Here is a 458686-nt window from a genome sequence, read left to right on the forward strand (position 1 = left end):
CGGGGACGAGGTGCTCAAGCGCCTCGCGGAAACCGTCCGCGGCGCCCTGCGCGAGGCGGATTCCCTCGGTCGCTGGGGCGGGGAGGAGTTCATGGTGGTGGTGCCCGAGACGCCCGGCGCCGGGGCCGAGGCGATGGCGGAGAAACTGCGCAAGGCGGTGGCCGCAATGGAAACACCCTGCCCGATCTCGGTGACGGCCAGTTTCGGTGTCAGCGAGATGCGCCCGGGCGATACGCCGAAGACGCTGGCCCGTCGGGTGGACGAGGCGATGTACCAGGCCAAGGAGTCGGGCCGGAACCGGGTCGTGCTGCTCTGAACCGATCACCGCGGTACGCCGCAAGCCAGCCAGCAAAAAGGGCCGACCCGAATGGGCCGGCCCTTTCGATTTCAGGGGCAATTTCAGAGACGATCTGCGGGGCGCGGCGTCGCGCCCCGGCCGCGCCCGCGGGCTACGCGCGGCGGCGCAGGACCCAGATCTCCAGCAGCGCCCAGTCTTCGCCCGGGTAGTTCTCCTGTTCCAGCGGCGACAGCCGGCGGTGCCGGCTGGCGGTGCTGCCCACGAACTCCAGGTGTTCCAGCAGCAGGCGCTTGGTGGCGTCGGCCTTTTCCAGCGCGAAGGGGTTCAGGAAGTTGACGAGCATATAGCCCTCGCGCGGGGTCTCGGCGAAGGAGCGCACCAGCTTCTCGATGGCCGGCGGGTCGAGGTAGACCAGCGACGCGGTGGAGATCACGATATCGGCGTCGGCCATGGCCTTTTCGATCGCGGCCTGGGTCTCCGGCGCCGGCTGGTTCAGATCGGCCTCGAAGGTCTCGTCGAACAGCCCGGCGCTCTTGCCGTAGGCCAGGGCATTGCCGGAGATATCGATCCCGGTGGTCTTCATCGGCAGGCGGCGCGGCGCGGCGACGGTCTTGCAGGCCTGTTCGTCGGCCCAGTTGGCGCGGATCGCCTCGACATCCATGTTGTGGATGGCGGCCATGGTGGTGTTGCCGAAGCAGCAGCACAGGTCCACGTAGTTCAGGGTCTTGCCGGCGGCCGCCTGCTTCTCGGCCCAGGGGAGGATCAGCCGGTCGAAGGTTTGCCGGTTGAAGTCGTCGGAGATGTAGTCGAGCGCGTCGATGATGCGCTCCTTGAACGGTACCGGCGTCTCGGCGACGTAGATGTCGTCGAAATGCTGTTTCTTCTCCTCGGTCTTCACTTGCGGCTCACTCATCGGCTTTTCCTCGTTTGATAAACCCACCATGTTCGGGGGCATGCGCGCGGAACGTCAAGTAACGCTACTGACGCCGGTGATGCTGGCAGGGCCTCGCGCGGCGTTCCGGCTATGTATCATGAAGGAATACGCGGGAAGGGCTTGCGCGCCGTTGTCGCGAAGAATGCGGAAAAGGGACGTGAATGAAGATCGACTGTTTCAAGGCCTATGACGTACGCGGGCGGGTGCCGGATCAGCTCAACCCGGAGGTGGTAAGGGCCATCGGGCGTGCGTTTGCCGAGGAGATTCGGCCGGGGCGAACCGTGGTCGGCCACGATATTCGCCTGTCCAGCCCGGAACTGGCGCGGGCGCTGATCGAGGGCTTGACCGCGGGCGGTAGCGACGTGGCGGACATCGGTATGTGCGGCACGGAGGAGGTCTACTTCGCAACGGCGCACTACGGCGCCGGTGGCGGGATCATGGTTACGGCCAGCCACAACCCGCTGGACTACAACGGCCTGAAACTGGTGCGCAGCGAGGCGCGCCCGATCAGTGGCGACTCGGGCCTGCAGGCGATTCGTCACCGGGCCGAGCGGGGGGATTTCCGGCCCATGCCCAATGGGCAGATCCGGCATCTGGACCACCGGGGCGACTACGTGGCGCGGCTGCTTGCCTCGATCCAGCGCGAGGCCCTGCCGCCCCTGAAGATCGTGGTCAATCCGGGCAACGGCGGCGCGGGCCCGGTGCTGGAGGCGCTGGAGCCGCATCTGCCGTTCGAGCTGATCCGGGTCAATTTCGAGCCGGACGGTCGTTTTCCCAATGGCATCCCCAACCCGCTACTGCCGGAGAACCGCGCCGCCACCGCCAATGCGGTGCGGACTCATGGCGCGGATCTGGGCGTGGCCTGGGACGGGGACTTCGACCGCTGTTTCCTGTTCGACGCCCAGGGGAACTTCATCGAGGGGTACTACATCGTCGGCCTGCTCGCGGAGGCCTGCCTGGACGGCCATGCCGGCGAGCGCATCGTCCATGATCCGCGCCTGACCTGGAACACCATCGAGATGGTGCGCGCCGCGGGCGGCGAGCCGATCCAGTCGAAGACCGGGCATGCCTTCATGAAAGAGCGGCTGCGCCTCGAGGACGCCATCTACGGTGGTGAGATGAGCGCGCACCACTATTTCCGCGATTTCTACTACTGCGATACCGGCATGCTGCCGTGGCTGCGAGTGGCCGAACTGATGGGGCGGCGCGAACAGTCCCTGGGCGAGATGGTCGCCGAGCGCATGGCCCGCTACCCCTGCAGCGGCGAGTTGAACTTCGAGGTGGAGGACGCCGCAGCGGCCAGCGAGCGCGTGCTGCAGGCCTACGCCGGGCAGGGCGGGGAGGAGGATCACACGGATGGCGTCAGCCTGGAATTCGCCGACTGGCGGTTCAACCTGCGCAGCTCGAATACCGAACCGCTGCTGCGCCTGAACGTGGAGACCCGCGCGGACCCGGCCCTGCTGGAGCGCCGCGTGGACGAGATTTCCCGCCTGATACGGGGTTAAGGACGATGGAACAGACGCAAAGCCGGATCGAACTGCAACCGGTGATCCTGGCCGGCGGCTCGGGCACCCGCCTGTGGCCGGTATCCCGCAGCCATTATCCGAAACAGTTCCTGCCCCTGACCGGGGAACAGACCCTGCTGCAGCAGACCGCCCAGCGACTGGACGGTCTGGGCGCGGCCCCGCCGCTGGTGCTGGCCAATGTCGAGCACCGTTTCCTGGCGGCCGAACAACTGCGCGCGGCGGGCGTACAGCAGGCACGCATCCTGCTGGAGCCCGAGGGCCGCAATACCGCCCCGGCGATCGCGCTGGCGGCATTGCAGGCGCGGTCCGAGGGGCGCGATCCGCTGCTCCTGGTGTTGGCGGCGGATCACCACATCGGCGATCCCGAGGCCTTCCGGGACGCGGTGGTGCGGGCGATGGCGCTGGCCGAGGCGGGGCATCTCGTGACCTTCGGGATCGTGCCCACGGCGCCGGAGACCGGCTATGGCTATATCCAGCAGGGCGATGCACTGGGCGCGGATGGCGCGCGCGTCGCCCGCTTCGTGGAAAAGCCGGACGCGGCCACCGCCCGCGAGTACATCGAGCGCGGCGATTACCTCTGGAACAGCGGGATGTTCGTGTTTCGGGCGTCGCAGTATCTGGAAGAACTGGAACGTTTCGAACCCGTCATCGTGTCTGCTTGCCGGAGCGCCCTGGAGAACGCGCGGGAAGACCTCGACTTCCTCCGGGTGGACCCCGACGCGTTTGCGGCGGCCCCCCATATCTCGGTCGACTACGCCGTGATGGAGCGGACCGAGCACGCCGCCGTCACGCCGCTGGCGGCTGGCTGGAGTGATATCGGCTCGTGGTCGGCCCTGGCGGGGGTGCGGGGCGTGGACGAGCAGGGCAACACCCTGCGCGGGGACTGCCTGCTGGAAGACAGCGAGGGCTGCGTGGTGGATGCCGATGGTCTGCTGGTCGCGGGCATCGGGCTGCGCAATCTGGCGGTAGTGGCCACCCGCGACGCCGTGCTGGTGGCCGACCGCGACCGGGTGCAGGACGTCAAGCGCATCGTCGAACGCCTGCAGGCGGCCGATCGTAGCGAGCACGTGGACCACACCGTGGTGTACCGGCCCTGGGGCTGCTATGAATCCATCGATACCGGGTCGCGCTACCAGGTCAAGCGCATCACCGTGAATCCCGGCGCGCGCCTGTCGCTGCAGATGCATCACCACCGGGCGGAACACTGGGTGGTCGTCAGCGGTACCGCGCGCGTCACCAACGGCGAACAGAACTACCTGGTCACCGAGAACGAGTCGACCTTCATCCCGATCGGGCAGGTGCACTGCCTGGAGAACCCCGGTGCGCTGCCGCTGGAACTGATCGAGGTGCAGTCCGGCAGCTATCTGGGCGAGGACGACATCGTGCGCCTGGAGGACGTCTACGGGCGCGCCTGAAGCACGTGCCGCCGGGGGCGGGAATGGTATGATCCCGCGTTTTGGGCGGGGCGTGGCGCGCACGCCGCCCGGCAGCGGGAGTCGATATGGCCAAAGTGGCATTGATCACCGGGATCACCGGACAGGACGGGGCCTACCTGGCCGAGTTCCTGCTGGACAAGGGCTACGAGGTACACGGCATCAAGCGTCGTTCCTCGCTGTTCAATACCGATCGCATCGACCACCTGTATCAGGACCCGCACGAGAGCGATCGCCGCTTCATCCTGCACCACGGCGATCTGACCGACTCAACCTGCCTGATCCGCATCATCCAGCAGGTGCAGCCGGACGAGATCTACAACCTGGCCGCGCAGTCGCACGTGGCGGTCTCCTTCGAGGAGCCGGAATACACCGCCAACTCGGATGCCCTGGGCACCCTGCGCCTGCTGGAGGCAATCCGCATCCTCGGCATGGAGCAGACCACGCGCTTCTACCAGGCGAGCACCTCGGAGCTCTACGGCAAGGTGCAGGCCACGCCGCAGGACGAAACCACCCCGTTCTACCCGCGCAGCCCCTATGCGGTGGCCAAGCTGTATGCCTACTGGATCGTGGTCAACTACCGCGAGGCGTACGGCATGTATGCCTGCAACGGCATCCTGTTCAACCACGAATCCCCGGTACGCGGGGAGACGTTCGTCACCCGCAAGATCACCCGCGCCCTCGCGCGCATCAAACTCGGGCTGCAGGAACGGCTGTACCTCGGCAACCTGGACGCGAAACGCGACTGGGGCCATGCCCGCGACTACGTCGAGATGCAGTGGCTGATGCTGCAGCAGGACACCCCGGACGACTACGTGATCGCCACTGGCGAACAGCACAGCGTACGCGACTTTGTCGACGCCGCGGCCCATGAGCTGGGCATGCGCATCGAATGGCGCGGGGAGGGCGTGGACGAGCAGGGCTTTGACGACAAGGGCCGCTGCATTGTGTCGGTAGACCCGCGCTATTTCCGGCCCACCGAGGTCGAGACCCTGCTGGGGGATGCCAGCAAGGCCAGGCGCGAGCTGGGCTGGGAACCGCGCATCCGCTTCGAGGAACTGGTGGCCGAGATGGTGCGCGAAGACCTCAGAAGCGCCGAACGCGACGAGCTGGTGCGCGACCACGGCTACCGCACCCTGAGCCGCCATGAGTAAGCCGCAGCGCGTCTTCGTCGCCGGGCATCGGGGGATGGTGGGCAGCGCCATCTGCCGCCAGCTCGAGGACTGGCCGGGCGTGGAGCTGCTGACCCGCACGCACGCCGAGCTCGACCTGACCGATCAGGCCGCGGTGGAGGCGTTCATGCGCGTGGAACGCCCGGACCAGGTCTATCTGGCGGCGGCGAAGGTGGGCGGGATTCACGCCAACAACACCTATCCGGCCGAGTTCATCCGCGACAACCTGGCGATCCAGACCAACGTAATTCACGCCGCCCACGGCGCCGGCGTGCGGCGGCTGCTGTTTCTCGGCTCCAGCTGCATCTACCCGCGCGAGGCCCCGCAGCCGATCGCGGAGGCCGCCCTGCTGACCGGGCCGCTGGAGCCGACCAATGAGCCCTACGCCATCGCCAAGATCGCGGGCATCAAGCTGTGCGAGAGCTACAACCGGCAGTACGGCACGGACTATCGCTCGGTCATGCCGACCAACCTCTACGGCCCGGGCGACAACTACCACCCGGAGAACAGCCACGTGATCCCCGGGCTGATCCGGCGCTTTCACGAGGCCAAACAGGCCGGCGCCGATTACGTGACCGTCTGGGGCAGTGGGACCCCGCGCCGCGAGTTCCTGCATGTGGATGACATGGCGGGGGCCTGCGTGCACGTGATGAACCTCGACCAGACCACGTACGCGGAGCACACCGAGCCGATGCTGAGCCACATCAACGTGGGCACGGGCGAGGATCTGACCATTGCCGAACTGGCGCAGCGGGTGGCCGGCGTGGTCGGCTTCCGGGGCGAGCTGCGCTTTGACCGCTCGAAGCCGGACGGTACCCCGCGCAAGCAGCTGGACGTCTCGCGCCTCGCGGCGCTGGGCTGGAAGGCCCGCATCGGGCTCGACGAAGGGCTGGCCGGGGCCTATGCCGAGTTCCTGGAACACGGCGGAGCCAACCGGTGAGCGATTCGCCGACGGACCGGATCCGGGTCAAGTTCCTGTCGACGATGCGCGAGTCGATCTGGCGCCACCAGCTGCCGGACGGCGTGGCGCAATGGGGGCGCTGCGAGTTCACCTTCGACCCGCAGGCCACCGAGTACGACTGGCTGGTGGTGTACGACGAATTCCCGTCCAACACCGGTCGCAACCGGCATTACAGCGAACGCCTCGCCTGTGGCGCCGAGCGCACCCTGCTGGTGACCATGGAGCCGCCCTCGATCAAGTCCTACGGCCGGCGCTTTACGCGCCAGTTCGGCCGGGTACTGACCTCGCACCCGGAATGGGCGCTCAAGCACCGGCGGCGCATCCATTCCCAGCAGGGGATGATCTGGTACTACGGCTTCGGCAGTCAGGGTGAACGGCCGTACAACGACATGCGGGCACACCCGCCGCTGGAAAAGAGCCGCGACATCGCCACCATGTGCTCGGCCAAGCGCCAGCGGCACACCCTGCATCGGCGACGCTACGACTTCACCTGGGCGCTGAAGGCCCAACTGCCCGAGCTGGAGATCTTCGGCAAGGGCGTGCAGCCGCTGGACGACAAGGCCGAGTGCCTGGATGCCTACCGCTATCACGTCGCGGTGGAGAACTACGTGGGACCGCATCACTGGACCGAGAAGCTGGCGGACGCCTTCCTCGGGGCCACGCTGCCGTTCTACTACGGCGCGCCGAATGCCGCGGACTACTTCCCGCCGGAGAGCTTCATTGCCATCGACATCGACGATGTCGAAGGGACGGCCGAGCGCATTCGGCGCGCGATCCGCGACAACGAGTACGAACAGCGGCTGCCGCACATCCTCGAGGCGCGGCGCCGCGTGCTGGAGGAGTACAACCAGTTCGCCGTCGTCGCGCGCATCATCGAGGCCGCGCACGACACCGAACCGGCCGGGCCGACCGGCCAGTGGATCCACTCGCGCCGGGCCCTGCGCCGCCGCGACCCGCTGGCCGCCCTGGAGGGCGCCTGGGAAAAACTCAGCCAGCGCATCGGCCACATTTCCGGCCGCGCTGGCTGAGGTATTTCGCGGGCCAGGGACAACAGGCCGAGAGATCACGCCTGTCCAACCAGGGCCGTTTCGCGTGATCGATTCAGCGATGCATCCCGGGAATTCTCGGTGAACTCCGTCTGCTCTGTGGTTTTCCTTCGTGCCTTCGTGAGCTTCGTGGTGAATAAGGCCCCGGTCTTTTAGTCGCTATGCGGATGACGAATGCCGATCAGCCGAAGTCGCGGGAGCGGGTGGTCAGCTCGCCCAGCCAGGCGCTGCGGTCGATCAGGCGCTGCACGATCAGGTGGCCGACCCCCTCGCTGTACTGCCATTCCCCGTGGGCCTCCAGCAGGCGGCCGTGCAGGACCTCGGCGCGAAAGCGCTCCACCCGGTCCGGCCAGACGATCAGGTTCAGTGTGCCGCTCTCGTCCTCCAGGGTCAGGAACACCGTGCCGTTGGCCGAGCCGGGCCGCTGGCGGGTAATGACGATGCCGGCATAGCGGGCACCGGGATGCCCGGGGCGCTCCAGCAGCCGGGCGGCGGTGGGCAGCCGCCTGCGCTCAAGGAACGGGCGTATCAGCGCCAGCGGGTGCGGGCCCAGGCTCAGCCCGGTGGTGGCGTAATCCTGCACCAGGTCGTCCACCGCATCGGGGCGCGGCAGCAGCGGGGTCACGTCGGCCTCGCGCACCGTCTCGGCCGGGGCGTCGGCGAACAGGGGCAGGGGTTCCTCCACCGCCTCGGTCGCCCAGCGCGCCTGGTGGCGGTTTCCGGCCAGCCCCTTGAGGGCATCGGCGCGGGCCAGACGGTTGGCCTGGGCGCGGGTCAGGGCGGCGCGGGCGACCAGATCCGGCACGTCCGCGAACGGGCGCTCGGTGCGCGCGGCGACGACGCGCCCGGCCACGCCCTGCGCGAGCCCGCCGACCCGGTTCAGGCCCAGGCGCAGGGCCAGCGCGTCGCTTCCGGCTACGGGCTCCACCGTGCAGTCCCAGTCACTGCAGCGCACGTCCACCGGGCGTACCTCCACGCCGTGGCGGCGGGCGTCGGCGACGATCTGTGCCGGGGCGTAGAAGCCCATCGGCTGGCTGTTCAGCAGCGCGCAGGCAAAGATCGCCGGTTCGTGGCACTTGAGCCAGGACGAGACATAGGTGATCAGCGCAAAGCTGGCCGAGTGCGACTCGGGAAAGCCGTACTCGCCAAAGCCGAGGATCTGCTTGTACAGCTGCTCGGCGAACTTCTCCGGATAGCCGCGTTGCCGCATGCCGTCCATCAGGCGCTCGCGGTAGCGTGCGAGCTGGCCGGTGCGCCGCCAGGCCCCGATCGCGCGGCGCAGCCCGTCCGCCTCGCCGGCGGAGAAGCCTGCAGCGACCATCGCCAGCTCGATCACCTGCTCCTGGAAGATCGGCACGCCCAGGGTGCGCCCGAGTACGCGCTGGATCTCGGCATTCGGATAGCGCACCCGCTCCGGGTGGGCACGGCGCTTCAGATACGGGTGCACCATCTCGCCCTGGATCGGACCGGGACGCACGATGGCGATCTCGATCACCAGGTCGTAGAAGTTCGCCGGTTTCAGGCGCGGCAGCATGCTCATCTGCGCGCGCGACTCGATCTGGAATACGCCCAGGGTGTCGGCCTTCTGCAGCATGCGGTAGACCGCCGGGTCCTCGGCGGGGATGTCGGCCAGGCCCCAGTCGCGTCCCCGGTGGCGCGCCATCAGCTCCAGCGCGCGGCGCACGCAGGAGAGCATGCCCAGCGCCAGCACGTCGATCTTCAACAGCCCCACCGCGTCGAGATCGTCCTTGTCCCACTGGATCACCGAGCGCTCCGGCATCGCCGCGTTCTCGATCGGCACCAGCTCGTCCAGCCGGCCCTCGGCGATCACGAAGCCGCCGGTGTGCTGCGACAGGTGGCGGGGGAAGCCCAGCAGCTCGGCGGTCAGCGCCTGCCACTGTCGGGCCAGGGCACCATCCGGGTCCAGCCCGACCTCGCGCAGGCGCTCGGCAGGGATGCCGTCGTCCCACCAGGCGAGGTTGGCGGTCAGCGCATCCAGCCGCGCGCGCGAGATGCCCAGGGCGCGGCCGACGTCGCGCAGGGCGCTGCGCCGGCGGTAGCGGATCACCGTGCAGGCCAGCGCCGCGCGCTCGCGGCCGTAGCGCTGGTAGATGTACTGAATCACCTCCTCGCGGCGCTCGTGCTCGAAGTCGACATCGATATCCGGCGGCTCGCCACGCTCGGCGGAGATGAAGCGCTCGAACAGCATGCTGGAGCGCGAGGGGTCCACCGCCGTGATCCCGAGCGCATAACAAACGGCGGAGTTCGCCGCCGAGCCGCGCCCCTGGCACAGGATCCCGCGGCCGCGAGCAAAGCGCACAATGTCGTAGACCGTCAGGAAGTAGGGCTCGTAGCCAAGCTGCGCGATGATCCCGAGCTCGCGCTCGATCTGTTCGGACACCTTCGGCGGGATGCCGTCGGGCCAGCGCCCGCGCGCCCCCTTCAGGGTCTCCTCGCGCAGGTAGGCGGCCGGGCTCGTGTCCCGGGGCAGGGGATCGGTCGGGTAGCGGTAGGTGACCGCGTCCAGCGAGAAGTCGCAGTCCTGTGCGATCCGCACACTGGCTGCGAGCCAGGCGGCGGGATACAGCGTGGCCAGGTCGTCGCGCGGGCGCAGGCAGCGCTCGCCGTTGGGGAAGCGCGCCGGGGCCGCCTCGGCAACCGTGGTGCGCAGGCGCAGCGCGGTCAGCACGTCCTGCAGGGCACGCCGGCCGCGAGCGTGCATGTGCACATCGCCGCAGGCGACGATCGGGAGCCCCATCGCCTCGGCGAGCTGCCGTGCGCGGGTCGCGAGTGGGGCGTCCTCCGGCGTGCGCAACTGGCTGACCGCCAGATAGGCCTGGTCCGGCACGGCCCACCCGGCCAGCCAGCGGGCCGTTTCGGCGAGCGTCGGCTCCGCGATCTCGGGCTCGATGCGCAGCAGGACGTGCCAGCCGGTACGGGCCTCGGCGGGCAGGGCGTCGAGGTCCGCTTGCGTCAGGTGGTAGTGCCCCTTGTCCGCCGCCCCGCGCGCCCGGGTGATCAGACGGCACAGCGCGGCATAGCCCGCCGCATTACGCACCAGCAGGGTCAGGGCGGGGCCGTGTGTCAGCCGGAAGGTCGCCCCCAGGATCAGGTGCAACCCGCAGTCCTTCGCCGCCGCGTGGGCGCGGACCACGCCGGCCAGCGAGGCGGTATCGGTCAGCGCCAGCGCGCGATAGCCCAGCGCCTGGGCCCGCTCGACCAGCTCCTCCGGGTGCGAGGCCCCGCGCAGGAACGAGAAGTTGCTGACGCTCGTCAACTCGGCATACGCCGGGCTTGCGGGCTGAGGGGGCGGGGTGTCTTCCATATACTGTATATAAAAACAGTACAGCGGCGCACGCAAGAAACCGGGCCCGCGCGGAGGGTCCCGGAATGCACCTCACCGCCTGCAGTGGCGCTACACTGAGGGGACATTCCCGACGCGCTGGAGCGCCTTGTGAACCCGCCACGCACCGATTCGCCCGTTCTCGATATCGGCAGTGTTCCGCTTCCCGAGGGCGGGGCCATTGGCATGACCCGCTGCCCCGGAAAACGCCCGAATGAACGGGTCTGCGGGCCGCGGGACGTTCAGGCCGATCTTGCGGCTCTGAGGGATTGGGGCGCGGGCGTGGTCGTGACCCTGAATCAGGACGATGAACTGACGAGCCTTGGCCTGCCTGATCTCGGGAAGACGGTGCAGGCGATGGGCATGCACTGGCTGCACCTGCCGATCGGCGACATGGCCACCCCGGACCGTCCCTGGGAAGGGGGCTGGCGGGACGTCGGTCCTCGGGTCCAGCAGTGGTTGCGATCCGGCGAACGCGTCGTTTTCCACTGTGGTGGCGGCCAGGGCCGCGCGGGGACCATCGCGGCCCTTACGCTCATTGAACGCGGATACATGCCGGACGAGGCCATTCAGACGGTGCGCAAGGCCCGCCCCGGTGCGATCGAGAGCCCCGACCAGGAGCGCTACCTGCTGAATCGACCGCTCCCCACTTGATCGGACTGCCTGGCGTTACAGGCCGTTCCGGGCGAGCAGTTCCGGGATCTGGCGCTTGAACCGGAAGAATCCGTGGGTGGCATGGGGCCAGGCGAGGTCGTCCCACATCCGGCGCAGCGGAATGACCTCGATTCCGTCTTCCGCCAGCTCGTGAGCAATGACATCCAGGGCGTCGGCCAGGGGCCCGACAGGCGCCTCCGGTGTGGCGATGGTGGTCACGCCGGCGGCGGCACACTGCGACCGGAGGGTCTCCGCATGGAGTTGCGGGAGAACGGTTGCGGGTTGCTGCAGGCTCTCGCCCGCGCGCCGCGCCGCATCCTCGGCTAGCGTGTCTACCCAGTGGCCAGTCGCGGCCCCAAATGGCCAGGGCATGTCAGGGTGGCCGCGCCGGGCGACGGCGATTGCCGCCACGTCGGTCTCCTTCGGCAATACTTCCTGACCGCTGAAGTCGTCGCCATGCAGCAGGAGGAGCACACGCCGGCCGCGCGGCAGGGTTCGCGGGCCCGGGAGGGCCCCAGCAGCAGGCGGACTCTCGTCGCGGATAGCGGGCGCTTCGGACGCCAGACCGTGCGGACCGAACCGATTGTCGGTAAACCGGGCAATATTGTCGGTCGTTGCGAGGTAGATCTTGCCCGGCGTCTGGATGCCCGCGACCCAGCGCCAGCCCAGGGTGTTGGAGGCAGGGTCGGCATCGAGCAGATGGCGCAGGAAGAAGTCCGCCCCCAACGTCCACGGCAGCCTCAGAGTGAAGATCCAGATCGACGCAAACCACATGCGCGCATGGTTGTGCAGATACCCGGTTGCGACCAGTTCGCGGGCCCATTGGTCGAATCCGTCGACTCCGCTGCGCCCGGCCTCGGCCGCGGCGACGGCCTCGCGCAGGCCATCGTCTTCGGCGAGGCGTGCCCGATCGCTGTCGCGTTCTTCCAGGAAGGCCCGCCAGACGCGGGGGCGCATCTGCAGCCACCCCTTCCAGTAGGTACGCCAGAAGACTTCCTGGACAAACTTCTCGGCCGCCTCGGGTGAATGCCGGGCCAGGACCCGTGCGATCACCTCGTGTTCGCTAATGGCCCGATGGCGGATGTAAGGCGAAAGCAGCGATACGTTGTCGCGGCCACCGGGCCCGGGGTCGCGGTTGCGCTGGGCCGCATAGTGACGCCCCGCGCGGGGGACAAAATCCGACAGCCGCTCCAGGGCGGCCGCCCGTGACGGCGGGAAAAGGGCGGCGCGTTCGTCTGGTGGGTCGCCGTCGGTGTCGACGAGGCCGGTCATGGGGTGCCCCTGTGCGGGGCGGGAAGGTTCTCGAGGACCGCGTCCGCTAGGGCCTGGCCGCTGTCGAATGCCGACTCGACGCGCGGTCCCAGGGCCCAGTCCCCGCAGGCGCCCAGGCGCTGCCCGGCGTCCCAGAGGCAGGGGCGGCCGGCGGCCTGCTCGACTCGCGCGTACAGCCACCGGTGGACCTGATGCTGGAGCAGGCGGGCGGAGCCGAGCAGTGGCCGCAGGGCGCTCAGTAGCGGATGGGCCAGTTGATCCGGGTCTTCCTGGATGTGCTTGCGGGACCAGTCGGGGCCAGCGTGGGCCACGAGGGCCTCGGATTCCGCATCTCGGCCAGGTTTGGTGCCGTTCCGGGCAACCCATGCCAGTGGTTGCCCGGACAATTCGCGCGACGTTTCGTGCAGGTCGGTCCGGCCTTCGACGGCGGCCATCAACGCAATGCAGGGGGCATAGCGAACGCCTGCGAGCTCCGCAAACCCCGTCTCGGCGGTGGCCGCCAGCTCTGCGGCCTGCGGTGCGGGCAGGGCGAGCAGGACTGCGTCGAACGGGCCCTCAAGGCCGGCATGTTCAGGCACCGACTCGATCTGTAGATACCAAACCCCGTCTGAACGTCGAAGGCCGTCGACTCGGGAGTTGCGCCGCACCTCCAGGGGTGCAGCCAGGGCACCGGCCGGGGCCGTCATGTCGGGGTGGCCCACAAGCCTGTCGGCTCCCCATTCCGCCACCACACCCTGCGCTTGCCAGGCCTGTACCTGACGGCGAAAGCCTGCCCCACGAGCAGTGAAATACTGGGCCCCGTGATCGAAGCTCAGGCCATCCGTGCGCCGCGTCGCCATGCGTCCGCCGAGGCCCCGGCTCTTCTCCAGCACGAGACAGTCATGACCGGCATCGTGCAGCCGCCGGGCGGCTGCGAGCCCGGAGATCCCGGCACCAATGATCGCGATGCGTGCCACAACCCTTCAGCCGCCTGTCGGGACCATTGGGCGCACGCGGGAGAACCCGCCGTCCACCGACAGGACCTGGCCGGTGACCCATCCGGCCTCGTCGGACAACAACCATGTGACAGCCCGCGCGAGGTCTTCCGCCTGCCCGTAACGCTGCAGCGGATACTGCGCCACGATCTGTGCCTCGGCACGCGGGGAGGCAAACAACCGTTCGGTGGCGCCCGTCCGTGTCAGCCCGGGTGCAATCCCGTTAACCCGGATGCCGTGGCCGGCGTAGGTCGCGGCAGCGGCCGGGACCAGGCTGGCGATCGCACCCTTGGCCATCGCAATCGCCTCGTGATTGGACACGCCGATCTGAGCAACGACCGAGCTGAACAGAACGGCGCTGCCGCGGGGTTCGTCCGTCTGGAGTCGGGCCTTCACCCAGGCGCGCAAAGTGTAAAAGGCGCTGTCCTGGTTGGCCGCCATGCAGTCGCGATACTGCGCCTCTGTGGTTCGGTGCAACGGGGCCAGCAGCGCGCTGCCGGCACAGTGAGCGAGTCGCGTGGGGGGCTCGCCGAAATGTTCGGAGGCCCGGACCACGGCCGCATCCGCGCCTTCAGCGGTACTGACATCCGCGGCGATCGTACAGGCCTCGAGGTCATTCGGAAGCTGCCCGCGAAGGGCTTCCAGCCCCTCGGCGTTGCGCGAGACAAGAGCGACCCGGTCATATGCGGGATCGAGGGATCGCAACAGCGCGCTTGCCACCCCGCCGGTTGCGCCGGTCACCAGGACCGTCCGTTTCGTCATCGCGCGTGGCTCCTTCGGGCTACTTACATGGGGCAAGACAAAGCGTTCGTCCCGTCTCCGGAGGGCAAGTTCAACAGGGACCTTCGAGCCGCCCCTGAGCGGGTTGTCGCTTTGCCCCGCACGAACCCCGAGCGCCGCCGGGTGTCTGCACTGGGAAGACCGGGCGGCGGCTTCCATGCAGGCCCGCCCAGCCCCACCTTGCGGAGTCCGTGACAGATGCCCAAGCCCGTCCACCTCGTATGGTTCAAGCGCGATCTGCGCGTCGATGATCACGGCCCGCTCCATCACGCCGCACAGGCGGGACCCATACTGCCGCTGTACATCGTGGAGCCCGGCTACTGGGAGCTGCCGGATACGAGCCGGCGCCATTGGGATTTCATCCGGGCCAGCCTCCTGGAACTGGACCAGGCCTTGTCCGATCTTGGTCGGTCCCTCGTCGTGCGCGAGGGCTCTGCGGTGGAGGTGCTCCAGCAGCTACTCGACGAGATCCCGGTTGCAGCCGTGTACAGCCATCAGGAAACCGGGAATCGCTGGACCTATGACCGTGATCGTGCGGTCGCACGCCTGCTGCGCGATCGCGGTGTCCCGTGGCGCGAGTATCGTCAGCATGGGGTCGTGCGCGGGCTGCGCAACCGCGATGGCTGGGCGTCCCAGTGGGAGGATTTGATGCGTGAACGCCCCTTTGGCGCACCTGGGGCTTTGGCTGCTGGACCCGCGGTGGCCGGCGGGGTCGACCGCCTGCCGCAGGCTCCGGCGGGTGTTGCGGCCGACGCCGCGATCGATCTGCAGTCCCCGGGGTTGCAAGCCGGGCGCCGCGTTGTGCGCGAGTTCCTGCGCGAGCGCGCAGAGCACTATGCCGGTGGTATCAGCAGCCCCGCGCGGGCCTGGACCGCCAGTTCGCGGCTGAGCCCGCATCTGGCTTACGGCACGGTTTCGTTGCGCCGCGTGCTACAGGCCTCGCGCGAACGTCAGAGGGAGGTGGGCGCGCCGCGCGGCCTGGATCGCCGGCAGGCTGCATGGAAGAGGTCGCTGCGCCAGTTCGAGGAGCGGTTGCACTGGCACTGCCACTTCATGCAGAAGCTGGAAGATGCCCCGGACATCGAGTTCCAGAACCTGCATCGTGCCTGCGATGGACTGCGTGAAGACGCCTTTGATGAGCACCGTTTTCGTGCCTGGCAAGACGGCCTCACGGGATACCCCCTGGTCGATGCGTGCATGCGCGCCTTGCGCGATCACGGCTGGATCAACTTCCGTATGCGCGCGATGGTCGTCGCGTTCGCCTCATATCACCTCTGGCTCCACTGGCGCCGGCCCGCGCAGCATCTGGCACGCATGTTCACGGACTACGAGCCCGGCATCCACTATAGCCAGATGCAGATGCAGTCGGGAACGACGGGTATCAACGCCCTGCGCATCTACAACCCGGTGAAGCAATCGCTGGATCAGGATCCGGACGGCGTGTTTATTCGGCAATGGGTACCGGAACTGGCGCGAGTACCGGGCGACTGGATTCACCAGCCCTGGAAGATGACAGAGGGCCTGCAGCGTGAATCCGGTTGCCGCATTGGCCACGACTATCCGCTGCCGGTGGTGGATCACGAGCACGCGGCGCGGCTGGCACGTGAACGCTTCAAGTCGGTGCGCGGGACCGGGGCTTCCCGTCAGGAGACGGCCGGTATCCACCAGCGCCATGGCAGCCGGCGCCGCCTTTCTGCGCGTACCCCGGGCCGGACGAGGCAGGCGCGTACGCGGGATCAGATGGACCTGTTCCCGGACCCGGATCCGTGAGCGGCTTCCGGGGTACGGCTTCGGTGCTCGTCGAACAGCGCGGCTGTCCTGCATGTGTACGCGGTAGAGTAGGGCGTTACGGCCGGCTCGGTAGGGCGGGCTCGCTCCGTCAATCGTCACCGGTAGCGATCGAGGCATACCATGCGAAGCGCGATCTATGATTTCCTGATCCTGCGGCTGACGGCCCGCTGGTACGCGGCGGCGCTGGAACGGATTCCCGACGGGGCACGGGTTCTGGACGTGGGGATCGGCACGGCCGGGGCATTACTGGCCAACGCACCGGGTGTCAGACGCAAGGAATTGCGCGTCACGGGGATCGACATCGACGGCGACTACGTCCGTCTGGCCCAGCGGCGGTTGGCGGAGTCACCGTTGGCCGACTGCGTCGAGGCGCGTCAGGAATCCGTGTACGACCACGCGGGCGGCCCCTACGACGTGGTGTATTTCTCGGCGAGCTTCATGCTGCTGCCCGATCCAGAACAGGCCCTGCGCCATGCCACTGGCCAGCTACGACCGGACGGTCGCTTCCTGTTCACGCAGACCATCCAGCGTCGGCCCTCTCGCTGGATGGAGTGGTTCAAGCCGCTGCTGCGACGGCTCACTACCATCGATTTCGGGCAGGTGACCTACGAGGCGGATCTCCGTGCCCAGCTGGCGGCGGCCGGGCTGGTGGTCGAGGAATGGACCGTGCTCGCCACCCACGGGGCTCGCGCCTCCTGTCTGGTGGTGGCGAGACCTGCCAGTACGACCGCCGGTCAGGATGCCAGCCAGCGCGCCAGCAGCATATAGCGGCCACTCATCGATCCAGACCACCAACCCCCGTAGGAGCCTGCTTGCAGGCGAAGTTCCGAACAGGCGGTCATTCCGGAAACGCACAGCGGTTATTCGGGAACTCGGGCTCCGGGGCCGGGGCGGACGCCAGAGATCCCGGCTCTGCGCTTTGCTCCGGCCGGGATGACGGTGTGGCGCGTGGAAGGAGAAGGGCGCCCACTTCCTCACGCTTCGCCGTCTCTCCGCTCGGGGCGATGTGGGGTCAATCCGAAGGCAGACATCCAGGCACCGAGGGGTTACGGGCGTTCGTGCTCTTCTCCGGAGCCCAGCCAGAAGTCCAGGCGTTTGGCGAGAAACTCCTGCCCGCTCATGTAGTGGGACCCATCACAGGAGAAGTTGAGGCCAACCATGCCGTTGAAGATATTGAGGGAGCCGGAGCGCAGGTAGATCGTGTCGTCCATGAAGCGCAGCTCGCGGAAGGTACGGAACACCGCTGCGACCTGATCCGTGGAGAGTAAGGCCTCCTCGGGGTAGGACCGCTGGGGATAGGCGAGACAGATCCCGGGATCCGTGAGGTCCTCGTAGTCCAGCAAGCGGTAGCGGAACGGGTCGTCGCGCAGCCACAAGGTGGCCCGGGAACTGGAGAAATGCAGCTTGCCGTGGAATACGCCGTGGGCGGCCACCAGCTCGGTCAGGAGATCCAGTACCTCGTCGATCCGGGTGTCGAGCGGGCTGTCCACCCGATGCTGGTTGAACAGGCCCCCGCGGATCGCTGGATCCCCCTTCAGCTGCATCCATTGGTCCGGCTGCTGATAGAGGTCGCGGGTCAGGGGCAGCTCCCGCAGGTCGAAGTCCGCCCCCAGGAATCCCAGCAGTGTGCCGTCGCTTTCGGTCAGACGTTGCACGGCCGTCAGGGTAGGGCGGCGCCGATTGCGGCTGATGTAGGCCGACGACATGGAGAATTCGGCACCCGCCAGGGCATCGGCCATGTAGGGCCGGGTACTGCGATCCCGCCCGGCCTGGTCCGGCAAGGGGCCTTCCGGGGACACGTTGGCGGTCACCTGGTGAGCGCGCGGATCGAGCACATAGAGGTACTTGCAGGACGGCAGCGCGCCCAGGGCCACGGCGAGTCGCTGCTCCAGGGCCTCACGATCGCCCCACCTCTCGGCGCAGGGGCCCACCAGCCGCGCCAGGGCGGTCGACAGTTGCCCCTGAAGGAGCAGTCGCTGCCGGGCCACCGCCGTCATTGTCGCTTCACTCATGGCCTTCGCTCGGAGGATACCGATGGGAACGCGCCCGCCAGGGGCGACCGTCTCGCGAGGGTGCCGCAGCACCGTCGGTGGCGCAACAACCGACTTGACGCATCCTGACGTCGGATAGGCCACGGCGTTGGGCGTGTCGCCATTACGGGCTATAAGTGGCCCCTTGATGGGACTATTCGTAGAGACAGCTACCACAGCGCGGCGCGCGCTCAACAGCTCAGGTCGGCCCTCTGGCCGAGACAGTGGCAAAAGACAAGCGCCAGCCCGCGAAATGCACCTGATCCCCGCAGGTTCCGTCAGCGAGCTGCGCGAGAAGCCAGCCATCACCGGAACGACGATGCCGCCCCAAAGCGCTTGCGCCTGTTCGTCACCGAGGCTGAAGCTTCCCTACTGTAGGAGGCGAGCCCTCTCGCCGATCGGGCATGTCCAGCGCCCCATCGCCCAGAGGGCTGGGCTCCTACCGGAGAAGGGGGCTGTGGCGGCATGTGAACAAGATGGGTGTCCTCTTCCGATATCGATGTTTATCGACGATCCGAGGATGTTGGCCTATATTTGTGGCAAACTTTGCCAGAAAAAGACGCGGAGGCCACCATGGCCACAATGAACATTTCGCTACCCGATCCCATGAAATCCTGGGTGGAGGAGCAGGCGCAATCCGGCCAGTACAGCAACAGTAGTGATTACGTGCGAGACCTGATCCGCCGCGACCGGGAGCGTGCGCGAAAGATCGCGCACCTGCAGGCGCTCACCACGGAAGGCCTGGAAAGCGGTCGTGGCGAGCGAACGATGGAAGATCTGAAGCGAGCCTCCAGGAAGAGCGCTGAAGGCTAACCTCATGCGCTATGCCCTGACCTGCAAGGCGGAAGACGACGTCATCGAGATATTCCGCAGTAGTGTCGAGCAATTCGGCCTGCAACAGGCAGAGCACTACCACAGCCTTCTAGCTGCAACTTTCGAGTTTCTGGCGGAAAACCCTCGTGCAGCGCGTGAGCGAAAGGAAATCTCACCACCCGTTCGGGTTCATCCCGTTGGCGCACACATCGTGCTGTACCAGCTCGAAGGTGATGAGATCCTGATCATCCGTATTCGCCACGCGCACGAGGACTGGGAGGGAGACGCGCCGTAGGCAATGTGAAGGCACACGATCCGATCCTGGTCTTCGTCCCCGTGTGGCCGGGAGAGAGCCCGTCGGAATCAGAGGCCCCCTTGCGTCAAAGTTGGCCGGGCGGGGCAAAAGGCAAGGTCTGAACCCTTTGCAGCGATTTCTCCGTATTTAGAAATAGTCGTCCTCGTGCTGGTGCCGAAACGCCAGCAGGGTGACTGTTTTGGCATCGTCGATCTCGAACAGGGCGACATAACCCGAGCGTCCAAACGGGATCAGGAGTTCGCGGATGCGGGGGTGGGAGACGTCGGGCATGCGGCAGCTAAGCGGAAAGCGCTCCAGGAGCGATACCGCCTCGCCGATGGCGGCGCGGGCCTGGGCCGTGGCCGCCGGATCGCGCTCCACCAGGAAAGCGACAAGCCGCAGGAGATCTTCGCGTGCCGGCGCCGTAAATCGTACCGAGTAACTCATCCTTGAGACTCCAGTTGGCGGGTTACTGCTTGCTCAACAGACGGTCGAGATCGTCCAGCACCGATTGGGCCGGATAGTACTCATCCGTTTCCCGGGCACTGCGCGCGGATTCCAGACCGCGTGCCAGGAACTCGGCCAGGGCCTGTCGCCGGTCAATCTCGTGGCGAACGGCATCCTCGATAAAGGCCGACAGCGTTTCTCCCTCGCCAAGGGCCTGCTCCACCTGGTGCCGAAAACCATCGCTGACCCGCAGGGCCGGTAACGTCGTGTTCTTCATACCAAGTCTCCGGAAGGACCTTCTCGCACTGTATCGCAAATGCAATACAGTGAGCATCCGTGGAACAGTCCTGGCCGCTCTTCTCCCCGGTGCATCAGGCGCGCCGTGAAGGGCAGCCCCCCGCATGGTCATCCCGGAAACCGCGCAGCGGTTATCCGGGATCTCGGCCGCCGGGGCAGGAGCGGACGTCAGAGATCCCGGCTCTCCGCTTCGCTTCGGCCGGGATGAGGGTGTGGCCCCTGAAAGAAGATGGGTGTCCTCTTTCTCCGTCCCGGCGTCTTTCCGCCCGGGATCGCCTGATCTATAGCTTCGACGATCAAGCCATCTATATCTTCGCGATCGGCGGTCATTACGACACGCTGTGATGCGAGCCGACCTATCCCTCGGCTCGGGCGCGCATAGGAAAAAGCCAAGGCTGGACACCCCGAGGCCACTGGGATTATCCAGGGTGCGTGAAGGCCCCATTTAGGGGGCGAAATGCCTTGTTGAAGGTCCGGAAGCCGACGTTGGGCGCACGAAAGCCCTGTTTCGACAGCACGTTCCCGTGGTCCGACCCCGTCATCAGCAGTCAACCTGTCCCCGTTTCCCGGGTGTAACGCGCCCTATCCGGGGCCTGCGCACTGGCTTCTGAACATCCTGCAGATCACCGTTTTCAGGGGCTTGGTGACCTCGGAGATCATGCCAGGCCGCACAGGTTCAGATGTCGATGCCGACCGCCCGGAAGCGCTGGCGCAGTCGATCGTAGTGGCTGCCGGGCCAGTAGACTCGGCCGCAGCCGCTGCAGCGCACGAACGCGCCGAAGCGCTCGAGCACCCCGGGCGGCACCTCGCTCGGCTCGACCGAGTCGGCGAGTGCAGCGCCATCGATCGACCGGAGCTCGCCGTTACACCGCATGCAACGCGAGAACGGCTCGAACAGCCCGGCGAGCTGAAAGCGGTCGACCACCTCGCGAAGCTGTTGCAATGGGTCCGTAGCGTGCACGTACCGCCCGTGAGTCACCCGGCCGTCCTTCAGCAGGCCAGTGTCACGCGTGAGGATAATGCGGTGCTCGTCCTGCGCGGTGCGGATGATGTACTCATCGGAGAAATCGTTGGCATACAGGCAGTCGAAGCCCAGCGCACGCAGGTAACCGGCCAGCCGGCCCAGATGCACATCGAGGATGAAGCGTGGTTCGCGCAGCGGCTGGGGTCGCAGGCGGGAGACGTCGCCTACGTCGAAGGCCTCGAACACCGGGTAGACCGCCACCCGCTCACCGCCGCGCAGCCGGTGGCCGAAATCCACTGCCCGCCCGTCGACCAGTACCAGGTCAACCTCCGTGTGCGGCACGCCCAGCGACTCGATGCGGTCCTTGACCGAAGGGGTTCCGTCGAACGCGTGTTCAAAGCTCTGGTATCGCCGTTCGGGCGCGAGGAAGTCGTTCAGCTCGGCATGCAACCGGAAGGTCGCGGTCGCGCGGCCGAGGGGTGCGGATTCGCGGTCCTTGGGCGGGCACATGCCTTCGAGCATACCGAAACCACCCCACGGAAGAGGCGCGCTTCAGCCCCGTTCTTCCCCCGGGCCCGACAGACTCCTGGCGGTTCAACATTGGGCGGCGACCAACCGCCGGCAGTAGACTTGCCGCAAGTCGCTGACCCGAAAAGGATGCAGACATGAACGATGTCTTTCTTCAGATCGCCAACGCACTGGTATTAGGGCTCGAAGCAGTCGGCATCGCCGTGATCATAGGTGGCTTCGTGCTGGCAACAGTGGTTTGGCTGGTCAACATGCGCCGCATGAGCACACACGAGGCCTACGTCGATTATCGCCGTCGCAGCGTGCGCGGCCTGATTCTCGGACTGGAGTTCCTGGTCGCGGCCGACATCATCATGACCGTAGCGATCGAGTACTCCATGGAAAGCGTACTCATGCTGGCCCTGATTATTCTCATACGCACACTGCTCGTGTTTGCCCTGCACCTGGAGATCGAGGGCCGTCTCCCGTGGAACCAGTCGGAGGACGATAGCAAGACCTGACCCACTCGCAGCGGTGGGCCAATGTCCGGTGTGATGATGCTGGAGCAGCACTGGGAGGCGATCGTGAGGTCGGCCACACGAGAATGCTGCTACCCCCACGACCCCAGGAGGGAGAGAAGCCATGTGCGGACGGATGACGCGCTATAGCGCGACCAGCGAACTCGCCATGCGGTACTTCCAGATCCCCGTCGACGAGGGGTTCGACGTACCCAGGTACAACGTTGCCCCCGGTACCCATCTGGAAGCGTTCTGGGCCGGCGAGGATGCGCCAGCGGCCTTCCAGCCGATGTTCTGGGGCTTTCGGCCGAGGCGCGTCGAGGACGGGCCGCGACCGATCAACGCTCGGGCCGAGACGGTCGCCACCAGTCGGTATTTTCGATCAGCGTTTGCGCACCGGCGATGCATCGTGCTGGCCGATGGTTGGTACGAATGGCGCAAGACCGAACAGGGCAAGCAGCCGTACTACATCACCCTGGCCGAGGGCGCACCGCAGGAGATCCTGATGATGGCGGGTATCTGGGAACCCATGGTCGATGGGGGTGCCTGCTGCGCGATCATCACTGAACCCGCCAACGATCCACTTGCACATATCCATGACCGCCAACCGCTGATACTCGACGCACAGTGTCGGTGGGACTGGCTCGATCCGGGACTGTCCGAGCGTGACGACATCCGGGCCAAGACTCGCCGCTTTCCGCCGGACATGTTGCGCTATTACGCCGTTTCGAGCCGAGTGAATCGACCGGTCGAGGACGACCCGGGCCTGATCGAGCCGAAGCGCTGATCGGAAGGTGGTAGAGGGTCAGACCTTGCTTCTTGCCTCCTTAGCTGACCAAGGGAAAAAAGCAAGGTCTGACCCCGGAGACCACGCGGTCTGCCGCCAGGGAGAAGATGGGTGTCCCCTTTTTCGAGGCTGATCTGCATTGATGCGGGGGCAAAAGGCAAGGTCCGACGCCCGAAGCGTACCGTTGATGCGGGGACAAAAGGCAAGGTCTGACCCCGAAGCGTACGAACAGCCTGGGAGGTCATCCGGGATCTCGGGCGGAGAATGCCCACACAGAGACCCGCAGGCGATCTCCGAGTGCTGGGTCCATGCAGAAGCCAAAGGATTCAATTCCGCCTTTGCTGGCTTGGCGCTGATCGTGGCCGGGAGTTCCGTCGAGCGCCGTACTGGCCGCATCCGCCAGCCCGATCTGGAAGCGTTCCGGACCGGTCGTGATAATCACGTAGAGCGCATGGGCCTCCGGGAGATCGCAGCCGCATGCGCCTAGATAGGTTAGGACGTCCGACTCCCAGAAGGATTCGAGTGCCTCGTCCGGGCCGGACACCAACGAGCCGTATGCCAGGCTGAACCCGTCCGGCCGCACCCCCTCGCTGATCAGCTCAATGTTCGAGTTCAGGAATAGGGTGCCCGGGGCGTGCGGATCGAAGTTAACCCGAATCACATCCAGCAGGCACTGCAGAAATTCTCCCGGCCGGTCGAGTCCTTCCGTGGCCATAAAACCCGGGCTGTCATCCGGCTCCGGAGAGCCACCCTTGAAGGCCTCAAAGAACCGGTGCAGATGCAGCGCCGCGGCCGATAGCTCCTGGCTGAATATCGTCGGATTTTTCATCGGTCGAATAGGCCTATCGTTCATACATGGGTTTCCAGCCGACAGAGGGTTACCGTGGTCTGACCCCGTCATACCCGGCGACAAGCCCGGCAGGCACTTCCGTCTCCAGCCGCACCCACGTAAACCCGAGTCGACCGGGGTATTCCTTGAGCAGCAACTGGCCGCCCTTGTCGGCCTCGTTGTACAAACTCCTGCCGACGAGAATTCTGTCGCGATCAACGGCTCCGTCCCAGCCTTTGAGCCACAGGTAGTAGCTGGTGCGACGATATCCCGGCGAATAGGTTTTATCCAACACTTCCACCACGTGCAGTTCCGGCGGCGAGAAGTCCAACGTCATGTTGGCTTCCCGGGCCAGGCTGTAACTGGTGATGGAGGCACCGATGAACCCCACCAGAACGAGTTCCAGCACGACCAGGTGGGTTCGGGACGTGCGCCCCAGCCACGCGATGGTGAGGGCGATCAGCGCCCCCACAATCACTGCGCCGGATACCATTGCCAGTGGCACCATGGTTGCCGGAGCGACCAGATTGGGAAGCGGTACGTAGATCCGTCCCGCAGAGTGAACGACCCCGGTAATCAACAATGCCGTGCTGATTCCGGTCATCAACGCCGCCTTCCACGCGGAGCGATCGCCGCGTCCACGTGCAGCTTCCGGAATTTCCCCATCCAGGGCGGCTGACAATTCGCGAAGCGATGGCATGAACGCCCGCACTAACTCCACCGTCGGAAGACGATCATGACCCCGTCGCGAAACCACCTCGACCCAGACCTGCTGGTCCCGGACGCGTAGCTGTCGGAACCGATAGCCATGGGTCTCGCAGATCTCCATGATCTGAAGCATCAAGCGCTGCGTCGTTTCACAGGTCTTCAGCGCACGGCAGATGGAATCCTGATCACTGACCAGGTGAAAGGCCCGGTCAAACGCGCGATTGCCCGTGCGGCACGCGACGGACAGGCCTACCCCCGTGAACACCGCGTCCCACCACCGTCGCCGCTTGGCGCGAAACACCACGTCCGGCGCGTGGTGGAACCCCACGCGCTCCAGAGGCGCCAGGTGGCGCCGGTCCCTGGAGTTGTACAGCGCATCCTCCGGCGGTCGCTCCTGGCGCTGCCCCGTCATCGTGTCCACCGGTGAAAACCGAACCGGCCTCCAGCGATCCTCCAGTCGCTCTCGGTAAAACAACATCGCCAGGCCAATAAGCGTGACGATCCCGGCCATCATCCACATGCGCACCTCCCCTGTGCCTGCGTATCGTCCTGTAACCTATCGTCTCATAACCAGAGAGTTGACTGAGTCCGCCTCCTTCGTCAGCTCCTAGTTCACTACGACAGGGAGTATCCGTCACCTGCAGGTAGACCACACTCATCCCTCGTGTTAGAAACCCGTTATGGATGATATTACTGAAATGACCGCGAACGATGACTACACGAATCTCCGTCCGCTCCTTGCGTCGTGGCTGTCGACCGTCCAGCACTACTGCGAGCACCACGAACAATTCGATAATTGCTGGTGGCACATTGAGCGCGCATCCATAAGTATTCTCGCCGGCGCGGCATGGCGCCTCTCGGGGCAGAACCGCCAGTGGGCAGCGCTTGAAGAGTTTGCGACCAGGAAGCGAGTGAATGTCGATCAAGATGTAAATGGCCGCTGCGACCTATACATTTCGAATAAGGACGAATCGTACGCTATCGAGGCCAAGCAGGCCTGGCAATCCATAGGCAACCGGAGTTCGGGGGCCACGCAGGTTCAGGCCAGCATGAAGCAGGCGTGGGATGATGCAGGCAAACTGAGCATTGATGAAGCCGATTACCGATTAGCTGTCACTTTCGTTGTCCCGTACATCCCGCTGAGTGAGGGTCTTGATGAGAAGGGCAAGGTCGACCTCAAAGGGGTTCGCGAGAAAGTTAATACGTGGCTCGAGGATAAACGGAAATTCGAGAGGGCTAGGGGTAAACCAACAGCCTATGCCTGTTATTTTCCGTATGACTGCTCAAATTACCGTAACGAGCAATCCGGTCGTCTCTTTCCGGGAGTAGTCATCGTGACTGAGCGTCGCCTACGCGGAAATTAATAGGCCTCGACACATCGAACCAACCTCTCCCTCCGGAGCAATCTGCGGGCAGGCCTAAGGGAATGTCGGTGCGCCGGCGGGCGCGCCTCGGCCCTCTCGTTGTCCCCGTGGTCACCCATGGGGTCAGGTCACCCATGGGGTCAGACCTTGCCTTTTGCCTCTCGCTTGATTCGTGGGCAAAAGGCAAGGTCTGACCCCTAGTTGACCTGTCCAAACTGCGGCAACCGGCCGGATCGTTCCAGGAATTGTCCTTTCGTCCAGCCTGCAACGTCATCCCGAAAACCGCAAAGCGGTTATCCGGGACCTCGGGCTCCGTGGCCGGAGCGGACGTCAGAGATCCCGGCTTTGCGCTTCGCTCCGGCCGGGATGACCGATTGCCGTCAGGGAAAAGATGGGTGTCCTCTTTCTCCCCGCAGGTAGTGCTGGGGGGGGGGCAAAAGGCAAGGTCTGACCCCGAAGCGTACCCGCGTCCAGGTAGTGCTGGGGGGGCAAAAGGCAAGGTCTGACCCCGAAGCGTACCCGGGTTCTCTTCTCTAATCTGCGCCAAAGAATCGCATGAAAATCGAAGCTGCTCCCTTAGCGAAGTAAATGCACATTCTTGGGTCGAATCATCGAGCTCAAGCTCTATTTTTAGGTATTTATTGTCTACTTGGGTGAAAAGCAAAAGGATCGGGAGTTTGGAGGTATCTTTTAGCTCGAAGGCTTCGATAAGTTTCTTGTTTTCCGCGGGCTCCTTCCAGATTTTAACCATCATTCCCATAGTGCCTTTAGGGAAAGATGGCCATTCATAGTCGCCGCTGCGCGGCCTCACAGAAAATACACAGAATCTATCGCCTGTAATCTCATGTAGAGATAGCCAATAGTCGTCATCCCGCAATACCTTTTTTATGTTCGGGTGCTCATCTGTATACAAGATAACGCCAAAGAAATCGGCTACACCATCCCTTGACCTGTATTCTTCTACTATCGAATTAAAGCTATCCAACTTAACTCTCTCTTGTCATAACGCCTGCGCTCAGCCGCGGGGAAGCCGTCGTCTGCAGCGTCTAGTTAGCCATGCCGACATAGCTCGTAGCCACCCATGCTAGGCCGAGCATGCCTGTAAGGAATACAATGATTCCGAGAACAGCGAGCGTCACGATCACCCACTCCGGCCACTTGTAGTGCGTTGCCTTTGGCCCGCCCTCTAACTGCCTACGCCAGCGTTCGCCAAAAGCGTAGTCTCGGATGACTATCGAAACCAAAGCTGCCGTCAGGAGGACTATGGACAAGAAAAGCGCCCACCAAGATAAGCGTAGACATTCTAGGAGAGCTTGATCTTCCAGACGGACCTTCCCGCCAGTGAACAAGCCGATTGAGAGTGTAAGAGCGCCACCGCTCAACTAGAAGATCGATCGTGCCAGGGAATCTACACGACGCCTGACATCCGCTTGGTGAACATTGAATTGTTCCAACTCGTTCGACATCTTCGTTCTCGTAGTGGTTTCGCGGCTAACGCCAAGCTCAGCCGAGGCGGCGCGTAAGCGCCGACTTCGGCTGGAGCGCCTGGTTAGATCACTTGTGGTGCCACCAAATGCGGAACCTGGTCACGAAATACCAACCAAGGCCGCCCACGATCAGCAAGATGGGCACAGCTCCCGGCTCCCCACCCCCTTCTCCCGCGTTCATTTGCGCCATGAGCCAAACTACGCCAATGACCACCGCAGCGACCGAGCCGAGGGTATGCAGCTTCAGTTTTTTGCTCGTTTCTTGAACGGTGGTAAGACTTGCTCCTGCAGCTCTTGACTCCGCCTTTGAGGCTATCGCGACACCACAATTCGGGCATGAAGGGGCCGAATCAGAAACTTCTTTTGAGCACTCGGGACAACTTATCAAAGCCATGCGTATCTCCTTTCTCTTTTTGTGATCTAACGCCAGCTATCAGCCGCGCGAGGTACGAGCGTCGGCTGCATGGCTTGGTTAGCTATTTTCACTATGCAGGTCTCTGGCTTCTTGTTTGACTCGTTCTCGCAGTCTTTCCCCAAGATTTTCAGCCTTGAGAGCAGCAAAGCCTTTTGGGTTAAGCTGACAATGGTAATCATGATGCTCCATTCTCCGCCTCTTTTCTTCTTCTCGCTTTTCTTTCTTGCTCTTGGGAAGATAACCGAGGACCCTTAGGCCACCGATCGCCGCATCCGCCAATGTCCCGATCAATCCAATCAAGCCAAGAATCGGATGTACGTAAAATGCTAATGCTACAGCTGCTGGTATTACTGTGCGACGGAAAAACAAGATGGCAATAATTACTCGCATTCCAACGCGCTGTTCTTTGAGCTTCTTCTCTCCTTCCTTTCGTCTTTCCTCCTTTGTGCTGTAGCTGATCGAAGAGTAGACCCGTAACAGGTTATCTGGGCTTGTATCGAAGGGCGGCATTGCGAAATCTCCAAGGCGGCCCCACTCAGTTACGACCTCGCCCGCGTGTGAATATACCAAAAGGTCATGCCGATTATTACCGTCTGAAACATCAATAGGATCATCGTCGCTGTTAAATGCAGTAGCCACAATTGGAGCCGGGAAGCGGCCGAACCAATGCTGCGCCTCGTCTCTGATACGTTTTGTTATTGCCTCCATCCCCTCGTGGCACTCAGCATAAACCAAGGACAACGATGCAAACGGCCTATATTCGTCGGCAGGCAGGTACTCAACAAACAACCCCGGCCCCCGAGTTTCTTTGAGCGTTTCGAAAGCCAATCCAATTTCGTTCGTTAAAGCCATACACCCAAACCTATCGTAGAGGCTCAGCTAACAGTGATTGGATGGCGCGCACGGATATCGGATGAACGTGCGCGCGTGTTCAATTGGATATTGGACCGGTCGTCTCGTGTAAGGGAAGGATTGGAAATCAGTCGGATCCGGGGCCCGGGTGTTTCTTAGCACTTGATTATGGCGCAGGGATGTTGGTGCAGTTGGAGGCCTGTGATTGGTGATGGACCCTTTATGCTGCTGATCGATGGTCATGTCAGGCGCCAGTGGTCGTTGTCGGTGGTGGCCTGGCCGAGGATTTGGAGGGCGGCGAGGACCTGGGTGATCGACTTCGTGGGTTTGCGCTTGAAGTGGGTGGCCAGGGCTTCCGGGGTTTGGGGGCCGATGGCGAGGAGGCGGCGGACGGCTTCGACCTGGTCAGGCATGGATTTGGGCCAGGTGGGCTTTTTGGCCGGTTCGGTCGGGGTGTCGGCGGTGGCCTCGGGTTTGGCTTCCAGCGTGGTGGTGGTCTGGGTGGCTTCGGGGGCCTGGTAGTCGGGGCGCAGCCAGCGGATGTGGCCCTGGGCTTCTTCGGCGGCGCGTTCGGCGTTGAGGGCGACGAGGCGGCTGAGGAGTTCTTCTTCGGCTTCGGCCTGGTCGGCGGGCTTGTCCGGCAGCGGGGTGGTGGCGCCAGGGCGGCCGACGAGGCGGTCGGCGAGGTCGTTCCAGCCGTAGGCGTCGAAGACGGCGCGGTCGAGGTCGTCGTGTAGTTCGCGCAGCAGGGAGACGAGGCCCTGTTCGTGGATGGTGCGTTCCTTGGCGGTCAGCGGTTCTTCGGCGCGCAGTTTTTCCAGCACGTTGTACATGCCGGTGAGGGTGAGGTCCGGGTGTTCGGCCTGACGCGCATTGCGGTGGGCGTCGATGCGTTCGGCGAGGTCGCCGATGGTGGCGGCCTGCTCATCGTCGAGTTCCGGGAAGGGGAAGGTCTCGAAGCAGCGGGTCTTGTTGTAGCGGGGGCGATCTTCAAGTGTCCCCCCGGTAGCTAATGCCCAAATGACATGAATCCGGCTAGACAAAACGCCCATGCTGGACGGGCATTCGATGGCGATATTGATAAGCCCGTCGTCAGGCAGGATGTCGGCACTAATGAACTGAAAGACCCGGTGCTTGGTGGTCTGGACAGTTGCAATGTAACGGGAGAGACCGTTCAATGTCTCACGGAGATTGGGGTTGGTCTCACCAAATAGCCACCATTTCTGTCTCCGTGATTCACGTTTGTTGTTATCACGCTCTGGCTTAACCCGCTCTAATACCCACTGGTACACTTTTGGATAGCTTGCCCGCACTTCGTCTATATTGAGTCCGTATAAGTCAATCACCATGACATTGCGGGGAGACTGAGTGAGATCCCGACCATTCCTGTAGTTACGGATATGCTTCTCGAGCCCAACATCATGGCCCAAGCCGATTGCTGCCGCATCTTCGGGACTTATCACAAAGCCTTTACCGAACAAGCAAACACCACGATTACTGATTTCTCGATTAGCCTCCAGTGCCTTGGCTTCAGCGACATTTGCACCGACTTCAAGGTTCGAGAACAACTTGCCAGATCGACGCGCTAACTCTACGGTACGGGCATCGTCGTCCGTATCGCGTTCGCTGACCACATAGCACAAGACACCGGGGTGTTCGCCAGCCACCCCGACCGTCATGGCAATGCGCACGGCAGCACCATCGCTCGCTTCTATCCAAGGATGGTCGGGGATGGCGAGGGCAAGCGAGAGGGGTTTCTTGCTGTCATTCAGATGTGATTCCACCACACGGCGACTGAAAGTCTGGCGTAAACTATTGGTGGTGATAAAGCCAAAGCGGTGTGCTCGGCCCTCCCGCGCTTTCTCAGCCGCGATGTGCCACCAGTACATGACGAAATCGGCCGAGTCCGGCACTACGCCCCTGAACACTTCACGCACCGCATCGACGTATCCATCTCCCAACGCGTGGCGCATACGTTTTGCGCCGATAAACGGCGGGTTGCCGACGATGTAGTCGGCTTCGGGCCATTCGGTGCGGCGCGGGTTGCTGTAGTGGTAGACGGGCGTGCGGGCGGTCTCGTCGGGGATGAGTTCGCCGGTGACGGGGCTTTTCTTGTAGCTGATGCCGTCCCAGATGGTCACGGGCTGGCCGTGGTCGTCGGTCATGGGTTCGCGACTGTCGTATTCGATCAGCGCGTCGCGGCATTCGATGTTGTGGAAGTCGCGCAGGATGGGTTCGGGCAGGCTGAGGCGGCCGTGCAGGCGGTAGTGCCATTGCAGGTAGCCGATCCATAGCACGATTTCGGCGATGGCGGCGGCGCGCGGGTTGATCTCCAGCCCGAGGAACTGGTGCGGGTCGACGGTGAGGCCTTCGGTGTCGAAGGTGGCCTGGCCGGCGCTCAGGTCGCGGATGAGGTTGAGCACTTCGCCTTCGAGGCGCTTGAGGTGTTCCAGCGCCACGTAGAGGAAGTTGCCAGAGCCGCAGGCGGGGTCGAGCACGCGTACCTCGCGCAGGCGCTGGTGGAAGTGGTGCAGTTCGTCCAGGGCCTTGTCGGGCTTGTTCTGCTGCAGCCAGGCCTCGGCGGCCACCTGCACGGTGTTCCATTCGGCGCGCAGGGGCTCGATGAGCGTGGGCATGACCAGGCGTTCCACGTAGGCGCGCGGGGTGTAGTGGGCGCCGAGCTTGTGGCGTTCGCGCGGGTCGAGCGCGCGTTCCAGCAGGGTGCCGAAGATGGCGGGTTCGACGAAGCGCCAATCGGCGCGGGCGGCCTGGATGAGCAGGCCGATCTGGTCGGCGGTGAGCGGGATGGGGTCGATGTTCTGGAACAGGCCGCCGTTGAAGCGCTGCAGCTTGTGCATCAGCTGGCCTTCGTAGCCGCCGGTGTTCATCGTCTCCCACAGCGAGCGCATGGCGTCGGGGAAGTGTTCGGGGTTCTGCTGCAGGCGCTCGAGCAGGGCGGTGAAGCTGCCCTTGGGCAGGAGTTCGACGTCCTCGCTGAACATGGTGAACAGGCAGCGCTTGAGGAAGTGGGCGACGCGCTCGACCTCAAAGCCGTGCTGTTCCAGGGATTTGGCCAGTTCGGCCAGGCGCGTGCTGACCTCGCGGGTGACGCGGGCGGCGTGCTTGCTGGCGTCGAGCTGGTCGGGCGCCAGCCACAGGTGGTGCAGGCGCTGCTGGATCTCGGGATCGCGCAGGTCTTCCAGGCGGATGCGGTGGCGGCTGGGGTCCGGGTAGGGGACGTAGGTGCCGCCGGAGCGGGAGAATTCGGCGTAGAGCTCGAGGCTGCGGCCGACATCGGTGACCACGATGAACGGCGGGCGGCCTTCGTCTTCCGGCAGGGCGCGCACGTACTGGTCGGCCTGGTTCTGCGCGGCGAGCATGGCCTTGTCCCAGCCCTGGGTGTGCAGGCCCTTGCCGGTCTGCTTGGCCTCCAGCACGAAGCAGCCGCGGCGGTAGAGGTCGATGTAGCCGCGGTTCTCGCTGCCGTCCGGGTTGCGGATGGTGACGCGGCGTTCGAACACATAGGTGTTGTCGCGGGTGTCGTCGCTGGCCGGGTCGGGCTGCGGCAGGTCCAGCAGCGCGCACAGCTCGGTGAGGAAGAGCTGGTAGTTGGCGCGCTCGCTGCCGCCGGCCTCTTGCCAGCGGTCGAGGAAGGCCTCGACCTGCTCCGGCGAGGCAATCGGCGCGGGACCAGATTCTTCGGCGTGGGCCGGGCGGGCCTCGAGTCCATCCATGTGACGCATGTCCGTTTACGTGTTGGGCCTGACCTTACCGATTCTGCTGGCGGTTGTCCTGTGGGGTGCGGCTCTTGGGGTGAGGTGTGTAGTGCCGTGGTGGGTTCGGGCGTGGGAGATCGCGGCTCTTCGCTGCGCTGCGGCCGGGATGACGAGGGGGTGCTGCGGGCGGGATGACGGTGTTGGGTGGGGCACAAATTGTGGGAGTGTGCTGTGGGAGCGTGCTTGCACGCGAAGCCTTTGACTGTGTCTGGCTTTGGCAGGGGCTTCGCCTGCAAGCAGGCTCCCACAAGGGGAGGCGGACTGGTCGGGTGATTTCTTCGGCTGGGATTAGCGGGTTGGGATGCAGCCGGGCAGGGATTGTTCGAGCGAGTAGGGGGTGATGCCGAGGTCGGCGAAGGTGCCGAGGGTGGGGTTGGCGATGTTGTCCTGTTGCATCAGGTAGAGCTGGTCGCGGGTCAGGGGTGGATTGGGGAGCAGTGAGCCGAGGGCGGCCAGGGCGTGCCAGACGGTAAATGGTATGGGCAGCATGGGGCGTTTGCGGCCCAGGTGCGTGAGGACCAGGGCCACGATCTGGCGGTAGGTGAGGATGTCCGGGCCGCCGAGTTCGTAGATGGGGTGTGTGGGCGGCTCGTCTGCGCACAGGCTTGCGAGAGCGCGGGCGATGTCGCTGACGTGTACCGGTTGCAGGCGGGTGGTGCCGCGGCCGAACAGGGGGATGACCGGCAGGGGCGTGAGGCCGGCCAGGTTGCGCAGGAAGGCGTCGCCCGGGCCGAAGAGGACGCTGGGGCGCGCGATGATGGCGTTGGGGAATTCGTGCAGGACGGCGGCTTCGCCTTCGGCTCGGGCACGGATGTACGACGATGGCGAGCGGCTGTCGGCGCCGATGCCGGAGATCTGCACGACGCGCTCCAGGCCCGCCCTGTGGGCGGCGCGGGCGAGGCGCGCGGCGCCTTCGACGTGGATGGTGGTGAAGCGCAGGTTGCGTTGCTCCACGTACAGGCTGACGGCGTTGATAACGCCCCTGGCATCTTCCACGGCGCGGGCGACATCGGCATCGTCCCGGATGTCGGCGCGGCAGTGCTCCACTCGGGGATGATTTTGCAGAGAATCGGGTAGTACCGGGCGGCGTGAGGCGATGCGCACGGTGTGCCCGGCGTCGAGCAGTTCGTGCACCGTGGCGCGGCCGAGAAAGCCGGTGCCGCCGAATACCGTGATGCGCTTCGGGTGCATGGTGAGCCCCCTTGGTTCAAGTTCGCCGGGCGGTATGACTGAGCGATGGCTTGTCGCGCAGACTGGTCGGGTCAGCGGCGTCGCGTTGCCCCTGGGAAAGCCGGACGGGGATGCGTTGCGATGGGCTTTGACAGGGGGCGGGGAGTCGGTACAATACGCGGCTCGAAGACGACAGGCGCGTAGCTCAGCTGGTTAGAGCACTACCTTGACATGGTAGGGGTCGTTGGTTCGAGTCCAATCGCGCCTACCAGTTTGTAGAAAAAAGCGAGTCAGGGTCCGCCCGGCTCGCTTTTTTTGTGTCCGGGGTTCGGGCGGGCGCGTCGACAGGGCCGAGTAGAGGCGGCAGGCTGAGCGCTCGCGTGGGGTTTGAAAGGGGGGCTTCGCGTCCGGCGATGGCTTGGTGATGCGTTATCCGGTTTGGTTTTCCTGGCTTGTGGCGGTGCTGTTGCTGGCGCTGGTGGCCGGCTGTGCCCCGCTGCAGCCGGCGCCGGAGCGTGCCTGGCAGGGGCTGGAGCCGCCGGCGAGCGAGGGGCCGCTGGCGACCTGGCTGCAGGGGCATCCGCCGGCCCGGGACGAGGGCAAGACGGGCTTCCGGTTGCTGGACGAGGGGGCGGAAGCGTTTCGCTGGCGGGTGATGAGCGTGCGCATGGCACGCGAGCGCATCCAGGTTCAGTCCTACATCTGGCGCGACGATGCGGCGGGCCGGGTGCTGATGGGCGAGCTGCTGGGGGCGGCGGATCGCGGGGTGCGGGTGTCGCTGCTGCTGGATGACATCGATGCGCGCGGGCGCGATGCCACCCTGGCCGCGATCGATCAGCACCCGAATATCGAGGTGCGGGTCTTCAACCCGTTTCGCAGCCGCGAGGGCTTGTTGCGCGCGAGTGCGGAGTTCTTCTTCCGCGGCAGCGACCTGAACCACCGGATGCACAACAAGGCCTGGATCGTGGATGGGCATCTGGCGATCACGGGCGGGCGCAATGTGGGGGACGAGTATTTCGAGGCCAGCCCGGACTACAACTTCGCGGACCTGGACCTGGTGGTGGTGGGGCCGCTGGTCCGGGAGATCGATCTTTCGTTTGTGGAGTTCTGGAACAGTCCGGGGGCGATCGGGGTCGCGCGTCTGGCGCGGGAGAATGCCTCGCCGGAACGGCTGGCGATGCAGCAGGGGGCCTTGCGCGCCTGGCTGGCACAGAACCACACCCACCCCCTGATGCAGATGGAGCCCCTGAACGGATTGCCGGTGCCGCAGCCGGTGGCGGATGCGGCGGCCTATGTGTGGACTACGCAGGCCGAGTTCGTGGTGGATGACGAGGCCAAGGCGCGCGGGCGCGGCGAGGGTTCGCGGGTTGCGGATGCGCTGGGCGAGCGGCTGCTGGGCGTTGAAGAGGAACTGCTGATCGTGTCGCCGTATTTTGTGCCGGGGCGCGACGGGGCGGCCCAGTTGGCGCGCATGAGCGAGGCGGGGGTCCGGATTCAGGTGCTGACGAATTCGCTGGCCGCCAATGATGTGGCCTTTACCCATGCGGGCTATGCGAGCCGGCGCCACGCCTTGCTGGATGCCGGCGTGGAGCTATTCGAGCTGCGCCCCACCGGGCCGCCACGCTGGGCGCGCCTGGAGCGTGACCGCGGGATCGATGCCTCGCAGGCCAGCCTGCACACCAAGCTGCTGGTGTTCGACGGCCGCGAGGCCTTTGTGGGCTCGTTCAATCTGGATCCGCGCTCGGCGCATACCAACAGCGAGTCGGGCGTGTTCCTGCGCGAGCCGGTTCTGGTGGAGCGGCTCGCGGCGCTGCATCAACAAGGGATTCGGCCGCAGGTGGCCTACCGGGTGGGGCGGGATGCGACCGGCGGCCTGGTGTGGCGGGACGGCTCCGGCAATGCCCACCGTTACGAGCCCAAGGCGGGGCTGTGGCGGCGGTTCGTCTCCGGCGTGACCCGGATTCTTCCGGTCGAGCCTTTATTGTAGGGGCCGGCCGCCGGAGGGTAGAGGCCGGCCAGCGGCCCAGACACTCAAGGAAAGGAGAGTGAGCGATCATGGAATGTGGAGAGTGTGGCAAGCAGAACCCGCCGGACGCGCGGTTCTGCATCCAGTGCGGAGCGCCGATGGCGGCCGGAGGCGGCGGGCACGACGGCCCGCCCGAGGACCGCGCGGCCTATGGCGGGTTCTGGGTCCGCGTCGGGGCCTATCTGGTGGATGGTGTGATCATCGGGGTGCCGCAGATCGTCGCGCAGGCCGTGATCAGCCCGGAGACGATGGCGGTTCGCGGACCGGATGAGCCGGTGCCGCCGGCGGAGGTGGCCTGGTTTCTGGTGAATATGCTGGTGGCCTGGCTGTACTGGGCGGGCATGCACAGCTCCCGGTATCAGGCAACGCTGGGCAAGATGGTGTTCGGGCTGCGGGTGGTGGATTTCAACGGCGAGCGGATCTCGTTCCTGCGCGCGACCGGGCGGCATTTCGCGACCATTCTGTCCGGGATGATCCTGATGATCGGCTACATCATGGTGGCCTTCACCCGGCGCCGGCAGGCGCTGCACGACCTGATTGCGCAGACCCTGGTGGTGCGCAAGGAGTGGGTGCGCTGAGCGTGGGCGGGCGGCTGCGCCACATCCCGCTGTCCTCGGGGAACGCGTGGTGACGGAACTGGGGGCGGCAACAGTGGACTTCGACGTGGTCGTGATCGGCGGCGGCGCGGCCGGGCTGATGTGTGCGCTGACGGCAGGCGCGCGCGGGCGGCGGGTGCTGGTGCTGGACCACGCCAACCGGGTGGGCAAGAAGATCCTGATGTCCGGTGGCGGGCGCTGCAACTTCACCAACATGTACTGCGAGCCGGAGAATTTCATCTCCGCGAATCCGCATTTCGTGAAGTCCGCGCTCAGCCGCTACACCCAGTGGGACTTTATCGCCCTGGTGGAGAAGCACGGTATCCCGTACCACGAGAAGAAGCTTGGGCAGCTGTTCTGTGACCGGTCGTCGAAGGACATCGTGCGGATGCTGCTGGACGAGTGCGCGGCGGCCGGCGTGACCGTGCGCACGGATACACCGGTGACGGATGTGGCCACAGGGGCGCCGCATGGGCTGCAGGCCGGCGGGGATGCCATTGCCTGCGAGTCGCTGGTGATCGCCACGGGCGGTTATTCGATCCCGCGCATGGGGGCCACGGGCTTCGGGCTGGACCTGGCGCGTTCGCTGGGCCTGGCGGTCCAGCCCACCCGGCCGGCCCTGGTGCCGTTCACCCTGAGCGGGCGGCCCCTGGAGGAGCTGGAGGGGCTGTCGGGTGTGTCGCTGGACACGGTGACCACCGCCGGGGGCATGGGGTTTCGGGAAAACCTGCTGTTCACGCATCGCGGGCTCAGCGGGCCGGCGGTGCTCCAGGCCTCGTCGTACTGGGTGGAGGGGGAGCCGGTGGCGATCGATCTGTTCCCGGGCATGGACCTGGCCGCCCATCTGCGCGAGCTGCGGGAGCAGCGCCCGAAACTGGAGCTGAAGAGCGTGCTGGGGGAGCAGTTGACCCGCCGGGTTGCGCAGCGCTGGTGCGAGCTGTGGGTGGAGAACCGGCCGCTGGAGCGCCTGAGCAATGCCGATATCGAGCAGGTAACGGGGGTTTGTCAGCCCTGGACGGTCTGGCCGTCCGGGACCGAGGGCTACCGCACCGCGGAGGTGACGCTGGGCGGGGTGGATACCGCCGCCCTGTCCTCGAAGACGATGGAGTGCCGCTCGATCCCGGGGCTCTATTTTATTGGCGAGGTCGTGGACGTGACCGGGCATCTGGGCGGGCACAACTTCCAGTGGGCCTGGGCCTCCGGGTACGCGGCGGGCATGTACGTCTGAGCGGTTTTTGTGCGTCGCGAACACGGCCTTTCGTGCTGTTCGGGAAACTGTGCTGGGGTTTCGCCTGTCGGGTTGGAAGGACCCGTGTTGGAAGAACCCGGGGTAGGTGACTACTCTTCGAATTCCCAAGCAGCAACGCAAGGAGCAGGCATGAAGATCGATCAGTTGGTAGAGACGGCCGAAGCGATGGTGGCCCCCGGCAAGGGCATCATCGCCATCGATGAATCCACCGGGACGATCGGCAAGCGGCTCGGCGCGGTCGGGGTCGAGAACACCGAAGAGAACCGGCGGACCTATCGCGAACTGCTGCTGACCACGCCGCAGCTCAACGAGTACATCTCGGGCGCGATCCTGTATGACGAGACCATCCGCCAGTCGACCCGCGACGGCAAGCCGTTCGTCGACGTGATGAACGAGTCCGGCATGCTGCCGGGCATCAAGGTGGATACCGGCGCGAAGGACCTGGCCGGGTTCCCCGGCGAGAAGGTGACCGAGGGCCTGGATGGCCTGCGCGAACGCCTGGAGGAATACGCCAAAATGGGCGCGCGGTTCGCCAAGTGGCGCGCGGTGATCACGATTGGCGACACCATGCCCACCGACACCTGCATCGAGTCGAATGCGCACGCGCTGGCGCGGTATGCCGCGCTGTGCCAGGAGCAGGGCATCGTCCCGATCGTGGAGCCGGAGGTCCTGATGGACGGCAGTCACGACATCGAGACCTGCTACGGCGTGACCGAGGCGACCCAGCGCGCGGTGTTCAAGGCGCTCTACGAGCATCATGTCCTGCTGGAGGGCACCATCCTGAAGGCCAGCATGGTGCTGCCGGGCAAGGACTGCCCCGAGCAGGCCAGCGTGGAGGATGTCGCGCATGCGACGCTGCGCTGCCTGGAGTCCGCTGTGCCGGCGATCCTGCCCGGGATCGTGTTCCTCTCCGGTGGGCAGAGCGATGCCGACGCCACCAATCACCTGGATGCGATGAACCGCATCGGCGGGGCCCCGTGGCCGCTGTCCTTCTCCTATGGTCGCGGCATGCAGCAGGCGGCGATGGAGCTGTGGGGCAAGGACATGGGCGCCAACTTCGAGAAGGCCCAGCAGACGGTGTACGAGCGCGCCCGCGACAACGGGCTGGCGGCCCAGGGCAAGTACGCGGCCTGAAGCTAATGCCGCATGGCCTGGATCCAGGGCCGGAACCACAGCCAGGTCCACGGATTGGGGGATCTATTGATCTGGATCAAGAAAGACCGGCGGATGGCTGACTAGCCTGAAACCGTCGGATCCGAACAACGGCCGCCAAGGAGCGCACGATCCCCCAGCGTGCAGGCGGCCGGATGCTTCCGACGGTGTATGTCGCGTCTTGGCCTGCTATCTCCGGATAGCAGGCTTTTTTGTGTCGATTGCCTGCCGAACTGTGACGCATTCCTCAGGTATTCAAAGTTTCGCGATCTCGCGGGAAGGGGTGGCGAAGGTGGGCGCTTCTCCTGCCCATGTCCGGGAAAATGTGGTTAGCGCAGGCTCGCTTGGCCGGCTCTGGCGGAACATTAATGGTTTTTGCGCGTCGGGAACTGCGTGGGGCCGCCGTAATGCCCCGTCGTTTGACGAGAAATCCAGAAGATCACCAAGGAGAGCGACATGAGTCTGACACGCCGAGAGTTCCTGGAGGCCATGGTGGCCGCAAGCGCCGCCGGCTTTTCGATGAATGCCTGGGCTGGCGAGAAGGGATCCTGGCGACCGGCCGATGCGGATATGTATGACCTGCCGAAGTTCGGCAATGTCTCGCTGCTGCACTACACGGACTGCCACGCGCAGCTGAAGCCGGTGTATTTCCGCGAGCCGGACGTGAACATCGGGGTTGGCGACATGCAGGGCAAGCCGCCGGTGATGGCCGGGAAGGAACTGCTGGAATACTTCGACATCAAGCCCGGTACGCCGCTTGCGCATGCCGTGACGCACATGGATTTCAAATATGCGGCCGAGAAGTACGGGCGCCTGGGCGGGTTCTCCCACCTGTCCACGCTGATCCAGAAGCTCCGGGCGGAACGCCCGAACTCCCTGTTGCTGGACGGTGGCGACACCTGGCAGGGCTCGGCCACGTCGCTGTGGACCAACGGCCAGGACATGGTGGATGCGCAGAAGCTGCTGGGCGTGGACATCATGGTCGGCCACTGGGAGTTCACCTTTGGCGACGAACGGGTGATGGAGGTCATCGAGAACGACTTCAAGCCCAACAACATCGAGTTCCTGGCGCAGAACATCGAGGATCGCGACTGGGGCGACCCGGTCTTCGAGCCCTACACCATCCGCGAGATGAACGGGGTCCCGGTGGCGGTGATCGGCCAGGCCTTCCCGTATACCTCGGTGGCCAACCCCGACTACATGTTCCCGGACTGGAGCTTCGGCATCCGCGACGAAAACATGCAGCGGATGGTTGACGAATGCCGCGAGAAGGGGGCCAAGGTGGTCGCGATCCTGTCGCACAACGGCATGGTCACGGACATGGAGATGGCCCGCCGCCTGCGCGACGTGGACGTGATCCTGGGTGGCCACACCCACGATGCCGTGCCCGGGGCGATGGAGATCGAGAATGCCGGCGGCGAGCGGACCCTGGTGACCAATGCCGGCTCCAACGGCAAGTTCGTGGGCGTGATGGACCTGGATGTGACCGACAGCGGCATCCGCGACTACAAGTTCACGCTGCTGCCGGTGTTCTCCAACCTGATCGAGGCGGACGCGGAGATGGAAGAGCATATCCGCAAGGTTCGCGAGCCCTACGAGGACAAGCTGAGCGAAGAGTTGGCGGTTACCGACGGCGTGCTGTATCGACGCGGCAACTTCAACGGCACCTTCGACGAAGTGATCATGGACGCGATGATCAAGGAGATGGATGCCGAGGTGGCCCTCTCGCCGGGCTTCCGCTGGGGCGTGAGTGTGCTGCCGGGCTCGCCCATCACCTTCGAGGAGCTGATGACGCAGACCGCGACCACCTACTCGGAGACCCAGCGCAACGAGATGACCGGCGAGCAGTTGAAGAACGCGCTGGAGGACGTGGCCAACTCGATCTTCAACTCCAACCCCTATCACCACCGGGGGGGCGACATGGTCCGGACCTCGGGGATCGAGTACACCATCGATCCGCATGAATCCATGGGCAGCCGCATCAGCGACATGCACATCAACGGCGAGCCGCTGGATCCGGACAGGAAGTACGTGGTCGCCGGCTGGGCGAATGTCCACGAGCCGCTGGATACGGACCCGGTCTGGGACGTGGTCGCCAACTACCTGCGCGAGCACGACACCATCAGCCCCGGCAAGCCCTACCTGCCGCGACTGAAGAACGTCGAGGGCGATCCCGGTCTGGATCGCTGATCGACCACCCTGGCTTGGCCCGCGCGAGCGGGCCGGTTAGTCTCGCAGCCGCCGTGCACTGCCCGCACGGCGGCTTTTTTGTGGGAGCGATCCGGAGATGGAGACAAACGAACCGGGCTTCTCGGGCCTGTTGCTGTATTGCCGGCCGGGGTTCGAGGCGGATCTGACGGCGGAGCTGACCGACCGCGCGGCGCGGGCGGGATTGGGTGGCTTCGCGCGCGTGCGCGCCGGCAGCGGCTCGGTTCACTTCGAGCCGGCAGATGGCTCCGTCGAGGCGCTCGCGGGGGCGCTTCCGTTCTCCGCGCTGATCTTCGCGCGGCAGGTGTTCCCGGCGTTTCCGGTCCTCGAGGGGCTGGATCGCGCGGACCGGCTGACGCCGATCATCGAGCAGGCGGAGGCCTCCGGTCTGGCAGTGGATTCCGTCTGGCACGAGATGCCGGATACCAACGAAGGGAAAGGGCTGCGCCGCCTGGTCAAGGCGGTCGAGCGGCCGCTGGCCGCAGTACTGCGCAAGCGCGGGGTGCTGCGGGCACAGGCGGACGGGCAGCGGTTGCATGTCTTCTGGCATGCGGGCGATTGCGTGCAGCTCGGTGTGAGCCGGCCGGGGGAGCGCAGCGAGTGGCCGGGCGGCATCCTGCACCTGCGCTCGCCGCGCGAGGCCCCCAGCCGCTCGACCCTGAAGCTGGAAGAGGGGTGGCATACCTTCATCCCCCGGGAGGACTGGGACACGCGCCTGGCGCAAGGCATGCAGGCCGTGGATCTCGGGGCGGCGCCCGGTGGCTGGACCTGGCAACTGGTACGCCGCGGGATGTACGTGCACGCGGTGGACAACGGGCCGATGGATGACCGCTTGATGGCGACCACCCAGGTGGAGCATCACCGCGAGGATGCGTTTTCGTGGGAACCCCCGAATCCGGTGACCTGGCTGGTCTGCGACATCGTCGACAAGCCGGGGCGCGTGGCGGCGCGCATGGCGGACTGGCTGGAGGCGGGCTGGTGTCGCGAGGCGATCTTCAACCTGAAGCTGCCGATGAAACGGCGCTGGCAGACGGTGGACCAGTGCCTGGACCATATCGAGGAGCGCCTGCTGGACGCCCGGATCGCCCACCGGATGCAGGCGCGACAGCTTTACCACGACCGCGAGGAGATCACGGTCCACGTGCAGCGCGACTGAGTCGGGCGTTATTCGCCCTGCACGGTAATGGTCAGCCGGCGCGTGTGGGCGGCATAGCGGTGTTCCCACAGGAAGACGCCCTGCCAGGTGCCGAGGATCAGCCGCCCCTGGCCGACCGGGAGCGTCAGGTCGTTGTGTGTGAGCATGGCCCGGGCGTGGGCCGCCATGTCGTCGTCGCCTTCCATGTCGTGGCGGTAGGCGGGGTCGCCGTCCGGGGCCATGCGGCCGATCAGGGTTTCCAGGTCGTGGCGGACGTCGGGATCGGCGTTCTCGGTGACCAGCAGCGAGGCGCTGGTGTGGTGCTGGAAGACGTGGCAGGTGCCGGTGGTGATGCCGGAGGCGCGGACGATGTGCTCCACGGCCTGGGTGATGTTCAGCGTGCCGCGGCCGCGGGTCTGCTGGGTCAGGGTGTCCTGGTACACGGCCATGCATCTACCTCGAATGCAAACAAAAAAGCGCCCGCAGGCGCTTGATTGGTCGGTCTAATTTGGTGGAGGCGGCGGGAATCGAACCCGCGTCCGCAGGACCTCCGCCTTCGGCTCTACATGCTTATTCTGTCTTTGAGTTTAACCAGCCGCTACCCGACAGGCAGGGAATGCAACTGGCGATCCCGGTTGAGTTTTAATGGATCCACGCCGGGCACGCTTCACCACGAGCTTATGAGAGTCGACGCCCGATACTGGACGCATAAGCACGGCTCCAGTCGGACGGCATCTACCGGTTTTTAAGCGGCGAGTGCGTAGTTGTCGTCGTTGGCAACTATTTTTTTGCAGCGGTTTTTACGAGGTCCACTACAGCCTCGGCATGCACCTCAGGTTTCGCGACCCGCGTCGAAGCCAAGTCGCCCCCAAGTACTTCATGGACATGGTAGCGCATCCAAAGTTCCCCGGCCATGTGATTGTCGGACCAAAGAAGGTCAAGGGCGGGTTCACCACGGAGGGCACAGAGGACACAGGGCAGGGCGATTTACAGGAAGATTGGAAGACAGGAAGATTTTTGACGGGATGACTGGCACCCTCCAGGACGATCCTCGACACCCCAAAACCTTCTTGCCTTCCCGTCTTCCTGTAGACAAGCCCTTGACCTTGACCTTCTCCGTGCCCTCTGTGAACTCCGTGGTGACATAGTTCCAACAGGTCCCGCGCGGGGGGCGGGTCCGGTACAATGCGCTGTTTTTGGCACGTCCGGTTCGAGGAAGCGCAATGCGGGTTGTGGAAGGGGGCGCGGCGGTCTCGCCGTTTCGGCTGCGGGCTCTGGAGGCAGGGCTGCGGGCAAGCGTACCGGGCGCGGGCCCGCTGGCCGCGCGGTTTGTCTATTTCGTGGAGACCCGGCGGCGGTTGACGCCGGACGAGGAGGCAGTGCTGACGCGCCTGCTGCGCGAGGGCGAGACCTGGGTGGCGCCCGAGTTCGCCGTGCAGCGGGAGCTGGTGGTGATCCCGCGCTTCGGCACGATCAGCCCGTGGTCGTCGAAGGCCACCGAGATTGCGCATCACGCCGGGCTGGAGGACGCGGTCGAGCGGATCGAGCGCGGCATTCACTGGCAGATCGGGGGCGACGCGGCGGCCGGCGTGGACCTGGAGGCGCTGGCCGACCTGCTGCACGACCGCATGACCGAGGCGGTGATCGAGGATCCCGCGGCCGCGGCACAGCTCTTTCACAGCGAGACGCCGCGCTCGCTGGCGCGCGTGGACCTGGGCGAGGACGCCCGCGCCGCCCTGGAGCGCGCGAACGGGGAGCTGGGGCTGGCGCTGTCCCCGGACGAGATCGACTACCTGGCGGACGGGTACTCCGCGCTGGGGCGTGCCCCGACCGATGCCGAACTGATGATGTTCGCGCAGGCGAACTCCGAACACTGCCGGCACAAGATCTTCAATGCCGCCTGGGTGCTGGATGGCGAGGCCGACGAACGCACGCTGTTCGGGATGATCCGCCAGACCCATGCGCGCCATCCCGAGGGGGTGTTGTCGGCCTACAGCGACAACGCCTCGGTGATCGCCGGTCACACGGGCGTGCGCCTGATGCCGGATGCGATCACCGGTGAATACCGACGTGAAACGCTGGATCTGCCGATCCTGATGAAGGTGGAGACCCACAACCACCCGACCGCGATCTCGCCGTTCCCCGGCGCCGCGACGGGTTCCGGGGGCGAGATCCGCGACGAGGGCGCCACCGGGCAAGGCTCCAAGCCGAAGGCAGGGCTTACTGGCTTCTCCGTATCGAACCTGCGGATCCCGGGCCGCGAGCAGCCCTGGGAGCGCGACTTCGGCCGGCCCGGGCGCATCGAGAGCGCGCACCAGATCATGCTGGATGGCCCGATTGGCGCGGCGGCCTTCAATAACGAGTTCGGCCGTCCGGCGCTGGCCGGATACTTCCGCACGCTGGAGATGGCGCTGCCGAATCCGGTGGGTGGCGAGACGCTGTACGGCTACCACAAGCCGATCATGCTGGCTGGCGGGGTCGGGTCGATCCGGGGCGAGCACGTGCACAAGCAGGATGTGCCGGCGGGGACCCCGATCGTGGTGCTGGGCGGTCCGGCCATGCTGATCGGCCTGGGCGGCGGGGCGGCCTCGTCCATGGCCAGTGGCGCGAGCTCCGAGCAACTGGATTTCGCCTCGGTCCAGCGCGGCAATCCGGAGATGGAGCGCCGCTGCCAGGAGGTGATCGATCGCTGCACGGCCCTGGGGGCCGGCAACCCGATCCTGTCGATCCACGACGTGGGCGCCGGCGGGCTGTCCAACGCGATCCCGGAGATCCTCGACGACGCCGGGCGCGGGGGCGTAATCCAGTTGCGGGACCTGCCGACCGCGGAGCCCGGCCTGTCGCCGATGGAGCTGTGGTGCAACGAGGCGCAGGAACGCTACGTCCTGGCGATCGCCGCCGAGCATCTCGAGACCTTCCGCACCCTGGCCGCGCGTGAACGGGCGCCGTTTGCGGTGGTGGGCCGGGCGACCGACGAGGGCCATCTGAAGGTCGAGGACAGCCTGTTCCACGAACCGCCGGTGGACATGCCCATGGGCATGCTGCTGGGCAAGACGCCGCGGATGACGCGCGAGGACCGGCGACTGCCACCGCCGGAAACGGCGTTCGATGCCGAGGCCTGTCCACTCGCCGAGGCGCTGGAACGGGTGCTGCACATGCCGTCGGTGGCCGCGAAGCACTTCCTGATCACCATCGGGGACCGCAGCGTGGGCGGCCTCGTCGCACGCGACCAGATGGTGGGGCCGTGGCAGGTCCCCGTGGCGGATTGCGCGGTGACGCTGACCGACTTCGACGGCTATACCGGCGAGGCGATGGCCATGGGCGAGCGCACGCCGCTGGCGATCCTGTCGGCCCCGGCCTCCGGGCGCATGGCGATCGGGGAGGTCGTGACCAATCTGGCGGCAGCCGATATCGACGGTACGCATGCGATCCGCCTGTCCGCCAACTGGATGGCCGCGGCCGGCGTGCCCGGGGAGGACGCCAACCTGTTCGACACCGTCCGCACGATCGCGGAGGACCTGTGCCCGGCACTAGGCATCTCGATCCCGGTCGGCAAGGATTCGCTGTCCATGCGGACGGTCTGGGAGACCGCGGACGGGCAGGCGCGGCACATGCACGCGCCGGTATCGCTGATCGTATCCGGGTTTGCCCCGGTGGCCGATGCGCGCCGGACGCTGACGCCGCAGCCCGACCCGGAGGCCGATGACCGGCTCTGGCTGATCGATCTGGGGGAGGGCCATGGCCGCTTGGGCGGCTCCGCCCTGGCCCAGGCCTACGGGCAGGTCGGCGCGACCCCGCCGGACGTGGTCGATGCCGCACGCCTGCGCGCCTTCTTCGAGGCCATTACGACCCTGCGTCGCAACGGCCTGCTGCGCGCCTACCACGACCGCTCCGACGGTGGCCTGATCACGACCCTGCTGGAGATGGCCTTTGCCGGGCGCTGTGGGCTGGAGATCGCGGTCCCGGAGGGTCAAGCGCCGGGGGCGTGGTTGTTCAACGAGGAGCTGGGCGCCGTGGTGCAGGTCGCGCCCGGTGCCGAATCGGCCCTGCGCGACGCGATGGCGGAGGCTGGCCTGGAGGCGCATCTGCATCCGGTGGCCCGACGGACCGACGACGAGCGCGTGGTGATCCGCCATGGCGACCAGGAGGCCTTCTCCGCCACGCGCGCGGCGTTGCAGCGCCACTGGCAGGAGACCTCGGCCTGGATGCAGCGGCTGCGGGACGATCCGGAGTGCGCCGACGAGGAGCTCGCCCGGGTGGACGCCGACGGCGGCCTGCAGCCGCGGGTCACCTTCGATCCCGCCGAGGACGTGGCCGCGCCGATGATCGCGCGCGGGGAACACCCCCGAATCGCGATCCTGCGCGAGCAGGGGGTTAACGGCCAGCTGGAGATGGCGGCGGCCTTCGAGCGCGCGGGGTTTGCCCCGGTGGACGTGCACATGACCGACCTGCTGGACGGTCGCCAGGATCTGGGTTCGATGCAGGGCGTGGCCGCCTGCGGCGGGTTCTCCTACGGCGATGTGCTGGGTGCCGGTGGGGGCTGGGCGCAGACCATCCTCAACCACCCGGCGCTGCGGGATGCCTTCCAGGCGTTCTTCGAACGCCCCGAGACCTTCACCCTGGGGGTTTGTAATGGCTGCCAGATGCTGTCCCACCTGGCCCCGCTGATTCCGGGGGCGGGCCACTGGCCGCGATTCGTGCGCAACCGTTCCGAGCAGTTCGAGGCGCGCCTGTCCCAGGTGCGGATCGAACCGGGCCCGGCGATCCTGCTGGAGGGGATGGCCGGCTCGGTGCTGCCGGTGGCGGTGTCGCACGGGGAGGGGCGTACATACTATGCCGATGGAGCGCCGATCCACGACCAGGCCGCGCTGCGCTATGTCGAGGCCGATGACACGCCGGCGTCGCAGTACCCGGCGAACCCCAATGGCTCCGTGGGCGGCGCCACGGGCTTTGCCAGCGAGGACGGTCGCGCGCTGATCATGATGCCGCACCCGGAGCGCGTGTTCCGGACCGTGCAGCACAGCTGGCACCCGGCGGACTGGGGCGAGGACGGACCGTGGCTGCGGCTGTTCCGCAATGCGCGCGCATTCGTCGGCTGAAGCGCGCCGGGTCGATGGTCTATAACGAAGGCATTTGGTCGGCGGACAGACGAGGCGGGTACGGACATGGATGACGCCAGCAAGGACGAATTCCTCGGGGAGGACCTGCGGGTTACGACGACTCTGATGATCGGCCCGTCGCAACGCCCGGTTACGGATCCCGTGCTGGCGCAGCGCCTGATCGAGAGCCTCGACCTGTTCGACGACGCACACCCGCGCGGAGCGATGCCCCACGAGGACGAAGGCGCCCCCGAGGTGCAGCGCCTGGAACACAAGCTGGACCTGCTGCTGCATCTGGTGGCGGAGTCGCTGCACCCGGAACGCCCGGACCCGGTTGAGCTGGTACTTAGCGGGCGTGGCATGGTGCTGCCCGCGGGCACGCTGCCCGAGGATTGCGAGCGGGTGGAGGTCTATCTGAGCCGCTTGCTGCCGCAGCCCTGCGTCCTGGGTGTCGAGACTCCGACAACCCGCGGAGGCCAGCAAATGACTCGCTGGACGGGGGTCGAGGGGCCTCTGGAAGAGGCGCTCGGGCGGTGGATCTTCCGCCTGCACCGCCGCGAGGTGGCGGAGAAACGCCAGAAAGTTGACGGCAATCGCAATTAGACAGGATACTGCGAACTCGATCACATCATCGGATGCGGGCCGGGCGTCACCCGTTGCCACATCCGGTCGCGAACATCGGGGCACAGCGGTATGCGGGATCCGGGCGAACAGCAACAGGCGATGCGTATTGCACTCAGCGGTGACTCGGGCACGACGGATGCCACCCGGGCGATCCTGAACTGCCTGGGCTGCGAGGCCGAGCATCAGCCGGCCACTGGCACCTTCGAGAACGTCGCCCCCGCCGCGATCTGGCTTTGTGGACCCGCCGCGGAGCTGTCCGCCCGGCTGCAGGATGCACGAACGGAAGACGCCGCGGTGGTCGTGCAGCCTACCGACGGGGGCGAGGTTCAGGGCGAAGGGGTGGACTGCGTGGTGGAGCACCCGCTTTCCATCGCGCGGGTTTCGCAGGTCCTGCAGTGGCTTCGGTTCGGCCGCGAGCCGGGATACGACGACATGCCCGGGCTGGTCGGGTCGCATCCGACCATGCAGGCGGTCAAGCGCCTGGTGGGCCAGGTGGCCCGCACCGACGCCACCGCGCTGATCCTGGGCGAGACCGGCTCCGGCAAGGAGGTGGTGGCCCGCGCCATCCACAACGCCTCGGACCGGGCGGACAAGCCGTTCGTGGCGGTGAACTGCGGCGCGATCCCCGGAGACTTGCTGGAGAGCGAGTTGTTCGGGCACGAGAAGGGGGCCTTCACCGGTGCCTTCACGGCCCGCGCGGGGCGTTTCGAGCTGGCCGAGGACGGCACGCTGTTCCTGGACGAGATCGGCGACATGCCGCTGCCGATGCAGGTGAAGCTGCTGCGCGTGCTGCAGGAACGCGTCTTCGAGCGTGTGGGTTCCAACAAGTCGCTCCCGGCGCGGGCCCGGATCATTGCCGCCACCCATCGCAACCTGGATGACGCGGTGGCGGATGGCAGCTTCCGCCAGGATCTGTTCTTCCGCCTCAGCGTGTTCCCCATCGAACTGCCGCCCCTGCGCGAACGCACCAGCGATATGCCGCAACTGATCGGCGCGCTGGAAGAACGGCTGCGCGAGCAGGGCATGACCCCGGCCCACCTGACGCCGGCCGTGGTCGCGCACCTGGGGCAGCTCAACTGGCCCGGCAATATCCGCGAACTGGCCAACCTGCTGGAACAGTTGGCGATCATGTATCCCGACCTGCCGGTGGACCTCGCACAGCTGCCCCCTCGGGTCCGTCCGGAAGGGATCGAGGATCTGGCCGTGACATCCCCCACACCCGGAGGCGCCGAGTCGGGGTCGGCGGGCGCCAGCCTGCTGGCCGGCGGACTGCCGCCGGAGGGGGTGGATCTGCGCAGTTTCCTCAACGATCTCGAGCGCGACATGATCACCCGTGCGCTGGACGAGACCGGGCACGTGGTGGCGCGCGCGGCGCGTCGCCTGGGGATGCGCCGCACCACACTCGTGGAGCGCATGCGCAAGTTCGGGCTCGGCAAGGCCTGACCCGGCCTCCGGCCAGACGGGCCCCGACCGTAGTGGAGGTCGGGATCCCGTCACCACAAGCCCTGAATTCCCGCGCGACGGTCGACGGATGCTTGACGGGTTGCCCTCCCGTTTTGGATAAACCCCCAATTAATCAGTTACCTGTAACGCTGGCGCGTTTTTTGCTGAACCTTCCCCGAATCTCTATGGGAAGACGTTCATGTCGCGAGCCACAATCCTGTTGGTGGATGCCGAACCGGCACTGCGCGAGGCCGTGGTCCGGGTCCTGGCCACGATTCCTCGAGTCCGACTGCAGGCCTGCAAAGCGGCCGACCTGCCGCAAACCGTGGAAGGGGCCCGTCCCGCAGCGGTGCTGCTGGGCGGTGAACCCGCCCTGAGCGGAGAAGTCCTTCCCGAACCACGATCTTGCGTCGCCGCGATCAGTCTGGAGGCCAGTCGCGAACGCGAGCTGTCGGCCATGCGAGCCGGGGTGGACGCGCACTTTGCCCTGCCGGAGATGGCGGACACCCTGGCCGAGTGGCTGCGACCGCTGCTGGTCTCGGCGCAGGAATTCGAAGCGCCGGCGCTGGTGGCCCGCAGTGCGGCGATGCAGGGGATCGATCGTTTTGTATCGCGGATCGCGCGCAGCGCCGCCACGGTCTTCGTGACCGGCGAGTCAGGGGTGGGCAAGGAGGTGCTGGCGCGGCAGCTGCACGCGCGCTCCCCCCGCAGCCGCGGGCCGTTCGAGGCGATCAACTGCGCCGCGCTCCCGGAGGCCATGCTGGAGGCGATGCTCTTCGGGCATGCCAAGGGCGCCTTCACCGGCGCGCTGGAGGCCCGGCCCGGCAAGTTCCAGCGGGCCCACGGCGGGACCCTGCTGCTGGACGAGGTGACCGAAATCCCCGTGCACCTGCAGGCCAAGCTGCTGCGGGCGCTGCAGGAGCGGGAGGTAGAGCCGCTGGGCGGGCGCCAGGCGCAGCGTGTGGATGTGCGGGTGATCGCCACCTCCAATCGCGATCTGCGCGAGGCGGTGGCCGAAGGCCACTTGCGCGAGGATCTGTATTACCGCCTGAACGTCTTCCCGCTTTGCATCCCGCCGCTGCGGGAGCGCCCGGAGGATATCGTGCCACTGGCACAGGCCCTGCTGCGGCGGCTGAGCCGCGGGCGCCTGGGGGAACTGGACGCCGCGGCGCAGCGGCGACTGCGGGAGCACGACTGGCCGGGCAATGTCCGGGAGCTGGCCAATGTGATGGAGCGCGCGATCACGCTGCACGAAGGCGATGACGACCGGGTGACGCTGGAGGCGGTCTGGCTGGATGCGGACATGCTGGCGCCCTGGAGCTCGGGCGACTCCGGCCATCAGGCGATCCGGATGAACACGCCCGAGTGGTCGGCCAGCGACGAAAACCCGACGCCGATGCTGGAGCAGACCCTGCAGACCCAGGAGAGCCGGGTGATCCTGAATGTCCTGCGCGAGTCCGGCGGGCGGCGCAAGGAGGCCGCGGACCGACTGGGAATCAGCCCCAGAACATTGCGTTACAAGATTGCGCGCCTGCGCGAGAACGGCTTTGCGGTTCCGGCGTCGGGATGACGCCCAGCGAGGCTGGCATATGGATTGCTTGGAGTTTTGAAGAAAACGGTAAGCCGCGCACATGGGAGCACAAGGGTTCCGTGCAGGCCGCCGGGTCGCCATAGCGAGAACCCCCGAGGGTAGGAAAGATGAGCGAGATGCAGATTCAGAACGTCCTGCAGCAGATGCGTCAGCTGACGCAGACCAGCGGGATCGAGGGGACCAACCCGGCCCAGCCCAATCGCGAACCGCAGCGGGTGGGCGGGGCGGATTTCCAGAACGTGCTGACCGAGTCGCTGCGCGGCGTGAACCAGACCCAGCAGGCCGCTACGGATCTGCAGACGCGCTTCGAGCTGGGCGACGACAGCGTCAGCCTGCCGCAGGTGATGACCGCAATGAGCAAGTCCAGTATCGCCTTCGAGGCGACCAACCAGGTGCGCAACCGGCTGCTGACGGCGTACCAGGAAATCATGCGGATGCAGGTCTGATCGGCCGGACGGGCTGAGGGAGAGAACGGACGATGGCCGACAATGCACAGTCCCTGCCCGCGGTGGTGACCGGGGGATTCAAGGAGTTCAACGGGATGCCCGCGGGCCGCCAGCTTGCCCTGATCGGGATGCTGGCCGGCGCGATCGTGGTGATCGTGGCGCTGCTCTACTGGGCCATGCGCCCCACCTACGTGCCGCTGTTCCCGCGCATGGACGCCGAGGACGCGGCCGAGGTCGTGCAGGTGTTGTCCCAGGCGGGCATCCCGTATCAGGTGGATTCTACGACCGGGCAGGTGAAGGTCCCGCAGGGCGATGTCGCCGATGCGCGGCTGCAGCTGGCCGGCGAAGGGCTGCCGCGCTCCGGCGACCTCGGCTTTGAACTGTTGCAGGAGGACACCGGGCTTGGCACCAGTCGGATGATCGAGGGGGCGCGTCATCACCGGGCGATGGAAGGCGAGCTGGCGCGCACGGTCGCATCCCTGGATGCGGTGGATCGCGCGCGGGTGCACATTGCCGAGGGGGAACAGTCGGTGTTCGTGCGCGACCGCCGGCCGGCCAGCGCCTCCGTGGTGGTGCACCTGCGCGGCGGACGCTCCCTGAGCGAGACGCAGGTGGGGGCCATCGTGCATCTGGTGGCCTCCAGCACCTCCGATCTGGATCCCGAGCGGGTCACCGTGGTCGACCAGCGCGGCACGCTGCTGACCCAGGATGGCGGCGAGGCGGGCATGGGCGGCAGTGGCGATCGCCTGAACTTCACGCGGGATGTGGAGAACCGCTATACCGACCGCGTTCGGGATCTTCTGATCCCGATCGTCGGGCGCGACAAGGTGCGCGTTCAGGTCAATGCCGATATTGATTTCTCGCGCGTGGAGCGAACCGAGGAGCTGTACGATCCCGAGACCATCGCGCTGCGGTCCGAACAAAGCCGGGAGGAAGAGCGCACGGGTCCCGAAGGCGGTGCCGGGGGCGTCCCGGGCGCGCTGACCAATCAGCCCCCCGAGGGCGGCGTGGTCGGGGAAGAGGGCGAGGAAGGTGCCGCTGCTCCGGCGCCGCTCCCGGGCAGTCGCAGCACCAACGTGACCAGAAACTACGAGGTCGATCGCCGCATCAACCACATCCGCGAGATGCCGGGCGGCGTGCGCCGGGTCTCCACCGCGGTGGTCGTGGATTTCCGTCAGGAGGTCAACGAGGACGGCGAGACGGTGCAGGTGGCGCGGGACGCCGAGGAACTGGAGCGCATCGAGGCATTGGTGCGCGAGGCGGTTGGATTCAACGCCGAACGAGGCGATACGATCAATGTGGTGACCGCGCCGTTCGAGGCGCCAATGGACGAGATCCCGGCGGAAGAGATCGCTTTCTGGGAGCAGCCCTGGTTTATCGAGGTGCTGAAGATCGTGGCGGCGCTGTTGCTGGCCCTGATCATCCTGCTGACGGTGGTGCGCCCGGCGATGAAGCAACTGATGAAGCGTCCGGCGCCACCCCCGCGGCGCGAGGATGACCGCGAGGCCCTGACCGACGAGTCGGGCGGCGAGGCCGGCATGGGGCCGAGCGAGGGTTCGGCCGTGGCCGCGCTGACGGGTCCCAAGGGTCCGGATCAGCAGGAGATGGATCTGGAGGCCGTGCGCGAGATGGTCCGCGAGGATCCCAAGCGCGTGGCGCAGGTAATGAAGACCTGGTTGGGTGACGATGGCCGCTGACAAGAACTCCAAGCTGGAAGGCGCCGAGCGCGCCGCCGTGTTCATGATGAGCCTCGGCGAGGATGCCGCCGCCGAGGTCATGCGCCACATGGGGCCCAAGGAGGTGCAGAAGATCGGCACCGCCATGGCCTCGATGGACCGCATCTCGCGCAGCGATGTGAACGCCGCGCTGCACGAGTTCTCCACCCATGTGCAGGAACAGACCGCGCTGGGCGTGGGCGCCGACGAATACGTGCGCAGCGTCATGGAGAGCGCGCTGGGCGACAAGGCCTCGGGCCTGATCGACCGCATCCTGCTGGGACGGAATTCCAAGGGCATCGAGGCCCTCAAGTGGCTGGACCCGCGCGCCATCGCGGACATGCTGCGCAATGAGCATCCGCAGATCGTGGCCATCGTGCTGTCCCATCTCGATTCCGACCAGGCCTCCGACACCCTGCAGTACCTGCCCGCGCGGGTGCAGTCCGACATCGTGATGCGCATCGCCACCATGGATGGCGTGCAGCCCCAGGCCCTGCAGGAACTCGACGAGATCCTCGACCGGCAACTCTCCGGTAATGCGGCGAGCAAGACCTCGATGCTGGGGGGCGTGCGCTCGGCGGCCAACATCATGAACCTGATGGAGGGTTCGCGGGAGGCCGAGATCATGGAGACGATCAAGGAGTCGGATTCCGATCTGGGCACGCGTATCGAGGAAGAGATGTTTGTCTTCGATAACCTGGTGGATATCGACGACCGTGGCATCCAGACGCTGATGCGCGAGATCCAGACCGAATCCCTGGTGCTTGCGCTGAAGGGCGCCGACGACGACCTGAAGGACAAGATCTTTCGCAATATGTCCAAACGTGCCGGCGAGATGCTGCGCGAGGATCTCGAGGCCAAGGGTCCGGTGCGTGTCAGCGAGGTCGAGGCCGCGCAGAAGGAGATCCTGTCGGTGGCTCGGCGCCTGGCCGAGAACGGCGACATTGTGCTTGGCGGTGGCGGTAGCGAGGCCATGTTGTGAGCGACAGCTCGGCGGCCAGGCTGTATACCGACGCCTCGGCGTCGCTGTGGGAGCCGCCGGAGATCGGTGACGACGGTGTCCATCCCCCGCGCCGTCTGCCCACCGCCGCCGAGATCGAGGCGATCGAGGAAGAGGCGCGCAAGAACGGTTTCGAGTCTGGCTATGCCGAAGGTCACGAACTGGGCCAGAAGGAGGCGGAAAAGGCGGCCCGGGCGCGCGAGGACAAGAAACTGCGCGAGACGGTGGCCGCACTGGAGGCGGTGGCCGGCAGTCTCGCCGATCCGCTGGCCGATGCAGCCGACGCCCTGGAGCCGGAGCTTTTGGCCCTGGTGACGGTCCTGGCGCGCAAGGTCGTGCAAAGCGAGCTGGAGTCCCGGCCGGAGCAGATCCGGGCGGTTCTCGAGGGCGCGCTGGCTCAGTTGCCGGGACGCAACCAGGAGGTGCGGGTGCATCTGAACCCGGAGGACCAGGGGCTGGTCGAGACCTACGCCGAGCGCGCGGACGCGCGCATCACCTGGGTCCCGGATCCGGGCCTGGCACGCGGCGGGTGCCGGGTGGAGGCGGGCGCGGCGAGCGTGGACGCGAGCCTGGAGCGGCGCTTGCAGCATGCGGTCGAGGCCCTGTGGAACGGCGAGTATGCCCCGGCCGCTGACGCCGAGCCCCGGGATGACAGCGCCCATCAGGCGTCCGACCGCCCGGATGCGGAGGAGTCATGAGCACTCCGATCGACGAACTGCGCCGCAAGGGCCGCGAACGTCTGAGCACGGGGCTTCTGGACCGGTTGCAGCAGTCCCGGGGTCGCGTGGAGCGGGTCAACCCACCCCAGGCGGAGGGGCATCTGTCGCGCCTGACCGGCCTGACGCTGGAGGCCGAGGGTCTGCGCCTGCCGATTGGCGGGCGCGCCCTGATCCACGGCGAAACCGGAGAGCCGGTGCCGGCCGAGGTGGTCGGTTTCCAGAACGAGCGCACCTTCCTGATGCCCGAGGAACTGGCGACGGGGCTGACGCCCGGGGCGCGCATCGAACCGCTGGACAACCAGCGCCAGATCCCGGTGGGCGAGGGGCTTCTGGGACGGGTGATCGATGCCAACGGGGCACCCCTGGATGGCCAGGGGCCGATCCGCACCCATGATTTTGGGCCACTGGCCGGGCGTCCGATCAACCCGCTGCAGCGCGCGCCCGTGCGCGAGCCGCTGGATGTCGGGATCCGGGCGATCAACGGCCTGCTGTCGGTGGGGCGCGGCCAGCGGCTGGGCCTGTTCGCGGGTTCGGGGGTCGGCAAGAGCGTTCTGCTGGGCATGATGACGCGCAACACCACAGCGGACGTAATCGTGGTCGGCCTGATCGGCGAGCGTGGTCGCGAGGTGAATGAGTTCATCCACGAGATCCTGGACGAGGAGTCGCGTACCCGTACCGTGGTGGTCGCGGTTCCTGCGGATCAGTCGCCGCTGCTGCGCCAGCATGGTGCCTGGGTGGCCACGGCGGTGGCCGAGCATTTCCGGGACCAGGGGCTGCACGTGCTCCTGCTGATGGACTCCCTGACCCGGTTTGCCCAGGGGGCGCGGGAGATCGCGATGGCCATTGGCGAGCCGCCCGCTTCCAAAGGCTATGCGGCGTCGGTGTTCGCGCGCCTGCCACAGTTGGTGGAGCGGGCGGGCAATGGCGATGTCGGCGGGGGCTCGATCACGGCGTTCTACACCGTGCTGGCCGAGGGTGACGACCAGAACGACCCGATCGTGGACGCAGCGCGGGCCATCCTCGACGGTCATGTGGTGCTCTCGCGGGAGATCGCAGAGACAGGCCGCTACCCGGCCATTGATGTCGGGGCGTCCGTCTCGCGTGTGATGTCGTCACTGATCACTCCGGAACACGAACGCGCGGCCCGCCGCTTTCGTGATCTGGCCGCCACCTACATGCGCAATCGCGACCTCATCGCGGTGGGGGCCTACCGCAAGGGCGCCGATCCGCATCTGGACGAGGCGGTGGCGATGCATGAACGCCTGGAGGCCTATCTGGGGCAGGGCCGCGACGAGGCCGTCAGCTTCGACCGCGCCCGGGATGATCTGCTGGCACTAGTCGGGGGTGGCGCGGCATGAACCCGAAGCGCCTGGAGCGCCTGCTGCGGCTGCGCAAGATCGAGGAAAGCGAGGCGACGCGCCAGCTGGGCGAGCGGCTGCAGCAACTGGATGCCATCGCCGGCCAACGCGAGCGCCTGGAGACCTATCAGCGGGAATACCTGCAGGCAACCCTGCCGGACGATGCCAATGCGCTGAAGTGGCTGGCCGGCATGCGCGACCAGCTGCGCTCCGCGCTGGAGCAGCAGGATCTGCGCATCCAGGCGGCCGAGTCCCAGGTGGAGACGGCGCGCCAGGAGTGGCTGGAGCGCCATCGAAACAGCCTCTCGCTGGAGAAGCTGCTCGAGCGCCGGCGGGCCGAGACCGCGCGGCATGACGCGCGGCGCCAGCAGACGGAACAGGATATGTGGGCCACCCGCCAGGCCCATGCGCGCGAGGCAGACGCGCGTTGGCAGGGTTCTTGAATGGACCCTGAGTATCGATTGAGGCAAGGGCCCGGGGATGACCCCGGCAGACCGAGGATTCGGCAATGATCGCAACACAGAATACGGGCCAGGGCATGCTGCCGCTGCTGCAACTGCTGGGCGGCAGCTCGATGCAGGGCCTGGACGACCTGAAAGGCCTGCAAGGCCGCCTCAAGGGCCAGGACGGCGAGGACTTCCTGGCCATCCTGGAGCCCCAGATGGAGTCGCTGCTGGCCAGCCTGGGCGTTCCCGGCGAGGAACTGGAAGGCCTGGACCTGGAGGCGATGCTGGCGCGACTCCAGGACTTGCTGGACGGGCAGCCCCTGGCCGCGGATCCCGAAGGGGGTGGCAATGCCTTGCCGGTCGCCGCGCTGATGGCTGCGACCCAGGAACCGGGACGAGCCGAGGTGCCCCGCGCCGAAGGTACCCCCGCCCGGGGAGGAGGCGAGGAGCGGGCCCTGCCGGTGAAGCCGCTGCCGGCCGCGGTCATGCGGCTGTTCGTCGAAGCGGCCCAGGCCAATGCCGGACGGGATGGCGCGGTTGCCCTGAAGCCCGACGTGGTGGGTGCGCAGGGAGGCATGGCCCGCGACAACGTCCTGGAGATCCTCGCCCAGTGGATGGGGCAGGGGGGTGACGAGGCGCGCCGCGGCCGTCCCGACCCCCTGAGCGGGGTGCTGCCGGCCCAGGGGCTCGGGCAAGCCGAAGGGACGGACGGGGCGCGGGCGCTGCCGCGCCTCGATCTGACACGACTCCTGCAGCAGCCCAACGGGGCCCGGGAGCTGGCCGACCAGGTGCGCATGCTGGCCCAGGCGCAGGGCGGGCGTACCGAACTCAAGCTGCACCCGCCGCAACTGGGCAGCCTGGATGTGCGTGTGCTGGTCGAGGGTGATCGCACCAGTATCCAGTTCATCAGTGCCAACCCGGTGACCCGCGAGGTGCTGGAGGCGGCCATGCCGCGCCTGCGTGACAGCCTGGCCGAGAGCGGCCTGATGCTGGACGATGCGACCGTGTCCGACCACGCGGCCGAGGAGCAGGCGGAGCAGGAGGCCGGCGAGACGGCGCTCGCGGCGGATGACGAGGCCGCCGAGGCCGAGGACCGCGAGGCCGCCGATGGCAGCACGCTCTCCATGCTGAACCGGCGCCTGGACCTGTTTGCCTGACCGGCCGTGCTTGGGTGCAGCCGCGGCCTGCGGCCGTGGCTGCAGGCCCGTTCCTGCGCTTATGCCGGCTTCCCCCATGTTCCCGTGTGCCGCCAAGATTCCGTCTTTCACGGCGGCCGGGCGGCCGATTCTTGACGTTCTTCATGTTTTCCGCGCCCGCGTTTGCCCCGGAAAACCGCCAGTGACCACCCGTAACTGACGGATTAAAAAGACTAAAACGACTTCTGGCATCAGCCTTGCTATGGTCTGTACCGAGAACGAATCCTCGGTTTACCGGACAGCGGGTGCGATATGGCAGAGAAGGAAGTCAATCTGGACGACGACGAAGGCGGCGCCCCGAAGAAGGGCGGGAAGGGCAAGCTGATCGTCCTGATCCTGGTCGTCCTGTTTCTCGTAGCCGGCGGTGCGGCGGCCGCCTGGTTCTTCCTGATGGCGGACGGTGACGATACCGAGCAGGTCGAAGCCGGCCCGCCCGAGCGGCTGTACACCAGCCTCGAGCCGATGACGGTGAACATCGAGGCCCCGGGGCGCATCCGTTACCTGCGCGCGGAACTGTCGCTGGTGACCCATGACCCGGCGGTCGCCGAGGCCTTCGAACGGCACCTGCCGGCAATCCGAAACGACCTCCTGGGCATCCTGGCGGAACAGCGCTACGAGGATCTCAATACCCGCGCGGGCAAGGAGGCCCTGGCGGAAGAACTGAAAGAGACGATCGCCGGGATCCTGCGTTCCCGCGATGCCCCGGACGCGGTCGAGGCCGTGCTGTTCAACGAACTGGTGATGCAGTAGGAGCCCCGTCATGGCACAGACGGATATCCTCAGCCAGGACGAGATCGATGCCCTCCTGCACGGCGTGGACGAGGGCGACGTCGAGACCGAAGACCCGTATCCGAGTGATGGCCAGGCACGCGAATTCAACTTCGCCACCCAGGACCGGATCGTGCGTGGGCGCATGCCCACGCTGGAGATGATCAACGAGCGCTTCGCGCGTCACCTGCGGGTCCGTCTGTTCAACGTGCTGCGTCGCTCCGCCGAGATCTCGGTGGTGGGCACCCGCATCACCAAGTTCTCCGAGTACATGCATTCGCTGTTCGTGCCCACCAGCCTGAACCTGGTGCGCGCGCATCCGTTGCACGGCACCGGGCTGTTCGTGTTCGACCCGAAGCTGGTGTTCATCCTGGTGGACAACTTCTTCGGCGGCGACGGCCGTTACTACACCCGCATCGAGGGGCGTGACTTCACCCCGATGGAGATGAAGGTGGTGCACGGCGTGCTGGAAGGCGCGTTCGAGGACATGCAGAAGGCCTGGCAGCCGGTCATGGAGCTGGAGTTCGAGTTCCTGAACTCCGAGGTCAACCCGCAGTTCGCGAATATCGTCTCGCCGACCGAGATCGTGGTGATCAGCGAGTTCCACATCGAGCTCGACGGGGGCGGTGGCAACCTGCACGTGACCCTGCCGTACTCGATGATCGAGCCGATACGCGAGCAGCTGGACACCGGTATCCAGTCGGACCGCTCCGACGTGGACCAGCGCTGGATGCACGCACTCCAGGAGGAGATTCAGACCGCCGAGGTCGAGATCAGCTCCATCCTGGCCGAGACCGAGGTGACCGTGCGCGAGCTGCTGGATATCCAGCCGGGCGACATCATCCCGGTTGATCTCCCCGAGAAGATTTCCCTGCAGGTCGAAGATATCCCGATGTTCCGCGGGAAGTTCGGCGTATCCAATGGGCTGAATGCGATCCAGATTTCGGAACGCATCATCAAACGATAGAGGGCCGCAGCATGGCAGACACCGACGATCCCAAACAGGACACCCCCGGCCCCGACGCGGAGGCCGCCGCCGAGAATCCGGAGACGGAGGGCGGTTCCGATGACCAGGCCCTGGCCGACGAGTGGGCGGCCGCCCTGGCGGAGCAGAAGGACGAGGATGGCGAGGCAGCCGCCGACCCCGACGCGCTGCTGAACGAGGCACAGGGCGGGGCGTCCGAGGACCCGGCGCAGGAAGCGCCGAAGGCCGAGAAGCGGGAACGCAAGCACAAGCCGGACCCGGGCGCGGAGGCCCTGCAGCCGGAGCAGCTCTCCGGCGTGGTGCAGGGCGACGGGGAGGAGCTGAACCTGGAGATGGTCCTGGATGTACCGGTGACCATCTCCATGGAGATCGGCCGCACGCGCATCCCGATCCGCAACCTCCTCCAGCTGAACCAGGGCTCGGTGGTGGAACTGGACCGCCTGGCCGGCGAGCCCCTGGATGTGCTGGTGAACGGGACGCTGATTGCGCATGGCGAGGTGGTGGTGGTCAACGAGAAGTTCGGTATTCGACTGACCGACGTGATCAGCCCCAGCGAACGGATCCGCAAGCTCAAATAGCCATGAATCAACGCTATACGCACATCGCGGCCCTCGTCCTGACGGCCGCCACGGGGAGCCTCTGGCCACTGACCGCCCTCGCCGAGGGGGGTAGCGGCGGCGCCGCCGGGTATCTGGCCCAGCTGATCGGCGGTCTGGTCCTGGTGATCGGCGCGATCGTGGTTCTGGGCTGGGTCCTACGGCGCACACAGGGCGGGCTCAATCGCGGCTCCCAGGTGATCGAGATCGTCGCGGCGCGCTCGGTGGGCGCGCGCGAGCGCCTGGTGCTGGTCCAGGTCGGGGACGAACAGGTCCTGGTCGGGGTTGGGCCCGCCGGCATGCGCACGCTGCACACCATGAACGAACCGGTACTGGCCCCGGCCGGCGAGACCCCGGACTTCTCGAGCGCGTTGAAGCGCGCGGTGACGCGGCGTGCGCCGGTCACCGGCGAGCGGGGGCAGTCGTGATGTCGGTGCTGCTGCGGATTGGGCTGGGGCTGGCTCTGCTGGCCCTGCCGGGCCTGGCCGGAGCGCAGGTCGCGCAGGGCATCGAGGCCCTGACGGTGACCACCAACGGGGATGGTGGCGAGACCTATTCGGTGACGCTGCAGATCATCCTGCTGATGACGCTGCTGACCCTGCTGCCGTCGATCCTGATCATGATGACCGCGTTTACGCGCATCCTGGTGGTGCTGGCCATCCTGCGCCAGGGCCTGGGTACGACCCAGACACCGTCCAACCAGATCCTGATCGGTCTGGCGTTTTTCCTGACCCTGTTCGTGATGGCCCCGGTGTTCGAGGAGATCTACGACACCGCGTTTGTGCCCTACGTGAACGAGGAGATGGGGACCGAGGAGGTGCTGCAGGCCGGGGTGCAGCCCCTGCGCGAGTTCATGCTGGCGCATACCCGCGAGAGTGACCTGGCGATGTTCGCCGAGATCAACGGGATCGACGGCTTCGAGGATGCCGACGATATCCCGCTAAGCCTGCTGGTGCCGGCGTTTATCACCAGCGAACTCAAGACCGCGTTCCAGATCGGCTTCCTGATCCTGATCCCGTTTCTGATCATCGACCTGGTGGTGGCCTCGGTCCTGATGTCGATGGGGATGGTGATGCTCTCGCCGCTGATCATCTCGTTGCCGTTCAAGGTGATGCTGTTCGTTCTGGTCGATGGCTGGGCGCTGATGATGAACACCCTTGCCACCAGCTTTTTTGTTTAGGAGGTTCCGATGACACCTGAATTGGTGGTCGATATCGGGCGCGAGACGCTCACGGTGGTGGTTCTTCTGGCCGCGCCGCCGCTGCTGACCGCGCTGGCGGTGGGCCTGGCGATCGGCATGCTTCAGGCCGCCACCCAGGTGCAGGAAATGACCCTGTCGTTCATCCCCAAGCTGCTGGCCATGTTCGCGGCCCTCCTGATCAGTGGGCACTGGATGCTGGCGCTGCTGATCGACTACACCGAGCGCCTCTACGAGGGCGCGCCGGGGATGGTGGGGTAGACCGATGACTCTGGCGGCGGAACAGCTGGTGCTGTGGGTGGGGGCGGTCCTGTGGCCGTTCGCGCGCATTGGCGCCATGCTCGTCGCCATGCCGATCTTCGGCGCCGACACGGTCAACGCTCGGGTGCGCATGGGGCTGGCGCTGCTGCTGGCCATCTTCGTCGCCATGCAGGGGCCGGTGCTGCCGGATATCGACCCCCTGAGCCTCGAAGGCGTGGTGGTAACGCTGCACCAGATCGCGATCGGGGTGTTCATGGGCTTCATCCTGCAGATGGTCTTCTCCGCCGTGACCCAGGCGGGCGAGGTGATCGCGCTGGGCATGGGGCTGGGTTTCGCGTCCATCGTGGACCCGGCCCAGGGCGTGCAGGTGCCAGTGGTGTCGACCATCTTCGTGATCTTCTCGACCCTGCTGTTCCTGGCGATGAACGGCCATCTGATCGCGCTGGAACTGATGCTGACCAGCTTCGAGACCATGCCGATCGCGCCGACCGGCCTGAACGCGGAGGCCTTCTACGCGCTGGTCGCGTTCGGATCGACGATGTTCGTTGGAGCGGTGCTGGTGGCGCTTCCGGCGGTCGCCTCGCTGCTGCTGGTGAATATCTCCATGGGCGTGATCACCCGCGCCTCGCCGCAGCTCAACATCTTCGCAGTGGGCTTCCCGATGATGATCCTGATCGGCTTCGTGCTGCTCATGTTCACATTTCCGGGGCTGCCGGAACGCTTCGGGGAGCTGATGCTCGAGGCCTTCCACCTGATGCAGACCCGGATGGGGTTCTGACATGGCCGAGAACGAGAACGGGCAGGAAAAAACCGAAGAGCCCACTCCGAAACGCCTGCGCGAGGCGAAGGAGAAGGGTCAGGTCCCGCGCTCGCGCGAGCTCAGCACCTTCCTGGTGCTGATGACCGCGGGGGCGTTCATGTTGATGTACGGCCCGAACATGGGCGCGCAACTCGCTGAACAGATGAGCAGTCGTTTCGATTTCGATCCCGAAATGGCGTACGACTCCTCGCTGCTGCTGCCCTACCTCGCCCAGGAGATCTTCCGCACCCTGCGCACGTTGTTTCCGCTGTTCGGGGTGTTGATCGTTGCGGCCGTGATGGCGCCGATCGTGATCGGGGGCGCGAACTTTTCCTGGAAGGCGGCGGCCCCGAAGGCCTCCAAGCTGAATCCCGGAAAGGGGCTCAAGCGCATCTTCTCCTGGCAGGGGCTGATGGAGTTCGGCAAGACCTTCGCCAAGTTCGTGCTGATCTCCAGCGTCGCGGTCGCGGTGCTCGCCACCTTTTCCGATCGCCTGCTGATGCTGGGCTACGAGCCGATCCATCAGGGTATCGCGCATACCGCCCAGCTGGTGCTGGGGACCTTTATCGCGGTATCGGCCGCGCTGATCGTGGTCGCCGCCATCGATGCGCCGTTCCAGATGTGGAACCACCAGAAGCAGCTGCGCATGACCCGCCAGGAGGTCAAGGACGAATACAAGGAGACCGACGGCAAGCCGGAGGTCAAGCAGAAGGTCCGCCAGCTGCAGCAGGAGATGGCGCAGCGGCGGATGATGGAGGAGGTCCCGAAGGCCGACGTGATCATCACCAACCCGACCCATTACGCCGTGGCCATCGTCTACGAGGCCTCGCGCATGGCGGCGCCCAAGGTAGTGGCCAAGGGCGCCGACGAGGTCGCGGCCTCGATCCGTGCGGTCGCCGACGAACACGCGATCGTCCGCGTCGAGGCGCCGCGCGTCGCCCGCGCGATCTATTTCACCACGGACCTGAACCAGGAGATCCCCAACGGCCTGTTCGTCGCCGTCGCACGCATCCTGGCCTATGTCTACCAGCTCAAGCGGGCCGACGCCGACGCGCAGATGCCGGATGACCTGCCAGTGCCGGAGGATTACCTCGATCCGGACAAGCAGCGCGGCAAGCGGAGGGATCGCTGATGGCCTTCTTCGACCGCCTCGGGAACGTCGGCAAGTGGGGGCTGGGCGCGCCGATCCTGCTGATCGCCATGCTGTCGATGATGGTGCTGCCGCTGCCGCCGCTGGCGCTGGACGTGCTGTTCACCTTCAATATCGCGCTGTCGCTGGTGGTGATCATGGTTGCGGTGTATACGCCGCGGCCGCTGGAATTCGCCGTGTTCCCGACCGTGTTGCTGGTCGCGACGCTGCTGCGCCTGGCGCTGAACATCGCGTCTACGCGGGTGATCCTGCTGGAAGGCCACACCGGGACCGACGCGGCGGGCAAGGTGATCCAGGCCTTCGGCGACTTCGTGGTGGGCGGCAACTACACCGTCGGCCTGGTGGTGTTCGCCATCCTGATCATCATCAACTTCGTGGTGGTCACCAAGGGCGCGGGGCGCGTCTCCGAGGTCAGCGCCCGCTTCACCCTGGATTCCATGCCCGGCAAGCAGATGGCGATCGACGCCGACCTGAACGCCGGCATCCTGACCCAGGAAGAGGCGCGCAAGCGCCGCGAGGAGATCGCCAGCGAGGCGGACTTCTATGGCTCCATGGACGGGGCCTCCAAGTTTGTTCGCGGTGACGCGATAGCCGGCATCCTGATCCTGTTCGTGAACATCATCGGCGGCCTGACCATCGGGGCCGTCCAGCACGGCATGACGATCGGCGATGCCGCGACCAATTACGTGCTGCTGACCATCGGCGATGGTCTGGTCGCGCAGATCCCGTCGCTGGTGCTGTCCTCCGCGACCGCGATCATCGTGACCCGCGTGACCAGCAGCCAGGACATGGGGCAGCAGGTCTTCGGCCAGATGTTCTCCAACCCGCGCGTGCTGTACGTGGCCGGGGGTGTGATCGCCGCACTGGGGATCGTGCCGGGCATGCCCAATGCCGTGTTCCTGGGCCTGGCCGTGCTGATCTTCGGCGGGGCATACCTGCTCAAGCGCCAGGCCCGCGAGGCCGAGGTGGAGGTGGAGCGCATCCCGCAGGAGGACGAGGGCGGGGCCCGGTCCGAGGATCGCGACCTGACCTGGGAAGACGTGCCGCCGGTGGATCTGGTGTCGCTGGAGGTGGGCTATCGCCTGATCCCGCTGGTGGATCGCACCCAGGACGGCCAGCTGATGGGCCGGATCAAGGGCGTGCGGCGCAAGCTCTCGCAGGAGCTGGGATTCCTGCTGCAGCCGGTGCATATCCGCGACAACCTCGAACTGAGCCCGAATGCCTACCGCATCAGCCTGCTGGGCGTGACCGTGGCCGAGGCCGAGGTCTTCCCCGAGCGCGAACTGGCGATCAATCCGGGCGAGGTGTTCGGGACGGTGTCGGGCACGCCGACCAAGGACCCGACGTTCAATCTGGATGCGCTGTGGATAGACCCGGCGGACCGCGACCAGGCCCAGGGTGCCGGCTATACCGTGGTCGACTGCGCCACGGTGATCGCGACCCATCTGTCACAGGTGTTCCGCGAGAACGCGCATCGCCTGATCGGCCACGAGGAGGCGCAGCACCTGCTCGACCAGCTGGCGCGCCATTCGCCGAAGCTGGTGGAAAACCTGGTGCCCAAGACGCTGTCCCTGTCCATCGTGCTGAAGGTGCTGCAGAACCTGCTGGCCGAGCAAGTCTCGATCCGCGACCTGCGCACGATCGCCGAAACCCTGGCAGACGAGGGGGTCAAGAGTCAGGATCCCGGCACTTTGACCGCGGCGGTGCGGGTGGCCCTGGCGCGCTCGATCGTGCAGGACCTGGTGGGGCCGGAGGACGAGCTGCCCCTGATCGCGCTGGATCCGTCGTTGGAACAGCTCTTGCATAAGTCCCTGCAGGGGAGCTCGGGCGGCACGGTTGGACTGGAGCCCGGGCTGGCGGAGCGGCTGCAGCGCTCGGTGGCCGATGCGGCCCGCCGCCAGGAGACGGCCGGACAGCCGGCGGTCCTGGTGGTGGCACCGGAGATCCGCTCCTGGATCGCCGGGTGGCTGCGCGGCGCGGTCCGCAGTCTGACCGTGCTGGCCTTCACCGAGATTCCGGACAATCGCCGGATCCGGGTGGTTGCCACCGTCGGCCAGGAAGAGTCGCAGAAGCAGTCCGCCTGAACGACACGATGAAGGGTTCCGCCGCGCGAGCGGCACAGGAGAAAAAGCATGAACGTCAGACGATATCGGGCCCGGGACATGCGTGACGCGATGCGCCAGGTGCGCGAGCAGCAGGGCGAGGACGCGGTCATCCTGTCCAGTCGCCGGGTCGACGGCTGGCTGGAGGTGGTCGCGGCGCTGGAGGACGGCGCCGCGTCGGAGCCGGTAGCCGCGCAGGACGCGCCCGCGACGAGCCGCGAAGCGAGCACAACCGCCCGGCCGGCCCGCGAGCGCGGCGCCGGTCAGGCCGCAGCGTCGTGGCCGGCCGACCCGGAGCTGACCGCCATGCGGCAGGAGCTGCGCGACCTGCGCAGCCTGATGACGCGCCAGTATGCGGAGAGCGAAGAGGCGCGCTGGGCGGCCCGCCACCCGCTGGCGGCGGAATGCAAGGCGCGCCTGATCGACCGCGGGTTCAGCGACGCCCTGGCGCGCAGCCTGGCCGGAAGCATTCTCGATGACAGCTCGCCGGAACAGGCCTGGGAACGCCTGCGGGCGCGGTTGTCGGGCGCGATTGCCACCCACCGGCCGGACATCCTGGACGAGGGCGGCCTGCTGGCGCTGGTCGGGCCCACCGGCGTTGGCAAGACCACCACGCTGGCCCGCATCGCGCTGCGCCAGATCCGCCGCATGGGCCCGGATTCGGTTACGCTGGTCACCCTGGACAGCCAGCGCATCGGGGCCACGCGCCAGTTGCAGGCCTTCGCCCAGATGGCGGGGATCTCGGTGCGGGTGCTGCAGAACGCGAGAGAGTTGCGCGAACTGGCGCGCCGCGTGGAGGATGGGCACCTGATCCTGGTGGATACGGCGGGACAGGCCCCGCGGGCAGTGGAGGACGAATCCCTGTTCGCGCACCTGCCGCCGGACATCCGGGCCGAGAGCTGGCTGGTGGTGTCGGCGACGACCCAGGGGAGCGCGTTGCGGCGGGTGCTGGAGGCATTTCGCAAGGCGGAGCCCTCGGCGCTGGTGCTGACCAAGCTGGACGAGGCCGAGGAGCTGGGCGAGGTCCTGTCCGTACTGCTGGATCAGCACCTGGGGCTGGGGTTCGTCAGCGATGGCCAGCGTATTGCCGAGGACTTTCACCGGGTCGATACCGGGTATCTGACCCGACTGGCCCTGGAGGATGCCGCCGATGAACCCGGGGCAGCGGCCAATGCCCGCGAGACCTGGGCGGCCGAGCGCCTGGCGGAGATGGAACCGCCGCGACGCGCGCGCGCCCAGGCACGTCCGGCACGGGCGGCGGAGCCCGCCACGCTGGAACTGATTCAACCGGTCGGGAAGGGGCGCTATGCCACGCACTAACAAGCCGTTGAAGGTCATCGCGGTTGCCTCGGGCAAGGGCGGGGTGGGCAAGACCAACGTATCGGTGAACCTGTCGGTGGGCCTGGCCCGGCTCGGGCGCGAGGTCATGCTGTTCGACGCCGATCTGGGCCTGGCCAACGTGGACCTGCTGCTGGGGATGCGTCCCGAGCGCACGCTGCACGACCTGGTGACCGGTGATGTGGACAGCCTGGAGGATGTGCTCGTCCAGGGGCCGGACGGGGTAAAGGTGGTGCCTTCGGCTTCGGGGATCGCGGCGATGGCCAACCTGACGCCGGCCGAGCATGCCGGTCTGATCCATGCCTTCAGCGCCTATCGCAAACCCCTGGATGTGCTGATCGTGGACACCGCGGCCGGCCTGCAGGAATCCGTGACGTCGTTCTGCCGCGCGGTCCAGGAGACCCTGGTGGTGGTCTGCGACGAGCCCGCCTCGATTACCGACGCTTATGCCCTGATCAAGGTCCTGCACCGCGATCATGGCCTGCGTCGCTTCCGCATGGTGACGAACATGGTCGACGGCCGCGAAGGCGCCGAGCGACTGATGCAGAAACTCAATACCGTCTGCGGCAACTACCTGCCGGAGGTGGTGCTCGACCTGGCCGGCTATATTCCGATGGATGATCACCTGCGCAAGGCGGTGCAGAAACGCGCGCCAGTGGTACAGCAGTACCCCGGGAGCCCGGCGGGGAAGGCCTTTGCCGAACTGGCACGGACCGTAGACCGCTGGCCGGTGGGCGGCGGTGACCACGGTGGCGTCGGGTTTTTCGTGGAACGGATGCTGCAGAGCGCATGATGACGACGCGTAATCGACTTTCCGGCTATCAGGCGGCCTCCGCGGCCAGCGGCGGGCACGAGGAGCTGATTGCCGATCACGTCGAGCTGGTCCACCGCATCGCCCATCACCTGATGGCGCGGCTCCCCGCCTCGGTGCAGGTGGATGACCTGATTCAGGCGGGCATGATCGGGCTGCTCGAGGCGGCGCGCCAGTTCGAGGGCGGCCAGGGCGCGACCTTTGCCACCTACGCCGGGATCCGCATCCGTGGCGCGATGATCGACGAGCTGCGCCGCAGTGACTGGACACCGCGTTCGGTGCACCGCAACAGTCGGCGTATTGCCGCGGCGATCCAGACCGTCGAGGCGCGCGAGGGGCGGGCGGCGCGTGGCAGCGAGGTCGCCGCCGAGCTGGACGTGCCGATCGACCAGTACTACGAGATGCTGCAGGATCACGCCGGAGCCCACCTGTTCGCCCTGGACGACCTCGGCGGGGGTGACGACGGGGCCGATCGCGTGATCGAAGGGCAGGAGGTGTCGCCGGCCCGCACCCTCGAGGCCGGTGAGTTCCGTCAGGAACTGGCCGAAGCCCTCGGCGATCTCCCCGAACGCGAGCGGCTGGTGCTGTCGCTCTACTACATCGAAGAGCTCAACCTGCGCGAGATCGGCGCCGTGCTGGGCGTGACCGAGTCGCGCGTCAGCCAGATCCGAAGTCAGGCCACCATTCGACTGCGCGCCCGCCTGGGTTCGTGGCTCGAAGACGGTACGGCTTTGCAGTTATTCTAAAACCCACCCTACGAATCCCGGAGTGACGTGTGGACAAGGGAATGAAGATTCTCATCGTGGACGACTTTTCCACGATGCGGCGCATTATCAAGAACCTGTTGCGTGATCTTGGCTTCAACAATACCCAGGAAGCCGACGACGGCAGCACCGCGCTGCCTATGCTGCAGAACGGGGATTTCGACTTTCTGATCACCGACTGGAACATGCCCAACATGCCGGGGATCGACTTGCTGAAGGCCGTGCGCGCCGACCCGAACCTCAAGTCCATGCCGGTGCTGATGGTGACGGCGGAGGCCAAGCGCGACCAGATCGTCGAGGCGGCCGAGGCGGGCGTGAACGGCTACGTGGTCAAGCCGTTCACCGCCGAGACGCTGAAGGAAAAGATCGACAAGATCTTCGAACGCATTGAAGCACAGGGATAATCATGGGCCTGTGACCGATATGCCCGACGCCCGTGGCACCGACCGCCGCGGGCGTCGTCCGAAACCTTCCGCGCCGTACCCGCAAGAGGCTTCTCATGACTGAACAGGAACACCCACCACGCGACGATCAGCTGGAGCTTGCGCGGCAGTTGGTCAAGACGCTGGAGGCGGGCGACGACACGGGCGCCCGGGCGCTGGTGCAGGATCTGGCGCGCCCCTATGACCGCGAACTCTTCGACGAGCTGGGCAAGCTGACCCGTGATCTTCACGAGGCCCTGCAAAGCTTCCGCGGCGATTCGCGTCTGGTCGAACTGACCCAGGCGGAGATCCCGGACGCAAAGGAACGCCTGAATTACGTGGTCACGATGACCGAACAGGCGGCCCACGACACCATGAATGCCATCGAGTCGAGCCTGCCGATCGCGGAGTCGTTCAGTCAGCAGGCGGCCAACCTGACGGCGAAGTGGACGCGCTTTCGCAACCGCCAGCTCTCGGTGGAGGAGTTCCGGGACTTTGCCCGCGAGCTCGACACGTTCTTCGCGCAGGCGGGGGAAGACACCGAGGAGCTGCGCCGGCTGCTCTCCGAGGTGCTGATGGCACAGAGCTATCAGGATATTACCGGCCAGGTGATTCGCCGCGTGATCCAGCTGGTGACCGACCTGGAAGAGAACCTGGTGTCCCTGATCCGGCTCTCCAGTGGGCGCATGGAGCAGGTCGAGGCGGCCGAGGCGTCGCTTGAACAACGCGAGGAGGATCGCGAGGCGGACCGCAAGGGTCACGGTCCCAGCGTGCCCAAGACTCAAGATTCCGCCGCGGATGTCGTTCAAGGACAGGACGAGGTGGACGATCTGCTATCGAGCCTGGGCTTCTAGGCAGTTCCCCTCATGCGAATGGCGCCACGCGACCGGAGAGACTGAATGGCCATCGACCCCAATGACGAAATCCTTCAGGACTTCCTGATCGAGGCCGGGGAACTGCTGGAGGGGCTCAACGAGCAACTCATCGACCTGGAACAGAATCCGGATGACCGGGATCTGCTGAATGCGGTCTTTCGTAGCTTCCATACCATCAAGGGCGGGGCCGGCTTCCTGAGCCTGGATCCCCTGGTGACCGTGTGCCATCACGCGGAGGACGTCTTCAACCTGCTGCGTAACGGTGAGCGGCGGGCGGACAGTCACCTGATGGACACCATGCTGCGGGTGCTGGATACCCTGAACGTGATGTTCGGGGACCTGCGCTCCGGCGTGGATCCCACGCCCGCCGAGGCCGACCTGGTGGAAAACCTCCGGCGCATGGCGAACAACGAGGACGTGGCGGCGGAGCCCGCCGCGCCGCCGCCCCCGGAACCCGAGCCGGAGCCAGAGCCCGAACCGCAAGCGGATACGGATGCGGAACCGGCGGCGGATGGCGAAGCGATGGTCGGTGCCGGTGACGAGATCACCGACGACGAATTCGAGGCCCTGCTCGACAGCCTGCACGGCGATCAGCCGCCGAAGCCCGTGGAGACGGGCTCCACCGCGGGCGATGCGGCCGGAGAAGAACCGGCTGCGGAGGATGCGAGTGGCTCCGGCGACCTGATCACCGACGACGAATTCGAGAACCTGCTGGACGAGTTGCAGGCCAAGGGCGCCGGGCCGGCCGCTACCGGGGCGGTCCCCAGCCCCGCAGACGACGAACCTGCGGAAGCCCCGTCGGCGAAGCCCGAACCCGCCGAACCGGAGAAGGCCGCCGCGCCCGCCGATACCGCTGCAGGAGGCCAGGGCGGTGGCGGCGCGCGTGCCGGCGGCGGGGGTGCCGAGGGGGGCGGTCGGGCGGCCCCGCAGGGCGAGACTTCCGTGCGCGTCGACACCGAGCGCCTGGACGAGATCATGAACCTGGTGGGCGAGCTGGTACTGGTGCGCAACCGGCTGAGCATGCTGCGCTCGCAGCATGTCGATGACGAGCTGGGCAAGGCGATCAGCTCCCTGGCCCTGGTGACCTCGGATCTGCAGACCTCGGTGATGAAGACCCGCATGCAGCCGGTGAAGAAGGTCTTCAACCGCTTCCCGCGCGTGATCCGCGATCTCTCCCGCAATCTGGGCAAGGAGATCGAGCTGGAGATCTTCGGCGAGGACACCGACCTCGACAAGAACCTGGTCGAGGCCCTGTCGGATCCGCTGGTGCACCTGGTCCGGAATGCCGTGGACCACGGCATCGAGACCCCCGAGGTACGCGAGGCGGCGGGCAAGCCGCGCAAGGGGACCGTAGTGCTGGGGGCCGCTCAGGAAGGCGATCACATCGCGCTGCTGATCAAGGACGACGGCGGCGGCATGGACCCGCAGGCCCTGCGGCGCAAGGCCGTGGAGAAAGGCCTGATGGAACCGGCCATGGCCGAGCGCATGACCGATCGCGAGGCCTTCAACGTGATCTTCATGGCCGGCTTCTCGACCAAGACCGAGATCTCCGACGTCTCCGGCCGCGGGGTCGGGATGGACGTGGTCAAGACCAAGATCTCGCAGCTCAACGGCACCATCGAGATCGACTCCGAGGTGGGCGTGGGCACCACGCTGCGGGTCAAGCTGCCCCTGACGCTGGCGATCCTGCCCGCGCTGATGGTGATCCTGGATGGCCGGCGCTTCGCCATCCCGCTGGCGTCGGTATCCGAGATCCTGGATCTGGACCTGACGAAGACGCACTACGTGGATGACCAGGAGGTCATCATCGTGCGCAAGCAGGCTCTGCCGATTCATTACCTCAAGCGCTGGCTGAAGCCGGGCCACGAGCCCGAGCCGCGCAAGGACGCCCATGTGGTCGTGGTGCATACCGCCGATCGCAAGGTAGGTCTGGTGGTGGATGACCTGGTCGGTCAGGAAGAGGTGGTCATCAAGCCCCTGGGGCAGAACCTGCAGGGCGTGAAGGGCCTGGCGGGTGCCACGATTACCGGGGATGGCGGGATCGCGTTGATCCTGGATGTCTCGGATCTGGTGACCATCCTGATGCGGCAACTGCAGATGTCCGGCCGTCCCCGCCGCGCATCGCGCACGAGCGAGGGCTGAGGATGCCGATCAGGGTTCTGGTCGTCGACGACTCCGGGTTCTTTCGTCGACGCATTGCGGAGATTCTGGATTCCGACTCGGGCATCGAGGTGGTCGGCTCGGCCGAGAACGGCGAGCAGGCGATCGCAAAGGTGCGCGAGCTCGACCCCGATGTCGTGACCATGGATATCGAGATGCCGGTGATGGACGGCATCACCGCGGTGCGCAAGATCATGGCCGAGAGTCCGCGGCCGATCCTGATGTTCTCCAGCCTGACCACCGAAGGCGCCCAGGCCACCCTGGATGCGCTGGAGGCCGGGGCGGTGGACTTCCTCCCCAAGCGGTTCAGCGACATGGCGGGCGACGAGGACAGCGCCCGCATGCTGCTGCGCCGCCGGGTGCGTTCGCTGTCGCGCAGCCGCGCGCGCTCGGCCAGCGCGCCGGGCACCAGCACACCGGCCCGCGAGTCGCGGCCGACCGCGCGGCGGGAAGAGGCCGACCGTCAGGCCGCAGACGCTGCCAAGCAACAGCCGCCGGTCGCGCGCACCCGGCCGCCAACACCCCTGCGGCAACTGCGGGCGGTCCTGATCGGGACTTCCACGGGGGGGCCGGTCGCCCTGCAGGAGGTGCTGAAACCGCTACCAGCCAGTTTCCCGTTGCCGATTGTGCTGGTCCAGCACATGCCGGCCAGCTTCACGCCGGCCTTTGCCGACCGGCTGAACGCGATGTGCAACATCGAGGTGCGCCAGGCGAAGGACGGCGATGCCCTGAAGCCGGGCGTGGCCCTGCTGGCCCCCGGGGGCATGCAGCTGACTCTGGAACGGGGCAGCCAGACCCATGTGCGCATCGCGGAGAGCCCGCTGGGCACGATCTACAAGCCAAGCGTGGACGCCGCATTCAGCTCCGCCGTGGATGCGCTGCGCGGACAGGTCCTCGCGGTCGTGCTGACCGGGATGGGTGCGGACGGTCGCGAGGGTGCGCGGGCGCTGAAAGGGGCCGGGGCGCAGGTCTGGTCGCAGGACGCGGCGACCTGCGTGGTCTACGGGATGCCGGCGGCGGTGGCAGAGGCCGGTTTGTCCGATCACGTCTATCCGCTGCCCGAGATCGGTCCCGCGCTGGTCAAGGGGTTCTGCTGACATGGATATCCTGAGCCTCATCGGGGTGACGCTGGGGCTGGTGGCCGTGCTTGGAGGCAGCATTGCCAAGGGCAGCGGCCTGGGCGCACTGTGGAATGCTGCGGCGTTCGTGATCGTGGTGCTGGGGACGCTGGGGGCGACCCTGGTGCAGGCGCGCCTGACGGTGTTCATGCACGGGATGCGGATCCTGCCGTGGGCCTTCAAGCCGCCGAAGATCGACAACCGGGCCATGGTCGAGCAGATCGTGGAATGGTCGCATGTGGCGCGCAAGGAAGGCCTGCTCGGGCTGGAGACCCTGGCCGACGAGGAGAGCGACGGCTTCGCTCGCAAGGGGCTGCAACTGCTGGTCGACGGCAGCGAGCCGCAGACCATCCGCCAGATCCTCGAGGCCGACCTCGACAACCGCGAGCACTTCGACATGCAGGGTGCGAAGGTGTTCGAGAGCATGGGCATCTATGCGCCGACCCTGGGTATCGTGGGGGCGGTCATGGGCCTGATGGCGGTGATGCAGAACCTGGCGGATCCGAGCAAGCTGGGGGCGGGGATCGCGGCGGCCTTCGTGGCCACCATCTACGGGATCGCCTCGGCCAACCTGCTGTTCCTTCCGCTGGCCAACAAGTTAAAGTCGATTATTCAGAACCGCTCGCAACACCAGCAAATGCTGATGGAAGGTCTGATCGCGATCGCCGAGGGCGAGAACCCGCGAAATATCGAAAGCAAGCTGAGTGGCTTCATCCACGAGTGAGGTCACCATGGCGCGACGCAAGCGGGCGGAGGAACATCAGAATCACGAAGCATGGGCCATTCCTTACGGGGACCTGGTCACACTGCTGCTTGCGTTCTTCGTCGTGATGTACGCGATCTCGTCGGTGGATGATGGCAAGTATCGCGTGCTGTCGGAGTCCCTGGTGGATGCCTTCCGGGCGCCCATGCAGGCGGAGCCCATTCAGGTGGGGGATCCCACCGTGGCACGCGAGCGCTCCCCGCAGGATCTCCGCGCACTGGTGCCGATCGAGGTGCAGCCGGGTCTGGTGGAAGACGGTCCGCAGCCCATCGACATGGCCCTGAGCGGGATGCTGGACGACAGCCCCGACGACGCCGGCATGCAGGCCTTTCTCGACGAACTGGCGGAGACCGCCCGCGAGATCGAACAGGCCATGGCGCAGTGGATCGACCAGGGCGACCTGCGCGTGACCCGGGAGGCCTACTGGCTGGAGATCGAGATCACCAGCCGCCTGCTGTTCCCTTCCGGGTCGGCGACGCTGAACCCGGAGGCCGCGGCGTTGTTGGAGGAAGTGGGGGGTATCCTGGCCCCGCGGGTGTCGCGCGTCCACGTGGAGGGGCACACCGACAACGTCCCCATCCAGACGGCGGTCTATCCTTCCAACTGGGAGCTCTCGTCTGGACGCGCCGCGGCGGTCGTCAGCGTGTTCGAGGAGACCGGGGTGGACCCGGAGAATCTGGTGGCCCTGGGGTATGGCGAACACCGACCGGTGGCCAGCAACGAAACGGCGGAGGGCCGTGCCGAGAATCGGCGCGTGTCCATCGTGGTCTTGCCCGGGGCGCGGCCACGCGCCGAGGGGGCGCAGGAACCGGAGCGCCTGCGCGAGGATCTTCCGCCCGCGCCGCTCCCGACGGATGGAGACACACCATGAAGGTCTGGGCGGTGGCAAACCAGAAGGGCGGGGTGGGCAAGACTACGACCACCGTAACGCTGGGCGGCCTGCTCTCCGGTCCGGAGCAGCGTGTGCTGCTGGTGGATGTGGATCCGCATGGTTCGCTGACGGCCTATTTCGGCCACGATCCGGAAACCGCCACGCGCGGGGTGTACGAGCTGTTCAGCCAGTGCGCCGAAGGGGCCGACCCGGATCCCAACGGGTTGATCCGCGAGACCCGCTTCCCGGGGCTGGATCTGCTGACCGCGAGCACCGCCCTGGCCACTTTGGACCGCCAGCTGGGGACGCGCAGCGGCATGGGCCTGGTGCTGAGGCATGCGCTGGAGAAGGTCTCCGACCAGTATGACTACGTGCTGCTGGATTGCCCGCCGATGCTGGGTGTGCTGATGGTGAATGCGCTGGCGGCCTGCGACGAGCTGCTGGTGCCCGTACAGACGGAATTCCTCGCCCTGAAGGGGCTTGAACGGATGATCAATACCCTGAAAATGGTACAGAAGTCGCGCAAGGCCGAGCTGCAGTACCGGATCATCCCCACGCTTTTCGATCGCCGGACACGCGCCGCGCACGAGGCCCTGGCCGAGCTGCGCCGGCTGTACGGGGACGACGTGTGGCCCGGGGTGATCCCGGTGGACACGAAGTTTCGCGATGCCTCCAGCGCGGGTCAGCCGCTTTGCTTCATGATCCCCGATGCGCGCGGCGTGCTCGCATACTCGGACCTGCTGGAGGCGATTGGCGGGCAGCTGTCCGAACCCCATGAACGGAGGCGGCGCGGATGAAGCGATCCACAGTCGACAACCTGGCCCTGAAGGCGGAACCGGACGCGCTGGACGACTATTTCGGCAGCCTGCTCGACGAACCGGAACCGGTGCGGACGCTGTTGCGTCAGGATCTGCTTGAACCGCCCGCGCCGGTGGCGGAAGCCGTTCCGGAGGTCGACACTTCGACGTCGGTTGGGGAGCCGGAGGTGGCGCCTGCCGCGACACCGCCCGCACCGCCCGACGATCCGGCGGAGCGGGACTACCGGCGCCCCGAGGAGCCGTTCTCCGCGTTGGTGATCGAGGCCGGCAACCTGACGCTACTGGCGCCACTGCACGCACTGGGCGGCGTGGCCCCGCTGGACAGCCTGGAGGTGCGACCGACCCCGAATCACTCCGTCTGGTACCTTGGGCTGGCCGATACCAAGCAGGGGCGGGTACAGCTGATCGACCTGGCCGCGGTGGTGACGCCGGAGGACCGCGAATACGAGCCGGATACCGCCCGCCAGGTCGTGTTCCTGGCCGGCTCCCGCTTCGCCCTGGCCTGCCGGGCGATCCACGGGACCCGCGTGATCCAGCCGGACTCGCTGCGCTGGCGCAGCCACCGGCGGCGCCTGCCGTGGCTGGCCGGGGTGGAGCGCGAGAAGATGGCGACGCTGCTGGATCTCGAGGCCCTGGACCGGACCCTCGACGAGGGCGGCTGGGACTGATGCACCCCGCGCGGCACTCAAGCCTCGCGGCGAGCGGCCGATAACCCGGTCAGGAAGACACCACAGGGCGACATCCGCCTGCACGGAACATCGAGGACGACATGAGCAGCGCACAAGACGTAGAAGCCATGGCCAAGGCCGACACCGCTCCGTATGTGACCTTCAGCCTCGCGGAGGAAACCTACGCGATCGATGTCCTGCAGGTTCAGGAGGTCCTCAAGGTCACCGAGATTGCGCCGGTTCCCGGCGTTCCGGATTACATCCTCGGGATCATCAACCTGCGCGGCAATGTCGTGACCGTGATCGACGCGCGGCGGCGCATGGGGCTGGACGATCGGGAATCCGACGAGGCCTCGCGGATCGTGATCATCGACGTGGACAACCAGAACGTCGGGATCCTGGTGGACTCGGTATCCGAGGTCGTGCGGATCGCCCCGGACGCGGTCGAGCCGGCGCCGGAAGTCGGCAACGATGACAGCAGCCGTTTCATCCAGGGGGTCACCAGCACCGAGGAGGGGCTGACCATCCTGGTGGACCTGAACAAGCTGCTGTCCGACGAGGAGTGGGCGCAACTGCGCGAACTGTAGCGCGGGCGTCGGGTCCAACTCCCTGAACAAGCGGGCCATTGGGTGCAAGCCGGGAGGTGAGCCATGGTCGACGAGTTTCAGCCGGATCGTACGGTCCGGCCCGTGCATACCACCGTTCCCGGTCGTCGTCTGAGCGACGATCACGACCGCGACCCGGTCTTTCGGCCCGCGGTGCGTCCGACCCAGCAGCGCCCGCCCCGCAAGGAAGAGCGCGGCAAGCGGCGGGGTCTGATCGACGATTACGCCTGACACCTGCGTCCGCGCGCGCCGCTGCGAGAAATCCGCAAACCCGGGCTGATCACGCTCCGGCAATTGCGCTGCGCTGGTCAGGCGCCCACGATTCACGCGACAATCACCGGGCCCGGTATTCAGGAGAGTGCGCGCAATGGGAGAGGGAATGGTGATCTGGCTGGTCGCGCTGATCGCGCTGCTGGCGACCATCGTGGCCGCATTTTCCGTGGGGCTGGTGATCCTGCTGCGGCGCCAGCTCGCCGCCCTGCGCCAGGACTATCAGCGCCAGGCCACCTCGGTGATGGCGTTGCAGGGGGCCATGAAGGCCCTGTCCGAGGGTGTAGCCACCCATGGCCAGGCCCAGGCCTCCGTGCAGCGGGCCCTGGAACGCCTGCATGACCAGCACAGCGAGTTGCGGGCCCGCGAAGGGGATAGCGGTGCCTACGAGCAGGCCATTCGTCTGATCCAGCAGGGCCTGGGGCGCGAAGAGGTGCGCCGGCGCTGCGGGCTCACATCCACCGAGCTCGACCTGCTTTTCAGCCTGCATGGGACCGGCACGGCGGCGCCAACGGGTTCTAGCGGGCGTTCATGATTCCGGCTCGGGCCCGCCGCCCGAGCGTCCCCGGCTGCGCGATGCATCCCGATAGCCACCGGCGCGGTCATCGGGGGTAATGCCCGCCAGGAGAAAGACGAAGGCGAGAATCTCCGCCACCGCCACGTACAGTTCCTCCGGGATCTCGCTCCCGACGGGGATCTGCGCCAGCGCCTCGCTGAGGGCCGGGTCCTGATGCAGCGGGATGCCGTGCTCCTCGGCGATCCGCAGGATGGCCTCGGCGGTGGCTCCCGATCCACTGGCCGTGATCTTCGGCGCCCGGCGCCGATCCCATTCCAGCGCAACTGCCCGCTCGGGCGCCCCGTCGCGCCCGGCCTTCCGCTCTCCGGTGTCCCTGCGTGCCACTGTTCAGGCCTGCTCGTCGAGCATACGGTGGGTGCCCGGCGGCCGCGGCTCGGGGTCCACCTCGCCCTGGCGGACCGACAGCCCGGTGACCGTCAATTCGCGCTCGTCCATGCGTTCGCGCAGCCGGGGCAGTTCCTGCCGCAGGCGCGCGACCGTCTCGGGCTCACTTGCGGTGAAGTGCACGTTAACGCCTGCTGTGCGGGCGGCCGCTGCCACGCGCATCGGTCCCAGGTCCCCGATATCCAAAGTCAGCACGATCGACCAGGGAGGTTCCGGCTCCTCGTCGGTAGGCGACTCGCGCTGGATCTCGCCGAAGACGCCGTGGACGGCCTGCTCGCTGCGTAGCGGCAGCTCGAAGAACCAGCGGCTGTTCCCGGGTTCGTCGCTGGCGAAGGATTGCAGCGACTGGAGCTGCAGGGAGGTGACGCGCTTCAGCAAGCCTTCCAGCAGCCCCGTCAGCGCTGGCAGGGCGGGTGCGTTCGCTGGCGTCGCGGGGGCCGGCGGGGCCGTCGCGGGGCGGGCTTCGCCTCCCTGGCGGAGCTGATCGGCCGCGCGCAGCAACTGGGCCTTGAGATCGGCGGCCAGGGGATGGGCCGAGCCCTGGCCCCGGGCCGCGAGCCCCAGCATGGCCTCCATCCAGAGCCCGGATTGCTGAACCTGCTGGCGCAGGCTTTCCGGCTGTGACAGCTGTGCCGGCGTCGGGAGGAGATCGACAAGACGCTGGAGCGCCGGCGGTAGCGGCGCCATCGCACCGGTGGCCTGCGTTGGCGCTTCGCCGCGTGGAGCTCCGCCGGCGGGTGGTAGCAGCGCCTGCAGGGTAGGGCCCAATGGACGCGCCCCGGGGAGGTGCTGGCGGAGTTCCTGTCCCAGCCACTGTTGAGCGGGATTGGCCGACGGGCCAAGCCCGGCGGGTCGCGGGCCGGCGCGGTCCAGCGTCAGGGGTAGCAGACGCACCTCCAGGCGCGGCTCGGTCCGGGTGATCTCGGCGAGCATCACCGGCGGGCCCGAGCCACCCGCGGGTCGATTCACCAGTGCATCGGGCAGGGCGCCGGCCAGTTGTGCCGTCACCAGCGCAGGGCTCGCCGTAGGTCGCGCTGCCGCTCCGGCTGTCCCCGCGGTGTTCGCACCGGCGGTATTCGCACTGGGTCCCAGACGCAGGCGCACGCTGCGATCCGGGAGGACATCCAGCACCCGAACCTCGATACGGGCCCCAACCTGGAGGCTTGTGGCTTCACGACTCCCGGCACCCCCAGTCAGAGTGCCGGGGGATGTCCAGCCGGGGATTCGCGGGCCGCCAAAGTCGACCATGACCACTTCCTGAGTTTAAAGGCTCAGCATCGCACACCGCGGGGCCGGGCATGAAACGAATCCGCCGGCGCATTCCGGTTTGGTATCCTGCGTGTTTTGATGATCGGGATGACGATGGAGATGGCGAAGATACGTGTACTGATGGTGTGCCTGGGCAACATCTGCCGTTCGCCCATGGCGCACGGGGTGTTCGCGGCGCGCATCCGCGAACACGGGCTGGAACCCGCGATCGAGGTGGACTCGGCCGGGACCGCGGGCTATCACGTGGGTGCCAAGCCCGATCGCCGCGCAAGCCAGGAGGCGCGTTCGCGCGGCTACGACCTGGATGATCTGCGCGCACGCCAGCTGGAGCCGGAGGACTTCCTCGAGTTCGACTACATCCTGACCATGGACGACGCGAACTACCGCAACGCCGAGGCGATTCGTCCGCCCGAGGCGCGGGCCGAGTTGCTGCGGTTTCTGGACTTTGCCCCGCAGTTCGATGAACACGAAGTCCCGGATCCGTACTACGGCGGAGACGAGGGCTTCGTGCACGTCATGGATCTGGTGGAGGCGGCCGCCGACGGGCTTCTGGCCCACATCCGCGAGCGTCACACGCTGAAGGCCTCCTGAGCCGACCCCGGGACCGTAACGCCTGATCGCGATGATGGGAACGGGTCCGGGGATAGCGGAGCCGGACCCACAAAGAAAGGGCCCGCCGAAAGGCGGGCCCTTTTCGATTGGAACCGGCTGGTTCCGTTCAGTCGTTGCCCTTGCGCTCCGTGTCGCCGGCCGTGGTGTCGGCCGGTTCCGGGGCAGGCTTGGGCGTCGAGACGCGTTCGGCCTTTGCCTCGTCGGGCTTCGACGGGGCAGGGGCAGAGGATGCGGCGGCTTCGTCGCCGGACCCTTCCGGGGTCGGTTTCGAGCGCGCGCTCTTCGCCGTGGCCGGTGCCTCGGTCGGCTCCTTCGGCGTGGCTTCGCCCGGGTCCGGGGTCGCTTCGCCGGCTCCCGTCTTCGCGGCACCACGCGGCCGACGCTTGGCCGGGGCCGGGCTGTCGGCCTCCGGTTTCGGTACCGCCTCGGCACTGGGGGCGGGCGCGTTTTCCGACTTTTCCGGTTTCGCTACGCCCTGGCTCTCGCTGGAGGCCGGGCTCACATCCCCGGTCGGGTCGGCATCGGCGCCGGGCTTGCGGCCGCGTCCACCGCGGGTACGACCCTTGGCGGACGGCGCATCCGGCGCACTTTCATCGCTGTCCGCTTTCGCCGGCGCTCGCTCCGGTGCAGCGTCCGGCGAGGCGGGGGTCGATTCGGTTTGCGGCTGCCGACCGCCCCCTGACGGGGCGTCCCGGGGCTTCCCGGAGGCCGGGGCGGAATCGGCCGGAGTCGGCGCGTCCCGACCGGACTCGGTGGCGTCTGCATCCCCCGACGTGCTCTGGGTGCCATCGCCCCCGGTGTCGCCGGCATTGTCACCGGAGCGGCTACGGCCACCGCGACGACGGCCTCCACGGCGGGAGCGGCGGGACCGCGTACGCCCCTTGCTGCCGTCGTCCTCGTCGGATTTCTCGGGGCCCTTGCCCGCGGGGGCACCGCCGGTGTCGCCGGTCGCGGGTTGATCCTGATCTCGCGCAGGCGGCTTCTCCGCCGGCTTGCCGTTGCCCTTCTTGTCACCGGCGGTCTTGTCAGCAGTCTGGCCCTCGGGGCCCCGGCTCTCGGCCGCGGGTTTGGTCGCATCGCGGCCCGGACCCTTGTCGGCCTCGCTGTCCTTCTTGCCGCCGCGCCGCGAGCGACCCTTGCCGCCATCACCCTTGTCGGACCTGGCGTTATCGGACTTGGCGCCATCGGCCTTGTCGGGGCCGCCCTTGCGCCCATTGCTGCTGTCGCCGCGTTTGTCGCCGGACTTGCGGCTGCCGCTGTCGGCCTTTTTCCGGGAACCGCCGCGCGCGCCGCCACCCTTGCCGCCACGGTCGCGGCCGCCTTCCTTGCGACGACCTTCCGATTGTTCCTGGTCGGATGCGGGCGCGGCATTGGGGAACAGCGAGGACCAGATACGGGCAAAGAATCCCGGCTGTGTGACCGGCTCCGACGGTTCGGGGGCCATGGGTGCGGCTTCGCTGACGGGGGCGGGCCCGGTCATCTTGACACCCTGGACCAGCGGCTTCTCGACCTTGCTGCGGCGCTCCTGATGCGGATCGCTGTCGTCCTCGACGATCTCCACGAGTTCGTGCGAGCCGCGATCGCTGATGGTCTCCTCGCGTTCGTCACCGCGCACGCGACGGACCTCGAAGCGCGGGGTGAGGTACTGTGGGTTCGGGATGATGCTGATGTCGACCTGGTGGCGACCCTCGATGTCGGTGATCGACTCGCGTTTCTCGTTCAGCAGGAAGGTGCCCACGTCGACCGGGACCTGGGCCATGACGAGCCCGGTCCGGTCCTTCATGGCCTCTTCCTCGATCAGCCGCAGGATCGACAGCGCCAGGGATTCCACGCTGCGGATCTGGCCGTGGCCCTCGCAGCGCGGGCAGGTGTTCTGGCTGGATTCCCCAAGGGAGGAGCGCAGCCGCTGGCGCGACATCTCCAGCAGTCCGAAGCGGCTGATGCGCCCGACCTGGACCCGGGCGCGATCCATCTCCAGCGCCTCGCGCAGGCGGTTCTCGACCTCGCGCTGGTGCTTGTTGGCGTTCATGTCGATGAAATCGATCACGATCAGGCCGCCCAGATCGCGGATGCGCAGCTGCCGCGCGACCTCTTCGGCCGCCTCCAGATTGGTGTGGAAGGCGGTCTCCTCGATGTCGCCGCCCTTGGTGGAACGGGCGGAGTTGACGTCGATGGAAATCAGGGCCTCGGTGTGATCGATCACCAGGGCGCCGCCGGAGGGCAGGGTGACCTCGCGGTCGAACGCGCTCTCGATCTGGCTCTCGATCTGATAGCGGTTGAACAGCGGGACCGGGTCATCGTAGCGCTTGAGCTTGCGCAGGCTGTTCGGCATCACCAGGCGGACAAAGTCTTCCGCCTGCTGGTAGACGCCGTTGTCATCGATGATGACCTCGCCCACGTCGTTGCGCATGTGGTCGCGCAGGGCGCGGATGATGACGTTGCTTTCCTGATGGATGAGTGCCGGGGCCTTGGCCTTGTCCGCGGCCTCGGTCACGGCGGCCCACAGGGCGGTCATGTAGTCGAGGTCCCATTGCAGCTCCTCGGTGCTGCGCCCGACGCCGGCGGTACGGGCGATTACGCCCATGCCTTCCGGCATGTTGAGCCCGGAGAGGGCATCGCGCAGGGAGGCGCGATCCTCGCCTTCGATGCGGCGGGAGACGCCCCCCGCCTTCGGGTTGTTGGGCATCAGGACCAGGTAGCGGCCCGCGAGGCTGATGTAGGTCGTCAAGGCGGCGCCCTTGTTGCCGCGCTCTTCCTTCTCGACCTGGACCAGCAGTTCCGTGCCTTCCTTCAGGAATTCGCGGATCGGCTTGTCACTGTCGGCGGGGGCGCCAACGGCGGTATGGGCAATCTCCTTGAACGGGAGGAAGCCGTGGCGATCAGCCCCAAAGTTGACGAACGCGGCCTCCAGGCTCGGTTCGACTCGGGTGATCTTGGCCTTGTAGATATTGGCCTTCTTGCGCTCTCGCGAGGGCAGTTCGATATCCAGGTCGTACAGCCGCTGGCCGTCGACCATGGCGACACGCAGCTCTTCCGGCTGCGTGGCATTGATCAGGATGCGTTTCATGCAATGGACTCGGTAGGGCGTCCTGGCGTCCGGCGGGGAACCGCGGGACCCCGGGTGCGGCGATCGAGCGGCGGCACGGCAACGCTTGCGCACGCGTGCTCGCAGCGGCGGCGCGTAGCGAAAGCCAGCGCGCCAGCCAGGTGTTCACCAGCAACCACGGGATCAGTCGCCTGCTGGAGGCGGAGCCGGGGAGACAGGACTGGGTTAGAAGAAATAGCGTCACAGTGTCGCTTTGCGGCGATGGCCCTTCGACCGGGAGCTGTCGAAAGCTCGTGGGTCGAAGTGGCGGGTGATTCGAGGCGCGTTGCCGGCAACTCGCAGCAACGTACCGTGCGCCAATGTAGGGCATAACCCCCCGTATGGGCAAGTTTTTTCGGCCGCGGGAACGCCGCGTGCAGTAGCCCGGGAAGCGCCGCTCCGGTAGCATCCCGCGCCATGAATGCAAGGCGTGAACCCTCCGGCCCGCGCAGCTTCCGGGTCACCGAGCGTGGTGACGGGCAGCGGCTCGACAACTTTCTGCTCCGCGAACTCAAGGGCGTGCCCAAGGGGCTGATCTATCGCCTGGTACGCCAGGGCGCCGTGCGCGTCGACGGACGCCGGGCCAAGGCCCACAAACGCCTGGCGGCGGGCAACGAGGTTCGCGTGCCCGATCTCGATCGGCCGGAAGCGGCCGCCTCGGAGATCCCGCCGAAGGTGCTGGATCGACTGCGGCGGGCCATCATCCACGAGGATGACGACCTGCTGGTGCTGGACAAGCCCTCGGGCCTCGCCGTGCACGGCGGCAGCGGGTTGGCCTTCGGCATTATCGAGGCGATGCGCCAGTTGCGGCCGGATACGGAGCTCGAGCTGGGCCACCGCCTCGACCGCGAGACCAGCGGGTGCCTGTTGCTGGCGAAGAACCGCCCCGCGCTGCAGGACTTCCACGCCGCACTCCGCGAGGGCCGGGTGGAGAAGCGCTACCTGGCGTTGCTGGTGGGCCCGTTCCCGGGTGGCCAGCCCATCGAGTGTGATGCCCCGATCGCCAGCGGCCGGCAGGATGACGGCCGGCGCCGGATGCGCGCCGGCGGGGAGGCCGGGGATGACGGGCCACGGGCTCGTGCCGCCCGGAGTGTCTTTCAGCCGCTGGAAGTGTATGGCGCGTACCAGCTGGCGGAGGTGCGGATCGGGACGGGGCGCACGCACCAGATTCGCGTGCACGGCCAGGCGATTGGCCACCCGGTGGCGGGCGACCACGACTACGGCCTGCCGGATGCCAACCGCCACCTCCGCAAGCAGGGCCTGAAACGGCTGTTCCTGCATGCCCAGGCGCTGGCCTATCAGTCGGCGGACGGCGAGCGGCATGTGTTCTCCGCACCGCTACCGGACGAGCTGTGCGAGGTGCTGGCGCACCTGGATGCCGGCGCTGGGGACGACGCATGAGCATCCCGCTCCTGCCGCCCGGCGACGCGGACCTGCGTCTGATCGTATTCGACTGGGACGGGACCCTGATGGACTCGCCGCGCCGCATCGTCCACTGCCTGCAACGGGCAGCGGTCGCGACCGGCGCCCCGGAGCGCGACGAGGCCAGCCTGCGCAATATCATCGGGCTCGGGGTGCAGGCGGCGGTGCAGGAGCTGTACCCGGGCGCGGACGAGGCATTCGTTCACCAGTTCACCGCCGCCTACCGCGCCTGTTACCTGGAGGCTGAAGATGCCCCGGAGACCCCGCTGTTCGCCGGCGTGCCCGAGCTCCTGAACTGGCTGGATGCGCGCGAGGTACTGCTGGGTGTGGCCACCAGCAAGTCACGCCGCGGCCTGGACCAGGCGCTGGAGGCAACCGGTCTGGCGGGCTACTTTGTGGCGACCGCCACCGGCGACGAACACCCGTCCAAGCCGAACCCGGCCATGCTCCGCTGCGTGATGGAGCGGGCGGGTGTGAAACCGGGGCGCACGCGCATGGTCGGTGATAGCGTTTATGATCTGGAAATGGCACGCCATGCCGGTGTGCCCGCGGTGGGGATAACCCACGGCGTACATCCGCCACAGAGACTGCAGGGCGCGAAGCCGCTGGCCCTGCTGCCGAACCTGGCAGCGCTACTGGAGGCCTTCCGGCAGGCCGAGCGAACAACCTGAACAAGGAACCACGATGGGCTGGGCGAACGAGAACAAACCGGGCTGGGAACGCGAGACCCTGGAGAAGCTGGTCCAGGCACAGGTGATCGAGCAGCGTCGGGCCCGGCGCTGGGGCATCTTCTTCAAGCTGCTGTTCTTCTTTTACCTGGTCGCGCTGCTGATCCTGGTGCGCGGCGGCGACATGGGCCTTGCCGGCCTGTTCGAGACCGAGCGCGAGCCCTCCGAACACGTGGCGGTGGTGGAGGTCGAGGGTCTGATCGCCTCCAGCGCGGCGGCCAATGCCGAGGATATCGCCAAGGTCCTGAACGAGGCGTTCGAGGCCAAAGGTACCCAGGCGGTGATGCTGCGCATCAACAGCGGGGGCGGCAGCCCGGTGCAGGCCGCGAACGTGCACGACGAGATCCTGCGGCTGAAGGAGAAGCACCCGGATATCCCGGTGTATGCGGTCATCGGGGACGTGGGGGCCTCGGCCGCCTATTACATCGCCGTGGCCGCGGACGAGATCTATGCCAGCCAGGCCAGTATGGTCGGCTCCATCGGGGTCCGCATGGACAGCTTTGGACTGGTGGACCTGATCGACAACATCGGGGTGGAGCGCCGCCTGTTCACCGCGGGCGAGAACAAGGGGTTCCTGGACCCCTTCCTGCCGCTGGACGAGGGCCATGTGAACCACCTTGACGGCGTACTGCAGGGCGTGCACCAGCAGTTCGTGGACGTGGTGCGCACCGGGCGCGGCGATCGCCTCGTGGAGCGGGACGACCTGTTCAATGGCCTGATCTGGACCGGGGACCGGTCGGTGGAGCTGGGCCTGATCGACGGGCTGGGCACTGACCGGAGCGTGGCCCGGGACGTGATCGGCGTGGAGAAGCTGGTGGTGTTCAAGCCGCGCCGCAGCCCGCTGCAGTTGTTGTTCGAGGACCTCGGCATGGCCGCCTTCCAGCAGTGGATGACCTGGGAATCCACGCCGCAGTGGCGCTGACCGGCCTCGGGCGCGTCAGGTCTCGTCGATGCGGGTGACGCGGGCGATCATGCCGATCACCGGGTGATCCAGGTAGAACAGGTCATCGCCGGAGTTCATGCGCTGGCTGCCGCGCACCGTGATTGCGCGTGGGGGGCGGTCATCCAGCGGCTCCTCGACGTGGTAGATGAGGTCGGTCTCCAGGTGGAGGAAGCGTCCCACCCAGATGCGCAGGCGGCCCTCCAGCTCGAAGCGCTCCTCGACGGCTTCGGCCAGCGGGCGGGGTGACAGGCCGCTCGCATCCCCGAGGGCATCGTGCACCCCCAGGCGCCGCCCCTGCTGGACCCGCAGCCAGGGGGCCGACGCATGGTCGCGCCCGGTCTGGTCCCAGGCGAGGCGGGCGATGATACGCCCGGCGCCGGAATCCTCCACGCGCCGTACCACCCGCTGCAGTTCGAAGCCGCGGCGCGAATCCCGGTAGTTCCGCCCACCCAGCTCCGATTCGCCGAACAGCGGTTCGCGCGGAGCCGCGAGCTCCATCTGCAGCCGCCGGCTCTCCTCTGTGCGGTGCTCGAAGATCACCAGTTCGATGCGGTACCGGCGCCCGGCCTGGGCGAGTACCGGGCCACTCAGGCCGACCACGGGCAGTGCGGCCAGTCCGGTCAGGATCCGGCGACGCAGGGGATTCGGGGCGAGGAAGGTGTTCTTGGGCATTCAGGCGGCCTGCTGTTCGGGGCTGATGGTATCCAGTAGACGCAGAACGGCCTGCGCCCGGGCCTCCAGTGTCTCCATTGGTGCGAAGAAGCGGAAGGCCTTCTGGCCGTCCAGTTTGTACGCCTGCGGATCGGATTGCACCAGCTGGATCAGGGCCGCGATGTCCAGATTGGGACTCGGCCCAAAGACCAGACGGCCCCCGGCCGGTCCCAGTTCCAGCTTGCGGATGCCGAGCGGCGTGAGCTTCAGGCGCAGGCGGGCCGCCTCCATCAGGGCCTTGGCCGGGGCGGGGAGCAGGCCGAAGCGGTCCACCAGTTCGACCTCCAGCTCGCGCAGGGCGTCGGCAGAGGCGGCGCTGCTGATCCGCTTGTAGAGGATCAGCCGGGTATGCACGTCGGGTACGTAGTCGTCCGGGAGCAGGGCCGGCAGGCCCAGCTCGACCTCGGTGCCGGTGGCCTCGGGCCCCTCCAGCTCCGGGATCTTGCCGGAGCGCAGGGCGTTCACCGCGCGGTTGAGCAGGTCGTTGTACATCGAGAAGCCGACCTCGTGGATCTGCCCGCTCTGTTCATCGCCCAGCAGTTCGCCAGCGCCGCGGATCTCCAGGTCGTGGCTGGCCAGGGTGAAACCGACGCCCAGGTCTTCCAGCGAGGCAATGGCCTCCAGACGCTTCTTCGCGTCGGCGGTCATGGCCTTTTCCGGTGGCGTGATCAGGTAGGCATAGGCGCGGTGGTGCGAACGGCCGACGCGCCCGCGCAGCTGGTGCATCTGCGCCAGGCCCAGCTTGTCGGCACGGTTCATCACGATGGTATTGGCGGTGGGGACGTCGATCCCGGTTTCGATGATCGTGGTGCAGACCAGAATGTTGTAGCGCCGGTGATAGAAGTCGAGCATCACCTGTTCCAGCTCGCGTTCGCGCATCTGGCCGTGCGCGATTCCTACCCGCGCACCGGGCAGCAGCTCCTGCACGCGCTGGGCGGTGCGCTCGATGGTGTTCACCTCGTTGTGCAGGAAGTACACCTGGCCGCCCCGACGGATCTCGCGCAGGCAGGCCTCCTGGATAATGGCGTCGTTCCATTCGTTGACGAAGGTCTTGATCGCCAGGCGCTCGCGCGGCGGGGTGGTGATCACCGACAGGTCGCGCAGGCCGGCCAGGGCCATGTTCAGGGTGCGCGGGATCGGGGTCGCGGTCAGGGTGAGCATGTCCACTTCGGCGCGCAGCTTCTTCAGCGCCTCCTTGTGGCGCACGCCGAAGCGCTGTTCCTCGTCAACGATCACCAGTCCCAGGTTGGAGAAGTCGAGGTTGGCCTGCAGCAGCTTGTGGGTGCCGATCACGATGTCGACCTTGCCGTCCTTCAGGCCTTCCAGCACCCCGGCCTGCTGCTTGGCACTGCGAAAACGCGACAGGGACTCGATGCGGACCGGCCAGTCGGCGAAACGGTCGGTGAAGTTCTGATGATGCTGCTGGGCGAGCAGGGTGGTGGGGACCAGCACCACCACCTGCTTGTTGTTCTGCACCGCGACGAACGCGGCGCGCATCGCCACCTCGGTCTTGCCGAAGCCGACATCGCCACAGATCACGCGATCCATGGGCCGGGTATCGGCCATGTCCGCGAGGACCGCGTCGATCGCCTGTTGCTGGTCCAGGGTCTCCTCGAACGGAAAGCCGGCCGCAAAGGCGTGATATTCGGCCGTGTCGGTCGCGAAGACGGTGCCCTGTTTCGCCGCGCGCCGGGCGTGGATGTCCAGCAGTTCCGCGGCCACGTCGCGCGCCTTTTCCGCGGCCTTGCGGCGCGCCTTGTCCCATTGTTCGCTGCCGAGCCGATGCAGCGGGGCGTGCTCGGCGTCGGCGCCGGTGTAACGGCTGATCAGATGCAGCGAGGAGACCGGCACATAGAGCTTGGCGCCATCGGCGTATTCCAGGGTCAGGAACTCGGAGGGCTGGCCGTTGAAGTCGAGGGTCTGCAGCCCGAGGTAACGGCCCACGCCCTGTTCCTCGTGTACCACCGGGGCGCCGATGGTGAGGTCGCTGAGGTTCTGCACAACCGCATCCGCATCCCGGGTGCTGCGGTTGCGGCCGCGGGTCTGCCGGGCCCGTTCGCCGAGCAGCGCGGCCTCAGGGGCGACCGCGACGCCATCGGGCAGGACGAAACCCTCCCCGAGGGCGGCGACGGTCACGTGCAGGCCCGTCCCGGCATCCAGGAAGGCGTCCCAGTTCTCCACTGGATGGTGCGGGACGGCCTGTTCCCGCAGCAGGGTCAGCAGGGCCTCGCGCCGCCCGGCCGATTCCGCGGTGAGCAGGACTCGCTGCTGCCCCTCGATGAACGCCTTCAGCCGCTGGGCCGGGTCTTCGCGACCCTGCTGCATCCCTAGTTCCGGGAGCGGGTCGCAGGTGAACGCGATCTCGGCGCCACGGTCCGCGGGAAGTGGTGCGGCCGGGTGGCCCATGGCCACGCCGGAGTGCACGCGCAGGGCGTTCCCGAGCTGGTCGATATCCAGATAAAGCCGCTCCGGCGGCAGCAGCGGGCGATCGTACTGGTGGCTCAACTGCTCGAAGCGATCGCGGATCTCCTGCGCAAACTCCTCCGCGGCGCCGGCGATATTGCCGAGCTGCACCACCTGGGCCTCGGGGCAGTAGTCGAATACCGTGTCCATGCCCTCGAAGAACAGTGGCAGGTAGGCCTCGATACCCGGCGGGACCAGCCCCTCGCTGATGTCGCGGTAGATCGGGTGCCGGGTGGGGTCGCCGGCGAACTGAGCCCGGTAGCGTGTCCGGAATTCGCGGATGGCCGTATCGTTCAGCGGGAACTCGTGGCTGGGGAGGATCTCCAGGCGCTCGACCTTTTCGGTGGAGCGCTGCGATTCGGGATCGAACTGGCGCAGGGAGTCGATCTCGTCATCCAGGAACTCGATCCGCACGGGCTCGTCGGCACCCATCGGGAACAGGTCCAGGATCTCCCCGCGGGCCGCGAACTCGCCATGGCTGATGACCTGCTGCACGGCGTTGTAACCGGCCTCGGCGAGATTCTCGCGCAGGGTCATGCGATCCAGCCGCTGGCCGGTCTGCAGGGAGAGCCCCTGACTGGTCAGCCAGTCGCGCGGCGGGAGACGCTGCATCAGGGTGGAGACCGGCATCAGCACAATGCCGCGTTCCAGACCGGGGAGGTGGTACAGCGTGCGCAGGCGTTCCGAAATGATGTCCTCGTGCGGGGAGAACACATCGAACGGCAGGGTTTCCCAGTCCGGCAGGCGCAGCAGCGAAAGGTCCTGGTCGCCGGCGAAAAACTCCCATTCCTCCTGCCAGCGGTCGGCGGCCTCGTTGGATTCCGTGATGACCAGCAGCGGGCGATCGAACGCCGCAGCATTGCGGGACAGGGCGAGGGTCGCCGCCGTGGCGTTGAGTCCCGACCAGATCTCGAAACCGGAGCCGGGGAGGCGGCCGGGCTGAAGCGGATTGCGCCGTTTTTCGGACATGGGCCTGCGGATCGGGGCTGCGGAAAGGGTCGCGATTATACGGATTCCGCCGCACGGGTGCGCGAGGTCCTTGTGTCGGTCAAGGGCGATTCACAGGAAGCCTGGAAGGCAAAAAGGGTTTCAGGGCGAAGAAATCATGAGGACGCCGTTGCCTGACACGGCGCCTGTCGTGCCCCTGCGGCCGCTCAAATCATCCCCCTCCCAATCTTCCCTTCTTCCTGTAAACGCTTTTGTTTGCGTTCAGGGGAATCAGTCGGGGTCGATGTAGCGCTTGAGGATGGGGGCGTAGGCGTCGATGCGGCGGTCGCGGAGGAAGGGCCATTGGCGGCGCACGGCCTCGGTGCGGATACGATCCAGCTCGACAGCGAGGATCTCCGGCGCGTCCTCGCCGGACCGGGCCAGGAATTCGCCCTGAGGCCCGGCGACGAAGCTCGTGCCCCAGAAGGTTGCGCCGGGCGAATGCCCCGAGGGGTCGGGCTCGTGGCCGGTGCGATTGCAGGCGATCACCGGGAGGTTGTTGGCCACCGCGTGGCCGCGCTGGACAGTGACCCAGGCCTCCTGCTGGCGGCGCTGTTCCTCAGGGGTGTCCTGCGGGTCCCAGCCGATCGCGGTCGGGTAGATCAGGACCTCGGCACCGGACAGCGCCATGATACGCGCGGCCTCGGGATACCACTGGTCCCAGCAGACCAGGACACCGAGCCGGCCGACGGAGGTATCGATGGGCACAAAGCCGGTGTCCCCCGGCGTGAAGTAGTACTTCTCGTAGTAGCCGGGGTCGTCGGGGATGTGCATCTTGCGGTAGGTGCCGACCTGGCGGCCGTCGGTTTCGAAGACGACGGCGGTGTTGTGGTAGAGCCCCGGGGCGCGCCGCTCGAACAGGGAACCGACGAGGACCACGCCGTGCTCGCGCGCGATCGCCGCCAGGCGTTCGCTGCTGGGACCGGGGATCGGTTCGGCCGCATCGAAGGTGGCGAGATCCTCGGTCTGGCAGAAATAGGGGCCGGTATGCAGTTCGGCCAGGACCACCAGGCGGGCACCGTTCGCCGCGGCCGTAGCCACGGCCGCAGCGGTGGCGTCGAGGTTGGCCTCGACGCTGCCGGCGTCCTGGTGCTGGATCAGGGCAACGGACAGGGTGTCAGGGGACATGATGGGGACTCGGGCTGGCGGTTATTCCTGCGGGATTCCGAGGGCGGCCGCGGGATACTGCATGGTCAGGCAGTGAAGGCTGCCACCCTGACGAATGATGGGGCGGCAGTCGATTTCCACGATCTCGCGTCCCGGAAAGGCCTCGGCAAGCCGGTCCCGGGCGACGGCATCCGCGGCATCGTCATACACCGGCAGCAGGACCGCTCCGTTCAGGATCAGGAAATTCGCATAGGTCGCGGCCAGTCGCCGGCCATCCTCGAAGATCGGGGCGGGCCAGGGCAGGGGGATCAGGCGGTAGGGTTCGCCGGACGGCTGGCGCAGGGCCCTTAGCTCCTGTTCCATTGCCTGCAGTTCCGGGTAGTGCGGATCCTGCGGGTCGTCGCACTGGACATAGGCGATGGTGTCCTGCGCACAGAAGCGCGCCAGCGTGTCGATATGGGCGTCGGTGTCGTCGCCCTCCAGCTGGCCGTGTTCCAGCCAGAGCACGCGGCGGGCCCCCAGCCATCGGGCCAGGCTTTGCTCGATGCCCGAGCGATCCAGCTGCGGGTTCCGGGTGGCGGAGAGCAGACAGCGCGCGGTGGTCAGCAGGGTGCCGGCGCCGTCCGATTCGATGGAGCCTCCTTCCAGGACCAGACCGGTCGGCTCCGGCACGCAGCTCCCGAAGACGCCCTGGCTCGCGAGGGCCCGGGTGATGCCGTCGTCGAGGTCCGCGGGATACTTGCCCCCCCAGCCGTTGAAGGTGAAGTCCAGCAGGCGCGGCTGGTCGCCATCGAATACGGTGATAGCGCCATGATCGCGCGCCCAGGTGTCATTGCTGGGGGCCAGCGCGAACCACAGGCGATCCGGACGGATCGCGGTCTCGGTGAGAAAGCCGGAGATCTCCTCGATGTGTTCAGGGTCGCGCGCGACGATAATCACCGGTTGGTACTGGCTGATGCTCGCCGCGATCAGCGCGAACACCGGATGCACCTGTTCCAGGACCGGGGCCCAGTCGGTGTCATCATGCGGCCAGGTGAGCTGGATCGCGCCCTGGGGCTCCCATTCGGCCGGGAGCCGGCGTTGCGTGACTGCCGGGGCGGTTTCCCCGGTGCTCATGGACGATCGGCGCTGGATCCGTTGCGCACGGCACTGTGCAGGACGTATTCGCCCTCGAAGACCACGGAGAAGTCGGCGTAGTCCCAGCGCGTAATCGGCGGATCGCCCACCGTGGCATGGCGTCGCTCGGGCTCGCCGTGCTGGCGGATTACCGCGGCCTGGGTCTGGCCACGGGTGGGAACCCCTTCGCGTTCCTTCACGGTGAATCCACCATCGGGACTGCGCAGGATGTCGGCCGATGCAGTCGCCATGGCCCCGGCAAACAATGCCAGGACGAGGGCGCTGGCGACGGTGCGCACAGTGGTCTTCGGGGTGGGGTTAGAGGCGTTGCATTTCCCTGGCATGGCCGACTCTCCGTTTGCTGGACAGTCCCATGGTAGCGTCTAGCGTGACGCCATGCCTCCCCTCCCTCAACGCAGGTCCGCCGGGCTATAGGCGCGAACGGGTATCTCTGGCATGATTTCGCGATGTTTCGCCCCCTGACCCTCGCCATCGGCCTGCGCTACACGCGCGCGAAGCGGCGCAATCACTTCATCTCGTTCATCTCGGTGGTGTCCATCATCGGGCTGGCCCTGGGCGTGATGGCGTTGATCACGGTGCTGTCGGTGATGAACGGGTTCGAACGCGAGTTGCGCGACCGCATCCTGGGCATGGCCTCGCATGCCACAATCCGCGAGGCCAATGGCGGGCTGCGGGATTGGGAACGCCTGCAGCGCGAGGCGCCGGAGATCGACGAGCGCGTGGTCGCGGCCGCGCCGTATGTCCAGGGCGAGGCCATGCTGAGTGCGCGCGGGAATATCTCCGGGGCACTGATCCGGGGCGTGGAGCCCGAGGCAGAGGAGCGCGTCGCGCGCATTGCCGAGCACATGCTGCAGGGCGAGCTGGGCAGCCTGGAGGGCGGGCGCTACCGGGTGGTGCTCGGGCGGGAACTGGCGGCCGAACTGCGCGTCCGGGTCGGCGACTCGATCATCCTGATGGCGCCTCAGGCCTCGGTCTCGCCGGCCGGCGTGATGCCACGCATGCGCCGCTTCGAGGTCTCCGGCCTGTTCGAGGTGGGGATGTACGAGTACGACCGCGGGACAGCGTTCATCCACCTGGAAGACGCCCAGGCGGTGTTCCAGATGGGCGAACAGGTGACCGGGCTGCGGCTGCGCCTGACCGACATGATGGAAGCGGGTGTGGTGGCCCGCGATGTGGCGGCCCAGCTGGACGGGCTTTTCCGGGTGTCCGACTGGACACGCCAGCACGCTAACCTGTTCCGCGCGATCCAGATGGAAAAGATGGTGATGTTCATCATCCTGTCGCTGATCGTCGCGGTCGCGGCCTTCAACATCGTCTCGACCCTGATCATGCTGGTCACCGACAAGCAGGGAGACATTGCCATTCTGCGTACGCTCGGGCTGTCGCCGGCGGGGATCATGGTGATCTTCATGGTCCAGGGGGTGGTGATCGGGGCGATCGGGATCCTGCTGGGCACCATCGCCGGGGTGTCGCTGGCCGCGAACATCGACGTGGTGGTCCCCTTCATCGAGCGGGTCTCCGGCATCGAGTTCCTGTCCGCCGAGGTGTACTACATCAGCGACCTGCCCTCGGAGCTCAAGCTTGCGGATGTGCTCCGGGTCGGGGTGCTCGGCTTCCTGCTGACCGTGGTGGCCACACTGTTCCCGGCCTGGCGTGCCGCCCGCACCCAGCCGGCGGAGGCGCTGCGCTATGACTGATCACGCCACCCCGGTCCTCGAGGCGGTCGGTCTGGAGCGCCGTTTCCGCGACGGCAAGCTGGACGTGGCCGTTCTCAGCGGGGTGGACTTTGCCCTGCAGCCCGGCGACCAGACGGCGATTATCGGGGCCTCCGGGAGCGGCAAGAGCACCTTGCTGCACCTGCTGGGCGGGCTGGACCGCCCGACGGCGGGGTCCGTGCGCCTGCTGGGAACGGACTGGACCCGCATGAGCGAGGCTAGACGTGGCCACCTGCGCAACCAGCACCTCGGCTTCGTCTACCAGTTTCACCACCTGCTGCCGGAGCTGACTGCCGCGGAGAACGTGGCCCTGCCGCTGCTCATCCGCGGGGTCTCCAACCGCAAGGCCCGGGCCGAGGCACGCCACTGGCTGGGCCAGGTGGACCTGGAACCCCGCCTGGAACACAAACCCGCGGAGCTCTCCGGTGGCGAACGCCAGCGGGTCGCGATCGCCCGGGCGCTGGTGACGCGCCCCTCGGCCATCCTGGCGGACGAACCCACCGGCAACCTGGATCAGGAACGGGCGGCGCAGGTGTTCGAGTTGCTGCGCGCGATGAACCGTTCCACCGGGACCGCTCTGGCCCTGGTGACCCACGACATCACCCTGGCGCGCGAGCTTGATCGCTCGGTCCAACTGGTCAAGGGCCACCTGGAGCTGCAACCGTTCGACGGTCAGCTCGCCACGCACGAATAGACCGCGTGTCTCTCTCGCTTCAGGCGCCCCGGTCATCCGGCGGGCGGCCATCCCGCCGCGCGGCCGCCTGGCGTTCCGCCATTTCCTTGCGCAGCCGTCGCAGGTAACGCCGGCTGCGCACGCGCTGGACGACGTTCAGCCGCCACAGGAAACGCACCAGCAAGTACCCCGAGAGGCCGGCTGCCGCGCCGAGCAGGACGCTGCCCAGGAGCAGGGGCTGCCAGATCGTCAGCAGCTCCGTGGAGAACCACTCCCAGCTCCAGTCCAGATGGATGTCGCGACGCGGTTCGTCCAGTAGCTTGCGCCCGATCGTGTAGGCCAGATACAACATGGGCGGCATGGTGACCGGGTTGGAGATCCAGACCAGGATCACCGAGATCGGCAGATTGACGCGGACCAGCACGGCCACGGCGGCCGCGATCAGCATCTGCATGGGCAATGGCAGGAAGGCCACGAAGAGCCCGACGGCAAACGCACCAGCCACGGAGCGGCGGTTCAGATGCCACAAATCCGGCGAACCCAGGCGCGGCCCCAGCGGGGCGAGCGCCTTGTGCCCGCGCATGTGTTCCATGCCGGGAAACATCTTTTTGATGATGTGTCTTGCCATGTACCGGGCTGCCGATGGTCCGTCGTGCGTGGGTGCGCCGCCGCGCACCTGCCGTGCATTCTCGCCGCTATTGTACGTGCGGGACCATGGTCGGCGGGGCAAGCCAAATCCGGTCCGGCCATGGCGCCCGGTCAACGAGGCCTTTTGTGACGGGCTTTGCCCTCGGGCTGATCGCGGCGGCGTGGGGCCTTCACCGGCTGCCCGAACCGGTTCCGCTGATGCCGGGACCCATACTGGCCCTGTTTCTGGCCGCCGCGGGCGTCAGCCTCGGCCTGCGGCGCCTCGGCTATCCGGGCCTCTGGCCCTGGACGCTGGCGCTGGGTGCGCTGCTCGCCTGGGGGCTGGTCCAGCAGAACACGGACACCTGGCTGGAACATGCGCTGCCTCCCGCCCTGGCCGGGGAGGAGGCCACCGTGTTCGCCACGATCATCAGTCTGCCGGAACATGGCGAACGTCGCAGCCGTTTCCGGATACGGGTGGCCGCGACCCGATCGGGACCGGAAGCGTTTCGGGCGCGCGAACTGCTGGTTTCGACGTACCCCGCGCGCCCCGATCTCGAGGCGGGATCGCATGGCTACATGACCCTGCGCCTGCGGCCGGCCCGGGGGCCGGCGAATCCGGGTGGGTTCGATCGTGCCGGCTGGTACTACCGCGAGGGCCTGCATGGATCCGCGACACTGCTCGACTTCGAGGCGTTAGAGGACGCCCGGGCACCCCGGATTCAGGACGCCCGCTGGCGGGCCGGGTTGCATCGCATGCGCGGTGCGCTGCGCGAGCGCCTGGAACAGGCGGCCCCGGGCCTGCGCCACCCCGGGCTGGTGCAGGCGCTCGTCATCGGCGACCGGCAGGGCATGACCGACGAGGAGTGGCAGGCCTTCCTGCGGACCGGGACCAACCACCTGATGGCGATCTCGGGCCTGCATGTCGGCCTCGTCGCCGGGTTTGTCGGATTGCTCGCGGGGCTTGCCTGGTCCGGGCTCGTCCCGGTGCAGGCGCGGATACGCAAGCCGGCCTTCATGGCGCTGGCGGGCCTCGCCGGGGCTGCGCTCTACGCCGCGCTGGCCGGCTTCAGCATTCCGACCCAGCGCGCGCTGATCATGCTGGCGGCTTTTATGGCCGCGCTGTTGTGGCGGCGCGAGGCGTTTGCCTGGCGCGGACTGATGCTGGCGGCGATCGCCGTGGTGCTGTGGCGGCCGACCAGTGTGCTGGCTCCGGGCTTCTGGTTTTCCTTCGGCGCCGTGGCGGTGATTCTTCTGCTGTTGCAGGGCCGTTCGGGCCGTCCGGGCTGGCGCGCGGCCGGCAGCATTCAGGTGATGCTCGCGCTGGCCATGCTTCCCCTCAGCCTGGCCTGGTTCCAGCTGGGGTCCTGGGTGGCGCCCGTCGCCAATCTGGTGGCGGTGCCGGTGATCAGCCTGCTGGTGCTGCCCTTGTTGCTGGTCGGGGCCGGTCTGGCGGCATTGTGGGCACCGCTCGGCCAGCCGTTCCTGCATCTCGGCGACGGGATCCTGATGCTGCTGGTCGGGCTACTGGACGGCCTTTCGCACGTGCCCGTGCTGGTGGACGAGCGGCGGGTGCCGCTGGCGGCCAGCCTCCTGGGCGGGGTCGCGGTGCTGGTCGCCTTGCTGCCGCGCCTGCGCCTCGCCGCTCCGTGGGTGGTGCTGGCCGGCATCGCCCTGGCCCTGCCCATGCGTCCGCAGATCGATGCGGGCAGCGTACGGGCGCTTCTCCTGGATGTAGGGAACGGGCAGTCGCTCTTGCTGCAGACCCGCCACCATGCGTTGTTATGGGATGCCGGTCCCGGGCGCGCCGGGGGCTACAGCGCGGGGGATCAGATCGTGATTCCGAGCCTGCGTGCGGAGGGGGTACGCCGCCTGGACCGCATGATCCTGAGCCACGAGCATGCCGCGCATTCCGGCGGGGCCGCCGCCGTACGCGCGACGCTACCTGTGGGCGAGGTCCTGCGGCGCCGCCCGCAAGGACCCGGGGAACGGCCCTGCGAGGCAGGCGAGGTCTGGGAATGGGATGGCGTCGATTTCGAGATTCTCCATCCACCCGCCGGCTGGGACGGGAGCGCCTCGGCCTCCTGCGTGCTGGCGGTGGAGACGGCTGGCGGTGTGCGGCTGGTACTGACCGGCGGGCTCGGCGGCCTGGGCGAGGCCGTGCTGATGCAGGAAGGGGCGGAACAGCGAAGCAGCGACCTGCTGGTCGTGCCCCGCGGGGCCGGCGCCGACAGCCTGAGCCGCGGCTGGCTGCAGGACGCCCGCCCCGCCATGGCCTGGGCCAGCACCGATGCGCAGGGCAGGGGGCTGGCCGGCGCGGCACGCCAGCGCCTGGACAGGGCCTGCGTCCCGCTGCAGGGGACCGGCCGCCAGGGGGCCCTGCGGCTTGAGGCGGATACGGAACTGAAGGTCGGGCCCGGCCACCGGGCGGGTTCCCGGCGGTTGTGGCGGCCCGCGCCAGACGCCGGAGCGCCCCTGCCGCCAGGCTGTCCGCGCGGGCCCGAAACCGCAGGCGGGCTGGTAGAATGACGGGATGAACCGTGAACACTCCGACACCATTCGCCCGATTCGCTTTCACCACAGCGAACTTCAGTTGCTCGACCAGCGTCGGCTGCCGGGCGAGAACCTCTGGCAGCGTTACCGGGATGCGCCGGCCGTGGCCGCCGCGATCCGCGACATGGTGGTGCGCGGGGCGCCGGCGATCGGGATTACCGCGGGCTTCGGGGTGGTACTGGCCTGCCAGCGGGCGACCGGGCGGGACGACTGGCGTGCGAGCATTGCGGCGGATATCGAAACCCTGCGCGCGGCGCGTCCCACGGCGGTGAACCTGTTCTGGGCGCTGGATCGCATGCAGGCGCTGGTGGACGCGAGCCCGTCCGCGGAGGCGGCGGTCGCGGCGACGCAGGCCGAGGCGGAGTGGATGCTCGAGTCGGACATCGCCGGCAACCGGCGGCTGGGCGCGCTCGGCGCGAGGCTGATCGAGCCGGGGCAGGGGGTGCTGACCCACTGCAACACGGGCTCGCTGGCCACCGGGGGCTACGGCACGGCCCTCGGCGTGATCCGCGCCGCCTGGGATGCCGGACGGATCGAGGAGGTCTTCGCCGACGAGACCCGGCCCTGGCTGCAAGGGAGCCGCCTGACCGCCTGGGAGCTGGTACATGACGGGATCCCCGTACAGGTGCTGTGCGAAGGCGCCGCGGCCAGCCTGTTGCGCTCGGGCCGCGTCGGCTGGGTGATTGTCGGGGCGGACCGGATCGCCGCCAATGGCGACACCGCAAACAAGATCGGGACCTACGGCCTGGCCCTCCTGGCGCGTGCCCACGGGGTCCGGTTCATGGTGGCCGCGCCGGTCGCGACCATCGACTTCGAGATGCCGGACGGGACCGGTATCCCCATCGAGCAGCGCGGCGAGGACGAGGTGCTGGCGCTGGCGGGTCAGCGCGTGGCGGCCGAAGGCGCCCGAGGCTACAACCCGGCCTTCGACGTGACCCCGGCGGAGCTGATCGATGCCATCGTCACCGAACGCGGGGTCGTGGAGGCGCCGACGGCGGAGCGGCTCGCGGCGCTGCGCGAGCCCACGGCCCCGGAGACGCTCGCATCCGCTCACTGACGAGCGCTCAAACGCGCCCCCGGTGGACGGTCTTCGGGCCTGAGAGGCCCGGAGAACCGTTTTGAGGCGCGAAAAGCCGAGCCCCAGTGGTTACCCCTGTGGTATGATCGCGAGCTTGTTCAGACGGACGGCGTAACCCTCGATGGCTGAATTTGCCAAGGAAATCTTCCCGGTCAATCTCGAAGACGAGATGCAGCAGTCCTACCTCGATTACGCAATGAGCGTAATCGTGGGCCGGGCCCTCCCCGATGTCCGTGACGGCCTCAAGCCGGTCCATCGCCGCGTGCTCTACGCGATGCGCGAGCTGGGCAACGACTACAACAAGCCCTACAAGAAGTCGGCGCGTGTGGTCGGTGACGTGATCGGTAAGTACCACCCGCATGGCGATTCCGCCGTTTACGACGCCATCGTGCGCATGGCGCAGCCGTTCTCGATGCGCTACATGCTGGCCGACGGGCAGGGCAACTTCGGCTCCATCGACGGCGACTCCCCGGCGGCCATGCGGTACACCGAGGTGCGCATGGCGCGCATCGCGGCGGAACTGCTGGCCGACATCGACAAGGAAACCGTCGACTTCATCGACAACTACGACGGCTCCGAGAGCGAGCCGGCGGTGCTGCCGAGCAAGTTCCCCAACCTGCTGGTCAACGGCTCCGCCGGGATCGCGGTGGGGATGGCGACCAACATCCCGCCGCATAATCTGCGCGAGGTGATCAACGCCTGTGTGGCCCTGATCGACGACCCCGAGATCTCCATCGATGGTCTGATGGAACACCTGCCGGGCCCGGACTTCCCGACGGCCGGCATCATCAACGGCATCGAGGGCGTTCGCGAGGCCTACCGTACCGGTCGCGGCCGGGTCCTGATCCGGGCACGCTCGCATGTCGAGCCGCTGGAGGGTGGCCAGCGCGAGGCGATTGTGGTTACCGAGCTGCCCTACCAGGTGAACAAGGCACGCCTGACCGAGAAGATCGCGGAGCTGGTGAAGGAGAAGCGCATCGAGGGCATCTCCGAGCTGCGCGACGAGTCGGACAAGGACGGCATGCGTCTGGTCATCGAGCTCAAGCGTGGCGAGATGGCCGAGGTGGTCCTGAACCACCTGTACATGCACACCCAGATGCAGAACGTCTTCGGCATCAACATCGTCGCCCTGGTCGACGGACAGCCGAAGGTGCTGGATCTGCGTCAGGTGCTGGAGGCGTTCCTGCGGCATCGCCGCGAGGTGGTCACCCGGCGCACGATCTTCGATCTGCGCAAGGCCCGGGAGCGCGCGCATATCCTGGAAGGCCTGGCGATCGCGCTGGCCAACATCGATCCCGTGATCGAGCTGATCCGTGCCGCCCCCAACCCGGCCGAGGCCAAGGCCGGCCTGCTGGCCCGCGGCTGGCCGCTGGGCGTGGTCAGCGACATGCTGGACCGCGCCGGGGCCAGCGCCTCGCGACCGGAGGACCTGGCGCCGGAATACGGCGTGGGGGACGACGGCTATCGCCTGTCCGAGGCCCAGGCGCAGGCGATCCTCGACCTGCGCCTGCACCGCCTGACCGGGCTGGAACAGGACAAGATCCTGGACGAGTACCGCGAGCTGCTGGAGCTGATCGACGACCTGCTGGATATCCTCGGCTCCGGCGATCGCCTGCAACTGGAGATCCGCAACGAGCTGCTGGCCGTGGCCGAACAGTTCGGCGACGAGCGCCGCAGCGAGATCCGCGAACGCCAGGCCAACCTGACCCTGGAAGACCTGATCGGCGAGGAGGACGTGGTCGTCACGCTCTCGCACGCCGGCTACGTGAAGTACCAGCCAGTGGCGGACTACCGCGCGCAGCGCCGGGGCGGGCGTGGCAAGGCCGCGACCAGCTTCAAGGAAGAGGACTTCATCGACCGTCTGGTGGTGGCCAACACCCACGACACGATCCTGTGCTTCTCCAGCCGGGGTCGGGTGTACTGGCTGAAGGTCTACGAGCTGCCGCAGGGCTCGCGCGCCTCGCGCGGCAAGCCGATCGTGAACCTGCTGCCGCTGGAGTCCGACGAGCGGATCAACGCGATCCTGCCGGTGCGCGAATACGACCCGGACCACTATGTGTTCATGGTCACCGCGCAGGGGACAGTCAAGAAGACACCGCTGACGGATTTCTCGCGCCGCCGGGCCTCCGGCATCATCGCCGTGGATCTGCGCGAGGGCGACCACCTGGTGGACGTCTCCCTGACCGACGGCACCCTCGACGTGATGCTGGTGACCACGGCCGGCAAGGCCGTGCGCTTCCACGAGAGCGACGTGCGCGCCATGGGGCGTACCGCCTGTGGCGTGCGCGGGGTGCGTATGGAAGGCGATCACCGGGTGATTGCCCTGCTGAATGTAGACGAGGGATCGGCGCTGCTGGCGACCGAGCATGGCTACGGCAAACGCACCCGCTTCGACGAGTTCCCGGTCCACCGCCGTGGCGGCCAGGGCGTGATCGCGATCCAGACCGAGGGGCGCAACGGCCCGCTGGTCGGGGCTTCGCGGGTCCTGGACGATGACGAGGTGATGCTGATCACCAACGGCGGGACCCTGGTGCGCACGCCGGTGGATCAGATTCCGCTGATCGGGCGCAATACGCAGGGCGTGCGGCTGATTCGGCTTGACGAAGGCGAGAACCTGGTCGAGCTGGCCCGCGTGGCCCAGCTGCAGGGCGAGGCCGGCGACGAAGAATCCGACGAGATGGGAACCGGAGCGGACCCGGAGACGGGTCCCGAATCCAGCGACGATGGAGAACAGGCATGACGCGAGTGATGAACTTCAGCGCGGGGCCGGCGGCCCTGCCGCAGGCGGTACTCGAGCGGGCGCGTGACGAGCTGCTGGACTTCCGCGGGTCCGGGATGTCGGTGATGGAGATGAGTCACCGCGGCAAGCCGTTCATGGCCGTGGCCGAGAAGGCCGAGCAGGACCTGCGCAAGCTGATGAACATCCCCGAGAACTATTCGGTCCTGTTCCTGCAGGGCGGGGCGACCGGACAGTTCGCGGCCATCCCGCTGAACCTGGCCAATGGCCAGAGCACCGACTACATCGATACCGGGGCCTGGTCCGGCAAGGCGATCAAGGAGGCCCAGAAATACGGGCCGGTGAACATCGTGGCGAGTTCGCAGGCAAGCGGCTACGACTCGATCCCGGATCGTGCCTCCTGGAACCTGGACCCCAATGCCGCCTACGTGCACTACACGCCGAACGAGACCATCGGCGGCGTGGAGTTTCCCGATATCCCGGATGTGGGTGACGTGCCGCTGGTCGCGGACATGTCCTCGACCATCCTGTCGCGCCCGATCGATGTCTCGAAGTTTGGCGTGATCTATGCCGGGGCGCAGAAGAATATCGGCCCGGCCGGCCTGACCGTGGTGATCGTGCGCAACGACCTGCTGGAACGCGAGCGCCAGGCACCCGTGCCGGCGGTGCTGGACTGGGCCCTGCAAGCGAAGAATGACTCGATGTACAACACCCCGCCGACCTTTGGCTGGTACCTGGCCGGGCTGGTATTCGAGTGGCTGCTGGAGCAGGGCGGCCTGGAGGCGATGGCCGAGATCAACCAGCGCAAGGCGGCCAAGCTGTACCAGTACATCGACAATTCCGCCTTCTACCGGAACCCGGTGGAGCCCGCGGCCCGCTCCTGGATGAACGTGCCGTTCATCCTCGCGGACGACGCCCTGGACGGGTCCTTCCTGAACGAGGCCGATGCGGCCGGCCTGTCCTCGCTGAAGGGCCACCGGTCGGTGGGCGGCATGCGCGCCAGCATCTACAACGCCGTTCCGGAGAGCGCCGTGGATGCGCTGATCGAGTTCATGGCGGACTTCGAGAACCGCCACGCCTGATCCCGTCGAATCGCTGTTGCCGGGGACGCTACCGGACGAGGAGGTCGTGATGTACCGGATTCAGACCTACAACAACATCGCCGTGCGCGGGCTGGATCGTTTCCCGCGTGACCATTACGAGGTCGCCTCGGATATCAATCAGCCGGACGCGCTGATGCTGCGCTCCTTCGACCTGCATTCGGTGGAGATCCCGGATTCGGTCCTGGCGGTGGGGCGCGCCGGGAGCGGGGTCAACAATATCCCGGTGGCGGCCCTGTCCGAGCGCGGCGTGGCCGTGTTCAACGCCCCCGGCGCGAATGCCAATGCGGTGAAGGAACTGGTCATCGCCGGGCTGTTGCTGGGTGCCCGCAACCTGCTGCCGGCGGCTGGCTACGTGCAGGAGCTGGACCCCTCGAAGGAAGATTTCATGTCCGCGGTGGAACAGGGCAAGAAGAAGTTCACCGGCTTCGAACTGCCGGGCCGGCGTCTTGCCGTCCTGGGCCTTGGGGCGATCGGGGTCGGCGTCGCCAACGCCGCCCGTGCGCTGGGCATGGAAGTGGTCGGCTTCGACCCCAAGGTCACGGTGGAAAACGCCTGGCGCCTGGATTCCGGCATCGAGCGGGCGCGCTCGGTGGAGGCGGCCATGGAAGGGGCCGACGCCGTCACCGTACACGTGCCGCTGACCGAGAACACCGCCAACCTGGTGAACGCGAAGACGCTGGCCGGCATGAACCCCGGGGCCATGGTGCTCAACCTGGCCCGCGAGGGGATCGTCGATGACACGGCCGTGCGGGAAGGACTGGATGCGGATCGACTGCATGCCTACATCACGGACTTTCCGGTACAGGGCATGGTGGGCCACCCGCGGGTGATTACCCTGCCACATCTGGGCGCCTCGACGACCGAATCCGAGGAGAACTGCGCGGTCATGATCGCCGACCAGCTACGGGACTACCTGGAGAACGGCAACGTGGTGAACTCCGTGAACCTGCCGACCCTGGTGCTGGACCGCAAGGGGGATACCCGCATCGCGATCATCAACCGGAACCTGCCGGACCGGGTCGGCCGCATCTCGCACACGCTGGGCGAATCGAATATCAACATCCTGCACCTGATGAATGACTCCCGTGGCGATCTGGCCTACACCCTGATGGACGTGGACGGCCACCCCGACGCGGAGACCCTGGACGCCCTGCACCGGATCGACGGCGTGCTGCGGGCCCGGGTGCTGTAGGCGATGGCCGGGGATCCGCATTCGTCGCCATCCGCCGAGGACCGCGAAGATCTCGCGGCCCTGCGCGCGCGTATCGACGCGCTGGATGCCGAGCTCCTGGAGCGGTTGAGCGAGCGCGCCCGCTGCGCCGAGGCGGTGGCGCGGGTCAAGCGCAGCCAGGAGAGCGACCCGGTGTTCTACCGTCCGGAGCGCGAGGCCGAGATCCTCCGGCGGGTGCGCAAACGGAATCCCGGTCCGCTGTCCGACGAGGCCATCACGCGGCTGTTCCGCGAGATCATGTCCGAGTGCCTGGCGCTCGAGCATCCGCTCCATGTCGCCTATCTCGGACCGGTGGGGACCTTCACTCACCTGGCGGCGCGCAAGCACTTCGGCCATGCCGTCGAGACCCAGCCGCTGGCCTCGATCGATGCGGTGTTCGGCGCGGTGGAGACCGGGCGCGCGCAGTTCGGCGTGGTTCCCATCGAGAACAGCTCCGAGGGGGTCGTCACCCACACCGTGGACTGCTTCATGGATTCCTCCCTCCAGATCTGTGGCGAGGTCGTGACCCCGATCCACCACCACCTGCTGTCCCGGGCCGAGGATCTCGGGCAGGTGCGGCGGGTCCTCGCGCATGCGCAGGCGCTGGCGCAATGCCGCCAGTGGCTGGATAGCGAACTGCCCCATGCCGAGCGCGAGGCGGTCTCCAGCAACGCCCGGGCGGCCGAGATCGCGGCGCAGGATCCCACCGCGGCGGCGCTGGCCAGCCAGGCGGCTGCCGAACACTACGACGTCCCGGTGCGGGCCCCGCATGTGGAGGATCGCGCCGACAACACGACGCGTTTCCTGATCATCGGCTCGGGGACCACGCAACCCAGCGGGGCGGACCGTACATCGGTGATGCTGAGTACCGCCAACCGGCCAGGGTCGCTGTATTCGCTGCTCAAGCCGATCGCGGAGGCCGGCATCAGCCTGACCCGGATCGAGTCGCGCCCCTCGCGCTGCACGCCGTGGAACTACGTGTTCTTCCTCGATCTGGTCGGGCACCAGCAGGACCCGTTGATCCGCGACTGCCTGGAGCAGCTGCGCGCCAGTGCCGATACCGTCAAGGTCCTGGGTAGCTATCCCCAGGCCGCCACCTGACACGCCCACCCGCTATCCCCGAGGTTTTCCGCATGGCATCCAACCCTTCCGTATCCGCTGCGGCCGGCCCGGGCTTTGATCCCGTGGCCCTGGCGGTCGCCGGGGTCCAGGGCCTCCGCCCGTATCAGCCCGGCAAGCCCGTCGCCGCACTGGAGCGCGAACTCGGTATTCGCCAGGCGATCAAGCTGGCCTCCAACGAGAACCCCCTGGGCCCGTCGCCGCTTGCGGTGGAGGCGGGCCGCGCGGCGCTGGCCGAGGCCCATGTCTATCCCGACGGGAACGGCTTCGAGCTGAAGGCGCGACTGGCCGAGCGCCATGGCGTCGCCCCGGAACAGATCACGCTCGGAAACGGCTCCAACGAGGTGCTGGAGCTGGTCGCGCGCACCTGGCTGGCACCGGGCCGGGCAGCCGTGTTCTCCGCGCATGCGTTTGCGGTTTACCCGCTGGTTACCCAGGCGGTCGATGCCGAGGCACGGGTCGCGCCCGCGCTGGGGGCCGACCATCCGGAGCAGCCCTTCGGGCATGATCTCGAGGCCATGCGGGCACGGGTGGATGGCGACGTGCGCGTGGTGTTCGTGGCCAATCCGAACAATCCCACCGGGACCTGGCTGGAGGGTTCGGCGCTGGAGGCCTTCGTGGCGGCGATGCCGGCGACCACCGTGGTGGTCGTGGACGAGGCCTATTTCGAATACGTCGAGGCGGCGGGGTATCCGGACACCACGCAGTGGCTGGAGCGCTATCCGAACCTGGTCGTGACCCGGACCTTCTCCAAGATCCAGGGCCTGGCCGGACTGCGCCTGGGGTACGCGGTCAGTTCCCCGGCGGTCGCCGACCTGCTCAACCGGGTCCGACAGCCGTTCAATGTCAACGCCATTGCCCAGGCCGCGGGCCTTGCGGCGCTGGACGATACCGCGCATGTGGAGAGATCGGTGGCCGTCAACCGCGACGGGTTGCGGCAGGTGACAGCGGCCCTGCGGGATAAGGGGCTGCGTGTGATTCCGTCGGTGGGGAACTTCGTGACCTTTGACACCGGGCGTGATCCGGCCCCGGTATACGAAGGCCTGCTGCGCGAGGGCGTCATCACGCGGCCGGTGGAGAATTACGGCCTGCCCGGTCACCTGCGGGTCACCCTCTCGACCCGGGAAGACAACGACCGCTTCCTCGCGGCACTCGACAAGGTCCTGGCGTGATCGAACGGCTGGTCATCTTCGGGGTCGGCCTGATCGGCGGCTCGCTGGCGCTGGCCCTGCGCGAGGCCGGCGCGGTACGCGAGGTGGTCGGCTGCTCGCGCAATGCCGACAACCTGCGCGAGGCTCAGCGGCTGGGCGTGATCGACCGCTGGACCACGGACGTCGCCGCGGCCGCGGAGGGCGCCGACCTGGGCGTGCTCGCCGTGCCATTGGGCGCGATGGAGCCGCTCGCCCGCGACCTGGCGGCCGCCTGGCCCGAGGACAGCCCGCTGACCGACGTGGGCAGCAGCAAGCAGGCGGTGATCGATGCGGTGGGCGCCGGCTTCGGTGCGGTCCCGCGCGCCTTCGTGCCCGGCCACCCGATCGCCGGGACCGAGAAAAGTGGGGTAGGGGCCGCCTTCCCCAGTCTGTTCCGCGATCGCCTGGTGATCCTGACGCCGGCCGATGCCACCAACCCGCTGGCCACGGACCGCGTGGCGGCCATGTGGCAGGCCGCCGGCGCGCGGGTCGAATACATGACCCCGGCGCATCATGACCGGGTCCTGGCCGCGACCAGCCACCTGCCGCATGTGCTCGCGTTCACGCTGGTCTCGTCGCTGGCGAACATGAGCGAGCGCGACGAGATCTTTCACTACGCCGCGGGCGGGTTTCGCGACTTCACGCGCATCGCCTCCAGTGACCCGGTGGTCTGGCGCGATATCTGCCTGGCCAACCGCGACGCCATCCTCGAGGTCATCGGGCAATACCAGAACGACCTCGAGACGCTGCGCGGCGCGATCGAACGCGGCGATGCCGCCACCATCGAACAAAGCTTTGAACATGCCAAGGAAACCCGCGATCGCCTCTGCGACCCCGCGGATGCACAACTGGATACCTGAAACCCCATGAATACCTTTACCGTACAGCCCGGAGGCCAGCTTGCGGGCCACGCCCGCGTGCCGGGCGACAAATCGATTTCCCACCGCGCCATCATGCTCGGGGCGCTGGCCGAGGGGGAGACCCATGTGACCGGCTTTCTCGAAGGGGCGGATTGCATCGCCACGCTGGAGGCCTTCCGCGCGATGGGCGTGGCCATCGAGCGCACCGGACCGGGCTGCGTGCGCATCCAGGGCGCCGGCCTGCGCGGGCTGCAGGCCCCGCCGACTGCGCTGGACATGGGCAACTCGGGGACCGCGATGCGGCTGCTGTGCGGGGTCCTCGCCGGGCAGGCCTTCGACAGTGAACTGGTCGGCGATCGCTCCCTCTCCGGGCGTCCGATGCGCCGGGTCACCAACCCGCTGGCCCGCATGGGGGCCAGGATCGAGACCAGCGATGCCGGGACGCCGCCGCTGCGGGTGCATGGCGGCGCCCCTCTGCGGGGTACCGATCACGTGCTCGAGGTGGCCAGCGCCCAGGTGAAGTCGGCCCTGCTGCTGGCCGGCCTGTGGGCGGATGGCAAGACCTGCGTGACCGAGCCGGCACCCACACGGGATCACACCGAACGCATGCTGGCCGGCTTCGGTTACGCGGTCGAACGCGACGGGCCACGGGCCTGCGTCGAGGGGGGTGGCCGGCTGATCGCCAGTCCGGTCGATGTGCCGGCGGATATCTCCTCGGCCGCTTTCTTCCTGGTCGGTGCCTCGATCGCGGCCGGTTCGCGCATGCGCCTGGAGCATGTCGGCATCAATCCGACCCGCACCGGCGTAATCGATATCCTGCGCCTGATGGGCGCCGAGATCCGCATCCTCAACGAACGCGAAGCGGGCGGCGAGCCGGTGGCGGATCTGGAGGTCGAGGCCGCCCGGCTCAAGGGGATCCAGATTCCGGAGCACCTGGTGCCGCTGGCGATCGACGAATTCCCCGCGATCTTCGTCGCCGCGGCCTGCGCCGAGGGCGAGACCGTACTGACCGGCGCCGAGGAGCTGCGGGTCAAGGAGAGCGACCGTATCCAGGTGATGGCCGACGGCCTCGCCGCACTCGGGGTCGACTGCGCCGTGCAGCCAGATGGTATCCGGATCCGGGGTGGCGACGGCTTCACCGGTGGCGAGATCAACAGTCATGGCGACCACCGTATCGCCATGTCGTTCGCGATGGCGGGGCTGCGGGCCACCGCCCCCATCCTGATCCACGATTGCGCGAACGTGGGTACATCCTTCCCCGGCTTTGTGGCGCTTGCGCGCGAGGCCGGGCTGCAGCTGGAGGCCGCATGAGTTCGGAAGTTCCGGTACTGACCATCGACGGCCCGGGCGGGGCCGGCAAGGGCACGGTCTGCATGCGCGTGGCCGCCGCCATGGGCTGGCATCTGCTGGACAGCGGCGCGCTGTACCGTCTGTTGGGGCTGGCAGCACGCCAGCACGGGGTCGAGCTGACCGACGAGGCCGCGCTCGTTCGACTGGCCGCCGGTCTCGACGTCGACTTCGAGGTGAATCGAGACGCTACGGCGGTCACGACCCTGCTTGAGGGGGCGCCGGTCGATCAGCTGCTGCGCACCGAACAGGCGGGCAGCGACGCCTCCCAGGTGGCCGCCATCCCGGCCGTGCGCGAGGCCCTGCTGGAGCGCCAGCGAGGCTTCGCCAAGCCCCCCGGGCTGGTCGCGGACGGGCGCGATATGGGGACCGTGGTCTTCCCCGCGGCGGACCTGAAGATCTTTCTCACCGCCTCCGCGGAGGAAAGGGCACGCCGGCGTTACATGCAGTTGAAGGAACAAGGACTTAGTGCTAATCTCTCCGCCCTTCAGGACGAGATGGAGGCCCGCGACCGTCGCGACCGCGAACGCAGCGTGGCCCCCCTCAAGCCCGCCGAAGATGCCTGGGAACTGGATACCACGGACCTCGACATCGTTGGCGTGGTGGACATGATCCTGGAGCGCCTCCGGGACGTACTCCCGGAACAAAGCCCCCGCCCCGCGGAATAAGCCGTCGGAAGCGGGATCATCAACGTCTAGAACTGGTTGCAGGAAGTTTCTGCAAGCATTTGTTAAACCACAGGTTCACAAATCCATGAGTGAAAGTTTCGCGCAACTGCTCGAAGAGAGCATGGCCTACACCCAGATGCAGCCGGGTGCCATCCTCAGTGCCACCGTCATTGAGGTCACCCCGGACGTCGTCGTGGTGAACGCCGGCCTGAAGTCCGAGGGGGTCATCCCCACCGAGCAGTTCATGAACGACGAGGGTGAGCTCGAGGTCAAGGTCGGCGATGTCGTCGAAGTGGCCCTAGAGACCCCGGAAGACGGTTTCGGCGAGACGCGCATGTCGCGCGAAAAGGCCAAGCGGGCCAAGGCCTGGGACCGTCTCGAAGGTGCGATGGAAGAAGAGCAGTACGTCACCGGCAAGATCTCCGGCAAGGTCAAGGGCGGTTACACCGTCGAGCTGGGCGATATCCGGGCGTTCCTGCCGGGTTCACTCGTGGATGTCCGTCCGGTGCGCGATACCGCGTACCTGGAAGGCAAGGAGCTGGAGTTCAAGCTCATCAAGCTGGATCGCCGCCGTAACAACGTGGTCGTGTCGCGCCGCGCCGTGGTCGAGCAGGAATACAGCGCCGAGCGCGAGGAACTGCTGAAGAACCTGCAGGAAGGCGCGCAGGTCAAGGGCATCGTCAAGAACCTGACCGATTACGGTGCGTTCCTGGATCTGGGCGGCATCGACGGCCTGCTGCACATCACCGACATGGCCTGGAAGCGCGTCAAGCATCCGTCCGACGTGGTCGAGATCGGCCAGGAAGTCGAGGTCAAGGTCCTGAAGTTCGATCGCGAGCGCATGCGTGTGTCGCTGGGCCTGAAGCAGCTGGGCGAGGATCCGTGGGAGAACATCACCCGCCGTTACCCGACCGGCACCCGCATCTTCGGCAAGGTCACCAACATCACCGACTACGGCTGCTTCGTGGAAATCGAAGACGGCGTGGAAGGCCTGGTGCACGTGTCCGAGATGGACTGGACCAACAAGAACGTCAACCCGGGCAAGATGGTCGCGATCGGCGACGAGGTCGAGGTGATGATCCTGGACCTGGACGAAGAACGCCGCCGCATCTCGCTGGGCATGAAGCAGTGCCAGTCGAATCCGTGGGACGACTTCGCGGCCAACCACAACCGCGGCGAGAAGGTCAGCGGCCAGATCAAGTCGATCACCGATTTCGGTGTGTTTGTCGGCCTGGAAGGCGGCATCGACGGCCTGATCCACCTTTCCGATCTGTCGTGGCACGAAGCGGGCGAAGAAGCCATTCGCAACTTCAAGAAGGGTGACGAGGTCGAGGCCGTGGTCCTGTCCGTGGATCCCGAGCGCGAGCGTATCTCCCTGGGCCTGAAGCAGCTGGATCGCGATCCGTTCGCCAACTTCGTGGCCGAGCACAGCAAGGGCAGCATTGTCTCCGGCACGGTCAAGGAAGTGGACGCCAAGGCAGCCGTGGTCGAACTGGCTGACGGCATCGACGGCATCCTGCGCGCGGCCGATATCTCCCAGGACCGCGTGGAAGACGCCAGCACCGTGCTGAAGGTGGGCGATACGGTCGAGGCCAAGTTCATGGGCGTCGACAAGAAGACCCGCGCCATCAGCCTGTCGATCAAGGCCAAGGACCGGGCGGAAGAAGCCGAGATGGTCTCCGACTACGGCAGTAATGCCGGCGGCGGTACCACGCTGGGCGATCTGCTGAAGGAACAGATGGACAAGAACGACTAAGTCCGTTCCGTCGTGGCCCGCGGTGCCAAGGGGTGCCGTGGGCCATTTTGTACCGGGAAACCGGATTTCCTTCCTGTCTGTGACGAGTGCCAGATGACCAAATCGGAATTGATCGAGAACCTCGCCCGGAAGTCACCTCATCTGCCAGCCAGGGACGTGGAGATGTCCGTCAAGGCATTGCTCGAACGCATGAGCCACGCGCTGGCGAACGGGCAACGGGTGGAGATTCGCGGCTTTGGCAGCTTTTCGCTGCACTTCCGGCCACCCCGACTGGGCCGGAACCCCAAGACCGGTGAAGGCGTTGCCTTGCCCGGCAAGCATGTCCCTCATTTCAAGCCCGGCAAGGAATTGCGCGAACGGGTAAACGATTCTGTAGCCGAAAACGGCTAGACCGTCCATGGACGACCGGCGGCGACAGAAGATTCGCAACACCGTGGCGTTTGTCGCGCTGATCCTGATCTCGTCCGCGGTCGGTATTCTTGTTGTTCTGAACGAAGCCCTGGTGACACTGGTGTTGCCGGGTCTCGAGATCGAGGCCCCCCTGGTGGTGTTCCTCGGGTTGGCCGCCTTGTTTGGAGTGATCCTGGCCTCGCTGGTGCTCTGGCTGCGCCTGCGCCGGCTGCGGCAGAAGATCGCCGACCTGCGCGAGCAGAACCATGCCCTCAAGGTCGAGGTCGAGCAGCTGCGTACCGCACCCATGCGGGATTTCTACTAGCCGCATCGCCATGCGGTCTTCCATACCTTTTGTTTCGCTGTCCGTACCCGGGGAGCGTACTCGCCGATGATCAATGACTGGTTCTGGTTGCTGCTCCCGCTCGCCGCGGCAAGTGGTTGGTGGCTGGCACGCTATGGCGTGCCGGAAGACCAGGAAGAGCGCGAGCCGTCACTGGATCGTTACCTCGAGGGCGTACGCCACCTGCTGGATGATCGCACCGATGATGCGCTGCAGGCCTTCATCGAGATGGTGGAGGTCGATCACGAGACTTTCGAGACGCATGTAATCCTCGGGCGGCTGTTCCGGCGCCGGGGCGAGGTGGATCGCGCCATTCGCATCCACCAGAACCTGGTGGCGCGCCCGACGCTGCCGGCGGCCCAGCGGGCCCAGGCCCTTTGCGAGCTCGGCGAGGACTTCCTGCTGGCGGGAGTGCTGGACCGGGCCGAGGCCGTCTTTCGCGAACTCGCGGACTCGCCGCACCAGGCCGTGCCGGCCCTGGAGGGCCTGCGCCAGGTCTACGAAACCCAGCGGGAATGGGAGCGGGCGATCGAGGTGGGCGACCGGCTGAAGGCGCATGGGGTCGCCCATGAACAGCTGCGGATCGCCCACTACCACTGCGAACTGGCGCGGATCGCGCTGGACCAGGACGACCACGAGGAGGCGAGGGCGCGCGCGAAACAGGCCGAGGAACTGGTTCCCGGTCTGTCGCGGGCTCTGCTGATCCAGTCGGAGATTGCGGCGCGCGCCGGCGAGATCCGCGAGGCGATCCGGTTCGGGCGGGATGCCGTGGCGCGCACCCCGCAACTGGCGCCTCTCCTGGTGCCCCGGATCGAGCGCCTGCATCAGGAACTGCCCGGCGAGAACCGTCTGGGGCAGCTGGAGGAACTCCTGGACGACCTGGCCCGAAGTCGCGGGATCACCATGGCGCGGATTGCCCTGATGCGGCTGTACCGGCGCACGGGACGGCTGGACGCCGCGCTTTCCGAACTGGGGCAGATCCTGGCGCAACGCCCGGTCCCGACCTCGGGCCTGCTGGAGGCGGTTCGCTGGATGAAGATCCTGCCGGCGGTGCAGCAATACAGCACGGAATTCTCGGCGTTCGAGAAGGCCCTGGCCGACCAGCTTGGCAGCCAACACTTGTACCAATGCGGGAACTGCGGCTACCAGGGACGGGCGCATGTATGGCAGTGCCCGAGCTGCCGGCGCTGGGATACCCTGCGCGGGCTTGATTTCGATATCGACCAGACGACGGAAGCCGCCGAGGAGGCGTTGATCCGCGAAGGGAGCCACCACCCATGAGCCGACCCACGACAGTGACCCCGGAACCCGCCACGCGCCTGATCGTCGCCCTCGACTTTGCAGAGGCCGATGCGGCGCTGGCATTCGCCCGACAACTCGACCCGGCGCAGTGCGCCCTGAAGGTCGGCTTCGAACTGTTCGTGGTCGCCGGTCCGGCGCTGCTGCAACGGCTCCACGACCTCGGCTTTCGGGTGTTTCTGGACCTGAAGTTTCACGACATCCCGAATACCGTGGCGGCTGCCTGCCGGGCCGCGGCGCGTACCGGCGTGTGGCTGATCAACGTACATGCCAGCGGCGGCCTGGAGATGATGCGGGCCGCACACGAAGCGGTACGCGAAACCAACGACACAACCTCGCTTCTGGCCGTCACGGTGCTGACCTCCAGCGACGCCGGCACCCTGCGTGAGATCGGCGTGAGTCGCGAGCCGGCCGATCAGGTGGGCTTGCTGGGGGAACTGGCGATACAAAAGGCGGGGCTGGAGGGCCTGGTGTGCTCGGCGCAGGAGGCCGCCATGCTGCGGCGCCGGCTGGGCGAGCGGCCACTGCTGGTGACACCGGGGATCCGGCTGGAAGACTCGGGAGGCGATGACCAGAAGCGTGTCATGACCCCCGAGCGGGCCCTGGAGGCGGGCGCCAGCGCGATCGTGGTCGGCCGGCCGATCACCCGCGCCCCCGACCCGGCCGCGGCGATGGAGGCCTTCGTCACACGCCTGAACATGCCGAATGACGCCGTGGAATGAGGGGGTTTTCCGGCGGGGCTGTTCTCGCTAGGATGCCCGGGGTAGTCGCGGATTGAAGGTTGGAATCCGGGTCTACCCCGCGGTGCACGGATGCACCGATCGTTCAACGAAGATAAGGAGCGTTTTCATGAACAAGCTGTTCCAATGCGCGAAGTGCTGGGCCCTGGCGGGCCTCTGTGTCCTGCCACTGGTCATGGTGACCGCCTCGGGTGGCCAGCCAGTTAACCTGAACGGGGCATCGGCCGACGAGCTGGCCGCACTGGAGAACGTGGGACCGGTCAAGGCGCAAGCCATTGTGGAGCACCGCGAGGCACACGGTGACTTCGCCTCGGTCCAGGCCCTGACCGAGGTGTCCGGGATTGGCGAGCGCACCGTGGAGATGAACCTCGACCGCATCGTCGTCGAGTAGCGAGACGGGTGGCGGCATGGGCCGCCACTTACTACCGGCCCCCGGTCGACGGGTCCGAAAGGATGCGTTGGCCGGGGGTTTGCTGTGAAGTCACCAGGAGAAGGAATGAGCCAGAATCACGCCCCGATCCGTACCGCCGTGTTCCCGGTTGCCGGGATGGGTACGCGCTTTCTGCCGGCGACCAAGGCAAACCCGAAAGAGATGCTTCCGGTCGTGGACAAGCCGTTGATCCAGTACGCGGCGGAGGAGGCGGTGGCCGCGGGCATCGAGACCCTGGTGTTCGTGACCGGGCGAAACAAGCGATCCATTCCGGATCACTTCGACAAGGCCTACGAACTCGAACACGAGCTGGAAGAGCGGGGCAAGACCGAACTGCTCGAGCAGGTTCGGAACATCGTTCCCCCCAATGTGACCTGCGTCTATGTGCGTCAGTCCGACGCACTCGGTCTCGGACATGCGGTGGCCTGCGCGCATCCGATCGTCCGCAACGAACCCTTCGCGGTAATCCTGGCCGATGACCTGATCGAATCGGCCAACGGCGGGGCGACGCGGCAGATGGTCGAGCAGTACGCCGAGCACGGCTGCAGCGTCCTTGGGGTGGAGGAGGTACCGCCCGATCGCACCCACCAGTACGGCATTATCGACCCGGTGCAGACCGGACCGCGCAGCTGGGACGTCAAGGGCATCGTGGAAAAGCCCGACCCCGACCATGCGCCGTCCAGTGTCGCGGTGGTCGGGCGCTATGTCCTGACCCCGAAGATCTTCGAAATGCTGGCGACCCAGAAGCCGGGGGCGGGCGGCGAGATCCAGCTGACGGACGCGATCGCACGCCTGCTCGAACTGGAACGGGTGACGGCCTTCAACTTCGAGGGGCGTCGCTTCGACTGTGGGTCGAAGCTGGGTTACCTGGAGGCCACGGTGGAGTTTGCACTCAACCATCCGGAACTGAAGGACGACTTCGCCGCATACCTCCGGGCCCGCTCGGCGGGCTGATCGAGTCCGTCACAACCCGGGCCGCTACCACCAGAAACGGCGCTGGCGCGGCCGGATGGGCAGGCGGCCTCGCCAGTACTGGATCAGCAAGAAGCCGAAGGCCATGCCGCCCAGGTGGGCGAAGTGGGCGATGCCGGCGAGGGTGCCCGAGATTCCCAGGTACAGTTCCAGCGCCCCGTAGCCGATGACGAAATACTTCGCCTTGATCGGAATCGGCAGGAAGATCAGGAACAGGCGCTGGTTGGGGAACATCATCCCGAACGCCAGCAGCACCCCGAATACGCCCCCCGACGCGCCGATGGTCGGATAGATCATGTCGCCGTTGCCGTAGGCGGTCACGAACAGCTGCACCAGCCCGGCCCCGATCACGCAGACCAGGAAATACACGGCGAAAGTGCGCGAGCCCCAGGCATTCTCGATCTGCACCCCCAGCATCCACACGGCAAACAGGTTCACGAACAGGTGAATCGGGCCGCCGTGCAGGAAGCCGTAGGTCACCAGCTGCCATAACTGGAAGTCCGGGACCCGCATCCAAGTGCCGTCCTGGTGGATAGTGGCGGGGGTGCCGACGGGCCAGAGCCCGAAATGGTTGACGAGCCAGTCCCCCAGCCAGGGCATCGCGAGAAACAGAGCGACGTTGGTGATCAGCAGGAAGCCGATCACCGGCGGCAGCATGCTGAAATCGGGGTGCCGCGGATCCGGATGCGTCATGGGCGCGGGCGGGCGTCAGGTGCCGCTGAAGTCGTCGGTCACGGCGCCCCGGCTCGCCGAACCCACCAGCCGGGCATACTTGGCCAGCACCCCGCGATCAAAGCGCGGGGCGGGGGCCGTCCAGAGGGACTGCCTACGCTCCAGCTCGGCGTCATCGACCTGGAGGGCCAGCCGGTTCTCGCCGGCATCAATCTCGATGACGTCCCCATCCTGGACCAGCGCGATCGTTCCGCCGACAGCGGCCTCCGGCGCGACATGGCCAACCACCATCCCGTAGGTGCCGCCGGAGAAGCGACCATCGGTAATCAGGCCGACCGCATCGCCCAGACCAGCCCCGATAATGGCCGCGGTGGGGGCCAGCATCTCGCGCATGCCGGGCCCGCCGCGCGGCCCCTCGTAGCGGATGACCAGGATATCCCCCGCCTGGATCCGTCCGGCCAGGATCGCGTCCAGGCATTCTTCCTCGGAATCAAAGCAGCGCGCGGGGCCCGAGATCGCGGTCCGCTTGAGACCAGTGATCTTGGCCACGGCGCCCTCGGCGGCCAGATTCCCCTTGAGGATGGCCAGGTGCCCGTGTGGATACAGCGGCCGGTCGAGGGGGCGAATGATGTCCTGGTCCTCCGGGGGAGTCGGAGGGATATCGCGCAGGGTCTCGGCCAGCGTCGCGCCGGTGATGGTCAGGCAATCGCCGTGCAACCACCCGGCATCCAGCAGCATCTTCATCACCTGGGGTGTCCCGCCCACCGCATGGAACTGGGTGGTGACATAGCGCCCGGAAGGCTTCAGGTCGCACAGGACCGGGACCTTGCGTCGAACCCGCTCGACATCGTCGATGTCCAGCGGCACATCCGCCGCGTGCGCGATCGCCAGCAGATGGAGTACGGCATTGGTGGAACCGCCCAGCGCCATGACCACGGCGAGGGCATTCTCGAAGGCCTCGCGGGTCAGAATGTCGCGTGGCCGGCGGTTGGCGTGGATTGCGTCCAGCAGGACCTCCGCCGAACGCGCCGCGGAATCGCCCTTTTCCGGGTCCTCCGCCGCCTGGGTGGAGGACCCGGGCAGGCTCATCCCCATGGCCTCGAAAGCGCTGGACATGGTGTTGGCGGTAAACATGCCGCCACAGGAACCGGCGCCGGGGCAGGCGTTCTTCTCCACGCCGAGCAGATCCTCGTCGGATAGCTTGCCAGCCCCATGCTGGCCCACGGCCTCGAAGGCGCTGACAATGGTCAGGTCCTGATCCTTGTAGTGCCCCGGCTTGATCGTGCCACCGTAGACGAAGATCCCGGGCACATTGAGCCGGGCCAGCGCGATCATCGCTCCGGGCATGTTCTTGTCGCAGCCACCGGTGGCCAGGATGCCGTCCAGGCTCTGGCCATTGACGACCGTCTCGATGGCATCCGCGATGACCTCGCGCGAGACCAGGGAGTACTTCATCCCGGGGGTGCCCATCGAGATGCCGTCGGAGATGGTGATTGTGCCGAAGGTCTGGGGCATGCCCCCGGCCTGACGCACCGCCTGCTCGGCGCGGGCGGCGAGGGCGCCGATCCCCATATTGCAGGGGGTGATGGTGCTGTGGGCGTTGGCGATCCCCACGATCGGGCGCCGAAAATCGTCATCTCCGAAACCGACCGCGCGCAGCATCGCGCGATTCGGCGTCCGGCGGGGGCCTTCGGTGACGACGCGACTGCGCCGGTTGTCCTGTGCCATATGCGTCCCTGTCGTATTGGGTTGAACGGGGTGCCCCAAGAAGCGGCGGCCGCGATCAATGGGCGCCGGGATCCCCGTGGCGCGAATAGCGTCCATTCATGAACCGGTCAAAGAACTGCCCGAGGGCCGGATGCTCGATCTGCTCCCCGCGCGGATCCGGTTCCAGGTGGCGTTCGGCCACGTAGGTGCTGTGCGAATAGCCATCCACCAGTACGTGATACCACGGCTGATCCTTCGGCGGACGACTCCTGGCCACCGTCTCGTACCATTCATCGGAACCGGCGTATACCGGGTCCACATCGACGATCACACCGCGGTAATCGAACTTGGTATGGTGAACCAGTTCACCGACGGTAAAGCGTGTGCGTGTGGTCATGATCCCCTCTGTACTGCGTCGGTGCGCCTTTTCTATTGTGGACCGCCACCGGCGTTGCATGTTCAGGGCACGCCGCGCCGGTTTACCTGTTTGCAGCTCCTGACACGCCCTCACGGAACCGCCATGAATCGTAACCCGACCGGCCTGAGTCCACGTTTCCACAACGAAGTCCCGCAGGGCGATGATCGCGAGCGCCGCGTCTGTGACCATTGTGGCTTCGTGGACTACGAGAACCCGCGAATCATCGTCGGGAGCGTGGCCATATGGGAGGATCGCGTCCTGCTATGTCGCCGGGCGATCGAGCCCCGCCGAGGTTACTGGACCCTGCCGGCCGGTTTCATGGAAAAGGGCGAGAGCCCGGGTGAGGGCGCCCGCCGCGAGGCCTGGGAAGAGGCCCGCGCGGAGCTGGAAGTCGATCAGTTGCTGGGGGTGTACAGCGTGCCGCACGTCGGGCATGTGCAGATGATCTACCGGGCGCGCCTGCTGAGCGACACGATCGCCCCCGGCCCGGAGTCCGAAGAGGTGAAGCTGTTCCCGTTCGACGCCTTGCCGCCGCTGGAGGAACGCGCGTTCCCGTCCGTGAGCTGGGCGCTGCGTCATTACCTGGAAACCCGCGAGCGGATCGACTTCGCCCCGCGCTCGGCGCCGTTGCCGGAGGCGGACGAAGCGGTGCCGGGGCTCTGAACCATTCTGCCAACTATTGTGGCGCGTCGCGCTGCGGCCCGTAGTGGCGGAACTTCTCCAGCACCCGGTCCATCTCCGCGTCATCCAGCAGCGCGGGCCCGCCGATCTGCAGACTCAGGACGTACTGGCGCGCCAGCAGCTCGACTTCCTCGGTGAGCCACAGGGCCCGCTCAAGGTCCGGCCCGGTGGCGATCATGCCGTGGTTGGCGAGTAGACAGGCAGTACGGTCCTCGAGGGCCTCAACCGCCAGGCGCGAAAGCGCCTCCGTACCGAAGGTCGCATACGGCGCGCAGCGAATGGAGTTCCCGCCCGCCGCCGCGATCATGTAGTGCAGGGCAGGGATGTCGCGTCCCTGGATGGCCACCACGCTGGCGTACACAGAGTGCACGTGGACAACCGCGCCCAGCTCCGGGCGGGCCTGCAGGATCGCGCGGTGGAAGTGCCACTCGCTGGAGGGCTTGCGCTGCGGGTCCCAGCGCCCGGCGGCATCCACGTACACCAGGTCCTCCGGACGCAGGGCCTCGTAGGGCACACCGGATGGCGTGATCAGCATGCCATCGCCCAGGCGCACACTGATGTTGCCCGACGTGCCCTGATTGAGGCCACGGCGGTTGGTCTCCAGGCCGGCGCGGATGACGGCCTCGCGCAAGGCGGTCGCGTCGGCGGGTGGGAGGGTGTATTCGTGCATGTGGGTACCAGACGACTGGGTGCCGGGCGATTGTAACGGGCCTCCGGGAACCCCGCGCGCGGAGCAGGGTCAATGGGGCAGGTCTGGCGAGTTTTCGCGGGACCCTTCGCCCCGTGGCAAGGCGGCCGGCGGGTCGTCTACAGTTCTCGGGTAGCGTTCAGGCTTCGGCTCGCCCGCCACGGGCGAGATTCTTTTCGTTACAGGGAGGAAGCACCATGAAGAATGCCGCACGTCTTGTCACCGCCTCGGCCGTGGCCGCCGCGCTCACCCTCGGGTTGAGCGCTGGCAGCACCGTCCACGCCTTTGACGAACACGAGGCGACCATCGACTACCGTCAGGGCGTGATGCGCGCGATCGGCGGGAACGTCGGGGCCATCGCCGCCGTGGTCGTGGATGGAGCCGATTTCGGGGACAACCTCGAGATGCACACCAGCCAGCTGGTGGCGCTCAGTCAGGATATCCCCAGCCTGTTCCCCGAGGGCAGCGACTTCCCGGATACCGATGCCAAGGAAGAGATCTGGGATGACTGGGAGCGCTTCGAGGAACTCTCCAACGACACCCGCGAGGCCGCCGAGGCGCTCCATGCCGCCGTGGAGGCGGGCAACGAAGACGAATACGCCATTCGCTTCCGCAACCTCGGGCAGTCCTGTCAGGCCTGCCACGACGACTTCCGCCGCGACTGATCGGTGGCAATGGCGGGTACCAAACGAGGGCCGACAGCCTGGCTGCCGGCCCTCTGTCTTGCCGGCCTGATCGGGTCCGCCCCCATACAGGCGGACACCTCGATCGGTGAGCTGGAGCCCGAGGCGGACGCGGAGGATCGCATCGCCTATGGCGAGTACGTCCTGCGGGCCGGGGGCTGTGTCACCTGCCACACGGCGGAAGACGGCGAGTTTCTGGCCGGCGGGCGCCCCATCGAGAGCCCCTTTGGCGTGTTCTACGGGCCCAACATCACGCCGGATCCGGAACACGGCATCGGCGGATGGTCCGAGGACGACTTCAAGCGCGCGCTCCAGCAGGGCCGCGGGCCGGACGGACGGCATTACTATCCCGCGTTTCCGTTTACCTCCTACACCCGCATGAAGGACGAGGACATCGAGGCCTTGTGGGCCTTCCTGCAGGCCGAGGTCGAGCCTGTGGCGCGGGAGAACACGCCGCACGATCTGGTCTGGTACGCGCGGTTCCGGCCGTCCCTGATGGGCTGGAAGTGGCTGCATTTCGAGCCGGGGGCCTTCGAACCCGACCCGGACGAATCGGAGCCGTGGAACCGCGGCGCCTACCTGACCCTGGCCCTCGGCCACTGCATGGAGTGCCACACCCCGCGCACTCGGACCGGCGGTCTCGACCTGGAGCGGCTGGGCGCCGGGGCCCGCCTGCCGGACGGGGATGTCGCCTCGAACATCACCCCGGATCGCGAGACCGGCATCGGACGCTGGGGCGAACGCCATATCGCCCGCTACCTGGAGATGGGCCTGACCCGCGACGGCGACTTTGCCGGCGGCGCCATGGCCGACGTGATCGACCACGGCACCGCTCATCTGACCGACGAAGACCGCCGCGCGATTGCCGTCTACCTGCAGTCGCTGGAGCCCCTCGAGCACGAGCCAGAGTAGGGTAACGGGACCGTAACCCCCCAAACGAAAAAAGCCAGGTCATGGTGACCTGGCTTTTTCTTTGTCTGGCTCCCCGGGACGGGCTCGAACCGCCGACCTAGTGATTAACAGTCACCCGCTCTACCGACTGAGCTACCGGGGAATTGGGCGCAAATCCTAATCGGGCGGGGCGGGGGCGTCAAGGAAAATCTGGCCGCCCGACGCGTTTCGCCGCCGTACCCGGTGTCAGTGGTGGCGCGCCACGAACTCGCGCAGGCGCTCCAGGGCCTTGTCGAGCTGGTCCACGCTGGTGGCGAACGAGACACGCACATGGCCCGGCGCGCCGAAGGCGCTCCCCGGAACCAGGGCCACGCCCACCTCGTCCAGCAGCTGCTTGGTCAGGGCGACGTCGGTGTCGATATCGGCTGCCGCCATCAGGCCGGTGACGCGAGGGAAGCAGTAGAAGGTGCCGTCCGGCATGAGGCAGTCGAGCCCCTCGATGGCATTGAGGCCGTCCACGACGTGGCGAGCGCGCTCGGCGAAGGCCGAACACATGGCCACCACGCAGCCCTGGTCGCCGTTCAATGCGGCCTCGGCGCCGGCCTGGGCAATGGAGGTCGGATTGGAGGTGCTTTGCGACTGGATCTTCTTCATCGCCGCGATCAGGTTCTTCGGACCACCGGCGTAGCCGATGCGCCAGCCGGTCATCGCATAGGCCTTGGATACGCCATTCAGCACCACGGTGCGCTCGAGCAGATCCGGGGCGACGTTGACGATGTTCACGAACGGGGCCGAGCCAAACCGGATATGTTCGTACATGTCATCCGTGGCAATGACCACACGGGGGTGGCGCCGCAGCACCTCGGCCAGTTCGGTCAACTCGGCGGCCGAATACGCCGCGCCCGTGGGATTGGACGGGCTGTTCAGGAACACCAGGCGGGTGTTCGGGGTGATCGCGGCCTCCAGCTGTTCCCCGGTGATGCGGAAGCCGGCATCCTGCTCGGCGCTGACGATCACCGGGCGCGCCCCGGCCAGCAGGGCGATATCCGGGTAGGACACCCAGTAGGGGGCGGGGATCACGACCTCGTCCCCGGGATTCAGCAGGGCCTGGCAGAGATTGAAGATGCTTTGCTTGCCACCGGAGGACACCAGGATCTGGTCAGGGGTGAACGTCAGGCCGTTGTCGCGATCGAATTTGCGGATGATGGCCGCCTTGAGGCTGGCCGTACCGTCCACCGGAGTGTACTTGGTTTCTCCGCGGGCAAGCGCGTCCACCGCCGCCTGCTTGATATGCTCGGGGGTATCGAAATCCGGTTCTCCGGCCCCCAGCCCGACGATGTCCCGCCCCTCCGCGCGAAGCTGAGCGGCCAGCGCGCTGACGGCGAGAGTGGGGGAGGGCTGGATGCGCTGGACGCGGTCGGAAAGCTCGATATCCAAGGGGTAGGCCTCTGTGTGATCGGGTCGATGGGCCGCGCGGGCGGTCGGGGCGAAATGATACTGAAATCAGGCGCGGAGGATAAGGTGCAGCCAGGCGAAGGCGAACAATTCAAGGTCGTATCGGAGTATCAGCCGGCGGGCGATCAGCCGACGGCGATCCGTGCGCTGACCGAAGGGCTGGAGGCCGGCCTCGCGCACCAGGTCTTGCTCGGCGTAACCGGATCGGGCAAGACCTTCACCATCGCCAACGTGATCGAGCAGGTACAGCGCCCCACCATCATCCTGGCACCCAACAAGACGCTGGCGGCGCAGTTGTACGGGGAATTCAAGGAGTTCTTCCCGCACAACACGGTGGAGTACTTCGTTTCCTACTACGACTACTACCAGCCGGAGGCCTACGTCCCGTCGTCGGACACCTACATCGAGAAGGACGCCTCGATCAACGATCACATTGAGCAGATGCGCCTGTCCGCCACCCGTGCGCTGCTGGAGCGGCGCGACGCAATCATCGTGGCCTCGGTGTCGGCCATCTACGGCCTGGGCGACCCGCGCAAGTATCTGTCGATGGTGCTGCACGTGGAGCGCGGCGACCGGATCGACCAGCGCGACCTGCTGCGCCGTCTGGCGGAGCTGCAGTACACCCGCAACGACACCGAGCTGCGCCGCGCCACCTACCGCGTACGCGGCGAGGTGATCGACATCCACCCGGCGGAATCCGACAGCGAGGCGGTGCGCATCGAGCTGTTCGACGACGAGGTGGAGCGGCTGTCGTACTTCGATCCGCTAACCGGCGAACAGCTGCGCACGGTGCCGCGTCTGACGATCTACCCCAAGACGCACTACGTAACACCGCGCGAGACCCTGCTGGAGGCCGTGGACCACATCCGCGACGAACTCAAGGAGCGCCTGGACTTCCTGCGCAAGGAGGATCGGCTGGTCGAGGCTCAGCGTCTGGAACAACGCACGCTGTTCGACCTGGAGATGATCCTGGAGATCGGGTACTGCAACGGGATCGAAAACTACTCGCGCTACCTCTCCGGACGCGCCCCGGGCGAGCCGCCGCCGACCTTTTTCGACTACCTGCCGAAGGATGCGCTGCTGGTCATCGACGAATCCCATGTCTCGGTGCCGCAGGTCGGGGGGATGTACAAGGGCGACCGCTCGCGCAAGGAGACCCTGGTGGAATACGGCTTCCGCCTGCCATCGGCTCTGGACAACCGTCCGCTGCGTTTCGAGGAGTTCGAGGCCCTGATGCCGCAGACGATCTACGTCTCGGCCACCCCCGGCCCGTACGAGCGCGAACATGCCGGGGCGATTGTCGACCAGGTGGTCCGCCCGACCGGGCTGCTGGACCCGGAACTGGAGGTCCGTCCGGCCGGTACGCAGGTGGACGACGTCCTCTCGGAGGTGCGCGATCGCGTCGAACGCGACGAACGGGTTCTCATCACCACCCTGACCAAGCGCATGGCCGAGGACCTGACGGATTACCTCACCGAACACGGCGTGCGCGTGCGCTATCTGCACTCGGATATCGACACGGTGGAACGCATGGAGATCATCCGCGACCTGCGACTGGGGGAGTTCGACGTCCTGGTCGGGATCAACCTGCTGCGCGAAGGGCTGGATATGCCCGAGGTCTCCCTGGTGGCGATCCTGGACGCGGACAAGGAGGGCTTCCTGCGCTCCGACCGCTCGCTGATCCAGACCATCGGCCGCGCCGCGCGCAACGTGAACGGCAAGGCCATCCTCTACTCCGACAAGATCACCGGCTCCATGCAACGCGCCATCGACGAGACCGAGCGCCGCCGGGCCAAACAGATCGAGCACAACGAGGCCCACGGCATCACGCCCCAGGGCATCCGCAAGAACATCGCGGACATCCTCGAGGCGCGCAACGCCACGCCCGGTTCCAGCGGCCGCCGCGGGCGGAAGGTCGCGGAGGAGGGCGCTGATTATCTGGGGGCGCCGGAGAACGCGGCGAAGGAGATCGAGCGCCTCGAACAGGAGATGTTCGCAAAAGCACGCGACCTCGAATTCGAGGAGGCGGCCCGCATCCGCGATCGCATCGAGAAGCTCAAGGCACTCGCCTTTCTCCCCGAAGCCTCGCTATCCTGAAAAGATGGCTCCCGCGGGAGCGCCGATTCGAGCCTTGAGTGATGTCCCAGAACGACCCCTTGCCCCTGGGTCCGGTGATGCTCGACGTCACCGGAATCGAACTCACCCCGGAAGATCGCGAACGCCTGCGACATCCCGCCACCGGCGGGGTGATCCTGTTTGCCCGCAATGCCGGCACGCCGGCGCAGATCCAGGCGCTGGTCGCCGCGATCCGCGCCGAGCGCCCCGGCATCCTGATCGCCGTGGATCAGGAAGGCGGGCGCGTGCAGCGCCTGCGCGAGGGTTTCACTGCGATCCCGCCCATGCGCCAGCTGGGCCACGTCTACGACTGCGACCGCAACAAGGCCTGTGAACTGGCGCATGCGACCGGCGAGCTGCTCGCGCGGGAACTGCGCGCACTGGATATCGATTTCAGTTTCACGCCCGTCCTCGACCGCGATCTGGAGATCAGTGACGTCATCGGCGACCGGGCGTTTCATTACGACCCGGACGTGATCGCACGCCTCGCCGGCGAACTGATCCGGGGCCTGGCTGCCGCCGGCATGGCCGCGGTCGGCAAGCACTTCCCGGGGCACGGTGCCGTGAAGGCGGATTCCCATGTCGCGCTGCCGGTGGATGATCGCCCCCTGTCCGAAATCGAGAATCAGGATCTCGAGGCCTTCCGGCCCGTGCTTGGAGATCTCGAGGGGATCATGCCGGCGCACGTCCTGTACCCTCAGGTCGACGGCTATCCCGCCGGATTCTCGCGTGTCTGGCTGCAGGACATCCTCCGCCGCGAACTGCGCTATCGCGGCGCCATCCTCAGCGATGACCTGGCGATGGCCGGCGCCGAGGGGATCGGCGACCCCGCGGAACGGGCGGCCGCCGCACGCGCCGCCGGCTGCGACATGGTGCTGATCTGCAACGAGCCGGAACAGGCCGACCGGATCCTGGAGGCCCAGGTGGATCAGCCCCTGTCCGCCGAGTCGGCGCGCCGCCTGGAACGCCTGCGCGCACGGCCCGTCGATGCCGATCCAAACCGCCTCCCGGCGCTTCGCGCGCAGCTCGATCGCTGGCTCCGCGCAAGCCAGCTCGCCACCGCCTGAACCGTGCCGGGCGGCGCATTGGCGCCCGCGCGTCGAGGCGCCTATAATGCGCCACCGGTCTGCGATTGAGCAGCTAGTAATATTCACACTCACCACTGAAGTTGGAGATCCAAAATGGCCGACAAGCTCCTGATCGTCATGGTCAACACCGACCCGAGCAACGCTTCCGAACTGGGTGCCCCGTTCTTCCAGGCCACTGTCGCCGCCGCGATGGAATACGACGTTGAAGTCGTGATGACCGGTCGTGCCGGCGAACTCGCCAAGAAGGGCGTGGCCGAAAACCTGTTCGTGCAGGAAGGCTCCAGCAAGAGCGTCTACGACTTCATGAAGGATGCCCACGAGGCCGGAGTCGTGATGAAGGTCTGCACCCCGACCCTGGATCTGTGGGGCAACGACCTGATCCCGGAAATCGAGGAAACCGTGGGCGGCGCCTACGTGATCTCCGAAGCGATGGACGACGACACGGTGACCTTCACCTACTAAGGTCCTCGACCTTCGTCTGCCAGCCGGCCGGCCCTTGTGCCGGCCGGTTGCGTTTCCGGGGTCCGGAATTTGCGAGCTTGCCTCGCTCCGGATGCTCGGACATGATTTCCCGCACCGACACCCCCAGGACATGCCATGAGCCCGGAACAGGCGCGAGCCACGCTGCGTGATGCCGACTGTCTCTTCAGCCGTGACGCCGTCGAGACCGCGATCGACCGTCTGGCCGAACGCACGGCGGTCGCGCTGAAGGACCGCAATCCGCTGGTGATGGGCGTGATGAACGGGGGTGTGGTGCTGATGGGCGGGCTGCTGACGCGCTGGTCGTTCCCGATGCAGGTCGACTACCTGCATGCCACGCGGTATCGCGGCGGCACCCGCGGCGGCGACCAGCTGCACTGGCTGGCGCGTCCCCAGGCGGCCCTGCAGGACCGTACCGTCGTGATCGTCGACGATATCCTCGACGGCGGCATTACCCTGGAAGGCATCAAGACCTTCTGCGAAGAGCAGGGCGCCCGGCAGGTCGTCTCCATCGTCCTGGTCGACAAGCACAACCCCGACCGGGATCCGGCAATCACCGTCGACTACGCGGCCCTGGAGGCGCCCAACCGCTACCTTTTCGGGTACGGTATGGACTACCAGGACTACCTGCGCAACGCGCCCGGTATCTTCGCCGTGGCCGACCACCAGGGAAGCACTGAGTAATGTCCGCACCCCGCATCGCCGTCATCGGCGGCACTGGTCTAACCCGACTGAAAGACCTGCAGATCACCCGACGCCAGGTGATGCACACGCCCTATGGGGAGCCCTCCGGCCCGCTGGTTTTTGGCCGGCTGAACGACATCGAAATCGTGTTCCTGCCGCGCCATGGGGCGCGCCACACCATCCCGCCACACCAGGTGAACTACCGGGCCAACATCTGGGCACTGCACAACGCCGGTATCGACAACGTGGTCGCCGTCGCCGCGGTCGGCGGGATCACCGAGGAGATGAAACCGGGGGTCGTCGCCATCCCGGACCAGATCATCGACTACACCTGGTCGCGCGCGAACACGTTTTTCGAAGGCGGCGACCTGGAAGAGGTCACGCATATCGACATGACCTGGCCATACAACGAGGCGGTTCGCCAGACCCTGATCCGGGCAATCGACGAACTCGGGATCGAGGCGGTGGAGCACGGGACCTACGGTGCCACACAGGGACCCCGCCTGGAGACGGCCGCGGAGATCGACCGACTGGAACGCGACGGCTGCGACCTGGTCGGCATGACCGGCATGCCCGAGGCGGCCCTGGCGCGCGAACTGGGCCTCAACTACGCCTGCTGCGCCGTGATCGCCAACTGGGCCGCCGGCCGGGCCGAGGGCGAGATCACCATGGACGACATCGCGGCCAATCTGGATGTGGGCATGACGCGGGTCAAACAGATCCTGACCCACGTGATCAGCAGTCTTTCCTGAGAACCGCCGGAGCCCGGCCAAGGCCGGATTCGGGCCCGGACGGGCAAGAGAGGGGCAAGAGAGGGGCAAGAGAGGGGCAAGACCGGGGGAGATACCGGCGACTGACCTGAAACCCGCCAACCGTCGCTCACCTCCTTTTTAACATAATATGTATTATGCGTCGTTATGGGTACAGCCGTACGGCACGAGGCTCGCCCTCAATCCCTGGCGAAGTGCCCGCGTTGTCGTCGGATCACGCGTGCACGGCCTTCTCGATCCCCTCGGTCATCACCTCCACCAGAAAGTCGATCTGGTCTTCGGTGATGACATACGGCGGCATCAGGTAGCTCACGTTCCCCAGCGGTCGCAGCAAGGCACCGCGCGTCAGTCCGTGGCGATAGATGTGCAGGCCGCGGCGTTCCTGCCACGGGTATGGCGTACGGGTCGCCTTGTCCTGCACCAGTTCCACCGCCGCGATCATGCCGTGCTGGCGCACGTCGGCGACGTGCGGATGCGCCGTCAGAGGCTCCAGTCGTTTCGCGATATGTTTGGCAAGTTGACGGTTTTGCTCGATAACCGGATCGGCCTGGAAGATGTCGAGTGTCGCCAGTGCCGCCCTGCACGCCAGCGGATTCCCGGTGTAGGAATGCGAGTGAAGGAACATGTTGAGCTTTTCGTAATCGTCGTAGAACGCCTGGTAGATCGAGTCCGTGGTGAGCACCGCGGCCATGGGCAGATAGCCGGCGGTCAGCCCCTTCGACAGGCACAGGAAATCGGGCGTGATCGGCCCCTGTTCGCAGGCGAACAGGGTGCCGGTGCGGCCAAAGCCCACGGCAATCTCGTCGGCGATCAGGTGCACGCCGTGGCGGTCGCAGGCCGCGCGCAACAGGCGCAAATACTCCGGATCGTACATGCGCATATGGCCGGCGCATTGCACCAGCGGCTCGATGATGACCGCGGCCACCTCGTCGCCATGTGCCGCCAGGGCTTCCTCCATGTGAGCGAACTGCCGCCGGGCGACGTCGGCACAGCTCTCGCCCGCCTCGCGCTCGAAGCAGTCGGGCGCCGGGACAGTGATTACGTCCAGCATCAGCGGTTCGTAGGTGGCGCTGTACAGCGGCACGTCACTGACCGAAAGCGCCCCCAGTGTCTCGCCGTGATAGCTGTTGGAGAGCCGGATGAATCGGGTCTTCCGCGGGCGGCCGACGTTGCGCCAATAATGGAAGCTCATCTTCAGCGCGACCTCGACCCCAGCGCTGCCATTGTCCGCGAGGAAGACCCGCTCCAGGCCGTCCGGGGTGATGTCGATCAGGCGCTCGCAGAGTTCGACCACCGGTTCGTGGGTGCAGCCCGCAAGGATCACGTGCTCCAGCCGGTCCAGCTGGTCCTTGACCGCATCGCCGATTCGCGGATTGGCATGACCGAAGAGATTGACCCACCAGGAACTGATCGCATCCAGGTAGCGGTTACCGTCGAAGTCGTACAACCAGACGCCCTCCCCGCGCTGGATCGGAAGCAGCGGGAGGGTGCCCTCCTCGCCGTAGTCCTTCATCTGGGTACAGGGATGCCAGAGGGCGCGCAGGTCACGCTGCTTCAGGGTGTCGTTGTCCATGGGGCTCTTGCTGTCAGGGGGCGGTTACTCGCCGGATGCGGCCTTGATCGCGGCCAGCTCATCCTCGAAGAAGAAACGCTCTTCGCCGAAGGCCGGTTGCAACTGGTCCAGCCAGGTGGCCTGGTCGTCATAGCGTGCGAAGAAAGGCCGCTGTACCCAGTCGGGATTGCGCGCCTGGATGAAGCGCAGCACGAATACCTTCTCGCCCTGGATCTCGGCCACGCCCTGGATCTCGACCTTGCCGGGTTCCGCGCTCATCGAGGGACCCCGGGCGGTGCGACCCAGTCCCGAAACCCGCTGCATGGCCTCGCGATAGATCTCCCAGGCCCGGGCCAGTGGCACCTCGAAATAGCGTCGGGCGCCGGTGTCGCGCTCGACGAACATGTAGTACGGGATGATCCCCAGGCGGACCTCTTCGCGCCACAGATCCGCCCATGCGCCCGGGTCATCGTTGATGTGCCGCAGCAGCGGGCCCTGGGCACGAATCTCGGCGCCGGTATCCCGGACGCGGCGGATCGCCTCGCGCGCGATCGGGGTACGCAGCTCGTGGGGATGGTTGTAATGGGCCATCAGCGCCACGTGTTTCCCCGCCTCCGCGAGTCGCTCCAGGAGGTGCAGGAGCTCGTCCGCGTCACTGTCCGTGACGAAGCGATAGGGCCAGAACGTCAGGGCCTTGGTGCCGATACGGACGGTCTGGACATGGGCCAGATCCGGCTCCAGCAATCCCTCCAGGTAGGCCTTCAGGTGCTTGGTTTTCATCACCAGCGGGTCGCCGCCCGTCATCAGCAGGTCGCTGATCTCCGTGTGGCTGCGCAGGTAGTCGTGCAGCAATCCGGCATCGGTACTGGCGATCCGCAGTTCCTTGTCTCCGACAAACTGGGCCCAGCGAAAGCAGAAGGTGCAATAGCTGTGGCAGGTCTGCCCCTGTCCGGGGAAGAACAGGACCGTCTCGCGGTACTTGTGCTGCAGCCCGTTGATCACCTCGCCGGCTTCCTCGCTGGGCCGGTTGAGTTCCAGCTGGCCGGCGGGATGCGGGTTCAGGTCCTCGCGCAGTTCACGCGCCAGGGCCTGGATCTCGCCACGTGATGCACCCTTGCGGTGGAGATCGGCCATACGCTCGAAGGCCCCCGGTTCCAGCATCTCCCGCTGCGGGAAGGTCAGCTGGAACATCGGGTCGTCGGGGACGCGATCCCAGTCGATCAGTTCCTCGATCACGTAGTCGTTGACCCGGAACGGCAGCACGCTGGCGACCACGCGCATTTCGAACCGCATGGCCTCCGGCAGCGCCGCGACCGCCGGAATACGATCGAGCGAACGGTCATTGAAGACCCGGAATTCGCGCGACTCGACGGCCCCGAGCTCGGGGTCCCGATAGAACTGGACAACGGAATTCATCCGTCCCTCCTGTACTGGCAAGGTGCAAAACGGCGCAGCGCCTGCGGGAGGCCGGAAGGCGCGGTGGACGAGGCCATGCGGCCGCTGCGAGGGCCCGTTCACCAAACCCGATGACATGGATTGAGGCGCAGACCCGGGGTATTCAGGGAGCCGGCAAATTAACAACTTGCCCGGGGAATCACAACAAGCGCCTGACACGCGGCTGACACGCGGCACCGGTCACGGCGGCTCTGGCGCGCGCACGGTGTTCTACCGGCCGCCCGACTGGGTTACCCTTCGGGCCCGGCCCAGGAGGATCGCATGCACCCGGAATTTCCGCAGGAAGGGATTATCCATCTCAACCATGCCGCCGTCGGCCCATGGCCGCGACGCACCGAGGAGGCGGTCTGCCAGTTCGCCCATACGAACGTCGTCCATGGTTCGCGCGACTACCTCCAGTGGCTGCGGCATGTCGATGCAACCCGGGCGCTCGCCCGCGCGCTGATCGGTGCCCCGTCGGCCGAGGATATCGCCTTCGTCAAGAACACCTCGGAGGCGCTTTCGATGGTGGCCTTCGGCCTCGACTGGCGCCCGGGCGACAACGTCGTGTTCCCGGTCCACGAGTTTCCGTCGAACCGCGTGGTCTGGCTGGCCGCGGCCGAGCGCTTCGGCATCGAGGCCCGCGAGGTGCCGGTTGGTCCGGAGCCGGAACGCGATCTTCTGGCCGCCTGCGACGGGCACACGCGCCTGGTCGCCACCAGCGCGGTACGCTACGACTCCGGGATGCGCATCGACATCCAGGCGCTGGGCGCTGAACTGCGCGCGCGCAGCATCCTGTTCTGCGTCGACGCGATCCAGCACCTGGGCGCCCTGCCCTTTGATGCGCCCGGCTGTCATGCCGATTTCGTGATGGCGGATGCGCACAAGTGGATGCTGGCACCGGAGGGGATCGGGGTGTTCTACGTGAACCCGGAGGCGCGCGAGCAGCTGAAGCTGCAGGAATACGGCTGGAACATGCTGGCGCATGCCGGTGACTTCTCCAACCCCGGCATCGAACCAGCCACCAGCGCCCGGCGGTTCGAGCCGGGCAGCCCGAACATGCTGGGGGTTCACGCCCTGCACGCCAGCCTGTCGCTGCTGCTGGAGACCGGGCTCGAGACCATCGACCACGAAATCCGCGAGCACTGGCTGCACCTGGAGGACGGGTTGCGCAGCCAGGGATGCCGCATCCTGACACCGCGCGGCCGGCGCGCCGGCATCCTCACCTTCCGGCCACCGGTGGACGATCTGGATGCGCTGTACGCCCGGCTTCAGGGGTACGGGGTGCTGTGTGCCCTGCGCGGCGGCGGGATCCGCTTTGCACCCCACTTCTATCTGACGCGGGAACAGATCGACCGCGCGCTGGAGTGCGTGGCCGAGGCTATCCGCGAGAAGGCGGCTGCAGGCGTGCGCTGAGGGTGGCGGATGCGGGTCGACAAGGGGACCCGGACGCGGCGAGCTGCGGCGGGTGACGGGCTCGAACGGCAAGCCCGCCCGAACACCCTGGCCTTTGCCCGGCGGCTAGAACGTGTGGGTCTTGCGGTCCGAGTTCAGCATACCGCCCAGGTGCTCCTCGATGCGGCGATGAGTCACGCCCTTGTCGGACTTGTTGAACTGCACGCCGATGCCGCGCAGGCGGTTGCCCTGCGCCCGTGGCGGGGTGATCCAGACCACCGTGCAGGGCGTCGGCAGGCGGTCCGAATCCTCCAGCAGTGACAGCAGCAAGAAGACTTGATCCCCGAGCTTGTAGGCCTTGTCGGTCGGGATGAACAGCCCGCCGTTGGTCACGAACGGCATGTACGCCGCATACAGCGCGGGTTTTTCCTTGATTGCCAAGGTGAGCATGCCCTGCCCGGCCATAGACCCTCCCGTGTGACCTGATTACGTGCTGGGCCGAGGAGTATCGCCCATCGATGCGATCGCGCGCCACCCCGTGGCCGCTCGCGGCGTGAGTTGTGCCGCTACTTCGCCTGGAAATTCAGGGCGATATCCTCCATGCGCAGCTGCGGGTTCAGCTGACGGCTCGCCTGGCGTTGCCAGACCAGCGCCCGCGCGGACAGCTCGGCCAGGCGTCGCGCGCCGGCACGCCGGGCAAAGCCCTCCAGAAGATCGCGCGGGAATTGCCGGCCAAAGGCATCCGGCTCGCCGTTGACCGCCAGACGCTGGGCCGACACCAGCAGGGCCTGGATCCGCGGAATCAGGGATTCCGGCAGGCTGCGCTGCAGGATAGCCGCCATCGCGTGCACGCTGGCGCCACGCAACAACGCGGTCAGGGCCTCGCGGTCCTGTTCCCAGCGACCCATGCGTTCGGGGTCGGTCAGGATCTCGCGGGCGGCCAGCGGTCGCCCGAGGCTGGCTGCATAGGCCTCGTCCACCGCTGCCGGATTATCCGAGAACCCGCGCAGCCAGGCCGTCGCGTCCGCCGGGGCCGGATTGGCGATCTCGATGGTCTGACAGCGGCTGCGGATCGTCGCCGGCAGACGCGCGGGCTGCGCCGCCTCGAGGATCAGCATCGCCCCGGTCGGCGGTTCTTCCAGGGTCTTGAGCAAGGCATTTGCGGCATTCGCGTTCAGGGCGTCGGCCGGGCGGATGATCACGGAGCGCAGATCCCCCAACCCGGACAGCGACAGGAAGTCGATCGCCTCGCGGGCCGCGGCGATCAGGATCTCCTTCCCGGCCTCCTCCGGTTCCAGGGCCATCACCTCCGGGTGCACACCGGTACTGAAGCTGCGGCAGGCGTTACACTCGCCGCAGGCCGCTTCCTCGCCGCTGGCGCGCTGGCACAACAGTGCCTGAACCAGCGCGGTGGTCAGCAGGGCCTTGCCCACCCCGGTCGCGCCGTGGATCAGCAGACCGGTGGGCAGGCGGCCGTCACGTCCGCGCCGGACCAGTCCGCTCCACGGCGCCTGCAGCCAGGGTGGCAGCGCCTCCCGGGTGTCGGTTCCCTCCATCCTTCAGCCGCCCCCCAGCGCGTGCAGCGGCAGGCGCTCCCGCACGCCCGCCAGGATCCGCTCGGCCACGGTGTCCGGATCCGCCGCTCCATCGACCACCAGGTATCGGTTGGGGGCCTTTGCCGCGCGCTGGCGATACGCCTCGCGCGCGCGCTCGAAGAAGTCCAGCGCCTCTCGCTCGATCCGGTCACGGCGCCCCCGCTGCACCGCCCGTTCCAGTCCGGTCTCGGGGGCAATATCCAGCAGGATCACCAGATCCGGCCGCAGCTCGCCCTGCAACCAGTCTTCCAAACGGGCCACTCGGTGGTCGCCCAGGCCCCTCCCCGCGCCCTGGTAAGCGAAGGAGGCGTCGGTAAAGCGGTCGCTGAGCACCCAGTCGCCCGCGTCCAGGGCTGGCCGGATGATCTCGGCCAGATGCTGGGCCCGCGCCGCGAACATCAGCAACAATTCCGCCTCCGGACACATCCCGGGCAGATCCGGGTCCAGCAGCAACCCGCGCAGACGCTCGCCCAGCGCGGTTCCGCCCGGCTCACGCGTGACGCGCAGGCTGTGGCCGGCGGCGCGCAATCGAGCCTCCAGCCGCTCGATCTGGGTGGTCTTGCCCGAGCCTTCGATGCCCTCAAGCACCAGGAAACGACCAGGATGGGGTGAGCGATCCATGCGCAGGGGCTCCCGTTAGCGGTTGCGGATGCCGTAGCGGCTGCCGTCCCCGCCCAGCTGGTAACGGATCACGGCCTCGCGGTGTTCGCGATAGGTCTGGGAGAAATGATGGCTGCCATCGCCGCGCGAGACAAAGAACAGGTCGTCGGTATCCGCCGGCCGCGCGGCGGCCTCCAGGGCGGCCCGGCCCGGCAGCGCAATGGGCGTCGGGGGCAACCCGGCCCGCGTGTAGGTGTTGTAGGGGTGGTCACGATCCAGCTCGGCCCGCGTCAGCCGCTGCACGCCCGGTTCCTGCACGTACAGCAGGGTCGGGTCGGTCTGCAACCGCATGCCGCGCTTGAGCCGGTTCACGAATACGCCCGCTACCCGGTCCCGCTCGTCCCCACGCCCGGTCTCGCGCTCGATGATCGAGGCCAGGATCAGCAGCTCATAGGGGGAATCCACCGGGTGGTCCTCGATACGGCCTTCCCAGGCCCGCTCCAGGTGCAGGCGCATGGCCTGATGGGCGCGCTCCAGCACCGTCAGGGCCTCGGTGCCGGAGCCGAAGAAATAGGTATCCGGAAGAAACCAGCCTTCCGGATGATCCAGGTCCGACAAGCCCAGGGTCTCGAGGAGGTTGTGAACCCCGACCGACTCCGGCGGACCGACCAGCTCCGGATGTTCGCGCAGCGCGCTCAGTGCCTGGCGGATGGTCCAGCCCTCGGGAAAGGTCAGGCGATGCTGGACGACCTCGCCCCGGGCCATCGCGTGCAGCAGATCGCGCGGCGTCATCCCCGGGGTCACCGCGTACTCGCCGGCCTGTAGCCGCGGCGCGAGCCCCTGGCGCCGCCCGTAGACCTCCGCCACCCAGGCGGACTCGATCCAGCCGCGCTCGGCAAACGAGCGGCTGACCGAGCGCAGCCCCTGACCGGATGCAAGCTGGTAGCGTTCCGAGGCGTCCAGCGCCAGGGGCGTGTCCAGTTGTGCCCGGTAGTGTTCGCCCAACCACCAGGCGGTGCCCAGGGCAAGCACGACCACCAGGGCCAGGACGGCGAGACTAATGCGCTTCATGCAACGCGATTCCCATGCGGTAGAGCGGATCATCCTGCCACGCGCGCCCCGGATTGTCCGCTTCAGCCAGCACCGCCGGGGTCATCCCGAGACGTGCATTCGTTATGTAGATACCGTCGGCCTTCCTGATCCGTTCGGTCTCCGGATATTCCTCGACCACGGAGAATCCAAACCCTGCCGCATGATCGAGGATCCAGGCCCGCCGGGTCCCGGCAATCCCGGCCTGGTCGAGCGGGGGCGTCAGCAGCCGCTGCCCCTCGCGCACCCAGAGATTGCCCTGGGTGGCACTGACCACCCGCCCCAGCGCATCACGGACGATCGCTTCCTCCCAACCAGTTTCCCAGTGGCTGCGTACCATCACCTGTTCCAGGCGGCTGGTGTGCTTGAGCCCCGCGAGCGCCGGGTTCACCCCAACCGGGACGGCCGACCAGCCAAGAACCAGGGGACTCCGGTCGCCGGGTGGCGTGGCGTCCAGCGCGGGCCCGGCACTGACGATCCGCGTGGGTGCCGGATGGGCGGGTGGCGCGTACCCTCGGGGCCCTCCGCCACGCGTAATCGTCACCCGCACCAGGCATTCGGGCCCGTGCGCCACCTGTGCCACTTCCTCGAGAATCTGCCTTTCCTCGGGCTCCGGGAAGCCCAGCTGGCGCAGGCCCCGCCACAGCCGATCACGGTGGTACGCCCACAATTGCGGCTGGCTCGAACGCACGCGCAGGGTCTCGAACAGCCCATCCCCGAGCAGCAGCCCGCGATCACCCGCCGAGACGTTCTCGTCTGGTTCCCCGTTCACCAGGATCACGAAAGCGCCTCGTTGTGCACGCCCAGCGCTTCCAGAAGACCCCTTGCCTTGTGCCGGGTCTCCTCGAGCTCGCGCTCCGGGTCCGAGTCAGCCACGATGCCGGCACCGGCGCGGAAGCGCAGCTCGTTCCCGTGCGCAACGAGCGTACGGATCAAAATATTGGTATCCATGCGCCCATGCCGGCTCACGTAGCCACAGGCGCCGGTATAGGCGCCACGCGGCGCGTACTGCTCCAGTTCCTGGATGATCTGCATGCTGCGAATCTTCGGGCACCCGGTGATGGTGCCGCCGGGGAAGACCGCCCGCAGGACATCAGCGGCCGTGGTCCCGGGGCGCAGGCGCCCGACGATGCTCGAGACAATGTGGTGCACCCGGCGATAGCTCTCGATGGTCATCAGCTCCGCGACCCGCACGCTGCCAATCTCGGCCACCCGCCCGACATCGTTGCGTTCCAGGTCCACCAGCATCACATGTTCGGCCCGCTCTTTAAGATTAAAGCTCAACTCACTGAAAAGAAGCCGATCCTTGTCGGCGTCCGCATCCCGTCTGCGGGTTCCCGCGATCGGCCGGGTCTCGATTTCGCCCCGCTCCACCGACACCAGGCGTTCCGGCGAGGAGCTGATCACGTGGGCCCCCGGCAACTGCAGCCAGGCGGCAAACGGGGCCGCATTCGCCTGACGCAGGCGCATATACAGCACCGCCGGATCCAGCGGTGCGGCCGCCGTGGCCTGCCATTCCCGCGACAGATTGACCTGGAAGGTATCGCCGGCCCGAATGTACTCGAGGCCGCGAAGTACCGCCTCGCGGTACCGGGCCGGATCCTCCTCCTGCAAAGAAAGATCGGGCAACGGGCTGCACGCCGCGTCCGCATCCTCCCGCACCGCCTCCAGGTCCCGCTCGACCAGCGCCCGGCGCTCGGCATCGTCCGTTTCGTCCACGAACCATGTCCGGCCCGCGTGGTGATCACGGATCAGGGCCGCGGGAAAATAGGTCAGTAGCGCATCCGGCAGCCAGGGATCGGACCGGCATTCACCCAGCGCCGGCTCCAGGCCCCAGGACAGCTCGTATCCCGCGTAGAGAAACCACCCTCCGAGGAATGGGAGATGGGCATGGGGCGTGTCGTCCGGGGCCAGCTCCGGTACCCCGGACAGGTCCTGGTCCAGCGCCTGCAGGAAATCCTCGCCCGCCGCGGTCGAAAGGGTTCGACCGGGAAAGGCAAACAGGATGGAGAAGCGTGCCGGGGCCTGCCCGATGAGGGCCGACTCCAGCAGATGCGGGTAGCGTTCGGGGAATCGCCGCGCCAGGGCCGCGAAATCGACCCCGGCGGCCAGTGGATGGACCGCCATGGCGGCGCCGCAGCGTCAGATGCTGCGGAACACCAGCGTGCCGTTGGTGCCGCCGAACCCGAAGGAGTTGGACAGGCCGACCTTGGTGTTCATCTCGCGCGCTTCGTTGGCCACATAGTCCAGATCGCAGCCTTCGCTCGGGTTTTCCAGGTTGATGGTCGGCGGCGACACCTGATCGCGCAGGGCCAGCGCCGTGAAAACGCCCTCGATCCCGCCGGCGGCCCCCAGCAGGTGGCCGGTCATCGACTTGGTGGAGTTCACCAGAAGCTTGTAGGCATGGTCGCCGAAGGCCTTCTTCAGCCCCTGGGTCTCCGCCAGGTCGCCCGCCGGCGTCGAGGTCCCGTGCGCATTGATATACCCGACCTCTTCCGGATTCACGCCGGCATCCTTGAGCGCCCGGTGCATGCACTTGGCGGCCCCGGAGCCATCCTGGATGGGCTGCGTCATGTGGTGGGCATCCGCGTTCCAGGCGAACCCCGCGACCTCGCAGTAGATGTTCGCCCCGCGAGCCTTCGCATGCTCGTACTCTTCCAGCATCATCACGCCAGCACCATCGCTGAGCACGAAGCCGTCACGATCCTGGTCCCAGGGGCGGGAAGCGCGTTCCGGATCGTCGTTGCGGGTGGACAGCGCGCGAGCCGCGGCAAAGCCGCCGATGCCCAGCGGCGTGGTCGCCATCTCGGCCCCGCCGGCCACCATCGCATCGGCGTCGCCGTAGGCGATCATGCGCGCCGCGTCGCCGATGTTGTGGGTGCCGGTGGCACAGGCCGAGACGATGGAGATGTTCGGGCCCTGCAGGTTGCGCATGATGGACAGATTGCCGGCCACCATGTTGATGATCGCACTGGGCACGAAGAACGGCGAGATCTTGCGCGCCCCGCCCTTCAGGTATGCCCCGTAGGAACGTTCGATATACGGCAGACCGCCGATGCCGGAGCCGATCGCGACCCCGATGCGTTCGGCGTTCTCCTCGGTCACCTCCAGTCCGGAGTCGTCCAGGGCCTGAAGCCCCGCGGCCAGCCCGTAGAGGACGAAGGTGTCCATCTTTTTCTGATCTTTCGTCGGGACGTAATCATTGGCCTCGAAATCCCGAACGGCGCCGGAGATCTTCACCGGCATGTCCGAGGCATCGAAGACATCGATGGGGGAAATGCCGCTCTTGCCGGCCTTGATGTTGCTCCAGGCCTTGTCGATAGTGGATCCGACCGGGGACACGATCCCCAGTCCGGTAATCACGACACGTCGCTTAGCCAATGATGTTCTCCTCGAAAGACTGAAATACGCGTTCAGCGAAACGACGAAGGGCCGCCCTGCGCGCAGGAAGGCCCGTTCGCGTCGTCCTGACCGGCGCCCGGAGGCGTCGGATCAGTCCTTCATGTGCTCGTTGATATAGTCGATCGCCTGCTGCACGGTGGTGATCTTTTCCGCCTGCTCGTCGGGGATCTCGGTCTCGAATTCTTCTTCGAGCGCCATCACCAGTTCCACCGTGTCCAGCGAGTCCGCACCCAGGTCGTCAACGAAAGCGGCGGCGTTGGTCACGTCCTCTTCCTTGACTCCCAGTTGCTCGACAACGATCTTCTTGACGCGTTCTTCAATGCTACTCATGGTTCAGAAATCCCCTTCGGTGTGAGGCGGCTTCGTTGAAAGGTCCGCCATTCTAGAGAAAAGCCCCGCCGCGATCTAGCGATCCGTGCAGCGAGCCATGCGGGCGGCACACGGCCTGCCCGCCGTGATCAATGCATGAACATCCCGCCGTTCACGTGCAGGGTCTCGCCGGTGATGTAACCGGCCTCCTCGGAGGCGAGGAAACCCACCGCCGCGGCGATCTCCTCCGGCGCGCCGAGGCGCCCCAGCGGGATCTGGCCCAGCAGGGCCGCTTTCGTGTCATCGCCCAGCTCGCGGGTCATGTCGGTATCGATGAACCCGGGGGCGACCGTGTTCACCGTGATACTGCGGCTGCCGACCTCGCGCGCCAGCGACCGGGCAAACCCGGCCAGGCCCGCCTTGGCCGCCGCATAGTTGGTCTGTCCCGCGTTGCCGGTGGAGCCGACCACCGACCCGATCAGGATGATACGGCCGCGGCGCAGCTTCATCATGCCCTTCAGCAGGCGCTGGGTCAGGCGCACGGCGGCGGAGAGGTTGGTGTCGATGATCGCATCCCACTCCTCGTCCTTCATGCGCATGAAAAGGTTGTCGCGGGTAATGCCGGCGTTGTTCACCAGCACCTCGATCGGGCCTTCCTGCGCCTGGATCGCCTGCAGGCCGGCGGCGACGGAATCGGCGTCGGTGACGTCCATGGCGATGCCGCGGCCGCCCCATTCCTTCAGGGCCTCGGTGATCCGCTCGGCGCCGGCGTCACTGGTGGCGGTGCCTACCACCTGCAGGCCCTGCTCGGCCAGACGCCGGGCGATGGCGGCGCCAATGCCGCGGCTGGCGCCGGTTACCAGGGCTACACGTTTGCTGTCAGACATGGTTGTGCCTTTGCTTCATGTGAGAGGGAGTCGCGAACCGCGGCGGCGCGAGCGCGCTCAGGATGCGTCCGACCCCAGGCGTTCCAGGGTGGCGTTCAGCGTGTCGCGATCGGCGACATCGAACAATTCCAGATCGCGGTCGATGCGCTTGGCCAGTCCGGTCAGCACGCGCCCGGGCCCGCACTCGACCTGCACCGCCACGCCCTGCTCGCGCAGACCGCGAATGGTCTCGACCCAGCGCACGGGCCGGTACAGCTGCGCGGCCAGGTTGTCCTTGATGGTCTCCGCCGAATCCGCCGGCGCGGCCGTCACATTCTGCCAGACCGGGATACTCGGCGAGCTGAAGCTGGTGCTGTCCAGCGCGGCCTGCAGTCGCTCGGCCGCCGGCCGCATCAGGGCGCAGTGCGAGGGAACCGAGACCGGAAGCTTCAGGGCGCGCTTGGCGCCGGCGTCCTTCGCCGCCCCCACCGCACGGTCCACCGCCGCGGCATTACCCGCGATGACCACCTGGCCCGGGGCGTTCAGATTGACCGCCTCCAGTACCTCGCCACCGGCATGCTCGCTGCAAAGGGCCTGCACCGCGGCATCGTCGAGCCCGAGGATCGCGGCCATCGCGCCCTCGCCTTCCGGGACCGCCGCCTGCATCGCCCGGGCGCGTTCCGCGACCAGCCTTACCGCATCGGGGAAGCGCAGCACGCCCGCGGCCACCAGGGCGCTGTACTCGCCGAGACTGTGACCGGCGACCGCCTGCGGGCGCGCGGTGGTCTGCTCGCTCAGCAGTCGCCAGGCGGCAACCCCCGCGGCCAGCATCACCGGCTGGGTCCATTCGGTCTGGTTCAGCTGCTCGACCGGGCCGTGCTGGCACAGGCTCCAGAGATCGGCGTCGAGGCAGTCCGACGCCTCCTGAAAGGTGTCACGGACAATGGCATGGTCGTCGCCCAGATCGGCCAGCATGCCGGTGGACTGGGACCCCTGGCCGGGAAAAACGGCTGCCCAAGAAGTTGTCATTCGCAATGGTCTCGCGCGTGAAAGCGCGCGTAGTGTAGGCGGTCAGGGAAATGGCGGCAAACGCGGCGGCCGACTCGCTCCGCACGTCCACCGAGGTCGTCGCCCCGTCCATCCACGCCGTGGACCGGCCCTGCGAGGCGCGCCATGACTTGTGTTCCGCTGGTGCATCCGGATAATGTCGCCACCTTGATTCAATACGAGAGGAACTGTATGGCGAAGGAAGACGAAATCGAGCTGGAGGGTACCGTCGTCGAGACGCTCCCGAACACCACCTTCCGGGTGGAGCTCGAAAATGGGCACACGATCACGGCGCACATCTCCGGCAAGATGCGCAAGCATTACATCCGGATCCTGCGCGGCGACAAGGTGATCGTGCAGATGACGCCCTATGACCTGACCAAGGGTCGCATCGTCTACCGCAACAAGTAAGTTCGCCTCTCCAACGAAGAAGCCCCGGCAGGACCGGGGCTTCTTCATTTGCGGGCCCTTGCGCGGGCCCGGTTATGCCAGCACGCCGCATCAGGACGACACGGCCGTCTCCTGGATATCCAGCTCCAGCCCGGACTCGCCCAGTCGGACCACCACCTCGCCGCCGTGCGCCAGACGGCCGAACAGCAGCTCGTCGGCCAGCGGCTTCTTGATGTGCTCCTGCAGGGTGCGGGCCATCGGTCGCGCACCCATCTTGACGTCGTAGCCATGCTCGGCCAGCCAGGCCCGGGCGTCCGGCTCCACCGTCAGGTGGACCTTCTTCTCGTCGAGCTGGGCCTGCAGCTGAGTCAGGAACTTGTCGACCACATTGAGGATGGTCGCCTCGTCCAGCGGCCCGAACTGGATGGTCGCATCCAGCCGGTTGCGGAACTCCGGCGTAAAGGTCCGCTTGATCGCCTCCATCGCATCGCTGGAGTGGTCCTGCTGGGTAAAGCCCACCGACGGGCGGCTGGCCTGCTCGGCACCGGCGTTGGTGGTCATCACCAGGATCACATTGCGGAAGTCCACCTCGCGTCCGTTGGCATCCGTCAGCGTGCCGTGGTCCATGACCTGCAGGAGCACATTGAAGACGTCCGGGTGCGCCTTCTCGATCTCGTCCAGCAGCAGCACGGAATGCGGATGCTTCAGGATGGCGTCAGTGAGCAGCCCGCCCTCGTCATACCCCACATAGCCGGGCGGTGCCCCGATCAGGCGGGAGACCGTGTGGCGCTCCATGTACTCGGACATGTCGAACCGCGCCAGGTGGATGCCCATCTGCTGCGCCAGCTGACGGGTGACCTCGGTCTTGCCGACCCCCGTCGGCCCGGCAAACAGGAACGAGCCGATCGGCTTGTCCATGTCGCCCAGACCGGAGCGTGCCATCTTGATGGCTGTCGCCAGGGTGCCGATCGCCTCGTCCTGGCCAAACACGGTCATCTTCAGGTTGCGATCGAGGTTGCGCAGGGTCTCCTTGTCGGAGCTGGAGACCGACTTCGGCGGGATGCGCGCGATCTTCGCCACGATACTCTCGATATCCTGCACCCCGATGGTCTTCTTGCGCTGGCTGGCCGGCTGCAGCTGGCGGCTGGCCCCGGCCTCGTCGATCAGGTCGATCGCCTTGTCCGGCAGGAAGCGGTCGGTGATGTAACGGTCGGCCAGCTCCGCCGCCGCCCGCAGCGCCGGCTTGGTAAACCGTACGTTGTGGTGCAGCTCGAAGCGGGATTTCAGACCGCGCAGGATCTGCTCGGTCTCGTCGACCGTCGGCTCGGGCACCTCGATCTTCTGGAAACGCCGCGCCAGGGCACGATCCTTCTCGAAGATGCCGCGGTACTCCTGGTAGGTCGTGGAGCCGATGCACTTCAGCTCGCCCGAGGCGAGCATCGGCTTGATCAGGTTGGAGGCATCCATCACCCCGCCGGAGGCCGCGCCAGCCCCGATGATGGTGTGGATCTCGTCGATGAACAGCACCGCACCCGGCTCCTTCTTGAGCTGGGCCAGAACGCCCTTCAGGCGCTTCTCGAAGTCGCCGCGGTATTTGGTCCCGGCGACCAGCGCCCCCAAGTCCAGGGCATAGACGGTCGCGGATTCGATCGCCTCGGGCACCTGTTCGTCGACGATGCGCCGCGCCAGACCCTCGGCAATGGCGGTCTTGCCGACCCCGGCCTCTCCGACCAGCAGCGGGTTGTTCTTCCGCCGGCGGCAGAGGATCTGGATAGTGCGCTCGATCTCGTGATCGCGCCCGATCAGCGGGTCGATCTCGTCCTTGCGCGCCTTGTCGTTGAGGTTGGTGGCGTAGAGCTGCAGCGCGTTGGTCTTTTCCTCGCGCTCGCCCTCCACCGGCTCGGCCTGGGACTCGTTCGGGTTGGGCTGCGCCCCGAGTTCGTCCTCGCCCACCTTGGAGATCCCGTGCGAGATGAAGTTGACGACGTCCAGGCGCGAGATGTTCTGCTGCCCCAGCACGTACAGGGCCTGGCTGTCCTGTTCGCCGAAGAGGGCCACCAGAACGTTGGCGCCGGAGACCTCCTTGCGTCCGCTGGACTGCACATGGAACACGGCCCGCTGCAGCACCCGCTGGAAGCCCAGCGTCGGCTGCGTCTCGCGCGAATCGTTCGGCGGGATGCGCGGCGTGTTCTCGTCGATATAGGCCTCCAGCTCGTCGCGGATGCGATCGAGATCGCCCCCGCAGGCCCGCAGCACCGTGGCCGCGCTGGGATTCTGCGCCAGCGCCATCAGCAGATGCTCAACGGTCACGAACTCGTGACGTTTTTCGCGGGCCTCCTTGAAGACCATGTTCAGGCTGAATTCGAGTTCCTTGTCGAGCATGGGAGTCAGGCCTCCTCCATCGAGCAAAGCAGTGGGTGCTGATGGCTGCGGGCGTAGTCGTTCACCTGCGCCACCTTGGTCTCGGCCACATCCCGGGTAAAGATGCCGCATACTCCCTTGCCGCGCGTGTGCACGTGCAGCATCACCCGGGTGGCCTTTTCGCGATCCATGCTGAAGAAGGTCTCCAGTACCTCGATCACGAACTCCATGGGCGTGAAATCGTCGTTGAGCAGGACCACCTTGTACTGTCGCGGTGGCTTGAGCTCCGGCCTCGATTCTTCGACCGTTACCGAGTCGTCTCGATCGGGGTTTTGGGGCTTGTCATCACTCATCGGTCGAACTCGCGCCTTCAGCGGTTACTCGTTTGGGTCGTCTCCATCCTCGAATGGTTCCGGGCCGAGGCCAAGTGCCCTTACGGACACTCCGACCACCGACCCGTCCCGTCACATGTGCTTGATCATCGCCTCACCGAAGGCCGAGCAGGCAATCGGCTCGACGTTATCCATCAGCCGCGCGAAGTCGTAGGTCACCTCGCCGGCGCTGATCGCGCCGCCCATGCCCTTGACCACCAGGTCCGCCGCCTCGGGCCAGCCCAGATGCCGCAGCATCATCTCGGCAGACAGGATCAGCGAGCCGGGGTTCACCTTGTCCTGGCCGGCATACTTCGGCGCCGTGCCGTGGGTGGCCTCGAACATCGCGGTGGTGTCGGACAGGTTCGCACCCGGGGCGATGCCGATGCCACCCACCTGCGCGGCCAGCGCATCCGAGATGTAGTCACCGTTCAGGTTCAGCGTGGCGATCACCGAGTAGTCCTCCGGGCGCAGCAGGATCTGCTGCAGGAAGGCATCCGCGATCACGTCCTTGATCACGATGTCGCGGCCGGTCTTCGGGTTCTTGAAGGTCTGCCACGGGCCGCCGTCCAGGTCCTTCGCACCGAACTCCTCGCGCGCCAGCTCGTAGCCCCAGGCCTTGAAGGAGCCCTCGGTGAATTTCATGATGTTGCCCTTGTGCACCAGCGTCACCGACGGGCGGTCGTTGTCGATCGCGTACTCGATGGCCTTGCGCACCAGGCGCTTGGTGCCTTCGCTGGAGACCGGCTTCACGCCGATGCCGGCGGTATCAGGGAAGCGGATCTGGGTCACGCCCATCTCGCCCTGCAGGAAGTCGATGACCTTTTTCGCTTCCGGCGTGCCGGACTCGAATTCAATGCCGGCGTAGATGTCCTCCGAGTTCTCGCGAAAGATCACCATGTCGGTCTTTTCCGGAGCCTTCAGCGGACTCGGGGTGCCGTCGTAGTAGCGCACCGGGCGCAGACAGACAAACAGATCCAGCTTCTGGCGCAGCGCCACGTTCAGGGAGCGGAAACCGCCACCGACCGGCGTGGTCAGCGGGCCCTTGATGGACACGCGGTAATCCTTCACCGCCTCCAGGGTCTCGTCCGGAAGGCCCGAATCATCGTCGTAGACCCTGGTTGCCTTCTCGCCGGCATAGACCTCCATCCACTCGATCGCCTTCTTCCCGCCGTAGGCCTTCTCCACGGCCGCATCGGTCACCCGGCGCATCACCGGGGTGATATCGACCCCGATGCCGTCACCCTCGATATAGGGGATCACCGGATGATCCGGCACCTGCAGCTTCCCCTGCTCGTCGACGGTGATGCGTTCGCCCTTCTCCGGGACCTGAATGTGCTGATAGGCCATGCCAACTCCTTGTACGGAAATCGAGATCAATGGATCGGTCAATCGGGTATGCCTCGATTATACATGCCCAACCGCCATCTCCGGGGGCCCGGAGCGAGTGAAATCGACGTTCCGACATGGTCGTGTGCGCCATTGCCTGCGTTATCATCCGCCGCATGACCGAACGCCTCCCCTGTCACATCACCGTGGCCGCCGTGATCGAGCGCGAAGGCCGGTTCCTGTTCGTCGAGGAGACCGACGGCGGGCGCCGGGTCCTGAACCAGCCGGCCGGGCACCTGGACGCCCACGAAGACCTGATCGAGGCGGTCGTGCGCGAGGTCCGCGAGGAGACCTCCCTCGCGTTCACCCCCGAGGCCACCCTCGGCTGCGATCTCCTGGAACTGGCCAGCGGCGCCGTCATCCTGCGCACCAGCTTCTGTGGCTCGACCGCGCCCCTGCCTTCGCCCGGCCCGCGAGACCCGGCGATCCATGCCCTGCACTGGCTGACACCCGAGGCGGCCGAACGCGACTGGCCCCTGCGCAGCCCCCTGGTGATGCGCAGCATCCATCGCTACCAGGCTGGCCCGCGCCTGCCGCTCGCGGCGGTCGGTGGGCTGGTTCGGGCGGTCGCGCCATGAGCGGCGGCGAGCGCGTCATCATCGGCCTCTCCGGAGGCGTCGACTCCGCCGTCGCCGCCAGCCGCCTGCTGGAGGCCGGCTATCGCGTCGAAGGCCTGTTCATGAAGAACTGGGAGGATGACGACGACGCCGAATACTGCGCCGCCGAGGCCGACTACGCGATGGCCCGCGAGGTCGCGGATTGTCTCGAGATCCCCCTGCACAAGGCGAACTTCGCCGAGGACTACCGCCAGCGGGTGTTCGCCCAGTTCCTCCACGAATACGAGGCTGGGCGCACCCCCAACCCGGACATCCTCTGCAACCGCGAGATCAAGTTCCGTTCCTTCCTCGACCACGCGCGCGAGCTGGGCGCCCGCTGGATCGCCACCGGTCACTACGCGCGAGTCCGCCATCATGCGGTCTTCAGCGAGCTGTGCATGGCGGCCGACGCCAACAAGGACCAGACCTACTTTCTGCATACCCTGACTCAGGAGCAGTTGCGCCCGGCCCTGTTCCCGCTGGGGGATATCCCGAAGGACCAGGTCCGGGTGCGGGCCCGCGAACTGGGTCTGCCGAACCACGCCCGCAAGGACTCCACGGGGATCTGCTTTATCGGCGAGCGGCGCTTCCGCGACTTTCTCGCGCAGTACCTGAACGCCGCCGAGGGCGAGATGCGCACCCCGGAGGGTCAGGTCGTCGGCCGCCACCAGGGCCTGATGTTCTACACCCTCGGCCAGCGCCAGGGCCTCGGCATTGGCGGGGTCGACGGGTTCGCCGAGGCCCCGTGGTATGTGGTCGACAAGGATCTCGAGCACAACGCCCTGGTCGTCGCCCAGGACCCGCAGCATCCGCGACTGATGAGCCCGACGCTTGTCACCGAGCCGGTCCACTGGATCCACGACGTGCCTGCCCCGGACGAGCCGCTCCGGGCCCGACTGCGCCACCGCCAGCCCCTGCAGGACTGCCGCATCGAGGCGCTTGCGCCGACGGGCGCCACAGTGGTGTTCGACAGCCCGCAGCGCGCCGCCACCCCCGGGCAGTCCATCGCCTTCTACCGCGGTGATGTCTGCCTGGGCGGCGCGGTGATCGCGACCCGGACCACGCTGGACCACCACGCAGGCGCCATTCAATCCGCGTCTCCCTGAGTGAGTCCGCCGGGTCACTTCCGGTATAGTGAGCCCTGCCTGGCGCCCCGCCCCCGACCCACCAAGGAATGAACTGGCTTGGACCGCTCCGATCACAACCGCACGCTGGCGCTTGCCGCCCTCTTCCAGTGCGCCAGCCTGGTCAAGGATCTGGCCTGGCGCGGCAGCTGCGACGAATACGAGTTCGAGGTCCTGATCGGCAGCCTGTTTGCCTTCGATGCCGAGACACCGGAGGCGGTCTACCGCGAAGCCGTCAGCCTGAAGAGCGGCCTGGAACGCATCGAGAGCCAGCTGCAAAACGGCAGCAAGCCGCCGGACATGGAGATCACCCGCTACGCGATCGGCTTGATCTTCCTCGAGCGCAAGCTGCAAAAACGCGACGATATGCTGCAGACGCTGACCGACGGTCTGCAGGGCGCGCAACGCCAGATCGACTACTTTCACATCACCCACGAGAGCGTGATCGCGCGGCTCGCCGAGATCTACAAGGAGACCATCTCCGAACTCGGCCCGCGCATCATCGTGCAGGGGGAACAGAACAACCTCTCCAACCCGGAGACCGCCGCGCGCATTCGTGCGTTGCTGCTGGCCGGAATCCGGGCCGCGGTCCTCTGGCGCCAGGCCGGCGGATCGCGCTGGAAACTGCTTTTTGGCCGCAAGCGGCTGATTCGCGAAGCGAACCACATCCTCAATCGACTCAATACCTGAACGCGGAAGACGCATCATGAGCCACGCCGACCCGAAGAACACCCAGACCCTGTCCGCTGGCGGCCTCGACTGCCGTTACGTGCCGATCACCGACGACGCCCGCGCGAAGGATCTGCCCTTTGCCCTCAAGGTGCTGCTGGAAAACCTGCTGCGCTTCGAGGACGAGCGCACCGTCCGGCGTGCCGACATCGAGGCCCTGCTGGACTGGGACCCGAAGGCCGAGCCGGCCCAGGAGATCGCCTTCCGACCGGCCCGTGTGCTGTTGCAGGACTTCACCGGCGTGCCGGCGGTGGTCGATCTCGCCGCGATGCGCGACGCGATGGAGGCCCTCGGCGGCGACCCGAAGAAGATCACCCCGCTGCAGCCGGCGGAGCTGGTGATCGACCACTCGGTCCAGGTGGATGCCCACGGCAACGCCAACGCGATGAACCTGAACGCGGAGCTGGAATACTCTCGCAACCGCGAGCGCTACAGCTTCCTCAAGTGGGGCCAGCAGGCCTTTGATACCTTCAAGGTCGTGCCGCCGGACACCGGCATCGTCCACCAGGTGAACCTCGAATATCTGGCCCGTACGGTGTTCGTGGACGACCAGGCCGAGGGGGGCTGCATGGCCTACCCGGATACCCTGGTCGGCACCGACTCCCACACCACCATGATCAACGGCCTCGGCGTACTCGGCTGGGGCGTGGGCGGCATCGAGGCCGAGGCCGCGATGCTCGGCCAGCCGATCTCCATGCTGATCCCGCAGGTGGTGGGCTTCCGCCTGACCGGCAAGCTGGCCGAGGGCGCCACCGCAACCGACCTGGTGCTGGTGATCGTCGAGATGCTGCGCAAGAAGGGCGTGGTCGGGAAGTTCGTCGAGTTCTTTGGCGACGGCCTCGCCGATCTGCCCCTCGCCGACCGCGCGACCATTGCCAACATGGCACCGGAATACGGCGCCACCTGCGGCATCTTCCCGATCGACGACGAGACCCTGAACTACCTGCGCCTGACCGGGCGTGACGCCGGCCATATCGAATTCATCGAGGCCTATGCCAAGGCCCAGGGGCTGTGGCGTGACGACAGCGCCCCGATCGCCCGCTACAGCGACATGCTGGAGCTGGACCTGTCCACGGTCGAACCCAGCCTCGCCGGGCCCAAGCGCCCGCAGGACCGCATCCCGCTGAGCCAGGCCGGCGCCACCATCAGCCGCCATCTGGACACCATGCTGAAGGAGCGCGAGAGCGGCGCCGACGAACCGGCCGAGGCCGAGCGCTTCGCGGCCGAGGGCGGGCATACCGCCGTGGGCGTGGAACACCAGGCGGAGGAACCCCATCACACCGCCATCGAGATGGACGGCGAGACCTTCACGCTGGATCACGGCGACATCGTGATCGCGGCGATCACCTCCTGCACCAACACCTCCAACCCGTCGGTGATGCTGGGTGCCGGCCTGGTCGCGCGCAAGGCGCGCGAGGCGGGGCTGCAGGTCAAGCCCTGGGTGAAGACCTCGCTGGCCCCCGGCTCGCGCGTGGTCACCGACTACCTGGAGAAGTCCGGCCTGCTGACCGATCTGGAGGCCCTTGGCTTTCACGTGGTCGGCTATGGCTGCACCACCTGCATCGGCAACTCGGGCCCGCTGCCCGAGCCGATCTCCGAGGCCATCATCAAGGACGACCTGATCGTCAGCTCGGTGCTCTCCGGCAACCGCAACTTCGAGGGGCGCATCCATTCCGAGGTGCAGATGAACTTCCTCGCCTCGCCGCCCCTGGTGGTCGCCTATGCCCTGGCCGGGCGCAGCAATATCGACCTGTACAACGATCCCATCGGCGAGAACGCCGAGGGCGCGCCGGTCTACCTGAAGGACATCTGGCCGACCACCGACGAGGTGCGCGAGGCCGTCGCCAGCCACGTCGGCGCCGGCAGCTTTACCAGTGCCTACGGGGATCTCTACTCCGGCGAGGAGCGCTGGCGCAACCTGGAGGCCCCCAAGGGCGAGCGTTTCGAGTGGCAGGAGGACTCCACCTACGTCCGCAATCCGCCCTACTTCAAGGGCATGGGCATGACCCCGATGCCCTGGCACGACATCCAGGGTGCGCGCGTGCTGGCCCTGCTGGGCGACTCGGTCACCACCGACCACATCTCCCCGGCCGGATCGATCGCCAAGGACAGCCCCGCCGGGAAGTACCTGGAATCCAAGGGCGTAAAGCCCGCGGACTTCAATTCCTATGGCTCGCGGCGCGGCAACCACGAGGTGATGATGCGCGGCACCTTCGCCAACGTGCGCCTGCGCAACCTGCTGGCCCCGGGCACCCAGGGCGGCGTCACACAGCACCTGCCAGACGGCGAGCAGATGTCCATCTACGACGCGGCCATGCGCTACCAGGAAGAGGACACCCCGCTGATCGTGATCGCCGGTCAGGAATACGGGACCGGCTCCTCGCGCGACTGGGCCGCCAAGGGGACCCTGCTGCTGGGGGTCAAGGCGGTGATCGTCGAGAGCTTCGAGCGCATCCACCGCTCCAACCTGGTGGGCATGGGTGTCCTCCCGCTGCAGTTCCTGCCCGGCGAGAACGCGGCCAGCCACGGACTGACCGGGCGCGAGACCTACAGCATCACCGGCGTGGAGAACGGCGAGGCCCGCGAGGCGACGGTGACCGCGGTGGACGACGACGGTCAGCGCACCACCTTCACCGTGCGTGTACGCCTGGATACCCCGCAGGAGGTGGACTACTTCCGCCACGGCGGCATCCTGCCCTACGTGTTGCGCCAGCTCGCGGGTTCCGCATAAGGTTTCGGCATGGGAAGGCGGATCTCCACGGAGGCAATCCAATCCGGTCAGACACTGGCGACCGCCGTGCATGACCGCTCCGGCCGTCTCCTGATCCCCGCCGGCATGGTGCTGCAGGACAAGCAGATCCGCGTGCTGCTGTCCTGGGGCATCAGCACGGTCGAGGTGGTCGAGGACGAGCAGGCAGCGGCCAATGACGGGCAGGACGAGCCTGTGGAGCTCCCGCCCGAAACCCGGCCCACGCCGGAGATGGAGGAACAGGCCGATACCATCCTGTCCGAGCGCTTCCGCCACTGTGACGTGAACGCCCACCCCATGGACGGGTTCCACCAGCTCGCCCGCGAGCAGTTGCTGGATGAGCTGATGCGCCGCGGGCACCGGTCCCGAGGTGCATGATGACCGTCGCCGAGTTCCTCGAGCAGGACGACTCGCTGTGCAGCTTTTCCGGCAGTTACAACACGATCTTCACCCGTCTTAGCGATCCCACGGCCAACGTCGCCGGGATCACCGAGGCAGTGGAGCTGGACCCGACCATCGCCGCGAAGACGCTGCGCATGGCGAACTCCTCGCTGTACGGCTTTCCCGAGCCCATCGACACCCTGCACCGCGCGGTCTCCATCATCGGCCTGCAGCAGATGCGCCAGATCGTGCTGTCGACAATCGTCATTGAGCATTTCCGTGGATTGCCGGTCATCGGCGTCGACATGGAGTCGTTCTGGCGCCACAGCATCGCGGTCGGCGTGCTCAGTCGCTCCATCGCACGGTTCCGCCGCGAGGCCAACATCGAACGGCTGTACCTCTACGGCATCATGCACGATCTGGGGCGGCTGCTGCTGTTCCTGCGCCTGGGCACCCGCACCGAGGAGCTGATCAACATCCGCGAACGCGAGCAGTGCCTGCTGTTCGAGGCCGAACGCGAGCTGCTCGGCTTCGATCATGCCGCCATCGGCTCCGCCCTGCTGGAGGAATGGGGCATGGCCCCGGCCCAGGTGGAGGCCACGCGCTACCACCATGCCCCGGAGGAGGCACGCGCCTTCCCGGTGGAAACCGCGATCGTGCACGTCGCCGACAGCATCGCGAATTCGCTGCGCCTGGGATCGTCCGGCGAGCGCTTCGTGCCCCCGGTAAGCCCCGAGACCTTCGACCGGATCGGCCTGGAGATGCCGGTCTACGAAGACATCATCGGCCACGCCCGCAAGCATCTGGACCAGATGCAGGCGATCCTCCTCGACTGAGCCCGTATGCAGGCAAAGGACGCTGTTGCATGAGCCCATCGTATCGCACGCCCGAGGAGGTCAATGCCCTCCATGAGCGGATCCGCTTCCTCGAGGAGGCCCTGGAGGCCAACGCCTACGCGATGGACGTGCTCGCCTCGACCACGGCGATCTTTGGCGACACCGACCGCAACCGCAGCCCCGAGCTGATCATCCAGAACAGCATCGAGTCCATTCGTCGGCTTCTGCCGGCACAGGACATGGCGGTCTACGTGCTGGACAACGACTGCTCCTTCAATCTCGCCTACCAGGAGCGCCCGGAGGAGCTGGAGCCGGACCTCGCGGACACCGTGGAACAGCTGATCCGCGACGGGCAGTTCTCCTGGGCGCTGCATCAGAATCACCCGGTCTGCCTCCCCTCGCCGGTCGACGGCGAGAGCGTCATGCTCCACGTGATCTCCACGCGCACCCGGATTCGGGGGATGTTCGTCGCCCGCTTCCGGCAGTCGGAGCTGCAGCGGTACGAGATGATCCTGTCGACCCTGACCATGGTGCTCTTCAATACCGCCTATGCCCTCGAGAGCGCCGACCTGTTCCAGATGATGGATCGGCGCCAGAAGGCCCTGCAGCGGATCACCGAGCGCCAGTCGCGCGAACTGCTGCACCACATGTCGCACGACTCGCTGACCAACCTGCCCAATCGCATGCTGTTCAGCGACCGCCTGTCACAGGCCATGGAGCGCCATGCCGGCGCCGCCGGTCACGTGGCGCTGATCCTGCTGGACCTCGACAATTTCAAGCGCACCAATGACTCCCTCGGCCATCGCGCCGGCGACGAGCTGATCCGCAAGGTCGCGCAGGACCTCTCCGAACTGCTGGACCATGCGCGCGAGCGTTCCGGTCGCCACCTGCGCACCACCCTGTCGCGCCTGGGCGGCGACGAGTTCGGCATCCTCGTGGAGGACAGCCAGGGGCTGGAGGGTATCGTCCGCCTGGTCACCGACGTCGTCCGCAAGACGGCAACCGAGCGCCAGATCTTCGATCAGCCGGTGGTCAGCAGCGTGTCCTGTGGTATCGCGGTGTACCCCTACGACGGCGAGGACGCGGACACCCTGCTGGGCAACGCGGATGCCGCGATGTACGAGGCCAAGCAGCGCGGGCGCAACGGGTTCCGCTTCTATACCCAGGACCTCAACGCCCGCACCTTCCGTCACTTCGAGCTGGAAAACGAGCTGGGCCAGGCCATTGCCAATGAGCAACTGGTGCTGCACTACCAGCCCAAGGTGGAGCTCGCGACTGGCCGCGTCATCGGAGCCGAGGCCCTGATCCGCTGGCAGCACCCGAAGCTGGGCCTGCTGCCACCCGGTCACTTCATCGAACTGGCCGAGGACATGACCCTGATCGAGGAGATCGGGGAATGGGTGCTGCGTCAGGTCTGCCGCGACCTGCAATCCCTGCGCATGGGGGAGGACGAGCTCCCGCGGGTCGCGATCAATGTCTCCGCCCGCCAGCTGCGCCAGCCGGATCTGGCCGGCGGCTTCCATCGCATCATCCGCGAGGCCGGCATCCCCACCCGCTGCATCGAGCTGGAGCTCACCGAGACCAGCATCATGGATGACCCCAAGGGTGCCGCGCGCGTCTTCCAGCGCCTGCGCCAGGTCGGCATGTCCCTGGCCGTCGACGACTTTGGCACCGGCCACGCCTCGCTGATGCAGCTCAAGCAGTTGCCGGCCGACACCCTGAAGATCGACCGTTCCTTCGTGAAGGATCTCGAACACGGCGAGGAGCATGCACAGATCGTGCGCGCGATCGTGTTGATGGCCCGCACCCTGGGGCTCGACGTGATCGCCGAAGGCGTGGAGACCGAGCGCCAGGCGCAGATCCTGCAGGACCTCGACTGCCACACGGCCCAGGGCTACTTCTACTCGCACCCCGTCCCGTTTGCCGACTTCCGCGGGCTGCTCCAGCCAGGCGTGGCGCTCCCGCTCGCGACCGCCTGACGCCTCGTCCTCCTGCGCCCCGCGACGCTTCTATTCTGACGGGCCGGTCAGGTTCGCGGGGTCCAGGAGGGCCTGCAGGCGCTCGCGCGGGATGTCAGTGTGTTCTGCCGCCACCTCGACGATGGGCCGCCCGGTCGCGTAGGCCTCCTTGGCGATACGCGCACCGGCCTCGTAGCCAATCTCCGCGTTCAGGGCCGTCACCAGGATGGGGTTGCGGTCCAGGGCGGCGCGCACGACCGCCTCGTTCACGGTGAAACCCGCGATGGCGCGGTCCGCCAGATGCCCGGCCGCACGCGCCAGCAGGCCCGTCTGATTCAGCAGATTGTCGGCGATCAGCGGCAATCCCACGTTCAACTGGAAATTGCCGCCCTGCCCGGCGGCCGCGATCGCCGCATCCAGACCGATCACCTGCTGCGCGGCCATGATGACGCCCTCCGGGATCACCGGATTCACCTTGCCCGGCATGATCGAGCTGCCCGGTTGCAGGGCCGGCAGCGCGATCTCGCCCAGCCCCGCCAGCGGACCGGAGTTCATCCAGCGCAGGTCGTTGGCAATCTTGATCAGGCTGGTGGCCGTGGTGCGCAGCTGCCCCGACAGTTCCACCGCCGTGTCCTGGCTGGCGAGCCCCGCGAACCCGTTGGATTCGCGCTCGAAGGCAATGCCGGTGCGTTCCGCCAGGCGCTGTGCCACACGCTCGCCGAACGCAGCCGGGGCATTGATCCCCGTACCCACCGCGGTGCCACCGATCGCCAGCCGGTTTACCCGGTCGCGGGTCGCGCGCAGGCGTTCGACATCCAGCTCCAGCTGCGTGCGCCAGCCAGACAACTCCTGGCTCATGCGCACCGGCATCGCGTCCATCAGGTGGGTGCGCCCGGTCTTCACGATCGCGGTCAGTTCGCCCTCGCGCCGCGCGATGGTGGCGATCAGGTGACGCAGCGCCGGGATCAGTTCCTGTTCCAGCTGGGTCGATGCCGCCACGTGCAACGCGGTCGGGATCACGTCGTTCGAGCTCTGGGAACGGTTCACGTGGTCATTGGGGTGAACCGGCAGGGCCTCGCTGGAGGCCAGGCGCGCGATCACCTCGTTCATGTTCATGTTGGTACTGGTACCCGACCCGGTCTGGTAGACATCCACCGGAAAGGCATCCGGATGCTCGCCGCTGGCGATCGTCTCGGCGGCCGCGACAATGGCCCCGGCCACATCCGACGGTAGCTGCTCCAGCGCCTGATTGGCTTCGGCACAGGCCGCCTTGGTCTGCGCCAGGGCGCGAATGAAGGCCGCCGGGAGGGGGCGTCCGGCGATCTGGAAGTTGTCCACCGCACGCTGGGTCTGGGCGCCCCACAGGGCCTGCTCCGGGACCGCCACCGGTCCGAGACTGTCCTGTTCCTGACGCATTGCGGGCTTCGACATGCCGTTCTCCTGGTTGGGTCCGCGCCGGTAACCGGGGTCTCCCCGGCGCGATGCTGTATTGCAACTGAACGCCTTAGTATACTGCGCCGCCTGACTCGAACCCGACCCCGGAATGCCCATGTCCCCGAGCCCCCTGACTGCGATCAGCCCTGTCGACGGCCGCTACGCGCGCCATACCCGCGACCTGGCGCCCTACTTCTCCGAACAGGGCCTGATGCAGGCCCGCGTGCGCGTGGAGATCGCCTGGCTCAAGGCCCTGGCCGCCGAGCCGGCTATCCCCGAGGTGCCGGCCTTGACCGACGCGGCGGGTGCCTTCCTCGATGAGATCGCCTTCGGCTTCGACGAGGTCGCGGGCGCCCGGGTGAAGGAGATCGAGGCGACCACCAACCACGACGTGAAGGCGATCGAGTACTACATCAAGGAACAGATGGCGGACCGCGCCGACCTGCAGAGCCAGATCGAGTTCGTGCACTTCGCCTGCACCTCCGAGGACATCAACAACCTCGCCTACGGCGTGATGGTCCGCGAGGCCCGCGACCAGGTGATGCTGCCGGCCCTGGACAGCGTGCTCGCCCCCCTGCGCACGCTTGCCGAACGCTTCGCCGAACAACCGATGCTCGCGCGCACCCACGGCCAGCCGGCCTCCCCCACCACCATGGGCAAGGAACTGGCCAACGTGGTCGCGCGTCTGGAGCGCCAGCGCGACGAGATCGCCGCCGTCGCCTGCCGCGGCAAGATCAACGGCGCGGTCGGCAACTTCAATGCCCACAGCGTGGCCTACCCGGAGGTCGACTGGCCGGCCCTGTCGCGGCGAATGATCGAGGGCCTGGGGCTGGAACCGAATACCCACACCACCCAGATCGAGCCGCATGACTTCCTCGCCGAGCTGTTCCATGCCTTCATGCGCGCGAACACCATCCTGCTGGATGCGGCGCGCGACATCTGGGGCTATATCTCGCTGGGCTACTTCAAGCAGAAGGTTGTGGCCGGCGAAGTCGGCTCCTCGACCATGCCGCACAAGGTCAACCCGATCGACTTCGAGAACGCCGAGGGCAACCTCGGCCTGGCCAATGCCCTGTTCGATCATCTCGCGGGCAAGCTGCCGGTGTCGCGCTTCCAGCGCGATCTGACCGACTCCACCGTGCTGCGCAACATCGGCCTGGCGTTCGCCTGGTCGCTGATCGCCTACAAGGCCTTCGATCGCGGCCTCGGGAAGCTGGAGATCGAGCCCGGCCGCCTGGCGGAAGACCTGGACCAGAACTGGGAGGTCCTGGGCGAGGCGGTCCAGACCGTGATGCGTCGCTACGGCATCGAGTCGCCCTACGAGAAGCTCAAGGAACTGACCCGCGGGCAGCGCATTACGCCCGAGGCCCTGGCGGCCTTCATCGACGGCCTCGAGATCCCGGAAGAGGCCCGCGCGCGCCTGCGCGAGCTGACGCCGGGGACCTACACCGGCATCGCCGAGAAGCTCGCGCGCGACCTCTGATCCCGCACGGCATGGCGGCCCCGGATCCGAACCAACCGCTGGTCCTGCTTGGCGGGCTCACGACCGCCGAGTTTCTGCGCGACTACTGGCAGCAACGCCCGCTGCTCGTGCGCAATGCGGTCCCGGGTTTCGAGAATCCCATCGAGCCCGACGATCTTGCCGGCCTGGCGACCGATCCGGATGCCGCCAGCCGCATCGTCCGCGGGCATGTCGACCGCCAGGACTGGGACGTGGAGTACGGCCCCTTCGACGCCGAGCACCTGGGGCAGCTGCCCGCGCGCGACTGGACCCTGCTGATCACCGACGTGGAACGCTTCTGGCCCGGCGGGTCGGACTTCCTCGCCCGTTTCGACTTCATCCCGCGCTGGCGCCGGGACGACCTGATGATCTCCTATGCCCCGCCCGGGGGCTCCGTCGGACCGCATGTGGATCAATACGACGTGTTCCTGTTCCAGGCCGCGGGACGCCGCCGCTGGCAGATCCAGGACCCACCGGGATCACTGGATTGCCACGACGACCTACCGCTCGCCATCCTGCGCGAGTTCCACCCGAGCGAGACCTGGGAGCTGGGCCCCGGCGACCTGCTCTATCTGCCGCCCGGTCTGCCGCATTACGGCCTGTCGCTGGATGCGCAGTGCATGACTTGGTCGGTCGGTTTTCGCGCCCCGACCATCCTCGACGTCCTGACCGGCTTTCTCGAGGAGCGCGCCAACGTGATCGGCGACCAGGCGCGTTTCGAGGATCCGGGGCGTCACCCGGCTGCCTGCCCCGCCGAACTCCCCGCCGCGGATCGCAGGGAACTGCGCGAGGCCCTGCGCGCGCTGCTCGCCGCGGAGGACCAGGACCTGGACGCCTATCTCGGCCGGTTCCTGACCCGCCCCGCCGGGAACATCGAGCTCGCTCCGGAAGACCCCGGGATCGCAGCCCGTGCCGGGGTTGCGGAACGCTTTGTCCTCCACCCCGGTATCCGCCGCGCGTGGTTCCAGGGCCCCGACGGCCCGGTCCTGTGCGTCGGTGGCAATGACTATCCCGCACAGCACGTCGCGCCTGAGGTCCTGGAGACGTTCTGCCGCGCGGAGACGCTCAGCGTCGCCGAATGGGAGGAGGCGATCCCCGCGATCCGCCAGATCCTGGCGGACGGGCTCGAGGCGGGCTGGATCGCCCCGGAGACGCCCGCCGAGTAGCCGCCTGTACGGTGTGAGGCGTCAGGCCGCCCGGGGCAGACAAGCCCGGGCGGCGCGCTCGATCAGCTCCGGGCCGGCGCCGGGTTGATGGGCCCCCTCGGTCAGGACACGCCGCCACTGCCGGGCCCCGGGCTCCCCGTGGAACAGCCCCAGAATGTGCCGGGTCAGGCGTGCCAGCGGCACGCCGTCTCGCCGCATCCCCTCGGCCAGCTCCAGGAGCCCCTCCAGCACCCCCTCGCGTGTCGGATCCTGGTCCGCACCGAAATACAGCCGGTCCACCACGGACAGGCTCCAGGGCTCGTGGTAGGCCTTGCGTCCGAACATCACGCCATCCACCTGCTGCAGATGGGCCCGGGCACCCGGTACATCGTCGAGCCCGCCGTTCAGCACGATGGTCAGCTGGGGAAACTCCGCCTTCAGGCGGTACACGCGGGCGTAGTCCAGCGGCGGGACATCGCGGTTGTCCTTGGGGCTCAACCCCTGCAGCCAGGCCTTGCGCGCGTGCACCACGAACACCCGGCAGCCGGCCGCGGCGACCTGTTCCACGAAGGCATGCAGGTCGGCCTCGGAGTCCTGGTCGTCGATGCCGATGCGGTGCTTGACGGTTACCGGGACCTCCACCGCGTCGCGCATCGCCGCCACACAGTCGGCCACCAGCCCCGGATCCGCCATCAGGCAGGCGCCGAACGCGCCGGACTGGACGCGGTCGGAGGGACAACCCACATTCAGGTTAATCTCGTCGAAGCCGCGATCGGCCGCGATGCGTGCCGCCTGCGCCAGCGTGGCCGGGTCCGACCCGCCCAGCTGCAACGCGATCGGGTGTTCCTCCGCGGCAAAGCCGAGCAGGCGGTCGCGATCGCCATGGATCACCGCGTTGGCATGCACCATCTCGGTATACAACAATGCCCGCCGGGTCAGCAGCCGATGGAACCGGCGACACCAGGTGTCCGTCCAGTCCATCATCGGTGCAACCGAGAACCGCGGGTCGGGAAAGTGGCCCGCGTCACCCATACGCGAAGCCCCCGTGCCGCGCAGGCCGCCTCGCAAAGCCATAAAGGATTGCCGTCATGTCGGAAAGCGAAGTCCCTGAAACCTTTCTTGATAGTGTCTCACACATGGTCGACCGGGCCATGGCCTACCTCGAACTCCCCGAGGGGGCGCGCGAGGCCCTGAAGTCCTGCGACTCGGTGATTCAGGTCAGCTTTCCGATCCGCTTTCGCGACCGCATCGAAGTATTCAAGGGCTGGCGCGCGGTGCACTCCGCGCATCGCCTGCCATCCAAGGGCGGTCTGCGCTTCTCCCCGACCATGGATCAGCAGCACGCCGAGGCCCTGGCGGCCCTGATGACCTACAAATGCGCCATCGTGGACATCCCCTTCGGGGGCTCCAAGGGCGGGCTTCGGATCGATCCGCAGAAATACGACGAGTGGGAGATGGAGCGCATCACCCGACGCTTCGCCCACGAACTGATCCAGCGTGACTACATCAGCCCCGCGCAAAACGTGCCGGCCCCCGATGTGGGGACCTCCCAGCGCGAGATGGCCTGGATCATGGAGACCTACCGCGAACGGCATCCGGAAGATCTCGATCACGCCGCCTCGGTGACCGGAAAGCCCGTGGAGCTGGGGGGGCATCGTCGGGCGTCTCGAGGCCACCGGACGCGGTGTGCAGTACGCGCTACAGGCGTTCTTTCGCGAGGGCTCGGCCGCCCGCGAGGCCGGGTTCGAAGGTGGCCTGGGCGAACAGCGAATCATCATTCAGGGCTTCGGCAACGTCGGCTACTATGCCGCGCGCTTCCTGCAGCAGGACGATCACGCGAAGATCGTCGGCGTCATCAAGAGCGATGGCGGCGTGTACTCCGAAGACGGTATCGACGTCGAGGCGCTGCACGACTACGTCCGCCGCAGCGGCACCATGGAGGGCTTTGCCGGCGTCGAGTTCGAGCGCGACGGCAACCGCATCCTGGAACGCGAATGCGACATCCTGATCCCGGCGGCGCTGGAAGGCGCGATCCATCGCGGCAACGCCGACCGCATCCAGGCCCGGCTGATCGCCGAGGCCGCCAACGGGCCCTGCACCTGGGAGGCCGACCAGGCACTGCGGGCCCGCGGGATCACGATCCTGCCGGACGTCTACGTCAATGCCGGTGGTGTCGTCGTGTCCTACTTCGAATGGGTGCGCAACCTGTCGCACATGCGCTTCGGGCGCCTGGAGCGGCGCTACGACCAGTCCCAGGGCCAGCACATCGTGACGGCCATCGAGATGATGACCAACGAGAGCATCCCGGAATGGATTCGCGACGCGGTGGTTCGCGGTGCCGAGGAGATCGATCTGGTTCGTTCCGGCCTCGAGGACACCATGCGCGAGGCGTTCCGCGAGATGCACGAGGTCCGCGAGGTGGAAAGCAACGGCGAGGTACTCGACTACCGCACCGCCGCCTATCTGATCGCCCTGCGCAAGATCATCCGCGCCCGCAGCGACCTCAAGCTCATCTGACCCACACGCTCCGCGAACGCAGGGGATCCGGGGAATTCCCTCCCCTGCCCATGCCCCTAACCCGCCGGCCCGTACCGCGACTCCAGCGCCGCGAACAGGGCACGCAGGCCCATCGCCTCGCCGCCCTTGGGCCGGCCCGGCCGAGCCCGATCGTTGAAGGCCATGATGTCGAAGTGCAGCCAGGTCGTGTCCTCGGGGACGAATTCCTTCAGGAAGAGCCCCGCAGTGATCGCACCGGCGTAACCGCTGCTGGAACTGTTCACGATGTCGGCCACGTCGCTGTCCAGCATGTAGCGATACGGGGTATGCAGGGGCAACTGGCACACCGGATCGTCCCATTCCCGAGCCGGCTCGACCAGCGCCCGGGCCCAGCCTTCGTCCTCGGTGAAACAGGCGCTGATCTCGGTCCCCACGGCCACGCGCGCGGCACCGGTCAGCGTGGCGAAATCCACCAGCAGGTCGGGGTGGAACGATCCCGCCCGATCCAGCAGGTCGGCCAGCACCAGCCGCCCCTCGGCATCGGTGTTGTCGATCTCGATGCGCTTGCCGTTGCGCGCGGTCAGGACATCGCCCGGGCGGAACGCCCCGGCACCAATGGCATTCTCGACCGCGCCGATCAGCACGGTCAGGCGCACAGGCAACGCCTGCGCCATGATCAGGCGGGCCAGACCCAGCGCGATGGCCGCCCCGCCCATGTCCTTTTTCATCTGACGCATGGAATTCCCGGGCTTCAGGTTCAGCCCGCCCGAATCGAAGCACACGCCCTTGCCCACCAGCACCAGCGACGGGGCATCCGGCGGCCCCCAGGTCAGCTCGATCACCCGCGCGCCGTGGTCACTGGCCGCACCCACCGCGTGGATGCAGGGGAAGTCCTGTTCCAGCTTGTCGCTGTCACTCACGACATGCAGGCTGCAACCGAAGGCCTCAGCCAGATCCCGGGCCTGCAGGGCCAGGTTGGCCGGCATCATGTCGGCGGCGGGGGTGTTGATCAGGTCGCGGGTCAGGCCGATCGATTCGACAAAGGCCTGAACCCGGGCCGGGTCGGCGTCTTCCGGCCAGACCAGCCGTGGCGTGCGTTCCTGCGGTTCGCGGTAGCGGTCAAAGCGGTAGCGCCCCAGGCCCCAGCCGATGGCGGCGAGGTTCTGGACGTCGGCGTTGAGAAAGTCCGTCTCCAGACGATAGTCGCCGCTGCCCAGTGTCTCCGCCGCCGCGGCCAGCATCCAGATCGGCGTCTCGGCGTCGAACCCGGCCAGAACTGCCGCCAGCCCGCCGTCCGCGTCGGGAATACGCAGGATCGCGCCCGGCTCCGCCTCGAAGCCGGAGGCCTCGACCCACTTGCGCCAGCTCTCCGGCGCGGCCTCCAGGCGGACCGGGAGTGACTCGCGGCTGACCGGGATCAGCGGGACAGCGGTTTCGGACGACGCAACAAAGACAGAATCCACGCGGCTTTCCTCGAAATCGATCCAAAACGGCCATAATACGCATCTTGTCGATCCCCCGGGATCGTACCCACTCAGCCGGTGCACGGTTCCGTGTGCCGGGGCCCTACAGGATGTGACGATGACGCCAGCGCTGGAGATTCGCGGGCTCAAGAAGACCTACAAGAACGGATTCGAGGCCCTCAAGGGGATCGACCTCGAGGTGGCGCCCGGCAGCTTCTTTGCCCTGCTGGGCCCCAACGGGGCCGGCAAGTCCACCACCATCGGGATCATCACCTCGCTAATCAACAAGACCGCGGGCACGGTCAAGGTCTTCGGTCACGACCTGGACACCGACCTGCAGGCGGTCAAGCGCTCCATCGGGCTGGTCCCGCAGGAGTTCAACTTCAACAACTTCGAGCCGATCGGCGAGATCGTCGTCAACCAGGCGGGCTACTACGGCATCCCCCGGCGCGAGGCCTGGGAGCGCTGCGAGCACTACCTGAACGAGCTGGGCCTGTGGGAAAAGCGCAAGGACATGGCGCGTACGCTGTCCGGGGGCATGAAGCGCCGGCTGATGATTGCGCGCGCCCTCGTGCACGAACCGCGGCTGCTGATCCTGGACGAACCCACCGCCGGCGTCGATATCGAACTGCGCCGCTCCATGTGGGACTTCCTGACCCGTATCAACACCGACGGACGCAGCATCATCCTGACCACGCACTATCTCGAGGAGGCGGAGACGCTGTGCCGCAACATCGCGATCATCGATGACGGCGGCATCATCGAGAACACCACGATGAAGCAGCTCCTCGCCAAGCTCGAGACGGAGACCATGGTCCTGGATCTCAGCGAACCGCCCCCGGGCCTCCCCGAGCATGCGCCGGTGGCCCTGCGCCAGGTCGACGAGCTCACGCTGGAGGCCGACATCCGCCGCGGCCAGCACCTGAACGATCTGTTCCGGGTCCTGGATCAGGCCGGAATCCGCGTTCAGAGCATGCGCAACAAGGCCAACCGCCTGGAGGAACTGTTCATCCGCATGACCCGCAACGGCCAGAGCCCCAGTCACCTCACGCCGGGTGCCAGCGGCGCCAGCGAGCAGCCGGAGAACCAGGCATGAGTAGTACCCACCTGCGTCACTACTGGACCGCCTTCCGCACCATCGTCACCAAGGAGGTGCTGCGCTTCGCCCGCATCTGGGTGCAGACGGTGCTGCCGCCGGTGATCACCACGGCCCTGTACTTCATCATCTTCGGTGGCCTGATCGGCGAGCGCATCGGCGAGATGGAAGGCTACCGCTACATGGACTTCATCGTGCCCGGCCTGATCATGCTGGCCGTGATCACCAACAGCTATTCCAATGTGGTTTCGTCCTTCTTCGGGTCCAAGTTCCAGCGCCATATCGAGGAGTTGCTGGTCTCGCCGATCCCCAACAGCGTGATCATCCTCGGCTTCGTCTTCGGCGGCGTGGCCCGCGGCCTGGCGGTGGGTGTGGCCGTCCTGCTGGTATCGCTGTTCTTCAGCCCGCTCAGCGTGCACAACGCCCCGGTCATGCTGGTCATCGTGCTGATGACGTCGATCCTGTTCGCCCTGGCCGGGCTGATCAATGGTGTCTTCGCCCGCACCTTCGACGATATCGCGATCGTCCCGACCTTCGTGCTCACGCCGCTGACGTACCTGGGCGGGGTGTTCTACTCGATCAGCCTGCTGCCGGAGTTCTGGCAGGGCGTGTCGATGCTCAACCCCATCCTGTACATGGTGGACGCCTTCCGCTACGGCAGTCTCGGCCACAGCGACTTCCCCGTGGCCATGTCCTTCGCCATCATCGCGGGCTTCATCGCCGTCCTTTACTCCGTGGCACTGATCCTGCTCAATCGCGGCGTCGGTATCCGATCCTGACGCCCAGCCCCGGCGAAACCGCCGGAAAGCGGCTTCCGACGGTGTTTATTGCCCGAAAAAACGTGGTATAAAGCGGAAACTCTCCGGGGCAAGGGCCATATGGGTTACAACAGAAAGACATCGCATTTCTTTCTGGCGGGCACCGCCGGACTCGCCATCCTGGTGGGTACCAGCCTCCTGCTCGCCTCCCAGCCCGCCGAGACCTCCCAGCCGCTCCAGATCGGTGCCGGCAACCCGCTCCCCGTCGCCAAGCTGTCCCTCGCACGCCCGGACCACCCGGCCGGAGGCGCGTCGATCAGCCCGGCACCGTCGGCGTCGTTCGATGCGGGCGCGCAGACCGTCGCGTTTGCCACCGACATACTGGACGACCCGAGCAGCGGCTACCACGACGACCCCATCGACCCGGACGCGGAGGCGCCCACCTCCTACGAAACCTTCGACCTCGACGGTGAGGGCGATACCGCCGCCGAGGCGGACGCGGCCGAGGACGAATGGCACAGCCATACGCTGAAGGATGGCGAGCGCCTGACCGGACTCTGGGAACGCGAATGGGATCTCCCCCTCGCGACGCTCTACCGCCTGCTGGATGACGACGAGAACGCCTCCATCCTGAACCGTGTGCGTCCCGGCCAGGAGATCGAATGGCAGGTCGACGACGAGGGCTATCTGACCCGCATGCGCCTTTGGACCTCCCGCGCCAGCGGGCACGAGTGGATCCGCGAGGCCGAGGGCTGGGACTTCGAACGCGGCGAGGTCGAGAATGGCCGCGAGGTCAGCCACCTGATCATCAGCGCCGAGATCGACGGGAACATCGCGTCCGCGCTGAGCGAACGCGCGGATATCTCCCCGGGGGCGGCCAACGCCCTGGCCGTACTGCTCGACCGCTACCTGCCCGTGCGTACCCATGCCCGTACCGGTGACCAGTTCACCCTGCTGGTGGAACAGGAGACGCTGGTCGGCGACGACACCCCGCACAACCTCCGCCTGCTCGCCTTCGACTATGAAGGCGAACGCATCGAGATCCGCGCCGCCCGCAACGTCAACGGCCGGTTCTACACGCCCGAGGGCGAGAGCCTGCTGCCGCCGTTCGACCGCCGCCCGTTTGCAGGCAATTACCGCATCAGTTCCAGTTTCAACCCCCGCCGCCGCCATCCGGTCACCGGCCGCGTGGCCCCCCACCACGGTACGGACTTCGCCATGCCCGTGGGCACACCCATCCTCGCGCCGGCCGACGGCCGCGTGACCCGCGTGGAGAATCACCCCTACGCCGGGCGTTTCATCGTCATCGAGCACGGCCAGGGATACTCCACGCGCTACCTGCATCTGCAGCGACAGCTGGTACGCCCCGGGCAGACCGTGGAGCGCGGTGACCGTATCGCCCTGTCCGGCAACACCGGCCGCAGCACCGGGCCCCACCTGCATTACGAGATCCACGTGAACAACCGGCCGCAGAACCCGATGCGCGTGGAGCTCCCGGAGAGCGATGCCCTGGAAGGCGACGAACTCGACCGCTTCAAGTCCATCAGCCAGACACTGCTGGCCCAGCTGGACAACGGGGTGCGCAACCAGCAGGTCGCCTTCACCTCGTTCGAAGAGCTGACCCGTTGAGGGATTGATCCGAGGGTCCCGTCGGTGGGCGCCTCGCGTTCATCGCCGGGGTCCTGATTGCGTGGTGGCCTCCTCTCCGTTGTCTCCCCTGCTCGACTGGGCGCGTCTTGACTGGCGCGACGGCATGCCCTTTGCTGTCGACTACGGCGACGGCTATTTCGGATCGAGCCAGCCGCGCGCAGAGGCGCAAGAGGTCTTCCTCGAGGCCAACAGCCTGCCGGAGCGGTTCTCCGGCTGCCGCCACTTCGCGATCGGCGAAACCGGCTTCGGCACCGGGCTGAACCTGCTGCTGGCGCTGGAGCAATGGCGCCGGCACGCCCCGCCCGATGCCTTCCTCTCGCTGCTCAGCCTGGAGGCACACCCCCTTTCGCCGGAGGACCTCGCCACCCTGCACCAACACCTCGGGCTCGACGATGCCGACAGCCGCGCCCTGCGCGCGCAGTACCCGCCCCCGGTCCCAGGACTGCACCGGATCGAATTCCCCGGTGCGCGCGCCACCCTGACCCTGGGCCTGGGCGACGCCGCGCCAATGCTCGCGGGCGTGCGCGGCCGGATCGATGCCTGGTTCCTGGACGGCTTCGCGCCGCGCAGCAATCCCGCGTTGTGGAACACCGGCGTTTTTCGCCAGATCGCCCGGCTGTCCGCGCCCGGCGCCACGTTCGGCACCTACACCGCCGCGGGCCAGGTCCGGCGCGATCTGGAGGGTGTCGGATTTACGGTCCGGCGCGTCCCGGGCCACGGACGCAAGCGCGAGCGCCTGACCGGGGCCTTCCACGCGCCGTCCGCCGAACCGGCGACGCCGGCACCGCAGGCGCCCCGCCACGTGGCCGTCGTCGGGGCCGGACTGGCCGGGCTGTCCAGCGCGCACGCGCTGGAACGTCGCGGCATCCGCACCACCCTGTTCGACCCCGCCGGGGTCGCCGGTGGTGCGTCCGGCAACCCGGCCGCCGTACTGCTGCCCAACCTGCACCCGCGCGATGCCGACCTGAACCGCCTGGCCCTGGCCGGGATGCGCAGGACCCGGACCCTGATCAACGAACTGGAGGCCCATACGGGGGAAGTATTGCGGCTGGCCTCCGGCGTCGCCTTCCACGGCATCAGCGCCCACGGGAAGAAACGGGTGACCCGTCTGCTCAAGGCCGGCAGCGAAGCGACCGGGCTGCTCTTTGATCCGGCGGGCCCGGGATGCACCGACGCCCCGCATCTGTACTACCCCGAGGGCCTGGCGGTGGATATGGCCGCTCTTTGTCGTGCCCTTGCCGGCACCCTGCCGGCGCCCCGCGCAGAGGCTGTCACGCACATCCACCTGACTCCCGGCCAAGACGCAGTGCAACTGGAGACGGAGTACGGCCGGGAGTCATTCGATGCCGTCGTGCTGGCCAATGGCGCCGGTCAGGGGGCGCCCCTGAGCCCCGAACACGGGGCGGTCTCGACGGTCACCGGCCAGATGACCCGAGTGGCGGCCACCCTGCCCGACTGGGGCGGGTTCGTCGCCACCGGACAGGGCTACTGCATCCCGTCCCCCGACCAAACAGCATGGATCGGCGCGACCTACCGGCGCACGCAAGGCCCCGGCATCCGTCAGGCCGACACGCTCCTGGCTACGGACGACGCGGCGAACCTTCGCCACCTGGCCTGGGTGCCCGGCCTGGACGATCCCGCCACCCAGGTCCTGGACCACTGGGCCGGCGAACGGGCGGTGGTCCGCGATCGCCTGCCCTTGGTCGGGCCCAGCCGAATGGACGCGCGCGGCCGCGTCCAGCTCAACCTCGCGCATGGCTCACGCGGCCTGCTGTACGCACCCCTGGCCGCCGAGTGGCTGGCCGACCATTGGCTGGGCCTCATCGAACCCCTGGAGACCACTACCGCCGCGCGGCTGGACCCAGCCCGACACGCGGGTCAGGCCCCGGGAGCCTCCGACGAGGCGTAGGCCACATCGTTGCGGCCCGCCGCCTTCACCCGGTACATCGCGTGATCCGCGGCCATCATCAGGTCGGCGAGCCGCTGTCCGTCACCCGGATAGAAGGCGACGCCGATGCTGCATGACAGGCTCACCTCCACCGTATCCATATGCCCGGGGTGCAGCTCAAAGGGCTCACGGAAGGCCTCTTGCAGCCGCTCGACCAGCCGCGTTGCCTCCTCCGCGTGGTGCAGCGGGGCACTCAATACGATGAACTCGTCCCCGCCCAGGCGAACCAGCAGGTCATCCGTGCGCAGGCTGCCGGCCAGACGCCTGGCGAGCAGCCGCAGCAACTCGTCGCCCACCGCGTGGCCATACTGATCGTTCACCGGCTTGAAGCGATCCAGGTCGATGAACAGCAGCGCCAGCTGACCCTCCTTGCGGTCGGCCCGGGCTGCCAGGCGGGGAAACGCGCGGTCCAGCGCGGCCCGGTTCGCGGTGCCGGTCAGCGGGTCCTCCCACGCGAGCGCCTGCATGCGCTCCTCCAGCTGCTTGCGCTCGGTCACGTCCAGGGCATGCCAGACCACGGCCGCGGAACCCTCGAACGGCGTGTGAATCGGACGGACCCGCGCCTCGTACCAACGCGTCTCGTCCGCTGCCACCCCCGGCTCGCCCGCATGGAACGCACTGGCCTGCAGACGGTACTCGAGTTCCTGCATCGCCCCCTCGCGCAGGGCCCTTTGCACGATATCGGAGAACCGCTCCGCCACCTCGGGGGGTAACAACTCGGCCAGGGTATGCCCCACGGCCGTGGTGTGCGGGTCGCGGCCATGGCGCGCCTCGCCGAACACCCGCCGCACCAGCCCGGACGCATCGATCACCAGGGCATCGCCGGGCATGGCCTCGAACAGGGCGTCCTGGAGGTCCCGCGCCTCGCTCAGGGCATTGAACAGCATGCGATTCTCGTGCACGTCGACGAAGCTCAGCAGACAGGCCCGCTGCCCGTCCCAGTCGATCGGCACCCAGCGCAACAGATGAAAACGCTGATCCCCGTCCGCAGCCTTCACACGGATCTCGCGCCCCCGGGGCTCCTCCGGCACCGCGGCGCGGGTGAAATCGAGATCGGGGGGCAGACGCGGACGATCCGCCGGATGGATCACATCCAGTGTGGCCAGGGCCTGCCCGGGGTTCGGCGACACCCCGGTCATGCGCGCGAAGGCCGGGTTGGCCCACAGAACGCGCCGCCCGGCCACGACCAGCGTCGCGTCCTCCAGACGGTTGACCAGGGCCTGGTAGCGGCCCAGGGCCTCGCGGCGCTGCCGCATCCCCTGCCCAATGCGGAAGGTATATCCGCTGACCGCCATCAGGCCCACTGCGCCCAGGACCCACCAGGCGGCGGGGCGGGCCGTGGCGGACGGGCTGGGGACCGGCTTTGCCAGCAGCCGCCACTGCCCCCCGGCAAACGTCACATCGAGCTGCAATGGCGCCGATTCGACATCGAGCGCCTGCGGGTTGTAGAACACCTCGCCCTCGGCACCGGCCCCGTCGCGGCCGCGCAGGGCTAGCTTCAGGCGCTCCGAGCCGGGTACCAACCCGGCCTGTCGCAGCAGGGTGTCGAAATCGAGCGCGATGCTCGACAGGCTCCACGGGTTGGCGGCACCCGACACGTCCTCGTCCTCAGCTTCGGTCAGGACCGGCGCCCGCACCAGCAGCCCGCGGCCGCCCTGGGCCAGCGGCCAGGGCCCGGCGACCACGGTCTCGCGGCTCTCCAGCACGCGATGGAAGGACGCGGACTGCTGGGGATGCTCGGCCAGGTTGAGCCCAATCGCGCCCTCGTTACCGGCCCGTGGGTAGACCAGCTCCAGCACCTCGCCGCGTGCCAGCGTCAGCGACCGGATCAGATCGGGTTGCCCCCGGTAAAGCCGTTCCGCGGCGCGGGCGAACTCCTCCTCGTTCAACTCCGGATGGACGTAGGCGTAGGCCGCCAGCCCGATGGTGGCGTGCACCGACGCATTCAGCACGCTCTCCAGGCGGGAGCGCAGGCTGTTCGCCTCGGTCGCGAGCGACTGCTCATAACGATCGGCCATCTGCTGCTTCCAGCCCTGATCGATGGCCAGAAAAAGCAGGGCGAACAGCAGCGCCGCGAACAGCGCGGCCACCATCGGGCCCCGCACATACGGTTCGGTGGTGCGGACCCGCGACGACGAAGCGCTGTCACGGGCGGCGTTTTGGGCATCGGAAGCTTCCGAGGTGTCCGGTGGTGGGCTCATGCCGGGTCTTTTGCGGGCGCACAGGGTTCTACTATGCGCCAACGGGGGGCAAACCGAAACGGCTCCGGAAATGCCCCGCTGACGCCCCGCTCACACGGGCCAACCCGGCCCCCGCATGAAGCGGCCGGGCGCTCGCCCGTACGTGGGCGGGTTGGCCGCCGGTCCAGCGACCACTGCTCGCTCGGCACCGTGGCCAAGGGGCCCGCCGAGCGGAACGATCTGGGATTGGTGGGGACGGCCGGAATCGAACCGGCACGGCCTTGCGGCCAGCGGATTTTAAGTCCGATGCGTCTACCAGTTCCGCCACGCCCCCGGAGCCGCCGCATCATACCGTGCGTGCCACGATGCCGCACCCGAACCCGGCGGGGCCTACTCCGCTTCCGCGGCCGGCATCTCCGCGACTGGCAACGGCACGTGCAGGGACGCCGCGATCGCCCGGAGGAGCTCGACCTCGGCGATCACCGTCTGCCCGCCATGGGTGATGGTGGCGAGCATTGCCGTGACCAGCCTTTGCTTGTCGGCCGGACGCAGTGCGTCCAGCGCCTCCAGGGCGCGATCGAGCTCATCCGCCCAGGCCGCCGCGTCGGCAGCGGCCTCCAGGGCCGTATCCATCACGTCTTTCGCCGGATCTGCGATGCCCAGGGCGACATGGCCCGCCCGCAGCGCCTCGCGCGCCCCCTCGGAGTCCTCCGGATGACCGTGATGGGCGAGCACGGCCAGCACACTTCGCGCATGGCGTTCGTGGCGTTCCAGGCGATCCCGTCCACCCGGGCGGGCGCGTGCGGGCTGATCGAGGTCGCGCAGCTGACGCCGCAAGAGCCGCCCGGTGGCGTATTCGAAGGCCGACACCCGGCCGTCAGCCCGGACCAGTTCGTCGATCAGCGTCTCCAGCGCCTGGCGCTCCTCCGACGGACGATGGCGCACGGCCGGGAAGCTCATCTCCAGCAGCGGGATCCGCAGATCCGGCCGCTGGTCCGGCGCAGCGTCCAGCAAGGTACGGACACGCGACTCGCTCTCTCCGCCCCGCTTCGCGGCGATCCGCAGCAACTGGTGATCCCGCACCTCGGGGTCGGCGCTGATCAGCAGATAGAGCAGCACCTCCACGGCCCAGGCATCGGAATGCGCGGCGCGCTCCAGTGGTCCCGGCATCGCCGCGACCAACAGTCCGGCGCCCAGGATCTGTGCCAGGCCCGGATCCCCGATGTTCTCCATCAGGCGTTCCGGATTCAGCAGCATATTGCCCGACTCGCGCGGCTGTTCGCGCTCGCGCGCCTCCGCCTCGGCCTGCGCCTCCTGTTCCCTGCGACGGGTTTGCGCATCCCGCTCCATCTGTTCGCGGATGGTCTCCAGTTCTTCCGGCTGGAACCCGGGCTCGATGGCCTGGATGCGCCGCACCAGCGGCGGATGGGTCGCGAACATCTGGCCCAGGGCGCCGGAGGCGAACAGCATGTGCCCCACCTCCTCGGTATCGGCGCGCAACGCAGTGTGTCCGGCCCCGATCTTCTTCAGGGCACCGGCAATGCCGGACGGCTGACGGGTGAACTGCACCGCCGAGGCATCGGCCAGGTACTCCCGCTGGCGCGAGACCGAGGCGCGAATCCAGCGCCCGAAAAACAGCCCGATATAGCCCACCACCATCAACGCCAGACCCGCCGCAACAATGCCCCCGGCGTTGCGGTTGTTGCGCGACAGGCGCATGGCCAGCAGCACGCGCTGCCCGATGAGCGCCATCACCAGGATCCCGAACAGCATCCCCATCAGGCGGATATTCAGGCGCATATCGCCGTTCAGGACATGCCCGAACTCGTGCGCCACCACCCCCTGCAGTTCGTCGCGATCCAGCTGTTCCAGGGCCCCGCGCGTGACGGCAATGGCCGCGTCGTCCGGCGAGTACCCCGCGGCAAACGCGTTGATCCCGGCCTCCTGCTCCAGCACATAGACCTCCGGCACGGGCACGCCGGAGGCGATCGCGATCTCCTCGACCACATTCATCAGGCGCCGCCGCAACGGGTCGCGGGTATCGCCGTCCACCCGGGTGCCGCCCAGCTCGCGGGCCACGGCCCCGCCGCCATCGCGCAACCCCAGGGTGCGATAGAGGCTGCCGACCCCGATCAGCCCGATCGTCAGCACGCTGGTCCAGACCATCACCTCGACGTTGCGCGCCAGAAATTCCCGGGTCAGCCAGGGTTCCCCCGCCGCCACCGGCTCGGCCTGCCCGAAAAGCACGAGCACAATGGCGTTCATCACCAGCACGATCGCCAGCACCGCCAGTCCGAACAGGAACAGCAGCCAGCGGGTGCGCCGCTGGGCCCGGTCCTGATGCTCGAAGAAGTTCATATCGCCCGGGCCATCAGGAGAAGTTCACCTCGACCGCCTCGCGCTTCTGCGGATCCTCGATCTCCAGGAGCTGCGCCGGACGGAAGCCCAGATTGTTGGCAATCAGGCTGTTCGGGAACATCTCGCGCAGGATGTTGTACTGCATGACCGCGTCATTGAAGGCCTGACGGGCATAGGCCACTCGGTTCTCGGTACTGGTGAGCTCCTCCGACAGCTGCATCATGTTCTGGTTGGCCTTCAGATCCGGATAGGCCTCCGACAGCGCAAACAGCCGCCCGAGGGCGCCGGACAGCCCCTGCTCCGAACTGGACAGCTTGCGTACGGCCTCCGCGTTGGTCGGGTCGCCGGCCACCTCCTGCAGGCTCTGCTGGGCCTGATTCCGGGCCTGGATGACCGCCTCCAGGGTATCCCGCTCGTGGCTCATGTAGCGCTCGGCGACCTTCACCAGATTGGGGATCAGGTCGTAGCGCCGGGTCAGCTGCACATCGATCTGGGCAAACGCGTTCTTGTACCGGTTGCGCGATGTGACCAGCCGGTTGTACGTCCATACCCCCCAGACCACCAGCAGGACCAGAATCGCCAGCACCACCCACTTCGTATCCATCGTGCAAAGCTCCTTTGCGGTTTACCCGGCCGAGTGTACGCGGCGGACGGGTCCCTCGCGAGCGGATTCTCGGGCGCAGACGGCAACCGCCGCCGTGCTTTATCCTTGCGCCAGGCCATCCTCGGAACCTCGCATGAATCTCTCCACCCTGCTCGGCATCCTCGGCAGCCTGCTGGTGTTCGGCAGTGTCATCGCGTTCTCCTCCCAGGACCTCGACGCCTTCCTGAACCTGCCGGGACTGGGGATCGTGGTGGGCGGCACCATCGCGGCCACCCTGATGAGCTACCCCTTCCACGAGGTCATGCGCGTCTTCCGCGCCGGGGCCAACGCGATCCGCGAGGAACGCTACGACGCCAGCCAGGACCTCGAGGAAATCGTGCAGGTCTCGCGCTACTGGTTCTCCCAGAACCTGCAGCGCATCCAGGACCGCCTGGACCAGATCCGCAATCCGTTCCTGCGCACCGGCATCCAGCTGGTCATCGACGACACCCCGATGGACGACGTCTCCGACCTGCTGAACTGGCGCATGGCCCGCCTGCGCGCCCGCGAACAGGCCGACGCCCAGATGTTCCGGACCATGGCCACCTATGCCCCGGCCTTTGGCATGCTCGGCACCCTGATCGGGCTGATCAACCTGCTCCTGACGACCGAGAGCGACGACTTCACCGTGATCGCGGTCAACCTCGGCATCGCGCTGATCACCACCTTCTACGGCATCCTCCTGGCCAACCTGGTGTTTCGCCCCATCGCCATCAAGCTGGAGCGACGGACCGAGGAACGCGTGGTCCTCATGACCATGGTGCTGGAAGGCATCATGCTCATGCGCAAGGGCCGTTCGCCCGGATACATCCGCGAGACCCTGCGCTCGTTCATGGAGAACCACAGCGACGAGATCCGCCAGGCCGCCCCCAACGGGGACGAAGAACCCGCCGCGGATCCACGGGACCCGGACCCGTCGAACGAGCGTCGCTGAACCATGCCCGGCCCCGCCTACTCCACCTCGGAGCGCGCCGCGCTGCAGGCCGAAATGGACGCCCACGCGGCGACCCGCCCGGAACAGGCATTTCTCGCCTCCTACCCCGGCGAACGCCAGCGCGACGACGAACACGCCTGGATCCTCACCTACCTCGACGTGCTGACCCTGGTCATCGTCGTCTTCGTCATCCTGCTGACCTTCATGGACCCGCGCGACGACGATCCCCGCGCGGTTTCCGCCAGCCCCGTCGCGCTGGCGCATCCCGACCGCAGCGCGCTGGTCGAGCCCCTGGTCCACCCCACGCTGCTCGGTCTTGCCGACCTCGACGACAGCGTCGCCGAGGACCCGGCGACCTCCGAAACGTCCGCCGAAACAACCGGAACCGGCGCCGATGCCGATCAACTGCGGGATCGGGCCCCGGAGGGGGTCGATATCGTCGAGCAACCCGGCCGTCTGGAACTGCGCATCCGCGACGAGATCCTGTTCGCCACCGCCCAGGCCGATCTGCGTTCGGACGGCGCAACGCTCCTGGAAGGACTGCTGACCATCCTGGCGGACCACCCGGGCCTCATCACCGTAGAGGGGCACACCGACAACGTCCCCATCGCGACCGAGCGCTTCCCCTCCAACTGGGAACTGTCCGCGGCCCGCGCCAGCAGCGTCGTGCGGCACCTGGTCGCGCAGGGCCTGGAGCCCTCGCGGCTGCGCGCGGTCGGGCGCGCCGACACGCTGCCGGTAGCCGGCAACGAGACACCGGGTGGGCGCGCCGAGAATCGTCGCGTGTCACTGATCCTGGAGGCCGAAGCGAACTGATACCCGACGCCCCACCCGCATTCCGCGAGCCCGCAGGGCCACTTGACGCCCGCGCGACCCCCATAGAAGATGCGCAACACTTGCACTTTAAGGAGGCTGGTGTGCGTACCGGACGCGGGTCCCTGCTGGGCGACTTCCTCGACACCACCAATCACTGGGACAAGCTCATTGCCCTGATGGGCGGGATGATCGGCCTTTACCTGTCGCTGGAGGTCGCCGCCTCGGTAACCGACAACGGCATCAACGGTCTGATCCTCGCCTCCCTCGGCGCCACCGCCGTCCTGCTGTTCGCCGCGCCGCATGCCGCCCTCTCGCAACCCTGGAACGTGCTCGGTGGTCATGGCGTTGCCGCCATCGTAGGGATACTGATACGCGACCTGCTGCCCCACCCCCTGCTGGCCGCCGCCGTCGCCGTGGGCCTCGCCATCTGGCTGATGCACTACCTGCGCTGCCTGCATCCCCCTGGCGGGGCCACGGCGCTCTATGCGGTCGTGGGCGGCGACTCGGTCACGGCCCTGGGACCGTGGTTCCTGCTGCACCCAGTGCTGACCAGTGTCGGGGTCATGCTGATGGTGGCCGTCATCATCAACTACCCGTTCCCCTGGCGCCGCTATCCCGCGAGCCTGACCCCGTCCCCCGAAAGCCCGGAACAAAGCCCGCTGGCGGCCCTGGAGCGGGCCGGTCTCGGCCGCGAGGATCTCGAGCACGCCATGCGCGAGATGAACCTGTATCTGGATCTGACCGAGGACGATCTGGCACGCCTGTACCTGCTGGCCCGCCGCCATCACCAGCACCCCGACCCGATCACCCCGGAGGCCATCCAGCCCGGGGCCTGCTTCAGCAACGGTGGAACGGACGCCGACTGGGCGGTTCGCCGCGTGCTCCGGCGCGACGGGGCGCAGGTGATCTACCGCCACCTGGCGGGCCCCGAGGCCCCGGGTGAAGACCGCGCTAATCTGGACGACTTCCTCGCCTGGGCCCATCACCGGCTGGAGCCGGAATACGGCCCGGACGAGTAGGTGCGTTTGGGCCTCTCCGCGCCCGGCGCTTATACTCTCGCGCCAGGCGTAAGTCGGGTTAGGGTGATCGTCACGAGCGTGGCGGGATCGCGAAGCCCAAATCCGGCAGATTCCCGGGTCTCCGTAGCTCAGCTGGACAGAGCAGCCCCCTCCTAAGGGGCAGGTCGCAGGTTCGAATCCTGCCGGGGACACCATTTCTCTCGCATGATGCCGCGTTCTCACTCTGGCGCTGCGGCCCCATCGGTCGTAAGGTAGGCCAATGGCCATGCTGACGACCGAACAGTCCACCCGCATGATCGATCGCCTCGCCCCGCTGATCGGGATCCAGGGCGAAGTGGATGGCTGCATGGTGGAACTGGTCGAGGTCCTCGACGAAGGCCCGCGCGGGCTGCCCGGCGTGGCCCTGATGAGCATGGGCTCCCGGCGCAGCATCCAGGCCAACCAGTACGGCAATCCGCTCTGCCGGCACTCGGAGGTCCGCACCCTGTCCCTGCTGTCCGAGGTCGAGCGCGACCTGCATCCCGTCCTGCGGCAACTGCTTCCGGACAACGTTGTGGCGGAGTTGCGGGCGCTACTGGCCGACTGAGGCGAATCCCGGGCTTTACCCGGCCGCACGGTCACCGCGTGGCGGCTTGCGCGCCTCGGCGTCCTCCACCATGGGTTCCAGGCGTGGCCACACGGCATCCAGCAGGTGCGGCTGCGCCGCCTCGCTGGGGTGAATGCCGTCATCCATCAGCATTCCGTCCTCCAGCAGCACGTCCTCGAGAAAGAATGGCTCGAAGGCCAGATTCCGCGCGGCCGCCAGGTCGGCAAAGACCGCCTCGAAGCGTTCGGTGTAGCGCCGCCCGTAGTTGGGCGGGATGCGAATGCCCAGCAGCAGGGTCTCGGCCCCTGCGGCGTCGATCGCGTCCACCATCGCCTCCAGGTTCTCCCGCATGGCCGACGGTGCCAGGCCCCGCAGGCCGTCATTACCCCCGAGGGCCAGGATCACCAGGGCCGGGTCCATCCGCTCCAGTACCTCTGGCAGCCGCGCCCGGCCGCCGGCTGTCGTGTCACCGCTGATGGAGACGTTTTCCACCACCCATTCCCGCTCGCGCTCGGCCAGGCGCTCTTCCAGAAGGGCCGGCCACCCGGCAGACTCCGGCATGCCATAGGCCGCACTCAACGAATCCCCGAACACCAGGATTCGCAGCGGCTCGGCTGAGCGATTTTCGTCTTCCGGGGAATTCCCGGGCGCAACGGGACTCCATAGCAACGCGATCAAGCCCATCACGACCAACGGAATACGCAACATGGATGCATCCTCGTCATATGTACTGGAGGCCCGGGACATCGAACAGCGGATCAGCGGACCCAGCGGGCCGCTGGACATCCTGCGCGGCATATCGCTGGCGGTCCAGGCCGGCGAGACGGTCGCGATCCTCGGCGCCTCCGGATCGGGCAAGTCCACCCTGCTCGGGCTCCTTGCAGGTCTGGACGCCCCGAGCGCGGGAGAAGTTCGCCTGCTGGGCCGGACCATCAGCGAACTGGACGAGGATGGCCGCGCCGCGTTGCGCGCCGGCCGGGTCGGGTTCGTGTTCCAGTCCTTCCAGTTGCTCCCGGCGCTGACGGCCCTGGAGAACGCCCTGCTGCCACTGGAGCTGAACCCGGCCCATGCCGGCGAAGATCAGGCCACCCTGAACCGCTGGGCCAGCCAGGCCCTGGAGCGCGTGGGCCTTGGCGAACGCGCCGCGCATTACCCGCACCAGCTTTCGGGGGGCGAGCAGCAACGGGTGGCCATTGCCCGCGCCATTGTCGACCACCCGGCGGTCCTGTTCGCCGACGAGCCCACCGGGAATCTCGACGGCAAGACCGGGCAGCGCATCATCGAGCTGCTGTTCGGCCTGGCCCGGCATCCGGACGGCGACGGGCCCGCCACCGCACTGGTGCTGGTGACCCATGATCCGGAACTGGCGGCGCAGTGCGACCGCATCATCTCCATTCAGGATGGCGTGCTGGCATGACGGCAAGCCACATCCATACCCGGGGTCAGGGCCGCAATCCCCTGCGCGCGCTGCTGCGCGGCACCTGGCGGGAATGGCGCTCCGCCGAACTGCGGGTACTGGCCGCGGCGCTGGTCGTCGCGGTCGCCGCGGTCGCCGCCGTCGGCTTCTTTACCGATCGCGTGGATCGCGGGATGGCCCAGCAGGCCACCGCCCTCCTCGGCGGTGATCTTGCGGTGGTCAGTGACAACCCGCTGCCGGCGGGCTGGCCCGACGAAGCCGCGAACCGCGGGCTGGACACGGCGCGCACCGCCTCGCTGCCCAGCGTGGTCTTTGGCAAGGACGACCAGTCGCGCCTGGCGGCCCTGCGCGCAGTCGAGCCCAGCTGGCCGTTGAAGGGCGAGGCCCGCACCCGCTCGGGACCGGACGGGGAGGAGCAACCGCGCGAACGCGGGCCGCAACCCGGTACCGCCTGGCTGGAATCCACCCTGCTCGAGGCCTTGGGGCTTCAGGTGGGCGACCGGGTAGAGGTCGGCGACCTGGACCTGGAGGTCACCGGCACCCTCGCGCATGAACCGGACCGTGGCAGCAACCTGCTGAACATCGCACCGCGTCTGATGCTCGCATTCGACGACCTGGACGCCAGTGGACTGATCGGCCCCGGCAGCCGGGTGCGCTACGAGTTCTTTGCCGCCGGGCCGAGTGCGGAGATTGAAGCCTTCCGCGCCTGGCTGGGGGACGAACTGGAGGCCGGGGAACGCCTCCTGGGCCTGGACGACGCGAACCCGGAGCTGCGCACGGCCATCGAGCGCGCCGAGCGCTTCCTCGGGCTCGCTTCGCTGATGGCGGTGCTACTGGCCGGGGCCGCGATTGCCGTGGCGGCCCATCACTTCGCCCAGCGCCGCGCCGATCCGGCGGCCGTGATGCGCGCCCTGGGCGCCAGCGGCCGCCGGGTCCTGCTGACCTACTTCGGCCGGGTGGTGCTGGTCGCCCTGCTGGCCAGCGCTGTCGGGCTCGCCATCGGCTTCGCCGCGCAGTTCGTCCTCGCGTCCCTGCTCGGCGGCTGGCTTGACGGGGATCTCCCTCCTCCGGGGGCGCGGCCACTGGTCGCCGGCCTGGGCGTGGGACTGATTACCGCCGTTGGCTTCGCCCTCCCCGCGCTGTTGCGCATTGGCCAGGTCTCGCCGCTGCGCGTCCTGCGCCGCGATCTGGGCCTGCCGCCCACCTCGGTATGGCTCTCCGGCGCCCTCGCACTGCTCGCCTTCGGCGGCCTACTCTACTGGCAGGCCGCCGACCCGCAACTCGCCGCCTGGGTCCTGATCGGCACCGCGGTGGCCATCGCGTTGCTGGCCGTCCTCGGAATGGGGCTGGTGCTCGCCCTGAGGCCTCTGCGCAACCGCGGCGGCATGGCCCTGCGCTTCGGGCTGGCCAACCTGTCCCGGCGCGGCGGCCTCAGCGCGGTGCAACTGGTGGCCTTCAGTGTCGGGATCCTGGCCCTGCTGCTGCTGGCGATCGTGCGCGTCGACCTGCTGGAGGCCTGGGATGCCAGCATCCCGGAGGACGCCCCCAACCAGTTCTTCATCAACATCCAGCCGGGCCAGGAGCAGGCCTTCGCCGACCGGGTCGAGGCGGCCGGCCTCGAACGCCCGCAACTCGACCCGATGATCCGTGGCCGTCTGATCGAGATCAACGACGAACGCGTTCATCCGGAGGACTTTGACGATGATCGCGACCGACGACTGGTGGATCGCGAATTCAACCTGTCGTATGCGCACACCCCGCCGGCGCACAATCGCATCGTCGATGGACACTGGTTCGGCGAGGCCGGGCAGGATCCCGACCGGGGCTGGTCGGTGGAGGCCGGACTCATGGAACGCTTCGACCTGGCACTGGGCGACTACCTGACGTTCCGGGTTGGGGGGCAGCCCATCCGCAGTCCGATCACCAGCGTCCGCGAGGTCGACTGGGACAGCTTCCAGGTGAATTTCTTCGTCATCGGCCCGCCTCCGCTGCTGGACCAGCAGCCCCGGACCTTCATCACGGCCATGCACGTGCCCGAAGACCAGCGCAGCGCCCAGAACCAGTGGTTGCGGGAGTTCCCCGCCGTATCGGCCATCGACGTCAGCGCCATCCTCGCGCAGGTCCGCGATGTGATGGACCAGGCCACGCGGGCGGTCGAATACGTCTTCCTGTTCACCCTGATCGCCGGGCTGACCGTGCTCTACGCCGCGGTCCAGGCCACCCGCGACGTCCGACGACGGGAGGCCGCCCTGCTGCGCACCCTCGGGGCACGTCGCGACCACATTCGCAACGGCTTGCTGGCGGAGTTCGGGACCCTGGGCCTGCTGGCCGGGCTGCTCGCGGCCGTGATCGCCACGGCAGTGGGCGCCCTGCTCGCCTGGCAGGTTTTCGAGTTCGACTACAGCGTCAATCCCCTGACCTTCGTCTACGGGATCGGGGGCGGTACGCTGGGGATCGCCCTGGCCGGCTGGCTGGGGACGCGCCGGGTGCTGGACCAGGCCCCGCTGGCGGTGCTGCGCGGCCCGGAATAAGCCGAGCCGGGGTACTCGCGTGCCCCGATCAGTGGCCGTACATGATGTCCACGTCGAGGAAACCGAACAGGACCAGTAGCGCCAGCGCCCAGAGGTAGAAGGAGAAGACCTTCAGGTTGGCGCGGTACAGGAAGAACAACACCATCTTCAGCGACACAATCCCGACCAGCGCGGATACCACAAAGCCCACCGCCAGGGCCGTCCAGTTCAGGTCCCCAAGGCCGTTGCCGTTCAGGACGTCCAGCGACTGCACGGCGGTCGCCGCCAGGATCGTGGGAATCGCGAGGAAAAAGCTGTACTCCGCCGCCCAGCGCCGCTTGAGCCCGGTGAAGAGCGCGAAGACGATCGTCATACCGCTGCGCGAGAGCCCGGGAATCAGCGCGAAACCCTGCGCCACGCCGATGATCGCCGCGATCTTCGGGCTCAATTGGCGCAGGCCCAGCGGGCGCCGCTGCAACCGGTCCGTCCACCACAGCAGCACGCCGGTGAGGCTGAGCGTCCCGGCGATCAGCGTCGGGTGGGCAAACACCTGCTCGAACCCGGCCTTCAGGGTAAAACCCACGACGGCGGTCGCGAACACCGACAGCCCGCACAGCAGCGCCAGGCGCAGGAACAGCATCTCGCGCCCCGCGGAGCCCCGGGCGGAGGCCCACTGCCAGCTCTCGCGGGCGATCCCGCCACTCAGCCGCAGCAGGCTCTTGCGGAAGACAAAGACAATCGATACCAGCGTGCCGACGTGCACCACCAGATCGAAAAGGATCATCTCAGGGCTTTCCGGAGGCGGCAGTGGCTCGCCCTGACGAATCAGCCAGTGCTGGGTCAGAACCAGGTGGGCGGTCGAGCTGACCGGCAAGAACATGAAGATGCCCTGCACGATCCCGAGCAGGGTGGCGACCCAGACTGTCATGACAGGTGCGGCTCCGTGATCCCGAGGCGGGCCGCAGTATACGCAAACCACCTACCCGGCGTCGGTACCGGCGTCGCACCGCCGGCAAAAGCCCGGCCAGGAGCCAGTCGGATTTGGGTGATCGTCGCGAGCGTGGCGGGAGAGCGAGCCCATTTTTTCGGTCTCTCGAGGCGCATAGTGGGCACTATGTAACGAGAGAGAGCGGAAAAAGGGGCCGTTCTCCTGCGCGCGCAGCAGATCAGTCCCAAATCCAACTGGCTCCTAGACTCGGAACTGGGTCGTCAGACTTCGCAACTGCTCGATGCGCGCCACCAGGGCATCGGTCTCGCTGGCGGTGGCCTCGGCATTGGCCGCCGTCACCTGGGCCCCCTGACTGACCTCCGTGAGGGTGCCATCCACCTCGCGCGCGACCTCCGCCTGCTGTGACACGGCACCGGAGATCTCGTTGTTGAGATGCCGGATCCGCTCGACCGCCGAGCGGATCGACTGCAGGGCCTCGCCGGCACCGGCGGCCTCGTCCACGCCCGTTTCGCCCTTCTCCCGACTGCGCTCCATCGCCCCGGCCGCCGAGCGGGCACCCGCCTGCAGACGCTCGATCATGGCCTGGATCTCGGTCGTCGATTCCTGGGTCCGGGTCGCGAGCGTCCGCACCTCGTCGGCGACCACGGCAAACCCCCGACCCTGCTCGCCCGCGCGGGCCGCCTCGATGGCCGCATTCAGTGCCAGCAGGTTCGTCTGCTCGGCGATCCCGCGGATCACATCGAGCACCGATCCAATCTGGTCCGACTCGGCCTGCAGGCGCGCTACCTGTTCGTTGGCGGTGCCGATCTCGCTGGCCAGCTCGCGCATGGTGCGCACGGTGGTGTCCACCACGCCGGAGCCGGTCCGGGTCTCGGTCTCGGCCTGGTCGGCCGCCTCGGAGGCCGTGCGCGCGTTACGGGCGATCTCCTCGGCCGAGGCCGTCATCTGGTTCATGGCCGTCGCCACCTGGCCCAGCCGCGCCTGTTGCTGCTGCACCTCCTGGTTGGTCTCCTCCGCCACGCGGTGCAGGGTGCCAACCGACTCCCCCAGCTCACGTGCATGCTCCACCATCTCCGAGACCATGCGCTGCAGACGCGCGATGAAGGCGTTGAACAGGCGGGCCAGGCGGTCGATGCCGTCGTTGCGCGGGGCCTCGATGCGCTGGCGCAGATCCCCCTCACCCTCCGAGACCGCACGGAATCGCCCGGCCAGTTCCGCCAGGCGGCGACGGATCATGAACACGAACAGGAAGTACACCACCACGATCACGCCAATCGCCACGCCCAGCATCATCGCGTTGACCTGCCAGGCCGCGACATCCAGCAGCCGGTCCACCGCAGCGGCCACTTCGGCCTCCAGGGCCGGCGTGGTCGCGTGCTCCTGCATGACCTGCTCCAGGGTGGCCTCCATCCCGCCCTTCAGCGTGGCCGTATGCCAGAACACCGCCGCGGCGGCGATCAGGAAGAACACCCCGACAATCGCACTCAATGCGAGCGAGAAACGTCCCGCCAGCGAAAGGCGACTCAGCCACCCACTCTCCTGCTCCATTGCTGCCCCCTGATGCCGGTACACTCCGGCTTTTGTTATCGCTGTAACGACCCACCGGCCCGAAACTATAGGCCGTGGCGCACCTGTGCTTCACGTGCCCGCAACGCATGCGCTTGTGACGCAAGTCCGGACCGATTAAGGTTCTCTGAAATATACGTTCAAGCATATCCTCGATCACCGCGAACCGACGAAACCCTCCTATGCAGCTCACCCGCTATACCGATTTTTCCCTTCGCGTCCTGATGTACCTCACCGTGCAGCCGCGCGAGCAGCGCGTAACCGTCAGCGACATCTCCGAGCAGTTCGCCATCCCCCGCAACCACCTGGTCAAGATCGTGCACCAGCTCGGCCAGAAGGGCTACATCATCACCCGGCGCGGCAAGGGGGGCGGAATCTCGCTCGCCTGCGACCCCGGAGAGATCAACGTCGGCAGCGTAATCCGCGACATGGAGCCCAATCTGAACGTGATCGACTGCGAGAAGCCCGTCTGCCCGATCCTGCCCGCCTGCCAGTTGCGCGGGGTGCTCAACGACGCACGCGACGCCTTCCTCGCCGTGCTCGACCGCTACACCATTGCCGATGTGACCCAGGCGCCCGACTACCTCTACGAGCTCCTGCATCCCGGCAAGAGCGCCTGAACGCCGGTATCCTTCGGCCATGGAACGGCCCGCACCCCGAAAACGAACCGCCCTGCACGCGCACACCGGCGCCCGCTGGCTGGCCGTGGCCGTTCCGTGCCTGCTGGCGCTTGCGAGCGCCGACGCACGCCAGGCCTGTCCCGATCCCGGGACCACACCCACCCCCCTCGCCGAACTGCGCGCGGGGGCCCTCCCCGAAGGAACGGAGGTGGTCGCGGAAGGCACCGTAACCGGCGTCTTCATGGACACGGACCAGCTGGGGGGCTTCTACCTGCAACAGGGCTCGGCCACCGGGGCCACGGGCCTGTTCGTCTACGCCCCACGAAGGGACCCGGTCGCGGCCGGGCAGCGCCTGCAGGTGCACGGCGCCTTCACCCGCCATCGAGGCCGCCCCCAACTCTCGCAACTGGACGCGGTGGTGACCTGCACCGACGGCGAACCGCCCGCCCCCGTCGACCTGCGCCTGCCCGCCGCGGCCGACCGGCTGGGCGACTTTATCGACCAGCCGGTCCGTTTCCCGCAGCGCCTGACGGTCACGGACAACCGGGACCTCGGCCGCTACGGAAGCCTGACGCTGGCCGCCGACGGGCGCCTGACGCATCCGGGCCAGACCGCCCCCGCGGACAGCCCGGGGCGCCAGGACATGGATCGGCGGATCGAACTGGACGACGGGAGCTATCGCGCGAACCCCGACCCGATCCCGTACCTCGACGACCAGGGGACCCGCCGCGCGGGAAGCTCGGTGGAAGGCCTCACCGGCATCCTCACCCACGCCTTCGGCGCGTACCGGATCCACCCCACCGAGCCCATTGACTGGACCGGCGGCGACCGTCCCGGCCCGGTGCCGGCCGCGGATCCCGGTCATCTGCGCATTGCCACCGCGAACATGGAGAATGACTTCGTCACGCTGGGCGAGCGTGGCGCGCAGACCCCGGCCGAGCGCCAACGCCAGACCGCCAAGCTGGATGCCCTGCTGCAGGGCCTGGATGCGGACCTGCTGGGCGCGGTCGAACTGGAAAACGCCGCGGCTGCGCGCGAGACCCTGGTGGCGCGCCTGAACGCCCGCCCCGGGGAGCGTGGCGAATATGCGGCCATCGTTCACCCGGCACCGGGGGACGACGCGATCAAGGTCGGCCTGCTCTACCGACCGGAACGGCTGCGTTTGGTCGACACGGCCGCCGACCGCGATACCGTCCACCACCGCCCCCCGCTGCTGGGCTGGTTCGAAGCGGGCGCTACCGGCGAACATCTCGGTGCCGTGGTCGTACATTTCAAGGCCAAGAGCGGCTGCCCCGACAGCGGCGATATCGACCGTGGCCAGGGCTGCTGGAACCAGCGCCGTACCGCGCAGGCCGAACGCCTCGTCGCCTGGATACGCGAACAGCAAACCGGCGAGTTCGCGGATGCTCCCGTCGTGGTCCTGGGCGATCTCAACGCCTATGCCGCCGAGGACCCCCTGCACGTCCTCCATGCCGCAGGAAAACACGATCTCGTGCACGACGACCCAGGTACCGCCCATACCTACGTCTTTCGCGGCCAGGCCGGGCAGCTGGACTACCTGCTGGGGCCCGACACGCTGCGTGAACGAGTCCGGGACGGCGCCACCTGGGCGGTCAACGCCGACGAACCGGAATTCCTCGGATTTGATGGCCGCGCCCCGGCCGACGGGCCCTGGCGCGCCTCGGATCACGATCCGGTCTGGGCCGACCTGTACCTGGACTAGTCGGTGACTGCGGCCACTCAGTCGCGGGCGTCCGGTTCCGCAGGCACGGCGGCCTCCGCCTCGGCCGCCGACACGTTGTCGACAATCCGTACCGGCAACGGCCCGCCCAGGCTGCCCAGGGTCCTCTGCGGGAACGGGATGTCGATACCGGCCTCGTCCAGTGCCGCCTTCACCCCCTCGTGCATGGAGTTACGCAGGTCCAGGAATTTCTCCCGCCGCGCCCAGACCGAGAGCTGGATCTTCAACGCGGAGTCGCCGTACTCGAGGAAGATGAACAACGGCTTGGGCTCCTCCAGACAGACCGGGTTGCCCTCGGCGACCCCCATCAGCACATCGCGCAACTGCTTGAGATCGGTGTGATAGGCGACCCCGATCTGCATGTCGAGCCGACGGATCGGGAACCGACTGAGGTTGGTCAGCTGGGACTTCACCAGGCTCTCGTTGGGCACCCGGACCATCAGGTTGTCGAAGGTCCGCAGCTTCACCGACAGCGGATCGATGGACAGTACCTCTCCGGTGGCATCCCCCACCTTGATCACATCCCCGACAGAGAACGGCCGCTCACCGATCAGGAACAGCCCGGAGATCAGGTTGGAGGCGGAGGTCTGCGAGGCAAAGCCCAGCGCCACCGTGAGGATCCCGGCCGCACCCAGCAGCACGGTGAGGTCGAAGCCCAGCTCGCGCAGGGCCGAGGCCAGCACCAGGAGCACGATTACATAGAAGCTGATGCGCCGGGTCAGCATCACCTGCTGGGCATCGAGCTTGTCTTCCAGCACCCGCGCCAGCCCGCGCGACACCAGACGCGCGACCAGCAGACCCACCAGCAGATAAACCGCCGCGCGGACGGCCGCGAGGAACGCCTCGCTGGTGACGAAGGCCTGCGCGGCCTGTAGCCATTCGTTCATCGTGTGCGTCGCCCCCTACTGAAACAGGGCGCTGAACGCCTGCACCATCAAATGCCGTCCGCCGGCCTCGCGGGGCTCGGCGATACGCTGCGCCCCCGTCGCGGCCCCGGGCGGCCCCGGGTCGATCTTCATCGCCGCCATGTCACGGTCCTCCTCGCGCTCCATGCGCACGGCCGGGGTCCACAGCCGATGGTGGCGATCGGCATACACCGGCAGTCGCGGCACCGGCAGGTTCACGCGCTCCAGGAACAGGGCATCGTCCGCCTTGTTGGCGATGGTCAGCGGCGTCACCACACGATGCGGCCGTTCCGGCACATCCGCCAGGTCCAGGCGCGCCTGGGTCCGGGTCGCGTAGCACAGCTCGCCATTCACGGTGTTGGGGCCGAACCAGGTATCGGAAGGCGTATACACCGGGAATTCCTGCACCCGCGCCGCCCCCAGGTGCAGCTGCACCCAGGCCGGCGAACTGAGGTACAGGGTGACCTGCCCATGGGCCGGCACGTAGAACGGATTCTGCGGGCGGCTCACCATCGGACGATCGGCCAGGGCCACGCGCAGCTCCGGCTCGGCATCGGCCGGGGCCCCGGCAAACCGCAGCAGGTCCCGGGCGCTGGCGGGAAAGGGTTCACTGCAGGGGACGTCGATCGCCAGGGTCGCGTCCGCCGCGTCTCGCGGTCGTTCCAGCACCATCTGCCATTCCTGCGCCCCATGCAGGAGCCACAGGTCCAGCGGACCGATGGACCAGCGACCGTGCGCGCCCGAGGCCAGCGGCCGGCGCCCCCACCAGGTCGCGGGATCGGTTCGCGTTGTCGAGGTCTCCGCCATCATCCCGTCCTTGCCATGCACAGCCTCACTGTAAACCAGAAACGGACGCCCGGGAGACGGCGCCGCGCGTTCCCCGCTCAGAAAAGGTCCAGCTGCCCCTCCTCGCGTCTCTGCCGCGGGCGCGCTGGCGGCACGAACTGGCTGCAGTCCAGCTCCAGCAGGCGGCCACCCAGGCCCGCCCGCCGCCGGGCCAGCCGGAAGCGCTGGCGCAGCAGCTCGGCATACGCCCCCGCCCCGCGCATGCGGTGCCCGAAGGTCGCGTCATAGAGCTTGCCACCATGGGCCTCACGCAGGCGCTGCAGCACATGGTCTGCCTTGAGCGGGTGGTGATGGCGCAACCAGTCCTCGAACAGCGGCGCCACCTCGCGTGGCAGACGCAGCAGCACATAGCCGGCAGCCACCGCCCCGGCGGCCGCACCCGCCTCCAGCAAAGACTCCACCTCGCCATCCGTCAGCACCGGGATCAGGGGCGCCACCAGAAGGCTCACGGGCACGCCCGCCGCGCTCAGCCGTTGGATGGTCTGGAAACGCCGTTGCGGAGCCGCGGCGCGCGGCTCCAGGCGCCGCGACAGGTTGCGGTCCAGCGTCGTCACCGATACGGCGACCTGGACCAGCCCGCGCTCGGCCATCGGGCCCAGCAGATCCAGATCGCGCTCCACCAGGGCCGACTTGGTCACGATCGACACCGGATGCCCGGTCTCCGCCAGGACCTCCAGCAGCTGCCGCGTAATCCGCCAGTCCCGTTCCACGGGTTGATAGGCATCGGTGTTGATACCCAGCGCAAGGGGCGTCACACGGTGGGACGGGCGGGCCAGCTCGCGCCGCAGGCATTCGGCCGCGCCCACCTTGGCAAACAGCCGGCTCTCGAAGTCGAGGCCCGGGGACAACCCGACGTAGGCATGCGCCGGGCGGGCGAAGCAGTAGGCACAGCCGTGTTCACAGCCCCGATACGGGTTCAGCGAAAGCTCGAAGGGCACATCCGGCGACTGGTTCCATGACAGCACGCGGCGTGGATGCTCGACGGTCACCTCCGTACGCAGGGGCGGCGGCGCCTCGCCATCGCCTTCCCAGCCATCATCGAAGGGTTCGCTCCGGGTGGGCTCGAAGCGGGCATACGGGTCTAGGGAGACGCTGATTGAATCGCACGTCCGCGTTGGCGCCCCCTGTTTTCCGAGACAAGGCGCGTCGTGCAGCGGGTAGTGGTTCTACCCGCAAGCGGTGCAACGCAGGATCGGGGAACAGGGGGCACCAACCCCACAAGCCATTGAAAGCAGGGGCTCGGCCGCTTTTGCGCGCGCACGGCGTTGCGGCTCCCTTGTGCAGAACGACTGCACGGCGGTCACCGCGCCTTGTTCGCACGCAAAAGCGACTCGAGCGCGGACGCGCGATTCAATCAGCGTCTCCCTAGGGTCGCCCCGCGCCCCCGTGCAGGCCCCCTCGTGGGACCGCAGCGCTCGGTCATCGGGCCGACCCGTCCATGCGCTCGCACAGCTGGCGAAAGTAGCCGGACTCCGACACCATCGCCCGGCCTTCGCCGCTCTGGTTCAGCCGGTCCAGCAGGAGCCGCAGGCGCCGCGCGGCGTGCTGCCGGGAGGCCTCGTCATCCGCCGCCTGCAGCAGGGCCTCCGCCGATGCGATCTCGCCCCGGATCCGCACCGCCTCCGGCACATAGCCGGCATTCTTCAGCACGCGATAGGCCATGCGCAGCTCTTCCGGCACCGCGCGGTCATCGTCCAGCTCCAGCGGCCGGCCAGCCCCCGGGAGGTCGTCGAACGCCCCGCGACGCGCCGCATCCGCCAGTTTCGCCTCGATTTGTGCCTCATTAAGCAGCATCGCTCGCCCCGTCAACCGCATCCGTTATGCCGGCCGAACCCGCCCTGTTGAGGACCGAACGGGTTTACCGTAAGGTCCGCCGCACCCGCACAACACGACCAGCGCACGGACCCCGATGGCAGCCACTTCGCGAGACAACCCGTCGGCGTCCGCCGTGCGTTCCCTCGCGCCGGCCCGCGAGGCCCTGCGCGCGGACCCGCGGTTCGACACCTACCTGACTCGGCAGATCCCGGTGCTGGTGGCATTATCGCTGCTGCCCGGGCTCGGGTATATCCTGCTGGGCGCCCTGCACGATGCGCTTGTCGCGGCCGCCTCCTGGTACGCAGTGATGTTTGCCGCCTCGCTCTGGGGAGTCCAGCTTTTCTGGCGGTACCACCGATCGCCGCTGTCACCGGAGCAGCGCAGCCGCTGGCGCCTGCGGCTGACGCTCTTTCTTTATCTCTACCTGGCGCTGTGGACCTGGATCTTTCTGGTCTTCGTGCGCCTCGACGCCCAGAACCTGCACTACATCGCCATCTTCACGCAGATCGGCGCCACCACGGTCGTCGCGGCCCTGCTCTACCCAGCCCCGTGGGTCTTCCGCCCGTTGATCCCGGCCATGATGGTGCCGCTGGCCGGCTACTTCCTGCTGATCGGTGACTGGTATGGCTACGTGCTGGCCGCCTTCTCCGCGACCCTGGCCCTGGTGCTGTACTACGCCGCCAGCAGCAGCTTCGGGCTTCTGCGCGACAGCCTGTATCAGGCCTCGCACGACGCCCTCACCGGGCTCAACAACCGCGCCGCCTTCATCGAGCACCTCGAGCAGAGCCTCGAGGTGCTGCAGCATCATCGCCAGCATTCGTTTCTGCTGCTGATCGACCTGGATCATTTCAAGACGGTCAACGACCTTCTGGGCCACGACATCGGCGACGAGTTGCTGAAAGCCGTCACCCGCGACTTCGCCAACACCCTGCCGCCGGGCCACCATCTCGCCCGTCTGGGCGGCGACGAGTTCGTGATCGTCGCCCCCGGAAAGGAAGACCGGCATACCTGCGAACGGGCGGCCCGGCGCCTGGCGCACTCGCTGCTGCGGGTGGTCAAGACGCCCTACATCATCCGCAATCATCACCTGCATGTCAGTGCCAGTATCGGCATCCGCCTGATCGAGCCGCACCCGGGGATCGACTCGCACCAGCTGGTCCGCGAGGCCGACATCGCCATGTACGAGGTGAAGGACCGCGGGCGCGACGGCGTGGTGGTGTTCAGCGACGAACTGTCGCAAGCGGTGGAACGGCACCTGCAGATCGAGCGCTGCCTGCATTTCGCGCTGCAGAACCGGGAGATCGAGGTGCTCTTCCAGCCGCAGCTCGACCGCGACGGCCGCATCCGCAGCGCCGAAAGCCTGATCCGCTGGAACAGCGCCGAACTGGGCCCGGTTTCCCCCGCGGAATTCATCCCGATCGCCGAGCAGACCGGCTTCATCAGCGAACTGGGCGACACCGTGATCGCTCGGGCCTTCCAGACCCTGCGAGACTGGGATCGCGCCGGCTTCCACCTGGAACAGCTCGCGATCAACATCAGCCCGCGCCAGCTGGTGCACCTGAATTTCGTGCAGCGCATGCAGGAGCTGATCGCGCGCCACCTGGGTCGTGAACACGCGCATCGCATCACACTGGAGATTACCGAACACGTCGTCGCCGAGGATACCGACCGCGTCGTGTACATCATGCAGGCCCTGCGCGACATGGGCCTGCGCTTCTCGATGGACGACTTCGGCACCGGGTTCTCGTCACTGAGCTACCTGAAGCGCCTGCCCTTCGACGAACTCAAGATCGATCGCAGCTTCGTGCGCCAGGTCGACCACGACCCCGGTGATCAGGCGATGGTGCGGACCATCTGCGACATCGCCCGGCAGTTCGAGCTGGAAGTCGTCGCGGAGGGGGTCGAGACTGAGGCCCAGCATCAGTGGCTGGCCACGCACAGCAATCTGCGCTTCCAGGGCTACCTGTTCGCCCGCCCCATGGACGCCGGCGCCTTTCTCGACTATTGCCAGGGAATCCCGGCACCGAGCCGCGCGGTGGCGCCGTCGACCGGAACGTAGCGGCCCGGGATCAGGCGCCGCCGGTCGCGGCCGGCACCACCCAGAGCGTGAGCGACAGCAGGATCGCCGTCAGGCTTACCCCGATGATCGGCAGCATCATCACCCCGGCCAGCGCCTCGCGCCGAAACAGGCGCACGGCCATCCCGCCCAGCGTCAGCGTCCACCCGATCGCGACAAAGAACGCCAGGGCGTTGAGCTCCGCGCGCCACAGCAGGATGAGCGCCACCGGCAGCCCGAGATTCAGGATCACGACCCCCATCTCCTGGCTCCCCGCCGCCCGTCCGGCGGACAGGGCATAGGCGTACGCGGCCCAGACCATCAGCAGGCCGAAGCCGAGCGCACCCGCCGCGGGCGAACTGAGCGGGGCCCGCAGGATGGCCGCCCCGGCCGGTTCCAGCCCGACCCCCAGCGCAATGATCAGCAGCGCCACCCCCAGGCTGATGGCCAGCCAGAACCACAGGGTTCCGCGTTGCACATTCGGTTCCGTCATATCCTGGTCCTCGTCCTGTCGGTGGCTGCCTGACCTGCTGACCGCGCGCGTCCTTCAGGGTTCGCGTTGTCCGATCGCACCCTGGATACAGCCCGGCCCCTGATTACCGGGCCAGCTGCCAGGCAATGGTCTCGCCCGCGCGCAGCGGTACACCCGGGTCATGCCCGAAGAGTACTGCCTCGGGCACGGTCCAGGGTGAGCGTTCCAGCGTCAGGGTGTCGGTGTTGCGCGGCAGTTTGTAGAAATCGGGCCCGAAATGGCTGGCGAATCCCTCCAGACGATCCAGCGCATCCGCGGCGGCAAAGGCCTCCGCATACAGCTCGATGGCCGCATGCGCGGAATAGATTCCCGCGCAGCCACAGGCCGACTCCTTCGCGTGGCGCGGATGCGGCGCGCTGTCCGTGCCCAGGAAAAAGCGCGGATGGCCGCTGGTCGCGGCCTCCACCAGTGCCTTGCGATGGCGCTCGCGCTTGAGGATCGGCAGGCAGAAGTGATGCGGGCGCATCCCGCCGGCAAACAGCGCATTGCGGTTGTAGAGCAGATGCTGGGGCGTGATGGTGGACGCGACATTGGCCGGCCCGTCCTGGATGAACTGCACGGCCGACTCGGTCGTGATGTGCTCCAGCACCACGCGCAGCTCCGGAAAGTCGCGGATCAAGGGCTCCAGGTGGCGCTCGATGAACACCGCCTCGCGATCGAAGATGTCCACGTCCGGATCCGTCACCTCGCCGTGGATCAACAGCGGCAGATCCACCCGCTGCATGGCCTCGAACACCGGGTAGCAGCGGCGGATATCCGTCACCCCGCTGGCCGCGTTGGTCGTGGCCCCGGCCGGGTACAGCTTCACCCCGTGCACAAAGCCGGAGGCCTTTGCCGCGTCGATCATGCCCGGGGTCGTGCCCTCGGTCAGATAGAGCGTCATCAGGGGTTCGAAATCGGCCTCCTCCGGCAACGCCGCCAGGATGCGGTCGCGGTACTCCGCCGCAGCCTCCAGCGTGGTCACCGGCGGCTTCAGGTTGGGCATGATGATCGCGCGCCGGAAGCGGCGCGCGGTATCCGGCAGCACCGACGCCAGCACATCGCCATCCCGCAGGTGCAGGTGCCAGTCGTCCGGTCGGGTCAGGGTCAGGCGGTTCATCCGTAGTTCCCTTCGCAGGGGCCCGCACGGTACGGGCCCGTCACAGTCATCAGTTATCAGGATAGCGCGGAGCGCAAGTCGGTCTCGGACCAGCCCTCCACCAGTAACGTCTTGTTACGCGAGTTCGCGCCTGCCACCACCCGCACAGCCGACTTCGGGCATGCCAGTTTCGCTGCCAGCAGCTCGATCACGGCCGCATTGGCGCGGCCCTTCTCCGGAGGCGCCTGGACCTGCAGCTTGAGGGTCTCCCCCATCCAGCCGGCCACCGCGTTGCGCTTGCTGCCCGGAGCGACCTTCACCTTCAGCCGCGCCATGCGAAACACTGAGCCATGTATACGCTCTACTCGGCGGGCCGCGTCGCCATGTAGGCACTGAACACGCCCAACTGCACATCCCGCTGTACGTCGTCGAACCCGACCGCGCGCAGGGTGTCCTGGATCTCTTCCGGCGGCACGCACTGGTCGATGGTGTCCCAGAAATAGCGCATCAACAGGTGGCCGTCGGGATCGCGGGTCAACACCTTGCCGACGAACGGCACGAAGTCCCGGAAATAGAAACGCGCCAGCGCGAACTGGCGCCGGGTCCGTGGCCGCGAGACCTCCAGGATGGTGCAGCGACCGCCCGGCTTGAGCACGCGGAAATACTCGCTGAACAGTTCATGCAGATCCCGCACATGGCGCAGCCCGTAACCCATGTACAGGCGGTCGAACTGGCGGTCCGGCAGCGGCATCTGCTCGCCGAGGCTCTGGACGAAGGTCGCGTCCATCTTGGTGCGGGCGATGTCCATCATGCCCCGGCTCGGATCCACGCAGGTCAGATGGTCGTCGCCCACCACCTTCCGGATCTCCTGCGCGACCGGCCCCGTCCCGGTCGCCACATCCAGGACGTTCATCCCGGCCTTCAGGCCGGACTTCTTCAGCACGAAGCGGCGATAGGCCTGCCCCGTCCCGAAAAAACCGACCCGCAGGATGCGGTCATAGTACGGGGCCGTCCGGTCGAACAGGTCGTCGACGTAGGCGCGGCGGCTGCCCTCGTCCCCGTAGTAGTCCTTCAGGACCGGGTGCGGCTTCTTGGTCGTTGGCTGCATTGCGTATTCTCCCAGGCAGGGGACCAGGGGCCGACCAGACACGGCGGCCGACCCGATCCGGCGTCAGTTCATCATGGCATTGCGAGCGCCTCGCACAGGCGCTCCGAGTACTGTCCCTCGATCTCCACCAGCAATTCCTCGCGACAGATGTCGCCATGCAGCAGAAGCCAGGGGATGTGGTGACCCAGGCGCGCACGCAGGTGGTTCTCCGCGGCGGGCGCATCCTCGGCGTGGCGCAGATAGACCTTGAGCAGCGAGAGCGCCTGCGGCGTTTCCGCTCGCACCGGGTGGTGGGTGGAGGCCTGCTCCAGCAAAGCCCCGATATTGCGCAGGCTCTCGTCAATCTGCGCCTCGAGATCCCCCACATGGCGGCTTTCATGGCCCACGATGCTGGCCGTGCCCGAAATGAACAGCTCGGCGGCCTGCGGGCCCGGCTGCCAGAGGCTGGCGCGGGCAAACGAGGGGCTGCGCGGCCCGTACTGCCGGGGGTAGCGGTAGGCACTGACCTGGCGCGGATTCTCGATGCGCGCCGCGGGCTCGCGCGTCGCAATGAAGTAGATCAGCAGGCCGTCGGAGTGCGTGCCGATCGCCGTGGCCGCCGGCAGGACGCGCTCGTACTCCGGCAAGGCCTCGAAGACCTGCGCACGCCCGCTGCAGAACCCGCGATAGCGCTCCTGCCCGTCGACCGGATCATTGATGGCCGGGAGGTAGTTCCAGACCCGCATCAGGTGGTCAAAGCCCAGCGCCCGACAACCGGACAGGATCTCGCGGTAGGCGCGTTCCGTCAGCGGTTCCGGGTCCGCGCGGGCATCCAGCGGCGCGTGCCAGCAACCCACCAGGCAGTCGCGGCCGCGCAGGTAGGTCAACGAGCCGTCTGCCCCTGTCTCCCCGCGTACGACGTCCCGCAGCGACCAGCACTCCACCCAGTCCGTATCGCGGCCCAGCGGCTCCAGCCCCACGTGGATCTCCAGGCGTCCGGGCTTGCGCTCGACACCACTGGTGCGACCAAAACGAATCACCACGGACGCCGAGGCGCCGTCCGGATCCTGTGCTCGACGGTAGGTGACCGTCAGCGGGGCTTTGTCAGCGGATTCCATCATTCGGTGGGAGCGGGAGGCGCATCGCCTCTCCATCGGCATCCATTCCGGCCAGAACAGCGGCGCAGTCTACCAATCTCCCGCGCCGGAGACACGGTCTCCTGGCGGGCCGGGGCCCGCCAGAATGTCGCTGGGCTTCCGTCAGGGCTCGTCAAGCTCGATACCCGCCTCGGTCAGAAATGCCCGCAGGCCTTCGAGGTAGGCATCCCCGGTGGCCAGAAAGGCCTCGTTATGGCCGCCTTCCATTTCCAGCAGTCGAGCCTGCCCGGCGGCCGCGTACAGCCGTTCGGTGTGGGCAAACGGCACGATCTCGTCGTCCACGCTGTGGGCCAGCAGCAGCGGCGCGGTGATGGCCTCGATGCGACTCAGGGTGTCGTATTCGTGGCGCAACAGGGCCCGCACCGGCAGCCACGGATAGTGGCGCGCTCCGAGATCCGCAGCCGAGGTAAAGGCCGATTCCAGGATCACCGCGCCCGGCTCCACCCCGGTGGCCAGATCCGCCGCCACCGCCGCCCCCAGGGAGCGCCCAAACACCACGACCGAGTCGGGGGCGATCGAGCGCCCTTCCGTCAGGTACTCCCAGGCGGCGCGGGCATCCGCGTAGGTGCCCGCCTCGTCCGGGCGGCCCGCGCTGCGGCCATAGCCGCGGTAGTCGATGATCAGGACGGCAAGCCCCAGTTCATGGAAGAGCTGCAGGGAGTGCAGTCGGTGGCTGATATTGCCGGCATTGCCATGCAGAAACAGCAAGACCGGCGACTCCTCGCCCTGCGGCGACGGCACAAACCAGCCATGCAGCCGCACCCCGTCCGCAGTCACCAGTTCGACGTCTTCGTAGTCCAGTCCAATGCGTTCCGGCGTACCGGTCAGGTTGCTGGAAGGCATGTAGACCAGACGGTCCTGGGTCACGAAGATCAACCCGGTCATCAGGGCGTATCCGAGCCCCGCGAGTCCCAGGATCTTGAACAGATTGGCCATATCCCGATCCTGACCGCCCAGTCGCCCCTGTGCAAGGCAAACACCGAGCGTGTGAAGCGCTCTCGCCCGTGCGCCCGGACCGGTACAATGCCCGCGAACGATCTGGCTGAAACGACCCTACCCCATGCGCCATTCGCTGCTTACCAATACGGATCTGCAGGGCCTCGACCGCGATGCGCTGCTGCGCCACTTCGCGGGCAGCCAGCCGCTGGACGATTCCACCGGCCAGCAACTGGCCGAGGCACTGGACCTGGCGCTGGAGGCGGTCGAGGCCGCCGGGCTCGAATCCCACCCGCTGGACGTGGCCGAGATCCTGCGCCACCTCAACGTGGACCGCCAGACGCTGATCGCAACCCTGCTGGTACCCGTCTATCTGGCCTCCCGGATCACCCCGGCCCGGATCGAAACGGACTTTGGTGCGGCTATCGCGCGTCTCACCACCAACGTCGCGGCCCTGGTGCGGCGCCGTTTCGAGGCGCCGGCGGGCCGGCCGGAACAGGCCGAGCGCCTGCGCCGCATGCTGATGGCGATGGTCGACGACGTGCGTGCCGTGCTGATCAAACTGGCGTTCCGCGTGCAGCACCTGCGCCTGCTGGTACGCGAGCCGGATGACAGCGCCCGCGCCCTCGCGCAGGAGACCCTGGACGTCATCGCGCCCCTGGCCAACCGCCTGGGCGTCGGCCAGCTCAAGTGGGAGATGGAAGACCTCGCCCTGCGCATCCTGGAACCGGAGACCTATCGCGAGATCGCCAGAGGCCTGGAAGAAAACCGCACGGAAAGAGAGACCTATGTAGAAGCATTTGCGCAGACTCTTAAGGACCGCTTGCGCGCCGAAGGCATCGAGGCACGGGTCTTCGGGCGGCCCAAGCACATCTACAGCATCTGGAAGAAGATGCAGCGCAAGCGTACCTCGATCTCCGAGCTGTACGACCTGCGCGCCACCCGCGTGATCGTCGACCAGCTGGCCACCTGTTACACCGTACTTGGCATCGTCCACAACGACTGGCGCCACCTGCCCAGCGAATTCGACGACTACATCGCCAACCCCAAGGACAACGGCTACCAGTCACTGCACACCGCCGTGGTCGGGCCGGAGGGTAAGGTCGTGGAGGTGCAGATCCGCACCCGCGAGATGGATGACTTCGCCGAGCTCGGGGTCGCCGCCCACTGGCGCTACAAGGAAGGGGGGCGCGAGGATCAGGCCCTCAACCGCGCGATCAACAACCTGCGCCAACTGCTGGAGGCCGCCGACAACAACGACCAGAACCTGCTCGACGAGATCCAGAGCGAGCCCCTGCACCAGCGTGTCTTCGTCCTCACGCCCCAGGGCGAGGTGCTGGACCTCTCCCAGGGCGCCACCCCGCTGGATTTCGCCTACGCAGTGCATACCGAAGTCGGCCACCGCTGCCGTGGCGCCAAGGTGGACGGGCACATCGTGCCGCTCACCTACAAGCTGAAGTCGGGCGAGCGCGTCGAAGTCCTGACCACTCGCGAGGGCGGCCCCAGCCGCGACTGGCTGAACCCCAATCTCGGCTACCTGAACACCGCCCGCGCCCGCTCCAAGGTCCGCACCTGGTTCCGCCAGCAGCACCAGGACGAACACCTGGCCACCGGCAAGCACCTGTTCGATCGCGAATGCCAGCGTCTCGGCTGCGGACAGGACCTCGACCGCGGCGCCCTCGCCGAGACCATGAAGTACCAGACCTTCGACGAGCTGCTGGTCGCGTTGGGTGCCGGCGACATCACCACGGCCCAGATCGCCGGGCGCATCTCCCAGCAGATGCGCGAGACGCGGGGTCGGGAAAAGCCCGTCGCGCCGCCCGCGCCCCAGCGCCCGCGGCGCCATGACGGCGAGGCAAAAGAGGACGACATCAAGATCCGCGGCGTCGGCGGCCTGCTGACCACCCGGGCGCGCTGCTGCAACCCGCAGCCCGGAGACCCCGTCATCGGCTTCATCACCCGCGGTGCCGGCGTCTCCGTCCACCGCAGCGACTGCGTGAACATCCTGCGCATGCCGGAGGAAAAGCGCGGCCGCCTGATCCCGGTCTCCTGGGGCGAAGAACCGGAACGCGAGGCCATCACCCTGGAGGTGGACGCCCACGACCGCCCCGGCCTGCTCGGCGAGGTCGGCAATGCCTTCTCCGAATGCGGCATCAATCTGCTGCGCGTCAACACCCAGACCAACCGCGAAGACCGCAGCGTCCGCATGGAACTCGAGGCCGAATACAGCGACCTCGGCGAACTCAGCCACCTCTTCGACCGCCTCCAGTCCCTCAACAGCATCCAGACCGTCCGCCGCCTCCCACCCGCTGCCCCCACGTAGACCTGTAGGAGCCGAGCCCTCTCGGCGATGCGGGCCTGTCCAGCGCCGCATCGCCGAGAGGGCTCGGCTCCTACAGGTCCAGGGCCACCAGAGGGTGTAGGAGATGCGGCACGGGCTGGGGCCTAACCCTCGGGATGCCCCGTACCGGTGCGCATAGAATGCCGGCGGGTGGTCTCGTAGGCGCTGGTGCCCTTGCGGCCGGATTTCAGTTCGCGGATCTGCTGCGCGACCTCGGTACGGCGCTGGGCCAGCTCCTGTACCGAGCTTTCGTAGAAGCGGCCAAGCTCCTCGAGTTCGGCGCGCAGTACCGCCCCGGAGTCATCGCGCAACGGGACCGGTTCCGGGCCGAAGGCCCGCTCTACCAGGCTGCGAGCCTGTCGATCCAGTTCCTGGAGTTCTTCCCAGTCCTCTTCGGCCACCGCGCGCGCCATATGGGCGCGGATCGCCTCGACGGCATCCTCGAGCGTGGCTTCCGAACCGGCCTCGCTGTTCGAAGTGGCGGGACCGGTCATGGGCAAAGGCCGGGCTCAAAAACCGCGCAAAGAGCCATGCAAGGCCTTCCGCTAGCCTGCCCGGCGCTGGTCGGCCGGGATATCGTCCCAGCCCGCCTTGATCTCGCGCAGCAGTTTGGCGACTTCGTCCAATGCGGCCGGATCATTCTGCGCGTTGGCCTCCAGCAGACGCCGGGACATGTACTCGTACAGGGCATCCAGATTGCCCGACAGTTCCGGATTGTGCTTGTGGTCCAGCACGGCGCGCAGCGATTCGACGATATCGATCGCCTTGCCGATCTTCTCGCCCTTCAGGCCTACATTCCCCTGCTGCATCGCCCCCTTCGCCACCGCGATCCGCTCCAGCGCGCCCTCGAAGAGCATCTGGATCAGGCGGTACGGGTCCGCCACCTGGGCCTCGGCCAGCGCGCCCGACTGCCGGTACTGGTTCACTCCGCGATTCATGCCCGGTCCGTACATGCGTTGTTCTCCGTTATCCGTTCGCCCAAGCGGGGCGACTATCGACGAGAATTGTTCTGGGCCAGCGGCATGTTCGCCAGCTGCCCCATCAGAAAATCACCCGTGCTCTGCATCTGCGCCACGGCGCTGTCCATCCGCGAGAACTGGCCAACCAGCCGTTCTTCCATCCGTTCCAAGCGTACTTCCAGATTCTCGCGCTGCTGGCCGATGCGTTCCAGATCGTTGCGCAGACCGTCAGTGCGCGCATTGATCAACCCCTCCGGCCCGATAAAGCCATCGGTGACTTCCTGCATGCGCCCGCCGACCTCGCGCACGATCTCGGTGACACGGTCAAAACCGTCTGTCTCCATCGCACGGTCGAAGCGTGCACCGTCAAAAGAAAGCGTCCCGTCGCGGTTGGACACAATCCCCAGCTCCGCCAGCGTCTGGGCGTTCGCGTCCGGCACCTGGGCCGGCTGGATCAGCGCGTTGCCCAGGCGGCTGCGAATACCACGCACCGTGCTGTCGCCCGTCAGTACCGAGCCTTCCTCGGAATCGGGGTTGAAAGAGGTCAACTCACGGGTCTGCCCCACCAGGGAGTTGTAAGACTCCACAAACCCCTGCAGGGCCTCGCGCAACTGGTCCTGGTCTTCGCTCACGGAGACCGTCACGGGGGACTCGGATGCCCCGCGAAGCTCGATGTTCAGGCCCTCGATCGTATCGTCCAGCGTGTTGTTCGAGCTGGTCACGGTCAGGCCATTGATCACCGCCACGGCGTCCCGGGCTTCCTGCGTGGTTTCCAGGTTGTCGCTGGCCAGGCGCCCGAGACCGTCGTTGGCGGCCCCGGTGTCACCATTGACCGCTACCGAGATCGTGTTGTCGGCACCGGTTTCGGTTGCATTCAGCACCAGCCGCGCACCACTGCCGTCATTCACGATCGAGGCCGTCACACCACCACCGGCCTCGTTGATCGCGTTGCGCACGTCCCGGAGGGTATCGCCCTCCTCGACATCGATGGTGATGGCGTTCCCGCCGCCCACGCTGATCTCCAGCTGACCGGCACCCACCTCGGCATCCGCATCGGCGAACTGGCCCGGCGCCGTCGCTACGCTCTGGGCCTGCGCCAGCTGATCCACCTGCAAAGAGAAATTGCCATTCGCCGCGGTGCCGTCGGAGGTCACGCTGGCCACGCTGGAGTCGGAAACTTCCGCGGACTGGGACAGCTCGAAGCCCGCCAGCTGGCTCAAGCTGCCACCGACTTGCTCCACACTGTTGGTAAGCTTGCCGAACGCGGAAATCTGCGCCTCAATCCGGCCCTCGCGACGATCGAAACGCTGCTCCTTCGGGACTCGTTCAGCGTTGATCAGATCACCGACGATCTGATTCAGATCCAGTCCCGACCCAACACCCAGTGAACTGATAGCCATGGTCTTGATGCTCCTCGGTGTCCGACGTCTCGGACCCTTTGCACGTGCGATATATCTATTTACGACAGCCTAGCCCAAAACTTGAGCTCGCCGCAGGAAAACCGCCTCAAAATCGCCAAGCCGCGCCCCGACTCGATGCCCCAAAAATACCCGTCATTGCGAGCGAAGCGAAGCAATCTCCAGAACCTGGCACCCACCCGCCACTCGAACGTGCCGCAGTATCCTGGAGCCCCCCGTCATTCCGAAAACCGCGCAGCGGTTATCCGGGATCTCCACTGCCCAGCGGCAGCACAGCGTCCGGGGAACCACATCCATGGGAGACTCTGTCTCCCCACTTCGCTCCGGCCGGGATGACGAGGAAGGGGTGGCCGGGCGGGTTACGTAGAAGAGTCGGTGCTCCACCCAACGAAAAAAGCCGGACCCGCTGCCGGGCCCGGCTTAACTCAACATCACGCTTGCAGGTCTACGAAGCCGTCAGGCCTTGTCCGCCAGCCCCGTCCCGCCGAGCTCCTGCTCGGTCTGGAACTGTTCCACCAGGGCCAGTACGGCCTCCGGCGGAATCTGGCGGATCACCTCTTCGCGTTCTCCGTCCATCACCGTAATCACCGTGCGGCCGCTGCTGTCGTCCACGCTGAACTCCAGCGCCCGCTTGGTGGATTGCAGATAGGAATTGATCGACTCGACCACCTGGTTGACCTCGTCCATGTCCATGGCCTCGATCGCCGGTCCGGTGGAACCACGAGCCGTTGCTTCCGAACTACTGTCCGCACGAACCACGGCCTCCGGCCGCCCTTCGCCACGAACAAGACCCGCGCCGGAACCAGGAGCCTTGGCCCCCTCGCCCCCGCGCGGGTTCACTGCAACCAGCGGTGATGTGATATTGCCAATTCCATCACTCATATCGCTGTCCTCTTCAGAAGGGGAGGATGGCGCCCTCGCCATCCTCCCTCAACCAGAAGCCCGAGTGATCGAGCTTACTGCAGCAGGGCCAGCACGTTCTGCGGAACCGCGTTGGCCTGCGAGAGCACCGAGGTACCCGCCTGCTGCAGCACCTGGGCACGGGTCAGCTCGGCCGTCTCGGAAGCGAAGTCGGCATCCATGATCCGCGAACGGGCGGCGGACAGGTTTTCCGACGAGATCTCCAGGTTCGAGATAGTGCTCTCGAAACGGATCTGGACCGCACCCAACTCGGAACGCAGGTTGGAGACCTGCTGCAGAGCGGCATCAATTGTCCCAATCGTCTGCGTGGCGTCCTCGCGGGTGAGCACGCTCACATCGGCAATCGCATTATCTTCCACGGTGCCGTCCAGACCAAGCAAAGCCGCATCATCACCCCCTACGACAATCCCGTCGGAGACCCCGGCTTCGAGGTTGATGGCGCGAACGAATTCCTGCTCTTCCGCTGCATCAAAACCACCGATATCGGAGTCTGTCCCGTACGCGGTGACTTCAAAGGTGAAGTCATCATCCGATGACAAAATCAGCTCGTCATTATCATTAACCGTAGCCGTAACGCCCGTCACACCCGACTCCGCATTGATTAGCGTCGCCGCGGTATTTACATCGTCGTTCTCGCCGATGGTGATCGTTTCACCATTGATTTCAACGGTAGTATCGCCGCCAGAAGACGCCGTGAAGGCAAGTGGATCCGTCTCGACGGAATCCGCGCGTGAGGCTGTCACACCACTGTCATCTGAAACCGCGTTGATTGCCGCAACGATGTCATCGAACGATTCAACGTCCGCCAGGTTCACCCCGACCTCGTTCAAGGTCAGGTCGTTGTTCAGTTCGTCGAAGGGCGCCGCGTCCTCCAAAGTTGCGATATTAACCGTCTCACCACCCAGAAGAGACTCGCCAAGCTGGCTCGTGCGAGAATCCACTCCATCGACTGAGATCGTCTGACCTTGGTTCGCGCCCACCTGGAACACCAGATCCTCCAGCTCACCGTTGAGGATATTTTCACCGTTGAACTCGGTGGAATTGGCAACGCGGTTGATCTCTTCAACGAGTTGGTTGACTTCGTTGTTCAGCGCTTCGCGATCGGAGGCAGAGTTGGTATCGTTGGCCGCCTGCACCGCAAGCTCGCGGATGCGCTGCATCGCATCGCCAACTGTACCAAGGGCGCCCTCAGCGCTCTGTGCGAAAGAGATGCCGTCATTGGCATTGCGTACGGCCTGATTCAGGCCGCGAATCTGCGAGGTGAAACGCTCGGAAATGGCCAGACCGGCCGCGTCGTCCTTGGCGCTGTTGATACGCAGGCCCGAGGACAGACGTTCCAGGCTCTGGGCCAGCGCGCCCTGAGAGTTGCTCAGGTTGCGCTGGGCGTTCAGGGAAAGAACGTTGGTGTTAATTACTTGGGACATGATCGCTCTCCTGTAGAGTCGTTCGTCACCGCCTCGGGCGGTTCTGGTGAACGGGCCGATCCCCGCTCTCAGATGCCTTAACGACCTTTCCCACAGAACCTTTAGCCCTTCGTTGAAATTTTTTTCGCCGCGGGCGGCAAATCCTTGCCGCCCGCGGCGCATGCGCCCTCCAACGCGCGACAGCCACGCCATCATCGGCACCCCATGCCTCGCCGTTATGCCCAGCAGAGCGCACCCTTCACCGTCATCCCGGCCACAGCGCAGCGGAGAGCCGGGACCTCCAGACGCCGGACCAGACTCCAACCGACGGGCAGCCCGCACTGCAGAGATCCCAGATAACCGCTGCGCGGTTTCCGGGGTGACGGTTCTGTGGAAGAAAGTTACGGAAACGGGGACCACGGGCCGGCCACCCCAGGGTAGCGACCACATCCCGTCATTGCGAGGAGCCGCAGGCGACGTGGCAATCGGCTGCATGTGGCAAGCCGTTTGATTCCCGCACACTTGCTCATTCCGAGCGATTGCTTCGTCGCTGCGCTCCTCGCAATGACAGGGGTGTGGTGGATTCGCGGCGGGTTCGCAGGATGACGGTGGTGGTTGGAGGCGAGACGGTTCGGGTATGTGACCCAGGGCCTTGATATACTTGAGCGATGCGCCTGAGCGACGAACAACAGACGGTTATCCGCGAGGAAGTGGCCCGTGCATTCGGGCCGGATGCAAACGTGAAGCTATTCGGCTCGCGCGTGGACGCTACCGCACGCGGTGGCGACATTGACCTCTACATCGAGGCGGACGGCACCCCGGATGAACTGCTGGACCGGCAACTTCGACTGTACGTCGCACTGCAACGCCGTCTGGGCGAACGCCGCGTGGACAACGTGGTGCATCCTCGAGGCACCGCGCGCCGCCCCATCGATACGCATGCCGACTGCACGGGTGTCGCCCTGTGACCGTCACGGCGCCACCGCAGCGGCTCGCGCGGCTGTTTGATCTGGTGGATCGTGAGGACGAGCACCTGCTCGGCGTTTCAGAGGCTTTGTACACAGGCCCCGGAACTCAACCTTGGCTCCGCACCACCCACGCAACGCGATAGCCCCCACCGCCGGTCCCGCTCCTGTAGGAGCCCAGCCCCCTGGGCGATTTCCTTAATCAATGCCAGATGTCCGACCCGATCGCCCAGAGGGCTGGCCTCCTACAAGTGTTGCCCCGACAACGGGGGCTCAGATCAGCCAGGTGGTGCCGATGCGGTGCTCGGGTGTGGCGCCGGGGATCAGGTCCATCAGGGCCCAGCCGAAGATGAGGGTGATGAAGGCGCCGCAGAAGACGGTGGCCACGAACAGGCCGATGCGGTTGCCGCGGCGCAGCCCGAGGATGCCACGCAGCGACCAGTACAGCAGCCACAGCGAATACAGGATCAGCAGCAGGCTGATGCCGTTGCCCCACGGCCAGGGAAAGGCGGCGGCGACCTTGGCGACCCAGGCCGGGAGCAGGCCGATACTGACCGCCAGCATGGCCCGGTCCGGGTCCCCGCGCCCCTGGAAGAGTTCGGCCAGGTAGTGCGCGGACCACGCCAGGCCCAGCACACCGATACTCATGGCAAGCACGCTGTAGACGCCAAACCCCCACACCCCGGGCATCGCCTCCGGCGGCAGCCCGGTGGGGATGAGCTGATACAGCCACTGACTGACGATCACGCTGAGCAGCAGCACCGGGAACGCCAGACGCAGAAAGATCTGCCACCAGGGCGGTGCCGGCTCGATCGCCTGGGCGTCGCGCACGACCGCCAGCGGGTTCACGAGCGAGCGCAGCGTCATGCGAGCCGGATAAAATCTCACGGGAACAGTCATCGGCAAATTATGTGGCAGTTACGTGACCATTCGATGACAGGCTTTCGCTGGTTTCCGAGATGTACCATCTACTCCTGGGCTGGGAGACGCATCAGTGGCTCGGTTGACGATTCGTTTGCCTGACGAAAAGTACGAACGCCTGAAGGCGCTGGCACGCGAACGTGGCACTAGCGTCAATCGGCTCGTGGACGAGATGGCCACGTTGATGATTGCTGAACACGATGCGGAAACTCGTTTCCGAGTGCGCGCCCAGCGTGGTCAGGGCCGGGAACAGGAAGGTCTGGCACTGCTGGACAAGGCGATGGGAGGGCCCTCGCCGGATTGAGGGCTAATAAAGCCCGAGCGCCAGCACGAGGATGACCAGCACGGAGGTCTCCACCAGCTCCAGCGTGGCGCCGGCGGTGTCGCCGGTGAAGCCGCCCAGCCAGTGTTTCAGGAGGCGGGTGGCACCCCACAGCAGCGCCCCGGCGGCGAGGACGGCCACGATCACGCCCCACAGCCCCGACACCAGCCCCAGCACCAGTACCAGCAGGGCCGCGACACCGACCGTGCCCTTCGCGGCCCCGCGCGGCAGGTGTTGCGCCATCTCCGCGCCCAGGCCCACCGGGTTCACGTAGGGCGTAGTCAGAAACAGCACCGGCGGCACCAGGCGCGCCAGCACGATGGCGAGCAGGACGGCCATCCACGCGCCGGCTTCCACCACGGCCACCAGTGCCGTGCCCTTCAGCGCCAGCACCAGGATCATTGCCGCGACGGCCATGGGACCGCAGGCCGGGTCCTTCATGATCCCGCGGGCGCGCTCCGGATGGCGTTGCCCCCCGACCCAGGCATCCACCGTGTCCGCCAGCCCGTCCAGGTGCAGCGCGCCCGTCAGGGCCACCCAGAACGTCAGCACCAATGCCGCGACAAGGAGCGTCGGCGCGCCGGGAATGGCGGACAGCGCGATGCCGACGATCACCACGATCAGACCCAGGATGAGCCCGACCAGTGGGTAGGTCAGTACGGAACGCCCCAGATCTTCGGGGCGCGGCTCCAGCGCGGGGGTCGGCAGGCGTGTGAGGAACTGGATGGCCAGCCAGAGGGGCGTCATCACGGGGTTCATGCGACCCCTCCGTCATTCCTGCCGGTAGGAGGCCAGCCCTCTGGCCGATGGGGCGCTGGCATTTTCCCGATCGGCCAGAAGCGAGCCAATACCGAGTTCATACGGCCCCCTCCGTCACCCCTGCCTGTAGGAGGCCAGCCCCCTGGCCGATGGGGCGCTGGCATAGTTCCGATCGGCCAGGGGGCTGGCCTCCTACGGGGATCCTGCCCGATCGCGCGGGCAGCGAAGCCTTTGCCAGAGTCGGGCGCGGGCCGGGGCTTCGCGTGCAAGCACGCTCCCGCAGAACCGCACGCAAGTGCCCGGGCGCGGGTTGGCTCGGGGTCCTGTTGCAGTGCGGGATGGGTAATCATCAGTAGGCCTGCCATGGCTCGACAATATGCAGGGACGCGAGCGGGACGTCGATACTCAGGAGTTTTTCCAGCGGCCAGCCCTCGTGCAGGGCGCGGATCAGGCGGATGACACCCCCGTGGGCAATCACGAGGACCTGCTCCCCTTCGTTGGGGACCAGGTCATTCCAGCCGGTGACCACACGCTCGCGAAACGCTCGAAGCGACTCGCCATTGGGCGGCGCATGATTCAGCGGGTCTTCCCAGAAACGGCCCAGGGCATTGGCCTGCGTCTCCATCAGCGCCGCCGCTGTTCGGCCTTCCCAGTCGCCGAAGTCGAGTTCGGCCAGACGTTCGTCCACGGCGAGTGGCACGCCTGCCTGCTCGGCGAACGCCTCGGCAGGCCCGAGGCATCGCATCAACGGCGAGCAGACGACGCGATCCCAGTCGGCGTCACGCGCGAGTGTCTCGCGCATTGCGTGCCAGCCTGCTTCCGTCAGCGGGACATCGCTGCCACGCCCACAAAACCCCTGGCCCGTGGTCTCGCCGTGCCGCAGCAGGCCGATGCGTGTGGCGTCCGTGCTCAACTGCCCTCTCCGCTCACACCCGCCTCGGCGAAAGTCGCCATCCCCGAATGCAGCTCGCAGGCTAGGCGCAGCAGGGGCACGGCGGTGGCCGCCCCGCTCCCCTCGCCCAGGCGCATGCCGAGATCGAGCAGTGGCTCGGCCGCCAGCGCCTGCAGCAGTCGCTGGTGGCCCGGCTCCGCCGAGCTATGGGCGTAGAAGAACCACTCCGCTGTGCCCGGGCACAGGCGTTCCGCCACCAGCGCCGCCGAGGTGCTGATGAAGCCGTCCACTAGTACCGGCAACCCGATCTGTGCTGCGGCGATATAGGCGCCGGCCAGGCCCGCGATCTCGAAGCCACCCAGACAGCGCAGGCTACCCAGCGCATCGCCCCGCACATCCACGTGAGTCCTCAACGCGTGTTCGATCACCTCGGCCTTGTGGCGCACGCCATTGGCATCCAGACCCGTGCCGGGCCCGGCCAGATCGGCCGGCGGCAGGTCCAGCAATGAACAGGCAAGTGCGGCGGCCGCCGTGGTATTGCCGATGCCCATCTCGCCACCGATGAACAGTTGCGCCCCGCCTCTTCGGGCGCGCTCCGCACACTGACGGCCGGCGTTCAGCGCGCGCTCCAGCTGCGCTGGCGTCATCGCCGGTTCGCGGGCCAGGTTCGCGGTGCCGGGGCCCAGGTTGAGCTGCTGCACGCCGCTGACGGCAGGTGGCTGAGCCACGGTACCCAGATTGATCACCTCGATGGACGCGCCCAGGTGCCGTGCCAGCACCGAGATTGCCGCGCCGCCGTTCGCGAAGTTCGCGACCATCTGCGCGGTCACCGCCTGGGGGAATCGCGAGATCCCTTCGGCGACCACGCCGTGGTCACCGGCGAACACCGCGATGTGCACCTGCTCCAGCGTCGGTTGGCCCACGCCCTGCATGGCGGCCAGGCGTTCGGCGATCGCCTCCAGCTGGCCCAGTGAGCCGGGCGGCTTGGTCAGCTGGGCCTGCCGCTCGGCCGCTGCGCGGCGCGCCTCGGCACTCAGGGGCGCCGGCGGCACCTGCAGCCAGTCACAGTCTTCGGTCACATGTTCTCCCTATTCGATCCGTCTTCGCGGGCAAGCCCGCTCCCACAAACAAACTCGCTCCCACAAAGGCATGTGCGGCAGCCCTGTGGGAGCGGGCTTGCCCGCGAATCCCCGCCATCCTGGCCACAGCAAAGCCCGCCCTGGATCACAGACGGTCACCCTTGAGCACATGCGGGAGACCGGCGACGGTGAGGACCACGCGGTCCATCTCGGGGGCCAGGCGCTGGTGCAGCCAGCCGGCCTCGTCGGCGAAGCGGCGTGACAGTGCATCCATCGGGGTAATGCCCATCCCCGTCTCGTTGGAGACGAAGACGAGCGTGCCCGGCAAGCCCGGAATCGTCTCGATCAGGGCCTCGCGCTCGCGTTCGATCCGGGCCTCGTCCTCGGTGCATAGGAGCTGGGCCAGCCACAGGGTGAGGCAATCAACCAGCAGGCACTGGCCCGGGCCAGCGGCCTGTTCCAGTGCCCGCGCCAGTCCCGTGTCCGCCTCGACCAGGCCCCAGTCGCCGGGGCGGTCGGCGCGATGGCGTTCGATTCGGCGCGCCATCTCGGCATCGTCGGCCCGTGCCGTGGCGACATAGGTGACCGGCAGGCCGGATTCCGCCGCCAGGCGTTCGGCCAGTCGGCTCTTCCCGGAACGCACGCCGCCCAGGACCAGGGTCTTCATGCCACCGGCTCCGTGGATACAGCCCCCAGCAGGGCCAGTACACGCTTCATGTCCAGGTGTTCCTCCAGGGTATCCGCCAGGCGTGCAAGACCGCGTTCGCGCGCCGCTGCCAGGTCTTCTCCCTGTCCCGAACCGGCCCGCATACCCGCCCAGTGCAGCAGGGCATCGGCGGCCTCCGAACGGTCGAATACGCCATGCACGTAGGTGCCGGCCACCGTACCGTCCTCGCTGCACGCGCCATCCGACCCGTGCGCCAGATGCAGCAGCGGCTGCTCCAGTCCGGGCCCGGTCGTGATGCCCGCATGAATCTCGTAGCCTTCTACGCCTGCCTCCCGGCCCAGCACACGAGCCCCGTGAACACGCTCCAGACGCTTTTCGGGGGCCAGGCGGGTCTCGATATCGAGCCAGCCAAGCCCCGGCGTGGAACCGGGCCGGCCCTCGACGCCGTCGGGGTCGTGCACGGCGCGCCCCAGCATCTGAAAGCCCCCACAGATCCCCAGCACCTTGCCACCGTAGCGCACATGCCGTTGCAGCGCGGCCTCCCAGCCCTGATCGCGCAGCCAGACGAGGTCGTCGCGCACCGCCTTGGAGCCCGGCAGGATCACCAGATCCGCCGGCTGCAACGAGTCGCCGGGGCCGACAAAACGCAGATCCACCGCCGGGTGCAGGCGCAGCGGGTCGAAATCGGTGTGGTTGGAGATGCGCGGCAGGGCCGGGACGACCACCTTCAGCGCATCCGTAGCCTTCTCCGGCACCGCCTCGCGCGGCAGGGCGTCCTCGGCATCGAGATACAACCCGTGCAGGTACGGAATCACGCCGAGCACCGGCTTGCCGGTCTCCTGTTCCAGCCAGTCCAGCCCCGGCTGCAGCAGGCTAATATCGCCGCGAAAGCGGTTAATGACGAAGCCCTGAACCCGCGCACGCTCGGTCTCGCTCAGAAGCGCCAGCGTGCCCACCAGATGCGCGAACACCCCGCCCCGGTCGATATCCGCGACCAGGATCACCGGGCAGTCCACCGCCTCGGCGAAGCCCATGTTGGCGATATCGCCCGCGCGCAGGTTGATCTCCGCCGGCGAGCCCGCGCCTTCCACCAGCACGTGGTCGTACTGATCGGTCAGGCGCCCGTGCGACGCCAGTACCGCCTCGCGGGCCACCGGCTTGTAGTCGTGATAGGCCCGCGCATCCAGTTCCGCCGCGGGCCGCCCGTGGATGATCACCTGCGCGCCCTGGTCCGAGCTGGGCTTGAGCAGTACGGGATTCATGTCCGTATGCGGTTCTAGGCCGCAGGCGGCGGCCTGCAGGGCCTGGGCCCGGCCAATCTCGCCGCCATCGGCGGTCACGGCGCTGTTCAGCGCCATGTTCTGCGGCTTGAACGGCACCACCGACAGTCCACGGCGGTGCAGCACCCGCGCGAGCCCCGCGACCAGCACGCTCTTGCCGGCATCCGAGGTCGTCCCCTGCACCATCAGCGTCGTACCCGTCATGCCCGCTGCAGCCCGGCTTCGAGGCGCTGCCACTCGGCTGCGTCACCCGGCAGGCCAAACCGAAGACTCCCGGGCGCATCGAATCGACGCACCAGGATGCCCTGCCGGCCCAGATGGTCCTGCCAACCCGCGGGATCATCCACCCGGCACCACTGGAACAGCGCGGTGCCGCCGGTGGGCGCCAGCCCGTGCGCACGCAGCCGTTCCGCCAGGCGCTGACCGCGCGCCTGCAGCTGGCTCCGAGTCTCGGCCTGCCAGGCGCGGTCGGTCAGCGCCCGGGTAGCAACCCAGCGCGAAGGTCCGGCAAGACCCCACGGACCCAGCCGGGCGGCCAGCTGCGCGCGCATCGCGTCGTCGGCGATCACGAACCCGACCCGCGCGCCCGCCAGCCCGAAGAACTTGCCGAGAGAACGCAGCACCACCAGGCCTTCGCGCGGTGCGTCCTGCGCGAGACTGGCCCCCGGCGTCACATCCATGAAGGCCTCGTCCACGATCAGCCAGCCACCACGCGCCGCCAGTTCCGCATGCCAGGCCAGCAGGTCCGCACGCTCGAAGCACTGCCCGGTCGGGTTATTCGGGTGGACCAGCACCAGCACGTCCAGCTCGGGCAGCGCCGCGGCGATCGCCTCGCCGTTTAGCGGGCGTACCGTGTGTCCGGCCTCCCGCCAGGCCCGGGCGTGCTCGTTGTAGCTGGGTTCGAGGATGCCGACGCGCGCCGTACCCGAGCGCAGCGCCGGCAACAACTGGATCGCCGCCTGCGAGCCCGCGACGGGCAGAAGGGCCGCCGTGCCGTAATAGTCAGCGGCCGCGGCCTCGAGCCCGTCGTCCGGTTCCGGCAGCCGCGCCCAGACCCGCTGCGGGACCTCGCCCACGGGATAGCCATGCGGGTTGATGCCGGTGGAGAGATCCAGCCACTCGCTTGCCGGAATGCCGTAGCGCGCAGCTGCCTGGCGCACGCCACCCCCGTGCACCTGCATGAGCGCCCGGGATTCGGGCATGGGGGCCTTCTGCGGATCAGAACAGGACAACGACAATCACCCCCATCACGATGAACGCCATCCAGATCGCCAGCGCCCGGTCCACCAGCGCCACCGCCTGGCGAATGCCCGCGGCATCGGCCAGGCGGCCCATGCCCAGACGCGGACGCCACTCGCGCTGGCCGCCATAGGGCGCCGGGCCGCCCAGCACCACGCCCAGCGCACCGGCCCCAGCGGCCATCACCGGCCCGGCATTCGGGCTCTTCCATCCGGCGGCCTGTTCACGCCAGCACTGCAATGCGTCCCGCCCGCGCCCCGCCAGGGCATAGGCCAGGGCCGTCAGACGCGCCGGGATCAGGTTCATGGCGTCATCCAGCCGCGCGGCCGCCCAGCCGAACGTGGCATACCGCTCGTTACGGTACCCCCACATCGCATCCAGGGTATTGACCAGCCGGTAGGCCACCACGCCTGGTGCCCCGGCGACCAGGAACCAGAAGATCGTGGCAAACAGCGCATCGTTGCCGTTCTCCAGGACCGACTCGATGGTCGCCCCGCTCACCCCGCGCACGTCCAGGGCCTCCGTGTCCCGACTGACCAGCATCCCCACGCCCGTGCGGGCACCGTGCAAATCATCCGTCTCCAGGGCCCGCGCGACCACCTCGGCGTGTTCGTCCAGGCTGCGCCAGCCAATCGCCAGGGTCAGGATCGCCAGCGACAGCAACCAGCCCCAGGCCAGCGACGCCCCCAGAGCGGCCAGCGCCACCCATGGCAGGACCAACGCCGCGAGCAGCAACGCCCCGCGCAGGCGACTGGGCGCATGCCAGCGGGACTCGGCCCAGGCCGCCAGCCGACCGAACCCGGCCAGCGGGTGGAATCGCCGCGGATCGCCGAACAAGCGATCGAGGATCAGGGCGCCCATCAGGATCAGGAAGGCGCTCATGCGCTGTCGGATCCGGTCCGTTCGTCCGCCCCGTTTCCGGCGCCTGCCGCATCCGGGTCGGCTGCCAGCTCGCCGGGCACGCCCCAGCGATCCTGAAAGACCAGTTCTTCCAGGGGCCGCCGACGATCCCAGCCCGCGGTCTCCAGCATTGGCCGGTCGTAGAAACGCTCCACATGGCCGAGGCACAGCACCGCGATCGGATAGCCGCCCTCCGGCATGTCCAGCTGCCGCGCCAGCCAGTCCGGATCGAACAGCGAGACCCAGCCCATGCCCAGCCCCTCCGCGCGGGCCGCCAGCCACAGGTTCTGAATCGCGCAGGCCGCCGAGCACAGGTCCATCTCCGGTAGCGTACGGCGCCCCAGCACATAGCGTTCGCGGCCGTCGGTCAGGGCCACGACCAGCAACTCCCCCGCCTCGCGGATCCCTTCCAGCTTCAGGCGGTGCACCTCCGCCGCGCGCTCCCCGCAGGCCTCGGCGGTGCGGGCCTGCTCGTCCGCGGCGTGGGCATGCAGGGCCTCGCGCAGCGCCGGATCGGTTACCCGCAGGAAGCGCCAGGGCTGCATGTACCCGACGCTGGGCGCGCGGTGGGCGGCCTCCAGCAGCCGGCGCAGCGTAGCGCCATCCACCGGATCCGGGCGGAAATGGCGCATGTCGCGGCGTTCCCCGATCACGCGATAAACCGCCTCGCGCTCGGCCGAGGCGAACGCGTTCGGATGCCCTTCTTTCGGTTTGGGGTCTGGGTTCGTCATGCGTTTCCGTCGGGGCGACGGCACGGCGAAACCACGAAGGAACGGGCACCGCAGATGGTGCCCGTGCCCTCGATCGTTGCCCGCCGCACGATCGCAGGATGCGTCATCACCAGGCCGGTCTCCGGGCTCGCGAGCGTCGGCGGCTGCCGATGCCACAGACGCCTTCCCGTGACCCGTGGGGGCACAGTGGCCAAGCCTGCGGTGTGGTTCGCCGCTCACTTACCGTTGCGGGGGCAGCGCCGGATTTGCACCGGCTTCCCGTTTCACCTGCGCATTGCAGGCACCTGATTCAAGCCGCCGTATGATACGCGTTCGGCGCGCCCCCGACCAATTTGGGCACCAAACCATCTTGCCCATGCTGCTATGATGAAACGCTTTTGCGGCTTGCGCGCACTACCGCAGACGTCCTCCATTCGACCTCGCAACAGCGCCACAACCACCGGATTTTTATGAATTTCAAGACCCTCGGACGCTCCTCCGCCCTGCTCGTCGCGACGTTGCTTTGCACGGCGCCGGCACTGGCCGACCCGGTCTCGGTGACCGACGATGACGGTCACGAGATCCGGCTGGAACAACCCGCCGAGCGTATCGTCAGCCTCGCCCCGCATATCACGGAGGTCCTGTTCGCCGTCGGGGCCGGCGACAAGCTGGTGGGCGCGACCCAGCACAGCGACTTCCCGCCGGAGGCGGAGATGCTTCCCCGGGTGGGCGGCTACAGCCGCATCGATATGGAGCGCGTCGTGCAGCTCGATCCGGACCTGGTCGTTGCCTGGCGCAGCGGAAACTCGCAATCCCAGATCGAACACCTGCGCGAGCTCGGCTTCCACGTCTACGTGTCGGAGCCCCGCAGCTTCGACGGCGTGGCCGCCAGCATGCGCCGCATGGCACAGCTCGCCGGCACCGAGACGCAGGGCGACGCGGCCGTGCAGGCCTTCGAGGAGGCGATCGACACCCTGCGCCAGGACTACGCCGAGCGCGACCCGGTACGCCTGTTCTATCAGGTGTGGGAACAGCCCCTGATGACGGTGAACGACGACCACCTGATCAGCGAGGCGATCCGCCTGTGCGGCGGGGTAAACGTATTCGGCCACCTGGATCGCCTGGTCCCGCGCATGGATCGCGAGGCGGTCATCGAGGCCGATCCGGAGGTCATCATTGGCGGCGGCATGGGCGAGGATCGCCCCGACTGGGTCATCGCCTGGACGCAATGGGAGGACATGACCGCGGTCCAGCGCGACAACCTGTTCTTCATCCCGCCGTCCCTGCTGCAGCGCCATACCCCGCGCATCGCCGAGGGCACCCGCCTGATGTGCGAGGAGCTCGAGCGGGCGCGCCTGCGCCGGGCGGACTGACCCCTCGTGACCCGCGCCTTCCTCCTTGCCGCCGCGGTCCTGCTGCCGGCGTCGCTGCTGGCGGTGCTGATCGCGCTGGCCTTCGGCAGTGTCGCGATCGCGCCCGGCGACCTGCTGGCGGTGATGCTCGGCGAGGGTAGCCGCCTGCACGACACGCTGGTGCTGGAGCTGCGCCTGCCGCGCGCCCTGGCGGCCTTTGCCGCAGGCGGGTTGCTGGGTCTGGCCGGCGCGCTGATGCAGGTGCTGCTGCGCAACCCGCTGGCCGATCCCTACGTGCTGGGCCTCTCCGGCGGCGCCTCCGTCGGCGCCCTGCTGGCGATGCTCGCGGGCCTGTCGATGTTCTCCGTCTCGCTGGCCGCGTTCGCCGGTGCCCTCCTGTCCACGGTGATCGTGTTCGGCCTGGCGCACGGTACCGGCAGCTGGACCCCCACGCGCCTGCTTCTGACGGGCGTGGTGGTCGCGGCGGGCTGGGGCGCCATGATCAGTTTCCTGCTCGCAGTCAGCCCGACGGCCGAGCTTCCGGGCATGCTGTACTGGCTGATGGGCGATGTGTCCCATGCCCGCAACCCCTATCCCGCCTGGATCCTGCTGGTGCTGGTCGTGTTCCTCGCCCTGCCGCTGGGCCGCACGCTGAACGTGCTCGCGCGCGGCCCGATGCAGGCCGCTGCACTCGGGGTGGCGGTGCGCCCGGTGGAATGGAGCATCTATGTCGCCGCCGCGCTGATCACCGCGACCGCGGTCATGCAGGTCGGCGCGGTCGGCTTTGTCGGGCTGATCGTGCCGCACATGCTGCGCCTGGTCTTCGGCAACGACCAGCGCGTGATCCTGCCGGCCTCCGCGCTGGGCGGCGGCATCCTGCTGACGCTGGCCGACACCCTCGCCCGCACCATGATCGCTCCGGAGCAGTTGCCGGTCGGCGTAATCACCGCGATGCTGGGGGTCCCCGTGTTCCTGTTCCTGCTGTACCGGAGCCGCTGATGGCACCCAGCTCTCCCACCGCACCCGCCCACAGCCGGCCGCATGAAGCCCCGGGCCTGGGCGCGCGCAGCGTCCACCAGAAGCCGGGCCCGGATACGCTGCTTGCCACCCACGACCTGGTGATCGACATCCCGGGGCGCGCACCCGGCGCCCCGCTGGAACTGACCGTCGACCCCGGGCAGTGCTGGGGCATCCTGGGCCCCAACGGCGCGGGCAAGAGCACGCTGCTGCAAACGCTCGCCGGCCTGCGGACCGCACGCGCCGGCACCATCGAGGTCCGGGGCCAGGCGATCACCCGCCTGCCCCGCGCGGAACTGGCGCGGCGCATCGGCCTGGTCTTCCAGACCCACCACGACGGCTTCCCCGCGACGGTACTGGAGACCGCGCTGATCGGTCGGCACCCCTACCTGCGCCCCTGGGACATCGAGACCTCCGAGGATTACGCCCGCGCCCGGGCCGCCCTGGCGGAGATGGATCTCGCCGAGCTGGAGCACCGCATGGTGGACACGCTCTCCGGCGGCGAGCGTCAGCGCCTGGCCATCGCCACGGTGCTGACCCAGGACCCCAGCCTGCTCCTGCTGGACGAGCCCACCAGTCAGCTGGACCTGCATCACCAGGTCGCCGTGCTGAACCGCGTGCAGGGCATCGTTGCCCAGGCGCACCGGGCCGCCGTACTGGTCCTGCACGACGTCAACCTGGCCGCGCGCTACTGCGACCATCTGCTCCTGCTGTTCCCCGACGGCCAGGCATGCTGGGGCCCGACCGCCACCATGCTCGTGCCCAGTGCCCTGGAACGCCTCTACAACCAGCGCCTGAGCGTAGGCGAGGTCGACGGCCTGCCCGTGTTCCTGCCGCGCAACGAGTGACCGCCATGGAATTCTTCCGCAATCTGCCCGCGACCCTGGATGCCGAAACCTTGCAGCGGCGGCTGAACGTCCCCGCCCTGCCCGCTCACAGTGATGCCATCGACACGCTGATCCAGGACAACGGTCCCGATGCCGGCGTGGTCTACTGCCTGTGGGGCGAGTTCCGGGTGCACCGCGAGGTCATCAACGGTGGCGTGCGCCTGTCCCTGCCCGACTGCCCCAACGGCCTGGCCTGGACGCTGACCACCGGGCACCCGCCCGACCCGCAGGCCGTCGTCCTGCACCTGACCATCAACCGTCAGGAACACGATCCCGATTTCATCGAGAGCCTGGAGGCGTTTGCCGATTCCTGGGATCTGTCCACCGCCTGACAAAAGGCCCCATGACGGGAAACGATGCAATTTTCTTTTCGTTTCATGGTCGGTATGGTGCAGACCTGTTGCGAAGGAGAACGCCATGAACCCGACACCGCCGGACAGCGTGAAGACCTCCCATCCCACCCAGGACGGGGCCGGGGTGAAGATTCGGCGCATCCATGACTTTCGTGGCGGGCTGGACCCCTTCCTGATGCTGGACGAGCTCAAGGCAAGCGCGCGCGAGGACTACATCGGCGGCTTTCCCGCCCACCCGCATCGCGGCTTCGAGACCCTGACCTACCTGGTCCATGGCGGCCTGACGCACGAGGACTCCATGGGCAATCAGGGCCGCGTGGAGGCCGGCGAGGCCCAGTGGATGAGCGCCGGCCGCGGCGTGATCCACTCCGAGATGCCCCTGCTCGACAGCGAGGGCCTGCACGGCTTCCAGCTGTGGGTAAACCTGCCCGCCCGGCGCAAGATGGACCCGCCGCGTTATCGCGACGTGCACGCCGACGCAATGCGCCACCTGCCGGAAGACGACGACCCGCTGCGCTTCAAGGCCATTGCCGGATCCTGGCAGACCAGTGCCGGGGATACCGAGGGCCCGCTGGCGCAGATTGGCGAAGGCGCCGCGATGGCCGACCTGACGCTGCCCGCCGGCTATCGCCTGTCACTTGCCGTGCAGCTCGAGGACCGCGTGCTGGCCTATGTGTTCGACGGCGAGCTCATCGGCCTGCAGACCGGGCAGATGGGTGTGTGGAGCGGCCAGACCCAGATCCACTTGATCGCCCAGCAGGATGCCCGCGTGCTGCTGTTCAAGGGGCGGCCGCTGGGCGAACCGATCGCGCATTACGGCCCCTTCGTGATGAACACCTCCGACGAGATCGAACAGGCCATCAGCGACTACCAGTCCGGCCAGCTCGCCGCCGAACCGGCCAGCATGGACTGAGCCCCGGGCCCAATCCGGGCCTGGCAGGGGCTTCGCGGACAAGCCCGCTCCCACAGTGATCTGGGCCGCGCCGCCTGTCGAAGCCATCGCTCTACCTGCAACCCCCTGTGGGAGCCGCCTTGGCGGCGAAGCCCCCGCCCGCGTCGGCGAGGCCCCAGACCATCACCCGCTACGGCGTCGAGTCGCTGTCGTCCTCGCGCGCCCAGCCCATCGTGCGCTTCACGGCCTTCTTCCAGCCGCGGTAGTACTGTTCCCGCGTGGCCGCGTCCATCTGCGGCTCGAACACCCGGTCCAGCCCACCCTTCTGCGCCAACTCGTCACGGGTCCAGAAGCCGACCGCCAGTCCCGCGAGCCAGGCGGCCCCCAACGCGGTGGACTCGGTCACCGCCGGGCGCTCGACCTGCACCCCGAGCATGTCGGCCTGAAACTGCATCATCACGTTGTTGGCCACGGCCCCGCCGTCGACCCGCAGGGCCTTCAGCCCGATCCCGGCGTCCTGCGCCATGGCATCGATCACATCGCGTGTCTGATAGGCCAGTGCATCCAGCGTGGCGCGGGTGATGTGCTCCTTGCGCGTTCCACGGGTCAGGCCGAAGATGGCGCCGCGCGCGTACATGTCCCAGTACGGCGCACCCAGCCCGGCGAAGGCGGGCACCACGTAGACCCCGTCGGCGTCCGCCACCTTGCCCGCGTAGTACTCGGAATCCTCGGCCGCGTCGATCAGGTGAAGCTCGTCGCGCAGCCACTGGATCGCGGCCCCGGCAATAAAGATCGAGCCCTCCAGCGCGTATTCCACCCGGCCGTCCAGCGACCACGCGAGGGTGGTGAGCAAGCCGGATCGGGACTCCACCGGCGTGCCACCCGTGTTCATCAGCAGAAAACAGCCGGTCCCGTAGGTGTTCTTGGCCATGCCGGGCTCGAAACAGCCCTGACCGAACAGGGCCGCATGCTGGTCCCCCGCCACGCCGGCGATCGGGACCTCCGCGCCACCGAACATCTCGGCGCCGGTGACGCCCAGCACGCCACTGGAGTCCACCACCTCGGGCAGCATCGCGCGCGGGACCCCGAATCGCTCCAGCAGATCGGAATCCCATTCCAGGGTGTGAATGTTGAACAGCTGGGTGCGCGCGGCGTTCGTCACATCGGTCACGTGACGTTCCCCGCGGGTGAGGTTCCAGATCAGCCAGCTGTCCACGGTGCCAAAGGCGAGTTCGCCCCGTTCCGCGCGCTCGCGCGCCCCATCCACGTGATCCAGGAGCCAGCGCAGCTTGCTGGCCGAGAAATAGGCATCCACGACCAGACCGGTACGCTCGCGCAGCAGGCCCTCGAGGCCCTGCGCCTTCAGTTCGTCGCAGAACGCGGCGGTACGCCGGTCCTGCCACACGATCGCATTGGCGATCGGCTCACCCGTGGCGCGGTCCCATACCACCGTGGTCTCGCGCTGATTGGTGATGCCGATCGCCGCCAGTCGGGAGGGCTTGATGCCGCGCGTCTCCAGTACTTCGCGCGCCACGCCGATCTGGGTACCCCAGATCTCCATCGGGTCGTGTTCCACCCAGCCGGGCTGCGGATAGATCTGGGCGAAATCCTTCTGCGCCACGCCGACGATCGTACCCGCGCGGTCGAACAGGATGGCCCGGCAACTGGTCGTGCCCTGGTCCAGGGCGAGGATGTAGCGCGCGTCGCTCATGAGGGGACTCTCTCTGGCCGATTCAGGCACCGTCCTCGATCAGCTCGATGGCGTTGCCGTCGGGATCCCGTACGAATGCCGCGGGGCGGCCGGAGCGACTGCGTTCCACCGCAAACCCCGCGGCCTCCAGCCGCGCGGCGAAGGTCTCCAGCTCATCCACGCGCAGCGCCAGGTGGCGGTCCTGCCCACACCGTACCGCACGCTCGGTCGGGTCCGGGTTCGGCACCCGCAGCAGGTGCAGGGCCTGGCCGTTGCCGAGGTCGTACCACAGCCCCGGAAATCCGAGTTCGGGCCGCTCCAGCGGCGCCAGCCCAAGGTGGTGCCCGTAGAACTCGCGCGCGGCCTGAACGTCCGCAATGACCAGGCTGGCGTGATGCAGGCCGAGGACTCCCGCATTCCCGCGCCCGGCCCCGGTCATACCCGCAGCATCCCCGAGGCCGGTTCCAGCAGCACGATTGCCTGCGCCGCCACGCCCTCCTTGCGCCCGGTGAACCCGAGATGTTCGGTCGTCGTGGCCTTCACGCTGACGGCCTCGGGCACCAGGCCGGTATCCGCGGCGATATGATCGCGCATGGCGGGGACGTGCGGCGCCAGCTTTGGCGCCTGCGCGATCACGGTGGAGTCGATGTTGACCGGGCGCCAGCCGGCCGCCGCAACACGCTGGAGGACCTCCCGCAGCAGGACGCGGCTGTCCGCGCCGCGAAATGCGGGATCGGTATCCGGAAAGTGTCGTCCAATGTCACCCAGGGCGGCGGCGCCGAGCAGGGCATCGCAGACCGCATGCAGCAGCACGTCGCCGTCCGAATGCGCGACGAAGCCACGCTCGAACGGGATATGCACGCCGCCGAGGACCAGATGATCCCCTTCACCGAAGGCGTGCACGTCGAAGCCCTGGCCGATGCGCAACCCGCTCATGCGCTGAACCGTCCTTCCAGCCGGCCCTGCTGCATCAGGTAGAGACGGGCCAGCTCCAGATCTTCCGCCCGCGTGATCTTGATATTCATCGCCGAACCCTCGATCAGCCGCGGGGCCTGCCCCAGAAACTCGATCGCGCTGGCCTCGTCAGTCACCGCATGACCCGCATCGCGTGCGCGCGCATTCGCTTCTCGCAGCATCCCCAGCCGGAACATCTGTGGGGTCAGGGCGCGCCAGACCCGCTCCCGGTCCAGCGTCCGCTCCACGCGGCCGCCGCCATCGCTCCACTTGATGGTGTCGGTACTGGGGCTGGCCAGCAACCCGCCCACCGCGTCATCCCGCAACTCACGCAACAGGCGGTCCACATCCGCCTGCGGCAGACAGGGACGGGCCGCATCATGGACCAGTACCCAGTCGTCCGCGTGCGCCCGTTCGGCCAGGAAGTCCAGGCCATTCTGCACGGAATCCACCCGCTCCGCTCCGCCGGCGGCACGGAACAGCCGCCCGCCCGCCAGCGGCAGATCCAGGGCGTCGGGATCCACGTCGGGTCCCAGCACCAGCACCACGCCGCGAATGCGCGGATGCTCGAGGAAGATCGAGAGGGTATGCGACAGGATCGTCCGCGAACCCAGCGTCAGGTACTGCTTGGGACGGTCGGACCCCATGCGCCGGCCAATGCCGGCCGCCGGGATCAGTGCCCAGAAGGCCGGTTCGCGCGCCGCTGCGCCCCCGGTGTCAGCCATCAAAGGGATCCTCCGGTGGCAGGGTGTCGGTGGCCGGCTCGGCCTCCTCGGGCACCCGCGAGTCGGGACCGGGCTCGGTCTGCCCGGCCGATCCGGGGAGCGGCTCGATGTCCAGCGTGGCGGGTTCGTCCTCGCCCACCACGAAGAAGAAGACCTCGTCCTCGCGGATCATCCCCAGGTCGCGCCGGGCCCGTTCTTCCACCGCCTCGGTTCCGCCGCGCAGGTCTCGCACCTCCGCCTCCAGGGCCTGATTGCGCTGCTCCAGTTCGGCGTTCGAGGCCTGCTGGCGCTCGACCTGCTCGCGCAGGTCGCGCACGTCGCGCCAGCTCCCCTCGCCCAGCCACAGGGGCCATTGCAGTGCCAGCAGCACAAGCGCCAGCCCGATCAGCAGGCCGCGCATCACCCGCACTCCATCGACTTGAACCCAAAGAAAAGCCCTCGCCCGCGCACCGCGCCGAGCGCGGGTACAACGGAACGAGGGCTTTTACGAGTGGCCGGCATGCCCGGCATTCTACGAGGCCCGGACGTCCCGGGACAGGAACCGCGCCGCAGGCTGCGGACTGCATCCTCGACACGGCCGCCCCGCAACCGCCTCAGCGCCCGAAGGTGAACGCCGACATACCCGGGTAGCGGGCCCGGCTCCCCAGGTGTTCCTCGATCCGGATCAGCTGGTTGTACTTGGCCACCCGGTCGGAACGCGACAGCGAACCGGTCTTGATCTGCCCGGCTCGCGTGGCGACCGCGAGGTCCGCGATGGTGACGTCCTCGGTCTCGCCCGAGCGGTGCGAGATCACTGCTGTGTAGTTGGCCTTGCGCGCCAGTTCGACCGCTTCCAGCGTCTCGGTGACGGTCCCGATCTGATTGAGCTTGATCAGGATGGAGTTCGCGATGTCCTTGTCGATGCCTTCCTGCAGGATGCGCGTATTGGTGACGAACAGGTCATCGCCCACCAGCTGCACGCGCTGGCCCAGGCGCTCGGTCAGGGTCTTCCAGCCCTCCCAGTCATCCTCCGCCATCCCGTCTTCGATGGTCAGAATCGGGTACTGGTCCACCCAGTGGGCGAGGTAGTCGGAGAATTCGTCCGCCGAGAAGGCCTTGCCCTCGGAGTCCAGGTGGTAGCGGCCGTCGCGGTAGAACTCGGAGCTGGCGCAGTCGAGGCCGATCCAGATGTCCTCGCCGGCCTTGAAGCCGGCATTGTGGATGGCCTCCAGGATCACCTCGATCGCCGCGGAATTGGACGGCAGATCGGGGGCGAAGCCACCCTCGTCGCCCACCGCCGTGGCCAGGCCGCGCTTGGCCAGGACCTTCTTCAGCGCATGGAAGACCTCGGCGCCGTAGCGCACCGCCTCGCGCACCGAGTCCGCGCCCACCGGCAGGATCATGAACTCCTGCATATCCACGCTGTTGTCCGCGTGGGCCCCGCCATTGATGATGTTCATCATCGGCACCGGCAGCAGCGTGGCGTCTTCCCCGCCCAGCGTCTCGAACAGCGGCTGCTCGCGATCGGCCGCGAGGGCATGCGAGGTCGCCATGGAGACGGCCAGCAGGGCGTTCGCCCCCAGGCGCGACTTGTTCTCGGTGCCGTCCAGTTCCAGCATGCGGCGATCCACCGCGGTCTGGTCGAGCTCCATGCCGCGCAGCGCGTCGCGGATCTCGCCGTTCACGTGGCTCACCGCCTTCAGTACGCCCTTGCCCCCGTAGCGCTTCTCGTCATCGCGCAGCTCCAGGGCCTCGCGGGCCCCCGTGGAGGCACCGGACGGGACCGCCGCGCGCCCCATGGCGCCGGAATCCAGGACAACATCGGCCTCGACCGTCGGGTTGCCCCGGGAGTCGATGATCTCGCGGGCGTGAATCTCCGCAATCTGGGACATGCTCTCTCCTTGAAAAGTACCCGCCCGGACGGAGCCGCCCGGGACGCATTATCGAAAAATCGGGGGTCAGCCGAGGCCGTATTCCGCCTCCGCGAACGGCTGCGCCTTGGTCGCGGCGTCCAGCGCCTTCAGCGTCTGCAGCAGCTCGGCCATCTTTGGCAGCGGCCACGCATTGGGGCCATCCGACAGGGCCCTCTCGGGATCCGGGTGGGTCTCCATGAACAGCCCGGAGACCCCGGCCGCCACCGCGGAGCGCGCGAGCACCGGTACGAACTCGCGCTGGCCACCGGAGGACGCGCCCTGCCCACCCGGCTGCTGCACCGAATGGGTCGCGTCGAAGACTACCGGGCAGCCGGTCTGGCGCATCTGGGCCAGGCCGCGCATGTCGGAGATCAGGGTGTTGTAGCCGAACGAAACCCCGCGCTCGCAGACCATGATCTGGTCATTGCCCGCCTCGCGCGCCTTGTCGACGACATTGCCCATGTCCCAGGGTGCGAGGAACTGGCCCTTCTTGATATTCACCGGACGCCCCTGGCGCGCCACATTCTGGATGAAGTTGGTCTGACGGCAGAGGAACGCCGGCGTCTGCAATACATCCACTACGCTGGCGACCTCGTCCAGCGCCGTGTCCTCGTGCACGTCAGTCAGTACCGGCACGCCGATCTCCGATTTCACCTTGTCGAGGATGCGCAGACCCTCGGCCATGCCCAGGCCGCGGAAGCTCCGGGTGGACGACCGGTTGGCCTTGTCGAACGACGACTTGTAGATGAACGGGATGCCCAGGTCATCCGCCATCGCCTTCAGGGCCCCGGCCGTCTCCAGCGCCATGGCCTCGGACTCGATGACGCAGGGTCCGGCAATCAGAAAAAAGGGCCGGTCGAGGCCGACTTCAAAACCACAAAGCTGCATGTCCTGTCCTGTACGGCGGCCGCCACCCTCCGGGCACGGCCGCGAAAAATCGTGTATCGGCGCCCTATTCCGTCAGCGCCGTGGTGGTTTCGGGTTCGCGCGCTTCCTGGTAGTCCCGGGCGGCACGCACAAAACCGGTGAACAGCGGGTGGCCATCGCGCGGCGTGGAGGTGAACTCCGGGTGGAACTGGCAGCCGACAAACCACGGATGCCCCGGGAGTTCCACGGCCTCCACCAGTTCGCCGGATTCCGACACGCCCGAGATGCGCAGCCCGGCCGCCTCCAGCCGTTCGCGGTAGGCGTTGTTGAACTCGAAGCGATGGCGGTGGCGTTCTTCCACCTTTTCGCGACCATAGGCCTCGGCAATGCGCGAACCGGACGACAGCCGCGCACTCTGGGCTCCCAGGCGCATGGTGCCGCCCAGGTCGCTGTCGGCATCGCGCCGCTCGATACGGCCTTCCTGATCCTGCCACTCGGTAATGAGCGCGATCACCGGATGCGGGGTATCGGGCGCGAATTCGGTGCTGTGCGCGCCTTCCAGGCCCGCGACATCGCGCGCGAACTCGATCACCGCGACCTGCATGCCGAGGCAGATCCCGAGATAGGGCACGTCGTGTTCGCGTGCGTAGCGCACCGCGGCGATCTTGCCCTCCACGCCGCGCTCGCCGAAGCCGCCCGGCACCAGGATGGCATCCAGGCCCTCGAGTTCCCGTGCGGCCTCGTTCTCGGCGCCTTCCAGTTTCTCCGAGTCGAGATAGCGGATCCGGACGCGGGTGCCGACCTGTACCCCGGCATGGGTCAGGGCCTCGTTCACGGACTTGTAGGATTCGGTCAGGTCCACGTACTTGCCGATCATGCCGACGGTGATCTCCGACTCCGGGAACTCCATGGCATTGACCACGTGTTTCCAGTCCGAGAGATCCGCCTGCGGCGCCTCGATATGCAGCTTGCGCAGCACGATCTCGTCGAGCTTCTGCGAATGCAGCCAGAGCGGGATCTTGTAGATGTTGTCCACGTCCACCGCCGAGATGACCGCCTTCTCCTCGACGTTGGTGAACAGCGCGATCTTGCGCCGCTCGCCGTCCGGGATTGCCTGGGTCGAGCGGCACAGCAGGATATCCGGCTGGATCCCGATGGAACGCAGTTCCTTGACCGAGTGCTGGGTTGGCTTGGTCTTGATCTCGCCCGCGGCCTCGATATACGGGACCAGCGTCAGGTGCATGAACAGGGCATTCTCGTGGCCGAGTTCCACGCCCATCTGGCGGATCGCCTCGAGAAACGGCAGGGACTCGATGTCGCCCACGGTACCGCCGATCTCGATCAGCGCGATGTCGGCATCGCCCGCCCCTTCGTGGATGGAGCGCTTGATCTCGTCCGTGATATGCGGGATCACCTGCACGGTACCGCCGAGGTAGTCCCCGCGGCGTTCCTTGCGGATCACGTTCTCGTAGATCTGGCCGGTGGTGAAGTTGTTGCGCCGCGAGGTACGGATGCGCACGAAGCGCTCGTAATGCCCCAGGTCCAGGTCGGTCTCGGCGCCGTCGTCGGTGACGAAGACCTCGCCGTGCTGAAACGGGCTCATGGTGCCCGGATCGACGTTGATGTACGGATCCAGCTTGAGCAGGGTCACCTTGAGCCCGCGGGCCTCGAGGATCGCCCCCAGCGAGGCGGATGCAATACCTTTGCCCAGAGACGAGACCACGCCTCCGGTGATGAAAACAAAACGCGTCATGCGGGAAACCTGGCTGGGAGCTGACAAGCGCCCCGTCCCGGCGCGAACCTGGCACGCGGGGTGGGCGGAAAACGCCTGAAAGAGTACCAGAGCACCCGCCCCTGCTCAATCGGAAGGCGGGGGCAACACCTCGTTCCGGGAACCCCGTGCCAGCGGGCGGAAGGCCACCAGGGTCATGTCGTCGCGCCGGGGTTCTCCGTCGCGATAATCCTCCAGCACACGCACGACAGCGTCGATCTTGGCGGACAGATCGCGGCCACTCTTCTCGGCCAGGACCTGGCGCAGCCGACGGCGCCCGAACAAGCGTGGCGGCTCGCCCCCGACATGATCATGCGCACCGTCGGTGATCAGGAAGAATTCGGTTCCCGGCTCCACCGGCACCTCGTGGTCGACCGGCTGCGCGGGCTCCAGGCTGCGGTAGCCGAGCCCCCCGCGCACGCCGCGGATCTCCTCGATCTCGCCGCCGCGTTCGATCATCAGGGGCAGCCCGACCCCGGCGAAGGCCAGCATCCGGTCTTCCGGCCGATAGACGCATACCGCGGCCTCCAGCCCGTCATCCGAATCCGAATCCTGACCGTCCTGACGCAGCCGTGAACGCACCAGCCGGTCCATCTCGCGCAGGATCGCGGAGGGTTCCAGCAGACGGTGTTCGTGCAGGATCCGGTCCAGCGCCGACGCCACCACCAGCGTGATGAACGCCCCCGGGACGCCATGCCCGGTACAGTCCGCCACCACCAGGATGCTGTGGCCGTCGATGGCCTCGACCCAGAAATAGTCCCCGCCGACCAGGTGCAGCGGCTCCCAGTAGATCTGCACCTCGTCCAGATGTCCGTCCAGGGCGTGCTTGTCCGGCAGCATCGCGGTCTGGATGCGCCGGGCATAGCGAATGCTCTCCACCACCAGGCGGTTACTGCGTTCCAGTTCCCGGTTGGCCTCGTCCACCTGGGCCATCGCCCGTTCGGTCTCGGCCTTTTCGTCTTCCAGCTGTCGGGTGCGCTCCTCCACACGGCGCTCCAGATCGGCGTTCAGCGCCTTCAGCTCTCCGCGGGCCCCGTCGCGCGCATCCAGCCCCTCCTGGAAGGCGCGCAGCAAGCGGTCCAGCGAGCGCCCCAGGGCCCCCAGCTCGTCATTCTCGTGATGCCCCAGGCGGGGCATGGGCCAATGGGCTGGCTGGTCCGGGTCGGTATCCGCCACGGCGCGGGAGATCTTCAGCATCGGACGCAGCATGAGGAAGTAGAACAGCACCACGACCACCAGCGAGACGATCACGGCCTGGGTCACGCTGGTCACGACCCCGGTCTGCAGGCGCGCCACGAAGATCCGCCCCAGGACACCGGGGTCCAGCTCCATGCGCAGCTGCCCCACGCCCTGAACGTTGCCCCGGGTTCCCGGATGCGTTAGTTCAAGCTCGTGTGCCCGCAGGTCGCCAAAAAGCCACTGCGCCCAGTCCCCGGACGCGGCCTCCGCCGCCCGTTCGTCCTCGGCCAGCGTATTGCCAAAATCGTCGAGGATCTCCACCCGCCGGATCTCGTCGAAGACGAGCAGGCCCTGGACCAGCGAATCGGCCTGACCGGCGCTCAGTTGGAAGGCGGCCTCCGCCGCGGGCGGCTCGACCAGACGCTGCAGACGATCCACCTGGGCCTGGGTTTCGGCCCGGAAGGCATTCCAGTCGGAGGCAATGACGTAGGCACTACTGAGGAGGCTGAGCGCAAGCGCAGCAAGCAGCGTGGCGACCGCCAGCTTGGCAACGAGGCTCCGGTTGCGGCGCCGGGTCTCCGGCATCATCCGTGGTCGCCGTGCGTCTGCACGATGACACGGTTGCGCCCCTCGTTCTTGGCGCGATACAGCAGGTCGTCGGCGAGCGCGACCAGTTCGCCGGCATCCGGCCAGGGATTCGTGGTCACCACCAGACCGATCGACACCGCCAGGGACAGCGGCTCGTCCTTCCAGTGCAGGCGGGCGTTCTCCACCGCCGAGCGGATCCGTTCCGCCAGGGCCAGGGCGGCCTCGACGTCCAGGTCCGCGGCCACGACGAGGAATTCCTCCCCGCCCATCCGCCCGGCGTACTGTTCGGCCCCCAGTTCGCCGCGCAGGATCTCGGCGAAGCTTTCCAGCGCGAAGTCCCCGGCGGCATGGCCATGGGTATCGTTGAGGGTCTTGAAGTCGTCGAGATCCAGCATCATCACCGCGAGCGAGTGCGACGCGTCACCCACGCTGTCGGCCATGCCCTCGACACAGTCGATCACGCGGCGGCGCGAGAACAGGCCGGTCAGGGCGTCCTCCAGCGCCAGGCGCTCCAGCTCGGCCGTCAGGCGCTCGCGTTCGCGGACCTCGTCAGACAGGGCGTTGTTGAGCTGGGCCAGGTGTTCGGCCTGTTCGCGCAGCTGCCGGTTGGCATCCTGGAGATCCGCCTGCATGCGATCACTCATACGCATCATGCGCCGCTGCGCGCGGTAGCTCTCGGAATAGGCCTTGGCGAGCACCTTCACCCCGTCGGCCACTGCGTCCAGCGCCTCCAGCATCTGCTCGGAGCGCTGCATGATGGCCTTTTCCTGCTCGAACAGGGAAAAGTCGGCCAGGCCCTCGTCCAGCTCCTGCCCGTCGCGGGGCCGGCTAGAGGGGTTCATGGAGTCGTCACGAGAGGGGGCGGTCATGTCAGCGGACACATGCGGTAGTCGGCGTGCTGGAAGTCCTCGGAGAAATCCTCGCCGAACTCCTCCATGGTTTCGTCATCCTCGTGATAGCACCAGTTGATACGGACCTTCAGCCCGGCCTCCGCCCCGTCTTCCAGGATCTGGAACATGTTCATCAGGGCCTTCGCGGTGGACGAATTGAAATAGATCATTTCCACCGTGAATTCCACCTCGTCGCTGGCGCGGTCCTCGATTGCCTGGCGCAGCCCCTGGGTCAGGGGGCCGTAGAAGTTCGCCGCATCCTCCGGATACGACTCCCCCGACAGTCGGTACTGCCCGGCCGCGAAATCGAACTGCACCGCGGGGGTCCGGTCGGTTGCCTCGTGCTCAATGGTCTCGACGACTGCCATCAGATGTAGGCCTTCAGGACAAAGTAGGATTGGGCATCGGAAATATGCTGAAAATCGAACTGGATCGGCTCGCTCGCCCTCCGTGCGATCTCGATCAGACCGATACTGCCGCCCTTGCTGCCCTCGTCCGGCGGCTCGCGCAGTTTTTCCTTGTAGAAGCGGCGCAACTCGTCGCTGTCCATCGCGGCCAGTTCACGCAGGCGCGCCGCCAGGGTGTCGGCATCCTTGCGCCCGATGACATTGCCGCAGATGACGAAGAAGCGCCCGTTCTCCGAACCGACCGTGATCATCCCGGAACTCAGCTCGACGGGGGGCTCGTCATCGTGCTCGATGCGTTCGGCCGAATACCGGATGATGTTCTGCACCTGCTCGACAAAGACCGAAAAGACCCGGTTCACGGTCTTCGTGTCGGTGGATTCGAGCCGGATCTTCTGGCGCAGCGCATCGCCCAGGGCCTTCAGGATGCCCTCGGAGATGTAACCGGTGAACGAAAAGATGATGCCACGCCGGGTCATGTTGCGCTGAAACCCCAGCACCTCTTCGGCAATCAGGGTCGATGACGCCGCCTGCGCCTCGGCTGCCTCACTCATCTCGCTCTCCATTGCTGTTCAGTACGGCCTCGACGATCGCCGCGTAGCGTCCGTCGGCGCGCATCGCATCCAGTTCTTCCTGCATGCGGTCCAGCGGTCCGCGCTCGGTCTCCGGGTGGCAGGCGAGCGACATCACCGTATCGTTGAACGCGAACAGGGATTCGAGTTCCCCGATCCCTTCCAGGCGCGCATACCAGGGCGCGAGGTGCTCACCGCTCACCCAGACATCGATCCGATTGGCCGCCAGCTTGCGCGCGTTCAGCCGGTCGTTAGGCGCGGTATCCACCGGAATCCCCTGACGTTCGACATGTAGGGCCACGGCATCGTCGCGATAGCCGCCGACGCGGTAACGCTCCAGTTCTGCCAGGGACGAGGCATTTACGTCCGATCCCTCCAGCACGAATGCATGCCACTGGTTCTCGACCAGAGGCCCGACCCAGGTAAAAAGATCCTCGCGCTCCTGCGTGCGCGTCGTTGAAAAGACGCAGGTACCGGGGACCGACTGGGCCTCGGCATAGGCGCGGCTCCAGGGCAGCAGCCGGATCTCCGCGTCCACTCCCGCGGCCTCCAGGAGCTGATCCATCACGCGGATGGAGATCCCGTCCAGCTCCCCGGATTCGGTCTCGAAATTGAAGGGGGGGTAGCTCTCGGTAGTCAGCGTTAACGTGTCGGCTGCCAGCGGCGCCGCCAGAAACGCCGCGGCCGCCAGCAAAGCCGTGCCCGTACGTCGCCCGCACTGTGCCGCGAAACCTGTCACGCGCCGCTCACCCGAAACCCATGAAGACGGCCCAAGAATTGTCCGATTCGGACGGCTCCGTCAACTCCGCGCGTTAGCTCGGTCCGGCCAGAGGACTGCGACAATCACGCCATCCGCCTGACGCAACAACGGAATCCGCTGACGCGCCCAGGGCGGGATCCCGCGCTCCTGCATCAGCTTCTTCAGCGGGCGGTGGCCGGCCGGCGTCGCGACCCGCTCGCCCCCACGGCGATAGCTAACGGTCAGGGGGGCATCGGGCGCGACGCCGAGCTCCCGCAGGCCCGAACGCGTCAGGCGCCGCCCGTCCGCGAGCCGCAGTTCCGGCTGGTCCGCGGGCCACTCCTGATCGGGCGGAGGCTTCTGCCCTTCGCGCCCCTCCTGCCGCGGCCCGGCCCATAGCTGATCGCGGTAGCGGCGCATCCAGCCGTCTTCCCATTCCACCCGCGGGCTGGCGTCGGGGTTGTCCGCCACCACCTGGCGCAGGAATTCCCCCAGGCGTGCGTGACCCGGCGGCCGCAGCCCCTGTGCCTGCAGCCAGTGCCGCACCAGCCCGCGGGCGGCGGCGTTATCCAGCCTGCTCACATGAGCAAGGTCCAGCCCACCGGACTCCGGGTCCCGTGCCGCCTCCATGTGATCGGCGAAATGCATCCGCAGCTGACCGGCGACCTCCCGCTGCCAGCCGGCGGCCCGCGCCAGGCCGGTCACAGCCCCGAAGCGTTCGCGCAACAGCGGCAGGACCGACTGGCGAAGGAAATTGCGATCAAAGCGCTCATCGCGATTGCTCGGATCGTCGTACCAGTCGAGACCCTCGCGCCGGGCATAGTCGACCAGCGCCTCCCGGGGAAGGTCCAGCAGCGGCCGGCCCAGCCAGGTGACCCCTTCCCGCCGCAGTGGGCGCATCCCCCGCAACCCGTCGGGTCCACTGCCGCGCAGGGCCGCCAGCAGGAAGGTCTCGGCCTGATCGTCCGCATGCTGCGCGGCGAGGAGGATATCCGTCTCCTCCAGCCCGTCGCGCAATGCCACGTAGCGCGCCTCGCGCGCGGCGGCCTCCAGCCCCGACGGGCGCGGATCAAGGGGTTCCAGCCTGCAGGTCCGGAACGGGCAGTTCAGCGCCCGGGCCACCGCACGGCAATGCTCGGCCTGGCGCCCGGAGTCGGCCCGCAGACCGTGGTCCACGTGCATGGCTTCGAGACCGGGAATGCCCAGACGCACCGCCGCGTGCAGCAGGACGGTGGAGTCCAGGCCGCCACTGAAGGCAATGCGCACCCGCCGGCGGGCAGGAGGGGGGTCGAGAAATGCCCGCAGCGCGGTGGCTACGGGATCGGGCGCCGGGGCGCCCCGCTCAGGAAGCGGCTTCCTGGAAGGCACCGTAGTCCATCAGGCGGCGATAGCGCCGCTCGAGACGCTTGCCCGGATCCAGTCCCTCGAGGCCGTCCAGGGTCTCCAGGAGCGCGGTACGCAGGCGCGTCGACATCGCCTCCGGGTCGCGATGGGCACCGCCCAGAGGTTCCGGCACGATCCGGTCCACCAGCCCCAGCTCCTTCAGGCGCTCGGAGGTGATTCCCAGCGCCTCGGCCGCTTCCGAGGCCTTCTCCGCGCTCTTCCAGAGGATGGAGGCACAGCCCTCGGGCGAGATGACCGAATACGTCGAATACTGCAGCATCAGCGTGGCGTCCCCGACGCCGATGGCCAGCGCCCCGCCGGATCCGCCCTCGCCGATCACCGTGGCGATGATGGGCGTATCCAGGCGCGCCATCACCCGCAGGTTGCGCGCGATGGCCTCGCTCTGCCCGCGCTCTTCCGCACCGACGCCCGGATAGGCGCCGGGGGTATCGATGAAGGTCAGCACCGGCATGCGGAAGCGCTCCGCCATCTCCATCAGACGCAGGGCCTTGCGATACCCCTCCGGCCGCGGCATGCCGAAGTTGCGGTACACCTTGTCCCGCGTCTGGCGCCCCTTCTGATGTCCGATGAGCATCACCGGGCGACCATCCAGACGCGCCACCCCGCCCACGATCGCCGGGTCGTCGCCAAACGCGCGGTCCCCGTGCAGCTCCTCGAACTCGTCGAACAGATCGGGGATGTAGTCCAGCGTGTAGGGACGCCGCGGATGCCGCGACATCTGCGCGACTTGCCACGGCGTGAGCTTGGCGAAGATGCTCTCGGTCAGCGACCGGCACTTGTCCTCCAGGCGCTGGATCTCTTCCTGGATGTTGACCTCGGCGTCGTCGCCGACATAGCGCAAATCGCCGATCTTCGCCTCCAGTTCGGCAATGGGCTGTTCGAAGTCGAGAAAGTCCGGATTCATGCAGAGTCCCGAAGGCTTGTTGGTAGAGGCCAGCGAAAGACGCGAATTGTAACCAATCGCGGCGCGCGCCGCTCCCGTGCCGATGCGCAGCGGTCTATCGACCGTACAGCACCTGCGCCTCGCAGTCCGGCCCCAGCGACTGCTGGATGCCGCGCAACAGGCGTTCGTCCGGCCGGATCGTCCAGCCCTCCGGCAGGCTGATATCGGCCTCCAGCCCGTCCCGGCGGTAGCACATGTGCACACGGCAGGGCCCCTCGCGATGCGCCTCCATCAGCCCTCGCAGGTGGGCGACCTGTTCCGGCACCACGCCCTCCAGGCACAGGTACAGCGCCCGCGCCCACTGCGCGCGCGCCTCGTCCAGGCTGTAGACGGCCCGCGCCCGCATGCGGGTACCCCCGGCATAGTCGTCCAGCGTGACGGTACCCTCCGCCACCAGCAGCGCGTCCGGCTCCAGGCGATCCTTGTACTGGGTGAAGTCGTCGTTGAACAGCACCACCTCGGCCCGCCCGCTGCGGTCATCCAGGGTAACGATCCCCATGCGCCCGCTCTGCGTGTTGCGCACGCGCACGCCGACAATCAGGCCCGCAATGCGCACGGTCTCCTGCTTACCGCGCCATTTCTGGCCCTGCGTCTCGTCGGGGCGATCCTCCAGTTTGGCCTCCAGGGCCTGCAGGGTGGTCCCGGTCAGGCGCAGCAGCTCCGCCCGATAGCGCTCCACCGGGTGACCGGTCAGATAAAGCCCCAGGGTGTCCTTCTCGCCCCGCAGGCGTTCGTCATCGTCCATCTCCTCGAGGGTGGCGCTCTCCGGGATGACAGCCGCGGCCGGGTCGCCGAACAGATCGACTACCCCCAGGCTGGCGTTGCGCTCCGTTTGCTCCGCGGCCGCCACGGCCATGGGGATATCGTTCAGCAGCGTCGCGCGGTTCGCGCCCAGACCGTCCATGGCCCCGGCGCGCACCAGCGTCTCCAGCACGCGCTTGTTCAGCTTTCCCAGGTCCACCCGCTGGCACAGGTCCACCAGCCCGTGGAAGTCGCCGCCCTGCCCGCGCGCCTTCAGCAGCGTATCAATCGCGGACTCGCCCACACCCTTGATCGCCCCCAGGCCGTAGACGACGGTCTGCGCGTCGCGACAGGTAAAGCGGTAATCGGACTGGTTCACGTCCGGCGGCAGGACTTCCAGCCCCATGTTGCGGCATTCCTCGATCAGCCCGACGACCTTGTCGGTGTTGTCCATGTCCGCGGACAGCACCGCCGCCATGAAGGGCGCCGGATAATGCGCCTTGAGCCACGCCGTCTGGTAGGCGACCAGGGCATACGCCGCCGAGTGCGACTTGTTGAAGCCGTAGCCCGCGAATTTCTCCATCAGATCGAAGATGTAGGTCGCGACCCCTTCGTCGACCCCGCGCCCGAGTGCGCCCTCGAGGAAGATCTCGCGCTGCTTGGCCATCTCCTCGGGCTTTTTCTTGCCCATCGCGCGCCGCAGCAGGTCCGCGCCGCCCAGGGTGTAGTTGCCCAGCACCTGGGCAATCTGCATCACCTGCTCCTGGTACAGGATGACGCCGTAGGTCGGCTTCAGGATCGGTTCCAGATCCGGATGCGGGTACTCGACCTGGGCACGACCGTGCTTGCGGTCGATGAAGTCGTCCACCATGCCCGACTGCAGCGGCCCCGGCCGGTAGAGCGCCACCAGCGCGATGATCTCCTCGAAGCTGTCGGGCTGCAGACGCTTGATCAGATCCTTCATCCCGCCGGATTCCAGCTGGAACACCGCGGTGGTCTGGTAATCCTTCAGCAGGCGGAAGGTGTCCGGATCATCCAGCGGGATCGCGTCCAGGTCGACCCGCTCCTCGGCATCCATCTTGCGGACGTTCTCGACCGCCCAGTCGATGATGGTGAGCGTACGCAGGCCGAGGAAGTCGAACTTGACCAGGCCGACCGCCTCGACATCGTCCTTGTCGAAGTGGGTCACCAGCGATGCGCCATCGTCTTCGCAGTACAGCGGCGAGAAATCGGTCAGCGCGGAGGGTGCGATCACCACCCCGCCCGCATGCTTGCCGGCGTTGCGGGTCAGGCCCTCGAGCTTCTGCGCGAGGTCGATGATCGCGCGGACCTCCTCGTCCTCGTCGTACAGCGCCTTCAGGTCCTCGCTCTCGGTCAGGGCCTTTTGCAGGGTCATGCCCAGTTCGAACGGGATCAGCTTGGCGATCCGGTCGACGAAGCCGTAGCCATGGCCCAGCACGCGCCCGACATCGCGCACCACGGCCTTCGCGGCCATGGTCCCGTGGGTGATGATCTGCGACACCTTGTCGCGACCGTAGCGTTCGGCGACGTAGTCGATCACGTCGTCGCGCTTCTCCATGCAGAAATCGACATCGAAGTCGGGCATGGAGACGCGTTCGGGATTCAGAAACCGCTCGAAGAGAAGCTCGTAACGCAATGGATCCAGGTCGGTAATACCCAGCGCATAGGCCACCAGCGAGCCGGCGCCCGAGCCACGGCCCGGGCCCACGGGGATGCCGTTGTCCTTGGCCCACTGGATGAAGTCCGCCACGATCAGGAAGTACCCGGGGAACCCCATCTGGCAGATCACGTCCAGTTCCCGCTGCAGCCGCGCCTCGTAGTCCTCCTGCGGCGCGAAGCAGAAGCGCTCCAGACGGGCGGCCAGACCCTTCGCCGAGGTCTCGCGCAGGTGATCCTCCACCGTGTACCCCTCGGGCACCGGGAAGTCCGGCAGGACCGATTCGCCCAGGGTCAGACTGACCGAACAGCGCCGTGCGATCGCGACGCTGTTGGCCAGGGCCTCGGGAATATCCGCGAACCGCTCCGCCATCTCCTCCGGCGAACGCAGGTACTGCGCCTCCGAATAGCGCCGCGGTCGCCGCGGATCATCGAGGGTCACGCCGTCGTGAATGCAGACCCGGGCCTCGTGGGCCTCGAAATCTTCCGGACGCAGGAAGCGGACATCGTTGGTCGCCACCACCGGCAGGTCGAAGGTCTCGGCCGCGGCCAGCGCCTGCTCGATCCAGGCCTCCTCGCCCGGCCGGTCCGAACGTACCAGTTCCAGATAGAAGCGCCCCGGGAAGCGCCGCATCCAGGGTTCCAGATCCTCGGCCAGCAGGGCGCGGGCGGTCCCTGAACCGTTCACGAACAGCCCGTCGATGCCCCCCGACAGCGCGATCAGGCCCTCGGCCGCCGCGTCCAGCCAGGCACAGTCCACCCGCGGGATCCCCTTCTCCTGGCCTTCCTGCCAGGCCCGCGAGATCAGCCGCGTCAGGTTGCGGTAGCCGGGATCGTTCTGCGCCAGCAGCGTCATCCGTGCCAGGCTGCCGTCGGCGCGCGCATCGCGTACCAGCACGTCCGCCCCGATAATCGGCTGCACGCCCTGTGCGATCGCGGCGCGGTAGAACTTCACCAGCCCGAACAGGTTGCAATGATCGGTGACCGCGACGGCCGGCATGCCGCCATCGACGACGGCCTTCACCAGCGGCTTCAGCCGCACCAGGCCGTCGACCAGGGAGTACTCCGAATGCACCCGCAGGTGCACGAAGCCGGGATGGGCTTCGCTCATGCCCCGGCCTCCTGCTCCCGCGCGGCGATGGCACGCGCTACGGGCCCGAAGCTGCGCCGGTGCTGGGGACACGGACCCAGGCGCTCCAGGGCCTCGCGATGGGCCACCGTCGGATAGCCCGAGTGCCGGTCAAAGCCGTACTCGGGGTAGTCGCCGTGGAGTTCACGCAACCAGCCGTCGCGGGCCACCTTCGCGATGATCGAGGCTGCACTGATGGCCGCCACCGAACCGTCCCCGCCGACGATGGCCTCGGCCGTCCAGGGCCCCTCGGGGGTAAAGCGCCCGTCGACCAGCAGGTGCGCGGGTGCCAGGGCCAGACCGGCCACGGCTCGCTGCATCGCCAGCAGAGTGGCGCGGTGGATATTCAGTGTGTCGATCTCCGCGGCCTCGGCCCGCCCCAGCGACCACGCCAGTGCATCCGCGCGGATCTGTACATCCAGCGCCTCCCGGCGCCGGGCACTCAGCTTTTTGGAGTCGGTCAGGCCGGGACAGGCGTAGTCCTGCGGCAGAATCACGGCCGCCGCGACCACCGGCCCGGCCAGCGGCCCGCGCCCGACCTCGTCCACGCCGGCGACGTGGCGCTGCGCTGCCTCTGTCATGGAGTCTCCACCACGGTGAACTGCGGGCAATCATCCGAACGCGACCATGCGCCGCGCCGGGGATCCGTTACAATAGCGCCGAAAATCCTAGCACACCCCCTCCGGATCCGAGCCTACCCATGTCCCAATCCCCGTTACGCTGCGCCGCCATCGGCGTGGGCCACCTCGGCAGATGGCATGCCGCCAAGTACGCTGCGCTCCCCGATACCGAACTGGTGGCCGTGGTCGACGCCGACCCCGAAACCGCCCAACGCGTGGCGGCCGACAACGAATGCCGTGCGGAGACCGATCATCGTGCCCTGATCGGGCAGGTCGATGCGGTTTCCATCGCCGCCCCCACCACCCTTCACTACGACATCGCCCGCGATTTCCTCGAGGCAGGCTGCCACGTGCTCGTGGAGAAGCCCATCACTGCGACCCTGGAGCAGGCCGAGGCCCTGAACCGGATCGCCGAGAAGCAGGGCGTGGTACTCCAGGTCGGGCATCTGGAACGCTTCAATGCCGCCCTGCGCCGACTGACCGAGAGCCCGCTGCATCCCCGATTCATCGAGTCCCATCGCCTGGCGCCCTACAAGCCGCGCGCCACCGATGTCTCGGTCGTCCTGGACCTGATGATCCACGACATCGACATCATCCTGTCGCTGGTGGACGCGCCGCTGACCGAGATCCGCGCCTCCGGTGCCCGGGTGCTGACCGGCGACATCGACATCGCCAACGCCCGCCTGGAGTTCGCGAACGGCTGCGTCGCCAATGTCACCTCCAGCCGCATCAGCACCAAGTCCGAGCGCCGCATGCGCATCTTTCAGTCGCATGCCTACGCATCCGTCGACTTCCAGAATCGCATCCTGTCGCTGAACCATATCGGTGACCCCGATCCGGAGACCGGTGCCCCGGCCATTCATCGCGAGGAGAGCGTGTTCGACGAGGCCGATGCCCTGCTCGCCGAGATCCAGGCCTTCGTGGCCGCGGTCCGCGGCCAGGGTCCGGTCGTCGTCAGCGGCCGCGACGGCCAGCGCGCGCTGGAGACGGCCAGCCGCATCACCGACCTGGTCTATGAAAACCTGAACATCATGAGCCGGGCCGACGGCCCGCACAGCCACCTCGATGCGAACCCCACAGGAGTCAAGCCGTGATCCCGATGGTCGACCTGCAGCGCCAGTACCAGAGCCTGCGCCCCGAAATCGATGCCGCCCTTCAGGACGTGCTGGCCGGCGCCCGTTTCATCCTGGGCCCCAATGTGCAGACCCTGGAACAGGAACTGGCCGACTACCTCGGCGTCGAGCACGCGATCACCTGCGCGTCGGGCACCGATGCCCTGCATCTGGCCCTGGCCGCGGCCGGGATCGGCCCGGGTGACGAGGTCATCACCACCCCGTTCACCTTCATCGCCACGGCCGAGGCCATCCGCTACGTCGGGGCCGACCCGATCTTCGTGGACATCGACCCGCGCACCTTCAACATCGATCCGGATCAGGTAGAGGCTGCGATCACCGAACGCACCCGGGCGATCCTGCCGGTGCACCTGTTCGGCCAGCCAGCCGACATGCCACGCCTGCAGGCCATCGCCGAGAAGCACAAGGTGATGATCGTGGAGGACTGTGCGCAGTCCTTTGGCGCGACGGTCGACGGCGTGCAGACCGGTGCGGGCAATGCCTTCGGCTGCTTCTCGTTCTTCCCCAGCAAGAACCTCGGGGCCTTCGGCGACGGCGGCCTGGTCACCACCAGCTGCCCGTCGTCCGCCGAGGCCCTGCGCCGTCTGCGCAATCACGGTTCCAGCGAGCGCTACTATCACGACGAGATCGGCTACAACAGCCGGCTGGACGAGATGCAGGCCGCGATCCTGCGGGTGAAGCTGCCGCACATCGATACCTACAACGCGGAGCGCCGCCGGGTCGCGGCGCGCTACCGCGACGGCCTGGCCGGCCTGCCCGTGGAGGTGCCGTTCGAGGACGGTATCGGGACCCACGTCTACCACCAGTACACGCTGCTGACCGATCACCGCGATACCATCATGGAGGCCCTCAAGGCCGCCGAGGTCGCCTGCGCGATCTACTACCCGGTGCCCCTGCACCAGCAGAAGGCCTTCGCCGACCTGAAGAATCGACCGGAATCGCTGCCCGTCACCGAAGACGTCGCCGCGCGCTGCCTGTCGCTGCCCGTGTTCCCGGAACTCGAGGACGCGACCATCGACATGATCTGCGGGAAGATCCGCGAAGCCCTCGCATGACGCCACCCCGCCCCGCGCCGACTGGAGCCCCGCTCCGGCAATGACGCAGCATGTGGTGATCTGCGCCGGCGAAAGCTCGGGAGACGCCCTCGGGGCGGGGCTGGTCCACGAGCTCTCCGCGCTCGAGCCCGGACTGCGCTACTCGGGCATGGGCGGGACACAGATGCGGGCCGCCGGCGTCGACACGCTGATCGACGTCTCCGAGCTCGCGGTGGTCGGCCTGGTCGATGTGCTGGTGAACTACCCGCGCCTGCGCCGGCTGTTCCGGCGCATGAGCCGCCATCTCGAAACCGAGCGTCCGGACCTGCTGGTCCTGGTCGACTACGTGGAGTTCAACCTGCGCCTCGCGGCACATGCCCGCCGCCTCGGGATTCGCGTGCTGTTCTACGTCAGCCCGCAGCTTTGGGCCTGGCGCTCCGGGCGCATCAAGCGCATTCGCCGCTGCGTCGACGCCATGGCGGTCCTGTTCCCGTTCGAGACCGAGGTCTACGAGACCGCCGGCGTACCGGTGCGCTATGTCGGCAACCCGTTGGTGGACCGGGTGCAACCGCCGCAAACACCGATTCGGGAAACGCTGGACCTGCTGCCCGAGACGCGGCTGGTCGGCCTGTTGCCCGGCAGCCGGAGCGGCGAACTGAAGCGCCACTGGCCTATGCTCGTAGACACGGTCCGGCGCATCCATGCCGCGCATCCGGATGTCCGGTTCGTGGTTTCGATGGCGCCCGGGGTGACGACCGATCGCTTGGCCGAACTCGCGGCCTGGGACGACCTGCCCCTCCAGTTCGTGGGAGGTGATGCGCAGACCCATTCCCTGATGGCCGGGGCGGATCTGCTGCTGATTGCCTCCGGCACAGCCACGCTCGAGGCCGGACTGCTCCAGGCCCCGATGCTGGTCTTCTACCGGATGGGGGCCGTGAGCCATGCTGTCTTCTCGCGCCTCGTTCGCCTCGAGAACATCGCCCTGGTCAACATCGTCGGGGGCGAGCGCCTGGTACCCGAATACCTGCAAGAAGATGCCAGCCCCGAGCGCCTCGCGCGGGATGCCATGAGCCTGCTCACACACCCCGAGGAACGGTTGGCCATGCGTGAACGGCTGGCCCGCGTGCGAGAACGCCTGGGGGATGGTGGGGCCGACCGCCGCGTCGCCGAAATGGCGCAGGAACTCCTCCAGCACGGCCATCTGTTGACTAGGGAGACGCTGATTTAATCACAGAGGACACGGAGTGCACGGAGAAGGGAAAGCTCAAAGGCGGTATACAGGAAGCTGGGAAGGCAGGAAGGGGTTACAGGGGTGAGGCGCCGGTGGGCTCGGGGGCATCTGGGAGCTCCTGAGGGAGCGTGGCTGCGAACGTAGCGCGACTATGTTCCGTGAGACGGGGCGCCCTCGCCGTTCGCCACGTCGCTTTGTGACCCAAAATGACGAATGGGTCGCCCCCGGATCACATACCGGTGATGGCCCATTCACTTTGCGGTTACAGCAACGGTCCGCCAGAAAGGCCCGTTTACTGAAACCATCTGAATCGGAATTTCTTCGCCCCTTCCGACCTTCCTGTGAATCGCCTCTGCCCTTCTCCGTGCACTCCGTGTCCTCTGTGGTTCAATGACCGAGGGAGTTGGAGCGCAAAGGTCAGTGGGGGCGGCCGCCGCGCAGGATGCCGCGCCGGCTGCCACGGACAAACCCGATCAGGTTGCGCACCTCGGGGACGTCGGTCTCCTCGAACATCGTGTCGAGGTGGCTCTCGCGGCCGGCCCGGCCGCGCATGCCCTGAATGAATACCCGATGGAGCGCCTGGATGGCCTCGTTGGAAAAGCCATTGCGCTTGAGCCCCACCTTGTTGATCCCGATCAGACGCGCGTAGTTTCCGCTCGCCAGGCAGTACGGCGGCAGGTCGCGGTTCAGGGCGGCCCCCATGCTGGTAAAGGCATAGGTCCCCACCCGGCAGAACTGATGCACCAGGGTGAACCCCCCCAGTGTTGCGTGATCCTGGATCTCCACATGCCCGGCCAGCGAAGTGGCGTTGGAGAAGATGATGCTGTTGCCAATGGTGCAGTCGTGGGCGATGTGCACGTACGCCATGATCAGGTTGTCGTGCCCGATCACCGTTTCGCCCAGCCCCTTCTCGGTGCCCCGGTGCAGCGTCACCGATTCGCGGATCACGTTGCGGTCACCGATCACCAGCCGGGTCGGCTCGCCGCGATAGCTGGTGTCCTGCGGCTCCTCCCCGAGCGAGGAGAACTGGAAGATCCGGTTGTCGCGCCCGATCTCCGTGGGCCCGTTAATCACCACGTGCGGCCCGACCCGGGTCCCGGCGCCGATCTTCACGTTGGCACCGATCACCGAGAACGGTCCGATCTCCACCGAGGAGTCGATCTCGGCACTGGGGTGGACGTCGGCCCGCGGATCAATCACGCCGGAATTTCCTGGCCGGAACACATCAGTTGTGCGGTGGCGCAGACATCCTCGCCGACCTTCGCTACCGCATCGAAGCGCCAGATCCCGCGCACCGTCCGCTTGAGATCGACCCGCAGGTGAAGCTGATCGCCGGGCACCACCTGACGTCGAAAACGCGCCTCGTCGATGCCGACGAACAGGTAGAGCTGCTGCTTGTCCTGATTCTCGTTGCGCGCCTCTTCCGTCTTGAATGCCAGGAGCCCGGTCGCCTGGGCCAGGGCCTCGAGGATCAGGACCCCCGGCATCACCGGCTTGATCGGGAAATGGCCCTGAAAATACGGCTCGTTGATGCTGACATTCTTGATCCCCGTGAGATAGCTGCCCGCCTCCCACTCCAGCACCCGATCCACCATGAGGAACGGGTAGCGATGCGGCAGGTAGCGCATGATCTCCTGGACGTTAAAGTCATCCACGCCGGTGTCCTTTTTCTGATTCTTGAGATGCCGCATACGGACCGCTGCGCGGACGTGCAATACGACGTTCGATCGGTTCTTCGCCCGTACATGGGCCCGAACCGGCTGTTCCCGGGACGGGATCGTCCCCCTAACGTGCCAGGCGTCGCAGCCGTGCCAGCATGCGATTCCACAGCCGCGCCTCCTGATGCGGCACCCCGGACGCGTAGTGACCCGCCCGGTCGATGGAGCGCGTAACCAGCGTCATCGCGTGGATCGTCACGTGATCCGCAATGGAAAGATGGCCCAGGATCCCGGCGCCGCCCCCGATCGCGCAATGGGCCCCGATACGGGCACTCCCCGCAATGCCCGCACAGCCGGCAATGGCAGTATGGTCGCCAATCTCGACGTTATGGGCAACATGAACGAGGTTGTCGATCTTCACACCGGTGCCGATGCGCGTCGCCTGCAGCGCCCCGCGATCAATGGTGGTATTGGCCCCGATTTCCACATCCGAACCGATCACGACGCGGCCCAGCTGCTCGATCTTCTCCCAGCCGTTGCCGCCGGCCGATGCGAAGCCGAAGCCGTCGGCGCCGATCACGCAGCCGCTGTGCAGGATGCACCGTTCCCCGACCTCCACCCCATCGAGCAGCGTCACGCGCGGGTGCAGGAAGGTGCCGGCCCCGATGGTGACGCCCTCACCGACCACACAATGCGCGGACACCACGGCCCCCGCGCCGATCACCGTCCCGGCACCAATCACGGCGCCGACCGCGACGCTTACATCGGCCGCCACCGAAGCACCGGGATCGACGAACGCACCCGGATGTACGCCCGCGGGCCGCAAGCGGCGGCGGGCGCCGAGGCACTGACTCGCACGCGCATAGCCCAGGTAGACATCCTGCAGCACAATCAGGGACCGCCCGGGAATCACAGGCAGGTCCGCGGTTGCGGGCACCAGGATCACGCCCGCGGCACAGTTCTCGATTTCTTCGGCATGCCGGTCGGGGTCGGTGACGAAACTGAGATCCCCGGGTCCGGCTGCGGCCAGCGGGGCCAGCCCCGCAACCCGCCGCTCACCCTCGCCGACGAGCCGCCCGCCCAGGGTTTCCGCCAGCTCGCGGGCGGTATACCCGCCGTCAGTCGCGCTGCATTGCGGCAAGGATGTCGTCCGTAATATCGATGCGATCGCTGGCGTAGAGCACGTTACGCTCGGTGAGGATCAGGTCGATGTCGCGTTCGCGGGCGAGGTCGACAATGGCATCGTTGATGCGCCGCTGGAGCTTGGCCAGCTCCTCGTTGCGGCGCACATTCAGGTCCTCGCTGAAGCTTTCCTGGGCCCGCCGGAACTCGCGCGAGCGCTGCGAGAACTCGCGCTCCAGATCTGCCCGTTCCGACGGATTCATCAGGTCCCCGTCGCGCTCCAGCCGGTCCCGCAGGCGCTGCAGCTCCTCGCGCTCCGCCACGAGTTCCGAGTCGCGCGGGGAAAATTCGCGCTCCAGTTCGCGCATCGCCTCCTCTGCCTGCGGCGAATCCTCGAGGATCCGGTTCATGGTGACGAAGGCCACGTTCTGCGCGCCCGCCGCCGCCGGCAGCACCAGCCACCCGCTGACGACCATCATCACGATCACCCACCAGGCGAGCCCGGATCTCATACCGCCTCCCGATGCCCTGGCATCGTTTGCATCGACCATCTTCAGAAACTGGCCCCCAGCAGGAACTGGAAGCGCTGCAGATCATCACCCGGCTGGTCGTTGAACGGCTCGGCCACACTGAAGCTCAACGGCCCCACCGGGGAGAACCAGGTGACCGCGACCCCGGCCGACGCGCGCAACTCGCTACTATCGAAATCCGACACCTGATCGAACACGTTCCCGGCATCCACGAAAGTACTCATGCGCACCGCGTCGTTGTCGGCGGCAAACGGCATCGGGAAGAACAGCTCCGCGGACAGCGTGGTCCGGAAGCGACCCCCGTAGGGATCGTCGTTCGAATCACGCGTCGCGGGCTGGCCATCCCGCAGCGGGCGCAGGTCGCCCAGGCGGTTGTCCTCATACCCGCGCACGGAGCGAATGCCGCCGGCGAACAGCCGTTCGTAGAACGGCACCTCGTCGCCCCCGTAGCCATCCGCATAGGCCAGCCCGGCCGACAGACTGAAGGAATAGCGATCGGACAGCCGGAAGATCTCCTGGCCCGAGTACGTCAGCTTGTAGAACTCGCGGTCACTGCCCGGAATCGCCACTTCCAGTCCGACCCGGTGCCGCCGACCTTCCGAGGCGAAGGTCGTGCTGTCCCGCGTGTCATGGACGTAGCTGGTCTCCAGCTTGTAGAGATTCGCCGAGTCACCGAACTCGTCCAGCTCGTCAATGATCTCGTCCGGTGTGCCGATGCGCGTCGCAGACGCCTCGACCGTCTCGATTTCGATGTTCTCGAAACCGGGCCGGACCTGGATGCGGTCGAATTCCGACAGCGGGATGCCGTAGGTCACGTCGAAGCCAAAGCGATTCGACGAGTACCGCGAGATGTTCGCCTCCTCGGCATCGATCTTCCGGTAAAAGACAGAGAATCCGCGGCTCGCGCCGGACGGCGTGAAGTGCGGATTGGTCACGCTCATCCGGAACAGCTGGTTGACCTTGCTGGTACTGACCTCGGTCGAGAAGCGGTTCCCGGTCCCGAGAAAGTTGTCCTGGGTCAGACTGGCGGTCAGCAACAGGCCCTGGTTCTGCGAGAAGCCGGCCCCCAGGGACAGGGCCCCCGACTGCTGCTCGGTCACGGTGATGTTCAGGTCCACCTCGTCATCCGTACCGGCGACCCGCTCGGTCTCCACGTTCACGCTCTGCACGAACGGCAAGCGCTGGATGCGCACCCGCGAGCGCTCGATCAGCGCGCCGTTGTACCAGGCGCTCTCCATCTGGCGCAGCTCGCGGCGATAGACCCGCTCCTCGGTGTTCTGGTTGCCGGTAATGCGGATGTTACGCACATACACGCGCGGCCCCGGGTCAACGAAGAAGGTAATCGCGACCTCACGGTTGTCCTCGTCCACATCGGGGACCGGGTTCACGTTGGCGAAGGCATAGCCCTCGCGTGTCAGCCGCTCGCTGATGCGTTCCGCCGACTCGGTGATCTGGCTGCGCGAGAACGGCGCGTCGATATCCACCTCGATCAGGTCTTCCAGCTCCTCGCGCGGGATCACGAACTCGCCAGCCAGATCCACGCCAGTCACCGTGTAGCGCTCGCCCTCGTCCACGTTGATGGTGATGAACAGGTCCTTGCGGTCGGGCGTCAGGGTGACCTGCGTGGAGTCGATGTCGAACTCCAGGAACCCCTGGTCGAGGTAATGCGAACGCAACTGCTCCAGGTCTCCGGAGAGCTTTTCGCGGGAGTAATTGTCACGGCGACTGAAGAACGCCCACCAGCGGGGCACCCCGGATTCAAAACCGCGGGTCAGCTCGCGCGTGCTGTAGCTCTCGTTGCCGACCACGTTGACCTGGCGGATCTTCGCCACCGGCCCTTCCGCGATATCGATCTCTACGTCCACGCGGTTGCGCGGCAGCTCGACGATCTCGACGTCTATCTGGACGTTGTAGCGGCCACGGGCGAAGTATTGCTGGCGCAGTTCGCTCTCGATACGGTCCAGCATAGTCCGGTTGAACACTCGCCCCGAGCGCAGGCCCGCGGAGTTCAGGGCCTCCCGCAGCCCGTCGTCCGGGATGTCGCGGTTGCCGGAGAAGTTGATCTCGTTGATGGCGGGGCGTTCCGAGACGATCACCACCAGCACGTCACCGCGTCGCGCGATCTCGACGTCGTCAAAGAAACCGGTCTGGAACAGCTCGCGGATCACCTCCGGGCTGCGACTGTCGTCGAAGGTATCGCCCACCTGCACGGGCAGATAGCTGAGCGCGGTGCCGGCGGTGATCCGCTCGAGCCCCTCGATCTCGATGTCCTCGATCTCGTAGGCCTGCCCCCAGGCCGTCCCCGCCAGGCCCAGCAAGCCGATCAGGGCCATTCCTCTCAAGCTGTTTCGCGCCATGCTCTCCGCCAGAAAAAGGCCGCTCGGCAGACCCGTCGAAGACCCCCGATCCGGAGGGGCCTGTCGCCACGCCTAGCCGAACAGTCGTGTCAAATCATTGTACAGGGCCAGTGTCATCAGGCCCGCGATCGCCAGGAGCCCCACCTGCTGGCCGATGATCTGGGTACGCTCCGACACCGGGCTGCCCTTGACCGCCTCGGCGGCGTAATACAGCAGATGTCCGCCATCCAGCATCGGGATCGGCAGCAGGTTGATGATCCCGAGGGAAACACTGACCAGCCCCAGGAAACCCAGGAACGCCGAGACCCCGATCAGCGCCGAGACCCCCGCGAACTCGGCTATGGTAACCGGTCCGCTGATATTTTTAACCGACGCATCCCCGGTGATCATTCGCCACAGGATGCCGAGCGTCAGGACCGAGACATCCCACGTGCGCTGGACACCGGAAACAAAGGCCGACACCGGGCCCTGACGCACCAGGACCGCCATCTCCCGCGCCGCCGGCTGATCCGGGTCCACCCCGGCACCGATCCGGCCGATGCGCGTGCCCTCATGATCCACAGCCTCCGGCGTCATGCGCAGCTCCAGGGTTCGGCCATCCCGCTCGACCGTCACCTGCAAGTCCGTCTCCGGACGGGCACGCACGCGCTCGACCCAGTCGTTCCAGTCGGTCACGGCGTCGCCATCCACGGCCAGCACGCGATCACCCGGCTCCAGCCCCGCCGCCGCGGCGGGGCTCCCGGCCTCGACCGCGCCGATACGCGGTTCCAGCGCGGGGCGATACGGCTGCAAGCCCAGCTTGTCGAGGAACTGCCCCTCGCCCAGCAGCGCCTGGCGATCGCGCAGATCCACCTCGCGCTCGAACTCGCGACCCTCCACATCCCGCACCAGCAGGGTCACGGCCTCGCCGCGCACGGCATGATCCAGCAGCCGCAGGTTGGCCTGTTCCCAGTCCACGACCGTGCGATCCCCCACCCGCAGGATCTCCTGCCCGCGCTCGAGCCCGGCCTCGGCGGCCGGCGTCTCCGGCGCCACCTCGCCCAGGATCGGCTTGACCCCTCCCACGCCCACCATGAACATCACGGCGTACACCACGATGGCCAGCAGGAAATTCGCCGCGGGTCCCGCCGACACCACGAAGGTACGCGCCCCGAGACCCTTCTGGTTGAAGGCGCGCGGGATCTCTTCCGGCGCGACGGCCCCCTCGCGTTCGTCCAGCATCTTCACGTAGCCGCCCAGGGGCAGCGCGGCGATCACGAACTCCGTCCGATCCCGTCCGAAGTAGCGCTTGTACAACGGGCGCCCGAAACCGACCGAAAACCGCAGCACCTTGACACCCATCAGGCGCGCGGCCAGGTAATGTCCATACTCGTGCACGGTCACGAGCACGCCGATCGCCACCGCAAATGCCAGCAGGCTCGTCAGAAAGGTCATGACACCACTTGCCGTGCGTTCGCCACCTGCTCCCCGGCGATCGCGCGTGCCTTCCGGTCAGCGCTCAACACCCGCTCCAGCGAGTCCACCGGCTCGGCCTCGATGGCATCGAGAGTGGCGGCGATCACCACTGGGATCTCGCTGAACGCCAGGCGTTCGGCGAGAAACGCCTCCACCGCCACCTCATTCGCCGCGTTCAGCACCGCCGTCGCCGTCCCCCCGCGCTCCAGGGCCTGATAGGCCAGCCCCAGCGCAGGGAAGCGCGCCGCTTCCGGTTCGGAGAACTCCAGCCGGCCCATGGTCAGAAGGTCCAGGGGCTCGACCCCGGATTCCATGCGCTCGGGCCAGGCCAGGGCATGGGCAATCGGTGTTCGCATATCGGGATTCCCGAGTTGCGCGAGCACAGAGCCGTCATCATAGGCCACCATCGAGTGCACGATACTCTGCGGATGCAGCACCACCTGGATCGTCGCCGGCGGTACTGCGAACAGCCAGCAGGCCTCGATCACCTCCAGGCCCTTGTTCATCATCGTTGCGGAGTCCACCGAGATCTTGCGCCCCATCTCCCAGTTGGGATGAGCGCAGGCCTCGTCCGGGGTGATGCCGGCGAAGCTGTCCAGCGGACGATCGCGAAACGGCCCGCCCGACGCGGTCAGCCAGATCCGGCGGGCGCCGTGCGGTGTCACCGGCTCCGCACAGACGTACCCGTTCGGCAGGCACTGGAAGATCGCGTTGTGCTCGGAATCGATGGGCAGCAGGCACGCCCCGGAGCGCCGCACGGCATCCATCAGCAAGGCGCCGGACATCACCAGCGCCTCCTTGTTCGCCAGCAACACCCGCTTGCCCGCCTCCGCCGCGGCCAGCGTGGGCAACAGCCCGGCGCCCCCCACGATCGCGGCCATTACCGCGTCCACCTGCGGCGCGCGAGCCACCTCGGCCAGGGCCTCCGAGCCCGCGCGCACCTGCGTGCGCGAACCGGACGCCGCCAGGGCCGTGCGCAGGGCATCCGCGGCATCCGCATCGACCATCACCGCGATTTCCGGCGCGTGCCGGAGGCACTGCTCGCGCATGCGTTCCACGTTGCGATGGGCCGTCAGGGCATGGACGCGGAACCGTGCCGGCTGACGCGCCACCACGTCCAGCGTGCTCAGCCCGATACTGCCGGTCGATCCGAGAATGGTGAGCTGCGTCGTCTTCATGAGTACCTGCGCCTGCGCGCGCTATCCCGTCACCGGCGAGGCCGGTATCAGCGCCAGCCACAACAGCCCGGCCAGGAACACCGGGGCGGCTGCAACCATACTGTCGAACCGGTCCAGAATACCCCCGTGACCCGGCAGCAAGGAACCACTGTCCTTGGACCCGGCCTCGCGCTTCAGGATGCTCTCGAACAGGTCCCCGACCACCGACACCAGACCGATCAGTACCGACAGCAGAAGGAAGACCAGCGCGTCCATCGGGGCAAGCCCCCACCCGATCGCCACCACGGTCGCGAAGGCCAGTACCGTGAGCAGGCCGCCGAATAACCCCTCGCGGGTCTTTCCGGGGCTGATATGGGGCGCCAGCGGGTTGCGGCCGAAGGCCTTGCCGGCGAAGTAGGCGCCCGTATCCGCGAGCCCCACCAGCACCACCAGATACACCACCAGCAACGGGGCCAGTGCGTGCAGCCAGACGAGGCCCATTCCGGCCGGCACCAGCGTGAGGATCGCCGCAACCGCAAACAGCGGTCCATGTCGGCCGCGCGCGCCCTCCTCGTGTTCCCGGTAGAACGGCAGCACCAGCAGGATCACCAGCCACCACAGCAGGGCCAGGCCCAGAATCAGGTAGTGCAGCGCCCCTGCAGGGGCAGTTCCAAGCGCCAGCACGGGGGCGCCCACGGCCGCGACCAGCGCGGCGCGGGCACCGTGGCCCACCAGTCCCGCCAGGCCGCCCCATTCCCAGGTGGCCAGCCCGAGCACCAGCACCACCAGGAGCAGCACGGCCCAGTTGGGGCCCCAGGCCACCAGGGCCAGGGCCGGCAGGCCCAGGGCCGACGCCGTCAGGATCCGTTGCCTAAGCACCCGTCGCCTCCCCCGGCGCGGCCGCGTCGCCCGCGGCCGGCACGCGCCCGAAGCGGCGCTGGCGGCTTGCGTACCAGGTCAGCCCTTCCTCCAGCTCCGTATTCGTCACATCCGGCCAGAAGGTCTCGATGAACAGCAGTTCGGCGTAGGCCGCCTGCCACAAGAGGAAATTGCTGACCCGGTGTTCACCCCCGGTGCGGATCAGCAGATCCACGTCCGGCAGGCCGGCCGTACTCAGATATCCGGAGAAGGCGGCTTCGGGGTCCGCTCCGCGGTCGCTGTCGGCCACCCAGCGCCGGGCCGCCTGCAGGATGTCCCAGCGCCCGCCATAGCCCAGCGCCACCACCAGGCACATGCGGTCGTTCCCGGCGGTGGCCTCCTCGGCCTCGGTCATGCGTGCCTGAAGATCGGACGGGAACGTGGCGCGATCCCCGATAAAGCGCAGCACGATACCGCGCTCGACCAGTTCCGGAAGCTCCGCCTCGATGGCGGAGACAAACAGGTCGAACAGGGCCTCGACCTCTTCCCGGGGGCGGCCCCAGTTCTCGCTGCTAAAGGCAAACAGGGTGAGGGTGCCAACGCCCTGTTCGGCAAAGAAGCGCACGGCGTTGCGCGTCGCCTCCAGCCCGGCGCGGTGGCCTTCGGATCGGCTCAGACCGCGCGCCTCGGCCCAGCGGCCGTTGCCATCCATGATGATGGCCACATGCGCGGGAAGCCCATCGCGGGGTTTGGGGATAACCGGCATCGTGCGCGCCGGTCAGACTTCCATCAACTCGGCTTCCTTGTCCGCCAGCATCGCGTCGATCTTGGCGATGTGGTCGTCGGTCAGCTTCTGGACCTGCTCCTGGGCCTTGTGCTCGTCGTCCTCGGACATCTCCTTGTCCTTGACCAGCTGCTTGAAGGCATTGTTGGCGTCACGCCGGATATTGCGCACGGCGACCCGTGCGTGCTCGGCCTCCGCCTTCACCACCTTCACCAGCTCGCGGCGGCGCTCTTCCGTCAGCGCCGGCAGCGGCACCCGGATCACGGTCCCCATGCTCGCCGGGTTCAGCCCCAGATCGGAGGTCATGATGGCCTTCTCGACCTTACCCACCATGTCCTTCTCGTACGGCACCACGGCCAGGGTGCGCGCATCCTCGGCCGTGATGTTCGCGACCTGGTTGATCGGCACTTCCATGCCGTAGTACTCCACGTGCACGTGCTCGAGCAGCGTGGGGTGCGCCCGCCCCGTGCGGATCTTCGACAGTTCGTTGCGCAGCGCTTCCAGGCTCTTGTCCATGCGCTCGCGCGCGTCCTTGATGGTGGCGTCACTCATTGCGGGATCCCTCGACCAGGGTACCCACCGCCTCGCCCATCACGAGCCGCTGCAGGTCGCCCCTGGCAAACATGTTCATTACACGAATCGGCAGGCCGTTGTCGCGGCACATCACCAGGGCCGTGGTATCCATCACGCCCAGGCGCCTTTCCAGCGCATCATCGAACGTCAGGCGTTCAAAGCGTCGGGCATCCTTGCTCTTGACCGGGTCGGCATCGTAGACACCGTCGACCTTGGTCGCCTTGATCATGATATCGGCGTTGATCTCGATCGCCCGCAGGCTGGCCGCGGAGTCCGTCGTAAAGAACGGATTACCGGTCCCGGCCGCGAACACCACGATCCGCCCCTTCTCGAGATGGCGCACCGCACGGCGCCGGATGTAGTCCTCGCAGACCTGGTTGATCCGGATCGCCGACATTACTCGAGAGAAACGCCCGGCCCGCTCGATCGCATCCTGCAGCGCCAGCGCGTTGATCACCGTCGCCAGCATGCCCATGTGATCACCGGTCACCCGGTCCATACCGCCCTGCGCCAGACCCGCACCGCGGAAGATATTACCGCCACCGATCACGATGCCGACCTCTACCCCCATGCGGGAGAGCTCCGAGACCTCTTCGGCCACCTGCGCCAGGACATCCGGGTCCACCCCGTAGGATTGCTGGCCCATCAGGGCCTCCCCGCTCAACTTCAGAAGGATGCGCCGGTACGCGGGCTGGCTGTCCTGACTCATGGAGTTCCTTATCTCGGGCTCGTTATTCTCGCTTGCCAGTTTTTTCTGGCCCTCTTATCCGGAAACGGCCGCTTCAAGCGGCCGCCCCGGGATCCTGCTGGATCAGGCGCCGCGCGCCTGAGCCATGACCTCTTCGGCGAAGTTCTCGGTCTTCTTCTCGATGCCCTCGCCCACTTCATAGCGGATGAATCCGGACACCGACGCACCCTTGCTCTCCAGCAACTGGCCGACGGTCTGATCGGGGTCCTTCACGAACGGCTGGCCGACCAGGGTAATCTCGCCCAGGTACTTGCGGATCCGGCCCTCGATCATCTTCTCGATGATGTTCTCGGGCTTGCCGGACTCCTCGGCCTGCGCCTTGAAGATCGCGCGTTCCTTGTCGAGCATTTCGGTCGGCACCTGGCTTTCGTCCACGCACACCGGGTGGCTGGCTGCGATATGCATGGCAATGTCCTTAGCCAGCGCCTCGTCTCCGCCGTTCAGGCCGACCAGCACACCGATGCGGGCACCATGCTGGTAGAAGCCCAGGGCCCCTTCCGCGCTCATCCGCTCGAAGCGACGCACCTGGACGTTCTCGCCCACCTTGGCGATCAGCTGGGTGCGCTGCTCTTCCAGGGTCTGGCCATCCACGGTCTCGGCCATCAGACCCTCGACGGAATCGGCTGCGGTGTTCAGCGCCACCTTGGCGCAGGTGCCGGTGAAGGCGCGGAAGTTGTCGTCATTGCCAACGAAGTCGGTTTCGCAGTTGATCTCGACGATCACGGCCTGCGAACCCTCGCAGGCGATCTCGACCCGGCCCTCGGCCGCAACCCGATCCGCCTTCTTGTCGGCCTTGGCCATGCCGGACTTGCGCATGGCTTCCACGGCCGCTTCCAGGTCTCCCCCGGTCTCGGTCAGGGCCTTCTTGCATTCCATCATGCCGGCGCCAGTGCGCTCGCGCAGTTCTTTCACTTGTGCAGCAGTAATCTGCATCGTTGGTGCTCCTGAATCATGCTCGGACCGGCCGCCTCGGGCGGCCGGTCCCGGTTATCAAGCGGGGTTGGCAGGCGACGCGGTATCGTCGGAACCTTCGGCCGCGGCCGGCTCGGCGAACTCTTCTTCGCTCACGCCACCGGTGCTCACGGCGCCCTTGGCCTCGATGATCGTGTCGGCGATCGCGGCCACGTAGAGCTGGATGGCACGCATCGCGTCATCATTGCCCGGGATCACGTAGTCCACGCCTTCCGGGGAATGGTTGGAATCGACCACGGCTACCACTGGGATGCCGCGCTTCTTCGCCTCGGCCACGGCAATCTTTTCGTAGCCCACGTCGATCACGAACATGGCGTCGGGCATGCGGTTCATGTCCTTGATACCGCCCAGGCTGCGATCCAGCTTTTCCTTCTCGCGGCGACGGCTCAGGGCCTCGCGCTTGTTCAGGACCTGGAAGCTGCCGTCGGCGTCCATCGTCTCGAGATCCTTCAGGCGCTTGATCGACTGCTTGACCGTGTTGAAGTTGGTCAGCATCCCGCCCAGCCAGCGGTGGCTCACGTGCGGCATGCCGCAGCGACGTGCCTCTTCCGCGACCACGTCGCGCGCCGAGCGCTTGGTGCCGACAAACAGGATCTGGCCGCCGTCGGCGGCGAGCTTGCCGAGGAAGTTCAACGCGTCGTTGAACATCGGCAGGGACTTCTCGAGGTTGATGATATGAATCTTGTTGCGTTCCCCGAAGATGTACGGGGCCATCTTGGGATGCCAGTAACGCGTCTGGTGGCCGAAGTGCACGCCGGCCTCCAGCATCTGTCGCATAGTCACGAGGGACATGAGGTTTCTCCTGTAACGGGTTGAGCCTCCACGTATCCCGATCTGAAACCCGAACCGAATCTTCTTCGCGAGCGGGCACCCGACAGACCGTGCCGATACGTGTGTGGATTAAGGTTTCGAACACCGGCCCCGCAAAGGGCGGCATCCGGCCCCGCCGAATTGCCAGCGAGGCGCGCGCTTTATAGCATAGGACGCTTACCCGAACCAAACGCCGAGCCCCTCCGGGCGCCGCGGCGGGAGCCCCCATGTCCGTTTCCATCAAGACCCCCGAAGAGATCGAACACATGCGCGTCGCCGGCCGCCTGGCCGCCGAAGTCCTCGAGATGATCGAGCCCCATGTGCAGGCCGGCGTGACCACCGGGGAGCTGGACCGGATCTGTCACGACTACATCGTGAACACCCAGGACGCGATCCCGGCCCCGCTCAACTACCGGGGCTTTCCCAAGTCGATCTGCACCTCGGTGAACCACCAGGTCTGCCACGGCATCCCGGGCGACCGGAAGCTGAAGAACGGCGACATCCTCAACATTGACATCACCGTCATCAAGAATGGCTTTCACGGCGATACCAGCCGCATGTTCGTGATCGGCAAGGCCGGCATCCAGGCCCAGCGGGTGATCGACGTGGCGCGCACCAGCATGTACCTCGGCATCCAGCAGGTCCGCCCCGGGGCGACGCTGGGCGACATCGGACACGCCATCCAGGAATACGCCGAGGCCCGGCGCTGCTCCGTGGTGCGCGAATTCTGCGGTCACGGGATCGGGCGCGGCTTTCACGAGGACCCACAGGTCCTGCACTACGGCAAGCCCGGCACCGGCATGACGCTGGAGGAAGGCATGTGCTTCACCATCGAACCCATGATCAATGCCGGACGCCGGCATACGCGCATCCTCGCCGACGGCTGGACCGCCGTGACCAAGGATCACAGCCCCTCGGCCCAGTGGGAGCACACCATCCTGGTGACCGCGGATGGCTACGAGATCCTGACCCTGCGCAAGGACGAAACCCCGCCCCAGGAGATCGCGGCCTGATCCGGGCTTTTCGCCTCCCTTACCCGCCGATTCGCACCAACAACGCCACGGAGTTGCAATGAATCCTGCGGGCAGCACCCCCGGCGAACTCGATACCCCGGCCTTCACGGCCGACTGGGGCGAGGACTATCAGCGCCTGAGCCGCAACCCGGGGAACATCGCCCTGTTCCGGGACCGCCGCCGCGCCATCCTGGAGCAGCAGTACCAGGGCTTTCGTGACGGCATGCCCATCGCCGAACTGATCCATGGCCATGCCCGGCGCATCGACGAGCTGCTCAAGCTGATCTGGGCGCAGAAGGGCCTGGCCGACGACGACCGGCTGTGCCTGATCGCAGTCGGGGGCTACGGGCGCGGCGAACTGCATCCCGCCTCCGACATCGATATCCAGATCATCCTCGAGGGCGAGCACGACCGTGCCCGCTTCGACCGCATCAGCGATTTCGTCACCTTCCTCTGGGATATCGGCATCGAAGTCGGACACAGCGTGCGCAGCATCGAAGACTGCACCCGCGAGGCGCGCGACGACATCACCGTTGCGACCAACCTGATCGAGGCCCGCTACCTGGCCGGTCATCTGGGTCTGTTCAACGACTTCCGCCAGGCCATCGAACCCGATCGCATCTGGGACTCGCGCAGTTTCTACGCCGCCAAGCTGGCGGAACAGCAGGCCCGGCATCGCCGCTTCGGCGAGACCGCCTACCGCCTGGAGCCAAACGTCAAGGAAGGCCCTGGCGGGCTGCGCGACATCCAGATGATCGGATGGGTCACCAAGCGCCACTACGGCGCCGAGCGCATCGAGGAACTGGTCTCGCTGGGCTTCCTGCGCGAGGGCGAATTCCGCGAGATGATGGAGGGCCAGAACTTCCTCTGGCGCGTGCGCTTCGCCCTGCACATGCTGGCCGGCCGCCGCGAGGACCGCCTGCTGTTCGACCTGCAGCGCCAGCTGGCCAACACCTTCGGCTTCGTCGACCAGAACCACAACCGGGCGGTCGAGCAGTTCATGCAGCGCTACTTCCGCACCATCAACGACCTCGAGCGCCTGAACGAGCTGCTGCTGCAGCACTTCAACGAGGCCATCCTGGACGACCCCGAAAACCTGCAGGAACCGGTGCGCATCCATCAGCGCTTCCAGCTCCGGGGCGGCTATCTCGAGGCCGCGCACGACCAGGTCTTCATGATCTACCCGCCGGCCCTGCTGGAGGTCTTCCGCCTGTTGCAGGAACACCCCGAGATCCAGGGCATACGGGCCTCCACCATCCGCCTGATCCGGGCCCACCGCCACCTGATCGACGGTCACTTCCGGCGCAACCCGGTCTGCCGCGAGCTGTTCATGGACATCCTGCGCGCGCCGCGCGGCATCACCAGCCAGCTCCGCCGGATGAACCGCTATGGCGTGCTGGGCAACTATCTGCCGGCCTTCGGCCGCATCATCGGGCGCATGCAGTATGACCTCTTCCACGCCTACACCGTGGACGAACACACCCTGAACGTGGTGCGCAACGCGCGCCGGCTCGCGCTGCCCGAGTTCGCCCACGAACAACCCCTGGCGCACCGCATCCACGCGAGCCTGGAACGGCCGGAACGCCTGGTCCTGGCCGCGCTGTTTCACGACATCGCCAAGGGTCGCGGCGGCGACCACTCCGAGCTGGGCGCCCACGACGCCCTGCACTTCTGCCAGCAACACGGGCTCTCGGACGCCGATGCCGGGCTGGTCGCCTGGCTGGTGCGCTCGCACCTGCTGATGTCCCTCACGGCCCAGCGCAAGGACATCTCGGACCCCGAGGTGGTCCTCGGCTTCGCACGGGAGGTCGCCACCGGCGAACGCCTGGACTTTCTCTATCTGCTCACGATTGCCGATATCCGCGGCACCAACCCGGAGCTATGGAACAGCTGGAAGGATGCCCTGCTCCAGACCCTCTACCACGCCACGCGCAACGTCCTCGATCGTGGCCTGGACACCCCGCCGGACATGGACGAGCAGATCCGGCAGACGCGCGTCGAGGCGCTCGAGCGGCTGCAGCAACAGGGCTTCGATCCGGAACAGGCGCGTCGGCTGTGGGATGAACTCGACGACGAGTATTTCCTCCGCCATTCCGCCGACGAGATCGCCTGGCATGCCCAGGCCCTGCTCCCGCTGGACCCGGACGCGCTCCCGCTGATCCTGGTACGCCCCAAGACCTCGCGCGGCAGCACCGAGATCTTCGTCTATGCCGAGGATCACCCGCAGATCTTCGCCCGCATCACCAGCGCATTGACCCAGCTCGGGCTCGACATCGTGGACGCCCGCATCATCACCACGGCGGGTGGCCGCACCCTGGATACCTTCCTGGTCCTGGAGAGCGGCGGCGGCCAGACCGTCGATGCCGGCTATCGCGCCGACGAGATCCGCCATGCCCTGGAGCAGGAACTCGCCCGCCAGGGCAGCACCCCCAACCCCGCCACGCGTCAGCTACCGCGACGCCTCAAGCACTTCGACGTGGACACCCGCATCGAATTCGAGCCGGCGCCCGGGGGCCACGCCACGCGTATGCGCCTGCGGGCCCTGGATCGACCGGGCCTGCTGTCCACCATCGGGCATATCCTTGGCGAGCAGGGTATCGACGTCCGCACCGCCCGCATCGCCACGGCCGGCGAACAGGTCGAAGACAGCTTCCTGCTGAGCCGACCCGGGCGCACCCCGCTGGACGCCGAGGCACAGACCCGACTGCGCGAGGCCCTGCTTCAGGCCCTCTGACGCCGAGGGAAACACTGATTACGTGTTCCCCTTACGATCAGCGCCCGCGCGCCTCCAGCGGCAAGGGGTCCGGCGCCGCCGGCGAGGCCTCGCCCAGCAGGCGCGTTTCAAAGTCCGTCAGCACGCTGAATTCGACCCGTCGGGAGGCGCGGCGGTCCTCCTCGCCCTGTGCATCCAGCACCCGCCGCGAAGATGACAGGCCCACGGCGGCGACCCGCGAGCGAAACCAGTCCGCCTCCTGCAGGGGTTCCAGCTGGTAGGCATATTCCAGCACCGCCCGCGTGCGCCGCTGGCTAAGATCCATGTTGCCGAAATAAGCCTCCAGGGGATCGTCGCTCCCGGCCCACTCACTCGAGGTGTGGCCTTCGATTCGCACCTCCCGGATCACGTCGGCGAACGGGCGCAGCTGTTCGGCATAGCGCGGCATGAAATCCGCCAGAATCGCTTCGAATCGCGGCCGGATGGAGGCCGAACTGCGCTCGAACAGGACCTCCGGCTCACGGAAACGCAGCGTCAGGCTGTCGCGATCCAGCTCCGCGTTCCAGCGCGGCAGATCCTCCCGGAACTCCTCCTCGAGCACCGAATAGATCGCCGCGCGCAGCGCGGCCGCCTCGTTGCGCACCTCCGTGTGCGCGGCACTCTCGCGCTCCACCTGCACCATATGCAGCAGGGCGAGGAACAGAAAGATCATCATCAACGCCGCCATCAGATCCGCCACGGCGAGCCAGTGCGAGCCCTGGTCCGCCTCGCTGCCGGGGCCCTCGGCCCGGCGTCCGCGCCGCGCCATCCACGCAAACATCAGTTACGCCCGCCCGCTGATGCCACCGGCCGGCTCCAGCGCTGCTCGGCCGCGTGTCCGGCCTGAACGGCGTTCTCGATGCTCTCGAGCATCGCCTCCAGGCGGGCATCCATGGCGGGGAAAGCCTCGGTTGCGCGATCGCGCAGGGCGGCGATGCTGCCCAGCAGCGCCTCCAGTTCGACCGTCTCGCGGCGCAGGCTGGAGAGCGTCGACTCCTGATCCTCCACGTGACGCGTGATCTGCAGGGCCTGGCCCGTCATGCGCTCCAGCGTCTGCTCGGTCTGCTCGACCCCGCTGCGCGCCTGATCAAAGGCACGCTGCAGGGTTTCCATCTGCTGACGGTACTGATCCTGCCACTCCAGCAGTCTCGCGACCGAGTTATCCAGGCGGCGGAAGTTCTCCCCGAACTGCTCGCCAAGACGATGGTTGAAATCGTGGATCACCCGCTCCAGCGCCTCGACGAGATGCGTGCTGCTCATTTCGGTGATGCGCTCGGCCATGCCGTCCAGCGCCCCGGTCAGTTCCCGGTGCTGCCGCTCCAGCCGGGCATCGAGGCGCTGGTCCAGAGTCCGCACGGCCTCGACCATCGCCAGTGCGGCATCGCGCTGCTGTGCGGCCAGTTGCGCCGGATCTTTGGTGCCGTTTGTCGCCTCGGCGGGAACCTCGCGCTCCGCGAGAGCCGCGGTGGGCGTCAACACCTGCACCATGCGCAGCACCGCCGACAGGAGGATGCCCACGATACTGGTCACAAAGGCCAGCTTGAGCCCCTCCAGCAACGCGGGGATGCTCGCCTCCACACGTCCCGCATCGAAGTCCAGCAGGCCAATCGCCACCCCCAGGAACGTCCCGAGGATCCCGAGCGTGGTCAGCAACGCGGGCGCGGCCCCCTGCAGGGCCTTCGCGCGCCGCAGCGCCGTCGCGCCCAGGGCCACCAGGAACAACGCGAACAACACCAGCGCGAACAGGCCAATCACCGTCAGCGGGCTGAGCCCCTGTAGTGTCGCCAGCAAGGCCTCTGCGATCCTGTCCAATACTCCCATCCTGAATTCTCCTGCCGCACCCCGGGCACGCTTGTGTACTGCCGGTTCAAACAAGCAAGAAAAGCGCCAGTTTCGCCGAAGGCGCGGCAAGGCCGCTTGGACACCCACCAGAACCGACGAGTTATTGACGATTTCCAGGCGGGTCACACAACTCTGCGCTCAAATCGTCAGCTTGCCGGCACCGCCATCCCCAACCGTTTCACGACGGGTCGTTCCGGTCGCTTTGGGCTTTACTCGATATTCGGAATGCCGTATGAACGAGAGAGGGGCGCAATGACATGACCAGAACACGCACAAACCCCGCACGTGTTCCTGCCGCGCACTGGATCACGCGGCCGGCCAGTGCGGTGCTCATCCCGGTTCTGCTGATGCTCGGCGGTTTGCCAGCACTGGCAAACGATGCCCAGACCCGGTCCCTTGGCATCCAGCCCTTTCTCAGCCCCCCAGCCCTCTTCGAGCGATACGCACCGCTGCGCGACTGGCTGAGCGAGCAGCTCGAGGTTCCGGTTCGAATCGAATCTGCGCGAACCCGTGACGTCTTCCACCAAAGACTCGCTGCCGAACGCTACGACCTGGTGTTCACCTCGCCGCATGTGGTGCCATTCCTTGAAACGGAGACGCGCTACCAGGCGATAGCGGCCACCCGGGACCGGCTGGCGATTCTGATTGCGGTGCTACCCGAAACGCCATTCGACAGTGTCGAGGACCTGGCGAATGCACGCATTGCCGCACCCTTCGAGGAAAGCCTGGCATCGGCCTACCTGGATCACGCCCTCTCCAGGCAACTATGGACAGACGGAGCATCCCGGCCGATCATCCAGCACCACCACCATCACAGCGCCGCCGTCACTACCTTCCTGCGCGGCGAAACAGAGGCCCTGGTTCTGGTCACGGATGGTGACGTGGTGGAATCTCTCACCCGTCTGGGTGCTACGACCATGCTGATGTCACTCGGGGATGGGACTCTCGTGCGTGTCATCGAGGCATCACCCACTTTCCCCGGCATGACGCTATTGGCACGCAACGCCGTCGTCGCGGAAGCCGGTGATTTGACCCGCTCGCTCATCAGCCTTGAAGACACCGCCCAGGGGCAGCACCTCCTGCGCGCGATACGCCACCGAGGTTTCGTTGCCGTTCAGGACACCGACTTCCTGCCTTTTCGCCAGGAGGCGTTCGAAAATGCATTCGATTCGTTCGAACCCAAGGAGGAATGAGGTGGGCTCCAGGAGCCTGTGTGGCGACGTTGCCACGATGGGCATCTACGGAACAGTCCCGTAGAATATGCGCGACAATTTCGGCTTTTGACCAATCATCCCTACTGGCAAGCCCCCGACTCGGAACCCTTCCATGAACCGCTCCGGCCTGGCTCCAACCAGCTTCGGCCCCAGCCTTCTGGTGGCGCCGCGAACACGCGAGCCAAGCCCCGCATGCGCCTGAATTTCGCCTGGCAGATCATCATTGGCACCGTCGCGATCCAGGTCGCGATGGTCGCAGTACTGATGTTCAGTGGCATCTCCCAGGTGCAGCAGAACCAGTCGCAGATGCTGGAGCGCTTTGCTGAGCAGCAGGGGCGCCTCCTGTCCAGCGCGCTGACTCCGGGGCTGGCCTACGCTGATCCGGCGATGCTGCAGGACCTGCTGGACCTGGTCGCGGACGACTCCCACGTGCTCTACGCGGTAGTGCTCGATGCCCAGGACCAGCCCATGGCCTCCGTGGGCATCTCGCCGGAGGCAATCCCCGAATCCGGCGACCGCATTCGCACTGCCCCCGGACAGATCGAGATCCTCCGGGACATCGAACTGGCCGGACAACCCCTGGGCACCCTCGCGGTCGGGTATTCGACGGACGCCATCGATGCCCTGTCCGCCGACCTCCTGCAGCGCAACGTCCTGCTGGCCATGGGGGTTCTGGTACTGTCGATGGTCGCCGCGATTGTGTTCAGTCTGGTGATCACCCGCCGGCTGCGCCTTTTGAATCAGGGCGCGAAGGCCCTGCAGGTCGGCCGCCTGGACCATCGCATCCCGATGCGCTCGAACGACGAATTCGGCGACCTCGCGCGCACCTTCAACGACGTCGCCGCCCATCTCGGCACAACCCAGACCACGCTGGAACAGCAAAACCAGCAACTCAACCGCTCGGTCGCGCGCCTGGAATCCATGCTGGGCGGGGCCAATGCCATCCTGTGGGAGGCCAACCCCGCCACTCACGAATGGGAGTTCGTCGCCGGCGACACCCGCCACCTGCTCGGCTTTCCCGCGCGCAATCTGGGCCGCGGCGAACTGCGGGCCCGCCACATCCATCCAAGCGACCTGCCACGGGTCCAGAACGCCGCCCGCGAGAGCCGCAAGCAGTCGCGCACCGTGGACTACCGCTTTGCCCACCGCGACGGCCAGTGGATCTGGCTGCGCGACATCCTGTCCTGGGCCACGGACGGTGACGGCCGCGAGAGCCTGCGCGGACTGACCCTGGATATCACCGCCCATCGCCGCACCACCGATGCCCTGGCCGAAAGCGAGAATCGCTACCGCGATGTCGTGGACCACATCTCCGAGGTCATCTTCCGGACCGATGCGGACGGTCGCTGGACCCTCCTGAACCCGGCCTGGGAACACCTCACCGGCTTCAGCGTGGAGGAGACCCTGGGCCGCCCGATGTGCGACTTCGTGGCCCCGGAGGACACCGAGGACGCCCGCAGCTTCTGCGCCACCCTGCTGGAGGGCGGGTCCCATGCCCAGTCCGAGGAGATCCGCCTGCGCACCCGCGAAGGCGACATCCGCTGGGTCAGCGTCTATGCCAGTGCCCGGTTCAATGAGCGCGGCGAGGTCACGGCGACCTTCGGCACGATGACCGACATCTCCGACCGCAAGCAGGCCGAGGACGAGATCCGCCGTCTCGCCTTCTTCGACGGCCTGACCCATCTGCCCAACCGTACCCTGCTGCACGATCGACTGAGCCAGACGCTCGGGAACACCGAGCGCAGCCATTTGCACGGCGCGCTCCTGTTCATCGACCTCGACAACTTCAAGGACATCAACGACACCCTGGGGCATGCCGTGGGCGACGACCTGCTGCGGCAGGTCGCCGAGCGCATGCAGGACTCGGTCCGCGAGGCCGATACCCTGGCGCGCCTTGGGGGCGACGAGTTCGTGGTCATCCTCAACGACCTCCACCCCGACCCGGCGCGGGCCGCGACCCAGGCGGAAGCGGTGGGACGCAAACTGATCGACCTCCTGCGCGACCCCTTCGAGCTCGCCGGACAGAAACGCCATGTCACCCCGAGCATCGGCGCCACGCTGTTCAGCGGCCGCAGTCTGGGCGTGGAAGAGATCCTGAAACAGGCGGACCTGGCGATGTATCGGGCGAAGAACGCCGGGCGCAACACCGTCCGCTTCTATGACCCCGACCTGCACCGCGCGGTCGAGGCCCGCTTCGAACTCGAGAGCGAGCTGCGCCATGCGCTCGATCAGGACCACTTCAGCGTGCACTACCAGCCGCAGGTGGATGCCTCCGGCGCGGTCATGGGCGCCGAGATCCTGCTGCGCTGGATGCACGAAACCCGTGGCGCGATCTCCCCCGCCGAGTTCATTCCGGTCGCCGAACAGACCGGCCTGATCGTCCCGATCGGACGCAAGGTCATGCGCGCGGCCTGCGAGCAACTGGCCGCCTGGCAGCACCAGCCGGCCTTCCGTGACCTGACGCTGTCGGTCAACGTCAGCGCCCGCCAGTTCCGCCACCGCCACTTCGTCCGCGACCTGGCGGCGATCCTGGACGAAACCGGCGCCCCCGGGGAACGCCTGAAACTGGAACTGACCGAGAGCATGCTGCTGGAGAACGTGGAAACGGTCATTGCCCACATCGAGGAACTGCGCACGCTCGGGATCGAATTCTCCCTGGACGACTTCGGCACCGGTTACTCGTCGCTGGCCTACCTCAAGCGCCTGCCGCTGGCCCAACTAAAGATCGATCAATCCTTCGTGCGCGATGTGCTGGATGACCCGAACGATGCCGCGATTGCCCAGATGGTGGTCAATCTGGCCCACACCCTGGACCTCGACGTGATCGCCGAAGGGGTGGAGAACGACGATCAGCGCGCCTTCCTGTTCGGCCTGGGCTGCCGTCATTTCCAGGGCTACCTGTACGGTCACCCCGACACCCTGGCCGTCCTGGAGGCACAGGTCCTCCGCCAGGCGGGAAACCGCCACCCGGCCGCCCACCGATAACCGTTCAATTTAAACGAACGTTAAGGGGCTTTTTTCGGCATTTTCTTTCGTATAAATCGGATCTAGGCTGACGGATATTCGATTCCCGACAAACGGAGGCCCGTCGACCATGAGCACCAAGATCCTGATCCTGTACTACTCCACCTGGGGCCACATCGAGCAGATGGCCGAGGCCGTGGCCCGGGGGGCCCGCGAAGTCCCGGGTACCGAGGTCACGATCAAGCGTGTCCCGGAACTGATGCCGGACGAGGTGGCCCGCAACGCCGGCGCCAAGCTCGACCAGGCCGCACCCATCGCGAAGCCGGAGGAACTGGCGGACTACGACGCCATCATCATCGGCACCCCGACCCGTTTCGGCCGGATGGCCGCCCAGATGGCCAACTTCCTCGACCAGACCGGCGCCCTGTGGTTCGGTGACAAGCTGGTCGGCAAGGTCGGCAGCGTGTTCGGCTCCACGGCATCGCAACATGGCGGCCAGGAGACGACCCTGGTCTCCACCATCGTCAATCTGCTGCACTACGGCATGACCGTGGTTGGTCTACCCTACACCGAGAAGCGCATGCTCGACGTCAGCGAGGTCTGCGGCGGCACGCCCTACGGTGCCACCACGCTGGCCGCCGGCGACGGCTCGCGCCAGCCGAGCGAGAGCGAACTGGGCATGGCCGCCTCCCAGGGCCGGCACGTTGCGGAGGTCGCCCGCGCCCAGCGCCTTGGGCGCGAGGCCGGCTGACCGAACCGGTCCGCGACCCAGGGGCCCTCATCGTGATGCCCCCCGAACCCGACCCGGGGCAGATGCCCGGGTCTTAACGCGGGCCCGGCCCGCCCTGCTACAAGGAGAGTATCGACATGGACCACACCCTCGACGACAGCGGCAAGCTGATCCTGCGACTGGCCCTCGGCATCATGATCCTGCTGCACGGCATCGCGAAGATCACAGGTGGCATCAGTGGCATCGAAGGCATGCTGGCCGACGCCGGACTCCCGACCATCCTGGCCTACGGCGTGTACGTCGGCGAGATCCTGGCCCCGATCCTGGTCATCCTCGGACTCTATGCACGCATCGGCGCCGTACTCATCGCGATCAACATGGTCTTTGCCATCGCTCTGGCGCATGCCCACGAGGTCTTCCAGCTCACCGGCCACGGCGGCTGGGCCCTGGAACTGCAGGGGATGTTCCTGTTCGCGGCCATCGCGCTGGCCCTGACCGGCCCCGGCCGTTTCGCGATCAACCGCCAGTAGTCCTAAAGGAGACGCTGATTGAATCGCGCGGCCGCGTTGGTGCCCCCTGTTTTCCGAGACAAGGCGCGTCGTGCAGCGGGTAGTGGTTCTACCCGCAAGTGGCGCAACGCTGGCTCGGGGAACAGGGGGCACCAACCCGACAAGTGATTGAAAGAGCGGGCTCGGCCGCCCGTTGTTGATCGAAAACGGGCGCGCGCACGGCGTTGCGGCTCCCTTGTGCAGAATGACTGCACGGCGGTCACCGCGCCTTGTTCGCACGCAAAAGCGACTCGAGCGCGGACGCGCGATTCAATCAGCGTCTCCTTAACGCCCCGGGGCGGCGCAACTACGCCCCTTTCGGGTACCATGCGCGACCCTGTATCCCGCGCAGACCGTGTCCCATGAACCAGACCCAGACGCTGATCCTCGGCGCCCCCCAGATTCTCCCGGTCATCCCCCGCGACACCATCTTGCGGGATCACGCCCTCATCATCCGCGACGGCGTCATCCAGGCGATCGAGCCCACGGAGACCGCCCGCGCCCGATACCCCGATGCGGAGTACCGCGACCATCCCGGGCACGCCCTGATTCCCGGCCTGGTCAATGCCCATACCCACTCGGGGATGAGCCTGCTGCGGGGCATCGGCAGCGACCACACCCTGATGGACTGGCTCAAGCGCTACATCTGGCCGGCCGAAGGCAAGCTGCTCTCGCCCGAGTTCGTGCGCGCCGGCACCCGGCTCTCGGTCGCGGAGATGCTGCGTGGCGGCACCACCTGTTTCAGCGACATGTACCTGTTCGTGGAGGACGCGGCGCGAGTGGTCGACGAGACCGGTATCCGCGCCTCCCTGGGCCTGACCGTGTTCGATTTCCCCACCCCCTGGGCGAGCACGGCCGACGAGTACTTCCAGCGCGGCGCCGACGTGGTGACCGCCTGGGGCCGACACGAACGGATCGCCTTCAATGTGGCCCCGCACGCGCCCTATACCGTTGGCGATGCGAGCCTGGAGCGCGTGGCCGGTCGCGCGCGCGAACTCGACGCCCCGATTCACATGCATGTCCACGAGACGGCCAGCGAGGTCGCCGACGCCGTCCGTGACCACGGCGAACGGCCCCTGGCGCGCCTCGCCCGACTCGGCATGCTGGACCAGCCCTTCATCGCTGTGCACATGACCCAGGTGGACGAATCCGATCTGGACCAGCTGCGCGACCGGCCGGTGTCCGTCGCCCACTGCCCGGAATCCAACCTGAAGCTGGCGTCCGGGTTCTGCCCCGTCGCGCGTCTGCAGGAAGCCGGGATCACCGTCGGCCTGGGCACCGATGGCACCGCCTCCAACAACGATCTGGACATGATCGGCGAGATGCGCACCGCCGCCCTGCTGGCCAAGGCCGTCAGCGGCGACGCCGCGGCGCTGCCCGCCGCCTCGGCCCTGGAGATGGCCACCCTCGGCAGCGCCCGCGCCCTGGGGCTGGACGACCGCATCGGTTCGCTGGAGCCCGGCAAGCAGGCGGACGTGGTCGCGGTGGACCTGCAGGCCCTGGAGCTGCAGCCGGCGCACGACCCCAGCGCGCAAATCGTGTATGCCGCCACGCGGGATGCCGTACGCGACGTCTACGTGGCCGGACGCCCGTTGCTGCGCGACCGGGAACTGCTTACGCTGAACGTGCAGGACCTCCGCGCCGAAGCCGATGACTGGCGCATCCGGGTGCTGGAAACCCAGCAGCCCATTGCCTGAGGGGAAACCGATCCCATGAGCCCGCAGACTCAATCCCGTTCGCAGACGCACGCCAACGTCGATAGCGCCGAGATCCACAAGTTCACGCACCGCGCCCGCGAGTGGTGGGACCCCAGCGGCCCCTTCGCCACCCTGCATGCGATCAACCCGCTGCGCCTGGAGTGGATCGACGCCCAGGCCGACCTGACCGGCAAGAAAGTGCTGGACGTCGGCTGCGGTGCCGGCATCCTGTCCGAGGCAATGGCGGTGCGCGGCGCGCACGTCACCGCCCTGGACGCCGGTGCCGAACACCTGGAAGTTGCCCGCGAGCACGCCCACGAAGCGGGGTTAGAGATCCACTACCTGCATACCACCGCCGAGGCCCATGCCGAACACCACGCCGGCGACTACGACGTGGTCACCTGCCTGGAGATGCTGGAACACGTGCCCGACCCCGAAGCGGTCATCGATGCGCTCGTGAAGCTTGTGCGTCCCGGCGGCTGGCTGTTTCTGTCCACGATCAACCGCACGCCGCGGGCCTTCGCCGAGGCGATCGTCGGGGCCGAATACCTGCTGAACATGCTGCCCGCCGGCACCCACGAGTACGGCCGCTTCATCCGGCCCTCGGAACTGGGCGCCGCGCTGCGCCGCCATGGGTTCGAGGTCACCGCAATGACCGGGCTGACCTATTCGCCGCTCAGCGGTCGCTACCGCCTGGTGGGGCGCACCGACGTGAACTACCTCATGGCCTCCCGCCGGGGCGACGACACCACCGCATGACGCGCGATCTGGGTTCGCTCCTGTTCGACCTCGACGGGACGCTGCTGGATACCGCGCCGGACATGCATGCGGCGCTGGTCACCCTGATGGCCGAATACGACCGCGCGCCGCTCCCTTTCCAGGCGGTGCGCAACCATGTCTCCCACGGCTCGCAGGCCCTCGTCGCGCTCGCCTTCCCCGACGCTGATGTCGACTTCACGGAACATCTGAAGAAGCGCTACCTGGAGATCTACGCCCGCGACCTGTGCCAGGCCACCGCCCTGTTCCCCGGGTTCGCCGAGCTCCTGGACCGCTGCGAGGCCCGGGGCTGGTCCGTCGGCGTGGTCACCAACAAGCCGGGCTGGCTCACCGTTCCACTGCTGGAGGCCCTCGGCCTGCGCTCCCGCATGGCGGCCGTTGTCAGCGGCGATACCCTGCCCCAGCGCAAGCCTGACCCCGAACCCATGTGGCTGGCGGCGCGGCAAACCGGCCTGCCCCCGGAGCGCCACTGCTACTGGGGCGATGCCGAGCGCGACATCGCGGCCGGACGCGCCGCCGGCATGCCCACCCTGATCGCCAACTGGGGCTACATCGACGCGGACCAGCAGCCGGATCAATGGGGCGCCGACGGCGCCCTGGAGCAACCCGACGATTTCTGGGCCTGGTACAACGGCGCCCCCGCCCCGGAGCGCAGCCTTGCCGGCTGATCACGCCCGCCACCCCGCGGGGGCTGATGGTTGATGGAACCCCGGATCCGCCAGGCCTATCGCCACTGCCGTCAGCGTGCCACGGCGCACTACGAGAACTTCCCTGTGGCCTCCTGGTTGCTGCCCGGCCGCCTGCGCGACCCGGTGGCGGCGATCTACTGCTTTGCCCGCGACGCCGACGACCTGGCCGACGAGGACCCGCGCCCGGTCGAAGAACGCCGCCAGGCACTGCTGGCCATGCAGGAACGCGTGCAGGTCCTGGAGGACCCGGCCGCGGAACACGATCCCGAATGGATCGCCCTGGCGGATGCCCGCGCCCGTTTCCACCTGCCGGCGGCACCGTTCTCCGACCTGATCGATGCCTTCCTGCAGGACCTCGACCAGACGCGCTACGCGACCTTTGGCGAGGTGATGGACTACTGCCGGCGTTCGGCCAACCCGGTCGGGCGGCTGCTGCTGCATCTGAACGGGAACCCGACCGAGGAAATGCTGGGCCATTCCGACGCCATCTGCTCGGCCCTGCAACTGATCAACTTCTACCAGGACCTGCAGCAGGACCTGGAGGAGAACAACCGCATCTACCTGCCGCAGGAGGAGATGGACCAGTACGGCGTCACCGAGGCCATGCTCGCGGCCGAAAAGACCACCTTCCAGCTACGCAATCTGATGCAGTTCCAGTACGCCCGCGCCGATCGCCTGCTGCGGGCCGGCGCGCCCCTGGGCGGGATGCTGCGCGGGCGCATGGGGCTGGAAATCCGCGCCATCATCAATGGCGGCGCCCGCATCCTCTGGCGCCTGCGCCAGCAGGACGACGTCTTCGCCCGCCCGCGCCTGCGCACCCGCGACGCCTGGATCATCCTGGGCCACAGCCTGCGCCCGCGTCGGCGGAGCCGGTGACGAGCGGTCTTCTAACCCCCCATACGCCTTTCGTGTAGCGTCCTTCGCGTCAGGCAGCGATACCCTCGACCGTGAGATGCTGCAGGTCCGTCCGTTCGCTCGCGTGTTCAAAGGTGATGGCGCACACCGCTCCTTCCGCGTCGACATCCAGGGTCGTGTTTTCATCGAGGGAACGCGTTTCCGCCACGCGATCGCCTCGAAACTCGATGTAAAGCGTGTCCGTATCCCCGAAATACTGCAGCTTCATCGTCTGAACCCTCGATCAAAAAAGGCGTTGTGAACGGTTTCCCCGTCCGCCAACAGCACGACACGGAGGTAGCGTTCTTCTGCCTCGTCTATCAAAGCCCATCGGCGGATCCGTCCATCGCCCTGCACTTCTTCGTACAGCGGCTCGTCGATCGCCTGAACGATCCATTCGTCCCGGATCATACGCCGATCGGGTCTCGCCCTTACGGCTTCGAAATAGCGTGTCGTCTTCACCGCAACATCCTTGTTGGCGGTCGTCCTCCCTCAAGTCTTTCGGCGACCCCTCATCGCCGTCAAGTCCGTCACACCACTTTGCTGTAGCGCGGCTGCCCTTCGGTGCCCAGATAGGCATCGAATGCCATGGCCACGTTGCGCAGAAGCAGGCGGCCGCGTGGCAGCACATCCAGCCGCCCTGCCTCAATGCGCACCAGACCGTCGGCCTGCATACCTTCCAGACGCCCTAGCGCGTCCGCGAAGACCTCGCCGAACACGATCCCGTGGCGCGCCTCGATCGCGGCAAAGTCGATCCGCGAGTGGCACATCAGTTCGCTGATCACGTCCCGCCGCAGGCGGTCGTCGGCACTCAGCTCCAGCCCCCGAAAGACCGGGAGGCGGCCCGCATCCAGGCGGGCGTAGTAGGCATCCAGCTCGCGCAGGTTCTGGCTGTAGGTCGCGCCGACCTTCCCGATGGCCGTGGGACCCAGCGCCACGAGATCGTACTCCGCACGGGTGGAATAGCCCTGGAAGTTGCGCTGCAGCGTCCCGGCTCGCTGTGCCTCGGCCAGCTCGTCGTCCGGCAAGGCAAAGTGATCCATCCCGATGTAGACGTAGCCCGCCGCGGTCAGCCGCTCGATGGTCGTCTCCAGGATCGCGAGCTTCTCGGCTGCATCGGGCAGGTCCGCCTCGCGGATCTGGCGCTGCGTCTTGAACATCTGTGGCAGATGGGCGTAGTTGTAGATCGCCAGGCGTTCCGGGCGCAGTTCGAGGGCACGCTCCAGGGTGCGGGTGTAGGTCTCCACCGTCTGCAGCGGAAGCCCGTAGATCAGGTCGAAGTTGGTGGACTCGAACCCATGGGCCCGGGCCTGCTCGACGGCGCGCGCGGTGACGTCGAAGGGCTGGATGCGGTTGACCGCCCGCTGCACGTCCGGATCAAAGTCCTGCACGCCGAGGCTGATGCGGTTGAAACCCAGTTCGCCCAGCAGCGGAATCGTCCCGGGTCGCACCGCGCGCGGGTCGATCTCGATGGAGAATTCGCGCGCGGCACTGTCGTCGAGGCGGAAGTGGCGCCCGAGCAATGCCATCACCAGGCGCAGATCCTCGTCCCCGAGATAGGTCGGCGTGCCCCCGCCGAAGTGCAACTGCCCCACCGTGCGCTCCGCATCAAACAGCTCGCCCTGCAGCTCGGCCTCGCGTTCGAGATACGCGAGATAGCGCTGTGCCCGCTGGTAGTTGCCGGTAATGACCTTGTTGCAGGCACAATAGAAGCAGACCGTGTCGCAGAACGGGACATGCACGTACAGCGACAGCGGACGCGCCGGGTCCGCCCCGTTGGTGGCCTGCGCCGCCTCGGCATACGCGCGGTCGTCGAAACCCTCGTGGAACTGGGGTGCCGTGGGATACGACGTGTAGCGAGGTCCGCTCACGTCATAGCGACGCAGGATCTCCGGATCAAATACCAGGCGCTGCTCCATCGGGTCCCCCTCGAGCGTGTACCGCCCATTTACGGCATCGGACCACCACAGGCTACGACCACGACCCGGTAGCGGGCTTGATACAGGTCAACAATCCGCCTTCGGGGGCAATCTCCCGCCTCGCGCACTGCCTGTGCTAGCCTTCCCGTCCCTGTTCGACACCCGCCACGCGAGAGCGCATGTCCCCCGACGAGTATTGCGAGGAGAAGGCCGCACAGAGCGGCTCCAGCTTCTACTACGCCTTTCGCTTTCTGGAGCCCGACCGGCGCCGCGCCATCACAGCGCTGTACGCCTTCTGCCGGGAAGTGGACGACATCGTCGACGAGGTCCGCGAGGAGAGCGTCGCCCGGACCAAGCTGGACTGGTGGCGCCAGGAGATCGAACGCCTGTTCGCGGGCGAACCGCGTCATCCTATCTCCCAGGCACTGCAGCCCCACATCGCCGCCTTCGACCTGGGCCGCGAATATTTCGACGAGATCATCGACGGCATGCAGATGGATCTCGACTACGACAGCTACCCGGATTTCACCACCCTGTCGCTGTACTGCTATCGAGCCGCCAGCGTGGTCGGCATCCTGTCCGCCCACATCTTCGGCTACAGCGACCGGCGCACGCTGAAGTACGCCCACGACCTCGGCATGGCCCTGCAGCTCACCAACATCCTGCGCGACGTCCACGAGGACGCCATGCGCGGCCGCGTCTATATCCCGCTCGACGAGCTGCGCAAGCACGGGGTCAAACCCGAGGAGTTCCAGGTCAACATCACCGATGACCGTCATCGCGCCCTGTTCGCGGAACAGGCCGAACGGGCGCGGCGCTACTACGACAGTGCCGAGGAACACCTCCCCGCTGCCGACCGCTATCCCCAGCGCCCGGGCCTGATCATGGCGGCGATCTACCGCACCCTGCTGGACGAGATCGAGGACGACGGCTTCCGTGTTCTGGAACACCGCGTACGTCTGACCCCGATCCGCAAGCTTTGGATCGCCTGGCGCACCGCCCGGCGCCTGAAACGCGAGCATCGCCGCCGCGCGGCCTGACTCCATGGCCTCCAGCCCTCCCGCGAACCCTGTCGCCGTGGTCGGCGCGGGCTGGGCCGGCCTGACCGCAGCCCTCGCCCTGGCGCGCGCCGGACACCCCGTACACCTGATCGAGGCCGGCAGGATCCCCGGCGGGCGCGCCCGCAGCCTGGAGCTGGACCACACCCCACTGGACAACGGCCAGCACATCCTCGTGGGGGCCTGCCAGCAGACCCTGGAACAGATCCGCGCGGTCGGTATCGACCCCGACTCGGCCTTTCACGCCGTCCCGTTCGGCCTGCGGATGTTCGACCCCGACCGCCGGCCAGCATCCCCGGCCTTCGCGCTCGAGCCCCGCTCGCCCCGGCTGCCGGCCCTGGCCGCGGCCCTCTATCGTTCCCTCCCCGGCCACGCCACCGGCATCCGGCTGCGCGCCCTGTTCGGCGCGGCGGCCCTGCTGCACCGTCCCCTGCGACACGACCTCCCGGTGCTCGACTGGCTGCGGCGCCACCACCAGCCGGAAGCCCTGATCCAGCGGCTGTGGGACCCCCTGTGCCTGGCGGTGATGAACACCCCGACCCGCCTGGCCTCCGCGCGGATCTTCCAGAACGTGCTGCGACGAGCCCTGAATCACGGGCCGGAGGCCGCACGCCTGCTGATCCCCGCGCGCCCCCTGGGCGAGGTGTTCCCCGACGCCGCCATCCGCGAGCTGCGGGCCCGGGGTGCGCGCGTGGACCTTGGCCGCCGCATCACGACGATCCAGCGCGACGCGACACGCCCGGATGCCCCTTATCGACTGCACGATCGCCAGGGCGACACCAGCAGCGCCCGCGCGCTGATCCTGGCCACCACGCCCACCGCCACCGCCAGCCTGTTGCCAGCGGACGCTCGATGGGGCGCCACGCATCAGGGGCTCAAGGCCATGGGCGCACGCAGCATCTGCACCGTCTACCTGCGCTACCCGCGGCGGTTGACAGACCGGCCCCCTCTCCAGGGGCTGCTCGGCCAGCATGGCCAGTGGCTGATCCCCCGGCACGTCGCGGGCGCCCCGCACTGGCTGGCTGTCGTGATCTCGGCCGCCGACGACCTCGAACCGTTGACGGCGGATGCCCGATGGCGCACCGTCGCCCGCTCGCTGGCACGGACCTTTCCCGAGCTGGGGGAGCCCGCAGCCGGTCACTGCGTCTGCGAGCGCCGCGCGACGGTGGACGCCCGGGTCGATCTGGATCGGCACCGTCCACCGCCCCGCACGCCCTGGCCCGACTGCTACCTGTCAGGGGATTACCTGACCCACGCACTGCCGTCGACGCTCGAAGCGGCCATACAATCTGGACTAGAATCGGCGCACCTGTTCCTGGAGGACCATCCTTGACCGACCTCGATATCCCTCGCCTCCTCGCCTACCGTCCCGAACCGGGCGCCTTTGACCAGCGCGTGATCCTCGTCACCGGCGCCGCCGACGGCATCGGCCGGGCAGTCGCCGAGGCCTGCGCCGCCGCCGGCGCCACGGTGGTCCTGCTGGACAAGGACCTGAAGGGCCTGGAGGCGGTCTACGACCGGATCGAACAGGCCGGCCAGCCCCAGCCCGCGATCTACCCGCTGAATCTCGAGGGGGCTACGGTCAAGGATTACGGCGACCTGGCGGAGAACATCCGTGACTCGCTGGGTCGCCTCGACGGCCTGGTGCTGAACGCCGGCTGGGCCGGGGCCCTGATGCCGATGAAGAACTACGACCCGGAGCTGTGGTTCAAGGTCATCAACAGCAACCTGCACGGCCCGTTTTTCCTGACCCAGGCTGTGCTGCCCCTGCTGGAGGCCAGCCCGACCGGAAGCCTGGTGGTCTCCACCCAGAACGCGCGCAAAGCCTTCTGGGGGGCCTTCGGGATGGCCAAGGCAGCGCAGGACGCCCTGATCGACATCCTGTCCCATGAGCATCGCAACGAGCCGCGCTTCATCCACGTCAATGGCGTGGACACCGGTCCCGTGCGCACCCGTTTCCGGGCCGGCCACTATCCGGGTGAGAACGCGGAACTGCTGCCCGAACCCGAGGCGGTGGTGGGCCCCTACCTGTACTTCCTGGACCCCGGCGACCGCACCACCACTGGCCTGAACCTCAGCCTGGAAGGCCAGGTACCGACGCCCGACGCGTCGGCCTGAGCCACTGCGCCGTCAGGCGCGCGGCCGCTTGCCGGCCGGGCGCCCCTTCTTGCGGAGCTTCCCGGCACCAGCCCGCGGCTTGCCACCGTGGGGCGCCGGCGAACGGCCGCCCGCCTTGCCCGCCGACGCGGCCCCGGCCTTTGGTTTCGCCCCCGGACGGGCCGCGGCCTCCACCCCGTTGTGCTGGGTCTGGAAGGTCTGGCCACGCTTTTTCAGAGCCTTCCCGCCGCGGGTCATCCGCCCGCCCGTGGATGGGCGCGCCGCGCCCTGCCCCGTCCCGGCCGGCTGCCAGGTCGGCACCAGATGGTGCTTCCCGTTCCCGATCAGATCGGCCCTCCCCATGCGCTGCAGGGCATCGCGCAGCAGCGGCCAGTTGTTCGGGTCGTGGTAGCGCAGAAAGGCCTTGTGCAGGCGGCGGGCGCGGAAGCCCCGGGCGACCGGCACGCGTTCGCTCGCCTTGCGGCGGATGCCACGCAACGGATCCCGGCCCGAGTGCCACATGGCCGTGGCGAGAGCCATCGGGCTGGGCAGGAACGCCTGCACCTGGTCGGCGCGAAAATCATTGCGCTTGAGCCAGAGCGCCAGTTGCAGCATGTCCTGATCGGTGGTCCCCGGGTGCGCGGCAATGAAATACGGGATCAGGTACTGCTCCTTCCCTGCCGCTTTCGAGTATTTCTCGAACATGGCCTTGAACCGGTCATAGGTGCCCATGCCCGGCTTCATCATCCGGGATAATGGGCCCTTTTCCGTATGTTCCGGCGCAATCTTCAGGTAACCACCCACATGGTGGGTGACCAGCTCCTTCACGTACTCCGGGGACTCGATCGCCAGGTCATAGCGCAGCCCCGAGGCGATCAGGATCTTCTTGATCCCCGGTAGCGCGCGCGCCTTGCGGTAGAGACGGATGAGCGGGGCGTGATCGGTATCCAGGTTACTGCAGATCCCCGGGTACACACAGGACAGCCGCCGGCAGCTCTGCTCGATCTTCGGGTCCTTGCAGGCCAGGCGGTACATGTTGGCCGTCGGCCCGCCCAGGTCCGAGATCACACCCGTGAACCCGTCCACCTTGTCGCGGATCTCCTCGATCTCGCGCAGCACGCTGTCCTCCGAGCGGCTCTGGATGATCCGCCCCTCGTGTTCGGTGATCGAACAGAAGGTACAGCCACCAAAGCACCCGCGCATGATGTTCACCGAGAAGCGGATCATCTCCCAGGCCGGGATGCGGGCATCACCGTATGCCGGGTGCGGGGCGCGGGCATAGGGCAGGTCGAACACCGCGTCCATCTCGGGGGTGGAAAGCGGGATCGGCGGCGGGTTGAGCCAGACCTCCTTGTCGCCATGGCGCTGCACGATCGCCCGCGCGTTGCCCGGATTAGTCTCCAGATGCAGTACCCGCGAGGCATGGGCATACAGCACCGCATCCCCCTTCACCTGCTCAAACGCAGGGATGCGGATCACCGTCTGGTCGCGCGGCGTGCCCCGCGGGATCTGCCGCTGAAAGCGCACGACCTTTGTGCCCGGCTCGCCCTGTACCGCCGAGCTGTCCTGCCCTTCGGCATCGGCACAGGTTGCCGTCGAGACCATCGCGTAGGGGTCGGGGTTGGCATCCACCGGCCCCGGCGTATCGACCTCGCTGGAGTCCAGTTCGACAAAGCCGGCGGGGACCGCATCCCGCAGGAAGGCCGTGCCCCGCAGATCCGTGATCTCGCGCGGGTGCTCGCCCGCGGCCACGCGATGCGCCAGCTCCACCAGGGCCCGCTCGGCATTGCCGAACAGCAGGATGTCCGCGCGCGAATCCAGCAGCACGGAGCGGCGCACCTTGTCCTGCCAGTAGTCGTAATGCGCGATCCGGCGCAGGCTGGCCTCGATACCGCCGGCCACCACCGGCACATCCTTGTACGCCTCGCGGGCCCGCTGGGCGTAGACGATCACCGCCCGGTCGGGACGCTTGCCGTGCACGTCTCCCGGGGTGTAGGCGTCGTTGGAGCGCAGCTTCCGCTCCGCGGTGTAGTGGTTGACCATCGAGTCCATGTTCCCGGCAGTCACGCCAAAGAACAGGTTGGGCCGCCCCAGGGCGCGGAAGGGCTCGGCGGACGTCCAGTCCGGCTGCGCGAGGATGCCGACCCGAAACCCCTGCGCCTCCAGCAGCCGCCCGATGATCGCCATGCCGAAGCTCGGGTGATCGACATAGGCATCGCCGGTGACCAGCACGATGTCACAGCTGTCCCAACCGAGCGCGTCCATCTCCTCGCGCGTGGACGGCAAGAACGGTGCCGTGCCAAAGCGCTTGGCCCAGTAAGGCTTGCGGGCAAACAGGGTCTCGGGGGCTGCGGACATCACCAGGCTTCTTCCGGCGGGCGCCGGCAACGGGAAAACCCAGCATTACACGCCCCGGGCGCAGCGAGATCAACAGGGCATGACCGTGGGCGGGGCTTCACAGCCCAACCCCCGGCTCGGACGCGCCTCGCGTCAGTAGCGTTCGATGAACAGGTCGATGGCCGGGCTCAGCGCCCCGCGCCAGCGCTGGGCGAGGGATTCGTCCCAGCGGGGATCCACCTCGCGCGCGGTCTCCACCATGCAGTCCAGCCACACTCCGTACAGCTCCGGCGCGACCGGCACCCGGCCATGACGGCTGTGCACCTCGGCCATCTTTTCCATGGTCGGCGCCACAAAGCTCTCGCCCTCCGCGTAGCTGATCGCGGTGGAGACCGCCTGCCCCAGGGCCCGCTTCTGCTGCGACCAGTTCGTGGTCGCAAAGGCCTGCGCCACCCGCTCGTCCGCCGCGAGAAAGCGTTCATAGAAGCGGTCCACGAAGTTGCCGGCCCGCCGGCAACGCCCGTAGCTCTGGTGCACATCGGAGTAGCTCATCCAGATCCCCCAGTCCCGAAAATGCGCGAGTGTAACGGGATTGCTCCGGCGGGTGCTGATCCAGATCAAGCTCCGGGCAGTACCATCTGCTATCAACTGCCTTCTAGGGAGACGCTGATTGAATCGCACGTCCGCGCTCGAGTCGCTTTTGCGTGCGAACAAGGCGCGGTGACTGCCGTGCAGTCATTCTGCACAAAGGAACCGCAACGCCGTTCCCGCGCAAAAGCGGCCGAGCCCCTGCTTTCAATGGCTTGTGGGGTTGGTGCCCCCTGTTCCCAGATCCTGCGTTGCGCCGCTTGCGGGTAGAACCACTACCCGCTGCACGACACGCCTTGTCTCGGGAAACAGGGGGCACCAACGCGGACGTGCGATTCAATCAGTGTCTCCCCAGCACACCCGCGTACTGGATACCGGCCAGCCGCGCCAGGTCGCGATCGAACGTGGTCAGGTCATTGGGCCCGAAGTCCTCCAGGCTGGCATGCCCGCAGGCCCGCGCCAGCACCTTCATCAACTCCGTGGAGCCCTCCAGAAACCGACCCAGACGTTCCGCCCCTTCCTGCGGATCCAGCCGGGCGCGCAGGGCCGGATCCTGCGTGGCCACGCCACTGGGACACTGGTTGGTATGGCACATCCGCGCACCCACGCAGCCAACGGCCTGGATCGCCGAGTTGGCCAGGGCAATACCGTCCGCGCCCAGCGCCAGGGCCTTCACGAAATCCGCCGGCGTGCGCAAGCCGCCCGTCACCAGCAGCGTCACGCGACCGGAGACCCCGTTCGCGTCCAGGAATCGACGCGCGCGGGCCAGCGCCGGGATGGTGGGCACGCTAATGTGGTCGCGCAGCAGGGCCGGTGCCGCGCCCGTGCCACCACCGCGGCCGTCGAGGATCAGGTAATCGGCCCCGGCCTCCAGGGCAAACGCCAGGTCCGCCTCGATGTGGTTCGCCGAGAGCTTGAAGCCCACCGGCACGCCGCCGGTCTTCTCGCGCACCGCGTCGGCAAAGCGACGGAAATCAGCCGGCGTCTGCAGGTCCGCGCTCGCCGCGGGTGAATGGGCATCCTGGCCGGCCTCGATCCCGCGCACCCGCGCGATCTCGTCGCTCACCTTGCTCCCCGGCAGGACACCCCCAACACCGGTCTTCGCCGCCTGGCCGGCCTTGAAGTGAAACGCCTGGACCTTGTCCAGTACCGCGTCGGAGTAGCCAAACCCGGCGGGACCCAGCTCGAACAGGTAGCGGGAATTCTCCGCCTGCTCCGCATCCAGCATGCCGCCCTCGCCAGAGCAGATGCCCGTCCCTGCGCGCTCGGCCCCGCGCGCCAGGGCGATCTTCGCCTCCCGCGACAACGCGCCAAAGCTCATGTCGGACACCAGCAACGGGATCTTCAGCTCCAGCGGCCGCTTCGCCTCCGGCCCGATCACCAGCGACGTCCCGATCTCGGCCCCCTCGTCCAGCGGCCGCGTGGCCAGTTGTGCCGCCAGCAACTGCATCCCGTCCCAGCTCGGCAGCCGGTCCCGCGGGACCCCCATGGCGACCGTGGTCCCGTGTCGTCCCACACCCTCCAGTCCATCCCGCGCCAGCGCGTGGATCCACTCGACATGCGGCTCAGTCTCACTGTTGTGCGGGCTCGGCGCCCGATCCCCGGGCTCGGCTTCACGTGCTTCGCCCTCGGTGTCAGCATCCGCGGCACTCGCCGGCCCGCCGACTGCATCGGCCTCGAACTGCGCATGGGTCCCGTCACAGTACGGCAGGTTCCCGGACTGCTTGCACTGACACAGGTAGGCCTCGCCATCCTCTTGTGCGGTGAATACCAGAGGCTCGATGCCCGTCCCCTGGTGCGAACCGTCGCAGAACGGCTGATCCTGCGAACGCCCGCAGCGGCAGAAGGCGCACTCCTCGCCCTTTTTCAGCTCCACACCCCGGGGTTCCACTGCGGCGATAATCGGCTCGGCCATCGTATGCTCCTTGCGTTCTGTGATCGTCCCCCAGTGTGACAGCGAAACCGCGACAAATTTCCGAATCCGGCGCGCCGCCGTATGATGGGCGCCTCTCGCTCAAGCACGAGGCCCCTCATGACGACCGCCGACCACCGCCACACCCGCCGCGACTACACCCGCGCGGAACTGCGTCGCAGCGACCTTCAGGCCAACCCGCTCGGCCTGCTCAACGACTGGCTGGAGGCCGCGCGCGAGGCCGGCAACCCCGACCCGACCGCCATGATCCTCGCCACCGCCGATGCCGATGGCCAGCCGTCCGCACGCACGGTCCTCCTGAAGCATGTGGATGCCGACGGACTTGCCTGGTACACCGACTCGCGCAGCCGCAAGGGCCAGGACCTCAACGAGAACCCGCGCGCCGCGCTCCTGTTCTACTGGCCGGAAACCGAACGCCAGATCCGCGTCGAGGGGCCCGTCGCCGCCCTGCCCGCCGATCTCGCCGATGAGTATTTTCACCAGCGTCCACGCGGCAGCCAGCTCGCCGCCGCCGCCTCCACCCAGAGCCACCCGGTCGCAAACCGCGACGAGCTGGAGCAACGCGTACGCGCGCTGGAACAACAGTATCCAGATGGCGACATCCCGCGCGACCCCGCCTGGATCGGCTATCGCCTGCAACCGGAGCTGTTCGAGTTCTGGCAGGGGCGCGCCAATCGCCTGCACGACCGGTTCCAGTACCACCGCGTCGGGAGCGACTGGGAGATCACCCGCCTGATGCCATAGGCATCCCCGGCGGCCGCTACCGCTCGCCCGGCCGAATCTGCTAGGATTCGCTCCGCCGTGGCGGCTCGACCCCGCCCGGTTCAGCAAATACGGAGAGGTGCCGGAGCGGTCGAACGGGGCGGTCTCGAAAACCGTTGTACTCTCGCGAGTACCGAGGGTTCGAATCCCTCCCTCTCCGCCAGATTCAAGCACAGGGGGCCCGAGTGGCCCCTTTTGCATGTATAGCCCCAACGTTCTGGGATTCGAACCCGAGGAATTAGAGAAGATGGTTCGACCGGTGGCGCGCAGCGACACCGGAACGCCGCAGCGCAGCGAAGGCGGCCCGGAGGGCGGCGACCACGTCGCCGTAATCCCTCCCTCTCCGCCAGATCAAAGCAAAGGGGCCTGAGTGGCCCCTTTCGCATGTCTGGCCCCTGAGGTTTCAGGATTCGAACCCGAGGAATCGAAAACGATGGTTCGACTGGCAGCGCGCAGCGATGCCAGAACGTCACCGCAGGTGACGACCCGAAGGGCGAGGCACCTCGTGCCGAGTAATCCCTCCCTCTCCGCCAGATTCAAGCAAGGGGGCCCCAAGTGGCCCCTTTCGCGCGTCTGAATACCCCCAATTACGGCGAGAATCGAAACCGACCATCCGACTGGCAGGCCACGGAAATGCCGGAACGTCGCACCGGGGAGACACGGCGCACCGGAGTCACGGCAGGCGCCTGTGCCAGCCCCGGACGATCCGGCCTCGGGCCCTCCACGCGCACAAAAAAAGCGGCCCGGTTTCCCGAGGCCGCTTTCCTTTGATCCGAATCTGGTGGGCGGTACTAGGTTCGAACTAGTGACCCCTGCCGTGTGAAGGCAGTGCTCTACCGCTGAGCTAACCGCCCGGAGCGCGGACAAGATTAGGGTTCGCGCGAGCGAACGTCAAGCATTGTGTGCCGCATTTCCCCGTGATCCTCGGCTCCATCGAGCGGCGCAGCCGCCGCAGGACGTTGCCGTCAGGCAACGCCCGAAGGGTGAGGCCCACAGGGCCGAATCCATCCCTCCCTCTCGTGGCCGCCAGGCCACGCAGCGCGCCCACCGGTTGTCAGCCCGAGCCCCGTACCAGACAATGCCCGATCTCGGAGAGGTGGCAGAGCGGTTGATTGCACCGGTCTTGAAAACCGGCAGGGGTGAAAGCCCCTCGAGGGTTCGACAAGGCGGCGCAGCCGCCGCAGGACGTTGCCGTCAGGCAACGCCCGAAGGGTGAGGCCCACAGGGCCGAATCCATCCCTCCCTCTCATGGCCGCCAGGCCACGCAGCCCGCCCACCGGTTGCCAGCCCGAGCCCCGTACCAGACAATGCCCAGCCTCGGAGAGGTGGCAGAGCGGTTGATTGCACCGGTCTTGAAAACCGGCAGGGGTGAAAGCCCCTCGAGGGTTCGAATCCCTCCCTCTCCGCCAGATTCCAGCAAGAAATCCAAATGCTATCTAACGCATGGGCCAACCCCGCCAATCCGGGATTCGAACCCTCGAGATCCAACGCTCGGGTTCGACCGGCGACGCACAGCGACGCCGGAACGCCGCCGCGAGGTGGCGGCCCGAAGGGCGGCGCCCGCGGCACCGTAATCCCTCCCTCTCCGCCATTCCCCCACCCCACTCGCCGCACCCTCCCCGCACCCCACACATAGCCCATCTAACATGTTTCACATAGAACAAGTTAGATAGAAGAAAATGACTGAAGGCACTATAATCGGCGCCGTTTTCCCGCTTGCGCCCGCGAACCTCCAGCGGGCCCAGCTCCGGCTGCCAGTTCTGTGACGACGGCCCTGGCACGCCCTGGCCCGGAATGCCTTCCGGCGCCCCAGCCCTGGTTTCGGCCGTCGTCGTTTCTCACGAACTGGCCAAGCGAGTGACCCGATGAATCCGATCCTGCTGCGAGTGTTTCCCTTTCTCGGCTGGCGCCCGACCAAGCAAACCCTCAACGCGGATCTCATCGCCGGGATCTCGGTCGCCCTGGTCCTGATCCCGCAATCCATGGCCTATGCCCAACTGGCGGGGCTCCCGCCGGTCTACGGGCTGTACGCTTCTCTGCTTCCTGTCATGGTGGCGGCCCTGTGGGGCTCTTCGAATCAGCTGGCGACCGGCCCGGTGGCGGTAGTTTCCCTGCTGACAGCCTCGGCACTGATACCGCTGGCGGCCGAAGGCTCTTCCGAATTCATCATGCTCGCCATCGCCCTGGCGTTCATCGTTGGCGTGATCCAGTTGATGCTGGGGCTGTTCAAGCTGGGTGCGCTGGTCAGCTTCATCTCGCACCCGGTGATCGTCGGATTCACGAATGCGGCCGCGATCATCATCGCCCTGTCCCAGGTAAACAAGATTCTGGGCGTGCCGATCGATACCAGCGGCCATTTCATGCTCGGTCTCTGGGGCGTGCTCATGGAACTGGGCAGCGTGCACTGGCCAACCCTTGCGTTCGGGATAGGCGCGATCGCCCTGATGGTCGCGATGAAGCGTTTCACGCCCAAGATCCCCGGCGTGCTGGTCGCGGTGGTCGTGGCGATCGTCGCCAGCTGGGCGATCGGCTACGAACAAAAGGCCGAGACCTCCATCGAGCAGATCGCCCCGGCCGAGGTCCTGACCCTTGCCCAGAACATCGAGCGCGAAAGCGCCCGCCTGGCCGACCTCGACGACCAGATCCGACGCCTGGAGGCCGAACTGCAACAACAGGAAGGCGCCGAGGCCGTCCGCCTGCGCCACGAGGCCGACCAGTTGCGCCTGGAGCGCGAGGAACTGCGCCCAGAACTGGCGACCATGCGCGACGAGATCCGCGACCTCACTCTGCGACGGGTGCCCGGCACCGATGACGAACCCGCCCGCTTCATTGCCGACGAACACCTGACCGACGCTGAACGCGAGCGCGCCGACCGGGCTGCCTGGCGCATCGAGCGTGTGGGCGACGACACCGTGCACCTGAACGGGGGCGGAGCCGTGGTCGGGAATGTGCCTCAGGGCCTTCCCGGCTTCTCGATTCCGGAGATCAGCTTCGGCACGTTCACGACACTCCTGACCACCGCCTTCGTCATTGCCCTGGTGGGCTTTACCGAAGCCATCGCGATTGCCAAGGCCATGGCGGCCCGGACCGGCCAGCGGCTGGACCCCAGCAAGGAACTGATGGGTCAGGGCCTGGCGAATATCGCGGGTGGCTTCACCCAGGGGTACCCGGTCAGCGGCTCGTTCTCCCGCTCGGCCGTGAACCTTAATTCCGGCGCGAAGACCGGACTCTCGTCGGTCTTCACCGCCGTGATCATTGGCCTGGCGCTGCTGTTCCTGACTCCGTTGATCTATCACCTGCCGCAGGCGGTCCTCGCAGCCATCATCATGATGGCAGTGGCCGGCCTGGTGAACTTCAAGGCGATCAAGCACGCGTGGGTGGCCAACAAGCACGACGGCGCCGCCGCGATCGTGACCTTCATCGCCACGCTCGCCATGGCCCCGAACCTGGACTACGGCATCCTGACCGGTGCCGGCCTGGCCATCGTGCTCTACCTGTACCGCACTATGCAGCCGCGCGTATCGGAGCTGGCCCGCTACGAGGACGGCACCCTGCGCGAGGCCCAGCGCTATGGCCTGGAGACCAATGAGAAGGTCGGCATGATGCGCTTCGACGGCTCGCTCTACTTCGCCAACGTGCCGTACTTTGAAGACGCAGTGCTCGACCTGGTAGCACGGCACCCGCAGGCCAAGTACCTGATCGTGGTCGGCAAGGGCATCAACGAGATCGATGCCTCCGGCGAAGAGGTCATCCATCAGCTGGTGCATCGCCTCAAGGCGCGCGGGATCACGCTGGTGTTCGCCGGGGTGAAGGCGCAGGTCATGGAGGTGATGCAGCGCACCGGGCTGGACGAGATCATCGGCGAGGACAACATCTTCAAGTCCACCGATCACGCCGTGAAGACGATCTCCGAAAAGGTCGGCGAACCCATCAAGTAGGGGACGCCAGCGCCCGTTGCCCCACGGCCGGCCGGATCTCCCGGACCGGCTGTGGAAACACTGCAACCGGGCGCGCTTATCGCTACACTGTGGCTCATTCGAATGCATTGAGGAGTTGACCCGTGTCCCGAGACCAGATCGTCCGCTCGAGTCGCAACCCGTCCAGCACTGGCTCCATCAGCGAGACCATCTCCACCAACAAGGTGATCCGGCAGACCTACATGCTGCTGTCGCTCACCCTGGCGTTCAGCGCGGTTACCGCGTTCATCGCCATGGCAGTCAATGCGCCGCCGGTACACTGGATCATCATGCTGGGCGTGCTGATCGGCGGCCCGTTCGCCATCCACGCCGCGCGCAATTCGGCACTGGGCATCGTCCTGACCTTCGCCTTCACCGGCGTGCTGGGCTTCTTCCTCGGCCCGATCCTGAGCATGTATCTGGGCCTGCCCAACGGCCCGCAGATCGTCGGCAACGCCTTCGCCGCCACGGCCATCGCGTTTGTCACGCTCTCCGGCTACGCCCTCGCCACCAAGAAGGACTTCAGCTTCCTCGGCGGCTTCCTCGTCGTCGGCCTGATCGTGGCCCTGCTGGCCATCGTCGCCAATCTGTTCCTGGCGATCCCGGCGCTCTCGCTGGCCATCTCGGCCGCGGTCGTCCTGCTGCTGTCCGCGGCCATCCTGTTCGACACCAGTCGGATGATTCACGACCCCGAGGCCAACTACATCGTGATGACCGTCTCGCTGTACGCGAACCTCTACGTGATGTTCCTGCACCTGCTGAACCTGTTCCACGCCTTTATGGGTGACAACTAAGGGTCCAGCGCCAACCGAAGGAACTCGTTCAAGGGCCCCGCCGCGCGGGGCCCTTTTCGTTGGACACCGCTTACGCAGACTCCCGGGGACTTCGGCCCATGACCCAGCTCCAGCGCGGCGTCTTTCTCGACCTGAACACGGTTGACCGGGACGACCTCGACCTCACCGGGCTACGCGCCTGCCTGCCCGAGTGGACCTTCCACGACCGCACGCGACCCAACCAGTGCGCCGAACGGATCGCGGACGCCGATGTCGTGATCACGAACAAGGTCGAACTGGATGCCGATCTGCTGGCCGCCGCGCCCCGCCTGCGACTGATCTGCGCCGCCGCGACCGGCTTCAACAATATCGACGTGGCCGCCGCCCGCCGACAAGGCATCGTCGTCAGCAACGCGCGCGACTACGCCACAGACTCCGTGGTGCAGCATGTCTTCGCCCTGCTCCTGACGCTGGTCACGCGGCTGGATGACTACCGAGCCGACATCCGCGCCGGACGCTGGAGCGCCTCGGATCAGTTCTGCCTCCTCGACCACCCGATCGGCACCCTGGCCGGGATGCGCATCGGGATCATCGGGTGGGGGGTGCTGGGCCGGGCCACCGCCCGTCTTGCCGAGGCCTTCGGCATGGAGGTACGGGTTGCGCAGAGTCACGATCCCGCGCAGCAGACGCACGCGGATCGCCTGCCGCTGGAGCGCCTGCTCGCGGAGTGCGATGTGATCAGCCTGCATTGCCCGCTCACGCCCGCAACGCGCCACCTCATTGACGACGACGCACTGCGCCGAATGCGGCCGGGAAGCATTCTGCTGAACACGGCCCGCGGCGGTCTCGTTGACCCTGAGGCCCTGGCGCGTCACCTGCGCAGCGGTCATCTCGGCGGCGCGGGCATCGACGTCCTGGAACCGGAACCCCCGCCACCGGGTCATCCGCTGCTGGCAGACGACATCCCGCGCCTCGTGCTGACCCCGCATACCGCCTGGGCGGCGCGCAGCGCCCGTCAGGGGGTGATCGACGAAGTCACGCACAACATCCGCAGCTTCGCATGCGGTTCACCGCGCAACGTGGTGGAATGACGCACATGGACACCGACCCCCTGCAACAGCGAATCGAGGACCTGGAGATCCGCCTGGCCCACCAGGAATACACCCAGGAGGAGCAGGCCCGCATCCAGATGGAACTGCAGCAGGCCAATGCCGACCTGCGCCAGCAGGTCCAGTGGCTGCGCGACCGCCTGCGCGAGCTTGAGGAACGCGGGGGCGGGCCCGAAGGCGCCGAACCACCCCCGCCGCACTACTGACCCCATGGCGCTGACCGTACGCGCGGCTCCGGGCTGCGACAGCGCTGCCGACGCACTGCGCAAGGCCCTCGAGGCGCGCGGCTACCGGCACGGCGGCGCGGCTCGGCTGGTCCTGGAAACGGGCGATCACGGCCTGCAGCTCATCCGCGAGGACGTCCACCCGGCGCTGCGACTGCACCTCGACTTCCCGGCCGGACGCCAGGGCTATCGACTGGCCCATGCCGGCCATCAGCGCGAAGGGCTGATCCGCGCCTTCGGCAAACTCCCGCGCGACGGCCACGTACTGGATGCCTCCGCCGGTCTCGGGCGCGACACCCTGCTGCTGGCCGCGCACGGCTTTCGCGTGACCGCCTGGGAACGTCACCCCGTGGTGTATCGCCTGCTCGCCGATGCCCTGGCGCGCGCTGCAACTCACCCGGATCTGGCCCCGGTCATCCAGCGCATTACCCTGCTCGAGGGCGTCGCCGACCCCACGGCCGTGAGCCCGCCCGCGATGGCCGCGGTCTTCGACCCCATGTTCCCGGAGCGCGCCAAACGCGCCGCGGTCAAGAAAGACATGCAACTGATCCAGGCGCTGATGGCGGATACGGCCGACCCCGACGCCGAACAGACCCTGGCCACCCTGCGCGGCCACGTGGAACGCCGGGTGATCGTAAAACGCCCGCTGCACGCCCCGGCTCTCGGACCGGACGCGCCGCAGGCCAGCGTCAAGGGCAAGAGCGTGCGCTTCGACCTCTATTCGGCCACGGGGCCCGCCGAAGCGACCGCGGCGTCCGGCTGATATCGCTCCTCGCCCGTTTCAGGGGCTGCCCAGGATCAGCCGGTCCTCCCCCGCGAACCGGTAGTCCGGGATGGGCAGGTTACGGCGGGCGTTCTGATCCGCGTAGACCCGCCCCGCCCCGTCATAGCGTCCGCCCCGGCAACGATCGACGAACCCGCCACTCCAGCCATCGGCTTCGTCCGGGTGCACCAGGTCCAGCTCGCAGCCCAGGTCCGTCCCCTCACCGATCACCACCAGCCATTCGGGGCGAAAGCTGCGCAGCGGCAGGTCCAGCCCGTCCGGCTGCTGACCGCGGCGCGCAGCGGGATCGACCAGTTCCTCGTCGCTCGCCAGCGCGCCCTGCCAGGCCGCATCCCGGTGGACCACCAGGACATGCCGGTTCCCGTGGACAAAGCGTCCCGCCTCGCCCGGCGCGATCTCCGCAAGGTCCACCCGAAGGGTGTCGCCACGGGTGTCCACCGATCCGGAAAATGCATACCGCAGCATAACCCCCACCAGCAGCAAGGCGGCCCCCAGCACCATCAGCTTCATGAGCCCGCGGATCCGCACCCGCGTCAGTGAATCGTTCCCGGTTTGCACCCTGATCTCCGTTTTTCTCGCCCACCGGCGAAAACGCTTTGCCTGAGCCCTAGTCGCCCCTACACTATGCGGCATGAAAGGACCCAACCGTTCCAACCGCACCTACGTCGGCCTGTACAACGACATGTACGGCGGCATGACCCCCATCGGCAATTTCATCCGTGATGCCTGGGTATTCGGCATCCTCCCGGAGACCGAAACCTGCGACGGCTGGGATGTCTCGCGCATCCAGATGCTGCACGACCAGGTCAATGCCGAATGGGACAAGTACGACCTGCGTATCAGCAATCTCCCGCCAGAACTGCGTGAACGCCATGAACGCATCCATCAGGAAGCGATCGAGCGCGCCCGGGAACACGGCTGGGTCGCCGGACAGGACATCGATAGCGAGATGGGCGACGACGCCTGATGGTCGCCGGCGAGCCCCTGATTCGCCCCCTGATCGTCATCGCCAGTCTGCTGGGCGGGATCGCGGTCGTGCTCGGTGCCTTCGGCGCCCACGCCCTCCAGGAACGCCTTTCGGAACACGCCCTGACGACCTGGCACACCGGCGTTCAGTACCACTTCATCCATGCCCTGGCCCTGCTGCTGGTCGCCGCCCTGTGGGCGCAGCTGGCCAACGGCTGGGCCGCCGCCAGCGCGGTGGCCTTCGTGATCGGCATCCTCCTGTTCTCGGGCAGCCTGTACGCCCTCGCGCTCGGGGCACCCCGCATCCTCGGGGCGATCGCGCCACTGGGCGGGACGGCCTTTATCCTCGGCTGGGCGGGGTTGGCCATTGCCGCCTGGCGCGGCTGACCTATAATCGCGCCCTGCCTGACCCCAACCTTCACCACCGGACCGAGCGCCCCATGAGCCAGACCTCCTTCGCCGTATTCGCCGAGAAAGCCCTGGACGACATCCAGACCCGCCTGAGCGACCAGAGCGCGCTGGACGACCTGGATATCGACCTGATCGACGGCGTGATGACCATCGAATTCGACGACGGCGCCCAGCTCATCCTGAACCGCCAGGAGGCCGCCGAACAGATCTGGCTGTCCTCCCCCGAGGGTCCGGCCCACTTCGGCTATTCCGAGGAGGAAGGTGCCTGGATCGATGACCGCAACGGCGAAGACCTGCACGCGACCCTGGTGCGCGTGATCGAGCAGAAGCTGGGCGTGCCGGTCGAACTCTGAGGCGCCGCCGCCGGGCGCCCGAACTCGACAGCTCCTAGTCGCCCTTGCCAGACCCCTTGTCGGCATCGTCCTGCCCGGATGCGGCGCGATCCGTGGTCCGATCGGCGGCGGCGGGCGGCTCGTCTTCCAGCGCGCGCAGATGCGCCTCGACCTCGGCCAGCACCGGGTGCGGCTTATCCTGTTCCAGCGCCACGTCGATCGCCCGCAGCGCCTCCACCGCCTGCGGGTCGCCCCGCAGCGGCATGCGTGCCACCCCCAGCGCCAGCATCCGGAACTGGCGGAATACCAGATAGCTGACGGTCGCCACCACCAGGGCACCCCACATGTTGTCCTGGAACCACAGCCACACCGCTACACCGTAGCCCCCGAAGGTCAGCACGAAGATCCCCAGCGCAACGCGGTGGGAATGGGCCACGATGCCTTCCAGCACCTCGCGGTTGCGGATCACGAAATCACGTTCGAAATGCAAGGGGCAGTTTCCTCGGTTCGGAGTGTCGTCAGGGACGCGCCGGCTGCTGCGCCCGCCAGCGTTCGAAGGTCGCGTATTCCTCGTAGCCCCGCGTCAGCACGTAGTCCATCACGTTGCGCAGTCGATTCAGGTGCACCACGGAGTCGATGCGGATGATCTCCTCACCCTGTTCGTCGAAGAAGATCAGGGTCGGCGCCCAGTGTATATCCAGCGCCGCTGCCCACTCCTTCGGGTTCGTGCGTTCCCCGCCGGGGGTCAGCACCGGGGTATCGGCATCGTCGGCATCCAGCTGCACCGCATCCATCAGCGCGATGCGTTCCAGCACCTCATCCTGTTGCAGTGGCTCGGAATGCAGGATATCGCAGGCATGGCAAGCCTCGCGCTCGAAGAACACCACCAGCGGCCGATCCGCAGGGATCCGGCTGCGATCCAGCGCATACGGCGGGTTCGCGAAAAAGTCGCGCTGGTTCATGTCGTCCAGGTCAAATTTCGGCGGCGGGTCGGCCCGGTCCAGGTAGTCACGGAAGCTCCCCTCCCGGTCGTGGCGGTCAATCACGTACTCCAGCAGCGCGCGAAAACGATACGGCGGGTAGTAGCCACGCATCTGGTGGATGCGCTCGCCCTCCTCGTCGTAGAAGGCAATCGAAGGGGTGAAGTTGAGCCGCTGTTCGGCCGCGTAGCGCCGCTCGATCCAGGTCTCGCCATCGAGATCGGTAACTTCCCGCGTCCCCAGGGCATCAATCGCGACGACATTGAAATGCGCCGACAGATACTCGCGGATGTCGTCCTGCGCGAAATTCTTGTCGAACAGCGCCTCGCAGTAGGGACAGTCGTCCATGCCGAAGTAGACCGCCAGCCCCATCTTGCCCTGCTCGACCGCATCGTCCAGGTCCTCGCGCAGGTCCAGGAAACTCAGTTCGAACCAGTCCGGCGTATGCAGGCCGATCGGCCGCGGCGTGTCGTCGAAGACCAGTCCTTCGTCCGCCCCGGCCCCGTCGTCCGCCGACACGGGCGACGCCACAAGCGCCCACGCCAACATCATCAGCGCGAGACCGGCCAGCAGGCCGGGATGGCAAATTCGGCAAGACGGGCGTTTCACGTGGGCGGTTTTCCGAAAGGGCCTGCTACTCGGACGGCGGCTCCAGCACCGAGGTTCCCCCGAGATACGGACGCAGCTTTTCCGGGATCCGGATGGAGCCATCCGCCTGCTGATGATTCTCCAGCAACGCGACCAGTGCGCGCCCCACCGCGACCCCCGAGCCATTGATGGTGTGAACCAGCTCGGGACGCTCGCCGGCCTTCGGCCGGAAGCGCGCCTGCATACGCCGGGCCTGGAAGGCCTCGAAGTTCGAGCACGACGAGATCTCGCGGTACGCATCCTGCGCCGGCAACCAGACCTCGAGGTCATAGGTGCGCGCCGCGGCGAAGCCCATGTCACCAGTGCTCAAGAGCATGACGCGATAGGGCAGTTCCAGTGCCTGCAGCACGGCCTCGGCGTGCCCCAGCAGGCTCTCGAGCGCCGCATCGGAGTCTTCGGGCCGAACGATCTGCACCAGCTCCACCTTCTCGAACTGGTGCTGCCGGATCAGGCCGCGCACGTCACGGCCGTAGCTGCCCGCCTCGGAGCGGAAGCACGGGGTATGGGCCACCATCCGCAACGGCAGCTCGTCGGCCTCCAGGATCTGGTCCCGCACCAGGTTGGTCAGCGTGACCTCGGCCGTGGGGATCAGGCGGTAGCGCTGATCACAGTCCACCGAGAACAGATCCGCGTCGAATTTCGGCAACTGGCCGGTGCCCTCCAGCGACTCGGGATTCGCCAGGTAGGGCACATAGGTCTCCTGGTAGCCGTGCGAGCCGGTGTGCAGGTCCAGCATGAACTGGGTCAGCGCCCGGTGCAGCCGGGCCATCTCCCCGCGCATGACCACAAACCGCGACCCGGCAACACGAACGGCCGCCTCGAAATCCAGCCAGCCGCCCGGCAGACCCAGATCCACGTGATCCCGCGGCGTGAAGTCGAAATCCGCCGGCGTACCCTCGCGCCGGATTTCCACGTTGGACTTCTCGTCCAGACCGTCCGGCACATCCGCCTGCGGCAGGTTGGGGATCCACATCAACAGCGCGTCGAGTTCCTCCTGCACCCCATGCAGGTCGGTCTCGCACTGCTTGAGCTCGTCGCCCAGACGCCCGACCTCGGCCTTCAGCGGTTCGATGTCCTCCCCCCGGGCCTTGGCCTGACCAATGCCCTTGGAACGGGTATTGCGCTCGGCCTGCAGCTCCTGGGTGCGCACCTGCAACGCCTTGCGCCGGGCTTCCAGGGCCTCGAAACGTTCGCGGTCCAGGGTGTACCCCCGACGCTCGAGCGCGGTGGCGGTCGCGTCCAGATCCTGACGCAGGCTGCGGATATCAAGCATGACGGCTTTCCAGTACGGGGTTGCGGGAACGACGGGGAAGTCTACGGTTGCGGCCCCGTGGCGTCCACGGGCACCACCCGGTCGCTCACGAAGCCATCGCCCCCGGGGACGCACACCCCGCACAGCCCGGCGGCCGCGGCCACACCGGAACCCCGCCCCATCCCCATCCCATGCGCAGTTCGCGGAAAAGACCTACAGTTTATGCGATCACATCGCGTGCACCCAGCAGGCCCCTACCATCGAAGCCATGAGCGCACATCCGTCCATCGACCCGACCGAGACCGCCACGCAGGCACTGGCCACGGTCATCAACACCCTGGCGACCGCGCTGCCCGCCGATGCCCTGGTGACCGAGACCGCGGAACGCCGCGCCTACGAGTGCGACGGCCTCTCTGCCTACCGCCAGATCCCAGGGGCGGTCGCCCTCCCGCGCACGCGGGAAGAACTCCTGACCTGCCTGCAGGTCTGCCGCGAACACGGGGTGCCGATCATCCCGCGCGGCGCCGGCACGGGGCTGTCCGGCGGCGCACTGCCGAGCGAGACCGGGCTGCTGCTGTCCATGGCACGCTTCAACCGCATTCTCGAGATCGACGCGGACAATCGCTGTGCAGTGGTGCAGCCGGGGGTGCGCAACCTGGCGATCTCCGAAGCCGCGGCGCCGCAAGGGCTCTACTACGCCCCCGACCCCTCCTCGCAGATCGCCTGCTCCATCGGCGGCAACGTCGCCGAGAACGCGGGGGGCGTGCATTGCCTCAAGTACGGGCTGACCGTGCACAACGTCATCGGGCTGGAGATCGTCACCCTCGACGGCGAGACCATCCGGCTGGGCGGCAAGACCCTGGATACCGCCGGCCTGGACCTCCTCGCCTTCATGGTCGGTTCCGAGGGCATGCTGGGGATTGTCACCGAGGTTACCGTCCGGCTGCTGCCACGCCCGGAACGCACCCAGGTTCTGCTCGCCAGCTTTGCCGACGTGGAATCGGCCGGGCGCGCCGTGGCCGGGATCATCGCCGCCGGCCTGATCCCGGCCGGGCTCGAGATGATGGACAACGCCGCCATCCGCGCCGCGGAGGACTTCGTCCACGCCGACTATCCGACCGACGCGGCGGCCATCCTCCTGTGCGAGCTCGACGGGACCAATGCCGAGGTCTCGGAGGACATCATGGTCGTGCGCAAGAAGCTGCTGGACCTGGGCGCCACCGAAGTGCGCACCGCCCGCGACGATGCCGAGCGCGCCCGCTTCTGGGCCGGGCGCAAGGCGGCGTTCCCCGCCGCCGGCCGCATCTCGCCGGACTACTACTGCATGGACGGCACCATCCCGCGCCACCAGCTTGGCATCGTTCTGGAACGCATCAACCGGCTGTCACAAGAGCACGGCCTGGGGGTGTGCAACGTGTTCCACGCCGGCGACGGCAACCTGCACCCGCTGATCCTGTACGACGCCAATCAGCCCGGACAACTGGAGACCGCGGAGACCTTCGGTCAGCAGATCCTCGAGCTGTGCGTGGAGGTCGGCGGCACCGTCACCGGGGAACACGGCGTCGGTGTGGAAAAGCTGGACGGGATGTGCGTGCAGTTCGCCGCCCCGGAGCTGGAACAGTTTCACCACCTGCGCCGTGCGTTCGACCCGCTGGGCCTGCTCAATCCCGGCAAGGCCGTCCCCACCCTGGCACGCTGTGCCGAGTTCGGGCGCCAGCATGTACACGGCGGCCAGGTGTCGCATCCCGATCTGCCGCGTCTGTAGGATGCCAGCCCCGAACCCACCGCACGCGACCGCTACCATGTCCGACACGACGCTGGCCACCCCGCTGGCCGACGAGTTCTCCGGTGCCGTCGATGCCACCCTGAACGCGCTGCAGGCCCTGGTCCCACTGGACATCTGGATGCTGACGCGAGTCGAGGCCGACGACTGGATCGTCCTGCACACACGCGGGCGGGCCCCACGCTTCCGTCCGGGTGCCGCGTTCAGCTGGCAGCACTCCTACTGTGTCCACATGCACGCCGGCGAGGGGCCGAACGTGGCCGCCGATGCGCGCAGCGTGCCCGCCTACGCCAGTGCCCCCATCAATGACATCGCGGCCATCGGCTGCTACGTGGGATTCCCCCTGCACGACGCCGAAGGCCAGCTGTTCGGCACCCTGTGCGGTCTGCACCCCGAGCCCGTGGATCCCGCCATCGAACGCCACGAACCGGTCATCCGCGCCCTGGCCGAATCCCTGAGCCACGTGCTGCGCCTGAGCCAGCGCGCCGAGGTCCTGGACCGCCTGCGCCAGCACACGGCCCTGTCCGTGCACAGCGACCCGCTGACCGGGGTCCTCAATCGGCACGGCTGGGAGCTCGCGCTGGAGGCCGAAGAGACCCGATGCCAGCGGCTCGGGCAACCCGCCGGGATCATCGCGCTGGATTTCTTTCCGGAGGGCTTGTCCTCCGACGGGGCCGAAGGCCACGACGACACCGAACTGGTGCGGGCGATCCTCGCCCTGCAGGAGCGGGCACACCCCACCGACCGGATCGGACGCCTGGGTGGCGGCCGCTTCGCCCTGCTCGCGAGCGAGATGAAGAACCCGTCGCTCGCGGAACGCGCCCGATCACTGCAACAATATCTGGCGGATCAGGGCATCCCGGCCAGTGTCGGGTACGCAGCACGCGAACCGGGCACCGGCACCCTCGCAAGCGCCCTGCAAAACGCCGCACGCGGGAAACGCAACGCGCCACAACCCACGTCTCCCTGAACCACCCGTCCCGCCCCAGCGCTCGCTCGACAGGACACACCATGGCCCGGACCTTCGACCCAGCCGACCCTTCGCACACGCCGTTCAATCTCGGGGTCGATCACACCCTGAAGCTGCTCCACCGCCTCGCGCCGCTGGATGTCTGGATGCTGACCCGCATCGAGGACAACGAGCAGATCGTGGTGCGCGCCGACGACCACGGCTACGGGATTGAACCGGGCACCGCCTTTGACTGGGGCAACTCCTTCTGCATCCGCATGCTGGCCGAGCGCGGCCCGCGAATCGCTCCGGAAGTGACACAGGTGCCCGCCTACCAGGATGCACTTGCCGCGCAGACGGATCCACCCGCCATTGGCAGCTACATCGGCTTTCCGGTACACGACCGCGAGTACGGCATGTACGGCGTGCTGTGTGCAATGCATCCCGAGCCCGTCTCCCAGGCGATCGAATCGCGCGCGGGAGAGATCGAGTCCGCGGTTCAGGTGATCGAGGCACTGCTGCGACAACGCCGCCACATCGACGAACTCGAACGCGAACGCGAAGCGCTGATCCTGGAGGCCTACAACGACAGCCTGACCGGTACCCGCAACCGCCGCGGCTGGCAGATCGCGCTCGATGCCGAGGAACAGCGCTGCGAGGATCACAGCCTTCCGGCGGGCATCATCGCCCTGGATCTCGACCACCTGAAGGCGGTCAACGACCATGAGGGCCACGACGCCGGTGACCGGATGATCCAGGCGGCGGGCCAGGCGCTGCGGAGTGCCAGCCGCGAGAACGATGTGGTCGCGCGCCTGGGCGGCGACGAGTTCGGCGTGCTCCTGCCGGAGACCCCGGCGGACTACCTGCCCGAGATCGCCGACCGGCTGCGCGCGGCGCTCCTGGCGGCAGGTGTCGAGGCCTCCATTGGCTACGCCTGCCGCACCGTCAGCGGCTCGCTGGCCGCCGCCCAGAGCAACGCCGACGCCGCCATGTACGCCGACAAGCGCCAGCGCCGCGGCCCGTCGGCCCACTGATCGCCGCCAGGGAAGCACTGACTCATGGTTACGCGCGTTGCGGCCCGCCTGCGCCCCGAAGTCGCGCAGGTGCCGAGCGGCGGGTATCCAGAACCGGCGGCCCGTCTCGCTCCGCCCCGCCCGAAACCCGCTGCCGCAGGCCCGCCTTTGGTTTACCATTGAGGCCTTCGCATCCGGGCGACCCCAATTCTACGAGGCCGTTTCATGAGCAAAACCGTCACGCTGACCGACAACACCACGGGCAAGAGCATCGAGCTGCCGATCCAGGAGGGCTCGCACGGCCCCAACTGCCTGGATATCCGCGCCCTGTACAAGGAGCTTGGCTACTTCACCTACGACCCGGGCTTCATGTCCACGGCCAGCTGTCGTTCGGACGTCACCTTCATCGACGGCGACGAAGGCACCCTGCTCTATCGCGGCTACCCCATCGAGCAACTCGCCTCCGAGAGCACCTATCTCGAGGTCTGCTACCTGCTGCTGAACGGCGAACTGCCCTCCTCCGACGATCTCCACGACTTCTCGCGCATCATCAAGGAACACTCGATGCTGCACGAGGCGGTGCGCCGCTTCTTCGACGGCTTCCGCCACGATGCGCACCCGATGGCGATCATGGTCGGCGTAGTCGGCGCCCTGTCGGCCTTCTATCACGACAACGTCGACGTGCATAACCCGGAGCACCGCCGCATCGCCGCGCACCGGCTGATCTCCAAGATGCCGACCATCGCCGCCTGGTCGTACAAATACGCCCACGGCCAGCCGTTCATGTACCCGGATAACAACCTGTCCTACACGGCCAACTTCCTGTCGATGATGTTCGGGGTCCCCAGCGAGCCCTACCAGCCGAACCCGGTGTTCGTGCGCGCGCTGGACCTGATCCTGATCCTGCATGCCGACCACGAGCAGAACGCCTCGACCTCCACCGTGCGCCTGTCCGGCTCCTCGGAGGCCAACCCGTTCGCGGCCATCTCCGCCGGCATCGCCTCGCTGTGGGGCCCGCTCCACGGCGGCGCGAACGAGAAGGTCATCCGCATGCTCGAGGAGATCGTGAACTCCGACAAGAGCGTCGAGGACTTCGTCGCCCGGGCCAAGGACAAGAACGACCCCTTCCGCCTGATGGGCTTCGGTCACCGGGTCTACAAGAACTACGACCCGCGCGCCAAGATCATCCGCAAGATGTGCCACGAGCTACTGGAAGAGATGGGCGACATGGGCGCCGACAACCAGCCGCTGTTCGACGTAGCGATGGAGCTCGAACGCATCGCGATGGAGGACGACTACTTCATCGAGCGCAAGCTCTACCCGAATGTCGACTTCTACTCCGGCATCATCCTGCGCGCGATGGGCATCCCGCTGAACATGTTCACCGTGATCTTTGCGCTGGCCCGCACCGTCGGCTGGATCTCGCACTGGAACGAGATGATGATGGACCCCGAATCCCGCATCGGCCGTCCACGCCAGCTCTACACCGGCTACCCCTCCCGCGAATACGTCGCCATCGAGCAGCGCTGAGCCAGAAGACCCGGCAGGCGTACCGATCGGCATGCCCTCCAACCGAAAAAGGGCCAGCCCTCAGGCTGGCCCTTTTTTGTGTGCCGGACATGCCCGGCGGTCAATCAGCGAAAGATGCTCTCGTGCCGGGTTTCCATCATCTGCGGTGCTTCCGGCGGGCACACCGAGTCCGGCTCGATGCGTGCACGCTCGTCGACCAGCCCCAGATCGGCAGCCGTCGGCATATCCCCACGCGAAATCTCCAGATACTCAAGCAACCGGCCAAGGCCGTTCAGCGCCCGTGCCTTCGCGATTTCCATGTCGTGCTGCGCGTTGATATAGGCGCGGCTCGCCTCGAAGTACTCGTTCTCGGTGTCGAGTAGGTCCAGCAGGCTGCGCTGGCCGATACCGAACTGCTGTCGGTATGCGGTCCGCACACGGTCCGAGGAATCGCGATGCTGACGGAGGAAACGCAGCTGGCTTTCCAGGGAACGGACGTCGTTGTACGCCACCGATACGGTCTGACGGACGTTACGGCAGACCACTTCCTGTTGGTCACGCGCCTGATTGAACTCCTCCGTGAACTGGCGTACACGCGCCTGATCCGCTCCACCCCGGAAGAGGTTGAACGTCATCATCACCATTGCCGAGGTGTCGTGGACCCGGATGTCCTGCCGCTCCAGAAGATCGTTCTCGTAGGCGTGACGCAATTGCAGGTCGACCCGGGGGTGGAAGGCCGCACGGGCGACGTTGCGTTGCTCCTGCGCCGCCTCCATGTTCCTCAGGGACGCAAACATGGCCGGGTTCATGGTGACCGCCTCGGTCAGTGCCTCCTGCACCGTACCCGGGATGGGCTCTTCGGAGAACGTCCCGACGAGATCCGCCCGGCCATCGGCTGGCATCTGCCCGACCACGCGATAGTAGCGAGCATTGACATCATGCAGGTTCTGTCGCTCGGTCAGAAGATTGGATTCCGCAAGCGCGAGGCGGCCGGCCGCCTGTTCCAGATCCACGCCCCGGCCAACCCCGCGCTCGGTTTGATCGACGATCTGATCGTAGACGTCTTTGTGGGCGTCGTAGTTTTCCTGCGCCAGATCCACCAGCAGCCGCTGACGCTGGACGTCGGCAAACGCCCGAACAGCCTCCAGCGCAATATGCTCGGTCGCCTCCCGCAGCTCGAAGAACCGGACACGCTGGATCTCGCCAAGACGATTCACCTCGCTGGCAGTCTCGAACCCGTCATACAACATCTGCGTCAACGTAATATCCACGCCGCGCGGGTTACGCGAGAAGGTGTCGAAACCGTCGTCACTGTAACGCTGCCGCTGGTAACCCGCGCGCGCGTTGAGATCGATCTCCGGCATGAATCGGCCGCGCGCACCAGTCTGCTCTTCGCCGGCCGCACGAAATGCGTGCCACTGCGACTGGACCTCCGGATTGGACAGTACCGCCTCCATGGCGGCGTCCCGGAGTTCCTCTGGCGGCGCTGCATGCGCAGACACCCCCACCGCCATCGCCACGGCCGCCGTCAGGCCGACGAGAGCCCCCTTGCTGATCACAGTCCCGAATCGCTTCATCGCTCTTGTCCTTTCATTTGGCACGGACACCCCCCAGAACGACCTCTGCCGGGCTTTTTTCTTGCCGGTCAGAAAAGTTCTGGTTATCAAAACTTTTGAATACTAGGGACCACCCCCAGGTGGCACAACTCTCGCTTCCTTCGCCGGCTAACGCTCGCTAAACGGAAAACGAAAAAGAAGTGATATTAAAGATGATTTTCTCTTTACGAATCTGGCTTTTGCCGTCAGCGTAGCCCATCATCGGGTGTGATGCGTAATCCGCTTTCACCGGAGGGCACGCCCACGTGCTTCTGTCTTGTGCCCGCACCCCCTCACAAGTGACCCGGCTGCTCGGCGTCGTGCTGATGCTGGCGCTGGGCACGTGGACCCTGGGTACTTCCGACGCGGGGCTCGAAGACTTCGCGCAACTGGAGGAGGTCGCCGCCATCCGGTACGGCCCGGAGACCGCGGAGCGGGTCCGTGAATGGCGCGAGTTGCTCGAATCGCTGGCAGACGAAGACGAGCAAACCCAGATCGCACGGGTGAACGAGTTCTTCAACCGTCTATTGCGTTATCAGGACGATCAGGTCACCTGGGGCCAGGAGGACTTCTGGGCGACGCCGCTGGAGGCCATGGACAAGGGTGCCGCCGACTGCGAGGACTACTCGATCGCCAAGTACGTCAGCCTGCGCAAACTGGGCATCCCGGATGAACGTCTGCGGCTCTTTTACGTGCGCGCCCGTATCGGCGGCCCGGGCAGCAACCTGAGCCAGGCCCATATGGTCCTGGGCTACTTCGAAACTCCGCGCGATGAGCCCCTGGTTCTCGACAATCTGATCACCCGTATCGAGCGCGCCGGGGAGCGCGACGATCTGACGCCAATCTTCTCGTTCAACAGTCGGGGCCTCTGGCCCGACGGCGCATCACAATCACAGGCCGACCCGACGGCCCGGCTGTCCCGCTGGCGCCGGGTCCTGGAACAGCTGGCGGAATACGGTCTCGATCTTGAACAACCCATCAACCCGACCCCATAAAGAGGGCGCAGGCATGACGTTGAGAAAACAACTCTGGATCGCAGTGGCCATCATCATGCTGCTCGCGCTGCTGGTGAGCATCGTCGCCAGCACGTTGTCGGCACGCAACTACCTGGCCCAGCAGATCCTGACCAAGAACATCGACAACGCCGCCTCGCTTGCCCTGTCGCTTTCCCAGCTGCCCAAAGACGACACGACCGTCGAACTGCAGATTGCCTCCCAGTTCGATACCGGCCACTACCGCCATATCCGGCTCGAGGATCCCACGGGCGATCTCATGCTGGAACGACGCAATCCCGAAGCGCCGCGGGGTGTCCCGATGTGGTTCATCGACACCCTGGATTTCGATGTCCGCCCCGGGGTGGCACAGGTGTCCGACGGCTGGTCGTCCTTTGGCACGCTGATCGTCGAGAGCCAGACCAATTACGCATACGAAGAACTCTGGGCCGGCACCCTTCGATTGACGGCAATCTTCACGGTGGGGCTCCTGGTCATCGGTTTACTGGGGTCGTTCCTGCTCGGACGACTCATCCAGCCCCTCCGGCAAGTCGTGGACCAGGCCGAAGCGGTCGGTGCACGCCGCTTCATTACCACCCCGGAACCGCGCACATGGGAATTCCGCGCCCTGGTACGTGCCATGAACCAATTGACCGAGCATGTCCGCGCCATGCTCGTTGAAGAGTCGAGACGACTGGAACGCCTGAAGACCCGACTGCAGCACGATGACGTGACGGGCCTGCTGGCTCGGGAGCCCTTTCTCGCCCGCCTGCAGGCCACGCTGGATAACCGACATGCGGGTTCCTCCGGCAGCCTCGTGGTGCTCCGCATCCACGACCTGGCCACGATCAACCAGATCGTCGGCCACCAAAATCTCGATGCGCTGCTCGCGCGAATCGCGAAGGTCGTGGAACAGGCCGTCGCCCATACCGAGTATGGCGCCGCCGGACGGCTCAACGGCTCCGACATCGCGGTCTTTGGTGACAGTATCGCGGACAGTCACCGCTTCGCGCAGTCCCTTCTGGGCGGCGTTCGGGATGCGCTCGGCGACGACGCACCCGACGCCCTGACGCTTCATGTTGCCGCGACCCTCTACCACCCTGAAGACACCACCGGGGAGGTTCTTGCGCGAGCGGATCTCGCGTTGGCACGGGCGGAACTGGAGCCCGGCGATGCAGTCGCCCACGAGCCCCATGCCGCCCTTCCCTATTCGGACCAGCATCAATGGCGGGCGGCCATCACCGACGCGCTAGACCAACACGGGGTCGAGCTGGGCCGGTTTCCGGTGATCGATGCCGACCAACAGCTGATGCATCACGAAGCGCCGATGCGCCTGTTACTCGACGGCGAACGGCGACCCGCGGGCTATTTCATGCCCTGGGCCGTGCGCCTCGATCTGATCCGCCGGCTCGACGACGCCGTCCTGGAAGCGGCCCTGTCTCAGCTGCAATCGCCCGACGAACGCCTGGCCATCAACCTCTCGGTCAACAGCCTGCGTGACACCCACTTCCGTCAGGCCCTCGAGTCCCGGTTGCAACTCGAACCCCAAGCGGCGGGGCGCCTGTGGGTCGAGTTCCCGGCTCGTGGTGCACTCGCACACCCTGCGGAACTTCGCGATCTCTGCCGCATCGCGCGCCTGACGGGGTTCACCGTGGGGCTCGAGCACGCAGGACCGGAAGCCTTTCAGGCGCACGACCTGACCACCTTTGGCCTCCATTATGTCAAACTGCAGGCTTCCCTGGTCCACGGCGTGCATCGCTCCAGCGAGACCCAGGCCCTGATACGCGGGCTTTGCACCCTGGCCCACTCCATCGGGATCCTTGTGATCGCCGAAGGCTGTGACAGCAGCGACGACATCGAACTGCTGATGGACGCCGGCATTGATGCCGTCACGGGGAGCGCCGTCCGGGAACCGACGCGTTAGGGAGACGCCGATTCAATCGCGCCGGATCGCTGGCTTCCGCATCTTCACTCGTGCACGGAGCCAGCTGGCCGCCCTGACCGGGCCAGCGACGGCCCGGTACTCGCCCCGCACGAACCCGCCTTTCTCAGGGATTCCCTTCCGGCACAGAAAAAGGCCCGGGCCGCACCGCGGCGCCGGGCCCTTGATCCCGATGGCAGAGACCGCTACTGATCGATAGAGAGGTGCCCGTTATCGATCAGGGTCTGGATAAAATCGTACGACGAGTCGAAGCCATCCATGCTGATCCCTTCCAGCGTGATGGCGTAATCGGCACCGCCCGCGTCACTCCCCAGCATGCCGCCCGAGCTGATGTGCAGCACGGTATCCTCGCCCTGCGCTTCCGCCATCAGGTACTGGTCGATCGTCTCCTGGCTCGCGCTGGACAGGAGCTCGCCGAGCGTGATCTGGGCACCGGGGTCGTTGCTCTCCAGGCTGAAGCCCTGGATCACGAAGCGCGCCGGATCCTCCATGCTGCCTTCACCACCCTGCGACACGACAAAGATGTCCTGATCCGAATCGACCGTCAGGAAATTCGCACCGAAGGAAAAGGCCTCTTCGCCACCCGCGGGATAGAACTCCGCATCCTCGCCCTGACCCACCTGCACCGAAAGGTCGACTGGCTTCACCGCGAACGCGCTTTCGTCCCCACTGGCTCCAGGACCCGTACTCCCGCCCTGGAATGCAATGAAGGCGAACGTCTCGCCACCAAGCTCCAGGAAGCCATTCTCATCCACATCGCTGGCCAGATCGCGGGCATCACCGATCCGCACACCCTCGGCGTCGTACAGGTGATAGGAACCGCCGTTAATGGCGCCCTGGACCTGGAACACGGCCGTATCGGTCGGGCTGACCAGCGTAAAGAGCAGGGCCTCGCCGAACTCGATCGCGTTGGGGTCATCCGAAGCCCCTTGGTGGTCGATCGCGAAAAAGCCATCCTGATGCGAGACGGCTGCACTCTTCGAACCGGTCTCCTTCAGGTTGTTCGCATTCGCCATCGTCCCCTGAACATCACTGCCGCCAACCGTGTGGGCAGAAGCCATCAGATCCGGCACCAGATCCGGCGGCTCTTCGCCACTCGGCTCGGGCACGGGAGCCACGCCACTACCGGTATCCACGAGATCGTCCATCCCGGACAGGACCACCGTGCCCTCGATCGTTACATTCAGCTGATTGCCATCCACCAGGCCGGCGCGAATCGCTGCGGCCCCGGCCTCGGTCAGGACCACCACCCAGTTGCCCGAGCCGTCCTGGGCCAGCACCAGGTAGGCTGTATCCCCACCCACGATGCTGTAGGCGATCGCCCCGGCCAGTGATGGGTCCAACCCGTCCAGATTCAGGACGTGAGACACATCGAAAACCACGTCACCCGCCGCGGCGTCATTCGCATCTTCGTAGCCGTATCCCGCTGTCACCGACACCGATACTGCAAGGGTCGGGTACGCGACAGGGGGGGGATCCACGGGCAGTGGATCGACAGGCGGCGGTTCGACCGGAGGCTGGTCTACCGATGGATCGGTCGGTGACGTACCGGGCGGAATGCCCGTCTCGATCCCTTCTCCCCCGGGAACCGCTACGGTCTCGCCCAAGGCGTCCGGCCGATCGAAGGCGTTCACCGGGAAGGTGTAGTTAATCGGCTCCATAGGCTCGCTAATGCGCGCGACGCGGACAAACCCGCCCCCTTCGCTCTCACCGCCCTCCAGGCCCGCTGCGGGAGGTGCGATCAGCTCATCCAGCGACTCACCGCGGTCGAGGGCGGCAATCACTTCTTCCGCCGTCGGGATCTCCGGATTATCGGCCCGCCCGCTCTCCGCCAGGGCCTCGCCCATCAGGGCCTGCTGGCCCTCGCCAAGCGAAACGGCGACACCGTCCATCCCTTCCAGTTCCACCGACGCGCCGCGCAGCGGGATCACTTCCTCGCCCGCATACACCGGATCGCCCACGGCAAGCACTCTCGAGTTGCCCTCGGCATCCCGCGCAATCACCGTCCCGGTCAACGCCTGTACGGTGGCCACCACAGCATTCACAGCCATTGTCCCCCTCCTACGCCGATCCTGCAGACCGGCCCATACGAACGCTCTCGCGTCCCGTCTCAATCCAGTTGTTGCGTATCACCCGATTGAGCGACCACAGACACACTCGACCCTATCGCGCCTCGTCTACTTGCCGACAGGCCTAAAGCAGGCCCTCATCGTCTTCCACCAGGGTCAGACGTTGCGCCGAGGCGCGAAGATCCTTGCGCCCCAGCAGCTTCTTCTGTGCGGCCTCCGGCAAATCCGTAAACCGGATCACGCCTTTGTCCGTGAGCACCTCGACCAGGTCCTCCAGCACGCGAATCAGCTCCAGGTCGGAGGCCTGCAACGCCGCCGGCGCTGCCTCCCCACCATCCCCGCCGAGAAACGCCAACATCTCCGGCGCATCCGCTGCCACGAACTCCGTGCAATCGGCATTCGCCTCGCGGCTCACCTGGTCGATCCTGCCTTCCGTATCCCGTCTCACATACATGCGCGGCCCCTCCGGCCGTTTCCGACTCAGCTTCCCAGACTACACCCCCAGACACGAAAAAGCCCCGCCGATTTGCACCGGCGGGGCTTTATCTACGACCGCTTACTGGTCGATCGTCAGCTGCCCGCTATCCAGCATATCCTTGACGATATCGTCGCTGTACTGGACGTCCTTCAACGTGATGACCTGATTGGCATTATCGGTGTCACCATTCAGGCCGCCCTGGGAGTTGACGTAAAGCTTGGTGTCGGCGCCGTCCTGCTCGGCAATGATGTAGTCGGCAATGTTTTCCTCGCTCTCACCCTGAAGAAGATCCTTCAGGTCGAGAACGTTGTCGCCATTTCCAAAGTCGGTCACTACATCATTGGCGGGCGCGTCGCTCGTTCCTTCGTCACCCGCATTCCAGCGGAAAATGTCGTCTCCAGCTCCACCGGTGAGGATGTCGTCGCCACCACCCCCGATGAGGATGTCATCGTCGTCCGTACCGATAATAACGTCACTATCGGAGGAGCCTTCGAATACATTGTTGGGGCTGAAGGTCAGATCAAACGCCCCCGAATCGCTCCCGCCATCACTTCCCAACGGGTCACCGTCACCATCCATTGCTTCGAATTCAAAGGGAATGCTGAATCCGGACCCTTCACCCACGAGGCTACCAAAACCTCCGATACCGAAATTACCGGATCCCGGACCATGCGAGATGTGGATTTCGTCAAATGCGCCTACGCCCGACACTGTCGTGCCCGTTCCGTCTCCAACCAGCTCGCCATCGAGAAACACGCTCCATGCAACGTTCGCACCCGGGCCTTGTTCGCCCCAGGTCTCGAGTTCCAGCGACTGCAGGGTTTCACGGACATCTGTAGTTCCGGCCTGGACGAATTCCGCTTTCAACGTTTCTCCCGAACCGATGCGTGGACCGCTCCCGACACCGAAGGAGTTAGCGGAGAAGTTGACGGAGGTAGGATCCCCCCCGGAGTCCGTAGCAGTAAATCGAATGGCCAGATCGGACCCAGCGCTTTCGATCACTTCTCCCGTATTCCCCCCATTTTGAGGCGCAAAGAACCCTAGATCCTCGGCATTGATTGCATCCAGGTCCTTTTGCAGTGAGACGGTGTACAGTCCAGTCTCAACATCCAGTAATGCCGTGAACACCACGGTATCTTCGCCAATGAAACCCGTTAATGTCCCATCACTGGATTCGAACCATACTTTTTCACCCCCGGACGTCAGGTTCGTGGTTTCGCCTGGTGTCCCTGAATCGACAAGGATGTAGTCTTTGCCGTCGTCATGATCGATGTAGGCTTCGTTTATAGTGAATGAGGTAATCGAAGCGCCATCCACGTCTGCGCCAATTCGCAGCCCGGAGTCACCAGTCAGGGTGGTACCGGCTTCCGTGCTCAGCACGCCAGTGGTTGAATCCTCCACGACCGGAACGTCATCCACAATGGTGACATTGACCGCATCATTCGCGGTACCACCGTTGGTGTCCGTGACCGTGACATTAATAGCATCTTTCTGCAGTTCGTCACGCCCCTGCTCTGGATGGTCGGCTGCATCGGTCAACGTATAGCTATAGGTGACGGTGTAGATTCCGTCATCGTTGCCGGTAAAGCCAGTGATCTCCAGCGTGCCCTTGGAGGTATCGACACTCAGCGGGTTGGCTTCACTCGCGTCATTGAGCTGATCGATATTGAACGTCTGGTTGAAATCGGATCCGGCGAACGTCAGGCTGGCGACGCCCGCGGAAGCCGTAATAGTGAACTGACCGTTCTGCGTCAGCGCATCCTCATCCGGATTCGTACCATTCGCCAGGTTCGCCTCGTCGACCGTCACGTCCGTATCACCAAGCCCTGTGATCTCGGGTCCAGGAACGGGGTCGGAATCCGGCACGGGCACCTCAATCGCCGCCTGCGCATCATCCGTCAGGACGAACGGGTTCACACCACCATCCGCGATGGTCACTGTGCCCTCGACCTCCGCAGCCAGCTCGTTGCCCGATACCTGACCGTTGCGGATCGCCTCAGCACCGGCGTCGGTCAGCACCACATTATTGCCGTCCAGAGCCAGATAACCGCCGCTGTCGTCGTTCAGCGACAGAGCGATCTCGCCCGCCAGGTCGCCGTCGATGCCATCAAGGTCCAGATCGGTCGTGACCTCGAACACCACATCATTCTCGGCCGCCGACTGCGGCCAACCGTCGGTCGTGCCATCCACCAACTCCAGGCCAACCGTCAGCGTCGGTTCCGGTGTCGGTACCTCCTCCAGGCCAGCAACATCCTCGTCCGTTAGCGTGAAGCTATCCACGTCCTGCGTGCCGGTCACCGTCACACTGGCACCCGCCGGGTCGAACTGGCCATTGCGGATCGCCTGGGCACCATCGTCCGTCAAGACGATGGCGTCGCCCGCCTCGTTCAACGCGAAGTAGCCTTCGTCGTTGCCATCGGTGATCTCATAGCTCACCTCTCCGCCCAGATCCGGATCGATCCCGGCGTACTCGGTCGCGCTGCTCAGCGTGAACGCCAGCTGGCCTTCCGCGGCCTGGTCACTGCTCTCCAGTTCCAGCGCCGCCGTCACCGTCACATCCAGACTCGGCTCCGGCATCGGAACCTCGATGCCCGCTTGCGCATCATCCGTCAGGACGAACGGGTTCACACCGTCCTCGGCGATGGTCACCGTGCCCTCGACCGACGCCATCAACCCGTCCAGGCCCACCTGGCCATTACGGATCGCCGCCGCACCGTCGGCTGTCAGCACCACGTTGCTACCTTCAAGCGCCAGATAACCGCCGCTGTCCTCGTTCAGCGACAGAGCGATCTCGCCCGCCAGATCGCCGTCGATGCCATCCAGGTCCAGGTCGGTCGTGACCTCGAACACCACATCGTTCTCGGCCGCCGACTGCGGCCAGTCCTCCGGCGTATCCACCGCCGACATACCCACCGTCAGCTCCGGCTGTGGAGTCGGTACCACCACACCACCTTCGGCGCTGGCTTCGAGCATGAAGGTATTGACGAGGCCTTCACCGATCGTCAGCGAGCCCTCGATGGTCACGTCAAGATCGTTTCCTGAAACCTGTCCGTTCTGGATCGCTCTGGCACCTTCCTCGCTCAGTACGACCGACCACTGGCCCCAGTCATTCTGTGAAAGCTCAAGGTATTCGCTGTCGCCACCAACGATCTCGTACGAGAAATCGCCCAGCGAGGGGTCGATGCCATCAAAGTCAGCCTGAGGGTTGATCCAGAATACCGGCATGCCTGCTTCAACTGCCGACGCGGGGAACCCAAAATCTCCGGCCACGTTATCCGCGCCGACACTGAGTTGCTGCAGATCAGGCTCTTGACCCTCAGGCAGCTGGTCCGCCGGAGGCATATAAAAGACTTCTCCCGGCCAAAGTTCGACATCAAACGTCGGCTGCGGGACCTCCACCGCAACGGCTGAAACTTCCGTCGCCGAAACCGGACCGATTCCCTCGATTTCCACGGTGCCCTGAACTTCGACAGAAAACTCGTTATTGGGTACCTGTCCATTCTGCAAGGCCCATGCGCCCTGCTCGGTCAACACGACGGCTGGATTGCCCTCGGAATCCGTACCAATCGCCAGATAGTCCGAATCGCCCCCAACAATTGCATATCCGATCGGGCCCGCGGCCGTATCCGGCAATCCGTCCAGATCCAACGTGGAATCAAGGCTGAACACCGCCAAACCCGTACCGGGTTGTTCAGAGGGCGACACGTCGGCCTCTTCGACCCGAGCGGACATGACGTCTGGACTTTGGGGACGAATATCCGCTACGACCCGCGAGACCATCTCACTGAGCGGTGTAACGCTGATGACGAGGCTGGGTTCCGGTACCACTTCGTCGGTGGTTGTCCCCGTGTCGTCTGTCGTTGTCCCGATCCCAGTATCCGCGAGCGTCCCTCCATCTTCACCGCCAGCTTCACCGGGGCCGCGCAGGGAATTCGAGTCATAGGCGTAGGTGACCTGGCCTACTTCCTCGGAGCCGCGGGTGACACGGACGAAGCTACCGCCCTCACCGGCGACACCGCCGTCCAGACCGGCGGCCGGGGCCTCGATCAGATCCGTGATGTCTTCTCCCCGATCCAGAGCCGCAATGATCTCCTCAACGGTGGCGTCGGCTACCTCGGCGTCCTGGGATTCGGGTTCGGCGGATTCGGCAAGGTCCGCGGTAATGGTGGCCGATTCGTTGCCGGCCAGCGTCATGGTGGACCCGTCCTCGAAGGCCATTTCGATGAAGGCACCGTCTTCAGCGATCACTTCTTCGCCATGGAAGATTGGGTCGCCCGGCTGCAGGACGCGGGTGTTGCCATCCTCGTCCCGCGCAATGACGGTGCCGACAATGGATTCAACGGTCGCTACGACGACTTCGGACATGACGATCCCCTTGGATACGGTACTAGTTGAAAGTTTTAGCTGGATAGGATCCTAGGGGAGCGGCCGCTGGCGCGACAGCTGTACTGAAGTACAGGTGGGCAGGAGGAACGGCCGTAGGACTCGACCGGGAAAACCAGATGCACTCGTAACGATCTGGGTCTCGATTTCGGGCGAGATGATTGGCCGCATCCACGAATCGAGCGAGTCGAGAGCCGAAGGCGAGCCATCCGTCAGGCGGCGCGGCCCGCAAGATGGTCATGTGGGTCGCGAACCCCATCACCCCCGGACGACGACCAGAAGGATCGCCTGGACCGGATCAGGCCGTGGGCCAGGACTCGCGCAGACGCGTAAGGTGCAGGACGAGCTGAACGCGATCGTCTACGTCGAGCTTCTTGAAGACCGACCCAAGATGCATCTTGACCGTGCGCTCGGTCATGCCGAGCTGGCGTGCGATTTCCTTGTTGTGCGCGCCTGTGGTCACGGCCAGGGCGACCTGGCGTTCGCGCGGGGTCAGCTCCTCGAAGCCCTCGGGCGGCGTTTCCGGATCACGCGGCTGCACGCTGCGCACCGTACGGATCATGCGGGTCATCAAATCGGGGCCCACCCACAGACCGCCCCCGGTGACTGTGGTTGCAATCGTTCGTAGCTGGGCGACGTTCGCCAGGGTGTGGCAGTAACCGTGTGCGCCGGCGTCGAAGGCACGGATCCCTTCTTCGTCGTTCGGGTGGCGGGAGTGCACGATCACGCGGTGCACCCGCGTGCGCTGCCTGACCTGCTGGTCCCAGTCGGCCAGATCCGTCCCCACCCAGCACGCCTCGGCGCCCTCGGGCAGCGCCGCGGGAAACGGCGGCCGGAGCACCTGGGCGTCCGGAAACGCCGCCTCCCAGCGCGGCGACGGCCGCGAATCTTGATCGATCAGGAAGATCTGCATGTCTCTCAGCGCTCCGTAAAGGCCAGATCGCCCGCGCGGAGGATCGGCTTCAGCAGGTACTGCAGGATGGTTCGTCGCCCGGTGATGATGTCCACCTGGGCCACCATCCCGGTCATGATCTGGTGCTCCTCGTCAAAGCCGGTCTCTTCGGTCCGCACGCGGACCTTGTAGAAGGTGTTGCCATCGTCGTCCGTGATCGTGTCCGGGCTGATGTGTTCGACGGTCGCCTCCAGCCCGCCATAGATCGCGAAGTCATACGCCGTGAACTTCACCCGCGCCTGCAGGCCCGGCCGTAGATAGGCGATATCCTGTGGCGATACTCGGGCCTCGATCAGGAGTTCGTCCTCCAACGGGACCACCTCCGCTACCTCGCGTCCCGGGGAGATGACACCGCCCCGAGTGGTCACGAACATCCTCTGCACAATCCCGGTCATCGGGGAGCGCACCTCGGACAGGCGCACACGGTCCTCGAGCCCTTCGGTCCCCTCGGCCAGCTCCTGCAGGCGGCCCAGCGTGTCGGCCAGCTCGGCGCGCCACTGGTTGCGGAAATTGAGCCGCACCTCGCGGATCTTCTCTTCCGCCTCCTCGATGGCGGCATTCAGGCGGGCGATCTGCGCCGTGGCCTGGTCGCGATCCCCACGCGCATTGGACACCTCCCGCTGCAGGCGGAGCACTTCCACCTCCGAAACCGCCCCGCTTTGAACCAGCGGCTCGGTAACGTCCAGTTCCCGGCTGGCCAGTTCCAGTGCCCGCACAGCCTGGGTGCGGCGCGCCCGTACCTCGTTCAACTCCTCCTGGCGCTGGCGCATCTGTTCCTCGGCAATCCGGATGCGCGAGTTCAGCTCCGCCAGGCTTTCTTCATACAGTCGCTGTTCCTGCTCGACGATAGCGGGTGGGCCCTGCTGTAAGTCCGGCGTAACGAGGAAAGGCGTATCCGAAAGTAACGCGATCAGCCGGGCTTGCCGGGCGCGGAGCGAAAATTCGCTCGCGCGCGCTTCGCCCAGATCGGAAAGGAAGCGGGTGGGGTCGATCCGCACCAGGACATCGCCGCGCTCAACGACGTCACCCTCGCGCGCCAGAATCTCCGAGACCACACCCCCATCCATCGATTGCAGCACCTGGAGGTTCTGTGAGGGAATCACGCGCCCATCGCCCCGCGCGACCTCGTCGATCTCCGCCACCGAGGCCCAGTACACTAGCAAGGCCAGGGTCACCAGAATGCCGTACAGCAGCGCACGGGCCCGCAAGGGTTTCTCCTGGATCTGGGTCCAGTCGGCATCCGAAGCCCAGTTCCGGTGGTCCGAGCCCCCCTTGGCCAGCCAGGGCCGAAAGATCCGGTCCACCATGGGCGCGCCAACCTTGCCGGCGCGATCCATCCCGCGCCCGAGGTCTTCGAACCCCTGTCCTTCCTTTCGCTTGCTCACGCCTGCGCCTTCCCAACGCGGCCTTCCCGCAGGGCCTGGACGACCTGGTCCTTCGGCCCATCCGCCACCACGCGGCCCTGATCCAGCACGATGATGCGATCCACCAGTTCGAGCAGCGAGGTGCGATGGGTCACGATCACCGCCGTGCGCCCCTCCATGAATTCGGCCAGGCGACGCTTCATCGCCTGCTCGGTCGAGTTGTCCATGGAGCTGGTGGGTTCGTCCAGCAGAAGCATGTTCGGCTCGTGCAGCACCGCACGCGCCACCCCGACACTCTGTTTCTGACCTCCCGACAGGCGCCCGCCGCGTTCCCCCACCTGCATGTCGATGCCCTGCGGATGGGTGTTGATCAGATCCTCGATACCGGAAATCGCGATCGCCTTGCGGATCGCCTCGTCCGACGCCAGCGGATCACTGGCGACCAGGTTCTCCCGGAGGCTGCCGTAGAAGAGCGTCACCTCCTGCCCCACATACCCCATGGAACGACGCAGCTCTGCCGGGTCGAGCTGACGCACGTCGATGCCGTCGACCATTACCGCGCCGCCAGTCGGCTGGTACAGGCCCATGATCAGCTTGGCCAGTGTGCTCTTGCCGGAGCCCACCCGCCCCAGGATCGCCACATGCTCCCCCGGCTGGATGCGCAGCGAGACGTTGCGCAAGGCCGGGTTGGGCTGCTCGGGGTAGGCAAAGTCCACATTGCGGAACTCGATCGCCCCCTCGAAGCGATCGCGACTGAGGAACGTGGTTTCCGGAGGCCGCTCCACCGGCAGCGTCATGATCTCGTTAAGGGAGCCCAGCGCGGTGGAAGCCTGGTGATATTGCATCAGCAGCCCCGCGGTCTGGCTGATCGGCGCCATGGCCCGGGAGGAAATCAGGTAGGCGGCAATCAGGCCGCCCATCGACAGATCCCCTTCCATCAGCAGGAACACCCCGAGGACGATAATGGCCACCCCGACCGTGTGCTGCGCCCACAGCGCGGTGTGCGTGACGCTCGCCGTGAGCAGGCGATTCTGCGCGCTGGTACGCGCCAGGTGGGCCGTCGAACGCTCCCAGGTCGCCTGGACTCGCCCCTCGGCGCTCAGCGCCTTCAGGGTTTCCGCACCGGCAAGGCTTTCCACCAGCGTGGAGTTGCGCTGCGCAGCGACGCGATAGCTCTCCTCCGCCAGCGCATGCAGCTTGCGGTGGATCGCCGTCGCGTACAGCAACAGCACCAGCGCACCAATCAACACCGGTACCGCTAGCGGCCAGGCAATCAACGCGATGATCGCAATGAACAACAGTGAAAAAGGCAGATCGACAAAGGCGATGATCGTCGCCGAGGAGATGAAGCTGCGCACCGACTCGAACGCGCCGATATTGGACGCGAACGAGCCCACCGAGGCCGGGCGGTTCTCCATGCGCAGGCCCAGCACCCGCTCCATGATGTGCGAGGACAGCTTTACGTCCGCCCGCATCGCGGCCTTGTCGACAAAATGACTGCGCATGGTGCGCAAGACCAGATCGGCGATCAGCACGATCACCACGCCCGCCGCGAACATGAAGAGTGTTTCCGTCGCGTGGTTGGGGACGACGCGATCGTACACGTTCAGCACGAACAGCGGCATCGCCAGGGCAAAAAGGTTGATCATGACCGCCGCCACGAGCACGTCGCGGTAGAGCGGTCGGTTCTCGCGAATCACGCGCCAGAACCAGTGGCCCTTGTCTTCTTTCGAAACGCGCGGCGCCCGCGCATCCATCCGAAACTCGGGACGGACATAAATCGCTCGGCCCAAGTAGCGCGACTTCAGGCGATCGAGCGGAACTTCGATGACTGCGTCACTCACCTCCGGGTCAACCACGTGAGCCACACTCTTGTCCTCGTTCCAGCCCACGAGGACCCACGCTTCGTGGTTATCCAGCAGCAACAAAGCCGGGAGGAGTTCGTCTTTCAGTGCCCGCGCCTCGCGCGTCACCGTTCGCGTGGTCATGCCTGCGCGACGCGCCGCGCGATCCACGAGGGACGGGCTAAGCCGTCCGTCCTCCAATGGGAGGCCCGCACGGGCCGAATCCGCCGTCAGGTTCAGGCCATGGGTTCGCGCGATGAGTATCAGACCGCCCAGAAGGGGATCGGGACGATCGCGGGAATCGAAAACCGGAAGTGGCGCGGTAGCCGCCGACTCTTCGACTGCGGGGCCTGAGTCCGACGCTCGTTCATCGGAATCAGGCCCCGCGGAGTCATCCCGTTCGTCGATGTCTTGGCGGTTGATAGGTATCCCTCGGAAGGCAGCTTCGGTAGGGGGAGATGCGCGCCCGAGCAACCGATGCGGCCTTTACAACGTTAATTACGTCACAACTTTGCCCCGCCCTCACTCGCAGCACAAGGCAGACGCCATCCTTCGCTTCACGACGGATTAACGCGCCTTCGAGCACGAAAGAATCGACGCAGTTGGTCACCGGCCTTTTCGGCCCGAACACCGCATACCACCTCAATTTGGTGGTTGTGAGAGGGATGGTGGATCAGATCCAGCGCGCTCCCTGCGGCGCCGGTTCGCGGGTCGGTCGCGCCATATACCAGGCGGGCTACCCGGCCATGGATCATGGCGCCGGCACACATGCTGCATGGCTCCAGGGTCACGTAGAGGGTGGTGCCCGGCAGCCGATAGTTCTGCAAGCGCTCGCCGGCTTCGCGCAGCGCCCGGATCTCGGCATGCGCCGTCGGGTCGTGGAGCGCGATCGGTGCGTTGTGGCAGGCGGCCAGGCAGGTGCCATCGGCGTCCACCAGGACTGCGCCGACCGGGACCTCGCCGGCTGCGGCCGCCCGATCCGCCAGGGACAGGGCGCGCTCCATCCAGTAGTCCGCCGCGCCCGGGGCGTCGGGCGCCGGACCGGTCTCGCCCGGCGCCACGCTACGCGCCACTGGGAGGGCCCGGGGGCGGCTCGTCCAGCGCCACCTCGATCGCCTGGACCAGCTCCGACGGCTTCTTCTGCGGCGCGAACCGCCGGATCACCCGGCCGTCGCGCCCGACCAGAAACTTGGTAAAGTTCCACTTTATACCCTGTGTGCCCAGGGCCCCCGGCGCCTGTTCCTTGAGGTGTCGAAACAGCGGATGGGCCCCGGCACCGTTCACCTCGACCTTGGCGAACACCGGGAACGACACCCCGAATCGCGTGCCGCAGGCGCGGATCTGCCCGGCGTCCCCCGGTTCCTGCCCCCCGAACTGGTTGCACGGGAAGCCCAGCACGCGGAAGCCCCGTTCGGCATTGCGTTCGGCCAGGGCCTGCAGACCCTCGTACTGCGGCGTGAAACCGCACTCGCTGGCCACGTTCACGATCAGCAGGACATCCCCCCGCCAGGCGGCCAGCGGCTGCTCGTCGCCGTCGAGCAGCGGGGCGGAAAAATCGAACACATCGGTCATTCGTCCATCCCGTGCCCGGTCTCGCGCAGCGCTTCGTCTTCCAGTTCCGCCAGCACGTCGGCGGCGGCTTGCGACAGTGCGGCCACCAGGCGTGAGGCCGACCGCCGGTCGAGTGTGTGGGCCGCCTCCAGGTGCACCAGGCGCGCATGCGAGTCCGTGCGCAGCTGGGCCCGCAGTCCGACTCGGCCCGTGCCCTGTACGGCTTCACCGGTGTCCACAGCGCTCAGTGCCTCCAGATTGGCGGCATCCAGATCGCCGTACAACGCCGTGACGAGGACGTGCAACTGCACCGCCGGTCGCCCCTCGGCCCAGGCGTCCGCCGCGTTATCCACCAGTTCGATGGCGGTATCGTTGCGGGTCCACCGTTCCCGCAGCAGCTGCTCGAACTGCTCGGCCGGCCGCAGGAACCACTCGTTGTAGTAGTCCGACTCGTAGCGATGTTCCCCCAGGCGGTAGACCAGTCCCTTGCCCGAATAGGCCGGCGCCACGCGCACCGATCCCAGTTCGACCGCCAGGGGCTCGGCGTCTCCGGCCATGCGCGGCGCCGGCTCGGCAGGCAACTCCAGCAGGAACCACGAGCGGTCAACGGCCTCGCGTTCGGGGATCAGCGTGCAGCCGCCCAGTGTCCAGGCGATCAGCAGCAGTGCGGCAACGCTCCATCGGGTCATCCATCTACTCCTTGTCCATGGTGCTGCGGGGCGGCGGGGCACCGAACAGCGCGCCCCCCGGGTTGCGGCGTACGTCATCGGACAGGCTGCGCAGTCCGGCAATCGCGGCCTGCAGTTCGTCCAGGGTCTCCAGCAGTTTGGCCTCGCTTACATCCATGCCCCGGTCGAGGCGTTCCACCATCGAATCCATCCGGTCGACCAGCCGTCCGACATCCGCCGCTTCGGCCGTCTCGCGCAGTTCCCGCAGCGCGGCCCGCGTCTCGCTGGGCAATGCCTGGGTATCCGGGTGCTCGATCAGGCGCTCGACCGACTCCATCACCCGGGTGGCCGTGCGGGTTGTCGTCTGCAGCTCCTCGATCATTTGATCCGCCTGATCCGCCAGGCGGGCGGTATCCAGGTCCCGGATCGTGGTCTCCACCGTGACCAGCAGGCTCGTCAGGTTGTCCACCACACCCTCGATGTCCAGCTCGTCGATGCGCTTGAGGAGGTTCTCGGCATACTCCAGAAACTGCATGGCGGTACTTGGTGCGGACGGGATGTAGATTCCATCCGGGTCCCAGTCATGTGCCAGTGGCGGATGGGCCTCGGGGTCCGAGAAGTCCGCCTCGAGATAGTTCATACCAGTGATCCCCTGAGCGGCCATGCGGACCCGAAGCCCGGCATCGATCAGGTTTTTGAAGACCTCCACGCGGAACTCGCCCTCTTGCGCACTGGCCGCGAAGCGATCCGGGTACAGCCGCGCCCGCACCATCACGTAGCGTTTGCGATCGCGCGGCGAGATATCCGCCTCGTACACCACCGAGGTAAACGTCATGTCGGTCACCTCGCCGATGGTCACCCCGCGGAACTTCACCGGCGCCCCCACCTCCAGACCCTGGATCGACGCGTCCATGTAGGTCTCGATCTGGATCGACGGGCGCAGCAGATTGCCCGCCGTCAGGATCAGCAGCGCCGCGACCAGCGCGGCCAGCCCCCCGAGGATGAACAGCCCCAGCCGGAAATGATGTCGGGCACTCATGCGGGCCTCTCCTCGTCGGAATCCGTCCGCCGCAGGAAACGCTGTACCCACGGGTGGTTCGATGTATCGCGCAGGGTGGCCGGGTCGCCCTCGGCCGCAATCCCCTGACTCTCCTTGTCGAGCATAATCACCCGGTCCGCGATCGCAAAAATACTGGCCAGTTCGTGACTGACGATCACGATCGTCATGTCCAGGGTCCGCGCCAGACGCTGGATCAGGCGGTCCAGATCGGCCGAGGTAATCGGATCGAGCCCGGCCGACGGCTCATCCAGAAACAGGACCTCCGGGTCCAGCACCATGGCCCGCGCAATCGCTGCGCGCTTCTGCATCCCCCCGCTGATCTCGGAGGGCATGAAATCGGCAAATGCCCCCAGCCCCACCAGTTGCAGACGCGCCCGCGCGATCGCATCCATCGCCTCGCGCGGCAGATCGGTATGCACCTCCAGCGGCAGGCGCACATTCTCCAGGAGGGTCATCGAGCCGAACAGCGCGCCCATCTGGTACATCACCCCCACACGGCGCAGGATCGCCTCCCGCTGGGCCTCGTCGGCCTCGGCGATATCCGCGCCGGCCACCCAGATATGCCCGGCCAGCGGCTGGTAGAGCCCGATCATGTGCTTGAGCAGCGTGCTCTTGCCACTGCCGGAGCCGCCCAGGATCACGAAGATCTCGCCCCGACGCACGTCGAAGTCGAGATCACGCATCAGCACCAGATCGTCGAAGCCCATGGTCAGACCACGGACGCGGATCACCACGTCACGGTCATCAGGGTCCGCCATGTTCGTGTGTGTCGGGTTCATGCGTCAGACCCCGAGATGGTAGAACAGCACGGCAAACACGCCGTCCAGCACCACGATCAGGATGATGGACGTCACCACCGCGCTGGTGGTGGACAGCCCCACCGAGGCCGCCCCGCTGCCGGTTTGCAGCCCGCGCAGGCACCCCACGCCGGCCACCACCAGGCCGAACACCACGGCCTTGGCCAGCCCGGAAAACAGATCCGACGGGCTCAATGCGGATGTCACCTGGTTGAAGTACGCCACCCAGGGGATGCCAAAGCCCTGCATCACCACCGCGCCACCGATCAGCCCGATCATGTTGGCGTACAGCGCGAGCAGGGGCGCCACCAGCAAACCGGCCAGCACCTTCGGCAACACGAGAAAGTGCACCGGGTCCAGGCCCATCGTCTTCAGGGCGTTGACCTCCTCGTTCACCTTCATGGTCCCGATCTCGGCCGCGAATGCCGCCCCGGAACGGCCGGCGAGCAGAATGGCCATCATCAACGGCCCCAGTTCGCGGAACAGCGAAACCGCCACCAGGTTCGCCACGAAGATCTCGCCGCCGAACTGGCGCATGGCAATCGCCGACTGAAACGCCAGGATCACCCCCAGCAGGAACGCAATGAGCGAGACAATGGGCAATGCCTGAAAGCCCGCGGCCTCCGCCACGCGCAGGGTGTCGCCCCAGCGCACCTGGCGCGGGCGCCGCAGGGAGCTGCCGATGGCCCGGGCCAGCTCGCCCACGAAGGTGAACTGCGAGTGGGCGGCGCGCCCCAGGCGGTCCACCCCGTCCAGCAACCCCGGCCACCAGCCACGCCCCCGGGCGGCCCGCGCCGGCTCGACCGTCTCCAGCTCGCGGTATGGCGCCAGCTGGTCCCGGACCATCGACCCCATCCCTTCGAAGCGGACCTCGGCTCCCGCCCTCGCGAGGTCCTGCTCCAGCGCGTGCAGCAGTGCGGCCCCCGCACCATCGCAGTACTCGACGCCCTCCATGTCGACCACCACGCCCCGCGCCCCCGGCTGCTGCGCCAGATCGCGCGCGCGGCGCCGCAGTGCACCCCAGTGATGTTCCACTGCACGCACATCCAGCCGCCCGGTCAGGCGCAGGCGGGGCGCCGGGTCGGCTGTGGCATCATATTCAAACGACTGTCGCCCACCGGCGGCCGTGGAATCCATCGCGTAACTCGCGTAGAACGTGCGGCCATGGTAGCCGCAACACGGCCCCGGGAACCATTCGCCTACCCGGAACACTCCAAGGCCTCTCCGCCATCAGCAACCACGAGGCACGCATGCCATCGGCTCAGGAAGCCCTGCAACAGATTGAACACGCACTCAACGAGGTGCTCCTCGGCAAGCCCGAGCCGGTGCGACTGGCCCTGGCCTGTCTGCTGGCCAACGGGCACCTGCTGATCGAGGATCAGCCCGGCGTCGGCAAGACGACCCTGGCCCACGCCCTTGCCCGGGCGATGGCCCTCGACTACCAGCGGGTACAGTTCACCAGCGACCTGTTGCCCGGCGACGTCCTGGGCGTCTCCATCTTCGAACAGGGGAGCGGCGAGTTTCGCTTCCATCCCGGCCCCGTCTTCACCCAGGTGCTCCTGGCGGACGAGATCAACCGTGCGCCTCCCAAGACGCAAAGCGCATTGCTGGAGGCCATGGAGGAGCGCCAGGCCAGTGTCGAGGGCGCGACCCGCGCCTTGCCGGTGCCGTTCTTCGTGATCGCCACCCAGAACCCGGAGGAGCAGGTCGGCACGCACCCGCTGCCGGAGTCCCAGCTCGACCGCTTCCTGATGCGCATCCAGCTGGGCTACCCGGATGCCGGAGCCGAACGGGCCCTGCTAGAGCGCAGCGGCCCGGCCCCGACGGCCGCGCCGGTCGCCGAGACCCACCCGACACCCCCCAGCCTGGCGGCCCCGCATCAGCTGCGCGAATGGCAGGACCAGGTGGCCGGCGTCCACGCGGATGCCGCAGTCCTCGATTACCTGCAGGGCCTGTTGAGTGCAAGCCGCGATCGGGCCCGCTTCGCCCACGGGCTGTCGCCCCGCGCCGGGCTGGGACTCCTGCGCGCGGCCCGGGCCCATGCCTTTCTCGACGGCCGCGACTACACCACGCCCGACGACGTCGTCCGTGTACTGCCCTCGGTCGCCGGCCACCGAGTGCGGCCGCGCGAGCCGCAGAGCCCCGAACGCACGGTCGCACGCCTGATGGAATGCGTCCCGACTCCATGACCCGTTCTCCCCGCGCGCGAGGCCGCATGGCGCGAGTGCGGGACGACGCGATCCGCTGGATCACCCGCCGCCACGCGCACGACGGCCAGGCGGCCCGCCTGGGCCGTGACCGCATCTACATCCTGCCCACGCGGGCCGGCTACACCCTGCTCGGGATCCTCCTGGTGATGCTCCTGGGGTCGATCAACTACTCCAACAACATGGCGTTCCTGCTGACCTTCCTGCTGGTCGGCATCGGCCACAACGCCATGTGGTACACCCACCGCAACCTGCTCGGCCTGCAGGTGGCCACCCTGCCCGTGCCTCCGGTCTTTGCGGGCCAGCCACTCGGGATCCCGCTGCGCCTCAGCGAGACAGACGGGCGCGACCGCGAGGCCCTGGTGCTGCGCGTCGGCAACCGGACAACGGACCCGTTTCCGGTGCCGGCCCGGGGCGCCGAAACCGCCCGCCTGGACCTGTCCGGCCAGCCGCGGGGGCTCTACCGGCTGCCGCGCCAGCGCCTCGACACCCGCTACCCGCTGGGCATCCTCGAGGCCTGGACCTGGCTGACGCTGACCCCGGAGATCGTGGTCTATCCAGCCCCCATCGACCCGGGCGCCACACTCGGCGGGACCGGGGAAGACGAGGCACCCGCCTCCACCGGCCACGCGGGGGAGGCCCCGGACCAGATTCGCCCCTACCGACCCGGGGACCCGCCCGGACGCATCATCTGGAAGGCCTTTGCCCGCAGCGGAAAACTCCACGTGCGCGAGGCCGCCAGTGGCCAGGGTGATCGCCTGTGGCTGGAGTGGGATGCGATGCCCGCCCCGGACACCGAGACGCGCCTGTCCATGCTGTGCCATCAGGTGCTGGCGGCCCATGCCGAGGGTCGTTTCTTCGGTCTGCGCCTGCCCGACCAGACCCTGGAACCGGGCCAGGGTGTCAGCCACCGGGATGCCTGCCTCCGGGCACTTGCCGGGTTCCGAACCGAGCCCATCGAACTCGACCCGGAGCCCCGCTCATGACACCCGCTCCCATCCCGGCGGACCCGCGGGGCGCGCTGCGCGGCCTGGACCTGGCCCTTGTCGCGTTGCCGGTGGCCGCCCTGCCGCACGTCTGGCATCAGCCCCCGTGGATCACCGCGCTGGTGGTGCTCGCCATCGCCACCCGGGCGTGGCTGCTGGCGACCGGACGCGCCGCCCCCTCGCTGGCCGTCATGAGCATGCTGGCCGTGATCGCCGGCGCACTGACCTTGGCCCAGTTCGGCACCGTGTTCGGGCAGGAGGCCGGCACCGCCCTGCTGCTCGTCATGATCGCCTTCAAGCTGCTGGAGACCCGCAACCGACGCGACATCGTGATCGCCCTGTTCCTCGGCTATTTTGTGGTCGTCACCACCTATTTCTTCGATCAGTCCATCCTGATCGCCGGCTACTCGCTCCTGGCGACCGCCCTGCTCACCGCCGCGCTGATCCAGGTCCACGCCGGGCGTCCGCTCCCGCGCCAGCAACTGGCGCGACAGGCCGGGACCATGCTGCTGCATGCCCTGCCCTTCATGCTGATCCTGTTCTTCGTCTTCCCGCGCGTGGAAGGTCCGCTGTGGGGAGACCCGCAGCGCGAGGAGAGCGCCCGCACCGGGTTGTCCGGCGAGCTCAATCCCGGTGACATCGCCAGTCTGCTGCAGGACGACTCCACCGCCCTGCGGGTCGAATTCGCCGACGCGGTGCCCCCTCCGCGCGCGCAGTACTGGCGCGCCCTGGTGATGACCGATTTCGACGGTCGGCGCTGGTCCGCCGACGAAAACCGGTCCGTGATCGAGGCCCCCACACCGGATGGCGACGACCGTGTCACCCGCTATACCGCCACCCTCGAGCCGACCCGCGCCCGCTATCTCCCGGTGCTGGACTACCCCGTCGCCCTGCCGGAGGACGCCGAACTGCGCGCGAACCACCAGGTCCTGCGCGATCGCCGTATCACCAGCCGCATCCAGTACAGCGCCGGGGCCGATCTGGTCACCCCGCCCGGTGCCGGCGAGACTTCACTGGCTCCGCAGGAACGCGCCCGAGCCCTGCACCTGCCCCCCTCCGCCGCGCCCCGCTCGCGTGCCGAGGTCGCGCTGTGGCGCGCGACCCACGGCGACGACGACCGCGCGATCATCCAGGAGGCGCTACGCCGCTTCGCCGGCGAACCCTATCGCTACACCCTCCAGCCCCCGCGCCTGCAGGACGACACCACCGACCAGTTCCTGTTCGAGACCCAGGCTGGCTACTGCGAGCACTACGCCTCCGCATTCGCCGTGCTGATGCGGGCGGCCGGCATCCCCACCCGCGTCGTCACGGGGTATCAGGGGGGTGCCTGGCAAACGCGCGGGGAATACCTGCGCCTGCGCAATGCCGACGCGCATGCCTGGAACGAGGTATGGCTGGATCGCGAAGGCTGGGTACGCGTGGACCCCACCGCCGCCATCGCGCCCGAGCGGATCGAGCAGGGGCTCACCGGCCTCGCCCGCGACACCGGGGAGGAAATACCGGGCTTTCTCCTGCGCGGAGAGGGGCTGTCGTGGCTGCAGCGGGCGCGCTTCGGTCTAGAGGACTGGGGCGATTTCGTGCGCTTTCGCTGGGAGAGCTGGGTGCTGGCGTTCGACCCCGAGCGCCAGCGCGAGCTCTTCGCCCGCCTCGGGCTGGATCCACGGGACTGGCGCTCGGTCCTGATGGCACTGGGCGTCAGCTTTGGCAGCCTGGCGCTGATCGCCATCATCTGGGTCTGGCTGCGCCGTCCGCGCCAGCGGCGCTCCCCGGCCGATCGCCTGCTGCAAAGGCTATCCGAGCGTATCGCACGGCATGACCGCAGCCTGGCGCGCCAGGCTCACGAGCCGGTGGATGCGTGGACCCGGCGCGTCGGCCGGGCGCGCCCGGACCTCGCGCAACCACTGACAACCTTCGCCCGCGTCTACAACCGCCAGCGCTTCGCGCCGCTGACCCCGGAGCAGCGCAAGGACCAACTTGATCACCTGCGTGACCTGCTGCGACAGGTTCCACGCGGAAAGCCCGCCGCGCCGCCAGCCCGGGAGCACGCATAACCGTCGCGCTCACTCCCAAGGGGGGCGCCAAAAAAACGGGGCCGACCGGTGCAGTTGGACCGGTCAGCCCCGTTGGCCGTTCGCGACCCGTTTCACCGGGTCGCTCCGCGTGGCGCGTTATGCCGCGTCGTTGCGGAAGATGAAGTGGTGCCGGGCACCGCGGCGCTCGTCCTGGCGACGTGCCACCTTCTGCACCTCCGGACGATTGGCGAACTGCGCCAGGGTAATCCCGTCCAGGAAATCGTACAGCTGCTGGCTCAGATCATCCCACAGCTCGTGGGTCAGGCAGCGGTCGCCGTCCTGGCAGTCCTTGTGACCCTTGCAGCGGGTGACATCCACTGATTCGTCCACCGCGGTAATGATATTCGCGATGCTGATCTGGTCGGCACGCTTGGCCAGGCGATACCCACCGCCCGGGCCACGCACACCTTCCACCAGGTCGGCCTTGCGCAGCTTGGCGAACAGCTGTTCCAGATAGGACAGCGAAATGCCCTGGCACTGCGAGATGTCGGCAAGCGTCACGGGCCCGATCCGGTCGTGAATCGCCAGATCCATCATGGCCGTCACCGCGTAGCGGCCCTTGGTTGAGAGTTTCATGATTTCTGCCTCCGAATAACCTTGAGTATGTGTCCTGCTCGACATCCGTTCGCAGGCTTGCATCCGTTCTTAATTCCTGACCGTGTTCGTCAAGAATAATTCCCGTCTTACCTGACAGCAACAGTCGGGAATAATTCCCTTATTCTAGCAGGCGAATGAACAAAGATCACGGAATGCTAACGTAGGTATTCAGAACCCCCCGGGGCGCGGGAGTTCCCGGGGAGGATGCCGGGGACGAACATACACGGGTTAACCCGACGCGGCGGGGTTGCGCAGAGGGGTGCCGCAGGCCAGTACAGGACAGACCTGCACGGGGACGCACCGGCGCGCCGCTAAGGTTCTACCCGAGGCGAGGAACCTCGGGGCCGTCCAGGATCATGACCAGCGTCCCCGTGGGCAGACGAGGGAACAATTCGATCACTTCGTCGTTGCGCATGCGCACACAGCCTTCCGAGGCCGGCTCGCCAATGCGCCCCTCCTCGTCGGTGCCATGGATGTAGATGTATCGGCGCAGCGAATCGACGTTGCCGCCCCGGTTGATCCCCGGCTCCAGGCCCTCCAGCCACAGGATGCGGGAAGTGATGTTGTCGCGCGGGCTGCGGGCACCAGGCTCGGTCAGGATATCGGCGATCTGGCCGGTGTTGCCCCGGGCCCGGAAGATGGTCCCGCGCGGCGCGCCCTCGCCAAACCGCTCGGCGATCCGATGCAGCCCCAGCGGTGTGGTGTAGGTTCCCTCCTCGAACCCCACCCCGCGCGCGGACGTGGACACGTCGAAGATGTCGGTGACCCGGTCGTCCTCCCAGACGTAAAGGCGTTGCTGGTCCACCCGCACCACCACGACGGGCACATCGCCGGCATCCGGGGCCCGTTCCCGGGCATCCCGTACCACGGGTTCGATCCAGCGGAGACTCGGCACAAGCACCTCGCGTCTACTTCTTGTTGGCGAGATCCAGTACCTCGCCCGCCACCGGCGTGTTCACCAGCCCGTCGCCGCGCAGGGCCGCCAGGTGCTCCAGATAGTCCGGGGGCAACCCGGTCACGTACTCCCCGGTAAACACCGAGCAATCGAACGCCTCGATATTCCGGTTGCCCCGGCGCACGGCCTTTTGCAGATCTTCCAGATCCTGGTAGATCAGGCGGTCGGCCGCGATCGCCTCGCACACCTGCTCTTCGTCGCGGCCATGGGCGATCAGTTCCTCGGCCGCCGGCATGTCGATCCCGTACACATTGGGATAGCGCACCGGTGGCGCGGCCGAGGCGAAATAGACCTTCTTCGCACCCGCCTCGCGGGCCATCATCACGATCTCGCGCGACGTGGTGCCACGCACGATCGAGTCGTCCACCAGCATCACGTTCTTGCCCCGGAACTCCAGCGAGATCGCGTTCAGCTTCTGGCGCACGGATTTCCGCCGCTTGGTCTGGCCCGGCATGATGAACGTGCGTCCGATATAGCGATTCTTGATGAAGCCCTCGCGGTACTTGATGTTCAGCTCGTGCGCCATCTCCAGTGCCACGGTGCGGCCCGTGTCCGGAATCGGCACGATCACGTCGATGTCATGGTCCGGCCAGATGCGCCGGATCTTCTCGCCGAGAGCGGTGCCCATGCGCATGCGCGCGCGGTGCACGAACACATTGTCGATCACCGAGTCCGGGCGGGCGAAGTACACGTGCTCGAAGATGCAGGGATTCAGGCGGGTCTCGGCGGCACATACCCGCGTGCTGACCTCGCCCTCCGGCGTAATGAACACAGCCTCGCCCGGCGCCAGGTCGCGCTCCAGATCGAAGCCCTGGGACTCCAGTGCCGCGCTTTCCGAGGCGACCATCCATTCGCGTCCGCCCTCCTCGGACTCGCGAGAGCCGTACACAATGGGCCGGATGCCGTGCGGATCGCGAAACGCCAGCAGGCCACGCCCGGCGATCATCGCGACCACCGCATAGGCCCCTTCCGCGCGTTGGTGCACCCGTTCCACCGCATCGAACACCGCATCCGGGGTCAGCCCGTTGTCCAGGAAGCGCAGCAGCTCCTGGGCAAAGACATTCAGCAGGATCTCGGAGTCCGAATCCGTATTGATGTGCCGACGATCGGTCGCAAACAGTGCCTGCTTCAGCTCGCGCGCGTTGGTCAGGTTGCCGTTGTGCCCCAGCGTGATCCCGAACGGCGAGTTCACATAAAACGGCTGCGCTTCGGCCGAACTGGACGAGCCCGCGGTCGGATACCGCACGTGCCCGATGCCCATATTCCCGGTCAGGCTCTGCATGTGCTGGTTGTTGAAGACGTCGCGGACCAGCCCATTGTCCTTGCGCAGGTGCAGGCGGCCGTCATCATCACAGGTCACGATGCCTGCGGCGTCCTGCCCGCGGTGCTGCAACACCAGAAGGGCATCATAAAGGGGCTGGTTCACCGGGCTGCGCCCGACGATTCCGACAACTCCACACATACGGCTACAGGCTCCAGGTCTACGGCTAGGGAAACACGGAGTAATGGACACGCTCGCGCTCGAGTCGCTTTTGCGTGCGAACAAGGCGCGGTGACTGCCGTGCAGTCATTCTGCACAAGGGAGCCGCAACGCTGTGCGCGCACAAAAGCGGCCGAGCCCCCGCATTGAATGATTTGTGGGGTTGGCACCCCAGGTTCCCCGATCCTGCGTTGCGGCACTTGCCGGTAGAACCACTACCGGCTGCGCACCGCGCCTTGCCTCGGAAAACCTGGGGTGCCAACGCGAGCGTGTCCATTACTCCGTGTTTCCCTGTTTACCGTCGGGGATCACTTCTTCGACCGGTTCGTCGCTCGCCAGCAGGTCATGGATCTGCTCCTGCCAGCCTTCCGGCAACTGGGCGATCAGCCAGTCCACCACGCGTTCGAACTCGGGGATCAGGCGGCTGTTCTCCCACCAGGGTTCGTCCGGCATCAGCGTCAACGAGGCCAGGAAGACGAGGACCGCCACCAGCAGCACCCCGCGCAGCAGGCCAAAGATCACGCCCAGCGAGCGGTCGGTACCGGTCAGGCCGCTACCCTTGACCAGCCGATTCGCCAGCACACCGAGGATGCCGCCCACGATCAGGACGGCAATAAAGATCAGTGCGAAACCAATGCCCAGGCGCAGCGTCGCGTCGGAGACCGCCTGCGGCAATTGCTCCGCGACCTCCGCCGCATAGCGGATGCCCAGCCACACCCCGATGATCCACGTGGCAAGCGAGAACGACTCGCGCACGAAGCCGCGAAAAAGGCTGATCAGCCCGGATACGACGATCAGGGCGATGATGACGAGGTCGATCCAGTTCACGGGGCCGGCGTCACGTGCTGAAAGGGCGCGTAGTTTACCGCAGCCATCCGTTCCTCGCAGGGACGCCCTGGAATAGACATCAGGGGTGGGCCACCACGATGCCGGAGAGCTCCAGCTCGTCCTGCAGGCGTTCCCCCAGGGTGACCGCATCCTCGCGCTGCGCCAGCGGCCCAACTTTCACGCGGTAAATCGGACGCCCATCCGCGGTGGAGTCATCGATAAACGCCGGCCAGCCGGCCTCGCGCAGGCGGGCGGACTGTTCGCGTGCGTTGTCCTCGTCGCGGAAACTCCCGACCTGGACCGCCCAGCCCGCCTGCACCGGCTCGTCCGCTTCCGCCAGGCGGCGCGCGTCTGACGATTGTGGCTCCGCAGCATCCTCGCGGGCTTCTCCGCCGTTCTCCAGGCTGTGCAGTTCCGCCACCGGTCCCTCGCGTTCCCCCGTCGGGGCGGCCGGGGCCACGTCCCGACGCGGCGTCGGCCGCTCCGACGGCAGGGCGATGTCCGGTTCGGCAAACGTCGGTGCCGGCGGCACCGGGTCCTCGATCCCGCTCATGTACTCGTAACCGGCCCCGTCGAAAAGCCAGGGCAGAAAGATCACCGCCAGCACGATCAGGATGACCGCGCCCACCAGGCGAAAACGAATGGGATTGTCGCGGGTCATGCGCTCATCCGACGGCGGGGGCTGGAAAATACGGGAATCCGGGGAACATCACGAACCAATGACAGTACGCCGGCTTGCGCCACCGTCGCAAGCCGATGCCAGATGACGACTGGCCTTCAGACCGCATGCACGGCCTCGCCATCCGGCCAGTCAGGCTCCACCCGACCGGACAACGCCGCCGGGGCCAGCGCCGGCGCGTGTTCCAGGACGGCCGCCACGGTGTGGAAGGACCCGAACACCACCACCCTGCCCCGTGGCCCGGCGCGGCGCGCGGCCTCGCTGAGCGCACCATCGACGCCGTCCACGCGACATACCGGCCCCTGCCCGGCCGCTTCCAGCTCGTCGGCGAGCAAGCCAGCCGGCAACGCCCGCGGCAGATCCAGCGGAACCGGGACCCAGGCATCGACAAGGCCTTCCAGCAGGGGCCACATGGCCGTCCGCTCCTTGTCCGCCATCACCGCCACGAGCGCGACTACCGGGCCATCGACCGGGTGTGCCTCCAGCCAGCGCGCCAGTTCCCCAACCGCATGGAGGTTATGGGCCACGTCCAGCAGCCATTCCGGCGTGCCCCGTAGCCGTTGCAGGCGGCCCGGCGCCGAAATCTCCAGCGCCTGGCGGACCACGGCTTCGGTCAGGCCCGCGCCCCGTCCCAGGCTCTCGACCACCGCCAGCGCGGTGGCCGTGTTCAGCAATGCCGCGCCGTCGATCCGGGCGCCCACGCCCGCGAGCCGCCATTCGTGAGACTGCCCCTGCCAGACCCACTGCAGCGCCGCCCCGGACCGCGTCAGGGTGAAGTCACGCCCGCTGCGAACGGCCCGCGCCCCCAGGTGGTCGGCATGCGCCAGCACGCTGGCGGGCGGCTCCGGTTCGCCCAGCACCACCGGCCGTCCGGCGCGCATCACGCCGGCCTTCTCGCGCCCGATCGCCTCGCGGCTGTCACCCAGCCAGGTCTGATGATCCAGGTCCACCGCAGTGATCGCGGCGACATCGGCATCCCAGATATTGACCGCATCCAGGCGCCCGCCCAGTCCGACCTCCAGCACCTGCACGGCGACCCCGGCATCACGGAACAGCCAGGCCGCCGCCAGCGCGCCAAACTCGAAATAGGTCAGGGAATCATCGCCACGGGCCTGGTCGACGGCCTCGAACGCCCGGCACAGGGCGCTGTCGGAGAGGGGGTCACCGTCGATGCGGATGCGTTCGTTGTAGCGCAGCAGGTGCGGAGAGGTGAACAGGCCGACCTTCAGGCCCTGGGCCTGCAGCAGGGCCGCGGTACGCGTGGCGACCGTGCCCTTGCCATTGGTGCCGGCCACGATCACCGTGCGCGGCCCATCGGTATCCCGCAGGCCGAGGCGGTCAGCCACCAGCGCAATGCGCTCGAGTGTCAGGTCCATACCCACGGGGTGGAGCTGTTCCTGGAAGGAGAGCCACTCCGCCAGGGTCGCGAAACGCATCGGCCGCCTCAGGAGGAACGCGGCGGGTCGACGCGTTCCACATCCGCCCCGTTCTCGGGGCTGATCACCTCGACGGCCCCCTCGGCATCCTCCTCACCCGCATCGGACCCGGGCGCCGGCCCGTGCGTCAGCATGCCCAGCACCGTCGCCAGACGGCTGCGCATGTCGCGGCGGTCCACGATCATGTCGATCGCACCGTGCTCCAGCAGGAACTCCGATCGCTGAAAACCTTCCGGCAGGGTCTCGCGCACGGTCTGCTGGATCACGCGCGGTCCGGCAAAGCCGATCAGCGCGTTCGGCTCGGCCACGTTGAGATCGCCCAGCATCGCCAGGCTGGCCGAGACGCCGCCCATGGTCGGATCCGTCATCACCGAGATGAACGGGATGCGCTCTTCCTGCAGGCGCGCCAGCACCGCACTGGTCTTGGCCATCTGCAGCAACGAGAACAGCGCCTCCTGCATACGCGCCCCACCAGAGGCGCTGAAGCACACCAGCGGGATGCCCTGCTCCAGGGAGCGATTGGCCCCGCGCACGAAGCGCTCGCCCACCGCGGAGCCCATGGAGCCCCCCATGAAGCGGAAATCGAAGGCGGAGGCCACCAGCGGGCGGCCCAGCAACTGCCCCTGCATGACCACCAGGGCGTCACGCTCGCCGGTGGCCTTCTGGGCGGCCACCAGGCGATCCTTGTACTTCTTGGAATCGCGGAATTTCAGCACATCCGAGGATTCGATATCGGCCGCGATCTCCTCGCGGCCCTCGGCATCCAGGAAGGTCTCGAGCCGCCGACGGGCGCTCATCCGGCGGTGATGGCCGCACTTCGGGCAGACGTCGAGATTGCGCTCCACCTCGGGGCGGTACAGCGTCGCGTCACAGCCCTCGCAGCGGACCCACAGGCCCTCCGGGACCCCGCGCTTGGTCGCGTTGTCGGTGCGGATGCGCGAAGGCATCAACTTCTCGAACCAGCTCATGCCGTCTCCCCGTCGTCCGAATCGGCGCCGCGCATTCTACACCGTGGCCGCCACGCCCGGGGAGCGCGCCGCATCCATGGCACTGCGCATCTCCCGGACCACGGCCGCCGCGGCCCGGGCGAAACCGTCGCCGTCCCCGTCGTGCTCCTCGGCCAGGCGCACGATCGCGCTGCCCACCACCACGGCATCGGCGACCCGCGCCACCTGTGCAGCGGTCTCGGCATCGCGGATGCCGAAGCCCACCCCCAGCGGCAGCCCGGTGTGCCGTCGCAGACCGTCCAGACGCGCGGACAGGGCCGAGACATCCAGGCTCTGCGAGCCGGTCACGCCCTTCAGGGACACGTAGTACACGAAGCCGCGGGCGGCCCGCGCCACATGGTCGATACGCGTCTCCGAGGTGGTCGGCGCGATCAGGAAGATCGGATCGATCCCGGACTGTTCCAGCAACCCGACCACGTCCTCGCTTTCCTCCGGCGGCAGGTCCACCGTCAGAAGCCCGTCGAGCCCGGCCGCCTGTGCGGTCTCGGCAAAGGCGTCGTAACCCATGCGTTCCACCGGGTTCAGATAGCCCATCAGCACCACGGGCGTGGTGGTGTCGGACTTGCGAAACTCGGCCACCATCGCCAGCACGTCGCGCAAGCCGGTGCCGAAGCGCAGCGCGCGTTCGCAGGCCTTCTGGATCACCGGACCATCGGCCATCGGATCCGAGAACGGCACCCCCAGCTCGATCAGGTCGGCCCCGGCCTCCACCAGCGCGTGCATCAGGGGCACGGTCGCGCCCGGCTCCGGGTCGCCGGCCGTCACATAGGGAATCAACGCGGCGCGATTCTGTTCGCGCAGTTCCGCAAAGCGCTGCTCGATTCGGCTCATAGCGTAATCCCCTCGCGTTCGGCCACGGTGTTCAGGTCCTTGTCGCCGCGCCCGGACAGATTGATGATGATGCTCTGGTCAGCGCGCATCTCGGGGGCCAGGTCCAGCACATGGGCAATCGCGTGACTGGTCTCCAGCGCCGGGATGATCCCCTCGGTGCGGGTCAGGCGGTGGAACCCGGCCAGGGCCTGATCATCGGTCACCGACACGTAATCGACCCGGCCGATGTCCTTGAGCCACGCATGCTCCGGCCCCACGCCCGGGTAGTCGAGCCCCGCCGAGACCGAGTGCGTGCCGATGATCTGGCCGTTCTCGTCCTCCATCAGATAGGTCCGGTTGCCATGCAGCACGCCCGGCTGGCCCGCGCACAATGGCGCGGAATGCCGGCCCGTCTCGACCCCGTCACCGCCGGCCTCGACCCCGATCATCGCCACCGACTCATCGCCCAGGAACGGATGGAACAGCCCGATCGCGTTGGATCCCCCGCCCACGCAGGCCACCAGGGTATCCGGCAGCTTGCCGGTCATTGCCAGATGCTGCTCGCGCGCCTCGCGACCAATCACCGCCTGAAAGTCGCGCACCATCGCCGGATAGGGGTGTGGACCGGCCACCGTACCGATGATGTAGAAGGTGTCGTCGACGTTGGTCACCCAGTCGCGCATCGCCTCGTTCAGGGCATCCTTCAGCGTGCGCGTGCCGGATTTGACCCCCACCACCTCGGCGCCCAGCAGGCGCATGCGATAGACGTTCTGGGACTGCCGCCGGGTGTCCTCCTCGCCCATGTAGATCACGCATTCCAGCCCCAGACGCGCGGCCACGGTCGCGGTCGCCACCCCGTGCTGACCAGCGCCGGTCTCGGCAATGATCCGCTTCTTGCCCAGCTTCTTCGCCAGCAGCGCCTGCCCGATGGTGTTGTTCACCTTGTGCGCACCGGTGTGGTTCAGGTCCTCGCGCTTCAGGTAGATCTGCGCGCCGCCGAGCTCCCGCGACAGGCGCTCGGCGTGATACAGCGGGTTCGGCCGTCCGACGAACTGCTTCAGGTCGTGGTCCAGTTCCGCCATGAACTCGGGATCCCCGATGTAGCGCTCGTAGACCTGCTGCAGTTCATCGAGCGCGCCCATCAGCGTCTCGGACACGAAGCGCCCGCCATACGGACCGAAATGTCCGCGGGCATCCGGGAATGCCGCCCAGTCAATCTTGTTCATCAGTCTCCACCTCGCATTGGCGCACGGCCCGCACGAAGGCCTGCATGCGCCGTGCATCCTTGACCCCGGGCGCGGATTCCACCCCGGAACTCACATCGACCCCGTACGGGCGCAGGTGTTCCAGCGCCTCCCGCACCGAGTCTGCATCCAGTCCCCCGGCCAGCAGCCACGGCCGCTCCAGGGCATCGGGCACACGCTGCCAGTCGAAGCGATGCCCCGAGCCGCCGCTGCGCCCGCCACCGTGGCTGTCCAGGAGAAACCCCTGGGCATCGGGATGCGCGTCCATCGCCGGGCGCGGATCGTCCCCGTCCCCCATCGCGATCGCCTTCAGATAGGGCCGCCCGAAACGCGCGCAGGCCGTCGCGCTCTCGTGCCCGTGAAACTGCAGGCAGTCCAGCCCCACCGTCCGCAGGACCTGTTCCACACGCGCAGGCTCGGGGTCCACGAACAACCCCACCGTAGTCACGAACGGCGGCAGCGCGGCCGCAATCGCCGCCGCCTGCGCCGGCTCCACGGCCCGCCGGCTCGGGGCGTGAAACACCAGCCCGATCGCATCCGCACCGGCCCGAGCCGCGGCAAGCGCCTGCTCCACCGTGGTGATTCCGCAGATCTTGACCCTGTAGCGCATGCCCGCCATCCCGAAAAACGCAGTCGCAAGCCTACCAGAACCCGGGTGCAGGCCCGGCTTTCCCGTAATCACCCCGCCCCATTCCCCGGAACGCCATCGACGACCGGTCCGGCGGCCAGCGGCAGCGCAAACTCCGAGGGGTAGTCGACATGCACGAAATAAAGCCCGCCCGCCGGGGCCGTGATACCAGAAGCCCGGCGATCCCGCGCCCCCAGCACCTCCAGGGGCCAGTCCGGATCGGCCCGGCCGTCCCCGACCGCCAGCAGCACACCCGCGATGTTCCGCACCATGTGGTGCAGAAAGGCATTCGCATGAACATCGAGGACCACGTAATGCCCCTGGCGGCGTACCGACAGCGAATGCACGCAGCGCACCGGCGATTTCGCCTGGCACGCCGCCGCCCGAAGGCTGCTGAAGTCCTGCTCGCCAACGAATGCCTGGCCGGCCTGATGCATCCGTTCGGCGTCCAGTGGTCGGCGCCACCAGGACACCCGCCCCGCCTCCAGCGCCGGTCGAATCTCGCGGTTCGCGATCACATAGCGATAGCGCCGCCCGAACGCGCTGAACCGCGCATGGAAGGTCGCGGGCACCGCCTGCGCCCAGGTCACCGCAATCGCGTCCGGGAGGCGGCTGTTGGCCCCGAGAATCCACGCATGGGGCTCGCGCCGGGCCGGCGTATCGAAATGCACCACCTGTGCCGTGGCATGCACCCCCGCATCCGTGCGCCCGGCACAGACCAGTTCCACCGAATGATTCGCCACGAACCCCAGCGCTGCCTGCAGATGCCCCTGGACACTGGGGCCATCCTTCTGGCGCTGCCAGCCCAGCAGCCCGCGTCCGTCGTATTCCACGCCAAGCGCCCAGCGCTGGGGTGCCATCGCGTCCGCATCGGCCCCGGGCGTCGCGACTCCGCCATGCACGCGTTCTCGCTCGCTATTCAATCCAGCCCCCCAACAAAGCCGCCCAGACCAACATCACGCCCGCCCAGAGCCAGGCCAGGCCCCACCAGGGCACGCCTCCCTCCGCATCTCCCGCGTCTGCCTCCCAGGCCTCCGGTTGCAGCTCCGCTCCCCCCGCCAGCGCCTGATCCAGCCGCTCAACCAGCCACTCCCGGACCGCCAGCAGCCGCGCGCGGCGGGATCCACGCAGGCCTGCGCGACGCTGCTCGACGGAGGCATTCTCGTCCTCGAACAAGGCCAGCGCCAGGAACAGCCGCCGAGCGAAGCGCTCGCCCCAGCCCCCCAGTACCTGGCGCGGCCCGCCCAGGAGCGCGCCCAGGGCGCCCACCAGGGCCGATCGCGAGAACCGCCCCGTCAACCACACCACCAGCACCACCACGAGCATCAGCGCGACAATCCGCCAGCCCGCCTCCTGCAATCCCTGAAACGCATCTCCCGTGTCGGCCGGCCACAGCCCGTAAAACACGGCAAGCGACAGATAAAACCACTTGAGCCGCAGCATCAGTCGACCCGCGCGCCGCCACTCCACGCCACCCGTCAGCCCCAGCCCGGCGCACAGGCCGGCCACCAGGACGACCACCAGCGGATCCGCCGGCACCAGAGCGGCCGAGGCGGCCACAACACCCAGGATCGCCAACCCGGCGGCTGAAACCTCCCGGGAAGCAGATCGCACGATGTTGGATCGTTCGGCAGGGGTCACACGCCAGCCTCCTCGAAACCAAAAGGCCCCGCCCGGAGCGCCTCCGAGCGGGGCCGTACACTGCAGCCGGCAGATGCAATCCGTTGCTGGAGGGCCGGCTCTACCCCGAGGATCAGGAGCCCTGGATCTGGCTCCGGATCGCCTCGGCCTCCTGCTTCTGCTCGTCCGTGCCGGAGGCGAGGACCTCGTCGATCAGCTCCTGCGCCCCTTCCGCATCGCCCATATCGGCATAGGCCTGCGCCAGGCTCAGGCGGGTCACGTTTTCGTCGTCTCCGGTCCCTGCCTCATCCCCGGCCGCCGCCGACGGTTCACCCGGAACCTGCAGATCCTCGTCCATCGACAAACCGCTGTCCTCGGTTTCGCCGCTGTCCCCGCCGCTGGCCGGCGCATCCAGATCCGGCAGTTCACTCTCGTCCAGATCAAACGACAGGTCATTCAGGTCGTCACCGGACGCGGCTTCACCGCGATCGGCCTCTGCCGCCGAGGCCAGGTCGTCCTCGAGGTTCTCGTCAATGTCGAACGAGAGGCCCTCATCGTCGCCCGCCGGGGTGCCTTCGGTCGCCTCCGAGGTGTCCGACACCTCGACGTCCGGGAGGTCCAGCCCGGAGAAGTCGATCTCGTTGCTGTCCGCGTCGGCATCGGCAGCGTCCGAGTCGTCGCCCGCAACCGCGTCGTCCAGCGAATCGGCCGCAGCATCTCCCGCCGAACCCGCGGAACTCCCGAGACGGGATTCCAGCTCCGAAAGACGATCGCGCATCTCGTCGTCGTCCGGCCCCAGACGCTCGCGCAGGGCATTCGCGGCCTCGCGCGTACCCGCCTCGTCTTCCAGCGCGACATGTGCCTCGACCAGCTTCAGCCGGTACTGCTTGTTGTCCGGACTGGTTTCGAGCGCCGCGTTCAGCGTCTCGACGGCCTGATCATTCATGCCGTAGGCCAGGCATACATCCACCTCGGCCAGGACGTCGTCCATGCCTGCCGCACCCTCGCTGGTGCTGGCAACCACGACTTCCCCCACCTCTTCCTCCGGTTCGGCCGGCGGATGCGCGGATTCCTCCTGCGTGGTTTCGGTATCGTCGTCGGATCGGGCCGCGGCAGCCCCCATGATGGTCCCGGCCGCGGCGCCGGTCGCCGCACCGGCCATCGCCGAATGCGAACCTTCGGTGTGGTCCACTTCCTTCGCCTCATAGCCGGCCGATTCGACGCCGGACGCCTGAACCTTGCTGTTGTCGGCGCGCGGCTTCAAGCCGGCACCCCGTTCGTCCACCATCACCTCGCGCCGGCCGCCGCGTGCAAAGGCCAGCAGTACCAGCAGCAGCAGGACCACCAGTGCGATCGCCATCATCAGCAACAGCGGGTCATTCATGATGCGCTCGTGCAGCGGTGCGTTCCGCTCCGCATCGGCGCGATCCAGGCGGGTACGCAGCTGTTCGCGCTCGGCGCGCAGCTGGCTCAGCTGCTCTTCGAGTTCGGCCATGTTCTCGCTGGAGATCTCGGCCAGACGACCGCGTTCCCCGAGTTCTTCGCGCAGTTCGGAGAGCTCCTCGCGCATCCCCTCCATCTCGGCGCGCTGGGACAACAGGGCCTCCTGGAGCAGTTCCTCGGAACCCCCCTGCGCCACACCGGCTTCGGCGTCTTCCGGCAGCAGATCGGCCACGATCTCCAGGCGGTCCTCCACCCCTTCGTCGGCGACGGACTCCTCGGCAACCGCCGGATCATCCTCGGCCGCCGCCGTATCGGTGTCAGCGACCGCAGCCGCGTCATCCTCCGCCGCTGCCTCGGACTCTTCGGCCGCGACCGTCTCTTCGTCCTCGACGGCGGCCGCGTCGTCCTCCACCGCCGCGTCCTCTTCGGCGGCGGCCACGGCGTCATCGGCCGGTGCCGGCTCGGGCTCTTCCTGCGCGGCACGCGTAGACTCCTGCCACGAGCGGGTCTGGTCGGCCACCTCGGCGCGCGCCGCAGCGGCGCTGCGGGCCTCCAGTTGTTCGCGCGACGGCGTGCGCAGCTCGGCGTCCGCCCGGAGTGCGTTGATATTGTTCCCGATAAAGGCCTGGGGATTGGCATCCAGGAAGGCGAGCATGGCCTGCTCGTCGCTGTAACCGGAGATCCCGCTGCGGCGCACGATCGCGTAGAGCGTATCGCCACTGCGAACCTGGAGGGTTTCACCGGCGCGGGGGGTGCGTGGTGCCGCGGCGTCGGCCTGGCTCACAGAAGGTGCCGAGGCCCCGGACGGCATGGTCCCGGGCGGGTCCAGCAGCAGGGAGACCTCTCGCATGGCACGCCCTCCATCCCAGCGCGCCTCCAGCAAAATCCCGACGTACGGTTCGCGCACCGGCCGGCGGGTGGTCAGGATCACGCGATCGCCATCCAGCTGGATGTTCAGGTCACCCGGAACACTCCCTCGGTTGAGACCGGCACGGCGGTACGCATCCTCGGACGCCTGGCGAATGCGGAGGGAGTCCGCGACCCCCGAGGCGCCGCGCAAGGGAATCTCCGCCCGCAAGGGCTGGTTCAGGAAGGATTGCAGGTTGACTTCACCAAAGCCCACGGAGCTTGACGACGCCGGGGCCACCAGCAGCAAGAACAAAAACCCAACCAGAAACTTGCGCACGAATTCCCCCTGAAAGTGCCGCGTGGCCTAAACGCCCCCGCCAGTACGGCTGGCGACCCCCTGGCCACGAATGTGCCGGGCCGATGCCCGGCGTTTTCCCGGATTAAATCACAGGTAATCGCGGATCAAAACCTCCGCGATCTGGATTGTGTTCAGCGCAGCCCCCTTGCGCACGTTGTCCGACACCACCCACAGGTCCAGCCCGCGCGGGTGCGAGATGTCCTCGCGGATACGCCCGACGAACACGGCGTCCTTGCCGGAACCCTCGGTCACGGCGGTCGGATATCCCCCGTCCTCGTGCTTGTCGAGCACCGTGATCCCCGGCGCGGCGGACAGGATCTCGCGGGCCTTTTCCGCACTGATCTTCTCGCGGGTCTCGATATGCAGGGCCTCGGAATGGCCGTAGAACACCGGGATGCGCACCGCGGTCGGGTTCACCAGGATGGACTCGTCACCCATGATCTTGCGGGTCTCCCAGACCATCTTCATCTCTTCCTTGGTGTAGCCGTTGTCCTGGAAGACGTCGATGTGCGGCAGCGCGTTGAACGCGATCTGCTTGGGATACACGTTGCACTCAACCGGGCGGCCGTTCAGCAGGGCCGCCGTCTGGTGCGCCAGTTCCTCGATCGCATCCTTGCCGGTGCCGGAGACGGCCTGGTAGGTCGCGACGTTGATGCGCTCGACGCCGACCGCGTCGTGCAGCGGCTTCAGCGCCACCAGCATCTGGATGGTGGAGCAGTTCGGGTTCGCGATGATCCCGTGCTTCTTGTATCCGGAGACGGCCTCAGGGTTGACCTCCGGCACCACCAGCGGGATCTCCGGGTCGTAGCGAAACTGCGAGGTGTTGTCGATCACCACGCAGCCGGCCGCGGCCGCCTTCGGCGCGTATTCCGCGGACACCGAGGCCCCCGGCGAGAACAGCCCGATCTGCACGGTGGAGAAATCGAAGGTGGCCAGATCCTCCACCTCCAGCTCGCGGCGGCCGAAGGCGACCGTCTTGCCGACCGAGCGCGAACTGGCCAGCGCATGCACCCGGCCCAGCGGCAGGTCGCGCTCGGCCAGGATGGAGAGCAGGGTCTCGCCGACGGCGCCGGTTGCGCCCACCACGGCCACGTCAAACTTGCGGTCACTCATCGTTCATTCCCGGTTTAATTTTAATCTTCAAGCTACTGATATTTCGTTAGTCATCCAGCGCGGACACCAGGGCATCACCCATCCCCTGGGTGCCGACCAGCGTCATGCCCTCGCCGAAGATGTCCGGCGTGCGCAGGCCCTGATCCAGCACCCGACCCACGGCCTGTTCGATGCGCTCGGCCAGGTCATTGCGGTTCAGGCTGTGGCGCAGCAGCATCGCGACCGACAGCACGGTTGCCATCGGATTGGCCTTGCCCTGCCCGGCGATATCCGGCGCGGAGCCGTGGATCGGCTCGTACAGACCGACCCCCTCGCTGTTCAGCGAGGCCGAGGGCAGCATGCCGATGGACCCGGTCAGCATGGCCGCGGCATCGGACAGGATGTCGCCGAACATGTTGCCGGTGACCATCACGTCAAACTGCTTGGGATCGCGCACCAGCTGCATGGCCGCGTTGTCCACATACATGTGAGACAGCTCGACCTCGGGGAATTCCTTCCCGACGCGCTCGACCACCTCGCGCCACAGCTCGGAGACCTCGAGCACATTGGCCTTGTCCACCGAGCACAGGCGCTTGCCGCGCTTCATCGCCGCCTCGAACCCGACCCGCGCGATGCGTTCGATCTCCGATTCGCTGTAGGCGGCCGTATTGAAGCCGTAGCGCTCGCCGTTACGTTCCTCGATCCCGCGCGGCTGGCCGAAGTAGATCCCGCCGGTCAGTTCACGCACGATCAGGATATCCAGCCCGCTGACCACCTCCGGCTTCAGCGTGGAGGCCGAGGCCAGCTGCGGATACAGGATCGCCGGGCGCAGGTTTGCGAACAGGCCCAGATCCGAACGGATACCCAGCAGCCCGCGCTCGGGGCGGAGATCACGTTCCAGCGATTCGTACTGCGGGCCGCCGACCGCGCCCAGCAGGATCGCGTCGGCGCGACGCGCCGCCTCGCGGGTGGCCTCAGGATACGGGTGACCTGCCGCATCGTGCGCCGCGCCCCCGATCAGGCCCTGCTCGATCTCCAGATCCAGCCCGCCGATCTCGCCTACACGCTCCAGCACCTTCAGCGCCTCGGCCACGATCTCGGGCCCGATCCCGTCCCCGGGCAACACAAGAATTCGGCTCACAAACCTCTCCTAACCATCAGATCAATCGAATTTCTTCTCTACCTGTAGGAGGCCAGCCCTCTGGCCGATGGGGCGCCAGGACAGGCCCAATCGGCCAGAGGGCTGGCCTCCTACAAGGGGCACCATTCAGCCCTGCGTGTGCTCCGCCATCCACGGCCATTCGCGGCGCTGGCGCTCCTCAAAGGCGCGGATGTCATCGGCGTACTGCAGCGTCAGGGCGATATCATCCAGGCCGTTCAGCAGGCGGTGGCGCCGGTCCTCGTCGAGCGTGAAACGAAACACCGTACCGTCCGGCGCCGTTACGGTCATCTCTTCCAGGTTCACCTCGACCTGTGCGCCCGGGTTCGCCTCGACCTGCTCGAACAGTGCCTGCACCTCGTCCTCGGCCAGCACCACCGGCAGCAGCCCGTTCTTGCAGCTGTTGGAGAAGAAGATATCCGCGAACGACGGCGCGATCACCGCGCGAAAGCCGAAGTCGGTCAGTGCCCACACCGCGTGCTCGCGCGAGGAGCCGCAGCCGAAGTTCTTGCGTGCCAGCAGGATGCTTGCCTGGTCGAACGGCGCCTGGTTGAGCACGAAATCCGGGTTGATACGGCGCTGCGAGCTGTCCATGCCGGGCTCGCCCGGGTCCAGGTAGCGCCAGTCGTCAAAGGCATTGGGCCCGAAGCCCGTACGCTTGACCGACTTCAGGTACTGCTTCGGGATAATCGCGTCGGTGTCGACATTGGAGCGATCCAGCGGCGCGACAATCCCCTTGTGTACGGTAAAGGCCTGCATCGCTTACGCCTCCTTCAGTGCCGACGGTTCGACGAAGTGCCCGGCCACGGCGGCCGCGGCGGCCAGCGCCGGGCTGACCAGATGGGTACGCCCGCCCTGCCCCTGACGGCCCTCGAAGTTGCGGTTCGAGGTCGAGGCGCAGCGTTCGCCCGGCTCCAGCCGGTCCGCGTTCATCGCCAGGCACATGGAACACCCCGGCTCGCGCCACTCGAAGCCGGCATCCAGGAAGATCCGGTCCAGCCCTTCCTGCTCCGCCTGCTGCTTCACCAGCCCGGAGCCCGGCACCACCATCGCCAGCTTGATGTTGTCGGCCTTCCTGCGGCCCTTGACCACCTCGGCGGCCGCGCGCAGGTCCTCGATCCGCGAATTCGTGCAGGAGCCAATGAAGACCTTGTCCGGCCGGATCTCGGTCATCGGCGTGTTCGGCTGCAGGTCCATGTACTCCAGCGCGCGCTTCATGCCCTCGGCGCGCACCGGATCGGACTCGGCCGCCGGGTCCGGCACGCGGCCGTCGATCGGCGCGACCATCTCCGGCGAGGTGCCCCAGCTCACCTGCGGGGCGATCTCGGCGGCATCCATCTCCACCACCGCGTCGAATTCGGCATCGGGATCCGAGACCAGCGTGCGCCAGTACTCCGCCGCCTTTTCAAACAGCTCGCCGCTCGGCGCCTGTGGCTTGTTGCGCACATATTCGATGGTCTTCTCGTCCACCGCGACCATGCCCGCGCGGGCCCCGGCCTCGATGGACATGTTGCAGATGCTCATGCGGCCCTCGACCGACAGGCTGCGGATCGCCGAGCCGGCGAACTCGATCGCATAGCCGGTGCCACCGGCGGTACCGATACGGCCGATGATCGCCAGCACCACATCCTTGGCGGTCACGCCCGGGCGCAGCTCGCCCTCCACGCGGATCTGCATGGCCTTGGTCTTCTTCTGCCACAGGCACTGCGTGGCCAGCACATGCTCGACCTCGGAGGTGCCGATGCCGAAGGCCAGCGCGCCCAGCGCGCCGTGGGTGGAGGTATGCGAGTCACCGCAGACGACCGTCATGCCCGGCAGGGTCGCCCCCTGCTCGGGGCCGATCACATGCACGATGCCCTGGCGCACGTCCGCCATCGGGAAGAACTTCAGCCCCAGGCTCGTGACATTGCTCTCCAGCGTCTCCACCTGGGTGCGCGACACCGGATCCTCGATTCCGCGGTCGCGATTGGCAGTGGGCACATTGTGGTCCGGCACCGCCAGCACGGAATCCCCGCGCCAGGGCTTGCGCCCGGCCAGACGCAGACCCTCGAAGGCCTGCGGGCTGGTCACCTCGTGCACCAGGTGGCGGTCGATGTAGAGCAGCGTCGAGCCATCCGGCTCCTCGCGCACCACATGCGCCTCCCACAGCTTGTCATACAGTGTCTTGCCTGCCATTACCTGCTCCCGCGGCCGCGCCGCGATGTTCCAGCCATATTTTCGGTGAGCGGCCGCCAAAGCCCCCTGTAGGAGGCCAGCCCTCTGGCCGATGGGCCGTCGGATCGGCCAGAGGGCTGGCCTCCTACAGACGAGCGGCACCACCGCATTGCCAGTCTGCGGCCGCCCTTCCATTCTTTCAAATCCGATTTATTATCTTTATCATTCCATATGGTTATGGTTTGGCGATCCGGCACCACCTCAATCAGCCGGTCATTATCCCACGGAGGCGGCGGATGCGTCCGGAACAACTGAGCATCGAGTCCCTGCAGGCCTTCGTGGCAGTGGTCGATACCGGCGCCTTCTCCGCCGCGGCCGAGCGGCTGCACCTGACCCAGCCGGCGATCAGCAAACGCATCCAGTCGCTGGAGGCAACGCTGCAACGTCCCCTGTTCGAGCGCCAGGGGCGCCGCGTGCGGCCCACCGAGGTCGCCGAGCGCCTGCTGCCCGAGGCCCGCGAGATCCTGGCCCGCCTGCACGCGATCGAGCAGCAGGTGGCGGACCTCGACCAGGTCGTGCGTGGCCGCATCCGCCTGGCCACCTCCCACCACATTGCCCTGCACCGCCTGCCCGCGCCGCTGGCCGCTCTGCGCACCCGCTACCCCGAACTGGAGCTGGAACTCGCGTTCATGGACTCCGAGGCCGGCATCGAGGCGGTGATGCACGGCGAAGCCGATCTGGCCCTGGCCACCCTGCCCGACGACCTGCCGAAGGGCTCGGAGGCTAAACCCGTCTGGACCGACGAACTGGTCCCGATGATCGCCCGCGGCCGCGCCCAGGATGCACCGCAGGACACCCTGAAGCGCCTGCACGACTGGCCGGCGATCCTGCCACCGGTGGACTCCACCACCCGTCGCCAGATCGATCAGGCCCTGGCCGCACAGGGCCTGCACCCCGCCGCAGCCCAGGAAAGCCCCTACCTCGAAGTCATCCGCATGATGATCGCCGCCGGACTCGGCATCGGTTTCCTCCCCCGCACCATGGCCACCGACGACCTGGCCATCCTCGAATGGCCCGCCCCACCCATCACCCGCCAGCTCGGCTGGGTCCGCCACGCGGACCGCTACCGCTCGCGAACCCTTGCGGCGGTGATCGAGGAATTACAGTAATTTGATGACTGCAGTCGAACCACCGTCTCAGGCGCGTGCGGCCTCGCGGGGGAGCAGGGAGGAGATCATCCAGGTGGCGAAGATGAACAAGGTGGAGGCGATCAGCGCGCCCTCCAGGCCCCAGACCATGAAGATGGCGCCGGAGGCGACGGTGCCGACCAGACGCCCACCGGCGTTGGCCATGTAGTAGAAGCCGACCTTCATCGCGACCCGGTCGGCATCGGCGTAGTCGAGGATCAGGAACGAGTGCACGGCGGAGTTGATCGCAAACACCACGCCAAACACGCCCAGCCCGACCATCAGCACCCAGGCCGGGTCCAGCCCCGTCTCCAGGCCGATTACGATGCCGATGGGCAGCAGCATCAGGATGAAGGCCCACAACCGCGCGGTCAGCCCGGTCGGATGCAGCCCGCCGCGGCCCAGCAGGCGCGGCACCGAGGCCTGTACGATCCCGTAACCGATTACCCACAGCGCCAGAAACGCCCCCACCTGCATGTGGTTCCAGTCCAGGGTCGCGCTGAGGAATACCGGCAAGGCGACCACAAACCAGACATCGCGCGCGCCAAACAGGAAGAACCGCGCGGCCGAGAGCACATTGATCGCGGCAGAATTGGAGAACATCTGGGTGAATTTCGGCTTGCCCCCGACCTTCCCCAGCCCGCGCGGCAGGCCGACGATGGAGAACAGCATCACCACGGCCAGCATCCCGGCCAGGATCACCAGCGCCATCTGGAATCCGACCGAGTACAGCAGCGCGCCGCCGACGAAGAAGCCCACCCCCTTCAGCGCGTTCTTCGAGCCGGTGAGCACCGCGACCCAGCGAAACAGCCGCCCTTCCCCGTCGCCGGCCACCAGCTTCACGCCGGACTTCGCACTCATCTTGTTGAGGTCCTTGGCGATCCCGGACAGGGCCTGCGCGAACATCACGTAGGCCACGCCCAGCCAGGCCTCGGGCACCGTGAGCATCAGCAGCGCCGCAACCTGCAACAAGGTCCCGCCGATCATCGTCGTGTTCACCCCCAGCCGCGCGGCCAGCCAGCCGCCGGTCAGGTTGGTGATCACCCCGAACAGCTCGTAGAACAGGAACAGGAACGCGATCTCCAGCGGGCTGTAGCCCAGCTGGTGGAAGAACAACACGACCAGCATGCGGATCGCGCCGTCGGTGACGGTAAACGCCCAGTAGTTCGCGGTGATGCGCGCGTAGGCGCCCAGCCCCAGGGTGGGCGGTGCGTTCGGCGTTTCGGCCGGGCTGCTCATCCGTCCTACACGCCCTGCTCGGCCACGCGCGCGACCAGTTCGACCAGCCGGTTGGCATAGCCCCATTCGTTGTCGTACCAGGCCAGCACCTTCACCTGCGTCCCATCCACCACCATCGTCGACTGCGCATCGACAATGGACGAGCGCGGGTCGGTGCGGAAGTCGCTGGAGACCAGCGGGCGTTCCTCAAAGCCCAGGATGCCGGCGAGTTCGCCCGCGGCCGCCGAGCGCAGCAGTTCGTTCACCTCCTCCGCGGAGGTCTCGCGCGCCGCCTCGAAGGTGAAGTCTGTCAGCGAGGCATTCATCAGCGGCACGCGCACCGCATGGCCGTTCAGCCGTCCGTTCAGTTCGGGGAAGATGTCACCGATCGCCTTCGCCGAGCCGGTAGTGGTCGGGATCAGGTTCAGCCCGGCCGCACGGGCCCGGCGCAGATTGTCGCGCGGCAGATCCACAGGCGACTGCGTGGCGGTCATGTCGTGTACCGTCAGGATCGTCCCGTGGCGGATCTCCAGGGCCGGGTGCAGCACCTTGACCAGGGGCGCCAGGCAGTTGGTGGTGCAGGAGGCAGCGGTGACCACATGGTGCCGCGCCGGATCGTAGGCCGCATCGTTGACGCCCATCACCACGTTCAGCGCCCGCTCGTCCTTCACCGGAGCCGCGACGACCACACGCCGGGCCCCACGGTCGAAGTGCGGCTGCAGGGTCTCCATGGTGCGGAAGGCGCCGCTGGCATCGATCACGATATCCACACCGGACTCGGCCCAGGGCACCTGCCCCGGCTCGCCCAGCTGCGTGTGGCGCAGGCTGCGGCCATCGATCTGCAGGGCGTCCGGCTCGGCCTGGATGCCGTGATCCCAGCGCCCATGCACCGAATCGAACTCCAGCAGGTGTCCGGTAACCGTACCGTCCGCCGCGACCTCGTTCAGGTGCACGATCTCGAGATCGTCCCGATCCCAGGCCGCACGCAGCGCCAGGCGGCCAATCCGCCCCATGCCATTGATGCCAACCCGTACGGCCATGACGCCCTCCCGCGAAAAATCGCGTCAGGATACTCCGCCCACATGACCAACGCATGACACCCGGTGCCTTGAAACGGCTCAACCAACAGCGCACAAATACGCAAAGAGGGTCAAAAGCGATTCACAGGAAGTTTGGAAGACTGGAAGAAGGGCTGGATGGGCAAACAACATTGCACCTCGCCCGGTCCAACCGACAATAACTCTTCCATCCTTCCCTTCTTCCTGTGAATCGCCTTTGACCTTGTTCGTGGTGCCGATCAGTTGAGCCAGACGATGCCGGCGTTGAGGTAGATGGCGAAGCCGACCCACAGCAGGTAGGGCACCAGCAGCGCGCCGGCGATGCGGTCGATGCGCCAGAAGGCGATCAGCGTGGCGAGGATCAGCGGCCACAGGATCAGGATCTCGGCGAGCGCCAGATCCGGGCGCTGCAGGCCGAAGAAGAGCACCGACCAGCCCAGGTTCAGGGCGAGTTGCGCCAGGAACAGACCCAGCGCGACCGGCGCCCCGGTCAGGCCCACGCGGCGCCACACATGCCACGCCGCCAGCCCCATCAGCCCGAACAGCACGCTCCAGACCGGGCCGAACACCGCATCCGGCGGGTTCAACGGCGGCCGGGCCAGGGTCGGGTACCAGTCGCCCACCGAAAGACTGGTGGCCCAGCCCCCCAGCCCCGCCACGGCAAACACCAGTACCATCCAGGCCAGCAGCCCGAGCATGTCCCCACCGAAAGAGCGTCGCCGCGGACGCGGCGCACGGGCCGTATCGCGTGTCATTACAGAATTCTCCTCGAGATTCGCGGTCGCATGGCAGGATGTCCCGAACAAGGCCCGGATTCCGAACCGAATTCATTCAGGATTCAGTGAACCACGCCACACTCCCCCTGACCACCCCGAACAAAAGCGAGCTGCAATGCCCCGCCCCGCCACCCTGATCACCGCGGTTCTCTTCCTCCTGGCCGCCGGCCTGCTGGGCTGGATGCTGCTCGCTCCGGATGACGATGCAGCGCCCAGCAGTCGCCCCGGCGGTGGCGAGACGCGACCGGTGGCCGTGGCGGTTGCCGCCATCGAGACCCGTGACCTGGTCGAGCGCCGGCGCTTCACCGGGAGCATCGAGGGTGCGGACCGCATCGAGATCACGCCCCGTGTCGGCGGCCGGGTCGCCGAGATCTTCGTCAATCTGGGGGACCGCGTGGAACCGGGCGACCCCTTGCTGCAACTGGACACCGAAGAGTTCGAGCAGGACGTCGCCCAGGCCGCGGCGGAACTGGAAGTGGCCGAGGCCAGCCTGGCGGAGGCCATCGCCAGCCGCGACGCGTCCCGGCGCGAACTGCAGCGCACCCGTGAACTGCGCGATCAGGGGATCGCCTCGCGTTCCGAGCTGGAGGCCGCCGAGACCGAACTGGCCCTGGCGCAGACCCGAGTGGCCCTCGCCGAATCGCAGATCCGGCAGCGACGCTCCGCACTGCGCACCCGCGAGATCCAGCTCGGCTATACCCGCATCGAGGCGGATGCATCCAGCAGCACGCGCTGGGTGGCAGAACGGCATGTGGATCCCGGCACGGTCATCAGCGCCAGCGAGCCGGCGCTGGCGCTGGTCCGGCTCCAGCCGGTCCGGGCGATCCTGGCCGTGACGGAGTCCGACTACGGTCGGCTGTCTCCCGGTAAGGCCACTGAGGTACGCACCGGCGCCTACCCCGACACCGCATTCGCGGGGACCATCGCGCGGATCGCACCGGAGTTCCGCCCCGGCTCGCGCCAGGCGCGGATCGAGGTGGAACTGCCCAACGACGACGTCCGCCTGCGCCCGGGCATGTTCGTCGAGGCCGCGATCACCCTGGGCCAGCGCGACGGCGCGCGGGCCATCCCACGCGACGCGATCATCCAGCGTGAGGCCGGGCCCACCGTATTCAGCGTGGAACGCAGTGGCGAGCGCCCAACGGCCCGGCGCCATCAGGCCGTCACCGGTGTCCGTGACGGGAACTGGGTCGAACTGCTGGAACCCGATCTGCCGCCGGGCACCGAGGTCGTGATCCTCGGCCAGCACCTGCTTGCGGACGGTACCCCGCTGCGGCTGAGCGAACCGGGCCGCATCCCCGACCGCGATGACGCGCGCGAGGCACAGACCCCGTGAATCCCGCGCGCCTGACCGTCCACCGCCCCGTGCTGACCAGTATGGTGGCCCTGATCGTGGTCATCCTCGGGCTGACCGCGCTGACGCGCCTGCCGGTGGACCTGCTGCCCGACATCACCTACCCCGTGGTCACCGTGATGACCTCCTACCCCAATGCCGGGGCCGAGGAGGTCGAACAACTGGTCACACGGCCGGTGGAACAGGCAGCGGCCGCGATCACGGGTGCCCAGGAGATCCGTTCCACCTCGGCCGAGGGCAACAGCAACGTCCGCATCAACTTCGCCTGGGGCACGGACATCCGCCAGGCCGTGGACGACCTGCGCGATCGTCTGGCACGCATCGAGGACCGCCTGCCGGATGATGCCGACCGCCCGCTGGTGCGCCAGTTCGACACCCAGGACTCGCCCATCATGCGCCTGGGGGTGGGCTCGCAGCTGGACGCCATCCACCTGCGCACCCTGATCGACAACCGCATCGCCCCGCGCCTGGAGCGCATCCCCGGTGTGGCCGCGGTCGACACCTTCGGCGGGCTGGAGCGCGAGGTCCGCGTGGAGGTGGACCCGGAGCGTCTCGAGGCCATCGACCTGGGCCTAGACGACCTGCGCAACCGCATCCGCGACGCCAACGTGATCACCCCCGGCGGGCCGATCATGGACGGCCGGCGGGAGTACCGCCTGCGCACCCCGGCCGAGTTCCGCTCGGTGGACGAGGTCCGCGACACCATCGTGCAGCGCAGCGAGGATGGCGTGACCCACCTGCACCAGGTCGCGGAGGTACGCGATACCCATCAGCGCGTCACCCGCCGCTTCCGGGTTAACGAGGAAGAAGGCGTCCAGCTCGCGGTGCGCAAGCTGGCCGACGCCAACACGGTCGAGGTCTCCGAGGCGGTGCACGCCGAACTGGTACGCCTGAACCGCGACTTCCCTCAGATCGACATCCGCGCGGTCACCGACGAGGCGGGGTTCATCCGCAACTCCATCACCAATGTCGGCCAGGCCATCCTCTACGGCAGCGCGCTGGCGGTACTGGTGCTGCTCGTGTTCCTGCGCAATATCCGTTACACCCTGGTGGCGGCCACCGCGATCCCGCTGGCCGTGATCGCGACCTTTGGTCTGGTGTACTTCGGCGGCTACTCGCTGAACCTGATGACACTTGGCGGGATCGCGCTGGGGGTGGGGCTGATGGTGGACAACGCCATCGTGGTCATCGAGAGCATCGCCCGCCGACGTGAAGAACACGCCGAGCAGACCGCCGCCGAGGCCGCGATCAGCGGCACCGGACGGGTCGCGCCCGCCATCATCGCCAGCACCCTGACCACGGTCGCGATCTTCCTGCCGCTGTTCTTCGCCGAGGAACTCGCCGGCCAGCTGTTCAAGCCCCTGGCGGCCGTGGTCGCCTTTGCCCTGGCCGGCTCGCTGATCGTTGCCCTCACCCTGGTGCCGATGCTGATGGCCCGAGCACCGATGCCCAGGCGCGACACCAGCGCCCTCGCGCGCATGGAACATCGCTACCAGGGCCTGCTGCAGCGCACCCTGACCCAGCCGTGGATGGTCATCGGCATCAGTCTGCTGCTGATGATGATCGCCCTCGCCGGCCTGCGCGGCGTGGGCACCGAGTTCCTGCCCGCCACCGACGAGGGCGAGCTGCGCGTGCATGTATCCATGGAACCCGGCACCCCGCTGGAAGAGCTGTACGCCACCATGGCTGGGCTGGAGGCGATCATCCGCGACGAGGTCCCGGAACTGGAAAACCTGGTCTCCAGCTCGGGCGCCTCGGCGTTCCGGGCCTCCTCGCCGGCCTCCGGCAACATGCGCGTAATGGTCGGTTCTCGCGCAAGCCGCAGCCGCTCCTCTGATGCCATCGCCGCCGCGCTGCGCGAGGCGCTGGGCAGCCCGCCCGGGGTCGAGATCCGCGTACGCGCCTCCAGCGGAATCTTCTTCCGTGGCTTCGGCCGCGGCGCGGACGAGGAGAGCCTGTCCATCGAGGTCCGTGGCTTCGAACTGCCCACGATGAACGCGGTGGTCGAGCGGTTCGAGGCCGCGCTGTCCGACATCCCCGGCGTGACCGATACCCGCGTCGGCTCCGACGGCGGTCAGCCCGAGTTCGCCACCCGCATCGACCGCGCCCGCGCCGCCGACCTGGGCGTGGACGTGCGCACCATCGCCCAGACCCTGGAGACCGCGCTGGGCGGCTCCAGCGCCGGGCAGCTGCGCGCCGGGGGCGACGAGACCCGTATCTGGGTCCAGCTGCGCGACGCCGACCAGAGCTCGCTGGACGACCTCCTGAACCTGACGGTGCGCAGCGAGGACGGCGAGCGCGTCGCCCTGCGCAGCCTCGTGTCCTTCGATACCGCGATGGGCCCCGACAGCATCCAGCGCCGCGAGCAGGCGCGCATCAGCACCCTGTTCGTGAATATCGGCGACCGTTCATTGGGCGAGGTCGCGGCGGACGTGCGTGCCGCCCTGGCGGATATCCCGCTGCCGGAGGAGATCGACTTCTCGGTCACCGGCGATATCGAGGAACAGGAGGCCGCCTTCTCCGAGCTGCTGCTGGGCACCCTGCTGGCCACGCTGCTGGTGTACATGGTCATGGCCAGCCTGTACGAATCCCTGCGCGACCCGCTGATCGTGATGTTCTCCATCCCGCTGGCCCTGATCGGCGTCACCGCGGCGCTGCTGATCACTGACACCACGCTCAACGTGCAGTCGCTGATCGGCATCCTGCTGCTGGTCGGGATCGTGGTGAACAACGCGATCCTGCTGGTGGACCGCATGGCCCGGCGCCACCGCGACGACGGCATGGAGCTGACCGCGGCGATCGTGGCCGCGGCCGGCGAGCGCCTGCGCCCGATCCTGATGACCACGCTGACCACCATCCTCGCGCTGTCGCCGCTGGCGATCGGCATGGGCGACGGCGGCGAGGCCCAGGCCCCGATGGCGCGGGTGGTGATCGGCGGCCTGCTGTCGTCTACCCTGATCACCCTGGTGCTGATCCCGACGCTGTACCTGCTGTTCCACCGCCGGGGCGAACATCCACAACCGGTCTATCGAGTCGCAACGGAACATGCCTAGAAAAACGCTGACCTTCCTCGTCGCGCTCGCCCTGACCCTCCCGGCCCAGGGCGCCGACGCCCAGGACGCCACCGAGGGCCTGCGCCTGTCGCTGCCCGCCGAGGCCCTGCTGGACACCCGCCCGTTCGAGCGCGAGGCGGTGGCGGAGGAGACGCTGTCGCTGGAGGAGGCCGTCGCCCGCGCCCTGGAGAACAACCGCGGCCTGCGCGCCGAGCGCCTGCAAACGGCCATCCAGGGCACCTTCGAGGCCCAGGAGCGCGCCGTGTTCGACCCCGAGCTGTTCGCCGAGCTGGAGATCAGCCGCGACCAGAGCGTGCGCCAGCTGGAACAGATCGGCGAGACCGACACGGTGACAACCACCCGCCGTTTCGGGGAGGCCGGGATCACCCAGGCGCTTCCCACCGGCACCGACCTGACGGTCTCGCTGCGCAGTTCCCGCGCCTCCAGTTCCCGCGTGGACACCCCGCAGTTCACCACCCGCGCGGGGCTCAGCCTGACCCAGGCCCTGCTCCGGGGCGGCCGTATCGAATCCAACCTGGTGCGCCTGCGCCAGGCCAGCCTGGATGTGGAGGCCTCGGAATACGAGGTGCGCGGCTTCGTGGAGCAGCTGATCACGGACGTGGAGGGCCGCTACTGGGACCTGGTACTGGCCGACGCACAGATCGCCATCTTCGAGGAGGCCCTGGCGGTCGCCCGCGCCCAGCTGGACCAGACCGAACGCCGCATCCGGGCCGGCGACCGTCCGGAGACCGAGGCCGTATCCGCGCGCGCCGAGGTGGCGCTGCGCCGCCAGGGCCTGATCGACGCGCGGGCCGACCGTGCCCGCGCCCAGGACGCGCTGGCCCGCCTGCTGCAGGCCGACAACGGCGGGCTCTGGGATACCCGGCTAGAGGCCCGTTCGGAGCCGGAGCTGGAGCGCTACGCCCTTGAGCCCCTGGATGCCTACGTGGCGCTGGCCCGCGACCACCGCGCCGACCTCAACGAGACCCGCCTGCGCGTGCAGCGCAATCAGCTGGAGGTGGTGCGCACCCGCAACGGCCTGCTGCCGCGCCTGGACTTCTTCGTCACCCTGGGCCAGTCCGGCTACGCGGACAGCTTCAGCCGCACCTGGCGCGACCGCCAGGGCGACGGCTACGACCTGGCCGCCGGCCTGCGCTTCGAGATGCCCATCGGCAATCGCGCGGCCGAGGCCGAGCACACCCGCGCGCGCCTGACCCGCCAGCAGATCCAGGAGACCCTGGCCAACCTGGAACAGCTGGCCATCGAGGACGTGCGCGCCACCTGGTTCGACGCCGCCCGCGTGCGCGAACAGATCCAGGCGCAGAAGGAGACGGTGGAACTGCAGGAAGAACTGCTGCGCGTGGAACAGACCCGCTTTCGGGTCGGGGCCGGGACCGCCCTGGCGGTGGCCCAGGCCCAGCGCGACCTGCTGGAGAGCCGCCTGAACCTGACCGAGACGGTGGTGCGCTTTCGCCAGCTGAGCACCGAACTGCTCAATGCCAGCGGCACCCTGCTGCTGCACCGCGGCATCGACGCCCCGGGTGCCGAACGCGTGGAGATTCGCCTGTAATCCGAATGGTGGAAGGACCGGCGCCCCGCTCAGGACGCCCGCCTATTGTCCCACGGGACGGGCACTGCCATCGGCGTCGATCTCGACGACGAGCATCGCCCCGGCCCCGATGCTGCGCCCGCTGAGCTCCATGATGTTGGCCCGGTGGGTCACGTAGACCGCAGGTCCCTGCGCCTGCCGGTATTCCTCGGCCAGGTGTTCACGCCACGCCCGCATACGCCGCTCCCGATGCGGGGCGTTGGTGCGAAACACCGATCCCAGCGCCTCCAGGACCACCGGCTCGCCGTAGCCCAGCAGCTCCGCGGTATCGAAATTGCGACACCAGGGACCCGCGAATACCCGGATCGAATGGAGCCCGGCGGCCCGCAGGCGTTCGCCAGTCTCGCGGGCCTGCGCGCGACCCTCCTCGGAGAGATTGCGCTGCGTGGCGCAGTCGTCGACATCAAAGCCCGATGGGTCGCCAATCCCCGGTGCGATGGCATGACGCATCAGCAGGATGCGCTGCGGCTCCTGCAACTGCGCCACGATCACGCGTTCTTCGGCCAGATCGTCCGCCGCCAGCGGCACAGCGAGTGCCAGCACGATCACGGCCCAGACCCGCGGGAATACAGAGCGTTTCATGACGCCGTTTGCCTCGTACGACGACGCCGGCAGGCGGCGGAACAGTAGCGCACCTCGTCCCAGCAGCGCGCCCACTTTCTTCGCCAGGCAAACGGCCGACCGCACACGGCGCAGGTCTTTTGCGGGAGATGCGGCTTGGCATGCGCCACGGCGGTCGTTATCCCCCCGGGCGGCAGACCCCGTCGTCGCAGCGGGACCGCCAGCGAAAGCGGGCGATCACGTTGTAGACGCGATCCATCAGCCAGACGACCGGCGGAAGGCGATGCAGCACGCCGCCGAGCCAGCGGTAATACGGCAGATGCCGCCAGACCAGCACGAAGGCCCACGCGCCACTGCGAATGCGGCCCTCGGGACTGACGGCATGCATGCGCTGCATGGCCTGGTCCCAGGTGATGCCCCAGGCGGCGAGCGGCGCCGCATCGGCGTGGATGTCGCGCCAGTCGACCGCGGCAGCGGTATCCAGGCGCTGGTAGTGGCCGATCTCGCGACGGCACAGCGGGCAGCCGCCATCGAAGAACACGATCGGGCGTCCGGGGGCCTTTGGCGGTCGGTTCGCGGCCGGGTCAGGCATGTCCCACCGGCCCGGTCTGCTGGTGCTGCGCCTCGCCCAGCGATTTCAACGCGCGCTCCACCACATCGCGCGCGAGTCCCTGGGTCATCTCGGGGTCGGCCGGGATCATCTCGGTACGCACCGCCAGGGCCATCGCCAGGGCCTGCAGCACATCCCCGTTGCAGGTGTCCCCCAGCACCCCGATCTCGTTATCCAGGGTATCGGTCAACCGGTCCAGCAACTGCTGCACCCGCACCGCCGAACCCGTCTCGGGGTGCAGACGAAACTCGAAGGACACGGCCTCGCCGCTCGGGGTCACATAGCGATAGGGCAATACGTCCATGGCTCTCTCCTTCGCGAACGGTCGGGTTGTCGAGGCGGATTTCGGGGTCGGTCGGGCAGCCCCTCCGCCATTGGGCCACGAAACGGGCAAACAGTTCGACCGGCAGCGGGCCGACACGACCGGATCGCATCGCGAAAACCGCCCCGGCCGGCACGCGCAAGCGTTATCCTTGCGCCTCATGGAGACCCGCATCCGCAACATCGACTTCGCCGGTGCGCCGCGCGCGGCAGGGGTACGGTAATGGCGGCCCGCCGCAAGCGCCGCCCGCTGCGCCGCCTGCTCCTCTGGGTGGCCGGGCTGACCGCATTCCTGCTGGCGCTGGGCATCGGGGTTATGTTCGCGCTGGTGGTGCTGTTCGCTCGCGTCGACCCGCCCTACGGCATGGCCATGGTGGTGGCCACCGACTGGCAGACCGCCTCCAACCGGCGCCCGGACTGGCAGCGTCTGGATGACCTGCCCCGCCACCTGATGCTGGCGGTGATCGCCGCGGAGGACCAGCATTTTCCCAACCATCGCGGCTTTGACTGGGGCTCGGTGCGCCAGGCGCTGGGCGATCATGTGCGCGGCGGGCGACTGCGCGGCGCCAGCACCATCAGCCAGCAGACCGCCAAGAATCTGTTCCTGTGGCACGGCCGGTCCTGGGTGCGCAAGTCGCTGGAGGCCGGGTTCACGCTGGGGATGGAGACCCTGTGGCCGAAACGACGCATCCTCGAGATCTACCTGAACCTGGCGGAATGGGGCCCCGGCATCTACGGCATCGAGAACGCCGCCCAGCATTACTTCGGTGTCTCCGCCACCGAACTGGACCGCCACCAGTCCGCGCGTCTGGCCGCCATCCTGCCCAGCCCCGGGCGCATGAACCCGGTCCAGCCGGGCCCGCAACTGGACCGCCGTATCGCCTGGGTCGAGCAGCAAATGGCCCAGCTCGGGATCGCGTGGCTGGACCCGATGCTGCTGGAGTAAGCCTCGTGCCCGACCGACACCAAGGTCGGTCACGGAGATCGCCACGGCGTACCCGCTTCGCGAGGACGAGGATAGTCGACGTCGTCGCCATCCACAGCCACTGGTTCACCGCGCATCCATTCGAGAAGCGAACCGACCACGATGACTTGGGGCCTGCGCGCCCAATTGTGACGCGGAACTTCCTGCCCTTAGACTGGCCGGACTGATTGAATCGCACCGGGGCACGCATGGACGCCCCTTCCAGACATTGAGGTTTGCCGTGACCCATCTGCGACCATCGCGTCTCTCGTTTTCCCGTCTGTTTGTCCTCGCCTTCCTTATTCTGCTGTTGCCCCTGGGGAGCGCCTTTGCCCAGGACAGCAGTCCGCAGGATTCGGGAAATGACCTGCGACAGACGCTGATCGACGCGCTGGAGAATGAGGAGGCCCGCGAGCGCCTGCTGGAGGCCCTGCGGGCCGACAGCGGGTCCAGCGAGAGCGACACGGCCGAAGATGCCGTCCCTGTGGACACCGGCGAGAGCGAATCCGTCGCGCGCCAGATCGCCCAGCTGACCCAGTCGCTGGCCGAGGGGGCCGTCGCCGAGGTCCGGGCCCTCAACGACATCGCCGCGGACATCGCCGAACGGGTCCGTGCAATCGAGCCAACGGTGTTCGGGATGGCCGTGCTCGATCTCGCGATCATCATCGTGTTCACCGTGGTGGTGTTCCTGGTCCTGCGCCGCCTGGGCGCCCCGCTGTTCACCAGCATCGACCGCTGGGCCCTGAATGCCGCGGAGCACATGCGCCTGATGCGGGCACTGCCCGCCGTCGTCCTCGCCGCCGCGATCGACTTCCTGATCGTCATCCTCGCCTGGCTGGCCGGCTATGCCCTCGCGCTGTTCGTACTGGGCGAGTCGGGCGAGATGAACACGCGCCACTCGCTGTTCCTGAACGCCTTCCTGCTGATCGAGGTGACCAAGGCGGCGCTGCGCCTGATCTTCGCCACCCGCTACCACGGTCTGCGCCTGCTGCCGATGGCCGGGGACGAGGCCGCCTACTGGAACGCCTGGCTGGCGCGCATCGTGGGCTACATTGGCTACGGCCTCCTGCTGCTGGTGCCAATCGCCAACAACCAGATCTCCTCCGAGGCGGGGCGCTCGCTGGGGCTGATCGTGATGCTGACGGCGTTCCTGTACGCCGCCGTGATCATCCTGCAGAACCGCAGCCGGGTGCATGACCGCCTGATCGCGATGGCCAACCGGGCCGAGTTCGCCTTCACCCGGATCGTGATCTCGCTGCTGGCGAATTTCTGGCACTGGATCGCACTGCTCTATTTCCTGGCGCTGGCCGTGGTCAGCGTCACGCGCCCGGAAGACGCCCTGCCCTTCATGGCCAAGGCCACCGGTCAGACCTTGCTCGCGGCCTTCGCGGGCGTGTTCGTCGCCAACCTGCTGACGCAGCTGATCGGCCGGCAGATCCGCGTGCCCGACGAGACCCGGGAGAAGTTCCCGTCGCTGGAACTGCGCCTGAACTCGTACATCCCGAAGGCGCTGAAGGTCATGCGCCTGGTGATCCTGCTGATCGTGCTGGCGGTGATCGCGGATGCCTGGGGCGCCTTCAGCCTGACCACCTGGCTCGCCTCCGACACCGGCATGGCGGTACTGGGCACCGCGATCTCGGTCGCCCTGATCCTGCTGGGCGTGCTCGCCATCTGGCTGGTATTCGCCAGCTGGATCGAACACCGCATGAACCCCAACACCGGCGACGGCGGTCCGACGGCCCGCGAGGCCACGCTGCTGACCATCTTCCGCAATGCGGTCGCCATCGTGCTGATCGTGATGACCACCATGATCGTGCTGGCCGAGATCGGCGTGAACATCGGGCCGCTGCTGGCCGGCGCGGGCGTCCTCGGCCTGGCCGTCGGCTTCGGTGCCCAGAAACTGGTCCAGGACGTGATCACCGGGGTCTTCATCCAGCTCGAGAACGCCATCAACGTCGGTGACGTAGTCACCGTCGCCGGAACGACCGGCGTGGTCGAACGCCTGACCATCCGCTCGCTGGGTCTGCGCGACCTGTCCGGGACCTACCACCTGATCCCGTTCTCCTCGGTCGATGCGGTGTCCAACTACATGCGTGAATTCGCCTACCACGTGGGCGAGTACGGCGTCGCCTACCGCGAGGACATCGACGAGGTCATCGTGCGCCTGCGCGAGGCCTTCGAGGAACTCAAGGAAGACCCCGACCAGGGTCCGAACATCCTCGACGAAATGGAGGTGCACGGCGTCACCGCCCTGGCCGACAGCTCGGTCAACGTGCGTGTCCGCATCAAGACCCTGCCGGGCACCCAGTTCGGCCTGGGCCGCGCGTTCAACCGCCTGGTCAAGAAGCACTTCGACGCCGCCGGCATCGAGATCCCGTTCCCGCACCAGACCATCTACTTCGGTCAGGAGAAGGACGGGTCGGCCCCCGCGGCCAACCTGCGCATGATCGAGGCCGCGCCGGAGGGCGACGCCGACGACCGGGACTATTCACGCGACCGGCGCGCCCGCCCGAACCCGAAGCACAAGGGCGACTACGACGAGTCCGAGGACTGACGCAACCAGCGGGGCGAACGGCCGGCTGAGTGGCCTGCCGCCACGCGCGGTCATCCCGAACGGGCTTACCCTTTCCGCCAGGGCGGGATTTGGGTCAATATAGCCGCATGCGACTGTTGATCCTGCTCGCGCCGTTGCTGTTGTTCCTCGCCTGGGCCCCGGGCCTCTGGGTCCGTCACGTCATGAAGAAGTACCACCAGCCGGGGGACCGCTACGACGGCACAGGCGCGGAACTGGCCCGCGATCTGCTGGACCGTCACGGGCTGCACAAGGTCCGGGTGGAGAGCACCACGCACGGGGATCACTACGACCCCGACGCCCGCACCGTGCGGCTGTCGCCCGAGAACCACGAGGGCCACTCCCTCACGGCGGTCACCGTGGCCGCCCACGAGGTCGGACACGCCATCCAGCATGCCGAGGGCTACGCCCCGCTGCGCATGCGCAGTTACCTGGTCTGCGTCGCGGGATACGGACAGCAGATCGGCGCCTGGCTGCTGGTCGCCATCCCCTTTGTCACCCTGCTCGCCCGGCATCCGGCGCCCGCGTTCCTGTTCCTGCTGGCCGGAGTCCTCTCCATGGGGCTCGCCACGCTGGCCCACCTGGTCACTCTCCCCACGGAGTTCGACGCCAGCTTCCGCCGGGCCATGCCGATGTTGCGTGACGGGCGTTACCTGCACCCACCCGACTACCCGCATGCGGAGCGCATCCTGAAGGCCGCCGCCTATACCTACCTCTCGCAATCCCTGATGAGCCTGCTGAACATCGCCTCGTGGTTCCGCTACCTGCGCCGCTGAGCGCCTCCGCTCGGCCAGCCTGCCCGTTGTGCGGCCTGCCGACCCGGCCGTTCCATCACCGCGGGCTCGGCGACCCCTCACCCGGTGACTATCGCCGCTGCCACCACTGCCGCCTGATCCACCTCGACCCCGGGGTCTGGCCCGACCGCGAGACGGAACGTGCGTACTACCGCACCCACGAGAATCGGCCCGATGACCCTGGTTACCAGGCGCATCTGCAGCGGCTGATCGAACCGCTGCTCGAGGCCCTGCCGCCACCTGCCCGCGGCCTCGACTGGGGCTGCGGCCCCCAACCCGTTCTCGCGGCCCTGCTGCGGACACGCGGCTACACCATGGATACCTGGGACCCCGCCTTCGCACCCGCCTGGCCCGACGCACCCGACTCCGGCTGGGATATCATCACCTGCACCGAGGTTCTGGAACACCTGCACAACCCCCTGGACACGCTGCAAACGCTGCGCACCCACCTGCGCCCGGGCGGCGTTCTTGGCGTAATGACCGAATGGCCGCCCGCGGCGGACCGCTTCCGCCGCTGGCACTATCGCCGCGACCCCACCCACGTCGCGTTCTACGGGCCCGACACCCTGCACTGGATCGCCGACCGGCTGGGTTGCGCCCTCGCGCTGCCCGCGCGCGACATAGCGCTGTTCACGCGCAGCGATCCGCCCTGATCACCCCGAAACCGCGACGGGCATCACACGGATACGCCCGCCACGGGGCCCCGGGGAACTCCTCCATCCGCGGATCGTCTTCGCCAGGTGCCACTCGCCTGGCTCGACGCCCCTTGTCGGGCATGAAAGCGCCACGCTTGTTAAGCTGGGGTTAAGTGCGCTTGTCTAGGCTACCGTTACTACTTACGCAGGAGAGACTCTATGAAGATTCGTTCCCGGTCCGTCGCCGGACTGATCGCCGCGGCCGCCCTTGCGCTGGCCAGCCCGCTCGCCATGGCGCAGGGCATGGGCCAGCAGGGCCAGGGCGGCATGGGCATGCAGGGCGGTCAGGGCGGCAACCCGCAGATGGAGATGCAGCAGCTCCAGCAGACGCTCGCCGAGACCCAGCAGCAGGCCATCCAGAACAATCCGCAGCTGGAACAGAAGGGCGAAGAGCTGGAAAACCTGGTCCTGGACAAGATGGAGTCCGCCGGCTATCAGCCGCGTCGGGACCTGGAAACCCTCGAGTCCGCCGAGGAACGCCTGCGCGATCCGGACCTCAGCGCCGAACAGCGCCAGGAAGTCATCCAGTCCGAAGACGTGCAGCAGGCGCAGATGAACCTGCAGGAAGCCCAGCAGGCGGTCGCGCAGGATGAAGAAATCCTGGAGGCCCAGGAAGCCCTGCGGGAAGACCTGATGGCCGCCATGCGCCAGGAAAACGCCGATATCGACGACGTCATCCAGCGCATGCAGAGCCTGCAGCAGCAGATGCAGCAGCAACAGGGTGGCCAGGGCGGCGGCATGATGCGCTAATCGCGCCACCGTAGACCCAATGAAAAAGCCCGGTCCCCGTCAAGGGGCCGGGCTTTCTTGTGTCGGGCCCATGCCTGCACTGAGGCGCGCGGGCCGAACGGTCCCTCATTCCAGGCGGCGGGTCTCCTGCGCCAGCGCGCGCAGCGCCTCGGTCTGTCCCTCGGGCAGCTGACTCCAGTCAAAGCGCCAGGTCCAGTTGCGTTCGTCCACCGTACCGGGAATGTTCGTGCGCGCCTCCGAACCCAGTTGCAGGGCATCCTGCATCGGCAGAATCGTGAGCTGTGCCGGAGAACGGCAGGCCGCACGGATCAGCGGCCAGGGCATCTCCTCGGCCCCGCCCTCGTCCAGCGTTGCGATCACGTGCTGCTGCAGGGACGGCTCCAGAGAACGGAACCAGCCCAGCGTGGTGTCGTTGTCGTGGGTGCCGGTATACACCGCGCTCAGTTCGTCATGATTCGCCGGCAGGTACGGGTTGTCCGGCCCACCCTCGAAGGCGAACTGCAGGATGCGCATGCCCGGCAGATCGAAGCGCAGGCGCAGGGCGGTCACCTCCGGCGTGATCACGCCGAGGTCCTCGGCCAGCAACGGCAGCACGCCGAGACGGGTCTGAAGCTGTTCGAAGAAGTCCGCGCCCGGCCCCGGCACCCAGTGCCCCTGCGTGGCATCCGGCTCGCTCGCCGGCACCGCCCAGCTGGCCTCGAAGCCGCGGAAGTGATCAATGCGCACGGCGTCTACCGTCTCCAGGGTCCAGCGCAGCCGCTCCACCCACCAGTCGTAGCCGCGTTCGGCAAGGCGGTCCCAGCGGTAGTGCGGGTTGCCCCAGCGCTGCCCGGTCTCGGAGAAGTAGTCCGGTGGCACGCCGGCCACGGTCAGCGGGTGCCCCGTGTCGTCCAGATCGAACAGGTCACGGTGGGCCCAGACCTCGGCCGAGTCGTGCGCCACGAAGATCGGCATGTCGCCCAGGATCAGGATGTCCCGTGCGCGGGCATGCTCGCGAACGTCCTGCCATTGATCGAACAGCACAAACTGGGCGAAGCGTACCGCCTCCAGCTCCCGGGCCGCATCGACCTCCACAGCCGCCAGGGCATCCGGATCGCGGTCGCGCAAGGCGGCCGGCCATTCCCACCAGGGACGGCCGCCTTCACGGGCCCGGATCACCACGAACCGGGCAAAGTCCTCCAGCCACACCGGGCCCTGGGAATCCCGAAAAGCCTGGTAGGCCTGCGCCCAGCCATCGCCGGCCTGCTCCAGCCGCTCCCGCGCCTGTTCCAGCAGTGTGTCGACGGGCAGCGTCGGGTCCGCAAGGCCCGCGCGCGCCGCCAGGCGCTGCGGGTCGATCAGGCGCACATCGCCAGCGAAGGCGGAGATACTGGCATACGGCGAACCGTCCTCCTGCGGCGGGTGCAACGGCAGGATCTGCCACAGGCTGAAGCCAGCATCCCGCGCCCAGTCGAGGAAACGAAAGGCCTCGTCCCCCAGCGTCCCGACCGGACCCAGGCCCGGCAATGACACGGGGTGCAGGAGGACCCCCGCGCGGCGGCGCTGCATCAGGGGGTTGCAGTGTTCTTCGCCCGCCTCCATCCGCTACGGCCCCTCGTACATGGTTACCGGGCACATGGTTACTTGGCACACAGTTACTGGCCCTTGCGCATGGTACCGCCCGCCGCGGGATCACCGCCCCCGACCGAGAGGACCTCGCCCAGCGAGTCGGGCACATCGAGATCCGCCAGCTGGTACAGGCGGGCCAGATGCCGACGGTAGAGCTGTTCGAAGTCGCTGACGGAACCCGCGGGGTTGTATTCCCCGAACCACCAGCACCAGTCGGAGCCCTCGCATACCGCGAGCTGCTTGCGCAGCTCCGGCGTATCCAGTGCCGGATGCCGCGCGATGGCCTGGTCCACGGCGGTCCAGGCCTCGATCAGGCGGTCCCAGCCAAGGTTCTTGTCCGGGTCGCCAATCCAGGTGGAAAAGGTCCCGTAGACCCAGGAGCCCGCCACCATGCCCGTGAGTTCGCCGCGATCCGTCCGCGGACCCGTGCGCTGGCAGACGTCCGAGAAGGTGCACAGGTTCAGCCGCGGATTCTCCGCTACCCGCTCGTACAACGCCCGCAGGAAGTAGAAGCCGTTCTCCGGGTAGTACTCCCAGGCGTTCTCGCCATCCAGGATGACCGCCACCACGCCCCCGTCGGGCGAGACGGCGGCAATATTCTCGAGGTGATGCACGAAGTCCCCGACCGCGTCGTCGGCGTGCCAGTCGGCGTAGCGAAACCCGATCGCATCGGAAAGCCCGTCGTCGCGGAAGAACAGCTCCGTCCGGGCCCCCTTCAGGCAATACGGACGATGCAGCCAGCCCTCCTGCTCCGCCGAACCGGTATGCGACTCGGCGGTCTCCCCGGCCGCCGCCAGGCTGTTGCCGAGTACCGTCTGGCCACTGGCGGTCCAGCAGATGTCGTAGTCATCCAGCAGGCGCACGGTCGCCTCGCTGAGACTGCCCTCCGAAGGCCAGCAGCCGCGTGGCCGGAAGCCGAAGTACTGCTCGAACACCGCCAGGCCGCGTTCGATATGCCAGCGCACCCGGGCCTCGCCGTCCGGGTACGCCGGCGCCTGCGGCAATTCGACATCCGGCATCGCCTCGCGCGCCGACTGCAGGTCCAGCAGCAGCGGCATGATCGGGTGGGCATACGGGGTGAACGAGAGCTCCACACGCCCCTGCTCGGCCAGTTCGCGGTAGCGCGGCAGGATCGCCTTGACCTCGTCGCGGATCAGCTTCAGCAGGCGGCCCCGCACGTCGCGGTTGAAGCCCTGATCCGCCTTCAGCCAGCCCTGCACCTCGGGATAGGCGCGGCGCACGGTCTCCCCCAGCCAGGCCAGGTGATAGCAGGTCGCCAGATCCTGGAAGAAGCGGTTGTCCAGATGCGCCAGCAGCACGGCGTCTTCCAGCGCCTGGCGGGCCAGGGTCGCCAGGCGCTCGAACAGCGGGAACGGCTCGATCATGCGCGGGGCATGCGCGCGCAGGCAGACGCGCAGGATCTCGCGCCGCTGCACCGGATCCACCGGGACGATATCCAGCTGGAGCAGGTCCAGCACCGGGTCGCCGAAGCTCGAGCGATTGCCGATCCCGGCCTCCAGCCGCTCGCCGTAGTCCGCGATCTGCTCCAGCAGGATCGGCGCGAAATTCACCACCGCGCGCGCCTGGGGACAGGCCTCCAGGTGCGCGGCCATGTCGGTGTAGTCCTTCAGCGCGTGCAGGTAGGTCCATGGCAGAACATACTCGCCAGCCCCGGAGTCGTAGTACTGCGGCTGGTGCATATGCCAGCACAGCACCACGTCGAGCTGGGGCGGCTGGGTGGCTAGCGCGGTGGTACTGCCAGATTCAGCGGACATGGTGGGTCGCCTGTCCGAGCATCTCCGGCGTCACCACGCGCACCCCGCCCGGGGAGACGAAGTAGTCGCGGGCGTCGGCCTCGTCGTCCACCCCGATCTCGGTCCCGTCCGGGACCTTGCAGCCCTTGTCGATCACCGCATTGCGGATCACACAGTTCTCGCCGACGGTCACACTGGGCAGGATCACCGAGTCCTCCACGCTGGCACAGGCGTTGACCTGCACATTGGAAAACAGCAGGGAGTGGCGCACGGTGCTCCCGGAGATGATGCAGCCCCCGGAGACCATCGAGTCGATCGCCATGCCGCGGCGGTCCTCGTCGTCGAACACGAACTTGGCCGGCGGCAACTGCTCCTGATAGGTCCAGATCGGCCATTCCGAGTCGTACAGGTTCAGCTCCGGCGTCACCCCGATCAGCTCCAGATTCGCCTGCCAGTAGGAGTCGATGGTCCCTACATCGCGCCAGTAGCCCTGGCGCACGCCCTGCTCGTCACGGAACGGATAGGCCATCACCTGGTGCCGCTCGATGATGCCGGGGATGATGTCCTTGCCGAAATCGTGGCTGGAGAAGGTGTCGTCCGCATCCTTGATCAGCTGGTCGAACAGGAACTCGGTGTTGATCACGTAGATCCCCATAGAGGCCAGCGAGTGGGTCTTGCTGCCGGGGATCAGCGCCGGGTCCTCCGGCTTTTCCGCAAACGAGGTAATGCGGCTGGACGCATCCACCCCCATCACGCCGAAGGCCTTCGCCCGCTCGTGCTCCACCTCCAGGCAGCCCACGGTCATGTCCGCGCCGCTCTCCACGTGGAAGGCGATCATCTGGCCGTAGTCCATCTTGTAGATGTGGTCCCCGGCCAGGATCAGCACATAGCGCGGATTGTGCTGCCGGATGATGTCGATGTTCTGGTAGACCGCGTCGGCTGTCCCCGCGTACCAGGAGGTCTCGATGCGCTGCTGCGCCGGCAGCAGCTCGATGAACTCGCCGAATTCCCCGCGCAGGAAGCTCCAGCCCCGCTGCATGTGCTGGATCAGCGAGTGTGCCTTGTACTGCGTCACCACGGCGACCTGACGGATACCCGAGTTGATGCAGTTGGACAGGGGGAAGTCGATGATGCGGAACTTGCCGCCGAAGGGCACGGCCGGCTTGGCGCGCCACAGCGTCAGTTGTTTCAGTCGCGAGCCGCGTCCGCCGGCCAGGATCAGGGCAAGGGTCTCCCGGGTCAGGCGGCTGACGTAACGTTGCGGTTGTGGACTCATGCACCCATCCTTGTCGAGGCAAACACGTCCGCATGTACCCGCTCGCTGGGTCCTCGCTCCCACCCGCGGACAAGGCTCGGTGTGTGCCCTGACCCGCCTCGTGGAACCGCGGTATCCGAAAAGCGCGCGTACATCCGTTCGTGTTCCCTAGTATGTTGTACTCACGTGTTCTGCCGACCCGGCCTGAACCGCACTATTCCACGACCCAAACGCGAGCTTGATCCGAGTATGGCAACAGCCCCCGACAAATGCACCCGTTCCGTCGCCGATCCGTTAGCGCGCCTGGCCGAGGCCCGGCTCCATGATCCGCACAGCGTCCTGGGGCGCCATGCGCTGGATCAACAAACCACCTGTTATCGGGCCTGGCTACCGCATGCAACGGAGGCCTCCATCACACTTTGCGACGGGCGCCACATACCCATGGACGCCGCCTCGGGATTCCCCGGGCTGTTCCTGTGGCGTGGGCCGGTGGACGCCCTCCCCGCGCACCCGCAGCTGGACTGGATGCCCGAGGGTGGCACATCCACGTTGCAGGCAATTGACCCCTGGAGCTTTGCCCCGGACATCCCCGAATTCGATCGCCACCTGTTCGCCGAGGGCCGCCACTGGCATGCCCATCGCATGCTGGGCGCCCATCCGATCACCCGCGACGGCGTCGGTGGCGTGCGCTTTGCCGTATGGGCGCCCAACGCCGAACGCGTTTCGGTGGTGGGCGACTTCAACCGCTGGGACGGGCGCTGCCATCCAATGACCGTCCACGCGGGCAGCGGCATCTGGGAGCTGTTCCTACCGGGGATGACTGCGGAAACGCTGTACAAGTTCGAGATCCGCAATCGCGAGCACGGCAGCCTCCACCTGAAGACCGACCCGTACGCCCGCGCCTACCAGGTTCGCCCCGAGACCGCCGCCCGCATCCAGGAGGCCAGCACCTATGCCTGGAATGACGAGCACTGGATGCGCAACCGCGATCCGGAGGCCTGGAAGCATCGGCCAATGAGCATCTACGAGGTGCATCTGGGCTCCTGGCAGCGCAGTCCCGAGGGCCACTGGCCCAGCTACCGCGAGCTGGCCGAGCGCCTGGTGCCCTACGCCCGCGACATGGGCTTTACCCATCTCGAATTGCTGCCGGTCACCGAGCACCCGTTCGACGGATCCTGGGGCTACCAGAGCACCGGCTTCTTCGCCCCCACCTCGCGCTTTGGTCAGCCGGACGACTTTCGCCATTTCGTCGACCAGGCCCATCAGGCCGGTCTTGGCGTGATCCTCGACTGGGTCCCCGGCCACTTCCCGCGCGACGAGTTCGCGCTGGCCCGGTTCGATGGCACCGCGCTGTACGAACACGCCGACCCGCGCATCGGCGAGCACCGCGGCTGGGGCACCCTGATCTTCAACTACTCGCGCCCCGAGGTCCGCAACTTCCTGCTCTCCAGCGCCCTGTGCTGGGTCGAGGACTTCCACCTCGACGGCCTGCGCGTGGATGCCGTCGCCTCCATGCTCTATCGCGACTACGACCGCGAAGGCGAGGACTGGCTGCCCAACATCCACGGCGGCAACGAAAACCTGGAGGCCATCGACTTCCTGCGCCACCTGAACGAGACGGTCCAGACCAGTCATCCGGGCGTCGCCATGATCGCCGAGGAATCCACCGCCTGGCCGGGGGTCAGCCGCCCGCCGTCCATGGGCGGGCTGGGCTTCACCATGAAGTGGAACATGGGGTGGATGCACGACACCCTGACCTACTTCGGGATGGACCCGATCTACCGCATGCACCACCACGGCCAGCTCACGTTCGGCCAGCTCTACGCCTATAGCGAGAACTTCGTCCTCCCGTTCTCGCACGACGAGGTGGTACACGGGAAGCGCAGCCTGCGCGGACGCATGCCGGGCAACGAGTGGGAACAGCACGCCAACCTGCGCCTGCTCTACAGCTGGCAGTGGCTCTACCCCGGCAAGAAACTCCTGTTCATGGGCCAGGAATTCGGCCAGGGCCCGGAATGGTCGGAGGATCGCGAACTCGACTGGTACGTGCTGCAGTACCCGCTGCACCAGGGCCTGCAGAACCTGGTGCGGGATCTGAACCGCGCCTACCGCGCCGACCCCGCCCTGCACGCCCGGGAATTCGAACCGGACGGCTTCGACTGGCTGGACTGCGACGATGCCGCGCACTCCACCCTGAGCTTCGTGCGCCGCGACCACCAGGGCCGCCAGGTCGTGGTGGTGCTGAACCTGACGCCGGTGGAGCGCCCGGCCTACCCCGTACCCGCGCCCCACGCCGGGCGCTGGCGGGTCACCCTGAACAGTGACGCCGAGGTCTACGGTGGGGGCTCGCGCGGCCCGGCGGAGGCCTATGCCGAGCCGGTGGAACGCCACGGGCACCCCGCGACACTCTACCTGCATCTGCCGCCACTGGCGGCCCTGTTACTGGAGCCAGCCGGCGACTGACGTCGGGGCGCCTCGGGCCGAAGCCGCTAAGACCGGCTCCTGTTTGCAGGCCCGTGCGGGCCCGGAACTCGCGGCCCCAATGCCGGCCATGGGCTCGGGATCGGGATCGGGCTCATTCCAGGCGATAAAGCCCGCCATCCGAATGGTCCGTCAGCACATAGATGTGCCCCTCCGGTCCCTCGCGGACATCACGAATGCGCCCGATCTTGCCGTGCAGCAGCTCTTCCATGTGCACGACTTCGTCGTCCTCGATCACGATGCGCAGGATCCGTTCGGCACGCAGGCCACCCGCCAGCAGATTGCCTTGCCAGGACTCGAAGCGATCCGCGGTCACCATCGCCAGCCCGGACGGCGCCAGCGTCGGCAGGAACTCGTAGACCGGGTCGATCATATCCGCGTCGTGACGCGCCTCGCCAAAGGGTTCCTCGGACCGATAGTCGCGCCCCCGCGACACCACCGGCCAGCCATAGTTGCCCCCGGCTTCCATACGGTTCAGTTCATCCCCACCCCGGGGCCCGTGGTCCGTCAGCCAGATCGTGCCGTCCGCCGGATCCACCACCAGACCCTGCGAATTGCGCAGGCCATAGGCAAAGATGTGTGGCTGGGCATCATCGCGGTCGACAAACGGGTTGTCCGCCGGGGCCTCGCCATCCTCGGTCAGGCGCAGCAGGGACCCGGTATGTGCGGAAAGGTCCTGGGACGGGTCTTCCTGCCGACGATCGCCGATCGTCATTAACAGGGTGCCATCGGCCTGCCAGGCCAGCCGCGAACCGAAGTGGCCCGGATTGCTGCCGCCCCGGTCCTGACGGAACAGCTCCTCCACCTCGTGCAGGGCCCCGTCCTCCAGACGCCCGCGCCCCAGCGCGGTGTAGGACTGGTCGGAATCCCCGGTGACATAGGTGAAATACACCCGGTGGTTCGCCGCGAAGTCCGGGTGCAGCACAACATCCAGCAAGCCGCCCTGGCCGCGCGCCACGACCTCCGGCACACCCTCGACCGAGCTCACCTCGCCATCGCGCACCTGTTTCAGCGCACCCGTCCGTTCGGTCACCAGATAGCCACCGTCCGGCAGGAAGGCCACCGACCAGGGGTGCTCCAGATCACCGGCTACCCGCACAAGATCGAAACGTTCGTACTCGCTGGAGATGCCTTCCTCGACCACTTCGCCGGCCGGCGCCGAGCCCATCAGGGCCAGCCCTGCGACCAGCGCGCTGGCGCGAGCGGCGTGTCTCCGTCCCATCCCGTTTCGCATGCCTCACCTCCGGTTGTATGCCTTCGCAGAGTTCGGACACAACGAATCCGGTTATGTTCACGGCACGCACATGCGCGCTGCCTGGTCCCTGTTACCCGGGGGGCTCGATGCCGAGGCGTTTGATCTTTCGCCACAGGGATACGCGGTCGATCCCCAGCAGCCGCGCGGCCCGGGTACGATTCCCCCCGGTCTGCTCCAGCGCCTGGCGGATCTGTACGGCCTCCTGCTCCTCCAGCGTTCGCACCGGCGCCGCGGCCTCGTCCACCACCCGCGCGCTCGCCTCGCGCAGCGCGCGCGGCAGATCCGCCAGGGTCAGGTCCGTGGTGCGCGCCAGAGCCACCCCGCGTTCAATGATGTTGGACAATTCGCGCACATTCCCGGGATAGTCGTGCTCGACCAGACGCTCCAGGGCCGCGGGCTCGATGTCATCGATACGCTTGCCCATCGCCAGGGCGTGGCGCTTGAGGAAGTAGTACGCCAGCAGCGGGATGTCGTCGCGCCGATCCCGCAACGGGGGCAACACCAGATTCACCACGTTCAGGCGAAAGTAAAGATCCTCGCGCATGTCGCCACGATCCACCGCCCGGTCCAGGCGGCGATTACTGGCCGCGATCACCCGCACATCCACCGGGATCGGCGTACGCCCCCCGACCCGCAGGACCTCGCGCTCCTGCAGCACGCGCAGCAGGTTCACCTGCATCGCCGGGCTGGTCTCCGCCACCTCGTCCAGAAACAGCGTCCCGCCCGCGGCGGCCTCGAACAGGCCCTTCTTCTGCTGCGTGGCCCCGGTGAAGGCGCCCTTCTCGTGCCCGAACAGTTCGCTGGCCAGCAGCTCGTCCTGCAGCGCCCCGCAGTTCACCGCCAGGAACGGCCCCTCCGCTCGGGTGCTGTGGTTGTGGATGTAGCGGGCCAGCAGCTCCTTGCCGGTCCCGCTCTCGCCGGTCAGGACCACGTTACAGTCGGTCGGGGCGATCTGGCGCGCGGTCTCCAGCAATCGCTGCATCGCGGTGTCCTGCGCCACCAGCGTCGCCTTGCGCCCGCCCTGTTCCACCTGATCGCGCAGCGCACGGTTGTCACGCCGCAGCCGGGTGAACTCGACCGCCTTGGCCACCACCTCGCGAACCTCGTCGATGCGGAACGGCTTGGCGATGTAGTGGAAGGCCCCGGCCTTCATCGCCTCCACCGCCGAATCCAGGGTCGCGTGGCCGGTGATCATGATCACGGCCAGGTCCGGATCCCGTTCCCGCGCCCGGCGCAGGATCTCCATCCCGTCCACCCCGGGCATGCGCAGATCCGTGAGCACGGCGTCGAAGCGTTCCTGATCCAGGGCCTGCAAACCGCTGGCTCCGTCCTCCCGCGTGACCACCGTAAAGGGCGAGTGCCGGAACACCTGTTCCAGCTGGCGGCAGGCAATCGGTTCGTCGTCGATCACCAGCAGCCGCGCCTCGGGCGGGTCGGTGGCGGTCGACCCCGGCTGCTGCGGCGCGTCACTCATGGCGTTTCCTCGCATTCGCAGGGCAGCCAGACCTGGAAGCGGGTACCGCCCAGCGGACAACGGCTGACGCCGATCGCCCCCCCGTGATCCTGGATAATCTCCTGGGCCACGAACAGGCCCAGCCCGGACCCGCTGCCCTCCTCGCGGCCCCGGTAGAACGGCTCGAACACATGGTCCAGGGCAGCATCCGGTATCCCCGGTCCGTCGTCATCGACCGAGATGCGGACGACCGGGAGCGTGTCCTCGCCATGCACCAGCAACGCGCCCACCACGTGGCCACCGGGTCCCGGCCGCAGGTCCCCCAGCCGCCCCCGCTGAGCCTGGATGCGTACTTCCACGTCTTCGCCCCCGGCCTCGAATGCATTGCGCAGCAGGTTCACGAAGACCTGCTGCAGGCGTTCCGGATCCACGGTCACCTGCAGCCCGGCATCCACCCGGATCGTCACCTGATCCACCGGCAAGGTGGCGCGGATCAGGTCCAGCGTCCCGTCGAGAATCTGCCGCAGCGACCGGCACTCCTCGCGCCGGGGTCCCTGCGGTTGCTGGCGCGAATAAAGTAGCAGCCCGCGCACGATGTTCTGGGCCCGCGCGGTCTCGCCCTCGGCTTGTTGCAACCACTCGGCGAGCAGCCCCGGGTCCCCGGCCGGGCCCTCCTCGGAAACCAGTTGCAGCGCGGTGGAGATGTTGCCCAGCGGGTTGTTCAGTTCGTGGGCAACCCCCGAGACCAGCACGCCCAGTGCCGCTAGCCGCTCGGAACGGCGCAGGTCCGCCTGGCGCGCATCCAGCTCGTCGAGCATCCCGTTGAAGGCCTCCGCAAACGAGACCAGCTCCCGGTCCCGGGTTGGGGCCGTCAGCCGGGTTCGCGAGCCCGCGCCGATCGCGCGCAACTGGTTCTCCATCGACCGCAACGGCGCCAGGATCCGGCGGGCCAGCCACCAGCCCCCCAGCAGCACCAGCAACAGCACGAGACCGGTCGCCACCAGGAGTTCGGTGCGCGAGACCTGCACGCCCGTACGCAGATTCTCGCGTTCGCGCTGACTCAGCACCTTGGTCAGCGCCGAGGCCTCGCCACCGGCATCGCGGATGCGCTCGACCAGCTGCTCTCGCTCGAGCCCGGCGAGCCGCGGATAGCGTTCCAGGCCATCGCGATACGCCACCAGGGCGCCGCGCAGGCTGCCCAGCTCGTCGCCGCCGGCGTGTTGTTCGAGCGCCGTCTGATTGTCCTCCAGGCGCTCCAGCGCGGCCTCTGCATGGTCTCGGGCGGCCGCCAGGTCGCCAAGTTCGCCGGAGCTGTAGAACTTCTTTTCGAAGCGCCGCATCTCGAGGCTGTCCTGCAGCAGCTCGGCCACCACATCGCCCTGTTGCAACCGGGTCTCGATCGTCGAGAGCGCCACGTACTGGGCAACGACGAGCCCCATTACCAGGACCAGGACTCCGGCGTATACCCAGCGAACCTTGCTGCGCAAGCTGCGACCCATGATGTTACTCGTTGCAATATCGATTGTTACATTTTGCAACTATTTTCAACCGCTTGGCAATGGCGTTTCCGGGCCGCCGACCGAAATCGATGCAACCTGCAACACTCCACCAGCAGTAACGCACCCGGAATTGGTGTAAGTCATTGTTTTTAAGATCTGGCACGCAGCGTGCAATGACTCCGTTGACCCACCCAATGGAGACACCAATGCCCGCCCTGACCCAAGCCATGAAGAAGATGCTCGAAGGTCTGGCCTACGCCGACCTGGCCGAGATGCAGCCCATGGGGGACAAGTATCGCTCGCTGGCCAGCGATGCGCCGGACTCGAACCCGACGGCCCCCAACGCCGAGGACTCGGTCGAACCGGCCACGACCCGCCGCCGCATCGGCCTGTTCGTGGGCCCGTTCGCGCCGCGCCACGTGTTCGATTACGCCGCCGACAGCTGCGAACGCCTCGGGGCCGATCTGGTCGTGCTGACGTTCCTGGGTGAGACCGAAGCCCGGGTGCTGATCGAGAGCTTCACGCGCGTGGGCAGCCCCCTGCCCCACGACGTCCATATCGAGACGCTCAGTGGCGATCCGGAACGGGCTCTGCGCCGGGTGCTGGGTCGCGGCATCCGCATCGACTTCCTGGTCTGCGACGAACAGGGCTACCTGGGTCATCACGTCCTCGCCAGCGAGACCGCCGCCGAACTGCCCGTGGTGATGGTGGCCACGCCGCGTGATCCGGGCCCTGGCGGAAAGCCCCGGAATGCCCCGGCGGATGGCGCGCTGCCCGCCGCAGGGTAGCCCGGTACCGCGGCATCCCCCATCCGCCGGCCGCGGCATCGCCCGGCCGGCACCCGCAACACCTCACCACGTCCGACCAAGGAAGACTCCACCTGCATGAGTAACGACTGGATCCAACGCCTGCTCCCCTTCGTCCACTGGTTCCCGATGTCCGGGAAATCGGTTCGCGCCGATATCATGGCCAGCCTCAGCGTCGCGATGATCCTGGTTCCCCAGGGCATGGCCTACGCGACCCTCGCGGGCCTGCCCGTCGTCTACGGCCTGTATGCCTCGGCCATCCCGGCGATCATCGGGTCGCTGTGGGGCTCCTCGCGCTTCCTCCATACGGGACCCGTGGCAATGCTGTCCCTGCTGTCGGCCGCCTCCCTGGCGCCCTTCGCGGTCGCCGGGACCGAATACTTCATCCAGCTATCGATCCTGCTGGCGCTGATGGTTGGCATCATGCGTCTGTTGCTGGGGGTGTTCCGCCTCGGCATCCTGATGAACTTCGTCTCGCAGCCGGTCATCGTGGGCTTCACCAACGCCGCGGCCCTGATCATCGGACTGTCGCTGATCAACACCTTCTTCAACGTCCCCAAACCGGACACCGGCGCGTTCCTGACTGACTTCGCCGGCGTACTCACCCAGCTGGGTCATGCCCACTGGCCGACTATCGCCTTCGGCGCGGGTACGCTTGCCACGCTGATCGTGCTGCGCCGGATCATGCCGCGCCTGCCCGGCGTGCTGGTCGTGGTCGTGCTGGGCACGCTGATCAGTGCCCTGACCGGATTCGAGAGCAACGAGACGATTACGCCGGACCGGATCCAGGCGACCGACGTGCGGAACCTGTACCAGGAACTGGCCGACACGCGCACCGCACTCAACACCACCTCGGAGGATCTGAGCGAGGCCAGCCGGGCCCTGAAGGAGGCGGAAAAGGCGGGCGAGGAATCCCCCGATCTCGCGGTGCGCGTGGCCCGCCTCGAGGTACGCGAGACACGGCTCAAGCGCGAGCTGAGCGACCTGCGTGTCGCCGCCCACAAGGAACGGCTCGAGCGCGCCGAAACGATGGATGGCGAGGCGCAGTTCCGCGCCTGGAACGAGGCTTCCGAGGGCCGCCCGTGGCGCCTGTCCGGCTTCGACGGGTACCGCATCATTGTCGCCTCCGGCGGCCAGGTCGTCGGCACCATCCCGCAGGGCCTGCCCAGCCTGCAGCTGCCCGTCCTGGACTGGGAGGTCATCCCCGCCCTGCTGCCGGCCGCCTTCGTGATGGCCCTGATCGGGTTCATGGAGGCCACCTCCATCTCGCGCGCGCTGGCTGCCCAGCGCCGCGAGAAGCTGAACCCCAACCAGGAACTGATCGGCCAGGGGCTGGCCAACATCGTCGGCAGCTTCTTTCAGTCCTACGCGGTCAGTGGCTCATTCTCGCGCTCGGCGGTGGCGGCACGCTCAGGGGCGCAGAGTGGCCTGTTCGCAGTGGTCAGTGCCATTGGCGTGCTGATCACCATGCTGTTCCTGACTCCATACCTCTATCACCTGCCGCAGGCCGTCCTGGCCGCCATCGTGATGTCGGCGGTGTTCGGTCTGCTGGACTTCAAAACCCTCGCGCGTTCCTGGACCATCAGCCGCGCCGATGGCCTGGCCGGCTTCCTCACCTTCGGCGTGACGCTGTACATGGCGCCGGATCTGGCCAACGGCGTCATCGTCGGTGTCATCCTGTCGTCCCTGCTGTTCCTGGTCGGCACCGTGCGCCCGCGCTCCGAGATCCAGGGCCTGCGCCCCGACGGGTCCCTGGCTGGCGCGCTCAGTAACGACCTGCGCCCGGCCGGCGACCACTTCACGGTCCTGCGCTTCGACGCCTCGCTGGTGTTCATGAACGTGGCCCACTTCGAGGATGCGGTCATGGACGCAGTCGCACGCAACCCGAATGCCCGCGCGGTGCTGGTGCTCGGCAACAGCATCAACCGCATCGACGCCTCGGGCGTGGACAAGGTGCGCGCCCTGATCGGCGACCTCGCGGCGGCCGACTGCAAGCTGATGTTCAGTGGCCTGAAGAAGCCCGTGCGCGAGGCCATGGAGCGCGCCGGCCTGCTGGATGAGATCGGCCGCGACAACATCTTCCCGAACAAGCGCGTGGCCCTCGCCGAGCTGCAGCAGCGCGCCCTCGGTACCCCGGACCGCGTGACGGATGCCGAGACGGGACCAACGGACCCGTCACCCCGCACGGGAGCCACTTCATGACAGCGGGATCAAAACCCTGCGCCGCGGGCTATAAAGCATTCAATGTTCAACGGAGGTTCCCCCAGTGAAACGACCCCTGCGTTACGCGTTTGCCACCGCGCTGCTCTTCGCCCTGCTCGCCTGCAGTCCCACTCACGCCGACTCCATGCCGCTGGACAACATCGCGCGCATTCTGGAGATCGGCAAGCAGTACGGGTTTGACAGCTACAGATCGATCGAGGCCGAAGGCGGAAACCGCTTCGAACTGGAAGGCTGGAACGCCAGCGAGCGCCGCCTGGAGGTCACGTTCGATCTCGACGGCCGCGTACTCGAGGAGGAGATCAAGCGCGGCTCCGACCGCAAGCGTGGCCTGACCGACGACGAGATCCTGGAAGGGGTGGCCATTGCCCGCGAACACGGGATGGCAAGATTCGAGGAGATCGAACTGGACGACCGTGATCGCATCGAGATCGAAGGGCGCGCAAGCGACGGCACCGAGCTGGAGCTAAAGCTCGAACGCAGCAGCTTTACCGTGCTGGACGTCGATCGAGACTGACCTCGATGCCCGGGCCTGAACGGCCCGGGGGATTCCCAGCAGCCGCTCAGGCCTCCGGGCGCAGGTGCGGGAACAGCAGCACGTCGCGGATCGAGGCGCTGTCGGTCAGCAGCATCACCAGGCGGTCGATGCCGATGCCCTCGCCGGCCGTGGGCGGCAGGCCATACTCCAGGGCGCGGATGTAGTCGGCGTCGTAGTGCATCGCCTCGTCGTCGCCCGCGTCCTTCTCCGCGACCTGGGCCTGGAAACGCTCGGCCTGGTCCTCGGGGTCGTTGAGCTCGGAGAAGCCGTTGGCGATCTCGCGCCCGCCGACGAACAGCTCGAAGCGATCGGTCACGAACGGGTCGTCGTCGTTGCGCCGCGCCAGCGGCGAGACCTCGGTCGGATAGGCGGTGATGAAGGTCGGGTGGCGCAGCTTGTTCTCGGCGGTGTACTCGAAGATCTCGGTCCACAGCTTGCCGAGCCCAAAGCTCGCCTTGATCGGGATCTCCAGACGCTCGCAGTGGGCGCGCACCTTGTCGATGTCCGCGAGGTCCTCGCTGCTGATCTCCGAATTGTGCTCGAGGATCGCCTCGCGCACGGTCATGCGGGTGAACGGCTGGCCGAAATCGTAGGTCTCGCCCTGGTACTCGATGGTGGTCGTGCCCAGCACGTCCTCGCACAGCCCGCGCAGCAACGTCTCGGTGCGGTCCATCAGCGCATGGTAGTCCACGAACGCCTCGTAGAACTCCAGCATGGTGAACTCGGGGTTGTGCCGGGTGGACAGCCCCTCGTTGCGGAAATTGCGGTTGATCTCGAAGACCTTCTCGAAGCCGCCGACGACCAGACGCTTCAGGTACAGCTCCGGCGCGATGCGCAGGTACAGCGGCATGTCCAGCGCATTGTGGTGCGTGGCGAACGGCCGCGCGGTCGCGCCGCCCGGGATCACCTGCATCATCGGGGTCTCCACCTCGATGAAGTCCTCGCGCTCGAAGTATTCGCGGATGTAGCGCACGATCCGGGTGCGGGTGCGGAACAGCTCGCGGCTGTCCGGGCTGGTGATCAGGTCCACGTAACGCTGGCGGTAGCGCTGTTCCTGATCGGTCAGGCCATGGAACTTCTCCGGCAGCGGGCGCAGGCTCTTGGTCAGCAGACGCAGCTCGTCCAGCTGGACCGTCAGCTCGCCGGTCTTCGTCTTGAACAGCGTGCCCTGCCCGCCGACGATATCGCCCAGGTCCCAGTGCTTGAAGGCCGCGTAGACGCCCTCCGGCAGGCTGTCGCGCTGGGCGAACAGCTGGATGTCCCCGGACTGGTCGCGCAGGCGGACAAAGCTCGCCTTGCCCATCACGCGCTTGCCGATCATGCGCCCGGCGACCGTCACGCGGATCCCCTGCCCCTCCAGCGCCTCGCCTTCGGTGTCGTCATGCGCGGCGTGCAGATCGGCCGCCAGGGCATCGCGGCGGAAGTCGTTGGGGAACGCCGGGCCGGCCTCGCGCAGCTCGTTCAGCTTGGCGCGCCGCTGGGCGATCAGCTTGTTCTCGTCGGTAATCTCGGTCATCGGGAATCCCGGTAAAAGAAAGCGTTACAGCCCGCTCTTCAGGCTGGCTTCAATGAACTGGTCCAGGTCGCCGTCGAGCACGGCCTGGGTGTTGCCGACCTCCACGCCGGTGCGCAGATCCTTGATCCGCGACTGGTCGAGCACGTAGGAGCGGATCTGGCTGCCCCAGCCGATGTCGGACTTGGTGTCCTCCACCGCCTGCTTCTCGGCATTGCGCTCCTGCAACTCGCGTTCGTACAGCTTGGCGCGCAACTGATTCATCGCCATCTCGCGGTTCTTGTGCTGCGAACGTCCCGCCTGACAGGCGGTGACCACCCCGGTCGGGACGTGCGTGATGCGGACCGCGGAATCGGTCGTGTTCACGTGCTGCCCGCCGGCGCCGGAGGACCGATAGGTATCCACCCGCAGGTCGGCCGGGTTGATCTCGATCTCGAAGTTCTCGTCGATCTCCGGCGAGGCGAACACGGAGGCGAACGAGGTATGCCGGCGGTTGCCGGAATCGAACGGCGACTTGCGCACCAGACGGTGCACACCGGTCTCGGTGCGCAGCCAGCCGAAGGCGTACTCGCCCTGGATGTGCACGGTGGCACTCTTGATCCCGGCCGTCTCGCCTTCGGAGAGCTCGGTGACCTCGGCCTTGAAGCCCTTGTGCTCGGCCCAGCGCAGGTACATACGCAGCAGCATGTTCGCCCAGTCCTGGGCCTCGGTGCCGCCGGAGCCGGCCTGGATGTCGAGGTAGGCGTTGGCCTCGTCCATGTCGCCCGAGAACATGCGGCGGAATTCGAGCCCCTCGACGCGCGCGGTCAGGGCGTCGACATCGGTCTCGACCGACGCCGCCGTCTCCTCGTCGTCATCCGCCTCGGCCATCTCCAGCAGGTCCCGGCTCTCGTCCAGCTGAGTGCCGATCTCGCGGATGTTGATGACCACACCCTCGAGCTGGGCCCGCTCCTTGTTCAGGGCCTGGGCCTGCTCCGGGTCGTTCCAGATGTCGGGGTTTTGCTCCAGCTCCCGCTGGACTTCTTCCAGCCGTTCTTCCTTGGCCGGGTAGTCAAAGATACCCCCTAAGGGCGTCCAGGCGGCCCTTCAGGTCATCGATCCGGGAGTACAGCGCGTTCAGTTCCATGGCAGTTTCCGTCGGGTGTCGTGGCGCGCACGGCACGTTCCATCAGGTGGCGAGAAAAGCCGCGCAGTATAACACCGGCACGCGGCTTCAGGGCCGCCTTGGGCGGCGCCAGAAGGCCAGCGCCTGGCGGCGGTCGAGCCGCAGTACGGGGTGGGTGGACTGCGGGTCCACGAACTCCAGCGCACGCAGTTCCCCGCGGAACACGCCGCGCACCCCGGGCGCGACCACGTCATCGGCGACCGATTCCAGAAGCTCCAGGCGTCGTTCGGGGGACGGCGGCCTCCCCAGCGCGTCGACCACGACCACCGTGTCGCCGGATTCCGTCGGCGTGCAGGCCGGATCCGGGCACCAGTCGATACCGGCGCCCCGTGCCAGCCAGCGGCCGATCGCCCCGCCGCCACAGACCCGGCCCACGCCGCTGGCTCCGCCGGCAAAGCCCGGCGTCCATAGCCACAGCCCATGCACCGCACCACGTCCCTCACGCTCGCGTTCCAGGTTGACGGGGTGCTGGAACCACGCCATCTGCAAGCCGGTCGCCAGGACCTGGAGACGCCGCGCGACATCACCCTGCAGCGAGTGGGCCACCATGGATCGACCGAGCCCGACAGACGGCGGCGGGCCGGAGGCCTCGCCCTCGGCGTCCATCTGCAGCTCCCACAGGCCGTCTTCGCCCAGGCCCAGGGTCGCGCCGGCCGCCTCCAGTTCCGGCTGCGCGGCCGCCCACAACGCCTCGCGCTCGGCGTCCGCCACGGGCTCCACCGCCGAGGCCACCAGGTCCTTCATCCCGGGCGTCAGCTGGACCGGCTGGGCCAGCCAGGTCCGTGCGCCCTCGCCCTGCGGCCGATAACCCAGCCGTTCGGCGAGCGCCGCCTCCCAGCCCGGCGCCGCCCCGGAATCGCCGGTCGCCCGCGCGCGCCCCAGCCAGCGAGCCAGACGCCGCACCGGGCGTGATGGCTCACCCGCGGTGGCCCCCGGTGCCGCCCACAGGCCGGGGAGCAGGTACGTCACCCGCCGGTCGGTCCGGCCTCCCGTCATGAAGCCCCCCCGCAACACGCCGGGTCGAGGAAAAAGCTGGGCACCAATGCAAGCCTGTACATGGATCAGTGTTTCCCGGGGGACTGTCGGATCTGGATAGTCGCCGCGAGCGTGGCGCAAGCGCGGGCCCGTTGATGCCCACTGTCTCGAGGCGCAGATCGCGCGTCGGCTAACCAGAGCCGGCGTGAAAAATGGCGCCATTCTACGACGCGCACAGCAGATCCGTCCCCAATCGGACCGACCCCGGGTCCTCGAGCAGTGATCAAGCGGGCATCCTGCCACACCGCCCCGTGCCGAACGCGCAATCCTTCAACTGGTCTATACCAATAGACACAAGCCCGGAAAGTGCCCGCGATGACCGGACCCTTCTACAACCCAGGCCCTTCCGTCGCCAGCGCCCTTCGTGGCGCCGCGCGCGGGCTCCTTGCGGGCGCCGCCCTGCTGGCGCTCGCGCTGCCAGTGGCCGCCGAGGACTATCCGGCCGACTCCAGCATCGACTGGCAAAGCTGGGACAGCGGGCTGTTCGACGAGTCCGAGGCGCGCGAACGCCCGATCTTCTTCTATTTCCACGGCCAGTGGTGCACCTGGTGCCGCGACTTCCAGGACGAATCCCTGGAGAACCCGTCGGTGGTGGATGTCATCGACGAGCACTACATCCCCGTCCTCGTCGACCTGGACGAACGCGCCGACCTGTTCCGCCGTTATGGCGGGCGCGGCCTGCCCTTCGTGGTCATCGTGAATCACGAAGACGAGATGCTGACCCGCTTCACCGGCCACGTGAATGCCCGTGACCTCGAGAGCATCCTCCAGGCGCAGCGCGACATGTTCTCGGTCACCGGCCGCGAGATCACACCGGACGACGCGGCGATCGACGGCCTCGAGGCCTTCATGGAGATGCTCGACGAGGTCTATGACGAGCGCGCCGACCGCCTGAGCGGCAGCGCCACATTCGGCACGCTCAGCAAGCGCCCGCAACCCTGGACCTACCGCTACCTGCTGGCCAGTGACGACTGGGAGGAACGCATGCCCGGCCTACTGGACCAGATCGCGGAGGATCTCTACGACGAGGTCGAGGGCGGCTTCTTCTTCTTCCACGATCCCGACCAGCGCGACCCGGTCCTGGCCCTGGAGACCTCCAAGCGCCTGGATCAGAACGCCGCGTTCCTGTGGCTGTTCTCCGAGGCCTACGAGCGCATCGGCGACGAACACTACGCGGAGATCGCGCGCGGCATTCGCGACTATCTGCGCGACCACCTGTGGGACGCGCGTCAGCTGCGCTTCGGCAACAGCCAGTACGCCGACCGCGACTACTACCAGCTGGACCCGGAGACCCGCACGCAGACCGACCCGCCCCGGGTCGATCGCAACACCTATGCCGACACCTCGGGCCAGGCCATTGCCGCGCTCGCCAACCTGGCGCGCGTACTGGAAGACCGCGAGACGCTCGACTGGGCCCGCGAGGCGCTGGAGGCGCTCGACCGCTATCTGCTCACCCGCAGCGGCTACCTGCACGGCATCACCGCCGGCGGACGACCGGCGATGGAGGGCTACCTGCCCTCGCAGATCTGGCCGGAGATCGCCCGCCAGGAACTGGCGCGCGCCGTGGAGGCACTGGATGGCGAACGTCCGGACCTGCCCGACCCGGTCGCCGCGCTGGATCGACTGGAGCCCTTCTTCGACGCGGAGCTGGGCACGCATGCCGAGCGGATCGGGACGGACCTGGAGCCCTGGTCGGAGACCCGCACCCAGGCCGCGCTCGCCTGGTGGCTGTATCGCCTGCCCGACGACGCGATCGAGGCGTCCCATATTGACCGCGACACCGTGCGTGACCGCCTGCGCATCGAGCCCGGCGCGGATCCCGACGACGTCGCCCTGGGCTTCGACGCCCTGCGCCGAGGCTTCTGAGGCCAGACCGGATCAGCCCTGCTGACGAAAGCCCGCAACCTCGTTCTGTAGCTGCTGCGCCAGCCCTTCGAGGGCCTCTACCGCCTGCTGCATCTCGTTGGCCCCGTCGGCGTTGCGCACCGCGATGTCATTGATGTGGTGGATGTTGCGGTTGATCTCCTCCGCCACTTGGCTTTGCTCCTCGGTCGCGCTGGCCACCTGGCGGGTCATGTCGTCGATGGTGGTCACCGAGTCGTGGATGTACTCCAGGGTCTCGCCCGCCTCGCCGGCCTTCTCCACCGAGGTCTCGGCGTGCTGCTGGCTCACCTCCATCGCCTGTACCGCGCGGGTCGCTCCGCCCTGCAGGCGCTGGATGATCTCGCGGATCTCCCCGGTCGAGTCGTTGGTTCGCTGAGCCAGATGACGCACCTCGTCGGCCACCACCGCGAAGCCGCGTCCCGCCTCGCCGGCGCGGGCGGCCTCGATCGCCGCATTGAGCGCCAGCAGGTTGGTCTTCTCGGCGATCTCCTCGATCACCTGCAGGATGGTGCCGATGTTGTCGCTGTCACCCTTCAGCTCACTGATCACGTGGCTCGCCTGGCGGATCTCGCCGGCCAGGGTGTTGATCGCGCCCTGCGTGGCCTGCACCACGGTGCGTCCGCCTTCCGCCGCCCGGGTCGCCTGACCGGCACTCTCGGCCGTGCTCTGGGTGTTGTTGGCCACTTCCTGCACAGTGGCGGACATCTGATTCATCGCGGTGACCACCTGCTCCACGTCGCCGCGCTGCTCGTGGGTCGCCCGGGTCAGTTCGTTGCTGCGACCCTCCAGTTGTCGCGCGGAGGCGGCGATGCCGTCGGCCGCATCCGCGACCTGCCGGATCAGCCCGGAGAGCCGGCCCATCACCGTGTTGAAGGCTGCACCGGTGCGGCCGATCTCGTCGTCCGTAGTCACCTCCACGCGGTGCCCGAGATCCGCGCGCCCCTCGCCGATCGCCTCCAGCCCCTCGGCCAGGCGCTCCAGGGGCCGCGTCAGCACATTGGCATAGAACCAGCCAATCCCCAGCGCCACCACAAACGCGACCACCCACAGCGCCCACAGTAACCACCACAGCTGCGTCACCAGGGCCTCATCCACCCCCGCGGCAAGATCGCCCTTCATGGTGTGGAACGTCACCCCGCCCATGATCGACAGCGGCACCGTACTCACCACGATCACCAGAATAATCAGCTTCAGCCGCAGCCCACCCAGATTCCCAATCTTCATCGACACCCTCCTTTGGCTTCGTTAACGACCACCCGCGCCCGGCCTTGAGTCGGCACAGTATCCACCACCCAACGATCCCCTTCGTGATCAAGGTCAAGGGCGATTAACAGGAAGATGGAAAGACAAGAAGATTATTCGGGTGGGCGCCGAGGATCGGCTGGCACCCGGGCTTACCGGATCGTCTGATACTCCTCGGCGCCCCAATTAAACCAACCTTCCTAGCTTCCCACCTTCCTGTTAAAGCTTTTCGCCCTTGACCTTCTCTGTGTCCTCTGTGCGCTCTGTGGTGAAACGACCCTGAATTTCAGGCACAAAAAACCCGCGGCCCCGGACATCGGGACCGCGGGTTCGCGGTACTGCGCTGGCGCGTCGGACTAGCGGCTGCGCGCCGCCCGGTTGCCGTTGGAGGACGGGCGGCCGTTGCCGCCGCGACCGCCGCCGGGCTTGCCACCGCGGGCATTGCGCGGGGCGCCATTGCGGGCCCCGCCGCCCGGCTTGCCGCCACGACCGCCGCGGCGGTTGCCGTTGCCGTCATTGGCGGCCGGCTTCGGCGCGGCAAAGCCTTCGGTCTCGATGCGGTCGATCGGGCGCTGAATCAGGCGCTCAATGCCCTTCAGCAGCTTGATCTCCTCGCCATCCACCAGCGACAGCGCGGCACCGGCGGAGCCGGCACGGCCGGTACGACCGATGCGATGCACGTAATCCTCCGGCACATTCGGCAGCTCGAAGTTGACCACCTGCGGCAGCTGGTCAATGTCCAGGCCGCGCGCGGCGATATCGGTCGCCACCAGCACCGGCACCTGCCCAGACTTGAACTGCTTGAGCGCTTTAGTACGCGCCGCCTGGCTCTTGTTACCGTGGATCGCCTCCGAGCGCACGCCATCCTTGGACAGCTTTTCGGCCAGGCGATTGGCGCCGTGCTTGGTGCGGGTAAACACCAGCACCTGTTCCCAGTTGTTGGTGCGGATCAGGTGGCTCAGCAGTTCGCGCTTCTGGCTGGTCTCGACCAGATGCACACTCTGCTGCACGCTCTCGGCGGCCGTGTTGCGCGGGGCGATGTCGATCTCCGCCGGGCGGGTGAGCAGGCCGTTGGCCAGCGTGCGGATCTCGTCGGAGAAAGTCGCCGAGAACATCAGATTCTGCCGGCTCTTGGGCATCAGCGCGATCAGCTTCTTGATGTCGCGGATAAAGCCCATGTCCAGCATGCGATCGGCCTCGTCGAGGACCAGGATCTCCACACCGGACAGGTCGATGGTCTTCTGGTTGGCGTGATCCAGCAGACGCCCCGGGGTCGCCACCACGATGTCCATGCGGTCGCGCAGGGCCTTGATCTGCGGGTTCATGTTCACGCCACCGAAGATCGTCATCGAGCGCAGCTTCAGGTTGCGCCCGTAGGTCTTCACGGAATCGTGCACCTGGGCGGCCAGCTCGCGGGTCGGGGTCAGCACCAGGCAGCGCGGACGGCCATTGCCGGGCTTGGGCGCATCACTGGTGGAAAGGCGCTGCAGGATCGGCAGGGTAAAGCCGGCGGTCTTGCCGGTGCCGGTCTGGGCCGCGGCCAGCAGGTCGCCGCCCTTCAGGACTTCCGGGATGGCCCGGGCCTGGATCGGGGTCGGGTGCTGGTAGCCGGCGGAATCCAGCGCGCGCAAAAGGGTATCGGCCAACCCGAGGTCGGCAAAGGTCGTATCAGTCATGGAATGCTCCAACGCTACCCGCCACTCGTTCAACAAGAGCACCCATCGGGGGAAACGAAATCAGGGGGATCACTGCGAACCGGAATGGCTCTGGATCAGATGAACGGACGCTGACGGGCGGGGCGTTCGATGGACGCACTATACGCCTTTCGTCAATGAAAAGACACTCCACCCATTACCGTATGGATATATATTTGTTTTGTGGGGGAATATGGGCTAGCTTCCATCCAACAAGAATAACCGGCGCCCACGCAGCGCCGGCTGGGCCGACGCGACACCAATAACAACGATTCGGCCATCAGGGGAACAACATGAAACACAACCTGCCCGTGACCGGGAACGAGGTGGATTACCTGGAGAGCGCCAACATCCTTTCCACCACCAACCTCAAGGGGGCCATCACCTACGTCAATCCGGATTTCATCGACATCAGCGGGTTCGAACCGGACGAACTGCTCGGCAAGAACCACAACGTGGTCCGCCACCCGGACATGCCGCCGGCTGCGTTCGAGGACCTGTGGAACACCATCCAGGGCGGCCGCTCCTGGATGGGCCTGGTCAAGAACCGCTGCAAGAATGGCGATCACTACTGGGTCAACGCCTATGTGACGCCAGTAACCGAAGACGGGCAAACCGTCGAGTATCAGTCCGTTCGCACCAAGCCGCGGCGCGAACAGGTGGCCAAGGCCGAATCGGTCTACGCGGGGCTCCTCCAGGGTCGAAAGCCTCTGGCCCTGCGCCTGCCCGCAATCGGCATCAAGGTCAGGACCGTAGCGGCCCTCGCCGGCGGCGTGCTGGCGGGGCTGATCAGCAGCAGCGTATTGACCGGCCTGCCCTGGTCGAGCGCCCTGATCTTCGCGCTGACCGCGCTAGTGGTGGGCGGCGCCCTGGTATGGATCAGCCTGTCGCCCCTGTGCCGCGCGGTCGCCCACGCCCGCCGCATCGCCAACAACCCGGTCAGCCAGTACATCTATACCGGGCGCACCGACGAGGCCGGCGAGATCGCCTTCGCCCTGCAGATGCTCGAAGCGGAGGCGGGATCCGTCGTCGGGCGCATGGGCGATGCCGCCAACCGCCTGAGTGGCACGGCCGACGCGCTCGTGTCCGCAGTAGGCGACAGCCGCCAGGCCTGCAACCACCAGCAGAACGAGACCGAACAGGTCGCGGGCGCCACCCAGCAGATGGTGAACAGCGTGCAGGAGGTCGCACAGAGCGCACAGCACGCCGCCGACGCGGCGGACCGGACCGACCAGGAGGCCCGCTCGGGAAGCCAGGTAGTGCGCGACAGTTCACGGGCAATCGAGGAGCTGGGACAGCGCATTCGCCAGGGCTCGGGCGTCATGACGGAACTGGACCAGCACAGCCAGGACATCAGCGGCGTACTGGATGTGATCCGCGGGATTGCCGAACAAACCAACCTGCTCGCCCTCAATGCGGCGATCGAGGCGGCCCGCGCCGGCGAACAGGGCCGCGGCTTCGCGGTCGTGGCCGACGAAGTGCGCACCCTGGCCAGTCGAACCCAGGACTCCACCGCCGAGATCCAGCAGATGATCGAGCGGCTTCAAGATCGCGCGCGCGCCGCGGTGGCCACGATGGAACAAAGCCGCGATCAGGCGGAAACCAGCGTGGAGCAGGCCCAGCAGGCCGCCGCGGCACTCGAGAACATCACCTCCGGCGTCAGCCAGATCCACGACATGAGCACCCGTATCGCGGCCGCCGTGGAACAACAAGGCGCGGCCGGGGAAGAGATCCGGCGCGGGGTCGACTCCATCCGTGGCGCGGCCGACACTACCGCCAACCGGGCCGACCAGAGCGATGCCGCCGCCCGCGAGGTCGCGCAACTCGCAACCGGCCTGCAGGGCCTCGCCCGGCAGTTCTGGGCGCGCCACCGCTGAACGCGACCGATCACCATGAACACCCACGCCGAGAAGCTCATGCGCCAGCACACCGTCCCGGCCTCCGGCCTGCTGCTGGCCCTGCTGCTGGTGCCCGTGGTGATCTGGATGCTCGGCATCGATCTCCCGCGGATTGTGCCGGGCCAGCATCTGACGGCGTTCCATACGGGTGCGGAGCTGTTCGCGGTCGTCGTCGCCGTGCTGGTGTTCGCGGTCGGGTATCACGTGATCGACCGGCGGCGGGTGGCGGCCTCCCTGCTGCTCGCCTGTGCCTTCCTGGCGGTCGCGCTCTTCGACTTCCTGCACCTGATGACCTACCCGGCGATGCCGGACTTCATCACCCCCAACTCGACGCAGCAGACGCTGTTCTTCTGGCTCGCCGCGCGGCTGGTCGGGGGCGCGGCCCTGCTGGCCTATGTGGCCTTGCCGATGGTCGCGCGCAGCGATGGCCCGCCGCGCGGGGTCTATCTGGCCGGAAGCCTGCTGCTGGTCGCGGTCCTCGCATGGGTCGGCCTGTGGCATGCCGATATCCTGCCGCCCCTGTTCGACCCGGTCAGCGGCCTCACGCCGTTCAAGCTGGGCCTGGAGGCCATCGTGATCGCCCTGCATCTGGCGACGCTGGCCATCCTGGCCCTGCGCCGCGATCTGCTGCAGCGCCCGGGCATGCCCCTGGTCGCCGCGGCGCTGGTCATCAGCATGGGCAGCGGCATGTTCTTCATGTTCTACGAGGATCTGACCGATACGCCGTTCGTGCTGGGGCATTTGTACAAGCTCGCGGCCTACCTGCTGATCTACCAGGGGCTGTTTCTGGAAAGCGTGCGCTCGCCCCTGGAGCGTCTGCACCAGGCCCACCGCGACATCGAGATGCGCGAGCGGCGCTACCAGCAACTGGTGGAGACGGCCCCCGACGGCGTCCTGGTTACCGATACGGAGGGCCGCATCGTGATGGCCAACCGAAACATCGAGCGCCTGTTCGGCTACCCCCGCCAGCAACTGATCGGCCAGCCGGTGGAGCGCCTGGTCCCCGATCGCCTGCGCGAGCGCCACCGGACCCATCGCCAGACCCAGGCCGGCACCATCAACCGCCGCACCATGGGGCAGGTACCCCATCTGCGCGGCCAGCGTATCGACGGCACCGAGTTCCCGGTGGATATCAGCCTCAACGCCTTCGACGACACCGAAGGCCGGCGGATTACCGCCTTCATCCGCGACATCACCGACCGCCAGCGGCGCGAGGCGCGCATCCAGCATCAGGCCACCCATGACAGTCTGACCGAACTCCCCAACCGCTGGCTGCTGCACGACCGCCTGACGCAGGGCATCGCCCAGGCCGAGCACAACGACCACCCGATCGCGGTGATGCTGCTGGATCTCGACAACTTCAAGATGATCAATGACACCTTCGGCCATGACGAGGGCGACCAGCTGCTGAAGGCCGTGGCCGCCCGACTCCAGGGCGCCCTGGACCAGGAAGCCACCATCGGCCGCTTCGGTGGCGACGAGTTCATGATCCTCCTGACCCACGTGGCGGACGAACAGGCGATCGCTCGGGTCGCCCAGCGCATCCTGGGTATCTTCGACACGCCCTTCCAGACCGAGCACGCCCGCAACCTCGTCTCCAGCGGCAGTCTCGGGATCGCCATGTTCCCGCGCGATGCCCAGGACGATCGCAGCCTGGTGCGTTATGCCGACATGGCCATGTACGAGGCCAAGCACTCCGGCCGCAACACCTGGGCCTTCTTCTCGCAGCACCTGGATGCGCAGGTGCACGAGGAACAGCGCCTGCAGCAGCACCTGCAGCAGGCGCTGGAGAATGCCGAGCTCGAGCTGCACTATCAGCCACTGCTGGAGGTCGCGTCGAACCGCGTGATCGGCGTCGAGGCGCTGGCGCGCTGGACGGATGCCGAACTCGGTCCGGTGGCACCGGCCCGCTTTGTCGCCAGCGCGGAGGCCAACGGCCTGATCCTGCCCCTGGGCGACTGGGTGATCCGCGGGGCCTGTGAACAACTCGCCCAATGGTCACGGTCCGGCGTCGGACTCCGCGTCGCCATCAATATCTCCGCGATGCAGTTCCGCCAGCACGACCTGGTGGAACGCCTGCGTGCGGCCCTCGAGGCGACCGGCGCCCCGCCCGAGCGACTCGAGATCGAGGTAACCGAGACCGTAGCCATGGCGGATGTGGCCCTGACCCACGATCAGCTCCGCGGCCTGAAGGCCCTGGGCATCCGGGTGGCCCTGGACGATTTCGGCACCGGCTATTCCTCGCTCGCCTACCTGAAGTCCCTGCCGATCGACAAACTCAAGATCGACCGCTCCTTCATCGCCGACATCGGCGAGGACCCGGAATCGGAGATGATCCTGCGCTCCATCGTGCACCTCGGCCACAGCCTCGGCCTGACGCTCGTCGCCGAAGGCGTAGAAACGGACGCACAGCGAACCTTCCTGCGGGAAATCGGCTGTGACCTGTACCAGGGCTGGCTGCATTCCCCCGCCATGGGGGTGGAAGCGCTCAAGGAGTGCCTGCAGCGTGAACCGGTATAAACACCCCGAAATCACAACATTCAGCCAATCGCAGGGGCTGTTCGCACCCAGGGCAGCCGTAATCAATCACCGTCAGGTACGTTTGAGCGCGGCGAAACGCTCCACCTCGCCCCTTTTGTGAACACCGGATGCGTTTCGCTACGCTCAACGGCATCCTGCGATCAGGCAACTGGCTGCACCGCATTGCGAGTCAGTAAACAGAAAGGCCGCCCGAAGGCGGCCTTTGCTGCGGCTGTCACGGGAACGCACCGCCAACCTGGCGGTACGGATCGCATCAGTAGCCGGTGCTGCCGTGTACGTCCGGCGGCGCCTCGCGGGTCAGCATTGCCCAGGTCAGGTGGGCCATCACCTCCGGCGCCACCACCGTATGGCGGTTGCCGGTGTTCTGCATGCCCTCGCGCAGCTCCTGGCGCACCTGCGGCTGGCCGCTCAGGTCAAAGATCACGTCCACCTGGTCGCCACGCGCCACGATATCCGCGACCGACTCCAGCGGGATACCCTTCTCCTCGGCCAGCCGGCGGCCCTCCGTCTCGGCTTTCTCCGAGACCGCGCAAAGCGTCATCCCCGGCAGGCCGGACTCGAGCAACATCTCCAGGAAACGGCCGCCCACCCGGCCAAGCCCCACGACTGCAATGTGAATCGACATAAACACTCCATCCTTTTGGTTTTATTGTTGTCTCCATACACGCACCGCAGGCGCCACCCGCGAAACGTGTCCCCTGACTGTAGGCGATCCGCACCGCGCCTGCACGGCATCCCTCGCCCCGCCCCGCATCCGGCCATTTGGCGCGTATGGCCCCACGCCCTACAGTGCCCGCAACCCGTCAACGAATGGAGCCCCCATGGACAACGTGCACCTGCCAATCCGCGTCGACCGCCGCGAACAGGGCAAGATCATTCAGCGCATCGAACGCCTGGAAGGGGTGGAACTGGAATTCACCGACCTCGATGTGGGCGACTACCTGCTGCCCAACGGCGTCGTGGTCGAGCGCAAGTCCGCCACCGACATGGTGCTGAGCGTGGTCGACAAGACCCTGTGGGAAAACGCCGCCAAGCTGAAGGCCAACCACAGCCAGGTGGTCTATATCGTCGAGGGGGACCTGTACGAACCGCGCTTCCACCAGCAGGCGCTGGATATCCACCGTGCCCTCGCGCACCTGACCATCGCCCTCGGCATTAGCGTGCTGCCCAGCCCGGATGCCGACAACAGCGGCATGCTCATCTACCTGCTGGGCCTGAACGCCCAGATGGAGCCGGACCCGGCCGATCGCCCCACCAAGCCGGACACCCGGCGCAAGGCCGCCGAGTTCATCGTCAGCGGCCTGCCCGGCGTCGAGGCCGACACGGCACGCGACCTGCTGCGCGACCTCGGCAGCGTACGCGACATCATCAACGCCGACGCCGCCACCCTCGCCCAGACCGACGGCCTCGACGCCGAACGCGCCGAACGCATCGAATCCGTCGTCACCTACGGCAGCCGCACCACCTGAACGCTCCCAAGCCGCCAACCACACCACCCCCTGTGGGAGCCTGCTTGCAGGCGAAGCCACTGCCCACGCCCGGGGCCGGCAAGGGCGTCACAGGAAGACACGAAGGCCGGAAGAAAGCGGATGGGTTCGCCCTCGTGCGGGTGGCCCTACAGGCGCCGGAGCGCCGCGCTCGCCACGCCCGCCCACCGCTCCTTGTGCGCCCGCAAAAGCGGCTCGGGCGCGGGCACGCGCGTTCGTCGGTGTCTCACTGGACCAATTGAATGGGACCCGGGTAACAGCCCACCTGGGCGTCGCTGGTCAGCAGCGTATATCCCTCCGTCTCTGCCTGGGCGACCAGGATGCGGTCGAATGGATCCTTGTGGATATCGGGCAAATGCGTGACCGCCAGGGTGTGCTGGCCCGTGATCGACAGCTCCTCGTACCCGTGCTCCAGCAGCTCGCGGCGAAGGACATGGGGCTCTACAACGAAATCGCTACGCCCTAGCCCGTGCTTGATCACGATTTCCCACAAGCTCGCCGCGCTGAACGCAATCGCGTTACCCGGGTCCTGAATCAGGTGGCGAGCGCGGGCGGGCAGTTTTGGGGAATCGGCCGCCGCCCAGAGCAGCAGGTGGGTATCAAGAAGGAGATGCATCCGGCTCGCCACCCTGGAACAGCGCTGCGATCGCCTCCTCGCCCATCCGATCCAGATCGTCCGGAATCTCGAGCTGCCCCTTGAGGAAACCGATCCGGTCCGACGCGCCTTCTGCCGACGCCTCGATACGCGACAAGCGTGCAATGGGCTTGCCCGCCCGGGCAATCACGACCGGCTCGCCCCGACTGACCTTCTCCAGCAGCCGGGAGAAGTGCGTCTTCGCTTCATGGATATTGACCGTCTCGGTCATAGCGCTGCCACCAAAGTTAGTCCAGTTTTAAAGACTAACCCATCAGCACCGCACTCGCCATTATTCGCCTTGCATACCAACGGCAGGCAATTCGCTACGGCGCATCGTCCAGCCAGCGGCGCAAGCCGCCGCTGCGGCGGATCTGGCGCTGACTGGCCGCGGCCAGGGTGCCGGCGCGTGGCTCGAGCAGGCTGAACCAGCGGCTGGCGCGGGTGATCGCGGTGTAGACCAGCTCGCGGGTCAGGATGGGGCTGTCGGCCTCCGGCAGTACCAGCGCGACATGCTCGAACTCCGAGCCCTGCGCCTTGTGCACAGTCAGCGCAAAGGCGGTCTCGACGGCCTCCAGCCGGTTGGGCAACACCCAGCGCACGCGACCCCCCGCCGCGAGAAAGGCGACGCGCAGCACCGGCGCCGCCGCCTCCGGACCCCCATGATCCCCGGTCGCCTCGGGCTCGCCCCGCGCCAGCCAGGCCGGAACGGCCAGGGCAATGCCGATATCGCCATTGATCAGCCCCAGCGCATAGTCGTTGCGGGTCACGATCACCGGTCGCCCCTCGAACCATGGCGCATGCCCCTCTGACCCGCCGCCACGGCCGGCCTCCATCTCCAGCAACCCGCGCGCCTGCAACGCCCCGGCAATGCGCCGATTGAGCCTTTCGAGCCCCCACGGCCCGCGCCGCACCGCGCACAGCAGCTGAAAGCGCCCGTGGGCCGCCAGCACGTCCCGCGCCCAGTCCTCCCAGGCGGCGCGCGGCGCCCCGGGGGCCGGCCGGGCCACGCGCAGGCCTTCCAGGTAGTCCGCATACCCGACCGCCTCGCCCTCGGGTGTGTCCGCGCGCCCCGCCACTGCCAGATCCACCAGGGCCGCATCCTCGGGGTGGGCGAGCACCCGCTGCCACACAGCATCGTCGCCCTGCGGCGACCCCGTAACCTCGCCCGAGTTCACCCCCGCGGCCAGGCGTCCGATCCCGCTGTCCGCGCCAAAGCGGTGACTCTGGCGCAGCATCACGATGTGCTGGTCCAGGGCCTGCCCGTGCGCATCCTGCATCGCCGCTGGCACGGCCTCGCCGGTCACCGCTTCCAGCCACTGCACGGAGTCCGGCGTGTAGTGCCCACCCCCGGCGCGGTGGCACAGCTCGCCCAGCACCGCGCCGGCCTCCACCGATGCCAACTGGTCGCGATCCCCGAGCAGGATCAGGCGCGCCGTGCGCGGCACCGCCTCGACCAGACTGGCCATCAGTTCCAGGTCGATCATCGACGCCTCGTCCACCACCAGCACATCCACCGCCAGGGGATTGCGCGCACCGTGGCGGAAGTGCCGCGTATCCGGCCGCGCCCCCAGCAGGCGATGCACCGTGACCACCTCGGCCGGCAGGTTTCGCCGCAGCGCATCGCCCTCCGGCAGTGTCTCCAGCCCCAGGCGGTCCAGCGCCCCGCTGACCGAGGCATTCAGACGCGCCGAGGCCTTTCCGGTCGGCGCGGCCAGGCGGATACGCAGTGGATCCTCCGGACCCTGCAAGCCCTGCAGCAGCGCGAGCAGCCGCAGCACCGTGGTGGTCTTGCCGGTGCCCGGCCCGCCAGTGATCACGCTGAAACCGGAGCCGGCCGCCAGGGCACAGGCCAGGCGCTGCCAGTCCGGGGCGGCGCCGTCCGCCGGTGTGCCGAACAGCCAGTTCAGCCACTCGCGCGCCGCGGCCGTATCCAGCGCGCCCTGCCAGGCCGCGCGATCGGCCACCCGCGCACGGATCGCCTGCCCGATACGGCGCTCGGCCTCCCAGTAGCGGCGCAGGTAGACCTGCGCGCCGGTATAGACCAGCGGCGTCGAGCCAACCGCATCCGGTCCGGCCAGTGCCGTCCCGTCCAGGGCCTGCGCGACCGCCGTCGCCGAAACGCCCTGCAGCACGGACGACGGCCGCGGCAGGGCCAGCGCGTTCGGTTCCCCCTCCGGCGGCAGGGCCAGCGTGGTATCCGGTTCCTGCAGCAGGGCGTCCAGCTCCAGGCACACATGGCCGCGCCCAATCTGGTGGCTGGCCAGCGCCGCCAGCAACAGCGCCAGCGGCGGTGCGCCGGGGTCCTGCTCGTGCAGAAAGCGCACCAGGGCCCGGTCCACGCCGCGCAGCCACCCGGCCGCCTCCCACTCGCCCAGCAGCACCATCAGGGTCTGCACGGACCCCAGCGTCCCGCTATGCGACACCGCGCTCATGCCACCCCCTCCCGGTCGGCGCCGTGCGTCATCCAGCGATCCAGCTGCTCGATCAGCGCACGCGGCGGGCAGTGGTGGAACACCCCGTGGCCCGGCGCATCCACGCCGCGCAGGAACAGGTAGACCCCGCCGCCCATGTGCTGGTCAAAGTCGTAGCCCGGCAGGCGGGCGCCCAGCTGGCGATGCAGTGCCAGCGTATAGAGCACCAGCTGCAGGTCGTAGCGATGCTCCAGCACCGCCGCGCGCAGGCGCTCGGCGGTGTAGGCCCGAGCCGAGGGCCCCAGCCAGTTGGACTTGTAGTCCGCCACGTAATAGCGCCCGGCGTGCTCGAACACCAGGTCGACGAAGCCCTTCAGCATCCCGTTCAGCGTCACGTCCCCTACCGGCGGGCGCCCCTCGCCCGGCAGGATCTGCGCCCGCACCGCCTGATCCAGATCCCCGGCCCTGAGGCGGCGCGCCGGGTACAGGAACTCCAGCTCCGGCTGATACGTGGCCAAGCCCCCCAGCGAGAACGTCCCGCCCTCCTCCAGCGGGAAGCCGGCCGTCAGCAACTGCTGCATCCAGTCCGTGACCACCGTGGACCACTCGCCCCATCCCCGGCGCTCGCAGCGCGTTTCGATCTCCCGCGCCAGGCGTTCGGGCTGCGCCACCTGCGCGGCGAGGCCCTGCTCCGCCGCCCACTCCAGCAGCCCGTGCAGGAAGGTGCCCGGTCCCGGCCCGCGCGGGAAGGCGTGCAGCCCGCTGGCCGCGCGTGGCCCGGCCTCGGGCTCGAGTTCGGGGAACTCCACGGCCTCGCGACCCGCATCCGCGACGCCCTCGCGCAGCACATCCTCGCGCGCCGAGTCGGGCGCGACCGGTGCCACACCGTCGTCGTGCGCAGCAATCGCGCTGTAGCTGGCCACCCACCAGCGCTCGAAGCGCCGCGCCGGCGCTTGCCGGGCCGGCCCGGTGGTCGGGGCATTGGCGCCGGTCTGCACCGCAGCGTCGCGCACTTCCGGCAGCGGGCCCACCCGGATCGCCGGCTCGTCGCCCGCGGCGGTACGCAGTGCCGCCTCCAGCCCGCCGTCCGCCACGCCCTCGGGGCCGGCCAGCAGATACCCGGCTGCGGTCTGGTCGAAATGGTTGGTCTTGCTCCTTCCCGAGACAATCGGTGCAATCCCCAGCCAGCAGGCATGGCGCGCCCGGGTCATGCCCACGTACAACAGGCGCAGGTCCTCGGCCAGGCGTTCGCGCTCGGCCCGCCGGTACACCGCGTCATCCATGTGGAACACCCAGCGCGCCCCGCCCTGCGGCGGATGGTCGCGCCAGGGCACGTCCTTCTTCGCGTCCGTGGGCCGGAAATTGCAGGCAAACGGCAGGAACACCAGCGGATACTCCAGCCCCTTGGACTTGTGCAGCGTCACCACCTTGACCAGGTCCTCGTCGCTCTCCAGGCGCAGGATCTGCTCCTCGCCGGTTTCGCCGTCGCCGTTCCGGTGCTCCATCAGGTGCCGGATCAGGGCCTGCTCGCCATCCAGCTCCGCGGCCGCCTGCTGCAGCAACTCGCTCAGATGCAGCAGGTTGGTCAGCGCGCGCTCACCCTCCGCCGTGGCGCGCAACCGCCGGGGGACCTCGAAGTCGTGCAGCAGCCGGCGCAGCATCGGCAACACCCCGCGCGTCTGCCACAGGCGCCGGTAGTCGCGGAACTGCTCGACCCGCGCCTCCCAGGCCAGCTCGTCCACCGTCAGCCGGTGCAGCTCGGCCAGCGACTGCCCCAGCGTCGCGGTGGCCAGCGCCGCGCGCAGCAACCGCTCGCTGGTGGGCTCGGCACAGGCGCGCAGCCAGCGCAGCAGGTCCCCCGCCTCGTCGCTGGCATATACCGACTCGCGATCCGACAGGTATACGCTGCGCACGCCGCGTCGACGCAGCTCGGCGCGGATCGCGTCGGCCTCCGCGCGTCCGCGCACCAGCACCGCCATATCACGCGGTCGCACCCCGGTCAGGTCCGCGCCCTTGCGAAAACCGCAGGTCCCGGCGACACCTCCGTTGAGCAGCTCCACCATATGGCTGGCGCACGCCTGCGCCATGCGCTCGCGGTAGGCGCCCTTGGGCACCGGCTCGCCGGGGTCATGGCACCACAGCGTGACCGCCGGGGCCGCCTCCCCGTGCTGCTCGAAGACCTCCGCGCGGCCATTGGCCGTAACCGGCACGAACGGCAGCGGGTTCTCCGCGCCAGTACGGAACAGAAACGCCCCGTCCGCCCAGCCCTCGGCATGCCCGAACAACCGGTTCACGCCATCCACCAGGGCCTCGGTGGAGCGGAAGTTGCGCTCCAGGGTGTAGTGACGACCGGCGGTGGCCGTACGCGCCGCCAGGTAGGTATGGATATCCGCCCCGCGAAAGCCGTAGATCGACTGCTTGGGATCGCCGATCAGCAGCACGCCGAGGTCGCGCGGGTTCTCGTCGATGCGATAGACGCGCTGGAAGATCCGGTACTGCACCGGATCGGTGTCCTGGAACTCGTCGACCAGTGCCACCGGGAACTGCGTACGCAGGGTCGCGGCCAGGTGCTCGCCCCCCGGGCCGTCCAGGGCATCGCGCAGCCGGGTCAGCAAGTCGTGGAAGCCCATCTGCGCGCGCTGGCGCTGAACCTGACGAAAGCGCGCATCCACCTGGCGCGCCGCCGCCTGCAAAAGGCGCTCGCGGTCATCCACGCAGACTTCGGCGTGATCGTCCAGCCCCGCAAAGGCCGGGTGCAGATCCTCCGGCAGCGTCTGACCGCCTTTCAGCCGGTCCTGCATGCCGGCCGCACTGAAACGCAGCAGCGGGGAGTCGCCGGAGACGCCACCGGGCCGCAGCGCGCCCGGATCCTCGGCCCATTCGCGCATCGCACCCAGCAGCTTGTCCGGGTTGCTGTACTTGCCCGGCTGCAGAACCGGGCCGCGCAGCGCGTCAAACTGCTCCTTGATCGCCTCGAAGTCCTCGCGCCAGGGCCGCTTCATCGCCTCCAGCCGCGCCAGCTTGCGTCTCAGCGCGGCCTCCAGACCCTCCGGGGTCTCCAGCTCCGCGTCCGCCGCATCCGCGGGCAGATGTCCGACCAGCGGCCGGATCTTCTGCAGCAGTGTGTCGGGATCGGGGCCGAAGGCGTTGCGCAACAGGCCGAGCTGCGCCGGCGGCTGCGGGTAAACGAAGCGGCGCCAGTAATCACGCGCCGCCTCGGCCAGCAGCTCCTGCTGGTCGCTTGCCAGGTCCTGGGTGAACAGGCTCCCGCTGTCGAAGGCGTGCTCTCGCAGCATGCGGTAGCACCAACCGTGGATGGTCGACACCGCGGCCTCGTCCATCCACTCCGCCGCCAGTTCCAGCCGGCGTGCCGCGCCCGGCCGTTCCGCCTCGCTGTATTCGCCGCGCAGCTCCCTGTGGATGTCCTGCACGCCCGGCACCGCATCCGGATCCTCCGCGCGGAACACCCGCGCCGCGATCGCCAGGGCGTCGCGGATGCGGCTGCGCAGTTCCTGGGTCGCGGCATCGGTAAAGGTCATCACCAGGATCTGCGGCGGCGTCAGGGCGCTGGTGCCCTCGGGCAGCTCGCCGTGGCCCAGCACCAGGCGCAGATACAGCGCGGCGATGGTGTAGGTCTTGCCGGTGCCGGCGCTGGCCTCGATCAGGCGGCTGCCGTGCAGCGGCAATGCCAGCAGGTCCAGCTTGTGCGCGGTGGCCGTCATTCCGCGACCTCCGACTGGTTCACGACCACAAACACCGGTCGGTACACGCGGTCCCGCCAGAAGCCGAAATCCGGATCGGCCAGCAGGGTCTCGGGATCCGGCCAGGCCCGTGCCAGCGCGGGACTGCGCGACCACTCGCCAGGGCTGTAGTCGTTCCCGCGCAGGGTCTTCAGCGCCTCGTCATACGGGTCCTTTTGCCCGTCCTCCGCCTCCAGCCAGGCAAAGGCGGCGCCGCAGGCCAGCGGCAGCGGGCGCTCCTGTCCGGCCGCCCAGGCCTCCAGCAGCGTGCCCAGCAGTTCCTCCGCCAGGCCCGGCTCCAGCCCGGGGAGTGTCAGGCGTGTGTCCAGCGCGACCAGTTCGGAGCCCACATCCCCCTCGCCCGCGTTGGCCAGCAGATGCATCACCCACGGCGCCATCAGCTTGTCGAAGCGCCACTTCTTGCCATTGGCAATACGGCTCGCGGTGTAGTCCAGGCAGACGCGCGCCCGCCCGTCGCCGCGCAGCGCGGGCGGCACCGCCTCCAGGCCCCAGTGCGCATGCTCCAGGCGCAGCGGACGTGCGGCCTCCAGGCGTTCCGGATACAGCGCGAGGCGCTCGCCGATGCGCTCCAGCAGCCGCGCGGCCTCGTCCACCATCGCCCCGCGTTCCAGCTCGCCGGCCGCCCCCAGCGGCAGCCGGCCGGCGCGCTGCAGGCGTGCGGATTCGACCTGCAGGATCTCCGGCCAGGCGGCTGCGTCGTCCGTCGTCTCCAGTGCGGCCGCAACCAGCTGCTGGCGCACCTGCCACTGTTCCAGCCCGGCCAGGCCGAACGGCTCCAGGTCGTCGCCGGCGGCCTCTTCTTCGTCGAAGAACACCCCCAGGCGATGGCGGAAGAACGCCTCCACCGGGAAGCGCAGGAAGCGCGTCAGGGCCTCCGACGTGACCGCGCGCGGCTCGCGCTCCGACTCCAGCAGCGGCACCGGCCCGGGCGCGCCATCGACATCTCCCGCCGGGGCCGGATCCGCGTCGTGCACGGCCTCCCATTCCCGGGCGTAGGTAAAGTGCCGACCGTCGTCGTCGGCCGCCGGGAAGTTCACCGGCGAGAAGGGCTGGAGCGGGTGCCAGGTCGTCAGGTGTTCCACCAGGGCGGGGCCGGCCGCGGGCCCGTCGACCCCGGCCAGTCCCCAGCCGGCGGCCAGGTGATCGCGCAGCTGGCCGACCAGCACCGACGGCGGGCGCGGCTCATTGTCGCGCACATGCCGCCCCACCCAGCTCACATGCAGCTGCCGCCGCGCGGAGAGCAGCGCCTCCAGGAACAGGTAGCGGTCGTCCTCGCGACGCGAGCGATCACCCGGGCGGTAGTCCTGGGCCATCAGGTCAAAGTCCACCGGCGCCGGGCTGCGCGGATAGTCGCCGTCGTTCATGCCCAGCAGGCAGACCACCTGAAACGGGATCGCCCGCATCGGCATCAGGGTGCAGAAATTCACCTGCCCGGCCAGGAAGCGCTGCCCCACGCCCGAATCGTCCTGACTGGCCAGCCACTGCTCGCGCACCACGGCCAGCGGCAGCGCCTCCTCCAACCCGGCGGCCGCACAGTCCTCCCGCCACTGGTCCAGGGCCTCGCCCAGCTTCTCCAGGGTGAACAACTCGGCATCGGTCTCGGCGGCGAAGAACTGTTCCAGCAGCCCGCTCAGGTGCGCGACCCAGTCCTCCGGCGCATGCGCCCGGCGCAGCCAGGCCCACGCATCCTCCAGGGCGCTGATCAGGGTCTCCAGGGGGCCCAGCAGCGCGGCGCTCAGCCCGCCGATCTCGTCATACGGCTCCAGCCCTTGCCACGGACCCTGATCGCCCAGCGCGTAGCCCAGCAGCATCCGCCGCAGGCCGAAGCGCCAGGTGTTCTGCTCCAGCCCGTCGGGCAGGCCCAGACCGGCGCGCTGCGCGGCATCCAGGCCCCAGCGCACCCCCGCGCCCGCGGCCCAGGCATGCAGCTGCGCCAGATCCTCCTCGGCGATGCCGAAGCGCCGCCGGACCGCCGGCACGTCCAGCAGGTCCAGCAGTTCGCTGACGCCCATCCGGCTCTCCGGCAGGGACAACAACTGCTCCAGCGCGATCAGCACCGGATCGCGCCCGCGCGGCCCCTGATCCGACAGCGTGTACGGGATGAAGCGCGGGTCGTCGGTCTCCGGCTGGCCGAACACCGCCTCGATGTGGGGGGCGTACTGGTCGATATCCGGCACCATCACGATCACGTCGCGCGGGCGCAGCGCCGGATCGTGCGCGAAGTGCTCCAGCAGCCGGTCATGCAGCAACTCCACCTCGCGCAGCGGGCTGTGCGCCACATGGAACTGGATGGAGCGGTCCGCGGCCGCAATCGCGGGCCAGGTCTCCCGCGTCTCGGCCAGCGGCCGCAGCGCGCGGATGTCCTCCAGCAACTGATGCAGCAAGCAGTCCTCCGGCCCGCGCGTGCCGTGCGGCTCGAAGACATCCACCCGCTCCCAGTCCAGTGTGCGCAGCACCCGGCCGTAGTGTTCGGGGTCATCGTGCTCGTCCAGCAGCCCGATGTAGTCGCGCCCCTGCTTGCCCCAGGCGGCCAGCAGCGGATGCGCGTGGTTGTGCAACTGGGCCTCGTCCAGGGCCTCCGGCATCCCGGCCTTGCGCGCCTGGCGCCGCCGGGTGGCGCGCAGCAGGTCCTTGTCGGCCACGATGTCGGCCCAGTAGTACTCACAGGGGTTGTGCACGCAGACCAGCACCTGGCAGAAGCGCGCCAGCCCCTCCAGCGCCTCCAGGATCTGCCCCGGCAGCGAGGAGATCCCGAATACGATGACCCGCCGCGGCAGACCCTCGGGGCGGCGCTCCAGCGTACGCACCGTATCCAGGTAGCGCGCGTGCACCGCGGAGCGGCTCACCCCCTCCTGCGCGACGCCGATATCCGCCTGCAGCAGCCGCCACAGCTCCGCCTGCCAGCGCTGCCCCGGCGCCAGGTCGCGCGCCTGCCCGCGGGCGTCGCGCAGCACGTCGCGCCCGGCCGCCCAGTCGGTCAGCCAGTCCGCGCGATACACCTGGTACTGATCGAACAGGTCCGCCAGGCGCTCGGCGAGCTGGAAACGCTTGCGCAGGTCCCCGCCCTGGCCCGGGTCGTCGTCCTGCAGGAACTGTCCGAGCGGGGCGAAGGCCTCCTGCCCCAGGCACGTCGGCAGCAGGCGCATCAGCCGCCAGGTCAGCGGGCGCTTGGCATAGGGAGACTCCAGCGGCACGGCATCGGCCCCAAGCACCGCGCGGTAGGCCGACCACACAAAGCGCGACGGCAGCTGCATGTCCAGCGCGGCCGCGATCCCGCAGCCCGGCGGATCGGCATCCGGCGGCGCCGCCAGGGCGTGCCGCAGCCACTGCGCCATGCCATTGCTCTGCACCAGAATGGTCTCGTTCTCCAGCGGCGCCAGCGGCGCCCGCCGCATCCACTCCACCGCCAGCGTACGCAGCGACTCCAGGTGGTTGCCGTGCAGTACCACCATCCCTGGCTGTAACTCGCGCGACTCCCCCAACAGCGGCTCCTTGATCGGTTCCCGAACTCCCCGCGAGGCCTGTTAGCCGGGGGGCAATCCAGATGCGCCTACCCTACCACTCCCGGGCGACCCTCTCCGTCGCGCCAATCACCCCAATGTGCATCAACGGAGGCCGGGCGGTTGGGCCCGCTTTACGCGCGCGGCGCCGCCAGCAAGCTCTCGAACTCGGCCGCCGGCGCGGGGCGGCTGGCGTAGTAGCCCTGGTAGTGGTCGCAGCCCAGTTCGCGCAGAACGGCCAGTTGCTCGGCGGTCTCCACGCCCTCCGCCAGCACGCTCAGTCCAAGGCCATGCCCCAGCCCGACGATGGACCGGGCGATCGAGCGGTCGTCGGCATTGCCCGCGCCCTCTTCTTCGGCCAGGCCATCGACGAAGCTCTTGTCGATCTTCAGCGTATCCACCGGGAAGCGCTTGAGCTGCGCCATGGAGGAATAGCCGGTGCCGAAGTCGTCGATCGCGAAGTGGACCCCGCGCTCGCGCAGGCGCTGCAGGATGCGGCGGGCACGGCTCGGATCCGCCATCAGCGCCGACTCGGTAATTTCCAGCTCCAGCTGATCCGCCGGAAAGTCGAAGTCCTCCAGCAACTGCCCCACCTGCTGGTCGATGGGCACGCGCTGGAACTGCAGCGCCGAGACATTCACCGCCAGCCGCAGAGGCGGGTGCCCGGCGGCGCGCCACTGGTGTCCCTGCTCGATCACCCGGCGCAGTACCCAGCCGCCCAGTTCGACGATCAGCCCGGTCTGCTCCGCCAGCGGGATGAAGCGCCCCGGCGAGATCGGGCCCAGCTCGGGGTCGGTCCAGCGCAGCAGCGCCTCCGCCCCCAGCAGGCGGCCATCCGCGACGTGGTACTGCGGCTGGTAGTGCACCTCCAGCGCATCCTGCTCGATCGCCCGGCGCAGCCGCGCGGACAGGTCGATGCGCTCGCGCGCCGCGCGGGTGAACTCGTCCGAGTAGTAGCGATAGCTGCCGCGCCCGTCCATCTTGGCCTGCGACAGCGCGGTACTGGCCTGCTGCAGGAGGGTATCGGCATCCGCCGCATGCTCCGGGAACACCGCGATGCCCACCGTGGCGGTGACCTCCATCTCCATCCCGTTCCCGAGATCACAGGGGTAGCTCACCTCGCGGATGATGTTCTCCGCGACCAGCGCAGCGTCATCCACGTGGCCCAGGTTCTCCACCAGCACCGCGAACTCGTCGCTGGCCAGGCGCGCCACGGTGTCGGTCCCGCGGCGCCCCACCTGCAGCCGCTCGGCCACCAGGCGCAGCAGGCGATCCCCGGCCGCATGGCCCTGACTGTCGTTGATGTCCTTGAAGCGGTCGATGTCCACGAACAACAGCGCCAGGTGTCCCTGACGCCGCCGCATCAGCGAGATGCCGTGCGTCAGGCGGGCGCGCAGCAGGCGGCGGTTGGGGAGCTCGGTCAGCGGGTCATGGTGGGCGAGGAAGTCGAGCTCCGCCTCGGAGGCCTTGATCCGCGAGATATCCGCGAACACCGACACGTAGTGCGTCAGCCGACCCTGGCTGTCATGCACCGCGGTGATGCTCTGCAGTTCGGGGAAGATCTCGCCGTTCTTGCGCCGGTTCCAGATCTCCCCCTGCCAGTGGCCGTTCACCTGCAGCTCGCGGAACAGGTTCGCGTAGAACGCCTGATCGTGGCGGCCGGACTGGAACATCTTCGGCGTGCGGCCGACCACTTCGTCCTGGGTATATCCCATCAACTGCGTGAAGGCGCGGTTCACCGACAGGATGTGCGCGGTGGCATCGGTGATCACCACCCCCTCGCGGGTGTTTTCGAACACCACCGACGCCAGGCGCTGACGCTCCTCCTGTTCGCGCCGTTCGGTGATGTCCTCGACCGTCGCGACGACGCGGTCCAGCGCACCCTCGGGCGTGCGGCTGCATTTGACGTCGATATCCGCGACCATCACCCGGCCATCGCGCCGCAGCAGGCGTTTCACGACACTGTAGCCGCTGCGTTCGCCGCGCCGCATCTCGGCGTCCAGTTCCGCCTCGCAGCCTCGATCCTCGGGGGTCGCCAGCCGGTTCCAGTCCATCGCCGTCAGTTCGTCCGGGGCATAGCCCAGCATGTCCGCCAGACAGGCGTTCACGCGCTCCCAGCCCTCGCCACCCGGACCCGAGATCGCCATACCAACGAACGGCATGTCGAAGAAGATCCCCAGCATCCGGTCCTGGTCGGCATGCGCCCGCACCAGCGCCAGGTTGCGCCGCAGCCATTGCTGGCGCCACAGCAGCCCGCCGGCCGCCAGCACGACCAGCCAGACCAGCAGCGTGGCCCCGGCCGCCCAGACCGCCTGCTGGCGGGGTGCCAGCTGCACGCCATCGAGATCCCGCTTCAGCACCAGGTCCCAGCCGGCCGGCGCCAGGCCCTGCACACCCGCGAAGAAGCGGCTGTCCGCGTTGTCGAAACGCTCGATCACCACCGCGTCGCGCGGATGGTCCAGGATCCGCTCGCGTAGCCGCGGGAACGCAGCCGGAGCCGGGATGATCACCCCGCCGGCTGCGCTGATCCGGGCAATCGTGGCCCGCTGGTCGCCGCCCCGCACGACGATATGCGCCTGCGCATCCAGCCCGTTCCGGCTCTCCGTCAGCGTCAACAGCGGATGCAGGCTCTCGACCGTGGACGACAGCAGCACCAGCCCCACCACCGGATCATGCGGCCGCGCGCGATCCCGCACCGGCACCGCCCAGCTGATCCGCGGGCGTCCGTCCGGGTCGGCATGCAGGATGGGTTCGCTCGTCTCCGCGCTGCGCCGCACTTCGCGCAGTACGGCATCCATCTGCGATTCATCCAGCGCGCTGCGCCCCAGTTCGATCACCGGCTGGCGATTAGCATCCAGCAGGGCAACACCGTCGTAGTCATAGGCCCGGCGCATCAGCTCCAGGCGATCACGCACCTGCTCCAGCGCCAGCACCGAGCGCCGTTCCAGCGCCGTCACCGCGAACAGATTGAATCCGCGCGCCTCGGCCAGCACCACGGCGTCCCCGGTACGCTCCGCCAGCCAGCGATCAATCACGCCCCCCTTCAGGAACGCCGCGCGTTGCAGGTCCTCGCGGGCCTGCGTCTCGGCGGCCGCCACCTGCCACTGCCACGCGCCCAGCCCCACCGCCGCGGTCGACCCGATCACCGCGGCCGCCAGGGCCAACCAGGGCCAGTAGCCGAAGCGCCCGAGTGCCTGACGGGACCCCGCCACCGGTGCCTCCGGGTTCGAGGCCGGCAGCCAGCGCATCGCCGCGTACAGCAATACGCCAGAGACCAGCACAAACCCGATGCCCTTGCCCAGGTTCGCGCGGGTCAATGCGTCGGGCACGTCCGCGCCGGCCCACCACGCCAGCGCCACATCGGACAGGGCAATCCACAACACCCCCACCACGACATAGCCCCCGGCGATCCAGCCGGCCGCGAAGCGACGGGTCCTGCGGCGCGCGTCCGTCATCGACCGCACCCGCCCGCCCATACGGCAGACGCAAAAAGGCGCCGTGCCCCGTTTCCGGTCCGCACGGCGCCCCAAAGGCCTGGTTCAATGGTTGTCACGTCGTCAGTCGACACTGCCAAAGGCATTCGCACCCGCAAAGAGGTCTCTGTCCAAATCCGTTGTCACCGGCATACCGATGTACTACCCGGCCCGAACAGCATGGGACCCGCCGAAGCGGGCCCCGCTGCATCCGTCGTCCGATCCTCACCGGCCTTTCTACCGGGGTTCAATACCGGACTGTACCGGATTACATTACTCGGCGACGGTCCGCTCGATGATCACCTCGATCTCTTCGGAGGACTTCTCCATCACCTCGGCCACACCTTCCGGCATCATCGGCAGAAAGCCCGGCACATTCATCCTCGAGATGAACACATCGCCCTGGCTATCCTGATAGATACTCACGCGGCAGGGCATGAACGCGGACACCGGACGGAAGGCATCCTCCTCCAGGATCTGCGCGCTGTAGCGCCCGCTGCACACATCCAGGATCACCACCGGATCAATCGTGAAACCGCGCTCCGACAGCGTACCGGCCATGTTGTTGCGGTTCAGGATGCTCCAGCCCGCCTCGGACGCCTGCTGTTCAAACGCGGCAAGTGTGGCCGGGAAGGAATGCGGGCTCGGCGTCACCTTTACCATGTCCGGCCGCTCGCCCCCATGGCTACCGGCCTGCACCGCACCGGCAAAGGCCAGCGCAACCAGCATCGCCAGAAGCGCGAGGAACCGCGCACCATGGCGCGTGGTCATCACATTAGATTGCATCTTGATTTCTCCTTTCCCTACAAGCGGGAATCGTCGTGATGGTCCGCCTCTTCGTTACGTTGGAGGCAGCACCCAGGGGAATTAGGCTAGCGACAATCGCCTGCACCAGTATTGATGCAGGTCAACCAGACACGAATCAGACCCGTTCCAGACGGGTCCCACCGGCGCAGCGTCGCCGCAAACGCAAGGAGATCGACATGGAAGCCACACTGAAAAACGGAACGGTCACCCTGAAGATCGACAAGAAGGCCGCCAAGGACATCGCCGAAAACATCACCGAACTCGGCGGCGAAATCAGCAACGGCGCGCGGGCCCTCGGCTCCGTACTGCAGGAAGGCGTCTACGAACTGGAAAACGAATTCCGCCAGCCCCCGCACGCCTTCGACGAGCACGCCCCCAAACAGCCCTCCATCGAGGACTGACGCGCCCGCCACGGCCGCAACAAGCCAAACAAGAATACAAGGAGCACGACATGCACCTGGAAAAAGCCGAGAACGGCGAACTCGTCATCACCATGCCCGAGGCCGAAGCCGCCGACGCCCTGGCCACGCTGAAGAAGCGCGCCGACGAACTCGACGAATGCGAGGACCTCACCGAGGCCCTGGAAAACGCCGGCATCCAGCTCCCCGAACAACCCGACCACATCCGCCACGAATACATGCCCCCGGCGGACCACTAACCCCGCCCCCGCCCCACACTCCTGGGGCGGGCACGCTGTCACACCCCGGGGCGATGATTCGGGCCTATCCAGCACCCCATCGCCGAGAGGCTCGGCCCCTGCAGGCCCGAAAGCCCCGGACAGCGTAGGAGCCCAGCCCCCTGGGCGATCCGACCTATCCAACACCCCGATCGCCGAGAGGCTCGGCCCCTGCAGGCCCGAAGGCCCCAGACAGCGTAGGAGCCCAGCCCCCTGGGCGATCCGACCTGCCCACACCCCAATCGCCGAAAGGTTCGGCTCCTACGCATCCCGACACCACGGCCCCCGTAGGAGCGTGCTTACACGCGAAGCCCCCGCCAAAGCCGCTCACGGAACACCATTCCGCAGCCCCCCACCGGCTCACAAGCAAGAAGCCCAAATAACCCCATGCCCCAAAAAGAGAAAGAGCCACCCCAGCATCCGTGCCCGGGCGGCTCTTTCAGGGGGCATCCCTGTCCCCGCGACAAAAACTAGCACACAAAGTAGAGGATTCCACCCCATCCACGAAAAAAACGCCCAACGGTCGTTTTCGACCCCTCAGCGGTAGCCCCACTCCCCACCATCGGACCAAATTCGAGCATTACCCGACACCGTCGCATATCCAGCATCCCGGCACCATGCTACAGCCCGCTACTCCCGGCTCCCCCAGATCCCGAATAACCGCAACGCCGTTTCCGCGACAACGCCCCCGATAAGCCCCCTGTAGGAGCGGCCTCGGCCGCGAAGCCCCCGCCAAAGCCCGAAAACCACCCGGTCAGGGCAAACACCAAACCACAACCCTTGCGCCTCTCCAGCCCGGCCCAGCGAAGATGCCGTAAGAACCCAGATCTCTCACGCCGGACCGCACCCAACGCCGGAGCCATTCCGGCGAAACCCCGGATAACCACAACGCGGTTCCCGAGATAACCATCGATGCACACAAATCAGCCCAGCAATGCCTGCGTCTCCGCGTCCAGCGCACTCCAGTGCTGGCGAAAGCGTTCGGCCAGGTCCTCCGCCTCCAGCAGCATCACCGGCATCGGCAAGTCCGCTGCACGCTCCCGCGCCGCGGCCGAGAACCCGCCCAGGTTCACGTACATTCCCCGGTCACCGGCGCCGCGTCCGGTGGCAAAGCGCTCCAGCTCGACCAGCCCAGTTTCGACCGTTGAATCATTTGCCACACCCACCACCAACCGCGGCACATCGTCACCCCCGCCACCGGCCGGAACCGTCACCCGCTCCAGCCACGGCCGGTCTTCGTCCTCCGACGCCTCGACCACCACATACCCCATTCCGCGCAACAGCCCCTGCACCAGCCGCATCCGCTCCGATGCCGCCAGTTGCTCCATCCGTTCAGCCCAGTCATCCATCACCATCTCCCGCATCCACCCCTCGACGCTAAGGGAAAGTCCCCACAGAAGCCAGACCCCCGCCCATCACACGCCAAACACTGAACCATTCCCCTGTAGGAGCGGCCTCGGCCGCGAAGCCCCCGCCAAAGCCGGAACACCCCCGGCCACGACAACGCCCACCACCACGACCATTCCTCTGCGTCATCCCGGCCGGAGCGAAGCGGAGAGCCGGGATCGCCCACGCGAGGTTATCCGGATACCGAGGCCAATCATCCACCTGTCAGACCCAGAATATCCGCCCGTCTGAGGTAGCTGGCCGGAGAACGACCACCGGCCTATAATTGGGAATATATGTTTCCTGCTTGGGGGTACCGAAAATGGGCCAGGTCACCATCTACCTCGACAATGAGCACGAGCAGCGCCTCAAGCGGGCAGCCCGATCCGCCGGCATCCCTGTGAGCCGCTACGTCGCCCGCCTGGTGGAAGAAAACGCACGCACCGAATGGCCGGATTCCATTCGCACCATGGCCGGCCAATGGCAAGACTTCCCAACGAGCGAGGAGCTCCGCGACACCCCGCCGGACACCCCCCGCGAAGCACTGTGAAATACGCCCTCGACACCAACACGCTCATCGAATTCTTCAAGGGGCAGGGCAACGTAGCCAGCAACCTACTGGCCACAGCGCCCGCAGATATTCAGATACCCGCCATCGTAGTGTTCGAACTACAAACGGGCATCGCCAAGTCCAGCGAGCCCGACAAGCGCCAGCAACAGCTCACTGAACTGCTCGACGTAGTTACCGTCCTCCCGTTTGACCGAACCACCGCCGGCCACGCCTCACGTATACGGGCCTACCTCGAGCAACAGGGCACCCCCATCGGCCCCATGGACACCCTCATTGCTGGCACCGCACTCGCCAACAACGCCACCCTGGTCACTCACAACGTCACCGAATTCCAGCGTGTCCCCGATCTACCACTCGCCGACTGGTTCACCTGAAAGCCGAAGCCCCCAATCGCTATCCCGACCCCGTAGGAGGCCAGCCCTCTGGCCGATCACCCACGCCAGCCCAATGCCCCATCGGCCAGAGGGCTGGCCTCCTACATCGAATACCGCCTCCGGTGGGAGCGACTCGCCCACGAAGCCCCCAACGCGCTACTACACACACCTGATCAATGCGCCGCCACCCAGTTCTCTACCTGCAGCCCGGATACGCGCTCGAATTCACGTCCATTATTCGTGACCAGCACGGCCCCAATGGCCCGAGCATGCGCTGCGCTCAAAAGGTCGTTTGCACCAATCGGAGTTCCTACGCGCTCTAGCTCGGCACGAATGTCACCGTAATGTTCAGCTGCTTCTTCCGGCCAGTCGCACACCCTCGCGAAAGCCAGAAAGCGCTCCAGTGCAGCCTCGCTGCGTTCCTTCTGATTCGACCGGCGAAGCCCATACCGCAACTCCGCCAGAACCACAGCAGAAAGGCCCACCTCCCCAACTGGCACACCCCGCAGCCGCGCGTGCACCTCCGGCGGTCGGCGTTTCATGATGTAGATACAGATGTTCGTATCCAGCATGTAACGCATAGATCACAAAGCCTCGCGGTCCTGCGCCACGCGATCCTCGATCGAATCGGGAAAGTCATCCGGAAGGGTCTCTCCAGACCCCTGGAAGTAATCATCCCAGGACCTCGGCTTGGCCCGCAGGATCAGCGCATCGCCACGCTTCTCGATAACCACTTCATCCGCATCGAACGCAAAACCCTTGGGCAGCCGAACTGCCTGGCTGCGTCCATTTCGGAACAAACTCGCCGTGCGCCGCTTCATCGCCAACCCCACATCCTTTGCATATGCCTAAAGCATATCCTCCACCCGCTCCCATTCCAAGGCCCCGCTGCCACCCCTGTAGGAGGCCAGCCCCCTGGCCGATTGGATGTTGGACACGCCCCATCGGCCAGGAGGCTGGCCTCCTACAACCAATGCTACCCCCCCCTGTGGGAGCGGCCTCGGCCGCGAAGCCCCCGCCAAAGCCCGAAAACCACCAAAGCGACACTGAACTTAACCCCGAATACGATCCCCGGAACCCTTCCCTGTAACGGTCAGCACCAGATACCGAAAATAGTCCCGCAGCGTCAGCGAACCGATCATCGCGGCATCCATCTCCGCCAGGCGCTCCGGATCCGACATATCCACCCCGTTCACCTGCGCCAGCCCGGTAATGCCCGGGCGCACCGCAAACACCCCTCGAGCCTCGCGCGCCGCGATCAACTCCACCTGACTTGGCAGGCAGGGCCGCGGCCCCACCAGACTCATCTCGCCGCGCAGCACGTTCCAAAGCTGCGGCAGCTCATCCAGCTTCGTCTTGCGCAGAAAGCCCCCCAGCCGCGTCACCGACGAAGACTCCGCCAGATGCGTCGCCACCGACGCCGTATCCAGCCGCATCGTCCGAAACTTCACCAGCGTAAACATCCGCTGATACCGCCCCACCCGCTCCTGCCGAAACACCGGCGAACGCGACTCCATCCAGCCCAGCACCCACAACACCGCCATCAACGGCGCCGCCACCACCAGCCCCACCAACGCCAGCACCACATCCAGAACCCGAATCAAAACACCTCCTAAATCCCAACCAACAACACCCCCGTAGGAGGTCAGCCCTCTGGCCGATGGGGCCTGTCCAACATCCAATCGGCCAGGGGGCTGGCCTCCTACGCCGAATACCCGCTGTAGTGGCGCGCCCCGTGCGCGATCACCTTTCATTCAGAAGGAAAACGAAGGAAACCGAGATTCGCAGCAAGCCAATGCGCTACTGACGGTATACATGGTTCCGGTGCGCCACCCTCACGACGAGTATCCGCATCGCGTCGTCTTCGATCGAGGCCAGCACACGATAAGGCCCCACTCGATACCGCCAATACTCGCCCAACTCCCCGGACAAACCCTTGCCTAGACGACGAGGATCAGCCGCAGGCGCAACCCGCTCGGCCAGATACTTCAGGATGCGGTTCGCTGCCTGCTTATCGAGCGCTCGCAGTTCTTTCTCTACGCGTTTGTCGAACTCAATCGTCCAGCTCAAGTCGACGCCTCATCTCATCCATGGAGACCGTTTCTCCGCTTCCCTTGCGGTGGTCAATCAGGCGCTGCTCAGCCAAATAAATGTCTTCGAGATCCTCAAGGTGCTGGACGATCGCTTCGCGCGCATAGAAGCTCTTGCTGCGCCCGGTCGCTTTCGCCAGGGCGGCCAGACGCTTCTCGACATCTTCAGGCAGACGCAAAGCCAACATGTATGTTCCTCCAAACAGGTGCTATACAAGTATAGCAAAGCGCCCTCTCGTAGGAGGTCAGCCCCCTGGCCGATTGGACGTTGGACAGGCCCCATCGGCCAGAGGCTGGCCTCCTACACCGAGCGCCGCCCCTGCGCGCCTGACCTCAAAGAACCCGCTCCAGCGACTGAATACCCGCTTCCACCGAACGCCGAACGGCGTCATGGATGCCAGCCGGGAACCCCGCCGGCAATTCATGTTCCACTCGATCCAGTGCGGATGCGGCCTGCAGAACCACGGATGCCAGAACCTCGTGCACCATCGCCGCAGGCAGACGGGCTGAAGCGCCCGTCTCCAGGAAGTGCCGGCCCTGGATGCCATCCACCCGATAGTGGTTGCGCCGCCCCACAGCGAGCGCCAGCCGAACCTGCTTGCGCTCGACCTGTCGGCTGGCCACGCTGGGTAAAATCGTCAACACGTCATACAGCGGCGTGAGCCGGAACCCGCCGCCCGGTTGCAGGAACACGCTGAAATTCTTGGCGTGCCCATCCGTGGCGCCGATCAGCCAGAACAGGGTCTGCGCCTTCAACACTGTCGCCTGGTCCGCCCCCGGCGTATCACTGCCCCGCAACAGCCCCAGCACATCCACCAGCCCGGGGCCACCTTCGCTCTGATACTTGCGGCTCGGCGGCACGCCCAGTGCCTGGCAGCAGTCCTCCTGCGGCAAGCGCAGCAACCGCCCATCGCGCGCCCAGTGTCGATCAAACCGCTCCACTACCAGCGCCCGGGCGCCCCCAAAGCGCCCGATCTCCGCGCGCGCCACCGGCAGACCAAACGCCGCCAGCAATCGCAGGCAGTAAAACTCGTTCTCCACACTATCCGACAGATCCAGCCCGTTGGGTAACTGCCCAATAGCGGGCTTCAGGATATGCGTCGTCGGCGTCGAGCCATGCGGCTTGAGCCAGCGACCCTCATGCCACAGCAGTGCCGTCTTCTCCTGGGCACCGGCAATCGAAATACGGAAAGCATCGTCGCTATCCAGACCCAGAGGCGCCTGTGCCAAACCGCCCAGCAGCTCTTCGATGCCCCTATCATCGAGCGGCTCCCCCTGAATCCCTCCAGCGGGCCCGGACTCCTGCGCATCCGACAGCGAAAACTGCAAAGCCCCCACACAATCATGCCCGATCGCCGCCAGCAGGCTGTAGGCATCCGTCCCAGCGGCGCCCACACGTTGCGCCACACGCCGCCGCAGGACGTCCGCATCCGGCAACAAGTTCTCGAACACCGCGGCCACGGCCTCGCCGTGGTAGGCATCTTCCCGCAACGGAAGCGATAGCGAGACCGGCAGCGCATGCTCCCAGCCCAGCCAGCTAGCGTCATACCGAAACCGGATCGCCCCGGCCGCCGACTTCTCCAAAAACCCCACTAGGCGACTATTCAGCAAGACACGCAGCGGCGGATGGCGGCGCGTGCGCGGCATCAGAAAATTTCTTCAATGGACGCCGCCGACCGCGCACGGGGAGCAATCTGAAACTCCAGATCCAGCGCCGCCAGAACCGCAAGCAAGGTCTCCAACCGGGTGGCCGGGTTCCCGTTCTCGATCAGAGAGATCGTCTCCTGACGCAAGCCCGACTTCTCGCCAAGCGCGGCCTGCGTAAGGCCCTGCTTTCGCCGGACCCGGCGCACAATCGTCCCAATCTGCTTAGGTGTTCGCGCAAGCAATGCCATAACGCCCGATTATGCGCCCAACCCGATAACCAATCAATATCGGAATCAACCCATAAACCAAGCACCCCGCCGCCCCCTGGCCGATCACCCACGCAAAACACCCCCAGTAGGAGGCCAGCCCCCTGGCCGATTGGATGCTGGACAAGCCCCATCGGCCCGAGGCTCGCCTCCTACACCGACTGCTACCCCTGTGGGAGCGGCCTCGGCCGCGAAGCCCCCGCCAAAGCTCGAAAACCACCGACCCTCTCCACCTTATTGGGCGGCTCCACCCCCTCCGGTCATCGCGAGGAGCAACGCGACGTGGCGATCTGCCCGGGCAGCCCCGTAACCAGCGATACCACCCCGGCGAAGACTGCGCCGCGCGGCCCGCAGTGACCCGGTGAGCGCAAACGCATAAGTGCTCTCACTCGCTCTGTCGCACAGGCGCGACAGCCTTGGCAACGCCTCATCCAGGGAAAGCACCCGCCTGCATCGCAGCAAACCGGATTCCAGATCAAACCAACCTTCTCACGAGCACAACGACACCCCCAGAGGCAGCCACGAACCGCAGAACTTAGCCGGCAGAACGGTCCTGCGATACGACCCCGGCCTGCGCCACTCCTTCTACTCCAGTCGCACGGCCCATCACATCCACCACAGCATCGGCCACGGCGTGCATATCGGGCTCACTCAACGTGTGGTCCACCAGGAACATAACACTGGTCTCACCCAACTCGCGGGCAACAGGCAAGCGCCGCTCGGGCCGGTAGTCCGTCCCGTCAAAGGCCTTCTCCAGATAGACCTCGCTGCAGCTCCCCTGCAGGCATGGCACCCCACGGGCCTGTATGGCCGCCACCACCGCGTCGCGGTCCCAGCCATCCACCAGCGACTCCGGCTCCACGTAGGCGTAGAACTTGTACCAGGCATGGCCCACGCCCTCCGGTGGCACTGGCACGCGCAGGCCCCGCACCCCAGACAGCCGCTCCAGCAGGACCCCGGCGTTGGCACTCCGCTGCGCCAGCCAGCCCGGCAGCTTCCGTAGCTGCACCCGGCCAATGGCCGATTGCATCTCGGTCAGCCGCCAGTTGGTCCCGAACGACTCATGCAACCAGCGAAACCCCGCCTTATGTTCGCGGTTATACACCGCATCCCATGCCTTGCCGTGATCCTTGTAGCTCCAGGCGCGCTGCCACACAGCTTCGTCCCTCACCAGCAGCATCCCGCCCTCGCCACCGGTGGACATGATCTTGTCCGTGCAAAAGGAAAACGCCGCCGCATCCCCGAACGACCCCACAGGCTGCCCCTCCAGCGTCGCCCCATGCGCCTGGGCGCAGTCCTCGATCAGAAACAACCCCCGCTCATCCGCCAACGATCGCAGCCCGTGCATGTCACACGACCAGCCCGCCAGGTGCACGGCGATCACCGCACGGGTGCGCGGCGCCAGCACGGCCCGCACACTCTCCGGAGTAATGTTGCCCGAATCCCGATCCACGTCCGCAAACACCGGCCGCGCCCCGCGCATCACGATCGCCGAAGCCGACGCCAGGAACGTCCGCGGCGTCACCACCACCTCGTCGCCCTCGCCCACACCCAGCGCCATCAGCGCCAATTCCAGCGCGAGCGTGCCGTTCGCCACCGCAATCCCGTAGGACGCATCATGGAACGCCGCAAACTCGCGCTCGAACTCGCGCCCTTCGCTACCATTCCAGTAGTTCACGCGACCAGAACTCAGCACCCGCTGCACGGCCACCAGCTCGTCATCCTCGAACCGCGGCCACAAACTCTTCACCACCGTCACACCACCTAGGGAAACACTGATCAATGTACACATTCGCGCTCGAGTCGCTTTTGCGTGCGAACAAGGCGCGGTGACTGCCGTGCAGTCATTCTGCACAAGGGGACCGCAACGCCGTTCCCGCGCCCGTTTTCGTCAACAACGGGCGGCCGAGCCCCAGCTTTAAATCGTTTGTGGGGTTGGCACCCCAGGTTCCCCGATCCTGCGTTGCGCCACGTGCGGGTAGAACCACTACCCGCTGCGCGACGCGCCTTGTCTCGGAAAACCTGGGGTGCCAACGCGAGTGCGTACATTAATCAGTGTTTCCCTAGGGAAATTGATCCGCCTCACGGCCGACCTGCATAACCGTCCACCAACAAAAACTGGATAGAGACCCGATAAGGCTCTCGGCCTACTCGGCCGAAGGCGCACCACTGGAACGCATTCGCTCCAGGATTCGCGGAGCCACGAACAGCGCCACCATGCCGAACAGGTCGAGGGTCCCGATGATGCCGGCCGCAACGGCACTGAAAGGCGCAATCGCCACCGCCGCCGCCAGACCCGCCACCGCAATCACCAGACCGTAGCGCTGCCCCCGACGGTCCTTTGCAATGGCACCTTCCAATCCGCGTTCCCGCATTCGATGAGCATGCGCCTGCTCATCCATGGCCATCTGCACGATTGCACGGCGGGTTTCATCATCGAAACGGTTCAGAAGGTCGGGGTGCGGCAACGGCCCGCTGTACGACTCGTGGCGCGTCGCCGCCATCACCAGCTCCGAAGGTTGAGTGGCAAGGAGCCTCGCAAGCCTACCCTGGTCTTCCGGTGACAGGGCGCCACCTTCCAGCCCGGCCACCAGCTCCTCGAATGTACCGCTTTGGCTACCGGCCGTATCCGGCCGGTTGTCAGGCAGGCCCTCCGTTGGCCTTTCGTTCATCGTTCCTCTCCATTCCCTGGTCGGATTCCGCGCGATTCATCCCTTCACGCAGGCGCTCACCAACGTTGACCCAATGACCGGCGATTCGCTGCTGCAACGAACCGGAAGGCATAAAGGCCGAGTAGTCATGCGCCGGCCACACCTCCATCACCGAACCGGCCGCAAGCACTACCCGGCCGGCATCTCGCTTTCTTGTTTTCACCTGCTCACCTCCGTGCTTCACCCGGCCGATTACGGCATTTATCTTGGACCACGACTACAAAGCGCACAAATTCACGCCCACCACGTCATTCAACCGTCCCCGAAACCCGGCGACCGTCGACCGTCGACCGTACGACCCTAATGCCCCAATCGCCGAGGGGGCTCGGCTCCTACACGTCCGGGAACCACGCCACTGTAGGAGCCCAGCCCCCTGGGCGACCAGAGCCGAACCCACCCCATCGCTCAAAGCCGCCACGCCCCTACCGAAACACCGTCCGCCAGATATACCCAAGATCCTTCCGAAACGACCAGTTCTGCACATACTCGCGGTTAATCCGCACCTTGTCCGGAAAGATCACCTCGTGGTTGTACGCCTCCGGATCCTCCACCGCGGCCAGCATCGACTCCTCGTCGCGGTACTTCAGCGTCGCCGGCCCGGTGATCCCCGGGCGCACCGACACGACCAGCCGGTCCTCACCCTCCAGCGCATCGGCAAACCCCGGCACGTCCGGCCGCGGCCCCACAAAGCTCATTTGCCCCAGCAGCACATTGATCAACTGCGGCAGCTCGTCGATCTTGGTGCGGCGGAAGAACCGGCCCAGCGGCGTGATACGCGGATCATGCCCGGTGGTCACCGTCGTCGTATGCACGCGGGAGGGCCGCATGGTGCGGATCTTCACCACCCGGAACACGCGCCCGTGGCGCCCCACCCGCTCCTGCACGAAGAAGCCGTTCTGCCGGGTGTCGATCGTTGCCAGTACCCAGGCCAGCGCGATCAGCCAGAACGTCAGCGCCAGCCCCACGGCTGCCCCCAACACGTCAAAGCCGCGCTTAAGCGCGGCCTCAGGAAGTGAAAGTCCGGACAAATGAACCAACCCCTACCGTTTCCAGCGGCCATGAAACACGAGATGCATAAGGAAAACACGGCGATTCTCGTCGGCCTTCTTCATCGTTTGAAAGGCCGAAAACGCACGCTCGGCCACCCCAACCAGAGCCAGCACATCCGTCCGGGAAAACCGCCGGGACAGATCGTAATCGGCCTCATGACGCGCCTGCTGCAGCTCCACAAACGCATCCGCGACCGTCACAACCCGACCATCTGGACCACCGGGAATCAACTGGTCCAAGGGCTGCGGCGGCGCACCGGGGTTCCATTTCACCAAGGCCTGACACGCCTTTTTCATGTCGGCGTGCCCAAGAGCGCGGCCCACCTGTTGCCGCAGCACATCCCGTCCCTGCCCAGCCACAATCTCCCGGCTTGCTGCATCCACCAACAGATGGAAAAGAGCATAATACGCTGCAGAGGCCGCCCGTCGAAGACTGGCCTGGCGTGGCCGTCTCGGTTCATGGGTCGCGAACTGTCGGGCCTGGTTGAGCAAATCCCTTTGCAAAGACATCCGTCGCTCCCGTCAGCGATTCCGCTCACTCGACTCTCTCACACGAACGTACGCCCAGAGGCCCGGTACCTGGCTTGATAAATACTCCCGTATGCGATGCCGCAACGCCGCCAGTGCGGGCTGCACCTCATCCTGCGGTGGAAATTCCGGCTCAAGGACAATCCAGGCCCAAAGGGCCATGTCGTCGTCGGCGTCCGGGCCCTCGGTCAGCTCGATTGCCCGCACCCACTCCGGCCTTTCAAGCCGGTCGACGCCCTCGCGTAAATCCTCAAGCGACACCGTGCTGGCCAATAAAGTCATATCGGATACTCCTGGGGGCCGATCATGGAGACTCAGGCGACCCGAACCTTTCCCTCTACCCTAGCGTATTGCGGGCCGAAGATCAGGACTGCACCCCTCACGGCAAACGCCCTAACCCGCCGCCAACACCGGGGTTTCCGGCCGCCCCGGCGGGAACTCGATCAGCAGATAGTCGTTCGGCAGCTCGGCGACGATCTCGAACTTCGCCACCGCCTCGTGGGAACGCAACGACGCCGGATTGTGCCGGCTGATGGTGGAACGGGCGCGCAGGCCAGCCCGCGACGCCTGCCAGTACAGAAACTGGACGATAAAACGACCCAGCCCCATACCGGCGAAGTCCGGGTGTACCAGCAGCCCAATGAACGCGGAGCCCGTCGGTGCCACCTTCAGCAGCGCATAGCCCACCAGCCGGTCTCCGGCGAACAGCCCGTAGTTCAGAAAGGCACCGGAGGCGAGCACCCGGCGCAGGGAGCGGTGATCGAAACCATGGGGCCGAAAATACTGCAGCCGCTCTTCCGGTTGCCCCGAAAGGAAGCCGGAGAGTGCATCCAGGTCCTCAACACCCAGTGGCCGCATCACGGCGGGTTCACCCGCGACCCGCCCCTGCAAGGTGCCCTGCCTGCGAGCCCGGCGAATGCGGCCACCAAAGCGCAGCACCGTCACCCCGCGCGCAACCGCCTCGACCCCGCGAAAGAGCCAGGGGAGCCGGTGCTTCAACTGGTAGGCCAGCTGTTCCATCAGCCCGTCCCGGCCGCCTTCACCAAAACACGCTCCAACTCCCCCGCCAGCTGGTCTCGGGAGAAGCGCTCCTCGGCCAGGGCACGAGCCGATTCTGCAGCAGAGTCTACCCATGCCTGGTCCTGCAACGCGTTGGTCAACGAAACCGCTGCATCCCTAACGTCGTCCATCGGAATGATTAGACCTGCACCTTCCCTCTCTGCCAATTCGGAAGACCACCCTCGATAATTCGAGACGATCGGCTTTCCTGCGGCGAGAGAATCGAAAAACTTGTTCTGGACAGAATGGCGATACAGTATTTCAAAAGGCGCCATGGTCATAATGGATGCCGCGCTCTCAGCGTACCATGCGGGGACTTCACGCTTGGCGCAGGAACCATGAAACCTGATATTTTTTCCGATTACTCCCTTTTCATGAGCTTGCGCCTCTAGTTCAGCTCGACTTCTTCCATCCCCAACCACATCTAAAACCACCGGGGATCCTATCAAATAAAGCTGCTCCGCCAGATCAACAAGGTAATCGGGGCCATGAGCAGGCCCAAGACCCCCACAATACAACAACCTGACCTCTTTCTCTTGAGCAGGTTTTCGGAATTTTTCTGATCCAGAAGAAAACTCCTCAATATCTGCCCCGTTAGGGATGATGCTAATATTTTCAAGCGCAACCCCTTTGCCAGACAAGAAGTCACGCATTGTAGGCGTGAGAGCAACAACCTCACGACTGGATTTATAGGCAAACGACTCGAGTATCTTTCCGCCGTAACAGAGGAGCCTGCTGTTGATCACCCCCATCCCACAAGGCACGTCAGGCCAGAGATCACGCACTTCAAATACCATCGGCACCTTCTGCCGCCTAGCGGCATACGCGCCAGGAAGGGCAATCGTGAGAGGGGTACTCGTCGCAAAGACTACATCGGCCGGCAGAGAAGCGGCCTTTCGAGAGGCCTTCCAGGCAAAGCGAAAGAATGCCTGAATGCGGTCGCGATAGCTCATCTGGTTGGAATACGGCACCGGCAGCCAATGGACTCGAATACCCGCCACCTCCGTCTCGTACCAATCGCGCTCACCGCCCTCCTCCCGCCAGGAGGTGACCATGTTCACCTCGTGCCCCATGGCCACCAAGCGCCGGGCCATCTCGTACGAGCGTGTACCGCCGGACATCTCCGGAGTGTTGAAATACTGGTGCAGGTAGGTGATGCGCATTCGTGTGTCTGTTCCATTCGCGGTTTACAGGCGGGCGGCGCTCACGCTGCGCCCGGCCTCAAGAAAGCACTGATTTATGTACGCGCCAAGCCACTGTTCAAGCGGACAAAAAAGGGGCCGCCCCCTTTATCGCTGCACAACGTCGCCCACCCTATCCCAGCCCAGAACCCGAACACCCTTGCGCTGGTGCGCGCCCTCGCCCCCGTAAATCAGCGTAGGCGAACGGGCCATGTCACCGGCCAGCGCGGTCCAGCGCTCGAGCCCGGTGAAGAAATCCCGGTTCAACGTCTGCCCGGACTTGATCTCCACCGGCATCAGGCCACCCGCCCACTCGATCAGCAGGTCGACCTCATTACCGTTGCTGTCGCGCCAGAAATGGAAAAGCGGCGGCTCGCCGCGATTGAGAAAGGCCTTGCGCAGCTCCGAAATCACGTATGTCTCGAACACCTGCCCGCGCAACGGATGCACCACCAGCTGTTCCTCCGCCTGAACCCCCAGCAACCAGCACAACAACCCGGTGTCGTGGAAATACAGCTTCGGCGACTTGATCAGCCGCTTGTTGAAATTCGCATGGTGCGGCCGCAGGAGAAACAGCACATAGCTGGCCTCCAGCACCGAGATCCACGCTTTGGCCGTGTTATGGGTAATACCGCAATCGGCCGCAAGGGATGACAGGTTCAGAACCTGCCCACTGCGCCCGGCACACAGCCGCACAAAACGCTGAAAGGCGTCCAGATCCTGCACCTGGAGCAATTGCCGCACATCCCGCTCCACGTACGCCGTCACATACGCCGGAAACCAGTGCCGTGGAGACACCGGCCGGTCATACAATGCCGGATAACCACCGGTAAACATCATCGCATCCAGAGCCGTTGGTACCTGCCCGGCCTCCACCAACTCCGCATGGCTCAACGGCAGCAGCTCCACAAACGCCGAACGCCCGGCCAGCGACTGCGAAATCCCCGACATCAACCCGAACTGCTGCGACCCCGTGAGCAGAAACCGACCCATGCGACCATCGCCGTCCACATGCGTCTGCAGATAGGAGAACAACTCCGGGGCCCGCTGAACCTCGTCCAGCACCGCCCCATCGGGGCACTGCGACAGAAACCCGCGCGGATCATCCAGCGCCAGCGCCCGCACATCCGGATCTTCCAGGGAGCGATACGGGCGGTCCGCCATCACCGCGCGCGCCAGCGTTGTCTTGCCGGACTGGCGCGGCCCCGTAACGGTGACGATGGGAAAGCCGCTCAACAGCTCCCGGACCAGTGTTTCGGCAGTGCGCGGTATCATGCGCCTACCCTATCGCTACTTATGCAAACTGGCAATTGCTTTTACAAATTCCATACACCCGTCATTCGCGGGCGAGCCCGCTCCCACAGACCCCCGGGCCCGGACCACCACCGCGCAAACACCCCCCGTGGGAGGCTAGCCCCCTGGCCGATAACTCTCGCGCGACAACCCTCATCGGCCAGAGGGCTGGCCTCCTACAACGAATCCTGCCCCCTGTGTGAGCGGGCTCGCCCGCGAAGCCCCCGCCAAAATGCCCCCCGAAAATTTTCATCCCACGAGCGGGGTTTGACGCTCGGGGCCAAGCCACAACGTACCGGAGTGCCCGTCGAGCCGAGCCGCTTCGCGGGCCACATTCACATGCATGGCCTCGCGCGCGACTTCCCGCAATGCCGGGTCCACCGATCGCCCTTCCCGGGCGAACCACTCCAGCACATCCGCCAGATGCCAGAGCGCCGACCGGCCCTCGTGCAAAGGCAACGGGAAACTGTCCCGGTGGGTCTGCACCAGCTTGCGCATGTTCTGCCGGGAAAAGCCGAACAGGTCGGCCACATCGGACACCCCCACGAGATCCGGCGCCACTTCGACGAGCACCGCTGCGGGGACCGCGTTACGCACGTCGCGTATCGCACTCGTCACCGCGTCGCACGCCGACGCCGCCTCGCGCGAAAAAGAAAGCGCGAGACGCCCCTCCTGGCCCGATCCCATCAGTGCATCATCGCACCCGCCCTCGAACAGCCGGGCTTCCAGCCAGGAACGATCCCAATCGGATGGAATAGCGAATTTCAGCGTAAACTCGTAATGACTCATGATGGTTCCTCATCCCCGACAGCCCCGGTACAGCCGTCTACCACACGGACAATCTGGCGAGCATGAGCGGGCGGATTTCGCGGCGTACTCCACACGCTTACGATGCAGAACTCACCACAGCGACACTCGTTGTCGTTCCACGGGCAATACATGCGTGCCCAGGCATGCCCGCTCGCCTGCTTGACCCGCCACCCACGAGCCTCGGCATAAGCCAGCGCGGCTTCCACATCCTTGTTGGGGTGTTTCCTCCGTTCCATGGGTGTCCTTACACGCTAGGCCCGGCGCCCCCGGTTGTCAACTGGCAACCAACGCCCAACCAAGGAAACTGTGGGAGCGGCCTTGGCCGCGAACGGCGAGATGCGCCCGGCCCGCCGCCGCATTCGCCAGCAAGCACCGTTCCTACGACCAATAATGGGGACAGGTTGATCTCCTCACTGCGGCGAAAATGAATCTGTCCCCGTTTTCCTCACCGTCCTGCTACGCGCTCCGGCTCGCCACGATCCAGGACATCCAGCACGGCTTCAGGCAAGCCGCTTGTCGCGCAGTGCCCGGGCGATGTGATCCGCGGCCTGGCCGTCGCCATAGGGACGCCCCTCCTGTCCGGAAGTCCCCACTGCTTCACGGATCACGGCGGCGATATCGACCTGGGTCGGCGGTGCCAGCCGATTCCAGCCGAGGTCGACCAGTTCGGTCCATTCGGTTTCGTCGCGCAGGGTGACGCACGGTACCCCATGAAAATAGGCCTCTTTCTGCACGCCGCCGGAGTCCGTGGCCACCAGGGCCGCGTGGCGCTCCAGGGCCACCATGTCGAGGTAGCCCACGGGGTCGACGGCGCGCACTTTCGACAGGGCACGCCCGTGACGTTCCAGCGCCGCGCGCGTCCTCGGGTGCAGCGGCAGGATCACCGGGCGCTCGGTGGCCACGGCCTCCAGACCCTCCATAATCGCGCGCAGGCGGGCCGGGTCATCCGTGTTGTCGGCACGATGGATGGTCGCGAGGATGTAGGTGCCCGCCACCAGGTCATGCTGAGCCAGTACCGCGCTGCGTTCGGCCGCGCGATCGGCGTAGTACAGGGCCGCGTCGAACATCACGTCCCCCACCTGAACGATGCGCTCATCGGGAATGCCCTCCTCGCGCAGCCGCCGGGTTGCCCCATCGGTCGGGGTGAGCAGCAGATCGGAGAGGTGGTCGGTGACGATCCGGTTCTGCTCCTCCGGCATACGGCGGTTGAACGAGCGCAGGCCCGCCTCGACATGGGCTACCGGGATATGCAGCTTGCTCGCGGCCAGCGCGCCTGCCAGGGTCGAGTTGGTGTCGCCATAGACCAGCACCCAGTCCGGCGCCTCTGCCTCCATGAGCGGCTCCAGCGCCTGCAGCATGGCCCCGGTCATCACGCCATGGCCGCCACCGGAAACGCCGAGATGGTGGGCGGGCCTGGGAATACCCAGCTCCTCGAAGAACACATCGGACATCCCCGCGTCGAAATGCTGCCCGGTATGCACGATCTGCTCGCGCAGTCCGGCCGCCGCCAGCGCACGGGACACCGGTGCGGCCTTGATGAACTGGGGGCGCGCCCCGACGATGGTCATGACGTTCATCCATTCGACCTCTTGTCGGAACCCAAGGCCTTCAGAGTCAACCCAAGACAACAAAACCTCCCCGCACGCGCCCGGTCCAAATCCTTCAAGGACTCTACTCCCTCCTCTACAACCCGGTATTTCCCTAGCTCTTTTATCACTCCGAGCTCATCACCTATTTCAATCAACTTATCAACACTATCGGGCTGATTCGGCGTCTTTCGCCACTGGACACGCCCAGTCGCACGTTCCACCATTTTAGATCCCAACCGCTTAACCTTATTTAGGAACCAGCCGAGTCCATCCGTCATCTCGCCAGCCCATCCCGCTTTCAGGGTGGTCCCTGCTGTGGTCGGAATTGCGCCTACACCCGGCACCGGACTGGCGGAAATCCATCTGCGATGGACCCTATCCAGAAAACGCATCCTTCGTGGCAAGCCATACCCACAACTCACCAGGCTTGGATCCAGTAGTACCGGACAAACCGCCACTCCATGCTTAGCGCCCCCAACCACAAACGGAACAGGCACGTTCGCCATCTTTTCCCAATAGTAGATACGGTCATACGCTTCAGTGTTTACCCTGCCCTTCGCCCCGACCCCACTGATCCGCTCCCTGCACGAAGACCGAGCCACTTCCAAAGCCGAGGAAAACTCAGACGAGAGACCTTTAATCCGCATCGGACTACTGTTCACACGGAGCCGAAACAGTCTATCGAGATCCGGTCTCTTCCTTCGGTACCAAGGAAAATCCTGCAGCCACCAGAAGTCCTTAAACAGCTCACCTCCGATACCTGACAGGCTCACCTCAATTCCACGGCTGGCACGCTCTACCTGCATCTTCCTATGCCTTAGAGCATCAAGGATGTCCCCTTGCCCGTCCACATACTCAAATGATGCTTCGACATCATCCAGCGAATTAAACCCGGGCGCGCATACAAAGTGATAGTCAAGGCCGACCTTTCGAGACACTTCTTTACCAATACGGATTTCGTCTGCCTCAGACGTAGAATAAGAGCACGATGCTTCTTTAACTGTAGGTGAAAACGAAGAGAACGCTGCCAAAACACGGGAATCCCCACCCCCAGTTACATCAACCGAAGCAGGGTGCCGAATATCCGCAACAAGCGCTGACATGCGCTCAGCTAGATACGTCATCGATTCCGAAAATTCGCTGCTGGCCGCCATACCCAAAGGATTCTCATTCGCCGTTAAGCGCTTAACGCCGGATGGTCCTATTATCACAACCTCACCCGGACAAGTCCTATAAATCCCTTTGAGGATCGTAAGGCCTGGAGGCGGATATCCGAACTCGAGGAAATGCATCACCGAATGCGCGTCCAGGTGCAGCCCTCCCCGCGCGTCGTCTTTAACGGCTTCCAGCAACTCGAGAAAGCTGTCTGCAACGAACGATTCCGTGAAGTAGATCGGGCGGAGACCAAGAAGGTCCGGAATCAAGAGAAAATCACCTGAAGGCAACCGCCGCGCACCAATGAACGCACCACAAGCGAGCTGATACTGAGCTCCGTCCTGAGTCGTTGATACATCTTCGAGGCGTGGCCGCTCATTGGAGGGATTCAAGCGAACACCATACTCTCCTTCAGGACCCCCTCCATCGAGCAGATCCGACCAAGACCAAACCCCCATAGTCAAATTCATGTCGCTCCTCCCGGCATTCGTTTCCCCTATAACCTGCGTTTTCGGCTCGCAACATATGCCATAGCTTTCCAGAGTTGCACCGAAGCACCCTGCCTCCACGGAGGCAAGAGAATGTTCGCTGGAACGACCAGTCCCGGAACAACAAGGCCCTAGCCCGCCCGACGGCCACTCATGAGCGGTTCGTACAGAGCAAGCAGCTTTTCGGCCTCGGGCGCCCAGTTGTACTGCCGCTCCACCGCTTCGCGGCCACGGCGGCCCATGGCCTCGGCCTCGTCGGGATGGGCCAGCAGCCATTCCATGGCCTCAGCAATGGCATCCGGATCCTGCGGATCGACCAGCAGGCCACAGCCGGCCCCATCGACGATCTCACGCCATAGCGGAAAGTCGGAGGCGATCACCGGCAACCCGGCCGCCATGTACTCGAACATCTTCACCGGATAGGCATCCGGATAGTTCTTCGTGGGGTGGAGCACCACCAGCCCCGCCCGGACATTGCCCAGGATCGCGGTGACCTGCGGTCGTGAGGCCCAGCCGTGGAATTCCACCCGCTGCCAACCGTCAAGCGCGGCGAGCTCATCCCCATGGGCGGCGGGCGAGAAGCCACCGGCCAGTTGCAGCCGGCACTCGGGCTCGCCCACCCGCCCGGTGGCCTCCACCATCTCCCGCGACCCCCGAATACCCGTAATACCACCCACGTAGGCAAAATGCGGCGGCCGCTGCCCATACGGCACCGGGTCCGGCGCCACCAGCTCGGCCAGGATGGGGAAGTTCTGCACCGTCACGGTCTTGTACGCCGGAAACCGTCGCGCAATGGTCGGCGTCGCCACCACGATGCCGTCAAACGCACGCCCAGCCAGCCACTCGAAGGCCGCCGCCGCCGAAGCCACCGGCCGCCGCAACCCGGCGGGAATCCAGTGCTTGCCGAGGATCTGGCGGGGCACATCCTCGTGCACGTCGTACACCACCTTGATCCCCGAGAGCTTCAGCGCCAGCCCGACCGGAATCAGCTCCGGATCATGAAAATGCGCCACTCGCGGTCGGGCCGCCCGCACCGCGCGGTACATCCGCCACGCACCGAACAACATCCGCCGCACGCGTCCACTGGCCGGTGGCCCGGTATCCACCACCGCCACACCGGAGTCTTCGTCGCGCTCGGGTCCCTGGCCGTCCTGAACGTACAGGGCCACCTCCACACTACTGCCCTCGGCCAGCGAGGCGGTCTCCTTCACCCGGATGCGCGTATCGCCCCGGGGGTGGACGGTGGTGAAATGGACGATGTGCAACCTCTTGCCTTGGTCACGTGGCACCAGCAACCCTCCCGTTTTCCACATTATCTGATCGGCTCCTTGATCTGGTCGCTAGAGCCCGACCATAGAATCCCCACGCAAGCCCTACCACTGGCCAGAAAACCGACTTTGCGGCCACGATCAACAGAACCACCGCGGAGCCGAACAGGAATGCGACAACCCACTGTCTGTCGCCCATTCCATGACGCCACACACGATATCCGGAATGGACCCAAGCCCAGACCGTCAATCCGACATAGCCTACGAACCCTAGCAATCCTAGGCTCACCCAGGCTGAAATAGCGTTGTGAGCATAGCCTCCGATAGACTCCGCACGGATATGCCCACCGAAATCTCCCAAAACCCACGAAGATGCAATTTGGCTAAGTGCTACACCTTGCAACTCGACCCTGCGTGCCCAGGAACCGGACTCTGAAAGATCGAAGAGCTCCGCTTGCCGACTCGATCCCACCCACTCCCCAAACACACCGAGTACTAGCACCATCGCGACAAAGCCAGCGATAGGGACTGCTATATATCTCCAGTCCACCCTTGAAGCCAGAATCATCACAAGGCCAACCGCAAAAACGAAGCCCACCAACTCCGACCTAGCCCCTAGAACAAACAGAGAAAGCATCCCCATTCCTAGAACCACAACCTGCGCCCGGAACGTTCGTGCGACGGCCAAAAGCACCAAAGCCGTGACCAGCACACTACGGGCGAACCCCTGATACGTGGCGATATCCTCTACCCCAAAGGCTTGCCGGGCATAGAACATTGCGTTTCCCGTAGCCACTACATAACCGAGGAGAGAGAGCGCAACCGCACCCAAAAACGTCCAGAGCCCCCTACGTAAACCAACAGAACTGATCGGAAGTTCGTAGGCGACCCAAAACGAAACAAACAGAAACACCCAGGCCGCAGCCGCCTGAATCGCTGCCCTTTTAATATACGGATCCCCCCCTAACAGGACGAAATGGAAAAAGGTCCAGAGGCCGGCATAAAGAAGGAATACGTAAACAAGCCAAGCATAAGGCGGATGACTTGTTCTCACGTAGCGGAACCCGAAGCTCGACACAAGCATTACACTGGCCACAATCACGACCGATGCGTACCCGAAGAGCCCTCCCAAGAAGGGTTCCATGGGCGTCAAGCCCACACTGAAGTGATAGACAAAGAACCCCGGGAAAAGAACTAAGAACGCCACCAGAGAAATCGACTCAAGGGCCTTCTTGCTCCCGCGTTTTTTGCGCGAATTAATCGCATTCATCGGAATGAACCCGCCACCATATCCTGATAAATCATCCGGATCTCTTTCCCAACCAATTCCGAGTTGTGCCACAGGAGATTGAAGGCGCCGTCGAACTGGTGGCAGCGCGAACGCAGAGTGCTGAGATACCCTCTGACGTCATCCGCTTCGGAAAACCCCATGTACTTGGCAGAGAGGATTGTCCCTTCCATGGCAATCAATGGTCGCTCCATTACCCCAAGGGCGCGCCGCTCCGCCCATGAGAACAAGGGAAAATCATGGCTGGTACCGCACCGGAAGCCTGCATGGTCGGCATATCCCAGGGTCGAGTCGTACGTCATTCCCGCTTGTTCCCAGGCCTGGGGCGTAACCTGCGAGTCCCATTGGAGGTAGTGCATCCGGCCGCCCCACTCCTGCTGGTTCACCCCCGCACTATGGCTGACCTGGCGTAGGCGGTCTGCTTGAGTTGTGAGGGTCTGAGGGTCCCGGTAGGTATGGTAACCGGGATGCAATCCAACCTCGTGCCCACGTTCCGCTATGCGGGCGATCAGGTCACGGATCTTGGGGTCGTCAAGGTCATAGAGCGGATCATGCGGAGCATATGTCTTGCCCGGTATGAAGTAGAAGGCGCTCTGGAGGCCGTTGGCTTCCGAGATGTCCATCAGCCAGTCGAACGTATTGAACGGATCGGCCGGATGCAGGGCCTGCCGACGACCATATCGGGCCGCGGGCCCTCGAACCACGCTCGCGAGATCACCTCGCTTGGCGATGTCTCCTGCCACGGAACGGACGAACCGACGAAATGGGCCAAAACTGTAGCGGCTGGGCCGATCAACGTCATGAGAAACGCGAACTCGGGCCTCCCGGCTTCGTCGTTCCAACTGCGGCCACAGCCGTTGCATCGCCGTCCAGAGGATCTCCACGTACTCGTCCACGATGGGCCGCTCCAGGAAGCCCTCCTGGTAGGCAAGCGAGGCCCAGGCCGGGAAGCGATCGTGTTCGTCACGGTCCGTCACCACCAGCTCTTCGTAGCGGGTGAGCATGAAGAAGGCGGAGCCGAAGATGTCGATGGGGAGGGCCACTCGATCGTCTTCTCGACAGACGAAAGGCGCCTGGGTATCCGAGTCTCGGTTGTTCTCGGCTGCAACGCCAGAGTCCGAGTTTGATCGCCCAGGGGGCTGGGCTCCTACAGAGTTGGCGTGGTCTCCGTAGATTACGGGCACGAACGGCTCGACGAGGGTGATGTCCGTTGCCAACTCGTGCGCATTCCACCGTCGGAGCGGCCGCGCCGGCAGGGAGGCAGATTGCAGCCAGTCGGCCTCCGGCGTCGAAAGCAAAACGTCGGGTAGGCAGAGTTCACCCGGATGGTCTTCCAGAGTGATTCGGATGTCCGCCCGGTCCGCCGGCAGCCGGCGCCAGGGCAAGCCGAGGAACTCGCCCAGCACCACGCCCAGGATGTAATCCCGCTCCGGCGGCCGAGTATCCGGGGTTTCAACGATCAGTGTCATGGGGCTCTTTTGGTTGCAATGCCTCGCGCAACAGCGGCACCAGGGCTCGGTTGCCGCGCTCGGAGAGGTGGTGTTCGTCGTAGTACAGAGGCAGACCGTCGCGTGTGCCGTAGCAGTATCCGCCCTCGCACAACGCGGGTTCCGGGTCCAGCAGGTGGAGATTGTCGCATTGCCGCTCCGCGGTGCGCAGGGCCTCGGTAACCAGGGCATGGCGCGCCTCGTAGTCCTCCCGCGGCAGGCGCACGTCGAAGTCGAAACCGGCACGCAGCACCGTCTGGCGGGCGTACCAGCGGGGCACGTCCACCATCATCTCCGGCGTTGGGCGCATCCAGTATACCGGCCGGTCCTCGCCCAGGCGGCAGGCCGAGTCGATAACCTCCTGCCGAAACTCCGCCAGAAACGCCTCGTCGGGCCGCTGCACGGGGCGGTCGCCGAAATAAACGGTCGGGATCCCATATCGTGGCTCATGCGGGATGTGGCTACCAAAGGCGGCGCTGCTCAGTCGGTTGCCCACGACGACCGGCACGTCGGAGGGCAATTCCGCCAGTCGTTGCTCCACAAAGCGATTGAACTCGGCGCACTCCAGATCTTCCCTGGGCTTGCGGGCGCCGAACAGCGTCTGGCAACTGGTATAGGTCGCCTGGATAATGCCCGCATCCGGCGTGTCGCTCACCGCTTCCAGCACTGCCGTGGCGATCGCCGATGCGTGGCTGTCGCCAATCACCACCGCGCGCGGGGTCTCGCCCCCCAGATGGCACCAAGGGAAGGCATCCCAGCCGGGCCGGCCATGGCATTCGTCCCGGTGCGGGTTGGTGTTCTGCGCCTCGGCCATGATCGCGTCAAACCGGGGTGGCATTCGGTCGTCCACGCCATCCGCGCTCTTTACCCACAGCGCAAAGGCCATCAGCAGTACCACCGGCACCACCAGCGCCGCCACCGCCACGCCGTGGCCCGCGTGGGTCAGCCAGCGTCGACTGGGCTGCTCCACCAGCCGGTACGACATCGCCGCCAGCACCAGCGACACGCCCATACCCAGCGCCACCGCCCAGGGCAGTCCGCGCCAGTCCAGGAACACCAGCGCCACGAATACCGGCCAGTGCCAGAGATACAGCGAATACGACACCTGCCCCAACCACTGCACCGGCGCCGGCGTGGCCCAGCCGGGAGTATGCCGCATAGCCAGCAGGATCAGCGCCGTACCCAGCACCGGTAGCAGCGCCGCCGCGCCCGGCCAGGGCGTGTTCGCATCGAACACCACCAGCGCAGCCACGATCAGCCCCAGCCCGGCAAGTTCCAGCCCGCGACGCAACCGATCCGACCCGCTTACGTAATCGCCGAGCAGATACACCAGCACCCCGGCCAGCAGCTCCCAGGCGCGCGTCGGCAACAGATAAAACGCCGCAGATGGCGAACGCCCCGTCAGCCAGACCGACAGCCCCAGCGACACCAAAAAAGCCACCAGCACCACCGCCGTCAACCATGCTCGGCTCCGGCGCCACCACCACACCAGCAAAAACCCGATGGGCAGCAACAGATAGAACTGCCACTCCACCGACAGCGACCACGTATGCAGCAGCCACTTCTCGTGGGATGCCACATCAAAGTAGCCGGCCTCCTCCCAGAACCGATGGTTGGAGGCAAACCCCAGCGCATACCGCGCATGGTTGGCAAGCTGTTCGTAATCCGCTGGCGACAGGGTCCACCACCCGGCCACCAGCAGCGCCGCCACCAGCACCACCAGCGCCGGCACAATCCGCCGCGCCCGCGCCAGGTAGAAGGACCAAAGAATACCCCCCGGAACAGGGTTACTATCCAGCCCCCGCATCAGGATCGCCGCCATCAAAAAGCCGGAGATCACAAAGAAGATGTCCACCCCCAGATACCCGGCGTCAAACCCCGGCACCTGAAAGTGAAACAGCACCACCGCCACCACCGCGATGGCACGCAGGCCGTTGATGTCGTGGCGGAAGTTCAACGCGCCTTCCTGAACGAGCCCCACCAGCCATGCACCATCTCCCGCGCCTCTAGTGCTAGATAGCGCAGGCTTCTGGGAGAAACCACGTAGTACGGCGTGAGCTCGCCCCCCCAGGTCTCCTTCATTGCGGCAACCCCCGGGATATTCGCGCCGACAAAATCAAAGCTTGTACAATCCCTACTTTCAAACCATTCAAGCGCATGGACGGCAAGCAAGCTGTTCACACCATCTTTCAAAGCTTCTGTTTGTACACCTGCCGACCATGCCAATGCCCGCCCGCCCGGCACGTAAATTCGAACCCAAGCACCTTTCGGAGTCCCGTCGGCACCGCGCGCCAAAAAGCACACGAAATGCTCCCCGCCCATCAGCTCTGCTAGTCGGGCGAGGCCCCGCGCACTGACCCTGTGATCGAAACCCTTCCGATCCTGCGCGCTCTCCAGGCACCCCTGAACGGCCTCATAATCGAATGTCTGCTCCACTGTATAGCCGCCCTTCTCCGCCTTCCGCGCCTTCTGGAAGACCGTTTTGTCAGCCTGCTCGCTCCAGCCAGGCAAAGGCAGCGTGTACGTATAACGAGGTCGAGCCACCTGCCCTTCCCAAACAAACGGCCTTACATCCTGCACCACCGGGTCCAGAGCAATCGGCCGCTGCCCCCGGTACGACTCCATCGCTTTGACTAATGCCTCAAACGCATCACGTTTCCGCCGGTTAATCGCCGACACCCGTGTCGCCGACGTCGCAAACTGTATCGGCAAATAAGGATTTCGGGGCGGCTGGACGATTATTCCCTTCCGGTTTGTGTACAGAACCGTTTGGAGCTCCCAGCTTTTCCCCTTTTCAGGCGACAATACAAGGCGCTGTGCCGAGAGGCCCCAGTGCTCCTCGTTAAACTGGAGCCAGCCATCAAGGAGCATTGGATCAGCCATGCCTGCTTCCTTCCTCGCCACCAGGACTCGGCCCACGTTCTAAAAGCCGATAAGCCGAACCCTTCGCCCACCAATCGCATGCATCAGCAATCTTTCCCTCCCACTCTACAGAAAGCTTTTTTCTCGAAAGCGAGAACCCACCCGGTATACCGTCTTCACCCTCCCCTGGGTTAAGTGTGCCGAACGGAACATCGAGAGAATCTGAAACCTTTTTAATGACCACCCTAGGCTCCAAACACAGTTCTTCATATGACACAGAAACCCACCGACACCCCGCAGCTTTTAGCTGACTATAAATTTCATCGTACAAAAACCCCACCTGAGCCGCGACCTCACGAGCAGGGTCACCTATCTTTAAATTGCGCATCTGAGGCGGCATAACAGACCTCCAAGCATCATATCGCCCATTCATGCGCATACGTCCTGCTACAATGGATCGAATATTGTCAGCTTCACCCCGCCTCACCACAACAAACCGTGCTTCTGAGTCAGCGGCAACTATCTGCCTTATTCTAAGCGAATTATAAACATTCTTACAGATTATGCCCCGCCCCTCTAATGCTTTCCAGAGCCTGATTTTACGGCCCATTTTGGTTTTATTCATCCCCCATTCCATGTCATTTACAATGACACCCCCTCGCGGAAACCACTGATACCAGAAAGCCCCGAACTCAGAGTGCCCCGAAAAACCCCGCACTCTACCATGGTTTGACTCATAGACAGGCCCTGCGCGCATTGCCCTAACTGCTCGGCTAAGCCCGACGCCGATGCACAATGCCTGTGGAAACCTTGACATTAAATTATCTGGATAGGCTAAATCCGACGCTTGGGATAAAACCTGAAACGTCAAGGTTGTACCACTGCGCGGAGCACCTATTATGTATACGCTTGGACCTTTTCCGCGCACAACCCGTGAAGCCAACGAATCCAGCAAAGCACCAACTATATTTACTGATTTTAAAATCGATCCGACGATCAATTTAAGAACACGACGAATTTTCATTTTACCCTACTACATCGGACTTAAGTTCGGAACGGGAACGGAAGAGCGACACATACCAATAGACAGCCAAAGCCATGGATACCGAACTCGCCGCTAAAAATCCAAGTTGACCCCAGCCCCAAAACCATGCCCCAAACGACATAGGACTCAAGACTAGTGATGACGCGGCAAACGCCTTCGCGGTGTTAGCGATCCCGACCGCCCAGTGGTTTCCGGAAATACGAAGCAGCCAGAAAAGCCAACCAGCCCACATGCCGGCACTAAAAAGAGCGAATGTAGCCACAGCCAATACAACCCCGCCTGTATTTGCAGCAACGGTAAGTACTACTACCCGCCCCACAAGGATTGCACTTTGGAAGGCCAATGCATGCGCTTGCTTCTCCAATACCGAATTCAATGTGGAAATCGGAGAAGAAATGAAATTGAAATATAGAAAAGGTGCCATCCATTGCGCAAAATGACCGGCTTGGCGCCATTCACTTCCGAAGACAAAGGCAAACAAGTCAGGACCGAAAACAATCAACACCAAGGTGGGGGGCATCGCGATATAGGCAAGAATGCCGTTAACATTCTTTACGAGCTGCTTCAGATTACCATCTCTATAAGCGTCTGATGCTGACGAAAAAAAAACATCGCCCACAGCCTTGCCAACCAGTTGCATCGGCATGGCCAACACACGATGTGCCAACATATAGATCCCGGCGGCAGCCGGGCTGAACAGTGCGGCAAACAGAATCAGGGGCAGTTCGGTACCGGCCTTGTTGAAAATACCGCCCCACGAAGAATAGATGGGAAAACGCCGATAGCGCTTCGCCGCCCAGCGAATATCTGGCAAGCGCACTTGCCGGAACGTGGCCCATTTGCGGCGGATGGTGAGGAGCCCGAGGCTGGATGTACCGGCGGCCTGGCCGCTCACCTGTCCCAGGAGCAGAGCCACCGGACCGAGTGCGTAGCCGCCGAGCTGCAACCCGACCATGCTAAGCGCCTGGGTGAGCTTGGTCCGGGCAATCGCCGGAAATGCCTTCACCCGGATCGCCCAGTAGTTGAAGACCTGATAAACGCCGCTCAGGAACAATCCAATGGGGAGTAGCCACAGGTACGGCGCAAGCGCCGGGGTGTTCAGCGTCGCTGTAATGGGGCCGCCCCAGACCCAGACGATCACGGCGCTCACGGCAGTCATGCCCAGCACCACCAGGAGGCTGAGCACTACGACGCTGGCCGCCTCCTCATCGCTCTCCGGCAACGGAATGGCGAGCTGGTAGCGCAAGCTGGCGATCACACCCAGGATGCCCAGCAGACCGGCGTAGACGGCCAGCAGCCCGAAATCCTCCGGGCTGTACAGCCGCGTGAGGATCGGCGATGCGGCGACGACGATAATCTGTCCGGCTGCCGTACCGCCGGCGAGGACGGAGACGCTGCGAGCGAAGCGGTTCTTCGGCAGCAGACGCTTGAGACGTTCCTTCATGTTCGGATTACGACATGCCGCCGGGGAGTTGCAGGGACGATCCGTCGCTCACTGCTCTTCCACGCGCTGGATGCCGGGCGGCGCGGCCGGCAACAGCACGCGGCCCGTCGGGCTTTGTGCGGTGACGAGATCGGCCATGTGCCGCATCTGCAGCCACATTTGTGGCACGACGAACGTTTGAATGAACGACTGGCGCTCCGACTCCGGCGGGAGCTCCGACTGATGCGCGAGCGCGTATTCCGCGCGATACGTCAGGTGGGCGCGGAACACGGTCAGCTCATCATCGATGTCAGCCTGTTCGCTGGTTTCTGCATCGGGGTGCAGACCGTTCAGCTCCAACTCCAGGCGCACGTGGATCCGGGGCCCTTCCGTCGCCTCTCCGCGAGCCGTTCGACCGGCGCTCTCGTCGCTAGCATGCAGCCGACTGCTGAGCATGCCCGGGCGTCCCTCAGGCACAGAGGCAGGGCCCCGTTCATACTGGATGCCATCAAGGTAGGCCTCGAGGAGCTGTGCACGGTTGGCCCACTCCGGCAGAGTCGGGTCTTGCTGGCATTCCCCGGTCATCGGGACATCACCCACGCGGCGTCGATGCCGCCAAAGCGGTGGTGAGTTTCGATCCAGTATTCGCCATCGGGACCGGTGGCAAGATCGATCTGCACCCGATCAATCCCGTCATGCGGCAGGTTCTGCATCAGGTGGTCGATGTCGCGCCAGGCGTAGCCGAGTGCCCCCAGGGTCCAGGTCCGTATCAGCCGGTCGGCCAGCTGCTGCACGGGCACATGCCCCTGCTCCCAGCGCGACACGGTCACCGGGCTCACTCCGATGCGGCGGGCCAGTTCGTTGGCGGTGAGTTTCAGTTCTCGCCGCAACAGCGCGAATTCACCCCCCGTGAGGATGCGGTTGAGGGCGCAGAGCCGGTCCCGGATCTGGCGAGCCACCTGGACATAGCGGGGGATCTCGATGGCCTCGTCGCCGCAGTCGCGGCAACGAGTGCGCGGCGCGTTGAGAAACTCGACGGAGTGCACGCCGAACTCTTCGGCATGATGCGTAATGCAGTCGTGCTCGAGTTGGGTGGATCCGCAGATGATGCACTGGTTCATGCTGTTCACTCCGAACGCGTAACGGTCACGATGACCAGTGTGTGGTGGTTGGGGATGGCCGTGACAACAGCCGTTCTCCCCCACTCGTCGACGAAGGCGACGCGGTACCGCCAGGTACCATTCTCGTGCCGGGCTTCATCTACATGGCCTTCTCGCAGCACGTGGTCCACCCAGTCGGCATGGATCTGCCGCTCGCGCATCCTCTGGCGGGCGTGACCGCTGAAGGTGCGCGAGACTTGTGGATCCCGCGCCATTTCGTGAATCCGGCGCGTCGCCTCTGGCTCCGTGAGCGGTTGGTTGATACCGTCCGTGGTCATTCAAAACTTAACACAGTGTTAATTTGTTGTCAGGGCCATACAAAAGCAGTGCGTTAACCCGCAAACAGGGCACGGACGACGGTCTGTTGTTCGGCTTCGCTGATGTACGGGTGCATGGGCAGGCTGATGACCTGCTGGCTTGCCTGCTCGGAGTTCGGGAAGTCCTCTGGGGTGTTGCCCAGCTCGGCGACGGCCGGCTGGCGGTAGAGCGGGACCGGATAATGGATGGCGGTGGGAATGCCGGCCTCTTTCAGGCGCGCCTGCACCGCCTCGCGGTCTCCCGCTCGGATGGTGTACTGCGCATACACGCTGGTGTTGCCGGCGACTACATGGGGTGCGGCGATATCGCTCAGCTCCCCGGCATTCAGCAGTGCGGTGTAGCGTTCGCCCGCCTGGCGACGCAGTTCCACTTCCTCGGGGAAGATGACCAGCTTGGCCAGCACGATGGCGGCCTGGAGGGTGTCCATGCGCCCGTTCACGCCGATGATCGGGTGGTGATAGCGGCGGTCCTGGCCGTGTACGCGGATCTCGCGCATGGCCTTGGCCAGTTCGTCGTCGTCGGTGAACAGGGCGCCGCCGTCGCCGTAACCACCCAGCGGCTTGCTGGGAAAGAAGCTGGTGGAGCCGATGGTGGAGAGCGCGCAGCTCTTGCGGCCGTTGTACGTGGCACCAAAGGATTGGGCGCCGTCTTCGATGACGGGCAGGCCGTGCTCTTCGGCAATGGCGTTGATGGCGTCGAAGTCGGCCGGCTGGCCGTACAGGCTGACCGGCATGATGGCCTTCGTTCTGGCGGTGATGGCCGCCTCGATCCGGCTCGGGTCGATGTTGTAGGTGGCCGGGTCGATATCGACGAAGACCGGTTTCGCCCCCAGCAGGGCGATCATCTCGCCGGTGGCGATGAAGGTGAACGGCGTGGTGATGACCTCGTCGCCCGCGCCGATGCCCAGCGCCATCATGGCAATGAGCAGGCTGTCGGTACCGCTGCTCACGCTGATGCAGTGCTTGCTGCCGGTGTAGGCGGCGAGGCGCTCCTCCAGCTCACCGACTTCGGGCCCCATGATGTACTGGCCGTGGCGCAGGACGTTCTCGACGCGGCGTTCGATTGCCGGCAGGATCCGCCGCTGCTGGGCGGCCAGGTCGATGAAGGGGATTGCTGTCTGTTCCGTGCCGGCCTCGTGTTGCAGTCGGGCCAGTGCCTCGCTCGGTTGCAGCGTCTCGCATTCGCCGAGCGTGTCGAAGGTCGCGTCCAGTGTGACAATGGCCACTTCACCGCCGCGCAGGCTGCGTGTCCCGGCGGCGATCTGGGCATCCTCGAAGTCGCGCGCCGCGGTGTAGAGTTCGGCCTGTTCGTGCCCGCACAGGCTCAGTACCGCGACCCGCTCCAGCAGTTGCTGCATGAGTTTCTGAACCGTGGAGCGAGCGGTCTCGGGCTCCACTCCCAGCTCCTTCAGGCGTCGCACGGCGACGAAATCCAGGGTGCTCAGGGCGCTGGCCCCGATCCAGAGCGTGCTGCCCGCTTCCGCCGCCTCTTCGAGCAGCCGCGCCGTGGGGTTGTGCTCCACGTCCGCGTCCAGCCACATGTCGAGGATCGCGCTGACGTCGAGGATCCAGTGCCGATCAGCCACTGTGCTTGTCCTCCCAGGCTTGCGCCCGGCGCTCGCGGATTTCGCTCTTGCTCAGCGTGCGGTTCTCTGCCAATCGGAGGGCGTCCCGGATGGGGGCCTGGGTCGACTGAAGCTGGCCAATGAAGTCCCCAGTGGTCGCGGTTCCGCTGTGGTGCGCATGGGGGGGCTGCCCGCTGGTGGCGGCCGCTTCTTCCTCTGGTTCGATTTCGTCATCGGGCACTGTGACCTGAACGCGCACCCGCGGATGGCGGAGTTTGAGCGGACGAGCAAACTGCAGGTGGCCTTTCTCGTCGAGTGTGGCTTCGATTTTCATGATTTCACCTCGGGATGCTGGGGCAGCTCACTCTCTGCCAAGCGTTGTGCCACGTAGGAAATAGAGTGTACCCGTGGCGGGGCACTGCGCTGAGGCGTCGCCCTCCAGCGGCAGGTCGAGCTGCTCGCCGTGTTCGCTCATCCAGCCAATCTGTTTGGCCGGCACCCCGACCATCAGGGCGTAGGGCTTGACGTCCTTGTTGACCACCGCGCCGGCGCCAATGAATGCGTGCTCGCCCACGGTGACCCCGCAGATGATTGTGCAGTTGGCACCAAGGGTGGCGCCGCGCTTGACCAGGGTCGTGCGGTATTCGTCCTTGCGCGGGATGGCCGAACGCGGGTTGTAGACGTTGGTGAAGACCATGCTGGGGCCGCAGAAGACGTCGTCTTCCAGGGTGACGTCGTCGTAGACCGAGACGTTGTTCTGCACCTTGACGTTGTTGCCGATGACCACGCGGTTGCCGACAAAGACGTTCTGACCAAACGAGCAGCGCGCGCCGATCCGGGCGCCGGCGCAGATGTGAACCCAGTGCCAGATGCGGCTACCCTCGCCAATGGTCGCGCCATCATCAACGATGGCCGTTTCGTGTGCTTGGTAATTCATGGTCTTGTGTTTTCTCGCCAAGTCGCGGAGGCGCTAAGGTTATGAAACTCAAGCGGCATTTATAGCTCTCACGGTGTGCCTGCTGAGTTGATGATGCGCGTCAGACCGTGCTTGAGCATGGGGGCACCGAAGTTGATGAGCAGACCCAGGCGGCTGTTCGACAACTTCAGGTACGTCAGCAGCTGTTTTTTGTGAACAGGCTGCACTTGTTCCACCGATTTGAGCTCTACGATCACTTTCCCGTCCACGATCAGGTCAGCACGAAAGGCATCGCGAATATTCAGGCCCTCGTAATCGATGCTAATGGGCACCTGCACATCCACTTGGCACCCCCGTGCCCTTAGCTCGTACGTGAGGATCGATTCGTACACCGACTCGAGCAATCCCGGCCCCGTCTGCACATGGACCTTGTAAGCCGAATCAACAATCTCTCTGGCGATCCGATTTTCCTGTTCCATTCCTCATCCTTGAGGGGACGGCACTTAGCGCCTTAGCGCCTTTGCGTGAGCGAGCATCAATACTCCAGCGGCAGGGAGACGGTTTTGCCATCGCGGGCGGAGAGGTAGGCGGCGATGAGCATCTCCAGGGAACGCAGGCCCTCGCGGCCGTCGGTTTCGGCCTCGGCCTCGCCGCGCAGAGTATCGACCACGTTCTTGTAATAAAGCGGGTGACCGAAGCCGTAGACGGAGGTGGTTTCGTAGTTGGCCTGGAGGACGTCTTCGTCGTAATCGCACTCGTCCGCGAAGTCCCAGTGCTGGATCTCGTTGACGGCGACGCCACCGACGCGGACGCTGCCCTTTTCGCCCAGGATGGTGATGGAGCCCTCGTAGTTCTTCGGCCAGGTGAGCATGGTGACATTCATGGAGCCGAGGGCGCCGTTGCGCCAGCGGATGTTGAGGACGCCGCTGTCTTCCACTTCGATGTCTCGGGCCAGGGCGCCGGTCATCGCCTGGACGTCGGCCACCGGGCCAATGAGCCAGTCGATGAGATCGACGTAATGGGAGGCCTGGTTCATGAAGGCGCCACCGTCCAGCTCCCAGGTGCCACGCCATTTGGCGGAGTCGTAATACTCCTGCGGCCGGGTCCAGAAGACGTTGATGTTCACCATGTGGATGCGGCCGAAGCGCTTCTCATCCACCGCGCGCTTGAGCAGTTGCAGCGTGGTGTTGCGGCGGTTCTGCTTGACCACGAACAGGCGCACCCCGGCCTTGTCACATGCCTTGACCATGCGCAAGCCATCACTCCAGCGGGTGGCCATGGGCTTTTCAGTCATGACGTTGACGCCGTAGCTGGCAGCGAGCTCGGCCTGATCGGGATGGAGGCCGCTGGGGGTGCAGATGCAGACGAGGTCGAGATCCTCCTTCTGCAGCATCTCTTCCATGTGGATGTAGCCGGGCACGTTGTACTGGCTTGTATGAGCCTCAAGGGTGCTGCCGTCGATGTCGCAGACGGCGCCCAGTTCCATGTCGTCTCGGTGGATATCCAAGGCGCCGAAATGGTTCTTCGAGATACGGCCGCATCCGACGATGCCGACGCGAATCTTGCGATTGTGGATGGTGGGAAACATCGTCTTCCTCTTTGTCGTTTACAGGCGCAGGTCGACCTGTTCAGGGGGCAGCAGACCCTTGATGTCATAGAGCACGTGGGTGGCGCGGCCGTAATCGCGCAGCGCCGTAGCGCCCTGCTCCGCGAATTCGCGGTGGCCGACGGCCAGGAGCACGGCATCATACTGGCCGTTACCCGGGCGCTCGGTCAGCTCAATGCCGTACTCGTCGCGCGCCTCTTCCGGATCGGCCCACGGGTCGTGGACGTCGATGGCCATGCTGTAGTCGCGCAGCTGGCTGATGATGTCGACCACACGGGTGTTGCGCAGGTCGGGGCAGTTTTCCTTGAAGGTGAGCCCAAGGATGAGGACGCGGCTGCCGTCGACCTGAATGCGCCGCTTGAGCATGGTCTTGACCAGCTCACCGGCGACGTAGGCACCCATGCCGTCGTTGATGCGCCGGCCGGCCAGGATCATCTCCGGGTGGTAGCCGATCTGCTGCGCCTTGTGGGTCAGGTAGTAGGGATCCACCCCGATGCAGTGGCCGCCCACCAAGCCCGGCTTGAAAGGCAGGAAGTTCCATTTGGTGCCGGCGGCGGCGAGGACTTCGTGGGTGTCGATGCCGAGGCGGTTGAAGATCAGTGCCAGCTCGTTAATCAGTGCGATGTTGACGTCCCGCTGGGTGTTCTCGATGACCTTGGCGGCTTCGGCGACGCGGATGCTGCTGGCCTTGTGGGTGCCGGCGGTGATGATCGCAGCGTAGAGGGCATCGACACGCTCGGCGATGGCAGGTGTGGAGCCACTGGTGACCTTGACGATGTCGGTGACGCGGTGGGCCTTGTCGCCGGGGTTGACGCGCTCGGGGCTATAGCCGACGTAGAAGCCATTGCGGTCAGCGTTATAGCGCAGGCCGGATGCGGCTTCGAGCACCGGAACGCAGACTTCTTCGGTGGCGCCGGGATAGACGGTCGATTCATAGATGACCAGGTCGCCCGCTTTGAGGGCTCGGCCCACTGTTTCACTCGCACGGATGAGCGGGGTGAGATCAGGCTGGCGGGCGCTGTCTATCGGTGTCGGCACGGTCACGATGAAGGTAGTCGCCGCCGTCAGGTCTGCCGGGTCCGTGGTAACCGTGAGGTGGGTGGCCGAGGCCAGTTCGTCGTCTTCGACCTCGCGGGTGGTGTCGTGGCCATCGCGCAGTTGGTCGACGCGTTTTGCGTTGACGTCAAAGCCGATCACCGGGCGCTGCTGGGCAAACGCTACGGCCAACGGAAGGCCGACGTAGCCGAGCCCGATGATGGCAAGGGGTTCGGATGAGTTAACGGCAGTCATTCACTCACTCTTGTGGTTGTGTCGTCAGGGTAGGATCCGGCGACCTGCCCGCTTCCTGAAACAAAGCTGGCCGACCAGGCCGAAAAGCAGCCAAAGGGCCAGCGCCGCCGAAACCCCTCAGCAGTCGATCGTCGAAGCGATGCCACCGCGCCACTACAAAGGGGTTCATCGCGTAGTGCGTGAGCGAGCGGCAGAAGGCGGAGAACAGGATCAGCCCGAATGCGGCCGCGCCCAGCGCGAGGATGAAGGCATCCACCGAGGTGAAGCCTAGGCCCTCGTACGCGCTGTTGAGTACCGGGTTGGTCTGCACCACTTCGGGGTTGCCCAGCACGCTCAGAAACGGCATGACCGAGGCGACGCCGACGGTTTCCAGCACGGCCATGACGATGACCATGCCGAGCACCAGGCCGCCGCGGCGTTTTTCCCTGGGGGTGAGGAGGGCCAGGGCTTTGCGGTAGGTGCTGAACATTGCTGGGTACTGGATTCCGGGTGCTGGTTCTGGAGGGGGCAGCGCGTGCGAGAGGGGGTATGGCTCGCCTGGGTTTTCGCGTGCGAGCACGCTCCTACAGGGGTGTGTTCAGCGGTTGAACGCGGATTGGACCATGGTTGGGGGGTTGGGCTCAAGGTTTGGGGGTGGCTCGGACAACAGAAAGCAAGGTTGCCGGCCACAGGTAACGATGAAGAGCCCGGGGCTCTGGCCAGTTGGATTCGGGACGTGCCCCATCGCGCAGGCGCCGCATTCCTGCGACGGCGTTGCAATCAGCCGTACGAGCGTGTCTGTAGTAGAAGGCCCTGCCGGCGTCCGACGCGGGCAGGGCCTTCGCGGCCAAGGCTGCTCCCACAGGTGGAGGGTTTAGCGCACGGGGTGGATCTCGATGTCCAGGTCGAGATGGGTCCACGCCCGGTCGGCGGTCAGCACCGGGAGGGCCTTGTCCCTGGCCAGCGCCAGGCAGGCTCGGTCGGCCATTGACAGGCCATGCCGGCGCGAGGACTCCCACAGCTGTGCGGCGAGATCCGCCTGTTGCGCCGTGAACGGCTCGAAAACGAGCCCGACGTCGACAAACTCCTGCTGCATGCCCTGGACGTCGACCTTGCGTTGCAGGGATTTTTGCAGCACCTCGGACCAGTTCACGGTGGACACGCATCCGCCATCAAGGGCGCGGGCGACCCTGTCCCCGCCCGGCTCGTCATGCAGGAAGGTCAGGGAAACACTGATGAATGTACACGCTCGCGTTGGTACCCCAGGTTTTCCGAGGCAAGGCGCGTCGCGCAGCGGGTAGTGGCTCTACTCGCCAGCGACGCAACGCAGGGTCGGGGAACCTGGGGGTACCAACCCCGCGGGGCTCGGCCGCTTTTGCGCGCGCACGGCGTTGCGGCTCCCTTGTGCAGAATGACTGCACAGCAGTCACCGCGCCTTGTTCGCACGCAAAAGCGACTCGAGCGCGAGTGCGTACATTCATCAGTGTTTCCCTACCAGGGCGGAGGCATCCAGCACGGTGGTCATGACTCCCCATGCTCGTGTTTGGCTTCGGCCCGCCGATCGCCGATGAGTTCATCCACAAGGCTGACGTCCTGCGGGATGTGCCTGAATCGCTCACGGAGCCGCCGCTCGACCCGCTCGCGCCGTTCCAGCACGAGGCTCTCCCCGACCAGTCGGGCGACCAGGCGGTCGCCAGGGCGCAGCTTTAGGGTATTGCGCAACGTGGCCGGGATCACGACACGGCCTTGTGCGCCGACCTGCACCTCGTTTTCATTTTGTGCCACCGCTTTCTCCCTCTGCCACACTCGGCTCCAATATGGCACACAAAGGTGGAACGAGCCATGCTGGTCACGGGCGCCTGACATCCCCGCGCCTCGAACCACAACAACCTCCCGGAAACCGCTCAGCGGTTATCCGCCCCCCCTCGTCTGGGCCACTACAGGAGCAGTAGATCCCGGCTCTGCGCTACGCGAAGGCCGGGAAGGCTGGTGGAGGTTGCGTGGCTTGGCTAGTTGTGAAGATTGGGTGGTTTTCTGGCGTTGGCGGGGGCTTCGCGGCCAAGGCCGCTCCCACAGGGGGGGGAGTGGCATTGGGTGTGGGGGGCCAGGCCTCTGGCGGATTGTGCGCTAAGGGTTGCGGATGAAGCCCATGGCTTCGAGTTTGAGGAGGATGCGGTGGGCGGCTTCGTCCGGGGTCATCTCGCGGGTGTCGAGGCGCAGCTCGGGGTTTTGCGGCTCCTGGTAGGGATCGTCGATGCCGGTGAATTCCTTGATGAGGCCGGCGCGGGCCTTGGCGTAGAGGCCCTTGCGGTCGCGGGCCTCGCAGGTTTCCAGCGGCGTGGCGACGTGGACCTCGATAAAGCCCCCTACCCGCTCGATGCGTTCGCGCACGCGGCGGCGCATGTCGGTGTATGGCGCGATGGGGGCGCAGATGGCGCAGCCACCGTTCTTGGTGATCTCGCTGGCCACATAGCCGATGCGCTGGACGTTGATGTCGCGGTGTTCCCTGGAGAAGCCGAGCTCGCTGGAGAGCTCCTTGCGCACGATGTCGCCATCCAGCAGCGTGACGGCGCGTCCGCCCAGTTCCATCAGCTTGACCCGCAGGGCGTTGGCCATGGTGGACTTGCCGGAGCCGGAAAGGCCGGTGAAGAAGACGGTGAAGCCCTGGCGGTCGCGCGGCGGGAAGCTGCGGCGAAGCTCCTGTACCACTTCCGGGTAAGAGAACCACTCGGGGATCTCCAGGCCTTCGCGCAGGCGGCGGCGAAACTCCGAGCTGGGGAGGCTGAGGGTGTGTTCGCCCTCGCGCACCTCGTCGGACGGCACGAAGTCCGCCCGGTCCTGCACGTAGGTCATGGCCTGGAACGGGACCATCTCGATGCCGATCTCGTCGGCATGGCGCTGGATCAGGTCCTGTGCCTCGCAGGGGCCATAGAAGGCCTGTTCGTCCGGGCCCGCATCGGGGCTGGCATGATCGTGGCCGACGATCAGGTGCGTGCAACCGTAGTTGCGGCGGATGATCGCGTGCCACAGGGCCTCGCGCGGGCCGGCCATGCGCATCGCCAGCGGCAGAAGGCTCAGCTGCGTCGTCTGCTCCGGGGCCTGGCGCAGCACATGCTCGTAACAGCGCACGCGTGCGAAATGATCCACATCGCCCGGGGCGGTCACGCCCACCACCGGATGGATCAGCAGGTTGGCTTCCGTCTGGCGCACAGCCCGGCGGATGAGCTCCGCCTGGGCACGATGCATGGGGTTGCGCGTCTGGAAGGCGACCACGCGCTTCCAGCCGAGCTTCTGGAAGTACTCTCGCAACTCTCTCGGGCTGTAGCGGTAGGTGCGAAAGTCGTGGTGGACCGGGGCCTCCAGGCCATGCAGCGTGCCGCCCAGATAGACGGGGCCCGTGCGATGCAGCAGCTCGTTGACGCCCGGGTGCGCGGTATCGGTGGTGCCAAACACCTGTTGCGCCTCGCGAGTGCGATCGGGCGTCCAGCGATGCTCCACGTCCATCACCGCGATGAGCATGCCCTCGGCATCGCGCAGAGCGATGCGGCTGCCCTCCTCCACCTGCGCGGCGAAGGCTTCGGTCACGTCCAGCGTGATCGGCATCGGCCACAGCGTGCCATCGGCCAGACGCATGTTCTCGAGCACGCCGTCGTAATCCGCCGGGCCCATGAAGCCCGTCAGCGGGGAAAAACCGCCATTCAGCAGCAGCTCGGCGTCGCACTGCTGGCGCTCCGTCAGATCCCAGGAGGGCATGTCCCGCGCCGCATCCTTCAAGTCGCGGGCAGTCGCCTCATCCACATAGCGTTCGCAAAGCGTGCCGCCGTAAGGCGTGATCAATTCCATTCCGTCATCCGTTACTCGATTCCATCCAATTACTGCAGGAGCCCGCTCGCAGGCGACTGTGGCAGGGGCCTCGCCGCCAAGGCAGCTCCTACAGGGCGGATTCGCCATAGCCCTGGAGCTCGGCACGGAGTTGTTCGATCTCGGCCATCAGGGTTTCGTGTTCGGCGCGCTTGCGCTGGAGCAGCCGATAGGCCAGGCGGGCCTTCTCATGGAGCCCGTTCGGGGTGAGTTTGTACAAATAGGCCGAGCGGTTGTCGGAGCGGCGGAAGTCCTGTGCCTTGACCCACCCGCGATCCAGCACGGCCTTGAGCGCGTAGTGCGTCTTGCCGACCGACAGGCCCAGCGCTCGAGCAAGCTGGCGCTGGCTCATGTCCGGTTCGCGCTCCAGCACGCGGAGCACTGCCAGATGAAGATCCTCGTCAATCAATGAATCACCCTGCTCGCAGGTAGCGGATGGGCACGCTACAGGAAAGGCGCTACGCCCGATGCCAGGCGGGCCCCGCCTATCGGTCCCTAGACTGTATCCAGCGTTCACCGCGTGAACAATCCGTGCATTCGATCATAACGACTAGAAGAAACGCAAAAGCTCTCCAACCACTGCCAGACGAGCCCCCTATCGGTAAACCCCACTTAATTTTCTGAACCGATTGACGGACAATCGCCGGCTCGGGCTCGCTATCACTACCAGGACGCGCCATGTCAACGAAGGACACCCCCACCCCCCCTCAGCCGATCGGCCGGGGCCCTTACGACGACGAGATCAGTCTAGTTGATCTGTGGAAAGTGCTCGCCCGACGCAAGTGGTGGATTCTCTCCGTGACGGTCGCCGTCTTTTTTCTGGGGACGGCATACGGTGTATTCCACACACCGAGCTACAGCTACCAGACGACCATTCAGCTCGGCCAGGACAGTCAAGGGAATCGCATTGATGACCCCGAGGTTACGGTCTCGTTCCTGAATGACGTCCTGATTCCCGGAATCTGGCGAGACCTGCTCGCCGATGCTGACGATGTGAAGCTCCCCGAAGCGCGTGCGCGACATACCGAGGGCACGGAGTATGTCCATCTAACCACCTCTGCCCCGCTACACAGACAGGAATCGGTTGAACAGCTGCACAGCCTAACGGTCAGAGCACTCCGCCGCGAACACAACCTCCTGATCGATGACGTCCGCGCCCGATTGGACGACCAACGCCGGACAACGGAACTTGAGCACCAAGCCCAATTGGCTGACCTGCAGAACGAACTCGAAATAATCGAGGAACGGAAGGTCCGGGCTACCGCGCAATTCGAACTGCTCGAAGAAGAGCGGTTCTTGCTGGAAGAACAAATCGAAGACCTGCACCCATTGCGCCACCAACTTGACTCCGCAATCTCCGACACGGATCAGCAATCCGCCCCCCTGTGGACCATGATGCCGATGGCGTCGATCACCGAGATGCGTTTCAGCGCGGAACGGCGGCTTCGGACACAGATTCCCGACCAGATAAATGAGGTACAGCAGCGCCTGACTGAACTTGAGAATGCTGCTCAGCGCATCCAATCAGAAATCGAGCGGGAACAGGCCCGTCATGACATGCGCGTGGCAGCGCTGAAACGCGACGAGGAACGCATCCGCGAAACGACTGCCCGGGGCTCTGCCTACGCCCTCGCATCCGACACCCCCGATGGTCCTGGACGTTCCCTGTTTGCAGCCCTCTCGTTGGTACTTGGCCTGTTGCTGGGTATTTTCGGAGCGTTCTTCCGCGAATTCCTGGCGAATGCGCGGGCGGCAGAAGACGCCTAGAGCCCTCCTTCGGCCGAACAACCAACCGGGAATGGGGCTCCAAGGCGAGAGGACGACTGCCCGCAAAATCCTGGCCTGTCATGCTTCGGCAGGGATTGCCGCTGAAGTGGCTCCTGAAGGGCACCTCAAGACCCGAAACAACCCCCGGTAGGGGCCTGTTTGCAGGCGAACGCTCCTCCCCGTGTTGGGGCTGGCAGGGCTTCGTACCAAGGGATGGCTTTGGCGGGGGCTTCGCGTGCAAGCACGCTCCTACAGTTTTGTTGCCGGGTTCTGGTCAGTCGCTGTTGAAGAGGTCGCGGGTGTAGATTTTGTCGGTCTGGTCGCGGATGTCGTCGGTGATGCGGTTAGCGACGATGACGTCGGAGATGCGCTTGAACTCGTCGAGGTCGCGGATGACGCGGGAGCGGTAGAAGTCGTCGTCCGGGAGTTCCGGCTCGTAGACGACGACCTCGATACCCTTGGCCTTGATGCGCTTCATCACGCCCTGGACGGCGGAGGCACGGAAGTTGTCGGAGCCGCTCTTCATCACCAGCCGGTAGACCCCGACCACCCTGGGCTGGCGCTTGATGATCGCATCCGCGATGAAGTCCTTGCGCGTCCGGTTGGCGTCCACAATGGCCTTGATGATGTTATTGGGCACCTCGTCATAGTTGGCCAGGAGCTGCTTGGTATCCTTCGGCAGGCAGTAGCCCCCAAACCCGAACGACGGGTTGTTGTAGTGGCTTCCTATGCGCGGGTCCAGGCAGACGCCATCGATGATCTGGCGGGTGTCCAGGCCGTTGGCCTCGGCATAGCTGTCCAGTTCGTTGAAATAGGCCACCCGCATGGCCAGGTAGGTGTTGGCGAACAGCTTGATCGCCTCGGCCTCGGTGGAGTCGGTGAAGACCATGGGGATAGCGTCGTCGACCGCGCCTTCCGCCAGCAGGTTGGCGAATGCCTTGGCCCGGTCGGACCGCTCGCCGACGATGATGCGGGAAGGGTGCAGGTTGTCGTACAGGGCCCGGCCCTCGCGCAGGAACTCGGGCGAGAACAGGATGTTGTCGGTCTCCATCTGCGCGCGGATCTCGCGCGTGTAACCCACCGGCACGGTGGACTTGATGACCATCGTAGCGTGCGGGTTGATCGCCAGCACGTCGCGGATGACGGATTCGACAGTGCTGGTATTGAAGTAGTTGGTCTGCGGGTCGTAGTCCGTAGGCGTGGCGATGATGATGAAGTCCGCGTCTTCGTAGGCCGCCTGCTTGTCCAGCGTCGCCTTGAGGTTCAGCTCGCGGTTCTCGAGGAAATCCTGGATCTCGGCATCGATGATCGGGGACTGCCGGCGGTTGATCTGCTCGACCTTCTCCGGCACCACATCCAGCGCGACCACCTCGTGGTGCTGCGCGAGCAGGACGGCGTTGGAAAGCCCGACATAGCCGGTTCCGGCGACTGCGATTTTCATACCTTGCTTCCTTTCTGTCTGGATCTTTGTGTCTGCGTTTGCGGTCGCCCCGAAGCCGTAGGAGCCGCCTTGGCGGCGAAGCCCCTGCCAGGTTCCGGGTTTGGCAGGGGCTTCGCCTGCGAGCAGGCTCCTACGGGGGGCTGGCCCACCGACCGCGATTATTCAGAGCCCGAGGATACTGAGGCGCCATGAACAATGATGCGATCGGAGGCAAGAAAGGCTAACGCTGCCCTTACCCCGCGAACCGTTCTTGCGGCGGGTGTTCGGCCGGGGCGTATTCGTGCACCACTGCGCGGATCGTTTGGCAGGCGCGCTCGGTATCCATCTCGCGGTCCGCTTGGTCCAGCTGGGTCAGGGCCGCCTGCAGATCCTGTGGCGCGACGCAGTCCTCGCGGGCGCGCATGATCCGCGCATGCGCGGTGGGCTCGACGTTGTCGCCAATCAGCAGTTCCTCGTAGAGCTTCTCGCCCGGGCGCAGGCCGGTGAAGACGATCTCGACCCCGTCCTCGGGCATGCCGTCTTCCTTCACCTGGCGCCCGTGCAGGCGGATCATGCGCCGGGCGAGGTCGATGATCCTGACCGGCTCGCCCATGTCCAGCACATAGACCTCGCCGCCCTCGGCCATGGCACCGGCCTGGATAACCAGCTCGGCCGCCTCGGGGATGGACATGAAATAGCGCGTGATCTCCGGGTCGGTCACCGTGACCGGCCCGCCGTCACGGATCTGCTGGTGGAACAGCGGCACCACGGAGCCGGAGGACCCGAGCACGTTGCCGAAACGCACCATGCTGAAGATCGTGCCGCGCCGCTCGCGGGCCCGATCCTGCAGGACCATCTCGGCCAGGCGCTTGGTGGCACCCATCACGTTGGTGGGACGCACGGCCTTGTCGGTGGAGATCAGGATGAACCGTTCCACACCCGCGTTCAGCGCGGCTTCCGCCAGAACGGCGGTGCCAAAGACGTTGTTGCGCACGCCCTCGATCAGGTTGGACTCGACGATCGGCACGTGCTTGTAGGCGGCCGCGTGATAGAGGGTCTGCACGCCGTGCTCTTCAAGCACCGCGGCCACGCGCCGCGCATTGGCCACCGAGCCCAGGACGGCGCGGATCGCCGGGTACTGCTCCAGCTGTGCCGCAACCTCCTGCATCTCACGCTCGATGCTGTAGAGCGCGAACTCGTTGCGCTCGAACAGGATCAGCGCGGCCGGCTCCAGGCGGATAATGCGCCGGCAAAGCTCCGAACCGATAGAACCACCCGCCCCGGTCACCATCACCACCCGGCCACGCACGCTCCTGGTGAGCAGCTCCGGGTCCGGGGGAACGGGATCCCGTCCCAGCAGATCGCCGATGTCGACGTCCTCCAGCTGCTCGAGGCTCGCGTGTCCGGAGATCACTGCCTCCATCGACGGCACGGTCTGCACGTACACCGGGAGCGGTTCCAGCTGCTCGAGGATGCGGCGGCGCTCCTGGCGCGTCGCGGACGGGATCGCCAGCAGCACCCGGCCGACCCGGAAACGATTGACCAGACGCGCGAGGTGAGCCGGCTTGTGGACCGGAATGCCGTCGATCGAGCTGCCCTGCAGGCTGCGGTCCTCGTCCACAAACGCGACCACACGGAAGCGGCCTCCGGCCTTGAGCCCGGACAGCAACTGCACACCGGCCTCGCCGGCTCCGAACACGATCACCGGCTCGGCACCCGCCGATGCCTCGATGATGGAGCGATACCAGGTCCGCACCAGGAACCGGCTGCCCCCGACGTATAGGAAGGCCACGATCGCGAAGTTGATCGGCACCGAACGCGGAAAGCTGTCTATACGACCGATCGCCACCGCAGCCCACAGCACGAGTGCGAGCACGGCCACACCGGATCCCACCGCCCAGATCGTGCGCGACCCCATGAAGCGCACCACCGCCCGGTAAAGCCCGAGCTTTGCGAACACCGGGATGCCCACCAAGACCACCAGCGGGAACAGCCACCAGGTCTCCAGCATGATCGGCGGGAACGGCTCCGCCAGGCGAATGGCGAAGCCGGACCACAGCGCCAGCGGCAGCATCACGACATCCGCCAGCACCATCAGCCAGCGCTTCTGCGAGCGCGGCAGGTTGAGCAACCTTTCCAGGCTCCTGCTCAGCATGAGCTGCAACACCCTTTACGCATTGGCCGCCCGACTCCGATGTCCACCAAAACCACCCGGATACAGTACATCAAGCGCATATCCCGAGGGCCACCGCGATCCGTCACGGCCCGCGAAGCATAAGCAACCCCTGATAAGAATGCACCCACCCCAGAAACCCCCGTTGGAGCCTGCTTGCAGGCGAAGCCCCCGCCCGCGCTGGGAAACCCACCTCGCGCAGGAGCCTCGCTGCCAAGGCGGCCCATACGGGGCTGCCCCAACGCGCGACCATCTCCCTGCTCTGGCAGGGGCTTCGCGGGCAAGCCCGCTCCCACAGTTGACAGAACCCAGGGTCCCGCTGTGGGAGCGGCCTTGGCCGCGAAGCCCCTGCCAAAGTCCATTCAGCCCCTCACTCCAACCAGATCGCATCCCACAGCGGATAGTCGCCCAGATTACTCACCAGCCCAGCCCGTAGAGGATTAGCCACCACGTAACGCGCGACGGCCTGGAGGTCCTCCTCCCGGCGCAAAGCGCGGTCATGGAAACCCGGCTGCCAAACCCGGCAAGGTCGTCCACTCAACTGCCCGATTCGACGAGTCGTGGAACTCTTCACCTTCTGTACGGTGCGGGACAATTCCCCATCGTCAAGTTGCATCAGCCAATGGACATGGTCGGGCATGACCACGAAGCAGAGTGTAGTCGCCGTCCCTTCCACCTCACGCAACGCCTGAACCACGCAGCGACCGTGATCGAGCGCGCGAAACCAGGCATGCCGATCGGCACATACCGCCGTGACCAGGTAAATCCTTCCGTGCTCGCTGACCCGCCCACGCCGCAACCGGTGGGATCGTGCCTTCCGTGGCATCCGAGCCTCCCGAGATTGTTACCACTCCATAGTTCTGTGGGAGCGGGCTTGCCCGCGAAGCCCCTGCCCGGGTCCGACTTTGGCAGGGGCTTCGCGGCCAAGGCCGCTCCCACGGTGCACACCCACCAAACAAACCGTCTCGCCAGAGTTCGAGCTAGGTGCGTTGTTCAGCCCAATGAGCGAACTGGGTGTACACCTGAAGGGCTGGCGTGACAGCGCCGATGACCCGCTCCAGATCGATCGTGTCGTACGGGTGTGTAAGGACGTTGCGCATCGCGCAGGCGTCCATCAACTGCTCGGCCAGTGTCTCCTCGAGATCAAGATGATCGCGAAGCGTCTCGAAAACGTCGCGGCGAGGCGATAGCCATCGCGGCGCAACAGCTGCAGACCGATGTCCGCAGAAGACTCGCACAGGAGTTGCAAAAGGCGCTCGATGGCATAGTGTTCGCGACGCTGCTGGCGGGGTTCCAGGGCACGGTATTGCTCAAGGTCCGACAGGAACTGGCGCAACATCGACAACTTGCGCTGCATCACCTCGGAAGTATCAGGCGACATCCGAACCCTCTGACTGGTGGCGCTGGAACAGGACGGAATCCGCGTGCAGGAAAAACGCACGGTCCTGCTCCGCATGGAATCGCCCTTCACGCTCCTCGAACAGACATTCGCCATCGCGGAACACCTCGAAGCGGGTGACGGGCGACACACGATCCGAAAGGAGCAGAAGATCGACCGGGTCGGGCTCGAAGATTTCTTCCAGTTCCCGTTGCCACCGTCCCTGCGTCATCAGGTCCGGCATCGCCTGCGGTTCGACGGCCAGATCCACATCCCGCCCGTGCCCTTCCCGGGCTACGGACCCGAACAGGATCACCAGTCGCCAGTGGTGCCGGGCGGCGAGTTCATTGATGCGGCTGATCCGTTCCGGCTGAAGCATGGGAATCACGATTCGAGGCTAAGTCGTATCGTCAGAGTAGCAAACGCGCGGTCGCTTATCCTCGGCGTTGCCGTGATGAGCCTTGTGGGGGCAGTTTTTTCAGACCAGATCTGTGGCATCTATCCCGTGGGAGCGGCCTTGGCCGCGAAGCTCCTGCCCGGGTCCGACTTTGGCAGGGGCTTCGCGGCCAAGGCCGCTCCCACAAAACAACCCCCACAAATCCACTCCGACCAGACTACTTCCTCCAGCCCAATCCTACAGGTGGGCTGATCAGGCGAGGAGCTGGGCGAGGTCGTCGGGGCCGAGGATGGGGATGTCGAGGGATTCGGCTTTGGTGACCTTGGAGCCGGGGTCGGCGCCGGCGATGACGGCGGTGGTCTTTTTGGAGACGGAGCCGGTGACCTTGGCGCCGCGGGCCTCGAGGGCGGCCTTGGCTTCGTCGCGGGTCATGGTGTCGAAGCTGCCGGTGAGGACGTAGGTGTTGCCAGCGAGTGGGGCTTCATCCCCCGTCTCGGTAGACTCGCGGCGGGGCGGATCGGGCCAGTGGACGCCGGCGTCGCGCAGGGCCTGGATCACGTCGCGGTTGTGCGGCTCGGCGAAGAAGTTGGCGATGTGCTCGGCGACGATGGGGCCGACGTCCGGGACCTCCTGCAGGGCCTCGGCATCGGCCTGCATCAGTGCGTCGAGATTGCCGTAGTACGTGGCCAGGTTGCGGGCGGTGACCTCGCCCACCTCGCGGATGCCGAGGGCGAAGATGAACCGCGCAAGCGTCGTCTCGCGCGCCTGTTCCAGGGCGTTGACGAGGTTGGCCGCGAGCTTGGGCCCTACCCGCTCCAGCGCCTCCAAGCGCTCGGCATCCAGCGCGAACAGATCCGCCGGGCTTTGCACGATGCCGCCGTCGGCCAGTTGCTCGATGATCTTTTCGCCGAAGCCCTCGATGTCCATCGCGCGGCGCGAGACGAAATGCTTCAGCGCCTCGCGCCGCTGCGCGGGGCAGACCAGCCCGCCGGTGCAGCGGGCCACGGCCTCGCCCTCCGGGCGTTCGATGTGCGAGTCGCACTCCGGGCAGGTTGCCGGCATCTCGATCGCGCGGGTGTCCGCCGGCCGTTCGCCGCCGGCGCGGCCGACCACCTCGGGGATCACGTCGCCGGCGCGGCGCACGATCACGCGGTCGCCGATGCGCACATCCTTGCGCGCGATCTCGTCCATGTTGTGCAGGGTGGCGTTGCTGACCATCACGCCGCCCACCAGCACCGGCTCCAGGCGCGCCACCGGCGTCAGCGCGCCGGTGCGGCCGACACGGAACTCGACATTGCGCAGCGTGGTGGTGCGTTCCTCCGCCGGGAACTTGTGGGCGATGGCCCAGCGCGGCGCGCGCGAGACGAAGCCCAGCGCCTGCTGGTCGGCCAGGGCATCCACCTTGTACACGATGCCGTCAATCTCGTAGTCCAGCCCCGCGCGCCGGGCGGCGAGCCGTTCGTAGTAGTCGAGGCAGGCCTCTACACCCTCCAGCACCTCCCGCTCCGGGCAGGCCGGGAAGCCGAGCTCCCGCAACCAGTCCAGCGTGCCGGACTGGGTGTCCGGCAGGGTGCCGCCTTCCACGAAGCCCACGGAGTAGGCGAAAAAGCTGAGCGGCCGGCGCGCGGTCACCTGCGGGTCCAGCTGGCGCAGGCTGCCGGCGGCGGCGTTACGCGGGTTCATGAATCCGCGCTGGCCGTCGGCCTCCAGGCCGGCGTTCAGGCGCTCGAAGTCGGCGCGGCGCATGAACACCTCGCCGCGCACCTCCAGCACCTGCGGGGCGTCGTCGGTGAAGCGGTCGCCCAGGTGCAGCGGGATCGGACGAACGGTGCGCACGTTGGCGGTCACGTCCTCGCCGGTCTCGCCGTCTCCGCGGGTGGCGGCCTGGACCAGACGCCCATTCTCGTAGATCAGGCTGATGGCGAGCCCGTCCAGCTTGGGCTCGGCCATATAGGTCACGGCGGCCTCGAGGCGTGCCGGGTCGCCGGTCTGCTTCGCCAGGCGTTCGCGCACGCGGCGGTCGAAGTCGCGGATCTCTTCCGCCTCGAAGCCATTGGCCAGCGACAGCATCGGCAGACGGTGCCGCACCGTGGCGAAGCCCTCGGCCGGCGCGGCCCCGACGCGCTGGGTAGGCGAGTCGGGGGTGACGAGCTCGGGGTGCTCCGCCTCGAGCTGCTCGAGTTCGCGCATCAGCGTGTCGAACTCGGCGTCCGAGACTTCGGGATCGTCGAGTACGTAGTAGCGGTAGTTGTGGTGCTCGATCTGCCGGCGCAGCGCGTCCACGCGCGCCGCGGCAGCCGCCGAATTCTGCCCGGCCGGCGTACCCGACGGGCTCATCGCGTGCTGCGCCGGCGCAGCACGTCCGGGCGGTGGCGGCGCAACCAGTCGTTCAGGTCCTCGCGCATGTAGGCCAGGGTCTGGTTGGTCGCGGTGGACTGCTGCGCGTCCAGGATGCTGCCGCCCAGGTCGCGCGCCAGCACGTGGGCATGCTCCAGCAGGGCCTCGAAGGCCCGCTGCGGCTCGGCACTGCGGTGCACCTGGGTGAACAGCGTGACGCCGGGTGTCATCATGTCCGCCAGGTCCTCCTCGCGCAGGGTGCCCGGCGGCACCATATTGGCGGCGGAGAACAGCGGCACACGGTTGTCCGTCTCCGGTTCCTGGAAGTGGTAGATGTCCATCTCGCCGGGGGTCATGCCGGCGCGCTGCATGGCCGCGCCCAGGGCCACGCCGGTGAACGGCTTGTTTCGCGGGGCCACCACGTGCAGCAGCAGGATCTTCTCGTCGGTCGCGCGGCGCTCGGCCTTCGGATTGCGCCCGACCACGCGCGGCTCGGAGACATACTCGCCCAGGGTCTCCATATCCGGTGCCGGCTTCTCGATCAGGTCCGGGTCCACCTCGTGGTCCGGGTGCAGGTGCTCGCCCAGGGTGTCTTCGGCGCGTGCGGGCTTGAGCCGTTCCGGACGCACACGCTCCATGCCGGCGCGCAGGCGGGCGCCCATGCCACCGAGCGCCGCCCGCACACGCTCCACCGGCGCGCTCGCCCGGCCCTTGCGCCGGGTGTGTACCGGGCGGTCCTCCGGCGACGGCTCGAAGGCACCGTGCGGCGGGGGCGGCGTGGGCTCCTCGTCGCTGTCCAGCACCCCGTAGATATCCTGGGCGCGGTCGCCCCGGCGTCCGTAGTCGGGCTCCAGGTCCGGTTCGTCGTCGTTGGCGGTTACGCCCAGATGAGGCTCGTGGCGCTGCTCGCGATTCGCACCGGGGAGGTGCGGCTCCTCGAATGCGGGCTCGCGCGCCCCGCCGGTGCGAACGCTGCCGGTATCCAGCGGATCCCCCCAGCCCGCCTCCGGCTCGGAAACGCTGCCGGGCTCGGCCGGCTCGAACCAGCGCTTCTGCCCCGGCTGCTCACTGGCGCGGATATGCACCGCCTCATCGCCCCAGTCCGCGGCATCGTCCTCCTCGTCGCGCGCTGCCGCGCGCGTGCGCAGGCGATGGCCAAGCCAGATCCCCGCGATCAGGGCAATCCCCAGTATGACCAGACTGATGCGCATCCAATCCACGCAGTACCTCGTTGTGTTGCTGTTTTGTGCCGTGGGCTACCAGGGCGCAAAGCCCGCTAGAACACGCTGCGAAGCCCCCGGAGATTGCTTCGCTTCGCTCGCAATGACGGGGCGGTTCGTTCAGGCCTCCGCCAGCTCCACGGCCTCGTCGATATCGACGCTGACCAGCCGCGACACGCCCGGCTCGTGCATGGTAACGCCAATCAGCTGCTCGGCCATGGCCATGGTCGCCTTGTTGTGCGTGATGAAGATGAACTGGATCTGCTCCGACATCTCGCGCAGCAGATCACAGAACCGACCGACGTTGGCCTCGTCCAGCGGGGCGTCCACCTCGTCCAGCATGCAGAATGGCGCCGGATTCAGCTCGAAAATCGCGAACACCAATGCCGAAGCCGTGAGCGCCTTCTCACCTCCGGACATCAGATGGATGGTGGACAGCCGCTTGCCGGGCGGGCGCGCCATGATGGTCACGCCGGTATCCAGCAGGTCGTCCCCGGTCATCTCCAGGCGCGCCTCACCGCCGCCGAACAGGCGCTGGAACTTGTGCCCCAGCCCGGCATTCACCTGGTCGAAGGTCTGCTTGAACAGCGCGCGCGTCTCGCGGTCGATGCGGTGCATCGCCGCCTCCAGGGTCTCCAGTGCCTCGATCAGGTCGGCGTGCTGTTCTTCCAGGTAGCGCGAGCGTTCCTCCAGGCTACGCGCCTCGTCGATGGCTGCCAGGTTGATCGGCCCCAGCTTTTCGATCTTGCGGTCCAGTTCGCCGATCGCCTGCTCCCAGGCCGGGACGGTGGCGTCCTCCGGTAGCTCGGGCGCAAGGGCCTCGGCGGCAAAGCCGGATTCCTGGAACTGGGTCTTCAGTTGCTCGATCTGCACCGAGCGCTCGCGCAGGTCCAGGCGCAGTTCCTCGCAGGTCGAGCGCTGCGCCTCCACGCGATTGCCGAGCTCGGTGCTGGCACCGGCCAGTTCGCGCAGCCGCGCGTCGCAGGCCTCCAGGTCGGCGCGCGCCCGGGTCAGGCGTGCCTCGGCCTCCTGGCGCTGCTCCGCGGCGGTCTGCAGGTCCGCGCGCCACTGCTCCAGCGGGCCCTGGCGTTCGCCCAGCCCCTGCGCCAGGCGCTCGCGGCGCTGGGCATCGTCCTCGCGCTGGCGTTCCAGGCGGTCGCGCTCGTTGTGTTCGCGCTCCAGGCGGTGGCGCGCCTCCTGTTCGGCCATGCGCGCCTGGTTCGCCGCGTCGCGCGCCGCGCGCAGCGCATCCCGGGCCTCGGACTGCGCGCCGCGCGCGGCCTCGACACGCGCCTCCAGCGCGGCGCGGTCGGCCTCCAGGGTCTCGATGCGCGCCAGCGCCTCGTTGCGCTCGGCCTCCGCGGTCGCGAACTGTTCGCGGGCGCGCGCGGCCTCCTCGTCCAGCTCGCCCGCCTCGCGGTCGATGCGTTCCTGCTGCTGCTCGAGCTGCCGGGCCTGGTCACGCAGGCGCTGGACGCGGCGCTCGCGGTCGTCGATCTGGGCCTGCTGCTCGCGGATCTGCCCGTCCAGCGCCTCGCGCCGGGCGCGGGTGGCCGCGAGGGTCTCGTTGCGCTCTTCCAGCGCGGCCTGCAGGCGGTTCACATCGGTCGCGAGCTCCTCCTGACGCTCCTGCAGCTCGCGCGCCAGCCGCACCCGCGCGACCGCGCCGCTGGCCCCGCCCTCCAGAGTGCGATGCGCGACCCAGCCCGGCCCCAGCCAGGTGCCATCCGGGGTAATCACGCTCTCGCCCGGACCCAGCGTCGCCACCCGGGCGCGGGCGGTTGCGAGATCGTCCGCGCACTGCACCGTGGCGAGCCAGGCGGTGACCACCGGCGAGCCCTGCACGCGAGCGGCCAGGCTGCCGGCCGGCGCCTGCGCCCCCTGCGGCACCTCGCTATCGACCAGGCGCAGCATGGCGTCGGGCAGATCCGGCGCGGCCTCGGCGTTGGCGGTCACGGCGGCCTCCAGCCAGGCCCCCAGGACCATCTCCACGGCGGTGTCCCAGCCCTCGGCGACCTCCAGCTGCCGCACCAGCGGGCGCGACAGATCCAGCCCGTGTTCGCGCGCCCAGGCGTCGCGCCGGGCGCGGGTCTCCTGCGGGTCGTCCTCGCCGGCGAAGTGCTCCAGCCCCGCCAGACGCCCGGCGACCTCGCGCGCCTCGCGTTCGGTGGCGTGCAGGCGGTCCTGCTCCTCGCGCTGGGCCTGTTCCAGTTCGGCCAGCGCGTTCTGCTGCTGTTCGCGATCGCCCTGCAGGGCCTGCAGCCGCTCGCGCAGGCCGGCCAGTTCCGTATCCAGGCGGTCCGCCTCGGTACCCGGGTGGGTCTGCGGCAGGGCCGCGCGCTCGGCCTCGAGGCGCTCGCGGCGCTGGGCGACCCGCTTGAGCAGGTGCTCGGCGTTGTCCATGCGCGAACGCGCGAGCTGCGCGTTCTGGCGCGGCTCCGCCAGCGAGCGTTCCCATTCGGTGAGGGCCTCGCGCGCGGCTTGGTATTCGGTCTCGGCCTCTTCCGCGGCCGCCTCCAGACGCTCGCGCTCGGCCTCGGCGGTGGCAGTGGCCTGCTGGCGTTGCGCGCTCTCCTGCTCGGCCTGAGCGATGCGCGCCTCCACCGCCTGATGCTCGCCGGCGGCGGCCTCGATGCGGCTGTCCAGCTGGCGCAGCTCGGCCTGTTCGCGCGCCAGTTCGTCCTCGGCATGGCGAATGGACTGCTCCAGCCGCGAGACCTCGGCGGCGCGATCGTAGTAGGCACTCTGCGCCTGGGTGGTGGCGGCCTCCAGCTCAAGGCGCTCCTGACGCGCCTGTTCGGTGCCGGTCTGCGCCTTCTGGGCCTCGGCCTGCGCCTGGGCCAGCGCGGTCTCGGCATCGTTGAGCCGGGTGCGGCTGGCCTCCATCTCGCGTTCCTGCGCCTGCAGGCGCAGGAGGATGGCCTCGGCGCGCTTTTGCCGGCGTTCGGCCGCCAGGGCCTGATAGCGCTCGGCGGTGGCGGCCTGGCGGTTCAGGCGCTCGGCCTGCTTGGCCACCTCGTCGCGCACGTCGTCCAGGCGCTCGAGGTTCTCGCGGGTGTGGCGTACGCGGTTCTCGGTCTCGCGCCGGCGCTCCTTGTACTTGGAGATGCCGGCCGCCTCCTCCAGGTACACGCGCAGCTCCTCCGGCCGCGCCTCGATCAGGCGCGCGATCATGCCCTGCTCGATGATGGCGTAGCTGCGCGGCCCCAGGCCCGTGCCGAGGAACAGGTCTACCACGTCGCGCTTGCGCGCACGCTGGCCGTTGAGGAAGTACTTGGACTGGCCGTCGCGGGTCAGCGCGCGTTTGACGGCGATCTCGCCATAGCCGCTGTACTCGCCGCCCAGGCGGCCGTCGGAGTTGTCGAAGACGAGCTCGATGGAGGCCTGCCCCACCGGCTTGCGGCTGGAGGAGCCGTTGAAGATCACGTCCTCGCTGGAGTCCCCGCGCAGGTGCTTGGCCGAGGATTCGCCCATCACCCAGCGCACGGCGTCGATGGTGTTGGACTTGCCACAGCCGTTCGGCCCGACCACGCCCACCCGATTGCCGGGCAGGACGAGGGTGGTCGGGTCCACGAACGACTTGAAGCCGGCCAGCTTGATTCGGGCGAGTCGCACGTTCGGCGCTATCCGCGGTCAGGGAACTCGGGGTTAGAATGGTACACGCTTACACCCTCAGAGTGACCCGCCCCCGAGCACCTGGCACCTGTCCCGCTGTAGGAGCCTGCTAGCAGGCTCCCACAGGGGGCTGTCACACGCAGGGGCCACCCATTCAACGACGAGAGACGTAGATGCCCAGCCAGCCGAGCAAGACCCTGGAGACCTTCGACAATCCGGCGCCGGAGAACGACTTCGCGATCTATATCCGCGTACCGGAATTCACCTGCCTGTGCCCCGCGACCGGACAACCGGACTTCGCCGAGCTGCACATCCAGTATGTGGCGGACCAGAAATGTGTGGAGCTGAAGTCGCTGAAGAACTACATGTGGTCCTACCGGGATGAGGGGGCCTTCCACGAGGCCGTGACCAACCGCATCCTGGCCGATCTGGTGGCGGCGACCGACCCGCGCTACATGCGCCTGACCTCGTACTTCAACGTGCGCGGTGGCGTCTATACCACCGTGGTCGCGGAACACCGCAAGCCCGGCTGGACCCCGCCGGAGCCGGTGCAACTGCCCTCGCCCACGCGCAGCCCGCTCGACATGAACGGCTGAGCTCGCGCGCGATGCACGCCATCGGCATCGACCTCGGCACCTCCGGGATCCGGCTCGTGCTGCTGGACCCGGCGGGCGAGCGGATCCATGCCGCGCAGCGGGCGCTGCCGGCCTCGGTCGGTGGCGAGGAGCAGCGGGCGGAGCAGAACCCGGCCCTTTGGTGGTCCCATGTGCGCGAGCTGCTGCGCGAGGCCGCTACGCATCTGAACGGCCAGCCGGCGGCAATCGCGGTGGACGGGACCTCGGCGACCCTGCTGCGCCTGGACGCCGATGGACGCCCGACCCACCCGGCTCTTATGTACAACGATGCCCGGGCCACCGACATGCTGCCCGTGCTGGCCGGGGTGGCCCCGGCCGCTTCCGCCGTGCACAGCCCCAGTTCCTCGGCCGCGAAGCTGCTGTGGTTGCGTCGCCACGAGGGGCTCTCGGGCGTGCGCCGCGTCCTGCATCAGGCCGACTGGATCGCCGGGCGCCTGCGCGGGCGCTTCGACCACATGGACGAAAACAACGCCCTGAAACTGGGCTACGACGCCCTGTGGGGGGGATGGCCGAACTGGCTGCAGGAGACCCTCGGGACCGACGCCGCCCTGCTGCCGGAGGTGGTCCCCGCCGGCACCGTGCTGGGCCCAGTGGACCCGCAGGTGGCGGAGGCACTGCACCTGAACCCGGCCTGCCGGGTGGTGGCCGGCACCACCGACAGCATCGCCGGATTCCTCGCCTCCGGCGTCGCCGATGACACCACCGGGGTCACCAGCCTGGGCTCGACGCTGGTACTCAAGCAGCTGGCACCGGAGCCGATCTACGCCCCGGAACTGGGCATCTACAGCCACCGCTTGCTGGGACGCTGGCTGGTCGGTGGCGCCTCCAACAGTGGCGGCGCCGTACTGCGCCAGTACTTCGACGACGCGGCGCTGGAGCGACTGAGCGACACCATCGACTCGGAGAACGACAGCGGGCTGGACTACCGGCCCCTGCCCCGAACCGGCGAGCGCTTCCCGGTCAACGATCCCGAACTGGAGCCGCGTCTCGCCCCCCGCCCCGATGACGACGCGCGCTTCTTGCAAGGGCTGTTCGAGGGGATCGCCCGCATCGAGCGCGACGGCTACCGCCGCCTGACCGAACTGGGCGCCCCGCGCGTGGAGCACGTGGTCTCGCTCGGCGGCGGCGCCCGAAACCCCGTATGGACCCGCATCCGCAGCCGCATCCTCGAATGCCCGGTCACCCCGGCCGCGGATGACGACGCGGCGCGCGGAGCCGCCCGCCTCGCGCGCATCGGCGTGGGTCTGGAGCCCGGCTTCACGGACTGACCGTCTCCTGTGCCGACAAGACCCATGTAGGAGGCCAGCCCTCTGGCCGATGGGGGGCATCACCAGCATCCCATCGGCCAGAGGGCTGGCCTCCTACAGGAAATCCGGGGGCAGGGCCTAATGGTGGTGATCGATGCTACATTCCGAAGGGAACACCACAACAAAGGGATACGACATGCACTGGACGCGAGTTCTCGGGATTGCCCTGCTGGTGGGCGGGATCATTCTGCTGGTGATGGGCTATAACGCGACCGAAAGCCTGGGCGAGGAGCTGCACCAGGAATTCATGGGGCGCTACACGGACGAGACGCGCTGGTACCTGATCGCGGGCGGCGTGATGTCCGTCGTTGGGCTGGTGCTGGCGATCTTCGGGGTGCGCCGCTGAGCCCACCGTGCCGGCCCGTTCGCTCCGCCTGACCCCGCTGTTCGCGTTCCTGGCACCCTTTCGCGGGCTTTCGCGCGTATTCGAGCCGGGCCTGCGGGGCCTGGTGATCGGGCCCCTGATCATCAACATCGTGGTGGTGATCGGGCTTGCGGCGGCGGCCGCACTTGGCTTCGAGGCGCTGCTGGCCGCGTGGCTCCCGAGTGGCTGGGACTGGCTGGCCTGGCTGCTATGGCCGTTGTTCGCCCTGGCGCTGCTGGTGGCCTTTGCGGTATCGGCAGTAGCCCTGGCCGCGATCATCGCCAGCCCGTTCTCCGGCCCGCTGGCCTACCGTACCGCCCGCGGCCTGGGCCACGAACCGCGCCAGCCGGCGCGCTCGTTTCTCGGCGAGATGGGTCACGCGAGCATCACCGCGCTGCGCAAAACCGGGTACTACGCCCTGCTGTTCATCCCGGTCCTGGTGATCACGGTGATCCCCGGGCTGAACCTGCTGGCCGGACTGGCGTGGTTCCTGTTCGGCAGCTGGGTCCTGGCCGTCGAATTCATGGAAGCCCCGCTGGCGAACGACGGCCTGGAGTTTGCGGCGGTCCGCCAGACCCTGCGCGCCCACCGGCTGGAGACGCTCAGCTTCGGGGCCGGCACCACGCTGCTGGCGATGGTGCCGGTGGTGAACCTGCTGCTGGTCCCGGCCGCCGTAATCGGCGCAACCCACCTGCGCGTGCGCCTGCCCGACCCCCGGGGCAACGCCTAAGGAGACGCTGATTGAATCGCACGTCCGCGCTCGAGTCGCTTTTGCGTGCGAACAAGGCGCGGTGACTGCCGTGCAGTCATTCTGCACAAGGGAACCGCAACGCTGTGCGCACGCCCGTTTTTGATAACAACGGGCGGCCGAGCCCCTGCTTTCAATGGCTTGTGGGGTTGGTGCCCCCTGTTCCCCGATCCTGCGTTGCGCCGCTTGCGGGTAGAACCACTACCCGCTGCACGACGCGCCTTGTCTCGGAACGTTTGTCTCGAACAACTGGGGGGCACCAACGCGGACGTGCGATTCAATCAGTGTCTCCTAAGGCATTTTTCACCACAGAGAGCGCGGAGGGCACAGAGAACTGCAAAAGCCGGGTTACAGGAAGTAGGGAAGGACGCTGGAAGGAATAACAACGGCCGGGTCCATTCCTCCGGAATCATCGATCTCGGAGGCAAGCCTTCCGGGGCAAGGCGACTCGCCGAAACCCTGCGAGCCCCAGGCCCTCCAGCCCATCATCCCTTCCAACCTTCAAACCTTCCTGTAAACCGCCCTTGCCCTTCTTCGTGCCTTCGTGCGCTTCGTGGTGCCAAACGCCCTTGACCTCGTGAGAGGCGGGATCCGAATCAGCCCAGTAGCGCATCCAGCGGGTTGTCGGTCGGCAGCGGGCGCATGCGGCCCTCGCGCAGCTCCTGCGCGACGCCCTGCAGGGAATGGCGGCGGCTGGCGCCCTGGTCGAGCGACAGGAAGAGATAGCCGCGCGTGGCCTCGCCGCGCCACACGAGGCCCATGCGGTGCAGCTGCCCGCTGGCCTTGTCGACCAGTTCGAACCACTCGCCGGTGCGCATCCGGCTGGCATCGAAGACCCAGGGGTCGTCGAGATCGGTCAGCAGATCCGGGTCGTCGTCCTCCAGGCGCGTGGCGCGACGCGCCTGGATGCGTGCCTGCGGGTCGAAGCGCGGCTCGTCGGCCGCGGCACGGATACGCTGCAGGTGCGCCTGCCCGAGGTGCTGCACCACCGCCTTGATGCGCGCCTCGTCGGCGCCATGCTCGCGGGCGGTGGCGACGATCTTCTGCACCAGCGGATTGACTTCCTGCGGGGTGACCCCGTTGCAGATCGCCCGCACCACCTCCTGAACCTCGGCGTCCAGGACCTGCACGGCCGCCTCGTCCACGGCCAGGAGGTCTTCCCAGGCCTCGGCGATCTGCTCGGCGGCGCGCTCCGGCAGCTCGGCACCGGTTTCCAGCACGCATACAGTCAGGGTGCGTCGGGCGCGGGCGGCGCGTTCCTTCTCGCACATCGGCTCGGCAAGTGCGTCCGCCTGCGCCTGCCAGTGCGCGTCCTGCTCCGCCCGGGCCGTATCCCATTCCTCGCGCAGGGCCTGTGCGCCGGCGCGATCGAGGACATCGACCTCCTTTTCCAGGCGTTCGACGCTCTGGCGCATCGCGTCGAGATAGCCTTTGACCAGCGCGGCATCCTCCGCGCCGTTGTCGGGGCTGATGCGCACACCGGTGTTGATCAGGCTGCCCACCCATTCACGCAGCGGGTGGGCGGAGTCGTGGAAGAATTCGAGATCGCGGCTGACCACGCGCGCGAGCAGCGGTTGCAGCTTCAGCATGATCGCGCGGAACTCGGGATGGCACTCGAGCTGGCGCGACACCTCGGCGAACACGCCCGCCAGCACACCCGTGATGACGTCCTCCAGGGGGGCCTCGACCGCCGAGCCACCGGCGCCCGCCGCCGGGCCCATACCCGCCCCGCCGGCGGCCAGCAGCCAGCCGGAGGACGCCGCCCATTGCTGCCAGGCCTCCGGGGCCGCATCCGCCGCGGGCATCGGCGCGCGGGCCGCCACGCCCACGCCAGCGCCGGCTTCCGAAGTGGCCGCCTCGTCCGCCTCGGTCGCGGGCGCCGCCGCGCCGTCGGGGGCCGGTTCGGCGCTGGCGGCGCCCCAGCTCGCGCGAGCCGCCGGCCGGTCCAGATCGCCATCCGGTTCCTCGGAAACCGGCTCGCGGACCAGCCCACAGGACTCCACCGTCTCGACCACGAAGGCCAGGGTCGGCGCGGCGGTGCTGCCCAGGCAGCGCACATACCCGCGCATCAGATCGAGGGTCATGTCGGTACGGCCGAACTGGGCCTCGGCGGTCTCGATCAGGCGCTCGTACCAGTTCAGCGGCGACCACGGCGCCCAGCCGGGGTGCTCGAAGCGATCCTCCTCGCGCGCCGCCTGCAGGAAGACGAACCAGGAATAGCGATTGTGCTCGCGGACAAGCCCTTCCAGCTTGTGCCGCAGGGAGCGGCGGGTGGACTGGTAATCGTCCAGGATCTGCAACCCGGAGTTGTCGCCCGCGTAGCTGGAACCGGAGAATTCGTACTTCGGGGGATAGGTCGTGGCCAGGAAGTCCCGTTCCAGGGCCTCCTCGAACTGGCGGCGCAGCACGAACTGATAGCCCTGAAGCTGGTTGGCCCACTCGCTGCTTTCGGAATCCTTGCCGCCGGCGGTCCAGTCCCGGGCGATCGCCTCCAGGCAGCGGTCGAGGTGGTCCGCCACTCGTGGAACGATGCCACGCGCCAGTTGCTGGCGCTGCGCATCCGACAATCCAGCCAGTCCCGACCAAAGCTTCGCTGGATCGGCCCCCGGGCCTTCCCGGCCTTTCTGCTCCGTGCCTGCCATTGCTTGGGTGCCCTCGTCTAGCCGCGCGATTGCCCCCGTAAGTTCAACGTGAGGCACCCAATAGTGTACAGGCGCGGCAAAAGCAGAGCATCCGGGGCAGCTTCCGGCTCGATCCTACGGAAACACTGATCAAGGTACACGCTCGCGATCGAGTCGCTTTTGCGCGCGATTAAATCAGCTTCTCCCTAGCCCGATTCAGTCGTCCAGTGGCTGCGCGCCCACCTGGACCATGTCGCCTTCGATGCGCACGGGGAACCGGGTCAGCGGCTCTTCCGCCGGCGGCTCCATGACCTCGCCGGTGCGCAGACAGAACTGGGCATCGTGCATCGGACAGGTAATGCAGTCGTCGGGGTCGATCTCGCCGTCGGCGATGGGTACATCCTCGTGGGTACAGAGATTCTCCACCGCGAAATACTCGCCGCCGAGGTTGAAGATGGCGACCTCGGTATCCGCCGTCTCCACCAGGCGATGGTCTCCATCCTCGATCGTCCCGACCGGGGCTACATCAATCCAATGTGTCATTGCGTCTCCCTTGGCAAAACCCGGGGTTCAGGCAGCAGATTCGTTCAACGGGCGGATGCACGCAGGGCCGCAGTGGCGGCCGGGTCAATCTCGATCCGCCGCCCTTCTTCCGGGTGATAGGAAAAGCGCCCGACTACGCGCAGGTTCTCGCCCAGGTGGTCGCGGACCGCCGAACCGGGGGTAACCGCCACCCGGTTGATGGCGTCGTCCTCGAGCCAGTAATGCTCGGGATCGTCGAAGCGGTTTACCACTCCCGCGGTTTCCACCAGCTCGCCGTCAAACGCCGGCGCCGACGCCGCCAGTTGCTCCAGCGTTACCGGCGCCACGCGCTCGCCACCGCAGGCTACCAACAAGGCTGACGCTACCAACCCCAGAATCAGGGCCTTCATCCCCTTCCACACGATCGTTTCTCCCGGTTCCGCTCACGGCGCATGCCGCATCCTTCTCCATACAGCCTAACGAAAGGGGCATTCGTCGTGCCGATTCACCCGCGAATCACAGGCTCAAGCGAGACGGTTCGCTGCCGTTACCCGGGAATGACGACCCGCACACGCACCCGACAGGGACGCTCAAACGCATGAATTCGGCACATCAGAACCGCTCCCGCTCGCCCTCGCGAATGACCCGGCCTCGGTCGAGCGCCGGCCCGAAGGCCACGGGGGCACTGGACCCGAACGAACGGCGACACCTCGCTCCAAGGGAAGACTGGGTGGAACTGGCGGAGGA

General features: G+C 66.9%; 404 protein-coding genes, 8 tRNA genes, 2 other RNA genes, 4 pseudogenes and 1 riboswitch (1 of these 419 cut by a window edge). Of the genes and pseudogenes, 186 read left to right on the forward strand and 232 right to left on the reverse strand.

The window, feature by feature from the left end:
• Positions 1-316, forward strand: partial view of a diguanylate cyclase gene (locus F614_RS0100290; protein ID WP_019557991.1) — the 3' end only. Its footprint begins 959 nt before the window's first position; only the last 316 of its 1275 coding nucleotides appear in the window; the start codon falls outside the window, past its left edge; the stop codon is at positions 314-316.
• A 133-nt stretch (positions 317-449) separates the two neighbouring features.
• On the opposite strand, the gene F614_RS0100295 is transcribed toward F614_RS0100290, so the two are convergent.
• Positions 450-1211, reverse strand: coding sequence for a class I SAM-dependent methyltransferase (locus F614_RS0100295; RefSeq protein ID WP_018867422.1), 762 nt, complete (start codon positions 1209-1211; stop codon positions 450-452).
• A gap of 182 nt (positions 1212-1393) precedes the next feature.
• Here F614_RS0100295 and F614_RS0100300 point away from each other — a divergent pair, with 182 nt between their 5' ends.
• From F614_RS0100300 to F614_RS0100320, 5 genes are all read left to right on the forward strand, one after another.
• Complete coding sequence (locus tag F614_RS0100300; protein WP_018877745.1) at positions 1394-2737, forward strand: phosphomannomutase/phosphoglucomutase; 1344 nt, start codon at positions 1394-1396, stop codon at positions 2735-2737.
• Between the two features lie 5 nt (positions 2738-2742).
• A complete protein-coding gene (locus tag F614_RS0100305) occupies positions 2743-4173 on the forward strand; it encodes a mannose-1-phosphate guanylyltransferase/mannose-6-phosphate isomerase (RefSeq protein WP_018879036.1) in 1431 nt (476 codons plus the stop codon).
• An 86-nt stretch (positions 4174-4259) separates the two neighbouring features.
• A complete protein-coding gene (gene gmd / locus F614_RS0100310) occupies positions 4260-5345 on the forward strand; it encodes a GDP-mannose 4,6-dehydratase (protein ID WP_018879037.1) in 1086 nt (361 codons plus the stop codon).
• A complete protein-coding gene (locus tag F614_RS0100315) occupies positions 5338-6303 on the forward strand; it encodes a GDP-L-fucose synthase (protein WP_018877742.1) in 966 nt (321 codons plus the stop codon). Before gmd ends, F614_RS0100315 begins: the two co-directional genes overlap by 8 nt.
• Positions 6300-7352: a glycosyltransferase family 10 domain-containing protein gene (locus tag F614_RS0100320; protein WP_019557992.1), complete on the forward strand. Its 1053-nt coding sequence runs from the start codon at positions 6300-6302 to the stop codon at positions 7350-7352. The genes F614_RS0100315 and F614_RS0100320 overlap by 4 nt, the downstream gene beginning before the upstream one ends.
• A gap of 199 nt (positions 7353-7551) precedes the next feature.
• Here F614_RS0100320 and F614_RS0100325 read toward each other — a convergent pair whose 3' ends face one another.
• A complete protein-coding gene (locus tag F614_RS0100325) occupies positions 7552-10695 on the reverse strand; it encodes an error-prone DNA polymerase (RefSeq protein ID WP_026329769.1) in 3144 nt (1047 codons plus the stop codon).
• A 129-nt stretch (positions 10696-10824) separates the two neighbouring features.
• On the opposite strand from F614_RS0100325, the gene F614_RS0100330 reads away from it, so the two are divergent.
• A complete protein-coding gene (locus F614_RS0100330) occupies positions 10825-11367 on the forward strand; it encodes a cyclin-dependent kinase inhibitor 3 family protein (protein ID WP_026329770.1) in 543 nt (180 codons plus the stop codon).
• Between the two features lie 15 nt (positions 11368-11382).
• On the opposite strand, the gene F614_RS0100335 is transcribed toward F614_RS0100330, so the two are convergent.
• From F614_RS0100335 to F614_RS0100345, 3 genes are read right to left on the reverse strand one after another with little or no spacing between them, the layout of a single operon-like run.
• Complete coding sequence (locus tag F614_RS0100335; RefSeq protein WP_019557995.1) at positions 11383-12639, reverse strand: FAD-binding domain-containing protein; 1257 nt, start codon at positions 12637-12639, stop codon at positions 11383-11385.
• The gene (locus tag F614_RS0100340) at positions 12636-13595 is read right to left on the reverse strand and encodes an NAD(P)/FAD-dependent oxidoreductase (protein ID WP_019557996.1); all 960 of its coding nucleotides are present in this window, start codon (positions 13593-13595) and stop codon (positions 12636-12638) included. Before F614_RS0100340 ends, F614_RS0100335 begins: the two co-directional genes overlap by 4 nt.
• A gap of 6 nt (positions 13596-13601) precedes the next feature.
• Positions 13602-14375: an SDR family NAD(P)-dependent oxidoreductase gene (locus F614_RS0100345; protein ID WP_018875397.1), complete on the reverse strand. Its 774-nt coding sequence runs from the start codon at positions 14373-14375 to the stop codon at positions 13602-13604.
• Between the two features lie 216 nt (positions 14376-14591).
• Between F614_RS0100345 and F614_RS0100350 the strand changes: the two genes are divergently transcribed.
• Both F614_RS0100350 and F614_RS0100355 read left to right on the forward strand, forming a co-directional pair.
• Positions 14592-16163 carry a deoxyribodipyrimidine photo-lyase gene (locus tag F614_RS0100350; protein WP_019557997.1) on the forward strand — a complete coding sequence of 524 codons (1572 nt, stop codon included), beginning with the start codon at positions 14592-14594 and terminating at the stop codon, positions 16161-16163.
• 141 nt (positions 16164-16304) lie between these two features.
• Entirely contained in the window at positions 16305-16952 is a 648-nt protein-coding gene (locus F614_RS0100355; protein WP_019557998.1) for a bifunctional 2-polyprenyl-6-hydroxyphenol methylase/3-demethylubiquinol 3-O-methyltransferase UbiG, read from the forward strand.
• A 278-nt stretch (positions 16953-17230) separates the two neighbouring features.
• Here the strand turns inward: F614_RS0100355 and F614_RS0100360 are convergent, their stop codons facing one another.
• Positions 17231-18181, reverse strand: coding sequence for a PDC sensor domain-containing protein (locus F614_RS0100360; protein ID WP_018867961.1), 951 nt, complete (start codon positions 18179-18181; stop codon positions 17231-17233).
• Between the two features lie 606 nt (positions 18182-18787).
• Here F614_RS0100360 and F614_RS0100365 point away from each other — a divergent pair.
• Together F614_RS0100365 and F614_RS0100370 are read left to right on the forward strand one after the other, a co-directional pair.
• Positions 18788-19027: a type II toxin-antitoxin system ParD family antitoxin gene (locus tag F614_RS0100365; protein WP_018867962.1), complete on the forward strand. Its 240-nt coding sequence runs from the start codon at positions 18788-18790 to the stop codon at positions 19025-19027.
• A gap of 4 nt (positions 19028-19031) precedes the next feature.
• A complete protein-coding gene (locus F614_RS0100370; RefSeq protein ID WP_018867963.1) occupies positions 19032-19322 on the forward strand; it encodes a type II toxin-antitoxin system RelE/ParE family toxin in 291 nt (96 codons plus the stop codon).
• A gap of 147 nt (positions 19323-19469) precedes the next feature.
• On the opposite strand, the gene F614_RS0100375 is transcribed toward F614_RS0100370, so the two are convergent.
• Together F614_RS0100375 and F614_RS0100380 are read right to left on the reverse strand one after the other, a co-directional pair.
• Positions 19470-19769 carry a type II toxin-antitoxin system RelE/ParE family toxin gene (locus F614_RS0100375; RefSeq protein ID WP_018867964.1) on the reverse strand — a complete coding sequence of 100 codons (300 nt, stop codon included), beginning with the start codon at positions 19767-19769 and terminating at the stop codon, positions 19470-19472.
• A gap of 22 nt (positions 19770-19791) precedes the next feature.
• Positions 19792-20046, reverse strand: coding sequence for a YlcI/YnfO family protein (locus F614_RS0100380; RefSeq protein WP_018867965.1), 255 nt, complete (start codon positions 20044-20046; stop codon positions 19792-19794).
• A gap of 269 nt (positions 20047-20315) precedes the next feature.
• Here F614_RS0100380 and F614_RS14735 point away from each other — a divergent pair.
• Positions 20316-20411: pseudogene (locus F614_RS14735) on the forward strand (Txe/YoeB family addiction module toxin); the annotation flags it as partial.
• Between the two features lie 331 nt (positions 20412-20742).
• On the opposite strand, the gene F614_RS0100385 reads toward F614_RS14735, so the two are convergent.
• The gene (locus F614_RS0100385; RefSeq protein WP_018867966.1) at positions 20743-21552 is read right to left on the reverse strand and encodes a Mut7-C RNAse domain-containing protein; all 810 of its coding nucleotides are present in this window, start codon (positions 21550-21552) and stop codon (positions 20743-20745) included.
• 143 nt (positions 21553-21695) lie between these two features.
• Here F614_RS0100385 and F614_RS0100390 point away from each other — a divergent pair, with 143 nt between their 5' ends.
• Together F614_RS0100390 and F614_RS0100395 are read left to right on the forward strand one after the other, a co-directional pair.
• On the forward strand, positions 21696-22058 hold the full coding sequence (locus F614_RS0100390) for a DUF1622 domain-containing protein (RefSeq protein WP_018867967.1): 363 nt from the start codon (positions 21696-21698) through the stop codon (positions 22056-22058).
• Between the two features lie 133 nt (positions 22059-22191).
• The gene (locus F614_RS0100395) at positions 22192-22842 is read left to right on the forward strand and encodes an SOS response-associated peptidase (protein ID WP_018867968.1); all 651 of its coding nucleotides are present in this window, start codon (positions 22192-22194) and stop codon (positions 22840-22842) included.
• A 241-nt stretch (positions 22843-23083) separates the two neighbouring features.
• Here F614_RS0100395 and F614_RS0100400 read toward each other — a convergent pair whose 3' ends face one another.
• On the reverse strand, positions 23084-23671 hold the full coding sequence (locus tag F614_RS0100400) for a hypothetical protein (protein WP_018867969.1): 588 nt from the start codon (positions 23669-23671) through the stop codon (positions 23084-23086).
• Positions 23672-23720: 49 nt separating this feature from the next.
• Positions 23721-24899 carry a hypothetical protein gene (locus tag F614_RS0100405; protein ID WP_019558000.1) on the reverse strand — a complete coding sequence of 393 codons (1179 nt, stop codon included), beginning with the start codon at positions 24897-24899 and terminating at the stop codon, positions 23721-23723.
• Between the two features lie 160 nt (positions 24900-25059).
• Here F614_RS0100405 and F614_RS0100410 point away from each other — a divergent pair, with 160 nt between their 5' ends.
• Positions 25060-25743, forward strand: a complete 684-nt coding sequence (locus F614_RS0100410) for a hypothetical protein (RefSeq protein ID WP_231367149.1) — start codon at positions 25060-25062, stop codon at positions 25741-25743.
• A gap of 1554 nt (positions 25744-27297) precedes the next feature.
• Here the strand turns inward: F614_RS0100410 and F614_RS15070 are convergent.
• The 4 genes from F614_RS15070 to F614_RS0100425 form a co-directional block, all read right to left on the reverse strand.
• The gene (locus F614_RS15070) at positions 27298-27624 is read right to left on the reverse strand and encodes a zinc ribbon domain-containing protein (protein WP_081619660.1); all 327 of its coding nucleotides are present in this window, start codon (positions 27622-27624) and stop codon (positions 27298-27300) included.
• A gap of 78 nt (positions 27625-27702) precedes the next feature.
• The gene (locus tag F614_RS14740; RefSeq protein ID WP_155986815.1) at positions 27703-28497 is read right to left on the reverse strand and encodes a hypothetical protein; all 795 of its coding nucleotides are present in this window, start codon (positions 28495-28497) and stop codon (positions 27703-27705) included.
• A 239-nt stretch (positions 28498-28736) separates the two neighbouring features.
• Positions 28737-32231: a DNA methyltransferase gene (locus tag F614_RS0100420; protein ID WP_019558002.1), complete on the reverse strand. Its 3495-nt coding sequence runs from the start codon at positions 32229-32231 to the stop codon at positions 28737-28739.
• Positions 32232-32561: 330 nt separating this feature from the next.
• Positions 32562-33464, reverse strand: coding sequence for a complex I NDUFA9 subunit family protein (locus tag F614_RS0100425; RefSeq protein WP_019558003.1), 903 nt, complete (start codon positions 33462-33464; stop codon positions 32562-32564).
• Positions 33465-33637: 173 nt separating this feature from the next.
• On the opposite strand from F614_RS0100425, the gene F614_RS0100430 reads away from it, so the two are divergent.
• The 7 genes from F614_RS0100430 (at position 33638) to rlmM (ending at position 41830) form a co-directional block, all read left to right on the forward strand.
• A tRNA-Val gene (locus F614_RS0100430) sits at positions 33638-33714 on the forward strand.
• 153 nt (positions 33715-33867) lie between these two features.
• The gene (locus F614_RS0100435; RefSeq protein ID WP_019558004.1) at positions 33868-35430 is read left to right on the forward strand and encodes a phospholipase D family protein; all 1563 of its coding nucleotides are present in this window, start codon (positions 33868-33870) and stop codon (positions 35428-35430) included.
• Positions 35431-35498: 68 nt separating this feature from the next.
• The gene (locus F614_RS0100440; RefSeq protein WP_019583584.1) at positions 35499-36047 is read left to right on the forward strand and encodes an RDD family protein; all 549 of its coding nucleotides are present in this window, start codon (positions 35499-35501) and stop codon (positions 36045-36047) included.
• 73 nt (positions 36048-36120) lie between these two features.
• Entirely contained in the window at positions 36121-37293 is a 1173-nt protein-coding gene (locus F614_RS0100445) for an NAD(P)/FAD-dependent oxidoreductase (protein ID WP_019558005.1), read from the forward strand.
• Positions 37294-37443: 150 nt separating this feature from the next.
• Positions 37444-38448 carry a class I fructose-bisphosphate aldolase gene (locus F614_RS0100450; RefSeq protein WP_018882122.1) on the forward strand — a complete coding sequence of 335 codons (1005 nt, stop codon included), beginning with the start codon at positions 37444-37446 and terminating at the stop codon, positions 38446-38448.
• Positions 38449-38922: 474 nt separating this feature from the next.
• Positions 38923-40656, forward strand: a complete 1734-nt coding sequence (gene soxB, locus F614_RS0100460) for a thiosulfohydrolase SoxB (protein WP_018877352.1) — start codon at positions 38923-38925, stop codon at positions 40654-40656.
• 97 nt (positions 40657-40753) lie between these two features.
• On the forward strand, positions 40754-41830 hold the full coding sequence (gene rlmM, locus F614_RS0100465) for a 23S rRNA (cytidine(2498)-2'-O)-methyltransferase RlmM (protein WP_019558006.1): 1077 nt from the start codon (positions 40754-40756) through the stop codon (positions 41828-41830).
• 8 nt (positions 41831-41838) lie between these two features.
• On the opposite strand, the gene F614_RS0100470 is transcribed toward rlmM, so the two are convergent.
• Together F614_RS0100470 and ssrA are read right to left on the reverse strand one after the other, a co-directional pair.
• On the reverse strand, positions 41839-42258 hold the full coding sequence (locus tag F614_RS0100470) for a secondary thiamine-phosphate synthase enzyme YjbQ (protein ID WP_019558007.1): 420 nt from the start codon (positions 42256-42258) through the stop codon (positions 41839-41841).
• Between the two features lie 60 nt (positions 42259-42318).
• Positions 42319-42679: a transfer-messenger RNA gene (ssrA, locus tag F614_RS14125) on the reverse strand.
• Between the two features lie 353 nt (positions 42680-43032).
• Between ssrA and purL the strand changes: the two genes are divergently transcribed.
• The 34 genes and pseudogenes from purL (at position 43033) to F614_RS0100640 (ending at position 77323) form a co-directional block, all read left to right on the forward strand.
• A complete protein-coding gene (purL, locus tag F614_RS0100475) occupies positions 43033-46908 on the forward strand; it encodes a phosphoribosylformylglycinamidine synthase (protein ID WP_019558008.1) in 3876 nt (1291 codons plus the stop codon).
• A gap of 66 nt (positions 46909-46974) precedes the next feature.
• On the forward strand, positions 46975-47511 hold the full coding sequence (locus F614_RS0100480; RefSeq protein WP_018866242.1) for a PilZ domain-containing protein: 537 nt from the start codon (positions 46975-46977) through the stop codon (positions 47509-47511).
• A 90-nt stretch (positions 47512-47601) separates the two neighbouring features.
• On the forward strand, positions 47602-48975 hold the full coding sequence (locus tag F614_RS0100485) for a sigma-54-dependent Fis family transcriptional regulator (RefSeq protein ID WP_019558009.1): 1374 nt from the start codon (positions 47602-47604) through the stop codon (positions 48973-48975).
• A 199-nt stretch (positions 48976-49174) separates the two neighbouring features.
• Positions 49175-50545 carry a sigma-54-dependent Fis family transcriptional regulator gene (locus F614_RS0100490; RefSeq protein WP_019558010.1) on the forward strand — a complete coding sequence of 457 codons (1371 nt, stop codon included), beginning with the start codon at positions 49175-49177 and terminating at the stop codon, positions 50543-50545.
• A 128-nt stretch (positions 50546-50673) separates the two neighbouring features.
• On the forward strand, positions 50674-51012 hold the full coding sequence (fliE, locus tag F614_RS0100495) for a flagellar hook-basal body complex protein FliE (RefSeq protein WP_018866244.1): 339 nt from the start codon (positions 50674-50676) through the stop codon (positions 51010-51012).
• A 32-nt stretch (positions 51013-51044) separates the two neighbouring features.
• Complete coding sequence (gene fliF / locus F614_RS0100500; protein WP_019558011.1) at positions 51045-52709, forward strand: flagellar basal-body MS-ring/collar protein FliF; 1665 nt, start codon at positions 51045-51047, stop codon at positions 52707-52709.
• Positions 52699-53709 (forward strand): flagellar motor switch protein FliG, encoded by a 1011-nt coding sequence (gene fliG, locus F614_RS0100505; RefSeq protein ID WP_018866246.1) that lies wholly within the window; start codon positions 52699-52701, stop codon positions 53707-53709. The genes fliF and fliG overlap by 11 nt, the downstream gene beginning before the upstream one ends.
• Complete coding sequence (locus F614_RS0100510) at positions 53706-54425, forward strand: FliH/SctL family protein (protein WP_018880659.1); 720 nt, start codon at positions 53706-53708, stop codon at positions 54423-54425. The genes fliG and F614_RS0100510 overlap by 4 nt, the downstream gene beginning before the upstream one ends.
• Entirely contained in the window at positions 54422-55804 is a 1383-nt protein-coding gene (locus F614_RS0100515; protein WP_018866248.1) for a FliI/YscN family ATPase, read from the forward strand. Before F614_RS0100510 ends, F614_RS0100515 begins: the two co-directional genes overlap by 4 nt.
• A complete protein-coding gene (gene fliJ, locus F614_RS0100520) occupies positions 55801-56247 on the forward strand; it encodes a flagellar export protein FliJ (protein ID WP_018866249.1) in 447 nt (148 codons plus the stop codon). The genes F614_RS0100515 and fliJ overlap by 4 nt, the downstream gene beginning before the upstream one ends.
• A gap of 65 nt (positions 56248-56312) precedes the next feature.
• Entirely contained in the window at positions 56313-57407 is a 1095-nt protein-coding gene (locus F614_RS0100525; RefSeq protein WP_019558012.1) for a flagellar hook-length control protein FliK, read from the forward strand.
• 291 nt (positions 57408-57698) lie between these two features.
• Positions 57699-58196 carry a flagellar basal body-associated protein FliL gene (gene fliL / locus F614_RS0100530; protein ID WP_018875432.1) on the forward strand — a complete coding sequence of 166 codons (498 nt, stop codon included), beginning with the start codon at positions 57699-57701 and terminating at the stop codon, positions 58194-58196.
• Between the two features lie 10 nt (positions 58197-58206).
• Positions 58207-59181: a flagellar motor switch protein FliM gene (gene fliM, locus F614_RS0100535; RefSeq protein ID WP_018866252.1), complete on the forward strand. Its 975-nt coding sequence runs from the start codon at positions 58207-58209 to the stop codon at positions 59179-59181.
• 11 nt (positions 59182-59192) lie between these two features.
• The gene (gene fliN, locus F614_RS0100540) at positions 59193-59777 is read left to right on the forward strand and encodes a flagellar motor switch protein FliN (protein WP_018875433.1); all 585 of its coding nucleotides are present in this window, start codon (positions 59193-59195) and stop codon (positions 59775-59777) included.
• A 2-nt stretch (positions 59778-59779) separates the two neighbouring features.
• On the forward strand, positions 59780-60223 hold the full coding sequence (gene fliO, locus F614_RS0100545) for a flagellar biosynthetic protein FliO (RefSeq protein ID WP_019558013.1): 444 nt from the start codon (positions 59780-59782) through the stop codon (positions 60221-60223).
• Entirely contained in the window at positions 60223-60975 is a 753-nt protein-coding gene (gene fliP / locus F614_RS0100550) for a flagellar type III secretion system pore protein FliP (protein ID WP_018866255.1), read from the forward strand. The genes fliO and fliP overlap by 1 nt, the downstream gene beginning before the upstream one ends.
• A 9-nt stretch (positions 60976-60984) precedes the next feature.
• Complete coding sequence (gene fliQ, locus F614_RS0100555) at positions 60985-61254, forward strand: flagellar biosynthesis protein FliQ (RefSeq protein WP_018866256.1); 270 nt, start codon at positions 60985-60987, stop codon at positions 61252-61254.
• A gap of 4 nt (positions 61255-61258) precedes the next feature.
• Positions 61259-62032: a flagellar biosynthetic protein FliR gene (fliR, locus tag F614_RS0100560; protein ID WP_018866257.1), complete on the forward strand. Its 774-nt coding sequence runs from the start codon at positions 61259-61261 to the stop codon at positions 62030-62032.
• Between the two features lies 1 nt (position 62033).
• Positions 62034-63185: a flagellar biosynthesis protein FlhB gene (flhB, locus tag F614_RS0100565; protein ID WP_018875435.1), complete on the forward strand. Its 1152-nt coding sequence runs from the start codon at positions 62034-62036 to the stop codon at positions 63183-63185.
• Complete coding sequence (flhA, locus tag F614_RS0100570) at positions 63185-65287, forward strand: flagellar biosynthesis protein FlhA (protein WP_019558014.1); 2103 nt, start codon at positions 63185-63187, stop codon at positions 65285-65287. Before flhB ends, flhA begins: the two co-directional genes overlap by 1 nt.
• A 48-nt stretch (positions 65288-65335) precedes the next feature.
• Positions 65336-66443: pseudogene (gene flhF / locus F614_RS0100575) on the forward strand (flagellar biosynthesis protein FlhF); the annotation flags it as partial.
• Between the two features lie 168 nt (positions 66444-66611).
• On the forward strand, positions 66612-67436 hold the full coding sequence (locus F614_RS0100580) for a MinD/ParA family protein (RefSeq protein ID WP_038028158.1): 825 nt from the start codon (positions 66612-66614) through the stop codon (positions 67434-67436).
• Positions 67433-68200, forward strand: coding sequence for an RNA polymerase sigma factor FliA (locus F614_RS0100585; RefSeq protein WP_018866262.1), 768 nt, complete (start codon positions 67433-67435; stop codon positions 68198-68200). The genes F614_RS0100580 and F614_RS0100585 overlap by 4 nt, the downstream gene beginning before the upstream one ends.
• A 41-nt stretch (positions 68201-68241) precedes the next feature.
• On the forward strand, positions 68242-68622 hold the full coding sequence (cheY, locus tag F614_RS0100590; protein ID WP_017942246.1) for a chemotaxis response regulator CheY: 381 nt from the start codon (positions 68242-68244) through the stop codon (positions 68620-68622).
• Between the two features lie 95 nt (positions 68623-68717).
• A complete protein-coding gene (locus F614_RS0100595; RefSeq protein ID WP_019558015.1) occupies positions 68718-69494 on the forward strand; it encodes a protein phosphatase CheZ in 777 nt (258 codons plus the stop codon).
• A gap of 45 nt (positions 69495-69539) precedes the next feature.
• Positions 69540-71657, forward strand: a complete 2118-nt coding sequence (locus F614_RS0100600; protein ID WP_019558016.1) for a chemotaxis protein CheA — start codon at positions 69540-69542, stop codon at positions 71655-71657.
• A 2-nt stretch (positions 71658-71659) separates the two neighbouring features.
• Positions 71660-72772 (forward strand): chemotaxis response regulator protein-glutamate methylesterase, encoded by a 1113-nt coding sequence (locus tag F614_RS0100605; RefSeq protein WP_018866265.1) that lies wholly within the window; start codon positions 71660-71662, stop codon positions 72770-72772.
• A gap of 1 nt (position 72773) precedes the next feature.
• Positions 72774-73517 carry a flagellar motor protein gene (locus F614_RS0100610; RefSeq protein WP_018866266.1) on the forward strand — a complete coding sequence of 248 codons (744 nt, stop codon included), beginning with the start codon at positions 72774-72776 and terminating at the stop codon, positions 73515-73517.
• Between the two features lie 7 nt (positions 73518-73524).
• On the forward strand, positions 73525-74427 hold the full coding sequence (gene motD / locus F614_RS0100615; RefSeq protein ID WP_019558017.1) for a flagellar motor protein MotD: 903 nt from the start codon (positions 73525-73527) through the stop codon (positions 74425-74427).
• Positions 74424-75224, forward strand: coding sequence for a ParA family protein (locus F614_RS0100620; protein ID WP_018866268.1), 801 nt, complete (start codon positions 74424-74426; stop codon positions 75222-75224). Before motD ends, F614_RS0100620 begins: the two co-directional genes overlap by 4 nt.
• A complete protein-coding gene (locus F614_RS0100625; protein WP_019558018.1) occupies positions 75221-75913 on the forward strand; it encodes a chemotaxis protein CheW in 693 nt (230 codons plus the stop codon). Before F614_RS0100620 ends, F614_RS0100625 begins: the two co-directional genes overlap by 4 nt.
• Before the next feature lie 128 nt (positions 75914-76041).
• The gene (locus F614_RS0100630) at positions 76042-76500 is read left to right on the forward strand and encodes a chemotaxis protein CheW (RefSeq protein ID WP_018866270.1); all 459 of its coding nucleotides are present in this window, start codon (positions 76042-76044) and stop codon (positions 76498-76500) included.
• 63 nt (positions 76501-76563) lie between these two features.
• Positions 76564-76749 carry a hypothetical protein gene (locus F614_RS0100635; protein ID WP_018866271.1) on the forward strand — a complete coding sequence of 62 codons (186 nt, stop codon included), beginning with the start codon at positions 76564-76566 and terminating at the stop codon, positions 76747-76749.
• A gap of 148 nt (positions 76750-76897) precedes the next feature.
• Positions 76898-77323: a DUF2802 domain-containing protein gene (locus tag F614_RS0100640; protein WP_018866272.1), complete on the forward strand. Its 426-nt coding sequence runs from the start codon at positions 76898-76900 to the stop codon at positions 77321-77323.
• Here the strand turns inward: F614_RS0100640 and F614_RS0100645 are convergent.
• Together F614_RS0100645 and F614_RS0100650 are read right to left on the reverse strand one after the other, a co-directional pair.
• A complete protein-coding gene (locus F614_RS0100645; RefSeq protein WP_018866273.1) occupies positions 77318-77689 on the reverse strand; it encodes an EscU/YscU/HrcU family type III secretion system export apparatus switch protein in 372 nt (123 codons plus the stop codon). The two genes, F614_RS0100640 and F614_RS0100645, sit on opposite strands and share 6 nt — an antisense overlap.
• Positions 77690-77692: 3 nt before the next feature.
• Complete coding sequence (locus F614_RS0100650) at positions 77693-78757, reverse strand: flagellar hook-length control protein FliK (RefSeq protein ID WP_019558019.1); 1065 nt, start codon at positions 78755-78757, stop codon at positions 77693-77695.
• Positions 78758-79117: 360 nt separating this feature from the next.
• On the opposite strand from F614_RS0100650, the gene F614_RS0100655 reads away from it, so the two are divergent.
• A complete protein-coding gene (locus tag F614_RS0100655; protein ID WP_026280845.1) occupies positions 79118-79609 on the forward strand; it encodes a low molecular weight protein-tyrosine-phosphatase in 492 nt (163 codons plus the stop codon).
• Positions 79610-79736: 127 nt separating this feature from the next.
• Here F614_RS0100655 and F614_RS0100660 read toward each other — a convergent pair whose 3' ends face one another.
• Entirely contained in the window at positions 79737-82697 is a 2961-nt protein-coding gene (locus F614_RS0100660; RefSeq protein WP_019558020.1) for an Rne/Rng family ribonuclease, read from the reverse strand.
• Between the two features lie 435 nt (positions 82698-83132).
• Here F614_RS0100660 and F614_RS0100665 point away from each other — a divergent pair, with 435 nt between their 5' ends.
• From F614_RS0100665 to F614_RS0100675, 3 genes are read left to right on the forward strand one after another with little or no spacing between them, the layout of a single operon-like run.
• Entirely contained in the window at positions 83133-84116 is a 984-nt protein-coding gene (locus F614_RS0100665) for an RluA family pseudouridine synthase (protein ID WP_019558021.1), read from the forward strand.
• Positions 84113-84808: an HAD family hydrolase gene (locus tag F614_RS0100670; RefSeq protein WP_019558022.1), complete on the forward strand. Its 696-nt coding sequence runs from the start codon at positions 84113-84115 to the stop codon at positions 84806-84808. The genes F614_RS0100665 and F614_RS0100670 overlap by 4 nt, the downstream gene beginning before the upstream one ends.
• 13 nt (positions 84809-84821) lie before the next feature.
• Complete coding sequence (locus F614_RS0100675; RefSeq protein ID WP_018866279.1) at positions 84822-85787, forward strand: S49 family peptidase; 966 nt, start codon at positions 84822-84824, stop codon at positions 85785-85787.
• Positions 85788-85802: 15 nt separating this feature from the next.
• On the opposite strand, the gene F614_RS0100680 is transcribed toward F614_RS0100675, so the two are convergent.
• The 5 genes from F614_RS0100680 to F614_RS0100700 all read right to left on the reverse strand — a co-directional run bounded on the left by F614_RS0100680 (position 85803) and on the right by F614_RS0100700 (position 92536).
• Complete coding sequence (locus F614_RS0100680) at positions 85803-86480, reverse strand: CsiV family protein (RefSeq protein ID WP_019558023.1); 678 nt, start codon at positions 86478-86480, stop codon at positions 85803-85805.
• Entirely contained in the window at positions 86481-89951 is a 3471-nt protein-coding gene (gene mfd, locus F614_RS0100685) for a transcription-repair coupling factor (protein ID WP_019558024.1), read from the reverse strand. It lies immediately after the preceding gene.
• 249 nt (positions 89952-90200) lie between these two features.
• A complete protein-coding gene (locus F614_RS0100690; RefSeq protein WP_019558025.1) occupies positions 90201-91097 on the reverse strand; it encodes a carbon-nitrogen hydrolase in 897 nt (298 codons plus the stop codon).
• A 21-nt stretch (positions 91098-91118) separates the two neighbouring features.
• Positions 91119-92192, reverse strand: a complete 1074-nt coding sequence (locus F614_RS0100695) for an agmatine/peptidylarginine deiminase (RefSeq protein WP_019558026.1) — start codon at positions 92190-92192, stop codon at positions 91119-91121.
• Positions 92189-92536 carry a hypothetical protein gene (locus F614_RS0100700; RefSeq protein ID WP_051074646.1) on the reverse strand — a complete coding sequence of 116 codons (348 nt, stop codon included), beginning with the start codon at positions 92534-92536 and terminating at the stop codon, positions 92189-92191. The genes F614_RS0100695 and F614_RS0100700 overlap by 4 nt, the downstream gene beginning before the upstream one ends.
• Before the next feature lie 123 nt (positions 92537-92659).
• Here F614_RS0100700 and F614_RS0100705 point away from each other — a divergent pair, with 123 nt between their 5' ends.
• Positions 92660-93910 carry a lipoprotein-releasing ABC transporter permease subunit gene (locus F614_RS0100705; RefSeq protein ID WP_018877378.1) on the forward strand — a complete coding sequence of 417 codons (1251 nt, stop codon included), beginning with the start codon at positions 92660-92662 and terminating at the stop codon, positions 93908-93910.
• A complete protein-coding gene (locus F614_RS0100710) occupies positions 93903-94622 on the forward strand; it encodes an ABC transporter ATP-binding protein (protein WP_019558027.1) in 720 nt (239 codons plus the stop codon). Before F614_RS0100705 ends, F614_RS0100710 begins: the two co-directional genes overlap by 8 nt.
• 19 nt (positions 94623-94641) lie before the next feature.
• Here F614_RS0100710 and F614_RS0100715 read toward each other — a convergent pair whose 3' ends face one another.
• Complete coding sequence (locus F614_RS0100715; protein ID WP_018866287.1) at positions 94642-95229, reverse strand: DUF2062 domain-containing protein; 588 nt, start codon at positions 95227-95229, stop codon at positions 94642-94644.
• A 215-nt stretch (positions 95230-95444) separates the two neighbouring features.
• Between F614_RS0100715 and F614_RS0100720 the strand changes: the two genes are divergently transcribed.
• The 17 genes from F614_RS0100720 (at position 95445) to galU (ending at position 115005) form a co-directional block, all read left to right on the forward strand.
• Positions 95445-97757 (forward strand): DNA internalization-related competence protein ComEC/Rec2, encoded by a 2313-nt coding sequence (locus tag F614_RS0100720; RefSeq protein ID WP_051080432.1) that lies wholly within the window; start codon positions 95445-95447, stop codon positions 97755-97757.
• Between the two features lie 4 nt (positions 97758-97761).
• On the forward strand, positions 97762-98838 hold the full coding sequence (gene mtnA / locus F614_RS0100725) for an S-methyl-5-thioribose-1-phosphate isomerase (RefSeq protein ID WP_018866289.1): 1077 nt from the start codon (positions 97762-97764) through the stop codon (positions 98836-98838).
• A 142-nt stretch (positions 98839-98980) separates the two neighbouring features.
• On the forward strand, positions 98981-101599 hold the full coding sequence (gene gyrA, locus F614_RS0100730; protein WP_018866290.1) for a DNA gyrase subunit A: 2619 nt from the start codon (positions 98981-98983) through the stop codon (positions 101597-101599).
• Positions 101596-102678: a 3-phosphoserine/phosphohydroxythreonine transaminase gene (gene serC / locus F614_RS0100735; RefSeq protein ID WP_018866291.1), complete on the forward strand. Its 1083-nt coding sequence runs from the start codon at positions 101596-101598 to the stop codon at positions 102676-102678. The genes gyrA and serC overlap by 4 nt, the downstream gene beginning before the upstream one ends.
• Positions 102679-102727: 49 nt before the next feature.
• Positions 102728-103891, forward strand: a complete 1164-nt coding sequence (locus F614_RS0100740) for a phosphoglycerate dehydrogenase (protein WP_018866292.1) — start codon at positions 102728-102730, stop codon at positions 103889-103891.
• A 3-nt stretch (positions 103892-103894) separates the two neighbouring features.
• Positions 103895-105010, forward strand: coding sequence for a prephenate dehydratase (pheA, locus tag F614_RS0100745; RefSeq protein WP_018866293.1), 1116 nt, complete (start codon positions 103895-103897; stop codon positions 105008-105010).
• Between the two features lie 32 nt (positions 105011-105042).
• Complete coding sequence (hisC, locus tag F614_RS0100750; RefSeq protein WP_019558029.1) at positions 105043-106200, forward strand: histidinol-phosphate transaminase; 1158 nt, start codon at positions 105043-105045, stop codon at positions 106198-106200.
• Complete coding sequence (locus F614_RS0100755; protein WP_018866295.1) at positions 106197-107078, forward strand: prephenate dehydrogenase/arogenate dehydrogenase family protein; 882 nt, start codon at positions 106197-106199, stop codon at positions 107076-107078. The genes hisC and F614_RS0100755 overlap by 4 nt, the downstream gene beginning before the upstream one ends.
• Positions 107079-107084: 6 nt before the next feature.
• Positions 107085-108389: a 3-phosphoshikimate 1-carboxyvinyltransferase gene (aroA, locus tag F614_RS0100760; RefSeq protein WP_018866296.1), complete on the forward strand. Its 1305-nt coding sequence runs from the start codon at positions 107085-107087 to the stop codon at positions 108387-108389.
• Positions 108386-109093, forward strand: coding sequence for a (d)CMP kinase (gene cmk, locus F614_RS0100765; RefSeq protein ID WP_018866297.1), 708 nt, complete (start codon positions 108386-108388; stop codon positions 109091-109093). The genes aroA and cmk overlap by 4 nt, the downstream gene beginning before the upstream one ends.
• 49 nt (positions 109094-109142) lie before the next feature.
• On the forward strand, positions 109143-110849 hold the full coding sequence (rpsA, locus tag F614_RS0100770) for a 30S ribosomal protein S1 (protein WP_255349356.1): 1707 nt from the start codon (positions 109143-109145) through the stop codon (positions 110847-110849).
• Positions 110850-110942: 93 nt separating this feature from the next.
• Positions 110943-111239: an integration host factor subunit beta gene (locus F614_RS14130; RefSeq protein WP_018866299.1), complete on the forward strand. Its 297-nt coding sequence runs from the start codon at positions 110943-110945 to the stop codon at positions 111237-111239.
• A 7-nt stretch (positions 111240-111246) separates the two neighbouring features.
• A complete protein-coding gene (locus F614_RS0100780; protein WP_019558030.1) occupies positions 111247-111564 on the forward strand; it encodes a lipopolysaccharide assembly protein LapA domain-containing protein in 318 nt (105 codons plus the stop codon).
• A gap of 66 nt (positions 111565-111630) precedes the next feature.
• Complete coding sequence (locus F614_RS0100785; protein ID WP_018875466.1) at positions 111631-112863, forward strand: tetratricopeptide repeat protein; 1233 nt, start codon at positions 111631-111633, stop codon at positions 112861-112863.
• On the forward strand, positions 112860-113603 hold the full coding sequence (gene pyrF / locus F614_RS0100790) for an orotidine-5'-phosphate decarboxylase (RefSeq protein WP_155986816.1): 744 nt from the start codon (positions 112860-112862) through the stop codon (positions 113601-113603). Before F614_RS0100785 ends, pyrF begins: the two co-directional genes overlap by 4 nt.
• Positions 113604-113730: 127 nt before the next feature.
• Positions 113731-114012 carry a ComEA family DNA-binding protein gene (locus tag F614_RS0100795; protein WP_018866303.1) on the forward strand — a complete coding sequence of 94 codons (282 nt, stop codon included), beginning with the start codon at positions 113731-113733 and terminating at the stop codon, positions 114010-114012.
• 105 nt (positions 114013-114117) lie between these two features.
• Positions 114118-115005: a UTP--glucose-1-phosphate uridylyltransferase GalU gene (gene galU, locus F614_RS0100800; RefSeq protein ID WP_018866304.1), complete on the forward strand. Its 888-nt coding sequence runs from the start codon at positions 114118-114120 to the stop codon at positions 115003-115005.
• A gap of 24 nt (positions 115006-115029) precedes the next feature.
• Here galU and F614_RS0100805 read toward each other — a convergent pair whose 3' ends face one another.
• From F614_RS0100805 to hspQ, 3 genes are read right to left on the reverse strand one after another with little or no spacing between them, the layout of a single operon-like run.
• The gene (locus F614_RS0100805) at positions 115030-115716 is read right to left on the reverse strand and encodes a rhomboid family intramembrane serine protease (RefSeq protein ID WP_018875469.1); all 687 of its coding nucleotides are present in this window, start codon (positions 115714-115716) and stop codon (positions 115030-115032) included.
• Positions 115717-115731: 15 nt separating this feature from the next.
• A complete protein-coding gene (gene ilvD / locus F614_RS0100810; RefSeq protein ID WP_019558032.1) occupies positions 115732-117423 on the reverse strand; it encodes a dihydroxy-acid dehydratase in 1692 nt (563 codons plus the stop codon).
• Between the two features lie 55 nt (positions 117424-117478).
• Positions 117479-117799 (reverse strand): heat shock protein HspQ, encoded by a 321-nt coding sequence (gene hspQ / locus F614_RS0100815; RefSeq protein ID WP_018866307.1) that lies wholly within the window; start codon positions 117797-117799, stop codon positions 117479-117481.
• 123 nt (positions 117800-117922) lie between these two features.
• On the opposite strand from hspQ, the gene F614_RS0100820 reads away from it, so the two are divergent.
• Entirely contained in the window at positions 117923-118483 is a 561-nt protein-coding gene (locus tag F614_RS0100820; RefSeq protein ID WP_018866308.1) for an NUDIX domain-containing protein, read from the forward strand.
• Between the two features lie 13 nt (positions 118484-118496).
• Here the strand turns inward: F614_RS0100820 and F614_RS0100825 are convergent, their stop codons facing one another.
• Positions 118497-119171, reverse strand: coding sequence for an L-fuculose-phosphate aldolase (locus F614_RS0100825; protein ID WP_019558033.1), 675 nt, complete (start codon positions 119169-119171; stop codon positions 118497-118499).
• A 215-nt stretch (positions 119172-119386) separates the two neighbouring features.
• Here F614_RS0100825 and F614_RS0100830 point away from each other — a divergent pair, with 215 nt between their 5' ends.
• Together F614_RS0100830 and F614_RS0100835 are read left to right on the forward strand one after the other, a co-directional pair.
• Positions 119387-119854, forward strand: a complete 468-nt coding sequence (locus F614_RS0100830; protein WP_018866310.1) for a cytochrome c — start codon at positions 119387-119389, stop codon at positions 119852-119854.
• Positions 119855-119863: 9 nt separating this feature from the next.
• Complete coding sequence (locus F614_RS0100835) at positions 119864-120784, forward strand: cytochrome c (protein ID WP_018875474.1); 921 nt, start codon at positions 119864-119866, stop codon at positions 120782-120784.
• A 66-nt stretch (positions 120785-120850) separates the two neighbouring features.
• Here the strand turns inward: F614_RS0100835 and F614_RS0100840 are convergent.
• Positions 120851-120926, reverse strand: a tRNA-Asn gene (locus F614_RS0100840).
• Positions 120927-121009: 83 nt separating this feature from the next.
• Positions 121010-122200 (reverse strand): pyridoxal phosphate-dependent aminotransferase, encoded by a 1191-nt coding sequence (locus tag F614_RS0100845; protein WP_018866312.1) that lies wholly within the window; start codon positions 122198-122200, stop codon positions 121010-121012.
• A gap of 84 nt (positions 122201-122284) precedes the next feature.
• Here F614_RS0100845 and uvrB point away from each other — a divergent pair, with 84 nt between their 5' ends.
• The 5 genes from uvrB (at position 122285) to F614_RS0100870 (ending at position 127337) form a co-directional block, all read left to right on the forward strand.
• Entirely contained in the window at positions 122285-124315 is a 2031-nt protein-coding gene (gene uvrB / locus F614_RS0100850) for an excinuclease ABC subunit UvrB (protein WP_018866313.1), read from the forward strand.
• Positions 124316-124356: 41 nt separating this feature from the next.
• Positions 124357-125400: a beta-N-acetylhexosaminidase gene (gene nagZ, locus F614_RS0100855; RefSeq protein ID WP_019558034.1), complete on the forward strand. Its 1044-nt coding sequence runs from the start codon at positions 124357-124359 to the stop codon at positions 125398-125400.
• 114 nt (positions 125401-125514) lie between these two features.
• Entirely contained in the window at positions 125515-125883 is a 369-nt protein-coding gene (locus F614_RS0100860) for a DsrE family protein (protein ID WP_018866315.1), read from the forward strand.
• Positions 125884-126018: 135 nt separating this feature from the next.
• On the forward strand, positions 126019-126585 hold the full coding sequence (locus F614_RS0100865) for a hypoxanthine-guanine phosphoribosyltransferase (protein ID WP_019558035.1): 567 nt from the start codon (positions 126019-126021) through the stop codon (positions 126583-126585).
• Positions 126585-127337, forward strand: coding sequence for an S-methyl-5'-thioinosine phosphorylase (locus F614_RS0100870; RefSeq protein ID WP_018875478.1), 753 nt, complete (start codon positions 126585-126587; stop codon positions 127335-127337). The genes F614_RS0100865 and F614_RS0100870 overlap by 1 nt, the downstream gene beginning before the upstream one ends.
• A 232-nt stretch (positions 127338-127569) precedes the next feature.
• On the opposite strand, the gene F614_RS0100875 is transcribed toward F614_RS0100870, so the two are convergent.
• Positions 127570-128928, reverse strand: coding sequence for an adenosylmethionine--8-amino-7-oxononanoate transaminase (locus F614_RS0100875; RefSeq protein WP_018866318.1), 1359 nt, complete (start codon positions 128926-128928; stop codon positions 127570-127572).
• A 24-nt stretch (positions 128929-128952) separates the two neighbouring features.
• Positions 128953-130323: a KamA family radical SAM protein gene (locus F614_RS0100880; protein ID WP_019558036.1), complete on the reverse strand. Its 1371-nt coding sequence runs from the start codon at positions 130321-130323 to the stop codon at positions 128953-128955.
• Between the two features lie 300 nt (positions 130324-130623).
• Here F614_RS0100880 and F614_RS0100885 point away from each other — a divergent pair, with 300 nt between their 5' ends.
• A complete protein-coding gene (locus F614_RS0100885; RefSeq protein ID WP_018875480.1) occupies positions 130624-131757 on the forward strand; it encodes an aminotransferase class V-fold PLP-dependent enzyme in 1134 nt (377 codons plus the stop codon).
• Positions 131758-131862: 105 nt separating this feature from the next.
• Here the strand turns inward: F614_RS0100885 and F614_RS0100890 are convergent, their stop codons facing one another.
• The 10 genes from F614_RS0100890 to fabD all read right to left on the reverse strand — a co-directional run bounded on the left by F614_RS0100890 (position 131863) and on the right by fabD (position 140626).
• Entirely contained in the window at positions 131863-132201 is a 339-nt protein-coding gene (locus tag F614_RS0100890; protein ID WP_017941553.1) for a PilZ domain-containing protein, read from the reverse strand.
• A 101-nt stretch (positions 132202-132302) separates the two neighbouring features.
• Positions 132303-133292, reverse strand: a complete 990-nt coding sequence (locus tag F614_RS0100895; RefSeq protein ID WP_019558037.1) for a hypothetical protein — start codon at positions 133290-133292, stop codon at positions 132303-132305.
• A gap of 3 nt (positions 133293-133295) precedes the next feature.
• A complete protein-coding gene (gene tmk / locus F614_RS0100900) occupies positions 133296-133952 on the reverse strand; it encodes a dTMP kinase (RefSeq protein ID WP_018882084.1) in 657 nt (218 codons plus the stop codon).
• Between the two features lie 15 nt (positions 133953-133967).
• Positions 133968-135002 (reverse strand): endolytic transglycosylase MltG, encoded by a 1035-nt coding sequence (gene mltG, locus F614_RS0100905; protein ID WP_019558038.1) that lies wholly within the window; start codon positions 135000-135002, stop codon positions 133968-133970.
• On the reverse strand, positions 134989-135801 hold the full coding sequence (gene pabC, locus F614_RS0100910; protein WP_019558039.1) for an aminodeoxychorismate lyase: 813 nt from the start codon (positions 135799-135801) through the stop codon (positions 134989-134991). Before pabC ends, mltG begins: the two co-directional genes overlap by 14 nt.
• Complete coding sequence (locus F614_RS0100915; protein WP_019558040.1) at positions 135798-137147, reverse strand: aminodeoxychorismate synthase component I; 1350 nt, start codon at positions 137145-137147, stop codon at positions 135798-135800. The genes pabC and F614_RS0100915 overlap by 4 nt, the downstream gene beginning before the upstream one ends.
• 15 nt (positions 137148-137162) lie before the next feature.
• Entirely contained in the window at positions 137163-138383 is a 1221-nt protein-coding gene (fabF, locus tag F614_RS0100920; RefSeq protein ID WP_018866326.1) for a beta-ketoacyl-ACP synthase II, read from the reverse strand.
• 129 nt (positions 138384-138512) lie between these two features.
• The gene (gene acpP / locus F614_RS0100925) at positions 138513-138752 is read right to left on the reverse strand and encodes an acyl carrier protein (RefSeq protein WP_017941560.1); all 240 of its coding nucleotides are present in this window, start codon (positions 138750-138752) and stop codon (positions 138513-138515) included.
• Between the two features lie 128 nt (positions 138753-138880).
• On the reverse strand, positions 138881-139618 hold the full coding sequence (gene fabG, locus F614_RS0100930; protein WP_018866327.1) for a 3-oxoacyl-ACP reductase FabG: 738 nt from the start codon (positions 139616-139618) through the stop codon (positions 138881-138883).
• A 57-nt stretch (positions 139619-139675) separates the two neighbouring features.
• The gene (fabD, locus tag F614_RS0100935; protein ID WP_081619661.1) at positions 139676-140626 is read right to left on the reverse strand and encodes an ACP S-malonyltransferase; all 951 of its coding nucleotides are present in this window, start codon (positions 140624-140626) and stop codon (positions 139676-139678) included.
• Positions 140627-140836: 210 nt separating this feature from the next.
• On the opposite strand from fabD, the gene infA reads away from it, so the two are divergent.
• A complete protein-coding gene (gene infA / locus F614_RS0100940) occupies positions 140837-141055 on the forward strand; it encodes a translation initiation factor IF-1 (protein WP_012982660.1) in 219 nt (72 codons plus the stop codon).
• Positions 141056-141145: 90 nt separating this feature from the next.
• On the opposite strand, the gene clpA is transcribed toward infA, so the two are convergent.
• The 3 genes from clpA to icd all read right to left on the reverse strand — a co-directional run bounded on the left by clpA (position 141146) and on the right by icd (position 145116).
• Positions 141146-143416: an ATP-dependent Clp protease ATP-binding subunit ClpA gene (clpA, locus tag F614_RS0100945; RefSeq protein ID WP_018866329.1), complete on the reverse strand. Its 2271-nt coding sequence runs from the start codon at positions 143414-143416 to the stop codon at positions 141146-141148.
• A 5-nt stretch (positions 143417-143421) separates the two neighbouring features.
• Positions 143422-143748: an ATP-dependent Clp protease adapter ClpS gene (gene clpS / locus F614_RS0100950; RefSeq protein ID WP_018140091.1), complete on the reverse strand. Its 327-nt coding sequence runs from the start codon at positions 143746-143748 to the stop codon at positions 143422-143424.
• Between the two features lie 111 nt (positions 143749-143859).
• Positions 143860-145116 carry an NADP-dependent isocitrate dehydrogenase gene (icd, locus tag F614_RS0100955; RefSeq protein ID WP_018879117.1) on the reverse strand — a complete coding sequence of 419 codons (1257 nt, stop codon included), beginning with the start codon at positions 145114-145116 and terminating at the stop codon, positions 143860-143862.
• A 155-nt stretch (positions 145117-145271) separates the two neighbouring features.
• Between icd and F614_RS0100960 the strand changes: the two genes are divergently transcribed.
• From F614_RS0100960 to F614_RS0100990, 7 genes are all read left to right on the forward strand, one after another.
• Positions 145272-145733, forward strand: a complete 462-nt coding sequence (locus F614_RS0100960; protein WP_026329771.1) for an NUDIX domain-containing protein — start codon at positions 145272-145274, stop codon at positions 145731-145733.
• Positions 145730-146857, forward strand: coding sequence for a tRNA 2-thiouridine(34) synthase MnmA (gene mnmA, locus F614_RS0100965; protein WP_019558043.1), 1128 nt, complete (start codon positions 145730-145732; stop codon positions 146855-146857). The genes F614_RS0100960 and mnmA overlap by 4 nt, the downstream gene beginning before the upstream one ends.
• Positions 146858-146935: 78 nt before the next feature.
• The gene (hflD, locus tag F614_RS0100970) at positions 146936-147565 is read left to right on the forward strand and encodes a high frequency lysogenization protein HflD (protein ID WP_018866334.1); all 630 of its coding nucleotides are present in this window, start codon (positions 146936-146938) and stop codon (positions 147563-147565) included.
• A 16-nt stretch (positions 147566-147581) separates the two neighbouring features.
• Entirely contained in the window at positions 147582-150335 is a 2754-nt protein-coding gene (acnA, locus tag F614_RS0100975; RefSeq protein WP_018880628.1) for an aconitate hydratase AcnA, read from the forward strand.
• Positions 150336-150401: 66 nt separating this feature from the next.
• A complete protein-coding gene (locus tag F614_RS0100980) occupies positions 150402-150731 on the forward strand; it encodes a hypothetical protein (RefSeq protein ID WP_018875491.1) in 330 nt (109 codons plus the stop codon).
• Positions 150731-151570 (forward strand): HDOD domain-containing protein, encoded by an 840-nt coding sequence (locus F614_RS0100985; protein ID WP_018875492.1) that lies wholly within the window; start codon positions 150731-150733, stop codon positions 151568-151570. The genes F614_RS0100980 and F614_RS0100985 overlap by 1 nt, the downstream gene beginning before the upstream one ends.
• 29 nt (positions 151571-151599) lie before the next feature.
• Positions 151600-153549, forward strand: a complete 1950-nt coding sequence (locus F614_RS0100990) for a bifunctional diguanylate cyclase/phosphodiesterase (protein WP_019558044.1) — start codon at positions 151600-151602, stop codon at positions 153547-153549.
• A 30-nt stretch (positions 153550-153579) separates the two neighbouring features.
• Here F614_RS0100990 and F614_RS0100995 read toward each other — a convergent pair whose 3' ends face one another.
• Positions 153580-154959, reverse strand: coding sequence for a lyase family protein (locus F614_RS0100995; RefSeq protein ID WP_019558045.1), 1380 nt, complete (start codon positions 154957-154959; stop codon positions 153580-153582).
• A gap of 118 nt (positions 154960-155077) precedes the next feature.
• On the opposite strand from F614_RS0100995, the gene purB reads away from it, so the two are divergent.
• Together purB and F614_RS0101005 are read left to right on the forward strand one after the other, a co-directional pair.
• On the forward strand, positions 155078-156445 hold the full coding sequence (gene purB / locus F614_RS0101000; protein WP_018882074.1) for an adenylosuccinate lyase: 1368 nt from the start codon (positions 155078-155080) through the stop codon (positions 156443-156445).
• 11 nt (positions 156446-156456) lie between these two features.
• Entirely contained in the window at positions 156457-157629 is a 1173-nt protein-coding gene (locus F614_RS0101005) for a cupin domain-containing protein (RefSeq protein ID WP_018875496.1), read from the forward strand.
• Positions 157630-157650: 21 nt separating this feature from the next.
• On the opposite strand, the gene dusA is transcribed toward F614_RS0101005, so the two are convergent.
• The gene (gene dusA, locus F614_RS0101010) at positions 157651-158640 is read right to left on the reverse strand and encodes a tRNA dihydrouridine(20/20a) synthase DusA (RefSeq protein ID WP_018880622.1); all 990 of its coding nucleotides are present in this window, start codon (positions 158638-158640) and stop codon (positions 157651-157653) included.
• A gap of 56 nt (positions 158641-158696) precedes the next feature.
• Here dusA and F614_RS13855 point away from each other — a divergent pair.
• Positions 158697-160125: pseudogene (locus F614_RS13855) on the forward strand (Glu/Leu/Phe/Val dehydrogenase).
• Positions 160126-160181: 56 nt separating this feature from the next.
• Here F614_RS13855 and F614_RS0101020 read toward each other — a convergent pair.
• A complete protein-coding gene (locus tag F614_RS0101020; protein ID WP_018866344.1) occupies positions 160182-161567 on the reverse strand; it encodes a M17 family metallopeptidase in 1386 nt (461 codons plus the stop codon).
• 118 nt (positions 161568-161685) lie between these two features.
• On the opposite strand from F614_RS0101020, the gene F614_RS0101025 reads away from it, so the two are divergent.
• The 4 genes from F614_RS0101025 (at position 161686) to mnmD (ending at position 166980) form a co-directional block, all read left to right on the forward strand.
• Positions 161686-162663, forward strand: coding sequence for an ABC transporter ATP-binding protein (locus tag F614_RS0101025; protein ID WP_018866345.1), 978 nt, complete (start codon positions 161686-161688; stop codon positions 162661-162663).
• Positions 162660-163442, forward strand: coding sequence for an ABC transporter permease (locus F614_RS0101030; protein WP_018866346.1), 783 nt, complete (start codon positions 162660-162662; stop codon positions 163440-163442). Before F614_RS0101025 ends, F614_RS0101030 begins: the two co-directional genes overlap by 4 nt.
• Positions 163443-163541: 99 nt before the next feature.
• Positions 163542-165050: a peptidoglycan DD-metalloendopeptidase family protein gene (locus F614_RS0101035; RefSeq protein WP_018879129.1), complete on the forward strand. Its 1509-nt coding sequence runs from the start codon at positions 163542-163544 to the stop codon at positions 165048-165050.
• 124 nt (positions 165051-165174) lie between these two features.
• Positions 165175-166980 (forward strand): tRNA (5-methylaminomethyl-2-thiouridine)(34)-methyltransferase MnmD, encoded by a 1806-nt coding sequence (gene mnmD, locus F614_RS0101040; protein ID WP_019558048.1) that lies wholly within the window; start codon positions 165175-165177, stop codon positions 166978-166980.
• On the opposite strand, the gene F614_RS0101045 is transcribed toward mnmD, so the two are convergent.
• From F614_RS0101045 to F614_RS0101060, 4 genes are all read right to left on the reverse strand, one after another.
• On the reverse strand, positions 166950-169112 hold the full coding sequence (locus F614_RS0101045; RefSeq protein ID WP_018866349.1) for a diguanylate cyclase: 2163 nt from the start codon (positions 169110-169112) through the stop codon (positions 166950-166952). The two genes, mnmD and F614_RS0101045, sit on opposite strands and share 31 nt — an antisense overlap.
• Positions 169113-169446: 334 nt before the next feature.
• Positions 169447-169533, reverse strand: a tRNA-Leu gene (locus F614_RS0101050).
• 56 nt (positions 169534-169589) lie between these two features.
• Positions 169590-171557: a M48 family metallopeptidase gene (locus F614_RS0101055; RefSeq protein WP_019558049.1), complete on the reverse strand. Its 1968-nt coding sequence runs from the start codon at positions 171555-171557 to the stop codon at positions 169590-169592.
• Between the two features lie 13 nt (positions 171558-171570).
• Positions 171571-172161, reverse strand: coding sequence for a LemA family protein (locus F614_RS0101060; RefSeq protein ID WP_018866351.1), 591 nt, complete (start codon positions 172159-172161; stop codon positions 171571-171573).
• A 133-nt stretch (positions 172162-172294) separates the two neighbouring features.
• On the opposite strand from F614_RS0101060, the gene F614_RS0101065 reads away from it, so the two are divergent.
• From F614_RS0101065 to F614_RS0101085, 5 genes are all read left to right on the forward strand, one after another.
• Positions 172295-173134 (forward strand): motility protein A, encoded by an 840-nt coding sequence (locus F614_RS0101065; RefSeq protein WP_019558050.1) that lies wholly within the window; start codon positions 172295-172297, stop codon positions 173132-173134.
• A 3-nt stretch (positions 173135-173137) separates the two neighbouring features.
• Positions 173138-173950 carry an OmpA family protein gene (locus F614_RS0101070; protein ID WP_019558051.1) on the forward strand — a complete coding sequence of 271 codons (813 nt, stop codon included), beginning with the start codon at positions 173138-173140 and terminating at the stop codon, positions 173948-173950.
• A gap of 101 nt (positions 173951-174051) precedes the next feature.
• Entirely contained in the window at positions 174052-174969 is a 918-nt protein-coding gene (locus tag F614_RS0101075) for an HPP family protein (RefSeq protein ID WP_019558052.1), read from the forward strand.
• 117 nt (positions 174970-175086) lie between these two features.
• Positions 175087-175163, forward strand: a tRNA-Arg gene (locus tag F614_RS0101080).
• 65 nt (positions 175164-175228) lie between these two features.
• On the forward strand, positions 175229-175555 hold the full coding sequence (locus F614_RS0101085) for a hypothetical protein (protein ID WP_019558053.1): 327 nt from the start codon (positions 175229-175231) through the stop codon (positions 175553-175555).
• A gap of 15 nt (positions 175556-175570) precedes the next feature.
• Here F614_RS0101085 and F614_RS0101090 read toward each other — a convergent pair whose 3' ends face one another.
• The gene (locus F614_RS0101090) at positions 175571-176263 is read right to left on the reverse strand and encodes an arylesterase (protein WP_019558054.1); all 693 of its coding nucleotides are present in this window, start codon (positions 176261-176263) and stop codon (positions 175571-175573) included.
• Between F614_RS0101090 and F614_RS0101095 the strand changes: the two genes are divergently transcribed.
• Positions 176262-176972 (forward strand): ABC transporter ATP-binding protein, encoded by a 711-nt coding sequence (locus F614_RS0101095; RefSeq protein WP_018866357.1) that lies wholly within the window; start codon positions 176262-176264, stop codon positions 176970-176972. The two genes, F614_RS0101090 and F614_RS0101095, sit on opposite strands and share 2 nt — an antisense overlap.
• On the forward strand, positions 176969-179503 hold the full coding sequence (locus F614_RS0101100; RefSeq protein WP_019558055.1) for an ABC transporter permease: 2535 nt from the start codon (positions 176969-176971) through the stop codon (positions 179501-179503). Before F614_RS0101095 ends, F614_RS0101100 begins: the two co-directional genes overlap by 4 nt.
• A gap of 28 nt (positions 179504-179531) precedes the next feature.
• On the opposite strand, the gene F614_RS0101105 is transcribed toward F614_RS0101100, so the two are convergent.
• Both F614_RS0101105 and F614_RS0101110 read right to left on the reverse strand, forming a co-directional pair.
• Positions 179532-180410, reverse strand: coding sequence for an undecaprenyl-diphosphate phosphatase (locus F614_RS0101105; protein ID WP_018866359.1), 879 nt, complete (start codon positions 180408-180410; stop codon positions 179532-179534).
• 261 nt (positions 180411-180671) lie between these two features.
• Positions 180672-181979: a methyl-accepting chemotaxis protein gene (locus tag F614_RS0101110; protein ID WP_018882065.1), complete on the reverse strand. Its 1308-nt coding sequence runs from the start codon at positions 181977-181979 to the stop codon at positions 180672-180674.
• 200 nt (positions 181980-182179) lie between these two features.
• Between F614_RS0101110 and F614_RS0101115 the strand changes: the two genes are divergently transcribed.
• A complete protein-coding gene (locus F614_RS0101115; RefSeq protein WP_019558056.1) occupies positions 182180-182617 on the forward strand; it encodes an Rrf2 family transcriptional regulator in 438 nt (145 codons plus the stop codon).
• A gap of 19 nt (positions 182618-182636) precedes the next feature.
• On the forward strand, positions 182637-184340 hold the full coding sequence (locus F614_RS0101120; RefSeq protein ID WP_019558057.1) for an ExeM/NucH family extracellular endonuclease: 1704 nt from the start codon (positions 182637-182639) through the stop codon (positions 184338-184340).
• Positions 184341-184357: 17 nt separating this feature from the next.
• Here F614_RS0101120 and F614_RS0101125 read toward each other — a convergent pair whose 3' ends face one another.
• From F614_RS0101125 to F614_RS0101140, 4 genes are all read right to left on the reverse strand, one after another.
• Positions 184358-185245: a mechanosensitive ion channel family protein gene (locus F614_RS0101125; RefSeq protein ID WP_018866363.1), complete on the reverse strand. Its 888-nt coding sequence runs from the start codon at positions 185243-185245 to the stop codon at positions 184358-184360.
• 15 nt (positions 185246-185260) lie between these two features.
• Positions 185261-186070: a hypothetical protein gene (locus F614_RS0101130; protein WP_019558058.1), complete on the reverse strand. Its 810-nt coding sequence runs from the start codon at positions 186068-186070 to the stop codon at positions 185261-185263.
• A 77-nt stretch (positions 186071-186147) separates the two neighbouring features.
• Positions 186148-187206, reverse strand: a complete 1059-nt coding sequence (locus tag F614_RS0101135; RefSeq protein ID WP_026329772.1) for a PA0069 family radical SAM protein — start codon at positions 187204-187206, stop codon at positions 186148-186150.
• Positions 187207-187528: 322 nt separating this feature from the next.
• Positions 187529-187903, reverse strand: a complete 375-nt coding sequence (locus F614_RS0101140; RefSeq protein WP_018875518.1) for a DUF1992 domain-containing protein — start codon at positions 187901-187903, stop codon at positions 187529-187531.
• 115 nt (positions 187904-188018) lie between these two features.
• On the opposite strand from F614_RS0101140, the gene F614_RS0101145 reads away from it, so the two are divergent.
• A complete protein-coding gene (locus tag F614_RS0101145; protein ID WP_019558060.1) occupies positions 188019-189983 on the forward strand; it encodes a bifunctional diguanylate cyclase/phosphodiesterase in 1965 nt (654 codons plus the stop codon).
• A 10-nt stretch (positions 189984-189993) separates the two neighbouring features.
• Here F614_RS0101145 and F614_RS0101150 read toward each other — a convergent pair whose 3' ends face one another.
• From F614_RS0101150 to F614_RS0101175, 6 genes are all read right to left on the reverse strand, one after another.
• A complete protein-coding gene (locus tag F614_RS0101150) occupies positions 189994-190473 on the reverse strand; it encodes a hypothetical protein (RefSeq protein ID WP_018866368.1) in 480 nt (159 codons plus the stop codon).
• 103 nt (positions 190474-190576) lie between these two features.
• Positions 190577-191611 (reverse strand): dihydroorotase, encoded by a 1035-nt coding sequence (gene pyrC / locus F614_RS0101155; protein WP_018866369.1) that lies wholly within the window; start codon positions 191609-191611, stop codon positions 190577-190579.
• A 56-nt stretch (positions 191612-191667) separates the two neighbouring features.
• Positions 191668-191925 carry a DUF167 domain-containing protein gene (locus tag F614_RS0101160; RefSeq protein WP_018875521.1) on the reverse strand — a complete coding sequence of 86 codons (258 nt, stop codon included), beginning with the start codon at positions 191923-191925 and terminating at the stop codon, positions 191668-191670.
• Between the two features lie 26 nt (positions 191926-191951).
• Complete coding sequence (locus F614_RS0101165) at positions 191952-192698, reverse strand: class I SAM-dependent methyltransferase (protein WP_018882059.1); 747 nt, start codon at positions 192696-192698, stop codon at positions 191952-191954.
• Between the two features lie 71 nt (positions 192699-192769).
• Positions 192770-193798 carry a hypothetical protein gene (locus F614_RS0101170; RefSeq protein ID WP_019558061.1) on the reverse strand — a complete coding sequence of 343 codons (1029 nt, stop codon included), beginning with the start codon at positions 193796-193798 and terminating at the stop codon, positions 192770-192772.
• Between the two features lie 138 nt (positions 193799-193936).
• The gene (locus tag F614_RS0101175; RefSeq protein ID WP_019558062.1) at positions 193937-194770 is read right to left on the reverse strand and encodes an alpha/beta hydrolase; all 834 of its coding nucleotides are present in this window, start codon (positions 194768-194770) and stop codon (positions 193937-193939) included.
• Positions 194771-194894: 124 nt separating this feature from the next.
• Between F614_RS0101175 and F614_RS0101180 the strand changes: the two genes are divergently transcribed.
• Positions 194895-197093 carry a bifunctional (p)ppGpp synthetase/guanosine-3',5'-bis(diphosphate) 3'-pyrophosphohydrolase gene (locus F614_RS0101180; RefSeq protein WP_019558063.1) on the forward strand — a complete coding sequence of 733 codons (2199 nt, stop codon included), beginning with the start codon at positions 194895-194897 and terminating at the stop codon, positions 197091-197093.
• A gap of 122 nt (positions 197094-197215) precedes the next feature.
• Here the strand turns inward: F614_RS0101180 and F614_RS0101185 are convergent, their stop codons facing one another.
• From F614_RS0101185 to F614_RS0101205, 5 genes are all read right to left on the reverse strand, one after another.
• Complete coding sequence (locus F614_RS0101185) at positions 197216-197605, reverse strand: flagellar protein FliT (RefSeq protein ID WP_019558064.1); 390 nt, start codon at positions 197603-197605, stop codon at positions 197216-197218.
• A gap of 51 nt (positions 197606-197656) precedes the next feature.
• On the reverse strand, positions 197657-198064 hold the full coding sequence (gene fliS / locus F614_RS0101190; protein ID WP_019558065.1) for a flagellar export chaperone FliS: 408 nt from the start codon (positions 198062-198064) through the stop codon (positions 197657-197659).
• A gap of 38 nt (positions 198065-198102) precedes the next feature.
• Positions 198103-199470, reverse strand: a complete 1368-nt coding sequence (fliD, locus tag F614_RS0101195) for a flagellar filament capping protein FliD (RefSeq protein WP_018875527.1) — start codon at positions 199468-199470, stop codon at positions 198103-198105.
• A 474-nt stretch (positions 199471-199944) separates the two neighbouring features.
• The gene (locus F614_RS15035) at positions 199945-200412 is read right to left on the reverse strand and encodes a flagellar protein FlaG (RefSeq protein ID WP_369771860.1); all 468 of its coding nucleotides are present in this window, start codon (positions 200410-200412) and stop codon (positions 199945-199947) included.
• Between the two features lie 32 nt (positions 200413-200444).
• Positions 200445-201833, reverse strand: coding sequence for a flagellin (locus tag F614_RS0101205; RefSeq protein WP_019558066.1), 1389 nt, complete (start codon positions 201831-201833; stop codon positions 200445-200447).
• A gap of 647 nt (positions 201834-202480) precedes the next feature.
• Between F614_RS0101205 and F614_RS0101210 the strand changes: the two genes are divergently transcribed.
• A complete protein-coding gene (locus F614_RS0101210; RefSeq protein WP_018866947.1) occupies positions 202481-202780 on the forward strand; it encodes a hypothetical protein in 300 nt (99 codons plus the stop codon).
• Between the two features lie 270 nt (positions 202781-203050).
• Here F614_RS0101210 and F614_RS0101215 read toward each other — a convergent pair whose 3' ends face one another.
• Positions 203051-203677: a YIP1 family protein gene (locus F614_RS0101215; RefSeq protein WP_026329773.1), complete on the reverse strand. Its 627-nt coding sequence runs from the start codon at positions 203675-203677 to the stop codon at positions 203051-203053.
• Between the two features lie 115 nt (positions 203678-203792).
• Here F614_RS0101215 and F614_RS0101220 point away from each other — a divergent pair, with 115 nt between their 5' ends.
• On the forward strand, positions 203793-204002 hold the full coding sequence (locus F614_RS0101220; RefSeq protein ID WP_018866950.1) for a hypothetical protein: 210 nt from the start codon (positions 203793-203795) through the stop codon (positions 204000-204002).
• 3 nt (positions 204003-204005) lie between these two features.
• On the opposite strand, the gene cobS is transcribed toward F614_RS0101220, so the two are convergent.
• The 8 genes from cobS to bluB all read right to left on the reverse strand — a co-directional run bounded on the left by cobS (position 204006) and on the right by bluB (position 211567).
• Positions 204006-204779 carry an adenosylcobinamide-GDP ribazoletransferase gene (cobS, locus tag F614_RS0101225; RefSeq protein WP_019558068.1) on the reverse strand — a complete coding sequence of 258 codons (774 nt, stop codon included), beginning with the start codon at positions 204777-204779 and terminating at the stop codon, positions 204006-204008.
• Positions 204780-205128: 349 nt separating this feature from the next.
• Entirely contained in the window at positions 205129-205692 is a 564-nt protein-coding gene (locus F614_RS0101230) for a histidine phosphatase family protein (RefSeq protein WP_019558069.1), read from the reverse strand.
• Positions 205689-206750, reverse strand: coding sequence for a nicotinate-nucleotide--dimethylbenzimidazole phosphoribosyltransferase (cobT, locus tag F614_RS0101235; protein WP_019558070.1), 1062 nt, complete (start codon positions 206748-206750; stop codon positions 205689-205691). The genes F614_RS0101230 and cobT overlap by 4 nt, the downstream gene beginning before the upstream one ends.
• Before the next feature lie 145 nt (positions 206751-206895).
• Entirely contained in the window at positions 206896-207417 is a 522-nt protein-coding gene (cobU, locus tag F614_RS0101240) for a bifunctional adenosylcobinamide kinase/adenosylcobinamide-phosphate guanylyltransferase (protein WP_019558071.1), read from the reverse strand.
• Positions 207414-208901 carry a cobyric acid synthase gene (locus F614_RS0101245; protein ID WP_019558072.1) on the reverse strand — a complete coding sequence of 496 codons (1488 nt, stop codon included), beginning with the start codon at positions 208899-208901 and terminating at the stop codon, positions 207414-207416. The genes cobU and F614_RS0101245 overlap by 4 nt, the downstream gene beginning before the upstream one ends.
• Positions 208898-209899: a threonine-phosphate decarboxylase CobD gene (cobD, locus tag F614_RS0101250; protein WP_026329774.1), complete on the reverse strand. Its 1002-nt coding sequence runs from the start codon at positions 209897-209899 to the stop codon at positions 208898-208900. Before cobD ends, F614_RS0101245 begins: the two co-directional genes overlap by 4 nt.
• A 16-nt stretch (positions 209900-209915) precedes the next feature.
• Complete coding sequence (gene cbiB, locus F614_RS0101255) at positions 209916-210818, reverse strand: adenosylcobinamide-phosphate synthase CbiB (protein ID WP_018882046.1); 903 nt, start codon at positions 210816-210818, stop codon at positions 209916-209918.
• Positions 210815-211567 (reverse strand): 5,6-dimethylbenzimidazole synthase, encoded by a 753-nt coding sequence (gene bluB / locus F614_RS0101260; RefSeq protein WP_019558074.1) that lies wholly within the window; start codon positions 211565-211567, stop codon positions 210815-210817. Before bluB ends, cbiB begins: the two co-directional genes overlap by 4 nt.
• Before the next feature lie 94 nt (positions 211568-211661).
• Positions 211662-211870: riboswitch (cobalamin riboswitch) on the reverse strand.
• A gap of 146 nt (positions 211871-212016) precedes the next feature.
• On the opposite strand from bluB, the gene F614_RS0101265 reads away from it, so the two are divergent.
• From F614_RS0101265 to F614_RS0101285, 5 genes are all read left to right on the forward strand, one after another.
• Complete coding sequence (locus tag F614_RS0101265) at positions 212017-212919, forward strand: cobalamin-binding protein (RefSeq protein ID WP_019558075.1); 903 nt, start codon at positions 212017-212019, stop codon at positions 212917-212919.
• 6 nt (positions 212920-212925) lie between these two features.
• A complete protein-coding gene (locus F614_RS0101270; protein WP_018866960.1) occupies positions 212926-213897 on the forward strand; it encodes an iron ABC transporter permease in 972 nt (323 codons plus the stop codon).
• Entirely contained in the window at positions 213897-214763 is an 867-nt protein-coding gene (locus tag F614_RS0101275) for an ABC transporter ATP-binding protein (protein ID WP_019558076.1), read from the forward strand. Before F614_RS0101270 ends, F614_RS0101275 begins: the two co-directional genes overlap by 1 nt.
• A 5-nt stretch (positions 214764-214768) precedes the next feature.
• On the forward strand, positions 214769-215134 hold the full coding sequence (locus F614_RS0101280; protein ID WP_018866962.1) for a hypothetical protein: 366 nt from the start codon (positions 214769-214771) through the stop codon (positions 215132-215134).
• A gap of 85 nt (positions 215135-215219) precedes the next feature.
• Positions 215220-216068, forward strand: coding sequence for a pirin family protein (locus F614_RS0101285; RefSeq protein ID WP_018866963.1), 849 nt, complete (start codon positions 215220-215222; stop codon positions 216066-216068).
• A 169-nt stretch (positions 216069-216237) separates the two neighbouring features.
• Here F614_RS0101285 and glpK read toward each other — a convergent pair whose 3' ends face one another.
• The 17 genes from glpK to rnhB form a co-directional block, all read right to left on the reverse strand.
• Entirely contained in the window at positions 216238-217758 is a 1521-nt protein-coding gene (gene glpK / locus F614_RS0101290; RefSeq protein WP_019558077.1) for a glycerol kinase GlpK, read from the reverse strand.
• 22 nt (positions 217759-217780) lie between these two features.
• Entirely contained in the window at positions 217781-218176 is a 396-nt protein-coding gene (locus F614_RS0101295; RefSeq protein ID WP_018866965.1) for a VOC family protein, read from the reverse strand.
• On the reverse strand, positions 218173-218673 hold the full coding sequence (gene ispF / locus F614_RS0101300; protein WP_018866966.1) for a 2-C-methyl-D-erythritol 2,4-cyclodiphosphate synthase: 501 nt from the start codon (positions 218671-218673) through the stop codon (positions 218173-218175). The genes F614_RS0101295 and ispF overlap by 4 nt, the downstream gene beginning before the upstream one ends.
• On the reverse strand, positions 218670-219416 hold the full coding sequence (ispD, locus tag F614_RS0101305; protein WP_018882040.1) for a 2-C-methyl-D-erythritol 4-phosphate cytidylyltransferase: 747 nt from the start codon (positions 219414-219416) through the stop codon (positions 218670-218672). Before ispD ends, ispF begins: the two co-directional genes overlap by 4 nt.
• Entirely contained in the window at positions 219409-219816 is a 408-nt protein-coding gene (gene ftsB, locus F614_RS0101310) for a cell division protein FtsB (RefSeq protein WP_018882039.1), read from the reverse strand. The genes ispD and ftsB overlap by 8 nt, the downstream gene beginning before the upstream one ends.
• Before the next feature lie 193 nt (positions 219817-220009).
• On the reverse strand, positions 220010-221287 hold the full coding sequence (eno, locus tag F614_RS0101315) for a phosphopyruvate hydratase (protein ID WP_019558078.1): 1278 nt from the start codon (positions 221285-221287) through the stop codon (positions 220010-220012).
• 66 nt (positions 221288-221353) lie between these two features.
• The gene (gene kdsA / locus F614_RS0101320; protein ID WP_018875546.1) at positions 221354-222196 is read right to left on the reverse strand and encodes a 3-deoxy-8-phosphooctulonate synthase; all 843 of its coding nucleotides are present in this window, start codon (positions 222194-222196) and stop codon (positions 221354-221356) included.
• A gap of 64 nt (positions 222197-222260) precedes the next feature.
• Complete coding sequence (locus F614_RS0101325; RefSeq protein ID WP_018875547.1) at positions 222261-223928, reverse strand: CTP synthase; 1668 nt, start codon at positions 223926-223928, stop codon at positions 222261-222263.
• 105 nt (positions 223929-224033) lie between these two features.
• Entirely contained in the window at positions 224034-225710 is a 1677-nt protein-coding gene (locus F614_RS0101330) for a SpoIIE family protein phosphatase (protein ID WP_018875548.1), read from the reverse strand.
• Complete coding sequence (locus F614_RS0101335; RefSeq protein ID WP_018880579.1) at positions 225710-226555, reverse strand: GGDEF domain-containing protein; 846 nt, start codon at positions 226553-226555, stop codon at positions 225710-225712. Before F614_RS0101335 ends, F614_RS0101330 begins: the two co-directional genes overlap by 1 nt.
• 23 nt (positions 226556-226578) lie before the next feature.
• A complete protein-coding gene (locus F614_RS0101340; RefSeq protein WP_018866974.1) occupies positions 226579-226971 on the reverse strand; it encodes a DUF1987 domain-containing protein in 393 nt (130 codons plus the stop codon).
• Positions 226971-227561, reverse strand: a complete 591-nt coding sequence (locus F614_RS0101345; protein WP_019583900.1) for a SiaB family protein kinase — start codon at positions 227559-227561, stop codon at positions 226971-226973. The genes F614_RS0101340 and F614_RS0101345 overlap by 1 nt, the downstream gene beginning before the upstream one ends.
• Positions 227554-228273 carry an ABC transporter substrate-binding protein gene (locus F614_RS0101350; RefSeq protein WP_018875551.1) on the reverse strand — a complete coding sequence of 240 codons (720 nt, stop codon included), beginning with the start codon at positions 228271-228273 and terminating at the stop codon, positions 227554-227556. Before F614_RS0101350 ends, F614_RS0101345 begins: the two co-directional genes overlap by 8 nt.
• 105 nt (positions 228274-228378) lie before the next feature.
• Entirely contained in the window at positions 228379-229584 is a 1206-nt protein-coding gene (gene tilS / locus F614_RS0101355; protein WP_019558079.1) for a tRNA lysidine(34) synthetase TilS, read from the reverse strand.
• Positions 229585-229660: 76 nt separating this feature from the next.
• Positions 229661-230626, reverse strand: coding sequence for an acetyl-CoA carboxylase carboxyltransferase subunit alpha (locus tag F614_RS0101360; RefSeq protein ID WP_018866978.1), 966 nt, complete (start codon positions 230624-230626; stop codon positions 229661-229663).
• A 94-nt stretch (positions 230627-230720) separates the two neighbouring features.
• Entirely contained in the window at positions 230721-234194 is a 3474-nt protein-coding gene (gene dnaE / locus F614_RS0101365; RefSeq protein ID WP_019558080.1) for a DNA polymerase III subunit alpha, read from the reverse strand.
• Entirely contained in the window at positions 234191-234793 is a 603-nt protein-coding gene (gene rnhB / locus F614_RS0101370) for a ribonuclease HII (protein WP_018866980.1), read from the reverse strand. The genes dnaE and rnhB overlap by 4 nt, the downstream gene beginning before the upstream one ends.
• A 119-nt stretch (positions 234794-234912) precedes the next feature.
• Here rnhB and F614_RS0101375 point away from each other — a divergent pair, with 119 nt between their 5' ends.
• From F614_RS0101375 to lpxB, 3 genes are read left to right on the forward strand one after another with little or no spacing between them, the layout of a single operon-like run.
• Complete coding sequence (locus tag F614_RS0101375) at positions 234913-235926, forward strand: Gfo/Idh/MocA family protein (RefSeq protein ID WP_019558081.1); 1014 nt, start codon at positions 234913-234915, stop codon at positions 235924-235926.
• Positions 235923-237020: a DegT/DnrJ/EryC1/StrS aminotransferase family protein gene (locus F614_RS0101380; RefSeq protein WP_019558082.1), complete on the forward strand. Its 1098-nt coding sequence runs from the start codon at positions 235923-235925 to the stop codon at positions 237018-237020. The genes F614_RS0101375 and F614_RS0101380 overlap by 4 nt, the downstream gene beginning before the upstream one ends.
• 40 nt (positions 237021-237060) lie before the next feature.
• The gene (lpxB, locus tag F614_RS0101385) at positions 237061-238227 is read left to right on the forward strand and encodes a lipid-A-disaccharide synthase (protein WP_019558083.1); all 1167 of its coding nucleotides are present in this window, start codon (positions 237061-237063) and stop codon (positions 238225-238227) included.
• Positions 238228-238647: 420 nt separating this feature from the next.
• On the opposite strand, the gene lpxA is transcribed toward lpxB, so the two are convergent.
• The 13 genes from lpxA to rpsB all read right to left on the reverse strand — a co-directional run bounded on the left by lpxA (position 238648) and on the right by rpsB (position 251236).
• Complete coding sequence (gene lpxA, locus F614_RS0101390; protein ID WP_018866984.1) at positions 238648-239430, reverse strand: acyl-ACP--UDP-N-acetylglucosamine O-acyltransferase; 783 nt, start codon at positions 239428-239430, stop codon at positions 238648-238650.
• Positions 239427-239921: a 3-hydroxyacyl-ACP dehydratase FabZ gene (gene fabZ, locus F614_RS0101395; RefSeq protein ID WP_018866985.1), complete on the reverse strand. Its 495-nt coding sequence runs from the start codon at positions 239919-239921 to the stop codon at positions 239427-239429. The genes lpxA and fabZ overlap by 4 nt, the downstream gene beginning before the upstream one ends.
• 94 nt (positions 239922-240015) lie before the next feature.
• Positions 240016-241029 (reverse strand): UDP-3-O-(3-hydroxymyristoyl)glucosamine N-acyltransferase, encoded by a 1014-nt coding sequence (lpxD, locus tag F614_RS0101400; RefSeq protein ID WP_019558084.1) that lies wholly within the window; start codon positions 241027-241029, stop codon positions 240016-240018.
• Positions 241007-241522 (reverse strand): OmpH family outer membrane protein, encoded by a 516-nt coding sequence (locus tag F614_RS0101405; protein WP_018866987.1) that lies wholly within the window; start codon positions 241520-241522, stop codon positions 241007-241009. The genes lpxD and F614_RS0101405 overlap by 23 nt, the downstream gene beginning before the upstream one ends.
• A 41-nt stretch (positions 241523-241563) precedes the next feature.
• Positions 241564-243897, reverse strand: coding sequence for an outer membrane protein assembly factor BamA (gene bamA, locus F614_RS0101410; RefSeq protein ID WP_369771862.1), 2334 nt, complete (start codon positions 243895-243897; stop codon positions 241564-241566).
• Positions 243898-243969: 72 nt separating this feature from the next.
• Positions 243970-245331 (reverse strand): RIP metalloprotease RseP, encoded by a 1362-nt coding sequence (gene rseP / locus F614_RS0101415; RefSeq protein ID WP_019558086.1) that lies wholly within the window; start codon positions 245329-245331, stop codon positions 243970-243972.
• Positions 245328-246530, reverse strand: coding sequence for a 1-deoxy-D-xylulose-5-phosphate reductoisomerase (gene ispC, locus F614_RS0101420; protein ID WP_019558087.1), 1203 nt, complete (start codon positions 246528-246530; stop codon positions 245328-245330). The genes rseP and ispC overlap by 4 nt, the downstream gene beginning before the upstream one ends.
• Before the next feature lie 21 nt (positions 246531-246551).
• Positions 246552-247388 carry a phosphatidate cytidylyltransferase gene (locus tag F614_RS0101425; protein WP_018866991.1) on the reverse strand — a complete coding sequence of 279 codons (837 nt, stop codon included), beginning with the start codon at positions 247386-247388 and terminating at the stop codon, positions 246552-246554.
• Complete coding sequence (gene uppS, locus F614_RS0101430; protein ID WP_018866992.1) at positions 247381-248133, reverse strand: polyprenyl diphosphate synthase; 753 nt, start codon at positions 248131-248133, stop codon at positions 247381-247383. Before uppS ends, F614_RS0101425 begins: the two co-directional genes overlap by 8 nt.
• Positions 248134-248145: 12 nt before the next feature.
• Positions 248146-248703: a ribosome recycling factor gene (frr, locus tag F614_RS0101435; protein ID WP_018866993.1), complete on the reverse strand. Its 558-nt coding sequence runs from the start codon at positions 248701-248703 to the stop codon at positions 248146-248148.
• Positions 248696-249433, reverse strand: coding sequence for a UMP kinase (gene pyrH / locus F614_RS0101440; RefSeq protein WP_018866994.1), 738 nt, complete (start codon positions 249431-249433; stop codon positions 248696-248698). The genes frr and pyrH overlap by 8 nt, the downstream gene beginning before the upstream one ends.
• A 102-nt stretch (positions 249434-249535) precedes the next feature.
• Positions 249536-250405, reverse strand: a complete 870-nt coding sequence (gene tsf, locus F614_RS0101450) for a translation elongation factor Ts (protein ID WP_018880223.1) — start codon at positions 250403-250405, stop codon at positions 249536-249538.
• 57 nt (positions 250406-250462) lie between these two features.
• Entirely contained in the window at positions 250463-251236 is a 774-nt protein-coding gene (gene rpsB / locus F614_RS0101455) for a 30S ribosomal protein S2 (RefSeq protein ID WP_018866996.1), read from the reverse strand.
• A 245-nt stretch (positions 251237-251481) separates the two neighbouring features.
• Between rpsB and map the strand changes: the two genes are divergently transcribed.
• Both map and glnD read left to right on the forward strand, forming a co-directional pair.
• Positions 251482-252267, forward strand: coding sequence for a type I methionyl aminopeptidase (gene map, locus F614_RS0101460; protein ID WP_018866997.1), 786 nt, complete (start codon positions 251482-251484; stop codon positions 252265-252267).
• 58 nt (positions 252268-252325) lie between these two features.
• Positions 252326-255001 carry a [protein-PII] uridylyltransferase gene (gene glnD, locus F614_RS0101465; RefSeq protein ID WP_019558088.1) on the forward strand — a complete coding sequence of 892 codons (2676 nt, stop codon included), beginning with the start codon at positions 252326-252328 and terminating at the stop codon, positions 254999-255001.
• A 37-nt stretch (positions 255002-255038) separates the two neighbouring features.
• Here the strand turns inward: glnD and F614_RS0101470 are convergent, their stop codons facing one another.
• Both F614_RS0101470 and F614_RS0101475 read right to left on the reverse strand, forming a co-directional pair.
• The gene (locus F614_RS0101470) at positions 255039-255800 is read right to left on the reverse strand and encodes an OmpA family protein (RefSeq protein WP_018877467.1); all 762 of its coding nucleotides are present in this window, start codon (positions 255798-255800) and stop codon (positions 255039-255041) included.
• Entirely contained in the window at positions 255800-256840 is a 1041-nt protein-coding gene (locus F614_RS0101475; protein WP_038037199.1) for a hypothetical protein, read from the reverse strand. Before F614_RS0101475 ends, F614_RS0101470 begins: the two co-directional genes overlap by 1 nt.
• 347 nt (positions 256841-257187) lie before the next feature.
• On the opposite strand from F614_RS0101475, the gene F614_RS0101480 reads away from it, so the two are divergent.
• The 8 genes from F614_RS0101480 (at position 257188) to hpnC (ending at position 266356) form a co-directional block, all read left to right on the forward strand.
• Entirely contained in the window at positions 257188-258054 is an 867-nt protein-coding gene (locus tag F614_RS0101480) for a PhnD/SsuA/transferrin family substrate-binding protein (protein ID WP_019558090.1), read from the forward strand.
• Between the two features lie 213 nt (positions 258055-258267).
• Complete coding sequence (locus F614_RS0101485) at positions 258268-261060, forward strand: EAL domain-containing protein (protein ID WP_018877470.1); 2793 nt, start codon at positions 258268-258270, stop codon at positions 261058-261060.
• 109 nt (positions 261061-261169) lie between these two features.
• Complete coding sequence (gene wrbA, locus F614_RS0101490) at positions 261170-261790, forward strand: NAD(P)H:quinone oxidoreductase (protein ID WP_019558091.1); 621 nt, start codon at positions 261170-261172, stop codon at positions 261788-261790.
• A gap of 116 nt (positions 261791-261906) precedes the next feature.
• Positions 261907-262299, forward strand: a complete 393-nt coding sequence (locus F614_RS0101495) for a DoxX family protein (protein WP_018867004.1) — start codon at positions 261907-261909, stop codon at positions 262297-262299.
• A gap of 380 nt (positions 262300-262679) precedes the next feature.
• On the forward strand, positions 262680-264014 hold the full coding sequence (locus F614_RS0101500; protein WP_019558092.1) for a TRZ/ATZ family hydrolase: 1335 nt from the start codon (positions 262680-262682) through the stop codon (positions 264012-264014).
• A 15-nt stretch (positions 264015-264029) separates the two neighbouring features.
• Entirely contained in the window at positions 264030-264773 is a 744-nt protein-coding gene (gene ubiG, locus F614_RS0101505; RefSeq protein ID WP_019558093.1) for a bifunctional 2-polyprenyl-6-hydroxyphenol methylase/3-demethylubiquinol 3-O-methyltransferase UbiG, read from the forward strand.
• On the forward strand, positions 264770-265459 hold the full coding sequence (gene gph / locus F614_RS0101510; RefSeq protein ID WP_019558094.1) for a phosphoglycolate phosphatase: 690 nt from the start codon (positions 264770-264772) through the stop codon (positions 265457-265459). The genes ubiG and gph overlap by 4 nt, the downstream gene beginning before the upstream one ends.
• 33 nt (positions 265460-265492) lie before the next feature.
• Positions 265493-266356: a squalene synthase HpnC gene (hpnC, locus tag F614_RS0101515; RefSeq protein ID WP_019558095.1), complete on the forward strand. Its 864-nt coding sequence runs from the start codon at positions 265493-265495 to the stop codon at positions 266354-266356.
• Between the two features lie 49 nt (positions 266357-266405).
• Here the strand turns inward: hpnC and F614_RS0101520 are convergent, their stop codons facing one another.
• The 3 genes from F614_RS0101520 to hemN all read right to left on the reverse strand — a co-directional run bounded on the left by F614_RS0101520 (position 266406) and on the right by hemN (position 268293).
• Positions 266406-266603 (reverse strand): DUF2283 domain-containing protein, encoded by a 198-nt coding sequence (locus tag F614_RS0101520; protein WP_019558096.1) that lies wholly within the window; start codon positions 266601-266603, stop codon positions 266406-266408.
• Positions 266600-266836, reverse strand: a complete 237-nt coding sequence (locus F614_RS0101525; RefSeq protein ID WP_026329775.1) for a hypothetical protein — start codon at positions 266834-266836, stop codon at positions 266600-266602. The genes F614_RS0101520 and F614_RS0101525 overlap by 4 nt, the downstream gene beginning before the upstream one ends.
• Before the next feature lie 68 nt (positions 266837-266904).
• The gene (hemN, locus tag F614_RS0101530; RefSeq protein WP_019558098.1) at positions 266905-268293 is read right to left on the reverse strand and encodes an oxygen-independent coproporphyrinogen III oxidase; all 1389 of its coding nucleotides are present in this window, start codon (positions 268291-268293) and stop codon (positions 266905-266907) included.
• 179 nt (positions 268294-268472) lie between these two features.
• Here hemN and hpnD point away from each other — a divergent pair, with 179 nt between their 5' ends.
• From hpnD to F614_RS0101545, 3 genes are read left to right on the forward strand one after another with little or no spacing between them, the layout of a single operon-like run.
• Complete coding sequence (gene hpnD, locus F614_RS0101535) at positions 268473-269333, forward strand: presqualene diphosphate synthase HpnD (protein ID WP_018880324.1); 861 nt, start codon at positions 268473-268475, stop codon at positions 269331-269333.
• A gap of 4 nt (positions 269334-269337) precedes the next feature.
• Positions 269338-270684 (forward strand): hydroxysqualene dehydroxylase HpnE, encoded by a 1347-nt coding sequence (gene hpnE, locus F614_RS0101540; RefSeq protein WP_026329776.1) that lies wholly within the window; start codon positions 269338-269340, stop codon positions 270682-270684.
• Positions 270681-271469, forward strand: coding sequence for an SDR family NAD(P)-dependent oxidoreductase (locus F614_RS0101545; protein ID WP_018880322.1), 789 nt, complete (start codon positions 270681-270683; stop codon positions 271467-271469). Before hpnE ends, F614_RS0101545 begins: the two co-directional genes overlap by 4 nt.
• Before the next feature lie 12 nt (positions 271470-271481).
• Here the strand turns inward: F614_RS0101545 and F614_RS0101550 are convergent, their stop codons facing one another.
• The 3 genes from F614_RS0101550 to F614_RS0101560 form a co-directional block, all read right to left on the reverse strand.
• Positions 271482-273806, reverse strand: coding sequence for a YgiQ family radical SAM protein (locus F614_RS0101550; protein ID WP_019558100.1), 2325 nt, complete (start codon positions 273804-273806; stop codon positions 271482-271484).
• A 132-nt stretch (positions 273807-273938) separates the two neighbouring features.
• A complete protein-coding gene (locus F614_RS0101555) occupies positions 273939-274337 on the reverse strand; it encodes a globin (protein ID WP_019558101.1) in 399 nt (132 codons plus the stop codon).
• A gap of 376 nt (positions 274338-274713) precedes the next feature.
• A complete protein-coding gene (locus F614_RS0101560) occupies positions 274714-276288 on the reverse strand; it encodes a glutamate synthase-related protein (protein ID WP_019558102.1) in 1575 nt (524 codons plus the stop codon).
• A gap of 117 nt (positions 276289-276405) precedes the next feature.
• On the opposite strand from F614_RS0101560, the gene pdxH reads away from it, so the two are divergent.
• The 3 genes from pdxH to F614_RS14160 all read left to right on the forward strand — a co-directional run bounded on the left by pdxH (position 276406) and on the right by F614_RS14160 (position 277601).
• Complete coding sequence (pdxH, locus tag F614_RS0101565) at positions 276406-277050, forward strand: pyridoxamine 5'-phosphate oxidase (protein WP_019558103.1); 645 nt, start codon at positions 276406-276408, stop codon at positions 277048-277050.
• A 91-nt stretch (positions 277051-277141) separates the two neighbouring features.
• Positions 277142-277231: transfer RNA gene (locus F614_RS0101570), tRNA-Ser, on the forward strand.
• 239 nt (positions 277232-277470) lie between these two features.
• Positions 277471-277601, forward strand: a non-coding RNA gene (locus F614_RS14160) — RtT sRNA.
• A 246-nt stretch (positions 277602-277847) separates the two neighbouring features.
• Here F614_RS14160 and F614_RS0101575 read toward each other — a convergent pair.
• Positions 277848-277922, reverse strand: a tRNA-Val gene (locus F614_RS0101575).
• 236 nt (positions 277923-278158) lie between these two features.
• Here F614_RS0101575 and F614_RS14750 point away from each other — a divergent pair.
• From F614_RS14750 to F614_RS0101605, 7 genes are all read left to right on the forward strand, one after another.
• Positions 278159-278319, forward strand: a tRNA-Ser gene (locus tag F614_RS14750).
• 68 nt (positions 278320-278387) lie between these two features.
• Positions 278388-278477: transfer RNA gene (locus F614_RS0101580), tRNA-Ser, on the forward strand.
• A gap of 456 nt (positions 278478-278933) precedes the next feature.
• Positions 278934-281006 carry a SulP family inorganic anion transporter gene (locus F614_RS0101585; RefSeq protein WP_019558104.1) on the forward strand — a complete coding sequence of 691 codons (2073 nt, stop codon included), beginning with the start codon at positions 278934-278936 and terminating at the stop codon, positions 281004-281006.
• A 122-nt stretch (positions 281007-281128) separates the two neighbouring features.
• Positions 281129-281818 (forward strand): Bax inhibitor-1/YccA family protein, encoded by a 690-nt coding sequence (locus F614_RS0101590; protein ID WP_017941768.1) that lies wholly within the window; start codon positions 281129-281131, stop codon positions 281816-281818.
• Positions 281819-281916: 98 nt separating this feature from the next.
• Positions 281917-282888, forward strand: coding sequence for a D-2-hydroxyacid dehydrogenase (locus F614_RS0101595; protein WP_018875611.1), 972 nt, complete (start codon positions 281917-281919; stop codon positions 282886-282888).
• A gap of 5 nt (positions 282889-282893) precedes the next feature.
• Positions 282894-283112 carry a SlyX family protein gene (locus tag F614_RS0101600; RefSeq protein ID WP_019558105.1) on the forward strand — a complete coding sequence of 73 codons (219 nt, stop codon included), beginning with the start codon at positions 282894-282896 and terminating at the stop codon, positions 283110-283112.
• Positions 283113-283116: 4 nt separating this feature from the next.
• Positions 283117-283893 (forward strand): class I SAM-dependent methyltransferase, encoded by a 777-nt coding sequence (locus F614_RS0101605; RefSeq protein ID WP_019558106.1) that lies wholly within the window; start codon positions 283117-283119, stop codon positions 283891-283893.
• An 18-nt stretch (positions 283894-283911) separates the two neighbouring features.
• On the opposite strand, the gene F614_RS0101610 is transcribed toward F614_RS0101605, so the two are convergent.
• The gene (locus F614_RS0101610; protein WP_018875614.1) at positions 283912-284472 is read right to left on the reverse strand and encodes a hypothetical protein; all 561 of its coding nucleotides are present in this window, start codon (positions 284470-284472) and stop codon (positions 283912-283914) included.
• A gap of 73 nt (positions 284473-284545) precedes the next feature.
• On the opposite strand from F614_RS0101610, the gene F614_RS0101615 reads away from it, so the two are divergent.
• The 3 genes from F614_RS0101615 to cyaY are packed head-to-tail and all read left to right on the forward strand — an operon-like array spanning position 284546 to position 285644.
• Positions 284546-284881, forward strand: coding sequence for a hypothetical protein (locus F614_RS0101615; protein WP_018875615.1), 336 nt, complete (start codon positions 284546-284548; stop codon positions 284879-284881).
• A complete protein-coding gene (locus F614_RS0101620; RefSeq protein WP_018867023.1) occupies positions 284881-285267 on the forward strand; it encodes a DUF423 domain-containing protein in 387 nt (128 codons plus the stop codon). The genes F614_RS0101615 and F614_RS0101620 overlap by 1 nt, the downstream gene beginning before the upstream one ends.
• A 53-nt stretch (positions 285268-285320) precedes the next feature.
• On the forward strand, positions 285321-285644 hold the full coding sequence (cyaY, locus tag F614_RS0101625) for an iron donor protein CyaY (protein WP_018867024.1): 324 nt from the start codon (positions 285321-285323) through the stop codon (positions 285642-285644).
• Positions 285645-285678: 34 nt separating this feature from the next.
• On the opposite strand, the gene F614_RS0101630 is transcribed toward cyaY, so the two are convergent.
• The 3 genes from F614_RS0101630 to serS all read right to left on the reverse strand — a co-directional run bounded on the left by F614_RS0101630 (position 285679) and on the right by serS (position 288524).
• On the reverse strand, positions 285679-286113 hold the full coding sequence (locus tag F614_RS0101630; RefSeq protein ID WP_019558107.1) for a hypothetical protein: 435 nt from the start codon (positions 286111-286113) through the stop codon (positions 285679-285681).
• 28 nt (positions 286114-286141) lie between these two features.
• Entirely contained in the window at positions 286142-287155 is a 1014-nt protein-coding gene (locus tag F614_RS0101635; RefSeq protein WP_026280681.1) for a thioredoxin fold domain-containing protein, read from the reverse strand.
• Positions 287156-287237: 82 nt separating this feature from the next.
• The gene (gene serS / locus F614_RS0101640) at positions 287238-288524 is read right to left on the reverse strand and encodes a serine--tRNA ligase (protein WP_019558108.1); all 1287 of its coding nucleotides are present in this window, start codon (positions 288522-288524) and stop codon (positions 287238-287240) included.
• A 247-nt stretch (positions 288525-288771) separates the two neighbouring features.
• Between serS and F614_RS0101645 the strand changes: the two genes are divergently transcribed.
• From F614_RS0101645 to F614_RS0101660, 4 genes are all read left to right on the forward strand, one after another.
• Entirely contained in the window at positions 288772-290268 is a 1497-nt protein-coding gene (locus F614_RS0101645; protein ID WP_018882012.1) for an FAD-linked oxidase C-terminal domain-containing protein, read from the forward strand.
• Between the two features lie 37 nt (positions 290269-290305).
• A complete protein-coding gene (locus F614_RS0101650; protein ID WP_019558109.1) occupies positions 290306-291256 on the forward strand; it encodes a diguanylate cyclase domain-containing protein in 951 nt (316 codons plus the stop codon).
• A 41-nt stretch (positions 291257-291297) separates the two neighbouring features.
• The gene (locus tag F614_RS0101655) at positions 291298-292269 is read left to right on the forward strand and encodes a sensor domain-containing diguanylate cyclase (RefSeq protein WP_019558110.1); all 972 of its coding nucleotides are present in this window, start codon (positions 291298-291300) and stop codon (positions 292267-292269) included.
• Positions 292270-292473: 204 nt separating this feature from the next.
• Positions 292474-293778, forward strand: coding sequence for a citrate synthase (locus tag F614_RS0101660; RefSeq protein WP_018867031.1), 1305 nt, complete (start codon positions 292474-292476; stop codon positions 293776-293778).
• A 104-nt stretch (positions 293779-293882) separates the two neighbouring features.
• On the opposite strand, the gene F614_RS0101665 is transcribed toward F614_RS0101660, so the two are convergent.
• Positions 293883-295271: a TolC family outer membrane protein gene (locus F614_RS0101665; protein WP_026329777.1), complete on the reverse strand. Its 1389-nt coding sequence runs from the start codon at positions 295269-295271 to the stop codon at positions 293883-293885.
• 401 nt (positions 295272-295672) lie between these two features.
• On the opposite strand from F614_RS0101665, the gene F614_RS0101670 reads away from it, so the two are divergent.
• Positions 295673-296347 carry a transglutaminase-like cysteine peptidase gene (locus F614_RS0101670; protein WP_038032697.1) on the forward strand — a complete coding sequence of 225 codons (675 nt, stop codon included), beginning with the start codon at positions 295673-295675 and terminating at the stop codon, positions 296345-296347.
• 13 nt (positions 296348-296360) lie between these two features.
• Positions 296361-298268 carry a LapD/MoxY N-terminal periplasmic domain-containing protein gene (locus F614_RS0101675; RefSeq protein ID WP_026279256.1) on the forward strand — a complete coding sequence of 636 codons (1908 nt, stop codon included), beginning with the start codon at positions 296361-296363 and terminating at the stop codon, positions 298266-298268.
• Between the two features lie 203 nt (positions 298269-298471).
• Here the strand turns inward: F614_RS0101675 and F614_RS0101680 are convergent, their stop codons facing one another.
• The 12 genes from F614_RS0101680 to F614_RS0101735 all read right to left on the reverse strand — a co-directional run bounded on the left by F614_RS0101680 (position 298472) and on the right by F614_RS0101735 (position 314589).
• Positions 298472-300337: a retention module-containing protein gene (locus F614_RS0101680; protein WP_019558112.1), complete on the reverse strand. Its 1866-nt coding sequence runs from the start codon at positions 300335-300337 to the stop codon at positions 298472-298474.
• A 142-nt stretch (positions 300338-300479) separates the two neighbouring features.
• On the reverse strand, positions 300480-300809 hold the full coding sequence (locus F614_RS0101685) for a hypothetical protein (RefSeq protein WP_018877497.1): 330 nt from the start codon (positions 300807-300809) through the stop codon (positions 300480-300482).
• A 102-nt stretch (positions 300810-300911) separates the two neighbouring features.
• On the reverse strand, positions 300912-305198 hold the full coding sequence (locus tag F614_RS0101690; RefSeq protein WP_019558113.1) for a retention module-containing protein: 4287 nt from the start codon (positions 305196-305198) through the stop codon (positions 300912-300914).
• A 316-nt stretch (positions 305199-305514) separates the two neighbouring features.
• Positions 305515-306129 carry a response regulator transcription factor gene (locus F614_RS0101695; RefSeq protein ID WP_018867037.1) on the reverse strand — a complete coding sequence of 205 codons (615 nt, stop codon included), beginning with the start codon at positions 306127-306129 and terminating at the stop codon, positions 305515-305517.
• 5 nt (positions 306130-306134) lie between these two features.
• Positions 306135-307553, reverse strand: a complete 1419-nt coding sequence (locus F614_RS0101700) for an HlyD family type I secretion periplasmic adaptor subunit (protein WP_026279257.1) — start codon at positions 307551-307553, stop codon at positions 306135-306137.
• Positions 307550-309643, reverse strand: coding sequence for a type I secretion system permease/ATPase (locus F614_RS0101705; protein WP_231367144.1), 2094 nt, complete (start codon positions 309641-309643; stop codon positions 307550-307552). The genes F614_RS0101700 and F614_RS0101705 overlap by 4 nt, the downstream gene beginning before the upstream one ends.
• A 290-nt stretch (positions 309644-309933) precedes the next feature.
• Complete coding sequence (gene tadA, locus F614_RS0101710) at positions 309934-310449, reverse strand: tRNA adenosine(34) deaminase TadA (RefSeq protein ID WP_018867041.1); 516 nt, start codon at positions 310447-310449, stop codon at positions 309934-309936.
• Positions 310439-310948, reverse strand: coding sequence for a glutathione peroxidase (locus F614_RS0101715; RefSeq protein WP_018882172.1), 510 nt, complete (start codon positions 310946-310948; stop codon positions 310439-310441). Before F614_RS0101715 ends, tadA begins: the two co-directional genes overlap by 11 nt.
• The gene (locus tag F614_RS0101720) at positions 310945-311616 is read right to left on the reverse strand and encodes a membrane integrity-associated transporter subunit PqiC (protein ID WP_018882173.1); all 672 of its coding nucleotides are present in this window, start codon (positions 311614-311616) and stop codon (positions 310945-310947) included. The genes F614_RS0101715 and F614_RS0101720 overlap by 4 nt, the downstream gene beginning before the upstream one ends.
• 4 nt (positions 311617-311620) lie before the next feature.
• On the reverse strand, positions 311621-312634 hold the full coding sequence (locus tag F614_RS0101725) for an MlaD family protein (RefSeq protein WP_019558115.1): 1014 nt from the start codon (positions 312632-312634) through the stop codon (positions 311621-311623).
• Positions 312631-313434 (reverse strand): ABC transporter ATP-binding protein, encoded by an 804-nt coding sequence (locus F614_RS0101730; protein ID WP_051080430.1) that lies wholly within the window; start codon positions 313432-313434, stop codon positions 312631-312633. Before F614_RS0101730 ends, F614_RS0101725 begins: the two co-directional genes overlap by 4 nt.
• A gap of 3 nt (positions 313435-313437) precedes the next feature.
• Complete coding sequence (locus F614_RS0101735; RefSeq protein WP_018867046.1) at positions 313438-314589, reverse strand: MlaE family lipid ABC transporter permease subunit; 1152 nt, start codon at positions 314587-314589, stop codon at positions 313438-313440.
• Positions 314590-314702: 113 nt separating this feature from the next.
• On the opposite strand from F614_RS0101735, the gene F614_RS0101740 reads away from it, so the two are divergent.
• From F614_RS0101740 to F614_RS0101750, 3 genes are read left to right on the forward strand one after another with little or no spacing between them, the layout of a single operon-like run.
• Positions 314703-315641, forward strand: a complete 939-nt coding sequence (locus tag F614_RS0101740) for a MoxR family ATPase (RefSeq protein ID WP_019558117.1) — start codon at positions 314703-314705, stop codon at positions 315639-315641.
• A gap of 26 nt (positions 315642-315667) precedes the next feature.
• On the forward strand, positions 315668-316645 hold the full coding sequence (locus F614_RS0101745) for a DUF58 domain-containing protein (protein WP_019558118.1): 978 nt from the start codon (positions 315668-315670) through the stop codon (positions 316643-316645).
• On the forward strand, positions 316642-318696 hold the full coding sequence (locus F614_RS0101750) for a DUF3488 and transglutaminase-like domain-containing protein (RefSeq protein ID WP_019558119.1): 2055 nt from the start codon (positions 316642-316644) through the stop codon (positions 318694-318696). The genes F614_RS0101745 and F614_RS0101750 overlap by 4 nt, the downstream gene beginning before the upstream one ends.
• 117 nt (positions 318697-318813) lie before the next feature.
• Here the strand turns inward: F614_RS0101750 and iscR are convergent, their stop codons facing one another.
• The 17 genes from iscR to leuC all read right to left on the reverse strand — a co-directional run bounded on the left by iscR (position 318814) and on the right by leuC (position 337077).
• Entirely contained in the window at positions 318814-319293 is a 480-nt protein-coding gene (gene iscR / locus F614_RS0101755) for a Fe-S cluster assembly transcriptional regulator IscR (protein WP_018145846.1), read from the reverse strand.
• Positions 319294-319633: 340 nt separating this feature from the next.
• Complete coding sequence (locus F614_RS0101760; RefSeq protein ID WP_018880547.1) at positions 319634-320209, reverse strand: L,D-transpeptidase; 576 nt, start codon at positions 320207-320209, stop codon at positions 319634-319636.
• A 13-nt stretch (positions 320210-320222) separates the two neighbouring features.
• The gene (gene purF, locus F614_RS0101765) at positions 320223-321731 is read right to left on the reverse strand and encodes an amidophosphoribosyltransferase (protein ID WP_018867051.1); all 1509 of its coding nucleotides are present in this window, start codon (positions 321729-321731) and stop codon (positions 320223-320225) included.
• Positions 321732-322025: 294 nt separating this feature from the next.
• Positions 322026-322577, reverse strand: a complete 552-nt coding sequence (locus F614_RS0101770; protein WP_018867052.1) for a CvpA family protein — start codon at positions 322575-322577, stop codon at positions 322026-322028.
• 79 nt (positions 322578-322656) lie between these two features.
• Positions 322657-323238, reverse strand: coding sequence for an SPOR domain-containing protein (locus F614_RS0101775; protein WP_018867053.1), 582 nt, complete (start codon positions 323236-323238; stop codon positions 322657-322659).
• Positions 323239-323354: 116 nt separating this feature from the next.
• Positions 323355-324692: a bifunctional tetrahydrofolate synthase/dihydrofolate synthase gene (gene folC / locus F614_RS0101780; protein ID WP_019558121.1), complete on the reverse strand. Its 1338-nt coding sequence runs from the start codon at positions 324690-324692 to the stop codon at positions 323355-323357.
• 8 nt (positions 324693-324700) lie between these two features.
• A complete protein-coding gene (gene accD, locus F614_RS0101785; protein ID WP_018877510.1) occupies positions 324701-325660 on the reverse strand; it encodes an acetyl-CoA carboxylase, carboxyltransferase subunit beta in 960 nt (319 codons plus the stop codon).
• 36 nt (positions 325661-325696) lie between these two features.
• The gene (trpA, locus tag F614_RS0101790; protein ID WP_018867056.1) at positions 325697-326530 is read right to left on the reverse strand and encodes a tryptophan synthase subunit alpha; all 834 of its coding nucleotides are present in this window, start codon (positions 326528-326530) and stop codon (positions 325697-325699) included.
• Positions 326527-327735: a tryptophan synthase subunit beta gene (trpB, locus tag F614_RS0101795; protein WP_018867057.1), complete on the reverse strand. Its 1209-nt coding sequence runs from the start codon at positions 327733-327735 to the stop codon at positions 326527-326529. Before trpB ends, trpA begins: the two co-directional genes overlap by 4 nt.
• A complete protein-coding gene (locus F614_RS0101800; RefSeq protein WP_018867058.1) occupies positions 327722-328363 on the reverse strand; it encodes a phosphoribosylanthranilate isomerase in 642 nt (213 codons plus the stop codon). The genes trpB and F614_RS0101800 overlap by 14 nt, the downstream gene beginning before the upstream one ends.
• Positions 328364-328431: 68 nt before the next feature.
• Positions 328432-329241, reverse strand: a complete 810-nt coding sequence (gene truA / locus F614_RS0101805; RefSeq protein WP_018867059.1) for a tRNA pseudouridine(38-40) synthase TruA — start codon at positions 329239-329241, stop codon at positions 328432-328434.
• Positions 329242-329296: 55 nt separating this feature from the next.
• A complete protein-coding gene (locus tag F614_RS0101810; protein ID WP_018867060.1) occupies positions 329297-329959 on the reverse strand; it encodes a hypothetical protein in 663 nt (220 codons plus the stop codon).
• A gap of 175 nt (positions 329960-330134) precedes the next feature.
• The gene (locus tag F614_RS0101815) at positions 330135-332630 is read right to left on the reverse strand and encodes a FimV/HubP family polar landmark protein (RefSeq protein ID WP_019558122.1); all 2496 of its coding nucleotides are present in this window, start codon (positions 332628-332630) and stop codon (positions 330135-330137) included.
• Between the two features lie 108 nt (positions 332631-332738).
• Positions 332739-333764 carry an aspartate-semialdehyde dehydrogenase gene (locus F614_RS0101820; RefSeq protein WP_018875642.1) on the reverse strand — a complete coding sequence of 342 codons (1026 nt, stop codon included), beginning with the start codon at positions 333762-333764 and terminating at the stop codon, positions 332739-332741.
• A gap of 46 nt (positions 333765-333810) precedes the next feature.
• Entirely contained in the window at positions 333811-334884 is a 1074-nt protein-coding gene (leuB, locus tag F614_RS0101825; protein ID WP_196799351.1) for a 3-isopropylmalate dehydrogenase, read from the reverse strand.
• Positions 334885-335010: 126 nt separating this feature from the next.
• Positions 335011-335661, reverse strand: a complete 651-nt coding sequence (gene leuD / locus F614_RS0101830; protein WP_018877516.1) for a 3-isopropylmalate dehydratase small subunit — start codon at positions 335659-335661, stop codon at positions 335011-335013.
• 3 nt (positions 335662-335664) lie between these two features.
• Positions 335665-337077, reverse strand: coding sequence for a 3-isopropylmalate dehydratase large subunit (gene leuC, locus F614_RS0101835; protein ID WP_018877517.1), 1413 nt, complete (start codon positions 337075-337077; stop codon positions 335665-335667).
• A 275-nt stretch (positions 337078-337352) separates the two neighbouring features.
• Between leuC and F614_RS0101840 the strand changes: the two genes are divergently transcribed.
• A complete protein-coding gene (locus F614_RS0101840) occupies positions 337353-338225 on the forward strand; it encodes a LysR family transcriptional regulator (RefSeq protein ID WP_019558123.1) in 873 nt (290 codons plus the stop codon).
• 27 nt (positions 338226-338252) lie between these two features.
• On the opposite strand, the gene arsJ is transcribed toward F614_RS0101840, so the two are convergent.
• The 3 genes from arsJ to F614_RS0101855 form a co-directional block, all read right to left on the reverse strand.
• A complete protein-coding gene (arsJ, locus tag F614_RS0101845; RefSeq protein ID WP_019558124.1) occupies positions 338253-339482 on the reverse strand; it encodes an organoarsenical effux MFS transporter ArsJ in 1230 nt (409 codons plus the stop codon).
• 5 nt (positions 339483-339487) lie between these two features.
• Positions 339488-340501 (reverse strand): ArsJ-associated glyceraldehyde-3-phosphate dehydrogenase, encoded by a 1014-nt coding sequence (locus tag F614_RS0101850; RefSeq protein WP_018867069.1) that lies wholly within the window; start codon positions 340499-340501, stop codon positions 339488-339490.
• 257 nt (positions 340502-340758) lie between these two features.
• Positions 340759-341274: a TspO/MBR family protein gene (locus F614_RS0101855; protein ID WP_018875649.1), complete on the reverse strand. Its 516-nt coding sequence runs from the start codon at positions 341272-341274 to the stop codon at positions 340759-340761.
• Positions 341275-341410: 136 nt separating this feature from the next.
• Between F614_RS0101855 and F614_RS0101860 the strand changes: the two genes are divergently transcribed.
• Genes F614_RS0101860 through F614_RS0101870 form a run of 3 tightly spaced genes read left to right on the forward strand, consistent with a single transcriptional unit; the run spans position 341411 to position 347272 of the window.
• Positions 341411-342631 carry an efflux RND transporter periplasmic adaptor subunit gene (locus F614_RS0101860; RefSeq protein ID WP_018875650.1) on the forward strand — a complete coding sequence of 407 codons (1221 nt, stop codon included), beginning with the start codon at positions 341411-341413 and terminating at the stop codon, positions 342629-342631.
• Complete coding sequence (locus tag F614_RS0101865) at positions 342628-345702, forward strand: efflux RND transporter permease subunit (RefSeq protein ID WP_019558125.1); 3075 nt, start codon at positions 342628-342630, stop codon at positions 345700-345702. Before F614_RS0101860 ends, F614_RS0101865 begins: the two co-directional genes overlap by 4 nt.
• Positions 345695-347272, forward strand: a complete 1578-nt coding sequence (locus F614_RS0101870; protein ID WP_018867073.1) for a TolC family protein — start codon at positions 345695-345697, stop codon at positions 347270-347272. Before F614_RS0101865 ends, F614_RS0101870 begins: the two co-directional genes overlap by 8 nt.
• A 42-nt stretch (positions 347273-347314) precedes the next feature.
• On the opposite strand, the gene F614_RS0101875 is transcribed toward F614_RS0101870, so the two are convergent.
• The 4 genes from F614_RS0101875 to F614_RS0101885 are packed head-to-tail and all read right to left on the reverse strand — an operon-like array spanning position 347315 to position 348786.
• Positions 347315-347893: a histidine phosphatase family protein gene (locus tag F614_RS0101875; RefSeq protein WP_026329779.1), complete on the reverse strand. Its 579-nt coding sequence runs from the start codon at positions 347891-347893 to the stop codon at positions 347315-347317.
• Positions 347890-348042: a DUF2256 domain-containing protein gene (locus F614_RS14165; protein WP_081619662.1), complete on the reverse strand. Its 153-nt coding sequence runs from the start codon at positions 348040-348042 to the stop codon at positions 347890-347892. The genes F614_RS0101875 and F614_RS14165 overlap by 4 nt, the downstream gene beginning before the upstream one ends.
• An 8-nt stretch (positions 348043-348050) precedes the next feature.
• A complete protein-coding gene (locus F614_RS0101880; protein WP_038037201.1) occupies positions 348051-348464 on the reverse strand; it encodes a thiol-disulfide oxidoreductase DCC family protein in 414 nt (137 codons plus the stop codon).
• Complete coding sequence (locus F614_RS0101885; protein ID WP_018867076.1) at positions 348457-348786, reverse strand: hypothetical protein; 330 nt, start codon at positions 348784-348786, stop codon at positions 348457-348459. The genes F614_RS0101880 and F614_RS0101885 overlap by 8 nt, the downstream gene beginning before the upstream one ends.
• Here F614_RS0101885 and F614_RS0101890 point away from each other — a divergent pair.
• The 6 genes from F614_RS0101890 (at position 348785) to F614_RS0101915 (ending at position 354578) form a co-directional block, all read left to right on the forward strand.
• On the forward strand, positions 348785-349027 hold the full coding sequence (locus F614_RS0101890) for a hypothetical protein (protein WP_018867077.1): 243 nt from the start codon (positions 348785-348787) through the stop codon (positions 349025-349027). The two genes, F614_RS0101885 and F614_RS0101890, sit on opposite strands and share 2 nt — an antisense overlap.
• Complete coding sequence (mtgA, locus tag F614_RS0101895) at positions 349027-349749, forward strand: monofunctional biosynthetic peptidoglycan transglycosylase (RefSeq protein ID WP_018867078.1); 723 nt, start codon at positions 349027-349029, stop codon at positions 349747-349749. The genes F614_RS0101890 and mtgA overlap by 1 nt, the downstream gene beginning before the upstream one ends.
• A gap of 259 nt (positions 349750-350008) precedes the next feature.
• Positions 350009-352321, forward strand: a complete 2313-nt coding sequence (locus tag F614_RS0101900) for a mechanosensitive ion channel domain-containing protein (RefSeq protein ID WP_019558128.1) — start codon at positions 350009-350011, stop codon at positions 352319-352321.
• 107 nt (positions 352322-352428) lie between these two features.
• Positions 352429-353115 carry a zinc metallopeptidase gene (locus F614_RS0101905; protein ID WP_018875656.1) on the forward strand — a complete coding sequence of 229 codons (687 nt, stop codon included), beginning with the start codon at positions 352429-352431 and terminating at the stop codon, positions 353113-353115.
• A gap of 26 nt (positions 353116-353141) precedes the next feature.
• Entirely contained in the window at positions 353142-353786 is a 645-nt protein-coding gene (locus F614_RS0101910; RefSeq protein WP_019558129.1) for a class I SAM-dependent methyltransferase, read from the forward strand.
• Positions 353787-353987: 201 nt separating this feature from the next.
• Positions 353988-354578: a hypothetical protein gene (locus F614_RS0101915; protein ID WP_018867082.1), complete on the forward strand. Its 591-nt coding sequence runs from the start codon at positions 353988-353990 to the stop codon at positions 354576-354578.
• Between the two features lie 105 nt (positions 354579-354683).
• Here F614_RS0101915 and malQ read toward each other — a convergent pair whose 3' ends face one another.
• The 3 genes from malQ to glgC are packed head-to-tail and all read right to left on the reverse strand — an operon-like array spanning position 354684 to position 359216.
• Positions 354684-356159: a 4-alpha-glucanotransferase gene (gene malQ, locus F614_RS0101920; protein WP_019558130.1), complete on the reverse strand. Its 1476-nt coding sequence runs from the start codon at positions 356157-356159 to the stop codon at positions 354684-354686.
• Positions 356160-356212: 53 nt separating this feature from the next.
• Positions 356213-357961, reverse strand: coding sequence for a glycoside hydrolase family 57 protein (locus F614_RS0101925; RefSeq protein WP_018877530.1), 1749 nt, complete (start codon positions 357959-357961; stop codon positions 356213-356215).
• Positions 357951-359216, reverse strand: a complete 1266-nt coding sequence (gene glgC, locus F614_RS0101930) for a glucose-1-phosphate adenylyltransferase (protein WP_019558131.1) — start codon at positions 359214-359216, stop codon at positions 357951-357953. The genes F614_RS0101925 and glgC overlap by 11 nt, the downstream gene beginning before the upstream one ends.
• Positions 359217-359444: 228 nt before the next feature.
• Between glgC and glgB the strand changes: the two genes are divergently transcribed.
• Complete coding sequence (gene glgB / locus F614_RS0101935) at positions 359445-361658, forward strand: 1,4-alpha-glucan branching protein GlgB (RefSeq protein ID WP_081619663.1); 2214 nt, start codon at positions 359445-359447, stop codon at positions 361656-361658.
• Positions 361659-361770: 112 nt separating this feature from the next.
• Here glgB and F614_RS0101940 read toward each other — a convergent pair whose 3' ends face one another.
• The 3 genes from F614_RS0101940 to F614_RS0101950 form a co-directional block, all read right to left on the reverse strand.
• Positions 361771-362910 carry a PQQ-dependent sugar dehydrogenase gene (locus F614_RS0101940; RefSeq protein ID WP_018880528.1) on the reverse strand — a complete coding sequence of 380 codons (1140 nt, stop codon included), beginning with the start codon at positions 362908-362910 and terminating at the stop codon, positions 361771-361773.
• 91 nt (positions 362911-363001) lie between these two features.
• A complete protein-coding gene (locus tag F614_RS0101945; protein ID WP_019558133.1) occupies positions 363002-364405 on the reverse strand; it encodes a sigma-54 dependent transcriptional regulator in 1404 nt (467 codons plus the stop codon).
• On the reverse strand, positions 364402-365883 hold the full coding sequence (locus F614_RS0101950; protein WP_019558134.1) for a sensor histidine kinase: 1482 nt from the start codon (positions 365881-365883) through the stop codon (positions 364402-364404). The genes F614_RS0101945 and F614_RS0101950 overlap by 4 nt, the downstream gene beginning before the upstream one ends.
• A 206-nt stretch (positions 365884-366089) precedes the next feature.
• Between F614_RS0101950 and F614_RS0101955 the strand changes: the two genes are divergently transcribed.
• From F614_RS0101955 to F614_RS0101965, 3 genes are all read left to right on the forward strand, one after another.
• Positions 366090-366671: a hypothetical protein gene (locus F614_RS0101955; RefSeq protein WP_018880525.1), complete on the forward strand. Its 582-nt coding sequence runs from the start codon at positions 366090-366092 to the stop codon at positions 366669-366671.
• A gap of 96 nt (positions 366672-366767) precedes the next feature.
• Positions 366768-368891 (forward strand): SulP family inorganic anion transporter, encoded by a 2124-nt coding sequence (locus F614_RS0101960; protein WP_019558135.1) that lies wholly within the window; start codon positions 366768-366770, stop codon positions 368889-368891.
• 64 nt (positions 368892-368955) lie between these two features.
• Positions 368956-369426 carry a PepSY domain-containing protein gene (locus tag F614_RS0101965; RefSeq protein WP_019558136.1) on the forward strand — a complete coding sequence of 157 codons (471 nt, stop codon included), beginning with the start codon at positions 368956-368958 and terminating at the stop codon, positions 369424-369426.
• 46 nt (positions 369427-369472) lie between these two features.
• On the opposite strand, the gene lysS is transcribed toward F614_RS0101965, so the two are convergent.
• From lysS to F614_RS0101980, 3 genes are all read right to left on the reverse strand, one after another.
• On the reverse strand, positions 369473-370963 hold the full coding sequence (gene lysS / locus F614_RS0101970) for a lysine--tRNA ligase (protein WP_019558137.1): 1491 nt from the start codon (positions 370961-370963) through the stop codon (positions 369473-369475).
• A gap of 24 nt (positions 370964-370987) precedes the next feature.
• Positions 370988-372086 (reverse strand): peptide chain release factor 2 gene (prfB, locus tag F614_RS0101975; RefSeq protein WP_155984731.1). Its coding sequence is split into 2 segments (ribosomal slippage): positions 370988-372013 and positions 372015-372086, totalling 1098 coding nucleotides; the frame shifts between segments, so codons are not numbered across the junction.
• 87 nt (positions 372087-372173) lie between these two features.
• Positions 372174-373094, reverse strand: coding sequence for a hypothetical protein (locus F614_RS0101980; RefSeq protein ID WP_019558138.1), 921 nt, complete (start codon positions 373092-373094; stop codon positions 372174-372176).
• A gap of 381 nt (positions 373095-373475) precedes the next feature.
• Here F614_RS0101980 and F614_RS0101985 point away from each other — a divergent pair, with 381 nt between their 5' ends.
• Complete coding sequence (locus F614_RS0101985; protein WP_018880396.1) at positions 373476-375026, forward strand: DUF255 domain-containing protein; 1551 nt, start codon at positions 373476-373478, stop codon at positions 375024-375026.
• A 12-nt stretch (positions 375027-375038) separates the two neighbouring features.
• On the opposite strand, the gene F614_RS0101990 is transcribed toward F614_RS0101985, so the two are convergent.
• Positions 375039-376268, reverse strand: coding sequence for a methyl-accepting chemotaxis protein (locus tag F614_RS0101990; RefSeq protein ID WP_018882206.1), 1230 nt, complete (start codon positions 376266-376268; stop codon positions 375039-375041).
• A gap of 374 nt (positions 376269-376642) precedes the next feature.
• Positions 376643-377962, reverse strand: coding sequence for a DEAD/DEAH box helicase (locus F614_RS0101995; RefSeq protein WP_018877537.1), 1320 nt, complete (start codon positions 377960-377962; stop codon positions 376643-376645).
• A 311-nt stretch (positions 377963-378273) separates the two neighbouring features.
• Between F614_RS0101995 and F614_RS0102000 the strand changes: the two genes are divergently transcribed.
• Positions 378274-379857 carry a PAS domain-containing methyl-accepting chemotaxis protein gene (locus tag F614_RS0102000; RefSeq protein WP_019558139.1) on the forward strand — a complete coding sequence of 528 codons (1584 nt, stop codon included), beginning with the start codon at positions 378274-378276 and terminating at the stop codon, positions 379855-379857.
• 15 nt (positions 379858-379872) lie between these two features.
• Positions 379873-382398 (forward strand): EAL domain-containing protein, encoded by a 2526-nt coding sequence (locus F614_RS0102005; RefSeq protein WP_019558140.1) that lies wholly within the window; start codon positions 379873-379875, stop codon positions 382396-382398.
• A gap of 274 nt (positions 382399-382672) precedes the next feature.
• Here the strand turns inward: F614_RS0102005 and F614_RS0102010 are convergent, their stop codons facing one another.
• Positions 382673-383044: a hypothetical protein gene (locus F614_RS0102010; protein WP_018875673.1), complete on the reverse strand. Its 372-nt coding sequence runs from the start codon at positions 383042-383044 to the stop codon at positions 382673-382675.
• A 196-nt stretch (positions 383045-383240) separates the two neighbouring features.
• On the opposite strand from F614_RS0102010, the gene F614_RS0102015 reads away from it, so the two are divergent.
• Positions 383241-383888 carry an ERCC4 domain-containing protein gene (locus tag F614_RS0102015; protein WP_018867096.1) on the forward strand — a complete coding sequence of 216 codons (648 nt, stop codon included), beginning with the start codon at positions 383241-383243 and terminating at the stop codon, positions 383886-383888.
• A 244-nt stretch (positions 383889-384132) separates the two neighbouring features.
• Here the strand turns inward: F614_RS0102015 and F614_RS0102020 are convergent, their stop codons facing one another.
• From F614_RS0102020 to F614_RS0102050, 7 genes are all read right to left on the reverse strand, one after another.
• Positions 384133-384522 carry a type II toxin-antitoxin system VapC family toxin gene (locus tag F614_RS0102020; protein ID WP_018867097.1) on the reverse strand — a complete coding sequence of 130 codons (390 nt, stop codon included), beginning with the start codon at positions 384520-384522 and terminating at the stop codon, positions 384133-384135.
• Positions 384506-384772, reverse strand: coding sequence for a type II toxin-antitoxin system Phd/YefM family antitoxin (locus tag F614_RS0102025; RefSeq protein ID WP_018867098.1), 267 nt, complete (start codon positions 384770-384772; stop codon positions 384506-384508). Before F614_RS0102025 ends, F614_RS0102020 begins: the two co-directional genes overlap by 17 nt.
• A 94-nt stretch (positions 384773-384866) precedes the next feature.
• Positions 384867-386975, reverse strand: coding sequence for an exodeoxyribonuclease V subunit alpha (gene recD, locus F614_RS0102030; protein WP_018867099.1), 2109 nt, complete (start codon positions 386973-386975; stop codon positions 384867-384869).
• Positions 386972-390676 (reverse strand): exodeoxyribonuclease V subunit beta, encoded by a 3705-nt coding sequence (recB, locus tag F614_RS0102035; protein WP_019558141.1) that lies wholly within the window; start codon positions 390674-390676, stop codon positions 386972-386974. The genes recD and recB overlap by 4 nt, the downstream gene beginning before the upstream one ends.
• A complete protein-coding gene (gene recC, locus F614_RS0102040) occupies positions 390673-394167 on the reverse strand; it encodes an exodeoxyribonuclease V subunit gamma (RefSeq protein WP_019558142.1) in 3495 nt (1164 codons plus the stop codon). The genes recB and recC overlap by 4 nt, the downstream gene beginning before the upstream one ends.
• 182 nt (positions 394168-394349) lie before the next feature.
• Positions 394350-397691, reverse strand: coding sequence for a bifunctional diguanylate cyclase/phosphodiesterase (locus F614_RS0102045; protein ID WP_019558143.1), 3342 nt, complete (start codon positions 397689-397691; stop codon positions 394350-394352).
• 270 nt (positions 397692-397961) lie between these two features.
• On the reverse strand, positions 397962-398459 hold the full coding sequence (locus tag F614_RS0102050; protein ID WP_019558144.1) for a DUF302 domain-containing protein: 498 nt from the start codon (positions 398457-398459) through the stop codon (positions 397962-397964).
• Between the two features lie 212 nt (positions 398460-398671).
• On the opposite strand from F614_RS0102050, the gene F614_RS0102055 reads away from it, so the two are divergent.
• On the forward strand, positions 398672-398896 hold the full coding sequence (locus tag F614_RS0102055; RefSeq protein ID WP_018875679.1) for a hypothetical protein: 225 nt from the start codon (positions 398672-398674) through the stop codon (positions 398894-398896).
• Between the two features lie 50 nt (positions 398897-398946).
• Positions 398947-399153, forward strand: coding sequence for a hypothetical protein (locus tag F614_RS0102060; protein WP_018875680.1), 207 nt, complete (start codon positions 398947-398949; stop codon positions 399151-399153).
• Between the two features lie 941 nt (positions 399154-400094).
• Here the strand turns inward: F614_RS0102060 and F614_RS0102065 are convergent.
• Positions 400095-400520: a restriction endonuclease gene (locus F614_RS0102065; RefSeq protein WP_026329781.1), complete on the reverse strand. Its 426-nt coding sequence runs from the start codon at positions 400518-400520 to the stop codon at positions 400095-400097.
• A 359-nt stretch (positions 400521-400879) separates the two neighbouring features.
• On the opposite strand from F614_RS0102065, the gene F614_RS0102070 reads away from it, so the two are divergent.
• Complete coding sequence (locus F614_RS0102070; protein ID WP_019558146.1) at positions 400880-401107, forward strand: hypothetical protein; 228 nt, start codon at positions 400880-400882, stop codon at positions 401105-401107.
• On the forward strand, positions 401104-401502 hold the full coding sequence (locus tag F614_RS0102075; protein WP_019558147.1) for a type II toxin-antitoxin system VapC family toxin: 399 nt from the start codon (positions 401104-401106) through the stop codon (positions 401500-401502). Before F614_RS0102070 ends, F614_RS0102075 begins: the two co-directional genes overlap by 4 nt.
• A 173-nt stretch (positions 401503-401675) precedes the next feature.
• Here the strand turns inward: F614_RS0102075 and F614_RS0102080 are convergent, their stop codons facing one another.
• The 39 genes and pseudogenes from F614_RS0102080 to F614_RS0102260 all read right to left on the reverse strand — a co-directional run bounded on the left by F614_RS0102080 (position 401676) and on the right by F614_RS0102260 (position 437844).
• Complete coding sequence (locus F614_RS0102080) at positions 401676-402083, reverse strand: type II toxin-antitoxin system VapC family toxin (RefSeq protein ID WP_019558148.1); 408 nt, start codon at positions 402081-402083, stop codon at positions 401676-401678.
• A gap of 3 nt (positions 402084-402086) precedes the next feature.
• On the reverse strand, positions 402087-402323 hold the full coding sequence (locus F614_RS0102085) for an AbrB/MazE/SpoVT family DNA-binding domain-containing protein (protein ID WP_018867111.1): 237 nt from the start codon (positions 402321-402323) through the stop codon (positions 402087-402089).
• Positions 402324-402554: 231 nt separating this feature from the next.
• Positions 402555-403106, reverse strand: a complete 552-nt coding sequence (locus F614_RS0102090; protein ID WP_019558149.1) for a sugar transferase — start codon at positions 403104-403106, stop codon at positions 402555-402557.
• A gap of 196 nt (positions 403107-403302) precedes the next feature.
• A complete protein-coding gene (locus F614_RS14170) occupies positions 403303-403572 on the reverse strand; it encodes a type II toxin-antitoxin system RelE/ParE family toxin (RefSeq protein WP_019558150.1) in 270 nt (89 codons plus the stop codon).
• The gene (locus F614_RS0102095) at positions 403556-403780 is read right to left on the reverse strand and encodes a DUF6290 family protein (RefSeq protein WP_018140871.1); all 225 of its coding nucleotides are present in this window, start codon (positions 403778-403780) and stop codon (positions 403556-403558) included. Before F614_RS0102095 ends, F614_RS14170 begins: the two co-directional genes overlap by 17 nt.
• A 145-nt stretch (positions 403781-403925) precedes the next feature.
• The gene (locus tag F614_RS0102100) at positions 403926-405239 is read right to left on the reverse strand and encodes a type II toxin-antitoxin system HipA family toxin (protein WP_019558151.1); all 1314 of its coding nucleotides are present in this window, start codon (positions 405237-405239) and stop codon (positions 403926-403928) included.
• Positions 405239-405487 (reverse strand): helix-turn-helix domain-containing protein, encoded by a 249-nt coding sequence (locus F614_RS0102105; RefSeq protein ID WP_019558152.1) that lies wholly within the window; start codon positions 405485-405487, stop codon positions 405239-405241. Before F614_RS0102105 ends, F614_RS0102100 begins: the two co-directional genes overlap by 1 nt.
• Positions 405488-406040: 553 nt before the next feature.
• Entirely contained in the window at positions 406041-407264 is a 1224-nt protein-coding gene (locus F614_RS0102110; protein ID WP_018866759.1) for a DegT/DnrJ/EryC1/StrS aminotransferase family protein, read from the reverse strand.
• A gap of 388 nt (positions 407265-407652) precedes the next feature.
• Positions 407653-408177 carry a DUF2335 domain-containing protein gene (locus tag F614_RS0102115; protein ID WP_018866760.1) on the reverse strand — a complete coding sequence of 175 codons (525 nt, stop codon included), beginning with the start codon at positions 408175-408177 and terminating at the stop codon, positions 407653-407655.
• Positions 408178-408638: 461 nt separating this feature from the next.
• Entirely contained in the window at positions 408639-409244 is a 606-nt protein-coding gene (locus F614_RS0102120; RefSeq protein WP_026279234.1) for a sugar transferase, read from the reverse strand.
• A 12-nt stretch (positions 409245-409256) separates the two neighbouring features.
• Entirely contained in the window at positions 409257-409775 is a 519-nt protein-coding gene (locus F614_RS0102125; RefSeq protein ID WP_019558153.1) for a hypothetical protein, read from the reverse strand.
• Positions 409776-409787: 12 nt separating this feature from the next.
• Positions 409788-410075: a hypothetical protein gene (locus F614_RS0102130; protein WP_018866763.1), complete on the reverse strand. Its 288-nt coding sequence runs from the start codon at positions 410073-410075 to the stop codon at positions 409788-409790.
• Between the two features lie 111 nt (positions 410076-410186).
• Positions 410187-410813: a GNAT family N-acetyltransferase gene (locus tag F614_RS0102135; protein ID WP_018866764.1), complete on the reverse strand. Its 627-nt coding sequence runs from the start codon at positions 410811-410813 to the stop codon at positions 410187-410189.
• Entirely contained in the window at positions 410813-412015 is a 1203-nt protein-coding gene (locus F614_RS0102140; protein ID WP_018866765.1) for a glycosyltransferase family 4 protein, read from the reverse strand. Before F614_RS0102140 ends, F614_RS0102135 begins: the two co-directional genes overlap by 1 nt.
• Positions 412016-412141: 126 nt before the next feature.
• Positions 412142-413308, reverse strand: a complete 1167-nt coding sequence (locus F614_RS0102145) for an ATP-binding protein (protein ID WP_019558154.1) — start codon at positions 413306-413308, stop codon at positions 412142-412144.
• 267 nt (positions 413309-413575) lie between these two features.
• A complete protein-coding gene (locus F614_RS0102150; protein ID WP_019558155.1) occupies positions 413576-414115 on the reverse strand; it encodes an AlpA family transcriptional regulator in 540 nt (179 codons plus the stop codon).
• 521 nt (positions 414116-414636) lie between these two features.
• Complete coding sequence (wecB, locus tag F614_RS0102155) at positions 414637-415704, reverse strand: non-hydrolyzing UDP-N-acetylglucosamine 2-epimerase (RefSeq protein WP_019558156.1); 1068 nt, start codon at positions 415702-415704, stop codon at positions 414637-414639.
• A gap of 5 nt (positions 415705-415709) precedes the next feature.
• Positions 415710-417350, reverse strand: coding sequence for an asparagine synthase-related protein (locus tag F614_RS14755; RefSeq protein WP_155986817.1), 1641 nt, complete (start codon positions 417348-417350; stop codon positions 415710-415712).
• Between the two features lie 149 nt (positions 417351-417499).
• Positions 417500-418657, reverse strand: coding sequence for a glycosyltransferase family 4 protein (locus F614_RS0102165; protein ID WP_231378019.1), 1158 nt, complete (start codon positions 418655-418657; stop codon positions 417500-417502).
• Complete coding sequence (locus tag F614_RS0102170; RefSeq protein WP_019558159.1) at positions 418647-419906, reverse strand: hypothetical protein; 1260 nt, start codon at positions 419904-419906, stop codon at positions 418647-418649. Before F614_RS0102170 ends, F614_RS0102165 begins: the two co-directional genes overlap by 11 nt.
• On the reverse strand, positions 419903-421393 hold the full coding sequence (locus F614_RS0102175; RefSeq protein ID WP_019558160.1) for a polysaccharide deacetylase family protein: 1491 nt from the start codon (positions 421391-421393) through the stop codon (positions 419903-419905). Before F614_RS0102175 ends, F614_RS0102170 begins: the two co-directional genes overlap by 4 nt.
• Positions 421377-423368, reverse strand: coding sequence for an acyltransferase family protein (locus F614_RS15040; protein ID WP_019558161.1), 1992 nt, complete (start codon positions 423366-423368; stop codon positions 421377-421379). The genes F614_RS0102175 and F614_RS15040 overlap by 17 nt, the downstream gene beginning before the upstream one ends.
• A complete protein-coding gene (locus F614_RS0102185; RefSeq protein ID WP_019558162.1) occupies positions 423365-424294 on the reverse strand; it encodes a GNAT family N-acetyltransferase in 930 nt (309 codons plus the stop codon). Before F614_RS0102185 ends, F614_RS15040 begins: the two co-directional genes overlap by 4 nt.
• On the reverse strand, positions 424287-425297 hold the full coding sequence (locus F614_RS14180; protein WP_081619667.1) for a sulfotransferase: 1011 nt from the start codon (positions 425295-425297) through the stop codon (positions 424287-424289). Before F614_RS14180 ends, F614_RS0102185 begins: the two co-directional genes overlap by 8 nt.
• A 1-nt stretch (position 425298) precedes the next feature.
• The gene (locus F614_RS0102190; RefSeq protein WP_019558163.1) at positions 425299-426762 is read right to left on the reverse strand and encodes a lipopolysaccharide biosynthesis protein; all 1464 of its coding nucleotides are present in this window, start codon (positions 426760-426762) and stop codon (positions 425299-425301) included.
• 48 nt (positions 426763-426810) lie between these two features.
• Positions 426811-427113: a hypothetical protein gene (locus F614_RS14945; protein WP_231378020.1), complete on the reverse strand. Its 303-nt coding sequence runs from the start codon at positions 427111-427113 to the stop codon at positions 426811-426813.
• Positions 427114-427322: 209 nt separating this feature from the next.
• Positions 427323-427862, reverse strand: a complete 540-nt coding sequence (locus F614_RS0102200; RefSeq protein ID WP_019558165.1) for a type II TA system antitoxin MqsA family protein — start codon at positions 427860-427862, stop codon at positions 427323-427325.
• Between the two features lie 5 nt (positions 427863-427867).
• A complete protein-coding gene (locus F614_RS0102205; RefSeq protein ID WP_018866778.1) occupies positions 427868-428116 on the reverse strand; it encodes a DUF4258 domain-containing protein in 249 nt (82 codons plus the stop codon).
• A gap of 116 nt (positions 428117-428232) precedes the next feature.
• Positions 428233-429804: an aminotransferase class I/II-fold pyridoxal phosphate-dependent enzyme gene (locus tag F614_RS0102210; RefSeq protein WP_019558167.1), complete on the reverse strand. Its 1572-nt coding sequence runs from the start codon at positions 429802-429804 to the stop codon at positions 428233-428235.
• Positions 429797-430117, reverse strand: a complete 321-nt coding sequence (locus F614_RS0102215) for a hypothetical protein (protein ID WP_019558168.1) — start codon at positions 430115-430117, stop codon at positions 429797-429799. The genes F614_RS0102210 and F614_RS0102215 overlap by 8 nt, the downstream gene beginning before the upstream one ends.
• Positions 430118-430144: 27 nt before the next feature.
• Positions 430145-430720 (reverse strand): acyltransferase, encoded by a 576-nt coding sequence (locus tag F614_RS0102220; RefSeq protein ID WP_018866781.1) that lies wholly within the window; start codon positions 430718-430720, stop codon positions 430145-430147.
• 68 nt (positions 430721-430788) lie between these two features.
• A complete protein-coding gene (locus tag F614_RS0102225; protein WP_019558169.1) occupies positions 430789-431178 on the reverse strand; it encodes a GxxExxY protein in 390 nt (129 codons plus the stop codon).
• Between the two features lie 56 nt (positions 431179-431234).
• Positions 431235-432287 carry a Gfo/Idh/MocA family protein gene (locus tag F614_RS0102230; protein WP_019558170.1) on the reverse strand — a complete coding sequence of 351 codons (1053 nt, stop codon included), beginning with the start codon at positions 432285-432287 and terminating at the stop codon, positions 431235-431237.
• 18 nt (positions 432288-432305) lie between these two features.
• Positions 432306-433595: a Vi polysaccharide biosynthesis UDP-N-acetylglucosamine C-6 dehydrogenase TviB gene (gene tviB, locus F614_RS0102235; protein WP_019558171.1), complete on the reverse strand. Its 1290-nt coding sequence runs from the start codon at positions 433593-433595 to the stop codon at positions 432306-432308.
• 109 nt (positions 433596-433704) lie between these two features.
• Positions 433705-434064 (reverse strand): annotated as a pseudogene (locus F614_RS0102240) (hypothetical protein); the annotation flags it as partial.
• Positions 434065-434448: 384 nt separating this feature from the next.
• Positions 434449-434811 (reverse strand): PIN domain-containing protein, encoded by a 363-nt coding sequence (locus tag F614_RS0102245; protein WP_026329783.1) that lies wholly within the window; start codon positions 434809-434811, stop codon positions 434449-434451.
• A gap of 284 nt (positions 434812-435095) precedes the next feature.
• The gene (locus tag F614_RS14190; RefSeq protein ID WP_081619668.1) at positions 435096-435359 is read right to left on the reverse strand and encodes an AbrB/MazE/SpoVT family DNA-binding domain-containing protein; all 264 of its coding nucleotides are present in this window, start codon (positions 435357-435359) and stop codon (positions 435096-435098) included.
• 342 nt (positions 435360-435701) lie between these two features.
• Positions 435702-437417 (reverse strand): bifunctional sulfate adenylyltransferase/adenylylsulfate kinase, encoded by a 1716-nt coding sequence (locus F614_RS0102255; RefSeq protein WP_019558174.1) that lies wholly within the window; start codon positions 437415-437417, stop codon positions 435702-435704.
• 88 nt (positions 437418-437505) lie between these two features.
• Entirely contained in the window at positions 437506-437844 is a 339-nt protein-coding gene (locus F614_RS0102260) for a MarR family EPS-associated transcriptional regulator (protein WP_019558175.1), read from the reverse strand.
• A gap of 269 nt (positions 437845-438113) precedes the next feature.
• On the opposite strand from F614_RS0102260, the gene F614_RS0102265 reads away from it, so the two are divergent.
• Positions 438114-439202 carry a Wzz/FepE/Etk N-terminal domain-containing protein gene (locus F614_RS0102265; RefSeq protein WP_019558176.1) on the forward strand — a complete coding sequence of 363 codons (1089 nt, stop codon included), beginning with the start codon at positions 438114-438116 and terminating at the stop codon, positions 439200-439202.
• Between the two features lie 274 nt (positions 439203-439476).
• Here F614_RS0102265 and F614_RS0102270 read toward each other — a convergent pair whose 3' ends face one another.
• The 9 genes from F614_RS0102270 to smc all read right to left on the reverse strand — a co-directional run bounded on the left by F614_RS0102270 (position 439477) and on the right by smc (position 451742).
• Positions 439477-440643 carry a nucleotide sugar dehydrogenase gene (locus F614_RS0102270; protein ID WP_019558177.1) on the reverse strand — a complete coding sequence of 389 codons (1167 nt, stop codon included), beginning with the start codon at positions 440641-440643 and terminating at the stop codon, positions 439477-439479.
• A gap of 232 nt (positions 440644-440875) precedes the next feature.
• Complete coding sequence (locus F614_RS0102275) at positions 440876-442777, reverse strand: nucleoside-diphosphate sugar epimerase/dehydratase (protein ID WP_026329784.1); 1902 nt, start codon at positions 442775-442777, stop codon at positions 440876-440878.
• Between the two features lie 388 nt (positions 442778-443165).
• Entirely contained in the window at positions 443166-443621 is a 456-nt protein-coding gene (locus F614_RS0102280; protein ID WP_019583460.1) for a transposase, read from the reverse strand.
• A gap of 154 nt (positions 443622-443775) precedes the next feature.
• The gene (locus F614_RS14195; RefSeq protein WP_231366575.1) at positions 443776-443925 is read right to left on the reverse strand and encodes a DUF86 domain-containing protein; all 150 of its coding nucleotides are present in this window, start codon (positions 443923-443925) and stop codon (positions 443776-443778) included.
• The gene (locus tag F614_RS0102290; RefSeq protein ID WP_231378022.1) at positions 443910-444176 is read right to left on the reverse strand and encodes a hypothetical protein; all 267 of its coding nucleotides are present in this window, start codon (positions 444174-444176) and stop codon (positions 443910-443912) included. The genes F614_RS14195 and F614_RS0102290 overlap by 16 nt, the downstream gene beginning before the upstream one ends.
• Positions 444166-444552: a nucleotidyltransferase family protein gene (locus F614_RS0102295; protein ID WP_018878340.1), complete on the reverse strand. Its 387-nt coding sequence runs from the start codon at positions 444550-444552 to the stop codon at positions 444166-444168. The genes F614_RS0102290 and F614_RS0102295 overlap by 11 nt, the downstream gene beginning before the upstream one ends.
• 270 nt (positions 444553-444822) lie before the next feature.
• Positions 444823-446907, reverse strand: a complete 2085-nt coding sequence (gene ligA, locus F614_RS0102300; RefSeq protein ID WP_019558181.1) for an NAD-dependent DNA ligase LigA — start codon at positions 446905-446907, stop codon at positions 444823-444825.
• Positions 446904-448118, reverse strand: coding sequence for a cell division protein ZipA C-terminal FtsZ-binding domain-containing protein (locus F614_RS0102305; protein ID WP_018880490.1), 1215 nt, complete (start codon positions 448116-448118; stop codon positions 446904-446906). The genes ligA and F614_RS0102305 overlap by 4 nt, the downstream gene beginning before the upstream one ends.
• A 129-nt stretch (positions 448119-448247) precedes the next feature.
• Positions 448248-451742 (reverse strand): chromosome segregation protein SMC, encoded by a 3495-nt coding sequence (gene smc / locus F614_RS0102310; protein WP_019558182.1) that lies wholly within the window; start codon positions 451740-451742, stop codon positions 448248-448250.
• A gap of 173 nt (positions 451743-451915) precedes the next feature.
• Between smc and queF the strand changes: the two genes are divergently transcribed.
• The 4 genes from queF (at position 451916) to cysZ (ending at position 454778) form a co-directional block, all read left to right on the forward strand.
• Positions 451916-452338: a preQ(1) synthase gene (gene queF, locus F614_RS0102315; RefSeq protein WP_018878344.1), complete on the forward strand. Its 423-nt coding sequence runs from the start codon at positions 451916-451918 to the stop codon at positions 452336-452338.
• Between the two features lie 11 nt (positions 452339-452349).
• On the forward strand, positions 452350-453645 hold the full coding sequence (locus F614_RS0102320; protein ID WP_019558183.1) for an FGGY-family carbohydrate kinase: 1296 nt from the start codon (positions 452350-452352) through the stop codon (positions 453643-453645).
• Positions 453646-453820: 175 nt separating this feature from the next.
• A complete protein-coding gene (locus F614_RS0102325; protein ID WP_018875710.1) occupies positions 453821-454030 on the forward strand; it encodes a DUF3185 family protein in 210 nt (69 codons plus the stop codon).
• 7 nt (positions 454031-454037) lie between these two features.
• A complete protein-coding gene (cysZ, locus tag F614_RS0102330) occupies positions 454038-454778 on the forward strand; it encodes a sulfate transporter CysZ (protein WP_018875711.1) in 741 nt (246 codons plus the stop codon).
• A gap of 614 nt (positions 454779-455392) precedes the next feature.
• Here the strand turns inward: cysZ and F614_RS0102340 are convergent.
• The 3 genes from F614_RS0102340 to F614_RS0102350 all read right to left on the reverse strand — a co-directional run bounded on the left by F614_RS0102340 (position 455393) and on the right by F614_RS0102350 (position 458349).
• Positions 455393-457363, reverse strand: a complete 1971-nt coding sequence (locus tag F614_RS0102340; RefSeq protein WP_018878347.1) for a DUF1631 family protein — start codon at positions 457361-457363, stop codon at positions 455393-455395.
• Positions 457364-457633: 270 nt separating this feature from the next.
• Positions 457634-457960 carry a non-heme iron oxygenase ferredoxin subunit gene (locus F614_RS0102345; RefSeq protein WP_018875713.1) on the reverse strand — a complete coding sequence of 109 codons (327 nt, stop codon included), beginning with the start codon at positions 457958-457960 and terminating at the stop codon, positions 457634-457636.
• Between the two features lie 44 nt (positions 457961-458004).
• Positions 458005-458349 (reverse strand): hypothetical protein, encoded by a 345-nt coding sequence (locus F614_RS0102350; RefSeq protein WP_019558184.1) that lies wholly within the window; start codon positions 458347-458349, stop codon positions 458005-458007.
• Positions 458350-458686: the final 337 nt, after the last annotated feature.

The sequence above is a fragment of the Thioalkalivibrio sp. ALE12 genome, assembly GCF_000381105.1.
GTDB lineage: Bacteria > Pseudomonadota > Gammaproteobacteria > Ectothiorhodospirales > Ectothiorhodospiraceae > Thioalkalivibrio.

What these genes read in the sequence shown, in the direction of transcription:
- fliD (WP_018875527.1), bottom strand. Translation starts at nt 199,470, where the DNA reads ATGGCTATCAGTTCACTGGGTGTTGGGTCGGGACTGGATCTGAATCAG.
- F614_RS0100805 (WP_018875469.1), bottom strand. Translation starts at nt 115,716, where the DNA reads ATGACGCATCCGGATCCGCGGCACCCCGATTTCAGCATGCTGCCGCCG.
- wrbA (WP_019558091.1), top strand. Translation starts at nt 261,170, where the DNA reads ATGAGCACCAAGATCCTGATCCTGTACTACTCCACCTGGGGCCACATC.
- F614_RS0101105 (WP_018866359.1), bottom strand. Translation starts at nt 180,410, where the DNA reads ATGACAGTCTGGGTCGCCACCCTGCTCGGGATCGTGCAGGGCATCTTC.
- F614_RS0102085 (WP_018867111.1), bottom strand. Translation starts at nt 402,323, where the DNA reads ATGAAGCGGCGCACGGCGAGTTTGTTCCGAAATGGACGCAGCCAGGCA.
- recC (WP_019558142.1), bottom strand. Translation starts at nt 394,167, where the DNA reads ATGGTGGTACTGCACGGCAACCACCTGGAGTCGCTGCGTACGCTGGCG.
- ispC (WP_019558087.1), bottom strand. Translation starts at nt 246,530, where the DNA reads ATGAAGACGACGCAGCTCACCATTCTCGGATCGACCGGCAGTATCGGG.
- F614_RS0101115 (WP_019558056.1), top strand. Translation starts at nt 182,180, where the DNA reads ATGCAGCTCACCCGCTATACCGATTTTTCCCTTCGCGTCCTGATGTAC.
- folC (WP_019558121.1), bottom strand. Translation starts at nt 324,692, where the DNA reads ATGCGTTTCGCGACCCTGGCGGAGTGGCTCTCCTTCCAGGAACAGCTC.
- F614_RS0101995 (WP_018877537.1), bottom strand. Translation starts at nt 377,962, where the DNA reads ATGACTGATACGACCTTTGCCGACCTCGGGTTGGCCGATACCCTTTTG.
- F614_RS0101185 (WP_019558064.1), bottom strand. Translation starts at nt 197,605, where the DNA reads ATGACCGGTCCCGCCACTTCGAACAGCGAGGCCGGTTCGGAAGCCACG.
- F614_RS0102020 (WP_018867097.1), bottom strand. Translation starts at nt 384,522, where the DNA reads ATGCATCTCCTTCTTGATACCCACCTGCTGCTCTGGGCGGCGGCCGAT.
- F614_RS0102150 (WP_019558155.1), bottom strand. Translation starts at nt 414,115, where the DNA reads ATGAGTCATTACGAGTTTACGCTGAAATTCGCTATTCCATCCGATTGG.
- F614_RS0100420 (WP_019558002.1), bottom strand. Translation starts at nt 32,231, where the DNA reads ATGGATGGACTCGAGGCCCGCCCGGCCCACGCCGAAGAATCTGGTCCC.
- F614_RS0101170 (WP_019558061.1), bottom strand. Translation starts at nt 193,798, where the DNA reads ATGATGGAATCCGCTGACAAAGCCCCGCTGACGGTCACCTACCGTCGA.
- F614_RS0100705 (WP_018877378.1), top strand. Translation starts at nt 92,660, where the DNA reads ATGTTTCGCCCCCTGACCCTCGCCATCGGCCTGCGCTACACGCGCGCG.
- F614_RS0101070 (WP_019558051.1), top strand. Translation starts at nt 173,138, where the DNA reads ATGCCCGGCCCCGCCTACTCCACCTCGGAGCGCGCCGCGCTGCAGGCC.
- F614_RS0102005 (WP_019558140.1), top strand. Translation starts at nt 379,873, where the DNA reads ATGAACACCCACGCCGAGAAGCTCATGCGCCAGCACACCGTCCCGGCC.
- F614_RS0101100 (WP_019558055.1), top strand. Translation starts at nt 176,969, where the DNA reads ATGACGGCAAGCCACATCCATACCCGGGGTCAGGGCCGCAATCCCCTG.
- hisC (WP_019558029.1), top strand. Translation starts at nt 105,043, where the DNA reads ATGGCATCCAACCCTTCCGTATCCGCTGCGGCCGGCCCGGGCTTTGAT.
- serC (WP_018866291.1), top strand. Translation starts at nt 101,596, where the DNA reads ATGACGCGAGTGATGAACTTCAGCGCGGGGCCGGCGGCCCTGCCGCAG.
- trpA (WP_018867056.1), bottom strand. Translation starts at nt 326,530, where the DNA reads ATGAGCCGAATCGAGCAGCGCTTTGCGGAACTGCGCGAACAGAATCGC.
- F614_RS0101175 (WP_019558062.1), bottom strand. Translation starts at nt 194,770, where the DNA reads ATGGCCAATCTGTTCAAGATCCTGGGACTCGCGGGGCTCGGATACGCC.
- F614_RS0101715 (WP_018882172.1), bottom strand. Translation starts at nt 310,948, where the DNA reads ATGACCGATGTGTTCGATTTTTCCGCCCCGCTGCTCGACGGCGACGAG.
- F614_RS0100625 (WP_019558018.1), top strand. Translation starts at nt 75,221, where the DNA reads ATGAAGCGATCCACAGTCGACAACCTGGCCCTGAAGGCGGAACCGGAC.
- F614_RS0101695 (WP_018867037.1), bottom strand. Translation starts at nt 306,129, where the DNA reads ATGCAGATCTTCCTGATCGATCAAGATTCGCGGCCGTCGCCGCGCTGG.
- F614_RS0100700 (WP_051074646.1), bottom strand. Translation starts at nt 92,536, where the DNA reads ATGCCAGGGAAATGCAACGCCTCTAACCCCACCCCGAAGACCACTGTG.
- F614_RS0102200 (WP_019558165.1), bottom strand. Translation starts at nt 427,862, where the DNA reads ATGAACCAGTGCATCATCTGCGGATCCACCCAACTCGAGCACGACTGC.
- F614_RS0100665 (WP_019558021.1), top strand. Translation starts at nt 83,133, where the DNA reads ATGAATGCAAGGCGTGAACCCTCCGGCCCGCGCAGCTTCCGGGTCACC.
- F614_RS0100395 (WP_018867968.1), top strand. Translation starts at nt 22,192, where the DNA reads ATGACGCGCTATAGCGCGACCAGCGAACTCGCCATGCGGTACTTCCAG.
- F614_RS0101915 (WP_018867082.1), top strand. Translation starts at nt 353,988, where the DNA reads ATGAAGATTCGTTCCCGGTCCGTCGCCGGACTGATCGCCGCGGCCGCC.
- F614_RS14755 (WP_155986817.1), bottom strand. Translation starts at nt 417,350, where the DNA reads ATGAATTTGACTATGGGGGTTTGGTCTTGGTCGGATCTGCTCGATGGA.
- mtgA (WP_018867078.1), top strand. Translation starts at nt 349,027, where the DNA reads ATGGCGGCCCGCCGCAAGCGCCGCCCGCTGCGCCGCCTGCTCCTCTGG.
- acpP (WP_017941560.1), bottom strand. Translation starts at nt 138,752, where the DNA reads ATGAGTAGCATTGAAGAACGCGTCAAGAAGATCGTTGTCGAGCAACTG.
- F614_RS0102175 (WP_019558160.1), bottom strand. Translation starts at nt 421,393, where the DNA reads ATGACACTGATCGTTGAAACCCCGGATACTCGGCCGCCGGAGCGGGAT.
- flhB (WP_018875435.1), top strand. Translation starts at nt 62,034, where the DNA reads ATGGCCGAGAACGAGAACGGGCAGGAAAAAACCGAAGAGCCCACTCCG.
- F614_RS0102185 (WP_019558162.1), bottom strand. Translation starts at nt 424,294, where the DNA reads ATGGCTGATCCAATGCTCCTTGATGGCTGGCTCCAGTTTAACGAGGAG.
- glnD (WP_019558088.1), top strand. Translation starts at nt 252,326, where the DNA reads ATGAATCCTGCGGGCAGCACCCCCGGCGAACTCGATACCCCGGCCTTC.
- rnhB (WP_018866980.1), bottom strand. Translation starts at nt 234,793, where the DNA reads ATGACAGAGGCAGCGCAGCGCCACGTCGCCGGCGTGGACGAGGTCGGG.
- bluB (WP_019558074.1), bottom strand. Translation starts at nt 211,567, where the DNA reads ATGACGAACCCAGACCCCAAACCGAAAGAAGGGCATCCGAACGCGTTC.
- F614_RS0101120 (WP_019558057.1), top strand. Translation starts at nt 182,637, where the DNA reads ATGGAACGGCCCGCACCCCGAAAACGAACCGCCCTGCACGCGCACACC.
- F614_RS0101130 (WP_019558058.1), bottom strand. Translation starts at nt 186,070, where the DNA reads ATGGCGGAGACCTCGACAACGCGAACCGATCCCGCGACCTGGTGGGGG.
- fliM (WP_018866252.1), top strand. Translation starts at nt 58,207, where the DNA reads ATGGCACAGACGGATATCCTCAGCCAGGACGAGATCGATGCCCTCCTG.
- F614_RS0100710 (WP_019558027.1), top strand. Translation starts at nt 93,903, where the DNA reads ATGACTGATCACGCCACCCCGGTCCTCGAGGCGGTCGGTCTGGAGCGC.
- F614_RS0102015 (WP_018867096.1), top strand. Translation starts at nt 383,241, where the DNA reads ATGGACAACGTGCACCTGCCAATCCGCGTCGACCGCCGCGAACAGGGC.
- F614_RS0100830 (WP_018866310.1), top strand. Translation starts at nt 119,387, where the DNA reads ATGAAGAATGCCGCACGTCTTGTCACCGCCTCGGCCGTGGCCGCCGCG.
- tviB (WP_019558171.1), bottom strand. Translation starts at nt 433,595, where the DNA reads ATGACTGCCGTTAACTCATCCGAACCCCTTGCCATCATCGGGCTCGGC.
- F614_RS0102080 (WP_019558148.1), bottom strand. Translation starts at nt 402,083, where the DNA reads ATGCGTTACATGCTGGATACGAACATCTGTATCTACATCATGAAACGC.
- F614_RS0100335 (WP_019557995.1), bottom strand. Translation starts at nt 12,639, where the DNA reads ATGACCGGCCTCGTCGACACCGACGGCGACCCACCAGACGAACGCGCC.
- F614_RS0101025 (WP_018866345.1), top strand. Translation starts at nt 161,686, where the DNA reads ATGACGCCAGCGCTGGAGATTCGCGGGCTCAAGAAGACCTACAAGAAC.
- ispF (WP_018866966.1), bottom strand. Translation starts at nt 218,673, where the DNA reads ATGAGCGGGTTGCGCATCGGCCAGGGCTTCGACGTGCACGCCTTCGGT.
- F614_RS0100410 (WP_231367149.1), top strand. Translation starts at nt 25,060, where the DNA reads ATGGATGATATTACTGAAATGACCGCGAACGATGACTACACGAATCTC.
- F614_RS0100385 (WP_018867966.1), bottom strand. Translation starts at nt 21,552, where the DNA reads ATGCTCGAAGGCATGTGCCCGCCCAAGGACCGCGAATCCGCACCCCTC.
- F614_RS0101665 (WP_026329777.1), bottom strand. Translation starts at nt 295,271, where the DNA reads ATGGCGGTGGGGGTGTCTGCGCATGCAGCGCCGCCAGAGGAACTCCGG.
- F614_RS0100995 (WP_019558045.1), bottom strand. Translation starts at nt 154,959, where the DNA reads ATGTCGAAGCCCGCAATGCGTCAGGAACAGGACAGTCTCGGACCGGTG.
- malQ (WP_019558130.1), bottom strand. Translation starts at nt 356,159, where the DNA reads ATGGAGGCGGGCGAAGAACACTGCAACCCCCTGATGCAGCGCCGCCGC.
- rpsB (WP_018866996.1), bottom strand. Translation starts at nt 251,236, where the DNA reads ATGTCCCTCGTGACTATGCGACAGATGCTGGAGGCCGGCGTGCACTTC.
- fliP (WP_018866255.1), top strand. Translation starts at nt 60,223, where the DNA reads ATGTCGGTGCTGCTGCGGATTGGGCTGGGGCTGGCTCTGCTGGCCCTG.
- F614_RS0100295 (WP_018867422.1), bottom strand. Translation starts at nt 1,211, where the DNA reads ATGAGTGAGCCGCAAGTGAAGACCGAGGAGAAGAAACAGCATTTCGAC.
- infA (WP_012982660.1), top strand. Translation starts at nt 140,837, where the DNA reads ATGGCGAAGGAAGACGAAATCGAGCTGGAGGGTACCGTCGTCGAGACG.
- glgC (WP_019558131.1), bottom strand. Translation starts at nt 359,216, where the DNA reads ATGAGTCCACAACCGCAACGTTACGTCAGCCGCCTGACCCGGGAGACC.
- F614_RS0101215 (WP_026329773.1), bottom strand. Translation starts at nt 203,677, where the DNA reads ATGACTGTTCCCGTGAGATTTTATCCGGCTCGCATGACGCTGCGCTCG.
- F614_RS0102140 (WP_018866765.1), bottom strand. Translation starts at nt 412,015, where the DNA reads ATGCGCATCACCTACCTGCACCAGTATTTCAACACTCCGGAGATGTCC.
- F614_RS0101045 (WP_018866349.1), bottom strand. Translation starts at nt 169,112, where the DNA reads ATGGTGGCCGCGCTGTTCGCGGCGCTGCTGTTCGCCCTGCTTTTTCTG.
- accD (WP_018877510.1), bottom strand. Translation starts at nt 325,660, where the DNA reads ATGAGCTGGTTCGAGAAGTTGATGCCTTCGCGCATCCGCACCGACAAC.
- F614_RS0101655 (WP_019558110.1), top strand. Translation starts at nt 291,298, where the DNA reads ATGGCCCGGACCTTCGACCCAGCCGACCCTTCGCACACGCCGTTCAAT.
- hpnE (WP_026329776.1), top strand. Translation starts at nt 269,338, where the DNA reads ATGGCCTCCAGCCCTCCCGCGAACCCTGTCGCCGTGGTCGGCGCGGGC.
- F614_RS0101635 (WP_026280681.1), bottom strand. Translation starts at nt 287,155, where the DNA reads ATGATGTTGGCGTGGGCGCTTGTGGCGTCGCCCGTGTCGGCGGACGAC.
- F614_RS0101615 (WP_018875615.1), top strand. Translation starts at nt 284,546, where the DNA reads ATGAAAGGACCCAACCGTTCCAACCGCACCTACGTCGGCCTGTACAAC.
- F614_RS0102000 (WP_019558139.1), top strand. Translation starts at nt 378,274, where the DNA reads ATGAAACACAACCTGCCCGTGACCGGGAACGAGGTGGATTACCTGGAG.
- F614_RS0100350 (WP_019557997.1), top strand. Translation starts at nt 14,592, where the DNA reads ATGCCCAAGCCCGTCCACCTCGTATGGTTCAAGCGCGATCTGCGCGTC.
- fliJ (WP_018866249.1), top strand. Translation starts at nt 55,801, where the DNA reads ATGAACCCGAAGCGCCTGGAGCGCCTGCTGCGGCTGCGCAAGATCGAG.
- queF (WP_018878344.1), top strand. Translation starts at nt 451,916, where the DNA reads ATGCCCAGCCAGCCGAGCAAGACCCTGGAGACCTTCGACAATCCGGCG.
- F614_RS0101555 (WP_019558101.1), bottom strand. Translation starts at nt 274,337, where the DNA reads ATGAGCTACTCCGATGTGCACCAGAGCTACGGGCGTTGCCGGCGGGCC.
- F614_RS0100990 (WP_019558044.1), top strand. Translation starts at nt 151,600, where the DNA reads ATGAGCCCATCGTATCGCACGCCCGAGGAGGTCAATGCCCTCCATGAG.
- F614_RS0102255 (WP_019558174.1), bottom strand. Translation starts at nt 437,417, where the DNA reads ATGGAATTGATCACGCCTTACGGCGGCACGCTTTGCGAACGCTATGTG.
- F614_RS0101600 (WP_019558105.1), top strand. Translation starts at nt 282,894, where the DNA reads ATGGACACCGACCCCCTGCAACAGCGAATCGAGGACCTGGAGATCCGC.
- F614_RS0101330 (WP_018875548.1), bottom strand. Translation starts at nt 225,710, where the DNA reads ATGCCGGAGACCCGGCGCCGCAACCGGAGCCTCGTTGCCAAGCTGGCG.
- F614_RS0101125 (WP_018866363.1), bottom strand. Translation starts at nt 185,245, where the DNA reads ATGAACGAATGGCTACAGGCCGCGCAGGCCTTCGTCACCAGCGAGGCG.
- F614_RS0101500 (WP_019558092.1), top strand. Translation starts at nt 262,680, where the DNA reads ATGAACCAGACCCAGACGCTGATCCTCGGCGCCCCCCAGATTCTCCCG.
- cobS (WP_019558068.1), bottom strand. Translation starts at nt 204,779, where the DNA reads ATGAACCCCGTGATGACGCCCCTCTGGCTGGCCATCCAGTTCCTCACA.
- F614_RS0102270 (WP_019558177.1), bottom strand. Translation starts at nt 440,643, where the DNA reads ATGAAAATCGCAGTCGCCGGAACCGGCTATGTCGGGCTTTCCAACGCC.
- fliN (WP_018875433.1), top strand. Translation starts at nt 59,193, where the DNA reads ATGGCAGACACCGACGATCCCAAACAGGACACCCCCGGCCCCGACGCG.
- cheY (WP_017942246.1), top strand. Translation starts at nt 68,242, where the DNA reads ATGAAGATTCTCATCGTGGACGACTTTTCCACGATGCGGCGCATTATC.
- fliF (WP_019558011.1), top strand. Translation starts at nt 51,045, where the DNA reads ATGGCCGACAATGCACAGTCCCTGCCCGCGGTGGTGACCGGGGGATTC.
- F614_RS0101870 (WP_018867073.1), top strand. Translation starts at nt 345,695, where the DNA reads ATGCCTAGAAAAACGCTGACCTTCCTCGTCGCGCTCGCCCTGACCCTC.
- hemN (WP_019558098.1), bottom strand. Translation starts at nt 268,293, where the DNA reads ATGGAGCAGCGCCTGGTATTTGATCCGGAGATCCTGCGTCGCTATGAC.
- F614_RS0100870 (WP_018875478.1), top strand. Translation starts at nt 126,585, where the DNA reads ATGTCCGCACCCCGCATCGCCGTCATCGGCGGCACTGGTCTAACCCGA.
- F614_RS0101485 (WP_018877470.1), top strand. Translation starts at nt 258,268, where the DNA reads ATGCGCCTGAATTTCGCCTGGCAGATCATCATTGGCACCGTCGCGATC.
- gyrA (WP_018866290.1), top strand. Translation starts at nt 98,981, where the DNA reads ATGGCTGAATTTGCCAAGGAAATCTTCCCGGTCAATCTCGAAGACGAG.
- fliG (WP_018866246.1), top strand. Translation starts at nt 52,699, where the DNA reads ATGGCCGCTGACAAGAACTCCAAGCTGGAAGGCGCCGAGCGCGCCGCC.
- F614_RS0101660 (WP_018867031.1), top strand. Translation starts at nt 292,474, where the DNA reads ATGAGCAAAACCGTCACGCTGACCGACAACACCACGGGCAAGAGCATC.
- eno (WP_019558078.1), bottom strand. Translation starts at nt 221,287, where the DNA reads ATGTCCCAGATTGCGGAGATTCACGCCCGCGAGATCATCGACTCCCGG.
- F614_RS0101090 (WP_019558054.1), bottom strand. Translation starts at nt 176,263, where the DNA reads ATGTTGCGTATTCCGTTGGTCGTGATGGGCTTGATCGCGTTGCTATGG.
- serS (WP_019558108.1), bottom strand. Translation starts at nt 288,524, where the DNA reads ATGCTTGATATCCGCAGCCTGCGTCAGGATCTGGACGCGACCGCCACC.
- F614_RS0101620 (WP_018867023.1), top strand. Translation starts at nt 284,881, where the DNA reads ATGGTCGCCGGCGAGCCCCTGATTCGCCCCCTGATCGTCATCGCCAGT.
- F614_RS0101690 (WP_019558113.1), bottom strand. Translation starts at nt 305,198, where the DNA reads ATGTCCGAAGTCGTCGTAGCGACCGTTGAATCCATTGTCGGCACCGTC.
- F614_RS0101280 (WP_018866962.1), top strand. Translation starts at nt 214,769, where the DNA reads ATGGAATTCTTCCGCAATCTGCCCGCGACCCTGGATGCCGAAACCTTG.
- F614_RS0100680 (WP_019558023.1), bottom strand. Translation starts at nt 86,480, where the DNA reads ATGCCCAAGAACACCTTCCTCGCCCCGAATCCCCTGCGTCGCCGGATC.
- F614_RS0101295 (WP_018866965.1), bottom strand. Translation starts at nt 218,176, where the DNA reads ATGACCGGGGCCGGGCGCGGGAATGCGGGAGTCCTCGGCCTGCATCAC.
- F614_RS0100670 (WP_019558022.1), top strand. Translation starts at nt 84,113, where the DNA reads ATGAGCATCCCGCTCCTGCCGCCCGGCGACGCGGACCTGCGTCTGATC.
- F614_RS0102100 (WP_019558151.1), bottom strand. Translation starts at nt 405,239, where the DNA reads ATGCCGCGCACGCGCCGCCATCCGCCGCTGCGTGTCTTGCTGAATAGT.
- pyrC (WP_018866369.1), bottom strand. Translation starts at nt 191,611, where the DNA reads ATGAACCGCCTGACCCTGACCCGACCGGACGACTGGCACCTGCACCTG.
- ligA (WP_019558181.1), bottom strand. Translation starts at nt 446,907, where the DNA reads ATGAGCCCGTCGGGTACGCCGGCCGGGCAGAATTCGGCGGCTGCCGCG.
- F614_RS0100875 (WP_018866318.1), bottom strand. Translation starts at nt 128,928, where the DNA reads ATGGACAACGACACCCTGAAGCAGCGTGACCTGCGCGCCCTCTGGCAT.
- F614_RS0101060 (WP_018866351.1), bottom strand. Translation starts at nt 172,161, where the DNA reads ATGGATACGAAGTGGGTGGTGCTGGCGATTCTGGTCCTGCTGGTGGTC.
- F614_RS0101560 (WP_019558102.1), bottom strand. Translation starts at nt 276,288, where the DNA reads ATGGCCGAGCCGATTATCGCCGCAGTGGAACCCCGGGGTGTGGAGCTG.
- F614_RS0100435 (WP_019558004.1), top strand. Translation starts at nt 33,868, where the DNA reads ATGCGTTATCCGGTTTGGTTTTCCTGGCTTGTGGCGGTGCTGTTGCTG.
- F614_RS0100480 (WP_018866242.1), top strand. Translation starts at nt 46,975, where the DNA reads ATGGATGACGCCAGCAAGGACGAATTCCTCGGGGAGGACCTGCGGGTT.
- F614_RS0102070 (WP_019558146.1), top strand. Translation starts at nt 400,880, where the DNA reads ATGGGCCAGGTCACCATCTACCTCGACAATGAGCACGAGCAGCGCCTC.
- cobD (WP_026329774.1), bottom strand. Translation starts at nt 209,899, where the DNA reads ATGCCCGAATCCCGGGCGCTCATGCAGGTGCACGGGGGTGGCGTGCGC.
- F614_RS0102050 (WP_019558144.1), bottom strand. Translation starts at nt 398,459, where the DNA reads ATGACCACGCGCCATGGTGCGCGGTTCCTCGCGCTTCTGGCGATGCTG.
- pyrH (WP_018866994.1), bottom strand. Translation starts at nt 249,433, where the DNA reads ATGAGTCAGGACAGCCAGCCCGCGTACCGGCGCATCCTTCTGAAGTTG.
- mnmA (WP_019558043.1), top strand. Translation starts at nt 145,730, where the DNA reads ATGAGCGGCGGCGAGCGCGTCATCATCGGCCTCTCCGGAGGCGTCGAC.
- gph (WP_019558094.1), top strand. Translation starts at nt 264,770, where the DNA reads ATGACGCGCGATCTGGGTTCGCTCCTGTTCGACCTCGACGGGACGCTG.
- F614_RS0101285 (WP_018866963.1), top strand. Translation starts at nt 215,220, where the DNA reads ATGAACCCGACACCGCCGGACAGCGTGAAGACCTCCCATCCCACCCAG.
- F614_RS0100785 (WP_018875466.1), top strand. Translation starts at nt 111,631, where the DNA reads ATGATCAATGACTGGTTCTGGTTGCTGCTCCCGCTCGCCGCGGCAAGT.
- F614_RS0102345 (WP_018875713.1), bottom strand. Translation starts at nt 457,960, where the DNA reads ATGACACATTGGATTGATGTAGCCCCGGTCGGGACGATCGAGGATGGA.
- F614_RS0102105 (WP_019558152.1), bottom strand. Translation starts at nt 405,487, where the DNA reads ATGGCATTGCTTGCGCGAACACCTAAGCAGATTGGGACGATTGTGCGC.
- F614_RS0102190 (WP_019558163.1), bottom strand. Translation starts at nt 426,762, where the DNA reads ATGAAGGAACGTCTCAAGCGTCTGCTGCCGAAGAACCGCTTCGCTCGC.
- F614_RS0101495 (WP_018867004.1), top strand. Translation starts at nt 261,907, where the DNA reads ATGGACCACACCCTCGACGACAGCGGCAAGCTGATCCTGCGACTGGCC.
- F614_RS0102280 (WP_019583460.1), bottom strand. Translation starts at nt 443,621, where the DNA reads ATGCCACGGAAGGCACGATCCCACCGGTTGCGGCGTGGGCGGGTCAGC.
- lpxB (WP_019558083.1), top strand. Translation starts at nt 237,061, where the DNA reads ATGACGCAGCATGTGGTGATCTGCGCCGGCGAAAGCTCGGGAGACGCC.
- F614_RS0100325 (WP_026329769.1), bottom strand. Translation starts at nt 10,695, where the DNA reads ATGGAAGACACCCCGCCCCCTCAGCCCGCAAGCCCGGCGTATGCCGAG.
- fliQ (WP_018866256.1), top strand. Translation starts at nt 60,985, where the DNA reads ATGACACCTGAATTGGTGGTCGATATCGGGCGCGAGACGCTCACGGTG.
- hspQ (WP_018866307.1), bottom strand. Translation starts at nt 117,799, where the DNA reads ATGACCACACGCACACGCTTTACCGTCGGTGAACTGGTTCACCATACC.
- recD (WP_018867099.1), bottom strand. Translation starts at nt 386,975, where the DNA reads ATGAGCGCGGTGTCGCATAGCGGGACGCTGGGGTCCGTGCAGACCCTG.
- F614_RS0100795 (WP_018866303.1), top strand. Translation starts at nt 113,731, where the DNA reads ATGAACAAGCTGTTCCAATGCGCGAAGTGCTGGGCCCTGGCGGGCCTC.
- F614_RS0101725 (WP_019558115.1), bottom strand. Translation starts at nt 312,634, where the DNA reads ATGAGTGCCCGACATCATTTCCGGCTGGGGCTGTTCATCCTCGGGGGG.
- F614_RS0100695 (WP_019558026.1), bottom strand. Translation starts at nt 92,192, where the DNA reads ATGAGCACCGGGGAAACCGCCCCGGCAGTCACGCAACGCCGGCTCCCG.
- F614_RS0100865 (WP_019558035.1), top strand. Translation starts at nt 126,019, where the DNA reads ATGAGCCCGGAACAGGCGCGAGCCACGCTGCGTGATGCCGACTGTCTC.
- icd (WP_018879117.1), bottom strand. Translation starts at nt 145,116, where the DNA reads ATGGCCTATCAGCACATTCAGGTCCCGGAGAAGGGCGAACGCATCACC.
- F614_RS0101165 (WP_018882059.1), bottom strand. Translation starts at nt 192,698, where the DNA reads ATGCAGCCAACGACCAAGAAGCCGCACCCGGTCCTGAAGGACTACTAC.
- F614_RS0102025 (WP_018867098.1), bottom strand. Translation starts at nt 384,772, where the DNA reads ATGACCGAGACGGTCAATATCCATGAAGCGAAGACGCACTTCTCCCGG.
- F614_RS0101145 (WP_019558060.1), top strand. Translation starts at nt 188,019, where the DNA reads ATGGCAGCCACTTCGCGAGACAACCCGTCGGCGTCCGCCGTGCGTTCC.
- gmd (WP_018879037.1), top strand. Translation starts at nt 4,260, where the DNA reads ATGGCCAAAGTGGCATTGATCACCGGGATCACCGGACAGGACGGGGCC.
- F614_RS0101360 (WP_018866978.1), bottom strand. Translation starts at nt 230,626, where the DNA reads ATGAATCCGGACTTTCTCGACTTCGAACAGCCCATTGCCGAACTGGAG.
- F614_RS0100885 (WP_018875480.1), top strand. Translation starts at nt 130,624, where the DNA reads ATGCACCCGGAATTTCCGCAGGAAGGGATTATCCATCTCAACCATGCC.
- F614_RS0101955 (WP_018880525.1), top strand. Translation starts at nt 366,090, where the DNA reads ATGCCCGCCCTGACCCAAGCCATGAAGAAGATGCTCGAAGGTCTGGCC.
- leuD (WP_018877516.1), bottom strand. Translation starts at nt 335,661, where the DNA reads ATGCAGGCCTTTACCGTACACAAGGGGATTGTCGCGCCGCTGGATCGC.
- F614_RS0101110 (WP_018882065.1), bottom strand. Translation starts at nt 181,979, where the DNA reads ATGGAGCAGGAGAGTGGGTGGCTGAGTCGCCTTTCGCTGGCGGGACGT.
- F614_RS0100600 (WP_019558016.1), top strand. Translation starts at nt 69,540, where the DNA reads ATGGCCATCGACCCCAATGACGAAATCCTTCAGGACTTCCTGATCGAG.
- F614_RS0100470 (WP_019558007.1), bottom strand. Translation starts at nt 42,258, where the DNA reads ATGGCCGTGTACCAGGACACCCTGACCCAGCAGACCCGCGGCCGCGGC.
- glpK (WP_019558077.1), bottom strand. Translation starts at nt 217,758, where the DNA reads ATGAGCGACGCGCGCTACATCCTCGCCCTGGACCAGGGCACGACCAGT.
- F614_RS0100300 (WP_018877745.1), top strand. Translation starts at nt 1,394, where the DNA reads ATGAAGATCGACTGTTTCAAGGCCTATGACGTACGCGGGCGGGTGCCG.
- F614_RS0100715 (WP_018866287.1), bottom strand. Translation starts at nt 95,229, where the DNA reads ATGGCAAGACACATCATCAAAAAGATGTTTCCCGGCATGGAACACATG.
- ubiG (WP_019558093.1), top strand. Translation starts at nt 264,030, where the DNA reads ATGAGCCCGCAGACTCAATCCCGTTCGCAGACGCACGCCAACGTCGAT.
- F614_RS0101720 (WP_018882173.1), bottom strand. Translation starts at nt 311,616, where the DNA reads ATGACCCGATGGAGCGTTGCCGCACTGCTGCTGATCGCCTGGACACTG.
- F614_RS0100960 (WP_026329771.1), top strand. Translation starts at nt 145,272, where the DNA reads ATGACCGAACGCCTCCCCTGTCACATCACCGTGGCCGCCGTGATCGAG.
- fliR (WP_018866257.1), top strand. Translation starts at nt 61,259, where the DNA reads ATGACTCTGGCGGCGGAACAGCTGGTGCTGTGGGTGGGGGCGGTCCTG.
- dusA (WP_018880622.1), bottom strand. Translation starts at nt 158,640, where the DNA reads ATGGGTGACGCGGGCCACTTTCCCGACCCGCGGTTCTCGGTTGCACCG.
- mltG (WP_019558038.1), bottom strand. Translation starts at nt 135,002, where the DNA reads ATGAAGCGCATTAGTCTCGCCGTCCTGGCCCTGGTGGTCGTGCTTGCC.
- recB (WP_019558141.1), bottom strand. Translation starts at nt 390,676, where the DNA reads ATGACGGCCACCGCGCACAAGCTGGACCTGCTGGCATTGCCGCTGCAC.
- F614_RS0102095 (WP_018140871.1), bottom strand. Translation starts at nt 403,780, where the DNA reads ATGTTGGCTTTGCGTCTGCCTGAAGATGTCGAGAAGCGTCTGGCCGCC.
- F614_RS0102225 (WP_019558169.1), bottom strand. Translation starts at nt 431,178, where the DNA reads ATGGAACAGGAAAATCGGATCGCCAGAGAGATTGTTGATTCGGCTTAC.
- fabD (WP_081619661.1), bottom strand. Translation starts at nt 140,626, where the DNA reads ATGACAACTTCTTGGGCAGCCGTTTTTCCCGGCCAGGGGTCCCAGTCC.
- F614_RS0102170 (WP_019558159.1), bottom strand. Translation starts at nt 419,906, where the DNA reads ATGAATGCGATTAATTCGCGCAAAAAACGCGGGAGCAAGAAGGCCCTT.
- F614_RS0100605 (WP_018866265.1), top strand. Translation starts at nt 71,660, where the DNA reads ATGCCGATCAGGGTTCTGGTCGTCGACGACTCCGGGTTCTTTCGTCGA.
- F614_RS0101065 (WP_019558050.1), top strand. Translation starts at nt 172,295, where the DNA reads ATGAATCTCTCCACCCTGCTCGGCATCCTCGGCAGCCTGCTGGTGTTC.
- F614_RS0100360 (WP_018867961.1), bottom strand. Translation starts at nt 18,181, where the DNA reads ATGACGGCGGTGGCCCGGCAGCGACTGCTCCTTCAGGGGCAACTGTCG.
- F614_RS0101650 (WP_019558109.1), top strand. Translation starts at nt 290,306, where the DNA reads ATGTCCGACACGACGCTGGCCACCCCGCTGGCCGACGAGTTCTCCGGT.
- rseP (WP_019558086.1), bottom strand. Translation starts at nt 245,331, where the DNA reads ATGACCTTTCTGACGAGCCTGCTGGCATTTGCGGTGGCGATCGGCGTG.
- F614_RS0101550 (WP_019558100.1), bottom strand. Translation starts at nt 273,806, where the DNA reads ATGTCCGCAGCCCCCGAGACCCTGTTTGCCCGCAAGCCTTACTGGGCC.
- fliE (WP_018866244.1), top strand. Translation starts at nt 50,674, where the DNA reads ATGAGCGAGATGCAGATTCAGAACGTCCTGCAGCAGATGCGTCAGCTG.
- F614_RS0101875 (WP_026329779.1), bottom strand. Translation starts at nt 347,893, where the DNA reads ATGAAACGCTCTGTATTCCCGCGGGTCTGGGCCGTGATCGTGCTGGCA.
- F614_RS0101740 (WP_019558117.1), top strand. Translation starts at nt 314,703, where the DNA reads ATGCCATCGGCTCAGGAAGCCCTGCAACAGATTGAACACGCACTCAAC.
- F614_RS0101335 (WP_018880579.1), bottom strand. Translation starts at nt 226,555, where the DNA reads ATGAACCCCTCTAGCCGGCCCCGCGACGGGCAGGAGCTGGACGAGGGC.
- F614_RS0100365 (WP_018867962.1), top strand. Translation starts at nt 18,788, where the DNA reads ATGGCCACAATGAACATTTCGCTACCCGATCCCATGAAATCCTGGGTG.
- F614_RS0100825 (WP_019558033.1), bottom strand. Translation starts at nt 119,171, where the DNA reads ATGCACGAATACACCCTCCCACCCGCCGACGCGACCGCCTTGCGCGAG.
- F614_RS0102215 (WP_019558168.1), bottom strand. Translation starts at nt 430,117, where the DNA reads ATGAAAATCGAAGCCACACTCGACGAGAAAGGCCACCTGCAGTTTGCT.
- F614_RS0101890 (WP_018867077.1), top strand. Translation starts at nt 348,785, where the DNA reads ATGGCTCTCTCCTTCGCGAACGGTCGGGTTGTCGAGGCGGATTTCGGG.
- rlmM (WP_019558006.1), top strand. Translation starts at nt 40,754, where the DNA reads ATGGAGACAAACGAACCGGGCTTCTCGGGCCTGTTGCTGTATTGCCGG.
- F614_RS0101885 (WP_018867076.1), bottom strand. Translation starts at nt 348,786, where the DNA reads ATGGACGTATTGCCCTATCGCTATGTGACCCCGAGCGGCGAGGCCGTG.
- F614_RS0101150 (WP_018866368.1), bottom strand. Translation starts at nt 190,473, where the DNA reads ATGACGGAACCGAATGTGCAACGCGGAACCCTGTGGTTCTGGCTGGCC.
- bamA (WP_369771862.1), bottom strand. Translation starts at nt 243,897, where the DNA reads ATGGCGCGAAACAGCTTGAGAGGAATGGCCCTGATCGGCTTGCTGGGC.
- F614_RS0100450 (WP_018882122.1), top strand. Translation starts at nt 37,444, where the DNA reads ATGAAGATCGATCAGTTGGTAGAGACGGCCGAAGCGATGGTGGCCCCC.
- F614_RS0102115 (WP_018866760.1), bottom strand. Translation starts at nt 408,177, where the DNA reads ATGAACGAAAGGCCAACGGAGGGCCTGCCTGACAACCGGCCGGATACG.
- cmk (WP_018866297.1), top strand. Translation starts at nt 108,386, where the DNA reads ATGAGTTCGGAAGTTCCGGTACTGACCATCGACGGCCCGGGCGGGGCC.
- F614_RS0101595 (WP_018875611.1), top strand. Translation starts at nt 281,917, where the DNA reads ATGACCCAGCTCCAGCGCGGCGTCTTTCTCGACCTGAACACGGTTGAC.
- F614_RS0100595 (WP_019558015.1), top strand. Translation starts at nt 68,718, where the DNA reads ATGACTGAACAGGAACACCCACCACGCGACGATCAGCTGGAGCTTGCG.
- F614_RS0100635 (WP_018866271.1), top strand. Translation starts at nt 76,564, where the DNA reads ATGGTCGACGAGTTTCAGCCGGATCGTACGGTCCGGCCCGTGCATACC.
- F614_RS0100390 (WP_018867967.1), top strand. Translation starts at nt 21,696, where the DNA reads ATGAACGATGTCTTTCTTCAGATCGCCAACGCACTGGTATTAGGGCTC.
- F614_RS0101940 (WP_018880528.1), bottom strand. Translation starts at nt 362,910, where the DNA reads ATGCGAAACGGGATGGGACGGAGACACGCCGCTCGCGCCAGCGCGCTG.
- F614_RS0100585 (WP_018866262.1), top strand. Translation starts at nt 67,433, where the DNA reads ATGATGACGACGCGTAATCGACTTTCCGGCTATCAGGCGGCCTCCGCG.
- F614_RS0100485 (WP_019558009.1), top strand. Translation starts at nt 47,602, where the DNA reads ATGCGGGATCCGGGCGAACAGCAACAGGCGATGCGTATTGCACTCAGC.
- F614_RS0102060 (WP_018875680.1), top strand. Translation starts at nt 398,947, where the DNA reads ATGCACCTGGAAAAAGCCGAGAACGGCGAACTCGTCATCACCATGCCC.
- F614_RS0101925 (WP_018877530.1), bottom strand. Translation starts at nt 357,961, where the DNA reads ATGTCCGCTGAATCTGGCAGTACCACCGCGCTAGCCACCCAGCCGCCC.
- F614_RS0102055 (WP_018875679.1), top strand. Translation starts at nt 398,672, where the DNA reads ATGGAAGCCACACTGAAAAACGGAACGGTCACCCTGAAGATCGACAAG.
- F614_RS0101325 (WP_018875547.1), bottom strand. Translation starts at nt 223,928, where the DNA reads ATGACGCGTTTTGTTTTCATCACCGGAGGCGTGGTCTCGTCTCTGGGC.
- F614_RS0100375 (WP_018867964.1), bottom strand. Translation starts at nt 19,769, where the DNA reads ATGAGTTACTCGGTACGATTTACGGCGCCGGCACGCGAAGATCTCCTG.
- fliO (WP_019558013.1), top strand. Translation starts at nt 59,780, where the DNA reads ATGAATCAACGCTATACGCACATCGCGGCCCTCGTCCTGACGGCCGCC.
- lysS (WP_019558137.1), bottom strand. Translation starts at nt 370,963, where the DNA reads ATGACCGAGATTACCGACGAGAACAAGCTGATCGCCCAGCGGCGCGCC.
- F614_RS0101605 (WP_019558106.1), top strand. Translation starts at nt 283,117, where the DNA reads ATGGCGCTGACCGTACGCGCGGCTCCGGGCTGCGACAGCGCTGCCGAC.
- dnaE (WP_019558080.1), bottom strand. Translation starts at nt 234,194, where the DNA reads ATGAGCGAAGCCCATCCCGGCTTCGTGCACCTGCGGGTGCATTCGGAG.
- F614_RS0101990 (WP_018882206.1), bottom strand. Translation starts at nt 376,268, where the DNA reads ATGAAGATTGGGAATCTGGGTGGGCTGCGGCTGAAGCTGATTATTCTG.
- purF (WP_018867051.1), bottom strand. Translation starts at nt 321,731, where the DNA reads ATGTGTGGAGTTGTCGGAATCGTCGGGCGCAGCCCGGTGAACCAGCCC.
- F614_RS0101405 (WP_018866987.1), bottom strand. Translation starts at nt 241,522, where the DNA reads ATGAGATCCGGGCTCGCCTGGTGGGTGATCGTGATGATGGTCGTCAGC.
- F614_RS0101985 (WP_018880396.1), top strand. Translation starts at nt 373,476, where the DNA reads ATGACCGGACCCTTCTACAACCCAGGCCCTTCCGTCGCCAGCGCCCTT.
- map (WP_018866997.1), top strand. Translation starts at nt 251,482, where the DNA reads ATGTCCGTTTCCATCAAGACCCCCGAAGAGATCGAACACATGCGCGTC.
- F614_RS0101840 (WP_019558123.1), top strand. Translation starts at nt 337,353, where the DNA reads ATGCGTCCGGAACAACTGAGCATCGAGTCCCTGCAGGCCTTCGTGGCA.
- F614_RS0101645 (WP_018882012.1), top strand. Translation starts at nt 288,772, where the DNA reads ATGAGCGCACATCCGTCCATCGACCCGACCGAGACCGCCACGCAGGCA.
- F614_RS0101905 (WP_018875656.1), top strand. Translation starts at nt 352,429, where the DNA reads ATGCGACTGTTGATCCTGCTCGCGCCGTTGCTGTTGTTCCTCGCCTGG.
- F614_RS0100515 (WP_018866248.1), top strand. Translation starts at nt 54,422, where the DNA reads ATGAGCACTCCGATCGACGAACTGCGCCGCAAGGGCCGCGAACGTCTG.
- hpnD (WP_018880324.1), top strand. Translation starts at nt 268,473, where the DNA reads ATGTCCCCCGACGAGTATTGCGAGGAGAAGGCCGCACAGAGCGGCTCC.
- mtnA (WP_018866289.1), top strand. Translation starts at nt 97,762, where the DNA reads ATGAACCGTGAACACTCCGACACCATTCGCCCGATTCGCTTTCACCAC.
- clpA (WP_018866329.1), bottom strand. Translation starts at nt 143,416, where the DNA reads ATGCTCGACAAGGAACTCGAATTCAGCCTGAACATGGTCTTCAAGGAG.
- F614_RS0101205 (WP_019558066.1), bottom strand. Translation starts at nt 201,833, where the DNA reads ATGTCCCAAGTAATTAACACCAACGTTCTTTCCCTGAACGCCCAGCGC.
- F614_RS0102220 (WP_018866781.1), bottom strand. Translation starts at nt 430,720, where the DNA reads ATGAATTACCAAGCACACGAAACGGCCATCGTTGATGATGGCGCGACC.
- F614_RS0101210 (WP_018866947.1), top strand. Translation starts at nt 202,481, where the DNA reads ATGCGCCTGAGCGACGAACAACAGACGGTTATCCGCGAGGAAGTGGCC.
- pheA (WP_018866293.1), top strand. Translation starts at nt 103,895, where the DNA reads ATGGCCGGGGATCCGCATTCGTCGCCATCCGCCGAGGACCGCGAAGAT.
- F614_RS0100620 (WP_018866268.1), top strand. Translation starts at nt 74,424, where the DNA reads ATGAAGGTCTGGGCGGTGGCAAACCAGAAGGGCGGGGTGGGCAAGACT.
- iscR (WP_018145846.1), bottom strand. Translation starts at nt 319,293, where the DNA reads ATGAAACTCTCAACCAAGGGCCGCTACGCGGTGACGGCCATGATGGAT.
- trpB (WP_018867057.1), bottom strand. Translation starts at nt 327,735, where the DNA reads ATGAACAAGATTGACTGGGCGGCATTCCCGGATGCCCGCGGACATTTC.
- F614_RS0100820 (WP_018866308.1), top strand. Translation starts at nt 117,923, where the DNA reads ATGAATCGTAACCCGACCGGCCTGAGTCCACGTTTCCACAACGAAGTC.
- F614_RS0102205 (WP_018866778.1), bottom strand. Translation starts at nt 428,116, where the DNA reads ATGGCGCGGGATCCACAAGTCTCGCGCACCTTCAGCGGTCACGCCCGC.
- F614_RS0101730 (WP_051080430.1), bottom strand. Translation starts at nt 313,434, where the DNA reads ATGAACCCGACACACACGAACATGGCGGACCCTGATGACCGTGACGTG.
- F614_RS0101820 (WP_018875642.1), bottom strand. Translation starts at nt 333,764, where the DNA reads ATGAGTGACCGCAAGTTTGACGTGGCCGTGGTGGGCGCAACCGGCGCC.
- F614_RS0101520 (WP_019558096.1), bottom strand. Translation starts at nt 266,603, where the DNA reads ATGAAGCTGCAGTATTTCGGGGATACGGACACGCTTTACATCGAGTTT.
- F614_RS0101180 (WP_019558063.1), top strand. Translation starts at nt 194,895, where the DNA reads ATGCGCCATTCGCTGCTTACCAATACGGATCTGCAGGGCCTCGACCGC.
- F614_RS0101735 (WP_018867046.1), bottom strand. Translation starts at nt 314,589, where the DNA reads ATGGATTCCACGGCCGCCGGTGGGCGACAGTCGTTTGAATATGATGCC.
- F614_RS0100305 (WP_018879036.1), top strand. Translation starts at nt 2,743, where the DNA reads ATGGAACAGACGCAAAGCCGGATCGAACTGCAACCGGTGATCCTGGCC.
- fliS (WP_019558065.1), bottom strand. Translation starts at nt 198,064, where the DNA reads ATGTACGGACCGGGCATGAATCGCGGAGTGAACCAGTACCGGCAGTCG.
- fabZ (WP_018866985.1), bottom strand. Translation starts at nt 239,921, where the DNA reads ATGCGGCATCTCAAGAATCAGAAAAAGGACACCGGCGTGGATGACTTT.
- ftsB (WP_018882039.1), bottom strand. Translation starts at nt 219,816, where the DNA reads ATGCGCGGCCTGCTGATCGGGCTGGCGCTTGTGCTGCTGGCACTGCAA.
- F614_RS0100380 (WP_018867965.1), bottom strand. Translation starts at nt 20,046, where the DNA reads ATGAAGAACACGACGTTACCGGCCCTGCGGGTCAGCGATGGTTTTCGG.
- F614_RS0102010 (WP_018875673.1), bottom strand. Translation starts at nt 383,044, where the DNA reads ATGTCGATTCACATTGCAGTCGTGGGGCTTGGCCGGGTGGGCGGCCGT.
- F614_RS0101685 (WP_018877497.1), bottom strand. Translation starts at nt 300,809, where the DNA reads ATGTATGTGAGACGGGATACGGAAGGCAGGATCGACCAGGTGAGCCGC.
- F614_RS0101775 (WP_018867053.1), bottom strand. Translation starts at nt 323,238, where the DNA reads ATGACCCGCGACAATCCCATTCGTTTTCGCCTGGTGGGCGCGGTCATC.
- F614_RS0100985 (WP_018875492.1), top strand. Translation starts at nt 150,731, where the DNA reads ATGACCGTCGCCGAGTTCCTCGAGCAGGACGACTCGCTGTGCAGCTTT.
- F614_RS0102145 (WP_019558154.1), bottom strand. Translation starts at nt 413,308, where the DNA reads ATGATACCGCGCACTGCCGAAACACTGGTCCGGGAGCTGTTGAGCGGC.
- F614_RS0100345 (WP_018875397.1), bottom strand. Translation starts at nt 14,375, where the DNA reads ATGACGAAACGGACGGTCCTGGTGACCGGCGCAACCGGCGGGGTGGCA.
- soxB (WP_018877352.1), top strand. Translation starts at nt 38,923, where the DNA reads ATGAGTCTGACACGCCGAGAGTTCCTGGAGGCCATGGTGGCCGCAAGC.
- F614_RS0100860 (WP_018866315.1), top strand. Translation starts at nt 125,515, where the DNA reads ATGGCCGACAAGCTCCTGATCGTCATGGTCAACACCGACCCGAGCAAC.
- motD (WP_019558017.1), top strand. Translation starts at nt 73,525, where the DNA reads ATGGCGCGACGCAAGCGGGCGGAGGAACATCAGAATCACGAAGCATGG.
- mnmD (WP_019558048.1), top strand. Translation starts at nt 165,175, where the DNA reads ATGCCCTTTGCTGTCGACTACGGCGACGGCTATTTCGGATCGAGCCAG.
- F614_RS0100890 (WP_017941553.1), bottom strand. Translation starts at nt 132,201, where the DNA reads ATGGCCGGGCAGGGCATGCTCACCTTGGCAATCAAGGAAAAACCCGCG.
- tsf (WP_018880223.1), bottom strand. Translation starts at nt 250,405, where the DNA reads ATGCAGATTACTGCTGCACAAGTGAAAGAACTGCGCGAGCGCACTGGC.
- truA (WP_018867059.1), bottom strand. Translation starts at nt 329,241, where the DNA reads ATGGCACCCCAGCGCTGGGCGCTTGGCGTGGAATACGACGGACGCGGG.
- clpS (WP_018140091.1), bottom strand. Translation starts at nt 143,748, where the DNA reads ATGAGTGATGACAAGCCCCAAAACCCCGATCGAGACGACTCGGTAACG.
- F614_RS0102045 (WP_019558143.1), bottom strand. Translation starts at nt 397,691, where the DNA reads ATGGGCGGGCGGGTGCGGTCGATGACGGACGCGCGCCGCAGGACCCGT.
- purB (WP_018882074.1), top strand. Translation starts at nt 155,078, where the DNA reads ATGTCCCCGAGCCCCCTGACTGCGATCAGCCCTGTCGACGGCCGCTAC.
- F614_RS0101800 (WP_018867058.1), bottom strand. Translation starts at nt 328,363, where the DNA reads ATGCGCTACAGGGTCAAGATCTGCGGAATCACCACGGTGGAGCAGGCG.
- F614_RS0101340 (WP_018866974.1), bottom strand. Translation starts at nt 226,971, where the DNA reads ATGGCAGTCGTCGAGACCATTGAGCACGAGGCAACCGACCGGACCCCC.
- F614_RS0100630 (WP_018866270.1), top strand. Translation starts at nt 76,042, where the DNA reads ATGGCCAAGGCCGACACCGCTCCGTATGTGACCTTCAGCCTCGCGGAG.
- ilvD (WP_019558032.1), bottom strand. Translation starts at nt 117,423, where the DNA reads ATGGCACAGGACAACCGGCGCAGTCGCGTCGTCACCGAAGGCCCCCGC.
- F614_RS0101880 (WP_038037201.1), bottom strand. Translation starts at nt 348,464, where the DNA reads ATGCCTGACCCGGCCGCGAACCGACCGCCAAAGGCCCCCGGACGCCCG.
- F614_RS14180 (WP_081619667.1), bottom strand. Translation starts at nt 425,297, where the DNA reads ATGAAAATTCGTCGTGTTCTTAAATTGATCGTCGGATCGATTTTAAAA.
- F614_RS0101055 (WP_019558049.1), bottom strand. Translation starts at nt 171,557, where the DNA reads ATGAACTTCTTCGAGCATCAGGACCGGGCCCAGCGGCGCACCCGCTGG.
- ispD (WP_018882040.1), bottom strand. Translation starts at nt 219,416, where the DNA reads ATGGCTGACACCGGGGGCGCAGCGGCGCGCGAACCGGCCTTCTGGGCA.
- F614_RS0102290 (WP_231378022.1), bottom strand. Translation starts at nt 444,176, where the DNA reads ATGTCGCCTGATACTTCCGAGGTGATGCAGCGCAAGTTGTCGATGTTG.
- F614_RS0100640 (WP_018866272.1), top strand. Translation starts at nt 76,898, where the DNA reads ATGGTGATCTGGCTGGTCGCGCTGATCGCGCTGCTGGCGACCATCGTG.
- pdxH (WP_019558103.1), top strand. Translation starts at nt 276,406, where the DNA reads ATGACGACCGCCGACCACCGCCACACCCGCCGCGACTACACCCGCGCG.
- F614_RS0101680 (WP_019558112.1), bottom strand. Translation starts at nt 300,337, where the DNA reads ATGGCTGTGAATGCTGTGGTGGCCACCGTACAGGCGTTGACCGGGACG.
- cbiB (WP_018882046.1), bottom strand. Translation starts at nt 210,818, where the DNA reads ATGAGCGCCTTCCTGATCCTGATGGGCGCCCTGATCCTCGATCGCTTG.
- F614_RS0102350 (WP_019558184.1), bottom strand. Translation starts at nt 458,349, where the DNA reads ATGAAGGCCCTGATTCTGGGGTTGGTAGCGTCAGCCTTGTTGGTAGCC.
- F614_RS0100525 (WP_019558012.1), top strand. Translation starts at nt 56,313, where the DNA reads ATGATCGCAACACAGAATACGGGCCAGGGCATGCTGCCGCTGCTGCAA.
- F614_RS14740 (WP_155986815.1), bottom strand. Translation starts at nt 28,497, where the DNA reads ATGGCTTTAACGAACGAAATTGGATTGGCTTTCGAAACGCTCAAAGAA.
- arsJ (WP_019558124.1), bottom strand. Translation starts at nt 339,482, where the DNA reads ATGAGCAGCCCGGCCGAAACGCCGAACGCACCGCCCACCCTGGGGCTG.
- leuC (WP_018877517.1), bottom strand. Translation starts at nt 337,077, where the DNA reads ATGGCAGGCAAGACACTGTATGACAAGCTGTGGGAGGCGCATGTGGTG.
- F614_RS0101140 (WP_018875518.1), bottom strand. Translation starts at nt 187,903, where the DNA reads ATGCTGCTTAATGAGGCACAAATCGAGGCGAAACTGGCGGATGCGGCG.
- F614_RS0100490 (WP_019558010.1), top strand. Translation starts at nt 49,175, where the DNA reads ATGTCGCGAGCCACAATCCTGTTGGTGGATGCCGAACCGGCACTGCGC.
- galU (WP_018866304.1), top strand. Translation starts at nt 114,118, where the DNA reads ATGAGCCAGAATCACGCCCCGATCCGTACCGCCGTGTTCCCGGTTGCC.
- F614_RS0100675 (WP_018866279.1), top strand. Translation starts at nt 84,822, where the DNA reads ATGGGCTGGGCGAACGAGAACAAACCGGGCTGGGAACGCGAGACCCTG.
- F614_RS0100440 (WP_019583584.1), top strand. Translation starts at nt 35,499, where the DNA reads ATGGAATGTGGAGAGTGTGGCAAGCAGAACCCGCCGGACGCGCGGTTC.
- cobU (WP_019558071.1), bottom strand. Translation starts at nt 207,417, where the DNA reads ATGAAGACCCTGGTCCTGGGCGGCGTGCGTTCCGGGAAGAGCCGACTG.
- F614_RS0102125 (WP_019558153.1), bottom strand. Translation starts at nt 409,775, where the DNA reads ATGTCTTTGCAAAGGGATTTGCTCAACCAGGCCCGACAGTTCGCGACC.
- purL (WP_019558008.1), top strand. Translation starts at nt 43,033, where the DNA reads ATGCGGGTTGTGGAAGGGGGCGCGGCGGTCTCGCCGTTTCGGCTGCGG.
- F614_RS0100315 (WP_018877742.1), top strand. Translation starts at nt 5,338, where the DNA reads ATGAGTAAGCCGCAGCGCGTCTTCGTCGCCGGGCATCGGGGGATGGTG.
- F614_RS0101745 (WP_019558118.1), top strand. Translation starts at nt 315,668, where the DNA reads ATGGCGCGAGTGCGGGACGACGCGATCCGCTGGATCACCCGCCGCCAC.
- F614_RS0100425 (WP_019558003.1), bottom strand. Translation starts at nt 33,464, where the DNA reads ATGCACCCGAAGCGCATCACGGTATTCGGCGGCACCGGCTTTCTCGGC.
- hpnC (WP_019558095.1), top strand. Translation starts at nt 265,493, where the DNA reads ATGGAACCCCGGATCCGCCAGGCCTATCGCCACTGCCGTCAGCGTGCC.
- F614_RS0101945 (WP_019558133.1), bottom strand. Translation starts at nt 364,405, where the DNA reads ATGAGTGACGCGCCGCAGCAGCCGGGGTCGACCGCCACCGACCCGCCC.
- F614_RS0101855 (WP_018875649.1), bottom strand. Translation starts at nt 341,274, where the DNA reads ATGACACGCGATACGGCCCGTGCGCCGCGTCCGCGGCGACGCTCTTTC.
- F614_RS0102135 (WP_018866764.1), bottom strand. Translation starts at nt 410,813, where the DNA reads ATGGAACAGCTGGCCTACCAGTTGAAGCACCGGCTCCCCTGGCTCTTT.
- wecB (WP_019558156.1), bottom strand. Translation starts at nt 415,704, where the DNA reads ATGACCATCGTCGGGGCGCGCCCCCAGTTCATCAAGGCCGCACCGGTG.
- F614_RS0100690 (WP_019558025.1), bottom strand. Translation starts at nt 91,097, where the DNA reads ATGTCCCCTGACACCCTGTCCGTTGCCCTGATCCAGCACCAGGACGCC.
- F614_RS0100610 (WP_018866266.1), top strand. Translation starts at nt 72,774, where the DNA reads ATGGATATCCTGAGCCTCATCGGGGTGACGCTGGGGCTGGTGGCCGTG.
- glgB (WP_081619663.1), top strand. Translation starts at nt 359,445, where the DNA reads ATGGCAACAGCCCCCGACAAATGCACCCGTTCCGTCGCCGATCCGTTA.
- F614_RS0101960 (WP_019558135.1), top strand. Translation starts at nt 366,768, where the DNA reads ATGAGTAACGACTGGATCCAACGCCTGCTCCCCTTCGTCCACTGGTTC.
- F614_RS0102325 (WP_018875710.1), top strand. Translation starts at nt 453,821, where the DNA reads ATGCACTGGACGCGAGTTCTCGGGATTGCCCTGCTGGTGGGCGGGATC.
- F614_RS0101345 (WP_019583900.1), bottom strand. Translation starts at nt 227,561, where the DNA reads ATGAGTGAGGCAGCCGAGGCGCAGGCGGCGTCATCGACCCTGATTGCC.
- F614_RS0100370 (WP_018867963.1), top strand. Translation starts at nt 19,032, where the DNA reads ATGCGCTATGCCCTGACCTGCAAGGCGGAAGACGACGTCATCGAGATA.
- mfd (WP_019558024.1), bottom strand. Translation starts at nt 89,951, where the DNA reads ATGTCCGAAAAACGGCGCAATCCGCTTCAGCCCGGCCGCCTCCCCGGC.
- F614_RS0100355 (WP_019557998.1), top strand. Translation starts at nt 16,305, where the DNA reads ATGCGAAGCGCGATCTATGATTTCCTGATCCTGCGGCTGACGGCCCGC.
- F614_RS0101085 (WP_019558053.1), top strand. Translation starts at nt 175,229, where the DNA reads ATGGCCATGCTGACGACCGAACAGTCCACCCGCATGATCGATCGCCTC.
- F614_RS0100405 (WP_019558000.1), bottom strand. Translation starts at nt 24,899, where the DNA reads ATGTGGATGATGGCCGGGATCGTCACGCTTATTGGCCTGGCGATGTTG.
- F614_RS0101030 (WP_018866346.1), top strand. Translation starts at nt 162,660, where the DNA reads ATGAGTAGTACCCACCTGCGTCACTACTGGACCGCCTTCCGCACCATC.
- F614_RS0102230 (WP_019558170.1), bottom strand. Translation starts at nt 432,287, where the DNA reads ATGTTTCCCACCATCCACAATCGCAAGATTCGCGTCGGCATCGTCGGA.
- F614_RS0100580 (WP_038028158.1), top strand. Translation starts at nt 66,612, where the DNA reads ATGCCACGCACTAACAAGCCGTTGAAGGTCATCGCGGTTGCCTCGGGC.
- acnA (WP_018880628.1), top strand. Translation starts at nt 147,582, where the DNA reads ATGAGCCACGCCGACCCGAAGAACACCCAGACCCTGTCCGCTGGCGGC.
- F614_RS0100880 (WP_019558036.1), bottom strand. Translation starts at nt 130,323, where the DNA reads ATGAATTCCGTTGTCCAGTTCTATCGGGACCCCGAGCTCGGGGCCGTC.
- F614_RS0100740 (WP_018866292.1), top strand. Translation starts at nt 102,728, where the DNA reads ATGTACCGGATTCAGACCTACAACAACATCGCCGTGCGCGGGCTGGAT.
- F614_RS0100835 (WP_018875474.1), top strand. Translation starts at nt 119,864, where the DNA reads ATGGCGGGTACCAAACGAGGGCCGACAGCCTGGCTGCCGGCCCTCTGT.
- F614_RS0101005 (WP_018875496.1), top strand. Translation starts at nt 156,457, where the DNA reads ATGGCGGCCCCGGATCCGAACCAACCGCTGGTCCTGCTTGGCGGGCTC.
- F614_RS15035 (WP_369771860.1), bottom strand. Translation starts at nt 200,412, where the DNA reads ATGGCGAGGGCGCCATCCTCCCCTTCTGAAGAGGACAGCGATATGAGT.
- F614_RS0100895 (WP_019558037.1), bottom strand. Translation starts at nt 133,292, where the DNA reads ATGGAGGGAACCGACACCCGGGAGGCGCTGCCACCCTGGCTGCAGGCG.
- fabG (WP_018866327.1), bottom strand. Translation starts at nt 139,618, where the DNA reads ATGTCTGACAGCAAACGTGTAGCCCTGGTAACCGGCGCCAGCCGCGGC.
- F614_RS0101860 (WP_018875650.1), top strand. Translation starts at nt 341,411, where the DNA reads ATGCCCCGCCCCGCCACCCTGATCACCGCGGTTCTCTTCCTCCTGGCC.
- F614_RS14130 (WP_018866299.1), top strand. Translation starts at nt 110,943, where the DNA reads ATGACCAAATCGGAATTGATCGAGAACCTCGCCCGGAAGTCACCTCAT.
- uppS (WP_018866992.1), bottom strand. Translation starts at nt 248,133, where the DNA reads ATGCCGGTTATCCCCAAACCCCGCGATGGGCTTCCCGCGCATGTGGCC.
- F614_RS0101245 (WP_019558072.1), bottom strand. Translation starts at nt 208,901, where the DNA reads ATGACGGGTACGACGCTGATGGTGCAGGGGACGACCTCGGATGCCGGC.
- F614_RS15070 (WP_081619660.1), bottom strand. Translation starts at nt 27,624, where the DNA reads ATGGCTTTGATAAGTTGTCCCGAGTGCTCAAAAGAAGTTTCTGATTCG.
- fliL (WP_018875432.1), top strand. Translation starts at nt 57,699, where the DNA reads ATGGCAGAGAAGGAAGTCAATCTGGACGACGACGAAGGCGGCGCCCCG.
- F614_RS0102295 (WP_018878340.1), bottom strand. Translation starts at nt 444,552, where the DNA reads ATGCTTCAGCCGGAACGGATCAGCCGCATCAATGAACTCGCCGCCCGG.
- tmk (WP_018882084.1), bottom strand. Translation starts at nt 133,952, where the DNA reads ATGGATCGCTCACCCCATCCTGGTCGTTTCCTGGTGCTTGAGGGCATC.
- F614_RS0100655 (WP_026280845.1), top strand. Translation starts at nt 79,118, where the DNA reads ATGGCGAAGATACGTGTACTGATGGTGTGCCTGGGCAACATCTGCCGT.
- F614_RS0101850 (WP_018867069.1), bottom strand. Translation starts at nt 340,501, where the DNA reads ATGGCCGTACGGGTTGGCATCAATGGCATGGGGCGGATTGGCCGCCTG.
- aroA (WP_018866296.1), top strand. Translation starts at nt 107,085, where the DNA reads ATGAATACCTTTACCGTACAGCCCGGAGGCCAGCTTGCGGGCCACGCC.
- kdsA (WP_018875546.1), bottom strand. Translation starts at nt 222,196, where the DNA reads ATGCAGCTTTGTGGTTTTGAAGTCGGCCTCGACCGGCCCTTTTTTCTG.
- F614_RS0102305 (WP_018880490.1), bottom strand. Translation starts at nt 448,118, where the DNA reads ATGCGCATCAGTCTGGTCATACTGGGGATTGCCCTGATCGCGGGGATC.
- F614_RS0101035 (WP_018879129.1), top strand. Translation starts at nt 163,542, where the DNA reads ATGGGTTACAACAGAAAGACATCGCATTTCTTTCTGGCGGGCACCGCC.
- F614_RS0101750 (WP_019558119.1), top strand. Translation starts at nt 316,642, where the DNA reads ATGACACCCGCTCCCATCCCGGCGGACCCGCGGGGCGCGCTGCGCGGC.
- F614_RS0101095 (WP_018866357.1), top strand. Translation starts at nt 176,262, where the DNA reads ATGGATGCATCCTCGTCATATGTACTGGAGGCCCGGGACATCGAACAG.
- F614_RS0100400 (WP_018867969.1), bottom strand. Translation starts at nt 23,671, where the DNA reads ATGAAAAATCCGACGATATTCAGCCAGGAGCTATCGGCCGCGGCGCTG.
- F614_RS0101950 (WP_019558134.1), bottom strand. Translation starts at nt 365,883, where the DNA reads ATGGGTCGCAGCTTGCGCAGCAAGGTTCGCTGGGTATACGCCGGAGTC.
- F614_RS0101160 (WP_018875521.1), bottom strand. Translation starts at nt 191,925, where the DNA reads ATGGCGCGGCTGAAGGTGAAGGTCGCTCCGGGCAGCAAGCGCAACGCG.
- F614_RS0100780 (WP_019558030.1), top strand. Translation starts at nt 111,247, where the DNA reads ATGGACGACCGGCGGCGACAGAAGATTCGCAACACCGTGGCGTTTGTC.
- F614_RS0102275 (WP_026329784.1), bottom strand. Translation starts at nt 442,777, where the DNA reads ATGCTGAGCAGGAGCCTGGAAAGGTTGCTCAACCTGCCGCGCTCGCAG.
- F614_RS0100915 (WP_019558040.1), bottom strand. Translation starts at nt 137,147, where the DNA reads ATGGCGGTCCATCCACTGGCCGCCGGGGTCGATTTCGCGGCCCTGGCG.
- F614_RS0101470 (WP_018877467.1), bottom strand. Translation starts at nt 255,800, where the DNA reads ATGTTTGCGTGGATGGCGCGGCGCGGACGCCGGGCCGAGGGCCCCGGC.
- F614_RS0101475 (WP_038037199.1), bottom strand. Translation starts at nt 256,840, where the DNA reads ATGGGAGTATTGGACAGGATCGCAGAGGCCTTGCTGGCGACACTACAG.
- cyaY (WP_018867024.1), top strand. Translation starts at nt 285,321, where the DNA reads ATGAGCCAGACCTCCTTCGCCGTATTCGCCGAGAAAGCCCTGGACGAC.
- nagZ (WP_019558034.1), top strand. Translation starts at nt 124,357, where the DNA reads ATGTCCCAGAACGACCCCTTGCCCCTGGGTCCGGTGATGCTCGACGTC.
- F614_RS0102320 (WP_019558183.1), top strand. Translation starts at nt 452,350, where the DNA reads ATGCACGCCATCGGCATCGACCTCGGCACCTCCGGGATCCGGCTCGTG.
- F614_RS0101265 (WP_019558075.1), top strand. Translation starts at nt 212,017, where the DNA reads ATGAATTTCAAGACCCTCGGACGCTCCTCCGCCCTGCTCGTCGCGACG.
- F614_RS0101585 (WP_019558104.1), top strand. Translation starts at nt 278,934, where the DNA reads ATGAATCCGATCCTGCTGCGAGTGTTTCCCTTTCTCGGCTGGCGCCCG.
- F614_RS0100660 (WP_019558020.1), bottom strand. Translation starts at nt 82,697, where the DNA reads ATGAAACGCATCCTGATCAATGCCACGCAGCCGGAAGAGCTGCGTGTC.
- F614_RS0101275 (WP_019558076.1), top strand. Translation starts at nt 213,897, where the DNA reads ATGGCACCCAGCTCTCCCACCGCACCCGCCCACAGCCGGCCGCATGAA.
- F614_RS0102265 (WP_019558176.1), top strand. Translation starts at nt 438,114, where the DNA reads ATGTCAACGAAGGACACCCCCACCCCCCCTCAGCCGATCGGCCGGGGC.
- F614_RS0101375 (WP_019558081.1), top strand. Translation starts at nt 234,913, where the DNA reads ATGTCCCAATCCCCGTTACGCTGCGCCGCCATCGGCGTGGGCCACCTC.
- pyrF (WP_155986816.1), top strand. Translation starts at nt 112,860, where the DNA reads ATGAGCCGACCCACGACAGTGACCCCGGAACCCGCCACGCGCCTGATC.
- F614_RS0102130 (WP_018866763.1), bottom strand. Translation starts at nt 410,075, where the DNA reads ATGACTTTATTGGCCAGCACGGTGTCGCTTGAGGATTTACGCGAGGGC.
- F614_RS0101675 (WP_026279256.1), top strand. Translation starts at nt 296,361, where the DNA reads ATGACGTTGAGAAAACAACTCTGGATCGCAGTGGCCATCATCATGCTG.
- flhA (WP_019558014.1), top strand. Translation starts at nt 63,185, where the DNA reads ATGGCCTTCTTCGACCGCCTCGGGAACGTCGGCAAGTGGGGGCTGGGC.
- frr (WP_018866993.1), bottom strand. Translation starts at nt 248,703, where the DNA reads ATGAGTGACGCCACCATCAAGGACGCGCGCGAGCGCATGGACAAGAGC.
- F614_RS0102065 (WP_026329781.1), bottom strand. Translation starts at nt 400,520, where the DNA reads ATGGATGACTGGGCTGAACGGATGGAGCAACTGGCGGCATCGGAGCGG.